This is a genomic window from Christiangramia pacifica (genome assembly GCF_057221535.1).
In genome coordinates, this window is the sequence record NZ_CM170146.1 from 2848051 (window position 1) to 3309423 (window position 461373).

Genomic DNA, 461373 nt, shown 5'->3' on the forward strand with positions numbered 1-461373 from the left:
CTAAGAAAACTCGTGGTGGAAGAGAACATCCCTCTGCTTGCTAAAGTCACAAGGTTAACTTACGAACACATCGAGGAAAACGACGACTTTCTTATCGCGATTCCAGATGATGAACCTGTTGAATTAGATGAGGATGCAGAAGAAGTTGAAGTTGAAGATTCAGAAACCGTAACCGGGCAGGAAAGTCTGGAATACATGCTTTCTCTGATGGCCGAGCATTCGAATAAAGTGAATGAGATGGAACTTCGCGATTATGTAAAGGCATTAAAAGAACATGCCGGGGAAGACTACTAGTTTTCCACTTTTTTCTTCGGAAGAAGTTCTAAACATCGCTATAAAAAGAAATTGATTGATGAAAGAAGAAAAAGCGAAATCTAAAAAGAAGTCGCGAATCCGCTTATTACATCAATACTATAACTACACCGGCTTTTATTCCTTTGTATGGAATAGTTTAAAAAAGGCGGTGTTACCTATTGTATTGTTTGTAGGAGCATTATGGGCAATAGACCACTATCTTCTTGATATAGAAGACATGTTGGTAACTATTACAGAGACCTATGCACCTTTCGAAGTACTAAGCATTTTCTTCCTTTCAGAATCCCTATTAGGACTGGTTCCACCGGAATTATTTATAGCATGGTCTGGGAAATCAGTTAGTCCAATTTTATATTTAACGTTACTTGCAACCGCATCTTATTTAGGCGGGATCGTTTCTTACTGGATTGGTGTTGGTATCACTAAAATCCCGGCCGTTCATGATGCCATGGAACTAAAAATGGCCAAGCATATTAAAAACACTCGAAAGTGGGGTGGTTTTCTTATCATTGTTGGAGCACTTTTGCCTATTCCCTTCGCCATGACCAGTATTGCAGCGGGTATAATAAGATTCCCATTCTCAAGTTATCTGATATTTGGATTATTAAGATATGCTCGATTTTATCTGTACGCGCTGGTAATATTTGAAATGGTTTAACTCTTTTATAACCAAACTTCTAAACTTTTCATAAGGCTTCAGGTTTCAGGTGTCAATGGTATTATCTTCGTTCTGGATAACGTGAAAACGTTGAAAAGACAACCATTAACCATTAAAACCAAAGATTATGTCGTTACTAACAATTATTCTGAATATCCTATTACCACCTTTAGCTGTTTTTATGAAGCACGGTCTAGGAGTAACTTTTTTAATTAGTTTATTACTTACCGCTTTAGGATGGATTCCAGGTGTGATTCACGCTTTCCTGGTAAATGGAACTAGATAATTTCAGATAATACTCAATAAAAAAAGGCCGGTAAATTACCGGCCTTTTTTTATTTAAATCATTTTTTAATTATCCTCCTCTTCTCGCTTTTTTACTACTAATTGCCATTTCCATGCACTTTTAAGGGCATCATCCAAAGTCCTGTCTGCTTTCCAATTGAGTTCTTCGTTTGCCTTGGTAGTATCTGCATAGGCAGCCGTTATATCTCCCTCTCTTCTACCTACGATCTTGTACTTCAGTTTTTCTCCTGAAACTTTTTCGAAGGAATTGATCACTTCTAAAACCGAATTTCCTTTTCCCGTACCCAGGTTGAAAACCTCATAGTTATTTTTTTCTTTTCCTATTATCAATCTCTGAAGTGCATTCACATGGGCTTCAGCAAGATCCATCACATGAATATAATCTCTCACCGCTGTTCCATCTTCCGTAGGATAATCGTCACCAAAAACCGAAAGTTCGTCCCTTTTTCCTACGGCCGTTTGAGTGATAAATGGAATAAGGTTTTGAGGAGTTCCTATTGGTAACTCACCGATCTCCGCTGTTGGATGCGCTCCAACTGGATTAAAATATCTTAGCGAAATCGCCTTAAATTTCTTATCAACCTTGCAATTATCCTGAATGATCTCTTCTCCTATTTGCTTGGTATTTCCATAAGGAGATTCAGCGGTTTTCACCGGGGCATCTTCAGTAATTGGCAGTTCGTCTGCCTGGCCATAAACTGTACAGGATGAACTGAAAATAAACCTTGGATGCTCTTTCTTATTAAGTTCATGTAAAAGGTATACCAATGAACCAATATTGTTTTCATAATATAAAAGTGGATTAGCTACACTTTCTCCAACAGCTTTAGAAGCAGCGAAATGAATTACATCTTCAATATCAGGATATTTTTCGAAGAAATTTTTGACTGCCGCTTTTTCCCTCAGATCAATATTTTCAAATTCAGGAGTTTTTCCTGTTATCTGTGTTATTCCTCCTAAAACATCTATAGAAGAATTAGAAAGATTATCTATGATTACTACGTCAAACCCTTCATTCTGTAGGGCTACAACCGTATGTGACCCTATAAAACCCAGACCACCTGTAACCAGAACTCTTTTATTACTCATAATTTTATTTTACGCCTGCAAATTAAGAAAATTGAGCAACAGCCTCGCCCCTATTATATTAAAAACATCATAAAGCTCTTTTAAGACTTTAAGGTCATGTCTATATTATAAATTATCTTTGTTCAGAAGTTTAAACTTTGGATATGTCTATAAAAAGTCAGGTAAAAATTTTCAAATTGATAAGTATCCTGGAAGGTATCTCTTTCCTGTTGCTTTTATTCATTGCAATGCCTTTAAAATATATCTACGACATTCCAGAAATGGTCCAGATTGTGGGCATGGCTCATGGAGTACTTTTTGTGGTGTACGTGCTGGGAGGAGTAATACTATGGAAACCGATGAATTGGACCTTAACTCAAATGGGAATTATATTGGGATGCTCTGTCCTGCCATTCGGACCTTTCTATGTTGAAAAAAAATATCTTTAATATATGAATATTGAAGAGAGTCTTATAGACATTATCTGTTTTCTGGAAGAGTTTTTTGTGGATCAGGGAATGAATGCCACGGCAGCATTATACCTTAATTTGTTGATAAACTTGATCATTCTTACCCTGATAGTCATGGGTATCAATTACCTGATCAAGCACTTTATTATTGAAGGTTTTAAACTTTTCACTAATAAAACGAAAACCACCCTAGATGACTTTCTGATTAAAAGTAATTTTCCAAAATATGTAGGAAGATTTCTGCCAATTTTTGTGGTTTATAAGCTATTCCCACTCATTTTCATCAGCTTTCCGGATATCTTGAGAGCCTTCTATTTTGTATTGAAGATATATATCATCATTCTGGTGATCTGGATTTGCAGAAGTGTGTTGCGTTCTACCAGGAATTACCTGAAAACCCGGTCAGAGTTTAACGATAAACCAATTGAAAGCTTTAGCCAGATCATTATGATCTTTATCTGGATCGTAGGATTGATGTTTATTTTTTCGGAAATCACCGGAAAATCTGTAGTTGGATTTGCAATTTCTTTAGGTGCGGCTTCGGCTGTGATCTTATTAATTTTTAAAGATACTATTCTTGGTCTTGTTGCTTCCATTCAGGTTTCAGTTAACGATATTGTTAGAATTGGAGACTGGATCTCTTTTGAGAAATTTGGTGCAGATGGTACTGTGACTGAAATTAACCTGGCAACCGTAAGAGTTCAGAACTGGGATAATACCTATACCACCATTCCTACTTATAGTCTGATTTCAGATTCTTTTCAAAATTGGAGAGGAATGCAGGAGTCTCCGGGAAGAAGAATTAAAAGATCGGTTTATATTAAACAGAATTCTGTAAAATTCCTTACACCCGAAAAAATTGAGGAATTGAAAAAAATTAAACTTATCGCTCCCTACCTGGAAAATAGACAGGCTGAAATTGATAAGTATAACGAATCGAACCAGATCGATAAAAGTCTGCTGATAAACGGTAGAAATCAGACAAATCTTGGAATATTCAGAAAATATGCTGACACCTATCTTCACGAACATTCAGCTGTTCATAAAGAAATGTACATTATCGTGAGGCATCTTGCTCCTACTCCTAACGGGATTCCACTGGAAATACTTTGTTTCAGCAGGGATAAACGCTGGGAAAATTTTGAGTATATTTCCGCAGATATTTTCGACCATTTAATTGCGGCCATTCCTTATTTTGATCTTCAGTTGTTCGAGTCACCTTCAGGAGATGATTTTCGCAATTATTTGTCAGAAAGATCTGAATCTTAACTAACTTACCATCATGAAATTAAAACCATTCCTACAGGGCTTCGGTATCCTGGCAGTTGTTATTACGTTGATTCCTCTTATCGCTGCCGATTTCTGGTGGATAAGAATGTTCGATTATCCACATATACAGTTAACTCTTTTAACCTTAACTGCGATCGCTTCCTATTTTTTCAGGTTTGAAATTAGATCCTGGAGGGATTATACATTTATGGCAGTGCTGGTAGCCTGCTTTATTTTCCAATTCGGAAAGATCTATCCTTACACACCTATGGCACCCTTTGACGTGGGCGAACCAACTGAAGCAGTTATTGAAAATACAGGTTTTAGATTGCTAACCTCTAATGTTTTACAGAAAAACAAAAAGACAGATCTTCTTATTCAGGAAATGAAAAGACTCAATCCTGATGTGGCCGTTTTTACAGAAACAGATCAGACCTGGAGCAATGCGATAAAGAAGGGAATTGGTTCAGATTATCCTTATAAAGTTGAAGTTCCTTTAGACAATACTTACGGGATGCTATTATATTCAAAATTAAAATTGAATAAAACTGAAGTTAAATATATTGTAGATGACAGTATTCCCTCAATACATACTGAATTAGTTCTAAAATCTGGAGACAAAGTGCAGCTGCATGCTATCCATCCTACTCCACCGATGCCACAACATAATCCGTCGTCTTCAGACAGAGATGCGGAAATGATGAAAACAGCCTTGGAAGCTCGCGATGCCGAAATCCCTGTTGTTGTAATTGGTGATTTTAATGATGTAGCCTGGTCCAGTACAACCAGCATGTTTCAGAAAGTTGGAGAATTATTGGATGTTAGAAAAGGCCGTAGTTTTTATAATACCTTTAATGCCCAAAGTTTTATAATGCGCTGGTCACTAGACCAGATATTTGTTTCGGAAGAATTCAGGGTGAAAAATATAGATACTGGTGAAGATATCAAATCTGATCACTTTCCATATTACGCTGATCTTTATTTACAGAAAGAACTGGCTGCAGAACAAAAGCCTGAACCCGCAAGCGAAGAAGTTATAAAAGATGCAAAGGAGCAAATTGCTGATGAGGAGAAAGAAAACTCCGAAAAAGGACAGAACGGCTCTAGCAATCAGTAAAAACTAACATTTTATTGGGATAATCTGTTTTTTCTAATTTCTATTTTTAGAAAAAACCAACTAATGCAAAATTCTTTAGAAGCAGAAACGGAAACAATTTCTGAATCTTTCAAACACTTTTACAACAATTTTATAGACCAGTTACCCGGAATTGGCCTGGGACTTTTAATCATCATTCTTGGAGTGCTGGTTGGAATCTGGCTTGGTAAGTTTTTCAGAAGAAGAATTTCGGCAAGAACCTCAGATCCTTTAATGAGCAGGTTCCTGGGAAAGGCAATCAGGTTTCTGGTTATTATTACCGCAATCATGCTGGCCTTAAGAGCGGCTGGACTAGGCGGTATTGCTACGGGAATTTTAACGGCGGCAGGTGCAAGTGCAGTTGTTCTTGGATTCGCTTTTAAAGACATTGGTGAAAACTTTATTGCTGGAATTATTCTTGCCTTCAACCGACCATTCGATGTGGAAGATACTGTGGAAATTGGAGATAATTTTGGAAAGGTAAAAGCTCTTGAATTTCGATATACAAAACTGAAGACATTTGATGGAAAAGATGTTTATATCCCTAATAGCGATGTACTAACCGAACCTGTAACTAACTATACGGAAGATGGATTCTATAGATGGTCTTTCACGATCGGTATTGCCTACGAAGACAACATCGATGGGGCCAAAAAAACGGTTATGGAAGCATTACGTGGAGAGCCATTGGTAATCGAAGATGAAGATCACCAGAATTTTGTGATCGAAGACGAACTTGCTACCAGCACAGTTAATTTAAAAGTTTTCTTCTGGGTGGACACCAAGGATTTCAGAATGCAGGCAATGATCACCAAGGGTAACGTTGTCCGCGTGGTAAAAGAAGCACTGGAAAATAACGGTTATTATATGCCAGCAGACATCCAGGAAATCAAATTATATGGCGGTGAAAAAGAATTTCCGGTACGACTTGCTCCTAATCCTGAAGCTTCAGATAAAAGTAAGAAATAACTATTTAAGCCTGTCTTTCACAAATTCGATCTCAGTTTTGCCATGAGGTTTAGGTTTCCCAGCCTCATCCAACGCCACCATCACTATTTTATCTACCGTAATTATAGTTTCCCTGGTCATTTTATTACGGACTTCACATTTAAGAGTTAGCGATGCAGTACCAAATTTTAGCACTTCAATACCAATTTCAATAATATCGCCCTGATGAGCAGAACTCTTAAAATCTATTTCACTCATGTATTTAGTAACCGTTTTAGGATTTTCAAGCTGAACGATGCTATAAAGAGCACATTCCTCGTCTATCCATTCCAGTAAACGACCTCCAAAAAGAGTTCCGTTAGGATTTAGATCTTCAGGTTTTATCCATTTTCTTGTATGAAATCTCATTTTTTATTTCAAAAATATATAGAATTAGTCTATTAGAAAAAGGACTTCAATAGATTTGCGTAATTCTCAAAATGTTAGAAATGATTTGAGAGTTTTATTTATATCCAGTGAAATTATTACAGAAATTGTTGCGCAACATTTATGATTTCATCGTGATCAAAGGCGAGCTTCATGGTATGAAGTTTTTCTATTGCGAACCATTGAGCATCTTTAGCATCATCTGATGGTGTTAGTTCTTCCTCGCAAAATATCCTACTCAAAAACGCAATTGAGATCGTATGCCCTCTTGGGTCTCTACCTGGCTCACCAAAAGCCTGTACTTGCTGCATAGATTCTACTTTTACTCCAGTTTCTTCAAGTAACTCTCTTTTGGCTGCAGTTTCCAGGTTCTCTCCTTCATTTACAAATCCACCCGGTAGCGCCCACTCGTCTTTAAATGGTTCATTTTTACGTTGTATCAATAATACTTTAAACTGGTTGTTTACTTTGCAGAAAACCACGCTATCTATGGTGACAGAAATTTTTTGTGCCATATATCTAAATTTGCCGGAATTGCTTCCGGATTAATAATCCTTTTTAAAACAATCTTATTTTCAGATAATACCGAATGTATTACTTGAAATAAACTGTTTTCCTGTTTACAAACTCTTTAATTCCATCTTCAGAAAGTTCTCTTCCATAACCTGAAATCTTTGTTCCTCCAAAAGGTAATCGTGGATCACTCTTCACAAGTTCATTTACGAAAACAGCTCCATCTTCGAAATCAGGAACGATCTTTTCAGCAAAATCCATGTCTTCCGTAAATATTGAAACACCTAGTCCAAAATCTGAAAGATTAACCAGATCAATTGCTTCCTGATCATCTTTAAATGTGGTAACGCCAATGGCCGGTCCAAAAGTTTCTTCCTTGAACATACTCATATCACGCGTTACTCCCGTCAGGATGGTTGGTTCCATGTAAGCTTTATCTCTTTTACCCCCAAGAATTATCTTAGCTCCTGCTTTAACTGAATCCTTAACTTGTTTTTCAAGATCTTCCGCCAGATCTTCCCTTGCTAGGGTTCCAATAAAAGTTTCTTCATCTAATGGGTTACCACTTTTTAATTCCCTTACCTGCTTTACGAATTCTTCCATGAATTCTTCTTCAATACTTTCATGAAGAATCAGTCTTTTCCCAGCAATACAACTTTGACCTGTGTTTTGAAATCTCGCCTGAACACAGGTTGCCACGGTTTCTGAAATATTTGCATCTTTAAATACTACCAAAGCGTTGCTTCCTCCAAGTTCCAGAACTGACTTTTTAATTTCATCCCCAGCCACAGACGCAACAGCAGCTCCAGCAGGCTTACTACCTGTAAGCGTAACCGCCTTAACCCTTGAGTCTCTAATAATATCCTCAATCTTACTGCTACTTAGCACAAGATTCTGAAAACAGGCATCAGGAAAGCCAGCTCTTTCAAAAACTTTTTGAATATTATTCGCTGATCTCATCACGTTACTTGCATGTTTCAGAATTCCAATATTTCCGGCCATAAGCGCGGGAGCAGCAAATCTAAAAACCTGCCAGAAAGGATAATTCCATGGCATTACGGCCAGTACCACTCCAATAGGCTCATAATTCACGTAACTCTTAGATGCATCTGTTTTTATTTTTTTCGAGGTTAAATGTTTTTCAGCATTTTCAGCATAATATTCACAAACCCAGGCGCATTTTTCAATTTCAGCGATGGATTGAGAAATTGGTTTCCCCATCTCCAAACTTATATCTCTGGCGTATTCCTCTTTATTAGATTTAAGTTCTGATGCGGCTTTCTTCATAAGATCAGCTCTTTCCTCAAAACTTGTCTTTCTCCATTTCTGAAATCTGGAATCAGCTTTATCAAGAGCTTTATCGATTTCTGGTTTCGTGAGCTCTTTGAATTTTTCTATAGTTTCTCCCGTATATGGATTTTTGGATTCAATCATTCTTAAAATACTTTAGCTTTTTCTTTTCAATATAATAAGATGAAAAGAAGAATAACGGGCGATTAAGACAGATTTAACTCCTATTGTTTATAAACGGTTTACAAGTCGAATTTCGGTATGGTAAATGCGGCATTAATATTAATTATATTTAAGAAACATTACTTGCCATGAATCCGAGAGATATTAACCTAGTGGATCTGAGGCCTGAGATCCCTTCAGCAAGAATCACCGATAATATGAGTTCAGAAGAACGGTTTCAAAATGAAACCCTTCGCCCTGTGGCTAAATTGCAGGATGAACTCCTACTGGCCGTTTTCAGAAATTATATCACCAAACACAAGAATAAGTTCTATGAACTTAAGCTTGAAAAAAGGTTTGAATACATTGAAAATGCTATTCAGCGTGATATAAAATTCAGAAATAGCCTGAAAGGTATTATCATTGGGCAGTTTACTTTAGAAGAATATGATACTTACATTAAGAATTCTTCTGCTTTGAACAAGAGAATGATGAATATTGTGAAAGAAAGAATCCAGAGCAATATACAATTGCTAGAAAGCAATATGGCGTACTAGAAAGCCTACAAGAATCGTAATAGTAAAGCTCATTAAAGTTCCAATGAGTACATATTCGGTTTGCTTTCTTGCCCCGGTTTCAGATTTATCGCTGAACCTAAGTATTGATTTAGCTGCGATCAAAAACCCTATTGCTGAAAAATTTCCAGAGATAATAAAGGTTAGAACCAGTATCCTTTCAAAAATTCCAATATAGCGCCCGGCTGCATCCAGACTATTCTTCCTGAGATCATCTTCCACCTCATTTTGCCATCTCTTGGTAGCTTTTCCAATGAGAAATCCGGTTGGAAATATAATGATCAGAAAACCTATGATATAAGCCAGAATAGCTTCAGAATTAAAAATACTAGCGAAAAATGGTATAATCTCATTAAATCCTGAGATCAGGAATAGCCATGCTAACAAAATCATCAACAAATGCAATAACTGGTCTAATACAAATATCTTAAGATTATCATTTTTATATTGAAGTTTCCAAAGGTCGATAAAGAAATGGCTTATAGCAATAAATACGGCGATATACCACCATTCTAACCTAGCCAAAAAAATAAAAGTAAGCAAACCTGATAGTGCCGCGTGTAAATACAAATAGATAGACTTTGCTTTATTTTCTCGCTTATGATTCACCCATTTTGTAGGCTGAATTACAAAATCTGTAATTATATGAGCCAATAATAATTGTAGAAGAATAAGAATACTATTGTCCATCCGAAAAATGTTCAGTTATTACAGATTCATAACGTTTGAGTAGTTTGTCAATTGCATCCCATCCCGCCGCTTTTTTGCGCTGATTAACTGCGGACTGGCTAATATCCAATTCTGCTGCAATATCAGCTTCTTTCATATCTCTTAAAAGATAATAGATCACTTCGGCAGAAGCGGTGCTCCATTTGTCTGAAATCGTATCAAATAATAATAAGGAAGTATCAAATTCTTCATTTATTTGCTCCAAGGGAGTTCTCAGCTGAATCTTACGGTTCTCTTTTTTCATCTCATCCAGCGTTCTCCCTGAAAATTGAAATGCCTGTCCGTTCGCTTCCATTACAGAATCACGTTTGAAGTCATAGCTTCCAATTCCAATTGCCAGTCTAAGGTCTGCCTCTACTCTAAATGCTTTATTTATTTCCCCATCATGCATATGAAGCCTGTTAATAGAAGTCTTCAATTGTATGGCAACCTTTAAAGCAGCCATCGGATCGTAAATAATACCTTGAAAACTATCTCCTCTATAAATTTTGAATCCGGAATCTTCGCTTGAAAGTTTATTGATAATTTTAAATTCATTTTTTAAAGCATCAATTACCTTCTCCAGCAATTCTCTGGAATAGGTAGTTGACGATAAAAGGTCAGCGGAAATTACAGAAATCATACTCCAAATATAATAAAATAAGTTTAAAAGCTTATTAAAATATAATATAAGCTTATAAGCTTATGTTTAACTCTCATTCTAATCTGGGTAAATTTCTTTCCGATATTAAATATTTGCTAAAACTTCTTTGAGTCGTTAATGCTTGAGTAATTTTAATTCAAATAAGAAATTTTAATAAAATGGTAGCAAATAAGGAAGAACTATATTTCAAGTGTCTGGATACAGTGAACAGGCAGATCAAAAAGTACGAGAATGAAATGGATCAGATAAAAGAATCCATGGAAAACAACGATGCTCATACAGATTATGACGAAGATGACAGTAAGGGTCAATTACTAGGGGATTTTGAGAAATATGCTGAATACCTTGACAATTCTCGAAAAATGAAAGAGAAGTTAGATCGCATTGATAAAAATCATTACACCGAGCAAATCGACTTTGGAAGTGTGGTTGAAACAGATGAAAACTATTATTTCATTTCTGCTGCCTTAGGAAAAATAACCCTGGATGAAGGAAGCACAGTTTATGCAATTTCTACAGATGCACCAATCTATCAGGAAATGAAAGGAAAAAAAGCTGGTGAGAGTTTTAAATTTCAGGATAAAGAACAGAAAATCTTAAACGTTCATTAAGATCTTATTCAGGATATTCAATACGCAGATGGTAAATATTCTTCAGCTTACGCTTTAGAATTTTCTTTACCATCTGTATTTCTTTAAAGGTAATATTCGAATTCAGGAATTGACCTTCATCCATTTGTTTATCAATTATCTTCTCTACAAAATTATCGATAAGTACAGAAGTTGGCTCCTTAAGACTCTTACTTGCAGCTTCCACGCTATCACACATCATTAGAATTGCTGTTTCCTTACTAAAAGGAATGGGCCCTGGATATCTGAAATCTTCCGCTGAAGTATTCTCATTCGCTTCCTTTTCTTTCATATAGAAATAATAGACAGTGCTAGTCCCGTGGTGAGTCCGGATAAAATCTATAACCCTGTCTGGAAGATTATTCTTTTTGGCAATTTCAATTCCCTTGATCACATGTTCAATAATGATTTGGGCGCTTTCTCTTGGAGATAATTCATCGTGGGAATTCACTGAAGTGGTCTGGTTCTCTGTGAAATATGTAGGATTATACATTTTACCAATATCGTGGTATAGAGCTCCTACCCTGGCCAGCATTGCGTTTGCATTAATTTCATTCGCGGCCGCTTCAGCAAGATTAGCCACATTCAAACTATGGTGAAAAGTACCGGGAGCTTTTTCCGCCAGTTCTTTTAATAGCTTCGAGTTAGTATCTGAAAGTTCGAGGAGGGACATATCGCTCACCATTCCGAAGATCTTTTCGTAGACATATATTAATGGCTGTACAAATAGGGTTGCAAATCCTCCTAGAAGAAAAGTTAGAAACACTTCAGGCTTCATATCGTCAATATTCCCTTCCTGAATCACGGTAAAGGCAAAATATGCGATGATGTATACCAAGGTTATTTGTCCAACAGAGATAAAGAGATTGGCCCTTTTATAAAGTTCACTCACCGTCAAAATGGTTACGATACCAGCAATTATCTGAAGGAACATATACTCATAACTATTCGGAACTATGAAGCCAAGAAGAAGTACTGTGATCACGTGAGTAAAAAGTCCCAACCTGGCATCAAAAAATGCTTTTAAAGTAAGCGGTAGAATACATAGAGGCACCACATAAACATAATCTATGTTGAAATTCACGGCTAGCGTAGTAAGCATCACCATGAAGATGATATTGAAAAAAATGAAGGTAACCTTTACATTATTTTCAAAAATGCTGATACGGTATTTCCGCATGAATAACAATAGCATCAACAATGCTAAAGCGACCAGCGTACTATAACCAACAATGATCCAGTTGTAGTTAGACTGACTCCAAACCTGTGATTCATATTCTGCCTTCAAAGAGCGTAGTATATTGTATTTATTGCCTTCTACAACCTCTCCTTTTGCAATGATCCTGCTGCCCTGTTCAATTATTCCACGAGTGTACGAGATGTTATTCAGCTTGCTTTCGAGTTCTTTCTGCGTTAACTGGTTATTAAACGTAACGTTAGGCTCTACGGAATTGAAGAAAACTTCAAGTAATTCGGTCTTAAAAGAAGAAAATCCGGAATTTGCGATCTCTTCACTTAAAAATCCGCGAATCTGATTTTGTTTAAGAATTCTTCGGTAAGCAACTTCAGAAGCTTCATTACCTTTTAATAAATACACCAATTGATCTGGATCCAGCCTTTCACTCTCCTGAAGCAATCCAAATTCGTAAATATCATCCAGGGTTTTAGTTACAAAATCATCAATAATCGTTTCATAAACCCTTAAAGTTGAATCTGGAAATACATTTTTCACCTCGTTTAAAGCATCCTCGTTGACGATCTCAGGTTTCTCGGTATCAAAATTATAGTAAGGAATATGAGATTTTGTAATATCCTGCCTTTCAGCGGCTACCTCTTCATCAGTCTTCAGAATAGCAAAATCGAATGGAGCATAAAGATTCTCGTATTGCCAAGGCTTCCCTTTTGGGATATCGTATTTAAATTTACCGCCTTTCGGAAGCAGGTAAACGATTAATACTGAGGTAAGCACAAACAGGAAAACTTTATAAAAAAGCGCCTGATTTTTGTAAAGCTTATTTACGAAATCGCTCATAGATATTCAGGTAATGCTCAAATGTAGTAAAAATAGGTCTGAATAAGCTTAGGTTATTTAATTCCTTATAAAATCACTAACTTCGCAAGACTTGAATTAATTAAACTTAAAACATGAACAAAGAAGTAGTAATAGTAAGCGCTGCGAGAACTCCAATTGGTAGTTTTTTAGGTAGCTTATCAAGCATTCCAGCCACGAAATTAGGATCTATCGCGATAAAAGGCGCTTTAGAGAAGATCAATTTAAAACCAGAGTTAGTTGAAGAGGTTTTGATGGGAAATGTGGTTCAGGCTGGTAATGGTCAGGCTCCGGCAAGACAGGCTTCTCTAGGTGCAGGAATTCCAGATTCAGTTCCATGTACTACCGTAAATAAAGTTTGTGCCAGTGGTATGAAAACCGTAATGCAGGGTGCTCAATCCATTATGCTGGGTGATGCATCTATAGTTGTTGCCGGAGGAATGGAGAATATGAGTCTTATTCCGCATTATGTTCATATGAGAAACGGGAAGAAATTTGGTCCCGCTACTTTAGAAGATGGAATGCAGAAGGATGGATTGGTTGATGCTTATGATAATAATGCCATGGGGGTTTGCGCCGATCTTTGTGCGTCTGAACATAATTTCTCAAGAGAAGATCAGGATAAATTTGCAATCCAGTCTTATGAAAGATCTGCCAAAGCCTGGAAAGAAGGGAAATTTGACAATGAGGTAGTACCTGTAGAAGTACCTCAAAGAAAAGGTGATCCAATCATCGTCAAAGAAGATGAAGAATTTAAGAATATTAAACTTGAAAAAATCCCTCAATTAAGAGCGGCGTTCTCAAAAGAAGGAACGGTAACTGCTGCAAATGCTTCCACTATTAACGATGGTGCCGGAGCAGTTGTATTAATGAGCAGGGAAAAAGCAGATGAGCTTGGATTGAAACCATTGGCTACGATCAAAAGTTTCGCCGATGCTGCTACAGAACCTAAATGGTTTACTACAGCTCCTTCCAAAGCACTTCCAAAAGCGATTGCTAAGGCAGGTATTGATCTTAAAGATGTTGATTATTTTGAATTCAATGAAGCTTTCTCAGTGGTTGGCCTGGCCAATATGAAAATTTTAGGATTAGATGATTCAAATACTAATGTGAACGGAGGAGCCGTTTCATTAGGACATCCACTTGGATGTAGCGGAGTTAGAATTCTAATTACATTACTAAATGTACTAGAACAGAACAATGGAAAAATAGGTGCTGCTGCCATTTGTAATGGCGGGGGAGGTGCTTCCGCAATGGTTATTGAACGCAATTCCTAAAATTGAACAAGAAATAAATTAATGCAATACGGGATTTGCCATTTAAGTATTGTACCGCTAAGGGCTTCCGCGTCTTATCAGAGTGAAATGACTTCTCAATTATTATATGGAGAGCATTTCAAAATTCTAGAAGAACGCGCACAATGGAGTAAAATTCGAAATTCCTTTGATGGTTTTGAAGCCTGGATAGATAGAAAGCAGTATAAAAAGATCGAGGAAGCTGATTATTATTCTCTTGAAGAGAATGATCTTCAGCTTTCATCAGATCTTATTGAATACATCACTGATGAGAATGGTTTATTAATGCCTATTCCACTGGGCTCTGTACTTAATTTTGCAGATAGACTAAATCATCGGTTTGAGGGTGAGAAAACCAAACCTTCTATTTCTGTAAAAGAGAATCTGATCAATACTGCCGCTCTATACTTGAATTCACCGCACATTTCCGGTGGAAAAAGTCCGTTTGGAATAGACAGCAGTGGCTTTACCCAGACTGTATATAAACTGAATGGGTTCAGAATTTATAGAGATGCAGCTGAACAATCTAAACAGGGAGAAGCACTTAGTTTTATTGAGGAAAGTGAACCTGGAGATCTAGCTTTTTTTGACGATAATGAAGGAATCATCAATCATGTTGGATTGATCATGAAAGATAATTATATCATTCATGTTGACGGCAAAGTGAGAGTAGATCGGATTGATCATTCCGGTATCTTTAACGCCGAACTAAGAAAACACACTCATAAGTTAAGAGTGATCAAAAAAATAATATAGGTCAATTTATTATAATAATTACCAATAAAAAAGCCACCGAATTTCGGTGGCTTTTTTTTTATAATGTGGAACTATTACTAATTATAGCTTAGTTTTAAGTTCGTCAGCTTTTTCCTGATTTCCTAAGTTAGTATAGATATTCATAGCAGTTCTTACGATGTCCTTGTTGTCAGGATCAACTTCCATTGCTCTTTCAAGATCTGGAATTACAGATTTGTAAATTTCCTTTCTTTTAGCATCAAGCTCATCGTAACGCTCGTTATCTTTCTTACTCATTCCAAGACCATTCATCTCATCGATGATCTCTCTTTCCTTACTTAACTTTGCTGCGATTAGATTTACACGAGCTTCGTTATATTCAGGATTGATTTCTAATGCCTTGTTATAAAACTCGATAGCTTTTTCCGCATCCTCGATCTCAGCATACATTAATCCAATGTTATTGAAAGTCGCAGGATCACTAGGATCATTTTCTGCTACTTCTTCAAGAATTTCTCTAGCCTTATCGGTTTCGCCCATCTGATAGTACATGTTAGCTTCAGCTTGTAAAAGTCCCATGTCACCTGGATTAGTAGCTTTTGCTTTATCCATTGCAGTTATCGCTTTTTCATAATCTTCCTGATTAATATAAATTCTAGCGATCAACTGAGCAATTTCTCCTTTTTTAGATGGAATAGCTTCAACTTTAGGATCCTTATATTGTTTCGTTTTGATCATCAAGTCCATTTGTTGTTGAGAACCTAGATTTTCTCTCTCACCAGTCTGAACATTTTCAGCAGTATACATTTTCCCTGAACCGTCGTATCCTAATTCATTAAGTTTTTCAAGATATTCAACAGCCTTATCATAATTTTGGGCCTCTACAAGATTATTAGCTGCATAGTAAAGATAGATTGTATCCTTTGTATTCAGTTCATAACTCGTATATAGTTTGTTTGCAGCGCTCTGAAAATCTTTATTATTCTGATCTGAAATAGCACTCTGGATAAGGTTATTTTTTAAAGCAGTTAATTCATCCATCGCTTCTTCATTACCCATTTCAGCAGCTTTTTCAAAAGCCATTGCCGCAGTCTTCATATCTTCAGAAGAAGGTTTTCCGGCTGCGTAAGCTTTACCTTTATATAGGTAAAAATTCTCTGTCCATTTATCATTCAATTCGCCAATATTTGGCTCTGCAATTTTAAGTTGCGCTTTTGCTTCGGAATAATTACCATCTTCAAGAGCATCCTCAGCGTTTTTTACTTCATCTTTTTGGGCAACTGCAGTCATGGTTAGAAATGACACTGCTGCCGCTGTCAAAATATTAGTTTTCATTTTTGTTTTGGTTTTTATTTATTCTTCACTATCATCTACAATAGTTGTGCCATTCGCTGTATCCTCACCGCCTACGGGCTTTTCAGCGTCTTCCATATTTTCTACATCATCCTCGTCGTGTAAGACTTTAGCCACTGCTGCAATCGCATCATTACCTTTTAGGTTAATAAGTCTAACTCCTTGCGTTGCACGGCCCATTACGCGTAGATCTTCTACAGCCATACGAATTACAATACCCGATTTATTAATGATCATCAGGTCATCTACATCTGAAACATTCTTTATCGCGACAAGTTGTCCTGTCTTTTCAGTTACAGAAATTGTCTTAACTCCTTTTCCTCCACGGTTTGTAATTCTATAATCTTCTAAGCTTGATCTTTTACCGTATCCATTTTCAGAAACTACCAGGATATCAGATTCAAAATCGTTTACAGCGATCATACCTACTACCTCGTCGTTATCATCTGCCAGGGTAATACCTCTAACACCAGACGCATTTCTTCCCATAGGTCTGGTCTTGGACTCCTCAAATCTTATCGCTTTACCGCTTCTAAGACCTAACATTACCTGACTGTTTCCAGTAGTAAGTTTAGCTTCAAGTAATTCATCTCCCTCTTTAATAGTGATCGCGTTGATACCATTAGTTCTAGGTCGGGAATATCTTTCTAGCCTGGTCTTTTTAACCTGACCTTTTTTCGTGGCCATGATCACAAAATGCTCATTCACATACTCTTCATCTTTAAGATCCTGAGTACATATAAATGCATTTACTTTATCATCTGGCTCAATATTTATAAGGTTCTGGATAGCTCTTCCTTTAGAAGCTTTACTTCCTTCAGGAATTTCATAAACTCTCATCCAGTAACATTTACCGTTCTGAGTAAAGAATAGCATATACTGGTGATTGGTCCCAACGAAAAGATATTCAAGGAAATCTTCATTTCTTGTATTCGATCCTTTTTGACCAACTCCTCCTCTATTCTGAGTCTTATATTCGGTAAGTGATGTTCTTTTAATATAACCAGCGTGAGAAATGGTAATTACTACTCTCTCATCAGGAATCATATCCTCGATACTAAGATCTCCCCCTGCATATTCGATCTGAGATCTTCTTTCGTCACCATATTTTTCTTTTACTTCAAGAAGCTCATTTTTGATAACCTCCATTCTACGCTCTTTACGCGCAAGGATATCTTCAAGGTCTTCAATAGTTTTTAAAATTTCATCATATTCAGCACGCAACTTATCCTGCTCCAGTCCGGTAAGTTGTCTTAATCTCATTTCCACGATCGCCTTCGCCTGAATTTCTGAAAGCTCAAAGCGCTCCATCAATTTATTTCTGGCTTCATCAGCGTTCGAAGATGCTCTGATCAATGCAATTACTTCATCTATATTGTCTGAAGCAATGATCAAACCTTCAAGAATATGAGCTCGATCTTTAGCCTTTCGTAATTCAAATTCTGTTCTTCGAACTACCACATCATGTCTGTGCTCAACAAAATGATAAATGATATCTTTAAGATTAAGCATCTCAGGTCTACCATTCACCAATGCGATATTATTCACACTGAAAGATGATTGTAATGCTGTATGCTTAAATAAGGTATTCAATACGATATTTGGAATGGCATCGCGCTTCAGCTGGTACACGATACGCATACCGTTACGGTCTGACTCATCTCTGATAAGGCTGATACCTTCAATTTTCTTTTCATTTACGAGATCAGCCGTTTTCTTGATCATATCGGCTTTATTTACCTGGTAAGGAATCTCGGTAACTACAAGATACTCCCTTCCGTTGATCTCTTCCATGTGAGACTTGGCACGCATTACAATTCTACCACGCCCTGTTTTGAAAGCTTCCTTAACTCCGTCATAACCATAAATGATTCCTCCGGTAGGAAAATCTGGCGCTTTAATATGCTCTATAAGCTCATCAATTTCGATTTCATTATTATCGATAAATGCTACCGTACCATCAATAACTTCAGAAAGGTTATGCGGAGGCATGTTTGTAGCCATACCTACGGCAATACCACTGGCACCGTTCACCAGTAAGTTTGGAACTCTGGTAGGCATTACCACTGGCTCGCTAAGGGAATCGTCAAAGTTAAGTTGCGTATCAACAGTTTCCTTATCAATATCAGCAAGCATATCTTCACTGATCTTACGCATACGTGCTTCCGTATAACGCATCGCTGCCGGACTGTCACCATCTACAGAACCAAAGTTACCCTGGCCATCTACAAGCATATATCTCATGCTCCAGTGTTGTGCCATCCTAACCATAGTGTCGTAAACAGATGAATCACCGTGTGGGTGATACTTACCTAGTACCTCCCCTACAATTCTTGCTGATTTTTTGTAGGCTCTATTGGAGAGAACTCCCAGTTCATACATACCGTACAACACTCTCCTGTGCACGGGTTTTAATCCGTCACGAACATCTGGTAAGGCACGTGACACAATGACCGACATCGAATAATCGATGTAAGCCGACTTCATTTCATCTTCAATGTTGATAGGAATTAACTTTTCTCCTTCAGCCATATTTAAAAATTTAATTTATCTCAAAAAATCTAAGGGGCAATTTACATATTTTATCAAATTTAACGGGCATTGAAGCACCCAATAGCCCTCTTTTTATTAACAAATTTTTATTGTGTTTTGGTTAATAAGTTCACTATTTTACACTTTGAAAATTGAAAGTAATTTTGTCAATTAGCTACTAACTCCCTATTAGGTACAGTTTTTGACCAAAATCAACTGAAATAAAATTTGAGAAAGGAAGATAAAATGGATGATAATTTTTCACCAAGAGTAAAAGATGTTATTGCTTACAGTAAAGAGGAAGCTCTTAGACTTGGTCACGATTTTATCGGGACTGAACATCTTATGCTTGGTTTATTAAGAGATGGAGATGGAAAAGCTATAGAGATACTAACTGCACTTGATATAGACCTAAGTCATTTAAGACGTAAAGTAGAAATTCTAAGCCCCGCAAATCCAAATACCGTTACCATAAGTAACGAGAAAAAGAACCTACACTTAACAAGACAGGCAGAACGTGCTTTGAAGACTACGTTCCTAGAAGCTAAACTATTCCAGAGCTCTTCTATAAATACTGCCCACCTGTTGTTATGTATTTTGAGAAACGAGAACGATCCCACAACTAAACTCCTGAATAAATTGAAAATAGATTACGATGGTGTAAAAGATCAGTTTAAATACATGATCGCTAGCGATGAAGATGATTTCACTGACAGCCCGTCTGCTGAATCATTTTCTGATGATGACGGTGATGAAGCTACAAGAGAAAATCCTTTTAGCGGTGGTGGAACTACTGGAAAACCGAATAAAAAGTCCAAAACACCTGTTCTGGACAATTTCGGAAGGGATTTAACTGCCTTAGCCGAACAGGATAAACTGGATCCGGTAGTAGGTAGAGAGAAAGAGATTGAAAGAGTTTCTCAGATCTTAAGTCGAAGAAAAAAGAACAACCCACTTCTTATAGGTGAACCTGGTGTTGGTAAATCTGCCATTGCCGAAGGTTTAGCGTTAAGAATTGTAAAAAGGAAAGTATCCCGGATTTTATTTGATAAACGAGTTGTCACTCTTGATCTTGCCAGCCTAGTTGCCGGTACCAAGTATAGAGGTCAATTTGAAGAGCGAATGAAAGCCGTGATGAATGAGTTAGAGAAAAATGATGATATCATTCTTTTCATTGATGAGATTCATACCATCGTAGGTGCAGGTGGCGCAACGGGAAGCTTAGACGCTTCTAACATGTTCAAACCGGCTTTAGCGAGAGGAGAAATTCAATGTATAGGTGCTACCACGCTGGATGAATACAGACAGTATATTGAAAAGGATGGTGCCCTTGAAAGAAGATTTCAAAAGGTAATTGTGGAGCCTACCACGGTAGATGAAACTATTGAGATCCTTAATAATATCAAGAATAAGTATGAAGAACACCATAACGTAGTTTATACTGACGAGGCGATTGAGGCTTGTGTGAAGTTGACAAACCGCTATATGACCGACAGATTTTTACCAGACAAGGCTATTGACGCTTTAGATGAAGCCGGGTCGCGTGTTCATATCACAAATATTGATGTTCCTAAACAAATTCTTGAGCTGGAAAGAAAACTTGAAGAAGTTAGAGAAAGCAAGAACTCTGTAGTTAAAAAGCAGAAATACGAAGAAGCTGCGAAACTTAGGGATGATGAAAAGAATCTTGAAAAAGAACTAGGCATTGCACAGGAAAAATGGGAAGAGGAATCTAAGAAACATAAGGAAACAGTTTCAGAAGAAAGTGTTGCTGATGTTGTTTCTATGATGACAGGAATTCCGGTTAATAGAATTGCCCAGACAGAAAGTAATAAACTGGTTGAGCTTCCTAAAAAGATCAAAGGAAAAGTAATTGGTCAGGACGAAGCAGTTGGAAAAGTGGTGAAAGCTATTCAACGTAATCGTGCCGGACTTAAAGATCCGAACAAACCTATTGGTTCCTTTATTTTCCTTGGTCAGACAGGTGTTGGTAAAACTCAGTTAGCCAAGGTACTTGCCAGAGAATTATTTGACAATGAAGATTCACTTATTCGTATCGATATGAGTGAATACATGGAGAAATTCGCTGTTTCCAGATTAATTGGTGCACCTCCGGGATATGTTGGTTACGAAGAAGGTGGTCAGCTTACCGAAAAAGTAAGAAGAAAGCCTTACGCAGTGATCTTACTTGATGAAGTTGAAAAAGCTCACCCAGACGTGTTTAATATGCTTTTACAGGTTCTGGATGATGGGTATTTAACAGATAGCCTTGGTAGAAAGATCGACTTCAGAAATACCATTATCATCATGACTTCAAATATTGGAGCCAGAAAACTGAAGGATTTTGGTCAGGGAGTTGGTTTTGGAACTTCAGCTCAGAAATCTCAGGTAGATGATAACGCCAGAAGCGTTATAGAAAATGCTCTTAAAAAGGCCTTTGCCCCTGAATTTTTGAATAGAATTGATGATGTAGTTATTTTCAATAGTCTGGAAAGAGAAGATATTCATAAGATCATCGATATTGAACTAGGTAAATTATTCAATAGAATTCATGGTTTAGGATACAACCTAACTTTATCTGACAAGGCTAAAGACTTTATTGCGGATAAAGGATTCGATAAACAATACGGAGCAAGACCGCTTAATCGCGCAATTCAGAAGTATATCGAAGATGCGTTGGCGGAGGAAATCATCAGTTCTAACCTTAAAGAGGGTGATAAGATCAAAATGGATCTTGATGAAGAAAAAAATGAATTGACTATAGATATTGAAAAATCGGTAGAAGAAACTGAATCTTAGTCAATTAGATTTTTAAATACGAAGAGCCGCTTTTAATCGAGCGGCTTTTTTTATAATTTATTTTTTGAAATTCTCTTATTATTCTAAATTAGCGACAAACAGCCCCTACCTAAAATGTTATCAAAAGAAATTGAACTAGAATTCGGTAAAGTTTATGCTTATGAAAATATTCTTATCGCGAAACTTAACGAAGGAATACTTTTCGACGTAGAATCCAACAAAAAACTCCTCCAGATTGGCCAGGAAATATTTCAGGATAAACCCTATGGCTATATCTCTCATCGAGTAAATTCTTATGCCGTAGATCCTATGGTTTATATGGAATCTGCCGCTAACGAAAATCTAAAAGCTATCGCCGTGGTAAGCGAAAATGAGATCACACGTAAAAATGCAGAAGGAGTTGAGAAGAAATTCTATAACGACAATAATTGCTTCGGAGTATTTCAAACGCTAGAAGAAGCCGTAGCCTGGATCAAACCCCGGATCTAATCCAGAAAATCTTCTACTTCAAAATCATCAACAAATTTTTTAGCATTCTGAATGTAGGGCGCCATAGTTCTGTCTTCGGTTAAAACTGGAACGGTTTCTCTAAATTTTAAAATTACCTTGTTCAGAATTTCTGAAGTTTTTGCAGGCTCCCTAAAATGAATGGCCTGGGACGCATTGAATAATTCAATTGCCAGCACAGAGTTTAAATTTTCTACAACGCGAAGTAATTTGGTAGCACTGTTAGCTCCCATGCTCACATGATCTTCCTGCCCATTGGACGATACAATGGAATCTATAGAAGCAGGTGTAGATAATTGCTTATTCTGACTTACAATACTTGCAGCGGTGTATTGCGGAATCATAAATCCGCTGTTCAAACCAGGATTCTCCACTAGAAAATTAGGCAAACCTCTTAAGCCTGAAACCAGTTGATAAATTCTTCTTTCTGAAATATTAGCAAGTTCCGAAAGGGCAATAGCCAGATAATCCAGTCCTAAAGCCAGAGGTTGTCCATGAAAATTACCACCGGAAATTATTTTATCAGCTTCAATAAAAATATTCGGGTTGTCTGTCACTGAATTTATCTCCGTTTTTATGGTTTTGCGAACAAAAGATATAGTGTCTTTAGAGGCTCCATGCACCTGCGGAATACACCTGAATGAATACGGATCCTGAACATTGTCTTTTTCTGATTGAGCTATTTCACTGCCATTTAAAAATTGCCTGATCCTTTCTGCCGTTTTAATCTGACCTCTGTGAGGTCTCACCATGTGAACCAATTCGTCAAATGGAGAAAGATTACAATCATAAGCATCAACAGAAATAGCACCAATTAGATCGGCCATATATGACAGTTTATAAGCTTTCAATAATGCATAGACACCATGAGCACTCATGAATTGCGTACCATTCAGCAAAGCAAGACCTTCCTTACTTTGTAATTTTATTGCTTCCCAACCCATTTTATCGAGTAATTCCTTACCAGATAAAATTCCATCTTCCGAATAAACTTCGCCATCTCCAATTAAAGGTAAGGCTAAATGAGCTAAAGGAGCTAGATCTCCGGAAGCACCTAACGATCCCTGTTCATAGATTACCGGTAAAAAATTATTATTATAGAGTTCGATAAGCCTTTCCACGGTTGCCAGAGCAACTCCAGAATTTCCATAACTCAAAGACTGGATTTTCAATAAGAGCATCAGTTTTATTACCGGTTTGGAAACCAGGTCACCTGTTCCGCAAGCATGAGATCTTACCAGATTTTCCTGTAATTCGGTAAGCTTTTCTGAAGTGATCTTTACGTTGCACAGAGCTCCAAATCCCGTATTGATTCCATAAACAGGAACATCACTAGATTTAATTTTATCATTAAGATATTTTCTGGACTTTTCGATATTAAGCCTGGACTCATCACTTAAAGCCAGTTTTTTGTCGTTTTTGATAATATCATGTATAACCTCAAGATCTAAAACCGCTGAACTTATATAGTGATGATTTTGCATAATTTTCGATTGGATTTCTAGATTGCAAAAATCTTATTTCGTCTATAAGATTCCAAATTAATAACTCAAAAAATGAATAATTATTAATAAAATCTTAGTTTTTACCTGATTCTTTTAAATCTCTCTCAAAAAGACTTTTAATAGCTTTTCCAATATTTCTGGCGATATCACCAGCCAGAATAGATTCATAACCTAATTCTGAAGCAGAAATATCTCCAGAAATTCCGTGCAGATAAACTCCAAGAACTGCAGCGCTCACCGTATCATAACCCTGCCCGATCAAAGAACCAATCACTCCGGACAGCACATCTCCACTTCCCGCTGTTGCCATTCCTGGATTTCCTGAATTATTGATATAAATATTCTCCCCATCAATGGTGAAAGTGTGAGCTCCCTTAATAAGCAACACCACATTATATTTCTTACTGAATTCTTTTGCCTTTTCCAGCTTTTCAAAATCATCCTGCCACTCTCCTATCAATCGTTTCAATTCTCCTGGATGTGGCGTTAAAACAGATCTCTCAGGAATCAATTTCAACAAATCTTTATTTTTTGCCAGTAAGTTGATTCCATCAGCATCAATCAAGATTGGTTTTTTAAAGGTGTTCAGTAAATCTTTGAAAGCTTCCGTTACCTTTGAGGAAGTTCCAGCTCCCATTCCGAAACAGATAACATCAGCATCAAATTTTTCAGGGAAAGAGCTAAGAACCTCATTATCCTTATCGGTCAATACCATAGCCTCTGGCAAACCTGTTTGAATGATATTATATCCGCATTTTGGCACGTATAAAGTGCACAATCCGCTACCACTTCTAAGAGCAGCAGTACCGGTTAAAAGTACGCTTCCAATCTTTCCATAGCTTCCGCCGGCTATCAGAATATTCCCATAATCACCTTTATGTGAATTATTCTTCCGAGGCTTGTACATACTTACAGCTTCCTGCTTTCCGATAAGATACATACCAGATTCAGCCTTTCCAATATATTCCCTGTCAAGACCAATATCCAATACCTGAAGGTCACCAACGTAATCCATTGTTTCAGGTAAAAAGAAAACGAGCTTCGGGGCTTGAAAGTTTAAGGTATAGTTAGCTTCAATTACAGCTGCATCATTTCCCGGTGCCTTATCGGCAAATAATCCGCTAGGCATGTCTACAGATAAAGTAAAAGCCTGTGACTTATTGATCATTTTGACCAGTTCGGCCACCCAACCTTCAATAGGTCTATTGAGACCAATTCCAAAAATCGCATCAATTACAAAATCTCCAATATTGATCTCTGGGAAACCACCTTCTCCTTTGATCAATTGTGGCCAGTTGTTCGTTATATTTTTAAGTTTCTCATAATTGGCCAGGAAATCTTCAGATCTCTTATCACTATAATTAACCACAAAGACGGTAACATGATATCCATGTTGAATCAAATGCCGGGCTATTACGAGACCATCACCTCCGTTGTTCCCAATACCACAAAATATTTTGATAGGAATGGGAGCACCCTGTAACCTATTATTAATTTCATTAAAAACCAGGGTTGCAGCTCTCTCCATTAGCTCTTCCGAGGTTATGTTTTGATTTTTTATAGTTGCTTTATCCGCTTCAGATAATTGTTCCGCAGAAAGTATTTTCATAAAACTTTGATTAGATAATTCTGATTAAATATAATGGAAAGCAAGGCATTTTAAATATAAATAGATAAAAAGCCTTAATAAATATTGTATTCTTCCCGAATTGAATAAATTTGCCCAAATTTTTGAAAATAATGAAAGAAATAGCCTTATCTGGAAAGCACAGAGAATTGAACGCTAAAATGGTTCCTTTTGCCGGTTTTAATATGCCCGTATCTTACGAAGGTGTAAATATCGAGCATGAAACGGTGAGAGAAAAATTAGGGGTTTTTGATGTTTCTCATATGGGCGAATTTCTAATTTCAGGAGAAAATGCATTAGAATTAATTCAAAAGATCAGTTCTAATGATGCATCCAAACTTGTAGATGGAAAAGCTCAATATTCGTGCATGCCTAATGAAGATGGCGGGATCGTGGATGACCTTATCATTTACCGGATAGATGCTGAAAAATACTTATTGGTAGTAAATGCTTCCAATATTGAACAAGACTGGAACTGGATCGCGCATCATAACACAATGGATGCTACGATGAGAGATATGAGCGATGAAATGTCTCTTTTAGCGATACAAGGTCCAAAAGCTGCAGAAGCTATGCAGTCTCTTACCGAAGTTGACCTAAAGAATATGAAGTTCTACACCTTCGAGGTTGGAAAATTTGCAGGTGTAGAAAAAGTGATCATTTCAGCGACTGGTTATACCGGTAGTGGCGGATTTGAAATTTATTTCCGCAATGAAGATGCAGAGCAGGTTTGGGATGCAGTGATGGAAGCTGGAAAAGATTTTGGAATTAAACCTATTGGCCTGGCCGCCAGAGATACACTTAGACTGGAAATGGGTTATTGCCTTTACGGAAATGATATCGACGATACCACATCGCCAATTGAGGCCGGACTAGGTTGGATCACAAAATTCACAAAGGATTTCATTAACAGTGAGGAACTTAAAGCTCAGAAAGAAAACGGACCATCTAGAAAACTGGTTGCTTTCGAGCTTGATGAAAGAGGGATTCCGCGCCAGGGATATGACATCGTTGATGAAAATGGTAAGAAAATTGGAGAGGTAACATCGGGCACCATGTCACCATCTCTTGAAAAAGGGATTGGTTTAGGATATGTACCAGCTGAACTTGCAGGCATTGGAAATAAAATTTCAATCCAAATTCGTAAAAAAATTGTTCCTGCAACTCAGGTGAAATTGCCCTTTTATAAAGGTTAATTTATTTGAAACGAATACTCATTTTAGGAGCAAGCGGATTTATAGGCAACGCCTTATATAAAGAGCTGTGCTCCTATTTTGATACACACGGAACCTATTTTACAGAAAATAAGTTTTTCGAAGACAATAACCAGTTTCATCATTTTGACTTGGAAACTGAGAATATCGAGATCGTACTTGAAAATTTAAAACCCGATGTCATAATATCTTCTTTAAGAGGTAATTTTGACGCCCAGGTTTCTACACATTTTTCAATTATTAATCATATTCTAAGGTATAACTCAAAGCTGATATTTATAAGCTCAGCCAACGTATTTGATGCATTTACCAATTTTCCTTCCTATGAATATGACAAAACGCTAAGTCAGAGTGTTTACGGCAGATTCAAGATTAAGATTGAAAATGCATTATTAAGACTTCCCAACCACAATTATAATATCGTAAGGCTTCCAATGGTGTTTGGAAAAGCTTCTCCTAGAGTAAAACAGATCAAAACAATTCTGGATCTGGGAGAACCGTTAGAAGTATTTCCTAATGTTGTGATCAACGCTACAGAAATCCTGAAGATTACCCAACAAATTCATTACATCATAAATAGGAATAAACAGGGTGTATTTCATTTGGGAAGTTCAGATCTAACGCATCAGAAAGATTTTATTGAAGAGCTATGCGAAGAGCTTGGATATGAAAATCCGCTTTTTAAAAATGTATACGATTCAAATTATGACAGGTTTTTGGCAGTTTTACCTAAAGACAATAAACTTCCCGCAAATCTTCAGATCACGGTTCACCAGGTTATAGAAGCTTCTACCAAGCTATAGCTGTTAATCTTATACTAAACAAAACCAATCTCAGTTCTTTTCCTTACTTAATTTCTAACTTTAAGTTAAACCAAAAAAATTAAGTGATGAAAAAATTAAGTGAGGAAGAGATTCAGGAGAAACTGAAACAGTTTGAAGGATGGACTTATGCGAAAAAAGCCATTCATACTTCGTTTCAATTTGAAAATTTTAAAGAAGCTTTTACCGTGATGACGAGAATTGCTTTTGAAGCCGAAGCTCAACAGCACCATCCAAACTGGGGGAATGTTTATAATCAGCTGGAAATTTCATTGTCTACCCATGATGCCGATGGGGTTACCGAAAAAGATTTTAAACTTGCACGTGCAATTGAAGATATTGTTGAATCTTCAAATTAAAGCTGTAGAACATACAAAAGAATAGCTCCTAAAATTCCGAGGAAAATTAGGAGCTTTTTTTATATTTTTGCCCGAATCTAATTTTATTATAAGCATGGGAAGAGCATTTGAATTCCGTAAAGCACGTAAGATGAAACGCTGGTCTGCAATGGCCAAAGCCTTTACAAGAATTGGAAAAGATATCGTTATGGCCGTTAAAGAAGGCGGTCCTGACCCAGACACCAATTCCAGGTTGCGTGCGGTAATTCAGAATGCGAAGAGTGTGAATATGCCTAAAGACAATATTGAACGCGCGATCAAGCGTGCGTCTGATAAGTCTCAGGGTGATTATAAGATCGTGCTTTTCGAAGGTTACGCACCTCATGGTATCGCCGTATTAGTTGAAACCGCTACCGATAACAATAACAGGACTGTAGCGAACATCCGTTCTCATTTTAATAAATCTGATGGAAACCTTGGAACTTCAGGTTCTGTTGAATTCATGTTTGATCATACCTGTAATTTCAGAATCAACTCTGAAGGCATCGATCCTGAAGAATTGGAACTGGAATTGATCGATTTTGGAGCTGAAGAAGTTTTTGAAGATGAAGACGGTATTCACATTTACGCTCCTTTCGAATATTTTGGCGCGATTCAGAAAGAACTGGAAAATCGTGAAATAGAAATTGTCTCTTCAGGATTTGAAAGAATTCCGCAGGTTACAAAAAGCCTGAACGAGGAACAAACTGCCGATGTTGAGAAATTACTGGAGAAACTGGAAGAAGACGATGATGTACAGAATGTATATCACACCATGGAAAGCTCAGAAGATAAAGAAGATTAATTAAAAGTTTTCTTTGATTTTACCTTCCACTCCATCATAATAACTGAATATTTCAGTATAATCTTTTTGAAAATCTCCGGTTGGCCAATAGGCTTCGGAGATTTTTACTTTTTTGACTCCATAGTCAAAAGAAACACGAATGATTGGAACTTCAGCTTTAAGGGCTATATAATAAAAACCGGTTTTCCATTGTTCAGTCTTCTGCCTGGTTCCTTCAGGCGACATTGCTAATCTAAAAACATCCTTTTCTTTAAAGATCTGCGCAATGGCGTCGACCTTTTTCTTTTTTCCGGAACGGTCTATTGGAGATCCTCCAACGGCTCTGAAATACCAGCCAAAAGGCGGTTTGAAAAGTTCTTGCTTTCCCACAAAATTGATCTGGACATCCATGATCTTCCGAACCAGGATACCAATTAAAAAATCATAGGAACTAGTATGAGGAGCAACGATGACCACACATTTTTTTATTGCAGGATCAAAGTTATTTTCCAGTTTCCAACCAAGGAATTTAAAAAAAACAAGCTTTGCTAGCCATTTCATGGCGATTACTCTCGGTGGTGCTTGGTAGATTCGTCTCCTTTTCTACGTTTTTTCTCTTCTCTGAGTAACCCAAGCTCTCTACCTGTTTGTCCTTTTACAGAAGTATTTTCCTGAGCTCGTCTTAATAGATAAGGAACTACATCTCTTACTGGCCCGAATGGCACTAATTTCACGGCATTATAACCCTTTCTTCCAAGATTGTAACTGATATGATCACTCATTCCGTATAACTGACTGAACCAGATTCTTTCATCATCAATAGCAATACCTTTATCTTCCATGATCTGAAGTGCCAGGTAACTGCTTACCTCGTTATGCGTACCTATGAATACTGAGATATCGTCAAGATGATTTAAACAATAGGAAAGTGTACTATTAAAGTTTACATCTGTCGCTTCTTTACTTTCGCAAATCGGGCTTGGATAACCTAACTTTTTAGCACGTGCATTTTCTTTTTCCATATAAGCTCCACGAACAATCTTCACTCCAACTTTAAAACCTTCTTTCTTAGCTTTTTCATGAAGTTGTTTCAAATAGTCTAGCCTATCCCAACGGTAGCACTGCAAAGTATTAAATATTAAAACTTTATCCTTGTTGTACTTCTGCATCATCTCTTCCATCAATTCATCTGCAGAAGTTTGCATCCAGGTTTCTTCCCCATCCGCATAAAGTCGCACTCCAAGTTCATGTGCACGATTACATAAAGTATCAACTCTTTTGCGGACTCTTTCCCATTCTTCCTTTTCATCATCAGAAAGACTAATTTTTTCACTCACTTTCTCCCAGATATCAAACCTACCAATACCGGTTGGCTTGAACATAGCGAAAGTAACTTCATCACTTTCATTAGCATATTCAATAAGACTCAACTTTTTCTCCATAGCCGCGTCAAATTCTTCTTCAGTCTCTTTTCCTTCTACAGAATAGTCAAGAATACTATGAAGATTTTCATCATACATCTCTTTGGTCACCGGCTTACAGTCATTTTCAGTAACTCCACCGCAGAATTGCTCGAAAATAGTTTTCTTGATGAGCGTCTCTACCGGCAGATGGAGTTTTAAGGATAATTTTGTTAAAGCTGAACCTGCCTTTACCAATGAAGAATAATTCATCATGCTAAATAGAAAAATAGCTCTATCCAGTTCTGCATTAGACTTCAGTTTAAAGGCCGATTTAGTGTTGTTGAATATCTTTTTGTTTATCATTTCATGCTGTTAATCGGGCAAATATAATTATTGAAGTTGAGTTAATTCATAATTTCTATTTAATTTCGACGGCACAAATCTTAATACTATGAGCGATTTACCGGCATCTTTGGACCCTGTTATCTATGCTGAAAAAGGTTATCATAAATTGAATCAGTTTCTGAAGGAAAATAATCCTTCAAAAGTCTTTATTCTGGTAGACGGGAACACCCACCAACACTGTCTTTCCAAATTTCTTCAGAAGGTTCAAAGCAAAGTGATCACCGAAGTTATAGAAATTGAAGCCGGTGAAGAATTCAAAAATTTACAAACCTGTGAAGGTGTTTGGAATGTTCTATCTGAATTAGAAGCAGATCGAAAAAGCCTGATTATCAATTTAGGAGGTGGCGTGGTCACAGATCTTGGCGGATTTGTAGCTTCTACATTTAAAAGAGGAATAAAGTTCATTAACGTTCCAACTACCCTGCTCTCTATGGTTGACGCATCGGTTGGGGGTAAAACAGGTGTTGATCTGGGAAATTTGAAAAACCAGATAGGTGTGATCAATCAACCGGAACTAGTGTTGATCGATTCAGCATTCTTATCAACATTACCACCACAGGAAATGCGCAGCGGACTCGCGGAAATCCTGAAACATGGGTTAATTGCCGATGAAGCATACTGGAATAAAGTTTCGAATTTATCTGCTCTTGATCTTTCAGATCTTGATGACATCATTAAAGAATCGGTAATTATTAAGGGCGAAATTGTAGAAAAGGATCCTTTTGAGCAGAATATCAGGAAAACTTTAAATTATGGGCATACTTTAGGACATGCAATAGAATCGTATTGTCTTACGCATCCTGAGAAAAAGAAATTACTACATGGGGAGGCTATTGCTGCTGGAATGATTCTGGAAACCTATTTATCAGCTCAGCTAAAAGATTTTCCGGAGGATAAATTAACTCAAATTACCCATACCATCAGGGAAATGTACGGCACCGAAGATTTTTCAGAATCTGATATTGAAGCGATCAAAGACCTGATGAAATTTGACAAGAAGAATGAACATGGAAACATCAATTTCGTATTGCTAAATGATATCGGAAAACCCGTGCACGATGTTACAGTTCCTGACGAACTCATCCAAAAAGCCTTTAAATATTACTCAACAACCTGATAAATAACTGATTAAAAAATTAGATATTATCCATTTAAGTATTGTGTCTGATTTATTTTTTTATTTATACTTGCATAAACCAATTGAACTATGAAAAGAATAATCGTAGATTATAAAAAGCTCACACCAGAGATCTTAGGATTACTAGTAGAGAAGTATCCTGACGGCTATGATGACGACCAGGTAATTTCTTTCAAGAATGCAAAAAATGAAACGGTAGATGCAGTTGAAGTTAGAACTGAAGACACAGTTTACCTGGTTAAAGTTAGTACTCGATTAGAAAATACCATGGCTAATTTTGATGAAGATGATTACGATGATTCAGAATTTAATGATCCTATAGTTGATATCCCTGAAAAGACAGACGAGTCAGAGGATGAAGACGAAGACAAATAAAAAAAGGAACGCGATGGCGTTCCTTTTTTGTTTTAAATTATTTCTGAATTAGGCATGTTGTAAATCATGCTTTCCTTCTTTAATTTCTTCAATTACTTTAGCATTAAATGCTGGTAGATCATCAGGATTTCTGCTGGTCACCAATGCTTCATCTACTACAACTTCTTTATCTACCCATAATGCACCTGCATTTTCAAGGTCTTTTCTAATAGAGTTAAATGAAGTCATTGTTCTACCTTCTACAACATCGGCACTAATCAAAGTCCATGGTGCATGGCAAATCGCTGCTACCGGCTTACTTTGTTTGAAGAAGTCACGAACAAATACCAGAGCCTTCTCTTCTCTTCTAAGATTATCCGGGTTAATTACCCCGCCAGGTAGTACTAATGCATTATAGTCTTTAGCCGAAACTTCGTCAAGGGTTTTATCTACATTATACTCTTTACCCCAGTCATCTTTATCCCAGGATTTAATTTTACCTTTTTCTAGACTTACTACTTCGACTTTGAAACCTTCTTTTTCCATCGCCTCTTTCGGAGATGATAGTTCACTTTCCTCAAATCCATGTGTTGCTAAAATTGCAATTCTCTTTTCCATAATAAAGTTTAATTTTTTTGTTTTGGTAAAGATAAAAACCACTTAAGGGAAAGTCTATTAAGGCTCTACTAAAAGTAGGCCTATTTCAGTTAAAGCTTTATTAAGTTGAAGTTGAATCGCCGTCTTTCTCTTTTTCCTCGTCAATATCCAGGTAAGATTTGAGTCGGTCTACAATATATTTCTCTTCTTTCAATTGTACTCTACGTTTTTCCAGTTTTTCCATTTCCTGGTAAATAGCCGGTTCTCCGAATCTATTCGGTTCTACCTTCTCTTTTTTGATCAATGCATACTGTACAGTGAACTCAGCTCCAAAAAATAAAATAAGACAGGTATAATAAACCCAAAGTAATATCAAGACCACTGAAGAAGCACCACCATAAACTGAAGCCGGTTCGCTTTGACCAAAATAAAAACTGATGAGCCACTCTCCAATTAAAAAGAGAATTGATGTTAAAGCGGCACCTGTAATAGTTGTTCTTAATCTGATCTTGATATCCGGTAATAATTTGAAAATCATTGCGAATAAGGCGGTAATAAATACGAATGAAAGAATGGAATTTGCAGCATTCAAGACAAATTCAGTAATATTAGGCAAGATAACTTCAGCCCTGTCGGCAATAAGTTTCATAATAGCTGAAATCACTAATGCGATCAAAAGTAATAAACCAATCACGAGCACCATTCCTAAGGAAATTACCCTGTCCAGAATTAGTCTGAAAAAATTGGTTTTTCTGGCTGCGACATTCCATATATTATTCATCGCTATTTTCAGTTGAAAAAAAACTCCAGTTGCACCAAATATAAGCATAGCAAATCCAAAGACAATAGCAAGTGTGGAATCCTGTGAAAGGGCAGCATTTTCGATCATATTCTCGATTGCTTTGGAAGCATCGGTACCTATAAACTGACCTATTTGTCCCGTAATTCTACCCTGAACAGCTTCTCTACCAAAAAAGTAACCTGCAATGCTAACTACGATTATTAATAATGATGGCAGTGAGAAAAGGGCATAATACGCAATCGTAGCACTTCTCGCGTATGGCTCATTCTTATCCCAGCTTATATAGGTTTTCTTGAGTAACTTAAAAAAGATTTTCAGAGATGAGAGCATCAAAGATACTTATTAGTGATCACCTCTTTATGATGCAACGCATGCCCGGCCATTATATATCCAATGGCCCTGGGCGTTGCATTCATATCGTTCATATTTCCACTTACTTTCAATTTATCTTCTGATAAACTTTTGTAAAGAAATAAACAGGATTCTCTCACACATTTAAATTCAGCAATAAGATCATCAGGATCACGCTTTTCAGCATCAGAATTCAGCACATAAATATCATGATCAAAACCCGGAAGTGAGGCATTTTCATTTCTGGCAAAACATAAGGCCCTGTATTGAAAGATGCGCTCGGTGTCTATAATATGCTGAACCATTTCAAGAATGGTCCATTTTCCCGGAGCATAACGATAGTCCCATCTGTCTTCAGGTATCGTACTTAGAAATTCACTAAATTCTTTCGTATTCTCTTCCAAAGTTTGAATAAGCTCAGCATTCTCAGGAATACGATCGATATAACCCAGGTAAAATTCTCCTATTTCACCTTTGGTAAGTTCAGATTTTATCATTTAAGCTGAATTTCTACTTGCATTAATATTACCATAAAGAGAGCGTGTTACCATCTTTTCAAAAATCTCCAGCTTTTCTCCAGCATTTTCAGGATTTTTACTTAATTCCTGAACCATTCTCAAGGCGTGCTGCTGAATAGTAAGTAATGGTAATACAATTCTTTCACGTGCCTGAATTGAAGCTCTACCTGCAGGTTGATTCTGCATTAGAATATTATAACCGGTAACTTTCAGAAGCATTTTCTTGGTTCTTTCGAACTCCTCATGAATAAGTTGCCAGAATTCACCGAATTCCTCATCATTCTTCATGTAAGCGGTTAAAGGAAAGAATGACTTGGTAAGACTCATCATACTATTCTCCAGTAAGGTCCTGAAAAATTCAGAATTCTCATATAGTTGTTTCACCTTATCAAATTCGCCTTTTTTATCAAGGTTCTCCATCGCCGTTCCCACACCGAAGAAACCTGGAACATTTTGTTTCAACTGGCTCCAGCTTCCTACAAATGGAATGGCACGAAGGTCGGAAAGGTTTAATTCTGCTGATTTATTTCTTTTAGAAGGTCTACTTCCAATATTGGTTTTGGCGTAGTACTTCAAAGTACTCATCTTTTCTAAGTACGGAATAAATCTAGGATGCTTTTTGAAATTTGTATATGTTTCATAACTAATTTCCGCAAGATCTGTCATGGTCTGCCTGTCCTCATCACTTAAGGCATTCTTTCCGTTACTAAAGATCTCGTTAGCAACTCCTGAACTCAATAACTGCTCAAGGTTGTATGTACAGGAATCTTTCGTTCCAAAATTAGAGCTAATCGTCTGTCCCTGAACTGTCAATTGAATTTCTTCATTTTCAATAGTTGGTCCCAGAGAAGCATAGAATTGATGAGTTTTTCCTCCTCCTCTGGCCGGTGGTCCTCCTCTACCATCAAAAAAGACCACTTTGATACCGTATTCTCTAGATATTTTTGTCAGTGCCTCTTTAGCTTTATAAATACTCCAGTTGGCCATCAAATATCCACCATCTTTAGTACCATCGCTAAAGCCTAGCATAATCGTTTGCTTATTTCCTCTGCGCTCCAGATGTTCTTTATAAACCGGATTGGTATATAATTTCTCCATTACATTATGTGCATCCTGAAGATCTGGTACAGTTTCAAATAATGGAATTACATCTACCGTAGGTTTTTCCCAGCCGGTCATTCGAATAAAGGCAAATGGTTGAAGTACTCCCTGAACACTTCCACAGTTACTTATAATATAACGGTTCGCTCCAAGCTCACCACTTTTTTCCTGAATTTCCTGCATTGCATAAATTGAAGAAATAGTAGCTTTCGCCATTCCTTCTTCCATTTTTTCAGGGTCAATTTTTCCCTGAACATTGCTGAGCAATTTTATCTGATCTTCATCACTCATATTATTATAATCTGAAGAGATCAGATCTGGATGAGATTTGCTGATCTCTTCAAGAACTTCCTGGTGAATACTTGAATCCTGACGGATATCCAGCGTAGCAAAATGATATCCAAAAAGGTTTACTTTATTCAGCATATCATCCACTTCATCAATAAATAGAGATTGATGCCTTTCAACAAGTATTTCTCTGATTTTATACAGCTTAGACTTAAGCTCTTCAAGTGAAAGTTTAATATTTCCTGACTTGGAAATTGCTGAATCATAAAGACCTTTTTCGATCTCGGTCATAAGCTCATGCACTTCTCTGAAGGTTAACCTTCTTTTCAACTTTCTTATGTCACGGTAATAGTTCAGAAGAATTGTTCTTCTAAGTCTTTTAGCTACTCTAAGCGTAATATCTGTAGTTACAAATGGGTTACCATCACGGTCACCTCCTGGCCAAAATCCAAGATTGATCACCTGGTTCCCGACATCTTCACCATCAAAAATATTTTGCTGAATGTAATTATGAATTTTACTCGCACTCTGGTAAAAAACATTTTCAAAATACCATATTAAACTCACCGCCTCATCATAAGGTGTTGGTTTTTCTTTCTTAAAGAATGGGGTCTTACCTAATTGAGCTAATACCTGCTTAATCTTAACCAGGTCATTTTTCTGAATTGCCTTATCAAGATCTGTGATAATTCCAAGAACTGTTCCCGGGTAGAATTGAGTTGGATGCGCTGTAAGAGTGGGCCTTACATTGAATCGCTTTAAATACTCCTTTAACTCTTCAACTTTCTGTTTGGCTTCTGCTTCTTCCTTTACACTACGCAAAGTTCCGCGTCCGTCCATATTATTAACGATTGAAAATGATGCATCTTCAATCGCATCAAATAATACAACCTGTCTTTCTATATATTGTATAAATCTAAATAATAGGTCAACTTTTTCTTCCTCAGAAGGATTTTCTCCATATTTCTGAAAAAATCTGTCCACTATTTGTGAGGGATTTTCATTATTTTCAAATCCATTTTCACAAATCTCCTGAAAAAGAGGCAATAACGCGCCTGTCTTTCTGATATCATCATACGGTAAGGTCAAAAAAATACTATTATAAACCTCGTATTTTGCAAGCACGTTGTCATTAAATCTATCTAATCTTGGTTCTCTGTGCATAATTTATTTTTAGGGTGGTCAATTATTTTAAATTTATAAAAAAACCCCTTAAACAAAGCAGTCTAAAGGGTTCTTTAATATAAGTTTAGGACTGCTTACATGTCTTTAAAGATAGAATGCATCAATCTCTTTTTATCATTTATACTCTCTTCAAGGGAAATCATTGTCTCAGTTCTATAAACTCCTTCAATATCATCTAAAAGAAAGATAATATCTTTGGCATGCTGCGTATTCTTCGCACGAATCTTACAAAACACATTAAATTTGCCAGTAGTAACATGAGCAACGGTTACAAAAGGGATCTCATTGATTCGTTCAAGTACGAATTTTGTCTGAGAGGTATTTTTCAGAAATACACCTACATAGGCGATAAAGGCATATCCAAGTTTCTTATAATCCAGAGTTAATGAAGAACCTATGATTATCCCTGCTTCTTCCATTTTCTTAACTCTTACATGAACCGTTCCGGCAGAAATAAGAAGTTTTTTAGCAATATCTGTAAATGGTGTCCTGGTATTCTCAATAAGCATATCAAGAATCTGGTGGTCTGTTTCGTCTAATTTAAACTTAGCCATTTTAAAGTCCTTTTTTTTTAATGAACTTCAAAATTAATACAAAATCATTGAATTATTGACAAATAATTGGATATTTATTGGAGTTTAAGCTCTAATTCCTCATTATTTAAGATAATTTTATTAACTATAACGTTTTCGATAATTTCTGAATTATCCGGTAGTTTTATTGCATTTTCCTCAGCATCAATTTCCCGAAGTCCATAATTCGAAATTTTTGGGGATATTTTTTCAATTACCGGAATAAAATCAATTTCGCTTCCTTTTAAAACTTCTCTGAACTGAATACTTATATCTTTCAACTCCCCATCAAGCAAAGCCCTTCTAATTATAATATCATTAAATAATTTTTGATTTTCAGGAATCTGGAAGTAATGCTCATATTCATCAGTTTCGATATGATTATTAGCTATTTGATAAATCGCGGATAAAAGAGCCCTGAATACCTGCATCCTGGTCTTCTGTCTGGTATAATCGTTTACAGAATGACCCGCTTCAAATAAAATCGTGGGAGTAGATAGATTCTGAAAAGTATCACCAGCACAATTGATATTAAATCCATCATCATACCTGCCTATATGACCAGAAAGATACTTCTCGAGATCTTCAGCAATGCCAGCTATAACTTTCATGCTTTTTTTTCGGAACTCATCTATAGTTCGGTCCTTATCCATTGATGGCGTCAGAAATGAAAGCGTAGCCGGCCTGGGCTTGTCCCCGGCACTAAAAATTGTTCGCTGATCATGCAGATTAAGACAGAAATCCGGTTGGAATTCACGGTAAACTTTCATTAGAAGCTTACTTTCAGGCTGACTTAAATTCTGCATATCGCGATTTAAGTCGACACCATTGGCATTAACCCTCGTATAATAATGAGCTCCATCAGGATTTAAAATCGGAATGATATATAAGGAGCATGAATTAATAATTCCTTTCACAATTTCATCCTCTTCCCTTAGAAGAAAATTAAATAGATCGAAAAGCGCTTTAGTAGTAGTAGATTCATTTCCGTGCATTTGTGACCAGATCAAAATCTTTCTTTTGCCATTTCCGATCTTGAAATTATAAATAGATCTGTCCTCCACAGAACTTCCTATTTTCTCAGATGGAAATTTTGTATCGAATTTATTCCGCACGATATCCAGATCTTTATTTGTCACATAACGACCTGAAATTTCATCGAATTTTAAGCTTTGGTAAAAGCCCTGCTCAAATGCTTCAAGTAATGCCTCGTTCTTCATGTTTACAAAACTAAACAATACATATTTTACAATTGTAAACAGATAGAATTTACAAATCTATACACAATTGTAAACAACCTGTAAATACCAATACTCTTACTCATTGGAAAAATTCCTATATAAAATAATATTGAGTCTAAAATTCTATTTTTTAGTTATTTATACTTACTTATTTAAAGTAATTGTTGTTATATATTCCAAATGTTTACAGATGTAACTATGTTACTTTGTAAATATTATTTACATTTGTAAATACAATTCATATCTCATCTTTGTTACAATGGTAAACACTGAAAAATTCTCTGCAAGGCTTAATAAGATCCTTGATTATTACGATATTTCAGCAGCAAGTTTTGCCGATAAAATTGAAGTTGGACGCTCTTCCATCTCCCATATTTTATCCGGCAGAAATAAGCCAAGTTTAGATTTTGTGATGAAGGTTGTGAAAAATTTTCCCGAAGTAGAATTGTATTGGTTACTTAATGGAAAGGGATCCTTCCCTAGCAGTTCTGAATCTAATTCAACAAAAGAACCGGTTAAAAAAATTCAGTCTACTACAGACCAAATTTCAAATGTAAATATCCAGGAAAGATCTGATGAAAGAAATACTCCAGTGAATCTTCCATCGAATAGATCTGGAAAACAAATTCAGAAAATTGTGATCTTTTATACTGATGGAAGTTTTGAGGCCTTCGAAAATTGATAATCCCGTTTAAATTGAATTATTTTGCGGTATGAAAAGATTTATACCCCTGATGTTAGTTTTTTTCTTCTATTCCTGCTTTAATGCCGAAAGAAAATGCGAAGATTTTAAAACCGGTACTTTTGAATTCGAGACATATATCAATGGAGAATTACAAACGTCCAGGTTTATCAGGAATGATAGTATAGAGATCGAAGAATACCAAGGTAAGACCGACACCTCATCGATTCGCTGGATCAACGATTGTGAGTATATCCTGAAAAATCTTAACCCTAAAGGAATGGCTGAAGAAAAGCCAATTCATATTAAAATACTCACCACAGAAGGTGATACCTATAAATTTGAATACGGGCAGGTTGGAGATCCTAAGAAAGCCAGAGGGCAGGTTAGAAAAGTTTCTGCAGACTAATTCTGACGTTGCTTTAAAATTTTATTCTGCTCCTCCATCAGGTCATTTAGATTCGACAGTAATTCGATATCTTTTGGAGTAACTACCTGCTTGTTTTTAGGGTCCTGGGCTTTGTTTCTAAATCGGTTCATGAATTTAACCACCAGGAAAACTACAAAACCAATTACCAGAAAATCTACCAGCGTTTCGATCAGCAATCCATAACCAATGGATACTTCTTCTACAAAACCAGTTTCTCCTTCAACACCAACAGCATCCTGAAGAATGATTTTTCTATCGGCATAATTAACACCATTGGTGAGCATACTCAATGGCGGCATTATCACTTGTTTCACTAAGACATCAACAACCTTATTAAAGGCGGTACCTATAATGATACCAACTGCCATGTCTATCATATTGCCCTTTACGGCAAACTCTTTAAATTCTTTAAATATTCCCATTATTCGTCAAATAAGGAGGGTTGATCGTCTGATTTTGATTTTTTATCCGGTGCTTTTATACTTCCAGCTTTAATATCTTCCCCGGTGATTTCCGAAGATTTATCATCTTCCTCATCTTCAGCTTCATCTTCCTGCTTTTCGTATGGCATAGGATCCAGTAGATTTATCTGGTTCACCTTTTCAGAAGTGAGTTGATTCCCTAAAGCCTTTATGCCTTTCACTGAAATGAATTCCTCCAGATTCACTTCTTCATTATCCCTGCGCTCCTTACCTTTTGGTTTGGTATAAACGATCTCAGCCATAGGATAATAATCGGTCGAAACTAATTCAAGGAAAGAATCCTCGTGATCTGAAATGAATTTCTCTTCTTTATCAGGATGTTCAATCAGGAATCGCTTCACATAATAGCGCTCTTTTTCAGGTTCCCAATAGATCGCAGAAATCGGTTTGTCCTTTATCCATTTTTCCAGTACGATGATTTCCTCGTCGAACCTGGTTGTAAGTTCAGGCTTGATCGTTTTAGCCACGCCATCCTGGGTAATGATCAATAACCGATCTTCACCTCTGAATTCACCTAGCAATTCTCCGCGTTCATCTACATTCAGCCTTTTCACCGTATCATCAAACCATATTCTTCTAGGCTTTAAGGTTGAAACACCTTCTTCCTTCAATTCTATTCGTTTAACTGAATATTTGGTTACGATATTACCTTTTACGTTTCTTCCTTTTATTAGAATTTCTGCAAAATCAAGATCGAACTTCACCTTGCGAATACTGCCTACCTGGCGCAATAAAACGGTTACCACTTCGGCTTCTCCATTTGGATTCGCAGAGAAATATAATACCTTGGAATCTTTTTTACCCTGACTTAAATCATATTCACGATCACGAGTTACTGAAGTTACCGCAAACCTTTTTACATAGGTTTTACCTGATTTTCCATCGCGGTAGATCATATTATAAGTAGTTCGCTTGTCCTTTTTCTTAAATATCGCAACGTGGATGATGTCTTTTCCAATAAAAGTCTTGGTATCAACTTTGGTAACCATCATTTTACCATCTGCAGTAAAACAGATCACATCATCAATATCTGAACAATCGGTCACATATTCATCTTTCTTCAGAGAAGTACCTACAAATCCTTCTGCTCTATTCACGTAAAGCTTGGTGTTTCGAATTACTACCTTGGTAGCTTCAATATCTTCGAATAACCTTAATTCTGTCTTTCTTTCACGACCAGCACCGTAATCCTTTTTAAGCTTTTTAAAATAATCTACTGCAAAATCTACAATATTGTCCAAATGATGCTTCACCTGAGCAATGTCTCCTTCCAACGCATCAATCTTTTGCTGAGCCTTATCAATGTCGAATTTCGAAATCCTTTTGATGCGAATTTCGGTTAACCGAACAATATCTTCTTCGGTAACTGCTCTTTTTAAATGCTTTGTATGGGGCTTTAATCCTTTATCTATCGCCTGGATCACTCCTTCCCAGGTCTCTTCCTCTTCTATATCGCGATAGATACGATTTTCAATAAAAATTCTTTCCAAAGAAGCGAAATGCCACTGTTCTTCAAGTTCATCAAGTTTGATCTCCAGCTCCCTTTTCAAGAGATGAAGCGTATGATCTGTAGACCTACGCAATACGTCTGAAACTCCAAGGAAAACCGGTTTATGATCGATGATCACACATCCCAAAGGCGCCAAGGAATTTTCACATTGCGTGAATGCATATAAAGCGTCAATAGTCTTATCAGGAGAAATATTGTTTGGTAAATGTATCAGGATCTCAACTTCAGCGGCAGTATTATCTTCAATCTTTTTGATCTTAATCTTACCCTTATCGTTCGCCTTTAAAATTGAATCGATCAGGCTGGAAGTATTGGTTCCGTAAGGAATCTCATTGATCACCAACGTATTTTTATCGATCTGGTTGATCTTTGCACGAATTCTTACTCTTCCACCTCTTTGACCGTCATTATAATTTGAAATATCAGCAATTCCACCCGTTGGGAAATCAGGATAAAGTTTAAAGCTTTTTCCGCGCAAATGCTTGATGGACGCATCTATTAATTCGTTGAAGTTATGCGGCAGAAACCTTGTGCTCAAACCAACGGCAATACCTTCGGCTCCCTGTGCCAAAAGCATTGGGAATTTTACCGGAAGATTTACCGGTTCCTGCTTTCTACCGTCATAAGAAAGTTGCCATTCTGTTAACTTCGGACTAAAAAGAACTTCCAAAGCGAATTTAGAAAGCCTGGCCTCAATATAACGTGGAGCAGCTGCACGGTCACCGGTTAAAATATTTCCCCAGTTACCCTGGGTATCAATAAGAATGTCCTTTTGACCAATTTGAACCATGGCGTCTCCAATACTGGCATCACCGTGCGGGTGATATTGCATGGTGTGACCAACGATATTGGCCACTTTATTATAACGCCCGTCATCAAGATCTTTCATAGAGTGCATGATTCGGCGTTGCACTGGTTTAAAACCGTCTTCAATTGCAGGTACTGCCCGTTCCAGGATCACATACGAAGCATAATCCAGGAACCAGTCTTTGTACATGCCGGTTACCTTTATAAGTTCTTCTTTACTTTCAAACTGCTCTTCTTGAGCTCCTTCTTGGTTTTCTTCCATTAGGCAGTAGGTTTAGGAACGGTTTGCAGTACTTTATTTAAAGAATCAACCATTCCCCTTTTCTTTTTTCGGGTTAAAAATGTGGTATTGAATGTATATTTTCGGTAGCCCTGTTTTCTTCTGGACTTAATATAAATGGTCAAGGCTGAATAGATCCCAAAATCAACGAACTTGAATTTTCCCAGTTTTCGTTTTGGGAATTCTGCTTTCTTGACTCTATATTCCATGAACTTGGAAAAAAATACTCCGTTATTCTTAAAATTCAGGGTTTCCCCATCGCTGTCAAAATCGAACGCCTGACCTATTCTATGAACGTATAAACCTAAAAGCAGGGTGATAATATTTGGAACAAAATGACTGAAGGTGATCTCCTGTTCTGTTTCAGAAGAAGCCATGATTTCTATATTTACAAATATGTTGGTGACAAATACCGCAACAAGAACGATATAAATAGACGGTATTATCTTAACCTCGCTTTTATTGGTAAATCTCATATGCCAAGCTCTTCAACAAGGTCAAGTTCAACTTTCAGGTTATCAATAATAAACTCCTGACGGTCTGGTGTGTTTTTGCCCATATAGAAACTCAACATTTCTTCGATAGACTTTTCTTTGTCCAGCATCACCGGGTCCAGACGAATATCCTCTCCAATAAAATGAACGAATTCATCAGGAGATATTTCCCCAAGACCTTTAAATCGAGTGATCTCAACTTTTCCGGATAGTTTTTCAATGGCCTGTTTACGCTCCATTTCACTGTAGCAGTAAATAGTTTCCTTTTTGTTACGAACTCTGAACAAAGGAGTCTGTAAAATATACAAATGATTTTCTTTGATCAGTTCCGGAAAAAATTGCAGGAAAAAAGTGATCAATAATAACCTGATATGCATACCATCCACATCGGCATCAGTCGCGATCACAATATTATTATATCGAAGATCTTCAAGGGAATCTTCTATATTTAGAGCTGCCTGGAGTAGGTTAAATTCCTCATTTTCGTAAACGATCTTTTTAGAAAGTCCGTAACTATTCAAAGGTTTACCTTTTAAACTAAAAACCGCCTGGGTAACCACATCCCGACTTTTGGTAATAGATCCACTAGCCGAATCTCCCTCCGTAATGAACAAGGTAGTTTCCAGGCAACGTTCGTGTTTACTATCTCCAAGGTGAACCCTGCAATCTCTTAATTTCTTATTATGTAAACTCGCTTTTTTCGCTCTATCCTTTGCCAGTTTCCTAATTCCTGAGAGATCTTTGCGTTCTCTTTCCGCCTGAAGGATCTTTCGCTGAAGATTTTCAGCAGTTTCAGGATTTTTATGCAGGTAATTATCAAGATTCCTTTTTACAAAATCATTGATATACGTCCGAACAGTGGGAAGTTTTCCCCCCATATCCGTAGAACCCAGTTTGGTTTTCGTCTGACTCTCGAAAACCGGTTCCATTACCTTTATACTGATCGCTGCAACGATAGATTTTCTGATATCGCTGGCTTCATAATTCTTTCCGTAGTATTCACGCACGGTTTTCACCACTGCTTCTCTAAAAGCCGCCAGGTGTGTACCACCTTGTGAAGTATTCTGACCATTCACAAAAGAATGATATTCCTCGCTGTACTGCGATTTACTATGCGTGATGGCAACTTCGATATCATCTCCACGAAGGTGGATAATCGGGTAAAGCATATCCTCTTCGCTAATACTGTCGCCAAGAAGATCTTTCAATCCATTTTCTGAATAGAACTTTTCACCATTAAAAACTATGGTTAATCCCGGGTTGAGATAAACATAATTTTTGAGCATTTTTTCGATGTATTCATTTCTGAACTTATAATTCTTAAAAATGACCTCATCAGGAATAAATGTGATCTTAGTTCCTCTTCTTCTGGAAGTTTCATCTAGATGCTCTTCATCCTTTAATTCACCTTGTTCAAATTCAGCCGCATGACTTTTTGAATCTCGGGAAGATTCCACGCGGAAATAAGAAGAAAGAGCGTTCACCGCTTTGGTACCAACCCCATTTAGACCAACCGACTTTTTAAAAGCCCTGGTATCATATTTACCACCGGTATTCATTTTAGACACAACATCTACAACTTTACCAAGTGGAATTCCTCTACCGTAATCACGAACAATAACTCGTTGGTTCTGAACAGAGATTTCTATAGTCTTCCCTGCTCCCATCACGAATTCATCAATACTGTTATCTATAACCTCTTTTAAAAGAATATATATCCCATCATCCTGACTGGAACCATCTCCAAGCTTCCCGATGTACATCCCGGGACGCATGCGAATATGTTCTTTCCAGTCTAACGACCGAATATTATCTTCGGTATATTTAGTATTCTCGCTCATAGGTAGTAATGGAGTTATGGCCTAAATATAAGGCAATAGCTAAAAAACTAAAATAGTTATACGCTAAAGTAATTAACAAAGATTTTGGAAGAAATGTTAATTGCTTAGAGAAATAGGAAAATAGCCGCTGAAGGCAAGCTATAAAAATTACCGAGAGAATTCCTGATTATACATTAAATCGAAAATGCATCACATCTCCATCTTTAACGATATATTCTTTTCCTTCTACTCTCATTTTACCAGCCTCTTTCACCTTAGCTTCGCTTCCATAACTCACATAATCGTCATAACCGATAACCTCAGCACGAATAAATCCTTTTTCGAAATCGGTGTGAATTACTCCGGCAGCTTGTGGAGCTGAAGAACCTACAGTAATTGTCCAGGCTCGTACCTCTTTAACACCGGCCGTAAAATAGGTTTGAAGATCTAATAATTCATAAGCACCTCGAATAAGTTTTGCTGAACCAGGCTCATCAAGTCCTATGTCCTGAAGAAACATCTGTCTTTCTTCAAAATCATCTAATTCTGTGATATCTGCTTCAGTTCCTACAGCTAGCACCAAAACCTCAGCATTTTCATCCTTTACGGCTTCTCTCACTCTTTCCACGTGTGCATTTCCTTCTACGGCAGCTCCTTCATCCACATTACATACATACATTACCGGCTTATCGGTAATGAATTGCAATGGAGCGATGAATTCTTTTCTTTCATCTTCAGTAAGATCTATAGCTCTAACAGACTTTCCAGCTTCCAAACCTGCTTTTACTTTTAATAAAGCAGCTTCTTCCTTCTGAGCTTCTTTATTCCCTGTTTTCGCAGCTCTTTTTACTTTTTCCAGCTTCTTTTCTGTAGTCTCAAGATCTTTTAGCTGAAGTTCCATATCAATGGTTTCTTTATCCCTGATAGGATCTATAGAACCATCTACGTGAACAATATTGTCATTTTCAAAACATCTTAAAACATGAAGAATTGCATCGGTTTCCCTGATATTTCCAAGAAATTGATTACCAAGACCTTCTCCTTTACTTGCTCCTTTTACCAACCCGGCAATATCAACGATTTCAACTGTAGCAGGGATTACTTTTTCAGGATTTACCAGCTCTTCCAATTTCCGAAGTCTTGGATCTGGAACATTCACCACACCAACGTTCGGTTCAATAGTACAGAAAGGAAAGTTTGCACTTTGAGCTTTTGCATTACTCAAACAATTAAAAAGAGTTGATTTTCCAACGTTAGGAAGTCCTACAATTCCAGCTTTCATATGATATTATTTAGATGCTTTGTTTTTGCGGCTGCAAAGATAAGTATTAGAATCGAGAATTTAATAGGATGCATCACAAGCTTTAATTTCAAATAAAACATTTCTGAAACAAGCTTTTAGCAGATTTGTTTAGTATTTTTTTAACTGAAGCGGCTGGCATATTTTTTAAATTTAGAAGAACTAATTTCAAACCATAGAATAATCCTCCGCTTATGTCTGTAAAATCAGGTACTGAAGAAACCCAATGGTATAAAGATACCATCATTTACGAATTACACATTAAAGCCTTCTTTGATAAGAATGGCGATGGCATTGGTGATTTTGAAGGTTTAATGCAAAAACTTGATTACCTCGAAGACCTTGGCGTGACCGCAATATGGTTATTACCTTTTTATCCGTCGCCACTTAGAGACGATGGATATGATATTGCAGATTATTATTCGATAAATCCATCTTACGGAAATATTGAAGATTTCAAACTTTTCCTTGATGAAGCCCATAACCGCGGACTAAAAGTTATAACTGAACTTGTGATCAATCATACTTCAGACCAGCACGAATGGTTTCAAAGAGCCAGAAAGGCTCCGGCAGGATCTGACGAAAGAAATTATTATGTCTGGAGTGACGATCCTCAAAAATATAAGGATGCTCGAATTATTTTTACCGATACCGAGCCGTCTAATTGGAGTTGGGATGCCGAAGCTAAAGCTTATTACTGGCACAGGTTCTTTTCTCATCAACCAGATCTCAATTTTGACAATCCGCAGGTTCAGGAAGAGGTTTTTAATATTCTAGATTACTGGTGCGAAATGGGAGTGGATGGTTTCCGCCTGGATGCCGTCCCTTATTTATTCGAAAGAGAAGATACCAATTGCGAAAACCTTCCGCAGACGCATGAATTTCTGAAAAAGCTCAGAGCTCACGTTGATAAGAAATACGATAATAAACTATTGCTGGCCGAAGCGAATATGTGGCCGGAGGATTCTGCTGCCTATTTTGGTGATGGCGACGAGTGCCATATGAATTATCATTTTCCTATTATGCCGAGAATGTTCATGTCGGTAAAAATGGAGGATCGCTACCCTATTATTGATATTATAGATCAAACTCCGGAAATCCCAGAAAATTGCCAGTGGGGAATTTTTCTCAGAAACCATGATGAGTTAACCCTGGAAATGGTTACTGATGAGGAACGCGATTATATGTATAAAGTTTATACTAAAGATCCCCAGGCTAAGATAAATGTAGGTATCAGGCACAGGCTTGCTCCATTGCTAGAAAATAACCGTAGTAAGATCGAGCTTATGAATGTTCTGCTATTCTCTTTACCTGGAACACCTATCATTTATTACGGCGATGAAATAGGTATGGGTGACAACTTTTACCTTGGAGATCGCGATGGCGTAAGAACTCCAATGCAATGGACCGCAGATAGAAATGCAGGCTTTTCTCTCGCCAACCCGCAAAAATTGTATTTACCATTGATCATTGACCCAGAATACAAATACGAGTCTATCAATGTAGAAACTCAACAAATGATCTCCTCCTCCCTATTATGGTGGATGAAGAGAATCATCGGGATGCGTAAAAAATTTAAAGCTTTTGGCCGTGGAGCCATTGAATTTCTATCCCCGGCAAACTCAAAGATCATTGCTTACACAAGGACTTACGAAGATGAGAATATTCTGGTGGTAGCAAACCTTTCCAGGTTTTCACAACCGGCAGAAATAGACCTTGAAGAATATAAAGGATATACTCCGGTAGAAGTTTTCAGTCATAATAAATTTCCGGTCATCACAGAACGACCTTATTTATTTACACTTTCTCCGCACGGATATTACTGGTTCGTATTAGAGAAGGAAAGAGCTCGTGTGGAAGGAGAAACAAAAATTCCTTCCATGAATGTTGATAACTGGAATAATCTGCTGAAGAATCGGACGCTTCAAAAGTTATCCGGTCAGATTTTACCTCCTTATCTTGAGCATAGAAGATGGTTTGAAAGCGGGGGTAGAATTATTCAGGACATTATAATTAAAGAATCAATCGAATTTGTCGTAGAGGAATTGCCTACCCGAATCCTTATCCTTGAAGTTACTTTTAACGAAGGCCTTCCGGAATATTACCAATTACCAGTTTCCTTTGCTCCTATAAAGGACGAAAACCTGATCAGCGAAATTCCTAATAGAGGCATCATCGCGAAATTACAGATTGGCGAGGATGAAGGATATTTATTTGATTCAGTTTACGCGGAGGAATTTAGAGATGAGTTATTCAAAGGTTTTATCGATGCTAAAAGATCAAAAAATGGTTCTGGAGAATTAGAATTTTCATCAGATAAAGATCTTCTGGATTATTCTTACGATGAGATTAGATCTGATCTCGTGAGTACCGAGCACAGGCAGACAATTATCACCTACAATAATCTGCTGTTTTTAAAATTATACAGGAAGCTGGACCAGACCTTCAATCCTGATGTAGAAACCATAAAATTCCTATCTACCAAAACTGATTTTAAGAAAATATCAAATTATGCCGGAGCTATTAGGTTCAATATGAAGATTGGGAAACCCTATTACTTCGGGATGCTTCAACGAATTGAAGAGAATCAAGGTGAAGTATGGACGCATGTCAAAGATTCTCTGGACCGATATTTTGAACGGGTACTAACCACTTCAAAAAATATTGAACTGGAAACTCCAGATAATCATATTACTGAACCTTTGGGTTATGAAGAATTTCCTCAGTCAATTCAAGAAATGACCGGTATAATTCTTCCTGAAAGAATGTATCAACTTGGAGAATTCACGGCCGAGTTACACGATGCTTTATCTCAGCACAGCAAAGACAAAGACTTTGATAAAGAAGAATCTTCTTTACATTACCAGAGATCTCTTTTTTCAGGTTTACAAACGCTTACCAGGACAAGTCTGGAAAAGCTAAAGTCAGTTTTAAAAGAACTTCCTGAAGATACCCGTGAAGAAGCTGAAGAAATTATCGCTTCAAGAAAAGAGATCTTAAACTGTTTTAAAGATATCTATGATCATAAAATTCCTGTGATGAAAATCAGGACTCATGGTGATTATCATTTGAGACAGATTCTTTGGACTGGTCGAGAATATATCATGAATAGCTTTGAAGGAGACCCATCGAAATCATTTAGCGAAAGAAGAATAAGAAGATCGGCAATGCGAGATCTTGCCGCCATGATTCGGTCTTTACATTATGCTGCTTATAGTAGTATCCTTTCAGAAGAATATAATCAACAGCGTAAAGAAGGGAATTTGGAGGAATGGGCTGAAACCTGGCATTATTATATCAGCAGGTTATATATTAAAGGCTATTTTGATAAGGCCGGAGATAAAGATTATGTACCAAAAAGTCAGGACGATTTTAAAATTCTCATGCATACATTTTTACTGGAAAAAGCTTTGCATGAATTGAATTTTGAAATTGAAAACCGTCCTGAATGGATCATTATCCCTATCCGTGGAATTAAAGCTGTATTAAATCATTATCAAAAGAAATGATCCTTATTCAACGATGTACATTTCGTTGGAAGCTTTAATATATTCCTGAGGATTAAATGTGGATTCAAAACTATTTCTAACCAGATCTAGCTTGAGTTTCAATGTTTGCATTTCATCTTTAAGAAATGGATCATTCTGATATTTTGCGATCAGTTTTTCGTATTTGTCAAGGTTTTCAAGAATTCGAAATGTAAGCATCCCAAATCTGATCTTCAGGTTTTGAACTGCCAGCATCTGGTCGTGATATTCCTGTTTCCAATTTTCAGGATTATTTTTACGCTCTTCTACGATTCTATTTTCAGCAATTTTAGAAATATCCAGAATGTATTGTGTACGTTTTTTCGCGTCCGTTTCATTCGTAAAATTCTCGGTGAAGTCTTTCTTTTTAATATCCAGAATCTTAACAAGGTTTTCCTGCATAGCTTTATTCTGAAGTTCTTTCAATTCATTCAGGCTTTTATTGATCGCCTCCCATTCCGTTTCAATTAGATCTTTATCATGCGTAAACTGCGAAATTGAAGTCGTTAATTTCAGCATTTTAATACTTTGCTCTCTTAACTCCTTATCTCTTCTATTAAGCGAACCCACAAACTGACTAATGCCGTCGATCAAACTTCCGGCGAACATACCTGTAAAAGGTGTTCCTTTTGCCAGATCTCCGGTTACCTGAAGCATATGATTTAGCGCTTCCAGACGTGCATCATCTTCCTTTTCCTCAGCTATGTAGCCTTTAAATTTTCCAAACCATTCCTGGTATCCCTCATAATTCATAGGATTTCCAACTGCATCCAGGGTGGTATAGAACTCTCTGGAAGTGTTGAAGAGATTTAAAGGTTTGATCTCTCGCTCCATCGAGGCAAGATTTAGCACCGCTGAACTGTAATTATACTTGTAGACACTAACCGTATTCTTATCTATCTCCTCCTGTCTTTCCTCCAGAAATTTCACTCTTTCCAGCAATTTTTCAACTTTTTCTGAAGCCGAATTGGTGTTTTTAATACTTTCATCCAGATTGGTGATCTTGGAATCTATTTCTTTAATTCTGAATTCGAGGTTCTGGCTGAGCAAAGATCGCTCCCTGTTTAACTCTTTAAGCACTTGCTCGGTTACAGAGGCGCTTTGATTATCGGCATAAATTTGTGCTTTAGCATTGGTAAAGCTGAACATGGCAGCTACAAAAACGAAGATTATCTTCTTCATAAGGTATTGATTTAGTCAATATTTAAACGATGAAGGATTTTGCATATTTCATGCCATCAGGAATTTATTAGGTATAAGTTATTAAACTAAGAGTCAGTAAACTTAGAAGTGTAGAATTATTGATCAGATCTCTTCATTTTCCCCAATTTGAACAGAATAGGAAAATTTACCGAATTCTTTTCTCCGAAGCTCTTTCTTAGATCTTTCTCAATCAAAGAAACCGGATCGCTTCCATTCTTATTTTCATAATGCTTTACCGCAGACCAGGTTCGAAGGTATCCCAGTAAATGCTCTATATGCCAGTGATAGTTTCTGGTGAATTTGGGAGTTTCTATCAGATGAAAAGGAAATGGAATTGTCTTATATTCTTCATCAAGATATTTTCGTTCTTCATCCCAATAATCGCCAATAATTTCGTCATAGAATTTCCGGATAATTAAATTAGTTTCAGGATTGGAATAAAACAAACCATATCCAAGAATTGCGATCAATCCGTCGGGTTTCAAACAGCGCTTAACTTCGGAATAAAATTTTCCAAAATCGAACCAGTGCACGGCTTGTGCTGAAATAACGAGATCGAATTGAGAGTTTTTAAAATTAGTCTTTTCCGCAGGCTGAACAGAATAATTAATATTCGGCTTCTTTATGGCGTGTTTCATCTGATTTGAACTTATATCAGTAGCTTCAACCTTTTTGAATAATTCTGCAAGTTCTCCGGCTACCTGACCGTTCCCGGTTGCGGAGTCCCAGGCTGTTTCAAAACCATTTAATTTTTCCTTCAAGAATATGTAAATATCATCAGGATAAGAAGGCCTAAATCTTGCGTAATCTTCAGCATGGTTCGAAAAATTATCTTTCATATATTTTAATCTTTCTCTTATTACATTATTTTTAAAATAATGAGCATAAAACTAAAAATATAACAATTGTTCAATTCAAAAAGAGAGTGATTCACATCAAATTAAGCCTGAAAATCATTATATTGTATAAGTTTATTCAAACTTAATTTAATTATATACAATTATGAAAAGATTTGATTTAATGCTTAACGGCAGTAAAATATCTGTCGTTTTAAGTTTTTGCCTTTTATTCTTCACAATGCAAAGTTTTGCTTTCCAACCTGCTGAGGTGGAATATGTGGAATATAAAGGTGAAGTGGTAAGTGCCAGTAATGGAAGAGGTATTTCATCAGCCTATCTTTCCTTAAATAACAGTAATATTTCTACCATAACAAATTCTGACGGTGAATTTTCTCTGAAAGTTCCTGAAGATCTTATAGAAGCTACGGTAACAACATCGGTTCTGGGTTTTCAGAGTAAAACCCTGCCTTTAGAGTATTTTAAACCTGAAGGGACAGTTATTGAGCTTGATGAAACTGTTGAAGAGTTAACCGAAGTTAGCCTGTATAAAGCAACAAATGCCAGCTTACTGGTGAAAGAAATGCTGGATAAAAAAGACGAAAATTATCTTTCAGACGAAAGCTTAATGACCTCTTTTTATCGTGAAACTATTAAAAAAGGATGGTCTAACATCAGTCTTTCCGAAGCGGTGGTGAAAATTCAGAAAAGTTCCTATAGCTCCAGTAAAAAAGATCTTGTTTCGCTTTACAAAGCACGTAAAAGCACAGATTATGACAAACTAGATACTGTCGCGCTAAAGTTGCGTGGAGGTCCATTCAATACCCTGTATGTTGATATGATGAAATATACAGAGTATGTGCTTAGACCTGAAATGATGGATAGTTACAATTTCCAATTTGATGACCCAACAAAGATCAATGATCGTTATACTTATGTGGTGAACTTCAAGGAAATTGATGAAACTGATCCGTGGTATTATGGTAAATTATTTATAGATGCAGAAACTTCCACACTCGTGAAAGCTGAATATAGCCTGAATGTAGACGATCGCGATGCTGCAGCGGCCATGTTCGTTAAAAAGAAACCTAACGGATCAAAAGTTTTTCCTACAGAATTAAATTACCAGGTAGATTATGCTCAAAATGATGGAAAATGGCACTATGCTTATGGAAGAGCACAATTAGAATATGTGGTAAACTGGAAACGAAAGATCTTTAATTCAAAATATAAGATCAATAGTGAAATGGTGGTTACAGATTGGCAACCTTATGCTGGTGACGACTGGAGAAAATCTAATGAAACGATTAGACCTAATATTGTAATGGTAGATGATGTTTCAGGATTTTACGATTCAGAATTCTGGGGAAGTAATAATATAATCGAACCTGAAAAATCGATTCAGAACGCCATTGACAAAATTAAACGGAAGATGGACGATAATTAAAAAGCAAAACCCACTAAAAAGTGGGTTTTTTATTGGACAATTTTTGGTTTAAATAATCGTAATAGTTTCAGTGAATCTCGCTGATTTAGTATTGATCCTAAATGTGTAATCGCCGGGAGTTACATCAGAAAAGTCAAAGGTTTTCTTCAAGACGCTCTCTCTAGATTTTAAATTACCTACAGATTCGCCATGCTTGTCGAATATTTCAACTTCAATATAATTCTCAGAAGGATTTACCAGGTAGAATTTTACCAGATCGTTTTCCATTTTAAAGCATGGCTTAAATACGGTAGAATAAGCTTCACTGTCTATACTCACCAGCTCGTTATTTTTAGTAATAACGGAAGTAGATCTAATAAATTCCTTATCCATGATTAAAAGATATTTACCATCGGGTAAATTCTTAAAATCAATAGTTTTGGAAAAATTCTTTTCATTTAGGAATCTATCCTTATACAATACGTCTCCTGTTGAATTTATTAAGCTCAAAACTGAACCTGTTTCAACTTTTTTCACTTCAACCACCAGGCTTTGCTGATTGTTGATTTTTAGATCTACTCCATCTGCAGCGTGCACATTGATAACAAACATTACCAATAGTGTCATCATTAAAGTTTTAATTGTGTTTTTCATAATCTTAAATTTTAAAGGTTAGAACTTCGATTAAAGATTTATTCAAACTTAGATTAGAACTACTTCACATGATAGAAGTCTATGTACCAGTTTATGTGATAAATTAACCTTCGAGCGAGTCCAGAAAACGTTTTCGGTTAATATTCAACACATTAATGATAATTATGCATTAATTTAGTAGATCATCACAACCTAACTTTAAGGTAAAATTGGTGATTATGAGTCTGAGTAATAAGCCAACTTTAGAAAAAATTTAGCCGGGTTTTGGAAGTTCTTTTTCCTACCGCACGTATCATAAAACGCATAATGATAAAAGGCCTACCTTCTGGCATTACCATCCGGAGATAGAATTAGTATATGTAAATGGTGGTTGCGGAAAAAGGCAAATAGGAAGTCATATTTCATATTATCGCAACGGAGACCTTATATTAATTGGTTCCCTGCTCCCCCATTGCTCGTTTACAGATAGTCTTACCGGGCACGAGGGTGAAACTGTTATTCAGTTAAAACAGGATTTTCTCGGAGATAATTTTTTTGATGCTGCAGAATTAATTGGAATTCGAAATTTACTGGAACGGGCTAAAAAAGGTATAGTTTTCCACGGAAATACTAAAAGAAGAATTGGTGCCAAGGTTGAAAGCCTTAAAGATCTGGATTCTTTCAGCCGACTTTTAGGATTACTTGATATTTTAAAGCAATTGGAAAAAGCTGAAAAATATACCATACTGAATGCTGGAGGTTTTATTCTTGAAACTACGCTTCAGGATAATGACAGGATCAATATCATTTTCAATTTTGTAAAAGAAGAATTTACCAGGTCTATCAGTCTGGATGAGATTAGTGAAAAAGTGAGTATGACCAATCCGGCTTTTTGCCGGTATTTTAAAAAGATTACAGGAAAAACGTTTACAAATTTCGTGAATGAATACAGACTGGCTCACGCCGCAAAACTTCTCCATGAAAAGCAGATAAGTATTACCGAAGTATGTTTTGAAAGCGGATTCAACAACTTCAGTCATTTCAATAAACAATTCAAGAATTTTACGGGAAAATCACCTTCTACCTATAGAAATGAATTAAAGTTCAGTGTTTCCTAAATAAAAAGATCCCATTTTCTCAAATGGGATCTAATGTTATGATTTAAAATGTTCGATTTTATTCGTCATGATGCATAAAGCGTTGTTTGGCTAACAACTCGTCTTCACTTTCAACATGATCATCATCTGGAACACAACAATCTACGGGACAAACTGCCGCACACTGAGGTTCTTCGTGGAATCCCTGGCATTCTGTACATTTATCTGGTACGATATAATAGATCTCATCACTTATTGGCTCCTGAGCTTCATTAGCATCGGCTTCTTTACCATTAGGAAGAACAACTTCTCCTTCCAGATCTGTTCCATCGGCATATCTCCAGTCATCTGCGCCTTCATAAATTGCGGTATTTGGGCATTCTGGCTCGCAGGCCCCGCAGTTTATGCATTCATCGGTTATAACAATTGCCATAGCTTTTCTTTTATTTGTAAATTTAAATACTGAACGAAAAAAGACCGGTAGCTTTTAGGAAAATTTATGGTTTTCAGCTGCGGAAACTTTAATTTCGCTGCACAAATTTAACAAGGGACACCCTCTTAACCAAATTAGACGATGACAATTGATGACCATAAATCACATCTGGTAACATTAGGTAAATTTCTGAAGCAATTTAAGGTCTCAGATTCAGTTCCTGATGAAAGCATTCCGGGAAATGATAAATTCTTTGCAGAAATGGATCAAAAGATCGATTCTGCAATTCATTATAATGGTTGGTTCAATCGTGAAAATATCATCTACTCCCTGCAACAATGGAGCGAAGCCCTTACGCCCAGAAATCTAAAACTCTGGTTAGCGGACTACGATTTGTCAAAAAGCGGTGGTAAAACTGTAGGAATTGTGATGGCGGGAAATATTCCACTGGTAGGCTTCCATGATTTTTTATCTGTGTTGGTTTCGGGACATAGTGTTTTGGTAAAATTATCAACGAACGATAAGCAATTACTTCCGGTTATTGCAGCCTATTTAATGAACCTGGATAGCAGGTATGAAAACAGAATTAGATTCACCGATAATAAACTGGAAAATTTTGATGCTGTCATTGCCACCGGAAGTAATAATACTGCACGATATTTCGAATATTACTTTAAAGATAAACCGAGCATTATTCGCAAGAACAGAAATTCGGTTGCTGTAATTAGCGGTAATGAGACCAAAGTAGAGCTTTCTAAATTGAGTGAAGACATTTTCAGGTATTACGGTCTTGGCTGCCGAAATGTATCAAAACTATTTGTTCCTGAAAATTATGATTTTGACACTTTCTTCAAAGCCATGTACAACTGGAATCCCATTATTAACCAGGATAAATATGCCAACAACTACGATTATAACAAGGCAGTTTACCTTATGAGTGAATTTAAGTTACTGGACAATGGTTTTTTGATGCTGAAAGAAGATGAAAGCTTCGGCTCTCCTATTGCCACACTATTTTATGAAAAATATCAGGATGAAAAAGAGCTTGAAAAACTACTGAAAGAAAACGATGAAAAAATTCAGTGTATCGTAAAAAATGATCCGGCAAAAAACGAAGTGAATTTTGGACAAACCCAGAAACCACAATTATGGAATTATGCCGATAACATTGATACGATCGACTTTCTTTCTAAACTTTAATCTTATAATTTCCCTAACAGCGATTCCATTCAAAATTTGGCATCTTTGTGATAATCAACTACAATTTTTATGAAAAAGCACAACTTTAGCGCCGGCCCTTGTATTTTACCCCAGGAAGTTTTTCAGGAAGCTTCTGAGGCTATTCTGAATTTCAATAATTCAGGGTTATCTATTTTAGAGATTTCCCATAGAAGTGCCGACTTTGTTTCAGTTATGGATGAAGCTCAGTCACTGGCACTGGAATTATTAGGTTTAAAAGATAAAGGCTATAAAGCTCTTTTTTTACAGGGAGGTGCAAGTATGCAGTTTCTAATGGTGGCTTATAACCTTTTAGAAAAAAAGGCTGCATACTTAAACACCGGAACCTGGTCTTCCAAAGCGATCAAAGAAGCTAAGTTGTTTGGAGAAGTTGAAGAAGTGGCCTCATCCAAAGACAAGAATTTCAACTATATCCCAAAATCATATTCTATTTCAAATGACGTAGATTATTTCCATTGTACCAGTAATAATACCATTTTCGGAACTCAGATGAAAGAATTTCCGGCTACAGAAAAACCAATGGTTTGTGATATGAGTAGCGATATTTTTTCAAGGGATATGGACTTTTCAAAATTTGATCTTATCTACGCCGGAGCTCAAAAAAATATGGGCCCAGCAGGTACTACACTGGTAATAATTAAAGAAGATATTTTAGGAAAGGTTTCTCGAGAAATTCCTTCCATGATGAGTTACCAAACACATATTGACAAGGATAGTATGTTCAACACACCGGCGGTTTACGCTGTGTATGTGTCTATGCTTACCTTGAGATGGATCAAATCAAAAGGTGGTATAAAAGCCATGGAAGAATTAAATAGTAAGAAAGCAGATCTTCTCTATTCTGAAATAGATAGAAATCCATTATTTGAAGGTTTTGCTGAAAAAGCTGATCGTTCTACCATGAACGCGACTTTTAACCTGGTTAATGAAGAGCATAAAGAGGCTTTTGACAAACTGTGGAAAGATGCCGGGGTAAATGGTCTAAATGGACATAGAAGTGTTGGAGGATACAGGGCATCTATGTACAATGCATTGCCACTTGAAAGCGTTCAGGTAGTGGTGGACTGCATGAAAGAATTAGAAAGTAAAGTATAAAAAATTATAGATCATTTAAAGAAATGAAAGTATTAGCGAACGATGGTATCTCACAAAGCGGTGTTGAAACACTAAAAAAGGCCGGATTTGAGGTTATTGTCAAGAAAGTAGCACAGGAGCAACTTAAAGATTATTTAAATGAAAATGCCGTTAGCGTTCTGTTGGTAAGGAGCGCCACCAAGGTTAGAAAAGATATTATAGATAATTGCATTCATCTTAAGGTAATTGGCCGTGGAGGAGTTGGAATGGATAACATTGATGTGGAGTATGCTAAAAGTAAAGGTATTGCTGTAATCAATACTCCCGCAGCTTCGTCCAGTTCGGTGGCCGAGCTTGTTTTTGCCCACTTGTTCGGAGGTGTAAGAAAACTTCATGATTCTAATCGGAATATGCCTTTGGAAGGAGATTCAAGATTTAAGGATCTGAAAAAAGCTTATGCCGGTGGTGTTGAACTACGCGGTAAAACGCTAGGTATTATTGGCTTCGGAAGAATTGGTAGAGAAGTTGCAAAAATCGCTCTAGGTATCGGAATGAAGGTTATCGCGAGTGATCAGGAAGTTGGGGAAGCTGAAATCACCTTAGAATTTTACAATGATCAAAGCATTAAAATTCCTATCAAAACTGAACCAGTTGAAATGCTTATCAAGGATTCTGATTTCATTACGCTACATGTTCCCGCTCAGGATCAACCAATCATCGGAAAGAACGAATTTGATAAAATGAAAGATGGTGTTGGGATAATAAATGCTGCTCGAGGTGGAGTTCTTGATGAAGAAGCACTTTTAGCCGCCATCGATTCAGGAAAAGTATCGTTTGCTGCCTTAGATACTTATGAAAATGAACCAACTCCGGCCATAAAATTATTGATGAACGAAAGCATTTCATTGAGTCCGCATATCGGCGCTGCCACTAATGAAGCTCAGGAGCGTATTGGCGTCGAGCTTGCAGAGCAGATCATTTCTATCCTGAAAAAGGAAAAAGCATAAATCAAGATAAATTTTTGGAAAAAGCCGTTGATCAGGGATCATCGGCTTTTTATTATTTCATTAGGATTTATCGAAAATAAACTTGGTAAATTATGCCTTGAACCTGTTCTTAGGAGTAATTTTTAAAGTATTGCTGAACGGGGAATAATTTTTGAGCTAAAAAGTTTAAACTTACAACATGAGAAATTTTCTTTATATAGGTCTGCTTGCCTTATTTATTTATAGCTGCGGTTCCTCTGGTGGTCGCAATTTTCCCAATGGAAATAATTCTGAAAACGATACGGTAAGAATTGCTAATGATAGCCTTGAATACGAGATCATCATTATTGAACCGGGATTTAATCTCTTCATCAATTCTTATGCAAGACAAAGAGGATATTATTCACAAAGCTACCTTGAAAATAAAAATCGTCTGATCGTACCTGAGTACAATCAGCGTGTAGGGCAACCATTAAGGTATAATCCAGATTTATATATGAATGTGATCAATTACGATCCAAGTATAGACTATGGTTACGAGGTGAATTACCTTTTGTATAACTATTTCGTTTACTTCAGCAGACATTATAACCAAAGATTTAGTGTACCTACAAGGATTTGATTCTTTAGTCATTTCCTTATATTTGCAGCATGAAGAAATTAAAAGATCGCTGGGGTATAGATTCCAACTGGCAATTATTTATAATTTTACTGGTATTTGCTATTACCGGCTCTTCAGCTGCAAAATTGGCTAGCCCATTGTGCGAACTAGTTGGAATTACCCAGCAAAACAGCCACTGGAGCGTTTACTGGCTTTTCAGAATATTACTGATCTTCCCTATTTACCAGGTTTTACTGGTTACTTTTGGCTGGATTTTCGGTCAGTTTCAATTTTTCTGGGCTTTCGAAAAAAAGATGCTAAGCAGAATTGGTTTCGCTAAAATTTTCAAATAAATCTTGAAGTTAGTTCAAAACATACTACTCATTATTGCATCGGCTCTTATTCTATTGCCGTCGGTAGTAAGTTTTTCTCATATTTTTAATGAGCACGATCATAAGCTTTGTGATAATTATGCTGAACATCATTATCATTCAAAGGCATTAGATTGCGATCTTCATAAATTTCACAAGAATCCCGCAATAAATTATCAGTTACCAGAATTCGTTCTGGTGGTTACAGAGATTGCTAAAGAGCAAATCTTTGATTACTATAAGTTTTTAAATGAATATGAACCCCTTTATTTTGATCTTCGGGGACCGCCTTCGCTTGTCTAATTCTACGAAAAGCAAATTCATAAATCATTTAATTTTTACCAATGCGAAATACATTGTTATTTACACTGCTTTTGGCAGTGAATTCTATTATATATAGTCAGGAAAATAAATTAACCGGAACTGTAACCGATAAAAATACAGGAGAAGCCGTCTTTAGTGCGAACGTCTATTTACCTCAATTAGAAAAAGGAACTATGACGAACCTGGATGGTGAATTCACCATCAATAATCTTCCAAATGGAAATTATAAACTGGTGATTTCTTCCATAGGTTTTACCACTTTGAATCTTGATATTACTATTTCTTCAGAAAATTTGCAGATCACTTTGAATCCATCGGCCATAGAGATGGAAGAAGTAATCGTTTCAACTCCATTTCACCAGTTACAAAGTGAAAATGTAATGAAAGTTGAAAGGCAAAGCGTTTCAGAATTAAATAAAAAGGGAGCTATCAATTTATCTGATGGTATCACACAAATCGCCGGGGTTGAAAGTTTAACCACGGGTGTGGGAATTGGAAAGCCGGTAATACGCGGATTAAGTTCTAATCGGGTTTTGGTTTACACGCAGGGTGTAAGGCTCGAAAATCAGCAATATGGAGATGAGCATGGTCTTGGGATAAGTTCTAAGGGAATAGGAAGTGTTGAGGTTATCAAAGGGCCTGCTTCTTTACTCTACGGAAGTGATGCAATTGGTGGTGTGCTTTACCTAAATCCGGAAAGCTATGCAAATGCAGGAGAAACAAACGCAGCATTAGAAACAGATTATTTTAGTAATACCATTGGATATCAAACCAGTCTAATGGCAAAAACATCCACGGAAAAATTGAAGTTTCTGGCAAGGGGAAGTTATGCTGCGCATAGCGATTATCAGGATGGTAACGATACACGTGTGACGAATACCAGATTTAATGAGAAGGACGTAAAAGCCGGAATTGGCTTTCAGGACAGAAATTATAAAGCAGACCTGAGATATAATTTCAACAGAAGTGAAATTGGAATTCCTGAAGAAATTGGCCTGCAGTCAAAAGACAAAGAGCCGCTTCTGCCCTTTCAGAAAATTGATAACCATGTTTTAAGCCTGGACAATAGATTTTATTTTGATAATTCCAGCCTAGATTTTAAAATAGGATACCAGTTCAATGACAGAAAGGAATTTGAAGAACATCATCACCACGAAGGTGAGGAGGAAGAACACGAGGAGCACGAAGAAGAACACGAGGAGCATGAAGAGGAAGCTGGAACTGAACCAGCCTTGGAAATGCATCTTGAAACGGTTAATTACAATTTAAAATATAATCTTCCAAAACTCGGAAATTTTGAAACCATAGCAGGAATTCAGGGAATGTATCAAACCAATTCTAATTTTGGTGAAGAAATCCTGATTCCGGATGCAGAGACTATTGATTTTGGGATATTTGTTACTACACATTATCACTTGGATAACTGGGATTTCCAGGGTGGCTTAAGATTTGACAACAGAACGCTGGAAACTGAAGAGTTTCAAAAAGAAGACGGTGATATAATTTCAGCTGTAGATCGTGATTTCAATAGTATAAATGCAGCAATTGGTGCAAAATATCAATTTGATCAGAAATTTATCGCCAGATTGAATCTTGCCAGCGGTTTCAGAGCTCCTAACCTATCAGAATTGACTTCAAATGGAAATCATAATGGAGCTAATCGATATGAAATTGGGAATCCTGATCTGAACAACGAACAGAACTTTCAGGTAGATCTGGCTTTGGAATGGCGTAATGAACATTTCGAGGCTTTCGTAAATGCTTTTAATAACAGTGTGAGCGATTATATTTTTATTAGTCCTACTGGAGAAAATTTAGAAGGTGAACCGGTTTTTAGATATGAACAGGCAAATGCTAATTTGTACGGAGGAGAAATTGGTGTGCATATCCATCCGCATCCATTAGATTGGCTGCACTTGGAAAGTAGCTTTGAAACTGTAACCGGAAAATTGAATGAAAATACGTATCTGCCGCTGATCCCTGCGAATTCATGGACTAATACTCTAAGAATTGAGTTTGAAAGTGGAAACAGTTTTAAAGACAGTTATACATTCTTGCGATTACAGAATGTATTTGATCAGGATAATCCCGGGCAATTCGAAACTGCCACTAGTGGCTATGCTCTTTTGGGTGCTGGTGTAGGAACTGTTTTAGACCTTAATGATCTAAGATTAGATTTAAATCTAAGTGGGAGCAATCTTTTAAATAAAGAGTATATCTCTCATTTGTCCCGATTAAAACCAGACGGTATAAATAACATTGGTAGAAATATAGTACTCTCTGCAAAGTTGAGTATCTAAATAAAAAAGGCTGTCAATAAATGACAGCCTTTTTTCCTTTAACTAATTAAGCAAACTAATAACTTTCAACTTCAATAACCTGAGCTTTTAATGGCTCTTTCTTCCATACATGAGTATAAAGATACATTAAAGTGAAAGTTGGAATAATATCGGTTCCTGGCAGTATCTCTTCTAGGAATACCAACACTGAAGCCAGTTTACCTTTTCTACCCGGGTACATCTCACTCATTTTTTTAGCAGCGTAAGGTGCCCATAAAAGATCCAAAAAAGGACCCACCAAAGGAATTGCTACGGTAGCCATACCAGCCAGGTCGTATACAAGTCCTTTTACAAAAGTTTTATCTCTGAATAATTTCATCTTTTTGATTTTTCTCTATATAAATCAAATAAGATGCCAAATTCTATCTCAAGTCGGAGCTGATAAGCTTTAAGAACTCATTCCTGGTTTCAATTTCCTTAAATTGTCCGCGAAATCCGGAAGTAGTTGTTGCGCTATTCTGTTTTTGAACGCCACGCATCATCATGCACATATGTACCGCTTCAATAACTACGGCTACACCCTGAGGCTGCAAGGTATCATTCAAACACTCCAGAATATCATGAGTTAAACGTTCCTGCACCTGTAGTCTGCGTGCGAAAACATCAACTACTCTGGGCAATTTGCTTAAACCAATAATTTTTCCATTTGGAATATAAGCTATATGAGCCTTTCCAAAAAATGGTAACATATGATGCTCACAAAGAGAGTATAGTTCAATATCCTTAACAACGACCATTTCGTCATAACTTTCTTCAAAAACGGCTTTTTTTAAAATCTCCTCCGCATTCATGGAATAACCCTGGGTGAGGAACTGCATTGCCTTGGCAGCTCGTTCAGGCGTTTTTAATACTCCTTCCCTACTTGGGTCTTCTCCCACACCTTTAATAATATCATGAAAATTACCTTTCATTTTCTCGGTAATCTCTTCATTATACTCTTCAAAATATTTATAAGCCATTAGTTCTTTAATTTATCGGAAAACAATTTTTTCAATTTAGTGATCTTTGGATCTATGATGAATTGGCAATATGGTTGCTGCCTGTGTTGATTGTAAAAATCCTGATGCTCTTCTTCTGCTTTGTAAAATGCAGAAGCTTCACTCACTTCGGTTACTATAGGATCCTGGAACATTTTTTTAGATTCCAGTAAGGCTATCACCTCCTCAGCTTTTGATTTTTGCTCTTCATCATGATAAAATATCGCGCTACGATATTGGGTTCCTACATCGTTTTGCTGACGATTTAAAGTAGTAGGATCATGAGTTGCGAAAAAGATAAGAAGCAATTCTTCGTAACCTATTCTTTCAGGATCAAATTCTATTTCTATAGCTTCCGCATGACCAGTTCTCCCAGTAATGATCTCCCGATAAGCAGGATTTTTGATCTGCCCGCCGGTAAATCCGGATATTACCTGTTCCACTCCTTCCAGTCTTTGAAAAACAGCCTCAGTACACCAAAAACAACCTCCTGCTAACGTGGCCTTTTTCAATTTCGATTCTGACATATAAACAATTTTATTTTTGTTTATCAAATTTAAATTTTAAATAAACAAAACTAGGGTTGTTTAACTTGATTTTATAGAATTCTTTTGTAGGTTATTCATAACAATAATACATTTGGTCGGTTTTAAAATCAATCTGTCAATAGATGCCATTAAATCGGTTACTTTTTTCATTATTCTTTATATCAGGAATTATTTGTTCGGCGCAAAGCACTAAAGATTCAAGAAAAGTTTATACTACACAGAAAATTCAGCAAGAGCCGGAAATCGATGGAATTTTAAATGAAGAAATCTGGAAGAATTCAGAGGTAGCTGAAAATTTTGTGATGCTTGAGCCTGGGGACGGAGACCCGATTCCGGAAGGTCATAAAACAACGGCTCGTATTCTATATGATGATGAAGCGATTTATGTGGCGGCCGCTATGTACGAAAGTGAACCGGATAAAATCATGCGCCAGTTCACGCAACGAGATAATATTAATCAGTCTGAATTCTTTCTGATGGATATCAATACATATGATGACGGAGAGAACCAGACCAGATTCATTGTAACCAGTGCAGGTACCCAGGCTGATGCCAGAATGACTGGAAACAATGAAGATTTTGCCTACAATGTTGTTTGGGAATCTGCGATCAGTAGTGATGAAAATGGTTGGTATGTAGAAATGAAAATACCTTATTCTGCCCTTAGATTTCCTGAAAAAGAGAATCAGCTTTGGGGAATTCAGTTTGCACGTGAGATCACCCATTTAAATTCTACATATGTCTGGAATTACGTTGATAAATCTGTGGGACAGTTTAGCCAGTATACCGGCTTGTTGAAAGGAATTTCAAATATTGATCCGCCGGTAAGGCTTAGTTTATATCCTTTTACTCAAATGTCTTTAGATCAATTTGATGGGAATACTAAATTTAATTTCAACGCCGGAATGGATCTGAAGTATGGGATCAACGATTCTTTTACCCTTGACATGACTTTAGTTCCAGATTTCGGACAAACTGCTTATGATGAAATCGAACTAAATCTTGGACCCTTTGAACAGGTTTTTGGTGAAAACAGGGCATTTTTTACAGAGGGAACAGAATTATTCAACAAAGGAGATCTATTTTATTCCAGAAGAGTTGGAAGTACTCCAATTGGTTTTAATACTGTTCAAACCAAAGCCTTGGCAAATGAGGAAATCATTGAAAATCCGGATAAAACAGATCTTTTGAATGCTTTAAAAATTTCAGGCAGAACAGACAGAGGACTGGGAATTGGATTTTTTAATGCCATAAGCAATAAGCAGGAAGCTGTTTTTAGAGATACTATCACTGGGAATATTCGAAGAGAAACTTCAGAATCTGTCGCTAATTATAATATTCTTGTTCTGGATCAGCGGTTCAATAAAAATTCATCCATTACGCTTATAAACACCAATGTAACCAGGGACGGAAATTTTAGGGACGGAAACGTATCGGGTTTTCTGTTCGACATTTATAACAAGGCTAACTCCTTCAATTTTGAAGGTCAGGCCAAGATGAGCAACGTGAACCTGCCGGGACAGAATAAAACTGGTTTTGCCTCATTTCTTTCCGTGGAGAGAACTAAAGGGAATATCAGGTATGAAATTTCCAATGAATTTGCGAATGAAACTTATGATATCAATGATCTAGGAATCAATTTCACCAACAATTATAACAATTTTACCTGGGGCACTTCCTATCAGATTTTTGAACCAAAAGGAAATTATAATACTTACAGAATAGGACTTTATGGTCAGCATTTAAGAAGGTATAAACCAGATGTTCCTGTAAATACAGGTGTTGGCGGAGATTTTTTTGCAATGACCAGAAACAGGTTTGCCTTTGGCGGAAGTATGGATATCAACTCTCAATTCAGGGATTATTTTGAACCTCGAGCTGAAAACACTTATATTTTATACCAGCCTTTTGGATCTGTCAGAGCCTTTGTTTCCACCGATTATCGAAAGACTTTTGCCTATGACGTAAGGGTATATTTTGAAGAATATTACAAATCCTCGCAAAGCGATTTCAACCTGAATATAGAGCCCAGATATCGTTTCAGCGATAAATTTAATATGATCTACGAATTTGAATATTCTTACCAGAATGATAGGCCAAGCTATGTCACTCAAACTCGAAATAGAATAATTTTCGGAAACAGGGATCAGAAAAGTATTGAAAACTCTCTCGAAGGAAGTTATAATTTCAGCACCAAGCAAGGGTTAAATCTTAGCTTCAGACATTTCTGGTCTACCGCTAATTTTGCAGATAATGCCTTTACCGAATTAAAGAGTCAAGGTAAGTTAAGCCCGATAGATTACCAGGTATCAGATCAAAATGATCCTGACGCCAATTTCAATATCTGGAATCTGGATCTCAGCTACAGGTGGCAGTTTGCCCCGGGAAGTGAAGCGGTATTGCTTTACCGAAATTCAATTTTTAATGAAGATGACCTGAGTTATTTAGGCTTTGATGAAAGTCTTAATAATCTCTTCGCCCAGCCGGCAAGACACAATTTGAGCTTGCGTATCGTTTATTTCATAGATTACAATAGAGTTAGAAACTTATTCCAGGGTTAAACTTGGGGAATCTGGCTAATTTGGCTATTTTCGGTGCTCTTATATCGCAAAAATGATCATTGCAAAAAACATCCATAAATATTACGGAGATCTTCACGTTCTGAAATCTGTAGATCTACATATCAAGAAAAGCGAGATTGTTTCTATTGTTGGTGCTTCCGGTGCAGGAAAGACCACGCTTTTACAAATTTTAGGGACGCTGGATAAACCTTCAAAAAAGAAGAATTCAGAATTAACCATTAATGGAATCAATATTTACGGATTAAAATCCAAGGAATTATCTAAATTCAGAAATAAGCATATCGGGTTTATTTTTCAGTTTCACCAGTTACTGCCAGAATTTACCGCTTTGGAAAATATTTGTATTCCCGCATTCATTCATAAAACTCCAAAAAAAGATGCTGAAGCAAGAGCGATGGAGCTTTTAAGCTTTCTTGGCCTTGAAAATAGAGCGCATCACAAACCCGGTGAATTAAGTGGTGGTGAACAACAGAGGATCGCAGTAGCCCGAAGTTTGATCAATAAGCCTGCAGTGATTTTTGCAGATGAACCTTCCGGTAATCTTGATAGTGAATCTGCTGAAAATCTGCATAAATTATTTTTCCGATTAAGAGATGAATTTGGTCAAACCTTTGTGATCGTTACCCATAATGAAGAACTGGCAAATATGGCCGATAGGAAACTTACCATGGTAGATGGTGAAATTGTTTAATTAGCAACACCTATATTATTGAATAAAAAGGAGTTAAAAACTTTTCTAGACTATAAAGTAGCGCAATATAACACGCCCGAATTTATAAAATCTGATCCCGTACAGATTCCGCATCTATTTCAGAAAAAAGAAGATATTGAGATATCGGGATTTCTTACGGCAACCATATCCTGGGGAAATCGAAAAAGCATTCTGAATAATTCTGAAAAACTCATGAGGCTGATGGACTTGAGTCCCTACGAATTTGTGATGCAGCACGAAGAAGAAGATCTTGAAAACCTGGAAGGATTTGTTCACCGAACTTTCAATTCTAACGATCTGAAATTTTTTATAAAATCTCTCCGAAATATTTACCTGAATCACGACGGATTGGAAAATATATTCCATCAGAATGCTAAACCAAAAGATCTTCAGCATAGTATTCATGAATTCAAAAAGATTTTCTTTGCATTACCACATCAAACCAGGACCGAGAAACATGTAAGTGACCCTTTGAAAAAGTCTGCCGCGAAAAGGATCAATATGTTCTTGAGGTGGATGGTGCGAAATGATGAAAAAGGAGTTGATTTCGGAATCTGGAAGAACCTGTCTCCAGCACAACTTTCCTGTCCATTGGATGTTCATTCTGGAAATGTGGCCAGAAAATTAGGTTTGCTGAAAAGAAAAATAAATGATTCTAAAGCTTTGGAAGAGCTTGATACGAACCTGAGAAAGATGGATCCCATAGATCCTGTAAAATATGATTTCGCATTATTTGGATTAGGTGTCTTTGAGAAGGGACGTTTCTAGAACTTGCATTTCTCGGTAAATTTGACTTAATTTACTTTTCTTAATTTTTTCTTAAAATGATCAATCCCGCAGTCCCTCTTAATGAATTAAAGAGATTAGAGTCTCTACGGGAATTGGATATTTTAGATAGCTTGCCAGAAGAAGCATATGATAGTATTACGAAACTAGCCAGCTATATTTGTAAAACTCCCGTAGCCGTAGTAAATATTATAGATTCTGAGCGAAATTGGTTCAAATCCAAGCACGGTACAGATCTTTCCGGCTCTACCAGACAGGATTCGTTTTGCGGACATACCATCCTTGATCCTGAAATACTTCTGGAAATTCCCGATACTACTCAAGATGAAAGATTTAAGGATAATCCTTTTGTAACCAATGATACCGGTATAAAATATTATGCAGGAATTTCTTTATTAGACAATCATGGCCTTCCAATGGGTACGTTGTGTGTTTATGATAGCAAGGAACATCATCTGGACAAAGAGCAAAAAATTGCCTTAAAGGCTTTGGGTAAGCAGGTTGAAATGCTATTTGAATCCCGAAGAAAAAATAAGGTGCTAGAAAATTTGGAGCTGGAATTAAACGAAAATAACCGGGTGCTTTCAGAATTTGCCAGTACAGTTTCCCATGATTTGAAAATGCCTTTGGCAAACATGATACTCACTGCTGATATTCTCAAAGTTAAATACTCTGAAAAGCTTGACAGCCAGGGCTTGGAATATTTGAAATATCTTAAACATTCAGGGCTTACACTTAGCGATTACATAAGTGGACTTTTGGATCACTATTCCAGTAGCAGAACCAATACGATAGTTAACGAAGAGTTCTTTTTGAATGATCTACTGGAAGATATAATCGATCTTCTTCAAATTGCCGAGAATTGTGAGATCAATCTTCCAGACAATAATCTCAAAATAGTTGGGAACAGCGCTGCTCTGGGACAGATCTTCATGAATCTTATTAGCAATAGCCTCAAGTATAACAATCAGGAAAAGATCTTTATAGATATAGATTGTACTGAAAATCGAGAATTCTTCAATTTCAGTATCAAGGATAACGGGATAGGAATTCCTGTGGAAAAACAAAACAAAATCTTTGAACTTTTCGAAACCGCTGCAGATGCAGACAGGCGTGGTAAAAAAGGACACGGGATAGGCCTTTCTACAGTAAAAAAACTGATAGAATCACTTGGTGGCACCATCAAATTAACTTCAGAACGCGACCAGGGAACCCTTTTCGAATTTACAATTAAACGCCCCAAAATAGCAGATTAGGATTTTTTTATATAAAAGTTATATTTTTTTGGATAACTTTAAAAATCAGATTATTGGGGCATGCAACATAAACTCGTACCATTCAATGAGAAGCTGAGAAGAGCAGCATTGAAAGAGTATAATATTTTAAATTCAGGACCAGACGAAGATTATGACAATCTCACGTTTCTAGCGGCCGCAATTTGCGATGTGCCGGTAGTAAAGATAAGCATCGTAGACAGGGAGAGAATATGGAATAAATCTGTTTATGGAGCCGAGATCGAAGAAATAGACAGAAAAAATTCCTTTTGCGACAAAGCGATTCATAGTGATGAAACTATGCTGATCCTCAATAAATCTGAACATCCTGAAACATTCAGAAAGGCAAAAGGTATCTATGACCGTGAATTTTCTTTTTATACCGGAATTCCTTTGCACAATCCACAGGGGCATGCCATTGCTGTATTCTGTATTTTCGATATAAGGGAAAGGCAATTATCAGATAAACAACACAAGGCATTAAAAGCACTTGCTCAACAGACTCTTAAACTCTTCGAGTTTAGAAAACAGAAAACTAAGCTATATCAGGTACAATCGAAATTAAAAGAGAAATATCGCGAACTGGAAAAATTTGCAAGTTTGGTATCTCACGATCTTAAATCTCCTTTAGCCAATATCATATCACTAAGTGAGCTACTGAAAGATGAAAACAAAGGAAAGTTTGATGAAGATACTGAACAATATCTTGAGTTTTTAGTGGAGTCCTCCTACTCTCTTCGAAATTATATTGATGGAATTCTGAGTTTTTATAAGAGTGACCATGTAATGGAAAAGGACTACACCAATGTAGATCTCAGAAAATTATTGAAAGGCATTATCGACCTATATCAGGTTTCTGATGATATCGAGATCACTTATCCGGACGATGTAATGTTACATAACGTCAACAAAGCAGCACTCACACAGGTTTTTATGAACCTTATTAGCAATTCGCTAAAGTATAATGATAAGGATATTCGCAAAGTGGATATCACGTTTTCTAAAAACGAAGAATATTATTTCTTCGCAGTAAAGGATAACGGTAAGGGAATACCTGAGGCGAAGTTCGAAGAAATTTTCGACTTGTTTACTACTCTAGAAACCGCCGACCGGGATGGAAATTTAGGAAGTGGTATTGGTCTTGCCACGGTAAAAAAATTAACCGAATCCATGGGTGGAAGTATCGCTATAGAATCTGAACCTGGAAAAGGAAGTAATTTTAAATTTCGCATTAAAAGGTTTTAGCGGTCAATCGCCTAGCATTTTCTATATTTGAGAAACCTTTTTCCTGAATATGCATTTTCAACATCCGGAATTACTTTATGCTCTGCTCCTACTCATAATTCCGTTGATCGTTCATCTGTTTCGATTGAGACGTTTTCAGAAGGAAGATTTCACCAATGTAAAATTTTTAAAAAAGGTTATCCAGGAAACCCGCAAAAGCTCCAAATTAAAGAAATTCCTGATTTTACTTACCCGCCTATTTCTTATCGTATGTCTTGTTCTGGCCTTCGCAAAACCATTTATACCTGCCAGCGAAAAGGCTCTTAATAAATCGGAGACCTTTATTTATCTGGACAATTCTTTCAGTATGCAAGCCCGGAAAGATGGCACATCGTTATTACAAAATAGCATTAATGAGTTACTGGAGAGCCTGAACGAATCAGAAGAATATAGTCTTATAACCAATGACAGGGAATATTTAAATCGAACAACGGCAGATCTGAAGAAGCAATTGCAGGAAATTGAATTTTCAGAGAATCAACTGGACCTGCCAGCTATAAAATTAAAAGCAGATAATCAATTCACTGATAAGGAATCAGTCGAAAAAAATCTTATTTTGATTTCAGATTTTCAGGCTTCAATGGGCTCTTTTTCTGATTTGAACACAAATCAATATGAATTGAGCCTGGTTTCCAAAAGGGCAGAAGAAATTGCAAATATCAGTATAGACAGCGCTTTTATTCAGAATTCAAACCCTGAAAATTTTGATCTTCAAATCTTATTCAAAAAAGAAGGAGAATTAAAACAGCCGGTTAGTATTTCAATTTTCAATAATGCAAATTTACTTGGCAGGTCCACTATTCTGGAATTTAATGATAATTCAGCAACCGCAAGTTTCAGACTTCAGAATGAAGTGATCGAAAATGGTAAAATTGAAATTGAAGATTCAGGATTAAAATATGATAATGAGCTTTACTTTAATATCAGCGAAATTAAGGCTGTAAAGGTGATTGTAATTTCTGATACCGACTCTGAATTTTTAAATCGAATTTATTCTGAACCTGAATTTGAATTAAATAATTATTCTTCCTCTCAGATTGATTTCAACCGGCTAAATTCAGCAAATCTTATTATCCTGAATGAAATTGAGCAATTTTCTGCTTCGCTTCAAAATAATTTGAAAAACAGTTACTTTGAAGGAACCTCTTTGATAATTATCCCCGCTGAAAATGCAATTAATTACAATAATTTTCTGAATTCCGTTGGTTTACCTCCATTAAATGAGAAATTAAATTCTGAAAGATTGATTACAAAAATTGTTTATGACCACCCTATCTTCCAGGGTGTGTTTGAAAACAGGACTGAAAATTTTGAATATCCAAAAACAAGGTCTTCTTATAATATTCCTTCTGGAAATTCCATTTTGAACTATCAGGATGGCAGATCATTTCTTACAGGAAACAATAGATCTTATCTTTTTTCGGCAGCAATAAATTCTGAGAATTCAAATTTTCAAAATTCACCCCTGATCGTACCTGTTTTTTATCAAATCGGTCTGAATGCTTCCAAGAAAAACGAACCTTATTATACAGCTGGAATAACTAATGAGATAAATATTCCTGTAGAGCTGGGAAAAGATCAGGTTTTGCATCTGGTGAGCGAAAGTTTTGATGTCATTCCACAACAGCAAAATTTCAGTAATCGGGTAGAAATAAATACTGATAATATCGAATTAAAGGCAGGTAATTATGAAGTTACAAATTCTAATACTGCTATAGGTAATGTCAGTTTTAATTATGATCGGCAAGAAAGCGAACTTAGTTATCTTAAACTTTCAGACATTGAAAATGCAACTATATATGATTCAGTAAACGATTTTTTTTCTGAATCAAATGCTGCCACTCAAATTACGGCACTTTGGAAATGGTTTGTTATTTTTGCCCTGATCTTTTTTGCGATCGAAATGTTACTTATAAAATTCCTCAAATGAAGTTACTATTAAAGTCGGTTACGGTCCTTGATGACACCTCCAAACATCATATGAAAAAGGTGGATATTTTAATTGATGGTGGCATCATTAGAAAGATCGCGAAGAAAATTGAGGAAAAAACAGATAAGGAGATAAAGATCAAAGATCTTCATGTATCTCGTGGTTGGTTTGATAGCAGCGTAAGTTTTGGGGAACCGGGTTTTGAGGACAGGGAAACTATTGCTAACGGTCTGGATACCGCCGGGAAATCAGGATTTTCGAACGTTGCTTTAAATCCTTATACAAATCCTGTTCTGGATCACAGTGGCAGTATAGCTGCCGTGAAAGCCAAGGCAGAAGGACACCCGGTAAAACTTTATCCTGTAGGCGCACTTACAAAAAATAGTGATGGTGTAGACCTGGCAGAACTTCTGGACATGAAAAATGCCGGTGCAATTAGTTTTGGCGATTATAAAGCACCCCTTAGAAATCCAAACCTTTTAAAGATCGGACTACAATACGCTCAAAACTTTGATGCGTTAATTCAAAGCTTTCCACAAGAAAACAGGATCGCAGGAAATGGTATGGTAAACGAGCATGAGAATAGTACCTCTTTGGGTCTAAAGGGTATTCCCAATCTTGCGGAAGAATTACAGATCACCCGTGATTTGTATTTACTTGAGTATACCGGCGGAAAATTACATATACCAACAATTTCTACTGAAAAATCTGTAAAGCTTATCAGAGAAGCCAAAAGGAAGGGATTGGATGTAAGTTGTAGTGTAGCGATACACAATCTTATTCTAAATGATGATGAGCTTAAAGAGTTTGATGGAAATTCGAAAGTTCTTCCACCGCTTAGAACTCAGAAAGATAGTAAAGCACTAATTAAAGGATTGAAAGATAGTACTATAGATATGGTGACTTCAGATCACAATCCTATTGATGTAGAACATAAAAAAGTAGAATTTGACAACGCTCTTTACGGAACTATAGGATTAGAATCTGCTTTTGGAGCGCTAAGTAAAATTTTCAACACTGAAGAAGTTATTGATCTTTTGACCAATGGGAAATCAAGATTTAATCTGGAAGATCATGATATCGCAGAAGATTCAGAAGCTGACCTTAGTCTTTTTGTTCCTGGTGAAAAGTATAACTTTTCAGAAAAAGATATTATTTCAACTTCCAGGAATAGTATTTTTTTAAACAAGCAATTAGTTGGCAAAACAATGGGTGTGATTACCAAAAAAGGATTAATCCTCAAATAATTAAATGATGGAAGCAACCGGACAGCCAAAATCTACAGCAATTGTTGCCTATATTACTATCATAGGTACGATCATCGCCTATTTTATGAACCTGGAACCAAAAGATAATTTCACCAGTTTTCACATAAGACAGGCATTTGGTATTCACATAACTTTTTATTTGATTGGTGCGCTCATGGGGTTATTTGATCAGGGTTTTATTATCGGGGCATTTTACCTTTTCTTTATAGTGCTGTGGGGATATGGCCTTGTGACTGCAATTAAAGGTGAAACTCGAGAAGTGCCTTTACTGGGCCCCTTATTTCAAAAATGGTTTAGTACAATATCGTAATGACAAAAGATTTTTCTCTACAACATATCATCAGAAAACCAAAATCTGACATTGAAAAAGCTCCTGCTTTAATATTGCTCCATGGTTACGGAAGCGATGAGAACGACCTGTTTTCATTTGCTGATGAGCTGCCGGATGATCTTTTTATAATTTCAGTAAAAGCGCCTTACACCATGCAGCCTTACGGAAATGCCTGGTACGCAATTCACTGGGATAATAATGACGGGAAATTTAGTGATGATTTGCAGGCGATTACTTCACGTGATACAATTAAAAATTTTATTGATGAGATCATAGAACAATATCCGGTAGATCCTGCAAATATCAATCTTCTTGGTTTTAGTCAGGGGAGCATTTTGAGTTACGCTGTAGCCCTGTCCTATCCTGAAAAAGTAAAAAATGTGATCGCTTTAAGCGGATACGTTAACCAGGGAATTATTAAAGAAGGATTTGAAAATAATGATTTTTCCGATCTTAAGTTCTATTGCTCTCATGGTTCTGTAGACCAGGTAATTCCTGTTGAATGGGCCAGAAAAACCAAACCATTTCTGGATAATCTAGAAATTGAAAATTCTTATTCTGAATTTCCAGTAGGTCACGGAGTAGCTCCGCAAAACTTCTTTGAATTTAAGGAATGGCTTGAGAAAAGACTCTAATACTGAGGGTAAATAAAGGACTTTTCAGAGTAAAATTCTATGCTTCCATCTTTAGCTACTTCGTAGCTCAATAGAACTTCACCCCAATATTTTCCATCGGTAAAATCGGCGATTACCCATTTGTGATTCAGCACTTTCAGCTGATTGATGCGCATCACTCCGTCCATACCGTCCATAGGAACCACCGGATTATCTTCAGTTGCACTATTTTTACTTAGGATCGCATCTTCAATTTTAAAGATTATACCTTCAGGATCGATTCCTTTATTTTCAAAATAAGTAAGTGCAGCCTCATTTCCTTTCAATGTAAAATATTCCTCTTCTTCCGCATTATTTTCTGAAACCGCACTGGATTCAGCCTCAGCCAGTTTCGATTCCAAAATTTCGATCTTTTCCTGCTTTGAGTCCAGAATTTTTTTATCGTTCACATATATGAAGATGGTGAACAATAAACTGAAAATAAACAGGTACATCAATATCTTATTACGCATTCTAAACCGTTATTTTTAAATTATCATAAGCCAGATGCACATTCTCCGGCAATTTTTTTTCAACTTCTTCATGAAATCCCAGCATATGACTGATATGAGTAAGGTACGCTCTCTTCGGTTTCAATTCTTTAATAAAAGACAATGCTTCCTTCAGATTAAAGTGTGAATGGTGAGGCTCAATGCGCAAAGCGCTTACAACCAGAACGTCAAGATCTTTCAACTTTTCTATCTCTTCCTCTTCAATAGTCTTGATATCAGTTAAATAAGCAAAATCCTCCATTCTGAATCCAAAAACCTGTAACCTGTTATGCTTAAAGTCAATTGGTGTAACCGTAAGTCCTTCGAAGTTAAATGGACGGTTTTCTATGGCATTTTCAGTTACACCGGGAGCTCCAGGATATTTATTTTCAGTAGTGAAAATATAATCAAAACGCTTTCTCAGGGCATTTAGAACTCGCTGGTGGGCATAAACCGGTATATCTCCCTGACGAAAAAAGAAAGGTCTTATATCATCCAATCCGGCGGTATGATCATTATGCTCATGGGTATAAAAAATAGCGTCTAGCTTTTTAACATTATTTGCCAACATTTGCTGCCTGAAATCTGGACCGCAATCAATGAGAATATTGAGGTCATTCCAGGTCACCATTACCGAAACTCTGAGTCTCTTGTCTTTACTATCATCACTAAGACACACCGGATGTTCACTACCAATAATTGGTATTCCCTGCGATGTTCCTGTTCCTAAAAATGTTACGTCCAAGCCGTGTTATTTTTAGCACAAAAGTAAATATATTTTTTTGTATGCCTACCGCTTTTAGTACTTTTGGAGTATTCTAACGGAATTGTTTATTTAAAAGGAAAAATATGCCAATTACTATAATGGGCGACAAGGAATTTGAAAATGTTCCTTCAATAAATAGCAAAGCTCTTCGTATCAATCTGAACGAAAATATCTACGGAACTTTTTCTGAAATTGGTGCGGGACAGGAAACGGTAAGAAATTTTTTCCGAGCCGGAGGAGCCTCTGGTACTATCGCAAAAGCGATGAGTGCTTACGACAAAGACTTTAGTGACGCGATCTATGGAGTTGAAAATGACCGCCGTTATGTTACTGAAGCAAGGCTTAAAAAAATGCTAGCTCATGAAACTGGTCTTATAGAAGAAAGGATTTCCCGCGAAAAGCATCCGAATAAATTATTCTTTACTTACGCAAACACCGTCGCGACTATAGATTTCGCTAAGAAATATAAAGGTCACGGTTGGGTTGGAATTAGATATCAGGTAGATCCAAAAGAGGATTATAATGAGATCTTATTACATATCAGATTTCATGAAAATGACGCGAGACACCAACAAAACACATTGGGAATTCTAGGAGTAAACCTTATTTATGGTGCTTACTATAAATACGATAATCCTAAAAAACTGCTTCGATATCTATATGATCATATTGATAAAGATCAGATAGAGATCGATACCATAAACTTTTCAGGTCCTAGATTTGAAAATGTGGATAACAGGCTTATGAGTCTGCAACTGGTTAAGAATGGGATGACCGAGGCGGTAATGTTCGGTCCAGACGGGAATAATGTACTTCCAGCAAAAATCTTATACAAGAAAAATATCCTGGCGCTTAGAGGTAGCTTTAGACCGGTTACCAAGGTGAATATGGATATGTACGAAAGATCCAAGGAAATGTTTCTGAATGAAAGTAAGGTTTCAGAAGAAAATACAGAGATTATTTTCGAGATCACCTTGTCCAACCTTCGTGCAGAAGGTGAGATAGATGAGAGAGACTTTATGGATAGAGCTGAGTTGCTTTGTTCTCTTGGCCAAACTGTAATGATCTCAAATTTCCAGGAATATTTTAAAGTAGTAGAATATTTCTCCAGATACTCGAAACAACGAATGGGTCTTACCATGGGAGTTAATAACCTGGTAGATGTATTTGATGAAAAATATTACCGACATTTGAGTGGTGGTATATTGGAAGCTTTCGGGAAATTATTCTTTAAAGATCTTAAGGTCTATTTATATCCGCTTAAAGATCCTGAAACAGGAGAGATCACAACCAGTGATAGCGTGAAAGTACATCCTAGAATGAAAGAACTTTATAAGTTCTTCAAATACAATGGGCGTGTAGAAGATATCACTAACTACAATCCCGAAATTCTAGATATTTACTCCAGAGAAGTATTAAAAATGATTTCTGAGGGTGAAGATGGCTGGGAAAATATGCTGCCTGAAAAAACCACAGCGATGATCAAGGAGAAAAACCTTTTTCACTATAAAGAGAATAAAGCAAAGGCGAAGCATGAAGAAGTTTAGCCTTTGATAAATTGAATAAAAAAAGCTGCTCATTGAGCAGCTTTTTTTATTATAAGGATTTGCGGTATTAATCCAATCTCGTAATTTTCGCCCCTATACCCTTCAGTCTTTCCACGATATGCTCATATCCTCTGTCAATCTGTTCAATATTATGAATGGTTGAAGTTCCCTTTGCTGAAAGCGCAGCAATCAATAGAGATATTCCCGCTCTAATATCTGGCGAAGTCATGGTAGTTGCTTTTAACTGCGACTTGAAATCATGACCAATCACTGTGGCTCTATGCGGATCACAAAGAATGATCTTTGCTCCCATGTCTATTAGCTTATCTACGAAAAATAACCTGCTCTCAAACATCTTCTGGTGTATGAGCACACTTCCACGTGCCTGAGTAGCTACCACAAGAATAATGCTTAAAAGATCTGGCGTAAATCCTGGCCATGGTGCGTCGCTGATGTTCATAATGGAACCATCGATAAAACTTTGCACCTCATAGCCATCTTCATGAGCTGGTATATGAATATCATCACCTTTCTTTTCTACAGTAATACCAAGTTTCCTGAAAGTTGTCGGGATAATTCCCAACATTCCCCAGTTTACATTTTTGATGGTAATGTCACTTTTAGTCATGGCTGCCAAACCTATCCATGAGCCAATTTCAACCATATCTGGAAGCACGGTGTGATGACAACCGCCAAGCTTTTCAATTCCATCTATAATCAATAAATTAGAACCTACACCTTTAATATTTGCTCCCATAGAATTCAGCATATTGCATAATTGCTGAAGATATGGTTCACAAGCAGCATTATAAATAGTGGTAGTTCCTTTAGCTAGAACTGCTGCCATTACAATATTAGCGGTACCGGTAACCGAAGCTTCCTCTAACAGCATGAAATCGCCTTTCAGTCCATTAGGAGCTTCCACACCGTAGAAACGTTCTTCTTTATTATATCTGAAATCTGCACCAAGCTTCATGAAGCCTTCAAAATGAGTATCCAGCCTTCTTCTACCAATCTTATCTCCTCCCGGTTTTGGAATAAATCCTTTTCCGAAGCGACCCAACATTGGTCCAACGATCATGATAGAACCTCTGAGGCCTCCACCGTCTATCTTGAACTGTTCACTGTTCAGATAGTCCATATTCAGCTCATCGCTCTTAAAGGTATAGCTTCCTTTTCCGGTTTTTTGAATCTTGACACCTAGATTTCCTAGAAGCTTTATTAGCTTATTTACATCGACTATATCTGGAATATTGTGAATAGTCACTGTTTCATCAGTTAACAAAACAGCACATAGAATTTGCAGTGCTTCGTTTTTGGCTCCCTGGGGTTGAATTTCCCCGCTCAAACGATGACCGCCTTCAATTTGAAAAGTTCCCATTAAAAGTAGTTGAGTTTAGTGGCGTTTACGGCCTCCTTTACGGCCGGTATTCTTTTTGCTTTTGGTATATTTCTTTTTACCACCACCTCTTATAAGATCTGAGGCCTGGCTTAAGTCTTCATCAATATTCTTAACATTGATCTTCCCATTGCTGAGTTCTTTTAAATGATTGAAGATTACTTCATCATCCACAGAATCCCTGTTCCAATTCAGGTAAGACTTTTTCATGTGATTTGCAATGGTAAGCACCAGCGCTTCTTTAAAATCACCTTCTTCGTAATCTTTAGCCGCATCAATCATGCGCTTGATATTATTCCCGTAAAACCTGTATTTTGGGTTGTTTTCAGGATATTCAAGCATTTCCGGCCTTTCATTCAGCATTTCTCTGGTAGGCTTTGGAAAAGGAGATTCAACATTAAGTTTGAAATCACTGATTATAAATAATTGATCCCATAATTTATGCTGAAAATCGGGTACATCACGTAAATGCGGATTCATATTTCCCATTACGGCGATGATGGAATTCGCAACTTTATTTCTTTCCTGATCATCTTCAATCTCTACGGCGTGTTCCACCATTTTTTGAAGATGTCTTCCATATTCGGGAATAATCAGTTTACTCCTTTCAGAGTTATATTCTAATGCGTTTGTCAAAATTGAAGTTTAATTAGGTAATTTATTGAAGTTTACTCCTGCCTGCAAAATACTAAATATTACTAAAGAAGCACAACAAAAAGTTTCTTTTATATATAGGCTTACAGAGATATTACGCCTTCTACTTTTTCAGCTACTTCTTTGTATTTTTCAATAACTGCGTCTGGGTTTTTCATTCTCACATTGATGGATACACTGGTGTAAGTCCCTTTTTTAGACTGCTTGGTTTCTATCACTGCACCCATATCGTTAAAAATAGATTCTACTTCATCTATTTTATCTCCCTTTGTAGGAACGATAAATTTATATAAATATTCTGATGGCCACATTGCCGTGTCCTGAAGTTGCTTTTTAAGTTTAGCGTAAAATTCTTCGGGATTCTTGGATTCGCTCATAATTTTTCTCCTTCGATTTTGCACAAAGATACAAGGAATGATAGCATTTTTATAATCAAATTCAATTGTCGAAATTTGCAGCGTGAAAAATAAAAAAATAGTAATCACCGGTGGCCCGGGAACCGGTAAATCATCCATTATCCACAATCTGGAAAAGAAAGGTGAAAAATGCTTACACGAGATTTCCCGGCAAGTAACCCTAGAAGCGCAAAAAGAAGGTATAGACCAGCTATTTCTTGAAAAGCCTTTACTCTTTAGTGAGAAGTTGCTGGAAGGAAGGCTTAATCAATACATTGAAGCTGCAAACTTCAGTTCTGATCATATCTTTATTGATCGTGGCCTGCCAGATGTGGTTGCATACATGGATTATTTTGATACTTCTTACCCTAAGATTTTTGACAGAACCTGTCAGGAAAATCAGTATGACCAGATATTTATCCTGCCTCCCTGGAAAGAAATCTATAAAAGTGATAATGAGCGATACGAGAGTTTTGAGGAAGCCTTAAAAATTTCGTCTTATCTTTATTCTACCTATAAACGATACGGTTATGAACCCATTGAGGTTCCTAAATTAAGTGTGGAAGATCGCACTAACTTTATATTAGATAAGATTTAAGCTAATTTGCAGCAGGAGGCTTTAAAAATATTAGAAAAATACTGGGGCTTCCGGGAATTCAGATCTCAGCAACTGGAAGTGATACAGTCTATCCTGGACGGGAAAGATAGCCTCACCCTCTTCCCTACTGGTGGAGGAAAATCTATCTGCTTCCAGGTTCCAACCTTAATGCGCGAAGGTATTTGTGTCGTGGTTTCTCCACTTATTTCCTTGATGGAAGACCAGGTAAATTCGCTTCAGCAAAAGAATATTAAGGCAATGGCAATAACTGGTGGTATTTCCTATGCTGATCTTGACCGCAATCTTGATAATTGCATCTTCGGAAATTACAAATTTCTTTATCTATCTCCGGAAAGATTACAACAGGAACTGGTTCGTGAGCGCTTGAAACAGATGAATATCAGTTTGATCGCCGTGGATGAGGCTCACTGTATCTCACAATGGGGTCATGATTTCAGGCCGGCTTATCGAAATATTGCGGAAATAAGACAACTATTACCTGACGTAAAAATAGCTGCTTTCACAGCAACTGCTACCCGGGAAGTTATCAAGGATATTTGCTTGCAATTGCTTCTGGAAAATCCTGTTATTCATCAGAAATCCTTTGAAAGATCCAATCTTACTTATGATGTGGTCAAAACTGAAGATAAATTATTCCGACTTACCCAGATTTTGGGAAAGGAATCGGCGATCATTTATGTGCGAAGCAGGAATGCCACTCAAGAAATATGCGAATTTCTCAATAAAAATGGTATTACCGCAGCAGCCTATCACGGCGGAATGAAAAAAGAAGATAAATCTTCGAAATTTCAACAATGGCTAACGAATAATGTAAGTGTAATGGTTGCCACTACTGCTTTTGGAATGGGCATAGACAAACCTGATGTGAAAACTGTTATTCATATAGATCTGCCGGAAAGTATGGAAAGCTATTTTCAGGAAGCCGGTAGAGCCGGAAGGGATGGCCAGCCAGCGAAAGCTATAATTTTAACCAACGCCGGTGACATACCCGTTTTAAAAAATCAGTTTTTAAATAATCTGGCTTCTGTAGAAGATGTGAAACTGGTTTATCGAAAATTAAACGCCTATTTCGCGATCGCATTTGGAGAAGGAGAAAATAAAGAATATGATTTTAATTTTTCGAACTTCTGCAATCATTACAAATTTAACGCCCATAAAACCTATAATGCACTTCAATTACTGGATCGGTGCAGCATTTTGAGGTTATCCCAGAATTACCAAAAGAAAACAGAAATACAGATTCTTTTATCTGGAGATCACCTGGACAGTTATCTGGACGACAATCCTCGATATGCAAATGTTCTAAGAACTATTTTAAGAAACTATGGTGGTGTTTTTGAGAATTTCATTCCTTTTAATCTTTCTTCAGTAAGCGAAAAGTCTGGAATTCCTGAAAGAGAATGTATCCGGATTTTTGATGAATTACATGAAAAAGAAATTATCGAATTTCATTTATCAAGGCATGATGCCAGTATCACTTACTTAGTGCCCAGAGAGGATGATTCAACCATTAATCCTGTGGCTGCTTTTATTAAGGAATATAATGATACTAAAAGATCAAAGATCGCTGCAGTGCTTGACTTTGTTCAAAATGAACGAATATGCAGGCAGGTTCAATTATTGAATTATTTTGGTGACCAGAATCCGGAAGCCTGTGGAAAATGTTCGGTTTGCAAGCAGGAAAAAGATATACTTTCCAAAGATGACATGAATGAAATTTTCTTAGGGATACAGCGTATACTAAAAAAAGAACCAAAAAGTTCCAGGGAACTGGTAAAGGACCTAAACTATTCCGAAAAGTCGGTCGTAAAGATCATAGGATTGCTTTGTGAAAAGGGAATTCTTGAAAGAACAGAAAATAACAAATATAAAATTTCGAATTAATGAGAGACCTTAGAATAGTTTTCATGGGAACACCTGAATTCGCCGTAGACAGTTTAAAATCGATTTTAGATGCAGGATTTAATGTGGTTGGAGTGATCACAGCACCAGACAGGCCGGCAGGACGAGGTAGAAAACTAAGAGAAAGTGCGGTTAAAGCTTATGCGGTCTCTAAAGATTTAAAAGTTTTACAACCTACCAACCTAAAATCTGAAGATTTTCAAAAGGAATTAAAAGAGTTAAATCCAAATGTACAGGTAGTCGTGGCATTTAGAATGCTTCCAAAATCTGTTTGGGATCTTCCGGAATATGGAACGTTCAATTTACATGCCTCTCTCCTGCCTCAATATCGAGGTGCCGCCCCCATTAACTGGGCGATCATAAATGGTGAGAAGAAAACCGGAGTTTCTACCTTTTTTCTGGATGAAAAAATTGATACGGGCGAAATGATCCTCCAGCAAGAAATTAAGATTAAGGATAATGAAAACGTAGAATCCCTTCATGATCGGTTGATGGAAATGGGGTCTGATTTAGTAATAAAAACTCTTAGGAAAATTTCTGAAGGAAATATCACCACAAAACCACAGGAGGATTCGCCTGAATTAAAAGAGGCGCCAAAACTAACCCGGGAGAATACTAAGATCAATTGGAATTCTTCTGTAGACGAAATTTATAATCATATAAGAGGATTAGATCCTTACCCCGCAGCCTGGTGTTACCTTGAAAACTCAACTGAAGAGTTGAAGGTTAAAATTTACGCCATAGAAAAAATTAAACATGAACATCGTTTACCGAACGGAACGGTTTCGGTTGCTGATAATAAAATAAAAATAGCGGCACCTGATGGTTATATTGTAGTAAAAGAAATTCAGCTTCCTGGAAAAAGAAAAATGCCATCCAAGGCACTTTTAAATGGATTTAATTTCGCGCCTGATGCGAAAATGCGCTAAGCCCTTATTAACACTCATTTTGTTGCATTTTAATAAAAAACAATTATCTTTATTAACAATACAACCAAGTTATTAACAAATACGGGCTTTTCCCTTGTCATTACTTGCATGAACAAGAAATCCGTATAAATTTGTATACCAGTTTAACAGAATGTTTAACCAACAATTAATTTAAAATTCAAATTATGAACAAAACAGATTTAATCGATGCAATGGCTGAAAACGCTGGAATTTCAAAAGCAGCAGCAAAAAAAGCATTAGAGTCTTTCCTAGAGAACGTTGAAAAATCTCTTAAGAAAGGTGATAGAGTATCATTAGTAGGATTCGGATCTTGGTCTGTATCTAAAAGAGCTGCTCGTGAAGGAAGAAACCCACAAACCGGAAAAACCATTAAGATTGCTGCTAAAAACGTAGTGAAATTTAAAGCCGGAGCAGATTTACAAAAAGCTGTGAACTAATAATTTGTATTAGTAAATTATCAAAGCCTTCCATCTGGAAGGCTTTTTTTATTTAAAAATTTAAGCATTGTATTGCATTATAAACAATAAATAATTAGTTTAGTTCAAAAGACTGCTACAATGATCGCGTTAAAACCAACCAAGGGGCATCTTTTAGTCGCAGAACCATCCATTATTGGGGATGTCTCTTTCAATCGTTCTGTGGTTCTCCTTGCTGACCATTCTGATAATGGATCGGTTGGATTCATATTGAATAAAATTCTCGATTTTACTCTTAAAGATCTTATTCCTGAGGTAAAAGGTGATTTTAGGGTCTATAATGGTGGACCCGTTGAACAGGACAATCTGTACTTTATACATAAAATTCCAGATCTAATTCCGGATAGTATTGAAATTGCCCATGGAATTTATTGGGGCGGCAATTTTGAGGCTGTGATGGACCTGATTGCTAAGGGCTTGATTGACGATAAGCAAATTAAATTTTTCCTAGGATATTCCGGCTGGGATGCACACCAACTTGATGAAGAATTAAGTTCTCGTTCCTGGGTGATCACGGTAAATGAAGACAATAAAGATCTGCTTGAAAAACCTTACAATTCGTTCTGGAAAGATAAAATGCTAGAATTAGGTGGAGAATATATGCTTTGGTCCAATTCTCCGGAAAATCCAACCTACAATTAACCTAGCCTCGCTTTTACATTTAGTTTACTTAAAAGCTCTTTAGCCACTTTATTGGTGTATTCCTTTTTCCGGTATTTAGTGACCGGTTGAATACCTAATGCGACGTTGGTAATGAATAACTCATCAGCCTTTTGAAGTTCAAATGGTGATATAGAGGTTTCTTCCAGAGTATATTCATCAGTTTTTTTTAGGATAATCAATAATTGCTTTCTAATAATTCCATTAAGGACACCATCTGATAAGGGCGGAGTTTTTATAGTAGTTCCTTTTACTAAAAACAGGTTTCCATTAAGAGCTTCCACTACACTCTTCTTCTCATTGATCAAAAGACAATTATCATATCCATTTTCACTGGCATAGATACTACCCAGAACATTTACCGCTCTATTATTAGATTTAATGGTTGAAAGAAGTCCGCTGGTTACATAGTGATCTTTGAAAAGTTCGATCTCATAATTATCATCATTGAAAAGATAAAATGAATTTTCCAAAGCTTCAGCACTAATAACATAACCTACCTCCCTGGTTGCAGGTGTATAATAACCACCCTGAAGTCTGTAAACTGCAAATTTAATTCGAGCCGGAGAATCCGTCAATTTATTGGCTTTTACAATATCTTTGATCTCTTTCTCGAGAAATTCAGGAGAAAAACTTGAAGGAATTTCCATTCTCATAATCCGCATAGACGCCATTAATCTGAAATAATGATCTTCCCAGAACATTATTTTCCCATTGATCACACGAGTTGTTTCAAATACTGAATCTCCATAAGAAAATCCGCGATTGAATACTGATAATGTTGCGTTTTGCTTCTCTACTAATTTCCCGTCTAAATTGATCATAAAAAAACCCCGTTTTAAGAACGGGGCAAAGTTACTATTTATAATAAGAAATCTAGGCTGATCCTAGAATCTGTTTAAGATCTGAAACCATATTTTCCCAAAGCATCTTTCCTTCATCAATCTCATCATCTTCAGCAAAATCTGTGATCATAAGAGAAACATCTTTAGTGATATCATCTACCTGTATACGTAATTCGAAAAAATAAGGAGTGTCTTCATCATCAATCCATTTAAACTTGATGCGCTCATCACTTTTCTTACTAACGAGCTTTGCTTTTTCCTCACTACCTTCCCATATAAAAGTAAAAAATTCCCCTCGGGAATTTACGTTATCGGCATACCACTCGCTTAAACCTGAAGGAGTTGAAATATATTGGTAAAGTAATGAAGGAGAAGCTTGAATAGGAAACTCCATTTCGTATTTTATCTTTTCTTCCATTCTTGATTAATTAGTTTCGGGCAATATAGATATTAATTAGAAAGATAAAAAGAAATCAAAATAAATATTTTAGAAAATAAAGTTTGTGCCAAAACAAATTGTTTTTATATTTGCACCCGCATTACAGAAATCCTGCGAAGCCTTTTATCATAAGGCATTTCAAGAATTCTTACCAGTGCAAAAATCCTATGGCGAGGTAGCTCAGTTGGTTAGAGCGTCGGATTCATAACCCGGAGGTCCCGAGTTCAAATCTCGGTCTCGCTACAAGTAAAATCAAGGTTTTCGAGAAATCGAGAGCCTTTTGTTTTTTCATCTAGTACAGAATAAGTACAGAATCTCATTTTTTTTAATAAATAAATAAGAGCCATATAGAAAATCTCGGTTTGATATCAATTGAAACGGAATTTTATATTTATTCCGGAAATTAACTCTAGAAAGTAACCATTAATTTTCCATCGTTAATAAGATTCAATATTTTAGTAATTAAGATCCAATCTTGAATCACTCTCTATTACTTCCCTGGAATAGCTCAGCAAGCCTGAAACCTGATAGCTATGAAATACATCCTCCTCCCTATCGTAAAAAGTTCCCAAATATATCTATCTTCCTTAGAGGTGCAATTTTAAAAAATTCCTAAAAGTAAAGCAGTGAAGAAATGCAAAAAGTTAGATCCATAAAAAGTCCTAATCACACAGAGTAAAAGTCGATTTTTTAAATAGCGAATAAATAACCATCTGGAAAATTAAATTTCAGGTAAAAACATAACTTATGATACTAACTTATAACTTTTAAAAAAGACTAAAAAAACTTTCTAAAGAAAGCTGAATTATAAGTAATTGGAGCTATTATTTTTAGGCTATTAGGATAATTGTCTAAAAGGAGTCATCATTTAAAGGAATGCTATATAGCATAGTAACTCATTTACACCGCTCTATTTTTCTTAAAATTCTCCGCTTGTTCAAATATTTCTTCATAAACTTCATCTCGTTCCACCGGCGGATAACCGTGTTCATCGAGTAATAAAATTAACCCCACTTTTAGGGCAGATTTAATGTCGTTTCTTTTGCTCCAGTCCGGGAATTTCGCCTGTTCATCCACTAAATCTTTTATAGCTTTTGAAAGCTCAATGAGCTTATGTTCGGGATATTGAAAATCATACTTTACACAAAGCTCTCTTAAAATATCATAGAAAGCTTTTTCTTCAAAATCAATTCCTAACTTTTCCCCGGCCGAAAACTCCTGTTGTACCTGCCAGATTAGGTCTGTGAGCTGCTCTGCCATCTCTTCGTAGACCTCTCCGCGTAATACATCTCCTTTTCTCTCATTGTATCGGGAGACGAGGCCTTCCATCTTTTTAGAAAAATCTACTCCTTTTACCTTGTTCACTTTTTTAATCTCTCCAATCGCCCTGGCCAGTAATTGCTGTAAAAGTTTGATTTTAGTATTGGGCAATTTGATCTTATCGATTTTCGCCAAATAATCCTCATCAAATATATCCTGCTGACTGTTGGTCTGATCGCCCATTTTAAAGATCTCCTCCACGCCTTCACTTGCCAATGCATTTTTGATCATCTCTCTTACTTTGGCGTTCATCTGGGCGGTATCCGGTGCATTTCCCCTGGTGAGCTTAAAGACTATAGACTTTACAGCTAAGTAAAAATGAGTATAATCCCGTTCTTCCTGTGTTAACTTTTCACTCCCCGCACAAATATCATAGGCCGCTTTCAGGCGTTTCACTAAATCCATAAAGCGTGTTTCCAGCTCCTTAGTTTGCTGTACATATTCAACGGCCTGGTTAAGACTGTTTAGCTGGCTTAAAGGATCTCCATGGAAATAATCGGTACTATCGAATTTGTGAAAAATCCTGGCCAGTAAATCCAGGTGGTCCCTAACTATCTTCAGGGACTTTTCAATATCTTCGAAATTCTGACGCTCACCCTTATTGTATTTGGCAAGAGCTAAGTTCATTTGTTTCTTAATACCAATATAATCTACTACCAGTCCTTTGTTCTTGCCCTGGAACTTCCGGTTTACCCGGGAAATCGTCTGGATAAGGTTATGCTGCTGGATGGGTTTATCGATATAGATACTATCCAGAAACGGCACATCAAAACCTGTAAGCCACATATCTACGACAATGGCAATTTTAAAATTCGATTTCTCATTTTTAAATTGACGGTCCAGCTCTTTCCGGTACTCTTTGGTTCCTAAAAGATCATACATTTCTTTAGGATCGTCTTTTCCCCTTGTCATGATCATCTTTATCCTCTCAATAGGCTTGAGTTGCTTCCTGTCTTTTTCAGTTAAATCGGCACCTTCTTCTGCCTTTCTAATCTTTGCCCATTCCGGTCTTAATTCGATGATGTTCTTATAAAGCTCGTAAGCTATTTCACGATTGCTACAAACGAAAATTGCTTTTCCTTTTACGGTAGCACCTTCCTCCAGCCTTTTTTCATAATGATTGACAAAATCATCTGCTATGGCCTGTAAACGATCCGGATCACTCAAAATGGCATTAATGTTAGCCGACTGCTTTTTACTCTCTTCTACCTGGTACTCATTCGCACCTTCTTCCTCAGCTACCCGGTAATATTCCTCAATTTTCTTTAATTCTCTGTTTTCAAGGGCCACTTTCGCTGCCCTTCCTTCATATACAATACGTACTGTAATTTCATCTATTACAGATTCTGTCATTGTATATTCATCTACTACCTTCCCAAATACATCTAAAGTAGCATCGATTGGCGTCCCGGTAAAACCTACAAAAGTAGCATTAGGCAAAGAATCGTGAAGGTACTTAGCAAAGCCAAAAGTTTTCTTTACCCCTTTTTCTGTGATTTTTATTTTCTGGTCAAGATTGGTCTGGCTCCGGTGAGCCTCATCAGATATACAAATAACATTGCTTCTATTCGTAAGTAACTCGGTATCTTCTGTAAACTTATGTATAGTGGTAAGGAACACGCCACCACTTTCCCTTCCTCTAATCCGTTTGCGTAAGTCTGCACGGCTTTCTGCACTTACGATAGCATCATCCCCAATAAAGGCTTTGGCATTGGTAAATTGCCCTGCAAGCTGATCATCCAAATCGGTTCGATCTGTAATCAAAATAATAGTAGGACTTTCAAAATGATCACTTTTCATTAAAAGCCGGGTTAGGAAAAGCATGGTAAAACTTTTACCGGAACCGGTTGCTCCAAAATAGGTGCCTCCTTTTCCGTTACCGTTAGGTTTTTGGACTTTCTGAATATTTCCAAATAGAGCCCTTGCCGCATAATACTGGGGATAGCGGCACACGATCTTTTCATCCTTTTTGGAGCTATCCGGTAAATAAATGAAGTTTTTAATGATGTCCCGCAGCCTGTATTGATGCAACATTCCCTGGATAAGGGTGAACATACTATCAATACCGTCAACCTCTTGTGCCAATCCTGCGATCCTGCGCCAGGCATAAAAGAATTCATAAGGCGCAAAAAATGAACCTGCTTTGGTATTTACACCATCACTAATTACACAAAATGCATTGTACTTAAAAAGTTCAGGTATGTCCCTTTGGTAACGCACTGTTAATTGAATATAGGCGTCATAAATGGTGGTATTTTCCTGAATCGCCGTTTTGAATTCGAAAACAATTACCGGAATTCCATTAATATAAAGAATCCCGTCAGGAATACGTTTTTGGGTTCCGGTAATTTCCAGCTGATTAACGAACTTATAAGTATTTTGGTTGTCTTCTGAATAATCAATTAAATAGATCCAAATATCTTTTTGGGAACGGTCTTCCCGCTTTAGCGAAAAACCATCAGAAAGCATTTGCATAAACTCCTTGTTGCTTTCATAGAGGTCTGATGCCGGAAGAGTTTTAAGTCTAAGGATAATGGAATCTATTTCATTTTTAGTAATCCCGTTTTTCCGGTACCTTGTCAATAGAAATTCCCGAAGATCACTTTCAATGAGCACTTCATCTTCCTTTCGTGAGATAGTGCCTCCTATTTGGTGCTTATAACCTTCCTGTTCCAGCTGGTTGGCAAAAACACTTTCCAGTTGTGCTTCGGTAAATTTCATTCCTGTCTGGCTTTTCTTCCCTTCTCAGTTAACCTATACTTCTGTTTACTGCTTTTGGGTTTGTCTGGTATTGTTAACTCTACTAAACCCTCTTCTAAAGCGGGGTTTAAGTAATTGATTCTAAAATTTTTTCTGTCCACAAGACCTAATGATTTTTGCAATTCGGTTCTACTTTCTTCGCCCTTAAAAACATTAAGAAGATCCCGTACTTGGGGGGTGACTTGCGGGGTAACTTGGGGGGTGACTTGCGGGGTCTCCCTATAAACTTCATCTCCGGCAGGAAATATCATCCTGAGGAAATTATCAGAAAAACGGAAACATTCTTTGCTGTACGATTCCAGTATTCTGGGAATTCCCGAACCTAATTGCTCTACCAGGTCCAGATCTTTATAAATACGCATCAGCTCCTTGTTCCGGGGAATTGAAAAGCCTTCAAAAAACTCATTTTTACTTAAGCCATCAGGTAAAGAACCTGCGGAAGTTATTTCGATACGATCATTAAAGATCTCAAATTTTGGTGCTATTTCGCGGGTATAGTCATTATGGACAAAGGCATTTATAATTGCTTCCCTAAGTGCAATGGCATTCCATAGACGATGTTCCTTTCGTTCTTTCTGAGTTATTTGTGTGATGGTGCGGTTTTCCAGGCTTATTTTATCCAGTACACTCTTAGTAGCTTTCACAAGGGAACAATAACCGTATTCGTTACTTTCCATTAAATCTACTCGCGTGTCACCCTTATATTTTGCGACCTTTACGGAAAGGTTATTTTCATCGGCCAGCAAATAAGCGGCGTAATTCAAATCACCATCGGTGGTTGTAAGCTCTAAATTCTTTCTGAACTGTTTATTAAGGGGTTTTTGTTTTTCCTGGTAATAAATATGAAGCTGCTCAAAGTTTAAATCCTGACGGTGCGCTTTTATTTTTCCAATGGAATTTCGGGTACGAGAGGCAAAAAGTTCTTCAATAAGTTTTTGGGACATGGGCTCTGCTGCAGAACCCAGACGTATAAAACTGCCTTTCTCACTCATCCCGTATTTCTTGAGATGGTAGGGTTTCTCAGAACCGCTCGCCACAATAATCTTTAAAATTTCTTTCCCATCCCTTTCTTCACTTACAATATCAAAAAGTCCAAGTGCGGAGGGGCGAATATTATTCTTTAACCGGTCTTTTATTTTTAATTGATCTCTATCGGCATCCTGAACGCCAACTGTTTTGCCTTCTTTATCGATGCCTATATAGATAATGCCGCCTTCCCGATAGTTTAAAAAAGCCACCACTTCTTTTTCCAGGCCTTCGGAAAGTTCACGCTTATATTCTATACGGTTGGTTTCGGGCATTTCTTAGATATTAAAGATTTAAAATATCTTTTTCGATGAGTTTATATTGATCTTTCACATCTTCCCCCATATAAAAATCGAGCAGATCCTTTTTCGTTAATGTACCTGTTTCTAAGAATTGGGTCAGGTATTTCTGATTAAACTCCATTAATAACATTGATTTTTCAATCTGCTTTAATATTTCTTTGTTTGTATCGATATTCTTTTCTACCAAATTTTTAATTGTCCTGATTTCATTGATATCTTTTATAATTCGAGAAACAAGGACTCCCAAAATATTTTCATCCAGCTCTGTTCTCTTAGCATTCAGGGCAATATCCCTTGCAAGCATATAAGCAATTATCAAATTATGATAATCTCCTTTTTGGGAATCTATAATCGCTATAAATCCTATATCAGGAATATAGCCCACATTTTCACAGAATTTAAGAATGGAATTATCTACAAGGGAGATATCAAAAACGATTAAACTGATTGATGAATTTCTATTGGCATCCGCTTCAATGAGCTGGCTCCATGCAGTATCGGTTTTCCTAATAAAAATATCTTTTTCGGCAATGGGGCCTAATTTTACACTTTTGTCAAATTTGCACTCAATGGCAATTTTTAAATCTTCCTCTCCATTTATTTTGCAAATAATATCTCCTGTCTTATTTCTTGGCAAGTCCCCGGCTGAATTTCCTGTAAGTAAAGCTATATCCTTCATCCGCTTACTTTGAAAGTATTCATTTAAGAATTCTGCGATCTCATCTTCTGCAAGCGTTCCTTTAATAGTTGATTTATAAAAAAGCTCTTTTTTCATTTCAAAAATCATCTTAAGGCTTTCCAGTTCCGTTCCTAATTCATTGGATGTTTTTGATAAAAATGTAGAAATACGATCTTCCATCAAAGCAAGTACACCTATGTAAATAGCCCTAACTAATTTTTCATCCCTATCACTTGCAGGAAGGTTATCGAAGTAGTTGAAAACAATATTGTTTTCAATTTCAAATTTTTGAATTTCAACTCTTTTAAGCTTTTGATTTATTTTTATTGTTGCCATTGTTTATTATATAACAGATTGAAGAGCTTTATAATGCTGTTTGTCCTTTCTAATTTTAGTTATTAATTCTTTACAAGCAATTTTTATATCTGCGAGAAATTCGCTCTGTTTGCCAATTCTGTCAATGTTGTTGAAGTGACTGAAATAATGGAATGGTTTGCAAATTCTTTTAGACGAAATAGGCCCAAAAATCTCGGTAGCCCTGTCATCAACCTCATCGGTGCTAGGATATTTTGCCAATGTATAAATTTCAAGGAATCTCCTCAAAATATTAGGCATCAGCAAAAGCATATCAGAATCTTCTGGACTTGGATTTTTATTAAATTCATTTATTGTTTTGAATAAATAATGATATTCAGATTTATAAGAATCATAAACGGAAGGAAGTTTTTCAATTGAAGATTCATTGACTCTTCTTGTTATAAAATATCTCGATTCTTTTTTATTCTTTTTTTCATAACTAAAACCTCTAATAGTGGGCATTTCTTTTAATAAATTGAAAAATTCAAAATTATGAGTGGATATAAAAAGTTGAAGACACTTTTGATGCCACATTTCGCCATTAGGATTCTGTGGATTAATAACTTTTTCATAGAGAAAATCCTTTAATAAGGCATTGATTTGAAAAATATGATTTCCGTCCAAACTAGACATAGGATCATCTATAAATAAAATATAGTCTCCAAGTGCATTTTTATCATCTATACTTTTAAGGGTAACCAGAAAGTGTGAAAAGGAAATAGCCATTTTTTCCCCCTCACTTAAGTTTCTTGCTACTTCTTTACCTCGGAGAAGAGAAAATTTCTTTTTAACCTTATCGAATGTGATTTCTATGTCCTCTTTTCCTAGAAAACTTTGTATGAAATAATTAAATTGCTGACAGCCTTCTTCCCCACTATTTTTCATGGCCTCCAGTCTGTCAATTTCCTTTTGAAAAGTAGCGATTTTATCATCTAATTTTTCGATCTGGACAATTGCTTTTTCATATTTCTTTTGTTTAGTTTGATATTTGTTTTCTTTCAAATATTTTGCTACAAGGTGATTTATGTATTTATTTCTCTCTGACTTAATTAAAGAATCAAAATCTGAGGAAAACGAATTGTTTTGCGATATAAGTTTATTAAGTGAATCTAATTCAGATTCTAAAGTGGTAAAATCCTTTTTTGAAACTGGATCCATTTCTACATAAAGATGTTTATTTATCTTAGATTGAAGTTTTTTATGAACTACTTTTAACTTAGATATATAACTATTTAACTTTTTATCAATTTTTTTTTTATTTTTAAGGTATTGGTCTTGAAAACCTTCATTCAATTCCTGAAGGCTATTCGGAAAATTTAACTCTTTAATTTTTTCTTTTTCTTCCTCAATAATTTGGAATAATTTTTCACTTTTCTCTTTAAGTTTAGAGCCTTCATTTTCATAAAATTTATTAAGCAGAAGCATTCTATCACGGGTAATGATATTATCACAAAAATGACAATTTTCTCCTGTTTTATTCAAATCTAAACCTTCCTTTACCCAATCAAAAATATCAGGATTTCCCTCTAGAATAGGAATAATATCAGATTTTTCCGGTTGTTTTATAAGAATATCATTTACACTTTCAATAATATTATTGAGAGCTAAATCATACACTACTAAATCCACCTCTGGTTTAGGCTCCTCAATTTTCACAACCTTACTTATCTTCGCTACTTCTGTTCTGTTTAGTATAAAACCATTTAAGTCCTGAATAACGTATGGGATCTGTTTTTTAAAATTTCCTTTGTTAAATTCTATGAGACTTGAAAAAACATCATTTTTTATTCTTCTTGACTCATTTGTAAAATGAGATTGTTCAAATGCTTCAAAAAGCCCAACTTGTTCTACGTATTGTTCTTTTGTGCCCTTTACACTATTATCACCTTCAATAGCAAGTATTTTACCTTTAAGCTCCTCAATTCTCTCTGTTCTTTTTGCATCTTCGCCTACCTCAAAATAAATAGCATTGATTTCATCATCTAACTCCCAACGCAAATTCTCTCGAACATAGTCTGAATTAAACACTAAAACATTTATTGGAAAATTATGTATGTTAGATTTTGAAAAAGAATCATTATCTGTAGTAGTCAGTCTAAAATCACCCTTTTTAAAATCCTTAAATAATGACTTATCCCTTAGCGAGGAAAAAATTCTTGAAAACGTAGTCTTACCGGAATAGTTCCAACCGTAAATAATATTTTTTTGTTTAAAATCAACAATATCATTGCTATTGCTCCATATGAAATTTTTGTAAATACCGAAGTCTTTGATGTAATCAATCCTATCTATCATAGTCGTTCTTGACATTCTTGTTTATATAAGCATTAAGCCCAGAACCATTTCTAGCAAGCATTTTCATCTGCTCAACGTGATGCCGTCCAGCCCTTCTATAGCTATAGCGGTATTTCTTGAAAGTACCGGTGAACTTAACATCGATATAATCGTCTCCTATGTCAAAAGAATCCACGCCAGAATCCCCTCCGAAATTTCTATAGCTTTCCATATAGTTTACTGTTTTTCAAATTCATAATCATCTTTAATGTTTGCAACAAAATACTTCCCGTGAGAGGAGGCATCCATCAATTCTTGATACACATCTTTGGGCACATCAAAATAATGATACACACCACCGTGATTGAATTCTACTTCTAAAATTTCATTACTTGCATCATATCCTATAGATGCTAGATTTGATGAACTTACAGTTTGTCTTTGCATTTTTATTGAATTTTAATTGGTTACTGATTTTTCCTCTTCTACCCTTGCCATTCTTGAAAGTAGAAGTTCTTGAAGTTGGTTTAAATATCTAATTTGCAAATTTTTAAGGTCTATTGAATTTTGCAAGGGTGTGACTTTTGAATTGAAGTTTTTAATTAGATTATTTTGTTTTCCAGGCAATGGAAACTCCATCCTTTTAATATCTGTTATCGGTAATTGTGGCTGAGCAGATCCAGATAAATGATTTATAATAAGATCTTTCATTTGCGCACTTTTCATTGTCGTATATAAGAAGAATGAAATCCTTGGATTTCTTAAAATCACCATTCCCGAATTAATCCTAACATTTTCAAAATCTAATTTATCATTGTAGTAAGCAATATTCCCAACCGTACCTCTAGTGGTCATCACAACATCTTTTCTTTTTAACTTTCCTTTTCGCAGTAATTCATCCTTTTCTTTTGTCACAAAGCTATTATTACTAAAATCAAACCCTGATTTTGTTACATTTCCAGCATTTAGAAATAGACAATAACCATAATCAGAAAATTCTTCTTTTTTTGGATAATTTTTCCCTCTATCTCCATCTTCAATATCACAAATTTCATCAATGCTACTAGCGATCCACCTCTCAGGAATTTCCTTATCCAATTCATCATTATAAACCAATTTTCCACCGGATGATTTATAAGGCTTACCTTCTTTATTCGGAAATTCAAAATCTACAAACCAATGCCTATACAAAGCCTGCGCAGTTTCTTCCAGCTTTTGGTTGAGTTGCTTATTTAACTCAGTACGGTTTTTTATCACATTGTATTCCCTTACAATTTCCCGCTGTTTTTCTATGGAAGGAACGGGGAGTTCAATACTGCAAAAGGCATCCCAGGCTAAACCTCCCCTAACGTCAGCATCCGTATAGAACCAGGCATTTCTATCAAATTCAGCACGACTAAACCACATCATCAAATATTCAGGTAATAATATAGAAGTATCCTTTATTTCAAAGACATCATATGCAGGTGATATTATAAAAGGTTCTTCATTTTCTGAAAGTGCAATTGGTATTCTATAATCCCTGCCAACGTGCATTCGGTTACAGGCAAATTGCCCAGGTCTTACAATTAAATATCTTGATAGATTAGTGCCTACTACATTGGCTACTGAAGGCATAAAAAACTTATCTATATTAATACCTAAAAGTTCAGAATATCTATCTTCTGAATTTCGGACTTTTAATTTTTGTATGTAATCTCCAATAGGCTTATAGTTTGATTGCATAGCCCAGCTCTTTAAAAACGTCCAACAATTCCTTTTGAGATTGTTCTTCTTGTTGTAATAGATCGGTTAGTTCGCTTTGTAAACCTGCCATTTTGGAATCAAAATCAATATTTTCATCCCGGTTTACAAATTCGATATATTTGCTGGGCACCAGGGAGAAGTCTTTCTTTTTAATATCTGCTTTGTTGGCACTGTAGCAATATTCCGGTATATCTTGATAATCTGTATTTTCCTGTTGCCAATCGTGGTAGGTTTTGGCAATATCCTGAATATGCTTTGGACTAAACTGAATGAATTTTTTCTCAAATGGTTCCCCAATCTGGCGTAAATCCAGAAACAAAACCTCCTCCTCCCTATCCCGGTAATGGCGTTCCTGATCACCAATAGAACGTGAATGTGCGGTTTTATTCCTATTCAGGATCCAAACGGTTACACTTATGTTAGTGGTATAAAACATATTTTGTGGTAAAATCACTATAGCTTCCACCAGATTGTTTTCCACCAATTTTCTCCTAATTTTATATTCTTCGCCACCCCCGGAAAGAGCTCCATTTGCCAGAATAAACCCGGCAACCCCATCATCTGAAAGTTTGGAAACCATATTTAGAATCCAGCCGTAGTTTGCGTTGCTTTTTGGAGGGACTTCATAACCCTGCCATCGAGGATCATCAATTAATTCCTGCGGCCCACGCCAGTCCTTTTGATTAAAGGGCGGGTTAGCCATAATATAATCTGCTTTCAGATCTTTATGCTGATCGTTGCTAAAGGTATCGGCCGCTTTTTCACCCAGATTAGCAGATATCCCCCGAATGGCAAGGTTCATTTTTGCCAGTTTGTAAGTAGTATTGGTGTACTCCTGTCCGTAAATTGAAATTTCCCGTTTGCTCCCGTGGTGGCTTTCGATAAACTTGATAGACTGCACGAACATTCCACCTGAACCACAGGCCGGGTCATAAATTATCCCTTTATAGGGTTCTATCATTTCAGCAATAAGGTTTACAATACTCTTTGGCGTATAGAATTCTCCCTTTCCTTTTCCTTCCGCCAACGCGAATTTGGACAAAAAGTATTCATATACACGCCCCACAATATCCTGGGATATGTCTTTTTGAGTATCTATTTTATTAATGGTGTCTAAAAGAGAGGCTAATTTACTTTTGTCCAGTCCTAAGCGGGAAAAATAATTGTCCGGCAATGCACCCTTTAGAGATGGGTTGTTCTTTTCGATCTGGTTTAACGCGGTATCAATCTTTAGTGCAATATCGTCTTGCTTCGCATTTTTAATAAGATAGTTCCATCGGGAAGTCTCTGCTAAGAAAAAGACGTTCTTCATATTATAGAAGTCTTTCATCTCAAGATACTTTTCTTTGCCTTCGGCAACAAGTTCCTCACGGCGCACTTCAAATTTATCACTGGCAAATTTCAGGAAGATAAGCCCGAGCACCACATGTTTGTATTCTGAAGGTTCGATGGAGCCACGTAATTTATTCGCAGCATCCCACAGGCTTTCTTCAATAGATTTTTCTTTGGTAGTTTTCTTTTTTGCCATTATTAAGATTCGGGTATGTAGTAAATAATTTATGCTTCCGAGGTAGGGTAGGGTAGCTGGAGCAATTTAGTAAAAATCTTTCTAATGTTAAAGGATTCTAGACTGAGCAGATGATTGCCAGAACTGCAGTTATAGTTTACTAGGCAAACTATTGCCAGGTTACGGAGGGAACGTGAAGTAATCGGCTTAGTTTTTTTACAATTGATCTATAAAATAATCATTTTCAGCATACCACCCGTTATTTGCGGTGAATCGTTGAAATATAAAGTACCAGAAAATGGATTTTTTTGAAAGTTTATACTTATTAAAATAATTGATTTTAAGATAATTTTTACAGATAACCGTTAATATTATTCATTTTGTCCATAAATTATCCATAAGTTAGAAATGTTGAAATCCTGTTCATAAAACATTGTTTATCAGTGCTGTATTAAATAATGATTGATGTAATTTTATAGTTACCCAAATCAATATTCAAAATTATGAAATCATTATCGCCCATTATGATTACTAAATTAAAAACCTACTTATGGACTCATCAACATTTCAATATTTAAAGCCGACACCGGTTATATTTATAATATCTATCCTAGTAATCCCAATTTTCTTAATAAAAATGCATTGGGGTTTCTCAATTCCTGCTTTAGGAGCTGTTGCAGGAGTTTTCTATCTAATTACCACTAAACTTTGGAACATCTGGCCTTTCAAGTATATGACAAAAGTAGACGACTTTTCTGGAATTTATGAAGGGGAAATTGAATATCAATATTTGGATGAGAATTGTACTGAGGTTAGAGGCCACCTTAAACAGATTAAAGTTATTGATCAAAATGCTTTAAGAATTACAATTTCTACAACTACCTATGATCAAGACGGTCAAAAATCATCTATTTCCACTAATAAAGGTATGTATGTGGAAAAGGCAGAAAATGGTCGTGATTATCGCTTGATTTATAATTATGATAATAACGGTAATTCAATTAACAAATTAGATAAGCATACAGGAACAGAGCTCCTGAGGTTTATAAAAAATGATCAAGGAAAATTTCTTGACGGAGAATATTATACTTCTCGTTTGCCCCATCAATCCAGAGGTAGAATTTCAATGAAATGCACTAATAAAAATCTTAACCACTTAATACCCCAAAATTATGGCTGTTTTAAATAAAGAATTTATCGAGTTTGATAAAAAAATCAAGTTAACAGAGAAAAAAATATATGACTTAAAGAAAAGTAGAAAAGGTTTAAGGGATCAGATCAGGAAATGGTTTAAGGATGAGAAACCTGAAGAACTTCAACCAAAATTTCATGGTCAAGGATCGCAACTAATGAATACGCCTATTAATCCTCTGAGTAGAATTGAAAATGGAAATAAGATTTTTCCTTATGATTCTGACGACGGTATTTATTTTATTGAAAAGAAAGGTGAAGATAATAAGCGCTCGATTAATGAGTGGCAAGAATGGGTTTATAAAGCTGTAGAAAATTATACCTCTAAGAAACCTGAAAAAAGAAATGCTTGTATTCGAGTGACATTTTCTGATGGACATCACTTCGATTTTCCAATTTATTATAAGAAAAATGGAGATATTCAATTGGCTCACAAAATTGATGGATGGACTGATGCGGATGCTAAAGCATTTTACGAATGGTATAACGACAAGAAAAATAAGCAGATTGAAAGAAATACAAGAATAGCTAAAGCTTGGAAGGATTATCAGGAAAATGAAAACGATGGTTTAAAATTACCTAGTGGGTTTGAACTTTCAATTCTTATTGTAGAAAACTATGTCGAAGAAGATAATTTGGATGACTCGTTCAGATTAACAATGAAGGCTATTTTAGAAGAATTAGAAAAACCCGATCATTTCAAATGTATTAGACCAACTACTCCAGAAGGTGAAAACTTGTTTGAGAATTATAGCAGTGAAAGAAAGAATAATTTTCTGAATTATTTGAGAAGCTTAGTTGAAGATTGTAAAAAAGCTAAAGAAGAATGTAATTACCGTAAAGCCTCAGAAATTTTGAGAGATAATCAATTTGGAGATCGTTTTCCATTGGGTGAAGATCGTGACGAGGAGGAAAAGAGTAATAAGATTGAAAAATGTTTGGTAGGGGCGGTTGTAAATCCAAAGCCTTATGCAAATTGATACTGATCAAATAAAGTTTAAATTTCCTGGTTTAATTTATATTCCAGAAAAGAAGAGATTCACAGGATATATAAACGTTGAGGGGAATGACAGATATTATATCGATCTACACCTTCCTGAAAAAATTTATCATTTTCCTAAAGTCTTTGAAACAGATGAAAGGATACCTAGGAAATTTGATAGACACGTAAATAATGATAATTCTCTTTGTTTTACAACTCAGGCAAAAGCTCAAATTTATTTAAAAAGTAAGCCTCCTAAATTATCATCCTTTATTGGCGAGGTCGTTGTACCTTATTTAAACCATAATAGCTATTACGAAATTCATAAAGAGTACAAAGAAGAATTTTCCCATGGAATAATGGGCATAATTGAAGGATATTTCGATATTCTAAAAATTAAAGATTTGAAAAGGATTACTCAATTGTTGATTGATAGAGTCAATGGGAAAAAATTAAGACTATTTTATACCTGTTATTGTGGAGAAAATAATTTTAAAAAATGTAATGCAGGCGCTCACGTTAGAGCTTATAGGGATTTTAGACTCATAGAAAAAGAAACTTTAATATTCGATTTAAATAATTGCTTCTTTCCTCTCATTAATGAATTAAAAAAGAAAAAGACTTTTCAAATGGATTCAATGCAATAAGTCTTTACCTTAAAAAATCTTATAGATAAAGGTAGGTTGCTCCTACTTAGTATTTAAATAGAATAAATTTCGAGAAACCACAAAGAGATTAAAGAAAAGTTTAGATGTAATTAATTAAGAATTATTTTCTAATTCTTGAAGTGAAAAAGTAAAATTATAAAACTCCATAGGATGAATATCCAAACCTTTTGCGATTGGTAAGAGTGTGGTTATTTTAGGTTCATTTTCATCGGCGAGCACTCTATAAATAGCCTTAGTTTCAATATTTCCAATGGAAGCAATGGTAGCAATATCCCGATCACTTTCATCGATCAGTTTTTTTAAATGCTCACTAAATTTTTTACGATATGCTTTTCGCCATTCTTTCACTAGCACAATATCCATTCATACAGTCGAAAAAAATTGTCAAGTTTGACACAATTAGAAAAAATTTACTATATTTACCTCATATTAATATATTTGCGAACTTCTTAAAGTAAAAATATTAGAAGCATTCGCTTAGAGTCTCAAGTAGAAAACTGGTAATTTTTGGCAACGAGATGATAAGCAAGGATGCTCACGACCCGGGCGTGGGCTCTCTTATCGTTGCACGGTATACCAGTACCTCTACTTGATAAGTTGAGTTTCGCGCCCATTTTTTTTGCGATTAATTCTCCTCTCAAAGCCTTTGTTTCTTCACAAAGAACTCGCATTTAGTAACCAGATTTTTTTTCATACCGGGCCAAAGTGGCCGGCACTTTATTAAGTGTATTTGTTAATTCTGTTTGCGGGAACAGGAAAACCTCTTAAACAATCCCGTGGGTTGTTATTACCCCCTATTGGTAATAACAGTTGGGTGGGGAGTCTGTTATCCATAAAAGGAAAACGCAGACGGGCAATTTCAGCTTAAGGTCAGGTGGCTTTAAGTTAGAGTACGGTGATTTTTTGCGCCAAATTTTTTGATTGTTTTAGCCTAAAAAAATTAGCATATGGAAAAAAGAAAAGTGAACACTCGTTTTGACGGGTAAAAGCTAAAAAGCCTTCCCCTAAGATTGACGTCCGGTGGGGAAGGCCTAAGCTTTAATAAAACAAATGTTTCATTTAACTAATGTAAAATTATGAAAAATTTTTACAAGCGGGGCATGCTTATCATCATGTTTCTCTTAGCCATGGCCTTATTGGTCATGTTAGCGATGGGTCAAGCCAAAGCGGCTACCCTCTCCCCTACCCTATTTTACCAGCAACCAATTACTGGTGCCATTACGAATACTAATGGAAAGTCTCTACCGGGAGTTACAGTTCTGATAAAGAATAAGCAGTACGGCACAAACACAGACCTTTCAGGGAATTATAGTATAAATGCCAATTCACAGGACACCCTTGTTGTTACATCTATTGGATATAAAGACCAAGAAATAGGGATTAATGGACGTTCCATTATTAATGTAATACTCAAAGAAGATATTGCGTCGCTTAACGAAGTAGAGATTAATGCAGGTTATTACACTACAACACAGCGAGAACGTACCGGTAACATTTCCCGCGTAACCGCAGAGGAAATAGAAAACCAACCGGTGGTTAGCCCTATCCAGGCCCTTCAGGGAAGAATGGCCGGAGTGGAAATTATTTCCGGTGGGGCTAATCCCGGTATGGCATCTACCATAAGAATTAGAGGAACCAACAGTTTAAGGAAGGATGGTAATTACCCACTCTACATTATAGACGGTGTTCCTATCAGTTCCGAACCGGTAGCAAGCAACTCACTATTAAGCACATCGGGAATAGATCCTTTAAATAATCTAAATCCGGCTAATATCGAAAGTATCGAGGTCCTCAAAGATGCAGATGCTACAGCAATTTATGGTTCTAGGGGCTCCAATGGTGTAGTTTTAATAACTACGAAATCCGGGTTTCAGTACGGGACAGGACTTGAAGCAAGGGTTTATACCGGGGTTTCTAAAGTACCAGGAAGAATGGATTTATTAAATACTGAAGAGTATTTACAGGTGAGACGAGAAGCTTTTCAAAATGACGAAGTTGAACCGGATGTAAATAATGCTTATGATCTCGTTTTATGGAACCAGGAACGTTATACCGACTGGCAGGAGTATTTGTTTGGTGGAAATTCAGAGGTCACTAATGTTAATTTGTCGTTTTCCGGTGGCAATGAATCTACTTCCTTTAGACTGGGAGGAACTTATTTTACACAAGGCACCGTTTATCCGGGAGATTACGATTACCGTAAGGGTACCGGTAATATGGCTTTAAACCATTTATCAAAAGATAATAAGTTTCAATTGAATTTGAAACTGAATTACGGGATAGATCGAAATAACCTTGTTGGTAATGGTAATCTGGATCCTTCAATAATTCTATTGCCACCAAATGCACCTTCCATTTTCAATGAGGAAACAGCGCTGAACTGGGAAGAATGGGGAGAAGCCGGTCTTACGAATCCATTTGAAGGCTTCTATAATACTACCAACACACAAACAAAAAATTTAACTTCCAACGTCCTACTTTCCTATGAGATTTTTCCAGGATTAAAGTTGAAATCAAGTCTCGGCTATACTGATTATCAAAGTGACGAATTATGGAGGCTGCCGGCAAGATCTTATAATCCTTCAAACAATCCGGAAAATAATTCTTTTCATCTTACTACCGGTCGAAGATCCTGGATCATAGAACCGCAGCTAACTTATAATAAAGGGTTTAATAAATTCCAGACCGAATTTTTAATAGGGGGAACTTTACAAAGAAATAAATCAACCCTTAGTAGTTTTCAGGGAAGCGGCTATGCCTCTGAAGCGCTCATAGGTAATTTAAGTTCCGCAGAAAGTATCCTCAATGCTAAAAGTAGCGAAACGGAATATAAATATGCAGCAATCTTTTCCCGTATTGGATTGAACTGGGATAAGAAATATTTCTTGAATTTTACGGCCCGTAGAGATGGATCTTCCCGTTTTGGACCTAATAATCGATTTGCCAATTTTGGAGCGGTTGGCGCAGCATGGATAATTAGTGAAGAAGAGTTTCTAAAAAGCAATCTTTCTTTTCTATCCTTCGCAAAGCTTCGTGGAAGTTATGGTAGTACCGGCAATGATCAAATTGGAGACTACGGTTACCTTGATTCATATCAGGCTACCAGAGGTATAAATGGTCTATACCCTACTTCATTAGCGAATCCCGATTATTCCTGGGAAGTGAATCGTAAACTTGAAGCAGCACTACAACTTGGATTCTTAAATGACCGTATAAATCTTGGATTAAGCTGGTATCGTAATAGGTCTTCTAACCAGTTGGTGGGGTATTCCCTGCCCTATATAACCGGCTTTACTTCGGTTCAGGCCAATCTCCCGGCGACCGTTGAAAATCAAGGACTGGAGATCGAATTGGCAACCCTCAATTTAGATAAAAAGAATTTTAGCTGGAGATCGAATTTAAATATTACCATTCCAAAAAATGAGCTAATCAGTTACCCAGACTTAGAACAATCTTCTTATTCCAACACGTATCGTGTAGGATATCCTTTAAATATTGGTCTATTATATAAATATGAAGGACTTGATCCCGAAACTGGATTATATACTGTAAAAGATATTAATAATGATGGTAAACTTGATTTTGAAGATCGAGTGATCATTAAGGACCTGAATAGGCAATTCTTTGGAGGCATCAGTAATAATCTGAATTATAGAAATTTCAACCTGCAGTTTTTATTTCAATTTGTTAAGCAGGAAGGAATCCAGACCAACTTTCAGGCGGGAATCAATAAAAATGTATTAAGCTCTGTTTTGGATAACGACCGTTATCAAAGATATTCTGCCTCTTTTCTGGGAGGGACGGCTTATCGAAATGTTCTGGAAAGCTCCTTTCCATACCAGGATGCCTCATTTTTGAGGTTAAAAACGCTGTCATTAAGTTATGACTTATCCTCTAAGATGCTAGATCGCATGAATCTCAGAAAAGTCCAATTATTTCTACATGGACAGAATTTGTGGACGATTACCCCCTACACCGGCCTCGATCCAGAATTAGCAACTTCAGATTTGTCTGTAGGGAACCTACGATCTATTACAGCTGGCTTACAGTTTAATCTTTAATTCAAATGATATGAAACCTTTAAATTATAAAAAACAACTACTAATTATCCTTCTAAGCATTTTTACGCTGTCCTGCGAAGAGATGGTGGAACTGGATCCCCCATCAAACCAATTAATCCGGGAAGAGGTTTTTAATAATGAAGCAACTGTAAAAAGTGCGATGACGGGAATTTACAATGAGTTATTCCAGCTGGATTTTTCTAATGGGTACAGGAGCAGTGTTACAACACTTGCGGGATTGTCTGCTGATAATATCAGCAATATTAGCACTACCAATCTCTCAAGGATGGAGTTTGAACAAAATGAAGTAAATCCTGATAATCCTGACAATTTAAATATCTGGTCCAGTGCTTATAATATGATCTATATCACTAACTCATTTCTGGAAGGGATAAATAATTCACAAGGGCTCGATCAGGATTTCAAGAAACAAATGGATGGACAAGCCAGATTTGTAAGGGCCTTCACTTACTTCTACCTAGTTAACTTATATGGAGATGTTCCATTGATTCTAAGTACCGATTATCGCGAAAACCAGTTGGCATTCAGAACTCCTAAAAATGAGATTTACGACCAGATTCTTTTAGACTTGCAACAAGCGGAAGAGGAATTGTCTTCAGACTACGTAACTGGAGAACGAACACAGGTTAATAGATTTACCGTAAAGGCCCTGATGGCACGCTTTTACTTATATACTGAAAACTGGTCCAAGGCCGAAGAATTAAGCGGCCATTTAATCGCCGAAAATGGAACCTACAAATTGCAGGATGATCTCAACGAGGTTTTTTTAGCAAATAGTAAGGAGGCGATTTGGCAGATTTCACCAATTGGGGGAAATGGTATCTCCACCCAGACCAATGAAGGAAACTTTTTCATTATAGATCCAATATTTTCATTCTTTGCAGCAATCCGCTTGCAGGAAGATTTTGTAGAGCAATTTGACACCGAAGATCTACGGTTACTCAACTGGATCGGTTATAACGAATCAAAAAATGCTCATTTTATTTATAAATATAAAATTTGGAATAGTACTGAGTATCCTATAAGGGAGTATTCCATGGTGTTAAGATTAGCAGAACAGTATTTAATACGTTCCGAAGCGCGAGCTATGCAGAATAATATTGCCGGCGCTATCTCAGATTTAGATATCATTAGGCAACGAGCCGGTTTGAATTTACTGGCCGATTTAAATCCTACTATCGAACAGGCTGAGTTGCTGGACGAAATATTCCTGCAGCGCAGAAAAGAGTTGTTTGCTGAATGGGGACATCGCTGGTTAGACTTAAAGCGTAGCGATCGTACATCAGAAGCACTGGAGGATGAGAACCCTTATTGGGAAGATACGGATTTATTATATCCGATTCCAGAGACTGAACGAATTAAAAATCCAAATCTAACACAAAATGAAGGTTATTAAAATGACACAACATACCCTAGCCATGTTTTTTATATTATTCTGTGTTGCTATCACATTCTCGCAGGAATCAAGTAAGGAACATCAAGAAAATGTAGAACTTTTAGACTCTACCGTAAGGTACGGAAAGTTAGATAATGGATTTACTTATTACCTGCAACATAATGAAAATCCACCGGGAAGAATTGAGATGATATTATCGGTAAAAGCTGGATATTTTCAAGAATCTCAAAACCAAATTGAGTACGCTCATTTATTAGAGCATATGGGATCTTTTTATACTGGTAAATTTCCAGATCTGCCACGCTTTACAGATTCTTTAGGAATATATAACCACGCCAGGACTGATTACGAAAAGACATATTATACATTAAGCTTCGCAGCAGGAGATCAGGTTAGATTGAATGCCGCCATGCAAATTCTACATGAATGGTCAACTAATATGTTATTTAAGCCTGAACATTTAGCCCTTCAAAGTGGTGCTGTTATAGCGGAAGGAAGACCTACCTCTCCCTATGATAGCTGGTTACTTGATACTTTAAGTAATACGACACTCTATAATACTAATTTTCGTTTAATTAAGTATCCCAAAAAAGTTGAAAGCATGAAGCATGTCAACTTAAATGAGATTAATAAATTCTATCAGGACTGGTATCGTACTGATTTGCAAGCAGCAATAATTGTTGGAGATGTTAATGTAGATAGTCTGGAAACTATAATACGAAAAAAATTTAGCGATCTAAAAGTAAAGAACAATCCAAAGGATCCCGAAATAATCAATAAGAAATTTGATTTACAGCTACCCGATAAAAATCAATATGTTAGTATTCGTGATTCAATTAATAAAAAAAGAAGAATCATAATATTGAAGAAGAAAATCAATCATGATGATGATATTCTCCGATCTAAAGAAGATTTGAAAAATGTGATCCTGCAAAGGCTTAGTATGAATATTTTAACAAAGTTGCATAGCCCATTTGTGAAGCAATACGAACCGCCTTTTATAAGGTATACAAACAAGTTTATTTCTAACACTCTGGCAAATCGACAACTTCAGGTAAGCTTATGGGAAATCCCATTAGGAAAGGATGAAGATATAGAGGAGAAAATGCTTAATTTTTTTAAAGCATACCAAGTAATAAAGACACAAAGCAGCACCTCTCTATTAAATAATGAAAAAGCGAAGCTTCTGGATGACCTAATAACAGAGACTAAAAGCTCAAAAGATAAAGCTTTGAGGTTCCAGGATCATTTTATTTATAACAATAAAACCTGGACTTTAGATGAAAAGAAAAAAACCATTAGAGTAATACTGAATGATATAGGTGTATCGGAAATTTCAGAATATATAACAAACCAATGGAACCTTAATAAAAATACTGATTTTGTATTTTTTAATGTGGATGAGAAACAAGTACCTGGTCATGGACAAATAATCAAATGGATGAAAAACTCTAAGGAACTCTCTTCACAGCCCGTTTTTAATTTTAAAGCTATTGATTCGTTACCAAATCGATTCTCATCGGTGAATCAAAAGAAAATAAATGAAGATAATTATGGAGAGGATATTATAGGATTGACCCAGGTAAAATTGAATAACGGCATTAATTTAGTATTTAAACCCAGTGCACCGGCATCTCCCAGTTATAACAATATAGTTTCTATTCTAGGATTTAAAAAAATACCGGTAGCGACTTCAGATGTCAAAAATTATATCGCTACAACCTCGTCTTCAGACATGGTCTTATCCGGTGATGCCGGTGGTTATTCCAAATTTCAGTTACAGGATTTTATGCTTGATCAGCAAATTCGACTACGATCACAAACCACCGAAAATGAATTTAAAATTGAAGGGGAATTTAAGGCGGAGGATGTCAAAAATTTCTTTAACCTTTTATATCTATATGTTACAGATCCAAATGAAAATTCTAAAGCTTTCCAATCCTGGAAATCAGATAAACAAGAGTTGCTGAGTGGTTATAAATATGGTTTAAATGATGTATTATTAAAAGACATCTCTAATGAACTTCAATATTCCAATTTGCCCAAACTCTCTAAAGATGATCTTCGGGAGATTGATTATTCAACATATTTAAGAGCATATAAGAAAGGTTTCGGAAATCTAAGTGGTTATACTTTTATAATCACAGGAGATTTTAATACCGAAAATATGCTCCCTAAAATAACTCACTATCTTTCTGAGTTTCCAACATTGACAAATCAAGATTCTTTGACAGCAGAGAATTATCATTTTAATTATAAACCATTCGAAGAAATAGTTCACTTCAATAATCTTAAAGAGGCCGTTGTCGAAATATCATTTCCCGTAAAGGTTCCTAAAGATGTTAAAACCCAGGTACAACTGGATTTGCTGGTCAAGAAATTAAATCAAATGATCTATGACAGACTACGCATTGATTGTTATACCCCGAGAGCGTCTGGAAAATGGATGGATTATAAAAAAGGGATTTTTGCTTTCAACATTAGCTTTGACAGTGAGGTCGGTAATGAGCAGAGAATGATTCAATATGCCTTTGAAGAGTTTCATTCGCTTAAAGAAAATGGGGTTACTATCGAGTGGCTTAAAACGGCTATAGATCAAGAACGAAATAAATATGGACAAAATCTGGAAACATTCTGGATGCTTAATTTCTGGCCTAAATATCTGAAAAGATCGTTGCAACATAATGAAGACCCAGAAGATAAAGTCTTAAAATACGAATCGGTAATTTCTCATTTTATAAATCTTGAGGAACTGAATAAGGCAGCCAAGAAATATCTGTGTGCAGAAAACAGGCAGCAACTTATCATTCTACCTGAAATTTAGTTTTAATTCAAAAGGAAAAGAATAGCGCCTTGAATAGTTCAAGGCGCTACTCATTTAAAATAATTACTTTATTTATGGATTAATCAAAGTAGCTCCAGGATTTGGACTTTTTCTCAAAGTACTTAAGTCCATTTCATCATATACTCTAAACTCTTGTCCATTCTCTGTAAATTTCACCTTACAATCATAGGAGCCAGTATTACAATCCTGTTCAGATATAGGTTGCCAGTTTCCATTTACACGTATATAATCACTGGCAACAACTTCAGGTTGCTCTTCAATTTCGCTTTCAAAGCTGGTAAAGGACATGCCTAATACAACCAGAAGCGCCATAATCGGAATTAAAAATAACTTTTTCATAATATTAAAGTTTAAATTCACCTACTCTTTCAAGGATTTTCGGCTTCTCCTACTTTCTGCGCAAAAAGATTTTATAATTTCTTTTATTGGGTGTAAAAGCCAGCATGGTACTGAAAAGTAAAGAAGTAATAGAATCTTAGTATTTCAAATTTTACAACCCTGGTACTTTACAATAGTAAATTTCACCAAATACCTTCAAATAAAATGGTTGTAAAGGCCGTAAAACTATTCTCTCATGAAATTGGGCTTATATTCTCTTCTGTATTCGGAAGGTGTCTGTCCAAACTGGATTTTAAAATTTTTTGAAAAATGGGAGTGATCTTTAAAACCGCATTTTTGAGTAATCATAGAAATTGGTAGTTCCGTAGTTCTAATCAAGAGTGCTCCTTTGTCAAGCCTTTTTTCCATATGAAACCTATGGATGGTAGTGCCGTACATTTTTTTAAATCCTTCTTTAAGTTTAGTTTTATTAGTACGATGAATAAGACCTAATTCTCTAAGAGATGGAAGATCGGTATGAAGATTTTTAAGGATATAAAGACGTACTTGTTTCAGCAAAATTTTTGTTGCAGCGCTTTCCTTTTTTCCTGATTTTAATGAATGTCTTATATTACTTACTTTTCTCAGAGGTTCTTCACCATTCGTAAAACGAAAAGCTGTAATGACATATGCACAGGAGGGATCTACTCCCACCATCCTTTGAATAGTGCAAGGACATCTATGTAATCCTTTATTTTTAACAATGAAGTCAACAGGAATAAATTGCTGATACATTTTTCCAGTAGCTGAATCAATTTCGTCCGTCAGCGCTTTCTCCGAGTTTTTTGAAAGAATTTCAGAAACCTGGCAGTCAAATTTGTCCTGTTTCCATTTCAAAATTTCAGGAGTATTGGAAGAATATGACGTGATGTAAAAATCCTTATCTAAAAAGATTGAAAATTGTATTTCCGGTTGCTTTATTTCCTGATTTGTTCCAAAACAAAAATTATATATTTCCTCTGACATCATATTCAGCAGTACGGTAACAGTATCAATGGGATCTCTTCTGCCGGAAGGCTCCTGACGAAACATGAAGTTACCACAGGCAATTTCTATGATTTGCTGATATAAAGAATTGAATCTCATTTTGTCCTCATTGTTGAATGCATATTCCATAATTCTTATTTTAAAGATTACTATTTATAGTCCTGCAGAAACAAAAGCGCCTTCTTTTTATCTTTAAATACCCGGATAGGGTAATTCGGGGTGCTTGTTTTTATAAAGAGTTGGGTAATAGCCATCGCATGATCATCTTTCACCAGAAGAGCCAGAGCTGTCGTCATAAAGGCACCTTCTATTGCGAGATAATCCCTGGCTTCCTTCTGTGCATTGGTAATGGCCCTTAGATCACAAAATATAGGATACGAATTTTCATTTTGCAGCTGCAAACGTTGACTAACGATCTCTCTGGCCATACTCCTATTGATCTCATAAATCTCTTTATAGACAAAGAATAAGATCCCCTCAGAGATCCACATTTTCGCGTAGGTTCCATCCACCACCATCCCGTAAAGTTTTGGATATCACTAATATATAATAAAAAATAAATAGTCTTATCAGAACACCTTAAATGATTTCATTTAACATGTTTTAAAATTATAAACATAGATTTTACCTGCATTTGGATGAAAAGCCGTATGACTGTTCTGAAAAGACTTTTACCAATAACGGTTAGATTTATAATAATTTTTTGTCATAGTTTAATATGAGAATTTTCAAATCTATAGTTATGGCAAAAATAAAACACAACAATTTTCTGGATACCGTAGATGAAGTAATTACCAATGCAACTAAAGCAGGAGTTTTACATTTGCATGCTGAGGGATCAGGATTGAATGGACGGAAAATAAAGGTTAATGGAATAGAATCCTTTCATTTCGGAACCACGGGCTACCTGGGTCTGGAACAAGACCAGCGTCTTAAAAACGCAGCCATAGATGCCATTCAAAAATATGGTACTCAGTTTCCACTTTCAAAGACTTATATCTCTCATCCATTGTATGCGGAGTTAGAAGAAAAAATAAAAGAGATCTACAACAATCCAATTCTTATAACCAAGAACAGTACGCTTGGTCATATCGCGGTTATACCGACGGCAGTTAGAGATGAGGACGCAGTAATCTTAGATCACCAGGTGCACTGGAGTGTTCAAAATGCGGCCCAATTCCTTAAAATTAGAGGTATACCTGTAAGCCTAATTCGCCATAATTCCATGGACATGCTGGAAGACCGAATAAAGAGATTATCCGGGAAGGTTAAAAAAATATGGTATATGGCAGATGGGGTTTATTCCATGTATGGTGATTATGCCCCCATAGAAGATCTTATCTCCCTTTGTGAAAAATATCCTCAGCTGCACTTGTATTTTGATGATGTGCATGGAATGAGCTGGAAGGGCCATAACGGTAGTGGCTATGTAATGGAAGTCCTAAAAGAACTACCGGAAAATATTTTACTATTTGGTACTTTAAGCAAAACCTTTGGAGCCTCGGGTGCAGTCTTGGTTTGTCCAGATCGAAAACTCTTTAGAAAAATTAAAAATTTTGGTGGCCCCCTCACCTTCTCTGCCCAACTGGAACCCAGCGCTGTTGCTGCGGCAAGTGCTTCGGCAGACATTCATCTTTCTACCGAAATATATTCACTACAAAAGGCACTACAGCTCCGGATAAATTATTTTAATGAATTGCTTTCAAAAACCAACCTGCCCTTAATTTCAAAGAATGACTCCCCGGTTTTTTATATTGGTACGGGCTTACCCGCCACCGGCTATAATTTTGTGAAACGAATGCTGGATGAAGGATTCTTTGTAAATCTGGGATTATTTCCAGCGGTTCCTGTGAAAAATACCGGGGTAAGAATTACGATTTCCTGCCACAATGAATTAGAAGATATTAAAGCCCTGGTGGATGCCCTGGAGTATCATTATGAAAAAGCGCTAAATGCAACGAATAATACTTTGGAGAGGGTTGGAAAAGCTTTTAATATAAGCGTGAACCCAACTACGATAAAAGAAAAATCTGATTTAGATGTATCGGTGATTTATGCAGAAAGCATCGAAGACATCGATACATATCTATGGAATAAACTACTTGGAAGTCATAATATGCTTAATAAAGAAGGACTTCAATTTCTGCAGAAATGCTTTTCCCATAACGACCAGAAAGAGCATAACTGGAACTTCTATTATTTTATAATTACAGATCAGAAGGATATTCCAATTTTAGCTACATTTTTAACCAGCGGCTTATGGAAGAATGATATGCTAGCACCGGAATCGGTATCCAAAGCCATAGAGCAAGACAGGGAATCCAATCCCTATGCGATGACTACTAAAGTACTGTCTATGGGATGTCTCTTTACCGAAGGCAGTCATTTGTATGTAGACCACAAGCATTCACAATCTGAGGAAGCTATTAAAGAACTCTTATTAAGAATCGAAACGTTGGGAGAAAAACTGGGAACCGGAATGTCCGTACTACGTGATTTTTCAAAATCAACAGCCTTAGCAGGACTGTTCCAAAAGGAAGGGTACATTCCCATCTCCATGCCAGATTCCTGTGTAATTAATAATTTAGATTGGAACAGTGAAGAAGAATTTCTGGAAACATTAAGCTCTCGGTCTCGAAAACATTTCAGAAAAGAGGTACTGCCGTTTGAAGATAAGTTCCATATATCAATTTTAGACTCCCCTACTCCTGAAAAAATTGATATCTATCATGAACTCTATAAAAATGTGAAATCAAAAAATTTTGGATTAAACACCTTTGCCTATCCGAAAAAAATATTTCAAAATATGGCATCCGATAAAAACTGGGAGTTCATCGAATTAAAACTTCAAAAGGAAAACCAGATAGTCGGCGTCATGTTCTGTTACAAAAATATAGAAGGTATATACGTCCCCAATTTAATCGGAATGGATTATGACTATGCCAGGGAGTATCAGGTATATCGTCAATTATTATATCAGACCATAAAAAGGGCTAAGAATTTAAACTTCCAGAAAATAGATTTAGGTTTTAGCGCCACCTTTGAAAAACGAAAATTTGGTGCAACCATAATTGAAAAACATGGATTTATTCAAACTTCCGATAATTTTCTGTTAGAACAGTTGGATATGATGAGAAATGAGATTTCATAATTGATATTGTAATCGCGGTCCTTACCTAGTCTTTATAAAACCAAACAATTTGAAGATCCCGTTACCACACTATTTTTTAATGATTCAAGGTAATAATAAGATGTTTGATGACGTAATACATGAGTTTCACAATAGTTTGAACACTAAGGTGGTACCAATCCCTCATCCCTTAAAAAAAGCGGATAAAGGGATTGATATTTCAAATCACACCCTTTCTAAATTAAAAGAGATTGTGGAAAAAGAGGATTTTGAAAACACCCCGGACGAGATCGAATTCTTTAAAAAAATCAAACCCTGTCCTATGAGCTATCTCATCTATTTCTCAGAAGTACGATCCTGTGAGACTCGTAAACCTAAAGCAGGTAAGAATTTTCAATTTCGATTTTTTGAAAAGGAACTACGTAAGATCAATAAGTTCTTTTATAAGAATAATGATTTTGTCCAATATATGGAACAAGGGCATGAATACCTGGATCACCAGCTTTTTACCAGGAACCATCGTAAGAACTATCCTTTCACTCCCATGATCAATTACTACCAGTATCCTGAATTTTCAAGCTCTCATGATATGCTATGGGCAAAGATCCAGGCTATGTATCGACTCATCCATTTCATTAGAGAAGCAATGGAAACTCTACGACCAGGAAAACAAAGTGGCTTGATGGATAAAAAACATAAGGTCATGCTGTGGTCAGGGTCAAAAACTTCACTGGTAGAACTTATCTATGCCTTATACGCCAATGGAGATCTTAACCATGGTACTGTAGATATCAGCACAATCACTTCTTCTTTTGAGGATTTCTTCAATATCAAACTGGAGAACATCTACAAAACCTACTCTGAAATAAAGTCCCGAAAAGGTCCCAGAGCAAAATATCTTCATAATCTTATCCTGCGTTTGGAAGCTAAGATGAACCAGGATGATGAAAATTGAACTTTTCGTAGTTACGAGTTACTACGAAAAGTCCAAGAATTGCCGTACAAAATCAATTTTCTAATAGTTTGGTCTATAATTCTAGGCAATACTTCCCCAAAAAAGACCATACTATAGCAATAGATATTAAATGTTAAATTTTCTCGTAACTACGAAACCCATGGGGAAAGATATCCACCAAACAGTACCAATTTAGTAGAACGAAAGTCAAACTATGATAGGGGCTATCAATTAAAAAGCTTTAACCATTTGGTAGTCCCTTTCTATTAAAAATGTTCTATTATGCCAACAAGTATTATTACCACAGACGATCTTCTAGAATTCAAAATGGAATTACTCGAAGAATTAAAAACCCTTCTTTCCAAACAAAATTCCGGGACACTGAAACGCTATCTTAAATCCTCAGAGGTTATGGATCTGCTTCAAATAAGTCCGGGTACTTTACAAAATCTTCGAATAAATGGTACCCTGCCATATACCAAGGTAGGTGGGATTATTTACTATGATGTCCAGGAGATTCACCGGTTGATGGATGAAAACAGAGTAAAACACAATTTTGACCTATAAAGGATGAATTATATTAAGCAACTCAACGCGGCTTTTGAAAAGTTCTTTTTTGACGAGCGCCTAAACCCAACCCACATTAGCCTGTATATGGCCTTATTTCAGGAATGGAATAGTAGCCGGTTTGCAGATGTATTTTTTGTAAACCGTAGGGAACTGATGCGCGTGGCTAAGATAGGCTCTAAATCTACCTATCATCGTTGTATCACAGACCTTGATTCATGGAATTACCTCTCTTATTTCCCTTCCAATAATCCGTATAAAGGAAGTAAAATTAAGATGTCCATTATCGGGACAACTGATGAACCGGTTACGGACGACTACGATCCCATATTGGAACAGCTTGCGGAACAGTACTATCCCAAAGATGAACCAGTTGTGTACCAGCACCATCCCAGAAATGGACAAGCTGTGGACCCACACCGTCCCGCCAGTGGACAAGCATTAGTACCTTATATAAACAATACTAAACAAATAAACATTAATAAACAGCCAAAGGGCAGGCAGGCCGTTTTAATTTTTTTTGAAGAAAAAGGATTTAATGCTGATGAAGGAAAAAAATTCTTTGATCATTACCACTCCAATAATTGGAAAACAAGTGATGGAAACGAGGTAAGGGACTGGCAAGCCTTAGCGATCCACTGGATGGATAGAACCGAATTATTCAACGAAGATAACAAGGAAATAAAAAAGAAAGCGTCCCATAATCAGGACAACCTCAAGACTATTAAAACCAAGAATTATGCACAACCCCTCTAAAATAATCGAAGGCGGCGTAGAATATTCTTTAGGCAGGTTTGATGGAAAATCCGTGCAGTATGATTTTCCGAAAATCCTGGTGTATCTGAATGCGAAAGGTAAGCTCCTCTTTGGAGAAAAGTTTAAAATTTACAAAAAGGATAAAGATATCTTATTAAAGCTATGCTCCTACTTCATCAAGGATAAGGAAAATTGCAAAAAATTTGGTATTGACCTGGCTAAAGGACTCTTGCTTTCTGGTCCCGTAGGATGTGGTAAAACAAGTCTTATGAAACTCTTACATTTTTTAGTGCCACATCAACGAAAATATGTTGTGATGCCCTGCCGGAATATTGTTTTTGCCTTTAATCATTTGGGATATAAAACCATAGAAGATTATGGAGAAAGTAGTTTTTTCTGTTTTGATGATATGGGTGTAGAACCTATGGGGCGGCATTATGGAAAAGATTGTAATGTCATCGGGGAAATCCTGCTCTCCCGTTATGATCTTTTTCTTGAAACCAAACTGAAAACCCATGCTACTACTAATTTAAATGCAGAGGAATTGGAAGAGCGCTATGGAAATAGAGTACGCAGCAGGATGCGGGAATTGTTTAATTTGATTGCTTTTGATGAGAAAGCTGGGGATAAGAGGGTATAACTATATGCTTTATTCTATATTAAATATTGTTGCTTTATTTATGTGATTTTTGATGTAATAATTTTATTTTTGAACAACATTAAAATTTTAATGAACTTTATAGACTTATTTTCTGGAGCAGGTGGGCTTTCAGAGGGATTTATCAAAGCAGGTTTTACTCCAATTGCACACGTTGAGATGGATGAAAGTGCTTGTAAAACTCTCGAAACAAGACTTGTATTTCACAAACTTAAAGAAGAGAATAAGTTAGATTTTTATTACGATTATCTTCTTGGATCTCTCCAAAGAGATAAATTTCTACTACGCCACGGTGATGCACACCTTCTAAACTCCGTGATAAATTCTTCCATTGGGGGCTCTAACAATAAGAGTATTTTTAAAAGAATCAATGAAATGGCAGGGAATGCTGATATTGATTTGGTAATAGGGGGCCCCCCCTGTCAAGCATATTCATTAGTTGGTAGATCTAGAGATAAAAACAGAATGCAAGATGATTCTCGAAATTACTTATATAAAGAATACGCTAAATTTCTTAAAGAGTACAGACCTAAATTATTCGTGTTTGAAAATGTATTGGGATTAATTACCGCGAATCAGGGTAAATTCTTTAAGAATATGAAAGCTTATTTTAGAAGGATCGGTTATAACCTTGATTATACCATTGAAACGGCATCCGACTATGGAGTTCTTCAGAATAGAAAAAGGATTATCTTGATTGGATGGAGAAAAGATATAGAATTATCATTTCCCGACTTTGACAAAATCCAAAATAATTGGACTGTTTCTAATATACTAAATGACCTCAAAAAATTATCGCCAGGGGAAGAAAACAATATTACTTACTACAGAGAAATGTCTTCAGAATATCTATCGGCTTTTGATTTAAGAAATGGAGTTGATTTTGTAACTCAGCATGTTGCAAGACCACATAATAAAAGAGATTTAGAAATTTATCGAATTGCAATTGATAAATGGGTAAACAAGTCAGAAAGATTGAAATATAATGATTTGCCAGAAACTCTCAAGACTCATAAAAACAGAACATCTTTCTTAGATAGATTTAAAGTGGTGAATGCGAACGGTTTCTCTCATACAATGGTAGCTCACATTTCAAAAGACGGCCATTATTACATCCATCCCGACGAAAACCAAGTTCGTTCATTATCAGTAAGGGAGGCTGCAAGAATTCAATCTTTTCCAGATAACTTCTATTTTGAGGGTGGAAGAAGTGCGGCCTTTAGACAGATTGGCAATGCTGTCCCGCCATTGATGGCCAGTCAGATTGCTGATAAAATTGTAGAGATTCTATGAGCGAAATAAACAACGATAGTGACAATCAAATTGCAAAACCCGTCAAATTCAAACCAAGAGCTAGGCTATTACTGCAATTAGGAGACCAACTAATTAAAAATGAGAGCATCGCATTAGTAGAATTAGTGAAAAATTCATACGATGCCGATTCCCAGATTGTTAATATTTATATGGAAAATGTTGACGATCCGGAAAATGGCATCATCATCATTGAGGATGATGGATATGGAATGAGTCCGGATACTGTGGAAAATGTTTGGCTCGAGCCAGGTAGTGATTTCAAATCGAAGAAAATAGAAGCTAATGAGAGTTCTCCAAAATTTAATAGGTTACCGATTGGAGAGAAAGGAATTGGCAGATTTGGTGTTCATAAGTTAGGAAATATTATTGAGATGACTTCAAAAGCTGATGAAGCAAATGAGGTCTATGTAAAAATTGATTGGAGAGATTTTGAAAAACACAAATATCTTGAAGATGTACCAATCTCAATTATTGAACGCTCTGAACCAAAATTATTTAAAGATGGAAAGACCGGAACAAGTATATCTATACAAAACTTACGGGAAAATTGGACTCGTGGGATGGCAAGAGATGTAAAACGGTCTATAACCGCCTTGGCATCTCCTTTTTCCAAAAATGATTCATTTAAGCCATCCTTCGAGGTTCTTGATAAGCCATCTTGGTTTGATGGTTTGTTAAAATGGGAAGATGTAAAAGACTATTCCCTATTCAATTTTCGTGTTGAAATAAAAGGCACGAAAATAGATAGTTTTAACTACCGATTTACCCCTTGGGATACAATGACAAAATTATTTCCCACATCGGTCGATGACTCAAATGAATTGGTTAATAATTTTAAAACTCTAACCTATCCCAAAGGTTTTAATGAAAAAGAAGGAAATACCATAAATTTATCATCACATAAAATCGGAACAATAGTTTTCGAAGGCTTTATATTTGACCAAGATGCATTTGTGCTTAAGCTCGGGGTTTCGGACAAAACTGGTTTCAAAAAATATCTGAAAGAAAATGGTGGTGTCAGGGTATTTAGAGATGGGCTTCGTGTATATGATTACGGAGAACCTGAAAACGACTGGCTGGATCTTGATCACAGAAGATTTCAACAACCAACTAAAAGTATAAGTAATAATAATATACTAGCCGCTATTTCACTGGAAAGAGAACATAGCAGTGGGCTAGTAGAAAAGACAAATAGAGAAGGGTTTGTAGAAAACGACGCATATAGGGCTTTTAGAGCTAGTATATTACACGTTATACATTTAATTGAAACCCTGAGATATCCTGACAAACAGAAGCTGAGAGAAACTTATGGGCCTACACCTAAAACCTCTCCAATTAAATCAACGCTTTCAGAAGCAAAGAGTTTTGTAGAAGAAAAAGTTAAAGATACTTCTGTTAAAAAACGGATTATAAAATACTTTAATAAAATTGAGAGTGATTACAAGACGTTAAGTGAAAATTTATTAAAAGCCGCCGGAGCCGGCCTGAGTATGTCTGTAATTGTACACGAAGTTGAAAAAATAATCTTCGAGGTTACAAAGGTCCTCAAAAAAGAAGATGCTTCAGAAAGAGTCTTGAGATTAGTGGAGCATCTTTCCTCGTTGATTGACGGTTATGCTGAAATTATAAGGAAGTCTGGTAAAAGTTTTGAATCAATAATTTCAATAATCACCCAAGCGCTGTTCAATACAGAATACAGATTGGAATCACATAATATCTCAATCGTCAGAGCCTATGAAAATTTTAACGGAACAGCTAAAATCACTGTACCTAAAAACCTTCTCATTGGCAGCCTCATGAATTTAATTGATAATTCAATTTATTGGCTTGATCAGAAAAAGATTAAATCTTTAGAGAAAGACCAGCCCTTTACTAAGAAAATATTAATTGATGTGATTGAGGATAAAAATTTCATCAATCTTTTGATATGTGATAATGGTACTGGGTTTTTAATTCCTACTGAAAATATCACTGAACCATTCGTTTCCGCAAAACCGGGTGGTATGGGTCTGGGACTTCACATTGCTACTGAAATCATGGAGTCTCAAGGTGGAAGGCTACACTTTCCAGAAAAAGGAGATTTTGAAATACCTGAGGATTTTAGTAACGGTGCTTGCGTTGTTCTATCTTTTAAAAAATGATTTTATGATAATACCTCTTAACGGGCGAATTACAATTATTGATGATCAAATCAAGCACGCCAGACCATTAATGACTGAACTTTCAAGAAAACAAATACCCTTTACATATTATTCAGGAGATTATGATTCTCTTCCAGAAGAAACAAGTAATCCAAATGATACCAGAGTAGTATTTTTAGACATAAACTTAATCGATGATAGCGAGCACGAGAATAAAGTCCTTAAGGCAAGGTTGGTACCTGTTTTAAAAAAAGTTATTGCAAAAAATAATCATCCTTATGTTCTAATATATTGGAGTAGACACGAGAGGCACAAAAACCTAATAGAGGATGAAATTTTTGACGAGGACCTGAAAGATAGAGCGCCTATAGCCTACCTTTCAGCAACTAAATCAGATTATTTTGATTTTGATGGTTCTAAAACCGAAGATTTTGATGAAAAAATAGTCTCTTTATTTCAAAGGATTGAAAAGGAAATTTCGAAATCTCCTGCTTATAGTTACTTACTTGAATGGGAAAATAAAGTTCATTTATCTGCTGACAGGACACTCCAGAGTGTTTTTAATGCAGATATAACAATGAAAGACTGGAATAATAATGCAAATTATATTTTCTCTTCACTAGGATTGGCATTTCTGGGAAAGCATTTTTATATAGCTGAAGTGGAGCATAAGATTAATGCTGGAAATTTAGCCCTATCCTCGATTCTTCGAGATAATTTAGAACATTTCATATTTAACAGTGGTGTGTCGAATGTTCAGGAATTAGAATTTGATAGGGAGGATGCGAACCCTAATATGTCAAATATTAATTTTAATTTAAATATTTCAAGGGATGTTAAGGATATTTCTGAATCTGGTGTGATTATTGAATTTCAAGAAGAGGAATCTAGCTTTAAGCAATTATTGCATAAATTGATTTCATTCTTTGGTCTTAAAATGAAAATTAAAAATAATAAACCGGATATTTCGGAACAAATATTGAAAAAAGAAGCTGAATCTGAACACAAAAGAATTCGTAGCGAGATAAAGAAAAAATGGAAAAAAATAGGAGTTGTAGTTACTCCAGTTTGTGATTTTGCCCAAAGAAATAAAATTTATGATCGTGTTGTGAAAGGTTTATTGATTCCCCTAGATTATGCTGAATATGTGGAAAATTCATCTGAAGCTATATTTACTCTGCCCTTTGATTTAGTGTGGGATGAGAAAGAATATATTTTGGTACTGGATTTTAGATATTTTATCACCTGCGATTTAAATAAAGAAGAAGTTATTCCTCTTTTTCGCCTAAGACAAGAATTACTTTCGGAAATACAATCCAGGCTCTCAAGACATATTAATAGACAAGGAATTCTAGTTCTCCAAAAATAAAATGAATGGTTACTATGGATGTACACACAAAAGAACAGCGCTCAAGAAATATGAAAGCTATTAAAAGCACAGGGACAAAACTGGAGTTAAGGCTGAGAAAAACTCTATGGCATATGGGATATCGATATAGAAAAAATGACAAAAGAGTTTTTGGAAAACCTGATATTTCATTTAAAAAATACAAAGTAGCAATTTTCATAGATAGTGAGTTTTTTCACGGAAAGAATTGGGAAACTGCTAAGCATAAAATCCGATCTAATAAGGAATTTTGGTACAAAAAAATTGAAGGTAATATCCAGCGTGACCGAAAAGTTAATGATCGGCTAATTGAAGATGACTGGACTGTTCTCAGGTTCTTAAGCAAAAAAATAGAAAAGAACCTTGAAGAGTGTATCAATGAAATATCAAAAGTGATAGCTAAAAAAAAGCAAACTTGCCCTTATAACTTTACCATTTTTTTATAAAGTTATCGTAGGCTATAATTAATTCTTTCAAACATTTTATTATTCCAATTCTCAACTCTCTCATTTCCTTCAAATTTTTTAATAAAACTTTCCCAAAATTGTAAGCGCCAAAGCTTTTATCGATTCGGTTTTTCTATAGTACCTACACTCATCCATATTACTCAAAAACCCCAATTCCAATAGAATAGAAGTGCAATAGCCCATTATTTCTCGCAATACCTGAAAATTTCCAAACTTCACTCCCCTACTCTCAAAACCCAAATTATTATTTAATTCAACTTGTATTAGAAACGGAAGCCAGGTAGATTCATCTGAATACTTAGATATAGCATTAGCTACATAAATTTCAATACCTCTGGCATTTGGATTGTCCGAATGATTACAATGCAGAGAAATAAAAATGTCAGCTTTTAGGTGGATATAACGGATCAAATTGTGCCAGTGATTTCGGTCGGTTAGTGCCAGGCATTTCGGTTTAAACTGTGCCACTGTCGAACTTATAACGTTTCGTTTTGTGCCACCTATTTCGGTTCTATTTGTGCCACTTTAAAAGATCAGGTAAATAATACCTTGTCGCTTAAAAACAAGCGATATGGCCAATACACTTGATCCAATGGACTTAAAACAAATCATTTCTTTACATCTCGATGGGTTTAGCAACCGTAAAATAGGCACCACCCTTGGGATCTCTCGCAATACGGTAAATAATTACATGCGTTTGTTTAATGCCAGTGACTATTCTTGTAAAGAACTGTTGGCCTTCGACAATGCAGCTTTAGAAGTGCTTTTTCCTTCCCACACCACGATTGACAATGCGCGCTATAAGGAACTTATGCTCTATTTTGAGGGGGTCAATAAGGCCCGGAATCATCCTGGATTTACCTTTCTATACCATTACCAGGAATATGTACAGCAGGCCAAAGATCCTTATGGGTATACCCAGTTTATGGAACATTACTGGCGTAAATATGCCAGGGAGAAGGGGTCGATGAAGCTTGAGCATGATCCTGGGAAAGAACTATTTATTGATTTTGCGGGGAAGAAACTCCATATTATTGACAAGGAAACTGGGGAGATGATCCCGGTAGAAGTATTTGTAGCCATCCTTCCCAATAGTCAGTACACCTATGTGGAAGCCTGCAGGAGTCAAAAACGGGAAGATCTGATTAACTGTTGCAGGAATGCGCTGCAGTTTTATGGAGGAGTGCCCAAGGCCATCGTATCGGACAATCTAAAATCTGCTGTGACCCGGGCCAGTAAGTACGAGGCCGACATTAACCGGAGCTTTAAAGATTTTGCCCGGCATTACAACTGCGTGATCAATCCTACGCGGGGATATGCTCCCCAGGACAAAGCTTTGGTGGAGAATGCGGTAAACCTTGCCTACCAGCGCATTTATTATCCGATCCGGGAGATGCGCTTCTTCTCTTTGGAAGACCTGAACCGGGAGATAAAACGCTTGCTGGAGCGCTACAACAACCTGTTGTTCTCTCGCAAGGAAGCCAGTCGCCGGGAACTGTTCCAATCTGTGGAGCGGGAATATCTAAAACCCTTGCCAGAGATGGCTTATGAGCTCAAAGGCTATCGAAGGGCTAAAGTTCAGAAAATGGGCTATGTATACTTCTCCCCGGATAAGAGCTACTACAGCGTGCCCTATCGCTACATCGGAAAAGAAACCACGATCCATTACACCAGCACCGCAGTCGAAGTCTATTACTATCATCAGCGGATCGCCCTGCACCAGCGCAACTCCTCCAAAGGAAGCTACAATACCAATAAAGATCACCTTAGCAGTACCCATAAATTCTATAGCGATTGGAGCCCAGAATTTTTTAAGAAGAAAGCGGCTGTGCATGGTAAGCATGTACTGGGCTGTGTAGAGAAAATAATGAACGGGGTGGACTATCCGGAGATAGGCTACAAACGAGCTATGGGCGTGATCCAGCTCCATAAGTCTTATGGCACTGAGCGTCTGGACAACGCCTGTAAAAGAGCTCTTCAGGCAGATGCCGCTACCTACCTGCGCATCAAGAATATCCTGAAGAACAACCTGGATAAAAGCTCCCTGTTCTACCAGGACCTGGAAGAGGATAAATCCCATATCCCCAATCACGATAATATCCGGGGAGCCTCGGCATATCAATAACGTATCATTTAAATCCAATGAAATATGAACAACAATCAGACTATTGAAAAACTTAAACAAATGCGCCTGGGGGCTATGGCCCAGTTGCACCTGCAACACATAAAGGACAACCGCATAGAAAACATCACTGCCGACGAATACCTGGCACTACTGACCGACCACCAATGGGAAGACCGGCAGAACAGGAAGATAGATCGGCTATTAAAGCAAGCAGGGTTCAAGCAACAAGCCAGCCTTGCCGATGTGAACTACACCCAAAACCGCAACCTGGACAAGAATATGTTCACCCGCCTGGGAACCCTGGATTTTATCACCAGGAAAGAAAATATTATTCTTACCGGGGCTTCCGGGGTAGGCAAAAGTTATTTGGCCCAGGCTTTAGGATATCAGGGATGTATGATGGAATATAAAACCATCTACACCAATACCGCCCGACTTTTAAAAAAATTAAAACTCAGTAAAGTGGACGGAACCTACCTTAAAGAATTAGGGAAACTCCTGAAAGCAGATTTACTGATCCTAGACGATTTTGGTCTGCAGAGCTTTGATAACCACGCCAAGGAAACTCTAATGGATATTATTGACGATAGGTATAATAAAGCTTCTACTATTATCTCCTCTCAGATACCAGTATCGGCATGGTATGATATTATTGGCGAAGGAACCATAGCCGATGCTATTTTGGATAGGATCGTGAACTCCTCGCATCGAATAGATCTTAAAGGAGAGTCATTAAGAAAAGGAGCTTTAAAAAACGAGTAAGAATAATTTTTTATATAATTGCAGTATCTTTTAAAGTGGCACTGTTTGACCGAAACAGGTGGCATCATCACTCCGAAATAGCCATTAGGGACTTGGCCAGCTTAGTTCTATCAGATAACGAAATTAAGGTATCACTATAGCGGGTTAAATAAATATCGAAAGGATCTTCTATATTTCTATTGAGCTTCAAAATTTCCTTCGCAATATTCAGCACCACATTCTTTTCTTGGATACCATCTATTCCAATGGCAACTGAATCTTTTCCGCAATGTTCGGGATCTCTAACTATTATTTTCTGATTAGATATTTCCTGCCAGAAAATGACACACATTTTCAAGAGCAAAATCATAAAACTGACGTTTTGAGTGTTTTCTAAATTTTCAATTTTCAGGTTATCAACAACTTACCCATTGATATTCATAGAATTTAATGCCAAATAATAATAACGGAATTCAAATAAAACCAAATAATATTTTATTCACAAATAACTGATTTTCAATTATTTAAAACTATTAATGTGTAATTTTTCTTTAACGAAAACAACATCAAAAATCTAAACTTTTCCGTTATGAAAAAATCAATCTTTTTGGCAACGTTTGCTTCCCTACTTTCAACATCACTTTTTGCACAGATTGGGGGAATTGAAGATTCCGTTAATGATGTTTCTGATACTATTAGGAGCATCTTCCCTATTATCCTGGGGGTCATCTTCCTTATTGGGTTTCTATTTAATGCTGGTCATTTCTTTGGAGAAAATTCTGATCTCAAAAAAGGAATCACCAGGGTCCTGGTCTTTGTTCTCATTGCCGGCGCTGTCGTAGGTATTTTTTCCTATCTGATCACCATTGTAGTATAAGATCCTGAAGTAATAATGAACTAAACGTTATGAAAAAATTTGAGATCTATAGAAATATGAGAAAGAAGGCAATCATTTTTGGATTGCCTTTATCCCTGTTCGCACTGATGATGGTATCCATAATAGCTTCTCTTCTGGTCGTCATCTTTTCTTTCAGTTTTGGGATTATTAGTGGGGTATTCCTTTTCAATTCGGTTTTATACATCGCCTTGATCAGGTCAGTGAATAATCCTCAGGTATTTCATGTGGCCAAAGTATTCCCAAAAATCATAAGTAATAAAAAAAATTCCGGCTTCGACTATGAAAAAGATTAACCTATCGGCCCATCATCCAATTGCAGATATTCTAGACAATATCATTTTTGCCAACAATGGTAATGTGGTTTTGTGTTATGAAGTATTCTTACCAGAGATATATTCCCTATCAGAAAAAGATTTTGAAGATATACATGGAGCATGGTTTCAGGCACTTAAATCACTACCAGTAGGAACTGTTGTCCATAAGCAGGATATTTATTTAAAGACAGCCTATTCGTGTGAGAAATTACCACGCGAATCCTTTTTAGAAAAAGCTACCCATGATCACTTCAAAGGAAGGGAATATATGCAGCATCGCAGTTTTCTCTTTTTTATCCTGCCCAAAAATAAAGCCCTTAATAACTCCAAATATGTCAATCCGTTTAGAAATATCTCAAAAGCAATTGTTAGGGAATTGGATGATACTATACAGAGCTTTACAGCTGCAGTGAGCGATTCGGTTTCATTTATCAATAACAGTCGCAAAATAGAACTCGTTCCGCTGGAACGGAAAGAAATAGAGAACCTGACCAACAGCTATTTCAATGGTTTCAATGAAGGTTTTGATACCGATATTCTATTAGAAAAAGGGGAAGTAAATATTGGTGAAAATTATTTTGACACCCTGGCCATCAACAGTGAACTATGTTTTGGCGAAAGTGTTCAAAGTAGCAAGACCAATGAAAAATTCACTTCAGACGATTTTGTATTCCATCAGGGATTTATCGATGGTTTAGGGCTCACCCTGAATGAGAATCATATGATAAACCAGATCATATACCTGGACGATAAACATAAATGGCGCAGGCTGCTGGATAAAAAAGTGGAGGAATTAAAAAAGAGTTCCAATTTCGGATCTCAAAACAAAATAGTACTGGGGAAAATACAGGATACCCTTGATCGGATCAATGGGGACGAAAACTCCAGAATCATACGCGGTCATCTAAACATCATCTATTGGGATCGGGAAGCTAAAAATCTGGATAGGATTGCTTCCAAAATAAAAACCGAATTCAAAGAGCTGGACATTCTGCCCTACTACCCCGGAGGTGAAGAACGTAAAAATTATATACTAAACAGTTATTGCTGTTTTTCGTCGAATTTCTCCAATGAAGATCTCTATGTAACTGATTTAAAACATGCCCTGTGCCTGTTTATTAATAATACAAATTATAAGACTGATCCTACAGGTATCATCTTTAATGACCGGGAACATAATATCCCTGTACTTAAAGATGTCTGGGACGAGAAAAAGAAACGGATCAAAGCTCGGAATTTTGCCATTTTTGCTCCCACTGGTGAAGGCAAATCCTTTTTGGCTAACAACATCCTGAGACAATATTTTGAAAGTGGGATACGCCTGGTCATTATTGACCTGGGAGGATCCTACACTAAATTTGCTAAACTATATCCGGGACAATATACTGTCCTTCGCTACGAAAGCGGAAAGAGTCTAGGTATCAATCCTTTCTACATCAATAATAAAAATGATCTAAGCCCGGAACGTCTGGAAGATTTGTCGGTATTCCTATTCGAATTATTTGCTTCTGATCTGAAAGTAACCAAAGCGCAGTCGGTTTCCATTAAAAAGATATTACGCCACTATTATATAAACACACCTGGGAATCATTCTTTGGATAGCTTTTATCACTTCATCGAAAGCAACCAAAAAGAGCTGTTGAGCAAACTCAAAATCCATCCCGACTACTTCAACATTACGAACTTCTTACATATCATGTCGGAGTATGTTGGCGATGGTCTATATAGTTTCCTATTTGAAGTGAGCGAAGATCAGACCTATAAAATCGAGGATAAACGTCTGATCGTTTTTGAACTGGATGAAGTAAAGGATAACAAGGTAATCCTTTCGGTAATGTTGAAGCTGATCAAGTCGGCTATACAAAGAACCATATGGAAGAATCGTTCGGAAAAAGGAATCATACTTTTTGATGAATTTGCCAAACAGCTAAAATTTGAGAACGTACTAGAGAGCGTAGAATTTTATTATCAGGCCATCCGTAAACAGAATGGTGCTATCGGGATCATTCTGCAATCCATTAACCAACTACCTAATAATTCCACTTCGGCGAGTATTCTGGAGAACACACAGGTAATTTACAGCCTTCATAACGAAAAAGGATATGAAGAGCTGGTAAGACGTTTAAACCTCTCCAAACATGATCTTAACCAGTTAAAATCTATTAAGAACAACCTTACCGGATCCAGAAAATACACAGAGATCTTTATAAAGATTGGAAAACAAAGCAATGTGTTCCGTCTCGAGGTACCCATGGAAGTTTATGCGGCATATCTGACTGACGGGTCAGAAAATGACAGCATCATGGCGCTTTATGACCAACAAAACTCCATGGAAAAAGCAATTACAGAATTTATTAATCCTAAAAACAAGAAATCATGAAAAAGCAAACTCAAACTTTGATTGTAGTAATGGCTATAGCCTTATTATTGCCTGCACGCGCTGCGTGCCAGGGAATGCCCGTTTATGATAATACCAATTTTATCAGTCTGGTAAAATCCCTTGTAGAATCTGCAAAACAGACGGCCAACCTGGTAAAGACGGTTAATTTTCTAAAAGCTCAAAAAGAGAATATAGAAAAGGTCAATAGTGTCATCCAGGATCTACAGGCTGTTCGGGAGATCGGACGAAATAATCAGCGATTGATCAGCGTCATGCAGAATGACCTTCGAGACATTCTGGATTCTCCGTATATCGAACCCGATGAAGTAACCAGGGTCACAGAATCCTTTGATGCCGTGGTAGAAAATTCCCTGGCAACCATGGATTTTATCGATGAGATCTTATCCAGTGACCATTTAAAAATGAGTGATGCCGAGCGAGCCGAGGTACTAAAACAAAAAGAACTGAAAAGCCAGGAAATGGTGAATGATGTGCGCTTGAAAACCAGGCGGTATCAGGACATCATCTCGTTTCGGAAGATGCAGGACAGGATCAATAACCGGGAAACTGCTTTTTAATGACAGCTGGTGCCATCATATCCGCAGTAGGTCTGGAATATATTGATACTGTGTTCCAGACGATTCAGAGTAGTGAGTTTTCCCAATACACTATAGTAGGAATGAAAACCTTAGCTGTTTTATTTTTCCTGGTCAACATTCTGAAGAAATATAATGAGGGTGTAGCGGAAAAGGATGGATATACGTGGGGGCTTAGTCCTGGTGAACTAGCTAAGAACTTTGCCGTGGTATTGCTGGTTATTTTCTCTACTCAGATTTTAGGATTTTTCGATGGGATCCTGGTAGCCATAGAGAACCAATACCGTGAAACTGCTCCTGCCCTCCTCCCCTTACAAATGCAGGAGATCCCGATCGAAGAAGATGTATCCGCACTGGACGCGATGCGCAAAGCCATGGCCTTATTATATGAAGCACTGGTCACTCCATTATATGGTTTTAAAACTTTTGCCTTTCTGATCAGCCTGTTTTTATGGATCCTGGATCTGTTCATTTATCCCCTTTTCCTTGCGGAGCGCTATTTTATCCTGGGAATCATGCAGGCTTTCTTCCCTTTGATCCTTAGTCTTTCGGTATTTGAGAAATTCCGTTCGATGGCCTATAGCTTTTTCAGATTATATGCGGGAGTATATATGCTTGTTCCTGCTTTTTTTCTGGTCAATGTATTTATTAACGCGCTATATACGGAGATCAACACCAACTTCTGGCAGAACCTTTTCGGAACCGATTTCGGGAGTAATTTCTTTGCTCCGGTGGTGGAACTTGGATCGATTGGTTTTATCGTCTTTTTAAAATTCAAATTATACCGTCGCGCCATCTCCTTTACCCTGAGGTTATTTACCAGCTAAAACCTTTGCCAGTTATGGAAAAGATAGATCAGAATAAGCAGATGCAAAAACACTAAACACAAAAACTATGAAAACTCCTTATAAAGATATTTATACCGTCTTAAAACTCAACCGATTTATTGTATTAGCAATTGTTATAAGCGCACAAATATTTAGTGCTTTTGCCCTCTGGGTCACCTTCACAACGAATAAAAAAGCGTTGAACTCTGCTTTTGCCATTAACAATGACGGGAGTATTATTCCCTTAAAACTAGTCACTCAAAAAGAAAATTTCCAGGTGGAAGCATTAGCACATTTAGACCTGTTCCACATTTACTTCTACAACATTGACGCCACCAATTATGAGAAAAACCTTGAAAAGGCATTATGGTTTGGTAATGGTTCTATTGCCGATCTATATCGCCAGAAAAAAGCCGATGGTGTTTATAATCGCCTGCTTCAATATTCATTGGTACAAAAGGTCATCAGTATCGAATCGGACATCGAAGAAATGGATGATCATTACAGATTTAGAACCAAGACCATTTTTGAAATCAACAGAGGCTCTATTGTGGACACTTATGAACTTATTTCCACAGGAAAACTTATAGCGGTAGACCGGCATTTTCCAAATAATCCACATGGTCTTTTGATCACGGATTACTTTGAAAACAGTCTGAGAAAAATCGTTTCCGAATCTTAAAACATATTATGATGAAAATAGAAAAGAATAAGATCGTGGTTGGGAGTATCATCGCTATCACCATCATTTTTTTGATCTCTTATACGATCATGATCACAGGTGATGATCAAGATGAGGACAAGAACCTAAAACAAACAACGGTTCCAGAGCTGCAGGAAGATCCACCTTCCTATGATTCGAAACTGGATGCCATCAACGATTTAAAAGAGGTAAGGGAGACCAATGTCCCCAGTATTTATGATGAAAAACTGATGGATTCTCTGGGTTATTACGATGCAGAACTTCCCGAAAAGGAAAAACAGCACATCATCGATAGTATATATTTTTTGGGAGAAAGAAGGTATGCGGAAGTAAGTGCGGTGGCTGCCCGGTCTAAAAAATCAATTCCCAGGAAAATTCAAAGGACAGATACTTCAGCAATTCGGGAGGAAGTGAAGATCCAGGCTAAAGAGATGGGACTGGAGCACCAGCTTTTCTTTGCATCCAATCCTAAATCAAACAACATTGCTGCTTCTGAAACTACCGATTCGGAAATTTTAGCTGTAGTCGATGGTACCCAGGTAGTCAGGTCTAATTCCCGGCTCCGTTTACGGCTATACCAGGATGCTACTATCAGCAATAAGCCGATCCCAAAGAATACCCCCATTTTTGGTTTTGTAAGTTTTCAGCCTAACCGGGTGCTTATCGAAATAGAGAATTTAAAACATCAACCAACCGCATTAAAAGCTTTTGATCTACAGGATGGAAGTGAAGGTATTTATGTGGAAAATAATTTTCGTGAGGAAGCCACTACCGAAGTCCTGGATGATCTTTTAGGAGAGATCAATATTCCCAGTGTGCCACAGGTAAGTGGTATAGGCCAGCTCTTAAAAACCAAAAATCGTAATGTAAAAGTTACGGTCCTGAATAACTATAAACTCATATTAAAACCAGGCTTATAAACACCTGGTAAAAATTAAATTCTATGTCATGAAAACATATCTTCTTATTTCCGCGATCATTCTAACAGGTACCCACCTCTATTCTCAAAAGGCAGAACGGCTGGATACGATTTTCGCCAATGAGCACAAAAACGTAGCCTTATTTTTTCCACAGCCTATCAGCCAGGGTATTACAGGTGCCAGCCATTTTGTTTTTAGCCATAATAGAGAAAGACAACAATATTTCGGCTTATTACAGGCTAAACCAGGGACTGAGAGTAATCTTCTGGTAATAGATGCTGGAGGTTCGGTGTACTCTTATATCCTTAAGTATAGGAAGGATCTCTCCAGATTAAACTATTTTATCCAGGGTACAGAACGTATAGGCAATGCAAAGCCTGATCGACCAGACCCTGCTAAGAAAGTAGAACCAAAAAGAAATCAGTTCGACAGAGATACTCATTATCAAAGTTTTGGTTCCTATCTCTTACGTAAAAAGGAGCGGATTGGCAGATTAAAGAAAAGAAACCAGGGCATCATATTAAGTGTTGAAAATATAGTTTTTAACCAGAACGAATTGTATTTTGTAATTCAGATTGAGAACCAATCCAGCCTGGATTATAATGTCAATTTTCTAAATCTGTCTGTGACTACCAGGCAAAAGGGAAAGAAAAAATCGATGCAATCCCTTAAAAAAGACCCTGCATTCGCCTATAAAGCTCCTACGAAAATTAAAAAAGGTCACACTGCTCGATTGGTGTATGTATTTCCTAAGTTTTCTCTGAGTAACGACCGGCAGGTATTACTGGAGCTCAACGAAGGAAAGGGTGAAAGGGATGTGGTTTTAAAGATTTCTCATCGATTTATAAATAATCCTAATTGAAAACCAACTGACTATCCGAAATCAGGATTTTTAGATAGACCACTTTATATCTTTTAGTCTGGATCCGATATTCATCAAAGATTGCAATACTTCTTTGTCGTTTGGTAGTTCTCCGGTTAGTAATTCCCTGAATTGACCATTATAAGTTGGACTTAAACTTTCCCAAACCTTCTCGGTATTTTTAAAAAACAAGGATTCTAACGGGTGTTTGGACAACCATTCTTTATCTGTGGGAATAGCTTTATCATCATCTTTCCCTACCTGCAAAAGCATTACTTCAAAATCATCTGATTTTAGGAATAACGAAATTTTATACTCCTGCAGTAACTGGTGTAAATCGTAGGTATGTCGGATCTTATTTTTTAAATCCTCTAAAGGATTCTCCGTATATGAAAATCTTACCAGGCTAATGATTTTTTCGCAAAAGGTTCGTTCGATGCTTATTGCCGTTAAATTAAAAGGTTCAAGTTGATATTCTTTTATAAGGTCCTGATTGTTTGTGGTCGCAATAAACTGTGTGATCATTGAATGCACGCTGACTTTTTGTGACGGGTAAGATCTGCCTAAGCTGGAAACTTCCAAAACAATCTGGTCCCGAACCTGCCCATATATACCTTTTACCCCTACTTTATCATAACCGTACACCAACTTTCTAATCTTGCCTTTTTTATTTTCTAGGGGGTGATCAGGAACAAGCTTCATTTCTGATTCCAAAACACTGGTGACCTTCTTAAGTTTTCTTTTTAAAGAGTTATCTGTTTCTCCATCCTCTTTTATGACGACGAGATCAATATCCTCGGAAAACCGTTGAATGATACCGTAACATTTAGACAGCGAAGTGCCTCCCTTGAAAACAGCAATATCTTTGGAGTTGGGATCCGTAAAGATGATTTTAAGGGCAAAGGTCACCCAATAATCTTTTTCCACATAAATTTCAGAAATTCCGAAATGTTGGGTAGTGGCCACGATGGCACCTTCAAAAGCGGCTTTATAGTGATGTAATGTCATTAAGAAATATTCCAGTTTGAGATTGTAGGTAAGATGCTTTTAGATAAGCCAAATTTATAAGTACTCAGATAATTGATACTGTCTTTTAGTGATGTACTGAGGGAATTTAAAGAAAGAGCTTCAAGGATGGCACCTAACAGTGCTCTCACCTTTGGAGGATATGCTTTGGCAATAGCAATCAGTTTATTTTTCTCTACATCAGTAAGCTCCTGAATTTTTTTCCTTAAAAAGGTGATTCCCCTTTTTTTATCCATATCCGGAATATTTTTAAAATCTTTTATAACGTCTAATAATTGAAGTAACGATACATTGTTTTCTTCAACGGGCACATACGCTTTTGCAGGTTTAATGACAAGATTACCTATTTTGGCTTTGATCTCTTTGTTACCTGCTACCCTTACCACATTCGATATTTGAGTTGTCAATCCCAGTTCATTGTATAGTCGCAATCCGGTAACGTATGCAATCTGTTTGTCCTTTTCAAAGAGATACAAGTCAAGTAGTGTAGTTTCTCTGGGCATTAATTCCCCAAAAGCAGTTTGTTTAGGTTTGTAATATACCCCATTTTTATATCTCCTGATTACATCATCCTCAACTAATCGGCTTAATGCCTTTGCAGCAGCAAGGAATTCATTTGGAGGAATTCCAAGGGTATCATAGGTAAAAACCTCTCCTGAATCTAACTTATTAATTTTACTTTTAATGGAGGCTGCAATATTCATAGTACCGCAAAGATAATCTTAAAACTGAATTATGTCAAGTTTTTTCTGGTTTTTACTTGACAAATATTTTTATTGTAATTATTTAAAAATTGATTTAGCTTCCTGATAAATTCTTTCGAAATTCATTTCCAAATCGGTGGAAGAGAACTCTTTAGCTGCTCCAGGAAGCTCTCTTAAAATCTTTTGTAATTTAAACTGTACTTTTTGTCCTTACCATCAGCATAGGTAATAAACTCACCCTGTTTCAATCGAAAGAAAACATCTGCTCTAATTTTCGGAATTTCATTTTCCCCGGTAATCACTCGTGTATCGAAATTCAGATTATGGCCACTACTCACACTCTTAGTAGGATCCTTTATAATCTCAAAGAAACGTTCATAATATTTCGCGGTGTCAGGATCATTTGCCTTCCCAAAGAACTGGTAAGACAGATTGCTTAGTATAGCTTTACTGGCCTTATCTCCGTACATCATGTCATTCTGGATCTTATCCTGCATCACATATACAGTAGCAATATCATAACTTCTTAAAGTAGCCGGAATGCGGTGCATATTCAGTAATCGTAAGGTAGGTGCTTCTTCCATCAATAGAAATGACGGATTGGAATTACGTACACTCATTTGTTTGGTAATGGTATGGATGATGGCTGCAATTACCGCAGAATAGGAAGATTCAAATTTAGGGTTATTCACAACGGAAATTACTGCGGGGTTTTCGGGATTATTTATATTTAAAGGAACGTCATCTGCAGACAGGGCCATAAATATACTTTGGGTACTGATCCGTTTTAGGGCATTAGCCAGGGTACTCTTTACCCCTGCAGTCTGTCTTTCTGAATCTTTACCGCTAATAAAGGCATCTGCCATCGCCCTGGAGGTCCTGTTCGAATCCAGGAAAGCTATAAGGCTCTCTGTGTCCAGAAACTGGTATATCGCTATTAAATGGGGTAATGTACAATATTGTGGATAGGATATTTTCAATTTCCAGATCATCCCTCCTATTAAACCTTCTGCAGCATCATTAAAGAATTTTGTGGTTCCACTTGTGCCTGATTCTTTTTGCTCTAATAGATTTTCAATAAGGACTCTGGAAATTTCATTGACGCTCTCTTCATTTTCCAGATAGCGGGGTGCAATCGGATTGACCCGGTGGATAATTTTATCAAAGGAGATGATCTTAAAAGGAATATCTGAATCCTTAAAAAGCGGATAAGCCATTTCGGTAAGTTCAAAATCCTTATAATCATGGATTACTCCACAAAAATTGTATTGCTGAAAATGCTTTAGAAAACCGTAGACCACACTTTCGGTTTTTCCACTACCGGCAGACCCGATGACAGATGCCCCGCGTTTGATATTAGCAATTTTAAAATCTTTCCCACTGGTTTTAAAATTTACCTGATACATCCTTGCAACCTTATCCTTTATTTCAGTGGAATGACAGAAAACATAGAAAACTGTATTGATTAGTAACAACGGGCAACCCACACACAGTAGGCCTTCTGTAATCATCTGGGGATAAAAGTAGTAAAGAATAAACCCTATTAGCAAAAGGGAATTGATCAAAAATGCATATCTGGAAATACGGTATAGACCGAAAAAAAGCAGACTGCAAAAAGCGACGATTATGGTGGTATTTACAATGTTGAATTCTTCCATTTCATTTATATTACTTCGTTTATATTCCGATAGAGCTTGATTTAACTGCTATATCCACTCCCCTTCTCAACCGGTTAAAAACTTTTAAAGCCAACTGGGCTTTATTGGTTGGGATATTTGGCATCATAGGCATTCCGGTTTCTTTTAGCATTTTCATGGCAATTGCTTTTTCACTGGTTGGCAGTTTCATCAAATTTGAAAAATAACTTCTAGGGTTTTTAATGAACTCTTTCCTGGCAGTATAGGTTTCCACGAAGTTCCGTCGATATCCGAAGTTTTTATCGAATGTTTTTTCAGATTTTCCAAAGAATTTATCACGATCAAAACCCCGTTTGACTGTTTTCCCATTCAACTCAACCTTCGATGCTTTGTATTTGCTACCGGGAGATAAGCTATACTTATTCGAAGCATCCCTGCGGCTCACTATAATATGGATATGGCTTTGGTTCCCTTCTTTGGGCATTCCCTGTACAATTCGTTGCCCCGCTTGTTTATGGGGAGCTGCTTTTTCCAGTTTATTGATCTCCCGTTTCATCTGGGCAATATTCCTAGGTTGTTCTCCGCGTTCAACTTTTTGGATATCATTTTTTAGTTGAAGTATTTTGGTAGCAAAGGGCTGATTTTTCCGTACCTGTGTATCGGTGCCTTTAAAAAATCGTTGATGTTCAATTTTGGCGTAGTATTTTATATCATCAATATTGACCGGTCGGCCATTGAGTTCACGATTAAAAGAAGCCACATAATCTTTCATCACTTCGCGGGTATATTTTTTTAGATCTTCGCTGTCGTTTTTCAACCTGTTCAATTCATATTTTGAAGGACTTATCGTAATAGAATAAAACCTGGGTTCGGTTTTTTCCAGTTTAGCGGTATTGGCATCAATTTCCCGAACTACTTCCTCTGCCGAAATTTGATCATTATACTGATTAAAAAAGTACTCCTTATCCTGCGAATCCAATCCCTGATTTTCCTTTTCCAGGTAGTCCACAAAGTCGGCTGAACCTTGAGAATAATTCCCTCCTAATTTTTGTGCTGTGATGGTGATATACATCTTTAATAATTTATGAGTCATGTTGATTTCGTTCTTGATATTTGGGTTGTTTTTCTTCCGTATTTTTCTTCTCCAGGATCAGGGGTTGTTTTTTAGGTTCAGCTTCCTGGAACAAAGATTGCATCATGGCTACCGTTGGTTTAGTTTGTCCTTTCTCAATATCTTTTAAGATAGCGATGACTCCACTGATCCTTTTCTTGATCAGGTTTTCCAGGGTTTGCATTTTAGGGCCCATAGATTCCGTTGGAGAAATTCCATTATCCTCAAAAAACTCCAGCATTAAAAGCAAGGTCATGGATTTTGACATAGAAAGTTTTTTGCAATAGCTGTTGAATTTCTTTGCAACGGAAGCCTTCAGACTTATGCTTTTAAACCGTTCATTTTCATATCCTTTATCCATTTTTCCGTGAAAATTTTGTTGATTTTACTGGGCTGTGAAGTTTTTTCCGTGAAAAAATGACTTCAAAAAGCTTTTAATCGAAATTTATTTAATTTTAATTAATTGATTATCAATTAATTAGTGTTGACAACCAGATGTTTAACGCGGATTTGCCCGTTATCCTCTTGCTATTCCTTTTCGTCCCGCCAGGCGGGACAAAAATCTCATACAAATTGGACCAATGTCCAGTTGCATTTTGAGGAATAAAATTCCATTATGTAAAAAATTATGATTGGTAAGGATATCAGCGAAAGTCAAAAATTGGGATACCTTACATAAAATTATGTGCTGAAGTTCAGCTAATTAAATATACTATATTTTTTTTCAAAAGGAAATTTATATGCTATAGAATGAAAAAAATATTTTAATTTTATTATTCATTTAATTCCAGACTTGGAAAGAAAAAAAGGAAGGTTTAGATAACAGCGAATTTTCCTTTTCTAAAATTTTAGACTACCGGTAACTAATAAAAATTTGAGGGGTAGAAAAAAAACACCCCTAAAGTTTTTAGAGGTATTTTATAAGGGATTAAAATATAGTTTACAGGATACCTTCATCCGCAAAGCTTACATAATCACCATCTGGTGTCAGTATTAAATGATCCAGGACTTTAATATCTAACAGTTCCGCTGCTTTGGTAATTTTTTCAGTCAGGCGTTTATCTGCTTCGCTCGGTTTCAAAGTTCCGGACGGATGATTATGTGCAAGGATTACGGAACAGCTAAGGCTCTTGAGAATAACTGCAAACAAGATGCGTAGATCTACCAAAGTACCTGTAATTCCACCGGTAGAAACTTCAAAAATACCTTTCACTTTATTTGCGTTATTAAGCAGCATTACTTTAAAAGTTTCCTGCAAGCCGATCTGGTCTTTGTTCCAGGTATTGTATAATAGTTCAGCAGCATTTGCGGATGAACTTATTTTAGGCGCCTGAGAGATCTTAAAATTCCCCTGATATTTTATCGATATTTCATTAACTTTCGTTTTCATTTTAATCTGATTTAAGGTTAAAATTGAAAAAGAGGGCGTTACCGTGAGCAAGTACCCGCCCTCTTTTAATTAACTACTCCTGGCTTTCTGCCTTAGTAGTTCCATTACCTAAAAGAAGAATTTCACTGGCTACCACTTCGGTAACATATCGCTTCTCTCCTTCTTTGGTCTCATAGGATCGAGTGGTCAATTTACCTTCAATGGCAATTTCTTTTCCGGTGCCCACATAATTCTCTACGATTTCAGCGGTTTTCCCCCATGCCACAACATTGTGCCATTGTGTATCCTGTACTTTTTCTCCTTTTGAATTTTTATAAAATTCATTGGTTGCAATTGAAAAGCTGGCTACTTTCTTACCACTTTCAAGATTTTTAATTTCCGGGGTTTGTCCCACATTTCCGATTAACTGAACTTTGTTTCTAAGCGTACTCATAATTAAAAGATTTAAAAATTAATAATTGATTTACTTATTATATCCGGGGCGTTTTCCTGTTTTTGATTTTTTTTTACTTCGCTTCCGGGTATGTTGTTTTGAAATGATTTCATGAGATTTTTATTTGATTTACTTCCTATAGAGCCGTGTGCTGTTACCTTTTTTGATGCTGATACATTTTCAAGAGTTAGAATTAGGGAAGACTTATAAAAAGGAGTATGCGACTGGCTTATGCAGTCTGGACTAACTTCTAAATATTGGTATTTTGCATTACAAAAAAGGTAGGAACAGCAACGGCCGGGAAGGAAATGGAAATGCTGAAATTAAAAAACAACCGGAAGCGAAGTAAATGGATAAATGGAATTCCGATTTAGCGGGCGTCCTTTATTATTTAGTTTATAGAATAAGACTATAGGATAAGCACAAATTACTATATATCGAATACATCAAGAGAAAAATGAAAAGGATGCTCAAGATATCCTAAAGGAAGCTTTTTACCCGACATGGAGCATTTTGCAGAATGAAGCGGTAATGTGCTGACTGATTTACAACCAGAAAATTAATGAGATTATTAGTCACACAATCTTTGGCGTTTTTTCTATTGCTACAGGTGAAGCTACGTCAATCAACTGTAAACGTAAGGTATCATAATGTAATTTTCTAAAACTATTAACAACCAACATAGAATGTGTTAATCTCTTGTTATACCGGTGAACCTTTGTTTTTTCTTAACCTTATTTGTCTTTTATAACTCCTATTTTAGATAGTCTAAATTTTTAATTTAGGAATTCTATGGCTTTAAGATTTGAACCCATATTAGCAGAAGGTATTGCGCAGGTCTCATATTTTTTATGTGATGAAAGTGCAGGCTGCGCAGCAGTCATTGATCCTCGTCCCGATGCCGATATCTACCTGCAAAAAGCACGGCAATATGGAGTAACTATTACACATGTTTTTGAAACTCATATTCATGCAGATTTTATGAGCGGAGCTTGTGAGTTGGTTTCCCGTTGCAAAGGAAGCGCTAGAATTTTTGTAAGCGTTGAAGGTGACGCAACCTATGATTTTGCTCATGAAGCTGTTCGGGAAGGAGATGAGTTTGAATTTGGTCAAGTTAAAATGATGGCTAAGCATACTCCTGGTCATACACCCGAACATTTATCCTATTTATTATATGAATCCCACAAAGAAGACCCCTGGGGCATTGTAACTGGGGATTCCCTGTTCGTAGATTCTTTAGGACGACCAGATTTATTGGGTGATGAGAAGACAGATGAATTGACCCAGGCCCTTTTTAACACCATGCGGAAAGTTTTCTGCAAGCTGGGGGATGAAGTGATTGTTTACCCATGCCATGCAGCAGGTTCGGCTTGCGGCCCTGATATAGGTGACCGTATGAATACTACCATTGGATACGAGAAGATACATAATCCATTTATTTGGTTAATGAAACCCTTTCTCTTAATTAGGCACAACAGATTTTGTGAAATAGAAAAGTTGATTTGGTTAGTAGCAGCCTGCACAAGGGAGAGGGATTAAGCCCTTAAAATAATAACATCTCTCTTCCTATGTCAGGCAATTTAAAACTTTTGAAAAAGAGAAGTTTAATGAAGAGTACTTGGTTTTGGGAGGTGAACATTTGAAATGGTTGATTGGTTAATACCAGTTCGCCTCTCATTATCAAGTATAAATTTAGGGTTTCAGCTTCACTAAAGAAAACTGAAAAATAAATAGGTAATGAAAGATTGTTGCAATACAGGTAATAGCAAAGCACAGATCAAAAACCCGTTAAAAAAGTGGTTCAATTATATCGTGTACGCTATCATAGCCAGCATAGTTCTTGGGACTTTGGTACTGCAAGTAATTGGGTACTAATTAAAAACCGTAAGAGATGAAAACAAAACATTTTTTTTCAGCCATTTTGGTCATTGCCTTCTTAGGTAGTTTGACCAAAACCTTTGCCTTAAATGAAGAACGAAATAGCCTTGATGCAACTGAATTATCGGCCAGCATAGCATCAGCTGTACAATCAGATTCCGTAAAAGCAGATTTTGATGCGTTTCCCAACCTACACCCTATGGTCGTACATTTTCCCATTGTACTATTGCTGTTAGCGGTGGTTTTACAATTGATACAGTTGTTTACCTTGAACCGGACAATGGACTGGGTAATTCTCTTAATGGTAGGGTCTGGGTTTATTGGGGCGTATGTCGCTGGAACATTTGTGCACCCGCATACAGAAGGACTTACCGAAATGGCAAAAAGCGTACTGGAACAACACGATAAATATGCCGATTGGACACTATGGTCAAGTGCCCTTGCAGCAGTTCTGAAAATAGTAAGCCTGTTTTGGGTCAAACTAAAGCGTGGTTTCGAAATAGCAGTTTTTGTAGTTATGGCCTTTTCGGCATATTCAGTTTCCGAAGCAGGACATTATGGTTCACAGTTGGTATATATAGAGGGAGTGGGCCCACAAGGAAATTATATTGAAACCGAAAGTGAAGAAGGTCACGAGGAAAGTGATGGGCATTCACATTAAACAAGGATAATGAGAAAAGGATTTATCATAACGAGCATCATATTGATTTTAGCGGTAACAGCCATAATCATTCTATATCCATTGTTATGGTGGCTCGCATTGGTATTACTTCCTTTCTTGATTTTAGGACTAATCGATTATTTTCATAAATCAGATAACATTAGACGTACCTTTCCATTATTTGGTAGAATTACCAATTTTCTGGAAAAACAACGACACGTTGTCCAAGAAACCGTTTTCCTTAATAGGACGGAAGGAAAGCCCTTTAACTGGATACAAAAAGAAATAGTCTATAAACGTGCTGCGAACGCTAATAAAAGTCAACCTTTTGGCACACAAATACCGTACGATGAAGTTGGTCGTGAATGGTTTGCACATTCCACCTATCCGGCAAAAGAAGTCAACGATGATTTTAGAGTAATATTTGGAAGTTCCAAGTGCGACAAACCCTATTCTGCAAGTATTCTGAATCTTGCGGGAATGAGCTATGGCTCAATAAGCAAAAATGCGACCTTAGCCCTTAATGGAGGTGCCAAAATAGCTGGTTTTGCCCAGAATACGGGTGAAGGTGGCTTTACACCCTATCATCAACAATACGGTGCAGATATTATCTTTCAGTTTGGAACTGGATACTTTGGATGTCGTGATGCAGAAGGAAATTTTGACGCCAAAAAATTCGCCGACATCGCAACCAACGATGTAGTGAAAATGATTGAAATAAAAATTTCACAAGGAGCCAAACCTGGGTTTGGTGCCATACTACCTGCAAAGAAAAACACAAAGGAAATCGCAAAATTCAGGGATGTTGAAAAGAGTACCGAAATTCTATCGCCACCGCATCATTCGGCATTTGGAAACGATGAAGAGATGATTTCTTTCATTGAAAAATTGAGAGAGCTTTCCAATGGCAAACCAATTGGCATTAAACTATGTATTGGACAAAAAGATGAATTTGAAAGAATGGTTCAATCTTTTGCTGAAAAGCAAAATTATCCAGACTTCATTGCCATTGACGGTGCCGAAGGAGGCACGGGCGCTGCCCATATGGAATCACTTCATTGGGCAGGGCTACCGATCGTTGAAGCTATTCATTTCGCAAACCGGATTCTTAAAAATTATGACTTGCGAGATGAGATAAAATTAATGGCAGCTGGTAAAATCATTTCGGCTTTTGATATCTATAGAATGTTGGCACTCGGCGCAGATACCTGTTATAGTGCCAGAGGAATGATGTTTGCCTTGGGGTGTGTGCAGTCTTTAAAATGCAATTTAGATACTTGTCCTACCGGCATAACCACAATGGTACCGTCAAGGGTAGCGTCATTAGTTGTGGAAGACAAGAAGAACAAAGTAGCCAATTACCATAAAAACACAATGGAAGCCTTTAAAGAGTTACTGGGTTCAATGGGACTTGAAAATAGAACGGGCGTACATAGAAAATACATTGTTAGACGTATAAACGAAACCGAAACAAAGACATATCAAGAAATTTTTATAAAACCCTCAAAAGAATGAGTGAAGAAAAGGATATAGAAACCACGGCTGCCTTTTATGGGCAACTTTTCAATAGTTCAAAGTACGTACTATTGGTAGTGCTTATTGCTACAGCTATCGGGCTGTATGTCTTGCCTAATATTAATGCTATCTATGCTGTGGTTATACTATTGGCCCTTACGCTAATAAAGATAGGATTTATCATAGCCTTATCCTTTAATCAATTAATGAAAATTATCGGACAGAGCCATTTGCTGAGCCACGTTTTAGTGTTATTCGGATTTTTAATTGTCCTGATTGTACTTTCATTCGCTATAGACTATACAGCATTACATTTTTTTGATTCTACTCATTTCAAGATAAATAATAGTTCGGGAAATAACGGGCTGTTGGTATTTTTCGATATGTCCTATTTCAGTCTAATTACATTTTCATCTGTAGGCTACGGCGATATAATCCCGATAACGGTTACAGCTAAAACCTTGGTGGCACTTGAGGTGGCCCTCAGATTTTTTGTCCTTGTATTTGGTATCGCAAATGTGAATAGAATTCGAGTAAATAAATAACCCTTAATAACTAAAATTATGAAAACACTAAAACTAACAACAATCTTAATGCTAATTATGTTTGCCACAGGCCAACTGTTTAGCCAAAACGCAGATTCAGGAACAGAGAAAGAAGCTGTTCTAAAAGTAATGAAATCATACAAAGATGCCCTGCAAAACCTAACGACTGAAGGTACCTTTGAGTTGTTTACAAAGGACTCGGAAGTTTTTGAATCTGGCGGTGTTGAGGGTTCTTATACACACTATATAGAACATCACTTAGGACCAGAATTAGGTCATTTCAAGAAGTTTGAATTTTCAGATTATGTGATTGATGCAGAAGTAGACTTGCCCTACGCTTTTACTACCGAAACCTATATCTACACTATCGTTCTCAACCCAGATGATGAAGGCAAGAGTAGAACGATAAAGAAAAAAGGGGTGGCAACTTCTATCCTTAAGAACATAGATGGGAAATGGAAAATAATTAAAACGCACTCTTCGTCAAGAAATACAATGTAAAATATAATGAAAAAACACATCCATTTTTCTGTAGTATTAATCATTTCTCTAATAGTCTCTTGCAAACAAGAAAGTAAAGAGACCAAAGAAGTTGTGACGAAAGAAATAGAAACAGTTTCTCAAACCGCTGAACCCGACAAGAAAAAACCATTAAGTCCGCATACCGAAACAATGGCAATGGTTGGCGATGCTCATATTCATATCGATTACTCTTCCCCAGGCGTAAGGAATAGAATAATTTTTGGTGGACTGTTGGCGTATGACCAAGTCTGGCAGGCTGGTGCCCATATGGCCACTTGGTTGGAAACAGATAAGGATTTAGAAATTGATGGCAAGGTATTGAAAGCCGGAAAATATGGATTTTTTGTTATTCCGAATCAGGAAGAATGGACTGTCATTTTCAACAGAAATTGGAACCAACACGGAAAGGATGACTATGATGCGAGCGATGATGTATTACGATTTAAAGCAACGCCTAAAATTTCCGAAGAAATCAAGGAACATTTAGAGTACAAAATAAACAAAACAACAGAGACTTCAGGAACAATCTCAATGAGTTGGGAAAAAGTAACGATTGAGTTTCCTTTCGAAATAAAGTAATATGGTCAACAGAAAAACAGCGAAATGGATTAGAAAAGCACACCGCTACTTGGGTATCTTTTTAGGTATTCAGTTTTTGATGTGGACGATTAGTGGGATGTATTTCAGCTGGACGGACATCGACGAGATACACGGTGACCAATTTAAGAAAGAAGCACCTGTACAGACCTCATTTAATGATTTGCTCGGCACGTCCCAACTCGCTACTAAAGAACCCGTCCAATCATTGGAATTACTGGAAATAGCAAATGAACCTTACTATTGGATTAATGAAGCACAGCTTTATAATGCCAGAACAGGACAAGGGAAAAATGGAATTACTAAAGAAGAGGCTCAACAAGTCGCAAATAGGTATATGCTGAACGATTTGGAAATAGCAAAAATTCAATTAGTCGATTCGGTAGGGCCACATCACGAATATCGCGGTCGCCCACTTCCAGCCTATGAGATCTCGTATGATGTGCCACTAAATTTAAAAGCCTATGTGGCGGTTGAGAATGGCGCTTTTCAAACGGTGAGACATAGAGACTGGCGTTGGTTTGATTTTCTTTGGATGACCCATACAATGGATTATCAGGGAAGGGATAATTTCAACACGTTGCTATTAAGGGCATTTTCACTTTTGGGATTGATAACAGTCTTAAGTGGTTTTGTACTATGGTACATCAGTTCCCCATCAATCAGAAAATTAAAGAAGAAGCTTAAATAGATAATAACTTAAAAACCAAAAACAATGGATTCAAAAGAAAACACACACGACGGAATGAAGAAAAATACTTACGGAAAGTTTATGGCTATGCTTGGGCTTTCATTTATAGCAATGTACATCACAATGTACCTAAATACCTACGAATGGGACCACGTTTGGTTTAGCCTTACAAGATTTTATATGGTTTGCCTCGGTATAGCTGCAATGGCAGTAATTATGTTGTCATTAATGCTAAATATGTATAAGAACAAGAAAAAGAACATAGCTATTTATTTGGGGAGTTTAATACTTTTTGTGAGTGCATTGGGTCTGGTACGCGAACAAAAATCAACTGTAGGTGACGTTCTCTGGATGAAAGCAATGATTCCACACCACTCTATTGCAATCTTAACAAGTAAAAGAGCCGACATAAAAGACCCAGAAGCCAAAAAACTTGCTGAGGAAATCATAGAAGCACAGTTGCGTGAGATAGCACAAATGAAAAAGATTATTTACAGATTGGAAAACAAAAAAGAGGAATAGTACTTGCACTATTTCTTTTAAAACTAATATTATGAAAAAGAATTTAATATTTATTGGCCTTGCCTTAGTAGTAGGGCTATTGGGAGGATGGCTCATATTTGGAGGGTCTGGAAATGATGAACAGGCGATAAAGGACTTGTCCGATATGTCAGATTCGCACGATCATTCAGGTGAAAGTGCTGAGCAGATGTGGACTTGCTCAATGCACCCACAAATTATGCAACCCGAACCTGGCGATTGCCCAATCTGCGGAATGGACCTCATTCCAGCTGAGGCCGGAGCAGACGGTCTGTCCGCGGATGAGATTAAGATGACCGAAAATGCAATGGCACTGGCTAACATACAAACGTCGGTCGTAGGACAAGGTCAGATGGGTAGTGGCACATTAAAACTATCTGGAAAGATAAAGCCCAATGAAGAATCCAACGCTGTGCAGGTCACCTATTTTGGTGGAAGAATTGAAAACCTCTATGTTAATACTACAGGAGAACGTGTAGGTGCCGGACAGCGTTTAGCAACTATTTATTCACCTGAATTAGTTTCTGCCCAACAAGAATTACTCACGGCTGCATCGTTGAAGGAATCACAGCCAGCACTCTATAAAGCTGTGAGGAATAAACTAAAGCTTTGGAAACTTTCTGAAAAGCAAATTAATGCTATAGAGACCGCCGGAAAAGTGCAAGAAAATTTCCCTGTTTATGCAACCGTTTCTGGGACAGTAACGCATAAAATGGTAGAAGAGGGTGACTATGTAAAACAAGGACAACCATTATATAAAATAGCAAATCTCAATACGGTTTGGGCAGAATTTGATGCCTATGAGAATCAGATTGCTTCCTTGAAAGTTGGTCAAACCATTAAAGTGACTACCAATGCGTATCGCAATGAAGTATTTGATGCAAAAGTTTCATTTATTGACCCTTTATTAAATTCTTCTACACGTACCGTCGTAGTTAGAGCAGTACTTAATAATAAGAACGACCTATTTAAACCAGGTATGTTTGTCGAAGGTAAAATTGAAGGTGCTCAAGAAAGCACTTCAAGTAAAATAACAGTTCCTGCTACAGCTGTGATGTGGACTGGTGAACGTTCTGTAGTTTATGTTAAAACTAATCCTAACGAAGCTGTTTTTGAAATGAGAGAAGTCTTACTCGGTAATGCCAATGGAGACACCTATACCATACTTGAAGGTCTTCAAAATGGTGATGAAGTGGTAACTAATGGCACGTTTACAGTAGATGCTGCTGCACAATTACAAGGCAAAAAATCTATGATGAACACTGCTGGTGGCAAAACAATGACCGGTCACGAAGGCCATCTGGGAATGCAAGGTGTTACTGCCGAGGATAATATGAACAGCACCAATCATTCACAAATGAATGAAAGGATTGAAGTTTCCAGCAAATTTCAAGGCCAGTTAAAACAGGTTTTTGATGATTATATTCTTTTGAAAGATGCTTTGGTTAATGATGATGCCAAAAATGCACAGCGAGCAGGAAAGCAAATCACACAGTCATTGAAAAATGTAGATATGAAGTTGTTGTCCGATGACAAAGCACATAACCATTGGATGACCATTCAAAAGGAATTGCAGAATTCTGCAACAGCTATTACCAATAAATCAGATATTTCCGAGCAAAGAGACCATTTTAAACATTTATCTGCACATATGATAAGTAGTATCCAGCTTTTTGGAGTAAACCAAAAAGCCTACAGCCAATTTTGTCCAATGGCAAATGATAACAATGGTGCTTACTGGTTGAGTTTGGAGGAAGAAATTCGAAATCCTTATTATGGACAAGCAATGTTGAACTGTGGCGAGATTAAGGATACAATTGAGTAATTCTTTCAAAAAATAGCACGATTTTTTTACTTGAAAATAAGATTATGAGTGAAAATAGAAGAAATAGAAGAAAAGACAAAAACAAGAAAATGATACAACCTAAAAGTAATACCATTACCACAAGGGAAAAAATTTACGGTATTATTGCTATGGTTATCTTATTTCTCGCAGCTTTATTCGCAACCATCTATATAAGCTTTTAAAACTTTAATACGTGGAAGATCAATGTTTAAAAAACTATAACAACTATGTCGAATACTATTTACATAAAAAATATGGTCTGTCCAAGATGCATTTCGACAGTATCACGGGTCTTACGTGATTTAAATCTTGAATTTAAGGCGATTAAGTTGGGCGAAGTAGAATTGGTATCAATACTTGAGGAAACGGAAAGAAACGCTTTAGCCGAAAAACTTCAAGACTCTGGTTTCAATATAATTAATGACCGTAAAGCACAGCTTATCGAGCAAATGAAAACTTTGGTTGTGGAGAAAGTACATCATTCCAATCAAGAGCCCGATTTAAAATGGGCAGATACTGTTACAGGCGAACTAAACTTAGATTATAAATATTTAAGTTCCCTATTCTCGTCAGTAGAAAGCATAACGTTTGAGCAATACATTATCAACCAGAAGATTGAACGTGTTAAAGAACTTATTGTTTACGACGAATTAACCTTGAGTGAGATAGCATTTCAACTACATTATAGTAGCGTTGCGTACTTAAGCAATCAATTCAAAAAAGTAACGGGAATGACACCCACGCAGTTTAAGAAGTCCGTGGATAAAAACCGAAAATCATTGGATGAGATTTGATATTAAAAAAATATATCAGCAAATTCTACAAATCATCAAGCATATTACGTAACACATTAAAGTCTTTTAATCCTGAAATTTGTATTGTACAAATAAAGATGGGTTTATGGAGACAATTAATATATTTGAAACCGAAAAAAAGAATCATAATCAGGGAATAAAAAAATCCTTCCCATTAACAGGGATGACCTGTGCAGCTTGTGCATCAAGCGTTGAATCTATACTTTCACATACCGAAGGTGTGAACAAAGCCGAGGTTAACTTTGCCAGCAGTTCGGTATTGGTGGATTACGACGAAGGCACTACCGAAGAACAATTGCAAAATACTCTAAGACAGGTCGGCTATGACATAATTATTGATGCCGAAGACCCTTCGGAAGTACAGCAAGAACTTCAGGAAAAGCATTATCAGGATATAAAAAAACGTACTATCTGGTCGGCAATCCTTACGCTACCCATTTTCGTGTTGGGAATGTTCTATATGCAATGGGAACCAGGTAAATGGATTTCTTTGGTATTAGCATTTCCTATACTCTTTTGGTTTGGACGCAGCTTTTTCATCAATGCCATCAAGCAGGCTAAACACGGTAAAGCTAATATGGATACTTTAGTCGCTTTGAGTACCGGAATCGCTTTCCTCTTTAGTGTATTTAACACTTTCTTTCCTGAATTTTGGTTGAGTCGTGGTATCGAGCCTAACGTATATTACGAAGCGGCTACCGTGATTATTACTTTTATTTCCTTGGGGAAACTATTGGAAGAAAAGGCGAAATCAAATACGTCTTCAGCCATCAAAAAACTAATGGGTCTTCAGCCTAAAACCCTTAAAATTATTGAGAATGGAGAAGAAAAGGAAATCCCAATTTCATCCGTACAAGTGGGTCAGACCATTTTGGTGCGTCCCGGAGAAAAGATTCCCGTGGATGGCGAAGTTTCCAAGGGAAGTTCGTATGTAGATGAAAGTATGATTACGGGAGAACCTGTTCCAGTTCAGAAATCCCAAGGGGAAAAGGTCTTCGCCGGTACGGTTAATCAGAAAGGAAGCTTTCAATTTACCGCTGAAAAAGTTGGTGGAGAAACCTTGCTTTCCCAAATTATTAAAATGGTTCAGCAAGCGCAAGGGAGTAAGGCACCGGTTCAAAAACTGGTCGATAAGATTGCCGGTATCTTCGTTCCCGTGGTATTGGGTATTTCCTTTGTAACCTTCATCGTCTGGATGTCTATAGGTGGCGACAATGGCTTTTCACAAGCCTTGTTGACCTCTGTAGCCGTGTTGATTATTGCTTGTCCCTGTGCCTTGGGCTTGGCAACGCCTACCGCCATAATGGTAGGTATCGGCAAGGGAGCAGAAAACAATATTTTGATAAAAGATGCCGAAAGTTTAGAACTTGGCCATAAAGTGAATGCAGTAATCCTTGATAAAACGGGGACGATTACAGAAGGAAAACCATTGGTAACCAACATACTTTGGAAGGACAAGCTTGAAAATCAGAACGATTACAAGAAAATTCTCTTGTCTATCGAAGCACAATCAGAACATCCCTTGGCAGAAGCCGTCGTCAATCATTTAAAAGAGGAAAATATTGTACAAGCAGAAATTATTTCCTTCGAAAGTATCACAGGAAAAGGCGTAAAGGCCCAATCAGAGAAAGGTTCAAAATATTATGTGGGCAACCATAAACTTATGGTTGAAAAGAATATTCAAATCGACGCTTCTTTGATACAAACAGCAGAAAGTCTGGAAGAGAAAGCAAAAACAGTCATATTTTTTAGTAACGAACATCAAGTTCTTGCGATACTTGCCATTGCGGACAAGATTAAAGAAACTTCAAAAAAAGCCATAGCTACGCTTCAAGAAAGAGGCATCGAGGTCTATATGCTCACGGGAGATAACAATAAAACGGCTTCTGCCGTGGCAAATCAAGTAGGGATTTCAAATTACCAGGGCGAAGTAATGCCTTCGGACAAAGCGGCTTTTGTCGAAAAATTACAGGCGGACGGAAAAATAGTCGCAATGGTTGGCGATGGTATCAACGATTCGCACGCTTTGGCGCAAGCCAATGTAAGTATTGCAATGGGTAAAGGTTCGGACATAGCAATGGATGTCGCAAAAATGACCTTGATAACGTCAGATTTGCAATCCATCCCAAAAGCATTGGAACTGTCAAAAAGAACCGTGTTGGGCATACGTCAAAACTTATTTTGGGCATTCATTTATAACATCATCGGTATTCCAATTGCAGCGGGAATTCTGTATCCCGTAAACGGTTTTTTATTGGACCCGATGATTGCAGGCGCAGCAATGGCATTCAGTAGTGTATCTGTTGTTGCAAATAGCTTAAGACTTAAACGAGTAAAACTTTAATAATAAATAAATTCAATACTATGAAAACTTTAAAATTTAAAACAAATATCAATTGTGGTGGGTGTGTATCAAAAGTAACCCCTTTTTTAAACAAACAAGAAGGTGTAGAAAGTTGGGAAGTAGATACCTCTAATCCTGATAAAATCCTAACCATTGAAAGCGATGGTGCAACCGAAGAAGATGTAAAATCGGTTTTGCAAAAAGTGGGATTTAAAGCGGAAAGTTTAGATTCAAATTAATAGATGTTCCTTAATGGCTTCATCAATATGACGTACACCCCTATTTTCGGACTTATTCTTCTGTTCATATTTTTTCTTGTTTCGAGAATTGGAGGAAAAAAGGTCGAGTCCTTTACCGAACAATGGCATCCTTTGCTGAAGGAAAATGTACTTTTTTATCGGAACCTTTCCACAGAAAAACAGGTGGTTTTTCAGCAAAAAATGATGCTGTTTTTAAGTGAGGCCTATATCGACACTGTGAAGCTTGAATTGGAAGAATTGGACAAGATTTTAATTGCGGCAAGCGCAGTAATCCCTGTTTTTGGCTTCGAAGAATGGCACTACACCAATTTAAGCGGCATCCTTTTATATCCAGATAAATTTAATGAGGATATGCACTCTAGTAGTAAGGATAACGCATGGAATATTGGTGGAATAGTTGGGAATGGAAGGTTCGAGAAACAGATGATACTTCCTAAAAAAGCATTATACCACGGCTTTAAAAATACCAGCGATAAAAGTAATACCGGCATACACGAATTCGTACATCTTATAGATAAGTTGGACGACAGAACAGACGGTGTGCCAGAACAGCTAAGGGAACATCAATATGCAATACCTTGATTAAATTTAATCCATGAAGAGATGAAAGCGATAAATGATAACCATTCTGCTATTAGAAAATATGGAGGAACCAATCAAGCTGAATTCCTGGCCGTTGCTTCAGAGTATTTTTTTGAACGTCCAGACTTCCTAAAAAAGAAACATCCCGAATTATTCAAAATGTGATTAAATGTTTTAATCAAAAAATGACTGATGTTGCCTAAAGATGTGAGGTCTTAAAATGGATTGATAAGAACAGAATGAAGAGGAGCACATTCATTAATTCTATCGTTTTTTGGTACTAGAAGCTTTTCCCAAAATGTTGAGCTCTGAAATTGTCACTGATGAAGTTGGATAAACTTTAAGAGTAAAAGCATATTTAATTCTACAGAAGACCGAGCTGTAAAACGGATTGCTTTTTTCACTAAATTCGCTGCGCTATTCAAAATGGGAAAAAAGATTCAAATAGTGATAATTGTACTTACCCTTGGCATTTTTTTAGTGCCAACGAGCGTATGGGCACATATTGATCTTTCCCACCCATCTGAAAAAATCAGTTGTGCAGATAGTGCAGAACACTCAAAGAGCGATTGTTGCAAGGGTCATAAAAGCCAAGACAAGAAAGAAAAGGATTGCGATGGAACCTGTGGAAGTATTTCCTGCCATTGCCCATCAACCACAATTTTACCAATAAATTATTCTTCAACTTCAGAAGCATCAAATCCTGTTGCTATGGCTGCTTTCAAAAATCTTTGGAACTATGCAAAACAACAGCCAAAACCAGTCTATTTCCAGATTTGGTCCCCGCCAAAATTAAGTTAGTTCATCTACCTTGACAGCCAAAGCTATGTCAGATTGAAAACGAACTTCTTGTTTTCAAAATTAAAACGTATCAAATAATTCAAATCTTTTATAATGAAATCAATATTTAACATATTGATAGTGCTATCGGTGGTGCTATCAACAACTACGGGCTTCGCCCAAATTAAAAACCCAACAAGGGAAACTGTAAAAATTCTCGGTAACTGCGATACGTGTAAATCAGCTATCGAAAATGCGGGAAAGCTTAAAAATGTGGCCAGCGTTACTTGGAACAAGGACAGCAAAATGGCAGAAATAAGCTTCGATTCCGAAAAAACAAATCGGGACGAAATATTAAAACGCATCGCGTTGGCAGGTTATGACAACGACGAATATCTGGCACCGGATGCTGCTTATGCACAACTTGCCGAATATTGCAAGTACGAAAGACAGCAAAAGCAGCCCATAAGGGCTATGGACCATACCAAAATGGAGAAGAAAAAAAATAAACCAATGGAAGAAATGACAATGCCTGAAATGACGGAAACAAATCCAATGGAAGCCGTGTTCAATAATTATTTTGCTATAAAAGATGCCCTGGTAAAAACCAATGCGACGATAGCGAATGGAAAATCTGCGGAATGGTTGACTATATTAAAAAACTTGAAAACAGAAGCGTTGACGGCGGAAGGGCAAACCGCTGTAACCAAGGTAATGCCATCTTTAATGGAAGCCGCAAAAAGCATTGCAGCAACCAAGGATATTGGCAAGCAACGGGAAACATTCAAGGTTCTGTCAAAATATATGCACGATATAATTTCTGTTTACGATACCAATGAGACCCTTTATTACCAATACTGCCCAATGCAGGATGCCAATTGGTTGAGCAAGGACAAGACCGTTAAAAATCCCTATTATGGTTCTCAAATGTTAAGCTGTGGCTCTACCGTGGAAACTATTGACACTAAAAATTGAATTCAATAAAATTTGATTTTTGATACCAAAATGAAAAAAATTATAATAATAATCCTGTTTCTCGAAACGCTTTCCATAAAGGCACAAAATATAGTGCGCTACGACCTATATGTTCGTGATACCATCGTAAATTTTACGGGTAAGGAAAAACGTGCCATCGCAGTGAACGGACAAATACCAATGCCAACGCTAACGTTCACAGAAGGCGACATTGCCGAAATTTATGTGCACAATGAGTTGGATGAAGAAACAGCCCTGCATTGGCACGGTCTGTTTTTGCCCAATAAGGAAGATGGCGTACCTTACCTCACCCAAATGCCCATTCCGCCGCATACCGTCCATAAATATACCTTCCCAATCATACAGCACGGGACCCATTGGTACCACAGCCATTTTGGGCTTCAGGAACAGATTGGTATGTATGGTTCTATGATTTTGAACAAGAGACCGGACGATAAGACCTTCAGAAAAGGCATTGACGACCTGCCCACCATTCCCATAGTATTGAGCGAATGGACGGACTTGAAACCAGAAAATGTGCATCGTATGCTCCACAACGCATCCGACTGGTTTGCCATACAAAAAGGGACTACACAGAGTTATGCCGAGGCTATTAAAAAGGGGCACTTTAAAACAAAACTTCATAATGAATGGAAACGGATGCTTGCAATGGACGTGAGCGATGTGTATTATGACAAATTCCTCATCAATGGCAAAAGTGAAAATGAAGATACATCCCTCAAGGGCTTAAAAGCTGGCGATAAAGTACGGCTGCGCGTTTCAAATGGCGGTGCTTCCAGTTATTTTTGGCTTACCTACGCCGGTGGTAAAATAACCGTGGTGGCCAACGACGGTAATGATGTGGAACCTGTGGATGTTGATAGAATGTTTATTGCTGTATCAGAAACCTATGATGTGGTTGTTACCATTCCTGCGGACAATACTGCCTTTGAATTTTTAGTAACACCGGAAGACCGTACAAAATCGGCTTCCATATATCTTGGAGAGGGCATCAAAAAACTTACGGAACGGCTTCCAAAACTGAAATATTTTGAAGGTATGGAAATGATGAACGAAATGATGAAGATGAACGGCGATCTGGACCAAATGGGAATGAGTATGAGTATGCAGCAAATGGATATGAACGTGGTGATGTATCCTGAAATAACCGGTCCTGAGGATAACGGAAAAGACAAGAAAATGGAAATGGATGGCGAAGATCCTAATGGCCACAAAATCGATGGAAAACAGGATATGGATGGAATGAAGATGAGCGAAGCTATGTACAAGAGCAACGAACTTGCAAACATTACGACCCTCAACTACGCTATGTTGAAATCGCCTACGGTAACAAAACTTCCACAGGATGCACCCATAAAGGAACTGCACTTTACGTTAACCGGCAATATGAACCGTTATGTTTGGAGCTTGGACAATAAGGTTATTTCAGAAAGCGATAAAATATTAATAAAAAAAGGGGAGAAAGTAAGGATTACCCTGTATAACAATTCAATGATGCGACACCCGATGCACCTGCACGGCCACGACTTTAGGTTGCTCAACAGCCAAGGCGAGTATGCACCGCTAAAAAATGTAGTGGATATTATGCCTATGGAAACCGATGTTATCGAGTTTGAGGCCAATGTAGAAGGCGACTGGTTTTTTCACTGCCACATATTGTACCATATGATGAGCGGTATGGGCAGGGTTTTCAGTTATGAAAACCAAGAGCCAAATCCTTTGATACCAAACCCTGAATTGGCGTTAAGAAAATTAAAAGGTGACGACCGGGATTTCCACCTGATGGTAGAAAACGATTTTGCGACCAACGGAAATGATGGATTGCTGATGGCTCAAAGTACACGATGGAGTTTTGGCACCGAATGGCGTTTGGGCTACAATGATATGCACGGTTATGAAACAGAAACACACATAGGAAGGTATATTGGAAAAATGCAGTGGCTGATACCGTTTGTTGGGTTTGATTGGCGCTATAGAAAATTGGGACATAATGAGGTTGAGGAAAATTTGTTTAGCCAAAAAAACACCAAAGATAAACGCTCTTTAGTGAGCATAGGAGTCAATTACACCCTACCGATGTTGGTAATGGCACAAGCAGAAATATTTACGGACGGTAATATCAGGTTACAATTTGAGCGCAATGATATACCCGTAACCCAAAGGTTGCGTATGAACCTGATGTGGAATACAGATAAGGAATATATGGCTGGTTTGCGTTATATCACAACACGTAATTTGGGGATTACCACTCATTTCGACAGTGATATGGGTTTTGGAGTCGGTCTTAATTTAAATTATTAATGGAAAATTATGTCCATTCCATCATTGGTAAATTCAAAAATAGAATTTCTACGTCATCAAAAAGGAAATTAGGTTTTTCATACGGCGTTAGATTTCCAACTTGTAAAAATTAATGAATTAACAATCGAAAAAGATGGCAGATGTTGTTTTTTAGAAGTTCACCACACTATTCAGTACATCATCTGCTTCTTTATGGATAAAATTGCCCCATAATTCAAGGTGGTTTTTAAATCACTATGTCTATATAATTTGTAGCATTAAAGGATTAATGGAATCGCCGGCAATCTTGTATGTCTGGCGGTGTGATTAGAAAGACTTTTATTTTTTCTTTTTAGCTATTTTTTTTAATGTTTTTTAGAAGGTTCGTAGTAATCTGATCATAAATAAAATTGTTCAGTTTCTCTGTTTAAAGGTTCACGGAGGCATTAATCACTCCATCTTCCTCTGATGGGATTCTATTGCACGGAACCGTCAATAGTTGCAGCTAAATTCCAGTTTTTTATAATTATGTGTCATTCTGCTTTACCTTTCATTTTATTTTAAACCGACCAGATAATTTTTGCAAATTCCTTTTTAAAGCATTTAGGATTTCATTATTCGTGTAAGGATTGACACTCCCAGCATAGGGACACCAAAAACCCCTATTACTTTTTTGTGTTCGTAAATCTGATCAAAGGTACTATAATCCTGCGCGCGGTCCTTAAAATCGCCATAAATACCCGGATCGCCTGGTACGGGTTCCCAAAGGTTATCTTTTCTGTGTGGATCTTCTTGCTCATTTGTTAACTGACCCTCAATCCCGTATTTTGCCATATAATGGTCAAGAAAATCGGGCACTAATTTATTTCGTAAAATTGTTTGAATCGTAGGGTATCCTACCATCCTTAGCCGATCTACTGTTTTTCGACTTCTACAATGGCCCTGGCCGCAACTTCCGGCTGGTATATTTTTCCCACAGGCATAGGTTTTTGGATAAACCTTGTTTTTACCCAGACTGCTCCACTTCAAAATCCTGTAATTCTTTCAGAAGCCTTTCGGTGCCTTCCACAGTAATTTTTTGATAAAGAGGGCTGGATTCTCCTGAAAAATCATAATAAGCCGCAAGATGCACCACAGAGGCAATTCTATTTCCATAGGCAAAACGTACTCGTTCAAAGGCATTTTTTATACTGGTATCTGAGGTGAAGTCTATACATACACATTCTGCCGTGGGTGGAGGAAAGGGATAACCCACATTATCCAGCCCTACGACAAGATACTTTTTAGCAAGTTCGTTAATATGGTTAGCCCACTGCTTCCACTCACAACAATAACTTCTTTATTTGCCTGAATTGCCGGTTTGTCCATGCCTTATATTATACTATAAATTTTATACTTCGTCCATCTACCCTATCTCTTTTATGGGATTTAAATTCATATGCTTCACATCAGGATCGTCACACCAACTTCACTGTCACCTTCCAAATTTTTTCAAAAAAACCCGGACGTGGCCGGGTTTTTAACAAAACTTGATTTAAATCTTTAAGCTTTAAAAGTAGCACAAGCTTCTGCACATTCGCGACATGCTTTCGCACAATCCTTACAGTGCTGTGCATCATGTTTATCACATTCCTGAGCACATTTTTCGCATACTTTTTTGCAATAATCAACTAACCCCTGTACATCTTTATAACTGGTTGCTAAAATTTGACTTAAGGCAGAACAGGCTTCAGCACAAACATGGTCTATACGAATACAATCTACCATCATCTTTACATCATCTTCATCAAGACAGGCATCTGCACAAAAATTACAATGGTTAATACAATTTCCAAGGGCTTTAATTAGTTTTTCATTTCTCATAATCTATTAAATTTTTTGATTCTACATAAAATTAAGCATGCACATTAAAAATTACTTTTAAAATTATGCTAAGGTCTTTCTGTTTTAAATTATTTTAACTTAGATGTAAAATAATTAAGAATATTTTGTGTCTACATGTTCCCAATTCCATCCTTCCTGACGCACTAAAGTTTTGAAAAATAGACGATTTTTGCTCACCTTTGCTGAAAACCCATCCGTATCAAAATTCTCCAGTATAAGTTCCTTTTCTAAAAGCCTATGAGTAGTTGAAGCCGGAGGGCCCGAAGGTAAGAGCCTCATGTGGGTTACCTCGGCGATTACTTCAAAATAATTATCATAAGCTACTATTAGTGGTTTTATGTCTTTAGAATCAGGTCTGAATTCCTCTTTAATTTGATCTGAAATAATCAACAAAGCTTCATAAAGCCTTGCCAGTTGCAGAATAATCGCATTTTTCCCTTTATTATTATGAAAATAGTGAATTACCGGGTAAGCCCGGTGTTGCTGGCTATATTTGATTATGGAGTCTGAAATTTCATCAATTTTACCTGTTAGCCGATCGAAATTTTCACCATTCCAGGCACTCATTACAATTTCTTCGGGACTGCTTCCCAGTGTACTTAAACTTATGCCAAGTTTACGCTGGTCTATGACTGCTGTAAGGACCGGAATAAAATAGGTGACAGACATGGTGAGGAGAATAAGCCCTGTAAAGGAATATATAGTGGTAAGTACCCTCCAAAGATCGGTGGAGGCTACATAATCCCCCATTCCTAAAGTTGAAACCGTAAATCCACTATAATACGTAATTTGCCAGAAACCGGCCGGAATTTTTGTGGTACTATCTATAATAGAGCCAGGAGAAGAATAAAGTATAAAAACCATGCTCGCCCATAAAAAGAATACCCAGATTAGCACAATAGAAATTAGTAGAAAATAACCCGCATGGGCCAGCAATTTAGAATTACCGTTCCTGCCAGAAATCAGCAATAAAAACTTCCAGAAAAAATGTGAAAAACGGCTGGTAAGCCAACCCCCGCCCTGCATGGATAAAGTGGTTTGCAGAATATCCAGAACTATGGCGACATACAGGATTATTCCGATAATTAGATAAATTTCCATATAGGTATTTTTGGTTAGTTAAATAGGCCGAAAAATTAAGGCATTCAATTATTTTGATAGAGAACTAAATAAAATTTGGTCTAAGTTCATGCCGTATCGAGCCATTCTATTCAGGATATTAAAATTTTTAAATGATGGTGAAAAATATCCGGTGTCAAAATTAAAGCTTAGATTTTATATAAGAAATCAAGTAAAGATTACATAATGTAAGGATTATCATAAGATTAAACTTAAGAAAGATAATCTCAAATTAAAAGTTAATAACACTATCCAGAGCTTCATCAGCATCACGATGAATAAAATTTGCCTGATAATTTAAAGTGGTTTTTAAATCACTATGTCTATATAATTTTTGCAGCATTAAAGGGTGAATTCTATCACCTGCAATATTTCCAAAGCTATGACGGGCTATATGATTCGATAATGTTTTATCAATGCCACAGAGTTTAGCTATTCTTTTTAAATATTTATTGAGAAGTTTAGTGGTACTCTTTGTCCGTGTATAAATTTGTTCGGCTTGAGTTTGATCTACTTCCCGTAAAAAAGGGAATAAATATCCATTATTGAATTTCTTATCTGGGCGATAGTAATCAATTATAATCCTAGCTTTATCAGGAATTTTTAAACTTAGAGGTTTACCATTTTTTTCCATGACATAGTATAAACGTTTATCCTTGAAATCAGACCATTTTAATTTAATTACATCTGAGATTCGCATCCCGGCAAAATAAAAAGAAAACAACCATATGTTGTGAGTATGCCATATAGTTGAGTACTTCTCTAATTCGAGTGATTCTATCTTCTCAATTTCTTCTACATTCAATCCAATTTTATTACCTGAGGATATTCTAATTTTCTCTTTCTCACCAGCAAAAGGATAATATTTCTGGGCAATTACTCCTTCTTTAATTGCAATATTATAAAGAGTTCTAATGAAAATAAGCTGATTGGTTATTGTCCTTGGTTTATGATTCAGGTAAGAAGAACAAAATGTCTTATATTTTCTAATAAAAGATTCGTCAATATCCCTGAATCTTAGGTTATCATTTTTTTTAAAATATGCAACGCCATCCATCCAGTGATATTTAGATCTTCTTGCCTCGCTCACTCGCTTTAACCGTCTTTGTTTAATTTCTTGGATGATTTTTGCCTTACTTCTCGAATTCTTTAGTTGTATAAATTCTTCAATATTATATAGTATTGATAACTGCGCTTTAGCAACTGAAAAAACTCCCGTGTCATATTTACTTTGAATATGTTCAGTGGCAACAGTAAAGAAAGATTTAGAGCCATCTGGCCCTTTTAATTTTTGTTTTATTTGCCTTGGCGTAATTTTTTTCTCTGCATTGAAATAGATATCATTGACTTCAATCATCCTTTTCATCAAAAAGTTATTTAACTGCTTAAAGTTTGGATGAGTCTTTTTAACCTTACAAGCAACGTTATCCCAATCTTTTTCAAATACAGAATGTCCCAGCCAAACATAATTCGTTTTATAATTTTCGCTAATTCTTAAGGCCAGAGGTATCCTTCCATCCTTCTTTTTCATGTTTTTCCTCAAAACAATCTTTAAATTTGCCATACAGTTAGGATTTAAAACCCTGTAATATAATAATTTACACCTAAAAACTAGTACAGAATAAGTACAGAATAAGTACAGAATCGGTTGATTTTAGGCCATATTATATAATATCAAAATTTATCAAAACAACATTAACTAATTGATTTTCAGGTGTTTTAGATAGATTTGACTTCTAGCAGAATATTTTCATAACCCGGAGGTCCCGAGTTCAAATCTCGGTCTCGCTACTACAGAAAATCCCTTCAATTTTGAAGGGATTTTTTTATTCCTGAAACTCTTCTTAAAAGTTCCTGCTCCCCTGTTATATTTATTTTAAAGTCAGTCATAATCTGATCCAAATCACCTTTATTTGAGTAACATTTTGATGATTAAATGCAACTCAACTTACCTATTTTTCTATCCTTACAGCAAAAAGCTTCGTCTAGTGGAACTGAAATAGATTCCTGGATCTGGATAAGCTTTGCAGCATTCATTTTTATATTGTTGATTGTAGATCTTAAACTGGTCATGAGGAAGCCACATAAGATCAACACCCGGGAAGCAGCATGGTATAGCGCAGGATGGATAAGTCTCGGACTGGCCTTTACCGGAGTGATCGCTTGGTGGCAAGGTTGGGCCTCAGCTGGCGAATACATCACCGGTTATCTCATTGAAAAATCACTTTCGATGGACAATGTTTTTCTCTGGGCCGTATTGTTTAGCTATTTTAAAGTTCCGAAGGAGTTTCAGCATAAAGTATTGTTCTGGGGAATTTTTGGAGCCCTGGTCTTGAGAGTGCTTTTCATAATTGGTGGTATAGCCCTAATAGAAAGCGTGCACTGGATCATTTATGTATTTGGAATATTCCTCCTATTTACCGCGTACAAAATATTCCGAAGCGATATTTCAGATACCGATCCCGAAAACAATAAAATATTCAAGTGGGTTCAGAAAATTATTCCACAGACCAAAAATTACGAAGAAGATAAATTTTTTGTAAGAAAAGAAGGAAAGAAACTAGCCACGCCACTTTTGGTGGTTTTGGTCATCGTAGAGCTTACCGACATTATTTTCGCGCTAGACTCTATTCCGGCCATTCTGGCGGTAACCAGGGATAAATTTATTATTATAAGTTCTAATGCCTTTGCGATATTAGGATTAAGAGCCCTGTATTTTTTATTGGCAGATATGAAGGATAGATTTGTTTATCTTAACGAAGGACTTGGGATCATACTCGCTTTCGTGGGAATCAAATTTCTTATTAGCGATCAATTTGAAATTCCTATTTGGATCTCACTTGTATTTATTGCAGTAGTTCTGGCGGGATCAATTATCCTTTCCTTAAAACATCATCCTGAAGCAAATACCTCTAAGAAATAATTTAAATGAAGTAATATGGAAATGAGAAAACTTGGAAATTCAAAACTTAAGACCGCACCCATAGTTTTTGGCGGAAATGTTTTTGGATGGACCACAAATGAAAAGGATTCTTTTGAATTAATGGATGAATTCCTGGATATGGGATTCAATATGATAGACACCGCTGATGTCTATTCCCGATGGGCAGACGGAAATAAGGGCGGAGAATCTGAATCTATTATTGGAAAATATATTAAAAACCGTGGAAACAGGCATAAAATAATTCTCGCAACAAAGGTTGGTTCCAGTATGCAGCAAGGTGGAGATAGCAATCTTTCCAAGGCTTATATCTTGAATGAAGTTGAAGATTCTTTGAGGAGGCTGCAAACAGATCATATAGATCTCTATTTCACTCACAAAGATGATGAGAGCACTCCCATAGAAGAAACACTAGAGGCTTACCAGAAATTAATTGATCAGGGTAAAGTTAGATATATTGGAGCTTCAAATCTTTCGGCGGAGAGACTTCAGAAATCTTTGGATATAGCAGAAAAGGAAAGTCTTCCAAAGTACGAAGTTTTTCAACCGGAATATAGCCTGGTAAAAAGAAAAGATTTTGAGGGCGATATTTTTAAAATATGTAAGGAGAATAATCTTGGGGTTACCAGCTATTTTTCTCTTGCCAGCGGATTTCTAACCGGAAAATATTCTTCAAAGGAGGATATTGAAGGTAGCAGTCGTGAAATGTTTTTAAAAGACTATTTTGATGAGAGAGGTCAGAAAATTTTGGATGCACTAAAGGATATTTCAGATCATAGGAATATTAGCCAGGCAGGGATCGCATTAAGATGGCTTATCCAGAGACCTGGAATCACGGCCCCTATTGCTTCTACCACCAAATCTGAACATTTTAAATCCTTTCAGGAGGCTGTTTCTTTTGAATTAACTTCGGAAGAGATGGATAAACTGGATCAGGCAAATTCCTAAAATAAACATGCCTTCGTAGAATTTTACGAAGGCATTTTAAATTTGATACCTTTCAAAATTAATTCAGAGCTTTTACCAGTCCTGAAATATCCAGGCTGGATTGCTCTCCAGATTTCATATGTTTCAGGGTGTATTTTTTATCCTGCATTTCCTCTTCTCCCGCTAGAACTGTATAAGGAATATCTCGTTTATCAGCATATTTCATCTGTTTTCCCATTTTAGCCGAATCAGGATATAGCTCAGCAATAATATTTTCTGACCTAAGTTCACGAACAGCTTTCATCGCGTATAGTGCTTCTTTTTCTCCGAAATTAATGAATAGTACCTTCGTATTCTCAGTAACCGTCGCGGGAAATAGATCTAATTCTTCCAAAACCAGGTAAATTCTATCAAGCCCGAAAGAAATTCCAATTCCACTCATATCTTTCAAACCGAAAATCCCGGTAAGGTCATCATAACGACCACCTCCACCGATAGATCCCATTTTCACACTTTTCGGTGCAGCTACTTCATATATGGCTCCTGTATAATAATTAAGTCCGCGGGCAAGCGTAACATCCAGATCCAGACTGGCAGTTTTCAGCGGCATTTCTTCAATTGCATTCTGAATGAATTGCAATTCTTCGATTCCCTTCTGCCCGGTTTTCGAAGTTACTAAAATAGACTTCAATCCTTCGATCTTTTCAGCAAAACTACCGTTAAGGTTAAATATTGGCTGAATTTTATTTAAAGCATCTTCAGAAATACCTTTTTCGCGCATCTCTTTCTTTACTCCTTCTTCACCGATTTTATCAAGTTTATCTAAAGCAACAGTGAAATCGATCAATTTATCCTGCTCTCCGATCACTTCAGCAAATCCAGAAAGCACTTTTCTGTTATTGATCTTAATGGTAACACCGTCAAGGTTCAATTTTGAAAAAACCGCATCGTATAACTGAACAAATTCAACTTCCTGCCATAAACTCTTACTTCCTACCACATCGGCATCACACTGATAAAATTCTCTGAACCTGCCTTTTTGAGGACGATCTGCCCTCCAAACCGGTTGGATCTGATATCTTTTAAAAGGAAATTCAATTTCATTCTGATGCTGCACCACATAACGTGCAAAAGGAACAGTTAGATCATAACGCAAAGCCTTTTCACTAATTGAAGAAGTAAGCGAATTACTATCTTTTTCCGCAAGCGCTTTCGCATCTGCTTTTTTCAGAAAATCTCCTGAATTCAATATTTTGAAGATCAGGCGGTCACCTTCATCCCCGTATTTTCCCATCAACGTCGAGGAATTTTCAAAACTCGGAGTTTCAATAGGCTGAAATCCAAAGCGTTTGAATTCAGATTGAATGGTATTGAAGATATAATTTCTCTTTGCGACTTCTTCGGGTGAAAAATCTCTCGTACCTTTTGGTATAGACGGTTTTTGTGCCATGATCTGTTTTAAGCTGAATTTGCTAATTAGGATTGCAAATATCTTAATTTTTAAGCGAACCCAAACAAATTTGAAATTTTAAGTAACAAAGTTCTAATTTTATAGTCTAACCGGTAAGCCAGAAAATCAAGCCCATGTTTTCACTTTTTCGGGAGAATATAAGGATCGCCTTAAATTCCATTAAAAATCAATCACTAAGAACCGTTCTTACGGTTCTAATTATTGCAATTGGTATAACTGCGCTTGTTGGGATTTTAAGTGCCGTATCAGCTCTGGAAAATACAATTAGCCAAGATTTTGCTTCGATGGGTTCGAACACCTTCAATCTTCAACGTTACGAATTTAGAACTCAGAGTTTTGGAAATGAAGAGCGAAAGGTAAATCCAATTATTAGTTATCGTGATGTTATTGAATTTGAAGAAAAATTTCAATACCCGTATACGGAAACCGCTATTTCGTTTACCGGAACTGGTTCAGCGGAAATAAAATATGAAAATGAAAAGACAGATCCGGAAATTTCTGTTTTAGGAGTTAATGAATATTACCTCGAAAATTCAGGATTGGAAGTTGAAGACGGTAGAGAATTCAACGTTTTTGACATTGAAAATAACAATAATGTCGCGGTCATAGGTTCAGATTTTAAAGATGGAATTTTTAAAGGAATGGACCCGGTAAATAAGAATATTAGTATTCGAGGTGCAAAATTTAAGGTTATTGGAGTACTGGAGTCGAAAGGAAGCACTTTCGGAAACAACCAGGATCTAAGAGTTTTTATTCCAATTCAGCACGCACGTTCTATTTTTTCGCAACCTAATATCAATTACAGCCTAAGTGTAAAAGTTGAAAACAAGGATCTCCTGGATGCGGCCATGGATGAAGCCATTATTACTTTCAGAAATATTCGCGGACTCAATCCTAAAGAAGAAAATAATTTTGGATTGGAAAGAAGTGATGATCTAATTAACAGGATCCTTCAGATCACCGGAGCTCTAAATATTGCAGCATGGATCATCTCTATTATAACCATTTTTGGTTCTTCAATCGCTTTGATGAATATCATGCTGGTAACAGTAACCGAAAGAACGCGTGAAATTGGCGTACGTAAAGCTTTAGGAGCTAAGAAAAATACCATTGCCACTCAATTCTTTTTAGAAACCTTAGTTATTGGGCAAATTGGTGGACTTCTTGGTATTCTACTGGGAATATTAATTGGCTATGCTGTCGCAAGTTCTCTTGATTTTGCCTTTACCACGCCATGGAAAGCCATGTTCTGGGCCACCGGGATAACCATATTGGTAGCAATTTTAGCTGGAAGTTATCCGGCAGCTAAAGCTGCCAAGCAGGACCCGATAGAATCTTTAAGGTACGAATAGGTAAAATTTCTATCCTTTTACAATATTCTGAAAATAAGCGTAAAGATCTCCTTGTGTGATATTCGCACCTTGCTTTATCAGAGCAAAAATATCCTTGTTCCTATCCTCGCTGATCGCCTTGGTAGAAGTATAAATATTCACCGCGTCGTTCATTAAATTGGTTTGCAACCATTGATAACCTTCCCTTGTGGTAATATCGATGGCTTCGTTCTCGATCTTTATCGCGATCAATTCAATTGTCGCAGTGGTAATATGAAAAAGAAATATCTGATTTGGTGAAAAATGCTCTAAGAATTCTACTTTATTTAAAACACCTTCCCATACCAGGTCACTGAATATATCCAGTTCTGCTTCCGCAGTTTCAGGTTTATCTTTTTTAATCTGCTCCCACTCTTCTGCGGTAATAGATTGCGTTGCCAGGAAATTAATGAATTCCTGGTGCATTTCTTCAAACTGCTCTTTTGTTAATCTTGCGTATTTCATACTATATTTTAAAAAGAAAAGCCCACTCAAAATATGAGCAGGCTTTTTTCTATAAGTAAAATAAATTATGCGTCCGCTACAACGTCAAAAGTAAAGTTAGAAACTACCTCACGGTGAAAACGCAAAGTTGCTTCATACTGTCCCAGACGCTTGATGTTTCCACCAGCGATGCTAATATATTTCTTTTCGATCTCAACACCTTCTTTAGCAAGAGCGTCAGCTAGATCTCCATTTGTAATGGAACCGAAAAGTTTATCACCTGCACCTGCCTTAGCAGACAGTTTAATATCAAGGTTGTTAAGTTTCTCAGCTTGTTTCTTAGCTTCGTCAATATGCTTTTGCTCTTTATAGGCGCGTTGCTTCAAAGTTTCAGATAAAACCTTTCTTGCAGAAGGAGTTGCCAATTCAGCAAAACCTTGTGGAATAAGATAGTTTCTACCGTAACCATTCTTAACAGCTACAACGTCATCTTTAAAGCCTAAATTATCTACGTCTTTTTTAAGTATCACTTCCATAACTGCCTCTTTTTATTTTAATAAATCACCTACGTAAGGCATTAATGCTAAGTGACGAGCACGCTTAACGGCTGTAGCCACTTTTCTTTGAAACTTTAAAGAAGTACCTGTAAGACGACGAGGTAACAATTTACCTTGCTCGTTTACGAAGCCCATTAAGAAATCAGGATCTTTGTAATCGATATACTTGATACCTGATCTTTTAAATCTACAGTACTTCTTAGCTTTGGTTGTTTCTATGTTAAGAGGAGTAAGATACCTGATCTCTCCATCTTTTTTTCCTTTTGCTTGTTGTTCAATAGATGTTGCCATGATTACGCTTTTTCCTTGTTACGTTTTCTTCTTTTCTCAGCCCAAGCTACAGCATGCTTATCTAACTTTACAGTTAGGTAACGCATCATACGCTCGTCTCTTCTGAATTCTAACTCTAATGGCTCAATTGCATCACCAGGAGCTTTAAATTCAAATAAGTGATAAAAACCACTCTTCTTGTGTTGGATTGCATAAGCCAGTTTTCTTAGGCCCCAATCTTCTTTAGCTACCATCTCAGCTCCTTTAGAAACAAGAAAATCTTCGTATTTCTTAACTGTCTCCTTTATCTGCTCATCAGATAAAACGGGATTCAAGATGAAAACAGTTTCATAATTGTTCATAAAAATTCACTTTAAATTAAATCGGGTGCAAAAATAGAATTAATATTCCTTATTTCAAAGGAAATTCAGAAGGATAAAATACTATTTTCGTCGACGAAATAATTATTAACCTTGTATTTCTTATTTTTAATGAGTAATATTGTTTCTACCTAACCTATAAACTGTGGAAGAAGTTTTACTCAAATGTGCTGTCGTAGATGACTCCAGTCTTCAAAGATTGTCTATCGTCAAGCTAATAAAAGACCATCCAAATTTAAAGCTTGTAGCCGAATATAACAACGCTATCGAGACTAAAAATGGTTTGTTAGACACAGAAACCGATCTTATATTTCTGGATATCGAAATGCCAATATTATCTGGTTTCGAACTTTTAGATAACCTTCCTAATAAACCACAAATTATATTCGTAACCGGTAAAACAAAATATGCCTTTAAAGCATTTGATTATGATGCGGTAGATTATATTCACAAACCGGTAACTAAAGACAGGTTTAATAACGCGGTTAATAAAGCGGTAAATCTTTACAAACTAAAACATCAAACTCCGGTTCCGGAAGATGATGACTTTATTTTTGTGAAAAGCAACCTCAAGAATAGAAAGGTATTTTTAAGTAAACTGAAATACATCCAGGCATTAGGAGATTATGTGAAATTTGTAACCGAAAAGGATAATTTTGTGGTTCTTGCCACAATGAAATCTTTTGAACAACAACTTCCTAATGACCGTTTCCTCCGAACTCATAAATCATATATCGTGAATCTAGAAAAGATCGAAAGATATAACAGTAAGAATATTGAGATCGATAAAGAAAAGTTACCGTTAAGCCGTCATAAAAAGGCAAACCTGGTAGAAGCGCTGAGCGCCATCCAACAATAAACTAACTACTACAAATATTTCCAAAAGGCTATTTTTCTAATGGCCTTTTTTTATTGTGGATCTACATTAACCACTACTCTTACAGAGCGATAAGCACCAATCGCTTTAAAACTGGTCAATATTCGATGTACCATTTTCTTGGTTTTACCCAGGGATTGTTTTTGCGGAATTTTAATAAGAATGTTTTTATAATATTCATTCCTAATGCGTGCCACCGGAGGAAATTCAGGACCGAGAACATACCTGTCAAAAACATTTTCTAAAGCTCTTGCCAGCCATTCGGCTGACTCATTTGTCTTGGAATAATCTCTGCATTTTAGGGTTAACCGTATTAACCTGAAATAAGGTGGATATTGATATTGATAACGGTCTTCCAATTGTTCCTTGTACATTTCAGCATAATTACCGGTAGAAACCTGCTGAATAATCTGGTGATGCGGGTTATAGGTTTGAATAAGAACTTTTCCCCGCTTCTTTGTTCGCCCTGATCTACCCGCAACCTGAAGCATTAACTGAAAGCTTCGCTCGTGAGCTCTGAAATCAGGAAAATTCAGAAGATTATCTGCATTCATAATGCCTACAAGACTAACCTTTCTAAAATCCAGGCCTTTGGTTAGCATCTGGGTTCCGATCAAAATATCGGTCTCGTGATTTTCAAATGCCTGAATAATCTTTTCGTAGCCATGTTTTCCCCTAGTGGTATCCTGGTCCATTCTCCCGATATTATGCTTCGGAAAAAGTGCCTTTAGCTCCGTCTCCACCTGTTCTGTACCGAATCCCTTGGTAGAAATCTCGTCACTTCCGCAAGCCATACACTTTTGCTGCATGGCAATATGATAGCCGCAGTAATGACATCGCAACTGATTGTTATGACTGTGATAGGTTAAACTTACGTCGCAATTAGGACATTGCGGGGAATGCCCGCAAGTGTTGCATTCCAGAATTGGAGAAAAACCTCTTCTATTCTGAAAAAGAATCACTTGTTCTTCTTCCTTCAGACTTGCCTTTATTTCTTCTATAAGTCTTTCGGAAAAATGACCGGTCATCTTTTTTTTGCGATGAGCTGTTTTAATATCAACCACTTCCACCTCTGGCATTAGCACATTTCCAAATCTTCGATTTAGCTCAACCAGAGAATACTTATTGTGTTCCGCATTAAAATAAGACTCCAGAGAAGGTGTAGCAGAGCCTAAAATGATATTCGCCTCAAACATATTAGCCAATACAACAGCTGCATCACGTGCATGATATCTCGGGGCAGGATCAAATTGTTTGAAAGTAGATTCATGTTCTTCATCTACCACTATTAACCCTAAATCCTGGAAAGGAAGAAAAATACAGGAACGAGCTCCAATGACAATCTTTCCTTTCTCAGAATTATCCCGAACTTTCTTGTAAATTTCTACTCTTTCATTCACCGAGTATTTACTGTGATAGACCAGAACTTTCTCTCCAAAATAATTTTGCAGACGTTTGATTAATTGTGTGGTCAGGGCTATTTCCGGAAGCAGGTACAAAGCCTGCTTTCCTTTATTTAAAGCCTCCTCGATTAAGCGGATATAAATTTCAGTTTTACCTGAAGAAGTCACTCCATGCAATAGACAGACCTGGTTTTCCTCAAAATACGCCTGGATTTCTTCAAATGCCTGTTGCTGAACTTTGTTCAGATTTATTTCATGCTGATTTATTTCTCCATCAAAAACAACCCTATCTATTTCCTGATAGAACTCTTCGAAAATATTCTTATTCACCAATCCTTTTAAAACGGCCGCACTTGCTCCGGTTTCTTCTAAAAGCCTTTTCACTTTTAATGGTTTTTTAGACCGTGCGTTTAGAGAAAAATATGACAAAAGAATCTCTCTTTGTTTTGGTGCTCTGGTGAGCTCATCCAAAAGCCGGTGCATTTCAGCTTCTGCTTCAAATGCCGGATTCAATCTCACATATCTTATTTCCTTTGGCTTGAATTGCTCATAGATCTCTTGGTTAAGATCTACCAGGTTTTTAGCAACCAGCTTATTAATCACTGGTAACACTTTCTTCCTGTCCAGCAATTGTTCTATCTCAAGAATTTTCATGGAAGATTGTCTTTGCAGAGCTTCCGTAACCAAATATTCGTCATCGGTTAATTTTACAGATTCAATTTCAACTTCTTTTACTAATTTGACGATACTCTCGCTTTCAAGTAGAAATGCGCCAGGCAAAGCCGCACGCATCACATCTCCTTCCGCGCATAAATAATAACTGGCAATCCATTCCCAGAACTTCAGCTGCTCCGGAGTAATTAAAGGTTCATCATCAAGAATCTGATGAATTGGCTTGGCTTCATAGACCTCTGGAGGATTCTGATGAATAACCGCTACAATTCCCGTGTAAATCTTATTTTTTCCGAATTGAACCGCCAATCGCATCCCAGGCAGAATAAAATTAGCTTCCTCCTCTGTAAGACTATAGGTAAAACGCTTTTCCAGCGGCAAAGGTAAGATCAGGTCAGCGAAATATGACATTCAAATTGGGTTGGTTTTTGAAATAGCAAAAGCTGCTTTAAAGTAGTTTACTTTGTACTATCAGATTCAAAAATATTAAGAATCTTTAGTTTTTTAAAGTAAGCTTAAACTTAAAAAGCAGCTTTTGTTTAATAAAATATTATTCGGCTCTGCGCCAGGTCTTAGTTTTGTAAAACAAAGAAATATAACCTCTGATCTTCAAAATATCTGGATCATCTTCATCAAGCCAAATTTTACAGCGATATTCTTTTCCTGTTTTAGGATCCACAATGGTACCACCAACATATTCTTCACCTTCTTTTTCCAGACCTTTCATCAACTCCATCCCCTCGACGGGAACATTTTTTAAATCGCCTTCACATTTAGTGCAAAGCCTGTCCCTGTCTTCTTCTCTCATTATCCGGTCTACTTTCCCATATATCTTTCCATTCTTTTCGAAGACTTCAATAATGGAATTCACCTTTCCTTCTTCATTCCTATTTTCCCATCTGCCGGTCACTTCCTGAGAATGAACCAGATTGAAAAATCCAAGTGAGAATGCTAATAGTAGCGTGAGTTTCATATTACTTACCAAGCATGGCTTCTTTCAGGTCGTCATCTGCCGGGTTATTAGATAACCAAATTCCGAATAATGCCTTTTTGAAATCCATTCCTTCAATAGTACCTAATTCCTTATCATTTTTATAAGCAGTTACTCCTGTTCCTGGGATATAAACGATATCAAAAACATCATTCTTTTTAATCTCGGCCATGAAAAAACTTTTGAACTTATCAATTTTAGCAGCCAATGGTTTTGTTTTTCCATTGGTAGAATTTTCAAAACCTTCGTTTACAGCTTCCACCATTTTATCGCTGGTGATCAATTTTGAAACGATATGCAATTTGATACTCATAGCTTTATCTGCAGAAACAATTTCTGAAGCATTAGAAGATTTCTGTGAAAGATATAATCCACCAGCATAAAGATCGATCCATAATTTTTCACGAACACCGGCTCCATTCAAGGTTAATGTCTGGCCCTGGTAAGTTTCAGAATTTGGAAGATTTACTCCACCTACTTCAGTTTGAGCAGATACAACGCCTATACTCATAAAGGCAACAATAGCAACGATAATAGTTTTCATTATAAATTTGGTTTTTAATTGATTAAAGTTATTTAAAATTTTTCTTCAGTTTGATTAAAGATGCGTTTAGTTCAAAACCTAAAAGCAACATATTGGAATTCAGCCATATATAAAACATTAAGATCAATAATGCTCCAATAGAGCCGTATAATTCATTATAATTTGAAAAGTTTGTGATATATATACTAAACAATACCGTTGTGATCATTATTAGAATAGTAGTAAATAAAGCTCCTACTGAAAAGAACCGGGCCTGTCTCGCTTCTCTTGTTCCAAAATAATATAAAATAGCAACGGCTGTATAGATCAAAATCACAAAGCCTATATATTTAATAAGGTTCGCTCCAAAACCATCTGGATTCACAATCCCGAGATCGCTAAGATCATCTATAGCATAGGTCAGGTAAACGGCGCTTATTACAGATATAAGCAACAACAGTGCCAATATAAGCGAAACCCCCACAGCGACAGCATATTGACGAGGAATTGATCTATTGGTTCTGGTATGATAACTGAATTCAAATCCGGTAAAAATAGCATTCACGCCATTGGTCATTAAAAATATAGATAATATAAAAGCCACCGATAATAGTCCTCCTCGCGGTGTACTGGCAATATCCTCAAAAATGTTTCCGAAAAAATCTGAAGTCTCGGGCGGCAGTAAAGTATCCATGAATAAAAGGAACTCAATCTGGAAATCATCAATAAAGGTGATATAAGGAATCAGATTCAGTACAAAAAGTAGAAATGGAAAGATGGCCATAAAGAAGCTAAATGCAATAGAGCTGGCCCTGGTAGAGAATGTTCCGCGTACGATCCCTCCCCAATAAATAACCCATAAATTATAAAGCGATAAACCTTCAAGCCCCGGAAGAATGATCTTTTTGGTCTTTCTCTTCCACCAATCTGAAAATTCTTCGAGTTTAGATTTGATCGCTTTTTGTGGGGCCATATTATACGGCTTTTAAGCTAAGATCAAGATTATGAACCGAATGTGTCAAAGCGCCGCTGGAAATAAAATCTACTCCGCACTCGGCATAATTTTTAGCAGTTTCAAGAGTGATTCCACCACTCGATTCTGTCAGACATTTTCCATTGATAAGGTCTACAGCTTTTCGGGTATCTTCGTAGTTGAAATTATCTATTAAAATCCTGTAGATACCGTCAGATTTCAGAATTTCTTTTATCTCATTCAAATTTCTGGCCTCAACTATAATTTTAAGGTCCAGATTTTTCTGCTTAAGATAAGCCTTTGTTTTATCAATAGCCTTTGTGATTCCTCCTGCAAAATCAATGTGATTGTCTTTCAGCATGATCATATCATAAAGCGCGAACCTGTGATTTTCTCCACCGCCGATCTTTACAGCCCATTTTTCCAATGCCCTAATCCCGGGTGTCGTTTTCCTTGTATCCAGAATCTTTGTTTTAGTACCTTCTAATTTTTCTGCAAATTCTGAGGTTTTTGTTGCGATGCAACTCATTCTTTGCATAGCATTTAAAACAAGTCTTTCGGCTTTTAAAATCGATTGAGAAGATCCTTCCACATAAAAGGCAATATCGCCTCTTTTGATAGTTTCCCCATCTTTTATCCTGATATCCAGTTTAAGATCCTCATCTACATACTGAAAAACTCTTTTAGCAAATTCAACTCCGGCAAGAATTCCTTGATCTTTAACTAGCAATTTCGCTTTCCCGGTAGCGCTTTCAGGAATGCATGCAAGGGAACTGTGATCTCCATCACCAATATCTTCCCTTATTGCATTTTTAATAATTAATTCAATTTCTTTTTCGAATTGTTCCGGTGAGATCATTTTCTCTGCTTATTTTTGTAAATGTAGTAAAGTCTGTACTAAAATCACGGGATGACAATAAAATTAGTCTGTATTGGAAAAACAGATAAACGGGAACTTGATAATCTTATCAAAGTTTATTCAGATAGGTTGCAACATTATATAAAGTTTGAACTTGAAATTATTCCTGATCTCAAAAAAACTAAAAACCTGGATGAGAATCAGCAGAAGTCTAAAGAGGGGGATTTAATACTTTCAGAAGTTCAAAATTCAGATTTTTTGGTGATCCTTGATGAAAATGGAAAGCAATTCACTTCGGAAGCATTTTCAGAATATCTTCAAAAAAGGATGAATACCGGATTAAAAAGACTCATTTTTGTAATTGGAGGACCTTACGGTTTTTCAGAAGATGTCTACCAGAGGGCCGATTCAAAAATATCGCTTTCTAAAATGACATTTTCACACCAAATGGTTAGACTATTCTTTACTGAACAGCTATACCGTGCCTTTACTATTCTAAAAAACGAACCTTATCACCACAGATAAAATATTTATGAAATTAGTTTTCGCTACCCATAACCCTAATAAATTCAAGGAAATCAAAAGTATGCTACCCTCTCATATAGAGCTTCTATCGCTTACAGATATTGGTTGTGACGAAGATATTGAAGAAACCGGGGATACGATTGATGAAAATGCAATGATCAAAGCAGAATATGTTCGAAATCATTACGGTTATGATTGTTTTGCTGATGACACTGGCCTCGAGGTTGAATCTCTAGCAGGCGCTCCGGGAGTATTTTCTGCAAGATATGCCGGAGAAGAAAAAAATGACGATGCTAATATTGAGAAGTTGCTGGACCAATTGAAAAAAAGAGATGATAGGACTGCCCGGTTCAAAACGGTGATCGCATTAAACCTAAAAGGAAATCAGAATCTTTTTACCGGAATTTGCGAAGGAACTATTCTGGAAGAGAAAACTGGAAATAGTGGTTTTGGATACGACCCTATTTTCCAACCGAAAGGTTATTCTAAAAGCTTTGCTGAAATGGATATGGGTGAGAAAGCCAAAATCAGCCATCGTGGTATCGCCTTTAGAGAATTGGTTGAATATCTAACCAAATAAACCTCGAATTTTAGCAATTTAATTTTAATCGCTGATTTTCAGTAATTTAATAAACCATTTATTTAGTAGTTAGTCTGAAATAAAAGCGTACATTTGCCGCTTGAAAATTCCTCAGGGTGAGGATGTGTTGCTGGAAGTTTAGGTTTAAGTATGTCGATTCGCTTCTTATGTAACACTTACATGATATAATCGAATACTTATTTAAAACGAATGAACGCATTCCAAAAACTTGGACTTGACGCAGATTTGCTTAAGGCCATACAAGACATGGGGTTTGAAACTCCAAGTGAAGTACAGGAAAAATCAATCCCACTATTATTAGAAAAAGAAACAGATCTTGTTTCCCTGGCTCAAACCGGAACTGGTAAAACAGCCGCTTTCGGATTTCCACTTATTCAAAAGATCGATCAGAATTCTAAAAAGACTCAAGCATTAATATTATCGCCAACAAGAGAACTTTGTTTACAGATCACCAATGAAATAAAAAACTACTCAAAGTATAAAAAATCTTTGAACGTAGTTGCAGTTTATGGTGGCGCAAGCATTACAGACCAGGCAAGGTCCATAGAAAGAGGAGCTCAAATTATCGTGGCTACTCCAGGAAGAATGCAGGATATGATAAGGAGAAATCTTGCCAATATCTCTTCTATCAGCTATTGTGTGCTGGATGAGGCTGACGAAATGCTGAATATGGGATTCTATGAGGATATTAAAAGCATCCTCTCTCATACTCCAAAAGAAAAGAAAACGTGGCTATTTTCTGCAACAATGCCAAAAGAGGTTGCGAAGATCGCTAAGAAATTCATGAAAGATCCTGTAGAGATCACTGTAGGATCCAAGAATATGGGAACTTCTAATGTTTCTCACGAATATTACCTGGTGAACCATCGAAATCGTTATGATGCTTTAAAACGTTTGGCTGATGCAAATCCGGATATATTTTCTGTGATTTTCTGTAGAACGAAAAGAGATACGCAAAAAGTTGCTGAAAAACTGATCGAGGACGGATATAACGCTGCTGCATTGCACGGAGATCTAAGTCAGAATCAGCGTGACCTGGTAATGAAGAGTTTCAGAACCCGCCAGATCCAGATGCTGGTTGCTACAGATGTTGCGGCTCGTGGAATTGATGTAGATGATATAACACATGTGATCAATTACCAGTTGCCAGATGAAATTGAAACTTATACTCACCGTAGTGGTAGAACAGGACGTGCAGGTAAAAGTGGTGTATCCATGGTGATCATTTCAAAAAGTGAGGTAAGAAAGATCAGAACTATTGAAAAGATCATTCAGCAGAGCTTTGAGCAGAAAGAAATCCCTGATGGAAAAGAAATTTGTAAAACTCAGCTATTCCACTTAGCGAATGATATCAAGAAGACAGAGATCAACCATGAAATTGATCCTTACCTTCCAACAATTAATGAAGCACTTGAAGATTTCACGAAAGAAGAATTGATCAAAAAATTCTTCTCGGTAGAATTTACAAGATTCTTTAATTATTATCAAAAAGCACCCGATCTTAGTTCGGAAACAGTTGGCGGAAGACCGGTAGTTTCAGAAGGAAATACTAGGTATTTCATCAATGTTGGTTCTAAGGATGGTTTTGACTGGATGAGCCTTAAAGATTTCCTTAAAGAGCAATTAAATCTAGGAAGAGATGATGTTTTTAAAGTGGATGTAAAAGCGAGTTTCTCATTCTTCAATACAGACGAGCAACATACAGACCTTATTCTGAAGACTTTTAGCGAATTCAACCATAACGGAAGATTCGTAAATGTAGAAGTTACTAAAGACCAGAAATCTGACAGAGGTGGCCGAAAGAGAGAACGCGGTGGCGGAAAAAGAAACGGAAAAAGTTTCAATGATAACGGTGGAAAATTCGGCAAGAGAAAAAGATCTGATAGAAACGATAAAAAAGGACCAAGAAAAGGAAGCCGAAATAAGAATATCGAAAACTCAGTTAAGAGAAGAAGGTCTAAAGCCTAATCAATAAAATTAATGCCAAACTTAATCTATAAGTTTGGCATTGTTTTTTATGAGGATTTTTTATTTTTAGCCCTGATTGTTATGAAAAACGCTTTACTCCTATTTTTACTCCTTACTACAGGGATCATGTCTGCACAGGATATTGTTACAGGAACTGTAATGAATGCTGCGAACGACAAGCCAATTGAGAACGTCCATATTGTAAACCTGAACCAGGTTAAAGGAGCGGTAACCGGTGAAAACGGTGAATTTGAATTACAGGCTACCGTTAACGACACTCTATATTTTTCATATTTAGGATTTAGATCTATTCGAGTTCGGGTCACAAATGACTGGTTGAAGTATGGGAATGTAAAGGTAAAAATGACCGAACTAGGTTTTGCTCTGGAAGAAGTTACCGTAAATTCAGTAAAACTTACCGGGTATCTGGAAATTGACGCGAAGAATATTCCAATTTACGACAACTATAGATATAGCATTTCCGGTTTGAATAGCGGTTATGAAGGTGGAGACGGTTCTCCGAGCGCTGTTACTAAAGCACTCCGATCACTCTCCAATCCAGCTGATCTTGTCTATAATATTTTCGGAACCAGGCCACGGCAGATGCGCAAGCTTCGACAAATGAAAAAAGACGATAACATCAGGGAATTACTGCGTAATAAATTTGATCGCGAAACCCTAATGGCATTGCTCCAGGTTAATCGAGCTGAAATAGATGAGATTTTGAATAATTGTAATTATTCGGAAGATTTCATGAAAACGGCAAATGACCTTCAGATTTTAGATGCTATTAATAGCTGCTACGAAGAATATAAAGTACTTCAGAAAAATTAACGGCTTTCTAGGAGCTTTTTAAGATCCTTAAGGCCCTGGTCAAATTTCTCTCCGAGTGCTTTTTCAGGTGAATAAAAAATGCTGATGATCGTAAGCGGAAATGCCAGGTGACCTCTTGCTCCCCAAACCATTTTAGTCTTTTCAGCTTCAATTTCCTTTACTCCTATATAAGTAAGCGCGTTTACCTTTACAGGTTTTATGAATAGGATCTTTGATTCGAAAACCCTTCCCTGTTTGGCTTTCGTTATTCTCTGAATTCCTTCACCAGCCTTTCCATTACCTTTCCAGTAAAAACTTGCTCCAACCTTACCATCGTCTCCTTTATACTTAAGAACTGCATTAGGATCTCTCTGAAACCAGGGATTCCATAACGGCTGATTTTTAAGTTGCCGTACAAATGTAAAAACCTCTTCGCGAGGTTTATTGATTACCACAGTTCGGCTTATGTCATAATCCTTTTTCACCCAGGCGTGTAGGAAAGCGAAAAAGGTAATAAGCGCTATGATCAAATAAAAAAACAGGGTCATGAAATAGCTTTAAAGGCGATTAAAAGTTACAAATAATTACTGATTAAGGAAGCGTTCAAGGATCTCATCTGAATTTTTCACTGTTTTCCTGGTCCAGTCCATTCTGATTTTATTTTTCTCTTCTTCAGTAAACTGCCACTTCACATCTGAATTCCTGAGCTTTGTAGTAAGACTTTGCAATATAATAGCTGCTGAAACCGAAATGTTCAAACTTTCCGTGAAACCAACCATGGGAATCTTAATAGTATCATCTGCCTCTTCCAGAATTTCATCAGACAACCCATCTCTTTCTGTTCCAAAGAAAAGCGCCGCTGGCTGAGATATATCAAAATCTTCCAGCATGTAAGATTCATCATGAGGACTTGTGGCGATGATGCGATATCCTTTTGCTCCTAAGGTTTTTAAACAATCTTTTGCAGAATTATATCTATTGATATCTACCCATTTCTGAGCACCCATTGCTATCTCCTTATCTATTCTTCTCGGAATTTTCTCTTCGATCACATGGATATTTTGAATTCCGAATACATCACAACTACGCACTACCGCACTCGTGTTATGAAGCTGATAAACATCCTGCGCCACTACGGTGATATGATCTGTTCTTTGAGCGAGGACCTTTTCAAATAAGGCCTTTCTTCTTGGAGTAAGGTATTCCTGAAGATATTCTAAGATTTTCTGTTCTTCCATCCGGAGGTAAAATTAAAAATTCGGTTAATATCCTTAAGGATTTATTGGAAACAATTTTTTTAAATTTTTAGATCCTGAAAAATTTAAAAGCCTTAACTTTTTCAGAACGAATCTGGTTCTCTATGAAAAAAATACTGGTATTAACCGGCGCCGGAATTAGCGCAGAAAGTGGCATTAAAACTTTTCGTGACGCTGATGGTCTTTGGGAAGGTCATGATGTTATGGAAGTAGCATCACCGCTTGGCTGGGAAAACGATATGGAGCTGGTTCTCGATTTTTACAATCAGCGGCGAAGGCAATTATTAAAGGTAGAACCTAACGCCGCCCACCATGCTTTAGTTGATTTACAAAAGGCATACGACGTGGAGATCGTAACTCAGAATATTGATGACCTCCATGAAAGAGCAGGAAGTAAAAATGTGACTCACCTTCATGGTGAACTACTTAAAGCCAGAAGCACTTTTGACGAAGATCTTGTGATGGACTGGAAAAAAGATATTAAAGTCGGGGATTTTTGCGAACATCATCACCAGTTAAGACCGCATGTAGTTTGGTTTGGCGAAGCAGTTCCCATGTTTCAAAAAGCGGCGCAGCTTGCTGAAACCGCAGATAAAGTGATCGTAATAGGAACTTCCATGCAGGTATATCCGGCGGCGGGTCTGGTAGACTTTGCACCGCATTACGCACCTATATATTTTATAGATCCAAAACCCAATATTTCAGAAGGTAAAAACCTGGAGATCATCCAAAAAACTGCCGTGGAAGGTGTACCGCAATTAGTCAAAAGGCTTTTAAAAGAGGAGACATAAATTATCTTAGTTATAGATTATAATTAACAATATTTCGGTTTGATAGTTAGAATTTAAGTAATTTAAAGCTTCAGTTTTTTAGTACCAATTGAAGCGGTATCTTTACCGTTTTAATTTTAAAAACACAACATGACATCCCTTACTGCAGTTTCACCCATAGATGGACGCTACAGGTCTAAAACGAAACAATTATCAGCCTATTTCAGCGAAGAAGCACTAATTAAATATCGAATTCAGGTTGAAGTTGAATATTTCATTGCGCTTTATGAGGAAAAATTACCTCAACTTCAGGATGTTAACACTGAAAATTTCCAAAAGCTAAGGGAGCTTTACACCAATTTTACAGCCATCGACGCACAGGCAGTGAAAAAGATCGAAAAAGTCACGAATCATGATGTTAAGGCGGTAGAATATTTTCTGAAGGAAGAGTTTGGTAAACTTGGTATGGAAACTTCCAAGGAATTCATTCACTTCGGGCTTACTTCCCAGGATATAAACAATACTGCAATACCATTAAGTTTAAAAGATGCTATTGAAGACGTTTATTTTCCGGAATTGAAAGAGATCGTAGAGAAATTAAAATCTCTTGCTTCTGAATGGAAAGATATTCCTCTTTTAGCAAGAACTCATGGTCAGCCAGCTTCTCCAACACGACTTGGGAAAGAAGTACAGGTTTATGTAGAAAGGCTGAATGAGCAGATAAAACTTTTGAAACAAATTCCACATGCAGCTAAATTTGGTGGTGCAACTGGTAATTATAATGCTCATAAAGTCGCTTTTCCTAAGCATGACTGGAAAAAATTCGGGACAAATTTTTTAGAAAACAAGCTTGGTTTATACCACTCCTTCCCTACCACGCAAATTGAACATTATGACCATATGGCCGCATTGTTCGATGGACTTAAAAGAATAAACAACATTCTGCTGGATCTGGATAGGGACATCTGGACCTACGTGTCGATGGATTACTTCAAGCAGAAGATCAAAAAAGGGGAAATTGGTTCTTCTGCTATGCCTCATAAAGTAAATCCTATAGATTTTGAGAACAGCGAAGGAAATCTAGGGATTGCTAATGCCGTGTTTGAACATCTTTCAGCTAAGTTACCGGTTAGCAGGCTGCAGAGAGACCTTACAGATAGTACGGTTCTAAGAAATATTGGCGTTCCAATTGGTCATACCATCATTGCTTTCAAATCTACCTTAAAAGGACTAAATAAATTATTACTTAACGAAGAGAAGCTGAATGAAGACCTTGAAAATAATTGGGCCGTTGTAGCGGAAGCAATTCAGACCATTCTACGTAGAGAAGGTTTTAAAAATCCTTATGAGGCGTTGAAAGGACTAACCAGGACTAATGAAAAGATCACTGAAAAAAGCATGTCACAATTTATTGATCAGTTAGATGTTTCTGATGATATCAAAAAAGAACTTCATAAGATAACACCGCAAAACTATACTGGTATATAATTAAAAAAGCCCCGGAATCGGGGCTTTTTCTTTTCAACTAATCACAAACTACATTTCGGTAGTGCTATTTTGATCTGTAGAGTCTTTATTTGTATTTCCAAGTTCAATTCTAGTTTCTACTTTAATCGAATCTTTCTCTTTTGATGAATCACCAAATATTTGCCCTAAACCTTTTAATCCTTCCACATCAATGTTGTTTCCGTCAAGGGATTTCATAAGCTGCATGATCTTTTGCGGATTCATATCTTTTCCAAGAACTCTGGCTACCCCCAATCCCTGTGCATCATCATAACCAAAAACGATCAATTCATCAATTGCATCTTCTTCTCCTGTAAAATACAGTTCAGCTTTACGGTCTCCACCACCATACTTCATTAGCAATTGATATTTTTCATCTTTGAAAATTTCAGATAATTTCATTTTCTCTTCCTCAAATTTTTCAGGATTCTCTTCCTTTTTCAAGGCGAGAACATTGATCTTTTTGATACTTTCCAAAGTCGCTTTTTCTTCAGCTTCCAGGGATTCACTATTGGTAAACATACTTGTTGGGATATCCAGAGCAAGGAAATCGGTGTCTTCCTGGTTTTCCACGTAGTATTTCTGTAAAGATTTATCGTTCTCACAGGAAATTAAAACGCTCGTAAATGCTATTGCAAATAATAATTTGATTGATTTCATGGTTTATGATTTTTTGTTGGCTTTTTTTAATTCTTCCGCTCCAGGTACTTTAAGATCTGAAGTAAGTTTAGATAACTGGGAAAGATCTATTTCCCCGGTAATACTCAAAATAACTGTCATTGGCTTATCACCTTCTGAACCTTCCAGATACATGAATAATTCTCTTACATAATTATCATTTTTACCTGGTAATGAGTAAAATTTAATATTCTGACCGTTATCATTGACTCTCATTAATTCTTCCAAAGAACCTTTTTGTAAATAAGATTTGACATCGGTTTCCATCTGAGACCTTACATTGGAGTTTGAAGATTTAAAGATCTGAATGCGATCAAGATTTTCAATGAGCTTCATATATTCCCTGGATTCAGGATCGTTCTCGCTAAGATCTACTTTTGCCAGCATTTTAAACATCTTACTGGTCATGACCATGGCGTCTACGTCTTTCATATCCTCATACTTATCAAAGCTTTGGGACTGCATAAAGAATGGCGCCAATGCCAACAAAAGACTTACTATTATTCTATTCATGATTTCTGGTTTTAAGGTTCAATTTCTATTATTTTATTTTTTGTGTTATTAAATTCTTTAAGGTATACGAGATCAGATTTTCCCTGATTCATAAACTGAGATACCATATTCAATGTTTCTTTTGTTTTCTGGAGGGCTATCTCTTCATCACTTATGGTTCCAAGGTCATTAGAATTTAAAGATCTTGAAGAATCATTGAAAAAGAAGATTCCCACGGCAACAACAAGAATGGCGGCAATTGAAGTCCAGGTATACCAATTTCTTTTAGTTCTTGATTCTGTTTTACCGTCATAAGTATGTTCTCTTTGTTTTGCTGAATAAAGAAACATAAGCTTATAACTTCTCAAATGTTCCGGAACCTCAGCATTTAGAAAATACTCCCTAAGCTGCTTTTCTTCTGCCAGGGTAGTCTCACCATCCTCGTAGCGCTCCAGAAGTCTCTCTATTTTATCTAATTCCATAGTTATGTTTTTTTATTAAATTTTCTCTGATCGCCTTTCTAGCTCTGGACAAAGCCACTCTTATAGCTGTCTGGTTCATCTCCATAATCTTCGCGATCTCATCATATTCATACTGTTCAACATCCCTAAGTTGAAATATCATTTTCTGCTGTTCTGGCAACGTGGCAACAATCTTGCCTAACCATTCCATCTCGTCATTAACCTCAATTTCAGATTGCAGGGAAGCCTGGTTACTTTCATAATTTTGATGAACGATGCGCAAATTATTGTTCTGTTTCAATTTTAATTGATCCAAACAGTAGTTTTTAGTGACTGTCATAGCAAAAGCTTCGATATTGGCATAATGCTTGATTTTATCTTTGCGGTTCCATAATTTAAGAATCGCTTCCTGAGTAGCATCCTCGGCTGCTTCTTTAGAAGTTAACAGTCTTAGCGCCATTCTATACATTTTATCCTTAACAGGATCAATAATATTCAGGAAGGTACTTTCTTTCATTATTTGATGGTTAGTTAATTATGCCTTCTTACACTTACGACGAATGGTAAAGAGATTTGTTACAAGAAATTTTTTAATTCTATTTATGTGACTATTTTTAGAAAAAATTTGTGAAAAATAATTAACCCTAATTTTTATTATGAGAATATATAAATATTTAATGCTATTTGCTCTGGTTGGAGGCTTATTTACTTCCTGTAGCAAGGATGATGATGTGGTTGCCACTACAGATGACACACCGGTTGAACAGAAAAAAATCGAAGGAAATCTGGATCTTGAAATCAAGGATTTCATTTGGAAAGGACTTAATTACTGGTATTTGTACAAAGGCGAAGTGCCTGAGCTAGCTGATAACGCTTTTTCTACTGAAAGTGAATATATCGAATTCCTTGAGAGCTATTCAACTCCTGAAAGTTTCTTTAACGAAGGTCTACTTTATGAGGAGGACAGGTTCAGCTGGATCGTTGATGATTATGAGGAACTAGAAAATACATTCGCAGGAGTTAGAACAACTACTGGTATCAACTACGGATTAGCTTATATAGATTCAGATTCTAATGATCTTGTGGGTATTATTCGATATGTAGTAAAAGGTTCTCCGGCAGAGATGGAAGGTCTTCAAAGAGGAATGCTTTTTACTGAAATCGATGGTCAGCAATTGACTCTAGAAAATTATAGAACACTTTTAGGTTCTGAAACACTTACTTTTGGTTTTGCTGATTTTACAGATAATGGAATTGAAGCAAACGGAGAAGAAGTAACGCTTACGAAAGTTCAGCTCAACGAAAATCCAATTTTGGTTGCAAAAACTCTTGACGTAGATGGAATTAAGGTTGGATATCTTATGTACAACAGTTTTGTTCACGATTATGATGATCAATTGAACGATGCTTTCGCTCAATTCCAAAGTGATGGGGTAACTGAACTTGTATTGGATTTAAGATATAACGGAGGTGGTAGAGTTTCTACCGCTGTAGATCTTGCAAGCATGATTACCGGCCAGTTTAAGGATAAGATCATTATCAGAACAAAATATAATGACAATATCGATGCTCAATTGAGCGAAGCAAGTAAAGTTACAAGGTTTGACGATATGATTTTTGATGGTAATGAGAATGACCACCCAAATCATTCACCAATGCCTATTAATAGCTTGAATCTTGATAAAGTATATGTTATCGCTACAGGATCATCTGCTTCTGCAAGTGAGCTAATCATAAACGGACTTGCTCCTTACATTGATGTAGTTCATGTTGGTAAGAAAACGGTTGGTAAAGTGCAGGCTTCTATAACTCTTTATGATGCAAATGTACCTTACTATGAAAAAGTGGGACTGAATCCTGATCACAAATATGCGATGCAACCACTTATCTCTACTTCCACGAATGCGGATGGAGAGGCTTACCCAGGAGGATTAATCCCTGATATTGAAGTATCTGAGAAATGGGATAACTTCGGTATGCTTGGAGACCCTAGCGAACCTTTATTAGCTGCTGCCTTAAACGATATTACTAGCAACAGAAGCTTCCTTAGACTTATTGACGAAGGTAAATTTATTCCTAACGTAGTTGGAGAAAGCTTTGAAGATGAAGATGCTTACAGAAATATGTACATCGACATCCCTTCTGGTGATGAATTTAAAAAGATCAAAGCGGCCGAATTTAAAGACTAAATAAGTCTGATGGTCCTAAATACAAAACCCTCGCTTTTGGCGAGGGTTTTTTGTTTTCGTATCTCTACACTTTAATTGAAGTAGAAATTATTCGGACCCACTCCAGCGGTGAATTCGTTTACTAATTCTCCAGATAAAGTATAAATTCTTACCGTTCCGTTAGAAGCAAAATCTCCAGCGTCAGATAGATAAATAAGATCTTCTTCAACTTCAAACCCATACATTTGCCCGAATTGAGAAGTACTTTCATAGGTAAGCAATGCCTCACCTGGCTCCTCTTCAAAGTCCTGGTTCAATTGATAAACTGAAGTACCTGAAGTGAAATAAATTATCCCATTCTCAATATCTAAATTATTTGCTGCAGATATATTTTCTGAAAATTCAATTTGAGAAACTACCGCATCTGTGCTCAAATCTATCTTCTCTAATTTAGATGAAGAAAGCGCAAAAATATTGTTGCCATCAATTTCAAAACCATTCAATGAATTATTGGTTGGTATTGATTTGATAAAACTCTGTGAATTGGGATCAAAAACTTCAATGGAATTTCCAGTACCGTAAGCCGCCCCTTCCACATATATTAATCCCGAATTTTCTTTAATTTCAGAAAGATAGGTTCCTGCAACCACCGTATTCTCCACTTCAAGTAAGTCCAGATCTAATACAGCAATGTAATCATCTTCAGCCGTTGCAAAATCTGCCACATTAGTCACGTAACCTTTACCATTGTTAACTAATCCGAATAGAGGAACATTTAATCCACTATCAATTACACCTACATATTCAAAAGAATATCTATCTACTACGGTAATTAGGTTGGATCCGTTAGAAATTATGTATGCATTATCTTCATCAAAGAACATAGACTGAACAAAGTTTCCAAGGTCCATATCAGTATTTACAGTTTCGAAAATATTATTTTCTATGGCATCCTTTTCGGCATTTATAAAAGATACAGTTCCTGCAGACTGAGAACCTTCATTTAATACCAGTACTCCGTTCGCATAGGCTGCGTCTTCAGATGGTTTTGGGGCATTTATGCCATCATCATCGCTGCTACAGGAATTAAGCAATAATGAACCTGTAATACCTAAAAGGAAAAGTTTTGTGATTTTCATTGTGAATTAAATTAAAATTTGAGATTTATATAAAGGTTAAAATTTACTCCCGGCATCCACCGGTCTTCTACGTTCTGATATTCTTTGTCAAATGCATTATTCAACCTGCCCCCTATTTCCCAATGTTCGCTTGCATCAGGATGGTAAGCCATTTGAATATTGGTCAATAAGTATCCGGGTAGTTCTTCACTATGATCTGTTCTGGTATAAACAGAACCGTTGTACATAAATTGAATAGACGGTGTAAATTGATACCACCTATAACTGATATTACCGGTCACTTTATGAAATGGCACGTAAATTAATTGCTTATTAGACTCGAGATTTTCGCTGGTAGTGTAAGCATAAGTGGCTCTTGCTATAAGATCGGTATCTGAAGAAAATGACTTTTTCCAACTAAAAAATGATTCCAAACCATAAATATGAACTTCTTCTTCATTTTTAGGTCTCCACACTCCATTCTCTCCTGGCAGCCAACGTATCATATTCGATAAATCATTATAATAAAATGTAAGCCCAGCTTCGAAATTTTTGAATTGCAGCTGATTTCCTATTTCCGCCTGTAATGATTCTTCGGGGTTCAATTCTGGATTACCGGCAGCAGACCAGTATAAATCGTTATAAGTTGGTATTCTAAAGTTTTTTGAAGCATTCAACTTAAGATTATAAAACTCTGAAAGCTGGTAACTGGCTCCGAAAGAAAACAATAGCGGACTTTCATAATTGTTCGTGATCTCTTTTCTCAATCCAGCCTCATATTCAAATTTATCTGTTAATGCGTGCTTTCCCAGGAATGCGGCAGAAAAAATATTGCGATCCTTATTCCCGATATTGCTTCCCTCACCATCTGTATACGTATTCTGAAGTACTGTATTTAAAAGTACATTCTGATTCAATTCATAATTCAAGTCGTATTTGGCGATCAGGCTCTTGGCAATACCGAAACTATTATTGTTAGACTGAATATTCGGGAAGTATTTATATTCTTCATTAATAAAAGCCAGGCTAGTTTTCTGCTGAAATGAGTCAAATTCACTATTCCATTCCAATAGATTTCGATTAGTGAGATCCTGGTACTTTGTACGATTTTCAGAAGGGCGAATCAAAGAGAAATGGCGCTCACCGTCATAGAATTCACTAATAAATTTCAGGTTATTTTTCGAGTTGATACGATAACCCATGGCCACATTAATACTGTTATTATAATATTCGCCATTTAGATTTTTTCCACGCTTGTCTGGAAAATCATAATCATTATCACTATTATTCCTGGCCAGCGCTAGATTTAAACTCCAGTCATTCCTGGCTAGTTTATAGTTATAGCGAACATCTAACGTATTAAAACTTCCATATTGTAAAAGCATTTGGTGCTCTTGCTTTCTTTTAAATGAAACTGAATTGTTCAGATGGATACTTCCCCCAATCGCACCAGTCCCATAAACTACGCTTCCTCCACCACCTCTAATTGAAATTTGATCATAGGCGCCCGTATTTATACTATTGAAATCGAGTTGTCCGTTAAATTGAGAATTGATATTTATTCCATTCCAAATCACCGCGGTTTGAGAAGCAGAGGTTCCACGGAAAGCAGGAGAAGACACCATGCCTCGACCGTTTTCTTTAAAATAGATGGATGTATTAAAGTTAAGAGTGTTAGTGAGCTGTGGTTGGTTTTTTCTTAGTAAAGAATCTGAAAGTTCCTGTATTCTTTGACCGGTAGAAAATTGCTTAAGTTTCGCATCGCTTATTTTGACTTCATCAAGCCAATTGATAGAGTCGTTTTGTGCCGTTACGAAAGTGCAACAGCATACAAGCAAAGCAATTAAAAGATATACGTTTCTATTCATAATCTGCCGACCTTTATCCCGAAAGTCACTCGATATTAGTTGAAATTCGGGCAGGTCTCCTGGCTCACGTACTGCAATCTACCTTCCCACCCTTGCGGGCAGTGGTTTGAAGAATTATTGCAGCCACCCTTCCGGGCTAAGCTTACAGTTGCGGGAACAGCTCAGGTTTATGAAGTTTGCACTTCCCCTGATTCCCTTTTAATCCGCACAGAAATAAATCGGTGCTGAACCAAAATTTCGAGGCGAAAATAAACAATTAAGTTTGGTAAGCCGTTCAAAAATTTAAATAATCTTACTTTTGAAACCAAAATCACCGGACTTGAAGAAAATTCTATTCCTATTTTTATTATTCGGCATCTTTGCCTGTAAAAATGATTCTAACTCAGAAAATCCTGAAATACAGGAAAGAGCTGAAGTTGTTATAGAAAATGCCAGTGGTTTTAGTATCACTAAATTTAATGGTTACAGTGTATTGAGAGTTAATACTCCATGGCCGGATGCCAAAGATCCATTCATCTATTTATTAAAAGAGAAGAATGCTGAAATCCCTAAAGACCTGGAATATGATCAGCAGGTGGAGATACCCGTGAAAAAGATCGTAGTCACTTCTACTACTCATATCCCTGCCCTGGAGGCTTTGGATGAAGAGAAATCTCTGGTCGGTTTTCCTGGTTTAAATTATATCTCTTCAAAAGGTACACGAGCTTTAATCGATAATGGATCCATTTCAGAATTAGGACAAAACGAGAATATCAATACAGAAGTTTTAATAGATCGTTCTCCAGATGTAGTTATCGGTTTTGCCATCAATGCTTCGAACAAAAGCTTTAAAACTATTCAGAAAACCGGGATTCCGGTGATCTACAATGGTGATTGGACAGAGCTTACTCCTCTAGGAAAAGCAGAATGGATCAAATTCTTCGGTGCACTTTATGGAAAAGAGGAGAAAGCAGCTAGCATTTTTCAGGATATCAAAACCGAATACAATAAAGCGAAAGAGCTCGCCAGATCTGCTGAAATTAAGCCGAAGGTAATTAGCGGTTCCATGTATAATGATACTTGGTACATGCCTTATGGAAATTCCTGGCAGGCTCAGTTCATACAAGATGCAAATGCCAGTTATCTATATTCGGAAACTAAGGGCAACGGAAGCTTATCTCTGGCTTTTGAAAGCGTACTGGAAAAGGCCGAGGATGCTGAATTCTGGATAAGTTCAGGTCAGTTTACTTCTTATGAGCAACTTTTTAATGAATCTGAACATTATAAAAAATTCAAAGCAGTAAAAGAAAAAAATGTTTATTCCGTGAGCCTTTCTCAAGGTGCAACGGGCGGAATTACTTTTTACGAACTTGGACCACAAAGACCTGATCTTATTTTAAAAGATCTGATAGCTATTTTTCATCCAGAATTACTTCCAGATCATGAACAGGTATTTTACAAAGCCCTGAATTAATGCTGAACCAGAGAAAATATACGCTATCCATTATACTCCTGTTTCTGGCAGTAATTGTAACTGGATTGTTTAATATCAGCCTTGGTTCGGTGAATATTCCAATTAAGGATGTAACAGCAGCATTACTCGGTTTTGAAGTAGAAAAAAATACCTGGAAATACATCATTCTGAACTACCGCTTACCAAAAGCGATAACAGCCATCATAACTGGATCTGGACTGGCCGTGAGTGGACTTCTAATGCAAACTTTATTTCGGAATCCCTTAGCAGGACCATATGTTCTTGGCCTTAGTAGTGGAGCCAGTCTTGGAGTTGCGATTGTTTTTATGGGAGCTTCAGTATTTGGAGCATCTTTCGCTGCCGTTCTATTATCACAATGGAGTCTTGTGATCGCCTCGAGCCTGGGAAGTTTATTAGTATTATTTGCCGTGATCCTCGCTTCAATTAGGTTAAGAGACACTATGGCGATATTGATCATAGGCTTAATGTTTGCGAGCCTTACTGCCGCTATTGTGAGTGTATTAGCTTATTTTAGTCCGGCATCTCAGTTACAACAATATGTTTTCTGGTCTTACGGAAGCCTTGGTGATCTTAGCTGGAGCGAAGTTTTGATACTTGGCCTATTCTGGTTAATGGGAATTCTAATCACCATCGGAAGTATTAAAAACCTAAATTCATTGTTATTAGGAGAAAAATATGCCAGAAGCCTGGGCACTAATATCAGAAAAAATCGCTTTATGATCATTGTAGCTACCAGCCTACTAGCCGGAAGTATCACCGCTTTTGCCGGGCCTATAGCCTTTGTTGGTCTGGCGGTTCCGCATCTTATAAGACAGGTGATCCCTTCTGCCAATCATGTAAGCCTTGTACCGGCTGTTATTTTTGGTGGAGCCATCTTAATGCTTATTTGCGATACTATTGCGCAGCTACCTGGAAGTGAATATAGCCTTCCCATTAATGCTATTACTTCGCTCATTGGAGCACCTGTTGTAATCTGGTTACTGATAAGAAAAAGAAAATTCAATTTTTAGATGATGTCTAATTACTCAAATATTGTTCTCAAAACTGAAGAGCTTAGCATCGGCTATAAGAAGAAAAAAAGCACTCAAATTATTGCTGATAATATAAATTTTGAGGTTCATTCGGGGGAATTAATAGCAGTGATCGGGATCAATGGAGCAGGTAAATCGACCTTACTAAAAACTTTAAGTGGAATTATACAAGTTATTGATGGAGAGGTTGTTATATCAGAAAATAAATTATCTAAAACAGAGCCTGACAAATTGGCAAAACATATCAGCTTAGTACTCACCGATCAAACTCCTTCAAAAAATCTAAGTGTAACGGAATTGATCGCTTTGGGAAGACAACCATATACCAATTGGATTGGTCGACTCACTAAATATGACTTGAAAAAGATCATGAATGCGATCAAAATGGTAAATATTGAAGATATAAAAGATAAAAAATGTCACGAATTGAGTGATGGCCAGTTTCAAAAGGTTTTGATCGCGCGAGCCCTGGCCCAGGACACTTCCCTAATCATACTGGATGAACCAACCACTCATCTGGACCTATATCATAAAGTATACGTCTTAAAATTACTTCAAAGGTTAAGTAAAGAGACTGAAAAAGCTATAATTTTCGCCTCACATGAGATCAATCTTGCGCTTCAATTGTGCGATAAGTTATTGATTATGAAAGAAGGTAAAGTTCTATTTGGTACGCCCGCAGAACTAGTCCGTAAGAATACCCTGGAAGATTTATTCCCTAAGAATCTAATTCAGTTTGATAAAGACTCTTCTAGCTTCAGGATCAAATAGAGAATTTCACTTCAATTTTTCTCTCACTCTCTTCTCTAAAATTCTTAAATAAGTATCTTTGAGAAAATCCATTTTTACATGAACGAATACCTTCTCATTTCCATAATTTTTATCGTAGCTCTGGGAATAGGCGTCTACATCGGCAAGCTAATCTCCAGTCTGAAATCTAAATCTGAAACTGGAATTCTCGAAGAAAAAAATAATCAATTAAAAGTTCAAATAGAAGAGCTTAAAAATCAAAATATAAGTGACTTAGAAAAAAATAAGTTTGAGATAGCCGAGTTAAAAAATGAATATAATTCTGAGATCGAAAAACTGGAAAATGAGAGAGAGCAAATTAGAAGTGAGAAAGATCAAATCAGCCTTGAACTAACCAGGAAAAATTCAGAATTTAAAAATCTTCAGGAAAGAAGTGAGGAGCAAAAAGCTGAAGTAGAAAAACTTCAGGAAAAATTTACCAAGGAGTTTGAGAACCTTGCCAATAAGATCCTCGATCAAAAATCTGAAAAATTTACCAGCCTTAACAAGCAGAATATTGAGAATATCCTGGACCCACTTAATAAAAAGATCAAGGAATTTGAGGAGAAAGTAAGCCTGAGCAATACCGAATCTGTAAAAAGACATGCTGAGCTTGGAGAAAAATTGAAAGCTCTTAACGAGCAAAATACAAGAATTAGCGAGGAAGCAACCAATCTCACCAAAGCATTAAAAGGTGATACCAAAATGCAGGGGAACTGGGGAGAAATGGTACTGGAAAGAGTGCTGGAGAGAAGTGGACTTCAGAAAGACAGCGAATATTTTGTTCAACAAAGTTTTAATACGGAAGAAGGAAAAAGAGTAATGCCCGATGTGATCATTCATTTACCGGGAGATAAGAAAATGGTAGTGGACTCCAAGGTTTCGCTCAATGCCTACGAACGCTATATTAATGAAATAGATGAATCAGAAAAGAAAACACATCTCAAAAATCATCTCATCTCTGTACGGAACAGGGTTAATGAATTGGGCAACAAAAACTACCATTCTCTGTACCAGATGGAAAGCCCTGACTTTGTTCTGCTTTTTATTCCGATCGAAGCAGCCTTTGCCATAGCCTCTAACGAATATCCTGGTTTATATAGCGATGCTTTTGAAAAGAACATTATCATCGTTACCCCTACCACGCTACTTGCGGTACTGAAAACAATAGACAGCATGTGGCAAAATGAAAAGCAAAAACAAAACGCGATACAAATCGCTACTCAAGCCGGTGCCCTTTATGATTCTTTCACCAATCTAACAGATGAGCTTCTTAAGATTGGAAGACAAATTGGTACGGTTCAAAACTCCTATGAAGGTGCGATGAAAAAGCTTACGGGTAAAGGAAATCTTATAAGGAGGGTTGAAAAGCTAAAAAAGCTGGGCGCTAAGGCCAGTAAACAATTAGATCAGAAATTGATCAATCGGGCAGAGATGGATGAAGATGAAGAAGATGCAGAAAACCCTACCTTAAACCTAAGATAAATAAACTTTATGAAGAAGACCTTAATTTACATTTTAGGAGGAATATTTATTCTATGGTTGCTTTATTATGCGTTCATTTATTTCGTACCCTACAGTGAGGGAACCAGAAGCGGTGAATTGATAAAATTCAGCCGGAAAGGTGTTATTACCAAAACCTGGGAAGGGGAAATTTCCCAAGGAATAAGTGGTGCGCAGATCTTCCAGTTTTCAGTATTAGATAAAAATGATAAAGTGATTAAAAATCTGCAGGAATTCGAAGGCCATTATGTAAAGCTCACTTACGTAGAAAGGTTTGGAACATTCTTTTTCTGGGGAGATACAAAGTATTTCATCACCGAAGTTGAAAAATCTGAAAGTCCACATTTTAGAAGATAACCATGCAAAAAGATTTTAAATATATCAAGGAAAGCCAGGTGGTCATTTCTGAATTAATGCTTCCCTCCCATTCTAATTTTAATGGAAAGATTCATGGAGGCTATATTCTTTCACTTTTAGACCAGATCGCATTTGCCTGCGCCAGCAAGCACTCAGGAGCCTATTGCGTAACCGCTAGTGTTGACACCGTAGATTTCCTGAAACCTATAGAAATTGGCGAATTAGTGACCATGAAGGCATCTGTGAATTATGTAGGCAGAAGTTCTATGGTTATAGGAATTCGTGTAGAAGCTGAAAATATACAGTCTGGTGTAAAGAAACACTGTAATTCCTCGTATTTTACAATGGTTGCTAAAGATGATAAAGGCAATTCGGTGCAAGTTCCAGGTTTGATACTGAAAAATGATGACCAGATACGTCGTTTTGCCAAAAGTATCAAACGTAAGAATATGAAGAAGAAAAGAATTCAGGAATTTCATGAAACAGATTTTTCTTCAGAGAAATACCTGCATATTCTGGAAGACCATAAAGCGAAAATTGAGCTCGACTCTTGAAGTCCTTCGGATTTATATTCGCAATTTTTATCGCCATTGGGATAGCATATCTATTTCCGCAGGGAGTGGAGTTACTACCTTTCAAAACCATTACAGATATTGGAATAGGCCTTATCTTTTTGTTCTATGGGTTAAAATTATCACCGGCAGAATTTAAGGCCGGGCTGATGAATTACAAAGTGCACATAGTTATTCACCTAACCACTTTCATAGTTTTTCCATTGATTTGTCTCGCCTGTCTACCACTTTTTGAAGATGGTTTGAGATCTGATCTCTGGATCGCATTATTTTTCCTTGGAACACTGCCTTCCACCGTATCATCTTCAGTAGTAATGGTAGCTTTGGCCAAAGGGAATCTCCCCACCGCGATCTTTAATGCAAGTCTTTCAGGATTAATAGGAATTATCGCAACTCCATTATGGTTAAGCTTTGTGCTGGAGAAAACTACCGATTTCGAGTTTTTATCGGTACTTCAAAAATTGTTTTTACAGATAATTGCACCACTTGCTATCGGATTATTTCTACAAAGATTTCTGGGGCACCTCGCGAAAAAATACAGTAAGCAATTAAGCTTGTTTGATAAAACGACGATCATATTGATCATCTATTCCAGTTTTAGCAATTCCTTTTCTTCCAACCTGATAGAATCTGTTGAGTTAGAAGAACTATTGAAAATGGTGGGGATAGTAATCGCCTTGTTTTTCCTCATTTTCTTTGGTCTGGCCTATTTTTCAAAACTTTTAGGTTTTAATACGGAAGATAAAATTGCCACCCAGTTTTGCGGAACTAAAAAATCACTGGTTCACGGCACTGTAATGCTAAGGGTAATTTTTGGAAGCTCGGCCAATTCAGGAATTTTACTACTTCCGATCATGATCTATCATTCCACACAATTGATCCTTGTGGCGTGGTTCGCTGAAAAATATAGAAAAAGAAATACCATCGATTGAGTTTTTATCTATTTTTAGAATAAAAACAATGAAGTTAAAATTCTTATTTTCTTGTCTTTCCTGTTTTCTGCTTATCTCCTGCAACCAGGATAAAAAAGAAAAATTAGCAACTCCCGATTCAAAATCTGAAACTAAAGAAGTTAAAATTAGTAGTCGCTGTTATAGCTACACGATGAATAATGACACTATTTATCTGAAAGTTACCAATCTGGAAGATTCTTTGGTGGAAGGAAACTTAAGCTATAATCTATTCGAAAAAGATCGTAACCAGGGAAGACTTGAAGGTAAATGGCATGGTGACAGCCTTTTTGCAGATTATGAATTTGAGTCTGAAGGGATGACTTCCACGAGAGAGGTTTTTTTTCTGAAAACAGACTCAGGTATGATCGAAGGTTACGGTCCGGTTAAGGACACACTCAATAAAGTGGTTTTCCAGGAGCATAGCACGCTCATTCTCAATGAAAATATCCTATTAAAATCTGTAGACTGTTATTAAGGCTTTAAGTAAGGAGCTATATCGAGTAGATTGATGGTTAAAAGTATCCAGCCAATTATTAATAATAAGCCGCCTAATGGAGTAATTGGACCTAAAATTTTTATCTTTTTTCCCTTTGATGAGCTCCAGGTTAGACCATAAATACTAAAAGAAAAAAGTAGTATCCCAACTATAAAGCACCAGGCCATTAAGACTTCCATACCTTTTAAAAATGGAAAGGTTACTCCGGAAATAATCAATACTATCGCGTGATACATTTGATATTTCACTCCAGTTTCAAAACTTTTCAGTTGGTCATCACTGAAACTTTTTTTTAAGGCATGCGCACCAAAAGCACCTAAAATTACAGATAAGGTTCCAAAAATTCCGCCAGAGATCAATACAAGTTCTTTCATAAAGTAAAATCATAAAAAAAGGTCATTTCAAATATAGCTGAAATGACCTTTGTATTTGGTTCTGATTATTTGCTCAGATACATTTTTCTTCTTGAATAGAGATCGTAGAAATCATCATCCTTCAGACTATCAATGAATAGAATACTTTCTCCTGTACTCTTCATTTCAGGCCCTAATTGTTTATTCACTTTTTGGAACTTATTGAAAGAGAAAACAGGTTGCTTGATTGCATAACCATCCAGTTGAGGATTAAAATCGAAGTCTTTTACCTTCTTGGCTCCAAGCATCACTTTTGTCGCATAATTCACATATGGCTCTTTATAAGCTTTGGCGATAAAAGGAACAGTTCTGGAAGCTCTTGGATTTGCTTCAATAATATAGACCTTTTCATCCTTGATCGCAAACTGAATATTGATCAACCCTACAGTATTTAGAGCTAGCGCGATCTTTTTTGTGTGATCTTTGATCTGCTGCATTACCAGGTCTCCAAGATTGAATGGTGGAAGTAATGCATTTGAATCACCGGAATGAATTCCGCATGGTTCAATATGCTCCATGATCCCGATTATATAAACATCTTCCCCATCGCAAATCGCATCGGCTTCCGCTTCGATAGCTCCATCGAGATAGTGATCCAGAAGAAGTTTGTTATTTGGTATTTTTCTAAGAAGATCAACCACATGCTCCTCCAGCTCATCTTTATTGATAACGATCTTCATACCCTGACCTCCAAGTACGTAAGATGGTCTTACCAGGATTGGGAAATCAAGTTCTTCAGATAATTTTAAAGCTTCTTCAGCATTTTCAGCAGTTCCGAATTCAGGATAAGGAATATCGTTTTCCTGAAGTAGTTTGGAGAAACTTCCCCTATCTTCAGCAAGATCCAGTGCTTCAAAGCTGGTTCCCATGATCTTTACTCCATACCTATTCAGCTTTTCAGCCAGTTTAAGCGCAGTTTGTCCTCCAAGTTGCACAATTACACCTTCAGGTTTTTCATGCCTTATAATGTCATAGATATGCTCCCAGAATACCGGCTCAAAATATAATTTATCGGCAGTATCAAAATCTGTCGAAACAGTTTCGGGATTACAGTTGATCATGATAGTTTCATAACCGCATTCTGAGGCAGCCAATACTCCGTGAACACAACTGTAGTCAAATTCGATTCCCTGACCAATCCTGTTCGGTCCAGATCCAAGTACGATAATCTTTTTTCTATCTGAAACCTGACTCTCGTTCGCCGTATAGAATTCACCTTCCTTAGACTGAATTCCTTCCTCAAATGTTGAGTAATAATATGGAGTTTCAGCTTTAAATTCAGCTGCACAGGTGTCAACCAGTTTATAAACTCTATTTACTCCTAATTCTTCCCTTTTTGAATAAACTTCACTCTCTAGGCAGTCCAGCATATGCGCGATCTGTCTGTCAGCAAAACCCTTCTGTTTAGCTTCTAGTAATAGATCTTTTGGAAGAGAATTTATATCGAATTTTGAAATTTCGTTATCCAATGCATGCAGTTCCTCGTATTGCTTTAAGAACCACATGTCTATCTTGGTGATCTCATGAATTCTACTGAGCGGAATACCCATTTGTATAGCATCATAGATCACAAACACTCGATCCCAGCTAGGGTTTGCTAATTTATCAATGATCTGATCGTAATCTTTATATCCTTTACCATCGGCACCTAAACCGTTTCTCTTGATTTCAAGCGACTGCGTAGCTTTATGAAGTGCTTCCTGGAAGGATCTACCAATTCCCATTACTTCTCCCACAGACTTCATCTGAAGACCTAACGTACGGTCTGCACCTTCAAATTTATCGAAGTTCCAACGAGGGATCTTTACGATCACGTAATCCAGTGAAGGTTCAAATAAAGCTGATGTAGATTTGGTGATCTGGTTATCCAGTTCATCTAGATGATACCCTAAAGCTAGTTTAGTAGCCACTTTCGCGATTGGATAACCCGTGGCTTTAGAAGCCAAGGCCGAAGATCTCGATACACGAGGGTTGATCTCAATAGCATAAATATCCTCTTTCTCATCAGGACTTACAGCAAACTGAACATTACATCCACCGGCAAAGTCTCCAATACTTCTCATCATTTTGATAGCCATATCCCTCATTCTCTGGAATGCACTATCACTTAAAGTCATAGCCGGAGCAACCGTTATAGAATCACCAGTATGAATCCCCATTGGATCCATATTTTCTACGGTACAGATGATCACCACATTATCATTCTTGTCACGAAGTAATTCAACTTCGTACTCCTTCCAGCCCAGTAAAGCTTTGTCGATTAAAACCTCGTGGATAGGTGATGTTTCCAAACCATAGGTTAGCATCTCATCAAAATCTTCAGCGCGGTGAACAAAACCTGCTCCACCACCACCAAGAGTAAAAGAGGCTCTAATTACAAGCGGATATCCGAACTCCTGAGCCACTTCTTTACCCTGTAAGTAAGAAGTTACCGTTTTTGCTGGAGCAACCGGAATTCCAATTCTTCCCATTAATTGTTTGAACTGCTCTCTATCTTCACAAATATTGATCGCATCAATATCAACACCAATTAGTTTTACATTAAAATCAGACCAAATTCCTTTTTCATCTGCTTCAATACAAAGGTTCAAAGCAGTCTGACCTCCCATTGTTGGCAACACAGCGTCAATCTCCGGATGTTCTTTCAGGATCTCGATGATGGATTTGGTTGTTAGGGGTTTCAGATAGACATGATCAGCCATTGAAGGGTCTGTCATAATCGTTGCAGGATTCGAATTGATTAGGATTGTTTTTATTCCATCTTCTCTCAATGATCGCAATGACTGAGTTCCGGAATAATCAAACTCACAGGCCTGACCAATGATAATCGGCCCCGAACCTATGATTAAAACGCATTTGATGTCTTTGTTTTTAGGCATGATATTGTGTTGTATTCGCTTTTAGTTGTGTTTGCAGTAAAATTAAGAAGCGTTTGGGTATAAAAAAAGGCGTTACTCAAAAAGTAACACCTTTATTATTTCAATTAATGGAAATCATTAATGTTTATGTCTGTTTTCAGAAGATACAGATAATTTCTTTCTTCCCTTAGCTCTTCTACGCGCAAGGACTTTTCTTCCGTTTGCACTTGCCATACGCTCCCTAAAGCCGTGCTTATTTTTTCTTTTCCTTTTAGATGGTTGAAACGTTCTTTTCATTGTGAATATCTTTTATCTTCTGTAAATTCGTTTTGTCTGTCTTTAAAACTGCGTGCAAATATACAAAGCTTTTTAAGTACTGCAAATACTAAATTAAAATAATTTTTAATTGTTTTTATTACCTTTGCCGCCTGAAAATAAAGATACCTATGTTCAACAAGAATATTAAATTAGTAATAGCCGGTTTACTTATAGTTGCGGCGATCTGGCAATTTATTGAAGGTGAAATTGGAAATGGTATATTCCTCCTTCTACTTTCAGGTATATTCATATTTCTTTATTTTAAAAACGAAATGATCCTACTAGCTTTCCTAAGACTTAGAAAGCAGGATTTTGAAGGTGCTAAAAAATGGTTGGATAAAATCAAAGATCCGGAAAATGCTTTGGTTAGAAAACAACAGGGTTATTACTGGTATCTTCACGGACTAATGGTTTCCCAAACCAATATTACCCAGGCTGAAAAATTCTTCAAACGCGCCCTTAAATTAGGTTTATCTATGGATCATGATCTGGCGATGGCGAAATTAAACCTTGCCGGAATTGCTATGACAAAAAGAAGAAAAAGAGAGGCCACTACCTTGCTTAATGAAGCTAAGAAGCTGGATAAGCACGGAATGATGAACGATCAGATTAGAATGATGAAGGAGCAAATGAAGAAAATCTAGTTTTTTAGTTATAAACACTTTAAGAACAATCTCTCTTTTAACTAATTTTTCGGCACTTCAACGATAATTTTTCTCTGTGAGGCTTTTCTCGGCTAATTTCGCGATAACCAAGCCCCACAAATTGCATGAGAAAACTTTTACTAGTTTTTTTACTTATCGGTCCTACAGTATCTTCCCAGCAAGAGAACTTGCAGGAAAAGAGCTTTTTCACTCAGGAGCTTTATATGCATCTTTCCGATTATAACCGCAAGGCAGATCTCGCCTATAGATTCAACGATTACGAGAAAGGACAGGAATTATTTGAAAATTTCACGAACGATCATTTAGTAGGTTCTTTCATGGATAATTTTAAATTCCAGAGCCTGAAAAGAAAAAAAGAAGTAAATCTATACGATTATAAGAAACCTGTCTTTTTAATTACTTATGCCTCGTGGTGCATACCAAGTAAGGGAGAAGTTCCAGCATTGAACGAGTTGGCTGCAGAATATAAAGACAGAATTGATTTTGTTATTCTTTTCTGGGATAAGAAGGACAAGGTAAAAGAGTTATCAGAAAATTTTTCTTCGGATATTTCAATAGTATATGTGGATGAATCGCAAAACAACGGAGCATACGTGGTTCGCCAGTTAAAACATTCTTTAGGGTTACCAACCTGTTTTCTGCTTGATCATGATAAGAAGATCATGGACATTCGAAGAAGCGTATTCCCTCCTCTGCAAACCGAAGAGGAAACCGCTTATCGTGAAAATTATATCGCTCTTGAAACTTCCATATCCAACAATCTCATCAAAGAGTATGATGAAGTTTACGCTGATAACATCCAGGTAGAATAGATTATTTTACTTCAGGATAATACCCTTTTTCAGGAATATCGATGTAATAGACCTTTCTTGACGCATTTTTTAAATGATCATCTCTCAGCCATGGGTTATGCACCTTCAGGATCTTATAATTAATTCCGAAATTTTTAGCGAAATCAGGAAAGTCTTTTACAACTGTATCTACTTTCACTTTTTCAACCGGGATATGTTTATATAGATCATCTTCGGTAAAATCGAAACCATACTTTTCAGGTTGATTCATAATTTCCTTCAGCGCAAGAATTCTGAAAACATACCTGCCAGTTTCTTCTCCTAATAGAAGATCGAAATAATCATCTACTTTTTGTCGCTCTAATTGTTTGTCAACGCCATACTGCCCGGCATTATAGGAAGCTGCTGCAAGAGTCCATGAACCAAAACGCGCTTTTGCTTTTTTCAAATAATCTGCTGCTACGCGGGTTGATTTTTCAATATGGTAACGCTCGTCTACATTACTATTGATTTCAAGCCCGTATTCTTTACCTGTGCCCTCCAATATTTGCCAGAAACCAACTGCTTTGGCTGGAGAAACTGCCTGAGTTAGGCCACTTTCAATAACTGCCAAATATTTAAAATCATCAGGAATACCTTCTTCTTTTAGAATCGGCTCAATAACAGGGAAATATTTATTGGCTCTTTTCATCAATAATAGCGCATTTGATTGCCAGTAAGTATTTACCAGCAACTCTCGATCCATTCTTTCGTAAATGTCAGGATCTTCCAACGGTACAGTTTCTCCTGCAAATTCTAAATTTTCAGGCATCGGCAAAGCTTCAATTCGATAGGAATCTGCCACACTGCGGTCGTCTCTATTCATGGCTTCAGAACCATTACTTCCACCTCCATCTTCCTGCTGAACGGCATTGATACTAACAGCACAAACTGTAAACAATCCAACAATCAGCAATACATTCTTTAAAATCTTCATAGCTCTTAATTTACTTTTTCTTTCTTTTTAATCTTTTTCAATTTTCCGGTAAGGATCAGGGATGGCAGGTTTTCGTTAAACCATTTATACCTTTTGATGATCATAATATGAGTTCCTCCCTTCACAATAATTGCATTTTCTATATTCTTCACCGGAAATACTTCATCTTTATCCCCATGTATGTGAATCACCTTTTCATCAGGTTTTTCACATTTCCAATTGACCATATTTTTGATCGCCCAATCCAGATATACCTTATCTGTTATTGAAATATATTGTTTGTAAAGTTTTGCCCTCTGCTTTAAAAACTTACCGAAAGCAAACTTTTCAAAGTAATCCACGTAAGAAGCCAGGCTCGTAGGAATTATTTTAAAGAGACCTGTCTTCGAGGCAAATTTCATTCTAGGTGGCAATTCATTGGTGCATTTCACACTGGAAATAATGATCAACCTTTTAAGATCAAGGAACTTCGCCATTTCCTGTACAATTACCCCGCCAAAGGATACACCTATTAATACAACATTCTCATGTTTAACATGAGCCATTATTCTTTTAGCATAACTTTCCAGGCTTTCATCTGATTCAGGAATCTCCCATTCCAGAAGATGAACTTCAAAATGATCTTGCGGAAGAATTACATTTTCAAATATTGCCGAATCGGCTGCCATACCTGGCATCAAATATACATGAGTACGTTCCTGCTCCTGTTTCATTTTAACATGCATATAACAAAGAGTCCTCCCATTAAGTTGTAAATTTAACTATCAAAATTACTGCTTAAAACTAGACTTTCAAATTTCCTAACACATAAATAATGGAGAAAGTAATACACCCCGCAAATTCCCGGGGTACTGCAAATTACGGATGGCTTAATGCCAATTACTCATTCAGTTTCGCTAATTTTTTTGATCCTAATAAGCACCAGTTCGGCTTACTTAGAGTTCTTAACGATGACTTTGTGAAATCAGGAATGGGCTTTGGAACACATCCACATGAAAACATGGAGATAATCTCAATACCACTAACGGGAGAGATCAGGCATAAAGATTCAATGGGACACACCGAAGTGATCACTGCCGGTGAGGTGCAGGTAATGAGTGCAGGAACTGGCGTAGAGCATAGTGAATTCAATACTTCTCAAGAGGAATTGAATATGCTTCAAATATGGATTTTTCCCGAAAAGAATGGCCTTGAACCGAGATATGATCAGAAAGATTTTTCAGAATTATTGGAAAAAGATGAGCTGATCAATATTGTAGCTCCAAAATCTGATCAATCTGAAAATTCTTTATATATCAATCAGCAGGCGTATATGCATCTTGGTGATTTTCAGGCTGGCAGGAAAATTGATTATACCTTAAAGAATCCTAATAACGGTGTGTATGTTTTTCTGATCGAAGGCGAGGCAGAGGTTAGTGATACAATTCTGAATAAGCGTGATGCCGTAGGAATCTGGAATAGCTCCAGCATTTCTCTAGAATTTAAAAACCCTTCTAAGGTGCTTTTAATCGAGGTGCCTATGAATTAAAATTAGTAGTATGAGCGATGAAGATTTAGTAATTACCGACAATGAATTTCTGAGGCAGTTTGAAACTCAGATCAATGATGAACTTGCTACCATTGAATATTCCCAACAAGAACGAAAGATCTTTTTGACCAAATTAAGAATGCCTGAAAACAGTGAAGACAGGCAGGAAGATTTCATTAAAGCCGTGCTCGCGGAAATAAAGGAAAGAAACACGCGGGTAGTACCTACAAGTCCTGAAATTGCAGGATTTATAAGAAGAAACAGGCGTAAATATAAAGATCTTTTACCTGTAGGAATTAATATTTAAACAGCTACCGGCTCTGGTACTTCCTCAAATCTTACCAGGCCATCTTCATCAATTTCAGTTAGCTTAATTTGCTGAAGTGTATTCACTTTATTTGGATTCCAGGGAGCTTTTACTTTCACATAATTCTCTGTGAATCCATGTATATACCCTTCTTTATTCTCTCCTTCAAAAAGCACGGTAACTGAATTTCCGAGCTGACTTTCATAAAAAGCCCTTCTTTTCTTAGCAGATAAACCCCGAAGCATTTTACTCCTTTTTTTTCTAATCTTGAGTGGAACTACACCTTCCATATCAGCCGCAGGAGTATTATCCCTTTCAGAATACGTAAACACATGTAAATAGGAGATATCCAGCTCATTTAAAAAATTATAAGTTTCCAAGAAATGTTCGTCGGTTTCGCCCGGGAAGCCAACAATAACATCTACACCAATACAGGCATTTGGCATAACTTCCCTAATTTTTTGAACTCTATCTACATAAAGATCGCTCATATACCTGCGACGCATTAATTTTAGAATTTCATCACTTCCACTTTGTAAAGGAATATGGAAATGCGGGACAAAAGTGCGGCTTTTAGATACAAAATCTATGGTTTCATTTTTAAGAAGGTTTGGCTCAATTGAAGATATTCTTAATCTTTCAATACCGTCAACATCGTCAAGTGCTTTAACCAGGTCTAAGAATGTATGTTCGTGTTTTTTGTTTCCAAACTCTCCTTTTCCGTAATCACCGATATTAACACCAGTAAGCACTATTTCTTTAATTCCCTGTTCTGAAATTTCAGCAGCGTTATTCAGTACATTTTCAAGTTTATCACTTCTAGAGATTCCTCTGGCCAGTGGTATGGTGCAATAGGTACATTTATAATCACAACCATCCTGAACTTTTAGAAAAGCCCTCGTTCTATCACCAATAGAATAAGATCCCACATAAAAATCTGCCTCATTGATCTCACAGGAATGAACTTCACCATGATCGTTCTTGGTAAGATCATTTAAATAGTCTGTAATTTTAAATTTTTCTGTAGCCCCCAAAACCAGGTCAACTCCGTCTACTGCTGCTAATTCCTCCGGTTTCAGTTGAGCATAGCATCCAACAGCGATCAAGAAAGCATCTTCATTCGCTTTTTGTGCCTGCTTTACAATAGTCTTAAACCTTTTATCAGCATTTTCTGTAACAGAACAGGTATTGATAACATAAATATCTGCGCGTTCAGAAAATTCAACACGCTCGAAACCTTCATTTTCAAAGTTTCTGGCAATTGTTGAAGTCTCTGAAAAATTCAGCTTACAACCCAATGTATAAAATGCGACTTTCTTTGCTTCCATAGACTATCGTTTTTCCCTTTCCTGTAAAATGGGCTGCAAAGATACCAACTAAAAATGTTTCTGTAAAATGTTCTACTGAAGCTAATATTAAGACAATGTGAAAGCTAATATTGCGTAGGCCTATTTTAAGTATATTTGATAACTAATTGAACTGAATATTATGAGTTTTGGAAATTCAAATAGCGTTTCGATGGATGGCGCCAACAAAACCTATTCGGAAAATAATGACTATTCTGAATCTAAATCTGTAAATAGTTTTAAAAGACTTTTGCAGAGAGGTCACCTTACTGAAGAAGATCTGGAAAATTTTCATTCTAACATTCTTAAGGCTCATAAAAAAAGGCATCACAATGTGCTGGCTATTTCCGGGGCGATTTTAATATGCCTTTTAATATTTTTCTATTACACCATTTAATCTCTTCTCCATTTTGCTGAATAATCAAAGACATGCTGAAGAATTTTCTTATCTTCTTCGGTAAGATCCACACCTCTTCTTTTCATTACCAGCTCTGCAGTTTCAAATACTTTTTCAAGTTTATAGGTTGAAGTACCACCACTTCCACCCCAGCTGAAACCAGGGATGAAATTTCTTGGAAAACCACTACCAAAAATATTGGCACTAACACCTACTACCGTACCGGTATTGAACATTGTATTGATACCGCATTTACTATGATCTCCCATGATCAATCCGCAGAATTGAAGACCGGTTTTCGCGAAATTCTCTGTATTATAATTCCATAATCTAACGTCGGCATAATTATTCTTCAAATTAGAATTATTGGAGTCTGCGCCAATGTTACACCATTCACCCAGAACCGAATTTCCCAAGAAACCGTCATGGCCTTTATTTGAATTCTGAAATAATACTGAATTACTGATCTCACCTCCTGCCTTACATGCAGGACCAATGGTGGTAGGACCGTAGATCTTGGCACCTAATTTAATGGTTGCCCCTTCACACAGAGCAAATGGGCCTCTTATCAATGAACCTTCCATTACTGTGGCATCCTTTCCAATATAAATAGGCCCGGAAGATGCATTCAAACTACAATTTTCAACAACAGCCCCTTCTTCAATGAAGATTTTGTCTTCAGATTTAATATAATTTGAATTATCTATTTTCTGTGACTTTCGGTTCTTCGTAAGAAGTTCAAAATCCATTTCGATCGCTTCGCCATTCTTAGAAAATATATCCCAGGTATTTGCGATCTTTATGGTATTCGATACTATTTGAATCGCTTCATATTCTTCTTTATTTTTATCGCCAGACTTATAATAAGCAAGGACATCATCATTAAGAATCAGCTCCTGCCCTACTTTTAATGATGCTATACTTTCGAGTAAATCCTGCGTTGGAATATAAGATGAATTGATAAAAATGTTCTCATCCTTCAATTCTAATGGCCATTTCCCACTTAGGTAATCTTCTGTCTCGGTAGAAGTAACAGTATTAAGCATCTTTTCCCACTTTTCACGAAGCGTAAGAATTCCTACCCTAATATCTGCAACCGGGCGTGTGAATGTAAAAGGTAAAAGGTCATTTCTGGAAGGACCATCAAAAAGTATATAATTCATCTTCATTGAAATTTTCTCAAAATTAATAGTTCCAAAACAAATCGAAAGGCTTTATTCAAAAATCATCCAAATAAAAAAGCCGCTAGATAGCGGCTTATATATTTTATCAATAAAACTGAAGAAATTACTTCTTCTTGAATTTTGAGTATTTGTTCTTGAATTTGTCAATTCTACCTGCACTATCCACAAGCTTAGTTTGCCCAGTATAGTAAGGGTGAGAAGTTCTGGAAATTTCCAGTTTTATCAACGGGTATTCAGTTCCGTCAACTTCAATAGTTTCTTTTGTTTTCGCTGTAGACTTTGTAATAAACACATCTTCGTTAGACATATCTTTGAAAGCTACTAATCTATAATTTTCCGGATGGATTCCCTGCTTCATCGCTTTGATCTTTTAATTTTCGAGGTGCAAATTTAATTAATAACTCCTGAACTACAAATAAATTTCAAAAAACTTTTTATTGAATTCAGAATGTAACGTTTTGCTATATTTGTTAACTAACTGCTAAATTAATCAAACTTCATCTAACCTATGGAAAATCCACAACCAAATTCAAAAAAGATTATTTTAAACTACGGACTGATGTTAGGCCTAATATCTGTCCTTCTAGGCGTGGTAATGTATGTAACCAACGCTTACCTAAACCCCAGTTTTGTCTATTCCCTTATTGGATTTGCAATCCTGGTAGTATTTATCACTTTAGGGATCAATGCATACAAAAAGGAAAATGCAAATTACCTTTCTATAAAAGAAGCCTTAAAGATTGGAGTTGGTATTTCACTTATAGGCGGACTTATAAGCGTAGTTTGGATGCTTTTATTAATGTTCGTTATTGAACCTGATTTCATGAGTCAATTAGCAGATGTTCAGAGAGAACAAATTGACAGTCAGTATCCTAATATGACTGATGAACAGAAGCAAAATGCCCTGGAGATGAGCGCGAAATTCAGTTCTCCATGGATCATGGCAGCTTTTTCTTTAGTAGGAAACTTATTTTTCGGACTTTTGATCTCTTTAGTAGTTGGACTGATTAAAAAAAATAAAAATCCTTACGAAGCATAATATATGCAGATATCGGTTGTAATACCACTTCTTAACGAAGAACAATCTTTGATAGAATTATATAATTGGATCGCAAAAGTATTGCGGTCCAATTCCTTTTCTTACGAGATCATATTTATTGATGATGGCAGTACAGATGGATCCTGGAAAACTATTGAATCGCTTTCGAAAAATGATGATCGGATAAAAGGAATTCAATTCAATCGAAACTACGGAAAATCACAGGCGCTACATGCTGGTTTTATTGAGGCTGAAGGAGATGTGGTAATTACTATGGATGCCGATCTACAGGATAACCCGGAAGAGATTCCTGAACTTTACCATATGATCGTCAACGAAGGGAACGATCTTGTTTCCGGATGGAAAAAGAAACGTTACGATAATGTTTTGACCAAAAATCTTCCGTCTAAAGTCTTTAATGCTGCTGCAAGAAAAACTTCCGGAGTAAAATTGCACGATTTCAATTGCGGACTTAAAGCATATAGAAAAGATGTAATTAAAAATATTGATGTGTATGGTGAGATGCACAGATATATTCCGGTATTAGCAAAAAATGCCGGTTTCTATAATATCACGGAAAAAGAAGTCCAACATCAAGCCAGGAAATATGGCAAAACCAAATTTGGAATTAGCAGATTTATCTATGGATTTTTAGATCTCATAAGCATCTGGTTTCTATCAAAATTTGGGAGAAGACCTATGCACCTTTTTGGTTCTCTGGGAGTTCTAATGTTTATCATAGGGTTCGTTTCGGCTGGATGGATAGGTTTATCAAAACTTTACAAGCTTTACCATGGAATCCCTAATATTTTGGTAGTGCAAAATCCGTGGTTCTATATATCCCTTGCCGTTATGATTATTGGTACTCAATTTTTTCTCGCTGGATTTTTAGGAGAATTGATTTTGAGGTCCAAAAGAGACAAGGAACGATACCTTATTAAGAAAACCACTTCTAATATTTAGTCCCTTTCAAGGATTAATCCTTATTTTTGCTAAGCAAAACAATCTAATTATGGCTACTATTAAACCTGAAATTCTTCAGAAAGCCGAAGCATGGCTTACTGATATTTTTGATAACGACACGAAATCTGAGATCAACAGACTTATTGAAGAAAATCCAAAAGAACTGGAAGAAAGTTTTTATAAAAATGCTGAATTCGGAACCGGTGGAATGCGTGGTGTTATGGGTGTTGGTACGAATCGTATCAATAAATATACTTTAGGAAAAAACACCCAGGGACTTTCAGATTACCTGAAAAAATCCTTTCCAGGTAAAGATATTAAGGTTGCCATCGCTTATGATTGTAGAAATAATAGCCAGGAACTGGCAAAAGTAGTGGCAGATGTATTTTCTGCGAACGGGATCAAGGTATTTTTGTTTTCAGAATTAAGACCTACTCCAGAACTTTCATTTGCAGTTAAGGAACTAGGTTGCCAGTGTGGAATCGTACTTACCGCAAGTCACAACCCTCCAGAATATAATGGCTATAAAGTTTATTGGGAAGATGGTGGTCAATTAGTGCCACCACAGGATACTGAGCTGGTTGAAACCATTAATGCGCTGGAATATTCGGCTATTAATTTCAATGCTAATCAAGATCTAATTGAAAAAATAGATACTGAAGTTGATAAATCTTTTGCCGAGGCTTCCGTTAAAAATGGAAGTTTTGATAATTCGGCATCAGCCAGGGAAAATCTAAATATAGTTTTCACGTCTTTACACGGAACTTCTATTACTATGGTTCCGGAAGTACTGGAAAAATCAGGATTTACGAACGTTCATATTGTTGAAGAGCAAAGAAAACCTAACGGTAATTTCCCAACAGTGGAGTCTCCTAATCCGGAAGAGCCAGAAGCTCTGAAAATGGCTTTGGAACTGGCAGAGGATAAAAATGCGGATATAGTTATTGGAACTGATCCTGATTGTGACCGACTTGGAATTGCAGTTAGAAACTTAAATGGCGAAATGGTCCTTTTAAATGGAAACCAAACCATGATTGTGATGACCTGGTTCCTATTGGAAGAATGGAAAAAACAATCCAAAATTAAAGGTAAAGAATTCGTCGCTTCCACCATTGTTTCTACTCCTATGATGAAAAATCTAACAGAATCTTACGGTGTAAGATATATGGAAGTTTTAACAGGATTTAAATGGATCGCAAAACTTATTAAGGACCACCCTGAAATGGACTTTATTGGTGGTGGTGAAGAAAGTTTTGGATACATGGTAAGTGATTTTGTGAGAGACAAGGATGCCGTTACTGCTACCCTGCTTGCCTGCGAGATCGCCGCAAAGATGAAAGAAGAAGGCAAATCTTTCTATGAAAAACTTTTAGAATTATACACTGAACACGGTTTATATCGAGAAGAACTAATTTCATTAGTGAAAAAAGGAATTCAGGGTGAACAAGAGATCAAACAGATGCTTATTGACCTTAGAGAAAATCCATGGGAAGAGATCGATGGTGAAAAAGTAGTTCTGGTAGAAGATTACAAAACTTCGATAGCTAAGAATATTCAGGACCGAACAGAAGAAACTATAGACATTCCTAAGTCTAATGTACTTATTTATTATACTGAAAATGGGACGAAGATCGCAGCTCGACCTAGTGGTACAGAACCTAAGATCAAATTTTATATCAGCGTAAATTCTGAATTAGATTCGATTGAGAATTATAAAACGGAAGATCAGAAATTAAGTGACAAAATTGCCCGTATCAAGGAAGAATTAAAACTGGGCTAACTTATCTTAAATGACCTATTTCAGGAAAATACTCCAGTTCGCAAAACCCTACAAGCACTTTGCGATACTGAACATTATTTGTAATATTTTTTATGCCGTTTTCAGTACGCTTTCATTTATTGCGTTAATTCCGGTAATTCAGGTATTATTTGACAAGACGAAGAGAGTTTCAAAGCAACCTGTCTGGGACGGAATTGGCGGCCTAAAAGATTACATGACCGATTATTTTAATTATGAGGTCACTCAGAGAGTCAATGAAGATGAAGTAGCTGCACTGGTCTTTATTTGCGGTATTGTTGTTCTTCTATTTTTTCTCAAGAACTTATTTGGCTACCTAAGTTCCTTCTTTCTTACATTTTTGAGAAACGGTGTTTTAAGGGATGTTAGGGACGCCATGTATAAAAAGATATTGGAATTACCGGTATCATATTTCTCCGAAAAGAAAAAAGGTGACACCATATCACGAATCACAGCTGATGTAAATGAAGTTCAAACTTCATTTTTATCAATCCTGGAACTGATTGTAAGGGAACCATTAACCATTCTTTTTACCATTATCGCCATGCTCGTGATGAGCGCGCAACTAACGCTATTCGTATTCATTTTCCTGCCTATTTCAGGTTTCATAATATCGCTTATAGGAAAGCAGTTGAAGAAACAATCGAATTTAGCGCAGGAAGAAAATGGTCATTTTCTAAGTATCGTGGAAGAAACACTCTCCAGTTTGAAAATCGTAAAGGGTTTCAATGCAGAAAAAAGATTTTACCAGCGCTTTCAAGATTCTACGAACCGACTTAATAATATATTGAACCAATTGATCAACAGGCAGAACCTGGCATCTCCAACCAGTGAGTTTTTAGGAATTTTTGTGATCGTGATCATTCTATGGTTTGGTGGTAATATGGTACTCGTAGAAGGTACACTGGATGCAGCAACATTTATTGCATTTTTGGGGCTGGCCTATAATATCCTTACACCGGCAAAACAGATTTCCAAAGCATCTTACAGCGTTAAAAAAGGTAATGCCGCTGCCGAAAGAATTCTGGCGGTTCTGGAAACGCCTTCAACCATTACGGATGCTCCAGAGGCAATAGATAAAAAAGAATTTGAAAGTGAAATAAGTATTGAAAATATCAGCTTTAGTTATGACGATGAAAAAGTGCTTAAGAATTTCAGCATCAAAGTCCCTAAAGGTCAAACTGTAGCCCTTGTAGGCCAGTCTGGGTCAGGTAAATCTACAATTGCCAATCTTATCACTCGCTTTTACGATGTAAATGAAGGAAGTATAAAAGTAGATGGCAAAGATATCAGGCAGATTCGCAAGGCGTCTTTACGCGATTTGATGGGATTGGTAACCCAGGATTCTATTCTTTTCAATGACACTATTAGAAATAACATTCTTTTAGGTAAAGAGAATGCCTCTGATGAAGAGATTATAGAGGCCTTAAAGGTCGCGAATGCCTGGGAATTTGTTAAGGACCTGCCTGAAAAACTGGATACTAACATTGGTGACAGCGGAAACAAACTTAGTGGTGGTCAAAAACAACGGTTATCAATTGCGCGTGCAGTCCTTAAAAATCCACCTGTTATGATCCTGGATGAAGCTACTTCTGCCTTAGATACTGAAAGTGAAAAGCTTGTTCAGAAAGCTCTGGAAAATATGATGCGAAACAGGACATCTGTAGTGATTGCCCATAGACTATCTACAATTCAAAATGCAGATAAGATCGTGGTTATGCAGCGAGGCGAAATCGTTGAACAAGGTAAACATCAGGAGTTGATCGAAAAAGACGGTACCTACAAAAAATTGGTTGCCATGCAATCTTTCGAATAAAAAAAAGCCTGAATGTTTTCAGGCTTTTTTATTTAATTTTTCAGCAATTCTCCAGAAGCGATCGCTTCTTTATAATTTGCCTTTATTTCAGAAAAACTTCCGAAAAACTTTTTTCCATCGCTTCTTTTCAGAATGACTGTAGAAGAATTATCTTTTTTCTTAACCTGGGATACAACCACTTCTACTCCCTGTAAACGACTGTAATCAGGTCTTCCCCCACTTTTTACTATAAAATTAGCTCTCGGAAACTTAATATCTGAATATTGAAAGTTTTCAGACGAACCAATTTTAAGGATTTCGCCTTTTTCAATTTCTGCTCCGGTTTGAGCAATTATTGAATTAGAGAATACACATATTGCAATTAGAGAAAGTATTTTTACGAATTTCATAATTATCTCGCTTAAATTTTATACGAAAATATGAAAAATGTAAAAAAATAAAAAATGGATGATATAGGTTAATATCATCCATTTTTATCAAATTATTTCCACTTTGGGGCAAATAGAAATAATGCGATTCAATTCTGTTTTTAAGGGGCAAAAAAAGGATTAAATCATTTTCTTGGGTTAAAGATAGATCAAAGGATCATGCTGCACAAAAATTTAACGCTTTTTACCATACTTTTTTGCATTTTGACGACCTATACTGAAGTATTTGAAACTATTTTCCTACATTTTAAACGTAATATTTACTTTTCTAAGCCTGAATAGTTCAATATCTTTACCAGCAGTAATTTACCAGTTTTGCAGAATTCCGAAGATAAATTGATTAGCCGCTTGCAGGACAGGTCTTCCTCACAGGAAGCTTTCAGGGAACTTATATCTCAATATAAAGAAAGACTTTACTGGCATATTCGTAATATCGTTAAGAATCATGATGATTCTGATGATGTACTACAAAATACTTTTTTAAAGGTTTATCGAAATATTGATCAGTTCAAGGGCGACAGTAAACTTTATAGCTGGATGTACCGAATAGCCACGAATGAAAGTATTACTTTCCTAAACAAGAAGTCTCGACGTTTAAAGATCACTTCAGAAGAATTACAAAACCAGATCATTGATAACCTGGAAAGTGATGTTTACTTTGAAGGTGATGAAATTCAGTTAAAACTTCAAAGAGCAATAGCCACACTTCCGGAAAAACAACAGCTTGTTTTCAATATGAAGTATTTTGAAGAATTAAAATATCGAGAAATGTCTGAGTTGCTGGATACCAGTGAAGGAGCGCTTAAAGCATCCTATCATATCGCTGCCAAAAAAATCGAAGAATATTTGAAAACAAATTAAACCTTTCAGAAAAACCAGAGTCATAACACTGATGAAGAGCAATAAGTCAAAATATTCGTACAAATCTGGATTCGAAGTACCTGAAGATTATTTCAGGAATTTCGAAGATAGATTTATGTTTAACCTTGAAGACAGTGAGTCTACTGAAATTGGGGTTAAAAATTCAGGATTTCAAATCCCTGATGAATATTTTGCGGGACTGGAAGAAAAGATCATCGCTCAAACCAATGATCAACCTAAGGTAATCAGTCTTTTCAAAAAAGAATATCTATTCTATGCCGCTGCGGTTGCTGCGATATTCATTTTAATGCTTGGCAACTTTTTTCAAACCGACACCACTCAGCCCGTAGGATGGGATGACATAGAAGTTTCGGCCATGGAAAGTTATATAGATGAAGGTTATGATCTGGGGATCATCGAGCTTAATTCCGCAGATGTTTCAGATTTTGTATTTGAAGATGGTAAGCTTATTGATGATTCAGATTTCAACTCGGTAAATTCTGATGCTGTTTTCGATTATATTGATGAAAACATAGAGGACCCGGCATTTATTTTAGAATAAACTATGAAGAAATTTATATTGATATGTATGGTTCTTTTCTCCAGCTTCCAAATGATTGGGCAGGAGGAAGATCGCGATGCCCAGAGAGCTAGAATTAAGGCTCTAAAAGTTGCCTTTTTAACCCAGGAATTGAATTTAACAGATAAGTTAGCAGAAAAATTCTGGCCGATTTATAATGAATATGAAGCCAAAAGAAGAGAATTACATGCTAGAGAGCATATAGAACTTGAAAATGTAGAGTGCATAAATGAAGATAAGGCTAATGAGCTGCTCAATGAATATTTAACCATTGAGAGTGAAGAATATAAAATTAAGAAGCAGCTTTTTAAAGATTTAAAACAAATTATTTCAGCAAAGGATATTATCAAATTACATAAGCTGGAAGATGAATTTCATAAAAAGCTTATTAAGGAATACCGCGCCAAACGCGAGCGTAAAGATTTGAATAGCAGTGAGTAGTGGTACTATTCATGTTTAGTTTTTTGGTTAGTTAGTAGTTATAATCCGGCAGATTCTTTTATCTGTCGGATTATTTCTTTCTAGTGAAATCTCAATTTTGCGATACGCCCCTTCCCTGCTGCGTACGCCGTGCTATCATTTATAAATCTTAGAGTATAAAATCCTTCATCAGAAATTTTATTCCAGGAGGCTCCTCCATTTTTACTGTAATGGATTCCGGTAAATCCGGTAGCAAGAATCTGCTGTGCGTCAGAATTTGGAATATATCTCACGCTGCTTTTATATCCCGGATCTTTTCCTTCGGCTACTAATTTCCAGGTTTTACCTCCATCTTCTGTAATGGCCTTATTGCCTTTGTTTCCTTCAGCATTAGTATAATCGCCTCCAACAATAATTCCTCGATTCTCATCATAAAAATCGAGACTATAACCACCTGTTGTGGGTTTTCCCTGTAAGAGCGGAGTATCAAAAACTTCCCAGGTTTCCCCCTTATCTGAAGAATACAGGATTCTAGATTTTACGCCCCCGGTTAATATCCATGTTTTATCTCCCTTTATGGCTATATTTGAATTACTGGCAGCAAAGGCAGCCTCTCCTTCTGCTGCTTCTGGCAAAACACTACAATCCAGTTTATTCCAACTTTTACCACCGTTACGGGTGACAATTATAGAAATACAACCATCTGTTGGATCTCCCATGGCTATACCTTCCTGATCATTCCAGAAAGCGATTGCATCATAAAAAGCTTTTTCATCATCTTCTTTATAAACCAATTCCATATTTCCAGAATTACCTGTTTTATAAACTAACGCTGGGCTGGCTACACTAACCATAAAAAAATCACTTGCAGTGCTGGCAACAGCCCTGTATTCAGGAGTAATTGAGTCTAATTTTTGAACATTGGTCTTCCAGGTATCATTTTGAGAATTGTACAACCCATATACACCATTATTTGCGGCAAATGCAACATTTTCACCAATTACTTCAATCGCTCTAACACTTAGAGAATCATTCTGCATAATTACCTCAGTTTCTACAGATTTATATTCTTTAACCTGCTTATTAGAATTGATTTCAGATTCATTTTCTTTATTTGAGTTCTTGCAGGCAAAAGCCAGTAAAATCAGTAAAAAACTTATTTTTCTCATATCGTGAATTTGAATCAAATATAAATTTTTCCCATTCAAAAAACCGTAACTTTGCGCCTTTAAAGAATATTTATGCGCCTACACAGGAATCTGGTTTTTGCCACCGTTGATGCTTTAGCTGAAATTTTTAATGAAAAAAATTATGCTGATAAGGTAATTGAGAAAACCCTGAAGCGTGATAAACGTTGGGGTTCAAGAGATCGTAGCTTTATCGCCGAGACTACCTATGATATTGTTAGATGGAAAAGGCTTTATGCTGAAATAGCAGAAGTTAAAGAACCTTTTAAAAGGGAAGATCTTTTCAGGATTTTTGCTGTCTGGTGTGTGCTAAGAGGAATTAAACTTCCAGACTGGCCTCAATTTGAAGGAACCCCGGTACGAAGGATCAAAGGAAAATTTGATGAGCTTAGCCGAATTAGGAAATTCAGAGAATCTGTTCCAGACTGGATGGATGAACTTGGAGAATCAGAATTAGGTGATAAAGTATGGACCAAAGAACTTCATGCTTTAAATGAACAGGCTCCAGTTGTAATTAGAGCAAACAGATTGAAGACTACTCCGAAAGATTTAGCTGAAAAATTAAGTGCTGAAGGTATAGAAACTACTAATATTCGCAATTATCCTGAAGCATTAGAATTGAAAGAAAGAGCAAACATTTTTAAGACCAAGGCTTTTCAGGATGGTTTATTTGAAGTTCAGGATGCGAGCTCACAAAGAGTAGCTGAACTGCTAGACGTTCAGCCAGGAATGAGGGTGGTGGATACCTGTGCCGGCGCGGGTGGAAAAACATTACACCTGGCAGCTCTTATGGAAAATAAAGGTCAGATCATTGCCCTGGACATTTATGGAAATAAACTAAAGGAATTAAAACGTCGCGCAAAACGGGCCGGTGCCCATAACGTGGAAACCAGAAGCATTGAATCTACGAAAGTGATCAAGAAGCTTTATAATTCTGCAGATCGAGTATTGATTGATGCTCCCTGCAGCGGATTGGGTGTTTTAAGCAGAAATCCTGATGCCAAATGGAAACTTCAGCCAGACTTCCTGGAAAAAATTAAAAATACTCAGCTGGAAATTCTGGAAAAATATTCCAGGATCGTAAAAAGCGGGGGGAAATTGGTCTATGCTACCTGTTCTATACTACCTTCAGAAAATGAAAAACAGGTTCAGAAATTCCTGAAAACTGAGATCGGTAAAGATTTTACGCTCTTGAAAGAGAAAAAAATTCTTTCCAGCGAAAGCGGTTATGATGGCTTCTATATGGCGCTACTCCAGAAGGCATAATTGTTTTAGAATAGTTCAGTTAATACTTTGTAGTACCAGGCTTTGATTTGGACCGTGGATGAAAGTACCCGTAACATCGGTTTGATCCTCCAAAGCAGCAGTCAAATCAACACAAATGTTGTTGCAATCAATGGGATATTCACCAAGTAAAGACAAATTCTGGCTATCGGCCCAAACAAAATTATAACCAAAGGATTTTAGATTTACCTGAAAAAACTCGTTCTCAGGAACCTTTCGTTTATTTCTCACGTTTACCAGTATATATTTGATTGAAGAACCATCTGCGGGCGGATTTTCTATTGTGATCTTTTTCACTCTCAGATCATAAATATAACCTGGTAGAAAGTCAAATCCTTCAATACCGTCATAAAGATAGTTCCATTGGTCACCACCAATGTTCCCATCTTCCTGCATCAAATACACAAGATAAGGCCCCTCACCGATTGCCGTCTGGCGGAAGTGATTTATACGAACTTCTGTAATTTCCGGTTTACCCGATGGATTACCATTTAAACTGCAGGAAATACTGAAAAATGAAGTCAGAATTCCCGCAAAAACGAGAAGATAGATTTTGAAATACATAATGTAATTGATTGATAATCATAAGATAAGAAATTAATCAATCAGATTATATTTTAAAATCATAAATATTTAATTCAGAATCTTTCAAGCCGAATATTTAATTTTCAATCATTAAATCAAGCAGCTGATATTCAGAATTTGAAATACGTTTAAATTGTGCTAATACCAGGGCGTCCATATTCATTACATCTTTTAGACTACTACAAAGATCTGCACAATCAATTGCTATTTCATCCAGAATCATAAAACCATCGGTTTCATTTCCGGTTAGAAATACAATATTTCTATTCCAAATAAGCGGGATGGAAAATTTGGTAGATTCACTTACCCTGGTTTTAGAAACCACTTCAACCAACTCATAAATAATTGAGGATCCATCGGCTGGAGGGTTATCTATTTCAATTTCTTCGACTTTAAGATCATATATATAGCCCGGTTCGTAATCAAAACCTCTTACTCCCCCAAATGACCTGCTCCAGTTTTCAGACCCGATATCATCACCTTTCTGGATGCGGTAAACCAGCTGAAGATCAAAGCCAACTGCTGTAGTTTTAAAATGATCTACCCTATAGTCGATTATATTTTTTGAATTACTTACAGTATCACTTTTAGAACATGAGACCTGGCTAAAAGCGAGAACCAGAATAGCAAATTTTAGAAATTTCATAAAATTAGTTTTATGTAATTCAGATGGTAGATATTTATAAGCGTTGCGTGTTTAGTTGTTAAAACTAAGAGAATTATTCTAAGCATTAATTTTATGTATTAGCATTAAAAAAGTAAATTTGTGCCTTTAAAACAACAACAAACACAACTTAAATGATCCTTTTCTTCGGAAACCAAACTACCAAGGTTTTTGCTGTGGAAACACACTCAGAACTTTCAGCCCAGGAAATTTCAAAACTAAACTGGCTTTTCGGAAATACTCAACAAATAAATAAATCTGCACTGGCAGATTTTTTTGTTGGTCCACGTGCCGCCATGATCACTCCCTGGAGTACCAATGCTGTGGAAATCACCCAAAATATGGGAATTCACGGCCTTATTAGAATTGAAGAATTTCTGAGAGTAGATGAACATTTTCATGATTTTGATCCAATGCTTTCTCAAAAATATAAAGGTCTGGACCAGGATATTTTTGATATTCATATTAACCCCGCGCCGATCATTGATGTTGAAGATATCGAGGCTTTCAATCAGAAAGAAGGTTTGGCATTGAATGAAGAGGAAGTAAAATATCTTGAAGGTCTTGCAGATAAATTGGGTAGAAAATTAACTGATTCTGAGGTCTTCGGATTTTCTCAGGTAAATTCTGAGCACTGCAGACATAAGATCTTCAATGGAACCTTTGTAATTGATGGTGAGGAAAAACCGTTATCATTATTCAAATTGATCAGGAAAACTTCTGAAGAAAATCCAAATAATATTGTCTCAGCTTATAAAGACAACGTTGCTTTCGTAAAAGGACCGCGTGTAGAGCAATTCGCTCCAAAAGCTGCTGATATTCCTGAATATTACCAGGTAAAAGATTTCGATTCTGTAATATCTCTAAAAGCAGAAACTCATAATTTTCCTACTACGGTAGAGCCATTCAATGGAGCAGCTACAGGAAGTGGTGGTGAAATTAGAGACAGGCTTGCCGGTGGAAAAGGTTCTTTGCCGCTTGCAGGAACTGCTGTATATATGACTTCCTATTCCCGACTGGAAAAAGACAGAAAATGGGAGAACGGAATGAAAAAAAGAGACTGGTTATACCAGACTCCTATGGATATTTTAATAAAAGCTTCCAATGGAGCTTCAGACTTCGGAAACAAATTTGGTCAGCCATTGATTTCCGGTTCTGTACTTACTTTCGAACATTCTGAGCATGAACGAGAGCTCGGTTATGATAAAGTGATCATGCTTGCCGGGGGAATAGGTTATGGAAAAGAAAACCAGGCTTTGAAAGATGTTCCGAAAAAAGGAGATAAAATCGTTGTTCTTGGTGGTGAAAATTACCGGATTGGTATGGGTGGTGCTGCCGTATCTTCCGCAGACACTGGTGAATTTAGTAGTGGTATTGAATTAAATGCCATACAGCGATCTAACCCCGAAATGCAAAAAAGGGCAGCCAATGCAGTTCGTGGAATGGTTGAAAGTGATGATAACCCAATCGTTTCCATTCATGATCATGGAGCTGGCGGACATTTAAATTGTCTAAGTGAACTTGTAGAAGAAAAAGGTGGAAAGATTGATTTGGATGCACTTCCTGTAGGTGATCCTACTCTTTCTGCTAAAGAAATCATTGGTAACGAATCTCAGGAAAGAATGGGATTGGTAATTGGAGAAGCAGAAATCGCTCAGCTGAAAAGAGTTGCAGACAGGGAACGCTCTCCAATGTATGAAGTTGGAAATGTAACCGGGGATCATCGCTTTACATTTCAAGGAGAAAAATCTGGTGAAAAACCGATGGATCTTGAGCTTTCAGATATGTTCGGGAGCTCTCCAAAAACGATCATGAATGATAAGTCGGTAAAGAGAAATTATGATAAAATAAATTATGAAACTTCTAAAATTCATGAATATCTAAACCAGGTTCTACAACTGGAAGCCGTTGCTTGTAAAGACTGGTTGACTAATAAGGTAGACCGTTGTGTTTCCGGAAGAGTCGCCAAACAACAAACTGCAGGTCCACTACAATTACCACTTAACAACTGTGGTGTAATGGCACTGGATTATAATGGTAAGGAAGGGGTTGCGACTTCAATTGGCCACTCCCCTATTTCTGCACTTGTAGATCCTGTGGCCGGCTCAAAGAATTCCATCGCAGAGTCACTTTCCAACATTGTCTGGGCTCCGCTGGAAAAAGGGTTGAAATCTATTTCTCTTTCTGCCAACTGGATGTGGCCCTGTAATAATGAAGGTGAAGATGCCAGGCTTTATGAGGCTGTAGAAGGAGTATCAAATTTTGCAATTTCTCTGGGCATCAATGTGCCTACCGGAAAGGATTCTCTTTCAATGAAGCAGAAATACAAGGATAAACAGGTTATTTCTCCTGGTACCGTAATTATTTCTGCCGCCGGACACTGTAATGACATTACTAAAATTGTGGAGCCAGTTCTTCAGCAGGACGGTGGTAACATTTATTATATAAACTTATCTCAGGATTCCTTTAAACTTGGAGGTTCTTCATTCGCTCAGATTCTTAATAAAGTTGGAAATGAAGTCCCAACAATTAAAAATGATAAGAAGTTTGCTGATGCTTTCAATGCAATTCAGGAATTGATAAAAAAGGACCTTATCCTTGCAGGGCATGATGTGGCTTCCGGAGGTTTGATCACAACCTTACTAGAAATGTGTTTTGCCGATGTAGATCTTGGCGCAGATCTAAATCTTTCAACTCTTGGGGAAAAAGATATCGTTAAGCTATTATTTAATGAAAACTGCGGAATTGTATTCCAGGCAAAGGACAATTCAGTAGAAGAAATTTTGAGTGAGAAAGGAATTGAATTTTTCAATATCGGAAAGGTTTCAAAATCCAATGAATTAAGAATTCAGAATTCAGGAGCAGACCTTAGTTTTAATATTTCAGAATTGAGAGATACCTGGTACAGGACTTCTTTCCTTTTAGATGAGAAACAAAGTGGAATTGACAAGGCTACTGAAAGATTCCATAACTACAAGGAGCAGCCGCTTCAGTTTAAGTTTCCTGAACATTTTACCGGAGAATTACCTGTATTAAATTCAGATAAGCCTAGAATCAAAGCTGCAATTATTCGCGAAAAGGGTTCAAATTCTGAACGCGAAATGGCAAGGGCCATGTATTTAGCAGGTTTTGATGTAAAAGATGTTCATATGACCGATTTAATAACGGGTCGTGAAACTCTTGAAGATATTCAATTTATTGCTGCCGTTGGAGGATTCTCGAATTCAGATGTTCTGGGAAGTGCCAAAGGTTGGGCCGGAGCATTTTTATATAATGAAAAAGCTAAGGAAGCCTTGGATAAGTTCTTTGCCAGAAAGGATACTCTATCCCTTGGAGTTTGTAACGGTTGCCAGCTATTTATTGAACTGGGACTTATAAATCCTGACCACGATCAAAAGCCAAAAATGCTCCATAATGAATCTCATAAATTCGAATGTAATTTTACTTCCGTAGAAATTCAGGAAAATAATTCTGTAATGCTTTCTACACTGGCAGGTTCAAAATTAGGGATCTGGGCAGCGCATGGTGAGGGTAAATTCAGTTTCCCGTATGAGGAAGAAAAATATAACATTGTGGGTAAATACGGTTATGAAGGCTACCCCGCGAATCCAAACGGATCTCATTACAATACTGCGGTACTAACCGATGAAACAGGTAGACATCTGGTAATGATGCCTCACCTGGAACGTTCTACTTTTCAGTGGAACTGGGCACATTATCCTAAAAACAGAAAAGACAAAGTTTCTCCATGGCATGAAGGATTTGTAAATGCCAGAAAATGGCTGGAAAAGAAGCAGTAAGCAAAGTTTTTTATGAATTATTTTGAAGGGATGCTAAAAACATCCCTTCTTTTTTGAATTATCAATTTGATGTAGCCCTCTTTTTTGCTATTTTGCAAGGCATATCTAAAATTGTTCAATTTCATGAATGAAATAAAACGACTCTTTGACTTCCCATATCACCAACTTGAAAACCATCCGTTACAGGAAGCTTTGGCCACCAAGTACAATGGCAAATGGGAAACACTTTCTACACAGGAATATATTGATAAAGCGAACACGGTAAGCCGCGGACTTCTAAGATTAGGCGTTAAGCCTAACGATAAAATTGCAGTCATTTCTACTACCAATAGAACTGAATGGAATGTTATGGATATTGGAATTCTGCAATTAGGTGCTCAAAACGTACCAATATATCCTACTATTTCTGAAGATGATTACGAATATGTTCTTAATCATAGTGGAGCGACTTATTGCTTTGTTTCAGATCAGGAAGTTCTGGATAAAGTAAATCGAATCAAAGGAACTACTCAACTTAAAGATGTATATAGTTTTGATGAGATCACCGGATGCAAGAACTGGAAAGAAATACTTGAAAGCGGTGAAGACAAAGGGAATCAGGATGAAGTTGAAAAACTGAAAAAAGCTGTAAAGACAGACGATCTTGCTACTTTAATATATACTTCTGGTACAACCGGTAGACCTAAGGGAGTGATGCTTTCACATGAAAACATCGTAAGCAACGTTTTAGGAAGTGCACCACGTGTACCATTTGAAATTGGCACATATAAAGCCTTGAGCTTCTTACCAGTTTGTCATATTTTCGAAAGAATGATACTGTATCTATATCAGTATTATTCTGTTTCCATTTATTTTGCTGAATCCATAGAAATGATCAGTGATAACTTGAAAGAAGTTAAACCTCACGTGATCACAGCAGTTCCAAGATTATTGGAAAAAGTTTACGATAAGATTATCGCAAAAGGAACAGCGCTTGGCGGAATAAAACAAAAATTATTTTACTGGGCAGTTGAGTTAGGTCTTGAATATGAACCCTATGGTGCTAATGGCTGGTGGTACGAAACTAAGCTTAAATTAGCTCGTAAACTGATCTTCTCGAAATGGAAAGAAGGTTTAGGCGGAAATATTGATCTTATAGTTTCCGGAAGTGCCGCTCTTCAGCCAAGACTTGCAAGGGTTTTTGCCGCAGCAGAAATTCCGGTAATGGAAGGTTACGGTTTAACCGAGACTTCTCCAGTGATCGCCGTAAATGACGAGCGTAATCATGGTTTTAGAATTGGAACCGTTGGAAAAGTATTGGACAACGTAGAAGTAAAGATTGCTGAAGATGGAGAGATCCTGGCAAAAGGTCCTAATATTATGAAGGGTTACTACAAAGACCAGGAAAAAACAAATGAAGTTATTGAAAATGGATTTTTCCATACTGGTGACATTGGGGAGATCGATAAGGACGGATTCCTGAAGATTACTGACAGGAAGAAAGAAATGTTCAAGACTTCAGGTGGAAAATATGTTGCGCCGCAGTTAATTGAAAATACCATGAAACAATCCCGCTTTATCGAGCAGATCATGGTAGTTGGAGATGGTGAAAAAATGCCTGCAGCGCTAATCCAACCAAATTTTGAATTTATTACAGACTGGGCAGCAAGAAAGAATATCGATCTTGGAGATAAAACTCCGGCCGATATTGCCAGAAACAGTATGGTAAGAGATAGAATTCAGGAAGAAGTTGATTTCTATAATCAGAAATTCGGAAAGTGGGAAAGAGTGAAAACTTTTGAACTTACTCCGGAAGCATGGACGGTGGAAGATGAACATCTTACTCCTACTATGAAACTAAAGAGGAGAATAATTAGAGAAAAATATAAGGATCTTTATGAGAAACTTTACAATCGCTTTTAATTAAGCATTAAGAAAATGACAAAAAAAGCCCCTCAGAATCAGAGGGGCTTTTTTGTTTTAAGAATTTTAACGGTATTAATTCACGATATTAATATTTTTAAGCTTATTTTATTATGCATGCATAATATTTTTTCCTAACTTTGGATTCATTCAAAAATCCAGATGAAAGAAAAAACCATAGATTATGTATTGCGTGCCACCTGGATGGCAGTTTCCAAAATGTATAATGAGGAAGCTGGAAAAGCAGGCAGCACCATGGCAACGGGTTTTGCTCTTTTAAGCATAGATCCAGAAGAAGGAACCCCATCTACCTCACTTGGCCCGAAAATGGGCATGGAAGCTACCAGTCTTTCAAGGATTTTAAAGACAATGGAAGAAAAAGGTCTCATCGTAAGAAAGAAAAATCCGAATGATGGAAGAAGTGTTTTAATTCATCTAACAGATTTTGGAAAGGAAATGCGAGATTATTCAAAAAGAGTAGTTCTCAGGTTTGATGAAGCCGTAAAGGAAAATGTTTCAGATAAAGACCTAAAAACATTTATAGAGGTAGCAAATACTATTCTAGACCTCATAAGTGAAAAGAAAATATATACCGAAGAAATTAGTATCAGATAAAACATTAAAAACCAAGAAATGAAAAGAAGGATTAATAAAGTAGCAGTGATCGGATCCGGAATTATGGGTAGCGGTATCGCTTGCCATTTTGCCAATATTGGCGTGGAAGTGTTGCTTCTGGACATTGTTCCTCGTGAACTGAATGAAAAAGAAAAGAAAAAAGGCCTGAGCCTGGAAGATGAAGTGGTTCGTAACAGGATTGTAAACGATTCTCTTCAGGAGTCTGTTAAGTCGAAGCCCTCACCTATTTACCACAAAGACTTTGTAAATAGAATTTCTACCGGGAACTTGGAAGATGACATCGAAAAAGTTTCAGAAGTAGACTGGATCATTGAGGTTGTTGTTGAGCGTCTGGATATTAAAAAACAGGTTTTTGAGAACCTTGAAAAGCATAGAAAACCGGGAACTCTGATTACTTCCAATACTTCAGGTATTCCTATTAATTTCATGACCGATGGTAGAAGTGATGATTTTAAAAAACATTTCTGCGGAACACACTTCTTTAATCCTCCAAGATATTTAAGATTATTTGAGATCATTCCAGGAAAGGAAACTTCACCTGAAGTTCTTGATTTTCTTGAGATGTACGGCGAAAAATTTCTAGGAAAGAAATCTGTTCTTGCCAAAGATACTCCTGCATTTATTGGTAACCGAATTGGTATTTTCTCAATCATGAGTCTTTTCCATACGGTAAAAGATATGGGAATGACTATTGAAGAGGTTGATAAATTAACCGGTCCGGTAATAGGTCGCCAAAAATCTGCAACCTTTAGAACGGTAGATGTGGTGGGTCTTGATACTTTAGTACATGTGGCTAACGGATTGCATGAGAATGTTCCAAATGATGAACAACATGACCTGTTCAAACTACCAGATTTCATCAATACCATGATGGAAAATAAATGGTTAGGTAGTAAGACCGGACAGGGCTTCTATAAAAAAATTAAAAAAGACGATGGTTCCAGCGAGATCAAATCTCTTGATTTGAATACGATGGAATATCGCGATAGAAAAAGTGCTTCTTTCGCTACGCTTGAGATGACTAAAACCATCGATAATGTAGAAGATCGTTTTGAAGTACTGGTAAAAGGAAAAGATAAAGCCGGGGATTTCTATAGAAAGAGTTTCTCTGCTCTCTTCGCTTATGTTTCTAATAGAATTCCTGAAATTTCAGATGAGCTTTATAAGATCGATGATGCCATGAAAGCAGGATTCGGTTGGGAACATGGTCCATTCCAAATCTGGGATGCGATTGGTGTTCAAAAAGGTATTGAAATGATGAAAGCTGAAGGTTATGAACCTGCAGCATGGGTGAACGAAATGCTGGAAAGCGGAAACGATAGTTTCTATACTGTAAAAGAAGGAAACACCTACTATTACAATATTGACGATAAAAAGCAAACTAAAGTTCCTGGTCAGGATGCATTCATCATTCTTGACAATATTAGGGAGTCTAAAGAAGTATTCAAGAATAGCGGAGTTGTAGTTGAAGATCTTGGCGACGGAATTCTGAATGTTGAATTCAGAAGTAAAATGAATGCTATTGGTGGCGATGTTCTTGACGGAATCAATAAGGCTATAGATATGGCCGAAAAAGATTACCAGGGACTGGTTGTTGCGAATAATGGTAAAAACTTTTCTGTGGGTGCGAACATCGGAATGATCTTCATGATGGCAGTTGAGCAGGAATATGAAGAGCTGAACATGGCGATCAAATATTTCCAGGATACTATGATGAGAATGCGCTACTCCTCTATTCCAACGGTTGCCGCTCCTCATGCGATGACGCTTGGTGGTGGATGTGAAATGTCACTTCACGCTGATAAGGTAGTTGCCGCTGCAGAAACCTACATCGGATTAGTTGAATTTGGTGTTGGTGTCATTCCTGGTGGCGGTGGAACTAAAGAAATGACCGTTAGAGCTGCCGATACTTTCCAGAAAGATGATGTAGAGTTAAACCGATTGAGAGAACACTTCCTTACTATTGGAATGGCGAAGGTTTCAACTTCAGCTTATGAAGCTTATGACCTGAATATTCTTCAAAAAGGGAAAGATATAGTGGTTGTAAATCCAGACAGACAATTAGCGATCGCTAAGAAACATGCGTTGCTAATGGCTGAAAACGGATATACAAAACCAATTGAACGTACAGATATTAAAGTACTTGGTAAACAGGCATTAGGGGCATTCCTTGTAGGAACAGACCAGATGGCTGCCGGGAAATATATCAGTGAACACGATAAGAAGATCGCGAACAAACTGGCCTATGTAATGGCTGGTGGTGATCTTTCAGAAAACCAATTGGTAAGCGAGCAGTATTTATTAGAACTGGAACGAGAAGCTTTCCTATCGCTAACAGGAGAGAGAAAAACTCTGGAGCGTTTACAGCACATGCTGAAAAAAGGAAAACCGCTTAGAAACTAAGAGTAGTTTAAAGTTCTAAAAATCAAAAATTACAAAAAATGAAAACAGCATATATAGTTAAAGCATATAGAACCGCAGTAGGAAAGGCTCCAAGAGGTGTATTCCGCTTCAAAAGACCTGATGAACTGGCTGCGGAAACCATCCAGTATATGATGGATAAATTACCTGATTTCGATAAAACGCGAATTGATGACGTAATGGTTGGAAACGCGATGCCCGAAGCAGAACAGGGATTGAACGTTGGTAGATTGATTTCCTTAATGGGATTGAAGATCGAAGATGTTCCAGGCATGACCGTGAACAGATACTGTGCTTCAGGATTGGAAACAATCTCCATCGCTACTGCTAAAATTCAAAGCGGTATGGCCGATTGTGTCATCGCAGGTGGAGCTGAGAGTATGAGTTACATCCCAATGGGAGGTTACAAACCGGTGCCAGATTACAAGCTGGCTAAAGAAGGTCATGAAGATTATTACTGGGGAATGGGATTAACTGCAGAAGCAGTTGCTAATAAATACAAAGTTTCCCGAGAAGATCAGGACGAATTTGCTTACAATTCTCATCAGAAAGCGATCAAAGCCCAGGCGGAAGATCGTTTTCAGGATCAGATCGTTCCAATTACCATCGACGAAACTTATGTTGATGAAAATGGTAAAAAGCAAACAAAATCCTATACTGTAAATAAGGACGAAGGTCCAAGAAAAGATACTTCTATTGAGGTTCTGAATAAACTAAGGCCAGTATTCGCTGAAGGCGGAAGTGTAACGGCCGGTAACTCTTCACAAATGAGTGACGGTGCTGCTTTTGTTATGGTGATGAGCGAAGATATGGTTAAGGAGTTAAATCTTGAGCCTATTGCAAGAATGGTAAGTTACTCTGCAGTTGGTGTAGAACCAAGAATTATGGGTATCGGGCCAGTTCATGCAATTCCAAAAGCTCTAAAACAAGCCGGACTTAAGAAGGAAGATATGGAGCTAATAGAATTGAATGAGGCATTCGCTTCTCAATCTTTAGCCGTGATAAGAGAACTAGGACTGGATAAGGATAAAGTAAATCCAAATGGTGGCGCAATCTCTATGGGTCACCCGCTTGGTTGTACAGGAGCTAAACTTTCTGTTCAGATCTTTGATGAAATGCGTAAGCGTGAATTGAAAAACAAACATTGTATGGTAACCATGTGTGTTGGTACAGGTCAGGGAGCAGCAGGAGTCTTTGAATTTTTAAATTAATAATCTTACGTGAGACCTGGTTCTCACAGCAAACTTTTATAAAAAATGAGTACAGATACAGCTAAAAAAGATCTTTTAAGAGGTGGTCAGTTCCTGGTAAAGGAGACCAAATGTGAAGATGTCTTCACCCCTGAAGATTTTAACGAGGAACAAAAAATGATGCGTGATTCCGTTAAGGAATTTGTTGATCGCGAAATTTGGCCTCACAAAGAAGAATTTGAAAAAAAGAATTATGGATTAACCGAAGAGGTGATGCGTAAAGCCGGTGAACTTGGATTTCTAGGTGTTGCCGTACCAGAAGAATATGATGGTCTTGGAATGGGCTTCGTTTCTACCATGTTGGTTTGCGATTATATTTCTGGTGCTACAGGTTCTGTAGCCACCGCTTTTGGAGCACATACAGGAATTGGTACCATGCCAATCACTCTTTATGGTACTGAGGAACAAAAGAAAAAATATGTTCCAAAACTTGCTACCGGTGAATGGTTTGGAGCTTACTGTTTAACTGAACCAGACGCAGGTTCTGATGCGAATTCAGGAAAAACGAAAGCTGTTCTTTCTGACGATGGAAAATATTATAGCATCAGCGGACAGAAAATGTGGATTTCCAATGCAGGATTTGCCGATGTATTTATCGTTTTCGCCAGAATTGAAGATGATAAAAATATTACCGGGTTTATCGTTGAGAATGATAAGGAGAATGGAATCAGCTTTGGTGAAGAAGAGAAGAAATTAGGTATTCACTCCTCTTCAACCCGTCAGGTATTCTTTAACGAGACAAAAGTTCCTGTAGAGAATATGCTTTCTGATCGTGGTAACGGTTTTAAGATCGCAATGAATGCTCTAAATGTTGGACGTATCAAATTGGCTGCGGCCTCTTTAGATGCACAACGAAGAGTTACAGATCTAGCCACTAAATATGCCAATGATAGAGTTCAATTTGACACTCCTATTGCAAAATTCGGTGCTATAAAGTCTAAGTTAGCTGAAATGGCTACTTCAGCCTATGTTGGTGAAGCAGCGTCATACCGTGCGGCTAAAAACATCGAGGACAGAATCAATATTCGTCTTGAGGATGGAGCTTCTCATTCAGAAGCTGAGTTAAAAGGTGTTGAGGAATATGCAATTGAATGTTCTATTTTAAAGGTTGCCTGTTCAGAAGATGTTCAGAATTGTAGTGATGAAGGTATCCAGGTTTACGGTGGTATGGGATTCTCTGCAGACACGCCGATGGAATCTGCCTGGAGGGATGCACGTATTGCACGTATCTATGAAGGTACTAACGAGATTAACAGGATGCTTTCTGTAGGAATGTTGGTTAAAAAGGCAATGAAAGGGCATGTTGATCTTCTAGGTCCGGCCACGAAGGTTGCAGATGAGCTTACTGGAATTCCATCTATGGAAAAACCTGATTATTCTGAACTTTTCGCGGAAGAGAAAGAAATGATCGCTAAGCTTAAAAAAGTATTCTTAATGGTTGCAGGTAGCGCCGTTCAAAAATTCGGTCCACAACTGGAAGAACACCAGCAATTACTTTTAGCTGCAGCCGATATTCTTATCGAAATCTATATGGCGGAATCCGGAATTCTTAGAGCAGAAAAGAATGCTAAGAAACTAGGAGCAGATGCGCAGAAGGAACAGATTGCAATGGCTAAACTTTATCTTTACCATGCGGTAGAAACTGTGAATACTAAAGCTAAAGAAGGTATTGGTTCCTTTGCTGAAGGTGATGAGCAGCGTATGATGCTTATGGGCCTTAAGAGGTTTACTAAGTATACGAATATGCCGAATGTAGTTCAATTGAGAAATACAATTGCAGAGAAGTTAACTTCAGAAAATAAATATTGTTTCTAAGAAACATTCTTTTAAACTGAAAAAAGCCACTCAAATAGAGTGGCTTTTTTTTATCAAAACAAATTTAAAAAACTACATATTAGGCCATTCAGCCCAATTTGCGCAATGGCCTGCTTTATCAGTTTTTTCAACCGAAGTTTGTATTCCAGAATAAGTTGCATTCATTACCGCTCTAGGTGAAAAATGTATTTTGCCATTAGCATTCGTCCTAAAGGCCTCTCCAAAATGCGCCTGACTTAATCCGTGACCAGCTTCATGTAAAGCAATAGTTTCAATATCATATGTACTACCATCATTCCAGGTAAAGGTGTCATTGTAATATATTTCTCTAAATGCAACATCTGCTTTACCGTTATTATCGGTGTCTACCAAATTTCCATTAGCATCAGTAAAAGTATAAGTTAAAGTTACCCCAAGAATGAATTCAGATCCCTTCTCGGTTAGAAAATCAAAAAACTCCGCTTCTAACCAACCCCCATGATAAACATCTGCTATATATATAGGTGCTCCGCCAAAATCATTTCCAGAGAATATACCATAGAAATATGCAAAAACTCCGTATTCCTGCAATTCCTCACCTTCTTCTGCTTCATCATAAGGGATTTCGTATAAACCAATATCTGAACAGTCTACATCCTTCCAGCTATCCATTGCTCTTCCAATAGCAGCGGTACTAATATTTACATCGATATCGGTAGAAGGACGATTTTTATCAATATAATATGATACATCTGAAGTGCCGTCATAATTTAGGTTTGGAACAAAATCTGAAGATAACATTTTGTTGCCGCGGTTCGTAAAAAAGATGGTAGTTCCCAATTCTTCTGAACCATCAGCTGTAATATACTCCGCTGAAAATAATGATACATTATAATCTCCTATTTTCGACTTTACCTCGGAGTCTATATCATTTGGTAATTTGATATTTAACGAATTATTTTCCAGTGGTCTGAACTCCACTGCTGGAGTTTCAAGTTTTTGTACTTCCGCAATTCCAGGATTTTCAATTTCCTTTTCACAGGATGCCAGCAATCCTATGCTAAGGGCTAACATTGTAAGTTTAGTTTTTCTCATAACAGGTTTTTAAATTTTACAGGAAATTAGATAAAAGAAACTTTTGATTATAATGAACAATTCTTAAAGTTTTAAGATTTTTACATTAAGGTTAATAACATCCTGAATTGAGCTAATCATAAATTTCTGATAATCAATTTCTCAAAAAATCAATCAAATCAATTTTTAAAATTTTCATTAGATATTTGATAACGAGTAAATTGGACAGCAGTAATTCGGAAATTTGCTGAACTTGCGTCGAAGTATGATTTTGAAAAGTTTTATTAAAGTCACAAAAAGTTTCGAATAGTGTTAAGAAAACATAAAATTTTAAATATATTCGGCAAAACTCAAACAAAAACTAGTTAAAACATGAAAAAAGTAATTTTAGGAATGGCCGCAATGGCTTTCTTATTTGCTTCTTGTGAGCAAGACCCCAAAGAAACCATTACTGAAGAGCAGCAAGCCCAGGTAGACATGAGTGATTTCTATCTCTACACAGATTCAGATGAAAGAAGATCTGAAAATGCTGCTGAAAAATGTTACAGTATGAAGAACCTTAACCGTCTTCTTAACGAAAACAAAGGACTTCATGAAAAAATGTACAATATTGAAAAGAACACTCGTTCAATTCTTGCAAAAAAACCAGCTGGTGCCGGAAATGGTAACGGTGGTGGCGGAACTGACGGTGGCGGCGGAACCACAGATCCGACTGACAACCTAGGAGTTGTAAATATTCCAGTAGTTGTACACGTAGTTTACAGTAATTCTCAACAGAATATTTCAGATCAGCAGATCAACTCTCAAATCGCAATTTTAAACGAAGACTTTAGAGCTACCAACTCTGATGTAAGCAACACCCCATCTGAATTTGCTGGTGTTGTAGCAGATGCTGAAGTTTCATTTACTCTTGCTGACGTACAGCGTCATAGTAACTCAAGAACTGAATGGGGAACAAGAGATGAGGTGAAATATGCTTATCCACCTGTATCTCCATCTAATACCCTTAACATCTGGGTAGCTAACATTGGTGGTGGAATTTTAGGTTATGCGCAGTTTCCTGGAGGACCTGCTGCTACTGATGGTGTAGTTATCGCTCCACAATTCTTCGGAAATACTGGTTATGTACAGTCTCCTTATGATGGTGGTAGAACTGCAACTCACGAGGTTGGTCACTACCTGAACCTTCGTCACATCTGGGGTGATGGAAGATGTCGTCAGGATGACTTCGTAGCTGATACTCCTGATTCTGACGGACCAAACTACGGATGTCCTTCTTACCCAACTGTTAATTGTAAGTCGGCAGATATGACTATGAACTACATGGATTATGTATATGACGATTGTATGTACATGTTCTCTGAAGGTCAGAAAGCTCGTATGAGAGCAATCTTCATGGATGGTGGTCCAAGAACTGGTTTCGTAAACTAATTCTTATCAACATATATTATTAAAGCCACCTAACCAGGTGGCTTTTTTTTTGCCATCGGTAATTTTATGCCTCAAAGTAAAAATGCTATATTAGAATTAGACCAATAAATTTCAAATGACCAACCAAACAAATTATACTCTAAAATTTTTTCTATTTCTCCTGCTGAACATGAGCTTGCTCTATTCGCAGGAGAATGATTCGATAGATAAATCTGAAGATCAGGATTTACCAACCAAGGAAACTATCGTAAAAGATAGTACCGCCAATGCTGGTAATACCCTGAATGAATATACAGATGCATATTATAAGGCGGGAAAATGGAATAAGGGTATCGGCTATCCTCCTGATGATATAAACCTGCAAACACCGCAGGCGGCACTTGAGCATTTTATAATTAATTCTAGGAACAATAACTTCAAACAGGCAGCCTACTCATTAAATCTTAATTTATTACCAGATAACCTTACCCATGAAGAAGCAGCTCTTTTAGCCGAAAAATTGAACTTTGTTTTTGAAAGACAAATTTCAATTGGCTGGGATGAACTTACAGATAGACCAGACGGACAAATAGATGTTACAACCTCCACCAACAAAGCGATTGCAGGTAAACCAAGAAGAAGTGTAAGTTTTGGTAAAACTGATCTAAAAGGAAGAGATATTGTATTTCGCTTGCAAAGAGTGAAATTTAAAGATAATAGCCCCATCTGGTTGATCTCTTCTCAAACGGTAGAGAATATTGAACCTCTATATAAAACATACGGCCCAAGGAAATTAGACAGAATGATTCCCAGTTGGATTAGTTTTGAAATTTTTGGAGTTCCTGTCTGGAAGTTGATCGGTACGATCTTATTGATTTTGCTGGCGTACTTTATATCACGCATAGTTTCCCATTATATTAGAAAAATATTCTCAGGCACAGAAAAATACTGGATTAAGAATATTGCTAACCGACTTGCTTCACCAGCCGGAGCCGCAGTTGGAATTTTGATCTTCTATTTACTACTGAATAACCTGATTTCGTTTACAGGTCCACTCGCGCGTGGATTGTATACCATGCTCCTGATCGTAATTATAGGCATTGTAACCTGGCTGGTAATGCGCATCATAGATTACATTATGGATTTCTTTGCGGAACACAAAGTAGATGATCTTAGCGAAGAGGAAAATGCTGAAGCCAGGAAAATGATGACCTACATTTCAGTTGGAAGAAGAATCTTCATTTTTGTAATTGTTTTTATTGGAGCCTCGGTAATATTTTCGCAATTCCCATCGCTGGAAAAACTCGGAATTTCTTTAATGGCCTCCGCTGGAATTGCGACAGTAGTTTTCGGTATAGCGGCGCAAAGCACTTTGGGGAATATTGTAGCTGGTGTCCAGATAGCCATTACCAAACCTGCCAAGATAGGTGATGCGGTAATAATTTCAGGCTCTTATGGCTTTGTTGAAGATATTACCTTCACCTACATGGTAGTAAGAACCTGGGATCTCAAGCGGAAGGTTATTCCTCTTAAATCTGTTATTTCTGAAAGCTTTGAAAATCTTTCCATGACAAGCTCAAAAAGTAAACTGGAGATTGAAATGCAAACAGATTACCGTGTAGATGTTTCAAAGATCAGGTCTAAATTCAAAGAACTTCTGGAGAATTATGAAGAATGGGATGATGATGAGGAAGCTACCGTACAGGTTGAGGCAATTACAAATCAGGTAATAAAAATTAGGTGCTTATGTACAGCCAAAGATTACCCTACCGCTTGGGACTTACATTGTAAAGTTCGCGAAGACCTCATTAAATATGTAGCAGAGCTTGAAGATGGAGTCTATTTATCAAAAACCAGGGTGAAACTAGAGCAAAATCACAATTCTGAATAGTATCGAAAACCTTATAGGTTAAACATTTCTAACTATTTAAAGCATTTCGAAAGATGCATTAACTTTAATGTGTCGAAAATAAGTGTATATGCTAGACCTTGAAAAGAATGGAATTTACTATCTGATTATTGGAATATTAGCTTTGGTTTTAAGTTTTACCATCGCATTTTTTATTCTGAAAAAGATCGGAAAAAATCCCAGGAATATTCTACCCGTAGATTTTGCTGAAAAATTACGTGTACCTCTTTTAATTTTTCTGGCTTCTCTAATAGCAAAGGTCGCGGTCATCAGTAAAATTTTCAGATATGATGCAACTAGAGAAATTGTTGGACATATAAGTACAATAACCATAATTCTAGGTATAGCTTGGTTTCTGATCTTATTTTTCAAAGTTTTCAAAAAAAGAATGCTCAGAAAATATGATGTTCACAGCACAAATAATTTAAAAGCAAGGAAAGTTTATACCCAGTATACCATTCTTGAAAATATCATCATCTTCATCATTGTAACATTAGCCCTCGGGATAGCTCTTATGAGTTTTGATAGCATACGTTCTGTAGGTGTAAGCCTTCTTACTTCCGCTGGAATTGCCGGGATAATAATTGGTCTGGCCGCTCAAAAGGCGATAGGAACGTTGCTCGCAGGGATTCAGATAGCGCTTACGCAACCAATTCGTTTGGATGATGTGGTGATCGTAGAAGGCGAATGGGGTTGGATAGAGGAAATCAATCTAACTTATGTAGTGGTGAGGATCTGGGATAAAAGAAGACTTGTGGTGCCAACTACTTATTTTATCGAAAATACCTTTCAAAACTGGACAAGAACCTCGGCAGATATTCTGGGTACAGTTTTTATCTATGCTGATTATGGGCTTCCTTTTGATGCAATTCGAAAAGAACAAACCAGGCTTTTAAATACTACAGATCTCTGGGACGGGAATGTAGATGTTTTGCAGGTAACCAATGCCACAGAAAAATCTGTTGAGCTAAGAGTATTGGTTAGCGCCAAAGATTCCCCAACGGCCTGGGACCTTCGAGTTTATCTTAGAGAAAAACTTTTAGAATTCATCCAGAAAAATTATCCTGAACATTTACCAAAAACCAGGGTTACGGTGAATAAGAATGATTCAGAAAGTTAATCCTGGAAAATCATTCCTTCCGTGGCGATACCTTTGCTGAAATTCGCTGCTGTCTCGATCAATGCAAGATGAGAATAAGCCTGAGGGAAATTACCAAGTAAACGTTTCGTTTTGAAATCAATGTCTTCACTGAATAGGCCTAAATGATTACTGTAAGAAAGCAACTGATCAAACATTTGTCTGGCCTTTTTCTTCTCTCCTATTTTATAAAGACTATCAATTAACCAGAAAGTACAAATGGTGAATGAAGAAGTTGGCTTTCCAAAATCATCGTTATTCTTATACCTATACATAAGTCCATCCTCACATAATTCTCTTTCAGTTGCCTGAACCGTGCTCACGAATCTTGGATCATCTGCTTCAATAAAGCCATATGACTGCATTAGCAAAGTAGAAGCATCAAGATCTGAAGAACCATAATATTGAGTGTATGCCTGTTTCTCCTCATTCCATCCATTAGTATAAATATCCTGATAGATCTCTTCCCGAAGAGCTTTCCATTTGGTATCATTAATACCCATTCTCAGCACCTCTCCTATTTTAATAGCTCTATCTACAGCAACCCAGCATAAAAGTTTTGAGAATACGAAGTGTCTGTCTTCTGTTCGTAGTTCCCAGATACCTTTATCTGGTTTCTTCCAATTCTCTTCAACGATCATTACAATTCCACGAACTACTGTCCATAAAGCTTCTGAGTTTTCCAAAGAAGTTTCAAACATCAGGAATTGCTGATAGATCACTTCCATCAAAATTCCGTAGATATCATTCTGTTTTTGGATATAAGCAGCATTACCAGTTCTCACCGGTTTTGAATCTTTATAACCTTCTAAATGAGTTAAAATATGCTCGGTTAGTTCTTTTTCCCCATTGATCCCGTACATGATCTGGATCTTTTCATCCTTATTAGGAATAATATCCAAAATGAATTGAAGAAAATCTTTAGCCGATTTGATATGACCAAGGCCTGCCATTACCTTTATTACCATCGAAGCATCTCGAATCCAGCAGAACCTGTAATCCCAGTTTCGCTCCTCTCCTATCGTTTCAGGCAACGAAGTAGTTGCCGCGGCAAGAACAGCTCCAGATTTTTTATATGACAGAGCTTTCAAAACCAGGGCGCTACGCATGATCTCGTTTCCGTAATGCGTGTATCTCGTAGTCTTATCGCTCCAGTTCATCCAATAAACCTTCGTACGCTGAAACTTCAGGTACGAACGGTCCAGGGATTGTTCCACCAGTTTTTCATGATAACCCACCAAACAATAGGCGTTTCCGGTAAGGGTAATCTCTTTTAATTCAAGGATATCATTCAGGTTAAAACTTGAGTAAAAGTAGGCTGAGTCATATTTACCTTCCTTGGTAAAACTCTTAATATATTCTCCTTTATGTTCGCTATAAGTCTTCTCACGAGCAAAATCCAACTTAGGATCATATTTGATCTTAAACTTTGGCTCCCCGCTGATCAACCTGAAAAACCTGATCACATCTGGCGGAGCATAATAAGATCCATCTTCACGTGGATACCTCGGCATAAAATCGATAAGCTGAAAAGAATCTTTTCCATTATCAAAAACAGTACTTAAAATATTGGTTTCCCAAAGATATTCCTGCTTGATCTCGTATTCGTCATCGATCAGAATTTCAAAACTTCCTCCTTTCTTTTCATCTAGAATTTTAGCGAACATCGCTGAGGAATCAAAATTGGGCATGCAACACCAATCGAGAGAACCTGTTTTAGAAATTAATGCTGCGCTTTTACAATTGCTTATAATACCGTAATCGAGGTTATCCATATATCTTAAAAATCTTATAAATCAATGGCTGTGTGAAATGATTTTCGGAAATTTAAGAAAAATCAAATTCGTCACAACAGCATTTACATTTAATTATGAGTAAAACAATCATTATTTCCAACCGATTACCATTACAAGTTTCTATTGAAAACAACGAGCTGGAGGTGACTCCAAGCGTTGGTGGACTTGCAACAGGCTTAAAATCATTCCATAAGGATGGAGATAGTGTCTGGATAGGATGGCCTGGTTTAGTTGAAGAAGATATTCCTTCAAATTTGAAGGATAAAGTCCAGGAAAAAGCCAGAGAAGAAAATTGTGTTGCTCTCCATTTAAATTCTGCTGAAATTGATGGTTTCTATTACGGCTTCAGTAATCGAACCATTTGGCCTTTATTCCACTATTTCATGGAGTATACAGAATCTGATGACGATTATTGGAGGTACTATAAACAGGTAAACCAGAAATACGCTGATGAGATCCTGAAGCATTACGAGAAAGGAGACGTTATCTGGGTTCATGATTACCAGTTATTATTAGTACCAAATATGGTTCGGGAACAGGCTCCTGATGCGATCATTGGTTTCTTCAATCACATTCCATTTCCTTCCTATGAAGTTTTCAGAACTTTACCGTGGAGAGATGAAGTATTACAAGGAGTTTTAGGCGCAGATCTTATAGGTTTTCATACCTATGATTATGAGAGGCATTTTTTAAGTTCAGTGAGCCGGATATTAAGACATCAGGTAGATTTTAATGAAATTACTTTACCAGACAGAATTGTAAAAGTTGATTCCTTCCCGATGGGAATTGATTATAAGAAATTTGAACAGGCTGCATTAGATCATTTTGAAAGCACTTCGGCAGATCAGTCGGAATTGCAAAAGAGACTTGATCACCATTTAGAGGCAACTCCAGATGCCAAGATGATCTTAAGTATAGACAGGCTGGATTATACTAAAGGAATTGCACATCGAATCAGGGCTTATGAATATTTCCTGGATAAGAATCCTGAATATATTGAAAAAGTGAGACTAGTGATGCTGGCCGTCCCTTCACGATCTAATGTTCCTCAATACAGGCGACTAAAACGTGAAATTGATGAGTTGGTTGGAAGAATTAACGGAAAATTTTCTACGGTGAGCTGGACGCCAATCTGGTATTTCTATAGATCCATGCCTTTTGAAAATCTTATTGATCTTTATACTACCTGTGATATTGCCTTACTTACTCCAATTAGGGATGGGATGAACCTGGTAGCTAAGGAATATATTGCTACCAGAACCGACAAGACAGGAGTTCTAATATTAAGTGAAATGGCCGGCGCTGCTCACGAGATGAATGAAGCCTTAATCATTAATCCAAATAACTTCGAACAGGTTTCTGAAGCGCTTAAAACGGCTTTTGAAATGCCTAAAGAGGAACAGATTGAACGTAATAAGATGCTTCAGAAGAGATTGCGTCGCTATAGTGTAGAAAAATGGGCCGAAGACTTTATGAAATCACTCAGAGCTACTAAGGAAAACAGAGATTCATTCAAGTCTATCAGAGTTACGCCTGAAATTTCTGAGGAGATAATGAACCAGTTTAAAAATGCGAAGAAAAGAGTGCTTTTCATTGATTATGACGGTACGCTGGTGAATTTTGTAGACAAACCTGAAAATGCCAGACCAGATGCAGATTTAAAAGAACTTATTAGAACATTAAATTCTCAAGAAGACACCGATGTGATTTTAATCAGCGGAAGGGATAAAAACACTCTTGGCGAATGGTGGCAGGATGTCCCTGTAGAACTGATCTCTGAACATGGTGTCTGGATGCGACAAATAGATGGTGAGTGGGAACTGTCAGAAAATGTAAAAAGTGAATGGATGGATGCGGTTAGACCGGTCATCGAAAATTTCGTTGACCGAACTCCGGGAACATTCATTGAAGAAAAAAATTATTCTCTTGCCTGGCATTATCGTAAAGCCGATCCAGAACTTGGTGAGATAAGAGCCAATGAGCTTAGTAATGTTTTAAAAGAACTTATTTCCAATCGCGGTTTGAGTGTACTGGAGGGTAATAAGGTCCTTGAGATCAAAAGCAGTGGTGTAAATAAAGGTAAAGCCTCTTCCAAAAAACTAGTCGGAAAAGATTATGATTTCATATTCGCTATTGGTGATGACTGGACAGATGAATATATGTTCCAGGATCTTCCGGAAAGTTCGTATACCGTGAAAGTTGGGATCAAGAAAACCAGCGCAAGGTACTATGTAGAAGGAACTCCAAAGGTTCGTACGCTACTGGAAAACTTTAAGGAAAACATGTAAATAATATTCTCTGTTAAATTATTTGGCAATTCCCGAAAAAGTTTAAATATACATTAACTGAATGAAGATGGGTTCGCTTTAAATTCTGCTTAATTTTACCACATCAATTTAAATCGAACCAATTTAAAACCAAATTCTATGAAATCAGGAAAATTGTTATTAGGACTAGTATCCGGAGCTGTAGCAGGAGCTGTAGTTGGACTTTTATACGCACCTAAGAAAGGAACAGATACGCGTAAGGCGATCACTGAAAAAGGAGATGATTATCTAAAAGGAGCAAACAAAAGTTTAAACGACTTCACTAATTCAGTGAATCACAAAATGGAAGCTTTAAAAGCTAGAACTAAAGCTACTGTAGCTGGATCAAAATCAGAAGAAAAAATTAATAAGGCTAAAGCAGAAATGCACGAAGTAGCTAGTTAATTTATAGACAAATTGATTATACACAGAGCCTCGGGATTTCCCGGGGCTTTGTTTTTTTACTTATTCCCGAAACTTCCGTATTTTAGAAATCCAATTAAAAATTTACTATGAAATTACTTTCCCCTATGAAAATTCTGGGTATTGCATGCCTGGGATTATTTTCTCAAAATTCCATTTCACAAAATACTGATAAGCGTATCTACGAAATAATTGAAAATGTTTCCGCAGACAGTATTGAAAAAGATATTCGAAAATTAGCTGGATTTGGCACCAGAAATACATTCAGTGATACGGTTTCCGATACCAGAGGAATTGGAGCGGCACGTAGATGGATAAAATCTGAATTTGACAAGATCTCGACTGACTGTAATAATTGTCTTGACGTTTTTTACCAGAAAGATTATGTAACTCCGGAAGACGGTGAGAGAATTCCAAAAGAAGCCTGGATCGTAAATGTGGTAGCTATTCAAAAAGGAACCAAATATCCAAACAGATATGTGATCATGAGCGGTGATATAGATTCTCGCGCCAGCAACACTATGGATTTTACCACCGATGCACCTGGGGCAAATGATAATGCCAGCGGAATGGCGGGAACCATGGAAGCAGCACGAGTACTTTCTAAATATGATTTTGAAAGCAGTATAATTTATGTAGGGCTTTCAGGAGAAGAACAGGGATTATTCGGAGGTAAAGGGCTTGCGGAATATGCTAAAAAGAATGAATGGGAGATCATTGGGATTCTGAATAATGATATGATTGGTAATATCGAAGGTGTGGACGGAGTCATTGATAATAGAAGTTTTAGAATTTTCTCTGAACCGGTTCCTCCTAATGAGACAGATAGGGAAAGGACAATGCGTAGATTTTATGGTGGAGAGGTAGACGGAATTTCGAGGCAGTTAGCCAGGTATATTCATTCTAATGTTGAAACCTATATGCCAGAAATGAACCCTATGATGATCTATAGGTTAGACAGGTTTGGAAGAGGTGGACACCACCGACCATTTAATGATCTTGGTTTTGCCGGAGTTAGAATTATGGAGGCTCACGAGAACTATAATCGTCAGCACCAGGATATCAGAACAGAAAACGGAATTGAATATGGTGATGTTGTTGAAGGGGTAAACTTCAACTATGCTAAAAAATTAACCGCAGTGAATGCCATTAACCTCGCAAGCCTTGCCTGGGCTCCTCCAGCTCCTTCAAAAGTTGAAATTGGAGGAATTGTAGAACCAAGTACTAAACTTCGCTGGGAAGCGGTAAATGGAGATATAGCCGGTTATAAGATTTACTGGAGAGATACCACCGCTCCACAATGGCAATATTCTAGGTTCGTAGGTGATGTAACTGAATTCACCTTAGAGGGAATTGTAATAGATAACTACTTCTTTGGAGTTGCTGCTGTTGGAAAGGACGGTCACGAAAGTGTCGTGGTTTTTCCATCAGGAACATTTAGATAAAATTTTTATTATGAAGGATCTCAAAAACATTTTTATCGTTGCATTAATTTTTGCAGGTTTTTCATCCTGTAAGGAAAGTTCTAAAGAGAAATCCACAGTATCTGAAAATATACAAACTACAGAGAAAAATTCTGAAACTGGCCAGCTCTCAAATTCTCCAAGACATCATGAATGGGTTACTTTGGCTCATGGAGAAAGAGAGTTTGATGCGTTTGTCGTTTATCCGGAAATTAAGGAAAAAGCTAAGCCTGTAATTGTAATACACGAAAACAGAGGATTAAATGACTGGGCCAGGCTTTTCGCAGATAAGCTCGCTTCTGAAGGATATTTGGTTATCGCGCCAGACCTTATTTCAAATACAGTGGAAGGCGTCAACAGGACTACAGATTTTGAAAATTCAGATGCTGCAAGGGAGGCGATTTATGATCTCAAAGAAGAACAGGTAATTGCAGATCTCAATGCCACTTACGACTATATCCAAAAGGATCCGGCTTCTACAGGAAAAGTTGCAGTAGTTGGATTTTGCTGGGGTGGATCACAAACTTTTAAGTATGCTACAGAAAATGACAGTTTAACTTCAGCACATGTTTTTTATGGTACAGCCCCAAAGGACGCCAGCAAATTTTCAAATATTTCCGCTCCAGTTTACGGATATTACGGAGAGAATGATAATCGGGTAAATTCTACAATTGAAGATACCGAGGTGATGATGAAAACTGCAGGAAAAGAGTATGCATATGAAATTTATGAGAATGCAGGTCATGCCTTTATGAGAAGTGGTCATGATTCTGATGCTTCAGAAGGTAATAAAAAGGCGCATGATAAAGCGTGGAAAAGATTACTGAGTCTGCTCAAATAATGGCAAAAGAAAATAAATTGGTTTATAAGCCGGATGTATAAAGACATCCGGCTTTTTTGTTTTCTAGTGTGAATTCCAAATAAAAGACTAATTAACAATACTTTACCTTAAGCTTAAATAAAATTAGGATGCCTACAAGGTAATTTAGATATAATCAAACCAATTAAAAATTGAATTATGACAGATATACGAATTGAAAAGAAGAGAAAAGTTTGGCCTTGGGTTTTATTAATTATAATTCTCGGTGTGCTTGCTTTTTTATATTTCTATGGTAGTATGGATACAGATGAAGCGGATGATATGGATTCGACTAATATGGAAGAAGTGACTCATGTTAAGTCTGAGCAGAGACTTCATGAAAATGTAATTGAAATAATCTAACTAAAAATCAAAGTGATGAGTACCAAAGAAAAACATTTATATTATTTAAGCGAACTAAAGGATTATAAGGTAAATAGTAAAGATCCCGATATACGCGGATGGCATCTCCACGACCTCGACAACAGGAAAGTTGGAAAAATTGATAACCTTCTAGTGAACAAAGAACTTGGTAAGGTGGTATATGTGGATGTGGAAGTTGATCAAAGTATTATTGATACAAACCATGATCCCTTTTCCGCCAATCCAAATTCAGAGATAAAAGAATTCATTAATAAAGAAGGTGAAAATCATGTTATTATTCCAATAGGTTTGGTTAACCTAAACCTTGAAGATAAATATGCTTACACTGATAGTATTAATTATCAAACTTTCGCTGAGACCAAAAGATATGAATCAGGAACACATATCAGCAGAGATTATGAACATCATGTTTTAGGCTCTTATGACCGAAGAGGTGAGCGTTCAGAAAGAGATGCCGAACTAAGAAGAACCAAATCTGCCTATAGTGATGCTGAGCTTGAAGAAAGAGAGCTTAAACGAAGAGAAGAACTACGCAGACAGGAAGAATTGAGACATCAGGATTCAATTCATGAAACTGATGCGGAAGCCAGAATGCGCAGAGAGAAAGAGAATATGAGATATAAAAATGAGGATCGTAATAGACCAATTGATGACCACAATAGAGCTTTACATCACCATGATAACCAAAGGGATCTAAATCCCGAAAGAACTTTGGATGATGATGCTAACTGGGTTCGAGATGATAAAGATGTTGAGAATGATGATCTTTATACCAACAGAAAAAGAAGAAATCGTAAGAATGAAGATTTTTACGATAGAAAAGAATTTTACAAAAGGGATTAATTTTTAACATAGGAAAGGGAAGCAAATTGCTTCCCTTTTTTTATATAATATCCTCTCGTTCAGAATGATGTATGGCTTTCTCACTATCCCGAAAATAACAAGTGCTAACATCCATACTTTCTAAGTTAGCCATGACTTTTTGAACCTTCTTTTTTTGTTTACTGGTAGTTTGTCTTATATATACTGCCTTTATATTTCGCGGAAAGGTTTTGCAAATTCTCTCATATAGATAGGGATCATGCTGAGAATCGTCCCCAATTAAAACATATTTAATATGCGGATAAAAGGAAATAATATCCTTTATCTTGATGAATTTGTGATCATGATTACCCCTACCCGATTTTACAAAATCTGTTAGTCCGGTCTTTATTTTTTTTAGCTTGATCACTGCTTTCGGTAATTCGTGCAGATCAGCGAATTCAGATATAAAATCATATAAATTCCATTCACTGCTGGAAACGAAAAAAAAGGAATTTGAAGAATGTTCTGAATCCTGACCAGCCTTGCTCAAACGCTTGTAATGTTTTACAACATCATCAAAAACCTTACGTTTATTGATGTTTTTAGAAAGCATTACATATAGCTTCTTGAAAAAACTATTGCTGTGTGAAATAAGAAAAGTGTCATCAATATCAGATATGATCCCTAATTTTCCAGGATAAGGTTTAAGAAGTTCTCCTTTTTCGATCATCCCGAAATCATACATTTTACAACTTACTTCATAAGTATGCCAGCCGGGTTCCAATTCTGTATCATAAGGCACCGTAAATCTAAAATAACCATCCTCCTGAGTCTTCGTTGTAACATCAAGATCTCTGAATTTTAACCTGATTTCAAAATTCTCTAAAGGTTTTATTCGGAATTTATGCAGAATGGAATATGCGTGTTTTATACCTTTTCGATCTATACTGTACTTATCTGGTGCCCAGGACTGAAAAAGATGTCCAAATACCACAAGTTCTTCATCATTAACATATCCACGGTACAACTTGAGGTCTAACTTCAAAATATTGGCGTTTTTTTAAAATTCCTTCATTCCAAATTAATTAATTTTAAGCTTATCATAAACAAGAATGCATGAATTTTAAGGAAGTTTTATTGGTTGTAAATCCAATTTCAGGGCAAACCGATAAGAAAAAAATTATTTCTCTGGTCCGGGAAAGAGTGAATGAAAAAGGATTGAACTTTCACCAATTTTCAACTACCGGAGAAAATGACCATGAAAAAATTCAAAATGAAGTTGAAAAGAATGGAATTGATAGACTGATTGTTGCAGGAGGTGATGGAACTATTAATCTTGTCGCCGAGGCCGTCAAGACTTTTGACATTACTGTAGGAGTCCTCGCTGCAGGTTCTGCTAACGGTATGGCCAAAAACCTGGATCTTCCAGAGTTGCTTGAAGAGCAGATAGATGTGGCATTAGGAGAAAACTATATCGATCTTGATATTTTATGTCTGAATAACATTATTTGTCTGCATATGGCCGATCTCGGAATCAATGCTGAACTTATTGAAAATTATGAAGATTCTCCTATTCGTGGAAAAGTAGGTTATCTAATTCAATCTATTCCTACCCTTATTAATAGCAAATATCCTTTTAATTTTCATATTGAAACAAAGGAGGAAACAAAAGAAGCAAAAGCCGTATTACTGGGATTTGCCAATGCCAATAAATACGGAACGGGAGCAAATGTTAATCCGCAAGGCAGGCCTGATGATGGAGTTTTTGAGATCCTGATCTTCAAAAAATTGAATCTGATAGAAATATTTAAAACGCTTCGGGACGAAACTGACCTTGACTCAGACTTCGTAGAGATCATCCCGACTGACTCTGCTAAAATAACCTGCAAAACTCCGGTTGCTTTTCAGATAGATGGCGAATATATTGGAAAAGAGACCAGGATAGATATTAAAATTCTTCCCGAAAAACTACGAATTGCCATTCCATAAAAATGGAATCTTTACTCAGAAATAGGCATAAAGATATCAGCTTTCCAGCTTAAAGCATTACCACCTTCCTTCGGGTTATCACGAAAAATCTCTAATGGAAGTTCACTGGTCTTCAGATTTCTTTTATCGGCTTCATATAATAATTCATGCCAGGCAACATCTGACTCCCTATAATTCCCACTAAAGATCGCTTTTATTGAAGTAGATGAATTAACCTGCTGGAAATCTACCGTAGCTGTTGGACGAATATCCTGGGCCAGGTTTATTGGAAAACAAAAATCAAAATTGATCATATCCTCCTTACGATCCCATTTCGTGATTTTCACAAAAGGAAACCCTGTTAGCTTTAGATCATGAACCATTACAAAATCTTCCAGATACTGGATATCACGAAACATTTGCATGGCTTTATCTGAAGTTTTTACATTTTCCGCGGACCTGCAAATACAATCAAGAGCAGGAGAATAAACAATGCTATCTATTATTTTTATTCGATATTGATCCTGCTTTTTCTTTAGTCCTTTACCCAGTTTACTAAAAATTGCAGCTAAGGAATCCACGTAAGCTGAGCGAGAAAACGGATTTAGAATTGAAAGCCTGTTCTTTATTCGATCTGGGCCTGCAATATGAATATAGACTTCTGAAGTGCTATCATTTGCTTCTTTCATTTCCCAAAGAAGATTTAACTCGGTATTGCCGAAATCGATTTTCTGCTTAAGCTCATTGAATTCTTCAGTATTTACATTATAAATTTCAGTTGAAGAATTAAAAACCTCAAAAGACTTCAGGTCTTTCAGTTCTTTTTTTAATATCGCCGGACTGTATTTTGCCTGAAAATGAAATCTATAATCATATTCCTTTACAAGCAAAAACCAACCTAGGCTAAGTACAATTAGTCCGATAAAAATGAGTAAGAATTTCTTCATGAATTTAGTTGGAAGCAACTTTAGAATCCTGCGGCTTTTTGTGCATTTTCAGACTGTTTACCACAAATCCTCCAAGGTCTTTACCCTGCACCAAACCTACCTCTATCGCCGAACGATAATGAATACCGCCATATAATCTACTGTTGGCAGCTTCTCTTGAGGCAGCATTGAAAGATTCAAAATTTCTCACCGGTAAACCATAATCAACTTCGGTATCATCTTCAAAGGAAAAGTCATCTCCGAAAATATCGGTTAAAGCTGTAGCAGCTGCACCAGAAATTACCGAATGTCCGCTGGTGTATTCCGGAAAAGGTGGAGTTTGAAGAACAGAACTCCAGTTCTCATCAACATATTTATTGATCAAGGTCTCTGGTCTCACCAGATTACTGCGATATTTTTCATCCCAGCAACTTATAAAACCATCAGCAATAGCTATGGCTGTTTTAGAGTAAGCATAGACAGATTTATTAAAATCAGCATTATCCTTTTTACAGGCTATTTTCACAATTCCCATCCAATGCCCACCTGGAGTGATCTTTTTAGTAGCAAACATAAGATGTCCACGTAAAATAGAAACATATGGATTACAATCCCAAAATTTAGCAATGGCCATTTCTTCGCTGTTTTCCTCGTCTTTGGCGATCTTTTCTCTGATGTTATAAACCTCCATCAATTCATTATGAAACTTGGAACCTTCTTCCATAGAAAATTCTGGCGGCGGAGCAGGTTTAAATTGGTTTGCGCTATCAATTACAAACGGGCGGATCTTCATCCAGTGCGGCTCAATACCATCCATATAAGATGGCGGAGTTGGCTGCCAGCGACTTTCATCATCTGTTTGGATAGAAAATTTAGGCATCGTACGCGTTTCCGCATAATTATCCTGCTTCATCCAGTTTTTAATATGGGCTGCGACCTTTTTACCATAGGCCTCGGAAACATTAAAAGATTCCTCGTCTATATTTTTCCATTTATTGAAAAGGCTGTCACGTTTAATGCTTATTCTATCTTCTGAAAAAACCAGACCAGTACCAATATCATAAAATGCCACTATGGCCGCCGCTTCAGGAATTATTCCTTCAGTATCTGGAGCAGGTGTTTCTTCAAAGTTGGTTAGTTGACCTGCAAGACTATTGTAATTTTCATCGAATTGAGCCATCACCTCGTAGGCGGCAATATTGGAATATGCATAAACCCTACTAGCCACAGGAGGTGAAAAAATATCATGAACCATGGTTTTGCTCACATTGTCATTTGCGGCATGAAAATCATCAGCCGTAACTACTATCTTATTATCCTTATTACAGGATAATAAGGAAAAAGCAATTAACATTGTGATTATAGATCTATGGCTAAAAATCGAATTCATAGATTTCAATTTTCGAATTATTTATGGTTACGATTAAATAAGGTTTCTTGTCAATTTCAATAATAGAAAAATCTTTAACAGATTTTTGTGATAAATTTAAATGAATTTCATCAGAATCAAGAATTTTATTTTCGTTTAACATAATGATTCCGCCTAATGCATCAAACCTTCCATGGTACGGCGTCACGCCAAAATAATTACCGCCAAATAGAACTTCTTTTTTACCGTCTTTATTAAAATCATAATTTAACATCGCTCTTAACGGTGCCGACTGTAATTCTCTTGGAAGCTCTTTAAAATTATAACCGCTACCAGTATTTTCAAGATATCCGCTGGCAAGGGTATGAACCTCAAATAATTCGGCTGAATTTAGTTCCTCTTTCGTAAGTATTTCGTCAATTTTTTTACCGGCAAAATCTTTATACTGTGTAAATCTTTTTCGTAGCATCTGGCTAAGCTGAGAAGCCATTTCATCCAATCCGTAGAGGAAATAATAATTGCCATTTTTCTCGGTAGCTATAAGAGTTTCAGTTAGACCATTATTATCAAAATCCTTGTAGTACATGCGCATGGGATTTTCCACAGAAGCTTTCAGTTTAGAATTTAAGCCCCAATTTCCCAACAAGTAATCCATATCTCCATCATGGTCTATATCTGCTTCAATTACCTTTTGCCAGAGACCGTTCAGTTTCTTATTCTGAATAAGATTTCCATTTCTGGTAAATTTACCGGAGGAATTTTCCAGAATCACCGGAGCCATCCATTCTCCTACAGCTAGAATATCCAGGTCCTTATCGCCATCAATATCTGTAAAGATCAAATCATTGATCATTCCTAGGCTATCAAACAGTTCTTCCTGAACCAGACTGAAGTTGCCATTATTATTTTGAAGCAAATAAGACTTCGGGATTGCTCCGTAATTATAGTTCTGGGAATTACTTCCCACCAGAATATCCATATCCCCATCGTTGTCGTAATCTGCAGTTTTAATAACTGAAGAATTGGAATATATTTTAGGAAGTGCTGAATCCTTCTTAAATGTTGTTTCTTCACCGTAATATAATCTGTCCAGCAACCATTCATTACGGCCCACAGATTCTCCTCCTCCTGAAGCAAAAAACAAGTCCTGCTTTCCGTCTGCATTAAAATCTGCAACTGCGATACTTTGATCTTCGGCTAGAGAATCCCTGGCAGGTATGAAATTTTGCTGTTTTTCAAACGAATTATTTTTCTGAATATAGATTTGAGCTGGTTTAAATCTCGAAGCGCCGAAAACTATATCATCCTTCCCATCATTATTCAGATCAGCTACTTTAACGGAAGGGCCCAGATCAGACATTTGGTGTGGAATGAGCTTTTGCATATCAAAATCATTATACACATTTTCTTCATGCTCATAAGTAATACCAAAATCAGAATCTATCTTCCTAAACCACTTGTTGTTTTCAACCTTAAATAACCTGCCATAATCCACAGAATCTTTTGCGTTTTTTTCTTCGAATAATATGCTGCGGTTTCTTTCTGGTTTTAGAATTGTTTGAATTTTTCCATCAGGCCATATAACCGAAAGACTATCCAATTGAACACTTTTCTTAAACCCAAAATGCACGATCGGCTCTGAAGAAGACTGGTAAGATTTTGTAGTATACAGTTGCCTTATTTGCTTTCCTCCAGTTGTATAAAGAATCGCTTTAGAACCAATTCCAAAAGTATTGCTGGAATCAGCCTTTATATTCAGTTTTATAAAATCTCCTTCGGAATAATCATTTACATAAATGCTGGCCTTACTATTGATATTGTTAGTTACAATATCAAGATCACCATCGTTATCAAGATCACCATAAGCAACTCCCGTTGAGATAATTGAATCATTTCTTATCCAGTCTTTAGACCTGTTTTTGAATTTCCCCGTCCCTTCGCCCTGGAAAATATAATTAGTCACCGCTCCTGAAGGCATTTTATTCAGAACTTCATTATCTACCAGCGTGGTTTTATCCAGTTTGTTCTGAATTTCTTCGTTGGAGGTATATTTGACGTAGTCCAGGTCATTTGGCCTTTTAGGAATACCATTACTTATGAAAAGGTCCTGAAATCCATCCTGATCATAATCTGCAAATAAAGGTCCCCAGCTCCAGTCTGTCGCCGCTACACCACTCATTAGTGCCGTTTCAGCAAAATATTGCCCGCCTTTATTCATCTGAAGCATATTCCGGGTATACTGTGGATGATAACCTAATTTTTGAATTCTAAACCGATCCAGGTTCACGTTATCATCGCCCGCAGATGATTTCAGTATTTTCTCGTCCTCTGGTAGCATATCCAGAGTTATCAGGTCTACATACCCGTCATTATTAAGATCTGCTGCATCATTACCCATAGAAAACCTGGAAGTATGACCAAAATTATCTTTTAAACCTTCTGTAAAAGTTCCGTCGCCATTATTAACGTAATAGTAATCATCCTCGTGAAAATCATTACCGATGTAAATATCAGTAAAACCGTCATTATTAAAATCTGCAGTGGTAAGACCTAATCCATAGGAATTGGCACCACCATAAATTCCGGCTTTTTCACTAATGTCTATAAATTTACCATTTTCATTCATCAGAAGCTTATCTCCACTTTCATACACCCTGTTATTCCTGATGTTTGAAGGACCAAAAGATTCACTGGTATGCACTGCGTGATTTAAAATATATACATCCAGATCACCATCATTGTCAAAATCGAAAAAAGCTGCTTGTGAAGAGTAGCTGTCCATATCCAAACCATATTCCGCAGAACTTTCGGTAAAAGTCGAATTTCCATTATTTATGAAAAGTTCGTTATGGCCTCGAAAACCATTCACACCCACAACGGCAGAAACATAAATATCCAAATAGCCATCACCATTAACATCTGCCATGGTAGTACCTGTATTCCACGTGCTTTCCCCGGCAACTCCTGCTTTCTCGGTAATATCTTCAAATTTGAGATTCCCTTTATTTAAAAACAGTTTATTCTTAACCTGATTTCCGGTGAAATAAATATCTGGTAAACCATCATTATTGATATCGCCAATACTAACGCCACCACCATTATAGAAATAAAGGTAATCCAGTATATTCTGGTCTCTGGTGTCTTTCAGGGTATTTTGAAAATCCAGTCCGGAAACTTCGGAGTCGGGATTACTGAAAAACTTTTCATTTTCTTCAGACTTTCCGGGCTCCTCTTTTTTACATGATGCAGTGACCAGAAGAATCAATAAGAAATAGAGTGTATTATTTACTAACTTCAAAAATTCGGGGTTTTTTATCGTTAATAGCCGCAATTAAAAAGGTTTTTCCAGTCTTGTCCTGGATGGTTTTCAGGAATTTGATCTCATCTCTTATGGTAAAACCGCTTTTATCAAAGTCCTGCCATTCAAAATTCATTTCTCCATCTCCAAGAAGAACATTTCCATAACCAGCATCAAGCCTGGAAAACTGGGGTTTGAATTCAAAATCATTTCCTCCCATCACCAGGTCAAGATTTCCGTCATTATTTACATCAGTACAGGAAATACCACAAACACAGGAAAATTGCACTCTACCTGGTAATTTCTTGATCTCAAATGAACTGTTTCCGTCATTAATAGCGATGACCGTTTCAGAAATGGTAGCTTCTTTAACGATAGCGTTCTCTATTTTTTTCTTCGGAATAAGTTCCTGGATAGTTTTTTTGGCATATTCTGAAGCTTTGAGATTTTCTTTTTTTAAAAATACCAGCTGAGAAATCATCTCCTTTTTCATGTGTAAAGGATAATCTTTTCCATCTCTCTGAAGGGTTACAAATTGTTCGATAGTTCCGTTATCGTCATAATCGTTCACCCACATTTTTACAGGATTTTCAACTGAAGTTTGATAAGCAAGATTACTACCTTTATTACCTAGAACAAGATCCATATCACCATCATTATCAAGATCTGCAGCTTCCACTGTGTTCCACCAACCGGTATATTGGTCTAATTCATTTTTCAGAAGGCTTAATCTTCTACCCGAATTCAGGTAAATATGCGGGGCTCCCCAGTCTGAAACTGTAATAAGATCTTTTTTGCCGTCTCCATCCATATCTTCCCAGGTCGCGTCTGTGATCATTCCAGCATACTTCACATCATAAGCTATACGTTCTGTGGAATTTACAAACTCACCATTTCCTTTATTTTCAAGAAATAAATGTTTGGGATCAAGTCCGAAATTTACGGCTACACTTCTCGAGCCTATAAAAACATCTATGTCTCCATCATTATCAAAATCGTAAGAAGCGATCGTAGCGACATTCTGGTCTACGGAAGGAATTGGCTTTGAATGAGGAGAAAACTTCCCCTTACCGTCATTTATATAAAGTCTTGGTTTATAATTTGGCGCCTCACCTACTTCATTTCCACCGGATCCAACCATTAGATCCAGATCTCCATCACCATCGGCATCAAAAAATTCGGCCGCGGTATCCTCAAACATTAAATCTTCATTCAATGATGGCTGATCTGTTTTTCTCAAATTACCATTCCCCCGATTTAGATAGATCGTCCCGGCCTGCTTTTTTGCACCGCCGATGAACACATCTTCATTCCCGTCATTGTTAATATCTCCAACTGCCATCGCAGGCCCTTCCTGACTCAGCTTCTTATAGATCATCCCTTCAAAGTCGAAATCGGTATATGAATTCTCAGTATGTTCTTCAAAACTATCATTGGAACGCTCTGTAAGTAAAGTTTGAACCTTGGGCTCTTCGGGCACTTTATAGATTTCTGTAGCATCTGAATGATTCAAAGTTAAGGTTTGATTCGCCTTTATATCTTCTAACTTCTGAGTAGCTTTATCAGGCCAGATCACCCTCAAGGAATCAATATTATCATCATCTCCCAGTCCCATACTCAGAACGTAATCCATAGATGATTGAAATCCTCTTGAAGGATTTTCATCCTGAAGCAAAACCTTACCCCCAATAAACAGTTTGATTACGGTTCCAATTCCAAACTTGTTCTTTTCGCTACCTTTCAGTTTTATTCTCAAATAATTACTGGCTTCTTTCTTTTCCGAATTATTGCGGTATATGAAAGATTTCATATTAACGTTATTCACCACAAGGTCAAGATCTCCGTCGTTATCGAGGTCTCCATAGGCACAACCATTAGAGAGACTCGGCATTCCTAATCCCCATTCTTCTGCCTTATTGCTGAATTTCAGATTTCCTTGATTTTGAAAAGCATAATTTGGAAGCGGTGTTACCGGCATTTTATTGATAATGGAATCTATTGCCTCTTTCTTTCCGGTTAAGGCCATTTTCTGAATGATCTCATTGGCAAAGAATTCCACAAAATCAAGATCTGTAAGGTCGTGATTGATCCCATTGGTGACAAAAATATCTCGATTTCCGTCGTTATCCATATCGAAGATCAAACCTGCCCAACTCCAGTCTGTACTTTCAACTCCGCTAAAATGAGCGATCTCAGAAAATGTATTATTTCCGTTATTTAACTGCAGTGTGTTATGAATATATTGCTGATAAAAATCTTTGCTCTGCTTCAATTTAAATACGTTATAGCCTTCAAACTCCATTACAGATTTCGTTCTTTCTTCAGTGTCCGGAAGCATATCAGTAATGAAAATATCAGCAAAACCGTCATTATTGATATCGGCCATATCCACGCCCATGGCTGAAAGACACAAATGCTGTGTCCATTTTTCGATCTCTTCAGTAAAAGTCCCGTCCTGGTTATTAATATACAGGTAGTCCCTTTCATAAAAATCGTTTGAAACATAGATATCGGGATACAAATCATTATTGAAATCACTAACCATGACACCAAGACCGAAGCCGATCAAACTTCCATAAATCCCGGCATCTTCGCTCACATCGGTAAATTTACCTCCATCATTTCTCAACAACATATCTCCCACTCCACGGAAAATCTTTGGGACGCCTTCCCAATCCTGCGCTCTCACATTACGTTGTTCTGCGAAACCCAGACTACTAACAGGAATATTAGAGTTATTCAAAATATAGGCGTCCAGGTCGCCGTCTTTGTCGTAATCAAAAAAGGAGGCATGCGTGCTGAATCCTGTTTCAGCAAGGTTATATTCTTTTGCTTTTTCCGTAAAAGTAAGGTCGCCATTATTGATGTAAAGATCGTTGTCGTGATTATCGCCTTCCATATTCCCTGCGTTGCTCACGTAGATATCCAGAAGACCATCCTGATTTATATCAACCATGTTCACACCTGTAGACCATGGTTTGTTTCCTTCCACCCCGGCAGATTTACTAATATCTTCAAACTGAAAATTACCTTTGTTCAGATAGAGTTTATTTGGCTTTTTATTAGCGGTAAGATAGATATCAGGAAGTCCGTCATTATTGATATCGCCAATGGCTACACCTCCTCCGTTATAAAAGTTCCTGTATTTAAAAATATTGAAATCAGGCTCATTCTTCACTTCATTAATAAAATCTATACCTGTTTCCTCCGGTAACATTTCAGTAAACAAAGTATTTTCCTTTCTTACGTAACCTGAATTCTCCTCCTGCTGTTCTTTCTTATCATCAGAATTACAGGAAGTGATCATAGCTAAACTAAAAATCCCTAAAACCTTGAAGATCTTTCCGGTTCTATTCATGCGTTTCATTATTAATTTTTAAAACTATAGGGCTATCACCATTTCTGGTAATAATAATATGTTTTTTCCCATCTATACAAAGTTTTTCAATGTCCCTGGAAGCGCCCGGAATGTCTGGAAGCTCATTAGAAATATTGAAATATCCTTTTCCATCATTGATTAGAAGAACACCATGAGATGCGTCTAATCTACCTATTTGAGTGCTAATTTCATAGTTATTTCCTACTAAAAGAAGATCCATGAAACCATCATTATTTGCATCTAAATTAGCGATACTAAAAACCTGGGAAGCCTGGACTTCAAAAGGTAAAACATGCTTTCTAAAATTCCCGTTACCTGTATTTTCAAAATAGCAGGATGCAAGTTCGGTTATTTCCTTTTTTACAGAATTTTCAATCTTATCTTCCGGAAAAATCTGCTGAAAGTTAGCTTTGGCAAAATCGCCGTAAGTGGTATACTTTTTCTTTAGAAATGGCATTTGCTGATCCAGTTCATCTTTTGAAGCAAAAACCGTCTCTTTATCTTTATAATAATAGGTGAGAATTGGTTCTGAAGTACCATTATCGTCAAAGTCATTAATATAGATTTTTACAGGCTGTTCAGCTGAAGCGTTTAGCCTGGTGTTCAATCCCCAATTAGCGGCTACAAAATCCAGATCACCATCATTATCATAATCTGCAACTGAAATATCATTCCACCAGCCTTTTTCATCTTCTAGATTTGAGGTCATCAATTTAAAAGATCGCCCTTTTTCATTCAAATAGATCGAGGGTGCAGACCAATGTCCCGCTGTAATAATGTCTTCGTAGCCGTCACCATTGAAATCTATCCAGATCACATTCTGAATAATTCCATTTAGATCTGAAATATACTCTTTGGAAACATCTGTAAATTCCCCATTATCATTTCTGAAAAGAAAATGTGTTGCTTCCATCCCAAATTCTCCTGGTTTGATGGTAGAGGTTATAAGAATATCCAAATCTCCATCAAAATCCATATCGGAAGCACTTACGCTGGAGGCATTCAATTCCGTATTTTGGAAATTATTCTGATCTAATTCGAATCCGGTAGTAGAATTTAGATATAACCTCGGCCTTAAGGCTTTTCCTTTTTTAAATTCATTTCCGCCGCTAACTACCAGAATATCCTCTAAACCGTCATTATTCGCATCAAAAATAAGCTGATCTGTATCTTCTGAAATCGCCTGATCATTAAAAGCTTGGTTTTCATTCAAAGTAAAAGACCCATTATTATTCTGATAATAGATCTGCAATGGTTGTGTTTTTCCGCCACCAAAAATAACATCATCCAAACCATCATTATTAAGATCGGCCACAGCAACTTTTGGACTCAGGTTTGAATAGGCAAACGGACTTAATATCTGGCGATTGAAATCCAGTGAATTCTGTTCCGTATGAACATAAGAAAATACAGAATCTATTTTTTGAATAAGATTTTCTTTCGATTTGACAGCTTTGCTTCTCTGAGTTGATTTATTATGATCTATTTTGATCCTTTGGTTGACAGCAACATCTTTTAGCAATGAAATTTTGCCATCATTCCATTTCACACTGATCGAATCTATCTTTGATTTCTCACCCAAACCAAAATGTAAGCCTGAAGCAACCGAGGAAAGATAGCCCCTGGTTAAATATTGCTCCTGTGTTTGTATTTCATGCCCTGCATAAACCACGACTCTGGCCCCAATCCCAAGTTTATTATTTTCAGAGCCAGTTAATTCAATAGTGATGTAATTATTATCTGAAGTAGAATCATTTCTTAAAATAAATGCCGCTTGATCGGTATTATTGGTAACCAGATCCAGATCTCCATCATTATCGAGGTCAGCATAAACACTACCATGGCTGAAAGAATCTTCTGCCGGCAACCATTTTTCAGAAATATCCTGAAAACTTTGATCACCTTTATTTTTAAAAATATAGTTCTGAACTTTTTTCTCCGGTAATTGTTTTGTCAACCTGGCAAGGTCAACTTTTTCGCCCTTGCTTAGTTGTTTTTGGATCTCATCAGTAGAAATAAATTTGATGTAATCCATATTATTAGTAGCTCCTTTAATACCATTAGTAATAAACAGATCTTTGAAACCGTCATTATCAAGATCAGCAAATAAAGGACTCCATGACCATTCGGTTGCGGCGATGCCACTTAAAAATGCAGTTTCTGAAAAGTTAAGATTTCCACGATTCAGGTGCAATGTATTTTGCATGTATTGCGGAGCAAACCCATTTCTTAAATAATTAGAATAGGTTTGAAAAGGGTATTCAAGCCCCGAAGTCTTATAGGTTTCAAGATCTTCCGGAAGCATATCCAAGGAAATTATATCCAGCCAGCCATCATTATTGATATCAGCAATTTCATTTCCCATTGAATAATGAGAAGTATGTCCCAGATTTTCATGATTGGCTGAATTCAATTCTTTAAATGTTCCGTCTTGCTGGTTGATATAGACATAATCATTTTCAAAAAAATCATTTCCAACATATATATCAGGATATGAGTCATTATTCAAGTCCCCCACAGACACTCCCAGACCGTAGCCTGTAACACCCTGAAATATTCCAGACTTTTTAGAAACGTCAATAAATTCACCCTGTCTATTTTCGAACAACCTGTCTCCAGATAATGGATCAAAAATTTCCCTTTTATTTCCCCGACCATAGTTCTTATTGGGATGAATGGAATGATTTAAAAGAAACATATCAAGATCACCATCAAGATCGTAATCCAGAAAAGCAGATTGTGTTGAAAACCCGCTGAAATCAAGTCCGAACTCTTTTGAACGCTCTTCAAACCGGGGATTTCCATCCTGATCATTTCCTACGTTCACATAAAGCAAATTATGCCCGGTAAGTTCGTTATTTCCAGAAACCTTAGAAATATAAAGATCTATTCTGCCATCGTTATTAATATCTACATTACTCACTCCAGTTGACCAACCAGTTGAGTTATCTATATTAGAAAGTTCTGTGACATCTTTAAACTGAAAATTTGATTTGTTCAGATACAATTTATCAGATTCCATGTTCGAAACGAAATACAGATCTACCAACCCGTCTCCATTATAATCTGCCGCAGCCACTCCTGCTCCATTATAATAGTATAGATAAGTAAGAATATTAAAATCTGGATCCTGCTTAAGCTTATTGCTGAAATCAATTCCTGTTTGTGAAATTTCAAGTTTTTGAAAAAGCGTTTTTTTCTTTTCACAACCTGAAATGCAGAAAATTATAAGTAGATAAGATATTAGCCAGATGGCTGTTTTCATATTAAAATCACTTGTGGCAATAAATGGAAAGATAAAAAATCTTAACAAATCTATAACAAAAAAAGAGGGCTAAAATTAGCCCTCTTTTTTCAAACAAAATTTAAATATTAGTAACCCGGGTTCTGTGTAAGATTAGGGTTGGAAATAATTGCTGATGAAGGAATTGGGAACAGAGTTCTAAACTCTTCCGTATTATCCTTAAACTGCCAAGTATCTGTAAAAGCTCCAAATCTAATTAGATCATTTCTTCTCCAGTACTCTCCATAAAGCTCACGCCCTCTTTCTGCTAGTAGATCTTCTTCAGAAACACTTGATAAAGGAGAAGCTTTTCTCAATTCTCTAAGTTGGTTTACCATTCCTGTTGCGTCGTCTCCCATTCTCATCATTGCTTCAGCTTTCATTAAGTAAGCATCTGAAAAACGAAATACAATTTTGTGATTGGCAAAAGATCCGTTAGTAGGGTGATACTTAATAACTCGTATACCTGTACTTTCAGTGTTACCAACCAATCCAGGTAATTCCTTAGAAAATACCAGATCTGTATTCTGTCTAGTTTTAAGTTTGGAACCATCGTCATCATACTGCTGTCCAACTAGGAAACCATATCCAATTCCGAAATTCTCATCGTCAGCTGTAGTTTCATCAGGAACAAATCCACGTCTTTCTTCCTGTCCGTCTCCAACAAAGTTGGTATTCGGATCTCCTTCGAAAGAATCATAAAATTCGGCCAAGGTTGTAAATCCATTCCAACCACCTCCAGTGTTATCAGGAGCATTTTGGTTGTAGTGTAATCCATTCCAAATATTGTTACCAACACTTGAAGTAGTAAAGAAAATTGTTTCATTATCCAAAGCCGGAGCGAAAATGTCAAAGTAACCTTCAACTAAACCGAATCCTTTATCTTCTAATGCATTCACATTATCAATTACCAATTGCATATCTGCGCTACTTGCAGATTCTGTTCCGTAATAAATGTGCTTGTTTAGATAAAGTTTAGCCAGTAGATGATGAGCAGCTGCCTGAGAAGCAAAATTTAATTCACTATCCATTGGTGAAGGATCTGGAAGATCATTCAATGCAGTTAGTAAATCATTTTCTATAAAATCAAAAGCTTCCTGTCTGCTTAATACTCTAGGGTTAATCTCGATACCTTCGTCAACTTCTCTAAATGGCACCTGTCCATAAAGATCCATTACCCAGAACATACTTAAGGCTCTTAAGAATCTTGCTTCTGCCTCTTGAGAAGGAGATGCCTGGCTTCTAGAGTCAATGATCTCTGTCGTATTAAAAACGTTCTGGTTTTGTTCATTCCAAACATTTCTTACGTGTGGATGAATTGGAGACCAGGTATGCTCGTGCACAAGTCTCCATAAACCGTTATCTCCCCAGTCTGTTCCTCTTGTAGGAACCAGTAATTCGTCTGTACTTACTTCCTGTAAAGAATAAAGGTTCTCCTGGTTTTCCATCTGCCCACGAACACTGTTATAAACAGAAGTCAAGGCACCCTCAACATCAGCAACTCCAGTAAATTCACCAGTTTGATTGGCAATCTTGGAATCGGTTTCTTCAATATCCAAATCCGTACACGCTCCAAGAGAAAGTGCAAGACCTAGTAGGATTATATTAAATCTATTATTTTTCATTTTCATTTTTTTAAAATTTTGCATTTATACCGAAAGTATAAGTTCTTGGTCTAGGATAAGCTGTGTTATCTATACCTGCAGTAGGAACCCCATTTAGAGCAGTAGAAGTACTCACTTCAGGATCTAAACCACTATAATCAGTAAATAATAACAGGTTCTGACCATTCACATAAAGTCTCAAGTTATCCAAAAATGAATTTTCTCCCAGATCAAAAGTATAACCAAGACTAGCGTTCTGTAATCTTAAGAAATCACCTTTTTCAAGGAATCTTGTTGATACATCCGGTGCGTTCAATCTTGATTCACCACTTGTAAGAACATCTTCAGTCACATTTCTACCAGTATTCAAGTTACCAGCAGTGAACAAGGCGTTAGCAGTGTTATTGTAAACATAGAATCCATACTGTCCTGCAAAGAATAAGGATGCATCCCAGTTTTTATACTCTGCTCTAGTATTAATACCAATGTTAGTCGTTGGTAAAGCGCTTTTATCTACAAATTCCTGAGCATCCCCATTTGGATATATAGAAATTCCGTTAGCGTCATATCCAGCGAATTCTCTTAAGTAGTAAGAATACAGAGGTCTACCTCCAACTAATAGTTGAGCGAAGGCTCCTGTTAGACCCTGACCAGAAATCTGAGCACTTTCAATCTGTCCATCAAAATCCTGAAGCTCATTATCATTGTACGCGATATTAAATCCGAAATTCCAGAAGAAGTCTTCAGTATTGAAAATATCATAATCAATAGCGAATTCAATACCTTGGTTTATCAAATTCCCGTCAATGTTTGTAAATGAAGTCGGCGCAGGACTAGGCTGAGCATTCTGAGTTAATAAAAGAAGATCTTTTGTGTTCTTACGATAAATATCGAAACTACCAGAAAGTCTGTCACTCATAAATCCGAAATCGAATCCAAGGTTAGCTTGCGAGGTTGACTCCCACTGTAATCCTGGCTCAGGGAAACCTGCTCTTGCAGTACCACCACCGTTCACGTTTCCACCATTATCAATCCCGTAACCGTTAGCGATCGTACGGATAGTAAAGTTACCATATCCTAAACCGTCCTGGTTACCAGTAACACCGTAGCTTAGTCTCAACTTAAGAGTAGAGAATGCATCTGGCATAAAATCTTCCTGATCCATCTTCCATGCAAAGGCTCCTGAAGGGAAATATCCATACTCATTATCAGGACCAAATTTTGAAGAACCATCAGCTCTCATAGTGAAAGTGAATAGGTATTTATCCATCAATGAATAGTTCAATCTTGTGAAGAAAGACTGTAATTCATCGTAGTTGTCGTAAAATCCACCTACAACTGACGTAGAGTTGATATTTGGAGCATTGAACGCTACATTATTCTGAATATTTGGAAACAGACCTGTGAAATTTGAATTATTAGGTCCTACTCCAAAAGTTTGATAATTAGTTCCACCTAAACTTTGTTGGATGGCGTTAAAATCTCCTCTGAAAGTATCGATTATTTCTCCCGTGTTTCTAGATGTAAAACCAAATCCAGATCCATAAGTTCCCTGTCTGTCAAATTTCTGGTAAGAATAACCAGCTAATGCAGAGAATGTTGAGTTATCAAATTCCTTGTTATAGTTCAGAACGAATTCCAGAAGCGTATTCGTAGCTTCAAGATCATCTAAAGCACTTCTACCGTTCCCAGGAACCCCATTACTTAAACCTACTATATCTCCGGAATAAGCAATATTTCTTTCTGAATTTGAATTATCGTAACCAAAAGTAACTTTGGCATTTAAGCTCTCAAGGATATCGTAATCTGCAGATACGTTTAATAATATCCTATCTGTCTCAGTTACATCCTCAGTATAATACAATAATTGTAAAGGATTCAAGTTCCCTCCTCCCGGATCGAATGCTACATCATTAGGATAAGTTGGGTTTGTATAATAAGTTGCAGCAAGTAAATCTCCGGAAGCACCAGGGGTGTTACCAATGGCTGCAGCTAAATCTTCTACTACAGAGTAAGTTGCCTGTAAACTTAAATTAAGTTTGTCATCTAAAAATCTCTGGTTGGCATTTAACCTACCGGTAAGTCTTTCTAGACCAGATTCTTCAATGATACCTTCAATATTATTATAACCTAAGGAAAGTCTAACGTTTCCTGTGTTATAATTATTCATGTAAGAAACATTGTGGTTTTGAGAAAATGCTGTTCTGAAAATAGCATCCTGGAAATCTGTATTTGAACCAAAATCAGCATCATCTGGATTACCTCCAAGATCTTCAATTCCCTGAAGGAATCTATCTCTATCTAATAGGTCATAAGTATTTGCTGGCTCAGCAATACTAAGAGACCCATCATAAGTAAACGAACTTCCCTGAGCTCCTCTACCAGATTTTGTTTGAATAATTACAACTCCATTCGCACCTCTGGAACCATAAATAGCGGTTGCAGAAGCATCTTTAAGAATACTGATGCTCTCAATATCGCTTGGGTTCAAGAAGTTTAGTGGGTTCTTAGATGAACCTCCACTAACACCTAAATCTGGAGAACCAGCTGCAGTTGCGTCTCCTGCTAAAGGCACACCATCAACTACAAATAAAGGGTTGTTATTAGAACGCACAGAAGTTGTACCCCTAATTCTTAATGCAACACCACCTCCTGGCTCACCACTGGATGATGTAATTTGTACACCGGCAGTTTTACCCTGAATTAATTCTTCAGGCGATGCAATGTTACCCTTATTGAATTCTTCAGCGGTAACAGCAGATACAGAACCTGTTGCATCTCTAACTGTGGTGGTACCATAACCAATTAACACCACTTCTTCCAGTTCTGATGCATCAGTTGCCAGATTCACATCAATGGTAGATCTACCATCAACCTGAATTTCCTGGGTAACATAACCTACGAAACTGAACATCAGCGTTGCATCTGAAGGAACATTGTTCAAGGTATAATTACCATCAAAATCTGTAGTGGTACCCGTCGATGTTCCCTTGATGGAAACAGTTGCACCGGGCAGCGGACCACTCTCATCTGTCACTGTTCCGGATACAGTTTGCGCTTTTGCCATACCGAAGGTAATAAGGGCTCCGATAAACAAAAGGCTCCTGAAAATCATTTTTCTCATAAGATAAAGTTTAAGTTGGAATCACTCAGACTACGCTGAGCAGGCTAAATTTAGATAAATATTTGTTAAAAAAACAAAATAGATTTTAAATAATTAATTATTTCAATCGTTTGCGATTAATATTTAAATAAAAATCAATAAGATATTTATGAATATTTGAAAAACCTTAAAAATAACGCAACTTTACCGTGATAAATTTGGAATTATTGATAATTCAATAAAATCATAAAATTTACTCACAATTGTTGATAAGTGTCGCAAATACTGGGAATTCCGGCCATTTTAGAGAGACATCGCCTTTCCGTTACCTAATTCAGAAACAGGTCCACACGGGATATATTGACCCGGAACCGGATCATACCACAATACATTTTCTCCTACTTCTTCGCTATTTTTCCACGCCCAGATCGCCAATCCTCTAACAGCCGTTAGATAAGCAAATGCTCCCGCGTCTGCATCCATCTCCATTTCTGTATCTGGACCTTGAGCATCCTGGGTTTCAGTATTACGTTTAGCGTATTTCTCTTTCTCAGCCGGGGTGGCTTTCAGGTATTTCTTGATAATATTTTCAAAATCTTCTTTTTCGCCTTCTTCCTGCTCTTTATCATATTCTGCCTTGAAAGCTCTTGAAAATGCTCCTGCAGATCTTTCAAATTGCTTGCTTTGTTCTTCGCCGGCAACCTCGTCCATATATGAATCGATAAACTGAGCAATATTAAGGTCTGACGCTCCCGGAGTATCGGTCGCGGGTAAAATAACGTCTAATATCTTTTTCAAAGCAAATCCATGTGAAGCAGATAAAAATCTTGGCTGCCAGTCATATTCGGGCTCATTTTTACAACTTTGCAGTAAGCTTAATGCGGAAGGTCCCACAATAAATACTCCTGCTCCTAATCCTATAGTTTTTAAGGCTTGTCTCCTTTTCATGATTTCTAAATTTTAAGCATTAGACTTTTTGAAATTCTTAGATGCGTGATCTGCAGCTCTGGCAGTCATTGCCATATAGGTCAACGATGGATTCTGGCACCCGGCAGATGTCATAAAGGCACCATCTGTCACATAAACATTAGGTACTTCGTGAACCTGGTTATTGCCATTTAATACAGATGTTTTTGGATCTCTACCCATTCTCGCCATTCCCATTTCGTGAATACCAAGACCTGGTGCTCCGATATCATCATAGCCATTAACATCCTTAAATCCAGATTTTTCAAGCATTTCTACCGCCTGGGAAATCATATCCTTACGCATTTCAAGTTCATTCTCTTTGAACTCAGCATCAAAGGTTACCGTTGGTAAGCCCCATTCGTCTAATTTATCATAATCAAGACTCATCTTATTTTCATGATAAGGCAAAGTTTCACCAAATCCCATAAGTCCCATGGTCCATCCTCCTGGTTCTGAAACTGCTTTTTTCAATTCAGCCCCATAAGCAGCCTCTGCAATACTTTCAGACCAGTTATCTCTACTTGCACCTCCCTGGTATCCATAACCTCTTACAAATCCAAGATTCTTATCACTATCACTTAAGTTTCTGAATCTTGGTAGGTAAATACCATTTGGCTTTCTTCCTTTATAATATGAATCTTTGAATCCGTCATATTTACCTGAAGCCCCTGCTTTAAAATGATGGTCCATCACATTGTGACCTAATTCTCCCGAATCGTTACCCATTCCATCTGGAAATCTATCAGACTTAGATTGCATTAATATACTTGTAGAAGCAACTGCAGAAGCACAAAGGAAAATTACATTCGCTTTGAATTCCATAGTTTCCTTGGTATTTGCATCAATAACCTTAACACCGGTAGCTTTTTTAGTTTCCGGATCATAGATAACCTCACTTACTACAGAATTTGGTCTCAAGGTCATATTGCCTGTTCTTTCAGCAGCTGGCAAAGTTGAAGAGTTACTACTGAAATATCCACCATAAGGACATCCTCTAATACAACGGTTTCTAAACTGGCATTTAGATCTTCCTTCAAATTTTTTATCTCCGGTGATATGAGCAACTCTCCCTGAAGTCATAACTCTTCCATCAAATTTCTCGGCAATGCTTTCTCTGAAATAATCTTCAACACAGTTAAGATCCATCGGTGGTAAAAACTGGCCATCTGGTAACTGGCTTAATCCTAATTTTTCACCACATACTCCTATATATGATTCTACTTTATCATACCAAGGTGCTATATCTTTATATCTAATAGGCCAGTCAACTCCATGGCCATCCTTTTTATTCGCTTCAAAATCCAGATCACTTAATCTATAACTATGCCTTCCCCACATAATAGATCTTCCACCCACGTGATAACCACGCATCCAGTCAAATCTTTTAGTTTCATTATAAGGATGTTTAATATCATCCACGAACCAGTGTTTGCTTGGTTCAGAAACAGTATATCCGGTCCTGGCCTGTTTGAATTGTCTCTTTTTTTCTTCTTTTGTCACCTGACCCTTGAACTTGTAGTCCCATGGGTCATCGTTCATGGTAGGATAATCTTTAACGTGCTCTACCATTCTTCCTCTTTCCAACACAAGAGTCTTGAATCCTTTTTCGCAAAGTTCCTTTGCTGCCCAACCACCGCTGATACCTGTACCTACAACTATCGCGTCGTAATTGTCATTTTCATAATAGTTACTCACAATTCCTTATTTTATTGATGAAATAATAGCTCGAAGTCTACCAAATATATAAATTTCAGAGGATAATTTTACATCTTTAAAAAAAAGGCTACATTTAATTTTCATTTTTTCAACAACACCAATAAAAAATTAACCCTTTCACAATGAAATTAAAATCACTGAAGGCAATTCCCTTCCTATTCCTGATTGCGTTTTCCCTATCCTTTACATCTTGTAAGCAAAACGCTGAAAAAAAAGATGATGTAGCGCAGGCTGAAAACACTGAAACTTCTTCAGATTCCCTATTTTTCAAGCTCTCTCTGGCTGAATGGTCTTTGCATAGGTCTATTCAAAACGGGGAACTGGATCCTATGGATTTCGCCAAAAAAGCAAATGAAATGGGATTTGATGGTATTGAATATGTAACCGGTTTTTATGCAGCACGTGTTAATGATGCCGAAGATCCTGAAGCTGAAATGAAAAAATTGCTGGATACTTTGAAAGCAAACAGTGAAAAATATGATGTTGAAAACCTGCTATTGATGATCGATGGCGAAGGTGACCTCGCGGTTAACGATTCTGTAGTTAGAAACGAATCTGTAGAAAAGCATAAAAAATGGATAGATGCAGCTCAGTTTTTAGGTTGTCACTCTATTCGTGTAAATCTTTTTGGAAGCGATGACAAAGAGGAATGGAAAAATAACTCTGTAGACGCGCTTAAAAAACTTTCAAAATATGCACAAACAAAAGGTGTGAATGTCCTTGTTGAAAATCATGGATATTTATCTTCAGACGCAGATCTACTGGTAGAAGTTATGAAAGAAGTAGGTATGGATAATTGCGGGACATTACCAGATTTTGGCAATTTCTGCCTAAAAAGAAAAGATGGCGCAAGATGGAATGCTGAATGTGTTGAAGAGTTTCCAAGATATGAAGGTGTTGAAAAAATGATGCCTTACGCAAAAGCAGTGAGCGCTAAATCTTATACTTTCAACGAAAATGGAGATGAAGAGCTTATCGATTACAAGAAAATGCTTCAAATAGTCAAAGACGGTGGTTATGATGGCTATATAGGAATTGAATTTGAAGGAACAGATATAGCTCCAGAAAAAGGAATTATGGCCACAAAAGATCTTTTAATAAAAGCCGGAAGTCAATTATAAAACCAATATTTAAACCATGAGTAAACTTATACGATTTCAACTTTCCTTAATGATGTTTCTGGAATTCTTCATTTGGGGAGGTTGGTTTGTAACACTGGGAACCTACTTAGGCTATAACCTTGAAGCCACAGATGTTCAGATTTCAACGGCTTTTTCCACTCAATCCTGGGGAGCAATCATAGCACCTTTTATTGTTGGTATGATCGCCGATCGTTTTTTCAATGCAGAAAGAATTTTGGGAATTCTTCACTTAGTTGGAGCAGTTTTAATGTATCTAATGTATCAAAGCCTTGAATTCGCTGAATTCTATCCATTGGTTCTTGCTTACATGATTGCATACATGCCTACGCTTGCCTTAGTGAATTCCGTAAGTTTTAACCAGATGAAAGATCCGGCAAAGGAATTTTCTTATATCCGTGTCTTTGGTACTATTGGTTGGATCGTTGCTGGATTGGTAATTAGTTGGCTAAGCTGGGATGGTGCTCAGGGCCGTGAGGAAGGTTTATTGAAATATACCTTTTTAATGGTTGCGATTGCTTCTGCATTTCTGGGATTATTCAGTTTTACTTTACCTAAAACTCCACCAACTGCAGACAGATCTAAAAAAGTTAGCATTACGGAAACCCTGGGATTGGACGCACTTAGTCTTTTAAAGGATAAGAACTTTTTGATGTTCTTTCTTGCGTCGGTACTAATTTGCATTCCACTGGCATTTTATTATCAGAATACAAATCCGTTTCTTTCTGAAGTAGGTGTAAATAATCCAACTGGATTAATGACCATCGGGCAGGCATCTGAAGTATTATTCATGCTGCTTCTGCCCTTCTTCTTTAAGCGATTTGGCTTTAAACTTACCATCATCGCCGGTATGGTTGCATGGACGCTGAGATACTTATTATTTGCTTACGGAGATTCAGGCGAATTGATCTTTATGCTGATCACAGGAATTGCTCTTCACGGAATTTGCTATGACTTTTTCTTTGTTTCAGGACAAATTTATACCGACTTTAAAGCTGGTTCAAAATATAAAAGTTCTGCTCAGGGATTAATTACACTGGCTACTTATGGTGTAGGGATGTTAATTGGATTTTATGTAGCGGGACTAATCACCAATGCATATCTAACGGGTGAAAAAATGCATGACTGGGAAACGATTTGGATCTATCCGGCAGGTTTTGCATTTTTAGTGATGTTACTTTTTGCATTGTTCTTTAAAAATGAAAAAATCGATAAAAAAGATATAGAAATATAAAATACAGTTTATGAGTAAAATAAAACTCGGAATTTTAGGCGGTGGAGAAGATTCACTGATAGGTATCCTGCACAGGGTTGCCGCGAATATGTTTGATCAATTCGAAATTGTTGGTGGTGTCTTTGACATTCAACATGATAAAAGCCTGAAATTTGGAGAGAAACTTCAACTTGACAGTTCAAGGATCTACAAGAATCTCGACGAATTTGTTGAAAAAGAACTGAGTCTTCCGGAAGACGAGAGAATTCAGGCAGTTTCAGTATTAACACCGAACTTTCTACATTTTCCAATGGCAAAGCAGCTACTGGAAAATGGATTCAATGTTATTTGCGAAAAACCTCTAACCACGACTTATGAAGAGGCAAAGATTTTGAGCGAAACTCAGAAGAAGGCAAATACGATATTTGCAGTTACCTATACTTATACCGGTTACCCTATGATCAGGCAGATGAAAACTATGATCGCGAACGGTGAGATCGGAAAGATTCAGAAAGTAGATGTGCAATACTACCAGGGATGGATAAATCCTTTGATTCATGAAAAGGAAAAAAGATCTGCAACCTGGAGACTGGATCCGGAAAAATCTGGAATCAGCTGTTGTATCGGTGATATCGGGACTCACGCATATAACATGGCCGAATATGTTACAGGAATGAAGGTTGATAAAGTTTTGGCAGATCTCAATTATCTGTATGAAGACAATCCAATGGATATCGATGGAACTGTTCTTTTAAGATTTCAGGACAATATCAAAGGAGTTCTTAGAGCAAGCCAGATCGCAACCGGGGAAGAAAATAATTTTACGGTACAGATCTACGGGGATAAAGGTGGTTTAAAATGGGAACAGGAAAATCCAAATTATCTTTACCTTTTAAAGGAAGGAATGGCTTTACAGGTTCTAAAACCTGGACATGAATACAATAGCGAATTTTCTCTTGAAGGCACAAAACTTCCACCGGGACATCCTGAAGGAATTTTTGATTCCATGGGAAATATTTATTATGGAGTAGCCATGGCCATTAAGGATACAACGAAACATGAAGGAGCTTACCCTAAATTGAATGATGGGCTCCGCGGAATGAACTTTATAGAAAAAACCGTGGATTCTCATAAGAAAGGGAATATTTGGACTAACCTAGAAGAATAAAAAGATGAAAACTATCAAAGGACCGGCTGTATTTTTAGCCCAGTTCATGGATGATAAAGAACCGTTCAATTCACTTGACGGTTTATGTAAATGGGCTTCAGGCCTGGGATATAAAGGAATTCAGATCCCAACCTGGGAAACACGACTTATAGACCTTGAAAAAGCAGCAAATAGTAAGACTTATTGTGATGAACTTAAAGGTAAAGTAGAATCTTACGGACTAGAAATTACTGAACTCAGTTCCCACCTGCAAGGGCAGCTAGTGGCCGTTCACCCGGCCTACGATATCATGTTCGATAATTTTGCGCCTGATGATTATAAAAATGATCCAAAAAAACGTACCGAATGGGCCATCAATCAGTTGAAATTTGCTGCAAAAGCGAGCCGCAATCTGGGACTTGATGTGCATGGAACTTTTAGTGGTTCATTTCTATGGCACACTGCCCATCCCTGGCCACAAAGACCAGATGGTCTTGTGGAATTAGGCTTTAGCGAACTTGCCAAAAGATGGATGCCAATTCTAAACGAATTTGACGAAAATGGCGTGGATGTTTGTTATGAAATCCATCCTGGAGAAGATCTTCATGACGGGGTTACTTTTGAACGCTTCCTCGAGGCTACCAACAATCATAAAAGAGTAAACATTCTTTATGATCCCAGCCACTTTGTTTTACAACAGCTGGATTATATTGAATATATAGATCACTATCACTATTATATCAAAATGTTTCATGTAAAGGATGCGGAATTCAATCCAACTGGAAAAAAAGGTATGTTCGGAGGTTACGGAGACTGGAAAGACAGGGCTGGTAGATACAGACATCCCGGTGACGGTCAGGTTGACTTTAAAACTGTATTTTCAAAATTAACCGAATATGGCTGTGATGTATGGGCTGTTTTGGAATGGGAATGCTGCATAAAATCGCCAGATCAGGGTGCTAAAGAAGGAGCACCTTTTATTGCGAGCAATATCATTGAAGCTACTCAAAAAAGGTTCGATGATTTCTCCGGATCTGAAATAGATGAAAATAAATTAAAACGAATTTTAGGACTTAAATAAACCAATCATGAAAAAAATACTATTAATAGGATGCTCTGTTCTGGCTTTAACCGCCTGTAAAAATGAAAACAAGGAAGCTGAACAAACTGAAGTTGTTGAAAATTCTGAAATGACAAATTCAGAAGAAACCCAGGATGAATGGCAGGAGCTTTTCAATGGAGAGAATCTTGATGGCTGGAAAGCTTTCAATAAAGACTCAATTTCAGATCAATGGAAAGTTGAAAATGGCGCGATTTCCTTCACTCCTGCTCAAGGAGAAAGAGAAAAAACCGAAAACCTGATCAGTAAAGAGGAATTCGAAAGTTTTGAACTTTCACTGGAATGGAAAATTTCAGAAGGAGGAAATAGCGGTATCATGTGGGCTGTTCAGGAAGAAGAAAAATATAACGAGCCATATTTAACGGGACCTGAAATCCAGGTATTAGATAATGAGAAACATCCTGATGCTAAAAACGGACCTAATCGTACAGCAGGAGCTCTTTATGATATGGTGCCTCCTAGCGAAGATGCTACAAAACCGGCAGGTGAATGGAATGAAGAAACCATTCATGTAGACTATGAGGCGAATGAAGGTTGGGTGGAATTAAACGGTAAAAGAGTTACCGAATTTCCAGTAAAAGGTGAGGAATGGAAAAACATGGTTAGTAAATCAAAATTCAGTGACTGGGAAGGGTTTGGAACAACTCAGAAAGGTCACATCGCACTTCAGGATCATGGAGATAAGGTTTGGTATAGAAATATCAAAATCAAGCAACTATAACAAAAATCAATCAAAATATAGAGCTGCCTTTTCAGGCAGCTTTTTTTTGGCTTATATTCGGTAAAACTCAATTGAAAATATTGAAATTATGCAAAAGACGGAAGTGAGTTTCAAAAATTCAGAAGGAAAAGAATTAAAGGGTATTCTGGAATTACCCGGAAATAGAGAACCTGAAAATTTTATTCTTTTCGCACATTGCTTTACCTGTAATAAAAATTTTCACGCTCCCTCAAATATCAGTAAAAGCCTGGCTTCAAAAGGTTTTGGAGTTTTAAGGTTCGATTTTACTGGTTTGGGAGAAAGTGAAGGTGATTTTTCAGATTCAAATTTCACCAGTAACGTAGGAGATCTTCTAGCAGCTTCAGATTTTCTTGATAATGAACATAAATCACCAACGATCATTATAGGTCACTCCCTGGGAGGAGCTGCTGCCCTATTCGCTTCCAGAAAAATCGATTCCATTAAGTGTATGGTGACTATCAATGCACCTTCTAACCTATCTCACGTTCAAAAACATTTTGAATCCAGTCTGGACGAGATCGAAAGAGAGGGGTTTGCCAATATTAAAATTGGAGGAAGAAGTTTTAAGATCAAAAAGCAATTTATCGAAGATCTGGAAAAAAACCAGAAAGAATCGGCCTTAAAAGAGATTAGAAAAGCGTTATTGATAATGCACTCTCCACAAGATGAAATTGTTTCTATAGATCACGCCGAAGAATTATACAGAGCTGCCTGGCATCCAAAAAGCTTTGTCTCACTGAACGGTGCAGATCATATGCTTAGCACCAAAAAGGATTCGGAATATGTTGGCGAAGTTATCTCTGCCTGGGCTGGAAAATATATTGATCGTAAAGATATTCCGGAACTGGAAACAGACCACGAGGTTATGGCAAATTTAGGCGCTGAAGGTTTCACAACCCAGATGGTGGCTGGAAAACATTATTTTGTAGCTGATGAACCCTTAAAATTTGGAGGAAGTGACCTGGGGCCGAGCCCGAATGAATTGCTTTCAAGTGGTCTGGCTGCCTGTACTTCCATGACGATTCAGATGTATGCCCGAAGGAAAAAATGGCCGGTAATCAATGTAGAAACTCATGTGAGCCATTCAAAAAAACACGCCGATGATTGTGAAAATTGTGAAAAAGATTCTGCTAAAATTGACAATTTTGAAAGAGAGATTTCAATTAAGGGGGAATTAGACGAAAAACAGATGAAAAGACTGCTGGAAATTGCAGATAAATGTCCGGTTCATAAAACCCTATCAGCAACGGCAAAAATCACCACCAAGCTATCAGAATAGTAGAAAAATTCCCGCTCATCTTCACTGTTAAGCTATCCTTAAATCTTTGGTAGTAGCTCTGATTACATTTAATTTAGTTTGAATAATTGAAATTTAAACCAATCGAAACTATGAAACGTATCAGTTTATCTATTGTTCTTTGTGCCGGATTAATTTTTACCGGATGTAAGAATGACAAAAAAGAAAAAGAAATGGATGACCAGTCAGAAACTGAAATGAAGTCTGATATGGAAACCAAGAAAGAGGAAGAAGTTAAAAAAGTAAAAGTTACTCTAGAAGCAAAAAGCGACTCTAATCTTAGTGGAAACGTAGTATTTACTGAAGAAAATGGCGAGGTTAGTATGACTGCGATCATTTCTGGTCTTGCTGAAGGAACTCACGCAATCCATATTCACGAAAAAGGTGATTGTTCTGCTGCTGATGGTAAATCTGCCGGAGGACACTGGAACCCAACCGATGCTCAGCATGGTAAATGGGGAAGCGCTGAAGGTTACCATAAAGGAGATATAGGTAACTTTGAAGTAGATGCTAATGGAAACGGAACCATCAATTTAACTACCGATGAATGGTGTATAGATTGTGGAGACGAGAAAAAAGATATTTTAGGTAAAGCCGTGATTGTTCACGATGGTGTAGATGATTATACATCTCAGCCTTCTGGAGCAGCTGGAAACAGAGTAGGTTGCGGTGTAATCGAAATGTAGTAATTCGCAACATGAAATTTCTAAAAGCGGCTTAATCGCCGCTTTTTTTATTTGTTATTAAAACCTATCTTTATTTTTTCAAACAACACCTATGCAGCAAGATGGATTAATCCTCGAATTACAAAATGGTAATCAGAGGGCATTTGAACGAATTTATGAATTGTATTCGGAAAGTACTTACGGTATAATTTATAGCATCGTACACGATGAAAAAGTCGCAGAAGAGATCCTTCAGGACGTTTTTCTAAAGATCTGGAATAATGCTTCTTCTTACAATTCTGATAAAGGTAGATTTTTCACCTGGGTTCTGAATATTGCAAGAAATGCTTCTATTGACCAGATCAGATCTAAAAGCCACAAAAACTCACAAAAAAACCTAACTACTGATAATTTCGTAGATATTTTGGAAAGCGGATCTAACTTTTCTGCGAAGGCAGATGCGATTGGCGTAAAGAAATATATTGATATTCTTAAGCCGGTCTGTAAGAAATTAATAGATCTACTTTTCTTTAAGGGATTTACACAAAAGGAAACAGCAGAAGAACTGGATATGCCACTGGGAACGGTTAAAACGAAAAACAGGGCATGTATCAATAAGCTGCGCGAAATGTTAGTAGAATAACAAATGGATATACAAGAATACATATCATCCGGAATTTTAGAACTCTACGTATATGGAGCTCTTACCGAGGCCGAAAGCCGCGAAGTGAGTAAAGCATTAAAGGAGCATCCTGAAATACGCAAAGAGGTTGAAGAAATTGAAGTTGCACTTCAGAAGTTATCCTCAGCAGTGGCTCCTAGCTATAATGCGGAAGCACTTTTATCCAGCATTAGGCAAAAATTAGGCAATAAGTCTGATGGAGCAGTTATAAATATTGAAAGGAAGAAAGAAACTGATTGGGTTTCATACATTGGGTGGGCTGCCACCGTGGTGCTGCTTATTGGATTATTCTTCGTGTTTGAAGATAGAAATGGTCTTCGTGATCAGTTAAATTCAGAAAGAACCAAGAATGCAAAAATGGAACAGCAGATCGCTGATGCCAGAGAAGATGCAGAAAAGTCGGAGGAATTATTGGCTGTACTAAGGGATAAGGATGTCTCAAGAATTCCACTTGCAGGTCAGAATGTAGATCCGGGAGCATTTGCCGCGGTTTACTGGAACAAAAAGGAAAACAAGGCTTACATTGATGCCAAGGAACTTCCTGAACCTCCAAGAGGAAAGGTTTACCAGGTTTGGTCTCTAAAATTAGATCCTCTAACTCCAACAAGTATAGGTTTACTTGATAAGTATGATAGCGATGACAATAAGATCTTCCTGCTAGAAAATGCGAACGAATCTGAAGCATTTGGAATCACTCTAGAGCCGGAAGGTGGTAGTGAATCTCCAACAATGGATCAACTGTATGTACTGGGAGCGGTTGCAGCACCTTAGTAATTCTTTAAAATAGATATAAAAATAAGTAAGCCCCGGATTCCCGGGGCTTACTTTTGTAAACACTTGGACGATTTCTTAAGAAATCTCTAGCGCCAAGCATCTAACCAACCAAAAAAATCAAAAACTCAAATCGACATAATTCGACCAAAAATTATTCAAACAACCTTTAGAGTTTATGTATCAAGATATACGGAAGGAGATGCCGGACGGTTTTAAATTTTTAAACTTTAACATTTATATTTCAATTACTTAGCCAGTTCTTGAAGTTCTTAACCCTTTCCCTGCTTACGATAAGCTGAAATTCCTTGAAATTTTCAATCTTTATCTCTAGCCTGGAATTTGTATAGGAAACAATGTCTTTGATCGCATTTATATTTAAAATGCATTTTCTATTGATCCTATAGAACTTTTCAGGATCAAGCTCATCTTCCAGTTGTTCCAGAGGAATTTCAATAGGATAATTTCTTCCTGAAAAATTGTGGATATAAGTGGCTTTATTTTCAGAATAGAAACAGGCAATATCTGCTACATCCACTAGTTTTAAATGCTGACCGATCTGGGCAGTAAACCTGGATTTAAATGGTTTGCTTTTAGCCGGAAGATTCAATAAAGATCTCAATTCGGTCACATTGATATTCTCTGATGTATGCTGTGTATTCCTGAATTTCTTAACAGCGGTTTCCAATTCTTCTTCATCGATTGGTTTCAGCAAATAATCAATGCTATTCAGTTTGAAAGCTTTTAGAGCATATTCATCGTAAGCCGTAGTAAATATTATCGCGCTTTCTGTATGAATATGATCAAAGATCTCAAAAGAAAGGCCGTCACTTAACTGGATATCTAAAAAGATAAGATCAGGATGAGAGTTAGCATTGAACCATTCTACAGATTCCTTAACCGAATGCAACATGGTTTCTGCTTCTATTCCTTGTTTTGATAGCATGCGCTGCAGTCTTCTTGCAGCAGGCTTTTCATCTTCAATTATTAAAACTTTCACTTAGATGTTGTATTATTTCCAGAGTTGCTTTTTATCCTTATCCATAAGCTCTTTAATTTTTCGCTCTTCCCATGCTTTTCCAAATAGAAAATTAGGTCCGAAAACACTTGCCCAATGTGCAAATAATCCAATTCCCCAGAAAAATAGAGTTGAATAACGAGATAGATCATTCCACCCGTTCTCTACTCCAATATGTTTTGTAGAGAAGATTAAAATAGCGGCGTTTATGAAAACGTAAACCGTAAGGTGGATATAGAAACCTTTGATATCCTTAACCCTTTTCTGTGCGGCCTTATACCTGGCATTATTTCTGTAATCTGTTTCCATTATCTCCATGATTTATTTTGTGCCTGATCTTTTTCCATTAATTCTCTGATCTTTCGCTCTTCCCAGTTCGAGCCGTATCCAAATACTGAGAATCCATGAATGGTTAAACCTATACCCCAACCAAATAACGGAAACCAGAACCATTGAAAACCCCAGAAAGTATAGTAATTAATAAAGATAAGGAATGGAATTACCACGCAATAGGAGATTAAATTGCCATAAAATTCCTTGATCTCCTTTACTCTTTGTTTTGCTTTAAAATACGCATTTTCTTCATTGTTAACGCTTGTTTCCATAATTGATATTTGTTTAGTTAGTATTGGTAGTTTTACTCTGAAAAATTCTTCGGTTTGCTCTATTAGCACCTGTCGCTGAGTCACAACATTATATCTATTCACAATATTCTGAAGTCCTACTCCTTTTCTATCACTTAAAACTTCCTTTTTCTGAAAATTGTTTTCCACCACCAAATTTCCATTTTCTTCATAGATTTTGATTTTTAATGGATTACTCTCATTCACGATATTATGCTTGATGGTATTTTCCAGAAGTAATTGTAAAGAGAGTGGAACCACTTTTGCCTCTTCATTTAAAAGTGTCTCTGGAAATTCAAAATAAATACTGTTCTCAAACCTCATCTTCAGAAGTTTGATATAAGTATTAGCAAAATTCAATTCTTCTTTTAAGCTCACCAATTCCTTATCTTTCTGTTCCAGTACATATCTATAAACTTTAGAAAGCGAAGTAGTGAATCGTTGTGCCTGGTCTGGATTTTCATCGATAAGTGAAGCAAGAACATTCAGGCTATTGAACAAGAAATGAGGATCTAACTGATTCTTTAGTGCGTCGAACTTTGCTGAAGCTGTGCCGGCAATGATCTTTTGTTCTTTTACCCTTTTCTCCTGAAGTGCTTTATAAAAGTAAACCAGGTGAAAGAATAACGATATAATGGTGATGAACAATAGTGGTCCTAAGTAATATACAGGCTTTTCCTTTGCGATGAATTCTGAAAAATCATAGGAATTAAAATAAACTTCATCTACGATTCTACAGAAAAAGTAAAAAATGAGCGTAAGAACTATAGATCCACCGGCGGCCAGAAGAATTCTTTGAAGAGTTGCACCCTCCCAACCTATCTTCTTATCAAAATACATGAAATAAATGCGGTTTACCGAGGTAAGCACGATACAGTAAAAAAAATAAATCCCCCACGATTTGAAATCCAGAAGCAACTCAAATGAGTTATCACTGTTGAAGATCGCTTCGATCATTATTAGAATTACACAGATAGCAACACTTATCTTTAATATTCTGAATAGCTCTTTCATTGTTTTTTTAATTCTTAAACAAAACTGCGTATTTAATTCGCCTGGAAGAAAAACAAAATTCTGAATTGTCGAATTTTCCAACTGAACTGTAGTTTTCCAATTTTGGCTTTTGAATTCTAAAATTAAATATTCTTTAACATTAAAATGAATAACTTAGAATCAAATCCAAAAAATTAAATAATGACCATTTTCGAAGCACTAAGACAGGAACACGAGATCCAGAGAGATCTGATAGACAAACTCATAAAAACTGAAGGTAAAACTGAAGAGCGCAAAAAGATCTTTGAAAACCTTAAGCATGAGCTTAAGATTCATGAAGATGCCGAAGAGCGTCATTTTTATGTTCCGCTAATGAAAAAGGATATGACCCAGGAAAAAGCACGTCATAGTGTAGCTGAACATCATGAAATGGATGAGTTGGTGGAACAGATGGAAGATACAGAGATGGATGCTTCTAACTGGTTAAAACTTGCGAAAGACCTGGAACACCAGTTAATTCATCATCTTGAAGAAGAAGAACATGAAGTTTTTCAAATGGCTGGTAAGGTCTTAACTGAAAAACAAAAAACTGACCTCGCTGCAAGTTATAATAAAGAGATCAAAGATAACAGGTAATAAAAAAGGCTGCCAATTGGCAGCCTTTTTAGTTATACTTTATCCTTATCGTGCTGCATGTTATCTTCTAATCCCTTAAAAGGTCTAATGATCAACCTGGCAGCTTTATCAAAGTTTACATAATTATAGATCCAGTTAAAGAAAGTCACTGTTCTGTTTCTAAATCCAACCAGGAACCACAAATGCACGAACATCCATACAAACCAGGCAAAAAATCCTGAAAACTTCCATTTATGAAGGTCTACTACCGCCCTGTTCCTCCCCACAGTCGCCATGGTACCTTTATCAAAATAATCGAAAGGCTCCAGCTTTTCACCTCTAATGAGATGTTTTATATTTTTCGCAAGATGTTTTCCCTGCTGTATCGCAGGTTGAGCAACCATTGGATGACCTTTCGGGAATTCTTCAGTTTTCATTAAAGCAATATCCCCTATGGCAAATATATTCTCGTAACCATTTACCTGATTAAAAGCATTTACTTCGTATCTGTTGGCCTTTTCAACTAATGCCGAAGCATTCAATCCTTCTACAGGCGCACCGGTCACTCCGGCAGACCATATAAAAGTTTCAGTTTTAATAGCGAGATCGGTATTCGTTTTAACCAGATGCCCGTCAAAATTTTCCACCATTGTATTCAAATGGATCTTTACACCTAATTCTTCGAGCATTTCCTGAGCTTTTTCAGAAGCATGTTCACTCATTGGAGGCAATACCCTGTCAAGACCTTCCAAGAGATGAATATTCATCTCATTAGGATTAAGATCTGGATAATCTCTAGGCACAATATGATTTCTTAATTCTGCGATCGCTCCACTTAGTTCGACCCCTGTAGGACCAGCTCCAGCCAGTACGAAATTTAGCAACGCTTTTCGTTTTTCTGGATCTTCAGTAATTGTGGCCTGCTCAAGATTTTCAAGAATTAAACTTCTTATGTTTAAAGCCTGAGGAACCGTTTTCATCCACATCCCGTGTTCTTCGATACTATCATTTCCGAAGAAATTAGTTTTAGAACCTGTCGCGATGACCAGATAGTCATAAACAAGATCTCCAATATTAGTATGCACGGTATTTTTTTCCGCAGAAATTGATTGAACCTCAGCAAGTCTGAAAAAACATTTTTTGCTGGAACGAGTAATCTTTCTTAAAGGATAGGCAATAGAGTCTGGTTCCAGGCCAGAGGTTGAAACCTGGTATAAAAGTGGTTGGAAGGTGTGATAGTTATGCCTGTCTAAAAGAACCATTTGCATGTCTTCTTTTAATATTTTTCTGGCAAGTGCCATACCGGCAAAACCACCTCCTATAATTACAACTCTTGGTAAGTCAGTTCTTGGGATATTCATAAAAACGGTTGGTTTATCCCAAATTTACTATTTATAGAAGTAATGGAAGATGGATTAACTAGAAATTAAAGTTTTTTGTAACATAGCAGCTTTTTTAACTACCTATTACATGCTAACCAAAGTTTCGTGAACAAAGAATTAGAACATCAGTTTGTAACCAATCTGGAAAAACACCAGAATATTGCGCACAAGATCTGTCGTATCTATACCAATGATAAAGATTCTCATAATGACCTTTTTCAGGAAATCACGATACAATTATGGAAGGCCTATCCTAAATTTCGAGGAGATTCCAAATTCAGTACCTGGATGTATAGGGTTGCCTTGAACACTGCGATCACACTTTACCGAAAGAAGAAAAGAAGTATTAGAACACAGGATTATGATACTGTGCATTTCAAAATAAAATCTGAAGAATATGATGATGAAGTTGAACAACATTTGAAGTTGATGTATGATGCCATCAGGCAACTGAATGATATCGATAAAGCTCTTATTTTCCTTTATCTTGAAGATAAGAACTATGCGGAGATCTCTGAAACTCTTGGGATCACAGAAGTTAATGCCAGAGTGAAAATGAACAGGGTAAAAACCAAATTGAAAAATCTTATAAATCCTTGATATATTATGGATGATTTAGATCTATTGAAAAAGGATTGGAAAAAGCAGGAAAAGAATCTGCCTCATCTTTCCTACGACGAAATTTACAAAATGATCTGGAAGAGGTCCTCTTCCATCGTAAAATGGATATTTATAATTAGTATCGTAGAATTTCTTCTAGGTGCTTTTCTTAATATATTCCTAGCTGATGATCATTACTGGGAACAAATGGAAAAATATCATCTTACTGAGTTTGTTCTGGTAACTTATATAATAAGCTATTTGATCACTTTCTATTTTATTTACCTGTTTTATAACAATTACAGGCGTATTTCTACAACCGACAGTGCCTCTATGTTGATGAAAAGTATTCTGAAAACACGTAAAACCGTTAAATACTACATCAGTTTTATTTTGATCTCTAGCGGTGTTGTATTCCTGGTTTCGCTTGTATTGATGCTGAGAAATCACGCCGCTACTGCCGATCCTGGTAACGTCAATATGGAATTCGACACCAAGCAGTGGATCATTTTCATAGGTGGAACCTTGCTGGCCCTGGCAATTGTTCTGGGACTTATCTGGTTGATCTATCGCGTAGTCTATGGAATATTGCTAAGGAGACTCCATAAGAATTATAAGGAGCTGAAGAAATTAGAAATGGAATAATAAAAATAGGCCGGAATTTAGATCCGGCTTTTTTTATTAATATCCCCAACGTCTTTGCTCGTTGAGATTTTCCATGGCTTCTATCTCTTCTTGCGGAATTACTTTTAAGAAAGATGGATGCTGCTCTATCGCATATTCAAGTTTTTTTACGATCTCTTCGATCGATTCATTCTCATAATCAATTTCCAGTGGCTTTTTGATCTGGAAGGTTTGAAGAATTCCGCGCTTTTTAATACGCAATCCTTTTTTGTCAAAAGATCTTCTGAAACCGTCTATAACGATAGGTATCACAATTGGCTTGTGATTTTTAATTATATGGGCTGTTCCCTTTCTAATCGGTTTGAAAGGTTTGGTAGTTCCCTGCGGAAAAGTGATCACCCATCCGTCATTAAGCGCGACCCCTATATTTTCAGTATCATTTGGGTTTACTTCCCTCTTGATATCCTGACCTTTTGCTCTCCATGTCCTTTCAACCGTTACCGCTCCGGCATAAGACATGATTCTGGCCAAAAGTCCGGCTTTCATTGTTTCTTTGGCTGCCACATAGTAGATATTCAGTTTTGGCTGCCATATATAACCCACATTTTTGATACTGTCAACCCTTCCGCTTAAGCTAGCATTAAATACATGAAACATCGCGGTAACATCAGCAAAATAAGTTTGATGGTTAGATACGAATAGTACATTGGTATCAGGCAGATTTTTAATGATCTCAGAACCCTCGATCTGAAGCTCATTATAGCCCCGGTATCTTCTATGAGTTAGAACCCCAAAAATGCGGATCAACCACTTTTTCAAAATAAGATAATGTCCAAATGGATTCTTTTTGAATAATCCCATCGCTGATAAATTTTCTATCAATGCTTTGTAACCAGCATTTATAAAACCGGCGGCAAATATAATAATTACTGCACGATTATAATTTCATTAATAATTCCCTGATCTCACTCAACATCATACCGGTAGCGCCCCAAACTACATGACCGTTTAATTTATAGGCGGGCACTTCAATATTCTTTGCGTATGAGGTACTAAGATTTTCTGTGATCACATTTTCATCATTCAGAAATTCGCTTAATTTGACTTCAAGAATAGCTTCAACTTCAGATTCCTGCGCGATCATCTTCGGGGTTGTGTTCATGATTCCGAAATATGGTTGTACCCAGAAATTTGAAGGCGGAATGTAAAGACGGGTAAGTTTTTTTAGAACCTGTATCTCTGATCTGGGAATACCCACTTCTTCTTCCGTTTCTCGTAAAGCGGTCTCTTCGAGATCCCTGTCTTCATCTTCCACTCTTCCTCCTGGAAATCCAACCTGGTTAGAATGCACTCCTTTGTAAGTTTTTCTCAATATCAGCACCAGTCTCGTTTCAAGCTCAATATCCGGATAAAAAACGGCCATTACCCCAGCCTCTTGCGGATTCTTTTTAGAGATATCAATATTCCTCAATTCATTAATTCTCATTAAAGGAGCTAGTTTTCTGTGAGCCTCCTCTCCCGGAAGCGGCATTTTTTTTAACTTTGAAATCCTGTTTTTAAAAATTTCGAATTCCATGTTTAGAAATCTTTCTTTAGTCTCAATTCTATTACTTCTCGTTTTCGCAAGTTGTGAAGATAAGGAATCTTCCTCAGATAAAACCCGCACAAAAACTGCGGAAGAACTAAAAGCGGAGAGAAAGCAGGATTCAATTCAAAAAGCACGAGACAGTATTTTTGAGCTAAGAAAAAAGGAATTAAGTGAAGAGGATAAAAGGTCTAAAATTGAAGAAAATCCGATGTTCCCGATAGTTCAGGAAGAATTTATTCCAACCATCACAGAATATGGGAAGAAAAACCGTGAAAATAAGGTTCGTATTAAAACAAAATTCGGGAATATAGATGTGCAGCTATACATGGATACCCCAATGCACAGGGCCAATTTTATCATGCTGGTGAAAAATGATTATTTTAATAATACCTTCTTTCATAGGGTTGCTCCAGGATTTGTGATCCAGGGTGGAAATGCAGATAATCAGGAAACTGCCAGCAGCCGTGGAGATGTTGGAGACTACCTTATTCCAAGCGAATTCGAAGCAGGCCATAAACACACTTACGGAGCTTTTTCAGCAGCAAAATATGCGGAACAGAACGTGAGCAAAGCATCTTCTCCATTTGAATTTTTTATCGTGATGGATAAAGGCGGAACTCCACATTTGAATAATGATCACACAGTGTTCGGAAGGGTTATTCGCGGAATGGATGTTGCTGAAAAGATTGCCCAGGTGGAAACCGGAAATTCTGAGTGGCCTATAGATAATGTTGAAATGGATATCGAGATCCTTGAATAATTAGTGCCTTGTATAAAAATTATAATCTCGAATCACACGCTTGATAAATTCCATAGGTCTTTCATCGTATCTTACATCCATCAATTCACTTACTTTTTCACTAAGGGAAATAATGATATTGTGATTTCCTCCGGCAACGGCATTATTATATAAATTCTTTATTTCCTGAATATCGTGATCGCTTAGTACAGTTACCTGGGAATACTTAGGTTGATAGTTTTCCGGAAGGTCAACCTGCAGTGTATTATGAATGCCTACTTTTTTCTTTTCAGATATAACCGTTGTATTTGCAGCAATATCTCCCAGACGTTGTCCTTTACCATTAAAAAGTATCGTTACCACTGCCACTCCGCCGCTTGTTAGGGTAATATCGATAAACCTAAGCAACCATCTGATCAAATAATCTGAAAATTGTGGCCTGGATCCATCCTTTTTTACAACTCTAATCTGTAATAATGCTTTTCCCGGGGAACGACCGTCATAAAAGGTTTCCCACAGCAAATCATACAGGAAAAACGGCAATCCAAGTACCAGGTAATACATCCACTCGCTACCATTGTCACCTGTAACTCCAGCGATAAGAATTACGGCGAGAATTAAATAAAATACCACTATTACTCCATCCACGATGAATGCAAGAATCCGGTCTCCTATTCCCGCAGCATTCTGTTCAATGCTAATATTTTGAGCGGTTTCAATTTGAAAATTATCCATTTAATATGTTACTTTGGGTTTTATTCAAAATACGATGCGCGAGGCTGCTTTTGTCAGGCAAAATAAAGATAAATGGGTTAAGTACGAAAACCTCCTTCAAAATAATAGGTACCTTTCACCAGACCGACTTTCTGATATTTATGTAGAATTGAATGACGATCTCAGTTATTCCAGGACTTTTTATCCCAAAAGTAATACCACCAGTTATTTGAATGGGCTCGCGTCAGGAATGCATCAGAAAATTTACCGGTCAAAAAAAGAGTCTGGAAACAGGTTTGTCACATTTTTTACCAGGGAATTTCCAGAGCAATTCCATAAGCATCAGAAACAGCTTTTAATCAGTTTCCTGATCTTTGCTACCTTCAGCCTGATAGGTGCTTTTAGTGCCGCCAGCGATGCTGCTTTCGTTAGATCTATTATGGGAGACGCCTATGTGAACATGACACTGGAAAACATCGCGAACGATGATCCTATGGCAGTATATAAAAAGGCTTCCGAAATGGATATGTTTCTGGGAATTACCATTAACAATATCAGGGTGGCACTTCTGGCATTTTCAATGGGAATCCTTGCCGGACTGGGAACTGTCTTTTTGCTGATGCAAAACGCCGTGATGCTGGGGAGTTTTCAATATTTCTTCTATGATAAAGGCGTACTTTGGGAATCAGTAAGAACCATATGGATTCATGGAACCATTGAGATCTCAGTGATCATCATTGCCGGTTGCGCTGGCCTTGTGGTTGGAAAAAGCATACTGTTTCCCGGAACTTATACCAGGTTAAAATCTTTTACCATGGGAGTAAAAGACGGACTCAAAATCGTAATAAGCACAGTCCCTCTTTTTATCGTTGCAGGTTTTCTTGAAGGTTTTGTAACCCGGATCACTTCTATGCCAGACTGGCTTGCGATTTTGATCATTTTAAGTTCTTTAGCATTGATATTGTTTTATTATGTTTACTATCCTTTACACCTAAAAAAGTCTAAAAATGAATCAGGACTATATTGAGTTCAAAAAACAACGTGAACTAGGCGAAATCATTAGCATCACGTTCAAATTTATTCGGGAAAATTATAAAGAAGGCGGAAAGATTTTCCTGAAACTGGTAGGTCCTGCCTTTATCCTTTTGATTGCGGCAGTTGCATATTATGCCTGGGTTACGCTGGGAACGACCTTTATTGGCAGCTTGGAATTGAACGCTTCAGAATTTATAATTTCTGCTGGGCTATTATTTGTTGCTTACCTTTTTTACATGACTTCCATGACGGGAACGGTTTATCACATCATTCTTTCCTATATTAATAACAGAGGCAGAATTGAACCTTCTGAAGTTTCAGCAGGCCTGAAGGCCGATTTTGGCAAAATCCTGATCGTGACTTTAATTTCATGGGTATTGATCCTCGCAGGAACTTTATTATTCGTAATACCTGGAGTTTATGTAGCAATTCCTTTAAGTCTCGCCAGTGCTGTACTTGTTTTCAGAAATAACGGCGCAATAGACAGTATCTCAGATTGTTTTGATCTGGTAAAAAATAACTGGTGGAGCACTTTTGGAATTTTATTCTGTATCGCTATAATCGTTTATCTTATAGGCCTGGTTTTTCAATTACCAACTATTATTTATACGATGTTCAGAGCTTTTGTTTCGGCATCAGAAGAATCTGCTTCAGGAAGCCTTAGAGAAACAATGGGAGAAGGGTTTATCATCATTAATGTCATCACCACTGTTATCCAGTATCTAGTCTATACCATCACTCCTGTCTCGCTCGCCTTCGTTTATTTTAATCTGAATGAAAAAAAGCATAATACAGGGACTTACGAAACCATTCAAAACCTGGGGAAACAATAACTCATCTTGGCTAAAAAGTTTTTTTTTATTTTACTGTTTCTAAACCTGGGATTTTTGTACCCGCAGGAATCTGATAGCCTTAAAAAAGATTTAGAGGTTCAATATGATCTGAAATCTGATGTTTCTCCATTAAAACTTGATGAAGCTCAGATTAGAGATTATAGAAATGAAAAAGAATTTGGTTACATAGATGTAGTTGAAAATGAGAGCTGGTGGACAAGATTTAAAAAATGGTTAAGTCTGAAATTCAATCAGCTTATGAACTGGATCTTTGGCGATTATGAAGCCAATTCTGTTCTTGCAGCAATTATCGGTGTTCTACCCTACCTATTAATACTTGCCATTATTGGCCTGGTAGCGTGGTTGTTTTCAAGAGTAAACCCCGGCGGTAAAATTCTTCAGAAGCCTAAGACCAGTGAAGTTTTTCTATCTGAAGAGGAAGAGCTGGTTAAAAACGAAGACCTACCGGCTTTGATGCGAGAAGCTATTAAAAATGGAAATTTCCGACTTGCAGTTAGATATTATTACCTTCTTCAGCTTAGAAAATTAGATGAGTTGGAGATCATTCAATACGAATATCAGAAAACCAATAGAGATTATAGTTTAGAGATCAAAGATCAGAAGATCAAAGAGCATTTTTCAAATATCTCGAAGTTGTACGAATTTATCTGGTATGGAAGTTTCCAGGTTTCAGAAAATGATTACCGAAAAGCGGAAAAAGGCTTTGTTCAAATGGAAGATTCATTAAAAAATCTCCGTTATGAATAGAACTTATAAGATCTTATTCGCGCTTTTTGTACTGCTAATAATATCCCTGGCCTGGCTGGAAAGCAATGAACCGGAACCTATCAACTGGACACCAAGTTATACCAATACAGATAAAATTCCCCTGGGCAGTTATATCTTCTACGAAACCTGGAAGAAAAGACAGCCAGATCAAATTAGAGAAATAAGAATTCCACCCTATGAATTTTTAAACGATAGTTCTTCCAGCGGAACCTATTTTTTCCTAAATAACTATGTGAATCTTGAAGGTGATGAATTAAATGATATTCTGGATTGGGTATCTAAGGGTAATACCCTTTTTATCTCTGCTTATTTTTTCGGCGATAAACTGGAAGATACTTTGAATATTGAATTATCATCTTATATAAGTGGTGATGAATTTAAAACCAGGCCGAGACTCAATCTTGTGAATTCCAATTTGAAGTTTGAGGAAGCTGTGGAGTTTGATTATGATCTTCCGGCGGTTTATTTTAACCAGATAGATACACTGAATCAGGTGGTTTTAGGAACTTCTAGTTTTGAAAAAGAACCCGAAGAAAAAGTGAATTTTATCAATTCTACTTTTGGAGAAGGTAACATCCTGCTGCATACTGCACCACAGGCTTTCAGCAACTATTTTCTTCTGAAAAATGATAATTATAGATACAGTGAAGCACTGCTGGCGTATATTAAGAATGACCAGGTTCTATGGGATTCTTACTATAAATCAGGAAAAAGTTTTTTCACTTCTCCGCTCTATATCCTTCTGAATAATCGTCCATTGAAATGGGCTTACTATTTTGTGATCATTGCAGCGATCTTATTCATCCTTTTTGAAGGAAAAAGAAAACAACGGCCTATTCCCGTAGTTGATCCGCCACAGAACAAATCTTTTGAATTCACCCAGACCATGTCTCAACTTTATATTGAGCAAAAAAAGTTTCATGAATTAGGTTTGAAAAAGATCGCTTTATTTAAGGAATATATTCGAAATAACTATAGGCTTGATGCTTCTACAATCGATGAAAAATTTAAGTTAGACCTAGCCGAAAAGAGTGAAAACAGTCTAGAGAACACAAAACAGTTGTTCGAAAAAATCATTATTTTTCAAAATAACCCTGAAAATGATAAAAATGATTTCTACGATCTAACCAATAGCATTAACTCATTTAAAAAGCATGATGGAAAATCAGGAAATAAATCAAAATAACGAAGAACTGAAATTTGAAAACAGGATTCCGCTGGAAGGACTCAAAGAAGCAGTAGAAAGCCTGAAATCTCAGTTATCAAAAGTAATTGTAGGCCAAGATAATTTCGTAGAGTTATTGATCGTGGGAATGCTTTCCAACGGCCACGTGCTCATTGAGGGAGTTCCGGGAGTTGCAAAGACAATCACTGCGAAGTTATTCGCCAAATGCTTGAAAACAGATTTCAGCCGTATCCAGTTTACTCCAGACTTAATGCCGAGTGATGTACTTGGAACTTCCATTTTTAATAATAAAAGTTCAGAGTTTGAATTCAAAAAAGGTCCGGTATTTTCCAATATTGTGCTTATAGATGAGATTAACAGGGCTCCGGCTAAAACTCAGGCAGCTCTTTTTGAGGTGATGGAAGAAAGGCAAGTGACCATGGATGGGAAACTTTATAAGATGGAGCAACCGTTTATGGTGCTGGCCACCCAGAATCCTATTGAACAGGAAGGTACTTATGCACTTCCAGAAGCACAATTGGACAGGTTTTTATTCAAGATCGAAGTTGGTTATCCTGATCTAGAAGATGAAGTAAAAATTCTTCAAACGCATCATGATCGAAAAGGAAAACTTCCGGAAACTGAAGTTCAAGCGGTTCTTGAACCTGCAAAAATTGAAGAACTAAGAAACCAGATCCATGAAATATTCGTGGAAGAAAAGTTATTGAATTATATAGCAGAACTGGTTAATAAAACAAGGAATCATCCGCATCTATATCTTGGAGCAAGTCCAAGAGCATCTATCGCTGTAATGAATGCTTCCAAAGCTTTTGCAGCTGTAAATGGTAGAGATTTCGTAATTCCTGAGGATATTAAAAATTCTCTGAAACCTGTTCTTGCCCACCGACTCATACTATCGCCCGATCGCGAGATGGAAGGAATGACTGCGGGCGGAGTTATAGATATGATCACCCAATCTGTAGAAATTCCTAGATAGTGCTAAAATTCATCAGGTCATTATACTTTGGAAGGCGATTATTTTATGCCTTATTTGGCATAGCGCTGCTTTTCCTAATTTCTTTCTGGTTTGAATTCTTATACAGCATCAACTGGATGCTGGTTGCTGTTTTAGGTTTATTATTATTTACAGATATTATTGCTATCTACAGCAATTCCTCAATTTCTGCAAAAAGGATTTTACCTGAAAAGTTTTCAAATTCAGATGAGAATAAAGTAGTAATCCAAATTACGAATGACTACGGTTTCCGGTTAAATGCAGAGGTAATTGATGAAATTCCGGTTCAGTTTCAGAAAAGGGATTTTCTACGATCTCTGACTTTGCCACCGCATAAAAAAATTAGCTTTGAATATTTTCTGAAACCTTTAAAGCGTGGAGAATATGTATTTGGTAATCTGAATGTTTACGTATTCAGTTTTTTAAAACTAGCGAAAAGAAGGTATGTATTCAATAAGGATCAAATGGTCAAGGTTTATCCTTCTTTTGTGCAGATGAAAAAGCTAGATTTTCTGGCGCTGGATCAGAAGATCAACATGCATGGCATCAAAAAAATTCGAAGGATTGGTCATACCATGGAATTTGAACAGATCAAAGAATATGTTCGCGGGGATGATGTAAGAACCATCAATTGGAAAGCTACTGCGAAGCATAGCCAGCTAATGGTGAATCAATTTCAGGACGAAAGATCGCAGCCGGTTTATTCGGTAATTGATTGCGGCCGAATGATGAAAATGCCTTTTGAAGGTTTGAGCCTTTTGGACTATGCCATAAATAGTTCCCTGGCCTTCTCGAACATTGCGCTTAAGAAAAAAGACAAAGTTGGGATGCTTTCATTTTCCAATAAAATGGATAAACTTCAGAAAGCGAGCTCGAAATTAAGTCAGCTCATCAGGATCATGGAGGCGCTTTATAATGTAAATACGGGTTATTACGATAGTGATTTTAGTTTGCTTTATTCCAGAGTCAAAAAGCACATTACCCATCGAAGTCTTTTGATGCTTTATACGAACTTTGAACATATGTCGGCTTTAAATAGGCAGCTTCCCTATTTGAAAGCGATCTCAAAAAACCATTTACTGGTGGTGATCTTCTTTGAAAATACTGAAATGACCAAGCTTACCAATATGCAACCTAAAAATGTTAGCGAAAGTGCTCATCAAACCGTTGCTGAACAATTTACTCATAATAAGCTGCTGATGGCTAAGGAACTTCAAAGACATGGCATTCAGACGCTTTTGACTCCTCCTAAAGATCTTAGCATCAATGCGATCAATAAATATCTTGAAATAAAAGCGAGAGGATTATTATAATTACAGTTCAGACTGAAAATTCTACAATTCAGATAATCGATTTTCTCAAACCTTCTTTCCTGGCTTAAGTTTGTTTCATAATCAAAAAATCATCTAATTATGAAAACACTTACCGTATTATTTGCCATGCTTTTAGGAGCCGTATTAAATGCTCAAACAGAAAAATCAGGAAGCATCAGCGCTACCGTTACCAATGCAACTTCAGATAAAGGAGAAGTATTATTTGCCATGTATACTGAAGATACTTTTATGAAGAAAGAACCGAATTTTTCCGCTAAATCTGAGATCATCGATGGCAAAGCAACCGTAATATTTGAGAACGTTCCGGAAGGTAATTACGCAATCATAGCCCTTCACGACGCTAATAAAAATGGAAAAATGGATTTTGGTCCTGGGGGAATGCCGGAAGAAAATTATGGAACGAGCAATAATGTGATGGTTTATGGTCCGCCAAACTGGGGAGATTCGAAATTTGAATTTGATGGCTCCAGTAAAGAAATGGAGATAAGATTCTAAATTCAAAAATCATTGATCAAAGCATCCAGAAAATTCATCAATGAATATCACAACCCTTCCAAAATTGGAAGGGTTATTTGTATAGATAAAACAAAGTTAAATCCTGTTTTAAATAAGAAAAACTTATAACTTTGTAATTGCTAAAACTTATCCTATGACTATTACACAGCTCCATTACGTGCTTGCCGTTGCTGAACATAAGAACTTCACCAAAGCAGCACAAAAAGTATTTGTTACTCAGCCAACATTGAGTATGCAGATACAAAAACTGGAAGAAGAGCTTGAAGTTACTATTTTCGATAGGACCAAAAAGCCTATTCAGCTAACCGAAGTTGGTCAAAAGATTGTGCAGCAAGCCAGAAATATTGTAAATGAAAGTGACAGGATTCAGGATATTGTTGATCAGCAAAAAGGATTTATTGGCGGAATTTTTAGGCTTGGGGTGATACCTACGGTTATGCCTACGCTTCTACCAATGTTCATTGGAAGTTTTATCAAAAAATATCCGAAAGTAAAGCTGAAGATTGAAGAATTACATACAGAAGCCATTCTTGAAAAGTTAAAGGAAGGTCATCTGGATGCTGCGATTGCTGCCACACCTTTGGAAGTTGAGGGTATCAAGGAAAATGTACTTTATTATGAGCCTTTCGTACCATACATTCCAAATAATGATAATGCCAGCGATTCAAGTAAAATGGATATTGAAGATCTTGATATCAATAACATGCTTTTACTGGAAGATGGCCATTGCTTCAAGGATGGTATAATTAATCTTTGCAAAGCTTCCAGGGATTATGAAGGTGACCAGTTGCAACTGGAAAGCGGAAGTTTTGAAACATTAATCAAACTTGCCAATGAAGGCATGGGAATGACCCTTTTACCCTATTTACATACATTGGATTTAAAAGAATCTGAAAAGAAGAATTTGAGAATGTTCAAAGATCCCGTTCCGGCAAGGGAAGTAAGTCTTATATACAATAGAAGTGAATTAAAGATGCAGATCATTGAAGCTTTGAGATCTACCATAGCCGGAGTGGTGAAAGGTGCAATTACCTTTCAGAATGTCAAGATCATTAGTCCTCTGAATAAAAAGAAAGAATACCAGACAAATAATTAAAAAAGCGGCTTTTCAGCCGCTTTTTTTATGTATTTAAATAAATTAAACATTGATTTAATTCAGGGTTCTGCTGGGTTAAGGAGACAATCCATAATCTTAATTCCTCGATTTCGTGAGGAAGTAATCTTTGCATAGCTTTCTTAACTTCCTTGCAGAACAGGTTAGCATCAAAACTCACTTTATCCAGTATAGTCTTGGTGTATTCAAACATCGCTCTCGCCATAATTTGAAATGATTTAAGTTAAAGTTAGGTTGATAAAAAATGAGTAGAAATAAACTATAGGCTGTCATTTATTTGGTTGCCTAAATATAATAAAATCTATCATGTTTTAACAATTGTTCCAGCATTTTAACAAACCTAGAACCTGTTATCTCCACTAATAACATCTCCAATTCCGCCTAAAATACTACCCTCTCCTTTATCTTTTCCACCGGTTTGAGGAGCAGCCTGATGAATTCTACTTGCCAGTCTGCTAAAGGGTAATGATTGAATATAAACGGTTCCGGGACCCGTGAGGGTAGCAAAGAAAAGACCTTCACCACCAAATAAAGTATTGCGAATTCCGCCAATAAATTCAATATCATAATTAACAGTTTGAGTAAAACCGATGATACATCCGGTATCTACTTTTAGCTTCTCGCCGGGTTGCAATTCCTTTTCAGCCATGGTTCCACCGGAGTGAACAAAAGCCATCCCGTCTCCTTCTATTTTCTGCATGATAAAACCTTCACCACCAAAAAATCCTCTACCCAGTTTTCTGCTGAATTCAATACCAATAGAAACTCCTTTTGCTGCACATAAAAACGCATCTTTCTGACATATGAATTTCCCATTAAACCTGGTAAGGTCAATAGGAATAACTTTTCCAGGGTAAGGAGAGGCAAAACTTATTTTCTTTTTCCCATGAATCTCATTAGAAAAAATGGTCATGAATAAACTTTCACCAGTTAATAATCTTTTACCGGCACCAAGCACCTTACCTAAAAAACCTTCATTTTGTTTGGATCCATCACCAAAAATGGTATCCATTTTAATTCCATCGTCCATCATCATAAAATTGCCTGCTTCGGCAATCACTGCTTCCTGTGGATCAAGCTCGAGTTCCACATATTGCATTTCTTCCCCGTAAATCTGGTAATCTATTTCGTGAGCATTCATAATTTTAGTTTTAGTCAAGGTGGTTAGCCTTATTGATGAATATTATTTTTTTGATTTTTTAAGCTTGACGGTCCATTCAAATTCGAAGACAGACACTTCCACTCCATCTTCATTTACACCTACAGATTTCATCCAAAAGGTTTCTCCTTCCCCTGTTTCCATAGTTCTCTGAAGCGCGTCATTTACTTTGCCACCATCATAACAGGAAAATTTGATCTTACCGGTTGCTTTCTTGGTAAAACTGGCTTTATTCTGAGCCACAAGCATTGAAATTTTTGCATTGGACGCCTGTATCTTATTCATCACCAGTGCACCTGTACTTAGTTCTGCAGCCATAGCCTGGACGGCAAAATACATGGAATTAAAAGGGTTCTGATTAATCCAGCGATGTTTTACTCCTACTTCACATTCGGTTTTATCTATATGTTTTACTCTTACGCCGCACAACCATGCACTTGGTAATTTCAACATAAGGAATGAATTAAGTTTTGAGGGAGAAAGCTTCATTTAAAAGGGTTTTGATTGATTTTTTCATAAAAGTAGCAAATAACTTTCAGTTTTCAATTCTTAATTATATGTTAATTTTTAGTACTTTGTTTTGCATAATACCTTCTTTTAGCCATATATTTGTATAAGAATCTAATAGGTTATATAATCATCAATCAAAAACATCATGAAAAATTCATCAAAACATCAGGTATTAGCAGTTCCAAAAAATGAAACTGTATCAATCACAAAATCACAGATCTATGTTGCTATGGCTTTCATATACATCTATTTTTTAACCGCTATATTTTTATAGATCATTCACTCATCAAGTTTAAACATTATGAAAAATCATCAATCATTTAATCCAAAAAAGCTTTTGATAAATTCAGCTATAAAAAAAAGCAGGATGCAAAAGCTCACTCCTGCCCTTTTCCTATTTCTTCTAGCATTTTCAGCTTTAAAAGCCCAGGAAAATTCCGTAGAAAATAAAATTCTAGAAATGGATGCGATTTTCTGGAAGGCATATAATTCATGTAATGTGGAAGTAATGAATAATTACCTGGCTGAAGAAATTGAATTCTATCACGATAAAGGAGGAATTGAACTGGGAAGAGAAAGCTTAAATAAAGGATTGAAAAACGGTCTTTGCAGCTCGGGAAAAAACAATCTGAGAAGAGAAGCTATCGAAAATAGCGTGAATGTATTTCCCATGAAAGATAATGGAACGGTCTACGGTGCTATTATTAGCGGTGAGCATCTCTTCTATCCCAATGACGGGAAATCTGAAAATCCAGATGGTCAGGCAAAATTTTCCCATTTATGGTTATTAAAAGATGGAAACTGGAAAATGCACCGCGTTCTTAGTTATGATCACGGTCCTGCAAAATTTTTAAACAGTAAAAAAACTGTACAACTTAGCGAGGAAGAGTTAGATCTTCTCACCGGTAATTATTATATGCCAAATAAAGATTTGATAAAAGTATCGAAGTCGGACAACATTCTGAAACTGGAGGCCATGGGTAAAACCTTTGAACTTCATCCTGAATCGAGTAGAAAATTTTTCACCAAAGAGAGAAACCTGACTTTTTCTTTCAGTGCGAAGTCTCCTGTAAAAGTGGAAATTTATGAAGGAGAGAACTTGGTAGCTGAAGCAACTCGTTCAAAATAAATCGATCAAAAAATATACTATGAAAACTGAAACTATACATCAAAACAAAACACTGGCTGCCGTCCTTCATCTGTCGGTATTCACAAAGTACTTCATACCGCTTGGAAATTTTATTTTTCCAATGCTGTTGTGGCTCTCTCGCAAACAGGATCCTTTTGTAGACCATCACGGAAGAAACGCACTGAACTTTCAGATTAGCACCTTCCTTTACACAATTTTCCTGATTGCAGTTGGAGCAGCTACTTTCCTTTATTTTGGAATGAAGTTCACTATTGCAGAGCCGTTGTTTTTTGAGAGCGACTCGTTCGTGATAGACAGTTTCTCTGATGCAATGCCATTCATCATCATTGTGGCAGTAATTGGAACTCTATTACTCGGACTTTTTGTTCTTGAATTATTTGCAGTCATCTCTGCAACCATCAAAGCTAATGACGGAGAGCTTTATAATTATCCGCTAACCATCAATTTTTTGAATTCGGAAAAACCGGATTCAGGTCATCATCAAAATCAATCAGAAAATGAACAGTTTAATGACACCCAAAAACAAACACTATGAAGATTGAAAATACAAAAGCCCAGATGCGTAAGGGTGTACTGGAATACTGTATTCTCTCGGTTCTCCGGGATGAAGACGCCTACGTGGCAGAGATTCTGGATACATTAAAAGACGCGAAGCTGTTAGTAGTTGAAGGAACTATTTACCCTTTACTAACCAGGCTTAAAAACGCAGGACTCCTTAACTATCGTTGGGAAGAGTCCACCAGTGGACCGCCAAGAAAATATTATGGTCTCACTGAAACAGGAAAAATTTTCCTCAGGGAACTTACAGGCACCTGGGAAGAATTGCAATCTGCAGTTAACATCGTAACCACTCAAAAAAAGAAGAACCATGAATAAGACAGTAAATATAAATCTTGCCGGCATTTTCTTTCATATAGATGAGGATGCATATGCCAGACTACAGCGTTATCTGGAGGCTATAAAGCATTCGTTCTCGAATACGCAGGGTCGTGATGAGATCATCTCAGACATCGAGGCTCGTATTGCTGAATTATTCAGTGAGAAAAGAAAGGATGACCGTCAGGTGATCAGTATAAAAGAAGTTGAAGAGGTCATCACCATTATGGGACAACCCGAAGATTATGTGGTAGATGAAGAGATCTTCGACGATGAACCTAGCAGGACTAGAACATCTAAAACTGTTGGAAAACAACTTTTCCGTGATACCGAAAATGGTTATGTGGGAGGAGTTTCTTCAGGGCTAGGACATTACCTGGGAATTGATGCTATATGGGTTAGATTATTATGGATCTTGCTTACCATTTTCTCCAGTGGAGCTTTTATCTTAATATATATCGCATTCTGGATCTTTGTACCGGAAGCGAAAACAACAGCCGATAAACTGGCTATGCGTGGAGAGGAGGTCACTGTCAGCAATATAGAAAGAAAGATTCGTGAGGGTTTTCATGATGTTTCAGAGAGTGTAAAAAGTGTAGATTACGGAAAATATGGTAAAAAGGCTAGCGCCGGTGCCAGTTCTGCAGCTACAACCCTTGGTAGTATTATCAAGTTCTGTCTGAAACTATTCGTAAAATTCGTTGGAATATTATTACTTCTAATTGCCGGAACCACTTTAATAGGTTTGTTCGTTGGACTATTCGCCATGGGAACTTTCGGGATCATCGATGCCCCATGGACAGAATATATTGACATGGTGAACAGTGGAGCTCCAATCTGGGTTATTTCATTACTGGCGTTTTTCGCCGTAGGAATACCATTCTTCTTCCTGTTCGTTCTTGGATTGAAGATCCTGGTAAGAAACCTTAAATCTATAGGTCGGGTAGCACTACTTACCTTATTAGGAGTTTGGTTGATCTCAATCATCGGATTAACTATTGTTGGAGTTAGCCAGGCTACCAATCGCGCTTTTGACGGAGAAACTGCCACCAGCGAGAAACTAAATATCAAAGCTGGGGACACGGTTTTCCTGAGAATGAGAAGTAACCCTGAGTATAGCAATGATCTTTACAGAAGTTCTGATTTCAGAGTGAAATACGATGAAAACAATAACAGGATCCTCTACGGAAGGGATGTGCGCTTGGTAGTGAAATCCACCAAAGATTCGCTGGCTTCCCTGAAAATTGAGAAATATGCTGAAGGTAAAAACTTCAGAGATGCGAAAGAAAGAGCTGAGAACATTCAATATTCAACCAGCCTGGTTGGAAATGAATTATTACTGGACGGATATTTCACGTCAGACTCAAAATTTGGTTACCGCGACCAGGAAGTACAAATCACTGTTTTCCTTCCGGAAGGAACCATATTGTATGCTGATGATAATACCTATCCATTTCATAGTAACCAGGATTATTATGGAGATATTCTGAAAAATGGACAGGAGGGTAATTTCCTGAAGATCATTGACGGTGAAACAATTTGCGAAGATTGTCCTGCTGACACCTGGGAAGATGACGACACCTGGGATGAAGACGCTGAAGACACTGAAGACTGGGACACTTCAGATGATTTTAACGGAAGGATAAACGTTAATGGCGAAGAAATGAACATTCGTGTAAATGACGAAGGTATAGAGGTGAACGATCAGAAAGTAAGACGTGTAAAAATTGACAGCAACGGGATTGAAATAAACAACTAATTATGGGCACACTAATCAACCTTGTAATAAGTTTTATCATGGGGTTTCTTTTCGGATACCAAATGGAAGAGACTAAGACAGCACATCATGAGTTGAAAAAACACCCCACAAAGGTCTTTCACGATCTCGAAGCCAGACAAAAGTTTCTGGAATGCTGATCTGCTGATAAATATAAGCCTCCAATCGGAGGCTTTTTCTATATTTGAGGTAAATCTAAAAACTATACATGATCAAGAAATTACCACTATTACTATTGCTCGTATTATTTTCCTGTAAAGCCCAGGACAAAGTGAAAGGCAGTAGAAACGTAAAAACAGAACAATACAATCTAACTTCCTTCCATTCTATCCAGGCAAAAGGAGATTTTGAAATTGGTATTTTGAAAGGCTCCCGTCCGATGATTGAGATAGAGGCAGATGACAATTTACATGACCTTATTCAAACTGAAGTGATAGACGGTGTGCTTAACATCAAGCCAATAAAAGAAATTAGCCGTTCTAAGAGACAGGAGATAAGAGTTACCTTCGCAGATACTTTAAGACGTATTGTCGTGGATGGTGACGTGGAAATTTCTTCACTTCAGGATCTTTACCTGGGGGATTTTCAATTGGAAACTAGGAAAGATTCGAAAGCTTTTTTAACCATTACCTCGAAAAATTTCAGTTTGATCCAAAATGATGATGCAGAATCAAAGCTTAACGTGACCGCTTCTGAAGTGATCTGCCAGCTAAACCAGTCTTCAAAAGTGGAAGCGCTATTCACTACTCCAACGCTAAAGGTTGATATTTATGAAAAAGCTTCGGCAAGAATAGATGGCGATATTGAAGATTTTACTATAAGATCTGACCAGTCTTCAGAATTTGACGGAGAAAATCTGACTTCTATAAGAGCTAATGTGCTCGCTCAGGGAGATTCAGAAGTAAAAGTAAATGCCACAGATTCGCTTGAAATAAGAGCGCTGGGCAGTTCAGAGATCGATATTTATAACAATCCGAAGATCGATCTAATCGAGCTTAAAGACGAAGCGGTAATCGCTAAAAAAGAATTTAGCAAAGGTCTTTTCAAATAAGCGAACTACTAAAGTTTTGCAAAATAATATTAGCAGAATCCGCTAATTGGTAGTTTTGACAGGAATTTTAAATCTAATTAAGATGAAATATTTGTTGAAAAGCGGTCTTTTTATTCTTGTTTTGAGTCTTAGTTTCATCTCCTGTAGAGATACTGAAGATGACAATGAAGAAAAATCGGAAGTAGAAAGAATGATGGAAGACCCAGATAATAAAGTAGAAGTAAAAGACGGCGGCGATAAGATAAAGATCGAAACCCCTGAAGGCGACGAGATCAAGATCAAAAAAGACGACGGAGAATACAAGAAAAAAGTAGACAGGGCTGATGGAACCGAATCTAAAGTAAAAATAGATGATGGTGAGGTAAAAGTGAAAACCGACAATTAATCGGCCACCGAGGTTTAAAAACAGAAAATCCCGCAATTGCGGGATTTTCTGTTTTATAATGAAACCGATTTATTATACAGTTTCCGGTCTGGTTTGAGGTTTTTCAATTTCCTCTTCAGTTTCAATTTCTGCAAGATATCTTTCCGCATCCAGAGCCGCCATACAGCCTGTTCCTGCCGCAGTAACCGCCTGGCGATAGATCTTATCCTGAACATCTCCGGAGGCAAAAACTCCCGGGATATTTGTTTTTGTTGATTTTGGCTGAGTGATCACGTAACCTGTGTCATCCATGTCCAGCCATCCTTTGAAAATATCTGTATTTGGTTTATGCCCGATAGCAACAAAAAATCCGGTGATTGGAATTTCTTCTTTCTCTCCGGTTTGGTTATTCACCATACGTAAACCTTCTACCACCTGTTCTCCTAAAATTTCATCAACTTCGGTATTATAGCGTAGATCGATATTCTTGGTATTTTCCACTCTGTGCTGCATGGCTTTAGAAGCTTTCATATAATCCTTACGAACCAGCATAGTCACTTTATTACAAATATTGGCTAGATATGTCGCTTCCTCTGCAGCGGTATCACCACCACCAACAATTGCAACATCCTGACCTTTGTAAAAGAATCCGTCGCAAACCGCGCAGGCAGAAACTCCACCTCCACGTAATTTCTGTTCACTAGGCAAACCAAGATATTTAGCCGTTGCACCTGTAGAAATTATTACAGACTCTGCTTCTATCCATTTATTATTATCTACACAAGCCTTATGAATTCCTCCAAACTCTTTTGAGAATTCAACTTCAGTGATCATCCCTATTCTAACTTCAGTTCCAAATCTTTCAGCCTGCTCCTGAAGTTCCATCATCATTTTTGGACCGTCTATCCCTTGAGGATAACCTGGGAAGTTGTCTACTTCAGTAGTTGTAGTTAACTGTCCTCCTGGTTCCATCCCAGTATACATCACCGGCTTTAGATCTGCACGGGATGCATAAATTGCTGCAGTATAACCTGCAGGTCCGGAACCAATTATTAAACATTTTACTCTTTCTATAGTATCACTCATTGTACTTATTTTTCGCTGATATAAAAGTAGGTAGTTTGATGCAAAACTTACACCTATTGTTATTAAGATCGTCTATTTGTTAATAAACCTAAAAAATCAAGGGCAGAAATATGCCCGGGTTTCAACAAATTTAAAAGATAAAATTACCTTTGCCAAGTATGGAATTGAGTTTATTCACAATACTTGATGTTCTGGGAACCATAGCTTTCGCAATCTCAGGAGCGCTTTCGGCAATGAATAGAAGACTGGATTTATTCGGAATCTTTATCATTGCTTTTGTAACTGCAATTGGAGGCGGGACGGTTCGGGACATTCTCATTGGCAGCACTCCGGTAATGTGGATGGAAAATATCGTATATATCTATCTCATTGGAGTGGTAACCATACTTGCCATTATTTTCCGCAACAAACTGAATTATCTTAAAAAATCACTTTTCCTTTTCGATACCATCGGGCTGGGAGTTTTTACCATCACGGGCGTGGAAACCGGAATTCAAAATGATCTGGATCCCATTGTTTCAGTTGCTTTGGGAGCAATGACCGGTACTTTTGGAGGAGTTATCCGGGATATTTTATGTAACGAGATCCCGGTTATTTTTAGAAAAGAGATCTATGCAACGGCTTGCCTGGTTGGTGCACTCGCTTACGTAACCATGTACGATATGGGAATAGATGCAGATGTAATTTACGTGGTAACTTCGCTCACCGTTATAAGTATCAGGCTTGTAGTGGTCAAATATCATATCACCCTGCCCTCCTTTTATCCAACTTCACCAAAAAGTTCGAAGATCAGATAATTAACATTTAATTAACTGATTATCAATAGTTTCAGTATCTTTATAGGAAATTATTGAATAGTATGACTAAACCGGCAAAGATCGTCATCGTGGAACAGGATATTCCCAGGGCTGCTAAGTTATCTTTGCAATTAGGTCAGCTGGGCTATCAGATCACCGGAATTTTCTCCAGAGCAAAAGATGCTTTAAGCTTTATTGAACAGGAATTACCAGACCTGATTTTACTGGAAGATCAATTCAAGGGTCAGCTCAATGGTATTGAGACAAAATCAGAAAAAAATAATGCATCTTCACCTATTGTGTATTTTGATCGAAATCAAACTGAAACTATTCAGGATTACCTATCAGAAAAAATAAAAAGCAAAAAGCGCTTTCTTAAAAAGATCATTTCAGATTCTCTGCTATGCACTTCAATAAGCATAGACCGGCAGAGTCCTTCAATCCTAAAAGATAGAATCTTTGTACGCTACCACGATAAAATGGTGAAAATCGCTTTATCTGATATTCATTATATAGAAGCCGACCGTAATTACTGCAAGGTTTATTCGAAAAACAGGAAATATTTACTCGTCTGCCCATTAAAAGAAGTAAATGATAAGCTAAGGGATAAGCGATTTTTAAGGATTCACAGATCTTACATTGTAAACATTGCACACATAGATGAGATTGGCAGTAATCACGTAGTTATTTCCTCACATGCCCTTCCTTTGAGTAAAAATATGCGTCCGGAATTATTCCAGCACCTACAGGTTATTTAAAAACTCTCTTAGTTATATAGTCTAATATCACTTCGGAAAGATTTGAACCTAACCGGGACATAATTACATACCCTTCGTCCAAAACCCGCAATACTTCTTCAGTTTACTTCCTAAATTCAGTCATATTAACTCAAAAACCAACCAGATGAAGTCTTTTCGATCAATTTTATTTTCAACAATCTTTTCTTTGCTTTTCGGGTTCTCGGCAAGTGCTCAGAATGACAGGTATCAAATGTTTGTGGTTCACGAAGACCATATTAAAGATGGAATGCATCAAAAACATGAGACTGCAGATATGGCGGTCGCTGCAGCTGCAAAAGAACACAATATGAAAGGTATGGACTGGCTCACCTTCGAGGCAGACGATAACCGGGTAATGTACCTGAGCCCTATTGACGGTTTTGCTGATCTGGATAAAAATCCCTTTGAGGATCTCCAAAAGAAAATGGGAAAAGAGAAGCTGGATAACATGCTGGACGGTTACAACGGTACCTATACAAAGCATGGGGATTATATTCTGCGCTTAGACAATGAACTCTCTTATATGCCTGATGGCATGAATCAGTCTTCAGACGAGAATACCTATCGTGAGCTTGTGTTTTATCACATCCCTCCAGGAAAGGAAGAAAAAGCGGAAGAATTAGCGAAATCTGTAAAGAAGCTTTATTCTGAAAAAGGTTCAAAAATACATTACCGGGTTTATAAAAGTGGTTTTGGAACCATGGGTAATTATTATATGGTCGCTGTTTCAGGAAAGGATAAAGCTTCCGTGGAAAAAGCCCGAAATGAAAATATGACCTTAATAGGTCAAGAGGGTGAAAAGCTTTTTGCGGAAATTAAAGAAAATACCTCTAAACAGGAAGTTGTAACCGGTCATACCAGACCAGATCTTTCATATTATAATACTGAACAATAAAGTCATGAAAAAATTAATTATTCTATTTATAAGCTGCCTCCTGATCATCGCCTGTAATGATAAAAAGGATGAAAAAGTGAGATATACTCAAAAATCTGATGAGATCAATACTCTTAAAAACCTTCTGAAGAATTACGAAGAGGGCGATTGGGAAACCTATAAAACCCATTTTGCAGATACTGCAAAACTATATTATAATAGCCGGGAAGCCGTTGATGTTGCCGCAGCCACGGCAGCTCATAAGGAAAATAATGCCGCTCTTTCTTCCTATGAATTTCCTGATGATCAGGATGAATTTGAAATGGTGGTCACAGATGATGATGAAACCTGGGTAAATTACTGGGGATCATGGCAGGGGACGATCGCTGAAAATGATTCAACCATTTATATTCCTGTACATATAACGGCAAGATTTATAGATGGGAAAATAGTTTCAGAACATATCTATTATGATAATTCGGGAATGAGCCAGGCATTATCAGATCTGGAAGAAGCGAGGACTAAAGATCAGGATTCGCTAAACCAGGATTGATCTCATGAAAACTGTCGGGATCACAGGTGGAGCAGGTTTTATAGGAAGCTATATTACCAGGAAATTTCTTAATGCTGATTATAAAGTGAAAGTTTCGGTCACCAATATTTCGAGCAATGAGAAATATGAACATTTATTTGATCTGGGAAAGGAAGATAATCTTTCGATTCACGAACTGGATGTAAGAGAATATAACAAACTGGAAGATTTCTCCAACGATTGTGAAATTCTGGTTCATTGCGGAACTCCTTTTAAATTAGGTACTGAAAACCCGAAAAAGGAATTATTCGAGCCTACTATTTCTGGAACTGAAAACTTCCTGAAGCTAATTTTGAAACAGGATAGTTTAGAAAAAATGATTTTCATCTCTTCCGTAGCGGCCTATAATACTTCTTTTCCCTACCCGGTATCCGGAAAAGCCAAGGATCATGTGTATTCTGAAGATGACACGCCTTATCTTGATGAAGCGAATATTCCCTATGCACAGGCGAAATATTTTGCAGATCAGAGAGTGCGAGATTTTTTGAAAGATAATGATGATATAAAGACCGATATATACAGTCTAGCGCCAGTTACTGTTATAGGAAATCCTTTGTCTGGAAGAACAGATTCTACTTCTGCCGGACTTCAGAATTTATTTCGATCTGGTAAAGCTACTGATGTATTCACCAGAACATTGTTTGATGAAAATATTGAATTTGCCTTGGTAGATGTAGAGGATGTCGCGGAAGCAGTTTTTAGTATGCTAACAGCAAAGGCGAAACATGGGCGAAATTATTTATTGAGCAGTGAAAGCTGGCGCGTATCAGATATTTCCAGAATGCTAAATGGTCAGGAACCTGAAGCTAAAGCCAGGATGGTTTATAGTAACAAACTAGCAAGGGAAGAATTGAGAATGAATTTTAAATCAGTCAAAAAATCCCTTCAGGAATTTCAATAGGTTCAAAATTAGAGAATAGTTGAACTATTAGAATTCGCGTAACAGCAGAAGGGAAAATGGAATCTATTTAAATAAAAAGGGCCGGAAAAACCGGCCCTTTTTATTTTTTAATGCGGAAGTTTATCCCGCAGCAAACCATAGACAAATGTTCCTAAAATTGCCGCCAGAAAAACTACGATCACAGAAACATATCCTGCTCCTATTAAAGTATAGATTGGCCCCGGACAAGCTCCGGCAAGCGCCCAGCCTAATCCGAAAATGATCCCACCGAACATATACCTGCTAAAACTTTTCTCTTTCGGCTGAATGTTGATTTCTTCGCCATTAAAATCTTTCGCTTTGGTTCTTTTGATCCATTGAATTCCCAATATACCTATAACTAAAGCAGAGCCAATGATCCCATACATATGAAACGACTGGAACTGGAACATCTCATAGATCCTGAACCAGGAAGCTGCTTCAGATTTGAACATTACAATTCCAAAAAATACACCTATTACTAAATATCCTACTACTCTCATTTTCTAAAATATTAAAGGAAATAATAAATGGATCATAACCAATCCACCAATGAAAAACCCGATCACTGCGATCAATGATGGTAATTGCAGGTTACTAAGACCTGAGATCGCATGCCCTGAGGTACATCCTCCAGCCCATCTGGCTCCAAAACCGATCAAAAATCCGCCAATAATTAGAATGGTCAAGGCTTTCCAATCTGTCAGTGCTTCAAGGCTATAAAGTTCGTCGGGTAAGTAGGCCGCTCCGGCGCTTTCAAATCCCAGTTTCTGTAAATTGGAAACCGTATCAGGATTGATAGCAACTGCAGGATCTGCGGACAAAAAGTGCATAGCGATAAAACCGCCAATAGCAGCACCTATGATCACGACTAAATTCCATTTTTGCGCACGCCAGTTGAAGTCGAAGAAACTCGCTTTACCATCGGCACCACACATGGTACAGATTGTTCGAAGGTTCGAAGACATCCCAAATTGTTTGCCCATGAAAATGAGCAGGAACATGATAATGGCAATAAGTGGCCCGGCTACATACCATGGCCAAGGCTGTAAGATTAAATCCATAAATTTTTTATTCAGTTGCAAATAAACGATAAGAACAGTCGTAATTCAGTAACAATAGTTACACTTTAATGCTCTCGGCAAAATTCTTTTATATTATGAACTACTTTATCTGACAGTCTTTGCAGGGTTTGAGAAGACCAACCTGCACTCGTTTCCAACGCAATGACATTCTCGTTATCTGTGCTTTCTTTAGATAACTCCTTTTTTCCATCTCCGTCGAAAATAGCATAGTTCCCCTTATTTTGAATCCAATTCTTAAAAGCTGTTTCAGAAAAAGGCAGACCGAGAGATGTGTTAATTAGAATTTTAGAATTTCCAAGAGTCGTGAATTCTTCAGAGTTTAATATTTCTACATTCTTTGGTAGATGAAAGGAAATTACATCGCAAGTTACGAGCAGCTCATAAAGATCCAGATATTTCACTTTACGCTCTTCCCATTCCTCTTTTTTATTTCTGCTATAATAATAAATATCAGCCCCAAAAGGTAAAAGACATTTGGCTAGAAGTTGTCCCGTAACCCCAAAACCAATAATCCCTATCCTAAGATCAGTAAGTTCTAGAGGCATTGCCTTCCATTGCTTTCCTTTATAACCGTTCAATAATTGAATAAGTTCAGAAATTATGAATTCCAAAACTCCGGGATCACCATAATCACTTATTCCGGTGACAGTTATTCCGCGATCCCTGGCAAATTTGACCGCCACGTTAGCCGATTCGTCATCATAAAGACTGCAGGCCATCCCGATATACTTCAGATTGGAACAGGCTTTGAGTATTTCCTTATCCAATTCAGTATGCCAGGACACGATAACTGCTTCAGCATCTCCAATTCTTTCAATAATCTCATCTTTGGATTCAGGATAATCTGAGTAAACCTCAACCTCATCCGTGCTAAAGTTCTGCAATTCTGAAATAGCATCCTTATTCAGTTTTGTATGATCTACACAAACTATTTTATTGAATTTCATAAGCAATTAAAAAAGACCGAAATCACTTTCGGTCTTATGAATTATAGTGGAATATTTCCGTGTTTTCTATTTGGCCTTAGCACGTGTTTATTTTCAAGGGCACTGAAAGCTTTAATCAATTTTCTACGGGTATCTTTCGGCATTATAACTTCATCTATAAATCCGCGTTGTGCAGCCTCAAAAGGCGTTGCAAATTTCTCTGCATATTCAGCCTCCCTTTCAGCAAGTTTCTTTTCAGGGTCATCTGCTGCTGCAATCTCCTTTCTGAAAATGATCTCTGAAGCTCCTTTAGCTCCCATAACCGCAATTTCAGCAGTTGGCCAGGCGTAGTTTAGGTCTGCCCCGATATGTTTAGAGTTCATAACGTCATAAGCTCCTCCGTAAGCTTTCCTGGTAATCACCGTAACTTTTGGCACTGTTGCTTCACTTAAAGCATAAAGCAATTTAGCACCGTGTAAAATGATCCCATTCCATTCCTGGTCTGTACCTGGAAGGAAACCTGGAACATCCACCAATACTAAAAGTGGAATATTAAAACAGTCACAGAATCTCGTGAATCGCGCGGCTTTTTTAGATGAATCAACATCCAGAACTCCGGCAAGGCTCATAGGCTGGTTAGCAATGATCCCTACGCTTCTTCCTCCAATTCTCGAGAAACCTACAATAATATTATCAGCATAATCTTTATGGATCTCAAAGAAAGAATCCTCATCGATGATTCCCTTGATCACCTCATGCATATCGTAAGGTTTGTTGGAACTATCCGGCACAATATTTTCCAGAACTTCACGATGTTCATCACCCAACTCAAACTCCAGTTTCTCCGGAGCTGCCTGATTATTCTGAGGCATATAGCTAATAAGTTGCTTTATATTTTCCAGGCAGATAATATCGTTAGCCGCAGTTAGATGGGTAACTCCAGATTTTGTAGAATGTGTACTTGCCCCTCCTAATTCTTCGGAAGTCACATTTTCATTAGTAACAGTTTTCACAACATTAGGTCCGGTTACGAACATATAAGAAGTGTCCTCAACCATAAGCGTAAAGTCGGTCATAGCAGGAGAGTAAACCGCTCCACCGGCGCAAGGTCCCATAATCGCAGAGATCTGGGGAATTACTCCTGAAGCTTTTACATTTCGGTGAAATATATCAGCATACCCCCCAAGAGATTTCACGCCTTCCTGAATTCTTGCACCACCGGAATCGTTAAGTCCAATCATTGGAGCTCCAACTTTCACTGCCATATCCATCACCTTACAGATCTTCTCAGCATGTGTTTCTGAAAGTGAACCACCAAAAACGGTAAAATCCTGAGCAAATACATAGACCAGACGGCCATTGATTGTTCCATAACCGGTGATCACGCCATCGCCATAAAACTTCTGTTTCTCCATCCCGAAATCGGTCGTACGGTGAGTGACTAAAATTCCTATTTCTTCAAATGAATTTTCATCCAGCAGATATTCCACCCGCTCGCGGGCAGTTAATTTCTTCTTTTCATGCTGTTTGGCAATTCGCTTTTCGCCTCCACCTTTGTGAGCTTCAGCAATCTTTTCTTTTAATTTATCGAGGTTCTGACTCATCTCTGAATTCTGAATTTTAGTTGTGTGGTAATCTTAATTGCTCCTTGTCTTTCAAATACTGCTTCAAGGCCATCAGGGCGGCAAGTTTTGCTTCTTCCTGGGTTTCTTCTTTTAATGCTTCAGGAGAATAATATTTTTTCACGAAATGTGTGTCAAAATTCCCGCTTCTGAAAGCTTCATGCTGAAAAACAAATTTCCCGAATGGTAAGGTGGTACTTACACCTTCCACAATATAATGGTCTATCGCTTTGATCATCATCTGGATAGATTCTTCCCGTGTTTTTCCGTAGGTAATTAACTTGGCCAGCATCGGGTCGTAATAAATTGGAACTTCCATTCCTTCTTCAAAACCATTATCCAGCCTGATCCCTTCACCTGCCGGAACATCATACTTTTCGAGGGTTCCCGTACTAGGCATAAAATCTTCCAGCGGATCTTCGGCATATACTCTAAGCTCCATGGCATGTCCTTTAATCTTAAGATCATCCTGCGCAAACTGAAGCTTTTCACCTCTGGCTACAAGAATTTGTTGCTCTACAAGGTCTATTCCCGTTATATATTCGGTCACTGGGTGTTCCACCTGAAGCCTTGTATTCATCTCCAGGAAGTAGAAATTCCTGTTTTCATCAAATAAGAATTCCACTGTTCCTGCCCCAACATAATCACAGGCTTTGGCAACTTTTACAGCGGCCTCTCCCATTTCCTTTCTCAATTTATCATCCAGCACAACAGATGGAGCTTCCTCCACAACCTTCTGGTGTCTCCGCTGGATGCTACATTCTCTTTCAAACAGATGCAGGTAATTACCATGTGTATCAGCCAGTACCTGTATTTCAATATGGCGGGGAGAAGACACATATTTTTCAATAAAAACAGAACCATCTCCAAAAGCAGATTCTGCTTCAGAAATAGCTCGTTTCATCTGGTCTTCAAGATCCTTTTCTTTTTCAACGATTCGCATTCCCTTACCTCCACCTCCGGCAGACGCTTTGATCAAAATAGGAAAACCGATATCATTGGCAATTTTTTTAGCTTCTTCAGTATCTGTGATCGCTTCATCGATTCCGGGAACCATAGGAATATCATAAGCCTTAACCGCATCTTTCGCGGCAAGCTTACTCCCCATAATCTTTATCGCTTTAGATCCCGGTCCTATCCAGGTGATTCCATTCTTTTCAACAGATTCTGCGAAGGATGCATTTTCACTTAGGAAACCGTATCCCGGATGAATTCCGTCTACGTTTAGTTTTTTAGCTACTTCTATGATCTTATCGCCTTTCAGGTAAGATTCGCTTGAAGGGGCTTCTCCAATACAAACCGCTTCATCAGCAAATTTCACATGAGGAGCATTCCTGTCTGCAGTAGAAAATACCGCAACGGTATCAATTCCCATCCTTTTAATGGTCTTCATCACTCTGAGCGCGATCTCTCCCCTGTTAGCTACTAATATTTTTTTCATTACTTGATTTTCTTTTAATTTTTCAGAAAGTCGGCTATTCCATTTCTATTAATAACTGGTTCTTCTCTACCGTATCGCTTTTAGCAACCATTACAGATTTTACCACTCCATCTCGAGGAGCCGTCAAAGTGTTTTCCATCTTCATTGCTTCCAGAACCAGCAGGTAATCGCCTTCTTTAACCTCATCACCTTCTTTTACATTTACTTCCAGAATAAGCCCCGGCATCGGTGCTTTAATATCATTGATCTGTTGAGAACTTCCCAGGGAAAGTCCCATGTCATCGATAAGCTGATCCAGATCGTTATTGATCTTTACGGAATAAATGTTTGAATTGATCTTGATCTCGTAATTCCTGTTTAAGAAATCAGGCTTGAAGATCTCTGCCGTGAAAGATCTGTTATCCTTTAAAAGATGATAATTACTATCTGAAGTTCTCTGGGTGTCTAGTGCTTTGATCTCTTCATCTGAAAATTCAAATTCCAGAGAGTCGTTCACTTTTACCTTGTAATTCTTATCCATAAATAGCTTTATGTATTGTTATTTTTTCACCGTGGAGGGTAAATATAGAAAAAATCGAATGTTTGAAGTGTTGCAGAAATCTCAAAATATTGCGAAAAATGATGAAATAACATGGTTTAAGAATAACCATCTGTGTCCTAAATTGAAAAATTTGTATTTTTCGCCACAAAAAAGCCCGGGAGAAATCTCCCGGGCTTATCACTCATCAATCAATTAATAGACTATTTAAAGTCCTTAATATTTTCACTCAAGTCGTAAACCTTAGTGTTTTCGAATTTATTATCGAGAATACTGCTTCCCGCGGCAGACCTATATCCTCCAGCGCAATGAACAACTACTGGCTTGTGGGAAGGAATTTCAGTAGATCTGTCTCGAAGTTCGTTTAGCGGAACGGCAATAGCGTCTTCAAAGATCTTTCCTTCCTCTACTTCGCTTTTATTTCGAATATCAACGATAGTATAATGATCCTTATTCTTTTTGAAATCTTCCACATCAAATTCTGCGGTTGAATTAGAAATATTGCTTCCTAAAGTAATTACCGCTTTCACCTGTTTTTCATAACCTATCTTGGCAGTTCTTTCAAGTAACTCTTCAATATCATCGATACTATTCAAAACCAGGTAAAATTCTTCTTCCGGTTGAACGATCGCTCCTAACCAGGTTTCATATTTATCGCTTTCTGAACGTGCCATGATATTGATACTGTTTGGTAGATGAGCTTTTTTAAACTCGCTCTCATCACGGGTATCCACCACAGTGACACCATCTTTTACCTCATCAACATTCAATTTGATCTTATTAGCCCATTTGGTTCGCTGAACATTTTCAGGCCCGGTTTTATTTATATCAACATTAAATCCGAAATAGGATGGAATAAATGGTTGATCTTTTAAAATTTCCTCCACAAATTCCTCTTCTGTTTGCTCTTTAAAAGCCCAGTTACCCTGGCGCTCGTTTCCAAGCGTACTGGAAGAAGCGTCACTCATATTTTTACCGCATAGCGATCCTGCACCATGAGCGGGATATACCAAAGCATCATCAGGAAGATCTGTAAACTTATTTTTTATGGTATCATACATTTGCTTGGCAAGATCGATTCTCTTTGCCTTCATATTGCCTGCCTTTTCACGAAGATCAGGTCTTCCTACATTCCCAATGAACAATGTATCTCCGGTAAACAAAGCGGTTTTATCTCCATCACTGGCAACCACCGTAATACTGTCTGGAGAATGTCCGGGAGTATTGATCGCTTTAAATTCTACCTCACCCATTTTAATAGTATCACCGTCATCAAAAGATTTATGAGGATAATCTGCTCCCACAAGTTTACTTGTATAAATGGTTGCTCCCGATTCTTCATGAATCTGCAAATGACTACTTACAAAATCTGCATGTGGATGTGTTTCAAAAACCGCAACGATCTTCGCATTCTGCTCTTCAGCATATCTATAATACTGCATTGGATTTCTTGAAGGGTCTACCAGCGCCATTTCTCCGTTGCTCACAATAGCATAAGAATAATGCGCCAGCGGACTATCTTTAAATTGTTTTATGGTCATTTCTATTTTATTTTAAACTTTATTTGGTTCTACTTTTTCTTTTCTTCGGAAAGGAAATAAGGTTTGATTTCCGAAATCTTCAGGGAAATCTTCATCTCCACTGAAACCTAGTTCTATTTTTTTTCCACTCTTCGGAATATAGGCGGTTCCAAAAAGATAATCCCAAATGCTAAGACTTAATCCGAAATTCATTCCGTAAGGCCTGTCTTCCGGCAAATCTTTTGAATGATGCCAAATGTGCATTCTCGGATTATTGAAAATATAACCCAACGGGCCATAACCCCAACCAATATTTGCATGATTCAGGTGGCCTACAAATACTGCGAACATATGCACAATAAAGAATTCCTGTATTCCAAAACCAATCATTGCTAACGGAATATATTGCACCGTTTTATAAATTATGGTCTCCATAAAATGAAACCTGAACTGCGCAGCAAAACCCATTTCCTTTACGCTATGGTGAATCTTATGAAATTCCCACAGCCATGGTCTTTTATGTAATTGTCTATGAACATTCCACTGTACAAAATCTGCGATCACAAACATGATCAATAATTGTGTCCAGCCGGGTAAATTTCCTAATTCTATCGCTACGATATTCTCGATCCCAAAAAGACCAAGAAAATCGTTAAAGAGCTCCACTCCTACATTGCTTATCGCGTTGTAGCCTATAAGCGAGAAAAGGAAGAAATTGAAAATGATATAAAAGCTATCCAACCAAAATCCTTTTCGAAATACTTTCTGATCTTTTCTCCAGGGAATTATGATCTCCAGGATCCAGACCAGAAGTGATAATCCAATTAGCCAGTAAAAATAACTCGTCCACGTAGGATTGGTTATCTCGCTTACCAGGTAATTAAAATAACCTGTAAACGAATCGCGGATGATATCAATGTATTTTTCCAAGCTTTTCAATTTCTAACACAAAAATATAAATATAGCTAAGTTGAGGCAGTAACTTTTGTTACAGTTAATTTTTAAAGTCTTAACACGCGCAAACCTTTTATGTTAGGATCAGTTAAAGTCTCTGCGATTCCAATGAGTTCTTTTTAATTTTATGAAAAAGAATTAAAGTTATGAGTAGAGACGTATTAAAAGAGAAATTAGGCCTTGGCGGAGTGGCCATAGGGAATGGTTTCAAGGTGATGAGTGATGAAGCATCTGAAAAGACCTTGGAAGCAGCCTGGGATGCCGGAATTAGATATTATGATACCTCGCCCTGGTATGGATTGGGATTAAGTGAAAGACGTTTTGGACATTTCCTTCATAATAAAAATCGTGATGAATATATCTTAAGCACAAAAGTGGGTAGAGTTCTTACCGCTACAGATAAGATTCCTGAAACTATATGGAATGAACCAGCTCCGTTTGATTATAAATATGATTATTCTGCGGAAGCCGTTAGAAGATCTATTGAAGACAGCTTACAGCGTTTAGGTATCAATAGAATTGATTATGTTTTTATCCATGACCTTTCTCCCGATCATAATGATGAGTATGAGGATGGAACTACCTGGTTGGACCATTTTGAGGTTGCAAGAAAAGGTGCGATGCCTGAACTTACTAAAATGCGAGAAGAGGGCATCATCAAAGGTTGGGGGTTAGGAGTAAATACTATTGAACCCATCGTAAAAACCCTCGAAGATACAAACGCAGATCCGGATATTTTCCTTTCAGCAATCCAATATTCCTTAGTGGATCACAAAAAATCATTAGATGAATTGTTTCCCGTGATAGAAAAACACAATGTTGGCCTAATAGCTGCTGCTCCTTTCAACGCAGGTTTGCTTTCCGGAAAAAACAGGTATAATTACTCCGGAGATATGCCAAAGGAAAAAGTAGACAGGCTGAACGGAATTAAAAAGATTGCGGAAAAATATAATGTAGATCTGAGCACCGCTTCTCTGCAGTTTTCTTATGCTCCAAAGATAGTTAATACGGTTCTTGCCGGAGCAAGCAAGCCAGAACAGGTTAGAGAAAATGCTAAAGCTTTTGACATAAAAATTCCTAATGATTTTTGGAAAAACCTGAAAAAGGAGAATCTTATTGATGAAAGAGCGGAAACTCCGGATGGAAATTGATCAGAATTCTTTTAATCTTAGATATTGATTACGGCCGAAACTAATAAAATAAAGTAGATAGCCAAGAAATACCATTAGTATAAATCCCAGAAAAAGGTTACTAGTGTTGTATTTAAAATAGATCGCGAAATAAAGTACGCCGCAGAATAGAGCAGTTGGCAGGAAGTATTTTGATAAAATAAAACCGTGGACTTCAATCCTCTTGACCTCATCTCTAGAAATATGGAAGTTAAGAGGTTGACTTCCGCACCAGTCGATCTTTGCGATCAATTGATATTCACCTTCAGGAATGTTATAAGTAACAACCTGTTTATCTTTAATTTCAGTTAATTTTCTGCCGTTCAAATAAATATAAAATGACCTCATTTTATTGGCCCATTCAGAATTTCTTTTAATAATTAATTTAGGCATTCTAGTTTTTCTAATGACTTGTGTAACAAATGTTACCAAAATTTAATTTCATCCAATTTATATTACAGCCGTTAACAGGTTAGTTTTTTTGCCCCGAAAAGAAGAGTTTTTTCATAATTATCAAAACGCCGGTTTCACCCTACAGGAATCGGCGTTTTACTTATAAAATTCGCTGATCTCTTCAAGTTCTTTTCGGTAAATATCAGGAACATAAGCCTCTTTGGCCGCATAACCTACCGGAAGTAATAAATATGCCCTTTCATTTGCCGGACGCTTTAACAATTTTGCCAGGAAATTCATCGGACTTGGTGTATGCGTAAGAGTAACCAGCCCGGCATTGTGTATAGCTGAAATAAGCATTCCGCAAGCAATTCCTACAGATTCATTTACATAATAATTTGTATGCTTTTCTCCTATATCATCCAGTTCATAAGCTTCTTTAAAAACGATGATAAGCCATGGAGCGATTTCCAGAAATTCTTTATGCTCATCTGTCCCCAAAGGCGCAAGATCTTTTAACCAGCTTTGACTCATTCTACTAGCATAATTCTCCCTTTCCTCTTTTTCAGCCTCTTTTCTAATCTCAGATTTTAATACAGGATTCGATATTACGCAGAATTTCCAGGGCTGTTTATGCGCTCCGGAAGGTGCCGTTCCCGCAGTTTTAATAATATTTTTAATCACTTCTTCAGGTACAGGCTTATCTGAAAAATGCCGTACAGATCTTCTTTTATTCAGCAGATCGTAATATTCTGAAGTTCTCTGCAACATTTCTCCTTCAGAAATGATTACAGAGTGATAAGGTACATGATTAAAACCATTGATCAGTTTTCCATCTTCTGCCATGAAAAGTCTATTTGAATTCTTTCAAATTTATAAAAAGGGTTTATTTATTTAGGGACGGGTCATCTTTCCCATAATATTGATCAATCGCTTTTTGAGATCTGTAAATGGAGGATGCAGGAAATCTGAAGCGGCAATCTTCTTCTGATGCATTACCGGGCGCTTTTTAGAAAATGTTTTAAAACCATCAAAACCATGGTAGTGTCCCATTCCACTGGCACCAACACCACCAAATGGTAAATTATGCTGAGCCAGGTGATATACGGTATCATTGATTAAAACGCCACCAGACATGGTATATTTTAAAACCTGATCTATCCTTTTTTTATTATTATCAAAATAATACAGCGCCAGAGGTTTTGGTTGATCGTTTACATATTGGATAGCCTTTTCCAAAGTTTCTAAATTCAATACCGGCAGGATTGGCCCAAAGATCTCTTCCTGCATCAATTCCATATCTCCGGAAACATTGAAAACAAGTTTCGGGGTCATAAGCCTATTGTCATCAACAATTTTTTCTACCAACTCTACTACTCGCGCTCCCTTATTCTTGGCATCTTCTAATAAAGCTTCCAACCGTTCAAAATGATCCCGATTAATGATATGGCTGTATTGTTCATTTTCAGACATATCAGGATAAAATTTTTGAACCACAGCTTTAACTTCCTGCTCGAATTCAGGATTTAGTGATTCTGGAAGGATCACATAATCAGTCGCGACACAGGTTTGCCCGCAATTGAAAAGTTTACCTGCCATGATCCTTTTTGCCGCCAGTGAGACAGAAAATGAGTCATGAATTATCGCTGGTGATTTCCCTCCAAGTTCCAAAGTTACCGGGGTTAGATTTGGCGCTGCTGCGGCCATGATTAATTTTCCTACGCGGGTAGACCCCGTAAAAAAAAGATGATCAAATGGCAAAGAGGAAAACTCTTTAGCCATTTCTGAACCACCCGTTATACAGTGAATATATTCCTCCGGGAAATTTGAATTGATGATATGCTGTAAAACCTTCGCAGATTCCGGGGCTATTTCTGAAGGTTTTATGATCGCGTGGTTACCGGCAGCCAGTGCATCCACCAACGGACTAAAACTCAATAATACCTGGTAATTCCAGGCTCCCATGATGCCCACCGATCCCAATGGTTGAAACTGGTAATATGCTTTACTGGGAAACAGAAACCACGACCCTTCTACAGACCTACGTTTTGCCCAGCTTCTTAAGTTTTTCATCGCATGGTTGATCTCATCCTGAAGCGGGAAAATTTCCAGGAACAAAGTTTCTTCTTTAGATCTCAATCCAAAATCCTGATAAACTGCATCGATCAATTTTTTCTTGTTTTCCTCTACGACCACCGATAATTTTTTCAGGTTTTTCAACCTGGTCTTGACATCTGGTGGTGATTTCTGAAAGGCAGCCTTTTGCTTATTCAGTAATTGTAGTAATTCATCTTTATTCATTCGTTCTGCCTTTAAATTCATCCATTGATCTATAAATTCCAAAGAATTTACCTACAATTATATCTAGAAGTTTCTTTGGTAAAATGCCTTTAACTAACGGAAGCACATAAATAATTGCAGGTGTTCTCAAAATAATCCTGTCTTTTTCTATAGCATTAATGATCTTAGCAACCACTTTTTCTGACTTTAGAATCGGAATAACCGGGGATTTTACTCCGCGAAACATACCAGTATCAATGTAATAAGGCGTAACGGTTAATACCTTAACTCCCGTGTTACCTCTTTCCATTTCAAGTCTTAGAGAGTCAGACCATCCGGTCATTGCCCATTTACTGGCACAATAAACTGACATTCCCGGGTTGGAAAGCATACTTGCTGCTGATGAAATATTGATAATATGCCCTTGTTTTCTTTTCAGCATCCCAGGCAGCAATAATGCAGTTAATTTCATAGGAGCGATGGCATTAATTTGCATATTACGGTCTATATCTTCAGCTTTATGTTCGCTAAAAGTTTTTCCAGTTACAACACCTGCATTATTGATCAAAATATTAACGCAATGACCATTCTGCTCTATTTGTTTAAAAGTAGCATTTAGCTCATGCTCATAAGCAATGTTTGTTTTATAACAACTAATTAAGCAATCTGAAAATTTAAATTCAGTCTCCAGTGCCTGTAGTGCAGCTGAATCGATATCGAGAATAATAACTCTTGCAGCAGATTTTTGTACCATGGCTCTCACCATTAGCAAGCCAATTCCAGAGGCTCCGCCAGTAATAAGAACGGTCTTATCCTTAAATTTTGTCAAATGCGCAAAGTTTTAATGGACTTAAAAATAGCGCTTTTAATATTAAACGAAGATCCTTCTAAATTCTTCTATTTTCTTCGGAAGAGCCCAAAAGTAAAATTCTGAACTGCATCCCACGGAGTTTTATGGTCCAGATTTTCCAGTCTTACGATCTCGAAATCTTTTTCAAATAGTTTCTCCATCAACTCAGAAGAATATTTCCTGATCTCAATGCCACTGCATTTATCCGGCCCATTCTCAGAAAATGTTCCTAGAATAAAATAGCCTCCGGATTTTAGATGGGTTTTAAGCCTGGTAATGTAAGATTTGACCTTATCATCATCAGTTAAGAAATGAAAAGCAGCCCTGTCGTGCCAAACCTCATATTCTGAATCAAGGTCTGTTTTAGCAACATCATTTATGATCCATCTCACCTGCTTCCCTTTTTCACCTAATCTTTCTTTTGCCTTATAAATAGCATTTTCTGAAATATCCAAAATCGTTAGATTTTCATACCTCAATTCGACAAGATGATCTACCAGAAAACTGTTTCCTCCTCCAATATCTATGATTGGAGCTTCTTTAGAAAGACCTAACGATTGAATAATATTTAAGGAAGTCTCTGGTTTTTCCTGATACCAACTGGTCTCTTCAAATTTTTTAGTGGCATATATTTTCTCCCAGTGTGCTTTAAGATCAGTCATTCGTATAATAAAACTATATAATTTCTAATTAAATTCTGAACAGTCCTCAGAAGGAATATTCACTCCAGCTGCCTGCTGATAAACGAGTTCTGCACCTAAATGTCCTACATACATTAATGTTCCTGAACCGGCAAGCAAGAGTATAACCAGTAAAACTGAAAATTTTTTCTTTTTAAGGAAATCCAGGTACAGTCTGAGAATTTCAAATACCATCCCGGTAGTAAAGATCCAAGCGGTAGTATAAGCAAAATTCTCATGTTCTTTTAGAACAGTAGGATCACATAGTTGCCTGGAAACGATACCATCGGCAAGATTCCCAGTATAAATAGCAATCCAAACGCCAATGACCCCGAGAATCAAAAGTACGCGGCCACCGTGATCCCAGGTAAGTTTAGAAGACCAAATCCCGATCAATTTGAATAAGGTTGCCATTAGCAACAAAACGATCGGAAAATGAACGGACAGAGGATGAAAAACCTCTGTCCGCCAAAATTCTGGTAATTCGCTCATTATTATTCGAGGATTTTAACTGAAATAGGATCCAGTCTTTTTCCATTTTTTTCTACTTCTACCTCTACTTTCTGTCCTTCTTTTAGTTCTGAAAACTCAACTTCGCTTCCATTTCTCATCAGACTGGTAGTTTCTGTGAAGTATAACTCCAGAGTCTTATCATCATCTGTAGATACATAGATCTCTGTTTTTTCAGCTTCTACTTCCTTAATAGTTCCCTGGTAAGTTCCAGATTCAACTACATCAGTACTTTCGCCACAGGCGATAAACATCATAATAGCTCCTAGAAACAATCCTTTTGTGATTAACGTTTTCATTTTCTTCTGTTTTAAATTAGATATTGAAATTTAAAGTACCTAAAAAAGCAGCGCCCACCAAGGCTAGTACAGGTTTTAAACATTTTTTAGCACTTCGTAATTTAACTTTTATCCTCTTTCATTGAAGGGATCCTGATCATATTGAAAGATTTCATCAAATGGAATAATCCTGGTAAAATCACGCCACCGCCTATTAATAAGGAGATAGCAAGCACTTTTATTACTGAATCTGGTGCAGTACCAGCAAGCATATTGACCTCAGTAGACTGGGTGATGATCAAATTCGGGAAGTGAGTATTCACTGCTGCAAATATTACCAACATGATCTGCATTCCAGCATAGATCCTGGTAAGTACGCTGTGCCGCCTTTTGATCGCTCTCCACAGCGGAATAAGTAGTAGCGCCGATAATCCTATACTAGCCAGGGAAAGACCGTTCAGAAGAAAATCTTTTACAAAAACCATATCAGTGAAATATCCATAGGTAAGAACTGCTCCACCAAGAATTACCAATAGCACAGTAAAGATGCCTGATTTCCTACTATACATTTTCCTGATATCTCCAGATGTTTCGCCGATCAGTAAAGTAGAAGCCAGAAAAGCACATAGGGCAGCATAAAATAAACCGGTTAGGAAAGTAAAAATGTTCAACCATGGATTCATGAATATCTCAGCGAAGCTTGTGGTGGAATAATCATCTGTCAACAGTATTTGTCCACTTACCAACGCACCAAAAGACATTCCGAGGAAAATGGGAGTGATAAGACTAGAAATTCGAAACATATGATTATACCAATCCTGGGATTTATCTACGACCGCATCGTAATGCCTGAAAATAAAAGCAACACCTCGCATGGTTATTCCCAGGAGAACCAGGGTTAATGGAATATGCAGGTATATGATAATAATATTAAAATATTCCGGAAAGGCGATCCACAGAATAACTATCAGGATGATAAGCCAGATATGATTGGCCTCCCAAATAGGGCCCATGATTTTATAAATAGTATCCCTGTTCAGTTTCTTGTTTTCCCGAGAAGAAAAAAGTTCAACGATTCCCGCGCCAAAATCGGCACCACCCAGAAGCACGTATAGAAATAGCGAAAAGAACGTGAAAAATAAGACAACGTATAGCATCATTAAACCTTTGAATTATTAAGAACTTTTATCTGGCGGTGCATTAACCAGGTTACTGTAATCGCTAGAATGGTATAAACCGCGACATAGAGATAGAAACTATATTCAAGCCCAGGCATTGGGGTCACAGCTTCAGAAGTTCGCATGATATTGTAAACTATCCAGGGTTGACGACCAACTTCGGTTACTACCCAACCAGCTTCTACGGCTATAAATCCCAATGGACTCAACAGCGCAAATAACCACCAGTATTTCCTGTATTTCATCCAGCTTTTCTTCTTCAGGCTCACAAAATATAATAAGGCGGCAAGCATCAAAAGAGATCCAATCCCCACCATGGTTTGGAAGGCATAATGTACGATGGGAACAGGCGGAAGATCCTCTTCCGGAAAATCATTTAATCCCTGGACCTCTGCATCAAAATCTCCAAATGCTAGAAACGATAAAGCATTGGGGATTTCTATTTTATGCGACACCTCTTGATTTTCCTCATCAACGATACCACCAATAAAAAGAGGAGCACCTTTTTCAGTTTCATAATGGGCTTCCATGGCGGCTAGTTTTACGGGCTGCCGTTCCGCAACATCTTTCGCAGAAATATCTCCACTGATGGGTTGCAGTAAGGCTGCAATTCCGCCGAAGAAAATTGCAATTTTAAAAGCTTCTATATGCAGAGCAGTACGCTTTCTGCGAAGAATCTGAAAAGCATGAACTCCGGCCACGGCAAATCCAGTAGCGGCAAAAGCAGCCAGCGTCATATGTAGCGCCTGGGTGAACCATGCATCATTCAGAAATGCTTTTACCGGATCAATATTTACAAATTCTCCATTCACTACATCAAAACCTGTTGGCGAATTCATCCAGGCATTTGCTGACACCACCAGTATTCCAGACACGACTCCGGAAATTCCTATGATGATCCCGGTGATCCAATGAAAGGTTTCCGGTAATTTCTTCCAGCCATAAAGATAGAATCCCAAAGCAATGGCTTCTACAAAGAAGGCGGCTCCTTCCAATGAAAAAGGCATTCCTATCACAGGACCCGCATGTTTCATAAATTCCGGCCACAGCATGCCCAATTCAAAAGAGAGTGCTGTTCCTGATACTGCACCGGTCACAAAAAAAATGGCAACTCCGCGCTGCCAGGCTTTGGTAAGATCAAGATAAACAGGATTACGGGTATTCAGCCATTTACGGTGAGAAACCACTATAAAAAAAGGCATCACCATACCTATACATGCAAAAATTATATGAAATCCGAGGGTAAATGCCATTTGAAGTCTGGCGAAATCGAGGTTTTCCATCAATGGAATTTTTTCTTTGGTAATCCCTCATCGAACGTGAAGAATCACACTATTCTTTCGGCCAATAAATTTACGGAAAAATAGAAGTTTGACCTACCTCTTTCCGCCTAATTTAAGATATTATCGAAATAAATCGAGGAGACGGATTTACAAAGCAAAACTTAAAAAAGAATGGTTGAAAATATCCGGATAACTGAGCGAAAAATAACCATTCTAAACGGAGCATTAACCTAAACTGTGTTGCTCCCGTTGAGGAGAAGGATTAATCTGGTTGCAACGCGGAGTTGAGCGTGCATTTGTTTCCCCCCAAACCTAACTCCTGAAAAACAATGCTCAGAAATCCGGATAAATAATTTAATTAATATCAATAATTTAAATAAAAGTTAGATTCCTTTAAAGATCAGGAATCTGAATTACTTCAAAATTTAAGGGGGGAGTAAAGGAGTAAAATAATTTTCGGTACTTTAAAAATACATCAAATACCTGAAATACAGTTCATAAAAAATACCTAAAGCTGTTTTTTAACAGAGAATTAGAATAATTCACTCCAGATAATATAGATTCCCATAAGCAGAACAAACCAACCAAAACCTTTTTTCAGTTTCTTACCGTCAATAAAATTATTCAGGTAGACACCGAGCCAAATTCCTGCAATGGATAAGCCAGTAAAGATCATCAGAAATATCCAATCTATTTCCATATTCTGAACATCTCCAATAAATCCGATCAATGATTTCACCGCAATGATTAGTAGTGAAGTGGCCACCGCTTTTTTCATCGGTAATTTTGCCAGGATCACCAGTGCCGGAATGATTAGGAAACCACCTCCTGCTCCTACGATCCCTGTTAGCAACCCAACCACCAGGCCTTCAATAATGATCAGCGGATAATTATAACTCACCTTTTCTTCCTCCAGATTCCTGCCGTTACTTTTTTCCTTGATCATCGAGATGGAAGCGATTACCATGATAATGGCAAAGAACAACATGATCCCGATATTTTTGGTAATCGTAAAACCAGCGACGGTAAAGATCTCTTCAGGTATTGCCGGGACTAAATACAGACGAGTTAAGAATACTGAAATAAATGCTGGAATCGCAAAAACGATGGCTGTTCGAAAATCTATAAGTTTCTTTGGAATATTTCTAACAGCACCTACCAGGGAAGAAGTTCCTACCACAAAGAGCGAATATGCTGTAGCGGTCACCGGATTAATAGCCATAAGATAGACAAGCACCGGAACCGTTAAAATAGAGCCACCACCACCAATCAAACCTAAAACTACTCCTATTAATAATGCACCAAAGTAACCTAGAATTTCAAGTATATCCATTTCGTTTTTTATTTACCGCAAATGTATCCTGTTAAGCAGGCGCCCACAGTAACAAGTGTTACAAAGGTTTTCTAGAAGTCGTTAACTGTTATATGATTTCGTTGTAGGGATATTTTTCCCTCGTTTTCAAGTTTTTTTAGTAGTCGGGAAACCACTACCCTTGAAGTATGTAGATCATAAGCGATTTCCTGGTGCGTAACTTGCAGATTTTCATCTCGGTTGATCTTCACTTTATCACGCAGATACCTCATTAATCGTTCATCCATGTTAAGAAAAGCGATCGCATCTATGGTATCCAGCATTTCGGAAAGCCTGGTGTGGTATGATTCAAAAACAAAATTCCTCCAGGATTTGTATTTCGCAGTCCACTCCTCCATTTTGGAGATTGGGATCATCACTAAGGTGGTATCAGTTTCGGCAACCGCCCTGATCTCACTTTTAGTCTGGCCAAGACAACAATTAAGGGTCATGGCACAGGTATCCCCTCTTTCCAGGAAATACAATAAAAGTTCGTCCCCATCACTGTCTTCTCTAAGAATTTTTACTGCGCCCTTTAAAAGCAAAGGCATGGCGGTGACATAATCGCCTATTTCAATGATTTTTTCACCGGCAGATACCTTTTTAAGGGATCCATTATCTGTGATGTCATCTATTAATTCTTTTTCAAAGAGGAAACCGTAGGCCTCTTCCAGTTCAGTACGCATGGAAAAATTATTTGATACGTAAAATTAGGAAGAATTATCAAGAACAAATCCTAGCGGTGAGGTAGGCCAATGACAAAGAATCTGTTAATGCAGTATTCAAAAGAACCAAAGCTTCGCTGAATTGAAATCTTAAACTTAAGCAGAATTTTACCAAAACTTTAATCTGATTCGATCATTTGCAGAGATTGTTTAACACCGCATTATTATAGTTCCCCAGACATTCTGGCTATCTTTATTCGAAAGAAAATTGCTATAAAAAAGAAAAATTATGTCAGAAGAAAAAAAGCTAAAAACAACGAATCCTGCCACCGGGAAACCTCTAAAGGAATATAAAATGATGAGCGATAGCGAAATGAATGCCGCTGTCGAATCCTGTCATGAGGCTTTTTTAAAATGGAAAGCTAAACCAGCAAAGGAACGTGCACAAGTTATTTCCAAGATTGGAGAGAAGATTAATGAGCACAAAGATGAGCTGGTAAAACTTATGACCAGTGAAATGGGGAAATTGTTAAAGCAGGGAGAACAGGAAGTAGATCTGTGTGCCGGAATTTGTGATTATACTGCAAAAAATGGTCCTGATAGTCTAAAAGATGAAGAGCGAGAATTACCAGAAGGTGGAAAAGGATTTATTACTCATTCTCCGCTAGGAGTGATCTACGGAATTCAGCCGTGGAATTTCCCGAGCTACCAGGTGGTAAGATATTCGATTGCTAACCTAATGGCCGGAAACGGAGTTTTACTCAAACATGCTGAAAATGTTACCGGAAGTGCATTACTTCTGGAAAAAATTTACCTGGAAGCAGGTTTGCCTGAAAATCTATTTAAGGTATTACTAATCTCACACGATCAAAGTGATGCCGTGATCGAAAATAAACTGGTTCGCGGAGTAACCCTTACAGGAAGTCCTGATGCCGGTAAAATCATCGGGAAGAAAGCTGGAGAAAACCTCAAGAAAACTGTATTGGAACTTGGAAGTAATGATGCCTATATCGTACTGGAAGATGCAGACATCGAGATGGCAGTTGAAACCTGTGTACAGGGTAGAATCTATAATAACGGAGAAACCTGCGTGGCTGCCAAGCGATTCATCGTGGTAGATAAGGTGTATGACCAATTTAAGGAAGCATTTGTAAAGCAAATGTCTAATATCAAAGCAGGAGATCCTATCAAGGAAGATTCAGATATGGGACCTATGGCCAGAAAAGATCTGCGCGAAGAATTACACGAGCAGGTAGAGAAAAGTGTGCAACAGGGAGCAAAAATTCTATGTGGAGGAAAAATGCCAGATGGTGATGGATACTTCTACCCTGCCACCGTTCTTGACGAATTAAAACCGGGAATGCCTGCTTACGATGATGAGCTATTTGGACCGGTCGCTTCACTTATAAGAGCAAAAGATGGCGAAGATGCTATGGAAATTGCCAATTCCAGTAGATTTGGACTAGGAGGAGGAATTTTCTCTAAAGATGAGGAAAAAGCAAAAGAGCTGGCTAAATATCATTTTGATACAGGAATGGTATTTATAAACAGCTTTGGACTAGCAAAACCAAATATGCCATTTGGAGGAGTGAAAGATTCTGGATATGGTAGAGAACATGGAAGTTTTGGACTTCATGAATTCGTAAATATCAAGGCAGTAATGATGGCCTAGAAACTTCAGAAAACTGAGATACAGAAAACCGGAACTATTGTTCCGGTTTTTTTATGTCTTAATCTGACTTAATTCTTCAGAGAAATATTATTTATGTGGCTGATTTTCAGTATTTTTAAACTTTCTCCCCCGATTGTCTCCCTATCGAAAACATTGTTCAACTTTAAAATCGAGCGTCCATGGAATTCAATCTTGCTGAAAAATTAGCCATTGTAAAAGACATAGACCGGGTGATCCTGGCAGATAAAAAAGTGGAAAATGGAGAAATGGTATATCTTGGACAGTTGATGAAATTGCTTGAATTCGACTCTGAATTTGTAGAGGAAGCCAGAAGATTTAATGTACACCAGGCCAACGGAATTCTGGAAAACATGAGCGAAGCAAAAAAACATTCGCTCGCCATCATGTTGCACGAAATGGCATATGCAGATGGCGAAATGGACAGAGAGGAATTAAAATTACTTTTTAATGTTTTTGAAGATGTAGGCATTAAGATCGAAAAACCCGGCAATACACTTTCAGTTTTTGATATTTCAGACATCTATTTCAAATCTTCCAGACAAGTTGTTTACTATAAAAACGATGGTATTTCCGAATCTAATTCCGGAGTGAAGCGAGCCATAAGGATCGAACCGCATTTAGATGGAAAAAAAGGTTTTTCGGTAACTACTTTTAACGTGGATGGATTAAGTTTTCTCTGGGGCAAAAAAGTTGAAATACCTGCAAAACAAATGGAAGTGCTTGAACTTGGTAACAACAAAACTATTCTTCAAGGTTATGATGATCTCCAGAATCCCTCTGAACTTCATTCAAATTACAGCCTGAGCATCTTTCACCCTTCCGATGAAATTCAGAAGATCGTATTCCACCATTTGGAAAAGAACATGGATGTTGAATATTTGAAATAAAATATCTCAACTGAATTCATAAATTTTTATCCCCGCTCCGCTTTTTTAAATAGAACCCATCGAATTCTATATTGCTGATTTTCAGTTATATTTAAAATTGATTAGAGATTATTCCAAAAATTCCAGGATTATTAGAAACAGATGATAAAGTTTTTCAGAAAGATTAGACTGAATTTAATATCAGAGAAAAAGTTTACCAAATACCTGTTATATGCACTGGGAGAGATAGTCCTGGTTGTAATTGGAATATTGATCGCACTGGCCATAAACAATGCCAATCAAAATCGAATAAACAGTAATAATGAACAAACCTATTTAATTGGTTTAGAGCAGGAATTTAAAACCAGTAAATTGAAGTTGCAGGAGCTAATCTCTGTAAACAAGAATAACTTTAGTGGTTCAAAACAAATCCTGAAATATATTACGAATAAGAATGACACCCTTTCAGAAGCTGCATTTTCAAGTCTACTATATCAAACTCTTTCTAACGATATAAGCTTCAACCCGAATAATTCACTGCTTAATGAAATGATCAATTCTGGCAATCTTAAAAATATCTCGAACGATGAATTAAGAAAGAAACTGACTAACTGGCTATCAACGATGGAAGATATTTCCAGGCAGGAGTATGAATTAAGTATTCAAAGAGAAAAGGTACTGGATATGTTTAGAACCGATAAAAGCAGTCTCAGGACCATATTTGAACAAACTGGATTGTATGATCAAATTGGTCTACCAAAAAGTGATATTGAGGTGAGTAATTTGCATTTATTGAATTCTACAGAGTTTGAAAATAATTTATTAATGTTCATTTTCACCGGCTATGCTACGGAGCAGGCGCATTATATTCCATTAATGCAGGATCTGGAAAATATTCTAAATCTGATCAATACTGAGATAAAGAACTGAAAGATTGCCGAAAATTAGCCAAATGTCTAAACAAGAAATTAATTAACTTGGCCTAAAATCAAATTCTAATTAGCATTTCCGGAGATTTACCAATTCAATTTATTACGATCAATACCTTGTGGAGCTTTATAAATTTCTGAAAATTATAAAAAGTGATTTGCTAAAATTTTTGAACAGAAACAATGATTAAAACAATTTTCACCGATTTCAGACCTGCATTTGCAGCCGCTTTGATCGTGGTCATGACCATTATAATTGGCGTGATCTTTAATTTTTTAACTGAAAAATATATTCGCAAAAGGGTTTTATCCAAACACATAGACCCAACAAGCTACTTGTTTGCTAAAAAGATCATCTCCGCGGTCATCTATATCGTGGGTATTTCATTTGCCCTTGTACAAATCCCGGAAATGAAAATTGTTGGCCATTCCCTTTTGGCAGGTGCGGGAATTTTATCGTTGGTAGCAGGATTGGCGTCTCAACAAGCGTTGAGTAACATCATGAGCGGATTTTTAATAGTTATGTTTAAACCATTCAAACTCAATGACAGAATCACCTTTAATGGAACCTACACCGGAACGGTTGAAGAAATCAATTTAAGACAGGTAGTGATCAGGGACTTTGAAAATAATCGGGTGATCGTACCGAACTCGGTGATAAGCACACAAGTTATTGTGAATGCCAACCTTACTGAAACCAAGGTTTGTAAGATGATAGAAATAGGTATAGGCTATGATTCCGATATTGACAGGGCCTTAAAAATAATGGAAGAAGAGGTTTTGAAACATCCACTGCATATTGATAACAGAACAAAAGATGAAAAGGAAAACAACGTTCCCGAAGTCATTACAAGAGTGGTTGGATTGGGAAACTCTTCTGTAAGTTTGAAAACCTGGGCATATTCAGATACTTCCTCGAATGGATTTATCATGTATTGTGATCTACTAAAAAGTATTAAAGAAAGATTTGACGAAGAAAATATAGAGATCCCTTATAATTATCAGAATCTTATCATCAAGAAAACTAATTAGATCTGGTTCGGTATCTTTTCTAAGCAAATGGGCGGCAGCTTAGAATTATCATTAAATTGATCTACAAACCAATGCTAAGCCAACAGATCCGCGTTCCACACTCTGCCAACTTGTAATAATTGCGACCGCTGTGCGTAAATCTATTTCAAAACTCTGGTAAAAATTATGACCAAATATCTACTCCAAATTCTAATTTTATTGATTTGCTTTCCAAATTTTGCACAGGATATTTCTGGAAAATATCAAAGAATCGATAAAGATTCTGGTGTAGAAGAAAGCACCCAAATTAGATTTAAAGAAAATTTTTCATTCGAAGAATTAACTTCATTGCATTCAGGGACATCGAGGATAAGAAAAGGTGATTATCAAGTAAATGGGGATACGCTAGTTTTAAATTTTCAAGCACCAGAGCAAAAAGATTTTGTAATTACCACTAAAAATAAAATATCGCCAGATAATAGTCCTGGAAATATAAAAACAAATCTGTTTCTTGAAACTCAATTTAGAGATGAAAAAATTTCTGAAGCAATAATTCATTTTAATGATGAAAATGGAAATATAATTTTAGGTTCCACGCTAAATAACAGCAATACTTTTAGCCTATTTACCGATGAGATAAAATCATTAAAAATTTCTTCACTTGGTAAGAATGATATTGAAATAGATCTAAAACCAATTTTAGGTTACCATTCAAGAATCGATATTTATTTGTCTAATGTAAAGTATGAAAATGCCAATCCTAGTCAACAAAAATTTATAACTGAAAAGTTGAAAAACGGGAATCTAAGTCTGACTTCAGTTAGCAATGATGATAATTGGATTTTAGAAAAGCTCTAATTAAAATACACGCAACACTGCTCCATCCCAAATAGGCGGTATCGCTAGTAAACAAATAAGTAAGTTGACTACAAACTGATAATAGGCCGACAAATCCTTGTTCACTACACCGCCAACTGGTAATAAACCAGACAGTTATGCACAAGATATTTAGAAATAGTGTACTTTTATATTTATATGAACATGAAAAGTACAGATAGTAAAAAATCTTATTTCAGACATTTAATTTACTTGTCTGCTGTACTTATTATATTTTCCTTTTCAGGTCAATTAGAATATACTTCACTAAAACAGGTTCACCACACTGAGTTAACTTCAACTAAAGGGGAAAAATTTAAATCAAAAAACTTAGTTTTTAATTTTAAGAATTTTCCTCAAAAGCTTTTTAAAGAAAGTAATTCTGCAATTCAATCTTATTCCATTGAGGTTCAAAATATAAAATTGTCTACAAAATTAAAGACAATGAATTATGAGTTTTACTCAATTAAGAAATCAATAATTTCTCGTTGGTCAAAATCTATCCAGCAGAATTCCAATTATCTCGCCTAACTCATCCAAATGTTTCTGTAAATATTAAATGTAAGGTGTATCATCTTGCTATGTATCAACAATTAAAATATTACGATGAGAAGTTTCAAAAAACTATTGAGGCTTTTAGGATTTATTATATTTATATTATTAGCAATGGTTGGAGTTGGATTAAGCGGTGGCGTACCCGCACCTGTTACCAATAAAAGAAAAGAGACTATTGAAAATATAATTGAAGTCGAAAAGCCAATAAAAGAAGATTCAAAAAAAATTAAATATTTAAAAAAAGAATAGACAAAAACAAAGGAAACAACAGTCCATCGCAAATAAGCGGAACCTTTAGAAAGAAAATAAGTAACTTGAACAACAAACTCATACTAATCCGACAAATCCGCGTCCCTTGCTTGGCAAACTGGCGAAAACCGAGGCTATTATATCGCATAAAAATTTTGACAGGAATACCATGATTTCAACAATTGTAAGATGAAAAGAATACACTTTGACAACATGAAAAATTGGCGATGGATTACAATTTTAATTTTATCTCTCGTTTTAATTTTAATTGGATCATTTGAACTGTTTGATTTTAAAAATCTGATAGTAAATAAAGTCTTTACGGCATCTGGATTTTTTCTTCAAGCATTATTTTACAGCAGATTTATTTGGCATAAAAATTACTTTCAATGGAACAAAAAAGGAACTTATATCCGAATAAATTCCTGGGTTGGAAAATCAATAAGCTTTGATCAAATTAAATCAACTGAACTAAATGGAAAGGATTTGATCATTATAAAAAAGAATGGAAATAAATATAAGATTCATCTGAATGATATCGTAAAATCAGATATTCAAAAGTTGAATGAAATATTAACTGAAAATACCTTTAAGAAATCCGCTTATTATTAATTAGATCAAATTCTTGTTTAAGTTTGAAGCATAAGAGCAAAGATTTATCGCCAATAAGCGGAACCGTTAGAAAGAAATTAATTAAATTGACCAACAAACGAGTATTAAAGCAACAAATCCTCGTCCCCTACTCCACTAACTGGCGGTAAAGGCGACCGTTGTAATTAAAATTTAAAATAAAAATTGAAATAAATATGACCCTATTAGCAATTGGCGCTGCCCAGATAATTTTAATCCTAAGCCTTCTACTAACACCCTTGATCGCCTTAGTTGACATTCTTCGTCATGAATTTAACGGCAATAATAAGCTCGTATGGATCTTGGTAATATTCTTTTTCAATTTATTTGGAGTGCTACTGTATTTTATGATAGGCAGAAATCAAAGAATTAAAAATTCAGACTAATGTAAATTTTGAAATTTTTGAATAAAGTAATCCCATTTCGATCTTTTACTTTCAACTTCCTTTTTTCATAATCTAAGAGTTGTAAAATACAGATAGTTATATTTTTAAATTCGCTAGCTGATGATAAAATTTAAGAACTGGAATAGAGTAATTGTAATATTAAGTGTCTCATTATTATTTATTGCCTGCCAGAAGTCTACCGATAAAAAGTTTAAAACTATCAATGATTTTAATAGCAAATTTATAGACAGCTTAATTCCAGATAATTCAAATAATAATTCATATTCAACCTATTATATTCATATTACTGGCTATGCGAATGATAGCATCCGGATTAAGCCCGGAATAGAAGAAGATGAATTTTATTATTTCTACTTTAAAGATAGCATTAACGAAGAATTGAGAATGGATTATTATGGTCATCAAACCAAATATTTATTATTTGATCCTTATAAAGCCAGTGATGGAGAATTAGAAATAACTTACAAATTATTATAACTGTAAATATTTGTTATATCGGTTCTGCATCAACAATACAGAACTCCAATTAAAAATAATTAACTTGACCAACAAACCAATGCGAAACCGACATTTCCGCGTTCACTATTTGTTTAAATGGTCATCTCAACACCCATATTTCTAATATCCAAATGAAAACATCAAACATAATATTTCTCCTTATTTTTCTGCCCATTCTTAATTCGTTTGCTCAAAACACACCCAACTTTGATCACGTAGTTATGACCAAAACTGGAGCAATAAATCATGATAAAATTTTAGATTCAGTCGTTGTAAAACAAGATACGATTAACAAAACAAGACCATATTTACTTGAAATTTACTTCGGTCAAAAAGATGAAAATAACCAACTGGTTTTAAAGACAGATAAAGCTATTCTGCCAGATTTCCCTGATGGTAATGATAGAGGAAACAGATTCTGGGAAGTTGAGATTATCAATAATAATCTATGGATCAAACATGAGCTATTACGAGGACATTTTGAGCATAGGTTCCAATTTAGAGAAGGAAAATTTAAATTGATGGAATATAACTATGTAGCATCGAATGGTCGCGGTAGAGTCAATTATGAAAATCTCGATTTTATTACTGGCGTTCTTAGAACCAGGACTGAAAGTTATCCGGAAGATCAGGTATTAAAGAAGAAAGAAGAGGTCATTAAAATTGAAAAGAATCCAGATTTGTCAGATTTTGAGCCGAGATCAAATAGATATTATTAAAATATCAAACGTAACTGATAAAGAGTCCTGGGATAAGGAAAATTACCGTTTAATGAATTGATAAATATTACCCACCGTTAGCCTATACAATATAGATAAAGAGCTAAAAAATCTACAACCCTATGGGACAACAAGAGATAAGTACGCCCCTTATCAATGATTTTAAATTTAGTTTTGTATTTTACAAAAAAAGTAGAAACCAGGTATGAGTACAAATTTAAGCGTTGATATTCAGAAAGATATCGCCAACATTTCTCAAATATCTTCAATTCCTCCAATGCTCAATGTAATTTGTCAAAGTACAGGTATGAGGTTTGCTGCTATCGCCAGGGTTACCGATAAAAAATGGGTGACGTGTATATCACAGGATGACATTAACTTTGGTTTAAAACCGGGAGATGAATTAGAACTGGAAACAACTCTTTGTAATGAGATAAGGCAACATTCAAACCCTGTTATTATTGACAATGTGCCGGAGAGTGTAAATTATTGTAACCACCATACGCCGGCTAAATATGGTTTCAAAAGTTATATCTCATTTCCAATTTATCGTAAAGACGGTAGTTTTTTTGGAACCCTATGCGCAATTGATCCCGAGCCTGCTAAACTTGAAAATGAACAAACCAAAAATCTATTTCAATTATATACTGAATTAATATCTTTTCATTTAGAATCTATTGAGGAATTGAATTACACGAAAGAACTCCTCAAGGATGAAAAAAAGAATGCAAAACTTCGAGAAACCTTTATGGCTGTTCTTGGACATGATTTACGCAATCCTTTAATGAGTACCAGGCTTTGTGCAGATATTTTGTTACAAAAAGATATTAATGAAGATGACAAGAGATACGTAAATTCAATTAAGTCAAGTTCCTTTAGAATGCAGGAACTGATTGATAACCTTTTAGATTTTACGAAAACTGAATTGGGAGAAGGAATATCATTGAACTTTGAAAAAAGTAATGAAAAATTAGAAAACGCATTAAAACAAGTCATACGAGAAATTGAAACTACTGATGCAACCCACGAAATCATTCCAGTAATCAATTTAGATAAGCATATCAGCTGTGATACTAACAGAGTTAGCCAATTGTTATCAAACCTTCTCAGTAATGCTGTAAAGCATGGTTTCGACTCTGCTCCCATCTACATTAATGCGAATAACTCGGAGGATCAGTTTGTCCTGGAAGTTATAAACTCTTCAGACCCTATTCCTAAACATGTCCTCAAAGATATCTTTAAACCATTTACTACTACCAAATCAGATACTAAAAAAGACGGATTAGGATTAGGGCTATATATCGCTTCTGAAATCGCTAAGGCACATAATGGCCAATTAGAGGTTACATCTGCAAAAGATAAAACCAGATTTAAATTTAGCATGCCGTTATAAAAATTTTGGCAATAGCCATTCAGCGCTAATAATCGGGTTAATTGATGATCATTTAAGAGCTCAAAAGATCATTGATAATAAAAACCAGTTCCCTGATAAAAATGATTTTTTCCTGGAGAATTTCATCAATAATGATAAAGCGAATAATAACGTTTTAATCATTTCTGAAATTGAAATTACGACCAAAAAAATAGAGAATATTCCCAAATTGGTATTTCAACTATGATGAAAACCTTTCAATAAGAAATCTTGCAATAGCGGTTCATCCCAAATTAAAATATTGAAAAAATTTGTAATTTAGAACCCATTAATTAGATGTTGAGCCACAAAATTCTCGCCCCTTACTCAGCCAACTGGTGCTAACCGAAACCGCTAGAAATAATCAGAAAGTAACCTTAAATTCAGAATAAAATGAAAAATGTAGTGATCCTTTTTGTAACATTGTTTCTTCTTTCCTGTACTGAAAAAAACAATCAGGCGGAAATCAAATCGACAGATGAAAATAAAATAGATATTCAATCCGAATTAGCATCGATTGAAGAAACTCGCGCGGGATTTCAATTGGCGATCAAAGAAAAACGTTATGCTGATTTAAAGAATTTCAGCACGAAAGAAATCGTATCCCTAACACCTATTTGCGGAACCTGGGAAGAATACAAACGTTTACGTGATGAACCCGTTGGCTCCTTTAGTTATGACAGTTTGGTAATGAAACCTAAAGAAACTATTATCGTTAGTGATAGCGTCGCCTACGATTTTGGAACAAGCTCCGTTTTTTATACCAATGAAGAAGGTGAACCAATAGAAATTGAGGATACTTTCCTGGCCATTCTCAAAAAAGATAAAAGTGATGGAAAATGGAAATTACACAGGGAGGTTGCTACAACAAATATGTTAGAGTAATAGCAGGATTTCAAAAAGAAAACTCAAGAAAGTAAAGGCTTATTAATTAATAGGTTAATGTCAAAATGAATAAGAAGCAAAAAACATGGATTTTAAGAATTGTATTGCTTCTTGGAACAGTTATCTCCTTATATTTTGTTCCGTGGCCTATTGTAAGGGCCTGGATAACACCTTTGCCTGAAACTATTCAGGAACAAGTAGATAAAGCGGGAAATTACGGATTTGACGGAATTATAGTTTACGTAGATGTAGCCGGAAAACCCTCGCAATTATATTCTGCTGGTTATAAGAACAGAGAGAAAAAAATTCCAACAGATCCACAAGCCTTATTCAAAATCGCAAGTGTAGGAAAACTTTATAATGCCCTGGCAATTGCAAAACTTGTAAGAAGAGAAAAAATATCATTGAACAAAAGCCTTGCAGATTATCTGCCGCAATTAAAAGGTAGGATTGAAAATGCGGAGCAAATAACCTTGAAAATGTTGGTTCAGCATACCAGTGGGATTCCGAATTATACAGATACTTTTAATTACTGGGCGAATCCCAAACAAAGTGACGAAGAAAATCTCGCACTTATTCTTGATAAGCCAGGCAATTTTAAACCAGGAGAAGATTATGAATACTCTAATACAAATTATTTGCTAATTGGTATGATCATGAATAAAGTCCTGGGTTACGATCATTTTCAATTTATCCAAAAAGAAATATTAGAACCATTAAATCTAGAACATACCTATGGTTCTATTACCGAAGTAGATCTTTCTGATGTGATGAGTGGCTATTACGTTGGTTATGAACAGGATTTAAAAAGCGATAACAATAATTCTATGTTGGCAACCGCGGAAGATCTAGGAAAATTTATCAGAGCATTGAATGATGGATCTGTGTTTCAGGATAAAGAGGAGCAAGAAATTTATTCGTCTATTTATAAATTTGAACACACTGGGTTAATTCCCGGATATCAAACTATCGCAGCATACGATAGAGAGATCGATGCTGTAATAATTCAGTTTACAAATACGGTTGATTTTGAAGGATATAACTGGAGCTTATCTGAAATAATGCATAATCGAATTATTAAAATTCTGAAGAATAATAACTAGACACGATAATCTTAATATTTGAACAAATATTTTAATTTAATAAACAACTATTGGAACAATCTGTAAAGATCATTCCGCACAATCGCGATAACCTTTAAGTAGAAAGCTCTATTTTTTTTGCCAAATCCAATTTCAATGAAATTTAAAGTATTACTCCTCTTAATATTTAGTTCCAGTTTATCTTATACTCAATCTACGAATTCCCGAATCTCAAGCTACCTGGATAATTTGAATGAATCAGAATTTTCAGGAGCCATTTTAGTAGCTGAAAATGACGAAATAGTTGATATGAGAGCTTACGGACTCTCCAGTATAGAATATGATGTAAAAAATAAAGTTGATACTAAATTCAACATCGCTTCAATTACGAAAATGTTCACCGCCGTCGCTGCACTACAGCTTTATGAACAGGGCAAATTAGACCTTAAAACACCAATTGGAATGTATCTGCCGGAATACCCAAATGAGACCGTAAGAAACTCTGTTACCGTGCATCAACTTTTAACCCATACCTCAGGTCTCAATAACTTTTACGTTACAGATTTAGATAAGATCAAAAATTCAGATTACGAAGAAATTTCTGATTTTGTACCGCTTTTTGCCACAGATTCCTTGCTGTCTGAACCAGGAACAAAGTATGATTACAGCGGGACTGGCTTTGTAATATTAGGTTTAATCATTGAGAAAGTTTCCGGGGAAAATTATTACGACTATATAAAACAGCATATTCTGGAACCAACAGGCATGTTGGCGACCTCAGAAATTCAGGTAGATTCAATCGTAAAAAGTAAAGCAAGCGGATATACTTCAGGCTTCGGACAAAATGAAAATCTATTAAGGAATGATTATTACCTGACGAAGGCCTCACCAGCCGGTTTTTACTATTCCACAGTTGAAGATTTATTTAAATTTTCAAAGACCTTAAGGAATTATCAATTACTTAAAAAAGAAACAACCGATCTTATGCTGGAGCCTAAAGTTAAGGGCTATAATACGCAATTAGGATATGGTATTGATATAGATAATAGGTATAACCAGACTATTGTTGGACATAGCGGTGGTTGGTATGGAATTCATGGTGAATTAATGGATTTTTTAGATGATAATTATACTGTTGTGATTTTATCAAATATTGATGACGGCGGTAAGTCTGGCGCTTCCAATGTTGCTGATTTTTTTAAAAACCTGCTGGCTGGGAAAGAGCTGGAAAAATAAGCTAACAGCATAAACCGCTCATCAAACCATAAAGAATTTTGTCTTGCTTAAAAGTCAATTCAAAAATTAAAGAAAATTGGATTAACTTTATTTTCAACACAAGAAGGTTAGCATTATTATTTGCGCAAATTTTAAAATTCCTGTGATAAGCTTCAACCATAAGAAAATTAAGCTTCTGATCTTAAAATGAAAAAAACGATTCTAATTCTGCTAATTGCAATCCTCGGAACACACAATAGCTTTAGTCAGGCAAAAATTTCAGAATCTGACCTGTTGAAGCTTGATAGTATTGCCACTCAGGATGTACCTCCAAATGCCCCTGGAATTGCCACTGCCATCATTGACAAGGGTAAGGTGATTTATAAGAAATATGCGGGCATTGCAGATTTTGAGGACAGTTTGAAAATTGATGGTCGTTCCCGGTTTAACATAGCATCAAACGGAAAGCAATTTACTGCTCTGGCTATTCTGAGCCTGGAGGATGAAAAGAAACTGAGTTTATCAGATGATATTAGAAAATACCTTCCACAATTGTACCCGAATATTGAATCAGAAATTACCATAAACAACTTGCTAAATCACACCAGCGGCATCAGGGACATTTATGATCTTTGGTCTCTACAGGGAATTACCTGGTGGAATCATTCTTTCGATAATAACGATGCTCTAAAGATCATTGAAAAACAGGAAGATTTAAATTTTGAGCCATCCAGTAAATACCTTTACAGTAACTCGAATTATATCCTGCTGGCCATTATTGTAGAAAAAGTTTCAGGAATGACCTTTCAGGAATATACAGATCAAATTTTTCAGAAGCTGAATATATCAAATACATCTTTTGAGGCCGATCATTCTGAAATTGATGGTGAAATTGCAAGAGCTTATTTCAATTTTGATACCTGGACAACCTACGACTGGAAATGGAATGTTGTTGGCGACGGAAATTTATTTTCAACACTTGAAGACCAGATTCAATGGGAGAAGATCATTCAGGGCCATGGCGAAAGCAAGATCAAGAAAGCAATCATTGATAAAAGTCAGGAGTTAGTAGACCAGCAAATGACAAACAACTATGGTTACGGATTGGAATTTGGTAAATATAAAGGCTTAAATTATAAATTTCATGAAGGTTCTACCGGAGCCTGGAAAGCTACTACTTTGAGATTTCCCGAAGATAATATTTCATTCATCACGCTAACAAATACAGGAAAGTCCATACCATCAATGCAAACAAGGCAAATGGCAGATGTCATTTTCAATCTTGATAATGATTTCGGCTTTATGATTACCAAACCTGAGAAGGAGGGAAATTATGTAAGCGAAGATGATATTCTGGGAACTTATCTAACTAAGGGTGATTTCGCATTCGAGTTTCTGAAAAAGGATGATGGTAAATTATATCTGAAAAGAATTGGCAGAAATGATGTTGAATTAGAAAGAGAATCAGCCAATATTTTCCATCAAAAATTCGATAAAGATTTTAAACAGGAATTTGTGGAAAATGAAAATGGAGAAATGGAAATTACTGCTTATCATACCAGCCATGCACCATATTCGCTAACGAGACAAAAAGCTGACTGGAATAATTATGATTTCAAAACACTAAATGGTCGATATAAAAATTCTGAAACTGGGGTAGTTATAGAAATTGATCATACATCTGAGAAAAATTACAAAGTGATGATTGGCGAGCAGGAGTCGTCAGGATCACTTCTGGCACCAAATAAATTGATGGTAAACAATTACGTTTTGAAATTCGATGTCGAGACTAAAACTATAAAATCAATTTACTTAAATTCTGATAGGATAAAATCTATAAGATTTGATCGATTAGACTAAAAGCCCGGGCTGAAAATGCTCAATCAATCCGTATACTGCAAAGAACAGAACCAATGAATACATAGAGATACAGGATAAAAAATGAAGTTCACAAGAAAAAGAACCTGTAGCTTAAATCGATGAGAGATATTTTATAAAAAATAGAATTTAATTTACCGTATAACAAGATTCGATTTTTCGAGACATCTACCGCTAGATTAAACACTTACTACACCTGTAACCGTTATAAGATAACTATTTGAACTTTCTCAAGTATAAATTAATCCCAGATCATCTGCGATAATTTGTAATTATTTAATATTTTCGTTTTTGAAGGACCTTTCAAGGTGTTTTTTTCATCAGTTATTAATCAAGAATCCAATAACTACACCCCCTAAATGAACAAATTTTTTTCCCGATCGCTGCTATTGGCAGTTACCGTATTATTATCTTCCTGTCAGAAGGAAGAAAGTTTACCGCAAACCGATTTTTCAATAGAGTCTGATGATTATTTTCAGATTGAAAGTACTTATCCTAATGGTTGGATCAAGGAAGCTCGATATACTGATAACTCTCTCGAAGAAGAAACACCTTATTCTGAATTTGAATATTATGAGAGCGGTTTTATTAAGACAGCGAAGGTATATTCCAATTATCCGCAGCATCATCTTTACATGGAAGTAAGCCGCAGTGAGGACAATAAGCCACTTTGGTCTAAATATTATACCCCGGAAGGTGATCTGTGGTTCAAGACAGATTATGATAACGGAATGCCTTCTGAAAAAATAGTATATAGTGAAAAAGGAACTTCCGATTATAGTTATGAGGAAGGCGATCTTGTAAAGGTAGAATTTACCAGTGCCGACGATAGTAGTTCAAGCGTCACAGTTTTTGATAAATCTGCGGAAACCAGAACAGTCACTATTAAGAAAGACGGCGAAACCATTTTAGAAGAAACGTATCCTTATACAGAAGGTATCGGTTCCACGATGTTAACCGATAATCAGGTTCCGTTGATCAATCCCTTTTCGAATATTGAAGGTAATTACAGAAAATTAAATGAAGCTTTTTATCATAATCCTATCTGGGAAAACAGTACAGATCCTATCAAAGCAATTTATCCATTTCGCTATTTTTACGATTATTTCCATATTAATTTTGATCGCACAACATTTGCTTCGAAACTTGCAGTTAACTCAGATCTATATCAATCTATCATTGAACAATACCCTGTTAAAGAGAGCGAGGTTCTTGTAATGAATTATAAATATAAAGAAGGCAGTAACGGTTTTCTTCCTAGATCTGAAGAAAGAAAGTCTCTTAAAGAAGAAATGGTACAGGATCCTGAACTATTTGAATTAAAATACGGAGATGAATATGTAGAAAAGGTTTATTTCGGAAAAATAATCTATATGATTGGAGTATTGAGAAACATGCCAACGGGCTACAATGCTAGGAAAGAAATTCAAAATTTAGCTCGTAAAAAAATGCATAATGTTATTGATGGGGAAAAGCCTCTAACAGCCGAAGAACATGAGATTTTAAATAAAGTTTGGTTTGAAGTAAAATTCTTTTCTACCCTGAAGGCTCACCGCAATGGAATTGTATTAAAAACCCATAATGAGTATAAGGAGGTCCTGCAGGAATTTGAAGATGCAGAGTCTTCTGTTCTCCAACTGGAATATGCGACTTTTGAACATCTCTAGCCTAAAAATACAAATTTTCAGCTTAAAAAAAAGTCACCTAAACGGGTGACTTTCTTTTTTTAGATTTTATTGATCAAAATTCTCATTTAATTCAGCAAAACTGTTATTCAGTTTTAGTACACCAACTTTTTGTTCTTTTGCAGAAGTACGGGTGATAAACAAGAATTCCGATCCTCTAATTATATTCCTTGATTCGAATAAATAATTTCAATCATAACATATAAGCAATACCCGACACCGTTAGTAAGAAAATAAGTAACTTAACCAATATTTATCGAAATAAACTGATACTTTTATTACAGCGGCACTCGTTTAAGATTAAGTGCTGATAATGATACTTAATGCTAGAAATCATTTGAAAAAAATTCTGGTTTTATTGATACTGCTGAGTATCCAGAAAATTTCTGGACAGGAAGTAAATGGAATTATTTATGATCCCGAAGGTGTTGTAACTGAATTTGAAGTTATAAATAAAACCAGGCAGACATATTCCAGGACCAATGAACGTGGTGAATTCAAAATAAGTTCCAACATAGAAGACACCTTGATTTTTCAGTCGATGATTTATCAGAAACAGACGCTAGTCGTAAAGCAAAAAGACCTGAAAGAAACTGTTATAATTGAACTGAAAAATTCTGTAAATACCCTAGATCAGGTAAATTTAAGTTCGGCGATAAAAGAATTTGATGTAAAAAGAGAAAATAAAGAATTTGGAAGCCTTATTGAGAAAGATAAAAAGGAAAATTTTGATAAATACACAGTTCTCGATTCCAAAGGAAATATTTATAAAGGCTTGGTTTCAATGATCAAACAAATGTTTCCCGCAAAACCAGAAGTTAAGGTTATTAAACTTGAGGATTATCAAAAAGTATTTTCTTCAGATGAAATACCGAATTATGTTTTTCTAAGCAATGAACTCAATATTCCCGAAAATCAGTATAACTTATTTTTTGATTACCTGGAATCGAAAAGACTTAGCTACGAACTCTTAGAAGAAGCTAATCGATTAGAGCTAATTCAGAAACTGTACAGCTTTAGTGAAGAATACAAGGCAATGCTGAAATCTGCTAAACAATATAACTAATAAGAAATATCAAGGATCTAAAAACCATAGGTATCTCCTACTCTAACAAATTCATATAAGTTTGATCTTTGGACTTTTTATTCGCTAAATAAACACACTTTGAAAATTTTTAGAATACTAACATTCCTTTTTTTTGCTTTTTGCTTTTCAAGTTGTGGTGGAGCAAAGTATACTTTAGATTTTGATAAAGGAAAGAAATTGAATTTTAAGCATGGAAAATGGATTTTGAATGATCCTTATACTAATTACGATAACAACGACGCTTATGCATATGCAAAAGATGAATTTAATGAGATTCTAGGGGATTCTCTAAAAGAGCTGATCGATCTAAGGCAGACAAAAATGATACAGCAGCAATTGCCTCTAAATCCTTCGAAAAAAGAACTGCAGGAAATAAAGAATTCCTCTGATTGCAATTTCCTAATCAATATTGATTCAAAGATCATAAAAGATCAATTGGGAAATTCTGAACACCAGCCTCCGGCAATCGGAACAGTGACAAAATACAACGAAGCTCGCACAAAAATACAGATCTACGACCTGGATCAATTGGAATTGATCTCAGAGTCTATTGTTTACGGGCAGGTGAAAGTCACTAAAAGAGCCGATGATGATGAAAGTATCCTGGAAAGCATTTTTAACTATACCACCCCAGGAAGGACCTTGGCATTGAATGGCATTAAAAAATTGATCAAAAAGTATAAAAAATATCAGGTGGATTAATTTAAAATATTGAAAAATATGCCCCGAGTTAAAATCAAACGAAAACAGGAATCTTTTAATCAGAATATTGAATACAAAGTGTTCGTGGATAATGCGCAGGTGACAGGATTGAAAAATGGCGATGAAAAAATGATTGAATTTAACGAAGATGCCAGATACCTGAAAGTCAAAATTCCATCTGGATCCAGCGCAAAATTGTCAATTAATAAACTGAAATCTGATCAGGATATTCTGGTTTACGGAGATCGATTCAGAAATAAATATTTGAAATATGCCGGAGCCTTGATTCCGCTGATCTCTCTCACTTTTCTTCTAAAACATAATTACGACCTTATAAAGATCCTCGGTGGGATAATACTTCTCGGCTATCTTCTTTTTATAATTTTCGTACTGCTTTTTCAAAAAAATAAGTGGATCCATCTTCAGATAAATAATTGAAGAAAGATTATCCTAAGCCAAACCGTTATAACACAACTGAAGCATTTTAGTATAAAATTTTTTCAGTGGCTGAATCAATTTTCTCCTCTTCAACAACTTGATAATAAGAAATATGATATTGATTTATAAATTTTAATCCTATATTTAGAAGATCAAAACAATCTTACCTATGATCAAGAAAATCGCTTTCCCGGCACTTATTGCTTTAGTCTCATTTAGTTGTGATAGCTTTAAAAAGGAGCAGACTAGAACAGAATCACGTCAAATACAGGAGATATTTGAAGAAAAAGCAACCAGTGATGAAAGTTTACAAACAACGCTTCAGGATCTTCAGAAGTTGAATGATGAACGGGAAAAATCTTTGAGTAAAACTGAAGTCAAAGTTTCTGAAAATGAAATTATTGACGAAGAACCCGGCAATAAAGATTTAAATTTAAAGAATAGTATCCAGGAGCTTGAGCAATTGAATAAAGAACAGGAAAATATCCAGGACTAACTTTAAAATCAGAATTGCATAATTAATTATTAGCAGGTCTATTTCCTCAAATGATAGTACTCACTAAAATTGATCGTCTGTTTTTAAAATCTTACTCACCACCAGTAATTTAATTTGGAAAGTAAAACGAATATTTTTCTTGCAATAAGTGCAGCTATTGCTATTTCCATAACAAGCTGGATCTTTTATGAAATGTCTCACCGTATTGGCGAATTAAGTTCTGACAGTGAACTTGATGGCGATTTTAAAGTTTGCAATGAAGATCAGATTCCGAATTACTATGGAATGAATACAAGCTTTACAGGAGGGAAAAAAGCAATAAAGAATGAAATAATTCATGAGCTGGAAAACCTGGAATTTCAGCATTCCGGACTAATAAGTTTTCGATTTATCGTGAATTGTGAAGGCAATATCGGCAGATTCCGTACACTAGCATCCGATTTGAATTTGGAAAATGTAGAAATTGATCCAAACAAACTAAAGACGATTGAAGAAGCATTACTTAAACTTAAGAATTGGAACCCAGCCAGGAATGAATACAACACTTTCGATAGTTATTACGTGCTGAACTTTAAGATCAGGAAAAATAAAATCATAGATATTTTCTAGTAGATGAAAAGATTTCTAAAGATTTTCAAACTGATATTAGCCATCCTTTTGACCTTGTATTCGGTAATTGCCATTTATATGCTGGCTCTATCTCCAAGGGAACAAAGATTTTCGTTTGCGTCCCATCTTCAGGGTATTTCTCTTTCTCAATCCATGTTTGAAATTCTAAAATTTCAGGATCCTATAGATGATGAAGTCTATTTTGAACAGTCTGTTCCATTTAATAAGAGAGGCTATTATGAAAAAGGTTTTGATCTGCTGGACAAGGCGGTTGAGTTGAATCCGGAAATGCACTTGGGTTACAGAGGTTACATGAAACTAAGGTTCCTGCGGGATTTTGAAGGAGCTCTTAAAGATTTTAACCGACTGGATAGTTTAACACCAAAAGTCAGGGATACTCCGTGGGGAGAAGATATCGATTTTTTAAGAGGAGAAGCTTATTTTGGAATGGAAGAATATGAAAAATCAATTCATCACTTCGGTAATAGCATTAAAAAACAGGGAGAATCCTGGGTAGACCTACAGGCTTTTGTATACAACGGACTCGCGGAATATGAGCTAGGAAATATTGAAAAAGCTAAGATTGATTTTGAAAAAGCATTGAACCAATCAAAATATTCAGTTGAAGCTCATTATGGATTGGCAAAAATCTATCTGAAGAAAGGTGATCAGGAAAAAGCTGAAGGGCATTTGACTAAAGCCGAACAATACTTCGCGTACAAAAGAAATGATCCTTATAATGAATTTTTAAATGAAGTTTATAAAACTGATCTTCTTTCTCTAAGAAAATCATTAGCACAGAATTTCAAAGGGTAGATAACATAATTAATAACTTATTTCCGAAGTTTGCCCCGCTATAAAATAAGGGTTTCTTAAAAATTTGTTGAAAATTTGAATACAGCTTTGGAAAAACCTATTTTGGATTTCTAAAATTACTTCATGAAACTACCCTACACCATTTGTTACACTAGTGTTGCAAATAATGTCACTGAAAGTGATATTGAAAATATCTTCTCAAAAACTCATGAACATAATAATGAATGTGAAATTCACGGTGTGCTTTTATTTTCAAAAGAAACCAATCGTTTTTTTCAGGTACTGGAAGGTGAAAAAAAGGAGGTGGTTGAACTTTACGAAGAAAAAATTGCCAAAGATTCACGACATAAGGACATTATCGAAGTTTTTCACCGTCCAACGTCTAAACCCATTTTTTTAAAGTATTCGTCAAAATTCAATATTGTAAAAACCACAGATGACTTGCATGAGATTAAAAAATACATGGAAGAGCATAAATATTCCAAGGCCAATTCTGAAGAGGTTCTCAGACTCCTGGAACCATTTTTTATTTTTTACTCTTAATTGCAAGTGCAGACCAATACGATAACTAAAGAAATTATAATCTTTTTCTTCTAGAAATTAACCAGGTACTAGCTTTCAACATAATTTTTTTCACTATCCAATCTTATATTGATCAATTATCGATCATAACCACTTTCCGATTTTTTCTGTAACAAAACCTTTCCCCGATCGTTGTTTTTATATATCACCCTTATAAAATCAATCAATTTATGTTTAAAAAGTTTATTTTTTCATCAGTTTTATTATTCAATATTTTTTCAGGAATTGCCCAGGAAACATCAGAAAATATACAGCAACGTTTAGATACCATCTGGAAAAGCGACCAGGATATTAGGTTCGAACTCATTAAATTACAACAGGAGGGAAAAATGAATTCTGATGAATTTAGAACGCTGGTAAAGACAATGAAAAAACAGGATTCTGCAAATCTGGAAAAGGTTATTTCAATCCTTGAAAATGGTTGGCCCGATGGTTTGAATATGCAGGGTAATCAAACCCTGTTTCTCGTAATTCAGCATGCAGATCTGGCCACCCAAAAAGAATTTCTTCCGGCTATTGAACAAGCAGTAAATGAGAATAAAACCCTGCCAGGCAATCTCGCGCTTTTAAGAGATCGCATTGCGCTTAGAGAAGGGAAGAAACAGATCTATGGCAGTCAGGTCTTTATAGATTCCAAAACCGGAAAGAAATATGTGGAACCTATTCAAAACCCCGAAGATGTAGATAGTTTAAGATCTGAAATGGGACTACCATCAATGGAAGTTTATTTAAACCAGGGCTTTCAAATGGATTGGAGCCTTGATAAGTATTATGAAGATCTTAAAGAGTTAAAAAAAGTAAAGGAGAATAGGTCATAATTGTTGGATTCTTTCAAGATTCAAATTTCCTCCTAATTTCAAATTCTCTCTTTAGCTGAATTAAAATTTTCAGGCTAAGTGTTGAATCATCCAACAGATATTTTATTGTTTTTCACCCATGGTTTCTGGTTTTCCTTTAAATCCAAATCCCTTTACATGACCCTTTTCGTCCAGAAAAAATTCCCATTCTACTGACTGATCCTGGAAGTAGAACGTAGTGTTTGACGATGGCACAAGTTCTTCTTTTCCAGGAATTGGATCAGGCCTTAGAAATAGTTTGCCGTTTTCCTCGCTAATGTGCAGTAAACCGAAACCAGGCGTCAGGTAACTTCCTGTATATTTTGAAAAAAGATTCTCATCAATATCATACCTCACCAGAATTCCCTTTTTTCCAGGCATCTGAAAAGATTCTCCGTTCCAGATATTTCGAACTACCCAATAAACATCCTTCCAGTATCTTCCTGATATATTATGAATATAGATCAGGGTGGCATTTCTATCAGGAAATTTTTGAATACTGGACCTTATATTCGGGCCATCACCAATAATATAATATTCTGTTTCTTCTGTATCGTCGATTACCCACCAGGCCAATCCGTAATTATTTAATGAGCCATCGTTCAATTTAGTTTTTGAAAATGTGGCCAGTTTATTTTCCTCGGTAAGGATTTCATTTTTATAAAACGATTGCTCAAAAGTATAGAGATCTTTGGCAGTTGAATATAAATTTCCATCTCCTGAAGGCGCAAAAAAACTATCACCATCTATTTCATCTGAAATTTGGGTGAGATCCTCGAAATAAGTATTCACCATACCCAGTTTATCAAAAATGGCTTTCTGTACATATCGATCATAAGGCATTTCTGAAATTTCTTCTACCAGGCCCGCGAGGACTATATAGTTACTATTCTGGTAATCATAGTGCTCCCCGGGCAACTTCACCGGAACTGGATTTTTAGAGATAAAATCTACGATAGCTTTGTTGTTCATATATTTTGTAGTATCCGCTTGATTCACCACTTTTTCGATAAAATTTGGAAGTCCGCTGGTCATGCTTAATAAATGCCTGATGGTAATCCCATCATAAGGCCAGGTCTTGAGATATTTTTCGATTTTGTCATCGAGTTCAAGCCTTCCCTCCTGCTCCAGATTTAAAATCGCCGCAGCAGTAAATGCCTTGGTAATAGATTTTACCTCCAATGACGTATCATTGGTTATTGAATCTCCCATTTCCGAAAGATTTCCATAAGACTTCTGAAAAATGATCTCGTGGTTTTCTGCTATTAAGATCTGGCCGTGAAATAATTTATCTTGTTCTATGATCTTCATTACAGAATCCAGCTCAGTTTTCCAATCCTGGCTAAATGAAATCTGAACTAAAAAGATGAGCAGTATGCTTAAACTTATTTTTTTCATAATCTGAAATAATTATGTTCACAAATTTTGATCGAAATGCTAAAAAACCAAAATCTTTACTATAGATTTTAGATAGACAGGCTCAGATTTGCTTTAAAAAAGTTACCAAATCAATATCTGAGGTAAGATCCATTTTTTTGCGGAGGCGGTATCGTGCAGTATTAGCGCTTGGTACCGAAATATTTAATTCTGAAGCAATCTCTTTGGTAGAGTATCCATCAATGAGTAATTCAGCAATTAAAGCGTCGTTCGTTGTCAGGCCATTAAATTTTTTGCTAAGCCTGTCCTGAAAGGTTTGCTCTTTAAGCTCATTTTGCACAAATCTGTTTTGAAGCCTGAACCTGTATCCCATAAAATCGATCTTACCTTTCCTCTGGTTTGAAATAATTATCCAGGTAAGTATTGCCAAAACCAGACAGGAAAAGATAATGAAGCTCCATCCTCTTTCTCTCATAAAAAGAACCTGCATCCTGTTTGCTTTCAGTTCATTTAGATCTTTAGGCCTATTTTCTCTAATCATTTGCATGGTCTCTGTATCTATCGGTTTGTCGAAAAAAGACACATACAATAGAGAAATAACTATAATCCCCAAAATGGCCAGAAATACATGGTAGATCTTAATATGTTCAGAAATGGCTTTTTTAAACATCACTGTAATTTAAATACCATACAATCTAAGAAACATTTAAAAACGCGACAATAGATTTCATATAGACAGGAAGATTGAAAACTGAAAATGAATCATCTACATTTAACAACCCTCTGAAAATTATTCATTCTAAGTGTTGAAAACTTCATATTATTACCTAGAAATGAACTGATCGGAAAGAAATCCGTAAAATTTTAGTAAATTACTATGTAGACTGGTACTAAGAATAATCTTCAATGAACAAAATTAAATATGGAATGATATTTCAAGCCTCTGGTTACCAAGTAATTCAACCTGAAATACCATTCAGATCATGAGAAAATTCTGCATCCTAATTTTAATTCTATTCTTTTCGGCTAAGAGTTATTCACAATTGACCGATAGTATTCAAGAGCCTTTGATCCCTGCAGATAAAATTGAATTGCTTAAGAATATCAATATTACCTTCGGGATGCGTATGGAATACCAGGCCTATACTTTTAGAGGAGGTGATAATTACTATAATGGTTTACAATTTTCCAACGGATTTACCGCCTTAGGAATTTCTGGGAAATTACATGAAAGGTTAAGTTTTCAGTTCAGAAACCGTTTTAATAAAAACAGCGACGTGCAAACGCTGGACAGGCTTGGCGGAAATATTGAACTCGCTTACATTGATGTTATGCTAAGTCCAAAATTCAACCTGTTATTGGGAAGAATGACGGCTTTTTACGGTGGTTATGAATACGAATTCAGCGCGCTGGATGTTCTTGAATACAATGATATTTATGGAAATGCCCTCGCTTTTGTTACCGGCGCAGGGATCACTTATCAGGTGAGTGATGATCATAAATTTGGTTTTCAGGTTTTGAATTCGCGAACCACGCATTACGATGATCTTTATGGAGACCTGGATGCTGATAATATTGAAGAGCCAGACTGGCCCGTGGCTTTCGTAGGTAATTGGCGCGGAAGCTTTTTTGACGGAAAACTAAAAACGATCTACAGCCTGAGTCATTCTTATGAAGTAAAAGATAAAGGAACAACATTTGTCACATTCGGTCATAAATATGAAAACAGGAACCTGAGCATTATGTATGATTTTCATTACAGTTATGAGCAGGTGGATACCAAAGGTATTGTGACGGGAGTGATCAGTACAGACAAAGTTTCTGAAGATGTCTCTTATATTGAAAACTGGATGCGAGCTGAATATCAATTCAGTCCTAAATTTCGCGGACTTTTGACCCTCATGACCAGTAGTGCATATGATGATGTGTCGGGTTCGAATGATCACATAAGAACCAGTTACGGGGCTATTCCTACGCTTTACTATAGCCCTTTCAAAAAATTAGATCTACGTTTTTACCTGGCTTACATAGGCAGGTATTACGATTATTCTCCTTTTGCTGAGGAAACTTATGAGGTAAGAAGCTATAATAAAAATGAAGTTCGCCTAGGTTTTATCGCTCCATTATTACTTCTTTAGACCTTTAATTTATTGATTATTAAAACTTTATTAAAATTGATTATTTTGAAGTTTTAATAATTAGAATTACATTTCAGCTTCATTCATTAATCTCAAAACCACCAGCTTCAGTGAAAAAATTTGTACATAATTCAAAATGGATCTTCTTTGGATTATTATGTATATCTATCGGTCTTTATCCTATAGTTTACTTTTTTGTTGATCGCACCTTTGGACTTCTGGCATCAAAAACAGATTTACTTTTGAACGATAGGTTATGGAATTACGGCTTTTACGGTCATATTGTCCCTGGCGGAATAGCCTTATTAATCGGGTGGACACAGTTTAGTTCGAGGATTCGTAAGAAAAGACTGAAGATGCATCGAATTATTGGTAGGATCTATGTTATCTCTGTTGTGATTAGTGGAATTTGCGGACTTTATATCGCACAATTTGCCACTGGCGGAATCTCTAACGTTATAGGATTCAGCCTTAGTGCAATAGTTTGGCTCGGCACCACCATAGGTTCTTACATTGCAATAAGGAATCGAAATGTTATCAGGCATCAGGATCTAATGATCTTCAGTTATGCGGTATGTTTTTCTGCCGTAACTTTAAGGATCTGGCTTCCATTATTAATTGGAATAACTGGTAATTTTAATTCTGCTTACCTCATTGTTGCCTGGTTGAGTTGGGTTCCAAACCTGGCAGTTGCATATTATATCATTAAAAAAAGAGAGAAAAGAATCTTAAACTTAAGTCGGTAATTTATTGAAATTTATTTTTCTCCTGTTCTTACAAATTCTAGCATTCCGGAAAAAATTTAGTTCTATTGCTAACCGCACCCCTTCTCTATTTTTAGTGTATTAGAAAACGATAATTCTGAAAACTGCGATGCTACACATTTTTGTAGTTAGCATTATTATCGTCTATCAATTCTTCCATAGGCAAAGCATTATTATCTGAATCTGTTTTATTCCTAAGCCGAATTGGAAGTAGTATAAAAGGTTTTTATATGGTGATTAATATAGGCCTTTGGTTTGCAGAATTATACTTCCAAAATTATTCGAAATGTTGATTTTGCCGGATATTCGAGATCATCATCACAACAATTGTCAATCCTAACCGTTAATTCAATTCCGAAAATAAATTAAACCCCAAAACCAACCGATCTTGAATCCATCAATTTTCAAAAACATTCTTCAGGTTTTAAAATACCTGGCCATCTATTATTTATCGATCAAAATGATCGCCTTTGCCATTCCTAAATTGCTGCATATGCAGTTCAGAATTCTACATTACGAGTCATTCATGCCCCTGGCGCAGGTATCCAAATATCAACATATGTGGTCTTTCTTTGGCAGATCTTACCACTATAATATTTTCATTGGGCTAATAGAAATGATGATAGGAATATTGGTTGTTTTCAGGAGAACCAGACTCATCGCTTTGCTTCTTTCAGTGGGCGTATGTTTAAACATACTGATTTTGAACATTGAATTCCACGTTTTTTTTGCCATACAGCACGTCATGCTTGACCTGACAATCACAATTTTATTATTGATTGAATATCGAAAAGATCTCTATAAATTCTTCCTGGAAATGGAAGGGAAAATTGGACAAAAAACAGGTTCGATCAGAAATAAATTCGTCAAAATATTGCCTTTGATCTATGTACTATTATTTCCCGTGGGATATTTCATTTATGCTTATAATTTAAAGACCAGTATCGAGAATCCATTAAATGGAAGCTATAAGATTTCTGAACTGGAAATTGATAACTCCTCGCAAAATATCAAAAAGGGAAAACTTGGAACTGATCCCATGTTATTTTTTGAATATAATGGACAGACTGCATTATCTATTAATGACAGTTTGTATTTAGGAAGTTATAGTGTTAAGAAAGACAGCGTGTTTATATACTTTAAAGCAGAAAATAACCAAGGTCCAAAATTATTCAAAGGCAAGATTTTGAATAGCAATATTCTTCAAGGTAAGGTGAATGATAGCCTGGAAATTAAGAGTAAAATAGAGCGATTATCCGAAGAAAAAGATTATCTGAATAATCTTTATAATTAAATTCAGAATCTGTTTTATCGGCAATTGAATGATCTTGATTATCTGAATCCATTGAGAAAATCAGGATAATCTGAAGGCCTATTTAAAGAAAGTAAGGCAATTTGTTTTATGTAATATTTGAATATTTGTAACTTAATTCTCCAGAATTCAAAATGAATAAGATTTTAAAAATTTCGGTAAGATATTTTCTCCTGGTTTTTATAACCTATGGTTTTCTAATTAGCCTGCTCGATCTATTTACAGAAAGAAATTTTAGTTTACAGGATATCATCCAGGGTTGCCTGATATTTGGATTCGGGATGACGGTGGTTCTGGTTTCCTATCATTTGTATGAATTAAAAGCAATAGCCAGACAATATGGTATTTCAAATCCTGATCTGGATGTGAAGCAAAGCATTAAAATTGATTCAAGGTTAAAGCTTATCACAATTTGCGAGCAACTTCAAATGAGAAATTATTACAGAGATGTTGATTGCGATCAGGACGCCGATCTTATAAAGATTAAAACAGGTTTTATTGGCAAATCATGGGGAGATATTATCATTATCGAAAAACTCCAAGACAACCGATATCGACTCAGCAGCCGACCGAGAGTTCCATTTACCACTATAGATTTTGGTCAGAATCTGGAGAATATTCTTTTACTAGAACACCGCATTAATGTCTTTGGAAAAGATGCATTTGAGTCTGAAAAGAATGAAAATATGATAGGTGATTTATGACCTTTTTAATCTTCATATAAAATACAAATGATCGGGATAGTATTTGAACTCATCATTTCCTGGATGCTTCTATATTTCTTTGAACGCAGAAGTATACTTGCATTAGGTTTTGTACCCGTTACCAAAAGATTGAAGCAATTATTGACAGGCTTCGTTATGACCGCAATTCTTTGCATCATAATCCAACTTTTGGAGGCAAAACTTAAAGAAACTACCTGGGTTATAAACCAGGATTTTAGTTTCATAAATTTAGCCGAATTCTTCTATTGGGATTTAAAATCTGTAATTTTTGAAGAGCTTATTTTTCGTGGTGCCATACTTTATATTCTATTACAAAGATTGAAAATTAAATATGCGTTATTAATCTCTGCGTCTGCCTTTGGAATCTATCATTGGTTTTCCATGGGCGTTATCGGAAATCTTATCCCTATGGTATTGATCTTTACAGGAACCGGAATTATGGGTTTCGCCTGGGCACTGGGATTTCAGAAAGCAAGATCTATTTTCCTGCCGATTGGGTTGCACCTGGGCTGGAATTTTTTCCTAAATACCATATTCTCAAAAGGACCATTGGGAACAGGATTGTTCATACTGCAAAATGACCAGATCATGACCAGTTGGTTTTCCCTGATCGGACTCATCTTAGTTCCTATTTTGGTATTATTGATCGTTATTTTCTTTATTAAGGATGAGTCTGTTCTGAAATATCATTAGTATAATTTCTGCCGGAATTTAATTAATTTGGCTCCTTAATTCGCTAATCCCACTCTTATGAAATCAAGTAACTCCTCATTTTACCTATTGTTGAATCTGGCAATATTCATATTTATAACTGGGTGTAATGAAACCAAGGAAGAAAAACAGATCAAAGAAGGTGAAGGATTTGTAGAAGTTACCGGTGGAAAAATTTGGTATAGAGTCAACGGAAATAGTAAAAACACCCCTGTTCTACTACTTCATGGAGGGCCGGGTTCTTCCAGTTTCGGCTTTGAACCCTACAAAAAAATAAGTGCAGACAGGCCCGTGATATTTTATGATCAGTTAGGAAGTGGAAGATCTGATAGAATTACAGATACCACTTTAATGACGGTTGAAAGATATGTAGAAGAAGTGGAAATGCTTCGGAAAGAACTTGACCTGGAAAAAGTTTATCTACATGGGCAATCTTGGGGAACAGCTTTGGGATTGGAATATTATCTGAAATATCCTGAACACGTAGAAGGGATCATTTTCAGTAGTCCGTATTTTAGTACCAAAAGATGGATAAAAGATGCAAATGAACTTGTGGAGACCCTTCCAGATTCCATCCAGAATATTATCAAAACGAATGAAAAAAATAAGACTTTCAATAACCAGGAATACCAGAATGCAGTAGCCTTATTTTACAGCAAATTTCTACGTAGAAAAGAACGTTCCCAGGCAAAAAAAGATTCTGCCAGCAAATATTTCGGCACCAATGTATATGAATACATGTGGGGGCCAAGCGAATTTACTGCAACGGGAACTCTTTTGAATTACGACCGAATTGATAAGCTTTCAGAAGTTGAAGTTCCGGTGCTTTTTATAACAGGAGAATTTGATGAAGCTAGACCTGCTACTGTGAAAGAATATCAAAAGATGGTTCCAGACGCAGAATTTGTAGAAATAAGCGAGTCTGGACATGCCACATTAAATGACAACCCCAAAGAAGCACTTGCGGCTATCAAGAATTTCCTGGAGAAAGCAGATGATATTAAAAACGATTAATCTAATGCCGGAAGTTCCAGTTCATCAAAAACAGATGGCTTTTCCATCATAGCTTCGATGTCTTCAGATTTCCTAGGAGCTTCTGCGGAAAGGTTTACCGGGCCGTTTTCAGTTATTAGAATATCGTCTTCAATTCTTACGGCGATTCCCCACCATTTCTCATCACAATCACTTCCCTCCGGAATATAAATTCCAGGTTCTACAGTGATCACCATATTTGGCTCGAAACTACCGCGGGTATTAAGATCATGAACATCCAGACCTATATGATGCGAGGTGCCATGTGGAAAATACATATGTTTTGCATCTACAGAAGGTATAATACCCAATTCATATAATCCCTGGTTAATAATCTCTAAACCGGCTTTATGCGTATCTCCGGAGTTATTCCCAACAACTGCAGCAGCAATCCCGGCTTCCTGTGCTTCATACACGAGATCATAGATGGCTTTTTGCTCTTCATTAAATTTTCCATTGGCAGGTATCGTCCTGGTAACATCTGCAGTATATCCGTGATATTCTGCACCAAGATCCATTAGAACAAGATCCTGTTCAAGTTTTGTTTTATTATTTTCGATATAATGTAATACACAACCGTTGTTTCCGGCTCCTACTATTGAAGGATAACCTTCATACTCACTGCCGTATTTTTTATATACATATTCGTGTAATCCCTGAACTTCAGTTTCTGACATTCCCGGGTGCATCGCTTTCATAACTTCCACCTGTCCCATAGCTGAAATTCGGACTGCCTTTTTAAGAAGTTTCATTTCTTCAGGGGTTTTGATCTGCCTCAATTCTCCCATAAAAGTTCTAAGGCTCTCCGTATCTACACTCACCTCAGCTTCCGGACTTACTTCCTGCTGAACCTCAACACCAAGCGGACCGTTATTCTGATTTTTAATCGATTTTACATTTATCTGGGTTTTGAAATTCTGGATAAGGCTGGCAAGATCTGCCGGATCCCTTGAATCCCTGTAATCGTTGCTGAAAGGTTTATGCAAAACACTTTCATATTCGGAAAAATCTATCTGGTTGTTTAAAAATTCACTTCCGTTGAAAACGGTTTCAAATCCAAGATCTTCTTTCGCTCCTTCTACTCCAAGTCGGTATCCTGTCCACATTTCTGCACGAGGATTCTTCTCTTGAACATATAGCATTTCATCATAAGATTCTCCATTTTCGCCTTGCTGCTCTTCTGAAAATATCACTAAAACCGCGTGCGGTTCCTTGTAACCTGTTAAGTAATAAAAATCCGGATCCTGGTGGTACACAAAATCAACATCATTAGCCCTATTTCTAACCGGGTTTGCAAAAAATACCGCAACCGAATTTTCAGGCATTTTAGCTCGAAGTGCTTCCCTCCTGCTTTTGTGAAATTCTGAAGAAAGATAATCTTCAGGAGTTCCGTCCTGTGCGAAAATGCTTATGCTTAAAAATAAGAAGCTGATGAGAAATAGATTTTTCATAATGATAGATTTAATCTGCAAAATAATCAATTCTAATTTCTAAAACGAATACTTATTTCACTGAAAGCTTGAGTAATTCGCCAAAAATAAAAAAGGTGGTCTTTCGACCACCCTTAGTTAAAACCTCTAAATAAATTTATTTAAGATCATACCTGTCAAGATTCATCACCTTATCCCAGGCTTTAACAAAATCCTTTACGAACTTTTCTTCAGCATCATCGGTTCCGTAAACTTCTGAGATTGCTCTTAATTCAGAATTTGAACCGAAAATAAGATCAGCTCTGGTTCCTGTCCATTTTTGTTCACCTGTAGTTCTATCACTTCCACTAAATTCAGTTTCAGAATCTGAAGTTTTTTTCCAGGTTAAACGCATATCCAGAATATTCTTGAAAAAATCGTTGGTCAACTGTCCAGGACGGTCAGTAAAAACTCCTTTTTTAGAACCATCATAATTGGTATCCATCGCTCTAAGACCACCAACAAGCACTGTCATTTCCGGAGCTGTAAGAGTAAGCAACTGAGCTCTATCTACCAATAATTCTTCCGCAGAAGCTGAAATATGATCCCTGTTCCTGAAATAATTTCTGAAACCATCTGCATTCGGTTCCAGAGGCTCAAAGGCTTCCACGTCGGTTTGCTCCTGGGTTGCATCTCCTCGGCCCGGAGTAAATGGTACGCTGATATCATGCCCTGCATCTTTTGCCGCCTTTTCTACGCCAACGCATCCGGCAAGAACTATAAGATCTGCAATTGAAACCTTTTTATTTCCAGATTGCGCATCATTGAAATCGTTCTGTATACTTTCCAAAGTTTGAATGACCTTTCCCAGCTGCTTCGGATTATTGACTTCCCAGCCTCTCTGCGGTGACAAACGGACTCTACCTCCATTGGCTCCACCTCGTTTATCTGAACCTCTAAAAGTAGAAGCAGAAGCCCAGGCAGTGGAAACTAGCTCTCGTACAGAAAGTCCCGTTTCTAAAATTTTTGATTTTAATGCTGAAATATCATTATCATCAACCAGTTCGTGATCAACTTTTGGAATTCTATCCTGCCACAATAATTCCTCTTCAGGAACTTCAGGACCTAAATAGCGTTCGATCGGCCCCATATCACGATGGGTTAATTTGAACCAGGCTCTAGCATAGGCATCAGCAAATTCATCAGGATTGTCATGAAAATGTCTGGCGATCTTTTCATATTCAGGGTCGAATTTTAAAGAAAGATCTGTAGTTAACATGAACGGCGCATGCTTTTTATCAGGGTCATGCGCGTCTGGAACGGTGCCAGCTCCTTCGTTGTTCTTAGGTTGCCATTGGTAAGCACCACCCGGACCTTTGATACATTCCCAGTCATATTTGAATAAATTTTCCAGGTATTTATTACTCCATTTCGTTGGCGTATCGGTCCATGCTCCCTCAATTCCACTGGTAATGGTATCAGCTCCTTTTCCTGAACCATAGGTATTTTTCCAACCCATTCCCATCTCTTCAATTCCGGCTGCTGCAGGTTCAGCTGCAACATATTTTTCAGCATCTGCAGCACCATGTGTTTTACCAAACGTATGTCCACCGGCGATAAGTGCAACTGTTTCGTAATCGTTCATCGCCATTCTACCAAAGGTCTCTCGAATGTAAGAGGCAGATTCAACCGGGTCTGGATTACCATTATGACCTTCAGGATTTACATAAATCAACCCCATATGGGCAGCTCCAAGCGGATTTTCAAGCGTACCATCTTCATATCTTTTATCATTATCCAGCCATTCTGTCTCTGCTCCCCAGTAAACATCGTTTTCAGGTTCCCAAACATCTTTCCTACCACCGGCAAATCCGAACATTTTAAGTCCCATAGATTCGTGGGCACAGTTTCCTGCCAGGACTAAAAGATCTGCCCAGGATAATTTCTTACCATATTTCTTTTTGATGGGCCATAGTAAAAGTCTTGCCTTATCAAGATTCGCGTTATCCGGCCAGCTATTTAAAGGCGCAAAACGCTGCTGACCCGATCCTGCTCCTCCTCTACCATCACCAATTCTATAGGTTCCAGCACTGTGCCAGGCCATACGAATGAAAAACGGTCCATAATGGCCGTAATCTGCCGGCCACCATTCTTGAGAGTCGGTCATAAGATCATAGAGATCCTGTTTCACTGCTTTCAGATCCAGACTATTGAATTCTTTTGCATAATCAAAGTCTTCATCCATAGGATCTGTTAATGAAGAGTTTTGACGAAGAATGTTCAGATTAAGCTGGTTAGGCCACCAATCTCTATTCGAGGTCCCTTTCCCTGCGGTGTAATTCAAAGCACCACCCATAAAAGGGCATTTACTGGATTCATTTACTTCCCAGACTTTGTGGTTATCCTTGCTTCCAGAATGATTATTTTCCATGTTTTAGTTGATTTTATTCAATTAAAAATTCGGTTCGACTCCTAATTTACGAATTTCATATCTATAATTTTTATCTATATATTTTATGAAGTCATAGAGTATTCACATAATTATTTCGGAAAATGATAATTACAATGAGCTTCTGATCTTTTTCTGTTCTATCAATTTCTATGAATTTTAGGATTATATTATCTTCACCGCCCAAAACACAATTTCCAAAATTCTGAATTCTTGAAATTAAAATTCTTAGCCTTACTATTTTTATTAGTAAGCTCTCAGTTAACCGCACAGAACAGTAAATATGATGGTAAATTCTACAGGCTAGGTATCAATTACGGAATTGCCAGTGTAGATAACCCGGTATTTTTTGATTATGATTATTACTATCAGGTTCACTTAAGAAAATTCCAGATCTTTTATAAAATCAAATCCACAAAATTCCTGGATTATGAATTTATCTTTCAACCAGAAATAAATAAGGTAAAACACAGGTTAACCAGTGATAGATTTATCTATGGCCCATCTCATCCCTTATGGGAAAGGAGAGATGAGATGAAAACTTTAAAAATTTTCAATGAATATGTTTTTAATTTTGGAGTGCTCCTGAGAAAACCTATAAAGAATGATATGAGTGTTTATTTTCTCGCCAGCCTTGGTCCCGGTTACGTTGAAAGCGATACGGAAAGAATGACTCAGGGAATAGGATTTTCGGATAATCTTGGAATAGGATTCAGTAAGGATTTTAAACAGTTTTATTTTGATACACGTATTGGTTATCGCCATGTTTCTAATGCCAATATTAATGATATCAATCATGGTTATGATGCAATGGTCATAGATCTGGGAATTGGAATGCTCCTGAATTAATTACTAAATATTTCATTTTTTAAAATTAGCTCTACTTTATTATAAATCAATATGTTAACTTTATGACGCGTATTGAAGTTGCCCCACATCTTATTCGAATTCAGAAACCAAGGTAAAATTTAAAGATATGAGCAACCAAGAAAATTTTTCTCACTCCGCGGTGATATTTCCCGTTAGTAACCTGGAGGAATCCATAGATTTTTACACCAATAAATTAGGCTTCGAAAAAACTTTTGAATGGGGAGAACCAATGTACTATGCAGTGGTAAAACGGGGTGGAGTAGGCATACACTTAACTAAAAGATCTGACGGCGGCAGACCTTCAAAATATCATCGAGCTCTTTATGTATTTGTAAATAACATTGAGAAGGTAAATAAGGATTGTAAAGATAATCAAGTAAGAATTGTAAATGATCTGGAGAGTCGTGACTATAAAATGAGAGATTTTGATATTGAAGATCCAGACGGTTTTATCATTACTTTTGGAAAACAGGATTAATTTAGAACGTATACTTCTTCATTTCATCTTAATACCCATGAGCAAATACATCAGTTCCGGTTTACTGTTTTTATTAATTTCAGTAAGCGTCAATTCTCAAAACTGTGAGATCGAAAAATCTTTGAAGGGTCACTCTGAAATGATCCTGGGGATAGATCAATCCCCAGATGGTAAGCACCTTATTTCCGGAGGAGATGATGATAGTATCATCTTATGGAATGAGAAAGGTGAAAAAGTTTTTCAGAAGAATGCGCATGAACGCAGCGTGAATGATGTACAATTTTCCCCGAATGGTCTTCAAATATTATCTGCGGGAAGTGACCAGACCTTTAGTATATGGAATCTGGACGGTTCGAAAATCAGGGATGTGAAGGCAGATGAGATCTATGTAAAAACAATTGCATTTTCTCATGACGGTAACTTTATTTTAAGCGGTGGAGGAGACAATACTGCTCGCTTGTGGTCGCGAAAGGGAGATTTAATAAGAGAATTTCCTGTTCATGAATGCACCATTTACCAGGCTTCTTTTTCGCCTGATGATCAGCTTATTGTATTGGCTAGCTGTGATAATAAGTTTTCAGTTTGGATGGTTAGTGGTGAAAAGCTTTTTGAAAAAGAACATCACCAGAGCGGAGTTAGTGCCGCCAGTTTTTCTCCTGATGGAAGGAATATTCTAACAGCAAGTTTTGATAATACAGCGGTATTATGGGATCTTGAGGGAAATCTGGTTGCAGAATTTGTTGGTCATCAAGACGAGATCAATCAGGCAGAGTTTTCTCCGGATGGAAATTTCATCCTGACTGCCAGTGAAGACGGCACCATAAAATTGTGGAAAACGAATGGAAGTTTAATCAAAACTTATGGTGAGGTCCACAGGCTGGAATATCTTGCAGCGACCTTTTCCAAAGATGGAAAATATATCATTTCTTCCTCTAAAGAAAATAATATCGTTTTCTGGAATGTGGATGCTGAACTAAAATAAGAATCGTGAATTTTACACCATTTCCAGAAATCAGCACTCCCCGACTCATACTTCGGGAACCAAAACTGGAGGATTGGCCGGTAATTTCCTTTTTAAGAACCGACAAAGAAGTGAACAAATATGTTAGGCGATCGTCTGCTGCTAATAAAAAAGCTGCTACCGAATTCATTCAAAAATGCCTCCTTGATATCAGCAAAAATAAGCTGATCAACTGGTTTATCTGTTTAAAAGAAGATAGGAGGATGATCGGTACGATTTGTTTATGGAATTTTTCTCCAAACCGAAAAATCGCCGAGGTTGGATATGACCTTCATACCACTTTTCAGGGTTTTGGATTAATGCACGAAGCTATGGAGGCGGTTATACAATTTGGTTTTGTTAAAATAGATCTGAAAATGATAGAAGCATTTACAAATTCAGCCAACGCAAAATCTATAAACCTGCTCAAAAGAAATCAATTTCAGCTGAATAATGATCGTAGAGATCACGATGATCCAGATAATATGATCTATGAATTATACAATGCTAATTTAGCAGACTAATATTCAGCGAAATTCAGAATGATTTTCATTGAAATACGCTACCTTTTTATTCTGAAAATCACTAACTTAAACAAGTGAGAATTTTAAAAATTTCTCTTACTTCCTGAGCCTTACAGTTCTTCGAACTGAGTTTCTGTGATTGATTTAACTTCAATCTTAGTCAGCTTTTCTTCATCATTATCAAAATATTATCATGAATACTAAAATTTCAAATGACTATGGTTGGGAATCACCCGATATCATGCACAAAGTTTCGAATGCCTGGAATTCAAAACTCAGCTTTATTAACAAGGAGGTCGATTTTTTGACAGATCTGCTAAACCAGAATGTATATCCCATCGTAGAATCACATCTTATTCGGCAGGCCGAAAACTTGATCGAAGAACTTCAACTATTAAAAAGTGAAATGTCTTCCTTATTGAGATCGATTCGTGAACATAAAAACAAGGTGAAAATTCTGTTTTCTGAAGGGCAGGTAAATGATCAGCAATGGGCATATAAACATGAGCATAGAAAATTGATGATCAAAATGCATGAATTTGACAGTAAATATCAAAATCTCAAAAAATCAATATTCAGAACAGTAAAAGAAGCCTTAAGGCATCACAAACAAAAACTGCTCACTGCAAATATTAAGTGAGCTCAGGCATAAAAAAGTCCGGTTTTGAACCGGACTTTTTTAATCTATTTTCTAACCATTTTAGTCAGCGTGGCCAGGTAAGACCATTTCAAATCCCGGGTTTTCAATCCCTCATCTATTTCCTTTTGCTGAGAAGGAGAAATTTCCCCATCAAAATTCATAGAGTTTACGTATTGTTCCCAGTCATCAAACATATTTACTGTGATGTGTGAAGTATAAACGTCAGATCCCTGGGGAACCAAGACTTTTAATAATTCCCAGCTGCCTTTTGCCTTACCGTCTACCATTTTCTGATGCCATGGTTTAAATGCTTTTCCCTCGGCGCTCTCGTATGCAGAAGTATTGTCATCGTTTGCCTTCATTAGATCCATGGTTGCAACCATTCCTGGCTTCATCTCATAATCTCCATTGGTTCTGTCAGTAACCATTAGAAAGAGTCTTACAGCAAGATCACGCGATCCCCCGGCTAGATTAACCCTGTTATCCAATTCCTCGTCGCTGAGATCTGGATAGGCCATTCTGGCACTTTCCATAATTCCTGCACCGGCATTCATCATTTTTAAAGGATCATCAAAAACAGTTACGGTCAAATATTGATATCCCTGATCTTCTCCTCCAGGAAGTAACTGCCAGAGATCCCAGCCAGTAATATCTCCGCTGGCTACTCTTTGCTCGTGAATCTTCTCCCAAAAATCTTCTGTTTCAACATAAAACTGTTCCTGGTCATTATCAACTTTCATAAACTCAAAAGTGAGGTAGGTTTGTTCCTGGGCGAAACCAACACTGCAAAATAGCAGTATCAGAATTAAACTAAATGCTCGTCTCATAATTTTTGGTTTTTGTTTGATACTATATTTATAAAGATACCAAATTATACTCAATTATTTGATTTTCAGTATTTTATAATTTAATTACAAACATTTAGTCAGCAGGTTTTTTCATAGAATTCAATTATTAAACTGATTTATAAGAAATCAGCTAAATAGCTTAACTTTAGTAGTATGCATCCTGAAATTCTAAAATCATCCGGAAAAAAAGCAAAATTTTCCATCTCGAAACTAAGACGCTCGCTTTTAAAAAGTGGTGCTAGTGAAAAGATGGTTTCAGATATTGTGAATGAGATCAGGGATGAGCTATATCAAGGGATAAGTACCAAAGAAATTTACCACCGGGCATTTTCTCTATTAAAGAACTACAAAGGTGCGTATGCCTCAAAATATAAGCTAAAAAAAGCCTTGTATGAATTAGGGCCTGCGGGATTCATTTTCGAAAAATTTATTGCCAGTTTACTGAATCTGCTGGGTTATGAAACCAGATTAAACGAGAATATGCAAGGAGTCTGCGTAACTCATGAAGTTGATATAGTAGCTTTTATAGATGGAATCCGGCATCTTGTTGAATGTAAATTTCATAGCGAGGAAGGCAGGAATTGTGACGTGAAAATTCCGCTGTACATACGCTCGAGATTTGATGATATTTATTCTTACGAAAAGAACCAGAATGAAGGTCAGGGTTGGGTGGTCACAAATACTAAGTTTTCGAAAGACGCCATAACTTATGGAAAGTGCTCAAATCTTCAATTATTGAGTTGGGATTATCCTGAAAATAATTGTTTGAAATTTCTGATAGATAAAGCAGGTGCATATCCGGTTACAACTTCTACCCTGCTTTCAGATGCGGAAAAAAAATTTTTATTAGACAGGCAGGTCATTCTTGGAAAGGATCTTTTAGATAATCCATATTACCTGGACCACCAGGGAATTTCTGCAGAAAGAAAAAATAGAATCATTTCGGAATTCAGTATTCTTTGTGAAAATAGTCCAAGTGAATGATAGATCATGTTAAAATCAAATTTTTAGGAGCAGCCGGTACAGTTACCGGTTCTAAATTCTATTTGGAATTCCGGTCTCATAAATTTCTTATTGACTGCGGAATGTTCCAGGGATTGAAAGAATTAAGAGTTCTAAACAGAGAAAACTTACCTGTAAATATTTCTGAGGTTGATTTTGTGCTGTTAACTCACGGTCACCTTGATCACACAGGATACCTTCCAAAATTAATTCAGCAGGGATTTAAGGGTAAGGTTCTTGGCACAGCACCAACTCTCGCTATTGCAGAGATCATTTTGAAAGATTCGGCAAAGATTCAGGAAGAAGAAGCGAAAAAAGCAAATGAGGAAAATTATACCAGGCATCATCCGGCAACTCCAAACTACACAAGCGAGGATGTTGAAAAAATAATTTCACTTTTTGAAGTTATTGAAACTGATCACTGGATCGATCTTTTTAAAGATTTAAAATGTAGGTTTATAAAATCGGGACATATACTCGGAGCCTGTTCCATAGAATTGGAAATTAAGGATAAAGTATTCGTATTTTCAGGCGATCTTGGTAGAACCGAAGATCTACTTCTGGAGAAACCGGAAGCTCCACGATGGGCAGATTATCTATTTTTAGAATGCACTTATGGGAACAGATTACATCCTGAGGAAGATGTAGAAAAAATTCTTTCAGATCTTATCACAAGAACTATAAAAAACCAGGGGATACTTTTAATTGCATCTTTCGCCGTCGAGCGATTACAGTTATTAATCTATCTCCTTTTCAAATTATTCCGAAGAAATGCTGCACCAGAAATACCGGTGTTCATAGACAGCCCCATGGGCGTTGATGCCACAAAACTATTTTCAAGGTTTCAGGAATTCCATAAAATTAATATTAATGACTTCGAGGCTATAAAAAAGAGATTTGAACTTGTTTCATCCTTTAAAAGAACCTGGGAAATAATTGATATGAAAATGCCTCGCATCGTTATTGCCGGAAGCGGTATGCTCACCGGAGGCAGAATTCTAACTTATCTCAAACAGTTTTTAGATGCTCCTTCTACAAGCTTATTGCTTACAGGGTATCAGGCTGAAGGCACTCGAGGGAGGCAACTTCTAGAAAATGCTCACGAATTAAAGATCTACGGAAAATATTTCCCAGTAAAAGCTCATATTGAAAAGCTGGAAAGTTTATCAGCTCATGCTGATCAAAATGAACTTTTAGACTGGTGCCGGAAAATTAAAAATGTTCCCGAACAAATTTTTTTAATTCATGGAGAAAAACAGGTAGCAGACGCTTTTAGGGTTAAGCTGGAAAGTGAGCTATCCTGGAATATTCAGCAGCCCAAATTATTTGAAGAAATTATAATTCAGCTTTAATTTCCTTATATTTAAGGAAATAGCATCTAATAATATAACTCATGAAATATTCATTTTCCATATTATTTCTTTTTTTCATAGGCACAGCTTTGGCCCAAAATAAAATTCTTCCTGCAGAAATTCAGATCAAAACAGCTCTTCTGGCAGCACCAGAAGACAAACGGTCTGAAGCTAAAGTCTACGGATATAACCAAAAAGGCGAATTGGTCGTATTAAGAGAAGGATCCAACAATTTGATCTGCCTGGCCGATGACCCTGATTTTGAAGGTATCAAAGTGGTTTGTTATGCTGATAAACTGGAACCTTTTATGGCTCGCGGAAGAGAATTGGTGGCTGAAGGAAAATCAGAAATTGAAAAAAGAAAGATCAGAAAACAGGAAGTGGAAGCCGGAACCTTAAAAATGCCAGACACTCCAAGCACCATGTATGTCTTTTCAGGAGCTGCAGAAGATTATAATTCCTCTACCGGAGAACTGAAAAATGGTAAATTCAGATATGTTGTATATATCCCCTATGCCACCGCAGAGTCTACTGGTTTGCCTTTAAAACCCGATAATCCCGGTATGCCATGGCTAATGGATCCTGGTACGCATCGTGCTCATATAATGATTAGCCCAACGAGCAACTAAATAATATCCAACAATTCCTCATACGTATTTGATGGGAATTTGAAAAGAAAAGGGGATGTCTTTCGACATCCCTTTTTAATTGAATAAATCAAATAGAAACTAAAGTTTATAAATATTCCTGTTCGGCTTTTTTGACATGTAGAATTTCAATTCACCTCCATTCATGATATCATCATGACTTATAAATGGTTCTTTCAGTTCCTTTCCGTTCAGTTCCACCTTTTTTACAAACACATTTTTTTCAGACTGGTTTTGTGCGATCACAGTAAATTTATTACCATTTTCCAGGTTGATCACTGCCTTTTCTATAGCAGGACTTCCAAGCGCATATTTTACAGATCCAGGAGCTACGGGATAAAAACCTAAACTACTGAAAATATACCAGGCGCTCATCTGCCCAAAATCATCATTTCCGCTTAAACCATCTGCTCCGGTTTGATATTTTAAATCCAGGATCATCCTTATTTTATCCTGAGATTTCCAGGGAGTATCTGTCCAATTATATAAATAAGCTACATGATGTGATGGTTCATTTCCATGAACATAATTACCTATGATGCCTTCACGAGATATATCTTCTGTATTTTCAAAATATTTATCTGGAAGCTCCATGGTGAAAAGCGAATCCAGGTGCTGGGAAAATTGCTCTTTACCGCCCATCATTTCGATCATATTTTCCGGGTCATGAGGAACATACAGGCTGTAATTCCAGGAGTTTCCTTCAATAAAACCCTGACCGTGAGTCTTCAATTCATCAAATTCTTCCTTAAAACTTCCATCGCTTAGTCTCGGTCTCATGAAACCAGTTTCAGCATCGAATACGTTTTTATAATATTCTGAACGTTCCATGAATTCATTATAAACTTTATCGTTACCTATTTTCTTTGCAGCCTGGGCAATGGCCCAATCGTCATAAGCATATTCCAGGGTTTTTGATACCGATGCTCCATTTTTATCTTCAGGAACATAACCCATGTCCATATAATATTTGAGGCCATCATAATATCCGGTTTTGGCCGTAGAAACCATAGCATCTAACGCCCGCTCTTCGTCAAACTGAACATTTCCTTTCACGATAGCATCAGCGATCACAGATACACTATGATAACCGATCATACACCAGTTTTCGTTTGCATAATGCGACCAAACCGGAAGCATGGAATGTACGCTCTGGTCATAATGCGCCAGCATAGACTTGATCATGTCGTTATTTCTTTCAGGCTGCAAAACATTAAAAAGGGGATGTAGCGCCCGGTATGTATCCCATAGAGAAAAGCTGGTGTAATTTGTAAAATTTTCAGCCTTGTAAACATTCATATCCAGACCTTTATATTGACCATCAACATCCATATATTCTGTTGGTCCCAGAAAAGCGTGATACATCGCAGTATAGAAATTTGTTTTTTCTTCCCTGTCTTCTGAAGATATATCGACTTTATTCAATTCTTTATTCCATTCATCTCTGGCGTTTCTCTTTACCTTTTCAAAATCCCAGTGCGGGATCTCAGCTTTCATATTCTCTACTGCTCCACGAGAACTAACTGGTGAAATCGCCATTTTGAGCTTCAGTTTTTCTTCTGGCTGCAAATCAAAATCAAACCACATCCTGATCTGTTCACCGGCTATTTCAGGAAAATTCTTGTCCTGATTAAATTTTCTCCAAAATCCTCCATACGGTTGCTTATCATATCGCTCTCTCCCATATTCGCTAATAGGTTTGTTGAAAGACATGGCAAAATATACCTTTCTCGTCCTGGCCCAGCCATTCGTTTGCCTGTAACCTGTGATAAGCGTATCATTTTCTACCCTTATAAAGGTCCAGACATTCTTATCTTCATAATTATAGATTCCGTGTACCAGATCAAAGATCACATGTGCCTGCTCCCCTTCCGGAAATGTATACTGATGCATTCCAACCCTTGTGGAAGCAGTCATTTCCGCTTTTATATTGTAATCTTTGAGCATAACGCTGTAATATCCCGGCTCGGCAGTTTCCTCCTCGTGTGAAAACCTGGAACGATAACCGCTTTCAGGATCACTTTCGGTTCCCGGGTTTAATTTCAGATCACCTGTGGTAGGCATTACCAGAAAATCACCAAGATCAGAATGTCCTGTTCCACTAAAGTGTGTATGGCTAAATCCAACAATGGTGGAATCATCATACTGGTATCCTGCGCAATATTTATAAACATCAGGATTGTATTTGCCATTTACCGCGTAGGGAATGGTATCTGTATCCGGACTTAACTGAACACTTCCAAATGGCACGGTAGCTCCAGGATAGGTATGTCCCATTTTTTCCGTCCCAATCATTGGGTCTACAAACTGCGCAAAATCATTATCCTGAGCCTGGACTTCACCGATCACGGATAAAACAATAAAGGCAAGAATTATTTTGAATTTATTCCTAATTAGTTGCATTGAATAGTATTTCTGAAATTAATTACTTTTTTTAGTAGCATTCACGCCCTCATCTGTGATCTTCACCGGTTCGATAAAACCATTTTCATCAAAGTTCATCTTATCGATACAGGTAACTCTAGAATTGCGATCTGTCTCAGTTAATGGTCTTCGATGATAAACTATATAATATTCACCATTCTCAGGATTCTGTATCACCGAATGGTGCCCTGCTCCAGTGGCAATTTCCATATTCTGCTGCAGAATTTTCCCAATTCTCTCAAACGGTCCCAAAGGTGAATCTGAAATTGCATAGGCTACACTATAATCTGGTCCCGTCCATCCGCCTTCAGACCACATAAAATAATATTTTCCATCTTTTTTAAACATAAACGGACCTTCTACATAATTTTCAGGAGTTACTTCTTTAAAAATGGTTCCGTCTTCAAAAGGAATGAAACCGGTAAAATCTTCGTTCAGTTTTGCCACATTGCAATGACCCCAACCACCATAGAACATATAATAATCACCATCATCATAAAAGACAAACTGGTCTATTGGCTGCGCTCCGTTGTGGAATTTTCCAATAAGAGGTTTTCCAAGATGATCTTTAAACGGACCTTTAGGTTGGTTAGATATTGCCACTCCAATTCCGCCTGTTTCGTCATCGCTTTGAATATCATTGGCAGCGAAAAACAGGTAATAGGAACTATCTTTCTGAATTATGGCAGGAGCCCACATTGCTTTTTCAGCCCATTGAACTTCTGAAGTATCAATAATGCGGTGATGAAATTCCCAATTTACGAGATCATCTGAAGAAAAAGCATCCAGATAAACCTGTTTTTCATATGGTGCCGAAAAAGTTGGATAGATCCAATATTTCTGATCAAAAACTACTCCTTCAGGATCTGCGTACCAGCCTGGAAAAACCGGGTTATTCTGAGCAAATCCGCAAAGAGTGATCAACAAGAAAATTTTTAAGCTTACAAAATCTTTTTGCTTCATGGTATAATAGATTAGATAGCAACCTGCCGCGATTTATTTCTGAATCCGTAGAAAAAGATATAAGAATAACTTAAGATAACCAGAAGGAATGCAGTATGAAACCCGAAAGAATCTGTGAAAAATCCAAATGCCGGTGGAATTACCGCTCCGCCAACGATCATAGTACAAAGCACTCCGGAACCTTGAGGTTTATCGTTTCCTAATCCGTCCAGTGCCAGACTGAAGATCGTAGGGAACATAATGGAGTTGAACAGTCCTACAGAAATCAAAGTCCACATAGCTACAAGTCCGCTTGAAAATGCGGAGATCACGATCATGCTTACCGCCAAAAGCGCAAAAATCAATAATACTTTTGCCGGATTGATAAATTTAGTGAGATAGGAGCCTATGAATCTTCCTACCATGGCTCCGGTCCAGTAGAAGGTTACAAATACTCCCACTATCGCCATATCACTGGAAGTTGAAATCCCTGAACTTAAAATCCATTCAGCAATAGATCTCATAAATGAGGTATTCTTTATGATCTCGGCCAGGTCAAGACTTAAGAAATAATTTACCATATAACTTCCAAGGGCAACTTCTGCACCCACATAAAAGAAAATTCCCAATGCACCGAGCATCAGGTTTTTATTCTTTAATACTCCTCTATAATCATTCGAGGCAGCCGTATCACCGATCTTAGGCAGGTTTACAAAAACAAAAATGAGGGCGATAATTCCAATAAATGCGGCAATTCCAAGAAATGGTACCTGAACTGCAGAGGCTTCGTTGATATAGTATTCAGTTCTAGAAGCGTTATCCATAGCTTCGATCTCACCAGATGTCATTACTTTATCCTTCAGAATAAATAATGCCCCGATTGCCGGAGCAATTGCAGTTCCTAAGGAATTAAATGCCTGGGAAAGGTTCAACCTGCTTGAAGCGGTTTTTTCTGGTCCAAGAACGGTGACATATGGATTTGCCGCTACCTGTAGAACCGTGATTCCAGCGGCGAGCATAAAATATGCCAGCATAAAAATCCCGAAAACTCTCATAGAAGCTGCAGGGTAAAAAAGTAAACATCCTACTCCCATAGTTACCAAACCAAGGATGATCCCTTTTTTGTATCCAATTTTTGAAAGTATATAACCTGCCGGAATTGAAAGCAAGAAATAGGCGCCAAAAAATGCAAACTGCACCATTCCCGCCTGGAAATAAGTTAGAGTAAAAACCTCCCTTAACCTGGGAATTAGAGAATCAACGAGTACGGTGATGAATCCCCAAAGAAAAAATAGGACTGTTAGAAAAATAAAGGCTGTTCTGTGAGATTTGTTCTGGTTCATTTAATTATTCGTTAGATAAAGAATATGGAAAATCGCTTTTTTCAGTTCCCCGGTTTTTATTCGGTTGATTAGCCATTTCGAATTTGATATCTGCACCTTTCATTATTTCCGAATGACTTAAATAGTTCTTCGTATAATTCTGGCCGTTCAGCATTATAGATTCTATATACCTGTTTTCAGAAGAATTATCAGAAGCTTTTATCTTTATTTCATTCCCATTTTCGAGATGTAAAGTAATTTCCTCAAACAGTGGTGCACCCAGAACATACTGGTCTGTCGCCGGAGCAACTGGATAAAAACCCATGGCTGAAAATACGTACCACGCAGAGGTTTGCCCGTTATCTTCATCACCGGCATACCCATCTGGAGCAGCAGTGTACATTCTATTTAGAGTTTCTCTTACCCAATATTGAGCTTTCCAGGGTTCCCCGCTGTAATTATATAGATAGATCATATGCTGAATAGGCTGATTACCATGGGCATACTGCCCCATATCTGCTATCTGCATTTCGCGTATCTCGTGAATCACTCCACCGTAATAACTTTCGTCAAATACCGGCGGAAGCGAGAAAACCTTGTCCAATTGGTTAATAAATACCTTTTTTCCTCCCATGAGATCTATCAATCCCTGGACATCATGAAAAACCGACCAGCTGTAATGCCAGCTATTTCCTTCGGTAAAAGCATCTCCCCACTTGAAAGGATTGAAAGGCTCCATAAATTCACCGTTCTCATTCTTACCACTCATGAGTTTAGTCTCAGGATCATAAAGATTTTTATAATTTAAGGCTCGCTTTCGATATTTCTCAATTTCAGCTTCCGGTTTGTTCAATGCTTTCGCCAACTGGTAAATTGCAAAATCATCATAAGCGTATTCCAGAGTTCTTGCGGCGTTTTCATTTATTCCAACATCGTAAGGTACATAACCCAGTTCATTATAATAAGAAGCACCCGCACGCCCAACAGCAGTCAACGGGCCTGCATTATTTGCACCATGGATCAAGGCTTCGTAAAGATTTTCAATATCATAGTCGTAAGCCTCGCCACTTTTCAAATAAGCTTCCGCAACCACCGAGGCCGAATTATTGCCAACCATCACATTTCTTAATCCCGGGCTGGCCCATTCAGGCAACCAACCGCTTTCATCATAAGCATTGGAAAGTCCTTCCTGCATGTGCCCGTTAAGTTCAGGATACATCAAATTAAGAAATGGAAATAGTGCTCGAAAGGTATCCCAGAAACCAGTGTCTGTAAACATATAACCATCTCTGATCTCGCCGTTATACGGACTGTAATGAACTACCTTTCCATCTTCGTCAAATTCATAGAATTTTCTCGGAAAAAGCAAAGTTCTGTATAAACAGGAATAGAAAGTTTCAAACTGCTCTGGAGTACCGCCAGCAATTTCAATTCTGCCTAATTCTTTGTTCCAGATCTCACGTCCTTTTTCAGTTAATTCGTCAAAACTGTTGTCCCCGATTTCCTCTAAATTTCTTTCCGCATGTGCGTAACTGATAAATGATGAGGCTACCCTGGCATTCACTATTTCATCCTCTAAGGTGCGAAAACCTAATATTGCACCGGAATGATTTGATTCCGATTCCAAGGATTTTGTAAGAGTGGAATCCATGAAAGTCCTGGATAGTTCAAATTCCTTATCAAAAACAACAACAAAAAAATTTTTAAAATTATCGGGCACACCCCCACTATTTTTAGTGGTATAACCAATGATCTTATTTTCTTCCTGAATGATTTTTACGTAAGATCCTTTATCAAAGGCATCAATGACAACAAAAGCACTATCAGTTTCCGGAAATGTAAATCTGAATCTGGCAGCTCTTTCTGTTGGAGTAATTTCTGTGGTTACATCGTGATCTGCCAGATAAACGCTATAATAATATGGCTTAACAATTTCCGATTTGTGAGAAAACCAGCTTTCCCTATCTGATTCTTTAAATTTCAAAGAACCGGTAACGGGCATGATCGAAAATTGTCCGTAATCATTCATCCACGGTGATGGTTGATGAGTCTGTTTAAAGCCTTTTATTTTGTTTGCATCATAAGTATAGGCCCAGCCATCACCCATTTTTCCGGTTTGCGGTGTCCAGAAATTCATTCCCCAGGGCATGGCGATAGCCGGATAAACATTCCCGTTGGAAAGAGAATAATGAGAATCTGTTCCGATCAAAGGGTTTGCATAATCTACCGGACTTTTAACACGGTCTATTTTTGCCTTCTGCGCATTCAGTGAAGCAGCCCATACCAAAGCGAAAAGAAAAATTAATCTAAATTTCATGCTGATTTATTCTGGAATTAAATTACACGGAAAAATTTTGATAAACTTACTAAATCGTTTTAGTTATTCAAAGTCAAATTGAACGGTAAAATTTCAATCTTACTATCTTGGTTGAGAAGAATCTCTAATAATCAATGATGTTTCCAGAATTTTTTTGGTGGGTTTATGTTCCTTGCTCTCGATAATACTGAAAATACTATCCATTAAGGAATTTCCGATCTGGTCCAGAGGTTGCGCCACCGCGGTGATTGATGGTGTATTTATTTTAAAAAGTTCATTATCATCGAAAGTAACTATTCCTAATTCTGATAATTCTGAATTCCTGTTTTCCTTAATTACTTCAAGTCCAGTCCTGGTTAGGTAATTCGTGGCGAAGAAAACCGCATCTAATTTCTGCTCTTTTATAAAATCCCTAATATTAATGCGCGCCTTGTCCTTTTTTATATCATCAAAAGATATTTTTAAAATCCCAGATTGTAGTTTTTCATCTTGTACCGCTTTCACATAGCCTTCTTCCCGGCCAAGCATCTGGTTCTGAACAGAATCTGTAGTAATAAATCCGATTTTTTCATATCCGTTTTCGATCAAATGCCTGGTTGCCTTAAAAGCTGCTTCCGTATTATTGATCATTACCACATCGGTTTCCAGGCCTTCAAAATACCGGTCAAAAAGCACTACGGGCACCTTATTTTTAATAAGGTTATCAATTTCATTCTCGATCCCCGGGGATGGGCTAATTATAAAGCCATCCACCTGTCTTCCCGAAAATAATTGAATCAATTCTCTAGATCTTTCATCCTCGTTATCATTACTGCAAAATAAAACCTTATAACCTTTTTCGTAAGCTAGATCTTCAATGATTCGAGCAATTTTTGAAAAGAAATAATTGCTGATATCCTCCACCATAAATACCAGGATATTCGTTTTCCCGGTCCTCAGACTTTTGGCTACTGAATTAGGTCGGTAATTTATACTTTCGGTGTAGGCAATGACTTTCTTAATTACCTCATCAGAAATTTTCTTTTCCTTTCCCTTACCATTTAAAACAAAAGAAACTGTGGTAACTGAAATATTAAGCTTTTTTGCGATGTCTTTTAAAGACGGTCTTTTCTTCATTCTCTAAATAATAATTAAGGTAAGGTTCTTATAATATTCTGCTAATATAAGAAGTAAATTATCTGTATTAATTTTAAGAAATATAATAGAATTTGATGATTTTCTAGATATTCTGAAAGATTAAAGCCTTCATTGGAAGAATCTCATAATTTTTTTAAAATAGAAAAGCACTGAAAATTTCAGTGCTTTGATCAAGTCGGGATGACAGGATTTGAACCTGCGACCCCACGCCCCCCAGGCGTATACGCTACCAGACTGCGCCACATCCCGATTATCGACTGCAAATTAAACTGCTTTCCATTGAATTTCAAAAATAAAATGAAGCGTTTTTAGTTTGCTGAATTTCCAGAGTTGTCTTTTAGAAATTGAATTACTTCCTTAAAATAAATATCCGGTCTTTCCAGCCATCCATAATGTCCGCACTCGGGCATGGTGATCAACTTTGAATTTGGGAAAATGCCATGGGCTTTTTTAGCAATTCGCATTGGTACCACTTCGTTTTCTCCAATTAAGATCAATACAGGTTTTTTAAAATTTCGCATTTGTTCCGAAACGTCAAATCTGATCCTTACCAAATCATTCCAAACCCACGAATTGATCATCGAATTTCCTTGCGTTAAACGATTAGCTATCTTTGGAGCCAGGCTCTTATCATACAAATATGCCGGAGCCAGAAATAATGCTCGTTTATAATTAGCTTCTTCGGAATTATCTCCTAACCGAATTTTAGATGAATAAAAAGTTAGAGAATCTCTTTCTGTTTGAGAAAGCCGGGACGTAGTATTAGACCCATTTCTAATATCAAGATCCAATCCGCCGGAATGCGACTGAATCATTGCTCTCACCCTTTCCGGGTATTTTGCCGCATAAGCGTAAGCGAGCATTCCACCAAAGGAATGTCCCAGTACGATCCATTCATCATAGCCGAGTTCTTTTCTAAGATCTTCGATGTCTTCCACCATCAAATCAATGCTAATATTGGAAGCTTTCAACTCTCGTAATTCAGAAGCTCCGGTTCCACGCTGATCATATATAATAGTAGTATTGTTCTCCGAGAGTAGCTCAGCTAGAGGCGCAAATCCATCACTATTCATTCCAGGTCCCCCGTTAATGATCAAAACAGGCTCTCCAGCGCCAAATTTCTGGTAAGCGATTACTCCTGAATATGTCTCGATCTTAGACTTTTGTTGCGCCCAAAGAAATATTGGCATCAGCATAAAGATTAAAACCTGAAAGATTTTAAACATCAATAATAAATTTTAATGAAAGTAATTTAAGAAAAATGCTTCAGGCATTTGATTCTTTGTTCTTCGAAACTTTGAATCCTTTCCTGGTCATATTTCCCCAACCTGAAGTTATATCGAAAAGTTTTTTATAATAGCCTTTGATCTGACCAAAAAGCAGAATTGGGTGATAATAAAATGGTTCCAGGTAAGCAGCCAGCAAAAGTTCTACCACTTGCTTTGGTTTGGTATAATGGTCAAAACTTTTCACGTACATGAAAATGGCAATGGTAGAAAAAACACAACCAACCAGGTAAGCTGCAAAAAATAAAAGTATCGCGAAAGGCCAGTTGATCCAGCCAAAAATTCCGAAGGCAATGATACAGATCACCCCCAGGAATTCTACGATTGGAGCTCCGAATTCAAATAGCAACCAATAAGGATAATATAAAAGTCCCATCTGGCGATACTTTCTATTGAATAAAAGATCTCTATGCAAACTAATAGTTTCCCACAGCCCCCTCGCCCAGCGATCTCGTTGCATGACCAGGATCTTTGCATCTGAAGGCCCCTCTGTCCAACACAAAGTCTCAGGAAGGTAAACTACTTTGTAAGGAATATTTTGCTCCTCCATGTGTTTTCTAAGGCGGATACAAAGCTCCAGATCTTCCCCCACCGTTTTCGGATTAAATCCCCCAACTTCAATAACTCGTTTTCTCGGATACATTCCAAATGCACCGGAAATAAGCATCAATCCATTGATCTCACTCCACGCCATTCTACCGAGTAAAAATGCACGGATATATTCAACAACCTGGGTCATAGGAATTAACCGGTTGGGCAGGCGAAGTTCAGTAAGAATTCCGTTTTTAATGATAGAATCGTTCGCAATTCCAATTCCACCACCGCAACCAATAATCTCTTTGTCATCTTCTTCGAGATACGGGCGAACCATCTTCAGAATAGCATCTTGCTCTATGATACAATCAACATCAGTAAAAATTACCAGTTCAGTATTGGCAAAATTCACTCCGGCATTAATAGCATCAGCTTTCCCTCCATTATTTTTATCAATAACAGTTAAATGGGTATACTTTGTTTTTTTACTTCGGTAGATGTGTTTTACAGATGCCGTAGGAATTGGCTGGGTTATGAAAGTCGCATCCTGCTGTTCCAGATCAAACTCCTCGATTAAGAGCTGTAATGATTCATCTTTACTCCCATCGTTCACCAGGATCAATTCATAATATGGATACTGAATGGAGAGCAGGGATTTCACGTTTTCAATAATTGTAAGACCTTCATTATATGCTGGGGCGATCACAGTTACCGAAGGAATATCTGTGGCACTCACGATATCTTCAGCACGCAGGAAGATAGAACGCTGCTTGGTTCTTTTAATAGATCTCCTGGCGAGAAGTATTCCGCTTAAATAGAGGGTCAAAAGGCTGGCACCATAACCTATGAATAAGAATACGCTTATCCAATAAATATAATAGCTACCAAAAAAACCTTCGGCACTATCCCACATTCAAAACCGATTTTGGGTATTGCTGGTAATAGAATTCCTGAACTTTCTCCTTGTACCCATTATTCCATAGAATTTCGGCTACACTAAGTTTGAGGTCTTCATTCTTACCATAGAGTTGTCTCATATAAAAATCCAGGTCTATATCTGAATTTTCAAAGATATAATTAAGTAATTGTCCTTGCTGAGTTGCATTCGGAATATCATCATATAATTCTTTGATATATGCCATCGTCGCAGAAGGTACTGCGAAAGTTTGGATACAATAGATAGCGGTCTCACGCACCTCGTAATCTTCGTGATTCAAATTGTCTATAATATATCCAATTTCTCCGTGAAGCAAATATTTCCTGATAATACGCATGATCAGTTTTTTACCAAATAACTTTTCGGTTTTATAAGCTCTATGCAACCATTTGAGTTCAGGTTTAGGATAAAGATCATATAATTTCTCCACAATCTTGATCTGTTGCCAAAGGGTCATATTTCGTTTAAGATAAGGAAGAAATCTTAAACTTTCCCAGCCAAGGAAAACAACCAGGGCGATCTGGGCTTCACGTCTAACGTAGATATTCTTATCGTTTCGGTATTTAAAGATCTCGTCAAAATACTGAGACTGGTTCATTTCATAAATCTCTCTTATGCCTCTAGCCTTTCTATACCAACTCCAGCTGGAGATCTTTTTTATAGAAACTCCATAAGGTGGAATCTGACCATATAATTTCTGAAGTTTATGAAAGTGGCTTCCAAGGATGGTTCGTTGGGTACGAATCATTAACCTTATAAGAAACTGAATATTATTTTTATTCTCGGGTTTAATACCAACATCCCTTAAGGTGGTGTTGATCTCTCTTAAAGTAATAGGGTTATCTGGATCGTTATACAAATAACGGCTTACCACATCTGCAAAAGTATGCTCGATCTTATTTAATCTTGCTTTTCTGTTACTTCTATAAATAAGACTTACGGCGATAGATATCCAATATATCACCAAAACAGAAAAAACGATTGCTATGAATAAAAGTATAGTTGCTTCATTCATTAGTAGGCTTGTATTATGGCTTCAATTTCGTCCAGATCTATAGGCACAGCATAAAATCCTGTAACTCCACGCAATGCAAAAATTTCCTGTTTGATCTTATCCTGTCCCATATTGGTTACAACCAGTAAATTTTTATGCGGGATCACCTCCTGTACCTGGGCAACAAATTCCAAAGGGGCAATTCCTTCAAATAAAATATCTGTTATAATGAAATCGAAATTGGTTTGCTGATCTTCAATGCTAAGAGAATCAAGTGATCTAATCGCCTTACAATCATAGTCGTTGATGCTAACCAGCCTTTCCAGAATTTTAAGAATAACGATATCCTCTTGAATTACCAGGACCTTCCTCATTCGAATTCATTTGCGTTGAAATATACTAAATACATCTGAAAATCAACCATTTTACACCTTTTACCGACCTTTTGAGGTTTAAATCTATAATTTGAGTAAGAAAAAACTTTCGATTAAAGACCGTTGTCCTACCTTATTTCCACCTTGGTCAGTAAAAACTTACGCAAGAATAATATATTTGGTTTTAATAATTTGGATTTTTTATCCAATATTATCGAAGATAAAAATTATCTCTAATTTATTCTCAATTAGCTTAAAGCTATTATATTGCGACCAATTAAGAGCATAGAGCATTTAAGTTTTATTCCTACTATTAACCTACAAGCATAAAAACTTAAATACTTTAAAATCGTTCTTAATGCAATAAGCCCTTTTTATGAAACCGAAAATCTATTTTCCCCTACTCCTTGTAATTTTCGCTTTATCCCCAATATTTACCCTTAGCGCCCAAAACGAGGAACTAACCACCGATGAACTCTTTATAAAAGCGAGAAAAGCTGCTTTTGATGAAGATGATTATCCTAAAGCCATTGCGCTTACTAAACAGGCTTTAGATAAAAGTCCGTCTTATGCCGACGTCAGGATCTTCCTAGGTAGATTGTATACCTGGACAGACAAAGTGGATAGTGCACGAGTTGAATTTAAGAGAGTTCTTGAAGAAAATCCCGGGTATGAAGATGGAGTGCTGGCTTATACCAACCTGGAATACTGGAATGATAATTCAGAAAAAGCCTTGGAAATCGTTAATACTGGAATCGAGAAAAACCCGAAATCAGAAGATCTATTATTGCTGAAGGCCAGGATTCAAAAAGACCTACAACAATATGCCGAAGCTTCCAATACCATAAATCAACTTTTAAAGGTCAATCCCAAACTAACCGAAGCTCGTTCTCTGGGGGAATCTATCAGAAATGTCTCCTCCAGGAATCAGATTGGAGTTGATTATGAATTTGTTCATTTTGAGAACAGGTTTGATGAGCCTTGGCACCTGGCTACAATAGACTACGCAAGAAGTACCAAGATCGGTTCTATCATTGGGAGATTGAATTATGCAAATCGTTTTGCTTCTAACGGAACGCAATTCGTAATTGACGCTTATCCTAGTATTTCAAATACTTTCTACGCTTATGTTAGTGGTGGAATTGCCAGCAGCGGAAGCATTTTTCCTGATTATCGTGTTGGTGCTTCTCTATATGCCAATCTGCCGGCAGCTTTTGAAGCAGACGCTGGTTTTAGAATGTTGAGCTTTGATGAACAAACCTGGATCTATACAGCATCTATCGGAAAATATATAAGTAACTTCTGGTTGAATGCGAGAACTTATATAACACCAGCCGACAAAAATGTTTCTCAATCATACGCGCTTACTGTGCGATATTATTTTGCTGGTGCAGATGATTTCCTAAGTTTTGGAGTTGGAACAGGTATCTCTCCAGATGATAATACCAATAATATCCTTTATCAGGATCCTTATAAATTGAAATCCAGCGATATTTCAGTAGGTTACAGATTTTCAGTTAAAAGTACCAATGTCTTCTTTATCAATGCAGAGCTGGAAGACCAGGAATATGCGCCGGAAACCAGAGGAAATCAATTTTCCGTACAAATAGGATATTTCAAAAAGTTCTAGGATGAGAAAACGTCTATTTTCTGGAATTTTAATCCTGATCATTGCGATTCCCCTAATTATGTGGATCATTTGGCTATTCAAGCCAAACACCAAACTGGTCATCGCTATCGTAGACAAAACCGTGCTTACCACCAAAGGTCAGGAACACATTTCGTTGAACTGGGTGTTGAATAATGAAAAATACACCAAGACTTCCTCAAAACCCTACAAGGTTGATAATGATTATTTCGGATTCTTTCCTGAAGATAACGAAAGGTTCAGGCTTAAGGGGCTTGAGCGATTTTCATACTCAAAACTAAGCCAGCTTAGCAATGATGCAGACCTCGCCTATTTTACTGACACCTACGGAATTTACAATAATGAATGGTTTCACCAGGGTGATGAAAAAGAAAGATCCGGGATTCTCTATGGAGGATTGAGCGATAAGGATATTCAACTGCTAAAGTTGATGAAAGAAAAACATAAACTCATTATTACAGAATTCAACACCATTGGCTCTCCGACTTCTTATGAAAATAGATTGCGTTTTGAAGAAATGTTCAGGCTGAAGTGGACTGGGTGGACAGCGAGATATTTTGATAATCTCAACCTGAGAGAAAATAAAGAGATTCCAAACTGGCTGGTTAGAAATTACAAAAAAGCACACAGAGGCGAATGGCCCTTTAAAAGCTCAGGGATTGCCTTTGTTAATAATAATGATGAAGTGGTGATCCTTGAAAAAGGAACACATCTTAATGTCGCTATGCCGCATATTGTTACGGAAAAAGTTTTTCAGGAAGCTTATTCTCTACCTGACAGTATTAAATATCCATTCTGGTTCGATATTGTTGTTCCTGATAAAAAGATCAATACGGCGGTATCGAATTTCAAAATAGACGCCAACGCAAAAGGAAAAGAAGAACTGGAAAAAAACGGTATTCCCTTAGATTTTCCTGCAGTGACCAGCCATACTAACGAAGATTATATTTTCTATTATTTCTCAGGCGATTTTGCCGATAACCCGGTTTCCATGCAAAGCTCTTATTTTGCCGGAATTGGATATTTTAAAGGCTTCTTTTATGATGAAAGAAATATTATGGAAAGAGGAAGCTTTTTCTGGAATTTTTACAAGCCGCTATTATCCACAATACTCGAAGATTATTCGGAAAAAAGGCTGAATTAATCCAGAATATATTTCCTGATAATGGAATCCGGTAGGATTTTTTTACCATTTACAATTTCAGAATTCCGCCTTCTAAACTGGTTGAAGGCATTTTTTAATTCATCTATTTTCCCCGGATCGTTCACAGATTCCTCCTTGAATTCACGATTGATTTTGTAAAGATTATTACCATTTAAATGATAATCACCCATGACAAAATCTATGAGATCGGTCTTGGTTTGCATCAAAGGTATCTGGTGAATATTCTGATAACTTCTTGTAGTATCCAGTCCTTTACCGACAAAACTATTGATTTCGGGAGCCTTCACATCATAGTTGTTTGCCAGAAATGAGATCATACTGGGTGCGATATCAAAATGAGAGGAAACAGATTCGATCTCGGCGCTTCTTTTCAGCATCGGAGAATAAATGATCAAAGGCACGTGATATCTATCGATCTTGGAAGCCATCGGTATTTCAGGAATTCGGTGATCTCCAGTGATCAGGAAAATAGTATTATCAAAATCTTCTTTCTGCTTATAAGATTCAATAAAATTCTTGATCGCATCATCTGCGAATAGAATACTTGTATACTGCTTTGAATAATTACGGTAGTTTTGCTTTTTCTCTTCACTAAATCCAAACTGAGTCATACGGTCTTCAAATTTCTGCGTATACTTTTCAGTTTCATCAATGATAAAGGGGCTGTGCGTACTAACGGTAAGTAAAACGTCCAGACGCGGTCTTTCGGTTTTTGAAATAGAATTTAGATAATACCGAAATAACTCTTTATCCCCATAACCCCAGGTGAATCCTGTAGCCGATGCCGGGATCTTTTTAAATCCCGAAGGAAAATCATTTTCATCATTCACACGATCAATTTTATTCTTCCTGAGATAATTGGCCATATTATCAAATTCAGAATTACCGCCATAATAGAATGAAGTTTGGTATCCGTTTTTCTTCAAAAGATTCAGCATTGAAATCTGGTCTGGCATATTATCTTCCATTTCCATAAATCCATTTTCTGAAAAGGGAAGGGAACCTAGCAATGATGGCAACACAGCAAAAGTACGACCACCGTTGCTCAGGAAATTGGGCCAGTATAAACTTTTAGTTGAAAGGGAATCCAGATATGGTGTGAAATTTCCAAGGTAAGCACCTCTGTTGGTAAAAGCACGCCCTAATCCCTCAACAAGGATAATTACCACATTCGGTTTTTTCTCACCAGTTTCGAAAAATGGCGATAATACATCAGACTTTAATTCTTTATGTAAAAATGGATATTCCGGATCATTCAAAAATTCTATTGGCTTTGTATCGACATATTCATTCAAGAAATCACCCAGGTAACTTTCAGCATAAATATCGGTTTCATAAAGCTCCGGATTCATGTAAGTATATGCTTCAGAATAGAAATGCTGGGATTTATTTTTTATAAGGCCTGTTTCAAAATCTGAACTCAAACTTTTTGCCGTTAGCCTGTTAGAAAGTCCGGAAATAATAAATCCTAAAGAAAATAAGATAAGGCTGAAAGAAAGCATTTTTCCCAATTCTATTCTTCGGGAAATAAAGATCATGGAAAGTATTAATCCTGTAAGAACCAATACAAAGATCAGGATTGGAGTAAGGCTCAAACTACCTGACGCACCAACCGTTTGCATTATTTCGTTTACAGAATACCCGAAAAGATCGCTACCTAGCATCAATAAGGTTGTATTATAATAGAAAACCAGTAAGAGCTGACCTAGGAAAAAAAGCAAGCTCAAAATGATGAATAAAAATCTGGCGAGCTTCGGAATAAGTAAATAAAAAATCAGGAAAATGAGGTAAACCGGGAAAAGCCAGCTGAAAAAGAATTTCAGATCTTCATAACTACTCCAAAGAAATAATTCGGCGTAACTATTATTTACTGTGTGATTCATTATTCCCAGGCCAACTTCTACTGCACTAAGAATAATTAGAAACAACAGGAAAATTAGGGCAAGCCCTACGTATTGTTCGGCTGAATTCTTTAGGTTATAGAACAATCCAGGCTTTGAAGTCTTGGTTTTGAAGGTCATGATTTTCAGATATGAGGCTTATCTCAATTCAATTAAGAATGAAGATGTACAAATGAATGAATTTTTTTGATTAATTGAAAAACAGAATTTTAAACCGTTAGCATTTAATGCAAAAAAAGCCGGAGATCATCCGGCTTGTATCATTCTTCATCTTCAAAAATTTCTTCGATCTTTAGCTTGAAAAGTTTCGAAAACCTGAAAGCCAATGGTAAACTGGGGTCAAATTTTCCTTTTTCGATCGCGTTTATGGTCTGTCTGGATACACCGGTTGCATCTGCCAATTGAGCTTGCGTCATATCATTTTCGGCACGCAATACTTTGAGTCTGTTTTTCATTTGTATCGAGAGTTTCCAATTATTATAGAGATCATGTAAGTTACCCCCACAAGTATGATCAGAAATGAAATTTCAGCATCCTGGGAAATTACATTTGTAGTATCAAGTAGTGAATAACTTATTCCACCTACAAGCATTGTTCCCAGCGCTATACCCATAGCATCCATCATGATCTTTCTCTGAAGTTCATCCTGAGTCATCAAGTATTTAATATTCGCCCTTATCATCCCTATACCCAATAGAGTGGTTATGATAATTGAAATGATGGAATACATGGTATCATTATCCCATAAATAGATGGAACCAAAAGTTGCCAGGGCAACTCCTAGAGTCCATAATCCGGTCCAGATCGCTAAATTCCTGGTCTGGTTTTTTCTCTCGCTTCGCATATTTGTTTTTGCATTCATAAGTAAAGTAGTATTGATTTATTGTAAAGTTTATTTTACAAATTTAATAGTTTTATTTAATATGTCAAGTTTTATTTACAAAAAGTCGCTATAACCTGATACTTATATTCTATTTATTTGTTATTCAGATTTTTAAATACAAAGCAAAACCTCGAAAAATACCTGGATTTAATTTTTGTTTTAACATAAGTTTCTGTTTTTCTTCACATCCATGCTTTTTTTACTGACGTAAGTATCAGCATATAAACCAATTAAATATGATTATGAAAACGTCAAATTTTAAGATTGCCCATATTGGCCTGGCCTTTATGTTTGCTCTATTTGTAACGTCCTGTTCAGATGACGATGACTTTATGGAAGATATGAATGATGATATGCCTCCAATGGCTACCTGTTCAGATGGAATGATGAACGGTGATGAAACTGGAGTAGATTGCGGAGGTTCATGTGCGCCCTGTGAAGTGGAAGCTGGGAGAAGAGCTGAGCTTTATGTTACCAATAATGAAAATGGAAATATTTCCCTTTATAGCGTTACCGGAGATTCGCTGGTAACCTTTAATACTTCTGCTACTGCTGCTGAAGGTATTTATTATGATGCTGCAAATGATGAGGTGGTTCAGGCCTCTAGATCTGATATGCGTCTGGATGCTTATTCTGATATCAGCACTTTTACGGAAGATACTGATGTAACTGCAGCTTACAGTAGTTCTGCAGATCTTGAAAGTCCGCGTGAGCTTGCAGTAAATGGTTCTACTTACGTGGTTTCGGATAATGGATCCAATAAATTCTATGTGTATACTTCAGATGGAAATGGTTTCACTTTAATGAATACGGTAGAAGTTCCATTTCCTGTTTGGGGAATTACTTTCAAAGGTGAAGATCTTTATGCAGTTGTAGATTCAAGCAGCGATCTTGCTGTATTTTATGATTTTGAAGCCAATGTAATGGATGGTGTGATGAATCCTTCTAAGAGAGTTACTATAGAAGGTATCGTTAGAACTCACGGTTTAACCTATGATGGGACGGATGACGTGATGATCATGACCGATATTGGAGATGCTGCAAATGGAACCGATGATGGAGCTTTCCACGTGATCGATGATTTTTCTACAAAGTTTGATGCTCTTTCAGACGGAGAAGTGCTAACTGTAGATATGCAAACCAGAGTTGCGGGACCATCAACCATGCTTGGTAATCCAATTGATGTTGCTTACGATTCAGAAGAAGATGCTGTATATATTTCAGAAATAGGAAATGGAAAAGTATTAGGGTTTACTGGAATTGGTGATGGTGGCGATCTTGCTCCTTCATTCAGTATGGATCTAACCTCCGCTTCATCTATTTATTTCTCTAGTGATGAAACCGATGGAAATACAGGAATGGCTTCTAGTAATATGATGACCGAACTGTATGTAACTAACAACTCAAACGGAAATATTAGCGTTTATGACGCGACTGGTGCGCTGATCAAATCTGTAATGACTGATGCGACCGCTGCCGAAGGTATTTATTATTCAGCTACTAATGATGCTGTAATCCAGGCTTCACGTTCTGGAATGATGCTGGAGTATTATTCAGGATTTTCTGGAGCTATGGATGGTGGAACTGTAAGTGCAGATTTTACCAGCGATGCTGAACTAATGAGCCCTAGAGAAATTGCGGTATATGGAAATATGGTAGTAGTTTCTGATAATGACATGCATATGTTCTATGTTTATTCTTATGACGGTTCTTCGTTTACACTTGAAAATACTTTAGATCCAGGATTTAATGTTTGGGGAATTACTTTTAAAGGGGATGATCTTATCGCTGTAGTAGATAACTCTAGTGATATTGCTGTTTTTAATGATTTCTTCGATAATAATATGGATGGAATGATCACCGCCGATAAAAGAATTACTATTGGCGGAATTGTAAGAACACACGGTATTGACTATAGCGAAGCAGATGACGTATTGGTATTAACCGATATTGGTGACGCTGCAGATGCAAATACCGATGGAGGATTCCAGGTTATTCAGAATTTCAGCATGAAACTGGATGCCGCTACAGATGGAGGAATGATCGCTCAGAGCGAACAAACTAGAGTAGCCGGATCTGCAACACTTTTAGGTAACCCTATTGATATTGCTTATGATCATAAAACCAAAACAGTATTCATTGCTGAAGTTGGTAACGGGAAAGTACTTGCCTTTGGAGATGTACTAAATCTTACTGGAAATGTAATGCCAGATCTAGAAAATGATCTTACAGCTGCATCTTCACTTTACCTGTATAATAATTAGACCATTCTAATATTAACCTGAAAAGCCCTGAGAATATCCTTAGGGCTTTTTTATTTTCTAATTTAACATTAGGAACTTGTGAGAATTAACATTGCAGAATACTTTTGCCCCCCGAATGAAAAATGCATTTGAAAAATATTTTCTTTCGTTAGTTTTCATCCTGATAAGTGGGTTTGCTCTTATTCATGCAAATTCATTTTTTGATGATCACTACAATTTTTGTGATGTACAGGAAATGCACATTACAAAATCTTCAAATGTAGATTTTCAACTGCACTCCTCCTCTTTGCCTAATTCAGGTTTCGAAAAAGCATTTATCGAGCTAACCGAAACTGAAGAGCTGGAATCCTTTTCCAAAGAAGCAAGGAAAAACATTCAATTTCATACTGGCAGTTTTTTAACTGTATTTTATTATGTTTTTGCCTGGGATGTAGATCTTGATGAAGGTCTGGCAACCTATGCAACTACAGATCCTTTTCGAACTACCCTTTGCAAGCGGTATATCCAGTTCGAAGTTTTCCGAATTTAGAATTAAAATATAAACATGCAGCTATGCATGTAATAGAACTGTTTTCGATTATCTATTGAAAACATATAGGCTTGCCGTATACTCATTTTGGCAGCCATTAAATTTTCCATTTTCAATAATAAATTCATTTAATTATGAAGAAGATTCCAATTTTCATTGGTCTAATTGCCGTGTTATTTAATGTCGGCTGTGATTCTCACAAAGAAGAAAAACACGAGGAAAGGATTTTTCAGGTTACGAATCCCGTGTACAAAGACACCTCAATCACAAAAGAATATCTAGCCCAGATCCATTCTGTTCGTCATATCGAATTAAGAGCTATGGAAAAAGGTTATTTGAAGGACATTTCTGTAGATGAAGGTGATTTTGTAAAAAAAGGACAGATGATGTTTCAGATCATGCCCAATATCTACCAGGCGGAACTTCAAAAGTCGAAAGCAGAAGCTGAAGCTGCTTCTATAGAATATGAAAACACAAAGCTTCTGGCAGATAGTGATGTGGTTTCTCCGAACGAACTTGCTCTTGCCAAAGCCAATTATGATAAGGCAAAAGCAGAAGTGAATTTAGCCCAGACACATTTAGGCTTTACCGGAATCCGCGCTCCTTTTGATGGGATTATGGATCATCTACATGTTCGTGAAGGCAGTATGCTGGAAGAAGGTGAACTGCTTACCACCCTTTCTGATAATAGTAAAATGTGGGTGTATTTCAATGTTCAGGAAGCTGAATATCTGGATTACATAATGGGTACAGACAGGGATAAGCAAAAAGAAGTAGAACTTTTACTTGCGAATAATAAGAAATTCAATCAGCCTGGAGTCGTAGAAACCATTGAAGGTGAATTTGATAATGAGACTGGAAACATTGCTTTCAGAGCCACATTTCCTAATCCCGATGGAATTCTACGTCACGGGGAAACCGGGAATATCCTGATGAAGATTCCTCTGGAACATGCCTTATTAATTCCGCAAAAAGCAACTTTCGAGATCCTGGACAAAAAATATGTTTTTGTGATCGATAAAAATAATGTTGTAAGACAGAAGGAGATCAAAGTTGGTTCAGAAATACAGCACCTGTTTGTAGTTGAAAAAGGCCTCAACCCGAAGGATAAAATTTTACTGGAAGGAATTCGTCTGGTGAAAGATGGAGAAAAGATAGATATCGATGTGATCGAGCCTGAAACGGTTCTGGCCAACCTGGCAATCTACGCCGAGTAAAACCCTAAATCTTTAGAAAATGTTTAAAAAGTTTATAAAAAGACCGGTACTCGCTATCGTCATCTCGGTGATGGTCGTATTTATAGGTACGCTGGCTATCAAGCAACTGCCTATATCGCAGTTCCCCCAGATTGCCCCAACCACCGTAAATATCTTTATCGCCTATCCCGGTTCCAGTGCAGATGTATTGGTAAAGTCTACCTTGATCCCGCTGGAAACTGCAATTAACGGTGTACAGGATATGCGTTATATCGCTTCTGATGCCACCAGTGCAGGTGAAGGAACGCTTAGAGTAATATTTGAACCTGGGGTGGATCCCAATGATGCCGTCGTCCGGGTAAAGACCCGGATAGACCAGGTTATGCCTTTGCTACCAGAATTGGTTCAGCGTGAAGGTGTGATCATCACCCCGGTTCAGCCCAGCATGTTGATGTATGTGAACCTGTATAGCAAAAATAAGGATACAGATGAAAAGTTCCTTTATAATTATGCCTACACCCGAATAGTTCCTGAAATTCAGAGGATCAACGGGATCGCCAACGCACAGATCCTGGGAAGTAGAAAATATGCCATGCGTGTCTGGCTGAAACCGGACAGGATGAGAGCTTACAATATTTCCGCGGAGGAGATCCTGGAAGCAATGGAAGATCAGAGTATTCTTGCGCGTCCCGGAAGAATTGGTAGAAGTTCCGGGAAAAAATCTCAAGCACTGGAATATGTGCTTACTTATCGCGATAGATTTAGCGAACCCGAAGAATATGAAGATATTATCATTGAGTCCAATAAAGAAGGGCAAACGGTTAGCCTAGGCGATGTCGCTGAAGTAGAATTGGGAAGCGAATTCTTTGATATTTATTCCAATCTTGATGGAAAGCCTTCTGCTTCTATTGTTTTAAAACAAACCTTCGGAAGCAATGGTAGTGATGTGATCAAGGATGTTAAGGAGAAACTGAAAGAATTAAAACAGGACCTTCCTCCGGGAGTAGATTACGAAATAAGTTATGACGTTTCTAATTTCCTGGATGCTTCTATTGAGCAGGTTTTACACACACTTAGAGATGCCTTTATTCTGGTTGCAATCGTGGTATTCCTGTTTTTGGGAGACTGGAGGTCAACCCTGATACCAATAATAGCAGTTCCCGTATCGCTTATCGGTGCCTTTTTCGTGATGCAACTGTTCGGACTTTCAATAAATCTTATCACGCTGTTCGCACTGGTTTTAGCAATTGGAATTGTGGTGGATGATGCGATTGTAGTTGTAGAAGCCGTGCATTTGAAAATGGAGGAAAAGAATCTGACTCCTTATAAAGCTGCCACCGAAGCTCTTGGTGAAATTGGAGGAGCAATACTTGCTATCACCATGGTCATGGTATCGGTATTTATCCCAATATCATTCATGTCTGGTCCGGTAGGTGTTTTCTACCGACAGTTTTCGATCACCATGGCCGGATCTATCGTGATTTCAGCAGTTGTCGCCCTGACGCTAACTCCAGTTTTATGTGCAATGTTGCTTAAAAACAACCACGGGAAACCAAGAAAGAAATCACCGGTTAACCGATTTATAGACTGGTTTAATAGAAAATTTGAAAAACTAACGGGTCGCTATGTCGGGTTTCTCAAGTATATCGTAAATCGTCGTTTGCTTACTTTTGGTTTACTACTGGCCTTCTGTGCCGGAATTTTTGTTACAAATAATGTATTGCCATCCGGCTTTATTCCGAATGAAGACCAGGGGATGATCTACGCGATTGTTCAAACTCCTCCCGGAGCTACTTTGGAGCGTACCAATGAAGTTGCCCAGAAACTTATGAAAATTAGTGAGGAAATTGAAGGAGTAGAATCTGTTTCTTCCCTTGCCGGATATGAGATCATGACCGAAGGTCGTGGATCCAACGCCGGTACCTGCCTTATCAATCTCAAACCCTGGAGAGAGCGACATCATTCAGTTCATGAAATTATGGAAGAACTGGAAGAAGAATCTAAAGATCTCGGAGCCGTTATCGAATTCTTTGAACCGCCGGCAGTTCCCGGTTTTGGTTCATCTGGTGGATTCTCTCTAAGATTATTAGACAAAACGAATTCTACCGATTATCAGGAATTTGAAAAGATCAATAATGATTTTCTGGAGGCCCTTGAGAAACGTGAAGAGTTAAGCGGTTTATTCACTTTTTTCGCGGCAAATTATCCGCAATATGAATTGCAGATCAACAATAAGGCTGCGATGCAAAAAGGAGTTTCTATTGGAAAAGCCATGGAAAACCTGAATATTCTTATTGGTAGTACCTATGAACAGGGATTCATTAAATATGGTAGATTTTTCAAAGTATATACTCAGGCAGCTCCCGAATACAGGGCGATGCCTTCAGATCTTGAAAAATTGTATGTAAAGAATGAAGAAGGTGAAATGGTGCCTTACTCCGCGTTCATGAAACTGGAGAAAAAGCTGGGACCTAATGAGATCACCAGGTATAATCTTTATAATTCTGCCGCCATACGAGGTTTACCGGCGAAAGGTTACACTAGTGCAGATGCCATAAACGCCATCAGGGAAGTTGCGAAAGAAAAGCTTCCTCGTGGTTATGATATCGCCTGGGAAGGTCTTTCATACGATGAGGCAAATCGAGGCAATGATGCCCTATATATTTTCATAATCGTACTCATCTTTGTCTACTTCGTTCTGGCCGCTCAATATGAAAGTTTCCTTTTACCATTAGCAGTTTTACTTTCACTACCTATTGGGATATTCGGTTCTTTTTTATTGCTGAAACTGATGGGGCTTTCCAATGACGTTTATGCCCAGATCGGTATGATCATGCTAATAGGCCTGTTAGGTAAAAACGCAGTTTTGATCGTAGAGTTCGCAGTCTTAAAACGCCGCGAAGGCGCTACCGTTCTTGATGCTGCAATTGAAGGGGCGAGAATGCGTTTCCGTCCTATCCTGATGACTTCTTTCGCATTTATCGCAGGTCTTATTCCTCTGGTGATCGCTACAGGCGCTGGCGCAATAGGAAACAGAACCATCGGTGGTTCGGCAATGGGTGGAATGCTATTGGGAACACTTTTCGGAGTTCTTATAATTCCTGGTCTCTATTACATCTTCGGAAAAATGGCCGATGGTAAGAGTCTTATTCGGGATGAATATGATGAGCCTATTTCTGAAGAATTTTTCAGAAATAATGAAGGTGAAGGTAGCATCAGAACTCGTTTGAGAAAGATGAACAAACAATTGAAAAAACTAATGAAAAGAAAAGACCATGAACAAGAATAAGCTTTTCAGATTTAGGAAAATTAGGAGCCTTCTAATTTCAGCCTTAGGAGCAATGATGCTTTATAGCTGTGTTCCTACGAGGGATATCAGGGATGAAAATTCAACGCTCCCGGAAAATTACAAAGATTTTCAGAAAAAGGATACTTTGAATACTGCGAATATCAATTGGAAAGAATTCTTTTCAGATCCACAACTGGTTGCCCTGATTGATACCGCCCTGGTAAACAACCAGGAATTGAATATCATGTTACAGCAGGTTTCTATGGCGAAAAATAAGATCCAGGCGAGAAAAGGAGAATATCTGCCTTCAGTGAATATTCAGGCTGCTGCCGAAGTTGAGAAAGTAGGTAGATATACAAGTCAGGGAGCTAATGATGCCAATACAGACATTAGGCCCGGGGAGGAATTTCCTGAGCCGCTTCCAAACTTTGCTGTAGGTGCCTTTGCCTCCTGGGAACTTGATGTCTGGAAAAAGCTGCGCAATGAGAAAAAAGCTGCAGTGATGGAGTATCTCGCCACCAGGGAAGGCCGTAATTTCATGATTACCAACCTTATTTCAGAAATAGCCGACTCCTACTACGAACTTCAGGCATTAGATAATCAATTAGCAATTATTGAACAAAACCTGGATTTGCAAACAAATGCTTTAAAAACAATTCGTATTCAGAAGCAGGCGGCTAGGGCAACCGAACTTGGTGTGAAAAGATTTGAAGCCGAAGTTTTAAAGAACCGCAGTGAGAAATTTTCCGTAGCCCAGGAAATCGTTGAGACCGAGAACAGGATCAATTTTCTGATCGGTAGAAGACCTCAGCACATTGAGAGGGCATCAGAAACTTTTATTGAAAAAAAATTGGATACCGTTTATTCCGGAGTTCCACCTCAGCTTCTTCAAAATAGGCCAGACATTAGAAAGGCAGAATTTGAACTGGCCGCAGCCAAACTGGATACCAAAGCAGCAAGGGCGAATTTTTATCCTTCGTTTGCGATCAGGGCCGGGGTTGGTCTCGAAGCTTTTAGCACAGAATTCCTAACCTCAACACCTGAGTCACTTTTGTATTCGCTTGCCGGTGATATGGTTGCTCCTTTGATAAATAGAAATGCGATCAAAGCGAAATATAATACCGCGAATGACAGGCAGCTACAGGCTATTTTCGATTATGAAAAAACCATTCTAAATGCTTTTATAGAAGTTGAAAATGGAATTTCAAAAATTGAAAACCTCCGAAAAAGTTATGAATTGAAGGAGGATCAGGTTGAGGCGCTAACCGAATCTATAGAACTTACTAATAAGCTCTTTAGATCTGCCAGGGCAGATTATCTCGAGGTTTTACTTACGCAAAGAGAATCTTTAGAAGCGAAAATGGAACTGGTTGAGACCAAGAAGGATCAACTTCTCGCTAGAGTGGCCATGTATCGTAATTTAGGTGGTGGATGGCAATAGTTGAATTTTAATTAGCTGATTAAAAAGGCCATTCATTCCGAATGGCCTTTCCTTTATTTTATTATATTAAATTCTCGATCACGACTCTATTATTCTTTGTTTATAGAGATCAATTTGAGAATTCCCTATTTCCTCAAAAGATCAATTTTTGGAGTTTTTCTTTATAACCTCTGCTCACCTTTACGTTTTCACCATTTTTCATGGTTAACTGGTAAGCTTTTCCATATTTATCTGCATGCTGGATTTGTGCAAGGTTAATAATAGCTGAACGATGTACCCGAAGAAATTTAGCAGGATTTAATTTTTCTTCCAGACCTGAAATACCATAATTTGAGAGAAAAACGCTATCCTTAACATAAATCTTTGAGTAATCGCCATAAGCCTGTATCCAGATAATATCTTCAATGGCAACGGTCACCAGTTTTTTATTATTCTGTACCAGGATACGTTCAGGGTAATTTTGAGATTCCATAATTATGCTGTTTGCCAATGGTGCCAAACCAGAGGAATCTTTTTCAGCCGGCAACTTATTCAGGGCAATCTTGAACCTCTCTTTGGTATAGGGTTTTAGCAAATAATCTATAGCATGGACTTCAAAAGCATTCAGGGCATATTTATCGTAAGCCGTGGAAAATATGATCTGCGGAATTTCCTCCAGACGTTGTAAAACTTCAAAACCGGTCATCCCTGGCATCTGAATATCCATAAATACCAGGTCTGGCTGAAATCTATTGATTTCCTTGACCGCATCCACTCCGTTATTGGCTTCAGCGACAATAATCAGCTCCGGAAAATCTTCCAGATATTCCCTGATCAGTTTCCTGCCGGCACTTTCATCGTCAATAATGGCTACTTTTTTCATTTAGATCGAAAAACTTATTCTGAATCCGCGTGGTTGGTTATGGCTCACATCCATTGTGGAATTATACATTTTCTGAAGTCTTTTCCTGGTATTGGTAAGCCCGACTCCAGAATTGAAGATAGAATTTATGTCCTCCACTCCCACTCCGTTATCCTCGATAATAAATTTCAATTTCTCGTTTTCCTTATAAATCTTAACGCTTACTGTTCCGCCGTCGATAAGGGACGAAAGCCCATGTTTGATACTGTTTTCTACCAACGGCTGCAGGATCATGGGAGGAACTTTTTCTTCAAGAATATTTTCCTCCACTTCAAATTCAACTTTTAATCTATCTTCAAAACGAGCTTTTTCAAGCGCCAGGTATTTTTTCACGAAAGAAATTTCTTCTTTTAAGGGAACGAGGTCTTCTTTGGTTGCCTGCAATTGATATCTGAACAGATCTGATAATTCTGCAATAAGATTTCTCGTTTTCTCATTTTCCGCCGGAAGAGATGCATTAATGGTATTGAAAACATTATAAAGAAAATGAGGATTTAGTTGGGCTTTGATCGCGCTAAGCTCACTTTTTAAGGCAGCCTGCCGGAGCTCCCCTTCCAACTTCAGCTTTTTCTGATTCTCTCTATAATGCTCATAGGCAAAAAGAAATCCAAATTGGATAAGAAGAAAAAGTCCGGGAATGTATAGGTCCCAAACCGAACCCGTTCCAGTTAAACGATTCCATCCAATGGCATCGCTGATAGCGTAATGGATATATCTGATCAAATAAAGTAAAGGGATCATTAGTATCGCTAATACTCCAATGCGCAGCCAGAGTTGTTTCTTCCGAAGAACTTTGAAGATCAGAAACCAGACTGGAATAGAAGCAAAAAAGAAAAGGGTGTATTGCATTCCAGCGGTTCCCCAATATTGGCGCAAACCGAGAAAGCCTAATTTTCCTTCGGTATAGAAAGCTCCGCGATTTGCGTAAAGAGTTACGTGGTATAGAAACGAAAATACCAGGTAGAATCCAAAAACGCCGAGTATTTCATAAAGTCTCCTTTTCCAGATTTTATCCTTCATTTCGAAATAGATTGAATACAAAACTAATATACTAGGTTTTGAGCTTAAATTTTAAAGAGAACAGACGAGTGGACCTATAAGGCGATAAATGGACCGTAGCCAACTCGTCTTTAATTTGGGACGGTTCAGCACTTTTTTATTCCATGAAAGGATTTGCTTCTGGAGTTTTGTATCAAACAATCAGAAACAATGAAAAACATCATTTACATTTTAATCCTTTCTTTTTCTATCGCGACAAGCGCACAAAACTTATCTATCCGTGGAAAGGTCATAGAAAAAGATCAAAATGCTCTGGTGGGAGCCACTATTTTACTCAACACGGTAAATAATGACACTTTGATCAAAGCTACCATTAGCGGTATAGATGGAGATTTTATGTTAGGTAATTTAAAACCTGGAAAGTACAGTCTACAGATCAGCAGTATGGGCTACGGAATTCAGCAAGAAACTATTCAGCTTGATGAAAATCTGGATATGGGAACGGTAATTTTAGCAGCTTCCGACGAGCACTTGGAAGAAGTTCTGGTAGAATTTGAAAAACCAATAGTTCAGGTTCTGGCAGACAAAACTGTTTTTAGCGTAGCGAATACTCTTGGAACCACGGGATCTTCGGCTTACGAATTGATGAGAAAGGCTCCTGGAGTGATTTTGGACAATTCAGGAAATATCATTGTAGAAGGAAAAAGCGGTGTTCAGATTTATATTGATGGTAAACCTTCTGTGCTTCGTGGAGATGACCTGGGTAGCTACCTGAAAGGTATTCAGGCAGAAGACATTGAATCTATTGAGATCATTACGCAGCCTTCCTCAAAATATGATGCTGCCGGGAATGCCGGAATTATCAATATAGTCTTCAAAAAAAATAAAAGTTTTGGCACCAACGGAAATATCAATTCCAGCGTCACCTTTGGTGATTATGCCAGAACAAATAATGGCGTAAGCTTTAATAACCGGAATAAGAACCATAATCTCTACGGCAGCTATAGCAACAGGTTTGGGAAAAGTACTAATTTCCTGTTCTTAGATCGCCGGCAGAACGACGTACGATATGATGCAAAAACTTATTCTATATTCGATAATAATTCCAATAATTTCCGCCTGGGATACGATTGGTTCGCTTCAAATAAAAGTACTCTTGGAGTGATCGCTCAGGCCAACTTCAATAATTTATTTGCTGAAAACGATTCCCATACTCCAATAAAACCCATTGGTTCTGCAATTGCTGACAGTATTCTGGTCGCAAATAATAACTCACAAAGCATTTCCTCCAATATCAATACCAATTTGAATTACAGGTACGTGGATTCACTTGGAAGAAGTCTGAACATAGACCTGGATTACGGTATTTACAATCGTGAAGGGAATGCTTACCAGCCAAACGTATATTATTCGCCTGATGAAAGAATTATCCTGAATCAAAATATCACCAGGCAAATCACTCCAACCGACATCAGGATCTGGACCGCAAAAAGTGACTATGAATCGAATTTACTTGAAGGCAAGCTTTCAATCGGTTTTAAGGTTTCAAATGTGCTCACCGATAATGATTTTCAGTTCTATGGTATTGAGAACGATTCTGAAATTCTAAACACTGAAAGAAGTAACAAATTCGAATACCAGGAAAAAATAAATGCCGGTTACCTCAATTTCAATCGGAATTGGGAAAAATGGAGTTTTCAGGCTGGTTTACGGGTTGAACAGACGATATCAGAAGGAGATCTCACCAGCGCTATGCCAGAGCAAAATCAGCAGGTAAAAAGAAATTATACCGATTTTTTTCCCAGTGGAGGTTTAACCCTTCAATTGAATCGCATTAACCAGTTCGCTCTGAGTTACAGTAGGAGAATTGAGAGGCCAAATTATCAATCTCTAAATCCTTTTGAATACAAGATCGATGAGTTATCATATAGTCGCGGAAACCCTTTTCTTCAACCTCAATATACCGATAATCTTAAACTAAGCCATACTTACAAGTACAAGTTTACCACTTCTCTATCTTACAGTTATGTTTCAGATTTCTTTGCGCAGATCACAGAAGCTGAAGGAGATCAACGAAATTACCTTATGCAGCGAAATATCGCCAATCAAAAAATATGGAATCTGGGAATTTCCTGGCCATTCAAAGTCAATAATTGGTGGAATGTTTACCTGAGCATGAATGCGTACACCAGTGAATATGAATCTGAAAATCCCGGATTTCAACCAATTAGCCAGGAAACTTTTAGTTTTTATGGACAAAACAATATTGATCTTCCTGCTAGTATTCAGATGGAGGTTAGCGGATGGTTCAGCTCACCTTCGGTTTGGGGTGGGACTTACCGTACCAATTCCCTAGGTTCCCTTAATCTTGCCTTTCAGAAAAAATTTCTCAATGATGCTCTCACGGCAAAAGTAGCCTTCAATGATATTTTATATACTAGCCCGTGGAGCGGTGATACCCAATTTGATAACTTATATATCGAAGGCAGCGGAGGTTCAGACTCCAGAACAATAGCTTTCAGTTTGAGTTATAATTTTGGTAGCCAGGAGATCAAAAAAGCCAGGAACAGGCAAACCGGCCTGGAAGAAGAAAGCGAAAGAACTGGAAACTAAACAATTGCGTAAAATTTTGAAATTTATCAAAAGAAAAGCCTGTTGAAATTCAGCAGGCTTTTTAGGTTTTACTGGCAGAAATTGCTTAAGCCAGTAGCGGTTTGAGATTAATTTTCATAAATTCAGTATTTTCAATTCAACTCAAAACTACATGAAAAAGCTCATTTCAGGAGTTCTTCTCCTGTTCGCTATATTCGTTTCTGCTCAAAACCCAGATTATTCAGAAAAATGGGAAGCTATTGATTCCCTCGAGATCAACGGGAAAATCTCTTCTGCAGATGAATTAGCGCAGGAACTTATTTCTAATTCACTTAAGCAAAAGGATTACCTCAATTATATTAAAGGGAAGATTTATCATTATAAGTTTTACCAGCAAAATCATGAAGATTCAAATAATTACATCTTGAGTGATCTTAACGATATCCTGGAATTAATACCGACACCTTACAATAATATCCTTAACAGTTATAAAGCCGAATTTCTTCAGGACCATTACCGAAGAAACAGGTATGATTTAAGGGGTCGAAGCCAGGTAGATAAGCCTGATAAAAATGACATTGAAACCTGGGCCGCCCAAACATTTAAGGATAGTATTTTAACTGCTTATGATCGTTCCTTAAGAAATCCTGATAAACTGGAAGAAATTCCTGTGGAGAATGTGGAAAAATTACTGAAGATCATTCCTTTTGAGCGGCAATGGAGACCCAGCCTTTTTGATCTTCTCGCGGGAAGGGCCATTGATTTTTATCAGGACAGTTCAATTTTTACTTCAGAATTTGAAAATTCTATCAATAGCTCGTGGTTTGATGATAATTTGCTTGGAAATACTGAAAAATTTATCAAAGTAGATGTTCCTGAAAAACACCTATCAAAATTCGAGGCTTTAAAAATTTTCCAGGAACTTGAAAAAATACATTCAAAAAATGATAATGCCCTGCCCCAGATCTATTGGCTGATACAAAGGCTTAAGTTCGTTGAGCAGAATTTTGAAATCCAGGATAGCTCAGATCGATATTTTAATACCTTAATCGCACTTGACCAAAATTCGAAAAATGATGATCTGAGCTCATTCATCAAATATGAAATAGCATACTATTATTATCAGCAGGCCAGTGAAAATGAGGAAAACAAAGATGATACTGATTTTCTAGTAAAGTCTGTAGAGCTTTTAAATACTATTATTGAGAATTACCCAAATAGTTCTATTTCACAAAATGCGAGGAGATTAAGAACAACGATCACCAATCCAACATTAAATTCCAAGGTTCAGGCGTATTTAGCAGTAGATGAACCCGGAAGAGCTTTTCTCTCTTATAAAAACGTGGATAGTATTTATAAAAAGATCATTAAAGTACCGATGGATGTCCTAAAAAATACCAACTACAATCAAAGGGATTCCCTGGTCAAAGCCATAGCGAAAAGACATAAGGATAGCTCATTTATTAAGCTTCCCGGTGAGAAAAATTACAAAACGCACACTACCGAAATTATTTTAGAGCCCAAACCGGCTGGTAATTACCTGGTTTATCTGTATGACAATAAAAGTCATAACAATTACGGATTCTATCAGGTTTCAGATCTAAGTGTTTCAGAAACTTATTTTGACCAGGAAAGCATCTTGCATGTTAAAGATCGTACCACCGGTAAGCCGATAGAGAATGTAAAAATTTTAAGCTTTAATAAAAATGGGGCAAGGCTATGGGGGAAAACAGACGGAAAGGGAGAATTTACCTATAAGAACAGAAGTTCCTATAATTATTACGATCAGTTTATTTTTGCCAAAGGTCAGGACTCCCTGAAATCAAGCTATTCGCATAATCGTTATTCGAAATTTTCAACTAAACGACCTCCGGAGGCCAAAACTCTTTTCTTTCTGGACAGGGCAATTTACAGGCCGGGGCAAACGGTTTATTTTAAAGGAGTTCTTCTTCAATATGAAAATGATAGTACTTCAACGGTTCCCCATGAATATATACCAGTTTATGTAGACGATCCTAATGGAAAGGAAATTCTGGAATTACGATTTAAAACCAACGAATATGGTTCTTTCAATGGCAGTTTTACAATTCCTGATAATGGAATTACCGGTGAATTCAGTATTTATTCTGAAGAAGAAATGGATTCAGAAACAAAGTTCTGGAAAAAAATATGGAATGATGGTGAGTATTATGAAACCTATACAACTTTCAGTGTTGAAGAATATAAGAGACCGAGTTTTGAAGTAGCCTTTGATACTATAAAGCAAAGTTTCAAATTGAATGAAAACGTTACCATTTCGGGTAATTTGGAATCCTTCATGGGAGCACCCATTTCTAATGCTAATGTGACCTACGAGATCAAAAGGGAAAAATATATTAATTCCTGGTGGCGCAGGTATTATTCTGAAGAGGTCATCATCGCTAAAGATTCTGTAAAAGCCGATGAGAACGGAAATTTTGAAATTAGTTTTCTTGCTCAGGTAGAAAAAGGAGAACTGGAAGACCAGGATCTTATTTATAAATATTCCGTCAATGCGAGCGTGACTGATATTTCCGGAGAAACAAGAAATGGAGAAACAGAACTGAAAATTGGGAATAATAACCTGATTGCAGAACTTGAAATTCAGGAAAATGTGGCGCCAGTAGATACTTTAAAAATTTCCCTCGTTACTACTAACCTCAACGATAACCAAGTTCCCGTAAGTGGTAATCTGAAGATCTTCAAATTGAAATCTCAGGAGAAATTTACGAAAAACAGGATATGGGAAGCTCCGGAATTCAATTTGATCACGGAAAAAGAGTTCAGGAAATTATTTCCGTTGGAACCCTATGAGGATATCGTAGAAATTCAGGATCTGCCTAAAGGCAAACTTCTATATGTCACAGAATTTAAATCTGACGGCACTTTTGAAGACCTTGTAAAGCTTGGTGCTGAATGGGACGAAGGTAGGTACCTCGTTGAAGTTTCAACACGAACTGATACTAATTCTTCGGAATTAAAAAAGACCTTTCGGGTAATAGATCCAGAAGAGAAATACCTGTCGGATAATCAACAATTACTGATTAGCGTTACGAATGAAGATCCGCGAGAGGATGGATTTGCTAAAGTCAATTTGCAGACCTCTTATAAAGATCTGGAGTTGAGCCTAATGGCGTATGATGAAAATAACACGCTGTATCATGAGCTTTTAAGCATAGACGGGAATAAAACAGTGAAAATTCCGGTTGAGAATGTGAAGAACCGGGAGATCATGATCATGGCAAGTGGAATTCGAAATAACGAGTCAATCGAAGCTCAAAAGTCGGTTTCATTATCAAAGGAGAGCAAAAATATAAATATCACTACCAGCACTTTTAGAAATAAAATTCAGTCAGGACTTGAAGAAACCTGGAGTTTCAGCATCAGCGATGAGAACAATGAAGTTCCGGATACCGAGATTCTTGCATCGATGTATGACGCATCGCTGGATCAATTTAAAGTAGCAAATTGGGAAACAGACCCCGGATACAGGGATCGATGGCTTAATTATCCGAGACATCGTAATGCGACAGTCGGCCAGATAAACAACCTGAATAATAATTTTCCTTACATCTGGAAATATCGGCCTTCCAAAATGGCATTTGATGACCTATCAACTTTTGGTTTTCGTTTTGGTGTCGTAAACGATTATTCCTACAGAAGATATCTGAATGATAAGAAAAATAAGAATAACAGTACTATAACTGGAAATATACAGGGAATTGTAACAGATACCGATGGTTTACCACTGCCCGGAGTGAATGTGATTATTAAAGGAACCAATACCGGTACAGAGACCAATTTCGATGGTAAATTTGGTATCGACGCGAAGAAAAATGATATACTGGTCTTCAATTATGTGGGTTTTGTGACCACAGAATATTTAGTTCAGGAAAAAGCAACTATTTATATTTCGCTGGAAGAAGATTCATCAAACCTCGATGAGGTTATTGTAACTGAACTTGGAATTTCTAGGGAGAAAAATTCTCTCGGTTACGCAACTCAGGAAGTAGCTGAAGAATCGATGGCGCTAACCTCATTACAGGGAAAAGTTAGTGGAATTGAATTAAAGCAGGATACAGGCAGTGCAACTATTAAGATTCGCGGCTATTCCAGTACCGGTACTGGATCTGAAAATGCCTTGTTCGTCGTAGATGGAAAAATTGTGGAAAACCTAAGTATTTCCGAGGATGAAATCACCAATATTACAGTTTTGAGCAAAGATGAAGCGATGGCTCTTTACGGTTCGCAAGCAGCAAATGGTGCTGTGATCATCTCAACAAAAAAGGGTATGCAGGATCTCGAGAATGTGGAAGCCAGAAAAAATCTTCAGGAAACAGCTTTCTTTTATCCTGATCTACGAATTGATGAAGACGGAAAGTTGCAATTCAGCTTTACAACTCCGGAAGCGCTTACCAGTTGGAAATTACGCCTATTGGCCCATACAAAAGAATGGACTACCAAAAAAATCGAAAAGACGGTTAGAACTCAAAAAGATCTCAATGTAATCCCTAATCCACCCAGATTTTTGAGAGAAGGCGATAGTATTATTTTTAAAGCAAAAATCAGTAATTTATCTGAAGAGACATTAAGTGGAAATGCCGTTCTGAAACTATTCAACGCTGTGACCATGCAACCAGTTGACGCAGCGCTTGGAAACAACGAAAGTATAAAGTCTTTCAATATTGTTAATTCTAAGAGCGATGTTGTCTCCTGGAAATTGCATATTCCAGATACGATACCAGCTATAACTTACAGAGTTCTGGCTAGATCGGGAGATTTTTCAGATGGTGAAGAGAATTTACTCCCAGTACTTAAAAACAGGATGCTAGTTAAAGAAAGTATTCCACTTTTTGTAAGAGCAGGAGAAACCGATACGTACGATTTTGAGTCTTTAAAGAATAATACCTCAGAGACACTTCAAAATCACAAATTCAGCCTGGAGTATACTGCTAACCCGGCATGGTACGCCATCCAGAGTCTACCATATTTGATGGAATATGAGCATGATTGTTCAGAACAGGTATTTTCGAAGATCTTTGCGAATGCCATTGGAAATAAAATTGTCACTTCTCAGCCAGAGATTGCAGAGGTTTTTAATGCCTGGAAAAAGGATAGTTCATTGGTGAGCAGCCTTGAGAAAAATGAAGACCTAAAATCTATCCTGCTTGCTGAAACACCATGGGTGATGGATGCTGAATCTGAAGGTCTTCAGAAAAAAAGGGTCGCTGAACTTTTTGATACTGCCAAAATTCAGGAAGGAATTAATAACAACCTGCGCAAGCTGCAATTGATGCAGAATTCTTCCGGAGCCTTTCCATGGTTTTCCGGAGGTTTAGACAGCTATTATATCACGCGACATATCGTTTCTGGTTTTGCCCAACTGGAAAAGCTGGAAATAAACGTTGATGCGCGAAGAATACTTAGTAATGCAATTAAATTTCTCGACGCTGAATTTCTTAAAATGGAAAAGCAAAGTAGAATAAGAGAAAATAAATCATTTTATGAAAGCTACTGGGCGCTGCAATATTTAGAAGCTCGAAGACATTATATTAATGATTTTCCACTTTCTCCGGAACTAAAAAATATTACCATAAAAATCGTTCAGGCTCAAAAAGAGAACTGGCTTCAACAAAGCCTTTTTAACAAAGCTATTTTAGCGATGGTTCTGCATGATTTTGATGAAAAAGAAGTAGCTGAAAAAATTCTAATTTCACTAAAAGAAACGGCTGTAAATTCTGAGGATTATGGAATGTACTGGAAAGAGAATGAAGCTAGCTGGTATCATAGTAGGACAACAGTTGAAACACAGGCAAAGATCATTGAAGCTTTCAGTAAGGTGACTAATGACAGGGAAGCTATTGAAGAAATGAAAATTTGGCTTATCCAGAATAAAAGGACTAATCACTGGTCTACCACAAAATCTACAACTGCAGCGAGCTATGCCTTGCTTATGGAAGGAGGAAACTGGTTGAGCGTTTCAGATAGTACTATTATTAAAATTGGAGGTAAAAAAATTAGCGAAGAAAAGCTTTCAGAAACCGAAGAAGAGGCTGGCACAGGATATTTCAAATTAAATTGGAATGCTGATGAGATCACCAAAGATTTCGGAACCATTGAGATTGAAAATAATAATTCAAGTCCAGGTTACGGAGGTGCTTACTGGCAATACTTTGAAGACCTGGATAAAATTGATGATTTTAGTTCTGGACCATTGAATATCGAAAAGGAACTTTATCTGAACAAAGCCGATAATAAATTGCAACAAATTACCTCAGAAACCCCGATCAAACTCGGCGATCTGGTCACGGTACGTCTTGTAGTTAGAGCAGGTGCAGACATGGATTTTGTGCATTTAAAAGATATGCGGGCCAGCGGATTTGAGCCTACAGATGTGCTGTCTAAATACAAATATCAGGATGGAACTTCTTATTATCAAAGTACTCGCGATGCAGCGACGCACTTCTTCTTTGATTCGCTGGCGAAAGGAACTTACATACTGGAATATACGGTAAGAGCTAATAATGCCGGTAAATTTTCAAATGGAATCACCAATATTGAAAGTATGTATGCCCCTGAATTTTCCAGTCATACGCAGGGAATTCGTGTAGAGATAAAGGATTAAATAATGGAATGATCTAAAGATAACTAAGCCTGTTGAAATTCAGCAGGCTTCTTGTTTCAATCTGTGGGATTTTGACTTATTACAGGATAAAATTTCTTATGACCTAGCTGAAAAAAACCAAGATGGAAAGGATAGCTCGTCCAGTCTGGAGTAACAATACTTAATAAACACACATTATTGCTGTGATTGATTTTCAATTCAAAATTATCAAGATCTTTACTTAGGTCCATGTTTACTCTTTTCAGCTGCACTGAAATCTGCCTATGAATAGAAGAGTTGAGAAATTTTAAGATCTCCCGGCCGGTAATAGTTTGATAATCCAAAGTATAGAGAATAAGCTTATCAATTTCAGAAACTTTTAATTAATTCCCAAATCGAAAAGCATTGATAATGTAAGTTTTATATTAAGATTTTATAAACTGGAAATCGTTTAGGATCTAATAATCCAGTTTTTTTTTCAATGAAGTCTGCTCTGTATGAATCTTAGAAATTATGTACCATCCCAGTAATTTTGGGCTTTCTTGACTTTGAAAATTTCAGATGGAAATAGTTATTTATTTAGCAAAAAAGAAAAAACCTTGTTAATCATATGATCAACAAGGTTTTAGTTCTATTCGAAATTTGTCTTTGTCGGGGTGGCAGGATAATTTATTTTTGTACAAACGCCCTAACCACAATACTTTCACTGTTAACTATTTTGATGTTTCACCGAATGATTCACCAAACTTCATAAAACAAAGAGAGTTCATTTTATTTGCTCGCCTTTGTGGTATAAAGATATGATTTTCTATAAAATAGCCCCTTCAAAAAACTACTTTTCCGAGTCTCTACTATTTTTCTTTAAAGATGCTAATGGACAAGATTTAGAAGTTAGCCGGACTGCATAAGCCGGGCTTCTCCTTCACCCTTTTATAAGTCCTTAATTGAGTTACTTTTTAATTTGAAACATCCATTTTTATTGCCGCTTAGATGTTGGATTAAATTTTTCATTAAAGCTAGTTATTAAAGATGAAGAAGTAAATTATTCCTGACAAAATGCTCACAGCAATGGTTTTTAGCATGTCCCATTTAAGGATGAAATAAACAAATGCAGCAATAATTCCAATTACCATTGAAGGAATATTAATGGTTTCCCATTTCGGAATTAACCATCTTATTCCGTATGAGTGGCTTTCATTTACTCGTCCAAAAAGTGTATAGATAGCAAACCAAACCCCAAGATTGAGTACAACGCCTACGACTGCAGCCGTAATTCCTGACAAGGCAGTGGTTAGGTTTTTATTGCCCCGGAGGTATTCAATATAGGGTGCGCCGGTAAATATAAACAGGAAGCAGGGAATAAAAGTTGTCCAGGTCACCAAAAAGGAAGCTAAGATGCCGGCCATAAGAGGATCCATCGTACCAGATAAGCGATAAGCTCCCATAAACCCAACAAATTGAACGACCTGGATGAGGGGGCCCGGTGTTGTTTCTGCCATTCCCAGACCGTCCAGCATTTCCCCACTTCTTAGCCAGCCATAATCTTCCACTGCTTTTTGAGCAATATAGGCCAAGACTGCATAAGCTCCTCCAAACGTAACCACTGCCGTTTTACTGAAAAATATCCCTTCTGAGAAGAAAATGTTCTCCGTTCCAATCCACATGGCGATCAGTATCAACGGTAGTGCCCATAAACTTAAAAAGAGGAATATGGTTTTCAGGCTTTTTACAAGAGACGGCTTTACCGGCTGGATATAGCTGTCTATATAAAAGGCATTATCTTCATCCCTTTTTTCTCTATGTCCCTTTATTACATGAAATTTTTCTTCCCAAAGTTTTCCGCCTATAAAACCTATTAACCCAGCAGCCAGAACAATATAAGGAAAGTCGATCTGGAAGAAAAAAATAGCGATAAAAGCGAGTACTGCCATACTCACCATGACCTCATTTTTTAGGGCTCTTTTCCCTATTTTGATGACTGCACCAATAACGATGGCCAATACAGCAGGTTTAATGCCAAAAAAAATGGCTTCTACAATTCCTATATCCCGGTATGCTGCATAGAGAATACTAAGGATTAATATGGAGATAAAACCTGGTAGGACAAATAATATCCCCGCAACCAGTCCTCCCTTGTTTCTGTGAAGCAACCAGCCGATATAGGTAGCTAGTTGCTGTGCTTCTGGTCCCGGCAATAACATGCAGTAATTGAGAGCATGTAGAAAACGGCTCTCACTGATCCACTTTTTTTCTTCTACCAATATTTTATGCATTACTGCAATTTGCCCAGCTGGTCCTCCGAAACTGTGGATAGCTACTTTCACCCATACTCTCAGGGCTTCCTTGAAAGGTAATTTTTCCAATTATCGAAGTTTAATGGCGGTGTTATATCTATCTGCTACATTATCCCAATCAATAATATCTAACACAGTATCTACAAAATCTCCTCTTTTATTTTTATGCTTTAAATAATAGGCGTGTTCCCATACATCTATTACCAAAATAGGAATAACCCCCCATTGTGTTAATTTTTGATGGTTTTCACATTGCAAAAGTGTAAGGGACTGTGAGTAAGGCTGATAACCTAAAATACCCCAACCACTGCCCTCAACACTTTTGGAAACTTTGGCTATGTATGCTTGGAGTTTATCAAACGAACCAAAATCTTTTTCTATCTGTTTTAATAAATCTGCTTTTGGCTGGGTTTTTTTATTGGTCAGGTTAGTCCAGAAAATAGAATGAAGTAAGTGGCTTGAAAAATGATAGGCTAATTTCCTTGTCCATAAATCGACCATTTCCATTTCACCAGACTTAAGGTGCTTTTTAATATTGTCGAGATCTTTATTAGCTCCTTTTACCGCTCCACCATGATGAAATTCGTAATGTAGATGCAGAGTTTCTTCATCCATATGAGGTTCCAGAAAGGTTTTATTGTAAGGTAGCGACTTCTGAATAAAATTACCATTGTTATCTACTAATTTATCAATACCATTTTCATTCACACCTCGAGAAAAAACGTTATTAACGGGGAGGATAGTTGCACTACCCAATATTGTTGAATTTTTTATAAAATCTTTTCGGTCCATTTGCATTTATATTTAAAAGTTAATTAATGATTTTTCTGGCCTTATTTTAAAATAGAATACTAAACTCCAAATTCCGGGATCTCATTGCCAAAAAACGAACAGCAATGGGCATAGAAAGAAAAATTTGAATCTAATACGTATCAAAAGTAACAAGGAAACATATTCAAGTATTTCTTCTTATTTTTCCTCTTTATTAATCCAGAGGATGGTAAAAGATTAAGAGCTGAGATCTACACAAGTCGAAATTCTTCTTGGCAGCCCTCAGCTTCTATAAAAGGTCTGAAATCCTTTAGATTTTATTAGTTGAAGCATTATCGATGATCATCTTCACCATCTTTGTGGCTTTTCTCTTTTTTGAGCACTAATTTTCCTTCCGGACTAAAATAAAGTTCATAATAGGTTTCATCTTCGTTTTCGACCTCAAGCTCATACATAGTGCCCTTATTGGTCTCAACCTTTTCCACCTCCTCTATTTCCCATTCGGCGTATTCCGAGTTCTTAAAAGCATCCTTTACGGCTTCGGGTAGTTCAGAGAACTCAATGGACTTTTCACTTAACTCTTTGATCTCCGATTGGGCAGTTGCTGTAGCCACATTACCTCCTATAAAAAGTAAGGAGAATAATAAAATGCGAAATAAATTTTTACTTGTTTTCATAACAATAAGATTTTAAAATTAAACATTTATTGAAATTGAAATTTAAAAAACAACTCTGTAGAAATTTTGGAGAATCAGAAATATATTGTGAAAATGTGTTGATTCCCTTCGAAATTATATTTTAATTTCCAATTACTTTTATCGGCAATTTTAAAAGCAATTGATAACCCTAAGCCCCAAGATTCAGGATTATTAGAAGATTTATTAAATCTTTGGTACAGCCTTTTTTGACTTATACTTTTTTGATTGCCAGAATTGGTAACAACCAATTGTTTCTTGTCTAATTTTATGTCTACCATTCCATCTTCGACATTATGTAAAAAGGCATTTTTAAGCAAATTCTGGATGAGGATTTCGGTAAGCATCTTGTTTCCTGAAATTACAACCCTTTTTCTTATATTAATTTTCATTTTAATATTCAGGATATTTTTCTGTTCGTCATAATATTCCAGGGATCTGCCGATTATTCCATTGACATTAACCTCGTCCGTCATCAGGAACTGACTATTTTCTATTTTGGCCAGCAGTAAAAGGGTTTTGTTCAGTTTTTTTAGCCGTTGCGTAGAGCCAATGATACTGTCTACAATAGCTGCTTGTTCTGCGGTTAACGTGGTTCTGCTCACTAGCGCTTCCAATTTTGACTGAATTATGGATAAGGGTGTTTGCAATTCATGGGAGGCGTCTTCTATAAACTGCTTCTGATTTTCAAATACCTCCTTGTTTTTCCGGGTCAGCTCATTAACGGCTTCATTTAGCATCCGAAACTCATCTATATATGTAGATGGCAGTTCTTGTAGTTCCTGCTTATCCAATCGGAAAAGCCGAATTTTTTCGAGTATTCCAAAAAACGGCTTCCATATTTTTCGTGAGATAAAACGTTGGAATAAATAAAAAGACAATACTAACCCCAAAAATAAACTTCCGAGAGTAATAGCGATTGTACTGATCATTTCTGCCGCCTCCAGGTGGGGCTTTATTATTTCCAGCCGGTAATGTTCACCTTGTAATTTCGCAAAAGTGGTTAGTTTGCGGTATTCATCGAACTCATTATCAACAGGCTCATAAATAAGAGTGTCGGAGTAACTTTCGTAACTTTCCTGGAACACAGTTTCTGCAACAGTATAAAAAGTAAAATCGTCTAGCGGGTTGTCTTCTTTAAATGGAGCTTCAGGATTTTCTTCAAGATAAGCCAGCAGGTTGTCTTTGCGGTTATACAGTACTTCATCCACATTCTGAAGTACGTTCCAATTTAGTACCAGGTAAAACAATATTGAAAAAATCCCGAACAGGATCAGGAAAAAAAGTAATTGAATGCGGGAAGTGTAGGTAAGTAGTTTCATAAAGACTTAATTTGATAACCAATACCATAAATATTGCTTATTTCCACCTGTGCCCCGGCATCTTTTAATTTACGTTTTAGGTTTTTGATTTGAGAGAATAAAAAATCAAAACTCTGTGCCTCATCTACATAATCTCCCCATATATATTCTGCCAATGAAACTTTGGTAAGTACCCGCTTGTGATTACTAATCAAGTGAGTGAGTATTGCATATTCTTTTTTAGTCAGAGAAAGTTTACTTTCAAGTTCATTGACTCCCACAATGTACTGATCTGGTTCGATTATAAGGTTTGAATAACGAACCAATTTATTAGTCTTAAATTGTTTCCTTCTGATAATTGCCTTTACACGGGCATTTAGTTCTGAAAAATAGAAGGGCTTAGTCAAATAGTCATCCGCCCCCAAGCCCAGTCCTTTTATTTTATCATCAAGGGAATTACGAGCAGAAAGGATAATTACTCCATCGGTTTTATCTGTTTTATGGAGAGCTTCAAGTAAATCGAACCCACTTCCATCAGGGAGATTGATGTCTAGGATAATACAATCATAATCATAGAGATTGATACGCTCAGCACCATCCCAATAATTGCCTGCGGTATCACAAGTAAACCCTTCCTCTATGGCAAAATCTTCAAGGCTTTTTAGCATTTCAGGTTCGTCTTCTATTATAAGCAGTTTCATAATTCCAAATTACAGAATTAATTCTGTAGAAATATTGCAAAGGATACTTTTGAAATTTTAATAACAATCAATATGTTTCTAGAGCTGTAGTTTTATATGCTTCCATTAATCCTGGAGCTTCGGCTGTTCAGATTAAAAATGCGATCTGAAGTGCTGCACTACCTACTTCTTTAAATGCCAAAATCTTATGACTTTAACAAAGTCCTATGTGGTAATTTTTGCCAAATAATACTTTATCATTCAAAAAAAGAAAACAAAGCAAGATGTGTCATTGTCATGACAATCTTGCTTTGCGCCCGGAGGTTGCAAAGAATAATTTGTATCTTTAAAATCACGGTAAACTTTTAATAAAGTTTATTCCACAAAGGGTCACCCCCCAAGTGGAATTAAAAGGGGAAATGCAGGTAAAAGCGTCATTTCCCTTTTTTCTTAACAAACTGCTCCTATTTCAATTCCAATCATAAAATTTATTATATTTTATAAATCACCTTAAAAACCAGTAACTATGGAATTTCAGAAATTAGAAGATGCGGTCTATATTCCTAAAATTAAAGGCTCTCCATTGGCAGATAAAGAGCATATTGAGTTTAATTATTATTTACACACCAAAACTCATGGAAATAAGGTAGACCTTGATTTAACCACTAAACTTTGTGATAATAAGATGGAATATAAATGCAAAAGCAGCTATCGAATTCCGATGGATCAAATCGAAAACTGTGTAAAAGCTAATTTGATTGATCATATGCGTACTTTGGGAATGAAAAGAAAGAATATTCCCAAATCCTTAATGCCATGAATGGAAAGGTAGTTTATTTAGCGACCAAACATTTCATAGTATTAGTTCGATAGATAGGGGGCTTTGATTCTACTAATTCTGATGTTTGGTTTCCACAATAAACATCTCTTTTTTCATTGCGACCATCGGGAGTAATCAAATATTTGAATACTAAAAAAGGGCCGTGACTGCAATAACAGAATTAACCCTTTTTTATCTTTGATTTTACTTTAAATGTATAATAAATAATATTTGAAAATTACTAGCAAAAAGTTAAAAGAGAAAACACTATTTACTTTTTTCATCTTGAGCATTTTCCGTTTGCTGTGAAAAAAAATACTGTAGATCAGGATGAACTGGTTTTTATTTATTTCTATTTACTTCTTCCAGCGCCATCGCATTACCTTTTGATGCTCCTAGCTTCAAGCTTTAAAATTATAGAGGAGCTATAAATAACAGAGTGGTTTATGGGCTCCGGTTAATTTTAAAGTTTGTCATTTTCGCATCGAAAGATAAGGTGATGAAAGAAGATAAAGAATTCTGAAATCCTGATCGGTGAATTTTAGTTACCGCCTAGTGAACTTAAAAAAATCTTTTTGATATTATTCTTTCAAACATTTAATAATCTAAGCTTTTTGGCTCGTGTCCAGGACAATTAGGAATGAACCTCTTTTGCTGAAACAGAGCTATTGGTTTTTTAGAAAACTCCAGGCCTACTTGCTTAATTGAAACCTTTTTTGGGCAAAATGGATACTATTTCATTATATACTGGCTATAGCCTTCCTTATTTTATAGGTCTTTTCAGATGGGTATATCCACTTGGGTGGATATACTATAGGATAGTTTAACTTATAAAACACTGAACAACAAATATTTATGAATTTAAGGAATCGAATAACATCGCGTAGCGTGTTACCGTCTTGCTGTGCGTCCTTAGTTATCCGGGGAGCACGAATGTTGAAGAACGTTCTTTGAAAACGGATAACATAACTTTAATTGTGATGGTAGCTTTCTTAGAAGAAGCAGAAACGAGCTGATCAGTTTCATCAAACTTAACATCAGAGGACTCACACACTTTATTCCAGGAAAGATTGACCTACCGAACAAGCTGTCCAGACGGATTGTTCAAACCGGCTTGTGGTGCTCGCCTTAAGGGGTTGGGTACTGAGCGACAAGTATACTATCTATTTTTAAGAATGGGTAATAGGTGTGAATAAGCGGAGTTGAACGCAAGTGAACCTTTATAGACATGTCGAAAATAACTTTTATGATGTCCAAATCAAGGAGGAGCAGCTCCAAGAGAGCAGGGTGCAACGGGGAATCTGGTTACTGGTTGCATGGCATCCGGCATATAGAAGGCAAGACCCTTATTCGGGCGCAATTAAGGAAAAGGAGAACCAGAATGCAGGTGAATGAAGTGAAAACGGTGAAAGCCAAGGACGGAAAGCCGGAAAGTAACGATACTGCAATTCTGGGACGGATGAAGCCGTAGTAGCGTACATGCTCCAGGGAACCAAAGCTATAAACTTTGGCCAGTGAAGGGCTTCACTTGATACGTTTATTTATTGCATGACAACTTAAAATTTTAAGGATGATCTTTAATGAAGAACACAAAACATTACCGATTAACAAGTCTCAGGTACAACGGGCTTTTAAGAAGGTAAGATCGAACCGGGGCAGTCCCGGTGTGGACGGCCTCACGATAGAAGAGGTGGATAATAACCTCAGGAAGTACCTCTATCCATTATGGAACCGAATGACTAGTGGAAGTTATTTTCCAAAACCAGTCAAAGAAGTTCTGATTCCCAAGGGAAAAGGGAAGATGCGGCCTCTGGGTATTCCAACCATTATTGACCGGGTAGCCCAGCAGGTTGTGGCCACAGCATTGGAATCATTGGTAGAAAACGGTTTTAGTCCAAATAGTTTTGGATACCGGCCGGGTAAGTCTGCCCATGATGCCATTGGCCAATGCCGGAAACATTGTTTTCGTTACAGTTGGGTGATCGATCTGGACATCAAAGGATTTTATGATAACATCGACCATGAACTATTATTAAAGGCGGTAAGTCACCACACACAGGAGCGATATATTTTATTGTATGTGAAGCGCTGGCTGAATGCCCCGGTTCAGAAGGCCGATGGATCAGTCCATAATCCAAAGGGTAAAGGCACTCCCCAAGGTGGGGTGATCAGTCCTGTACTGGCCAATATCTTTATGGACATTGCCTTTGATAAATGGTTTGAACGCCATTATCCTAAACTTCGATTTGAGCGGTACGCTGATGATATTGTGATCCATTGCTACCACCAGAAACAGGCACACGATGTGTTAAACGACATTAGAAAACGCCTGTCTGAGTGTAAGCTGGAACTACATCCGGATAAAACCCGGATAGTTTATTGTCGGCGCAATCAAAAGAGACGCTCAAAGGGAAAGGTGGCTTATCAAAGTTTTGACTTTTTAGGCCATACCTTTAAGCCGAGAATAGTCCGCAAAAGCGGAAAGCTATTCCTAGGCTTTACTCCAGCGATGAGCCAGAAGAGTATCAGTCGAATAAACGAGGAACTCTTTCGTTTAAACCTCCATAGACGGACGCAATCTTCCATAGAAGATATTGCCCGGCTGGTCAACTCCAAAATCAGGGGTTGGATCAGATACTATGGAAAGTTCAGGCTCTCCGGGATGGGTATGCTCTTTAGAGCGTTCCATCGAAGATTGGCCAAATGGCTGCGTAATAAATATCGTAGATACCACCGCAAACCATGGACTGCCTCAACGAAATATCTTCGAAGCCTGTCAAAGGATTATCCAACGCTCTTTGAGCATTGGAAATATCCATGTCTGAGGCCTTAATGCTATGTTTTGATCAAGAAGAGCCGTATGAATCGAGAGGTTCACGTCCGGTTCTGAGAGAGGTTTAGGGGTGAGATTCCCCTTTACCTACTCGACCTTCGATTTCGTCCCGCGGGCGGGACAAAATTTCATACAGGTTGGTTTGTACCAACTGCTTTTTTGAAGGATTTAAAAATCCCGTTATTACTTTTTTTTTTGAGTATTGTGCCTTCTTGGAAATTTTCGTGGATATCACTCGCGCATAAATCTGGGTTGTTACTATTTTGATATTCCCTAAAAGTTTAGATACTCCATAAACATCTCATTTTCTTAATCCGCTCATCGGAAATAATCAAAATTTAGCCCACATATATTGTAATTAGCACGGAATTAATATATTAAGCTAATCCTAAATTGACAATACTAATTGGTAAAACGGCAATCGTCTCCATAAGAAAGAACTTAATTGCGACTTCAAATTATCATATGTCCAAACTAAAGATTGTACATTATTTATTTCTTATAATTGGTATAATTATGTCCCTTTTAGGATTAGGGCTATTTTTATACCTACTTCAAAGTCAATCATCTCTATTTTAATTTCTTTTTTAAACATTCCATATCACTGGATATTTTGGAATCAATCACCCTGGCATAGATCTGCGTAGTCGATAATTTAGTATGTCCTAATAACTTGGAAACCGTTTCAATTGGCACCCCATTAGATAAAGTTATGGTGGTGGCAAAGGTATGCCTGGCAGAATGAAAGGTTATAGTCTTTTTTATTTTCAGTTGCTGCATCAACTCTTTCAGGTATTTATTGACCTTTTGATTGGAACAAACAGGAAACAAATAATCACCTGATATAATTTGGTCCTTGTATTTATCTAATAAGATTTGCGCCTGGGGGAGTACAGGCACCTTTATAGTTTCTTTTGTTTTTTCCCGTTTGGTATAGATCCAGTTACTCCCATCAATTCCTTTTACAATCTGATGAAGGGTTAATTTTTTAATATCAACATAAGCAAGCCCCGTATAGCAAGAGAAAACAAAAATATCCTTTACTTTTTGCAAGCTACTTCTGGTAAATTCGGTCGTCTCTAATATTTGAAGCTCCCGTTTATTGAGATACTGCCGTTCATTCTTCTCAAACCGGAATTTAAAGTTGTCAAATGGATTTTTTACCAGCCATTCCAGTTTAATAGCCAGGTTGAGCATCTTTTTGAAGCGTTCCAGGTGTTTCATGGTACCATTATTCCCACAGGTTTTGCGTGAAACTTTTGCCGAATAATTGCGTAAGAACTGTTCAAAGTCCGTTACAAACCGGTAATTGATCTGTTTAAGGTTAATATCATTGCATTTCAGTTTCTTATTTAAAAACTCTTTTAAGTAAGTTTCGGTCGTATAATAGTTTTTGAGGGTGCCGGGTTTTAATACATTCTTCATATTAGTATTATGATATTCCATCAGTTCCAGTAAAGTTTTGTGATGTTCATCCTTCCCATAGAAACGAGCTTTGATAGTCTGGGCGGAGATAACTTTATTCTCTGACGAGAGCTGCTTATGGCAGTCTAACAGCTTATTGTAAACCTGGTCTAAGTACTGGTTTAGAATTCGTGATTTTGGAGCGGTTCCCCTGGCGCGTCCTTTTGAGGTATCCCATTGATTCACCGGAATTGATCTTTTCAGACTAATTTCGGAGCGTTTTCCATCAACAGTAATTCGGGCATAAATAAATAATTTCTTGGTCTCATCATGATGTTTTCGGACAAAGAATAATACGGAAAAGGTAGTGTAATCAGGCATTTCAAGCGTCTTTTATGAAACAATCAGTTCGCAAAGACGAAAATCAAACCAGCTCAAATGCCTTAGGAAGTTACGGAATTATTTGTAAAAATTGATTCACCGAATGATTCACCAGACTCATGCTTTTAAATGATATTATTTGATATCCCTAAAAACAAAAAACACTGAAAATCAAGAGATTAACAGTGTTTTGTTTCCACTTATTAGGTGGTTCGTCGGGGTGGCAGGATTCGAACCTGCGGCCTCCTGCTCCCAAAGCAGGCGCGATAACCGGGCTACGCTACACCCCGAGATGGCTTTTAAACCACAATTGGGCGGCAAATATAAGAATATTTAATCTCTCACAATGAAAACTTTTAATTTTTTATATCTTAGTTTACTTAATCCCTATTTTAATTAAAAATTGCAACGCTATGAAAAGAATAATACTGGGTATGGGAGTCGTTTTTAGCCTCTATGCCTGTGGTGATAACGACAAAACTACTGATACAGCCAAGGTTGAAGAAAACAGTCAGGAAAATACTGAAGAAACTACTGATGCTCCAACTGAAGTTCCTGATCCTATAGATGCGGAAAGTTCAGATAAATATTCTTACGAAATGGTTGTGGAAGGTCTCCAGATTCCGTGGGGATTCACCTTTCTGCCAGACAACAGTATGCTAATAACTGAAAAGAATGGAGATATCATTCATTTCAAGGATGGAAAAAAGACTCAGGTTCAGGGTGGACCAGAAGTTTATGATCGTGGACAGGGTGGACTTTTAGATGTAGTTCTGCATCCAGATTATGAAAATAACGGATGGATCTATTTCTCTTATGCTTCGACTGAAGGTGAAGGTGATGGTGGTAATACCGCCATTATGAGAGCTAAACTTGAAGGCAATCAATTAACTTCAAAAGAAGTTCTTTACAAAGCCTCTCCGAATACTACCAAAGGTCAGCATTTTGGATCAAGAATCGCTTTTGATAATGAAGGTTACCTTTATTTCAGCGCTGGAGAACGCGGAGAAAGAGATGTAAATCCTCAGGATATTACCAGGGACAACGGTAAGGTATATCGACTGAATGATGACGGCTCTGTTCCATCAGATAATCCGTTTGTAGGACAGGAAGATGCTGTGGAAGCCATATATTCTTACGGACACAGAAATCCACAGGGAATGATTTTAAATCCTGAAACCGGCGAGATCTGGGTTCATGAGCATGGTCCAAAAGGAGGTGATGAAATCAATGTTGTTAAAAAAGGCGAAAATTATGGTTGGCCTGTAGTAACCTATGGCGAAAATTACAGCGGTACTCCAATTACCGATGAACGATCCCGCCCGAACATGAAAGATCCTATATTTTACTGGCTTCCGTCTATCGCTCCAAGTGGATTTGCTTATGTGACTTCAGATAAATTTCCTGAATTAAAGGGCAATCTTTTAGTAGGCTCCCTTAAGTTCCAATACCTGGAACTTTTAGACCTAGACGGTAAAAAGATCACAAAAAGAACTAAATTGCTGGAAGATTCAGGTAGAATGAGAGATGTGAGACAGGGTCCTGACGGAAATATCTATGTAGCCATTGAAGGTAAAGGAATCGCAAAATTAACCAACAACCAATAATTATTATGAAAAAACTGCTATTTGTATTCGGACTTGCAGCAGCTATGGTAGCTTGTAAATCTGACAAAAAAGAAAACGACGCAGAACAGGAAGAAGACTCTTATGTAATTCCATCTTCCGAAAAATCAAGTTCACAAACTCCGCTAAAGGCAAGTATTGTTCGCGGGCAAGAGGTTTATTCAGACCTATGTGTAACCTGCCATTTACCAACAGGTAAAGGAATTGCCGGCACCTATCCCCCACTTGATGGCTCCAACTGGCTTACCGAAAAACGTGAAGAAAGTATTCGCGGTGTGAAATATGGAATGCAGGGGCCTATTGAAGTGAATGGTGAAAAATATGACAATATTATGACTCCAATGGGATTAAGCGATAAGGAAGTTGCAGATGCTATGAACTATGTGATGAATTCCTGGAGCAACAATATCGATGATATGGTAACTGAAGAAGAAGTTGCCGCTATTCAGAAAAAAGAAGAATAAAATTCTTAATATAATAGAAAGCCCGATTGTTAGCACAGTCGGGCTTTTTTATTTACAGGAAATTTCATTTTTCAGCAAATGGCATCAGATTCCTCCAAAAATTTTTAAAAACTAATATTACCTTTGCGCAAATTTCAACTCTATGCTTATAATTGGTATTGCCGGTGGTACGGGAAGCGGAAAAACCACGGTAGTAAATCAGATCATCGAAGAACTTAAGAACGAGGAAGTAGATGTTATTTCCCAAGATTCTTACTACCAGGATACTTCTCACCTTTCTTTTGAAGACCGTAAAAAGATAAATTTTGACCATCCAAAATCTATCGATTTTGACCTTTTAGGCGAGCACTTAAAAGAATTGAAAGCCGGTAATTCTATACAACAACCAGTTTATTCATTTAAAGAACATAACAGAACCGGGGAAACCTTAGAAATTCATCCTAGAAAAGTAGTGATCGTGGAGGGAATTCTTATTCTTACGCATCCTGAAATTCGTGAATTATTCGATATCAAGATCTATGTTCATGCAGATAGTGATGAAAGACTTATTCGTAGATTAAAACGCGACATCGCTGAAAGAGGCCGTGACCTGGAAGAAGTTTTATGGAGATATCAAACTACGCTGAAACCAATGCATCAGCAATTCATAGAACCAACCAAAGAATTTGCTGATATCATCATTCCTACAAATCGCTACAATACGGTTGCTGTTGATATCGTTCAAACTATAATCAAAGATCGCTTAACCTAATTTTGTATCTTTAAAGCGTATGAAATTTAAAGACCTGCGAAAAAAACCCTGGTTCAGGTTTATCAGTAACAAATATGTACTGATAAGTCTCGTATTTGCAGGGTGGATGTTTTTCCTAGATACCAATTCATGGTTTATTCATCATGAACTGGATGAGGAAATAGACGAATTGCAGGACAATAAAAATTATTATCAAAAGGAAATTGCGAAAGACAAAGCCATCATTGAAAAGCTTCAGGATTCGGTAGAACTTGAAAAGTTCGCCAGGCAGAAATATTATATGAAAAGGCCCAATGAAGATATTTACATTATTGAATACGATACGATAAACTAGAATTTTCGCAAAACTTCCCGATCTAAACCAACTAATAATGAAACAATTGTTATTTCAGGAATTTGAAGAAGTTTCTGCAAAACAATGGAAACAAAAAATCCAGGCCGATCTTAAAGGTGCCGATTATAACGAGAAGCTCATTACCAAAACGCTTCATGGCATCAATATAAAACCTTTCTATTCTTCAGAAGATATTGAAGAAACACTGAAAGTTTCAAATCCTGCCCATTGGAATATCTGCGAAAAGATATATGTGGTCTCAGCGGCTCAGGCCAATGAAAAAGCGCTTCAGAAACTTCAGAAAGGAACAGAAGCGATCTGGTTTATTTTACCCGATCAAGAAATCGATTGCGAAGAACTATTGAAAGATCTTCCAGGCGGAATTTCCATCTATTTAAAACCAGAATTCCTGGATGCTGAATTTGTTCTCAAGCTGGATAAACTTGTTTCAGAAAAGGATCTGAACGTTTATCTACAGACAGATATTATTGGTAAACTGGCCCGTTCTGGTAACTGGTTTGACAATATGAATGCTGATCATGAACAATTAGACAGGATCGTTCAGCAAACTAACCATTTAAAATCTATGGTTAGTATAGATCTTGCCCTCTATCAGAATTCTGGTGCGAACATTCCGCAGCAACTGGCTTATTCGATTGCCCAGGCTACCGAATACCTAAATCATTTTTCTGAACTAGGACTTTCTAATGAACAAAAGACTAATTTCAAATTTCAGTTTAATGTTTCAGTTGGTTCAGATTATTTCTTCGAAATATCGAAGATTAGGGCGTTACGCTGGTTATTCGGAACGATTGCACAGGAATTCGGTTTCAATACCACTTGTTATGTTATCGCACAGCCAACGAAACGAACCAAAACATTATACGATTTCAATGTAAATCTATTGCGAACCACTACCGAGAGCATGAGCGCGATCCTTGGCGGGGCTGATGCCATCTGCAATATGCCTTATGATGCTATATATCATAAAGACAACGAGTTTGGTGACCGTATTGCTCGAAATCAGCTACTTATCATGAGAAATGAAAGTTACCTGGATAAAGTTGGAAATGTTTCCGAAGGCAGCTATTATATTGAATCTATCACGCGACAATTAGCTGAGAAAGCACTGGATATCTTCAAAGATATTGAAAAAGGCGGCGGACTTTTAAAAGAATTGAAAGCTGGAGTTATTCAGAAGAAAATAAAAGAAAGTGCTCGGGAAGAGCAGGAAAAGTTTAACCGTGGCGAACTCGTGTTAATAGGGACCAATAAGTTCGAGAATCCTGAAGACCGGATGAAAGATGACATTGAGCTTTATCCATTTCTGAAAAAGAACCCGAGAAAAACCTTAATTGAACCTATACTGGAAAGAAGGCTGAGTGAAGAGCGCGAGGAGAAGAGACTTGAAGAAGAGAAACAAAGCCAGCCAACCCAATAAAATTAAGATTCATGCAACGCAAAGATCTTCAAAATATAAACCTAGCCGATAAGGAATTCTCTAGTAGAAGGCCAGACTCGGAAAAGGAAACTTTTATGACCCCGGAGGAAATAGAGATCAAAACCTCCTATTCTAAAAAAGATATTTCAGAAACAGAACATTTAAATTTTGCTGCAGGTATTCCGCCCTATTTACGCGGACCCTACAGCACGATGTATGTAAGCAGGCCATGGACGATTCGTCAGTACGCCGGATTCTCTACGGCTGAAGAAAGTAATGCTTTTTACAGAAGGAATTTGGCTGCAGGCCAAAAAGGACTTTCGGTAGCATTTGATTTACCAACACATCGTGGTTACGATTCAGATCACGACCGTGTAGTTGGGGATGTTGGAAAAGCAGGTGTGGCGATAGATTCTGTGGAGGATATGAAGATCCTTTTTGACCAGATTCCGCTGGATAAAATGTCGGTTTCCATGACCATGAACGGTGCCGTTCTGCCAATCATGGCTTTTTACATCGTCGCTGCCGAAGAACAGGGCGTAAAACCGGAACAGCTTTCGGGAACTATTCAAAATGATATTTTGAAGGAATTTATGGTTAGAAATACTTACATCTACCCTCCTACTCCTTCTATGAAAATCATTTCAGACATATTTGAGTACACTTCTCAAAATATGCCAAAATTCAACAGTATCAGTATTTCCGGTTACCACATGCAGGAAGCAGGTGCAACTTGTGATATAGAACTGGCATATACTCTGGCTGACGGGTTGGAGTACATCAGAAAAGGACTGGATGCCGGAATGGATATAGACAGTTTTGCGCCAAGATTATCTTTTTTCTGGGCGATCGGGATGAACCATTTTATGGAAATCGCCAAGATGCGTGCCGGTAGAATGCTTTGGGCGAAAATCGTGAAACAGTTCAATCCTAAAAATCCTAAATCTTTATCTCTAAGAACCCATTCACAAACTAGTGGCTGGAGTTTAACCGAGCAGGATCCGTTTAATAATGTGGCTCGCACCTGCATTGAGGCTGCAGCTGCGGCTTTCGGCGGAACCCAGAGTTTGCACACCAATGCCCTGGATGAAGCAATTGCTTTACCAACAGACTTTTCTGCCAGAATCGCCAGGAATACACAGCTTTTCCTTCAGCAGGAAACAAATATCACCAAGACCGTAGATCCATGGGCTGGAAGTTTTTATGTTGAAAAACTTACGGAAGAGATTGCTCAGAAAGCCTGGAAACTTATTGAAGAAGTTGAAGACTTGGGAGGAATGACAAAAGCTATTGAGGCTGGAATTCCTAAAATGAGAATAGAGGAAGCAGCTGCCAGGAAACAGGCAAGAATAGACAGTGAAACCGATGTGATCGTTGGAGTAAATAAATACCGCCTTGAGAAAGAGGATGAACTGGTAACGCTGGAAGTAGATAATCAAACTGTAAGAAAACAGCAGGTTGCCAGGCTGGAAAAGATCAGAGCTGAGCGTAACGAGGAGAAGGTTCAGGAAACTCTGGAAAACCTTCGAAAAGCTGCTAAAAATGAAAATGATAATTTACTTGCGCTAGCGGTAGAAGCTGCCAGGGAACGAGCTAGTCTAGGCGAGATCAGCGATGCTCTTGAAGATGTTTATGGCAGATATAAAGCAAAGATCCAGTCTTTTAGCGGGGTATATTCAAAAGAAATGAAAGATAATAGTTCATTTAATAAAGCCAGGGAACTGGCAGACAAGTTTGCAGAGATGGAAGGTCGAAGACCTCGTATCATGGTAGCAAAAATGGGTCAGGATGGACATGACCGAGGTGCTAAAGTTGTTGCAACTGGCTATGCCGATCTAGGTTTCGATGTAGATATTGGTCCGCTATTCCAAACGCCGGCAGAAGCGGCGCAGCAAGCTGCAGAAAATGATGTTCATATTTTAGGAGTTTCCTCTCTTGCTGCCGGACATAAAACGCTTGTTCCACAGGTTATTGAGGAACTAAAAAAATTAGGAAGAGAAGATATCATGGTGATCGTGGGTGGCGTGATTCCATCTCAGGATTATCAGTTTCTTTTTGACGCAGGAGCGGTGGCAGTATTTGGTCCGGGAACCAAGATCAGCGATGCAGCAACCCAGCTTCTGGAAATATTAATCGACGAATAAAGACTAAAACCAACCAATATATGGACTTAAAGAAAAAAATGCTACGTGACGACGCCCTTAAAGGAAAAAATATCATCGTGACCGGTGGAGGTAGCGGACTCGGCAAATCAATGACCAGATATTTCCTTGAATTGGGAGCAAAAGTTGCCATCACCTCTAGGAATCTTGAAAAGCTTCAGAATACTGCTAAAGAACTGGAAGAAGAAACCGGTGGTAAATGTTTTGCTGTTCAATGCGACGTTAGACATTATGACCAGGTCGAAGCTATGCGTGACGACGTAGTTGAAGAGTTTGGTTCCGTAGATATTCTTTTGAACAATGCTGCAGGAAACTTTATCTCTCCCACCGAAAGATTAAGTGCCAATGCCTTTGATACGATTATCGACATTGTGCTTAAAGGGAGTAAGAACTGTACACTAGCTTTGGGTAAACACTGGATCGATAAAAAAGAAGAAAATAAAACTGTTCTTAATATTGTAACTACCTATGCCTGGACAGGTTCTGCATACGTAGTACCAAGTGCAACTGCTAAAGCAGGGGTTCTGGCCATGACCAGATCTTTAGCTGTAGAATGGGCTAAATACGGAATTAGATCTAACGCGATCGCTCCAGGACCATTCCCAACTAAAGGTGCATGGGACAGGCTTTTACCAGGTGATCTTAAAGAGAAATTTGATCTTGCTAAAAAAGTACCTTTAAAAAGAGTTGGTGATCACCAGGAACTGGCGAACCTTGCTGCTTACCTGGTTTCAGATTTTTCAGCTTACGTAAATGGAGAGGTTATTACTATCGATGGCGGCGAATGGCTAAAAGGCGCCGGACAATTCAATCTACTGGAAGCAGTTCCTGAAGAAATGTGGGATATGCTTGAAAATATGATCAAGTCTAAAAAGAACGGCTAGTAAGTACAAACTATTAAGTCATAAAAACCGGACCGAATCCTAAAAAAACAGGATTTGGTCCGGTTTTTATTTTATAGCGTACCGTTAAATTTTTTCATTAAAAAAAGGCCAGTTTTATGAGAATATTTCTTAAAAATCCTATCTTACAAGCATATTTGATAACACCTATATAAATTTTTATGAAAAATTACTTTACCAGTACCCTATGGGTATTATTTCTGGTTGTATCTAACTATGCTTTTGCCCAAACCAAAAAAGCAGATAAGATCCCGACAGATCCCAATGTAAAAATTGGCAAGCTGGATAACGGACTTACCTATTACATTAGAAACAACGGGAAACCGGAAGACAAATTAGAATTAAGACTTGCCATAAAAGCGGGTTCTATCCTGGAAACCGATGAACAACAAGGCCTCGCTCACTTCATTGAGCACATGAACTTTAATGGCACCAAAAACTTTGAGAAAAATGAATTGGTAGATTACCTGCAAAGTATTGGAGTAAAATTCGGAGCAGATTTAAATGCTTATACCAGTTTCGATGAAACGGTATATATTTTACCAATCCCAAGTGACGATCCAGAAAAATTGGAGGGTGGATTCACTGTTCTTGAAGACTGGGCGCATAATGCGCTTCTAACCGAAGAAGCTATCGACGGTGAGCGTGGAGTGGTAATGGAAGAATACCGTCTTGGTCTTGGACCAGATAAGCGAATGATGCAGGAATATCTGCCTAAGGTTATGTATAATTCAAGATATGCTGAAAGATTGCCTATTGGTAAGAAAGATGTTATTGAAAATGCAGATTATGAGACCATACGTAGTTATTATAAAGATTGGTACAGACCCGGTCTAATGGCTGTAATCGCCGTTGGAGATCTGGATGTTGAAACTATAGAAGAAAAGATAAAATCTCATTTTTCAAATCTTGAAGCCAGAGAAAATCCGGTGGAAAGAAAAGAATATGGAGTTCCTAACCATGATGAGACATTTGTAGCCATAGCATCAGATCCTGAAGCTAACTTTAGCAGGGTTCAGATCTATTATAAGGATATGGAAGAAGCTAAAGATGTGGTTACCATAGACGATTATAAGGAGCAATTGGAGCAGAATATGTTCTCTACCATGATCAATAACAGGCTGGAAGAACTGGCTAACAGCCCTACTCCACCTTTCACCTACGGATATTCTTATTATGGCGGAACTTACTCTCCTTTAAAGGACGCTTATCAATCATTCGCCATGACCGGTGAAAATGACCAGCTAACTGCCTTAAAAGCTCTGGTTACTGAAAATGAGAGAGTAAAAAAATACGGTTTCAATCAAAATGAATTTGAACGCGCTAAGCAGGAATATTTAGCGAGACTGGAAAAGCAGTATAAGGATCGTGATAAGCAGGAAAGTAATAGACTTGTGAATCAATATGTTTATAATTTCCTTGAAAATTCTCCTATCCCGGGAACCGAATGGACTTATGAGTTCGCTAAGGAAAACCTGGATGACATAAGCCTTGACAATATCAACGCGCTTATCAATGATTTTATCCATAATGAGAACAGGGTTATCGTGCTAACCGGTCCTGCCAAGGAATCGATCAAAAAAATAACCGAAGAGGAAGTTCTGGCGGTATTAAAAGAAGTGGAAAATTCGGAGATCGCCGAATATGCTTATGAAGATGTTCGTGAAAACCTGATCACCGAAATGCCTGCTGCCGGAAGCATTAAGGAAGTAAAGACCAACGAAGAGCTTGGTTTTAATACACTTATACTTAGCAACGGCGCAAAAGTGGTTTACAAAAAGACAGATTTTAAAAATGATGAGATCCTATTTTCAGCCTATAGCAAAGGAGGTACTTCCCTTTATTCAGATGAGGAATTTCAGTCTACCGTATTTGCCAATGGCGGATTAACCGAAGCAGGAGTTGGAGGTCTGGATAAGAATGAGCTCAACAAAATGATGAGCGGTAAAATCGTAAATGTAAGACCAGGTATCGGTACTTATTCTGAAGGTTTCAATGGTAGCACTACTCCAAAGGATTTTGAGACCATGATGCAGATGATACATCTCTATTTTACAGACCTGAATAAGAATGAAGAGGCTTATAATTCTTTCGCTACCAAGTGTAAGCTCCCCCTAATTAGAACTGCTTGATGATATAAAATTATTGTTTTTGATTTTATCTGTAGTTGCTATTAGAGAATTAAATTCTGCATATTCTATTGGAGCCATTTTTCCTAATGCATCGTGAGGTCTTTGATTATTGTAATCATCCATCCATACCTGTGTTTGTTCTCGTACCTGATCCAGATCTTCAAAAATGTATTTATTTAAAACTCCTCTTCTATAACTTCCATTGAATCGTTCAATAAAAGCATTCTGTGTAGGTTTTCCTGGTTGGATATATTGGAAGTTGATTCCATGCATCTGACTCCATTCTGAAGCTATTTTAGCAATAAACTCAGGACCATTGTCCATTCTTATTTTCTGAGGTTTTGTTCTTCGATTAATTAGGTGGTTTAATACCCAAATAACTCTATTGCTGGGCAAGGAAAAATCTACTTCTATGTGAAGTGCCTCCCGGTTATAATCATCAATAATAGTAAAGGCCCTAAACCTTCTTTTATTATCCAGGACATCTGTCACAAAATCCATACTCCAGGTATGATTAAGGGTCTCAGGTACTTCTAAGGGTTCTTTTACTCTTGCTGGTAATCTTTTCTTCACTTTACGCCTTAAGCTTAAGCCAAGGTTTTTATAGACACGATAAACTCTTTTATGGTTCCACGGCTTTCCTTCCTTACGCAGTCGCTCATAAGCCATCCAAAAACCTTCCTCACTATACTTCTCTGCCTTTTGCTGTAAGGCTTCTTCTATGGGTTTATCATCTTTAGGGAGAGGTTTATAATAAAACACACTCTTGCTCATTTTTAAAACACGGCACGCCCTGCTTATACCGTAATGAGCAAGTTCTTTAGCTATGGTTCGCTTACGGCAAGGCTTTAGAGCTTTTTTTCGATGATCTCTTTAGCCATCTCATGATCCAAAGAAAGGGTGGCATACATTTGCTTGAGTCGACGATTCTCTTCCTCAAGTTCTTTGAGTCGCTTAAGCTCTTTGCCATTCATTCCGCTAAAACGTTCTCGCCATTTGTAAAAAGCAGCGGTGCTTACACCATATTCACGACTGATCTCGGCAGCTGTTTTACCGTTATCGAATTCTTTGAGGATCTTAGAGATTTGCTGAGGGGAAAATTTACTTTTTTTCATACTGTTTAAAATTAAGAGTTATTCTACTTTTAAACAGTTCGGTTTTAAGGGAAGCTTACACAAGCAAAAGAATTTCCTGGGCAACCTAATGTCTAATCCTAATTTCTATTTTCAGAATGAACTTGGTAAATTCAGAAATGAAGGTAACCCAAGATATGTAGGCTTCCCTACTCCAGAGAAGTTCGATGAAATGAATTATGATCTGGCTTATGAAAAGTATCAGGAAAGATTTAGCGATGCTTCAGATTTCATCTTTTACTTCGTAGGAAATATCGATGAAGAGAAATTAAAGGATTTCTCTGCTAAATATATTGCCAGTCTACCTTCGGTTGATTCTGAAGAAGATTATAAAGAACCCGCTTTCCGTGAAAATACAGATTCTTACAGGGAAAAAACGGTATATAAGGGTACAGACCCAAAAAGCCGTGTAAGCATCATCTGGAATGGAGAAACCGAATATGATGAAGAAGATGATCTTGCGTTAACTGCCTTAGGTGAGGTATTAACCATTAAACTGGTTGAAGAACTGCGTGAAGAAGAAGGCGGAGTGTATGGTGTAGGCGCTCGCGGAAATATGTCCAAGATCCCTTACGAAAGCTATAACTTCTCTATAGGTTTTCCATGTGGTCCTGAAAATGTGGAGAAACTAACCGAGGCGGCTTTAGCTGAAGTTGAAAAGATCAGAGAAAACGGTCCAACCGAAGAAGATCTTGCCAAGGTTAAGGAAACCTTTAAACTACAGCGTAAAGAAAAGCTTAAGGAGAACAAATTCTGGCTAGATCAGTTGGAAAAAGCTGATAGCGAGAATTACGACCTTTCTGAGATCAAGGATTATAATGATATGGTTGAAGAGCTTGAAGCTGATGACCTGCAAAAAATGGCCGAAAAATACCTGAATGACAATTATCTTTTAGGAGTTCTAATGCCTGAAACTGAAGAATCAGCAAACTAAAAAAGAGGTTTATACTTTTTATGAACAACCTTTAAAACCGGTATTTCCATCTAACTATGGAAATACCGGTTTTTCTTTAGAAGCTGTTAACAATTTCATTTTCTAAACCTATAATAAATTGTATTTTTACCTTTCAAAAATCATACATTTTTAATGGGTAAAATCATTGCTATTGCCAACCAAAAGGGAGGCGTGGGTAAAACCACAACATCTGTGAACCTTGCTGCTTCGCTTGGGGTTCTGGAAAAAAAGATATTATTGATTGATGCCGATCCTCAGGCTAACGCTACCTCAGGTCTAGGAATAGACGTGGAAGAGGTTGAAAAGGGTACTTACCAGTTACTGGAACATTCCATAAAAGCCGAAGAGGCCATCCTGCAAACTAGCTCACCAAATTTGGATATTATCCCGGCACATATAGATCTTGTGGCCATCGAAATTGAGTTGGTAGACCAGGAAAACAGGGAATCTATGCTTAAAAAAGCCATAGAGCCTTTAAGAGATAAATATGATTTTATATTGATTGACTGCGCGCCTTCCCTGGGACTATTAACCCTGAATGCTTTAACAGCTTCAGATTCAGTCATCATTCCTATTCAATGTGAATATTTTGCACTGGAAGGGCTAGGCAAGTTATTGAATACGATAAAAAGTGTTCAGAAAATACATAATAACAAATTGGATATTGAAGGTCTTCTACTTACGATGTATGATTCAAGGTTAAGACTTTCAAATCAGGTGGTTGAAGAAGTGAAAAAACATTTTGATGAAATGGTTTTTGAAACAATCATTCAGCGAAATGTGCGTTTAAGTGAAGCACCAAGTTATGGAGAAAGCATTATCAATTATGATGCTTCAAGTAAAGGAGCCAGTAATTACCTAAGCCTGGCACATGAAATTATAAAGAAAAACTAGTACGGATGGCTAAGGCTACGAAAAAACAAGCATTAGGGAGAGGACTTTCAGCTTTACTGAAAGATCCTGATAATGATATAAAATCTGCAGAAGATAAAAATGCCGACAAGCTTGTTGGTCATATTGTTGAACTGGAGATGTCTTCAATTGAAGTCAATCCATTTCAGCCCAGAACAAGTTTTAATGAAGATTCATTAAAAGAGCTTGCCACGTCTATCCGTGAACTGGGAGTTATCCAGCCAATCACGGTTAGAAAACTCGATTTTGATAAATACCAGCTGGTTTCCGGGGAAAGAAGATTCAGAGCCTCTAAGCTGGTTGGCCTGGAAACTATTCCGGCTTATATAAGAATTGCAAATGACCAGGAGTCCCTTGAGATGGCTCTTGTTGAAAATATCCAAAGACAGGATCTGGATCCTATCGAGATCGCATTATCTTACCAGAGATTGATCGATGAGATTCAATTGACGCAGGAACAATTGAGTGACCGAATTGGTAAAAACAGGTCTACTATTGCAAATTACCTGAGACTTTTAAAACTTGACCCTATCATTCAAACAGGAATGAGAGATGGTTTTTTGAGCATGGGGCACGGTAGAGCACTTATCAACATTGACGATACGCAAAAGCAGCTGGATATCTATGAAAAGATCCTTCAGAAATCACTTTCTGTAAGAGATACCGAACAATTGGTAAGAGAATTGAATAGTGACGGCAAAACAACTGTTGCTTCCAAGAAAACAACGGTCCCAAAAACCTACAAAAAAGGCATCAAGGAATTTACGGAATACCTGGGAACCAAGGTAGATGTGAAAGTAACTAAAAAAGGTAGCGGAAAATTAACCATACCATTTTCTTCCGAAGAAGACTTCGAAAGGATTAAAAAACTAATTCGGGGTGAAGAATAAATTCAACTTTTTCTTATTCTTTTTTGTTTTTGCATTTTCAGTAGCCACCGCGCAACAGGATTCCCTGAACGTTGATACTGAAGATGCTAAAAACAAAGAATTGAAGGAGAAAGATTATGAACCCTATAACGCACTTGCTCCTTCAAAAGCTGCGTTCTATTCTGCCGTACTTCCTGGTTTGGGCCAGGCATATAACGGAAGTTACTGGAAAATCCCAATCGTATATGGGGCTTTGGGAACTGGTGTATATTTTTATCTTGATAATGACAAACAATACGATCGTTATCGCGATGCATATAAAAACCGGCTAGCAGGTAGACCTGATGAGTTCACGGTAAACGGTGTTCGTAGAATTAGTACGGATGGTTTAATTAGAGCCCAGGAAATTTACCAGAAACAAAAAGAAATCTCAATTCTGGTTACCGTGGGAATTTATGTATTGAACATTATCGACGCAAATGTTCAGGCTCACCTGAGACAGTTCAATGTAGATGAAGATCTTTCAGTAAAACCTAATCTGGACTACGACGCGCTTTCGGGAAAAACCAACTACGGACTTACACTTAATTACAATTTCTAGTATGAATATAGCACTATTAGGTTACGGTAAAATGGGAAAGACTATTGAAGAAATAGCTGAAAACCGCGGCCATAAAATAGTTTTAAAGTTTTCAGATGCTATTGAAAATTATGATCTGAAAGATCTTGATGTTGATGTTGCCATAGATTTCAGTATTCCTAAAGCAGCATATAAAAATGTTACCACCTGTTTCATAAATGGTATCCCTGTAGTGAGCGGAACAACCGGATGGCTGGAAGATTATGAGAAAGCCAGAAACATTTGTGAAAAGGAAGGTTCAGCATTTATTTACGCCTCGAACTTCAGTCTTGGGGTAAACGTGTTTTTTGAACTGAATAAGAAACTTGCTGAAATGATGCAGGGACTGGAAGATTATTCGGTTGCGATCGAGGAAATTCATCATCTACAAAAACTGGATTCACCTAGCGGTACGGCTATCACCCTGGCGCAGCAGATCATTGACGAGAATGAGAAGTTGAAGGGATGGCAACTGGAAGATGCTGAAAATGACGAAATCCCTATTTCAGCCAAGAGGGAGGAGAATGTACCGGGAACGCACACGATCACTTATGAGTCTTCTATTGATAAGATCGAAATTAAACATACGGCAAAATCCAGACAGGGCTTTGCGCTCGGTGCAGTGGTTGCCGCCGAATATTTAAAAGACAAGACCGGCATTTTTACCATGAAGGATGTATTGTCTGACCTTTTTCAAAATTAAACTGTAACAATTAAAGGTAAAATCTGCCTTACACTGTAAAGAAATTAGAATATGACATTTACTGAATGGTTCATTTTTTTCCTGCTTATCCAGGTAGTTCATTTTCTAGGAACCTGGAAATTATATCAAAGAGCTGGCAGAAAAGCCTGGGAAGCTGCAATTCCTGTATATAACGCGGTAGTTTTAATGAAAATCATCAACCGGCCCTGGTGGTGGGTTATTCTGATGTTCATACCAATAGTTAACCTAATCATTATTCCGGTGATCTGGGTGGAAACCATCAGAAGTTTTGGAAGAAATAGCACTGCGGAAACCATCGCGGTGATATTGACCCTCGGATTCTATATCTATTATGTGAATTATGCGACAGATGATGCCTATATCGTAGATCGTGACCTAAAGCCAAGAACGGAGGCTGGAGAATGGATAAGTTCCGTACTATTTGCTGTGATCGCTGCGACAATCGTACATACTTACTTTATGCAGCCATTTACCATTCCAACTTCTTCCCTAGAGAAAACCTTACTGGTTGGTGACTTCCTCTTTGTAAGTAAATTTCATTATGGTGCCAGGGCTCCACAAACTGCTGTGGCTTTTCCAATGGTGCATGATACCATTCCAATTCTGGGAATTAAATCTTATTTAAATAAACCACAGATCCCTTATTTCAGATTTCCAGGATTTGAGAATATAGAACGAAACGATATTGTTGTTTTTAACTGGCCTGTAGATACCGTAAATGCATTTCAGCAATACGGCGATGGGAAATATTATAAAAAACCAATAGACAAAAAATCGAATTACGTAAAGAGAGCGGTTGGTGTGCCAGGCGATTCACTTTCAGTGGTTGATGGATATGTTCATATAAATGGCGAGCAATTGGTGTTACCAGACCGGGCTAAACCACAATTCACCTATGTGGGTCAAACTAAAGGTCAACCTTTCAACCCGCAAACTCTGTACAAGTTATATGATATCACTGATGGTTACAGCTATAACCCAAATAACAATGCGTTCGTAATTCAGTCATTATCTGATGAAGCATATGAGCGATTTAAGAATCATCCTAATGTAGCTTCTCTCCGCAGATATACAGATTCAGCTGGAGTCAAAAAGTCCAGCTTATTTCCTAACGATGGAAAGCGTAGCTGGAATAATGACAATTTTGGTCCTATTTATATTCCGAAAGAAGGGGCTACGGTAGAGATCACTCCGGAATCCATGGCTTTTTATAAAGAGATCATTGAAACTTATGAAGGGTCTGAATTTGGATTGGACAACACGTTAAAAATTAGCGGAACACAGGTTTTATTAAATGGTCAGCCGATTGACAGCTATACTTTCAAACAGGATTATTACTGGATGATGGGTGATAACCGCAGTAATTCTGAAGATAGTCGTACCTGGGGATACGTTCCAGCAAATCATGTAGTTGGTAAACCTGTATTTATCTGGCTTAGCTGGGATTCAAATGCGAGCGGTTTTGACAAGATAAGGTGGGATCGTGTTTTCACCACGGTTAAAGGTGACGGTGAACCGACTTCATTTTTACCGTATTTTCTTATCGTTCTGGTTATTTTCTTCGGATGGAGATATTTCAAAAAACGTAGAGAGGCCTAATCATCATGAAACCTGTTTTACTACATCCCTCCTATTTTGGCCCAATTAGTCAGTGGGTGGCTATGGTCCATGCAGAAAAGGTATTATTTGAAAATGAGGATAATTACCAGAAACAGACCTACAGAAATCGGATGTATATCTATGATGCCAATGGTAAACTAACGCTGAATATTCCAATTAAACACAGAGCAGCATTAGGCTTAAGCAACAAAGGTCATCAGAAATATAAGGACATTCAGATAGAGAACGATTTTGAGTGGCAGAAACAGCATTGGAGAGCTTTTAAGGCTTCCTACCAGACCTCTCCGTTCTTTGAATTCTACGAAGATGAGCTATATCCTATTTATCATAAGGAATTTAAATACCTGTTAGATCTGAACTATGAATGCATGGAGTTTGTAGCAGATTGCCTGCAAGTTGACTTCGATTTTCAGAAAACTGAAGAGTATATTCTAAATCCAGAGGAAGCCATAAATTACAGAGACCTGGTAAATGCTAAAACTGACAATGGTTTCAAGAATGATCCCTATACGCAGGTTTTCGATTCAAAAGCAGGATTTCTTTCAAATCTCTGTATACTAGATCTTATTTTTAATGAGGGAAATGCAGCTTTAAGCTACCTGGAAAATCAGCAATTAAAACTTGATCTTGGTTAAAATCGGATAATGATCTGAGTAATCTACCTCAAATTTCTGAAATTCAGTGATCTCCATTTTATCCTCAATTAGTAGAAAATCGATTCTCAGCGGGAAGTAATTTAGCTTGAAACTTTTTCCAAAACCTGAACCTGCTTTTAGAAAGGCATCTTTAAATCTACCGTCCTGCTTTACCAATTTGTAGATATATGAAAAACTGGTGTTATTAAAATCACCGGCGATGACCGTTCTGTAAGGTGATTTAGTCAGTTCCTTGTTCAGCATTTCAGCCTGTTCCTGTTGCAGGGAAAATCCGTAACCAATTCTACCAAGTAATTTTTTAGAATCTTCCTTTTGCAGGTCATCTATACCGGGCTTTATATTTAAAGATTGAAAATGCACATTAAAAACTCTTACTGTATCATTCTTGTTGATAACGATATCTGTGAATATCGCATTGTTATTCCCCTGATGTGGAAAATCTAAAGATCCCTGGTTGATTATGGGATATTTTGAAAAGATGGCAGAGCCAAATTCAGCATTTTTTCCTTTTAGCTTTACATATTCGTAAGGATATATATCGGCTAGTTCAGCTGCACCTATATAATGCTCCTGGACGCAAAGGATATCAGGATCTTGCTCATTTACAAACCCAGTGATCTTTTGCGGAATATCTTTGCGTGAGGTCCATTCGTATGCATTAAACATCCTGACATTATAGCTCATCAATGAGAAATCTGAACTTCCATTCTCCTCGGTCTCCGATTCTGAAAATTTAACGAATGTAACAATGTAATTATAACCAAGGATCAGAATTATTAGAGACAGAAGCATCTGCCGCTTCATTCTGATTATCCAGTATACCAGGAAAACTGCGTTAAGAATGATCAATACCGGAACTCCGAGGCTAAGTACAGATAGTAAAGGAAATGTTTTTGGCGGTATTAAAGGCAGCAGATATGAAAAAAGCAGCGCCGTGGCTGCTAATGAATTCAGGATAAAAATGAATTTATCAAAGAGATTCAGTTTCTTCATTTAATCTTCTTTTCCAGCCTGGAACAAAAAGTCCTTTTCTTCTTTACTCAGGCTTTCATAACCGCTTTTGCTGATTTTATCAAGAATAGCATCTACTCTTTTCTGCTTTTCGTTTTTATCAAACTTATTGCTGGTTCTAGGCTGTCTTGCAGTGGTTTTTCCAGTGCGATGAACCGTTTTCATCTTCGCCTTTCTTTCTCGCGGTTTAAACAAGGAAGCTAAGGAATCTACAATATTTTCAAACCATTTTCCTATATCATTCCCTTTCTGAAGCTGATTGGTATAGATATATCCAAGCGCCGCACCACCAAGATGAGCAAGGTGACCACCGGCGTTACCCATCGGGATCTGAATCAAATCCAGAACAACCAGGAAAGCAGCGATCCACCAGAATTTTACACTACCTATCAGCATCAATCTTACCCGCATATTTGGAACATGGGAAGCAATACCAATTAGTACTGCCATCACTCCGGCCGAAGCTCCCATAAGATATGATTTTCCCGTGCCCTGAAAGGCTGGAAACAGGTTATAGCTAAGCATATAAACTAAAGCCCCGATAATTACTCCCAGAAAGTAATAGTTCAGTAAACGTTTGGGAGAAAAATAGTTCAGAAAATATATCCCGGAAAAATACAGGATCAACATATTTGAAAGAATATGCCAGATACCGCTGTGTAAAAACGAATATGTAATAATAGACCACGGCTTCATCAAAAATTCCATGGGTTCTTTTGGAAACACGAACCATTCCGTTAGAAAATCTGAAGGGAACTGGAATAAAAAGGCAATGGTTTTAAACAGAAAGAATAATATAAAAACCAGCACATTGATAGCAATGAGCTTTTCAGTAACCGTTGCGGTCTGGATCTTATATTTAATTCTATCTGATGACATCATTAGTACCAGCGATTGTTATTAAACTGATTTTTCTTCCAGTAATACATCATTATAAAACCGAATAGGGCCCCTCCGATATGAGCGAAATGCGCAATGGAACCACCAAATAAAGAATATCCGGTGAAACCTGAAAACAAATCTAAGGCAATTAATCCGGGAATAAAATACTTTGCTTTGATAGGAACCGGTACAAAAAGTAGGAACAGTTCCACATTCGGGAACATCATTCCAAAGGCCACCAGGATACCATAAATTGCTCCGGAAGCTCCTACCGCCGGAGATGAAAAAGCTTCAAGCATAGAACGCAATGTAACTTCGTCTATACCCTCAGGAATTCTAAACCTGTTTGTCGCATATGCTTCCTGGATAAAACTCATCACTTCAGGCGGTGTCCAGCCCAATTCCAGAAGTCCGTTGAATCCTTTCTGATAAGCATAGAAATTCACCAGGGTATGCAGTAAGGCGGCACCGATTCCTGCAGAAAAATAGAAGAACAAAAATCTCTTCTGCCCCAACATTTGTTCTATAGGACTTCCAAATGCCCATAATGCATACATATTGAAAAGAATATGCATGAACCCTCCATGCATAAACATATGAGTTACGATCTGCCAGAACTGGAAATTCGGATTTTTAATAAACCACAATGCGAAATATTCATAAGCGACATCACCAAGCAGCTGGCTTCCAATAAAGAATATTACATTGATAATCAGGAGAACCTTAACGGTTTCTGTCATTCTTCCCATCAGGCAAATTTTTTATCCAGTTCATCTACAGATAACGTAGTGAACACGGTTTTATTAGATGGACTAAGTGCCGGCTCTTTACAGGCAAATAATCTGTTTACTATATGTTGTTGTTCAGCTGAATTGAGCAAAGTTCCAGACCTTACCGCCATGGAATTTGCTAAAGATTTTGCCAGAAGATCAGTTTGTGAAAAACCATTATCGGGCACATCTTTTTCAAAATCTGCTATGAGTTGCTCCAGTAATATTTCAACTTCACTTTCAGAGATCAAAGTTGGAATTCCGCTAATTTCAACTTCATCTTTGTTGATCGCGGAAAATATAAAACCTGTTTGTTCTAAGGAATCCCTGATCTCTTTCAGCATTTCAACTTCATGAGCATTAAATTGAAGTCTTAAAGGAAATAACAATTGCTGACTAACTGCTGATGAGACAGTTATGTTTTTCAGTAATTCTTCATATAAAACTCTCGTATGGGCACGGTGCTGATCTATGACCAGTATACCGCTTTTTAAAGTTGATACAATATATTTTTTCTGAAGCTGAAAAGTAGATTTTTCCGTTTGTTCTTCCTTGGCACCGAATAAGTTACCGGTCACCTCTTCACTCTCAAATTCAATTTGGCGGATATCGGTTTCTACTTCAGTTTCAGACTGCATGCCGGAATATAGACTTTCCCATTCTGCCGGCTTATCCTTTTTAAAATTGGTTCCTCCTGAAAATTGAGTTCTGGATGCATTGTCATTCTGGAATGGATTGAAATTTCTATCTACTTCCACCTGCGGCACATCCGCCTCTTTATTTTTATAATCGTATGGAGTATCCAGTTCAGAGTCTCTTTCAAAATCAAGCATCGGAGCCACGTTGAACTGTCCCAGACTATGCTTAATGGAACTTTTCAGGATCGCATATAACGCATGCTCATCATCAAATTTGATTTCCGTTTTGGTCGGATGAATATTGATATCGATAGATTTTGGATCTACCTGTAAATACAAGAAATAACTCGGGTATGATTTCTCTTTTAAAAGTCCTTCGTACGCAGCAGTAACGGCGTGATTTAAATAGGGACTTTTTATAAATCTATCATTCACAAAAAAGAACTGTTCTCCCCTGCTTTTTTTGGCAAATTCGGGTTTTCCAACAAATCCGGATATTTTGACGATTTCTGTATCTTCTTCTACAGGTACCAGTTTTTCATTGGTTTTCCCTCCAAGAATATTTGTAATTCTCTGCCTGAAATTGGCAACAGGAAGCTGAAAAAGTTCGCTTCCGTTATGTGTTAAGGAAAAGCTGATATCGGGATGAGCAAAGGCAACTCTTTGAAATTCATCAATGATATGCCTTAATTCGACATTATCTGATTTTAAAAAGTTACGGCGGGCCGGAATATTATAGAAAAGATTCTTTACGCAGATGTTAGTTCCTTTTGGTGTTACGCAAGCATCCTGGGAAACTACTTGGCTACCTTCTACTTTCAGGCAGGTTCCAACCTCATCATTTTCTGTCCTGGTTCTCAACTCTACATGCGCAATCGCCGCGATAGAAGCAAGAGCCTCTCCACGGAAGCCTTTTGTTTTCAAAGAAAAAAGATCGTCTGCTAATTTTATTTTTGAAGTTGCATGCCTTTCAAAACTCATTCTGGCATCGGTAAGACTCATACCTATTCCATCATCCACTATCTGAACAAGAGTTTTACCGGCATCTTTAATCACCACCTGGATCTTACCAGCCTGGGCATCTATAGAATTTTCGAGAAGTTCTTTTATTACTGAAGCCGGACGTTGCACCACTTCACCCGCAGCGATCTGGTTTGCAACATGATCGGGCAACAGTTGAATTATGTCACTCATTTAACGGGGATTCGAGAAAATGGATAAATCAAAGTCTAATATCCACAGACATATGAAAAGTAAAACAATAATGATATAGATCACGCGGCGATTAATACTTCTATTTCCTCGAGTACGGCTGGATTCTCGTGCTTCAGCCCAATGGGAACCAAAATCTATCGCGTTGGTCGCTTCTCTATACTTATTGAACTTAGAATCAAAATCATAGATATTGCCGGTATCTTTACCCTTATAATATCTCGGGGTATAGTTATACCTGGTGTTCTTTCTGATTTTGCCTAGATTGATTTTCAAAACTGTAGAATGTTTGCTGATCCAAATTTACTCAAAATGCTTCAAAAATCCGAAGTCTATGAGTATTAATAAAAATAGCAATAACGATGCCGTTTTGAAAACCGATAGCGAAAAAATTTAACCCTTATAGAACTTAGCATCCTTACGCAATTGCGCCATTTTAATGGCCGCAATCGCCGCTTCAGTACCTTTATTGCCATGCTTTCCACCACTGCGGGCACGTGATTGCTCGATATTGTTATCGGTTAGTACACAGAAAATCACTGGGATATCTATCTGTACATTTAGATCTTTGATTCCCTGGGTTACGCCCTCACAAACAAAATCAAAATGCTTGGTTTCTCCCTGGATCACACTTCCTACAGCAACAATAGCATCAAGCATCTCAAAGCTTTCCTGCATTTTCTTACAACCGTAAATAAGCTCAAAACTACCGGGAACATTCCATCTCACGATATTCTCCTTTTGAACTCCATTATCTATCCAGGCATCAAATGCACCTTGAAATAATCCTTCTGTGATCTCATCATTCCACTCAGAAACAACGATCCCAAACCGAAAATCTTTCGCGTTTGGGATCGTATCTTTATCGTATTGTGAAAGGTTATTACCTTCTGTAGCCATATGTTAGTTTTTCATAGCGCGAGCCTGACCTAGGTAAATTGGCACCTTTTCAGCCTCTGGAGCATCAGCATACTCATCTTCAATTTGAAGAAGGTATCCTTCCGCGGCCTCTGCATCACCAACCTGAATTGCCGTGATGGCAGCTTTTAATAAAAATTTTGGGGTGGTAAAAGAATTAGCTCTCATTTCAGCAGCTTTCTCATAATAACCAAGAGCTTCCTCTGGTTGATCTAACTGCATAAAAGCGTCACCTATTCCTCCGGTAGCCAAAGCTGAAAAGATCTCATCATCACTGTTAAAACCTTCTAATTGCTCGATGGCTTCCTGATATTTTCCTGTTCTTAGATAAGCAAATCCAGCGTTGTAATGCGCAAGGTTTGCCGCATCTGTACCACCGTAATTATCAATAATATCTAAAAATCCGTATTTACCCTCACCTCCGTTAAGAGCAAGGTTGTATAGAGAATCACTCTGCGCTCCGGTTGCTCTTAAAGCTGAAGCCATATAAGTCTCTGCCTGTGCCATTTCATTAGCAGCTTCATTTTGCTTTGGCTCATGAATAAAACGGTTGTATCCTAAATAACCTAAAACAGCAACAATAGCGACACCAACAATAATGTAGATATATTTCTGATTATCGGCGACCCAGGTTTCGGTCTTACTTGCTCCCTCATCTAAAGTGTTAAAAACTTCAGCAGTTGTAGATTCCTGTTCTGCGTGGTGTTCTCTCTCCTCCTGGTTGGAAGGCTTGTATCCTCTTTTCTTATATGTTGCCATAAAAAATTTTTAATGCGTGGCAAAAATATAATTTTTTGTGAAAATTAAAAGAGAAAATATTTGTATTTTTTGAATAATTTGGAGTCCTTTTGCGGCTCTGTTCCGCAACTATCAATTATTGAACTTTCAGCTGAAACACAGCGATTTATGCATTTAAAAAATCTTAGTCTCCTTAATTACAAGAATCTTAAGACGGCTGAATTTGATTTCGATGAAAAGATCAACTGCCTGGTTGGGAATAACGGGGTAGGGAAAACTAACGTTCTGGACAGTATCTATCATCTCTCCTTCGGAAAAAGCTATTTTAACCCGGTTACTTCCCAGAATATCAACCATGATTCTGATTTTTTTGTGATTGAAGGTGAATTTGAGAAGAATGATAAATCTGAAAAGATTCTTGCCAGCGCAAAAAAGGGACAAAAAAAACTGATCAAACGGAATAACAAAGCCTATGATAAATTAAGTGATCATATTGGTTTTATCCCGACGGTCATTATTTCACCGGCAGACAGAGACCTTATTATTGAAGGATCGGAAACCAGGAGAAAGTTTATGGATGGTGTGATCTCACAGAGTGACCAGGTATATCTGAATAAACTTCTGCAATACACTAAGCTGATATCCCAGAGAAATTCACTTTTAAAATATTTCGCCGCAAATAACACATTTGAGCGTGATACCCTGGAAGTCTATAATCTTCAGCTAAGCAGCCTGGGACAGGATTTATTTGAAAAAAGGAAAGAGTTTCTCCAGGAATTCATTCCTATTTTTAATAAGCGCTATGCTGATATTACTGATAATAAGGAAAACGTAGATATCAATTATAAAAGTCAGCTTTTTGATGATTCCCTGGCCAACCTGCTGGAAGAGAATCTTCAGAAAGACATGGCTTTACAATATACTTCCGTAGGAACACACAAAGATGACCTTAGCTTCGAAATTACGGGACATCCTATTAAAAAATTCGGATCCCAGGGACAGCAAAAATCATTTCTGATCGCATTAAAACTTGCTCAGTTTGATTTTATTAAACAGATTAGCAAAGTCAACCCAATTTTGCTGCTGGATGATATCTTTGATAAACTTGACGAAAATCGTGTAGCTCATATTGTGGCTTTAGTAGCGACAAATGAATTGGGCCAGATATTTTTGAGCGACACACATGCAGACAGGACCGAAAAAGTGGTAAAAAGCAGTAATCAATCCTATAAAATTTTCAAGCTTTGAAAAAACTGATCTTATTTTTTTCAATTTTCAGCATCATCGCCTGCACCAATAAAGATCCGCAGGAACAGATCAAAAACCTTAACGGATACTGGCAGATAGAAAAAGTGCAGATTAAAAATGATTCGGTTGTAGAATATGGATTAAGTCAGCTTATAGATTATATTGAAATTAAGGACTCTACAGGGATCAGAAAAAAACTGAAACCAAAAATAGATGGAGATTTTATAGAAGTTTCCAATGATTCAGAAAATATAACGGCAAGGGTGGAGGATGGCAAATTGATGCTATATTATTTTACGCCTTTTGACCATTGGAAAGAAGAAGTTTTGGAAGCCACTGATGAAAAACTGGTGGTCCTTAATCGTGATGATAAAAAGTACTACTACCAGAGATATGAACCTTTACTAAGCCAAAATGAAGAAGAGACGCAAGAATGAGGAAATGAAACTGGGCGATCTGCTCAAAAGTTTCGTGGATGAAAATAAACTGGACAAGAAAGGTCTGAACGAAGTAAAAGTCAGAGACGTTTGGAAAAGCCAGATGGGTCCGGCAATAGACAAATATACTACCGGCCTGAAACTGAAAAATGATACCCTTTTTGTACAATTGAGTTCTTCAGTATTGAGAGAAGAATTGAGTTACGGTAAGGAAAAGATCATTAGAAACCTCAATGAAGAGATGGGCCAAGATATCATTTCGAAACTTGTTTTAAGATAATTAACTAAGCAGACAATTTGTTCTATCATTATGAGTCATAAAGTCAAAGTATTTCTAATCTATTTCTTTTCATTTATAATCATATTTACGGTGATTAGGTATTTGATAGGTCTACTCATTCCAGGTATTGATCATCTTTATTTGATGATCGGTTCAGCAATTATTACCGTGATACTTTCGCCAAGATTGGATAAAGATCAAAATGGAAGGTATGTATTAAAGTCAGTTTTTCGGAAAGAACCACTGATAAAGTAGAATAGCATATAAAGATTCATACCCTGAATCAGGTTCAGGGGACGTGCTTTAAAGACCTTCATGCTGAATATTTTTCAGCATCTCATTTTTTCGGCTTCTACAGTACTCCGTTGGGCAAATTATAAAGCAAAAAAAACCGGACTTTTTGAGTCCGGTTTTTTTATTTATTGAAATTGTTCGCTTAGAACATCTCTCTTCCTGCAAAATGAAAAGCACCTTCAATTTGTGCATTCTCATCGCTATCACTTCCGTGAACAGCATTTTCTCCAATGCTCTTAGCGTATTTCTTTCTGATTGTTCCTTCAGCAGCCTCTTCAGGGTTGGTAGCTCCAATAAGAGTTCTGAAATCTTCTACAGCGTTGTCTTTTTCAAGAATAGCCGCAACGATAGGACCACGAGTCATGAATTCTACTAATTCTCCGAAAAATGGACGCTCTTTATGGATCGCATAAAAAGTTTCTGCATCTCTCTGAGTCATTTGAGTAAGCTTCATTGCTACGATTCTGAATCCAGAAGCTGTGATCTGATCTAGTATTCCACCAATATGCCCGTTCTCTACTGCATCTGGCTTAATCATGGTGAATGTTCTATTATCTGCCATTGTATGGTTTTTAAATTTGGTGCAAAAATAATTAATTCCTTTCCATATACAAGTCCTTTAAGGTTTTATGTTGACCTACTGGAATTCAAGCATGTAATCCTGCAGCATTTTATTAGCTTCTCCCCGCATCTCCATAAGCACTCTTTTTCCTTCAAAATCGAATTTCAACAAGCCAAAACTTTTAACTTTTATCACCTCTCCTACTCTGTATTTATTAGGTTCTCCGCTAAATTCTTCGTAGGTATGCGTGAGTCCGCTGGAAGTGAAATCTACCAGAGGATAATTAAGACCATTCACCTCTGTGGCTGAAAACTCTGAAATATGACGGTCTCCGCTTAAAAGAACCACATTCTTAGCTTCTGAAATAACTATCAAATCTTTCAACTTATCAACTTCGGAAGGGAAATTACCCCAGGTTTCAAAACCGTGCTCCGCGGAAAGGATCTGAATACTGGAAAGTATGACATTAAAATCGGCTTTACTGCTAGTCAATTCTTCTTCCAGCCAGTTCCATTGTTTTTCTCCAAGAATACTTCCTTCAGAAGGCTGATATCTTTTACCACGATCATCGCTTTTTAAAAGTTCATCTCTAAAGTATCGTGTATCTAAAAGAATAACTTTCACACTACCCTTTCCAGTTTCGAATATTTCTGAGCTATATACTCCTTCCCTATTTCTTTTAGGACTGTTTTCAGGAACATCCATAAAATCCAGGAATAACTGCTGACTCTTTTCTTTAAAATGCCATTCTTTCCCTCCGTCATTGAGTCCGTAATCATGATCATCCCAAATTCCGAATACTTCTGTAGTGCTTAACAATCTCTGGTAACCTTCATTCTGCAACTGCATAGTATATGCGGCTTTCATCTTTTCAGCATCATCGGTATCAGAATAGATATTATCGCCACCCCACAAAAAAACTTCCGGATCATTTTTCAAAATAGCGTCCCATAATGGCTGCGGTTCGTCTTCACGATTACAACTTCCAAAAGCGATGGTAAAATCGTCCTCGAAATTTGAATTCAGATTATTAGAGCTACTGCAGGAAAGCAGAAATAAAAACGCCGGGAGAAGCTTTAAAATGTTTTTCATCAGTTGGTTTTAGGATTACAAATTTAAAGCTTCCAGTATTTCTTAAGTATTATTAAATTGTATATTTAGCCCTGATTATGATAGATACAAGAATTCTGGAAATAACGGCTGAACTTGCCAAAGCCGATAACATCGTAATTGTTCCGCACAAAGGCCCCGATGGCGATGCCATGGGATCTACTTTAGGACTTTTACATTTCCTTAGAGATAAAGGTCACAATGCAACTGTGATAGCGCCGAACGATTATCCGCATTTTTTAAAATGGTTACCGGGAAGCGATGAAGTGGTGATCTATGAATCTGAAAAAGAAAAGGCAGATAAAATTATTGCCGAAGCTCAGATCATTTTTACTTTGGATTTTAATAATCTTTCCAGATGCGGAAGCATGCAGGAATCTTTATTGGCGTCTAAGGCAGTTTTCGTAATGATAGACCATCACCAGGAACCTTCAGATTATGCCGATTATACCTATAGTGATTCCACAATGAGCTCAACCTGTGAAATGGTATACAGGTTCATTGATAAATTGCGAGCCAATAAAAAGATAACTCCTGAGATCGCCACCTGTTTGTATACAGGAATCATGACCGATACCGGTTCGTTCAGGTTTGCATCAACTTCAAGCAATACACATAAAGCGATCGCAGACCTTATTGAGAAGGGAGCTGATAACGCCCAGATACATAATAATATTTACGACACTAATTCTGAGACCAAGCTGCAGTTATTAGGAACTGCTTTGAAAAATTTAAAGGTCAATAAAGAGTTGAGAACGGCCTATATCAGTCTATCCCAGGAAGAACTTGATAAACACAACTTCAAAAAAGGAGACACAGAAGGTTTTGTGAATTACGGCCTTTCTTTAGACGGAATTATTTTTGCAGTAATTTTCATTGAAAAAGAAAATGAAGACCTTGTCAAGATTTCTTTCAGATCTAAAGGTGATTTTGATGTTAATAAATTTGCCAGAGCGCATTTTGAAGGTGGCGGACATATAAATGCTGCAGGTGGAAAAAGTAATATTTCGCTGAATGATACGATAGTAAGGTTTAATAACATTTTACCTGAATATTCTGAACAACTGAAAAAATGAGAATTCTAAGCATAATATTCCTGGCTCTATTCGTGGTTAGTTGCAAATCTCCTGAAGCGCGACGCCCGGTCTCCCAAAATAGCGGTTCATATATTGATGAATCTGTAGAGAGAAACAAGGAGATGATCGCACAGGAAGAAGATTACATCAAACAGGTAATGGGGAAGAACACCAATACAGATTACCTTTCTTCTGCCGATGGATTCTGGTATTATTATAATGATAAATCTACCGATTCCTTGAATACCAAAACTCCGGAATTTGGCGATGTGGTTGTTTTTGATTATTCAATTTCAACCATTGAAGGAGAAGCTATTTATGCTGAAGGTGAAAAAGCTACCCGTGAATATGCCATGGATAAGGAGGAACTTTTTACCGGCCTTAGACAGGGACTTAAATTGATGAAAGAGGGAGAAACTGTGACCTTTTTATTTCCATCTCATAAAGCCTTTGGTTACTACGGAGACCAAAAAAAGATTGGAAGTAATGTTCCTATTATGACCAGGGTAACCTTACGAGATATTAAGCCAGAAACGGTTAACGATACAAACAATTAAAATTTTAATAAGATTTGGGTTTACGATATTTTATCCTAAACCCTTATTTTTCAATACATCTCAAGCAAAACAAATCAAAATTTACAGATGAAAACAAAAAGTCTATTTTTATTATTAACAGTGGCACTAAGCCTATTCTCTTGCAACGAGGAATATCCGGAACTGGAAGATGGAATGTATGCAGAATTCAATACATCTATGGGACCTGTAGTTGCTGAACTTTATTTTGAAGAAACACCAATGACCGTTGCCAGCTTTGTATCCCTTGCTGAAGGAAATAGCAAAATGGCTGACAGCACTTATAAAGACAAAAAGTATTATGACGGATTGATCTTTCACCGTGTGATTGATGGATTCGTGATCCAGGGTGGAGACCCAACCGGAACTGGAAGCGGCGGACCTGGATACAAATATCCGGATGAATTCGTTGATTCTTTAAGTCACGATTCGAAAGGAATTCTTTCCATGGCTAATGCCGGACCTGGAACGAACGGAAGTCAGTTTTTCATTACTCTTGGACCTGTAGCTCAGCTTGACGGAAGACATACTGTTTTCGGAAAAGTGGTTAAAGGCCAGGATGTTGTAGATTCTATCGGAAAGGTTGAAACTGGACCTCGTGATCGCCCTGTTAAAGATGTGACCATGAATGAAGTGAACATCATCCGTAAAGGAAAAGCTGCCAAGAATTTTGATGCTCCAAAAGTATTCGAAACCCGTCTTGCTGAAATTGACGCTGAAAAAGAAGCAGAAGCAAAAGCAATGCAAGAACAGAAAGACCAAATGGTTCAGGAATTTGAAGAGCTTGAAGCAAAAGCTGATTCACTAGACAGTGGTCTTAAGATCTACTTTGAAAACGAAGGTGATGGAGAAAAGCCTAAAAATGGTCAGAAAGTACTGGTAGACTATGAAGGTTATTTTGTAGACGGTACTATTTTCGATACTAGTAAAGAGGATCTGGCTAAAGAAATGAATATCTACAGCGAACAGAGAGCTCAGAGTATTGGTTATGGGCCAATGACTACAATGTATGGCCCGGATGCACCCATGATTCCTGGCTTTAAGGAAGCCATGCAACAAATGAAAATTGGAGATGAAGCTGTTGTTTTCATACCTAGTCATTTAGGTTATGGAGAAAGAGGATACGGTAGAGCAATTCCACCAAACACAGACTTAGTGTTCAGAATTAAATTGGTTGAAATGGCTAACACAGCCGAGTAACCAATCTTTTAACCATAAAAAAATCCCTTAACTCGCGTTAAGGGATTTTTTGTTTTCAGAAGGTAATTTTAATTCTCCGGAATGTTCTTTAGAACTTCAAGTAAAAAATTCCAGTATTTCTGGGCAGACTTTATACTTGCTCTTTCATCTGGAGAATGAGCTCCACGTATGGTAGGACCAAAAGAGATCATATCCATTTTTGGATAATGACTTCCAATGATTCCACATTCCAGTCCGGCATGACAGGCGGCAATATCTGCTTTTTCACCATTCATTTTCTGGTAGATCTCATCAAGAGTTTTCAAAATCGCTGAATCACTGTTTGGTGCCCAACCTGGATATTCCCCGGATAACTTAACCTCAAAGCCAGCTAGTTCAAACACAGCTTTTAAAGAAGTTGCCAGATCATCTTTTGTTGATTCTACAGAACTCCGGGTTAAACATTTAATATAAACTTCCCCATTTTTCAAAGTGACGTTGGCGACATTATTTGAAGCTTCCACCAGTCCTTCAATTTCAGGACTCATCCTGTAAACGCCATTATGTGCACCGGCCAGGGCATGCAAAACTTCACGTTGAGATTTAAGATCCATTAAAGATCCTTCAGTTGGAACTTTTTGAAGTTCTATAGAAAGATTTTTTTCCAGCGATGCATATTCAGATTTGATCTCGTTGGCTCTGGTTTCAAATTCTTTTTTAAAACTTTCTTCTTCCGTATCTGGAATAGCGATCAACGCCTCACTTTCTCTGGGGATCGCATTTCTCAATCCACCTCCATCAATTTCAGAAACTCTCATTTTCAGATCTTCGGAAGTATTCACCAAAAGACGATTCATTATTTTGTTGGCATTCCCAAGACCTTTAATAATATCCATCCCGGAATGGCCTCCACTCAAACCTTTAACTTTTACAGAATAACTCCTGTAGGTTTCCGGCATTTTTTCTTCATCATATTTCTTTGAAGCTGTAATATCTACACCTCCGGCGCAACCAATTCCTATTTCATCATCTTCTTCAGTATCAAGATTAAGAAGGATCTCCCCTTCCAAAAGATCTGGGCTCAATCCTTTCGCCCCGGTCATCCCGGTTTCTTCATCTATAGTAAAAAGTGCCTCGATAGCCGGATGCTCAATGGAATCACTTTCCAGAATAGCCATCATGGTAGCCACGCCAAGACCGTTATCGGCACCTAAAGTAGTACCTTTGGCACGAACCCAGTCACCATCCACATACATTTCAATTCCCTGCGTATCAAAATCGAAATCTGTGTCGTTATTTTTCTGATGTACCATATCCAGGTGAGCCTGCAGTACGATCTTTTTCCTGTCTTCCATTCCCTTTGTCGCAGGCTTATAGATCACCACATTACCTACGCTGTCAACTTCAGTCCTCAGATTTAAATTATTTCCGAAATTCTTGATGAATTCAATGACACGTTCTTCTTTTTTTGAAGGTCTTGGAACGGCATTCAGATCAGCGAATTTATTCCATAAAACTTTGGGTTCCAGCCCCCTTATTTCTTCATTCATTGCTCTAATTTTTGGTATCTTCACAAAGGTATTCGATTTTACCGAACTCTAAAATTTGAGGCCTGCTGAATATTTGTATTTTTAAGCCGTGAAGAGAAAGTCTGTCCTTTTACTCGCTATCCTGCTGCCGATACAAATTATAGGTATCAATTTTCTTTCTGGCCATTCAGCCTTCGTCGAGGAGTATTATTCTAAAGGACTTTATCCGGTCATTTCAAAAATGATGAGATTCAGCCTGGGATTTATCCCATTTTCACTAGGAGATTTTTTGTATGCTTTACTGGTAATCCTTTTAATTCTGTGGCTTTCCAGAAGAATATCTCAAAGATTCAGAAGACCGAAAATGTGGATTCCTGATGCCCTTGCCACTTTATCAATAATTTACTTTTGCTTTCATTTATTCTGGGGTTTTAATTATTACAGACTCCCATTGCATGAAACGCTGGAAATTGAAAATGAATACACTACGGATAAGCTTATTAAATTAACTGAAAGACTTATTGACAGATCCAACCAAATTCATTTGGAGCTTGCCGTAAATGACTCTACCAGCGTTGAGTATAGATACTCAAAAAATGAATTGTTCGAGATCACCCTGGACGGATATAAAAATATTGAAAAAGATTACCCGGAATTGACCTATAAAGGGGAAGCTTTAAAAAGGTCTCTTTACAGCATTCCACTAACCTATATGGGTTTCAATGGTTATCTGAATCCGCTAACCAATGAGGCACAGGTAAATACTATTATCTTACCGTATAAGATCCCAACCACGGCAAGTCATGAAGTTGGGCACCAATTAGGCTTTGCCAAGGAAAATGAAGCAAATTTCATCTCCTGCCTGGTAACGATGAATCATCCCAATAAAAAATTCAGGTATTCAGGTTACACTTTTGCACTGAGTTATTGCCTGAGCGAACTTTACAGGAGAGACCAGACAAAGGCCGAAGAATTGATCGAAACCATCAACGAAGGCATTCTTGAAAATTACCGGGAAGTAGACGAATTCTGGAAACAGCACACCAATCCATTTGAACCGATTTTTAAAGCAACCTATAACAGGTATCTTATCGTAAATAATCAGTCTGATGGCATGAAAAGTTACAGTTATGTGGTTGCTTTGCTGGTTAATTACTTCGATGATACTCGAAACGCACTATAATTCCTCTGAAATAATACATTTTTTAGTACTTTAAGGCTCTTAAAATTTTGAGCAATCTTATTTACTTAAAAATCACCAACTTTTTATGAAATTAAAACTACTGATTTTGGGAGTTTTCCTTAGTGTGTTTTCTATGCAGGCACAGGAATATTTCCCGAAAAATGATGGTGTAAAAACGCGCAACACCAATTACACCGTTTTTAAAAACGCCAGGATCCATGTAGATCCTCAAACAGTGATCGAAAATGGTATGTTTGCTATTAAAGAAGGAAAGATCACTTCTGTAGGTAAATCTATCAATGTTCCAAAGAACAGTATTGTAGTAGACCTTAAGGGCAAAGAAGTGTATCCATCTTTTATTGATCTATACAGCGAATTTGGAATTTCTAAACCGAAAAGAGCTGAAGGCGGAAATGGCCCTCAGTATGATGCTTCGAGAGAAGGATATTACTGGAACGATCACATAAGACCTGATGTTGATGCGGTTTCACAATTCAGTTTTGATTCGAAAGAAGCTGAAAAATACCATAAAGCAGGATTCGGAGTAGTTAATACGCATGTTCCTGATGGGATCATAAGAGGTACCGGAATGCTCGTGGCCCTTACTCCTGGAGTAAGCGAAGGAGATCGTATCTTAAGTGACAGGTCTTCGCAGTATCTATCTTTTGATAAAAGCGTTCTTTCCAGACAATCTTATCCTACTTCAATTATGGGTACCATGGCTCTAATACGCCAGGCTTACCTGGATGCCGACTGGTATGCTAAAGGAAATGCCGATAATAAAGATCTTGCGCTGGAAGCCCTGAACTCTAATCAAAATCTTGTTCAGATATTTAAAGCAGATAATTTGTTGAACGAACTTAGAGCTGATAAGGTTGGGGACGAATTTGGGGTTCAATATGTTATCGTTGGTAGTGGAAAAGAATACCAGAGAATAGATAAAATAAAAGAATCTAATGCCACTTATGTGGTGCCTCTATCTTTCCCTAGTGCCTATGATGTAGAAGATCCTTATCTAACCAGTTATTTAAGCCTTGAAGAAATGAGAGAATGGAACCAGGCGCCGACAAACCTGAAAATGTTGTCGGAAATTAAAGTTCCGTTTACCATTACCACCCATTCTATAGATGCGGAAAAAGATTTCAGAACCAATTTATTAAAAGCTGTAGAATATGGTTTAAGCAAGGAAGCAGCGTTGGCAGCATTAACTACAGTGCCAGCACAAACAATTGGTCAGTCAAACAAAATTGGTGTAATTAAGGAAGGTGCATGGGCAAACTTCCTGATTACTTCCGGAGACTTTTTTGATAAGAAAACCACTTTATATGAAAACTGGATCCAGGGAGAAAAGAACGTCCTGGAAAATATGGATATTACCAATATTACTGGAAAATATGATTTAAAAGTAGATGGTAATACTTACGAACTGAATATTACAGGTGAAGCTTCCAAACCTAAAGCTGAAGTAAAACTGGGAGAAACCAAGATAGGTTCCAAGTTAAGTTTTGATAATAATTGGATGAGCCTTTTACTTTCTTCTCCAGATACTACAAAAACTGAATTTATAAGACTTGCTGCCAACATTCCGGCCCCAACGAATTCAATTTCCGGTAAAGCGATAATGCCAAATGGAAATGAAACTTCATTCCAGGCAACAAAAAAGAATTCTTCGGAAAAAGATAAAAAAGAGGAAAAGGAAAAGAAAGAATCTCCGGAAGTAATGCCGGTTACTTATCCTAACATCGCCTACGGTTTCAAGGAACAACCTAAGCAGCAAAATATTCTTTTCAAAAATGCTACGGTTTGGACCAGTGAAGAAGAAGGTGTTCTTGAAAACACAGATGTTCTGGTTAAAAACGGAGAAATTGCCAGAATTGGAAAAGATCTTGGTGCTTCTGGTGCAAAAGTGATCGATGCAACCGGTAAACATTTAACTGCCGGGATAATTGATGAACACTCCCACCTTGCTGCTTCAGATATTAATGAAGCGGGACATAATTCTTCCGCGGAAGTAAGCATGGAAGATGTGGTAGACCCAACAGATATAGGAATTTATAGAGATCTTGCCGGGGGAGTAACTACTATTCAATTATTACATGGATCTGCAAACCCAATTGGGGGCCGTTCAGCAATCCTAAAACTAAAATGGGGAGAATCTGCAGAAGATCTTATTTTCGAGCAGGCGCCACCCTTTATAAAATTCGCTCTTGGTGAGAATGTAAAACAGGCAAATTGGAGCGGTAACCGTTTTCCACAGACAAGGATGGGTGTGGAACAGGTTTTCATCGATTACTTCAGTCAGGCCAGAGCTTATGAGTCTGAAAAGAAAAGCGGTGGAGATTTCAGAAAAGATCTTGAGATGGAAACACTTGTAGAGATCCTGAATGGCGAACGCTTTGTAACTTCTCACTCATATATTCAGAGTGAGATCAATATGCTGATGAAGGTCGCAGAACAATTCGATTTTAATATCAACACTTTCACTCACATTCTTGAAGGTTACAAAGTTGCTGATAAAATGAAAGAACACGGAGTTGGCGCTTCTACTTTTTCTGACTGGTGGGCATATAAATATGAAGTGAATGATGCTATACCTTACAACGCTTCAATTTTGAATAAAGTTGGTGTAACTGTGGCTATTAACAGTGATGATGGTGAAATGAGCCGAAGACTTAATCAGGAAGCAGCAAAAAGCGTAAAATATGGTGGAATGAGTGAGGAAGAGGCCTGGAAAATGGTAACCATCAATCCTGCGAAACTTCTGCATATAGATAATCTTGTGGGAAGTATTAAAACAGGCAAACAGGCAGATCTTGTTCTCTGGAATGAGCACCCGCTATCTATCTACGCAAAACCGGAAAAGACCATCATAGAAGGTGTGGTTTATTTTGATCTGGAACGTGATGAGCAGATGAGAAAAGAGATCAAGAAAGAACGTAATGCGCTTATTGCCCAGATGCTGAAAGCAAAAAACAGCGGAGTGAAAACTCAGCCGGTAACGAAAAAAGAAAAGCAACGTGTTCACTGTGATCTTCTAGAAGAGGTTCAATAAAAATCAGAGAAAAATGAAAAGATTTAATATATATATTTTAATCGCTCTACTGGTGATCTCCGGAAACAGTTTTGCGCAGCAAACTCCTGCCGCGGAACAGTCGGAACCGATTACAATTGTGGGAGCAACAGCACATTTGGGAAATGGTGAGGTTATCGAAAACAGCCTTATCATTTTTGAAGATGGCATGATCACTGAAGTGATCGCAGCTAATCTAACCAAGAGACAATATCCGGGAAAAATAATCAATGCCGAAGGCAAACATGTTTATCCTGGAATAATTGCACCAAATTCAACCCTCGGTCTTGTTGAAATAGATGCGGTTAAAGCTACAGAAGATGAAGACGAAATGGGTGAAATGCTTCCAAATGTTAGAAGTTTGATCGCTTATAATGCGGAAAGCAAAGTTGTGGAATCCATGAGACCAAATGGTGTTTTGGTTGGCCAGATCGTTCCTAGAGGCGGACTTGTTTCAGGAACCTCAAGCATTGTGCAATTTGATGCCTGGAATTGGGAAGATGCAGTTGTGAAAGAAAATGACGGTCTTCATATCAATTGGCCAGATGCCTTTAGAAGAGGCCGTTGGTGGAGAGGTGAAGATCCAGGATTAAAAGCGAATAAAGAATATCAGGAAGAGATCGAAAAACTTTCAGATTTCTTTGCTTCCTCAAAGGCATTTTTAGCTGGAAGCAGGGATTATAAAAACCTACCATATTTAGCCATGGATTCAGTTTTTAATGGAGACAAAAAAGTTTTCATCCATGTAAATGGCGAAAAAGAAATCCTGGATGTGATCGAATTCAAAAACAAGCAGGAATTGAATAGCATCGTGATTGTTGGTGGTTATGATGCGCTTGGTGTGGCAAATCAGCTTAAGTCTAATGAAATTCCGGTTTTGGTCAACAGGCCACACAGCACTCCGAATAAAGACTATGAAGATTACGATTATCCATATAAACTGGCAAAATTACTTCAGGATGAAGGTGTGATGGTGGCCTTGGAAAGTAGTGGACAAATGGAGCGTATGAATACCAGAAACCTTCCTTTTTATGCCGGAACCGTAGCTGCTTTTGGAATGGACAAAGAAGATGCTTTGAAACTGATCACTTCTAACACGGCGAAGATCCTCGGGATCGACGATAAATACGGAAGTCTGGAAAAAGGAAAATCGGCCACCTTATTTATTTCTGAAGGAGATGCTCTAGACATGAGAACGAACATTCTTTCTCATGCATTTATTGATGGTAGAGAGGTTAGTCTCGAAACTCATCAAACTGAGCTTTGGAAAAGATATTCCAAGAAATATGAAGATCAGAAAAGTGAATAATTCTTTTCGATAAAATTCAATAGCCCCTGAAGTTCAGGGGCTTTTTTTATGGCTATTATCTACGTACTTTTACCACATGTTTAAACAGATCACGAGTCCCCAGAATAAGGAAATAAAGTGGCTGCTTCAGCTACAGGAAAAGTCGCGAAATCGCCGGAAGGAAAATGCTTTTGTAGTTGAAGGAAACCGGGAAGTTGGACTCGCCATTAATGGAGGCTATCAACCACTTCACCTCTATTTTGTTCCGGAATTGATAGATTTTCAGAAAGTAATGGGAATGGCAAAGTCTCAGGACGAGCATGCAGAAATAACTGAGATTAGTAAAGAAGTATATGAAAAGGTCGCTTATCGAGGAAGCACAGAAGGTCTTCTGGCTGTTTTTAGATCTAAGGAACTTCAGCTGGATGATCTGCAATTTACAAATACAAATCCTTTGATCCTCGTAGCTGAAGCCCCTGAAAAACCAGGAAATATCGGCGCAATATTGAGGACAGCAGATGCGGCTGCTGTAGATGCCGTGATCGTCGCCAATCCAAAAACCGATCTGTATAATCCGAATATCATCAGAAGCAGCGTTGGTTGTATTTTTACGAACCAAATCGCCACTGGATCTACGGAAGAAATTATCGAATTCCTGAAAAGCCGTCAGATCAATATTTATGCAGCGGCACTTCAGGCATCAAAAGCTTATCATAAAATAGATTTCAGAAATGCTTCAGCAATAATTATGGGAACAGAGGCGACCGGTTTGAGTGAAGAATGGATCACGAATTCCACTGAGAATATCATCATCCCCATGCATGGAGAAATAGATTCCATGAATGTTTCGGTTGCTGCGGGCATTCTTATATTTGAAGCAAAAAGACAAAGAATTATTCACCCAGAATAAATTGAAATTCATTTGACACCAGAAACACTTTTTTATATCATCATTGCCATTATAATCATCGATTTTGTGGTCGATAAAATTCTCGACGCTCTCAACGCCAAACATTTTGATGATCCTATTCCTACTGAACTTTCAGACGTTTATGATGCCGAGGAATATGAAAAATCTCAGCGTTATAAAAAAGAAAGATTTCGTTTTGGTATGATCACCTCAAGCTTTTCGATACTGCTCACTTTAGGCTTTATCATACTTGATGGTTTCGCCTATTTAGACCAAATCGCCAGAAGTATTACCGACAATCCCATTCTGATCGCACTAATATTCTTTGGAATCATTATGCTGGGAAGCGACCTATTAATGACTCCTTTTTCTTGGTATAGCACCTTTGTGATCGAAGAAAAATATGGTTTTAATAAAACTACCGGAAAACTATTCATCCTGGATAAATTAAAAGGATTACTGATGGGCGCCATAATTGGTGGCGGAATTCTAGCACTTATCGTATGGTTCTATCAATTCGCCGGAGATAATTTCTGGTGGTATGCCTGGATTTTGGTAGCGGTATTTTCAATTTTCATGAATATGTTCTATGCTAAATTGATCGTTCCGCTTTTCAATAAACAAACTCCTTTGAAGGACGGATCTTTGAGATCAAAAATTGAGCACTATGCAAAAAGTGTCGGTTTTCAACTAGATAACATTTTTGTAATAGACGGCTCAAAAAGAAGCACGAAAGCAAACGCATATTTTTCAGGTTTTGGAAGTGAAAAAAGAATCACCTTATATGATACGCTTATCAATGACCTGGAAGAGGAAGAAATAGTAGCAGTTCTAGCCCATGAAGTTGGTCATTATAAAAAGAATCACATTATTGTTAACCTTTTGGTTTCGATCATTACCACAGGATTTACCTTATGGCTGTTATCTTTATTTGTTGGTAACCCTTTGCTTTCCGCAGCTTTAGGAGTTGCAGAACCTAGCTTCCATATTGGCCTGGTTGCTTTCGGAATTTTATACAGCCCTATATCTGAGATCACCGGACTTATTATGAACTATGTTTCAAGAAAATTTGAATACCAGGCAGATAATTTTGCAAAAACCACTTACGACGGTAGTTTTCTCATTTCAAGCTTGAAGAAATTATCCAAAAACACTTTGAGCAATTTGACTCCGCATAAAGCCTATATTTTTGTACATTATTCTCATCCCAGTCTCTTGCAGCGTTATCGCAATTTGAAGACCGGTATTTAGTTGTTTCCTTTCAATCTTAATTGTATTTTTAACCTATGACAGAAGCGGCTATAGAAAAAGAAAACAAACAGATCGCGAGGCAGTACAAGGAATTGCTGCGCATTAGTTATCAAACGTTAACCGAGGATGATAAAAAACTGATCCGGAAAGCATTTGATACGGCTGTAGACGCCCATAAAGACCAGCGCCGTAAATCTGGAGAAGCTTATATTTTCCACCCCATTGCGGTGGCTAAGATCGTAGCTTCTGAAATTGGGCTGGATGCCACTTCCATTGCCGCTGCCCTACTTCATGATGTGGTTGAAGATACACAATATACCCTTGACGATCTTCGAGAAATGTTTGGAGAAACCGTGGCTAAGATCGTAGACGGACTTACCAAAATTTCCAGTCTGAAAAAAGACAAGGATGTTTCCCTGCAGGCGGAAAATTTCAGGAAAATGCTGCTTACCCTGAATGATGACGTAAGGGTGATCATCATCAAAATTGCAGACAGGTTGCATAATATGCAAACGATGGATGCCATGCGCCCGGATAAGCAGGTTAAGATCGCTTCAGAAACTTTATATATTTATGCTCCGCTAGCACATAGAATTGGTCTTTATAACATTAAAACAGAACTTGAGGATCTCGGTTTAAAATATACTGAACCTGAAGTTTACAATGATATTCTTACCAAGATTAAGGAAAGTAAAGAAGAACAGGATCTTTACATAAAAGAATTCAGTAAGATCATTCAGGATTCGCTAGACCAGGAAAAACTGGATTATGAAATAAAAGGTAGACCGAAATCCATTTATTCCATCAATAAAAAAATCAAGGCTCAGAACATAAGTTTTGATGAGATCTACGATAAGTTCGCTATTAGAATCATCTACGATAGTGAGCCTTCTCAGGAGAAATTCCTCGCCTGGAAAATATATTCGATTGTTACAGATCACTTCAGGCCTAATCCAACAAGACTGCGGGACTGGATCTCTTCGCCTAAGTCTACTGGTTACGAAGCATTGCATATTACGGTAATGGGTCCTAAAGGAAGATGGGTTGAAGTCCAGATAAGGAGTCAGCGAATGAATGAGATCGCGGAGAAAGGTTATGCTGCACATTATAAATACAAGCAGGGTAACGAGACCAATAAAGAAGAAAGAGGTTTTGAAGAATGGGTGACCAGGCTTCAGGAGGCGCTGGAAAGTTCAGAAGTTAATGCAGTTGATTTCGTTGAACAATTCAAACTGAACCTTTATTCCAAAGAAATTTTTGTTTTTACTCCGCAGGGAGATCTAAAATCTTTACCAAAGGGCTCTACTCCTCTCGATTTTGCCTTCAGCATACATACTGAAATTGGTCTTCACACCAGAGGTTCCAGGGTTAATAACAAACTGGTCCCTTTGAGTCATGAGTTGAAAAGTGGCGACCAGGTGGAGATCATAACTTCGGAAAATGCAAAGCCAAATATTAATTGGCTGGACTACGCGAATACTGCACGAGCCAGGGCAAAGATAAAATCATCTCTTAAAGACGAGAAAAAAGAGATCGCAGAAGAAGGAAAAGCAATTCTTGCTAGAAAATTGAAAGCTCAGAAAATTCAGTTCAACGAGAAATCTATTAATGAATTGGTAGTTTTCTTTAACCTGAAAACCAGCCTGGATCTTTTTTACCGCGTAGGAATCGGGAAAATAGACAACCAGATGCTAAAAGATTTTGCTTCTTCCCGAAGCAATTCCCTGGTTAGTTATTTCAAAAGTAAGATCAAAAAACCTCAGATAGCGGCAGATCTTAATAAGGATGAAATTACGGCAAAATACGATCAGCTGGTATTTGGAAAGGAAGAGGAAAAACTGGAATACAAATTATCCAATTGCTGTAATCCAATTCCAGGAGATAGTGTTTTTGGTTTTATTTCAGTAAACGATGGAATAAAAGTTCATAAAAAGGATTGTCCAAACGCGTTGCAACTTCAGAGTAATTACGCTTACAGGATCATTCAGGCAAAATGGATAGATAGTTCTCAGCAGGATTTCAAAGCGGTAATCAAACTACAGGGTATTGATAATTTAGGATTGGTGAGCGAGATCACGAAAGAGATTTCCAGCAATATGCACGTGAATATGAAGAACCTGAATTTTGACAGTTCAGATGGGGTTTTCAGTGGTAGGATTACCCTGGTAGTAAAGAATAATAATATCCTGAATACCATCATTCAAAGGCTGAAAAAAATTAACGGGATAGACAAGGTTAGCCGTGAATAAACTTTTACCTTTGCAGAGCAAATTATGAGCAAAAAAGTTGTAAATAAAAACGACCAGGCGGTCGTTAAAAATGTTTTCACCAAGTATCTTGAAGAGAAAGGTCACCGTAAAACACCGGAACGTTTCGCTATACTTCAGGAAATCTATAATTCAGATGATCATTTTGATATTGAATCACTTTATATCAAGATGAAAAACAAGAAATACCGGGTTAGCCGAGCTACTTTATATAATACTATCGAGCTTTTGTTGGAATGCGGTTTGGTTAGAAAACATCAATTCGGGCAGAATCAAGCCCAATATGAAAAATCATATTTCGATCGGCAACACGATCATATCATACTTACAGACACCGGGGAAGTAATAGAATTTTGTGATCCCAGAATTCAAAGTATCAAACAAACTATTGAAGAGGTTTTTGATATAGAGATCAACAAGCATTCATTATATTTCTACGGAAACAAAAAATCAACCAATTAAGTTTTAAAATTCATGGCAGTAGATTTACTACTAGGTCTCCAATGGGGTGATGAAGGGAAAGGTAAAATAGTTGACGTTCTAACCTCCAAATACGATATTATTGCACGTTTTCAGGGAGGTCCTAATGCTGGACATACTTTGGAATTTGACGGGCAAAAACACGTACTTCATACCATTCCATCTGGAATTTTTCATGACAACAGTGTGAATCTTGTTGGAAATGGGGTAGTTATAGATCCGGTGATCTTTAAAAGAGAGTTAGATAATCTTGCAAAACACAATGTAGATTACAAATCTAAATTGGTGATTTCAAGAAAAGCTCACCTTATACTTCCTACCCATCGCTTGCTGGATGCCGCATCTGAAGCATCAAAAGGTAAGGCAAAGATTGGCTCTACTCTAAAAGGAATTGGTCCAACCTATATGGATAAAACCGGAAGAAATGGTTTACGTGTGGGAGATCTGGAACTTGAGGATTGGAAAGACAGGTATCGTACCCTCGCAGATAAGCACGAGAAAATGATCGCTTTCTACGATGTAGATGTACAATATGATCTAAAGGAACTAGAAAAAGAATTCTGCAACGCGGTTGAAACGCTAAAGGAATTAACTTTTATAGATAGTGAAGAATATCTTCACCAGGCAATGAAAGCTGGGAAAAGTATTCTTGCTGAAGGTGCCCAGGGATCACTTCTGGATATAGATTTCGGTACGTATCCATTTGTAACATCATCTAATACAACTGCTGCGGGTGCTTGTACTGGATTAGGTGTAGCACCCAGAGAAATTGGAGAAGCTTTTGGAATATTCAAAGCTTACACCACCAGGGTTGGTAGTGGCCCCTTCCCTACTGAACTTTTTGATGAAGTTGGGGAAAAAATGGGACGTGTAGGTAATGAATTCGGAGCAACAACTGGTAGAAAAAGAAGATGTGGCTGGCTTGACCTAGTTGCATTGAAATATGCAGTGCAGGTAAACGGTATCACCCAGCTAATCATGATGAAAGGTGATGTGCTTAGTGGTTTTGAAACCCTGAAAGTGTGTACCGCATATAAATACAAAGGAGAAGAGATCACCCATTTACCTTATAATATCGAACCGGATAATGTTGAACCTATTTATACGGAAGTTAAGGGCTGGAAAGAAGATCTTACTAAAATGACAGATGCTTCTGCTCTTCCGAAGGAATTCAATGATTATGTGGATTTTCTTGAAAAAGAGCTTGAAACTCCAATTACCGTAGTTTCAGTAGGACCAGATAGAAAACAAACGATTAACAGATAATTTATTTGTTCTTAAAGCATAAAAAAAGGCTGCCAACTGGCAGCCTTTTTCTTTCTGGATAATTTTCCTTTTTACTCATCAGAAACGATAAACAGACCAGCAATAGCTTGTGCTGTTTCTCCAGTAATAGGCTCATCAAAAGCCTGGGTTACTGCAGCTGTTAAGTCTCCAACAATATCGTCAGCATATGTAATATCTGCTGTTAGGTCTAAACCTCCCTGCATTACATTTTCTTCACCATCGTAGACTGCCTGAGTAGCTTCTGGCATACCATCGCCTCTCATGCTTCCGGTGATCCATCCTTTAAGACCACGAATTCTTCTGATCTCAGAAGCATGACGTGCCTCAACAGAGTGAATTTGAAGTGCAGGTTCCAAATATGGAGTTCCCATAAGATTTGGCGCCTGACCTTTATATGCACGTACACCAGTATCTTCAAAAGCCTGGGCTAATGCAAGTAACTGTGCGTATGCTGTTTCCTGACCAATCCCATTATCATTGAATGGATCAAATGCTCCACCTGCGGTAAAGTCAAATGTTGGTTTAGCGGGAGCGTCGTCTCCTAAAGCTTCCATCAAGAATGCAACGTGTGCATCTTCATGCTTAGAGATTTGCATATATACTTTCTCAGCACGAGAATCAGGAGCTAATACACCAGATTCTAAAGCCTTCATGTAAAATTCTGCTTCTAGATACTCAAGAACAAGAGCTAATCCTAATGGTCCTTCATGATCAAAGAACATTGTATTAGCACTTGCAGAATTAGTTGCTAGTCCAAATGGAACTGCTGCTGCAGCTGCTTTCTTTCCAAAAGATCCTAATGTATTGAACATCTCCCTCCTGGAAGTGGATTTAGTAGTTAGTTTTTCAGATGAAAAATCATCTAATAATTTTATAATACTCATAATAATGTCTTTTTAGTGTTATTAGATTAGGATCCCGTCATTGGTTCAGGAAGATTATTAGCAGTAAATTCAGTTGTAATGAATCCTCCGGCAGCTGCTAGTACATCTGCTGGATCTGTTGCTGGATCTAATCCGTTTTCATCAATGATATCATCACCTGCGAAATCTGTAGAGTCTGGGTTGATCAATGAACGGATGGCTGAAGCATGTCTCGCCTCTACTGAAACTATTTTACCTGCTAAGGTTAAATAAGTTGCATCAGCAATTCTGTCTCCGGCGCCATTATATGCTCCTACTCCTGTATCTTCTAATAACATTGCAGTTTCAAGAACTGAAGTTCTATCATCAAAATCGATGGAAGAAACATCAAATTCAAGATCTGGTAATGTATTTTCTTCACCAGCAGCTGCTGTAATAGCTGTTTTGAAGAAATCTCTATGAATTACCTCGTGATTGTAAAGATCGTCAAATAACTCTTGTTCCTCAGCTGGTGCACCGCTATAGTATGCCCCGGCACGAACCTGAGTATAGAATGCAGCTTCCAGTTGTTCTAATGCATAAGCATAGTTAAGGATACCTACATCACCACTACCTAGATCAAATACTGGGTCTGGATCTGGATCCGGGTCTGGATCTGGATCTGGGTTTTGTCCCTGTCCTGGAACTTCTCCACCTGGGTTAAATAAATCATCATCGCTACATCCATATAGTAAAAAGCTGGATCCTGCTATACCAAGTCCACCTAATTTAATGAACTTCCTTCGCGAATTCTTTTTCGAATCTTGGGAAGATGCGTTCACCACATCAACCTTGACTAAGGGTTTTTTCATAATTAAAATTTTAGTTTCTATGGAAACTTACGAAGCAAAACAGATTTTGGTTTGGTATCAAAAGTTAAGTTTGTCTTAAAACAAGTTTATTTTAGAAAGCTTTAGGAATTCAGAAGCTTTTTTGGCCATTATTTAAGTTAATTTTTTACTTCTCATTTTTCCACAAACGTTTATATCTAAAAATTCGTTCCGCCTATTTTAATTACTTTTGAAAAAAAATTAGATTGAAAAAACAATTTTCTCCTTTCATAATCATACTGCTGATTTCCAGCTTTGCTTTTGGACAAAGAAATCAGGAAATAAATTATGATTCAGATCGAACTTTAAAGAATGAACAACGTTATCCCGGAGCACTCATTCTAAGTAAGGTTGACAATCAGGTTTATTTTGATCATGATGGAATTGAAGTATGGTGTGATAACGCAGTATTTTATAAAGAAGCGAACTTTTTTAAGGCATATGGAAATATCCGTATGCAGCAAGGTGATAGTGTAAGCATGACCAGTAATTATGCTGAATATAATGGAGATACCGAATTTGCTTTCGCCAGTGGAAAGGTTAAAATGAAACGACCACAAACCACCCTGGAAACCGATAGTTTATTTTTTGACCGAGTTAAGCAACAGGCTTATTATCGTAGCGGCGGAAAAGTTACCGATACCGCCAGCGTTCTTACCAGTAAAATTGGTAGATATTTTATGGAGGAAGATAAATATAGTTTTGTTAATGAAGTTGTGGTAACCAATCCTGAGTACAAGATCAATTCAGACCAGCTGGATTTTTATTCTGAAAGCGGACACGCCTATTTATATGGTCCTTCAACGATAGTTAGTGAAACCAGCACCGTTTACTGCGAACGAGGTTTTTACGACACCCGGGCAGATAATGGCTATTTTGTAAAGAATTCGCAGATAAATTATGATAACAGGATTCTTAAAGGGGACAGCCTTTATTTTAATAGGAAAAATAGTTTTGCTTCGGCTACGAATAATATTAAGGTAATAGATACTATCAACCACAGTAGAGTTACTGGTCATTATGCGGAAGTTTATCGGGATAAGGATTCGGTATTTATTACCAAAAAAGCGCTGGCCGCAAGTTTACAGGAAAGAGATACCTTATTTATACATAGCGATACGATCATGATCACAGGTAAGCCAGAGAAAAGGGTGATTCGTGGATTTTATGACGTTAGGATCTTTAAAGAGGATCAAACCGGTGAAAATCCTATGAGCGGTAGAAGCGATTCCATCTATACTGACCAGGAATCAGGCCTTACCAAATTGATCAATTTGAGCCGACTTGGAAATGGCAAACCAGTACTGTGGTCTTCAGATAATCAAATGACAGGAGATAGCATTCATTTAATGAGCAATCCTGAAACTGAACAATTGGATTCCCTACTGGTATTTGACAATGCCTTTTTAATTCAGAAAGATAGCATCGAAGGCTATAATCAGCTTAAGGGAAAGATTCTTACCGGTTACTTTAAGGAGAACGAATTGCAAAAGGTAGTTATAGATAAGAATACCGAAACCCTGAATTACCTTCGAAATGAAGAAAATCAGTTAATAGGTATCAATAAAACCTTGGCAAGTTATGTTGAGATCTTTTTTGAAGATCAACAGATAATAGATGTGTATTACTATAACCAGGTGGATGGAGATACTAGCCCTGAGGAGGAATTTCCACCAAATGCCCGGAAACTTTCAGGCTTTAACTGGCGCGGGGAAGAAAGGATAACTTCCAAAGAAGATTTATTTGAAGGTCAGCCGGAACCGGAGCTTACAAAAATCAAAGGTATTCCTTTACCGGATGAACCGGAGGAATTTTTTGATGAGAGGGAAAAAGACGATCTGTTACTAGACCAGAATTCGAGGTTAAGACCTGAAGTACTTAAGAACAGGAAAGAAGATTCTCTTAAATATAAGTCAGAGAAAATAATTGATTCTCTTAATACCGATACTTCAAAAAAAGCCGATTCTTTAAAGACCACTGTTCAAAATAAAGAGAATTAAATTGAAAGAAGATTTTCTGAAATATCAGGCGCAAACCACTCCTCACCCACTGGCGCTGGAAGTTTCCCATGCGAAAGGTTCATACATCATAACTACAGACGGAAAGGAACACCTGGATTTTGTGGCCGGAGTTTCTGCCTGTAGCCTGGGACATTCACACCCGAAGGTAGTTGAGGCCATTAAAAAGCAGGCAGAAAAATATCTGCATGTAATGGTTTATGGTGAATATGCCCAAAAACCAGCGGTAGATCTGACTAAATTACTGGCTCATCATCTTCCAGACCCATTAGAAAAAACTTACCTGGTAAATTCAGGAACTGAGGCTATTGAAGGCGCAATGAAACTTGCCCGAAGGGCTACCGGCAGAACTGAGATCATTGCTGCGAAAAAGGCTTATCATGGAAATACTATGGGATCGCTTAGCCTCATGGATATGGAAGAACGTGTGAAACCCTTCCGCCCTCTCCTGGGAGATATTTCTTTCATTGAATTTAATAACGTAGAAGACCTTTCAAAAATAACTGAAAAGACTGCCGGTGTGGTTTTGGAAACTATTCAGGGTGGTGCCGGTTTTATTCTACCTACCGATAATTATTTGAACAAGGTCAAAAAACGCTGTGAAGAAAAAGGAACGTTATTGATTCTTGATGAGATTCAACCAGGATTTGGGAGAACGGGTAGATTATTCGGTTTTGAGAATTTCAATGTGATACCAGATATTGTTGCCTTAGGAAAAGGCATGGGCGGTGGCTTGCCTATTGGTGCGTTTTCAGCTTCAAAAGACCTGATGGATTTGCTGAGTGATAATCCAAAATTAGGACATATTACAACCTTCGGAGGCAATCCGTTAATTGCAGCTGCAGCTCTCGCAACTCTAAAAGAAATTACTCAAACTGATTTGATTGAACAAAGCCTGGAGAAAGAGATTTTGTTCAGAAAACACTTACACCATCCTTTGATCGAGGAAATTAGGGGAAAAGGTTTAATGCTCGCCCTGATGTTCGATTCTGCCGAAATTGCGGATCAATTAATTCTGAGAGCCAAGGAAAAACAGCTCATACTTTTCTGGCTATTATTCGAAAAACGTGCGGTACGACTAACCCCGCCACTTACCATAACTAAAGAAGAAATTTTGAAAGGTTGTGGCATTATTGTTGACATACTCAATGAAATTAAAAGTTGAGATTAGTAGGTGTTAATTAATTTGTTAACAACAATGTAAGTTTTTCCCAAATTCGCCTTCATTCATTTATAACTTTAGTACAGTAGAAATCCTTTAATCCCTCTCTTATGCAGCTTAGCCATAACGAAGAAGATAATTTCTCACTTGCCCGCTTTGAATCTATGCTGAAAACAAACGATGTTTTGTTCTTTGATTCTAACGAGTTTGAAAATATTATCAATCATTATCTGGAGAACGGTAAGATATCCCTTGCCAAAAAGGCAGTTAAAATGGGTCTTGCTCAACATCCTACTTCAGTGAATCTTCGGCTGTTTAAAGTAGAAATACTTGTTTTCGAGGATAAACTGGACCTGGCAGATGGAATTTTAAATGAGTTGAAAGAACTGGAATCTTCCAATGAGGAAATTTATATTCAAAAAGCTCAGATCTATTCCAAGAGAGATATGCATACCGAGGCGATCAAAATGCTTCAGGCGGCACTAGAGATCACTTTAGAGGACGCCGAAATATTTTCCTTAATTGGAATGGAGTATCTATTCCTAGAGGATTTTGAAAACGCCAAGTATAGCTTCATGAAATGTCTTGAAGCAGATGAGGAAGACTATTCCGCGTTATATAATATCATGTATTGTTTTGATTTTCTTGACCAGAAAACTGAAGCGATTGAATACCTGAACCTTTATTTGAATAAGCACCCTTATTGCGAGGTAGCCTGGCACCAGGTAGGTAAGCAGTATTTTGACCTTAAGGAATATAATAAGGCTCTGGCAGCTTTTGATTTTGCGATCATTAGCGATGACAGGTTTGTGGGCGCTTATCTTGAAAAAGGTAAAGTCTTGGAAAAACTTAAGCGTTATAACGAGGCTGTTGAAAACTATAATATCACGCTGGAACTTGAAGATCCAACTTCTTTTGCTTACTTAAGAATCGGGAAGTGCTTTGAAAAACTTGGATGTGATGATCTTGCCCTGAAGAATTATAAGCAAACCGTTCATGAAGATCCATTACTGGATAAAGGTTGGATTGCGATCACCGATTTCTATATCAAAAAACTCAATTTTCAAAAGGCGCTTTACTATATCAACAAGGCGATCAATATTGATGAGGAAAATGTTCTGTACTGGAAACGATATGCCAAGATTAACAGTAGGCTGAACTTTTACGAGGAAGCTGAACAAGGCTACAAGAAAAGTTTGGAGCTTGGAAATTATGAGCTGGAGACATGGGTTAGACGTTGTGATATTTTGATAGGTCTTGGCGAGTATGAAACTGCTATTTCCAGCATGCTTCAAGCTCTGGAATTCTATCCTGGGTCTGCGGAAATCGAGTATCGTCTTTCCGGTTTATTCTTCAACACAAATAAAGGAGAAAAAGGTTATTTCCACCTGAATAATGCTCTAAAAATTGATTCAGAATATTACATCATTATTGAAGAACTTTTCCCTAATATTTTCGAACGCAAAAGCGTTAGACAAATTATAAATTCCTTCGTAAAGCTCTCTTAGTAATTTTGCTACCTTTGGGCGAATTCATAATAAAAGACGATGCAGCGAAGTTTTCTGGATTACCTTAAGGTGACTCTAAAAGGAATGGCCATGGGAGCCGCAGATGTTGTACCCGGAGTCTCCGGTGGCACCATCGCCTTCATTTCAGGAATTTACGAAGAACTTATTTCAACTATTAGCGGGATCAAACCTTCGCTATTAACCACTTGGAAGAACGACGGATTTTCTGCTATGTGGAAAGAAATGAACGGGAATTTCATTCTCGCACTTTTCTGCGGAATATTGATAAGCCTCTTCAGTTTGATGCGTCTTGCGAATTATTTGCTGGATACACACCCGGTTCTAATCTGGTCTTTCTTCTTCGGACTTGTAATTGCGAGTATCTGGTTCGTTGCCAAGCAAATTCCTCGGTGGAATTATAAGATCATTATTGCCATGGTATTAGGTGCCGCAGTTGCTTTCTATATTGTAAGCCTGCCTCCACTCTCAGCAAACTCAAGTTCGCTGTTTCTGTTCTTTGCCGGAGCCATAGCTGTTTGTGCGATGATACTTCCCGGCATTTCTGGAGCATTTATTCTCGTTTTACTGGGAGCATACAAATCCATTACAGAAGCAGCTCATGATTTTGACATCAAAACTTTAGCAATCGTAGGCGTTGGTGCCGTATTTGGCTTACTTACTTTCTCCAGAATTCTGAAATGGCTTTTTGTACATTATAGCAATCTAACCCTTGCCGTTCTTACCGGATTTATCGCCGGTTCATTAAATAAAATATGGCCCTGGAAGGAAACCCTGGAAACTGCGATGTATGGAGACAAAGAGGTAGTGCTTAAAGAAGCTTCAGTGCTTCCCTGGAATTTTAATGGTGATCCTCAAACCCTATGGGCTGTTCTTTTGATGGTTGCAGGTTTTCTCCTTATAATTGTTCTGGAACTGGTGGCCAACCAAAAACCTGATTCTGCCGATGCAGCAAACTAGAACCTTCACAGATAAGATCCTGCTTGTTTTAAAGGGTCTTGCCATGGGCGCCGCGAATAAAGTTCCCGGAGTCTCTGGAGGTGTAGTTGCTTTTGTTGCCGGATTCTATGAAGAATTTATTTAT

The 461373-nt window shown here is 37.1% G+C and carries 423 protein-coding genes, 3 tRNA genes, 3 pseudogenes and 1 riboswitch (2 of these 430 cut by a window edge); of the genes and pseudogenes, 252 read left to right on the forward strand and 177 right to left on the reverse strand.

Features of this window, described 5'->3' with window-relative positions:
- The 3 genes from AC2S94_RS13055 to AC2S94_RS13065 all read left to right on the forward strand — a co-directional run.
- On the forward strand, positions 1-294 hold the 3' portion of the coding sequence (locus AC2S94_RS13055; protein ID WP_484629012.1) for a hypothetical protein. It extends 99 nt beyond the left edge of the window; 294 of the gene's 393 nt are visible here — the last part of the coding sequence; its start codon lies off the left edge, out of view; it ends in the stop codon at positions 292-294.
- Between the two features lie 58 nt (positions 295-352).
- A complete protein-coding gene (locus tag AC2S94_RS13060; RefSeq protein ID WP_484629013.1) occupies positions 353-973 on the forward strand; it encodes a YqaA family protein in 621 nt (206 codons plus the stop codon).
- Between the two features lie 127 nt (positions 974-1100).
- Positions 1101-1259 (forward strand): YqaE/Pmp3 family membrane protein, encoded by a 159-nt coding sequence (locus tag AC2S94_RS13065; RefSeq protein ID WP_072552264.1) that lies wholly within the window; start codon positions 1101-1103, stop codon positions 1257-1259.
- A gap of 65 nt (positions 1260-1324) precedes the next feature.
- On the opposite strand, the gene galE is transcribed toward AC2S94_RS13065, so the two are convergent.
- Positions 1325-2368 (reverse strand): UDP-glucose 4-epimerase GalE, encoded by a 1044-nt coding sequence (galE, locus tag AC2S94_RS13070; RefSeq protein ID WP_484629014.1) that lies wholly within the window; start codon positions 2366-2368, stop codon positions 1325-1327.
- A 143-nt stretch (positions 2369-2511) separates the two neighbouring features.
- On the opposite strand from galE, the gene AC2S94_RS13075 reads away from it, so the two are divergent.
- From AC2S94_RS13075 to AC2S94_RS13090, 4 genes are all read left to right on the forward strand, one after another.
- Entirely contained in the window at positions 2512-2796 is a 285-nt protein-coding gene (locus AC2S94_RS13075; RefSeq protein ID WP_484629015.1) for a DUF3817 domain-containing protein, read from the forward strand.
- 3 nt (positions 2797-2799) lie between these two features.
- Positions 2800-4086: a mechanosensitive ion channel family protein gene (locus AC2S94_RS13080; RefSeq protein WP_484629016.1), complete on the forward strand. Its 1287-nt coding sequence runs from the start codon at positions 2800-2802 to the stop codon at positions 4084-4086.
- Positions 4087-4099: 13 nt separating this feature from the next.
- Positions 4100-5203, forward strand: coding sequence for an endonuclease/exonuclease/phosphatase family protein (locus AC2S94_RS13085; protein WP_484629017.1), 1104 nt, complete (start codon positions 4100-4102; stop codon positions 5201-5203).
- A gap of 63 nt (positions 5204-5266) precedes the next feature.
- The gene (locus AC2S94_RS13090) at positions 5267-6190 is read left to right on the forward strand and encodes a mechanosensitive ion channel family protein (protein WP_484629018.1); all 924 of its coding nucleotides are present in this window, start codon (positions 5267-5269) and stop codon (positions 6188-6190) included.
- Here the strand turns inward: AC2S94_RS13090 and AC2S94_RS13095 are convergent, their stop codons facing one another.
- The 3 genes from AC2S94_RS13095 to AC2S94_RS13105 all read right to left on the reverse strand — a co-directional run bounded on the left by AC2S94_RS13095 (position 6191) and on the right by AC2S94_RS13105 (position 8542).
- A complete protein-coding gene (locus AC2S94_RS13095; protein ID WP_484629019.1) occupies positions 6191-6577 on the reverse strand; it encodes an acyl-CoA thioesterase in 387 nt (128 codons plus the stop codon).
- Positions 6578-6693: 116 nt separating this feature from the next.
- Complete coding sequence (locus tag AC2S94_RS13100) at positions 6694-7110, reverse strand: NUDIX domain-containing protein (protein ID WP_484629020.1); 417 nt, start codon at positions 7108-7110, stop codon at positions 6694-6696.
- Between the two features lie 79 nt (positions 7111-7189).
- Positions 7190-8542, reverse strand: coding sequence for an NAD-dependent succinate-semialdehyde dehydrogenase (locus tag AC2S94_RS13105; RefSeq protein ID WP_484629021.1), 1353 nt, complete (start codon positions 8540-8542; stop codon positions 7190-7192).
- Between the two features lie 167 nt (positions 8543-8709).
- Between AC2S94_RS13105 and AC2S94_RS13110 the strand changes: the two genes are divergently transcribed.
- Positions 8710-9117 (forward strand): glyoxalase, encoded by a 408-nt coding sequence (locus AC2S94_RS13110; protein WP_484629022.1) that lies wholly within the window; start codon positions 8710-8712, stop codon positions 9115-9117.
- Here AC2S94_RS13110 and AC2S94_RS13115 read toward each other — a convergent pair.
- A complete protein-coding gene (locus tag AC2S94_RS13115) occupies positions 9094-9825 on the reverse strand; it encodes a DUF3307 domain-containing protein (RefSeq protein ID WP_484629023.1) in 732 nt (243 codons plus the stop codon). The genes AC2S94_RS13110 and AC2S94_RS13115 overlap by 24 nt on opposite strands.
- Positions 9815-10486 (reverse strand): hypothetical protein, encoded by a 672-nt coding sequence (locus tag AC2S94_RS13120; protein WP_484629024.1) that lies wholly within the window; start codon positions 10484-10486, stop codon positions 9815-9817. Before AC2S94_RS13120 ends, AC2S94_RS13115 begins: the two co-directional genes overlap by 11 nt.
- Before the next feature lie 179 nt (positions 10487-10665).
- Between AC2S94_RS13120 and AC2S94_RS13125 the strand changes: the two genes are divergently transcribed.
- Positions 10666-11118: a transcription elongation factor gene (locus tag AC2S94_RS13125; RefSeq protein ID WP_484629025.1), complete on the forward strand. Its 453-nt coding sequence runs from the start codon at positions 10666-10668 to the stop codon at positions 11116-11118.
- Positions 11119-11122: 4 nt separating this feature from the next.
- Here AC2S94_RS13125 and AC2S94_RS13130 read toward each other — a convergent pair whose 3' ends face one another.
- Positions 11123-13168, reverse strand: a complete 2046-nt coding sequence (locus AC2S94_RS13130) for an HD family phosphohydrolase (protein ID WP_484629026.1) — start codon at positions 13166-13168, stop codon at positions 11123-11125.
- 113 nt (positions 13169-13281) lie between these two features.
- Here AC2S94_RS13130 and AC2S94_RS13135 point away from each other — a divergent pair, with 113 nt between their 5' ends.
- Together AC2S94_RS13135 and AC2S94_RS13140 are read left to right on the forward strand one after the other, a co-directional pair.
- Entirely contained in the window at positions 13282-14463 is a 1182-nt protein-coding gene (locus tag AC2S94_RS13135) for an acetyl-CoA C-acyltransferase (protein WP_484629027.1), read from the forward strand.
- A gap of 21 nt (positions 14464-14484) precedes the next feature.
- The gene (locus AC2S94_RS13140; RefSeq protein ID WP_484629028.1) at positions 14485-15237 is read left to right on the forward strand and encodes a C40 family peptidase; all 753 of its coding nucleotides are present in this window, start codon (positions 14485-14487) and stop codon (positions 15235-15237) included.
- 81 nt (positions 15238-15318) lie between these two features.
- Here the strand turns inward: AC2S94_RS13140 and AC2S94_RS13145 are convergent, their stop codons facing one another.
- Both AC2S94_RS13145 and gyrA read right to left on the reverse strand, forming a co-directional pair.
- Positions 15319-16551: a tetratricopeptide repeat protein gene (locus tag AC2S94_RS13145; RefSeq protein WP_484629029.1), complete on the reverse strand. Its 1233-nt coding sequence runs from the start codon at positions 16549-16551 to the stop codon at positions 15319-15321.
- 18 nt (positions 16552-16569) lie between these two features.
- Positions 16570-19101: a DNA gyrase subunit A gene (gyrA, locus tag AC2S94_RS13150; RefSeq protein WP_484629030.1), complete on the reverse strand. Its 2532-nt coding sequence runs from the start codon at positions 19099-19101 to the stop codon at positions 16570-16572.
- A gap of 246 nt (positions 19102-19347) precedes the next feature.
- On the opposite strand from gyrA, the gene AC2S94_RS13155 reads away from it, so the two are divergent.
- Positions 19348-21900 carry an ATP-dependent Clp protease ATP-binding subunit gene (locus AC2S94_RS13155; RefSeq protein WP_484630920.1) on the forward strand — a complete coding sequence of 851 codons (2553 nt, stop codon included), beginning with the start codon at positions 19348-19350 and terminating at the stop codon, positions 21898-21900.
- A 114-nt stretch (positions 21901-22014) separates the two neighbouring features.
- The gene (locus tag AC2S94_RS13160) at positions 22015-22389 is read left to right on the forward strand and encodes a hypothetical protein (RefSeq protein WP_484629031.1); all 375 of its coding nucleotides are present in this window, start codon (positions 22015-22017) and stop codon (positions 22387-22389) included.
- On the opposite strand, the gene hutH is transcribed toward AC2S94_RS13160, so the two are convergent.
- Positions 22386-23891 carry a histidine ammonia-lyase gene (gene hutH, locus AC2S94_RS13165; RefSeq protein WP_484629032.1) on the reverse strand — a complete coding sequence of 502 codons (1506 nt, stop codon included), beginning with the start codon at positions 23889-23891 and terminating at the stop codon, positions 22386-22388. The two genes, AC2S94_RS13160 and hutH, sit on opposite strands and share 4 nt — an antisense overlap.
- A gap of 94 nt (positions 23892-23985) precedes the next feature.
- The gene (locus tag AC2S94_RS13170) at positions 23986-25521 is read right to left on the reverse strand and encodes an NAD(P)H-hydrate dehydratase (protein ID WP_484629033.1); all 1536 of its coding nucleotides are present in this window, start codon (positions 25519-25521) and stop codon (positions 23986-23988) included.
- Positions 25522-25652: 131 nt separating this feature from the next.
- Here AC2S94_RS13170 and gcvT point away from each other — a divergent pair, with 131 nt between their 5' ends.
- From gcvT to AC2S94_RS13190, 4 genes are all read left to right on the forward strand, one after another.
- On the forward strand, positions 25653-26735 hold the full coding sequence (gcvT, locus tag AC2S94_RS13175) for a glycine cleavage system aminomethyltransferase GcvT (RefSeq protein ID WP_484629034.1): 1083 nt from the start codon (positions 25653-25655) through the stop codon (positions 26733-26735).
- A 5-nt stretch (positions 26736-26740) separates the two neighbouring features.
- Positions 26741-27556, forward strand: coding sequence for a sugar nucleotide-binding protein (locus AC2S94_RS13180; protein WP_484629035.1), 816 nt, complete (start codon positions 26741-26743; stop codon positions 27554-27556).
- Positions 27557-27642: 86 nt separating this feature from the next.
- Positions 27643-27933 (forward strand): 4a-hydroxytetrahydrobiopterin dehydratase, encoded by a 291-nt coding sequence (locus AC2S94_RS13185; RefSeq protein ID WP_484629036.1) that lies wholly within the window; start codon positions 27643-27645, stop codon positions 27931-27933.
- 94 nt (positions 27934-28027) lie between these two features.
- Positions 28028-28756, forward strand: coding sequence for a YebC/PmpR family DNA-binding transcriptional regulator (locus AC2S94_RS13190; protein WP_484629037.1), 729 nt, complete (start codon positions 28028-28030; stop codon positions 28754-28756).
- Here AC2S94_RS13190 and AC2S94_RS13195 read toward each other — a convergent pair whose 3' ends face one another.
- Together AC2S94_RS13195 and AC2S94_RS13200 are read right to left on the reverse strand one after the other, a co-directional pair.
- Positions 28757-29296, reverse strand: a complete 540-nt coding sequence (locus AC2S94_RS13195) for a 1-acyl-sn-glycerol-3-phosphate acyltransferase (protein WP_484629038.1) — start codon at positions 29294-29296, stop codon at positions 28757-28759. It lies immediately after the preceding gene.
- A gap of 5 nt (positions 29297-29301) precedes the next feature.
- Positions 29302-30501 carry a proline dehydrogenase family protein gene (locus AC2S94_RS13200; protein ID WP_484629039.1) on the reverse strand — a complete coding sequence of 400 codons (1200 nt, stop codon included), beginning with the start codon at positions 30499-30501 and terminating at the stop codon, positions 29302-29304.
- An 88-nt stretch (positions 30502-30589) separates the two neighbouring features.
- On the opposite strand from AC2S94_RS13200, the gene aroB reads away from it, so the two are divergent.
- Together aroB and AC2S94_RS13210 are read left to right on the forward strand one after the other, a co-directional pair.
- Positions 30590-31660 (forward strand): 3-dehydroquinate synthase, encoded by a 1071-nt coding sequence (gene aroB, locus AC2S94_RS13205; RefSeq protein ID WP_484629040.1) that lies wholly within the window; start codon positions 30590-30592, stop codon positions 31658-31660.
- A gap of 90 nt (positions 31661-31750) precedes the next feature.
- Complete coding sequence (locus AC2S94_RS13210; protein ID WP_484629041.1) at positions 31751-32056, forward strand: hypothetical protein; 306 nt, start codon at positions 31751-31753, stop codon at positions 32054-32056.
- Between the two features lie 48 nt (positions 32057-32104).
- Here the strand turns inward: AC2S94_RS13210 and AC2S94_RS13215 are convergent, their stop codons facing one another.
- From AC2S94_RS13215 to AC2S94_RS13240, 6 genes are all read right to left on the reverse strand, one after another.
- Positions 32105-32653: a type 1 glutamine amidotransferase domain-containing protein gene (locus AC2S94_RS13215; protein ID WP_484629042.1), complete on the reverse strand. Its 549-nt coding sequence runs from the start codon at positions 32651-32653 to the stop codon at positions 32105-32107.
- A gap of 100 nt (positions 32654-32753) precedes the next feature.
- On the reverse strand, positions 32754-33764 hold the full coding sequence (locus AC2S94_RS13220; protein ID WP_484629043.1) for a YihY/virulence factor BrkB family protein: 1011 nt from the start codon (positions 33762-33764) through the stop codon (positions 32754-32756).
- A complete protein-coding gene (locus tag AC2S94_RS13225; RefSeq protein ID WP_484629044.1) occupies positions 33764-34282 on the reverse strand; it encodes a DinB family protein in 519 nt (172 codons plus the stop codon). The genes AC2S94_RS13220 and AC2S94_RS13225 overlap by 1 nt, the downstream gene beginning before the upstream one ends.
- A complete protein-coding gene (locus AC2S94_RS13230; protein ID WP_484629045.1) occupies positions 34283-36856 on the reverse strand; it encodes a phosphoenolpyruvate carboxylase in 2574 nt (857 codons plus the stop codon).
- Positions 36857-36951: 95 nt separating this feature from the next.
- Positions 36952-37431, reverse strand: coding sequence for an Lrp/AsnC family transcriptional regulator (locus AC2S94_RS13235; RefSeq protein ID WP_089664830.1), 480 nt, complete (start codon positions 37429-37431; stop codon positions 36952-36954).
- A 74-nt stretch (positions 37432-37505) separates the two neighbouring features.
- Positions 37506-38669 carry a M14 family metallopeptidase gene (locus AC2S94_RS13240; RefSeq protein ID WP_484629046.1) on the reverse strand — a complete coding sequence of 388 codons (1164 nt, stop codon included), beginning with the start codon at positions 38667-38669 and terminating at the stop codon, positions 37506-37508.
- 280 nt (positions 38670-38949) lie between these two features.
- On the opposite strand from AC2S94_RS13240, the gene AC2S94_RS13245 reads away from it, so the two are divergent.
- Entirely contained in the window at positions 38950-39372 is a 423-nt protein-coding gene (locus tag AC2S94_RS13245) for a helix-turn-helix domain-containing protein (RefSeq protein WP_484629047.1), read from the forward strand.
- A gap of 31 nt (positions 39373-39403) precedes the next feature.
- A complete protein-coding gene (locus tag AC2S94_RS13250) occupies positions 39404-39781 on the forward strand; it encodes a DNA topoisomerase IV (protein WP_484629048.1) in 378 nt (125 codons plus the stop codon).
- Here the strand turns inward: AC2S94_RS13250 and mscL are convergent.
- The 5 genes from mscL to ychF all read right to left on the reverse strand — a co-directional run bounded on the left by mscL (position 39778) and on the right by ychF (position 46477).
- Entirely contained in the window at positions 39778-40224 is a 447-nt protein-coding gene (gene mscL, locus AC2S94_RS13255) for a large conductance mechanosensitive channel protein MscL (protein WP_484629049.1), read from the reverse strand. The genes AC2S94_RS13250 and mscL overlap by 4 nt on opposite strands.
- Positions 40224-42863: a DNA gyrase/topoisomerase IV subunit A gene (locus AC2S94_RS13260; RefSeq protein ID WP_484629050.1), complete on the reverse strand. Its 2640-nt coding sequence runs from the start codon at positions 42861-42863 to the stop codon at positions 40224-40226. The genes mscL and AC2S94_RS13260 overlap by 1 nt, the downstream gene beginning before the upstream one ends.
- A complete protein-coding gene (locus AC2S94_RS13265; RefSeq protein ID WP_484629051.1) occupies positions 42863-43357 on the reverse strand; it encodes a hypothetical protein in 495 nt (164 codons plus the stop codon). Before AC2S94_RS13265 ends, AC2S94_RS13260 begins: the two co-directional genes overlap by 1 nt.
- On the reverse strand, positions 43354-45216 hold the full coding sequence (locus AC2S94_RS13270; RefSeq protein WP_484629052.1) for a DNA topoisomerase IV subunit B: 1863 nt from the start codon (positions 45214-45216) through the stop codon (positions 43354-43356). The genes AC2S94_RS13265 and AC2S94_RS13270 overlap by 4 nt, the downstream gene beginning before the upstream one ends.
- A gap of 166 nt (positions 45217-45382) precedes the next feature.
- Positions 45383-46477: a redox-regulated ATPase YchF gene (gene ychF, locus AC2S94_RS13275; RefSeq protein WP_484629053.1), complete on the reverse strand. Its 1095-nt coding sequence runs from the start codon at positions 46475-46477 to the stop codon at positions 45383-45385.
- A 212-nt stretch (positions 46478-46689) separates the two neighbouring features.
- Here ychF and treS point away from each other — a divergent pair, with 212 nt between their 5' ends.
- Positions 46690-50004, forward strand: a complete 3315-nt coding sequence (gene treS, locus AC2S94_RS13280; protein ID WP_484629054.1) for a maltose alpha-D-glucosyltransferase — start codon at positions 46690-46692, stop codon at positions 50002-50004.
- Between the two features lie 3 nt (positions 50005-50007).
- Here treS and AC2S94_RS13285 read toward each other — a convergent pair whose 3' ends face one another.
- Both AC2S94_RS13285 and AC2S94_RS13290 read right to left on the reverse strand, forming a co-directional pair.
- A complete protein-coding gene (locus tag AC2S94_RS13285) occupies positions 50008-51204 on the reverse strand; it encodes a hypothetical protein (RefSeq protein WP_484629055.1) in 1197 nt (398 codons plus the stop codon).
- A gap of 116 nt (positions 51205-51320) precedes the next feature.
- Positions 51321-52064: a class I SAM-dependent methyltransferase gene (locus AC2S94_RS13290; RefSeq protein WP_484629056.1), complete on the reverse strand. Its 744-nt coding sequence runs from the start codon at positions 52062-52064 to the stop codon at positions 51321-51323.
- A gap of 163 nt (positions 52065-52227) precedes the next feature.
- Here AC2S94_RS13290 and AC2S94_RS13295 point away from each other — a divergent pair, with 163 nt between their 5' ends.
- Complete coding sequence (locus AC2S94_RS13295) at positions 52228-53508, forward strand: carboxypeptidase-like regulatory domain-containing protein (protein WP_484629057.1); 1281 nt, start codon at positions 52228-52230, stop codon at positions 53506-53508.
- Positions 53509-53556: 48 nt separating this feature from the next.
- On the opposite strand, the gene AC2S94_RS13300 is transcribed toward AC2S94_RS13295, so the two are convergent.
- Positions 53557-54141, reverse strand: coding sequence for a hypothetical protein (locus AC2S94_RS13300; RefSeq protein ID WP_484629058.1), 585 nt, complete (start codon positions 54139-54141; stop codon positions 53557-53559).
- Positions 54142-54839: 698 nt separating this feature from the next.
- On the opposite strand from AC2S94_RS13300, the gene AC2S94_RS13305 reads away from it, so the two are divergent.
- A complete protein-coding gene (locus AC2S94_RS13305) occupies positions 54840-55238 on the forward strand; it encodes a helix-turn-helix domain-containing protein (RefSeq protein WP_484629059.1) in 399 nt (132 codons plus the stop codon).
- Positions 55239-55296: 58 nt separating this feature from the next.
- On the opposite strand, the gene AC2S94_RS13310 is transcribed toward AC2S94_RS13305, so the two are convergent.
- Complete coding sequence (locus AC2S94_RS13310; protein WP_484629060.1) at positions 55297-55650, reverse strand: 4Fe-4S dicluster domain-containing protein; 354 nt, start codon at positions 55648-55650, stop codon at positions 55297-55299.
- A 141-nt stretch (positions 55651-55791) separates the two neighbouring features.
- Here AC2S94_RS13310 and AC2S94_RS13315 point away from each other — a divergent pair, with 141 nt between their 5' ends.
- The 7 genes from AC2S94_RS13315 to AC2S94_RS13345 all read left to right on the forward strand — a co-directional run bounded on the left by AC2S94_RS13315 (position 55792) and on the right by AC2S94_RS13345 (position 62545).
- Positions 55792-56850: an acyl-CoA reductase gene (locus AC2S94_RS13315; protein WP_484629061.1), complete on the forward strand. Its 1059-nt coding sequence runs from the start codon at positions 55792-55794 to the stop codon at positions 56848-56850.
- Positions 56851-56919: 69 nt separating this feature from the next.
- Positions 56920-57984, forward strand: coding sequence for a 3-phosphoserine/phosphohydroxythreonine transaminase (gene serC, locus AC2S94_RS13320; protein ID WP_484629062.1), 1065 nt, complete (start codon positions 56920-56922; stop codon positions 57982-57984).
- A gap of 23 nt (positions 57985-58007) precedes the next feature.
- Positions 58008-58970 carry a D-2-hydroxyacid dehydrogenase gene (locus AC2S94_RS13325; RefSeq protein ID WP_484629063.1) on the forward strand — a complete coding sequence of 321 codons (963 nt, stop codon included), beginning with the start codon at positions 58008-58010 and terminating at the stop codon, positions 58968-58970.
- A gap of 178 nt (positions 58971-59148) precedes the next feature.
- Entirely contained in the window at positions 59149-59571 is a 423-nt protein-coding gene (locus AC2S94_RS13330; protein WP_484629064.1) for a DUF6146 family protein, read from the forward strand.
- 29 nt (positions 59572-59600) lie between these two features.
- Complete coding sequence (locus AC2S94_RS13335; RefSeq protein WP_484629065.1) at positions 59601-59903, forward strand: DUF6787 family protein; 303 nt, start codon at positions 59601-59603, stop codon at positions 59901-59903.
- 3 nt (positions 59904-59906) lie between these two features.
- Positions 59907-60224, forward strand: a complete 318-nt coding sequence (locus tag AC2S94_RS13340; RefSeq protein WP_484629066.1) for a hypothetical protein — start codon at positions 59907-59909, stop codon at positions 60222-60224.
- Positions 60225-60265: 41 nt separating this feature from the next.
- Positions 60266-62545 (forward strand): TonB-dependent receptor, encoded by a 2280-nt coding sequence (locus AC2S94_RS13345; protein WP_484629067.1) that lies wholly within the window; start codon positions 60266-60268, stop codon positions 62543-62545.
- Between the two features lie 55 nt (positions 62546-62600).
- Here the strand turns inward: AC2S94_RS13345 and AC2S94_RS13350 are convergent, their stop codons facing one another.
- The 3 genes from AC2S94_RS13350 to msrA are packed head-to-tail and all read right to left on the reverse strand — an operon-like array spanning position 62601 to position 64088.
- Complete coding sequence (locus AC2S94_RS13350) at positions 62601-62903, reverse strand: hypothetical protein (protein ID WP_484629068.1); 303 nt, start codon at positions 62901-62903, stop codon at positions 62601-62603.
- 43 nt (positions 62904-62946) lie between these two features.
- On the reverse strand, positions 62947-63543 hold the full coding sequence (folE, locus tag AC2S94_RS13355) for a GTP cyclohydrolase I FolE (RefSeq protein WP_484629069.1): 597 nt from the start codon (positions 63541-63543) through the stop codon (positions 62947-62949).
- Complete coding sequence (gene msrA / locus AC2S94_RS13360) at positions 63543-64088, reverse strand: peptide-methionine (S)-S-oxide reductase MsrA (protein ID WP_484629070.1); 546 nt, start codon at positions 64086-64088, stop codon at positions 63543-63545. The genes folE and msrA overlap by 1 nt, the downstream gene beginning before the upstream one ends.
- A gap of 143 nt (positions 64089-64231) precedes the next feature.
- Between msrA and AC2S94_RS13365 the strand changes: the two genes are divergently transcribed.
- From AC2S94_RS13365 to AC2S94_RS13405, 9 genes are read left to right on the forward strand one after another with little or no spacing between them, the layout of a single operon-like run.
- Positions 64232-66670, forward strand: coding sequence for a DUF5916 domain-containing protein (locus AC2S94_RS13365; RefSeq protein ID WP_484629071.1), 2439 nt, complete (start codon positions 64232-64234; stop codon positions 66668-66670).
- Positions 66671-66722: 52 nt separating this feature from the next.
- A complete protein-coding gene (locus tag AC2S94_RS13370) occupies positions 66723-67382 on the forward strand; it encodes an ABC transporter ATP-binding protein (protein WP_484629072.1) in 660 nt (219 codons plus the stop codon).
- An 18-nt stretch (positions 67383-67400) separates the two neighbouring features.
- Positions 67401-68171, forward strand: coding sequence for a TIGR02757 family protein (locus AC2S94_RS13375; protein ID WP_484629073.1), 771 nt, complete (start codon positions 67401-67403; stop codon positions 68169-68171).
- Positions 68172-68227: 56 nt separating this feature from the next.
- The gene (locus AC2S94_RS13380; protein ID WP_484629074.1) at positions 68228-69445 is read left to right on the forward strand and encodes a GAF domain-containing sensor histidine kinase; all 1218 of its coding nucleotides are present in this window, start codon (positions 68228-68230) and stop codon (positions 69443-69445) included.
- A 60-nt stretch (positions 69446-69505) separates the two neighbouring features.
- Positions 69506-70708, forward strand: a complete 1203-nt coding sequence (locus AC2S94_RS13385; protein ID WP_484629075.1) for a GAF domain-containing sensor histidine kinase — start codon at positions 69506-69508, stop codon at positions 70706-70708.
- A gap of 49 nt (positions 70709-70757) precedes the next feature.
- The gene (locus AC2S94_RS13390; RefSeq protein ID WP_484629076.1) at positions 70758-72677 is read left to right on the forward strand and encodes a BatA domain-containing protein; all 1920 of its coding nucleotides are present in this window, start codon (positions 70758-70760) and stop codon (positions 72675-72677) included.
- Entirely contained in the window at positions 72674-73924 is a 1251-nt protein-coding gene (locus tag AC2S94_RS13395; RefSeq protein WP_484629077.1) for a dihydroorotase, read from the forward strand. The genes AC2S94_RS13390 and AC2S94_RS13395 overlap by 4 nt, the downstream gene beginning before the upstream one ends.
- A 4-nt stretch (positions 73925-73928) precedes the next feature.
- Positions 73929-74255, forward strand: coding sequence for a magnetosome magnetite crystal formation protein family (locus tag AC2S94_RS13400; protein ID WP_484629078.1), 327 nt, complete (start codon positions 73929-73931; stop codon positions 74253-74255).
- On the forward strand, positions 74255-74911 hold the full coding sequence (locus tag AC2S94_RS13405; protein WP_484629079.1) for an alpha/beta hydrolase: 657 nt from the start codon (positions 74255-74257) through the stop codon (positions 74909-74911). Before AC2S94_RS13400 ends, AC2S94_RS13405 begins: the two co-directional genes overlap by 1 nt.
- On the opposite strand, the gene AC2S94_RS13410 is transcribed toward AC2S94_RS13405, so the two are convergent.
- Positions 74908-75402 (reverse strand): hypothetical protein, encoded by a 495-nt coding sequence (locus tag AC2S94_RS13410; RefSeq protein ID WP_484629080.1) that lies wholly within the window; start codon positions 75400-75402, stop codon positions 74908-74910. The genes AC2S94_RS13405 and AC2S94_RS13410 overlap by 4 nt on opposite strands.
- Before the next feature lies 1 nt (position 75403).
- The gene (locus AC2S94_RS13415; RefSeq protein ID WP_484629081.1) at positions 75404-76165 is read right to left on the reverse strand and encodes an MBL fold metallo-hydrolase; all 762 of its coding nucleotides are present in this window, start codon (positions 76163-76165) and stop codon (positions 75404-75406) included.
- 104 nt (positions 76166-76269) lie between these two features.
- Here AC2S94_RS13415 and AC2S94_RS13420 point away from each other — a divergent pair, with 104 nt between their 5' ends.
- Positions 76270-77733: a TonB-dependent receptor gene (locus AC2S94_RS13420; RefSeq protein WP_484629082.1), complete on the forward strand. Its 1464-nt coding sequence runs from the start codon at positions 76270-76272 to the stop codon at positions 77731-77733.
- A 67-nt stretch (positions 77734-77800) separates the two neighbouring features.
- On the opposite strand, the gene murA is transcribed toward AC2S94_RS13420, so the two are convergent.
- The 3 genes from murA to AC2S94_RS13435 all read right to left on the reverse strand — a co-directional run bounded on the left by murA (position 77801) and on the right by AC2S94_RS13435 (position 80163).
- Positions 77801-79114, reverse strand: a complete 1314-nt coding sequence (gene murA, locus AC2S94_RS13425; RefSeq protein ID WP_484629083.1) for a UDP-N-acetylglucosamine 1-carboxyvinyltransferase — start codon at positions 79112-79114, stop codon at positions 77801-77803.
- A 15-nt stretch (positions 79115-79129) separates the two neighbouring features.
- Positions 79130-79768 carry a DUF4290 domain-containing protein gene (locus tag AC2S94_RS13430; RefSeq protein WP_484629084.1) on the reverse strand — a complete coding sequence of 213 codons (639 nt, stop codon included), beginning with the start codon at positions 79766-79768 and terminating at the stop codon, positions 79130-79132.
- Between the two features lie 101 nt (positions 79769-79869).
- The gene (locus AC2S94_RS13435; RefSeq protein WP_309560985.1) at positions 79870-80163 is read right to left on the reverse strand and encodes a DUF493 family protein; all 294 of its coding nucleotides are present in this window, start codon (positions 80161-80163) and stop codon (positions 79870-79872) included.
- Positions 80164-80245: 82 nt separating this feature from the next.
- Here AC2S94_RS13435 and AC2S94_RS13440 point away from each other — a divergent pair, with 82 nt between their 5' ends.
- The 5 genes from AC2S94_RS13440 to AC2S94_RS13460 all read left to right on the forward strand — a co-directional run bounded on the left by AC2S94_RS13440 (position 80246) and on the right by AC2S94_RS13460 (position 84770).
- On the forward strand, positions 80246-80779 hold the full coding sequence (locus tag AC2S94_RS13440; RefSeq protein ID WP_484629085.1) for an AAA family ATPase: 534 nt from the start codon (positions 80246-80248) through the stop codon (positions 80777-80779).
- Positions 80780-80785: 6 nt separating this feature from the next.
- Entirely contained in the window at positions 80786-82684 is a 1899-nt protein-coding gene (locus tag AC2S94_RS13445; RefSeq protein ID WP_484629086.1) for a RecQ family ATP-dependent DNA helicase, read from the forward strand.
- Positions 82684-83631 (forward strand): methionyl-tRNA formyltransferase, encoded by a 948-nt coding sequence (gene fmt, locus AC2S94_RS13450; RefSeq protein ID WP_484629087.1) that lies wholly within the window; start codon positions 82684-82686, stop codon positions 83629-83631. Before AC2S94_RS13445 ends, fmt begins: the two co-directional genes overlap by 1 nt.
- Before the next feature lie 185 nt (positions 83632-83816).
- On the forward strand, positions 83817-84089 hold the full coding sequence (locus AC2S94_RS13455; RefSeq protein ID WP_006990442.1) for an HU family DNA-binding protein: 273 nt from the start codon (positions 83817-83819) through the stop codon (positions 84087-84089).
- A 120-nt stretch (positions 84090-84209) separates the two neighbouring features.
- Entirely contained in the window at positions 84210-84770 is a 561-nt protein-coding gene (locus tag AC2S94_RS13460; protein WP_484629088.1) for a YqgE/AlgH family protein, read from the forward strand.
- Here AC2S94_RS13460 and AC2S94_RS13465 read toward each other — a convergent pair.
- The gene (locus AC2S94_RS13465) at positions 84767-85612 is read right to left on the reverse strand and encodes an aminotransferase class IV (protein WP_484629089.1); all 846 of its coding nucleotides are present in this window, start codon (positions 85610-85612) and stop codon (positions 84767-84769) included. The genes AC2S94_RS13460 and AC2S94_RS13465 overlap by 4 nt on opposite strands.
- Before the next feature lie 52 nt (positions 85613-85664).
- The gene (locus AC2S94_RS13470) at positions 85665-86051 is read right to left on the reverse strand and encodes an START-like domain-containing protein (RefSeq protein ID WP_484629090.1); all 387 of its coding nucleotides are present in this window, start codon (positions 86049-86051) and stop codon (positions 85665-85667) included.
- A 190-nt stretch (positions 86052-86241) separates the two neighbouring features.
- Between AC2S94_RS13470 and AC2S94_RS13475 the strand changes: the two genes are divergently transcribed.
- Positions 86242-86315: transfer RNA gene (locus AC2S94_RS13475), tRNA-Met, on the forward strand.
- A gap of 657 nt (positions 86316-86972) precedes the next feature.
- Here AC2S94_RS13475 and AC2S94_RS13480 read toward each other — a convergent pair.
- From AC2S94_RS13480 to AC2S94_RS13515, 8 genes are read right to left on the reverse strand one after another with little or no spacing between them, the layout of a single operon-like run.
- Positions 86973-90113, reverse strand: coding sequence for a type I restriction endonuclease subunit R (locus tag AC2S94_RS13480; protein ID WP_484629091.1), 3141 nt, complete (start codon positions 90111-90113; stop codon positions 86973-86975).
- Positions 90110-91453 carry a Fic family protein gene (locus tag AC2S94_RS13485; RefSeq protein ID WP_484629092.1) on the reverse strand — a complete coding sequence of 448 codons (1344 nt, stop codon included), beginning with the start codon at positions 91451-91453 and terminating at the stop codon, positions 90110-90112. The genes AC2S94_RS13480 and AC2S94_RS13485 overlap by 4 nt, the downstream gene beginning before the upstream one ends.
- Before the next feature lie 10 nt (positions 91454-91463).
- The gene (locus AC2S94_RS13490; protein WP_484629093.1) at positions 91464-92495 is read right to left on the reverse strand and encodes a hypothetical protein; all 1032 of its coding nucleotides are present in this window, start codon (positions 92493-92495) and stop codon (positions 91464-91466) included.
- A 6-nt stretch (positions 92496-92501) separates the two neighbouring features.
- Positions 92502-94811 carry an AAA family ATPase gene (locus tag AC2S94_RS13495; protein WP_484629094.1) on the reverse strand — a complete coding sequence of 770 codons (2310 nt, stop codon included), beginning with the start codon at positions 94809-94811 and terminating at the stop codon, positions 92502-92504.
- Positions 94801-95022 (reverse strand): hypothetical protein, encoded by a 222-nt coding sequence (locus tag AC2S94_RS13500; protein WP_484629095.1) that lies wholly within the window; start codon positions 95020-95022, stop codon positions 94801-94803. The genes AC2S94_RS13495 and AC2S94_RS13500 overlap by 11 nt, the downstream gene beginning before the upstream one ends.
- A 5-nt stretch (positions 95023-95027) precedes the next feature.
- On the reverse strand, positions 95028-95237 hold the full coding sequence (locus tag AC2S94_RS13505) for a KTSC domain-containing protein (RefSeq protein WP_484629096.1): 210 nt from the start codon (positions 95235-95237) through the stop codon (positions 95028-95030).
- Positions 95238-95249: 12 nt separating this feature from the next.
- Positions 95250-96515 carry a restriction endonuclease subunit S gene (locus AC2S94_RS13510; RefSeq protein WP_484629097.1) on the reverse strand — a complete coding sequence of 422 codons (1266 nt, stop codon included), beginning with the start codon at positions 96513-96515 and terminating at the stop codon, positions 95250-95252.
- Positions 96499-98064, reverse strand: a complete 1566-nt coding sequence (locus tag AC2S94_RS13515; RefSeq protein WP_484629098.1) for a type I restriction-modification system subunit M — start codon at positions 98062-98064, stop codon at positions 96499-96501. The genes AC2S94_RS13510 and AC2S94_RS13515 overlap by 17 nt, the downstream gene beginning before the upstream one ends.
- Positions 98065-98593: 529 nt before the next feature.
- Between AC2S94_RS13515 and AC2S94_RS13520 the strand changes: the two genes are divergently transcribed.
- From AC2S94_RS13520 to AC2S94_RS13530, 3 genes are read left to right on the forward strand one after another with little or no spacing between them, the layout of a single operon-like run.
- The gene (locus AC2S94_RS13520; RefSeq protein ID WP_484629099.1) at positions 98594-99232 is read left to right on the forward strand and encodes a Cap15 family cyclic dinucleotide receptor domain-containing protein; all 639 of its coding nucleotides are present in this window, start codon (positions 98594-98596) and stop codon (positions 99230-99232) included.
- Positions 99216-100214: a CBASS cGAMP synthase gene (locus AC2S94_RS13525; protein ID WP_484629100.1), complete on the forward strand. Its 999-nt coding sequence runs from the start codon at positions 99216-99218 to the stop codon at positions 100212-100214. The genes AC2S94_RS13520 and AC2S94_RS13525 overlap by 17 nt, the downstream gene beginning before the upstream one ends.
- Complete coding sequence (locus tag AC2S94_RS13530; RefSeq protein ID WP_484629101.1) at positions 100204-100863, forward strand: hypothetical protein; 660 nt, start codon at positions 100204-100206, stop codon at positions 100861-100863. Before AC2S94_RS13525 ends, AC2S94_RS13530 begins: the two co-directional genes overlap by 11 nt.
- Before the next feature lie 114 nt (positions 100864-100977).
- Here the strand turns inward: AC2S94_RS13530 and AC2S94_RS13535 are convergent, their stop codons facing one another.
- Positions 100978-101247: a hypothetical protein gene (locus tag AC2S94_RS13535; RefSeq protein WP_156282080.1), complete on the reverse strand. Its 270-nt coding sequence runs from the start codon at positions 101245-101247 to the stop codon at positions 100978-100980.
- Positions 101248-101960: 713 nt separating this feature from the next.
- Here AC2S94_RS13535 and AC2S94_RS13540 point away from each other — a divergent pair.
- Genes AC2S94_RS13540 through AC2S94_RS13550 form a run of 3 tightly spaced genes read left to right on the forward strand, consistent with a single transcriptional unit; the run spans position 101961 to position 109186 of the window.
- Positions 101961-104945, forward strand: coding sequence for a SusC/RagA family TonB-linked outer membrane protein (locus AC2S94_RS13540; protein ID WP_484629102.1), 2985 nt, complete (start codon positions 101961-101963; stop codon positions 104943-104945).
- A 10-nt stretch (positions 104946-104955) separates the two neighbouring features.
- On the forward strand, positions 104956-106362 hold the full coding sequence (locus AC2S94_RS13545) for a RagB/SusD family nutrient uptake outer membrane protein (RefSeq protein ID WP_484629103.1): 1407 nt from the start codon (positions 104956-104958) through the stop codon (positions 106360-106362).
- Complete coding sequence (locus AC2S94_RS13550) at positions 106349-109186, forward strand: M16 family metallopeptidase (RefSeq protein WP_484629104.1); 2838 nt, start codon at positions 106349-106351, stop codon at positions 109184-109186. The genes AC2S94_RS13545 and AC2S94_RS13550 overlap by 14 nt, the downstream gene beginning before the upstream one ends.
- 72 nt (positions 109187-109258) lie before the next feature.
- Here the strand turns inward: AC2S94_RS13550 and AC2S94_RS13555 are convergent, their stop codons facing one another.
- The 3 genes from AC2S94_RS13555 to AC2S94_RS13565 all read right to left on the reverse strand — a co-directional run bounded on the left by AC2S94_RS13555 (position 109259) and on the right by AC2S94_RS13565 (position 111090).
- Positions 109259-109546 (reverse strand): DUF6520 family protein, encoded by a 288-nt coding sequence (locus AC2S94_RS13555; RefSeq protein WP_026934521.1) that lies wholly within the window; start codon positions 109544-109546, stop codon positions 109259-109261.
- A 225-nt stretch (positions 109547-109771) separates the two neighbouring features.
- Positions 109772-110701: a helix-turn-helix domain-containing protein gene (locus AC2S94_RS13560; RefSeq protein ID WP_026934522.1), complete on the reverse strand. Its 930-nt coding sequence runs from the start codon at positions 110699-110701 to the stop codon at positions 109772-109774.
- Between the two features lie 20 nt (positions 110702-110721).
- Positions 110722-111090 carry a DUF7793 family protein gene (locus AC2S94_RS13565; protein WP_240472150.1) on the reverse strand — a complete coding sequence of 123 codons (369 nt, stop codon included), beginning with the start codon at positions 111088-111090 and terminating at the stop codon, positions 110722-110724.
- Positions 111091-111314: 224 nt separating this feature from the next.
- Between AC2S94_RS13565 and AC2S94_RS13570 the strand changes: the two genes are divergently transcribed.
- The 9 genes from AC2S94_RS13570 (at position 111315) to AC2S94_RS13610 (ending at position 121926) form a co-directional block, all read left to right on the forward strand.
- On the forward strand, positions 111315-113723 hold the full coding sequence (locus AC2S94_RS13570) for an aminotransferase class I/II-fold pyridoxal phosphate-dependent enzyme (protein ID WP_484629105.1): 2409 nt from the start codon (positions 111315-111317) through the stop codon (positions 113721-113723).
- 79 nt (positions 113724-113802) lie between these two features.
- Positions 113803-114657, forward strand: coding sequence for an RteC domain-containing protein (locus AC2S94_RS13575; RefSeq protein ID WP_484629106.1), 855 nt, complete (start codon positions 113803-113805; stop codon positions 114655-114657).
- Between the two features lie 282 nt (positions 114658-114939).
- Complete coding sequence (locus tag AC2S94_RS13580) at positions 114940-115224, forward strand: helix-turn-helix domain-containing protein (RefSeq protein WP_484629107.1); 285 nt, start codon at positions 114940-114942, stop codon at positions 115222-115224.
- 3 nt (positions 115225-115227) lie between these two features.
- The gene (locus AC2S94_RS13585) at positions 115228-115980 is read left to right on the forward strand and encodes a hypothetical protein (RefSeq protein WP_484629108.1); all 753 of its coding nucleotides are present in this window, start codon (positions 115228-115230) and stop codon (positions 115978-115980) included.
- The gene (locus tag AC2S94_RS13590) at positions 115964-116620 is read left to right on the forward strand and encodes a P-loop NTPase family protein (protein ID WP_484629109.1); all 657 of its coding nucleotides are present in this window, start codon (positions 115964-115966) and stop codon (positions 116618-116620) included. The genes AC2S94_RS13585 and AC2S94_RS13590 overlap by 17 nt, the downstream gene beginning before the upstream one ends.
- 90 nt (positions 116621-116710) lie before the next feature.
- A complete protein-coding gene (locus AC2S94_RS13595; RefSeq protein WP_484629110.1) occupies positions 116711-117931 on the forward strand; it encodes a DNA cytosine methyltransferase in 1221 nt (406 codons plus the stop codon).
- Positions 117928-120093 carry an ATP-binding protein gene (locus AC2S94_RS13600; protein WP_484629111.1) on the forward strand — a complete coding sequence of 722 codons (2166 nt, stop codon included), beginning with the start codon at positions 117928-117930 and terminating at the stop codon, positions 120091-120093. Before AC2S94_RS13595 ends, AC2S94_RS13600 begins: the two co-directional genes overlap by 4 nt.
- 4 nt (positions 120094-120097) lie before the next feature.
- Positions 120098-121462 (forward strand): hypothetical protein, encoded by a 1365-nt coding sequence (locus tag AC2S94_RS13605; RefSeq protein ID WP_484629112.1) that lies wholly within the window; start codon positions 120098-120100, stop codon positions 121460-121462.
- A 14-nt stretch (positions 121463-121476) separates the two neighbouring features.
- Positions 121477-121926: a very short patch repair endonuclease gene (locus AC2S94_RS13610; protein WP_484629113.1), complete on the forward strand. Its 450-nt coding sequence runs from the start codon at positions 121477-121479 to the stop codon at positions 121924-121926.
- A 78-nt stretch (positions 121927-122004) separates the two neighbouring features.
- Here AC2S94_RS13610 and AC2S94_RS13615 read toward each other — a convergent pair whose 3' ends face one another.
- Complete coding sequence (locus tag AC2S94_RS13615; protein ID WP_484629114.1) at positions 122005-122415, reverse strand: N-acetylmuramoyl-L-alanine amidase family protein; 411 nt, start codon at positions 122413-122415, stop codon at positions 122005-122007.
- A 103-nt stretch (positions 122416-122518) separates the two neighbouring features.
- Between AC2S94_RS13615 and istA the strand changes: the two genes are divergently transcribed.
- Together istA and istB are read left to right on the forward strand one after the other, a co-directional pair.
- Positions 122519-124072, forward strand: coding sequence for an IS21 family transposase (gene istA, locus AC2S94_RS13620; RefSeq protein WP_484629115.1), 1554 nt, complete (start codon positions 122519-122521; stop codon positions 124070-124072).
- A gap of 24 nt (positions 124073-124096) precedes the next feature.
- On the forward strand, positions 124097-124834 hold the full coding sequence (gene istB, locus AC2S94_RS13625; RefSeq protein ID WP_484629116.1) for an IS21-like element helper ATPase IstB: 738 nt from the start codon (positions 124097-124099) through the stop codon (positions 124832-124834).
- Positions 124835-124901: 67 nt separating this feature from the next.
- Here the strand turns inward: istB and AC2S94_RS13630 are convergent, their stop codons facing one another.
- Positions 124902-125183 carry an N-acetylmuramoyl-L-alanine amidase family protein gene (locus AC2S94_RS13630; protein ID WP_484629117.1) on the reverse strand — a complete coding sequence of 94 codons (282 nt, stop codon included), beginning with the start codon at positions 125181-125183 and terminating at the stop codon, positions 124902-124904.
- A gap of 219 nt (positions 125184-125402) precedes the next feature.
- Here AC2S94_RS13630 and AC2S94_RS13635 point away from each other — a divergent pair, with 219 nt between their 5' ends.
- The 8 genes from AC2S94_RS13635 to AC2S94_RS13670 all read left to right on the forward strand — a co-directional run bounded on the left by AC2S94_RS13635 (position 125403) and on the right by AC2S94_RS13670 (position 132313).
- Positions 125403-125690, forward strand: a complete 288-nt coding sequence (locus AC2S94_RS13635; protein WP_107013272.1) for a hypothetical protein — start codon at positions 125403-125405, stop codon at positions 125688-125690.
- Positions 125691-125719: 29 nt separating this feature from the next.
- Positions 125720-126004 (forward strand): hypothetical protein, encoded by a 285-nt coding sequence (locus AC2S94_RS13640; RefSeq protein ID WP_484629118.1) that lies wholly within the window; start codon positions 125720-125722, stop codon positions 126002-126004.
- Positions 125991-128405 carry a TraG family conjugative transposon ATPase gene (locus AC2S94_RS13645; protein WP_484629119.1) on the forward strand — a complete coding sequence of 805 codons (2415 nt, stop codon included), beginning with the start codon at positions 125991-125993 and terminating at the stop codon, positions 128403-128405. The genes AC2S94_RS13640 and AC2S94_RS13645 overlap by 14 nt, the downstream gene beginning before the upstream one ends.
- A complete protein-coding gene (locus tag AC2S94_RS13650) occupies positions 128402-128983 on the forward strand; it encodes a conjugal transfer protein (RefSeq protein WP_484629120.1) in 582 nt (193 codons plus the stop codon). Before AC2S94_RS13645 ends, AC2S94_RS13650 begins: the two co-directional genes overlap by 4 nt.
- Positions 128983-129828 carry a hypothetical protein gene (locus AC2S94_RS13655; protein ID WP_089663765.1) on the forward strand — a complete coding sequence of 282 codons (846 nt, stop codon included), beginning with the start codon at positions 128983-128985 and terminating at the stop codon, positions 129826-129828. Before AC2S94_RS13650 ends, AC2S94_RS13655 begins: the two co-directional genes overlap by 1 nt.
- 67 nt (positions 129829-129895) lie before the next feature.
- Positions 129896-130510, forward strand: coding sequence for a conjugal transfer protein TraK (locus AC2S94_RS13660; protein WP_484629121.1), 615 nt, complete (start codon positions 129896-129898; stop codon positions 130508-130510).
- An 11-nt stretch (positions 130511-130521) separates the two neighbouring features.
- Entirely contained in the window at positions 130522-131451 is a 930-nt protein-coding gene (gene traM / locus AC2S94_RS13665; protein WP_026934539.1) for a conjugative transposon protein TraM, read from the forward strand.
- A 28-nt stretch (positions 131452-131479) separates the two neighbouring features.
- Complete coding sequence (locus tag AC2S94_RS13670; RefSeq protein WP_484629122.1) at positions 131480-132313, forward strand: DUF4138 domain-containing protein; 834 nt, start codon at positions 131480-131482, stop codon at positions 132311-132313.
- 30 nt (positions 132314-132343) lie between these two features.
- Here the strand turns inward: AC2S94_RS13670 and AC2S94_RS13675 are convergent, their stop codons facing one another.
- The 7 genes and pseudogenes from AC2S94_RS13675 to AC2S94_RS13705 all read right to left on the reverse strand — a co-directional run bounded on the left by AC2S94_RS13675 (position 132344) and on the right by AC2S94_RS13705 (position 138614).
- On the reverse strand, positions 132344-133321 hold the full coding sequence (locus tag AC2S94_RS13675) for a nucleotidyl transferase AbiEii/AbiGii toxin family protein (protein WP_484629123.1): 978 nt from the start codon (positions 133319-133321) through the stop codon (positions 132344-132346).
- Positions 133321-134043 (reverse strand): DUF6088 family protein, encoded by a 723-nt coding sequence (locus AC2S94_RS13680; protein WP_484629124.1) that lies wholly within the window; start codon positions 134041-134043, stop codon positions 133321-133323. The genes AC2S94_RS13675 and AC2S94_RS13680 overlap by 1 nt, the downstream gene beginning before the upstream one ends.
- Positions 134044-134121: 78 nt before the next feature.
- Positions 134122-135701 (reverse strand): annotated as a pseudogene (locus AC2S94_RS13685) (type IV secretory system conjugative DNA transfer family protein).
- 19 nt (positions 135702-135720) lie between these two features.
- Positions 135721-136752 carry a MobB family relaxase gene (gene mobB / locus AC2S94_RS13690; protein WP_484629125.1) on the reverse strand — a complete coding sequence of 344 codons (1032 nt, stop codon included), beginning with the start codon at positions 136750-136752 and terminating at the stop codon, positions 135721-135723.
- Positions 136753-136762: 10 nt separating this feature from the next.
- Positions 136763-137152, reverse strand: a complete 390-nt coding sequence (locus tag AC2S94_RS13695) for a BfmA/BtgA family mobilization protein (protein WP_484629126.1) — start codon at positions 137150-137152, stop codon at positions 136763-136765.
- Between the two features lie 579 nt (positions 137153-137731).
- Positions 137732-138181 carry a JAB domain-containing protein gene (locus AC2S94_RS13700; protein ID WP_484629127.1) on the reverse strand — a complete coding sequence of 150 codons (450 nt, stop codon included), beginning with the start codon at positions 138179-138181 and terminating at the stop codon, positions 137732-137734.
- A 73-nt stretch (positions 138182-138254) separates the two neighbouring features.
- On the reverse strand, positions 138255-138614 hold the full coding sequence (locus AC2S94_RS13705; RefSeq protein ID WP_484629128.1) for a single-stranded DNA-binding protein: 360 nt from the start codon (positions 138612-138614) through the stop codon (positions 138255-138257).
- A 792-nt stretch (positions 138615-139406) separates the two neighbouring features.
- On the opposite strand from AC2S94_RS13705, the gene AC2S94_RS13710 reads away from it, so the two are divergent.
- From AC2S94_RS13710 to AC2S94_RS13785, 16 genes and pseudogenes are all read left to right on the forward strand, one after another.
- Positions 139407-140153 (forward strand): MBL fold metallo-hydrolase, encoded by a 747-nt coding sequence (locus AC2S94_RS13710; RefSeq protein ID WP_484629129.1) that lies wholly within the window; start codon positions 139407-139409, stop codon positions 140151-140153.
- Between the two features lie 352 nt (positions 140154-140505).
- Complete coding sequence (locus AC2S94_RS13715; RefSeq protein WP_484629130.1) at positions 140506-141153, forward strand: DUF2231 domain-containing protein; 648 nt, start codon at positions 140506-140508, stop codon at positions 141151-141153.
- Between the two features lie 9 nt (positions 141154-141162).
- Positions 141163-142668: an FMN-binding glutamate synthase family protein gene (locus AC2S94_RS13720; RefSeq protein ID WP_484629131.1), complete on the forward strand. Its 1506-nt coding sequence runs from the start codon at positions 141163-141165 to the stop codon at positions 142666-142668.
- On the forward strand, positions 142665-143213 hold the full coding sequence (locus tag AC2S94_RS13725; protein WP_484629132.1) for an ion channel: 549 nt from the start codon (positions 142665-142667) through the stop codon (positions 143211-143213). The genes AC2S94_RS13720 and AC2S94_RS13725 overlap by 4 nt, the downstream gene beginning before the upstream one ends.
- A gap of 129 nt (positions 143214-143342) precedes the next feature.
- Positions 143343-143714: a nuclear transport factor 2 family protein gene (locus tag AC2S94_RS13730; RefSeq protein WP_484629133.1), complete on the forward strand. Its 372-nt coding sequence runs from the start codon at positions 143343-143345 to the stop codon at positions 143712-143714.
- Between the two features lie 6 nt (positions 143715-143720).
- Positions 143721-144314, forward strand: coding sequence for a DUF2911 domain-containing protein (locus AC2S94_RS13735; protein WP_484629134.1), 594 nt, complete (start codon positions 143721-143723; stop codon positions 144312-144314).
- A gap of 1 nt (position 144315) precedes the next feature.
- Positions 144316-145023 (forward strand): PepSY domain-containing protein, encoded by a 708-nt coding sequence (locus AC2S94_RS13740; RefSeq protein WP_114491028.1) that lies wholly within the window; start codon positions 144316-144318, stop codon positions 145021-145023.
- 24 nt (positions 145024-145047) lie between these two features.
- Entirely contained in the window at positions 145048-145545 is a 498-nt protein-coding gene (locus AC2S94_RS13745) for a DUF305 domain-containing protein (RefSeq protein WP_085767758.1), read from the forward strand.
- A 31-nt stretch (positions 145546-145576) separates the two neighbouring features.
- Positions 145577-147388: an efflux RND transporter periplasmic adaptor subunit gene (locus AC2S94_RS13750; protein WP_484629135.1), complete on the forward strand. Its 1812-nt coding sequence runs from the start codon at positions 145577-145579 to the stop codon at positions 147386-147388.
- Positions 147389-147636: 248 nt separating this feature from the next.
- A complete protein-coding gene (locus tag AC2S94_RS13755) occupies positions 147637-148203 on the forward strand; it encodes a helix-turn-helix domain-containing protein (protein WP_300440191.1) in 567 nt (188 codons plus the stop codon).
- A gap of 106 nt (positions 148204-148309) precedes the next feature.
- Positions 148310-150568, forward strand: a complete 2259-nt coding sequence (locus AC2S94_RS13760; protein ID WP_300440194.1) for a heavy metal translocating P-type ATPase — start codon at positions 148310-148312, stop codon at positions 150566-150568.
- 20 nt (positions 150569-150588) lie between these two features.
- The gene (locus AC2S94_RS13765; protein WP_241551974.1) at positions 150589-150807 is read left to right on the forward strand and encodes a heavy-metal-associated domain-containing protein; all 219 of its coding nucleotides are present in this window, start codon (positions 150589-150591) and stop codon (positions 150805-150807) included.
- 27 nt (positions 150808-150834) lie between these two features.
- Positions 150835-151613, forward strand: a pseudogene (locus AC2S94_RS13770) (M90 family metallopeptidase).
- Positions 151614-151836: 223 nt separating this feature from the next.
- A complete protein-coding gene (locus AC2S94_RS13775) occupies positions 151837-152211 on the forward strand; it encodes a hypothetical protein (RefSeq protein ID WP_086047670.1) in 375 nt (124 codons plus the stop codon).
- A 93-nt stretch (positions 152212-152304) separates the two neighbouring features.
- On the forward strand, positions 152305-153165 hold the full coding sequence (locus AC2S94_RS13780) for a DUF3347 domain-containing protein (RefSeq protein ID WP_083645360.1): 861 nt from the start codon (positions 152305-152307) through the stop codon (positions 153163-153165).
- Between the two features lie 30 nt (positions 153166-153195).
- Positions 153196-155487 carry a multicopper oxidase family protein gene (locus AC2S94_RS13785; protein WP_241551973.1) on the forward strand — a complete coding sequence of 764 codons (2292 nt, stop codon included), beginning with the start codon at positions 153196-153198 and terminating at the stop codon, positions 155485-155487.
- A 582-nt stretch (positions 155488-156069) separates the two neighbouring features.
- Here the strand turns inward: AC2S94_RS13785 and AC2S94_RS13790 are convergent.
- From AC2S94_RS13790 to AC2S94_RS13810, 5 genes are all read right to left on the reverse strand, one after another.
- Complete coding sequence (locus tag AC2S94_RS13790) at positions 156070-156495, reverse strand: SDR family oxidoreductase (RefSeq protein WP_158091614.1); 426 nt, start codon at positions 156493-156495, stop codon at positions 156070-156072.
- Positions 156473-156721 carry a Rossmann-fold NAD(P)-binding domain-containing protein gene (locus AC2S94_RS13795; RefSeq protein WP_083645357.1) on the reverse strand — a complete coding sequence of 83 codons (249 nt, stop codon included), beginning with the start codon at positions 156719-156721 and terminating at the stop codon, positions 156473-156475. Before AC2S94_RS13795 ends, AC2S94_RS13790 begins: the two co-directional genes overlap by 23 nt.
- Before the next feature lie 287 nt (positions 156722-157008).
- On the reverse strand, positions 157009-157329 hold the full coding sequence (locus tag AC2S94_RS13800) for a four-helix bundle copper-binding protein (RefSeq protein ID WP_083645356.1): 321 nt from the start codon (positions 157327-157329) through the stop codon (positions 157009-157011).
- A gap of 114 nt (positions 157330-157443) precedes the next feature.
- Complete coding sequence (locus tag AC2S94_RS13805; protein ID WP_484629136.1) at positions 157444-158451, reverse strand: potassium channel family protein; 1008 nt, start codon at positions 158449-158451, stop codon at positions 157444-157446.
- Between the two features lie 250 nt (positions 158452-158701).
- Positions 158702-160033 (reverse strand): site-specific integrase, encoded by a 1332-nt coding sequence (locus tag AC2S94_RS13810; RefSeq protein ID WP_083645354.1) that lies wholly within the window; start codon positions 160031-160033, stop codon positions 158702-158704.
- Between the two features lie 372 nt (positions 160034-160405).
- Between AC2S94_RS13810 and AC2S94_RS13815 the strand changes: the two genes are divergently transcribed.
- The gene (locus AC2S94_RS13815) at positions 160406-161392 is read left to right on the forward strand and encodes a TerC family protein (protein ID WP_484629137.1); all 987 of its coding nucleotides are present in this window, start codon (positions 160406-160408) and stop codon (positions 161390-161392) included.
- Between the two features lie 15 nt (positions 161393-161407).
- Positions 161408-162358: an aldo/keto reductase gene (locus AC2S94_RS13820; RefSeq protein WP_484629138.1), complete on the forward strand. Its 951-nt coding sequence runs from the start codon at positions 161408-161410 to the stop codon at positions 162356-162358.
- A gap of 58 nt (positions 162359-162416) precedes the next feature.
- Here AC2S94_RS13820 and hisS read toward each other — a convergent pair whose 3' ends face one another.
- Positions 162417-163787 carry a histidine--tRNA ligase gene (gene hisS / locus AC2S94_RS13825; protein ID WP_484629139.1) on the reverse strand — a complete coding sequence of 457 codons (1371 nt, stop codon included), beginning with the start codon at positions 163785-163787 and terminating at the stop codon, positions 162417-162419.
- A gap of 134 nt (positions 163788-163921) precedes the next feature.
- Between hisS and AC2S94_RS13830 the strand changes: the two genes are divergently transcribed.
- Positions 163922-165160, forward strand: a complete 1239-nt coding sequence (locus AC2S94_RS13830; RefSeq protein WP_484629140.1) for an ABC transporter permease — start codon at positions 163922-163924, stop codon at positions 165158-165160.
- Between the two features lie 9 nt (positions 165161-165169).
- Here AC2S94_RS13830 and AC2S94_RS13835 read toward each other — a convergent pair whose 3' ends face one another.
- From AC2S94_RS13835 to rpsF, 4 genes are all read right to left on the reverse strand, one after another.
- The gene (locus AC2S94_RS13835) at positions 165170-165643 is read right to left on the reverse strand and encodes a DUF6495 family protein (RefSeq protein WP_484629141.1); all 474 of its coding nucleotides are present in this window, start codon (positions 165641-165643) and stop codon (positions 165170-165172) included.
- Between the two features lie 65 nt (positions 165644-165708).
- The gene (rplI, locus tag AC2S94_RS13840; protein WP_484629142.1) at positions 165709-166158 is read right to left on the reverse strand and encodes a 50S ribosomal protein L9; all 450 of its coding nucleotides are present in this window, start codon (positions 166156-166158) and stop codon (positions 165709-165711) included.
- Positions 166159-166170: 12 nt separating this feature from the next.
- Positions 166171-166470 (reverse strand): 30S ribosomal protein S18, encoded by a 300-nt coding sequence (rpsR, locus tag AC2S94_RS13845; protein ID WP_011709002.1) that lies wholly within the window; start codon positions 166468-166470, stop codon positions 166171-166173.
- A 2-nt stretch (positions 166471-166472) separates the two neighbouring features.
- Positions 166473-166811 (reverse strand): 30S ribosomal protein S6, encoded by a 339-nt coding sequence (gene rpsF, locus AC2S94_RS13850; protein ID WP_309560972.1) that lies wholly within the window; start codon positions 166809-166811, stop codon positions 166473-166475.
- A gap of 163 nt (positions 166812-166974) precedes the next feature.
- Between rpsF and AC2S94_RS13855 the strand changes: the two genes are divergently transcribed.
- Positions 166975-167688, forward strand: coding sequence for a LytR/AlgR family response regulator transcription factor (locus AC2S94_RS13855; RefSeq protein WP_484629143.1), 714 nt, complete (start codon positions 166975-166977; stop codon positions 167686-167688).
- A 50-nt stretch (positions 167689-167738) separates the two neighbouring features.
- Here AC2S94_RS13855 and priA read toward each other — a convergent pair whose 3' ends face one another.
- The 5 genes from priA to nadC all read right to left on the reverse strand — a co-directional run bounded on the left by priA (position 167739) and on the right by nadC (position 173127).
- Complete coding sequence (priA, locus tag AC2S94_RS13860; RefSeq protein ID WP_484629144.1) at positions 167739-170192, reverse strand: replication restart helicase PriA; 2454 nt, start codon at positions 170190-170192, stop codon at positions 167739-167741.
- 139 nt (positions 170193-170331) lie between these two features.
- Positions 170332-170754: a DUF2147 domain-containing protein gene (locus AC2S94_RS13865; RefSeq protein ID WP_484629145.1), complete on the reverse strand. Its 423-nt coding sequence runs from the start codon at positions 170752-170754 to the stop codon at positions 170332-170334.
- A gap of 1 nt (position 170755) precedes the next feature.
- A complete protein-coding gene (locus tag AC2S94_RS13870) occupies positions 170756-171316 on the reverse strand; it encodes a chalcone isomerase family protein (protein WP_484629146.1) in 561 nt (186 codons plus the stop codon).
- Positions 171317-171344: 28 nt separating this feature from the next.
- A complete protein-coding gene (locus AC2S94_RS13875; protein ID WP_484629147.1) occupies positions 171345-172268 on the reverse strand; it encodes a YihY/virulence factor BrkB family protein in 924 nt (307 codons plus the stop codon).
- A gap of 1 nt (position 172269) precedes the next feature.
- Positions 172270-173127 carry a carboxylating nicotinate-nucleotide diphosphorylase gene (nadC, locus tag AC2S94_RS13880; RefSeq protein ID WP_484629148.1) on the reverse strand — a complete coding sequence of 286 codons (858 nt, stop codon included), beginning with the start codon at positions 173125-173127 and terminating at the stop codon, positions 172270-172272.
- Between the two features lie 51 nt (positions 173128-173178).
- On the opposite strand from nadC, the gene rlmH reads away from it, so the two are divergent.
- The 4 genes from rlmH to AC2S94_RS13900 all read left to right on the forward strand — a co-directional run bounded on the left by rlmH (position 173179) and on the right by AC2S94_RS13900 (position 177055).
- Positions 173179-173652: a 23S rRNA (pseudouridine(1915)-N(3))-methyltransferase RlmH gene (gene rlmH / locus AC2S94_RS13885; RefSeq protein WP_484629149.1), complete on the forward strand. Its 474-nt coding sequence runs from the start codon at positions 173179-173181 to the stop codon at positions 173650-173652.
- Between the two features lie 7 nt (positions 173653-173659).
- Positions 173660-174232, forward strand: a complete 573-nt coding sequence (locus AC2S94_RS13890) for a non-canonical purine NTP diphosphatase (protein ID WP_484629150.1) — start codon at positions 173660-173662, stop codon at positions 174230-174232.
- A gap of 210 nt (positions 174233-174442) precedes the next feature.
- Positions 174443-176221 (forward strand): DEAD/DEAH box helicase, encoded by a 1779-nt coding sequence (locus AC2S94_RS13895; protein WP_484629151.1) that lies wholly within the window; start codon positions 174443-174445, stop codon positions 176219-176221.
- 81 nt (positions 176222-176302) lie between these two features.
- Positions 176303-177055, forward strand: coding sequence for a carboxypeptidase-like regulatory domain-containing protein (locus tag AC2S94_RS13900; protein WP_484629152.1), 753 nt, complete (start codon positions 176303-176305; stop codon positions 177053-177055).
- On the opposite strand, the gene AC2S94_RS13905 is transcribed toward AC2S94_RS13900, so the two are convergent.
- Positions 177052-177582, reverse strand: coding sequence for an SRPBCC family protein (locus tag AC2S94_RS13905; protein ID WP_484629153.1), 531 nt, complete (start codon positions 177580-177582; stop codon positions 177052-177054). The two genes, AC2S94_RS13900 and AC2S94_RS13905, sit on opposite strands and share 4 nt — an antisense overlap.
- Positions 177583-177618: 36 nt before the next feature.
- Positions 177619-178272, reverse strand: coding sequence for a TrmH family RNA methyltransferase (locus tag AC2S94_RS13910; RefSeq protein WP_484629154.1), 654 nt, complete (start codon positions 178270-178272; stop codon positions 177619-177621).
- Between the two features lie 122 nt (positions 178273-178394).
- Between AC2S94_RS13910 and AC2S94_RS13915 the strand changes: the two genes are divergently transcribed.
- The gene (locus AC2S94_RS13915) at positions 178395-179081 is read left to right on the forward strand and encodes an SIR2 family NAD-dependent protein deacylase (protein ID WP_484629155.1); all 687 of its coding nucleotides are present in this window, start codon (positions 178395-178397) and stop codon (positions 179079-179081) included.
- Between the two features lie 129 nt (positions 179082-179210).
- Positions 179211-180548 (forward strand): adenylosuccinate lyase, encoded by a 1338-nt coding sequence (gene purB, locus AC2S94_RS13920; RefSeq protein WP_484629156.1) that lies wholly within the window; start codon positions 179211-179213, stop codon positions 180546-180548.
- Positions 180549-180596: 48 nt separating this feature from the next.
- On the opposite strand, the gene AC2S94_RS13925 is transcribed toward purB, so the two are convergent.
- The 4 genes from AC2S94_RS13925 to AC2S94_RS13940 are packed head-to-tail and all read right to left on the reverse strand — an operon-like array spanning position 180597 to position 182714.
- Positions 180597-181226, reverse strand: coding sequence for a DUF4252 domain-containing protein (locus AC2S94_RS13925; RefSeq protein ID WP_484629157.1), 630 nt, complete (start codon positions 181224-181226; stop codon positions 180597-180599).
- Between the two features lie 3 nt (positions 181227-181229).
- Complete coding sequence (locus tag AC2S94_RS13930; RefSeq protein ID WP_484629158.1) at positions 181230-181757, reverse strand: DUF4252 domain-containing protein; 528 nt, start codon at positions 181755-181757, stop codon at positions 181230-181232.
- 11 nt (positions 181758-181768) lie between these two features.
- The gene (locus AC2S94_RS13935) at positions 181769-182218 is read right to left on the reverse strand and encodes a hypothetical protein (protein WP_484629159.1); all 450 of its coding nucleotides are present in this window, start codon (positions 182216-182218) and stop codon (positions 181769-181771) included.
- A complete protein-coding gene (locus AC2S94_RS13940; protein ID WP_484629160.1) occupies positions 182205-182714 on the reverse strand; it encodes an RNA polymerase sigma factor in 510 nt (169 codons plus the stop codon). The genes AC2S94_RS13935 and AC2S94_RS13940 overlap by 14 nt, the downstream gene beginning before the upstream one ends.
- Positions 182715-182853: 139 nt before the next feature.
- On the opposite strand from AC2S94_RS13940, the gene AC2S94_RS13945 reads away from it, so the two are divergent.
- The gene (locus AC2S94_RS13945; RefSeq protein ID WP_484629161.1) at positions 182854-184386 is read left to right on the forward strand and encodes a S41 family peptidase; all 1533 of its coding nucleotides are present in this window, start codon (positions 182854-182856) and stop codon (positions 184384-184386) included.
- 71 nt (positions 184387-184457) lie between these two features.
- Here the strand turns inward: AC2S94_RS13945 and AC2S94_RS13950 are convergent, their stop codons facing one another.
- Both AC2S94_RS13950 and AC2S94_RS13955 read right to left on the reverse strand, forming a co-directional pair.
- A complete protein-coding gene (locus AC2S94_RS13950) occupies positions 184458-185504 on the reverse strand; it encodes a YncE family protein (protein ID WP_484629162.1) in 1047 nt (348 codons plus the stop codon).
- 11 nt (positions 185505-185515) lie between these two features.
- Entirely contained in the window at positions 185516-187351 is a 1836-nt protein-coding gene (locus AC2S94_RS13955; RefSeq protein WP_484629163.1) for a TonB-dependent receptor plug domain-containing protein, read from the reverse strand.
- Between the two features lie 32 nt (positions 187352-187383).
- A riboswitch (cobalamin riboswitch) is annotated at positions 187384-187600 on the reverse strand.
- Between the two features lie 70 nt (positions 187601-187670).
- On the opposite strand from AC2S94_RS13955, the gene AC2S94_RS13960 reads away from it, so the two are divergent.
- The 8 genes from AC2S94_RS13960 to AC2S94_RS13995 all read left to right on the forward strand — a co-directional run bounded on the left by AC2S94_RS13960 (position 187671) and on the right by AC2S94_RS13995 (position 194505).
- Positions 187671-188804 carry an ABC transporter substrate-binding protein gene (locus AC2S94_RS13960; protein WP_484629164.1) on the forward strand — a complete coding sequence of 378 codons (1134 nt, stop codon included), beginning with the start codon at positions 187671-187673 and terminating at the stop codon, positions 188802-188804.
- Entirely contained in the window at positions 188804-189835 is a 1032-nt protein-coding gene (locus tag AC2S94_RS13965) for an iron chelate uptake ABC transporter family permease subunit (protein WP_484629165.1), read from the forward strand. The genes AC2S94_RS13960 and AC2S94_RS13965 overlap by 1 nt, the downstream gene beginning before the upstream one ends.
- Positions 189836-190627 (forward strand): ABC transporter ATP-binding protein, encoded by a 792-nt coding sequence (locus AC2S94_RS13970; RefSeq protein WP_484629166.1) that lies wholly within the window; start codon positions 189836-189838, stop codon positions 190625-190627. It abuts the gene before it with no gap.
- Positions 190628-190705: 78 nt separating this feature from the next.
- Positions 190706-192130, forward strand: a complete 1425-nt coding sequence (locus AC2S94_RS13975; RefSeq protein ID WP_484629167.1) for a DNA recombination protein RmuC — start codon at positions 190706-190708, stop codon at positions 192128-192130.
- A 9-nt stretch (positions 192131-192139) separates the two neighbouring features.
- The gene (locus AC2S94_RS13980) at positions 192140-192505 is read left to right on the forward strand and encodes a 6-phosphogluconate dehydrogenase (protein ID WP_484629168.1); all 366 of its coding nucleotides are present in this window, start codon (positions 192140-192142) and stop codon (positions 192503-192505) included.
- Between the two features lie 2 nt (positions 192506-192507).
- Positions 192508-193059, forward strand: coding sequence for an acyl-CoA thioesterase (locus AC2S94_RS13985; protein WP_484629169.1), 552 nt, complete (start codon positions 192508-192510; stop codon positions 193057-193059).
- Positions 193056-194009, forward strand: coding sequence for a bile acid:sodium symporter (locus tag AC2S94_RS13990; RefSeq protein WP_484629170.1), 954 nt, complete (start codon positions 193056-193058; stop codon positions 194007-194009). The genes AC2S94_RS13985 and AC2S94_RS13990 overlap by 4 nt, the downstream gene beginning before the upstream one ends.
- A 28-nt stretch (positions 194010-194037) precedes the next feature.
- Entirely contained in the window at positions 194038-194505 is a 468-nt protein-coding gene (locus tag AC2S94_RS13995) for a hypothetical protein (RefSeq protein ID WP_484629171.1), read from the forward strand.
- Here the strand turns inward: AC2S94_RS13995 and AC2S94_RS14000 are convergent.
- From AC2S94_RS14000 to rpmH, 3 genes are all read right to left on the reverse strand, one after another.
- Complete coding sequence (locus AC2S94_RS14000) at positions 194502-194900, reverse strand: DUF423 domain-containing protein (RefSeq protein ID WP_484629172.1); 399 nt, start codon at positions 194898-194900, stop codon at positions 194502-194504. The genes AC2S94_RS13995 and AC2S94_RS14000 overlap by 4 nt on opposite strands.
- A 65-nt stretch (positions 194901-194965) precedes the next feature.
- Complete coding sequence (carB, locus tag AC2S94_RS14005) at positions 194966-197818, reverse strand: carbamoyl-phosphate synthase large subunit (protein WP_484629173.1); 2853 nt, start codon at positions 197816-197818, stop codon at positions 194966-194968.
- Between the two features lie 117 nt (positions 197819-197935).
- Complete coding sequence (rpmH, locus tag AC2S94_RS14010) at positions 197936-198094, reverse strand: 50S ribosomal protein L34 (protein WP_011708966.1); 159 nt, start codon at positions 198092-198094, stop codon at positions 197936-197938.
- Positions 198095-198243: 149 nt separating this feature from the next.
- Between rpmH and AC2S94_RS14015 the strand changes: the two genes are divergently transcribed.
- Positions 198244-198759 carry a tetratricopeptide repeat protein gene (locus AC2S94_RS14015; RefSeq protein ID WP_484629174.1) on the forward strand — a complete coding sequence of 172 codons (516 nt, stop codon included), beginning with the start codon at positions 198244-198246 and terminating at the stop codon, positions 198757-198759.
- Positions 198760-198884: 125 nt separating this feature from the next.
- Positions 198885-199592, forward strand: coding sequence for a TlpA family protein disulfide reductase (locus AC2S94_RS14020; RefSeq protein WP_484629175.1), 708 nt, complete (start codon positions 198885-198887; stop codon positions 199590-199592).
- Between the two features lies 1 nt (position 199593).
- Here the strand turns inward: AC2S94_RS14020 and AC2S94_RS14025 are convergent, their stop codons facing one another.
- Together AC2S94_RS14025 and AC2S94_RS14030 are read right to left on the reverse strand one after the other, a co-directional pair.
- Complete coding sequence (locus AC2S94_RS14025; RefSeq protein WP_484629176.1) at positions 199594-200547, reverse strand: lytic transglycosylase domain-containing protein; 954 nt, start codon at positions 200545-200547, stop codon at positions 199594-199596.
- Between the two features lie 5 nt (positions 200548-200552).
- Positions 200553-201260 (reverse strand): alpha/beta hydrolase, encoded by a 708-nt coding sequence (locus AC2S94_RS14030; RefSeq protein WP_484629177.1) that lies wholly within the window; start codon positions 201258-201260, stop codon positions 200553-200555.
- 101 nt (positions 201261-201361) lie between these two features.
- On the opposite strand from AC2S94_RS14030, the gene AC2S94_RS14035 reads away from it, so the two are divergent.
- Both AC2S94_RS14035 and AC2S94_RS14040 read left to right on the forward strand, forming a co-directional pair.
- Positions 201362-202075 (forward strand): pirin family protein, encoded by a 714-nt coding sequence (locus AC2S94_RS14035; RefSeq protein WP_484629178.1) that lies wholly within the window; start codon positions 201362-201364, stop codon positions 202073-202075.
- A 10-nt stretch (positions 202076-202085) separates the two neighbouring features.
- Positions 202086-202382: an N-acetyltransferase gene (locus AC2S94_RS14040; RefSeq protein WP_484629179.1), complete on the forward strand. Its 297-nt coding sequence runs from the start codon at positions 202086-202088 to the stop codon at positions 202380-202382.
- Here the strand turns inward: AC2S94_RS14040 and mtaB are convergent.
- Entirely contained in the window at positions 202379-203710 is a 1332-nt protein-coding gene (gene mtaB, locus AC2S94_RS14045; RefSeq protein ID WP_484629180.1) for a tRNA (N(6)-L-threonylcarbamoyladenosine(37)-C(2))-methylthiotransferase MtaB, read from the reverse strand. The two genes, AC2S94_RS14040 and mtaB, sit on opposite strands and share 4 nt — an antisense overlap.
- Before the next feature lie 160 nt (positions 203711-203870).
- Here mtaB and AC2S94_RS14050 point away from each other — a divergent pair, with 160 nt between their 5' ends.
- Positions 203871-204125, forward strand: a complete 255-nt coding sequence (locus AC2S94_RS14050) for a hypothetical protein (RefSeq protein ID WP_484629181.1) — start codon at positions 203871-203873, stop codon at positions 204123-204125.
- Here the strand turns inward: AC2S94_RS14050 and AC2S94_RS14055 are convergent.
- Both AC2S94_RS14055 and AC2S94_RS14060 read right to left on the reverse strand, forming a co-directional pair.
- On the reverse strand, positions 204122-205288 hold the full coding sequence (locus AC2S94_RS14055; protein WP_484629182.1) for a GlmU family protein: 1167 nt from the start codon (positions 205286-205288) through the stop codon (positions 204122-204124). The genes AC2S94_RS14050 and AC2S94_RS14055 overlap by 4 nt on opposite strands.
- A 124-nt stretch (positions 205289-205412) precedes the next feature.
- Complete coding sequence (locus tag AC2S94_RS14060) at positions 205413-205667, reverse strand: type B 50S ribosomal protein L31 (protein WP_026934615.1); 255 nt, start codon at positions 205665-205667, stop codon at positions 205413-205415.
- A gap of 150 nt (positions 205668-205817) precedes the next feature.
- Here AC2S94_RS14060 and AC2S94_RS14065 point away from each other — a divergent pair, with 150 nt between their 5' ends.
- Genes AC2S94_RS14065 through AC2S94_RS14080 form a run of 4 tightly spaced genes read left to right on the forward strand, consistent with a single transcriptional unit; the run spans position 205818 to position 210925 of the window.
- A complete protein-coding gene (locus tag AC2S94_RS14065) occupies positions 205818-206348 on the forward strand; it encodes a DUF4199 domain-containing protein (protein WP_484629183.1) in 531 nt (176 codons plus the stop codon).
- Positions 206349-206351: 3 nt separating this feature from the next.
- Positions 206352-207311: a glycosyltransferase family 2 protein gene (locus AC2S94_RS14070; protein WP_484629184.1), complete on the forward strand. Its 960-nt coding sequence runs from the start codon at positions 206352-206354 to the stop codon at positions 207309-207311.
- Between the two features lie 49 nt (positions 207312-207360).
- A complete protein-coding gene (locus AC2S94_RS14075) occupies positions 207361-209091 on the forward strand; it encodes a phospho-sugar mutase (RefSeq protein ID WP_484629185.1) in 1731 nt (576 codons plus the stop codon).
- A gap of 10 nt (positions 209092-209101) precedes the next feature.
- Positions 209102-210925, forward strand: coding sequence for an ABC transporter ATP-binding protein (locus AC2S94_RS14080; RefSeq protein ID WP_484629186.1), 1824 nt, complete (start codon positions 209102-209104; stop codon positions 210923-210925).
- 32 nt (positions 210926-210957) lie between these two features.
- On the opposite strand, the gene AC2S94_RS14085 is transcribed toward AC2S94_RS14080, so the two are convergent.
- Positions 210958-211314, reverse strand: a complete 357-nt coding sequence (locus AC2S94_RS14085; protein WP_484629187.1) for a hypothetical protein — start codon at positions 211312-211314, stop codon at positions 210958-210960.
- Positions 211315-211668: 354 nt separating this feature from the next.
- Between AC2S94_RS14085 and AC2S94_RS14090 the strand changes: the two genes are divergently transcribed.
- Genes AC2S94_RS14090 through AC2S94_RS14100 form a run of 3 tightly spaced genes read left to right on the forward strand, consistent with a single transcriptional unit; the run spans position 211669 to position 213235 of the window.
- Entirely contained in the window at positions 211669-212214 is a 546-nt protein-coding gene (locus AC2S94_RS14090; RefSeq protein ID WP_484629188.1) for an RNA polymerase sigma factor, read from the forward strand.
- Positions 212215-212245: 31 nt separating this feature from the next.
- Positions 212246-212776 (forward strand): hypothetical protein, encoded by a 531-nt coding sequence (locus AC2S94_RS14095; protein WP_484629189.1) that lies wholly within the window; start codon positions 212246-212248, stop codon positions 212774-212776.
- Between the two features lie 3 nt (positions 212777-212779).
- Positions 212780-213235: a hypothetical protein gene (locus AC2S94_RS14100; RefSeq protein ID WP_484629190.1), complete on the forward strand. Its 456-nt coding sequence runs from the start codon at positions 212780-212782 to the stop codon at positions 213233-213235.
- 80 nt (positions 213236-213315) lie between these two features.
- On the opposite strand, the gene AC2S94_RS14105 is transcribed toward AC2S94_RS14100, so the two are convergent.
- Positions 213316-214383, reverse strand: coding sequence for a WD40/YVTN/BNR-like repeat-containing protein (locus tag AC2S94_RS14105; protein ID WP_484629191.1), 1068 nt, complete (start codon positions 214381-214383; stop codon positions 213316-213318).
- 72 nt (positions 214384-214455) lie between these two features.
- Between AC2S94_RS14105 and AC2S94_RS14110 the strand changes: the two genes are divergently transcribed.
- Positions 214456-215667, forward strand: a complete 1212-nt coding sequence (locus tag AC2S94_RS14110; RefSeq protein WP_484629192.1) for an RsmB/NOP family class I SAM-dependent RNA methyltransferase — start codon at positions 214456-214458, stop codon at positions 215665-215667.
- 15 nt (positions 215668-215682) lie between these two features.
- On the opposite strand, the gene AC2S94_RS14115 is transcribed toward AC2S94_RS14110, so the two are convergent.
- A complete protein-coding gene (locus tag AC2S94_RS14115) occupies positions 215683-216249 on the reverse strand; it encodes a DUF4377 domain-containing protein (RefSeq protein ID WP_484629193.1) in 567 nt (188 codons plus the stop codon).
- A 97-nt stretch (positions 216250-216346) separates the two neighbouring features.
- Positions 216347-216916, reverse strand: a complete 570-nt coding sequence (locus AC2S94_RS14120) for a DUF4377 domain-containing protein (RefSeq protein WP_484629194.1) — start codon at positions 216914-216916, stop codon at positions 216347-216349.
- A 152-nt stretch (positions 216917-217068) separates the two neighbouring features.
- On the opposite strand from AC2S94_RS14120, the gene purL reads away from it, so the two are divergent.
- From purL to AC2S94_RS14150, 6 genes are all read left to right on the forward strand, one after another.
- A complete protein-coding gene (gene purL / locus AC2S94_RS14125; RefSeq protein ID WP_484629195.1) occupies positions 217069-220734 on the forward strand; it encodes a phosphoribosylformylglycinamidine synthase in 3666 nt (1221 codons plus the stop codon).
- Between the two features lie 123 nt (positions 220735-220857).
- Positions 220858-222636, forward strand: coding sequence for an AMP-dependent synthetase/ligase (locus tag AC2S94_RS14130; protein ID WP_484629196.1), 1779 nt, complete (start codon positions 220858-220860; stop codon positions 222634-222636).
- A gap of 162 nt (positions 222637-222798) precedes the next feature.
- On the forward strand, positions 222799-223251 hold the full coding sequence (locus AC2S94_RS14135; RefSeq protein WP_484629197.1) for a MarR family winged helix-turn-helix transcriptional regulator: 453 nt from the start codon (positions 222799-222801) through the stop codon (positions 223249-223251).
- Between the two features lie 18 nt (positions 223252-223269).
- Positions 223270-225675 carry a 3-hydroxyacyl-CoA dehydrogenase/enoyl-CoA hydratase family protein gene (locus AC2S94_RS14140; RefSeq protein WP_484629198.1) on the forward strand — a complete coding sequence of 802 codons (2406 nt, stop codon included), beginning with the start codon at positions 223270-223272 and terminating at the stop codon, positions 225673-225675.
- 38 nt (positions 225676-225713) lie between these two features.
- Positions 225714-226904, forward strand: coding sequence for an acetyl-CoA C-acyltransferase (locus AC2S94_RS14145; protein WP_484629199.1), 1191 nt, complete (start codon positions 225714-225716; stop codon positions 226902-226904).
- 45 nt (positions 226905-226949) lie between these two features.
- Positions 226950-228758: an acyl-CoA dehydrogenase family protein gene (locus tag AC2S94_RS14150; protein WP_484629200.1), complete on the forward strand. Its 1809-nt coding sequence runs from the start codon at positions 226950-226952 to the stop codon at positions 228756-228758.
- 72 nt (positions 228759-228830) lie between these two features.
- Here AC2S94_RS14150 and AC2S94_RS14155 read toward each other — a convergent pair whose 3' ends face one another.
- The gene (locus tag AC2S94_RS14155; protein WP_484629201.1) at positions 228831-229832 is read right to left on the reverse strand and encodes a hypothetical protein; all 1002 of its coding nucleotides are present in this window, start codon (positions 229830-229832) and stop codon (positions 228831-228833) included.
- 351 nt (positions 229833-230183) lie between these two features.
- Between AC2S94_RS14155 and AC2S94_RS14160 the strand changes: the two genes are divergently transcribed.
- From AC2S94_RS14160 to AC2S94_RS14170, 3 genes are all read left to right on the forward strand, one after another.
- Entirely contained in the window at positions 230184-231242 is a 1059-nt protein-coding gene (locus AC2S94_RS14160; protein ID WP_484629202.1) for a zinc metalloprotease, read from the forward strand.
- 169 nt (positions 231243-231411) lie between these two features.
- Complete coding sequence (locus AC2S94_RS14165) at positions 231412-233112, forward strand: mechanosensitive ion channel family protein (protein WP_484629203.1); 1701 nt, start codon at positions 231412-231414, stop codon at positions 233110-233112.
- Between the two features lie 88 nt (positions 233113-233200).
- A complete protein-coding gene (locus AC2S94_RS14170; protein ID WP_484629204.1) occupies positions 233201-234250 on the forward strand; it encodes a mechanosensitive ion channel family protein in 1050 nt (349 codons plus the stop codon).
- Here the strand turns inward: AC2S94_RS14170 and AC2S94_RS14175 are convergent.
- Complete coding sequence (locus AC2S94_RS14175; RefSeq protein WP_484629205.1) at positions 234247-236043, reverse strand: glycoside hydrolase family 15 protein; 1797 nt, start codon at positions 236041-236043, stop codon at positions 234247-234249. The two genes, AC2S94_RS14170 and AC2S94_RS14175, sit on opposite strands and share 4 nt — an antisense overlap.
- Before the next feature lie 95 nt (positions 236044-236138).
- On the opposite strand from AC2S94_RS14175, the gene AC2S94_RS14180 reads away from it, so the two are divergent.
- From AC2S94_RS14180 to AC2S94_RS14205, 6 genes are all read left to right on the forward strand, one after another.
- Complete coding sequence (locus tag AC2S94_RS14180; RefSeq protein ID WP_484629206.1) at positions 236139-238352, forward strand: bifunctional alpha,alpha-trehalose-phosphate synthase (UDP-forming)/trehalose-phosphatase; 2214 nt, start codon at positions 236139-236141, stop codon at positions 238350-238352.
- Between the two features lie 138 nt (positions 238353-238490).
- On the forward strand, positions 238491-238775 hold the full coding sequence (locus AC2S94_RS14185) for a YtxH domain-containing protein (RefSeq protein ID WP_484629207.1): 285 nt from the start codon (positions 238491-238493) through the stop codon (positions 238773-238775).
- Between the two features lie 107 nt (positions 238776-238882).
- Positions 238883-240238 carry a M28 family metallopeptidase gene (locus tag AC2S94_RS14190; RefSeq protein ID WP_484629208.1) on the forward strand — a complete coding sequence of 452 codons (1356 nt, stop codon included), beginning with the start codon at positions 238883-238885 and terminating at the stop codon, positions 240236-240238.
- A 10-nt stretch (positions 240239-240248) separates the two neighbouring features.
- On the forward strand, positions 240249-241097 hold the full coding sequence (locus tag AC2S94_RS14195) for a dienelactone hydrolase family protein (protein ID WP_484629209.1): 849 nt from the start codon (positions 240249-240251) through the stop codon (positions 241095-241097).
- A gap of 177 nt (positions 241098-241274) precedes the next feature.
- Complete coding sequence (locus AC2S94_RS14200; protein ID WP_484629210.1) at positions 241275-241478, forward strand: hypothetical protein; 204 nt, start codon at positions 241275-241277, stop codon at positions 241476-241478.
- Between the two features lie 15 nt (positions 241479-241493).
- Positions 241494-242342, forward strand: coding sequence for a hypothetical protein (locus AC2S94_RS14205; protein ID WP_484629211.1), 849 nt, complete (start codon positions 241494-241496; stop codon positions 242340-242342).
- A 40-nt stretch (positions 242343-242382) separates the two neighbouring features.
- Here the strand turns inward: AC2S94_RS14205 and AC2S94_RS14210 are convergent, their stop codons facing one another.
- Positions 242383-243348, reverse strand: a complete 966-nt coding sequence (locus tag AC2S94_RS14210; protein WP_484629212.1) for an App1 family protein phosphatidate phosphatase — start codon at positions 243346-243348, stop codon at positions 242383-242385.
- 71 nt (positions 243349-243419) lie between these two features.
- On the opposite strand from AC2S94_RS14210, the gene AC2S94_RS14215 reads away from it, so the two are divergent.
- Positions 243420-244292 carry a diacylglycerol/lipid kinase family protein gene (locus tag AC2S94_RS14215; protein WP_484629213.1) on the forward strand — a complete coding sequence of 291 codons (873 nt, stop codon included), beginning with the start codon at positions 243420-243422 and terminating at the stop codon, positions 244290-244292.
- A gap of 11 nt (positions 244293-244303) precedes the next feature.
- On the opposite strand, the gene AC2S94_RS14220 is transcribed toward AC2S94_RS14215, so the two are convergent.
- The 9 genes from AC2S94_RS14220 to AC2S94_RS14260 form a co-directional block, all read right to left on the reverse strand.
- Complete coding sequence (locus tag AC2S94_RS14220) at positions 244304-245218, reverse strand: GyrI-like domain-containing protein (protein WP_484629214.1); 915 nt, start codon at positions 245216-245218, stop codon at positions 244304-244306.
- A 4-nt stretch (positions 245219-245222) separates the two neighbouring features.
- Positions 245223-246587 (reverse strand): vanadium-dependent haloperoxidase, encoded by a 1365-nt coding sequence (locus AC2S94_RS14225; protein WP_484629215.1) that lies wholly within the window; start codon positions 246585-246587, stop codon positions 245223-245225.
- Positions 246571-249864: a VCBS repeat-containing protein gene (locus AC2S94_RS14230; RefSeq protein ID WP_484629216.1), complete on the reverse strand. Its 3294-nt coding sequence runs from the start codon at positions 249862-249864 to the stop codon at positions 246571-246573. The genes AC2S94_RS14225 and AC2S94_RS14230 overlap by 17 nt, the downstream gene beginning before the upstream one ends.
- On the reverse strand, positions 249848-253231 hold the full coding sequence (locus AC2S94_RS14235; protein WP_484629217.1) for a VCBS repeat-containing protein: 3384 nt from the start codon (positions 253229-253231) through the stop codon (positions 249848-249850). The genes AC2S94_RS14230 and AC2S94_RS14235 overlap by 17 nt, the downstream gene beginning before the upstream one ends.
- A complete protein-coding gene (locus AC2S94_RS14240) occupies positions 253215-256508 on the reverse strand; it encodes a VCBS repeat-containing protein (protein ID WP_484629218.1) in 3294 nt (1097 codons plus the stop codon). Before AC2S94_RS14240 ends, AC2S94_RS14235 begins: the two co-directional genes overlap by 17 nt.
- A gap of 107 nt (positions 256509-256615) precedes the next feature.
- Positions 256616-258151 (reverse strand): RagB/SusD family nutrient uptake outer membrane protein, encoded by a 1536-nt coding sequence (locus AC2S94_RS14245; RefSeq protein ID WP_484629219.1) that lies wholly within the window; start codon positions 258149-258151, stop codon positions 256616-256618.
- A gap of 10 nt (positions 258152-258161) precedes the next feature.
- Positions 258162-261254, reverse strand: coding sequence for a SusC/RagA family TonB-linked outer membrane protein (locus AC2S94_RS14250; RefSeq protein WP_484629220.1), 3093 nt, complete (start codon positions 261252-261254; stop codon positions 258162-258164).
- 282 nt (positions 261255-261536) lie between these two features.
- Positions 261537-262181 (reverse strand): gluconate 2-dehydrogenase subunit 3 family protein, encoded by a 645-nt coding sequence (locus AC2S94_RS14255; RefSeq protein ID WP_484629221.1) that lies wholly within the window; start codon positions 262179-262181, stop codon positions 261537-261539.
- 12 nt (positions 262182-262193) lie between these two features.
- Complete coding sequence (locus AC2S94_RS14260) at positions 262194-263897, reverse strand: GMC oxidoreductase (protein WP_484629222.1); 1704 nt, start codon at positions 263895-263897, stop codon at positions 262194-262196.
- 143 nt (positions 263898-264040) lie between these two features.
- Here AC2S94_RS14260 and AC2S94_RS14265 point away from each other — a divergent pair, with 143 nt between their 5' ends.
- The 9 genes from AC2S94_RS14265 to AC2S94_RS14305 all read left to right on the forward strand — a co-directional run bounded on the left by AC2S94_RS14265 (position 264041) and on the right by AC2S94_RS14305 (position 272694).
- On the forward strand, positions 264041-265039 hold the full coding sequence (locus tag AC2S94_RS14265; RefSeq protein ID WP_484629223.1) for a sugar phosphate isomerase/epimerase family protein: 999 nt from the start codon (positions 264041-264043) through the stop codon (positions 265037-265039).
- Positions 265040-265055: 16 nt separating this feature from the next.
- Positions 265056-266291 carry a nucleoside permease gene (locus AC2S94_RS14270; RefSeq protein ID WP_484629224.1) on the forward strand — a complete coding sequence of 412 codons (1236 nt, stop codon included), beginning with the start codon at positions 265056-265058 and terminating at the stop codon, positions 266289-266291.
- Positions 266292-266301: 10 nt separating this feature from the next.
- Positions 266302-267438 carry a Gfo/Idh/MocA family protein gene (locus AC2S94_RS14275; RefSeq protein ID WP_484629225.1) on the forward strand — a complete coding sequence of 379 codons (1137 nt, stop codon included), beginning with the start codon at positions 266302-266304 and terminating at the stop codon, positions 267436-267438.
- Between the two features lie 4 nt (positions 267439-267442).
- Complete coding sequence (locus AC2S94_RS14280; RefSeq protein ID WP_484629226.1) at positions 267443-268498, forward strand: sugar phosphate isomerase/epimerase family protein; 1056 nt, start codon at positions 267443-267445, stop codon at positions 268496-268498.
- A 7-nt stretch (positions 268499-268505) separates the two neighbouring features.
- Positions 268506-269258: a 3-keto-disaccharide hydrolase gene (locus AC2S94_RS14285; protein WP_484629227.1), complete on the forward strand. Its 753-nt coding sequence runs from the start codon at positions 268506-268508 to the stop codon at positions 269256-269258.
- Positions 269259-269346: 88 nt separating this feature from the next.
- The gene (locus AC2S94_RS14290) at positions 269347-270558 is read left to right on the forward strand and encodes a bifunctional alpha/beta hydrolase/OsmC family protein (protein ID WP_484629228.1); all 1212 of its coding nucleotides are present in this window, start codon (positions 269347-269349) and stop codon (positions 270556-270558) included.
- 110 nt (positions 270559-270668) lie between these two features.
- Entirely contained in the window at positions 270669-271262 is a 594-nt protein-coding gene (locus AC2S94_RS14295) for a superoxide dismutase family protein (protein ID WP_484629229.1), read from the forward strand.
- 91 nt (positions 271263-271353) lie between these two features.
- Positions 271354-271884 carry an RNA polymerase sigma factor gene (locus tag AC2S94_RS14300; RefSeq protein ID WP_484629230.1) on the forward strand — a complete coding sequence of 177 codons (531 nt, stop codon included), beginning with the start codon at positions 271354-271356 and terminating at the stop codon, positions 271882-271884.
- Between the two features lie 3 nt (positions 271885-271887).
- The gene (locus AC2S94_RS14305) at positions 271888-272694 is read left to right on the forward strand and encodes an anti-sigma factor (RefSeq protein ID WP_484629231.1); all 807 of its coding nucleotides are present in this window, start codon (positions 271888-271890) and stop codon (positions 272692-272694) included.
- A gap of 244 nt (positions 272695-272938) precedes the next feature.
- Here AC2S94_RS14305 and AC2S94_RS14310 read toward each other — a convergent pair whose 3' ends face one another.
- From AC2S94_RS14310 to AC2S94_RS14320, 3 genes are read right to left on the reverse strand one after another with little or no spacing between them, the layout of a single operon-like run.
- Entirely contained in the window at positions 272939-273694 is a 756-nt protein-coding gene (locus AC2S94_RS14310; RefSeq protein ID WP_484629232.1) for a LytR/AlgR family response regulator transcription factor, read from the reverse strand.
- A 12-nt stretch (positions 273695-273706) separates the two neighbouring features.
- Positions 273707-274021 carry a 2TM domain-containing protein gene (locus tag AC2S94_RS14315; RefSeq protein ID WP_484629233.1) on the reverse strand — a complete coding sequence of 105 codons (315 nt, stop codon included), beginning with the start codon at positions 274019-274021 and terminating at the stop codon, positions 273707-273709.
- Positions 274021-275349 (reverse strand): 2TM domain-containing protein, encoded by a 1329-nt coding sequence (locus AC2S94_RS14320; RefSeq protein WP_484629234.1) that lies wholly within the window; start codon positions 275347-275349, stop codon positions 274021-274023. Before AC2S94_RS14320 ends, AC2S94_RS14315 begins: the two co-directional genes overlap by 1 nt.
- A gap of 180 nt (positions 275350-275529) precedes the next feature.
- Here AC2S94_RS14320 and AC2S94_RS14325 point away from each other — a divergent pair, with 180 nt between their 5' ends.
- Positions 275530-275964 (forward strand): hemerythrin domain-containing protein, encoded by a 435-nt coding sequence (locus AC2S94_RS14325; RefSeq protein ID WP_484629235.1) that lies wholly within the window; start codon positions 275530-275532, stop codon positions 275962-275964.
- Between the two features lie 32 nt (positions 275965-275996).
- Here AC2S94_RS14325 and AC2S94_RS14330 read toward each other — a convergent pair whose 3' ends face one another.
- Positions 275997-277304 (reverse strand): NAD(P)/FAD-dependent oxidoreductase, encoded by a 1308-nt coding sequence (locus AC2S94_RS14330; protein ID WP_484629236.1) that lies wholly within the window; start codon positions 277302-277304, stop codon positions 275997-275999.
- 126 nt (positions 277305-277430) lie between these two features.
- Here AC2S94_RS14330 and AC2S94_RS14335 point away from each other — a divergent pair, with 126 nt between their 5' ends.
- Together AC2S94_RS14335 and AC2S94_RS14340 are read left to right on the forward strand one after the other, a co-directional pair.
- Complete coding sequence (locus AC2S94_RS14335; RefSeq protein WP_484629237.1) at positions 277431-277925, forward strand: RNA polymerase sigma factor; 495 nt, start codon at positions 277431-277433, stop codon at positions 277923-277925.
- A 6-nt stretch (positions 277926-277931) separates the two neighbouring features.
- A complete protein-coding gene (locus AC2S94_RS14340; RefSeq protein ID WP_484629238.1) occupies positions 277932-278570 on the forward strand; it encodes a hypothetical protein in 639 nt (212 codons plus the stop codon).
- A gap of 36 nt (positions 278571-278606) precedes the next feature.
- Here AC2S94_RS14340 and AC2S94_RS14345 read toward each other — a convergent pair whose 3' ends face one another.
- Together AC2S94_RS14345 and AC2S94_RS14350 are read right to left on the reverse strand one after the other, a co-directional pair.
- Positions 278607-279410 carry a lysophospholipid acyltransferase family protein gene (locus AC2S94_RS14345; protein WP_484629239.1) on the reverse strand — a complete coding sequence of 268 codons (804 nt, stop codon included), beginning with the start codon at positions 279408-279410 and terminating at the stop codon, positions 278607-278609.
- Between the two features lie 76 nt (positions 279411-279486).
- The gene (locus AC2S94_RS14350; RefSeq protein ID WP_484629240.1) at positions 279487-280125 is read right to left on the reverse strand and encodes an NUDIX hydrolase; all 639 of its coding nucleotides are present in this window, start codon (positions 280123-280125) and stop codon (positions 279487-279489) included.
- Between AC2S94_RS14350 and AC2S94_RS14355 the strand changes: the two genes are divergently transcribed.
- Positions 280124-280897, forward strand: a complete 774-nt coding sequence (locus AC2S94_RS14355) for a peptidylprolyl isomerase (protein WP_484629241.1) — start codon at positions 280124-280126, stop codon at positions 280895-280897. The genes AC2S94_RS14350 and AC2S94_RS14355 overlap by 2 nt on opposite strands.
- Here the strand turns inward: AC2S94_RS14355 and AC2S94_RS14360 are convergent, their stop codons facing one another.
- Complete coding sequence (locus AC2S94_RS14360) at positions 280898-281611, reverse strand: RDD family protein (protein ID WP_484629242.1); 714 nt, start codon at positions 281609-281611, stop codon at positions 280898-280900. It abuts the gene before it with no gap.
- 34 nt (positions 281612-281645) lie between these two features.
- On the opposite strand from AC2S94_RS14360, the gene AC2S94_RS14365 reads away from it, so the two are divergent.
- From AC2S94_RS14365 to AC2S94_RS14400, 8 genes are all read left to right on the forward strand, one after another.
- Positions 281646-282617, forward strand: coding sequence for a stage II sporulation protein M (locus AC2S94_RS14365; RefSeq protein WP_484629243.1), 972 nt, complete (start codon positions 281646-281648; stop codon positions 282615-282617).
- Positions 282598-283458 (forward strand): hypothetical protein, encoded by an 861-nt coding sequence (locus AC2S94_RS14370; RefSeq protein WP_484629244.1) that lies wholly within the window; start codon positions 282598-282600, stop codon positions 283456-283458. The genes AC2S94_RS14365 and AC2S94_RS14370 overlap by 20 nt, the downstream gene beginning before the upstream one ends.
- 54 nt (positions 283459-283512) lie before the next feature.
- Positions 283513-284226 (forward strand): DUF4129 domain-containing protein, encoded by a 714-nt coding sequence (locus AC2S94_RS14375; RefSeq protein ID WP_484629245.1) that lies wholly within the window; start codon positions 283513-283515, stop codon positions 284224-284226.
- Complete coding sequence (locus tag AC2S94_RS14380; protein ID WP_484629246.1) at positions 284219-285433, forward strand: DUF4350 domain-containing protein; 1215 nt, start codon at positions 284219-284221, stop codon at positions 285431-285433. The genes AC2S94_RS14375 and AC2S94_RS14380 overlap by 8 nt, the downstream gene beginning before the upstream one ends.
- Positions 285405-286409, forward strand: a complete 1005-nt coding sequence (locus AC2S94_RS14385) for an AAA family ATPase (protein ID WP_484630921.1) — start codon at positions 285405-285407, stop codon at positions 286407-286409. The genes AC2S94_RS14380 and AC2S94_RS14385 overlap by 29 nt, the downstream gene beginning before the upstream one ends.
- Positions 286409-287740, forward strand: coding sequence for a DUF58 domain-containing protein (locus tag AC2S94_RS14390; protein WP_484629247.1), 1332 nt, complete (start codon positions 286409-286411; stop codon positions 287738-287740). The genes AC2S94_RS14385 and AC2S94_RS14390 overlap by 1 nt, the downstream gene beginning before the upstream one ends.
- Before the next feature lie 99 nt (positions 287741-287839).
- Positions 287840-288256, forward strand: coding sequence for a DUF2141 domain-containing protein (locus AC2S94_RS14395; RefSeq protein ID WP_484629248.1), 417 nt, complete (start codon positions 287840-287842; stop codon positions 288254-288256).
- Positions 288257-288410: 154 nt separating this feature from the next.
- Positions 288411-289373, forward strand: a complete 963-nt coding sequence (locus tag AC2S94_RS14400) for a LysR substrate-binding domain-containing protein (protein ID WP_484629249.1) — start codon at positions 288411-288413, stop codon at positions 289371-289373.
- A 25-nt stretch (positions 289374-289398) separates the two neighbouring features.
- On the opposite strand, the gene AC2S94_RS14405 is transcribed toward AC2S94_RS14400, so the two are convergent.
- The 3 genes from AC2S94_RS14405 to AC2S94_RS14415 all read right to left on the reverse strand — a co-directional run bounded on the left by AC2S94_RS14405 (position 289399) and on the right by AC2S94_RS14415 (position 291039).
- Positions 289399-289596, reverse strand: coding sequence for a hypothetical protein (locus AC2S94_RS14405; protein WP_309560864.1), 198 nt, complete (start codon positions 289594-289596; stop codon positions 289399-289401).
- A gap of 135 nt (positions 289597-289731) precedes the next feature.
- Positions 289732-290532 carry a TIGR00266 family protein gene (locus tag AC2S94_RS14410; protein WP_484629250.1) on the reverse strand — a complete coding sequence of 267 codons (801 nt, stop codon included), beginning with the start codon at positions 290530-290532 and terminating at the stop codon, positions 289732-289734.
- Between the two features lie 42 nt (positions 290533-290574).
- The gene (locus AC2S94_RS14415; RefSeq protein WP_484629251.1) at positions 290575-291039 is read right to left on the reverse strand and encodes a DUF4442 domain-containing protein; all 465 of its coding nucleotides are present in this window, start codon (positions 291037-291039) and stop codon (positions 290575-290577) included.
- Between the two features lie 388 nt (positions 291040-291427).
- Between AC2S94_RS14415 and AC2S94_RS14420 the strand changes: the two genes are divergently transcribed.
- The 6 genes from AC2S94_RS14420 to AC2S94_RS14445 all read left to right on the forward strand — a co-directional run bounded on the left by AC2S94_RS14420 (position 291428) and on the right by AC2S94_RS14445 (position 296299).
- Positions 291428-292189 (forward strand): nuclear transport factor 2 family protein, encoded by a 762-nt coding sequence (locus AC2S94_RS14420; protein ID WP_484629252.1) that lies wholly within the window; start codon positions 291428-291430, stop codon positions 292187-292189.
- A 19-nt stretch (positions 292190-292208) separates the two neighbouring features.
- The gene (locus tag AC2S94_RS14425; protein WP_484629253.1) at positions 292209-292745 is read left to right on the forward strand and encodes a DUF4870 domain-containing protein; all 537 of its coding nucleotides are present in this window, start codon (positions 292209-292211) and stop codon (positions 292743-292745) included.
- Entirely contained in the window at positions 292742-293086 is a 345-nt protein-coding gene (locus AC2S94_RS14430) for a PadR family transcriptional regulator (protein WP_089664992.1), read from the forward strand. The genes AC2S94_RS14425 and AC2S94_RS14430 overlap by 4 nt, the downstream gene beginning before the upstream one ends.
- Positions 293079-294845 carry a PspC domain-containing protein gene (locus tag AC2S94_RS14435; RefSeq protein WP_484629254.1) on the forward strand — a complete coding sequence of 589 codons (1767 nt, stop codon included), beginning with the start codon at positions 293079-293081 and terminating at the stop codon, positions 294843-294845. The genes AC2S94_RS14430 and AC2S94_RS14435 overlap by 8 nt, the downstream gene beginning before the upstream one ends.
- Before the next feature lie 226 nt (positions 294846-295071).
- Complete coding sequence (locus AC2S94_RS14440; protein WP_484629255.1) at positions 295072-295914, forward strand: GIN domain-containing protein; 843 nt, start codon at positions 295072-295074, stop codon at positions 295912-295914.
- 82 nt (positions 295915-295996) lie between these two features.
- A complete protein-coding gene (locus AC2S94_RS14445) occupies positions 295997-296299 on the forward strand; it encodes a hypothetical protein (RefSeq protein WP_484629256.1) in 303 nt (100 codons plus the stop codon).
- 72 nt (positions 296300-296371) lie between these two features.
- On the opposite strand, the gene trxB is transcribed toward AC2S94_RS14445, so the two are convergent.
- On the reverse strand, positions 296372-297364 hold the full coding sequence (gene trxB, locus AC2S94_RS14450; protein ID WP_484629257.1) for a thioredoxin-disulfide reductase: 993 nt from the start codon (positions 297362-297364) through the stop codon (positions 296372-296374).
- Between the two features lie 158 nt (positions 297365-297522).
- On the opposite strand from trxB, the gene AC2S94_RS14455 reads away from it, so the two are divergent.
- The 5 genes from AC2S94_RS14455 (at position 297523) to AC2S94_RS14475 (ending at position 301307) form a co-directional block, all read left to right on the forward strand.
- Positions 297523-298161, forward strand: a complete 639-nt coding sequence (locus tag AC2S94_RS14455; protein ID WP_484629258.1) for a trimeric intracellular cation channel family protein — start codon at positions 297523-297525, stop codon at positions 298159-298161.
- A 62-nt stretch (positions 298162-298223) separates the two neighbouring features.
- On the forward strand, positions 298224-298919 hold the full coding sequence (locus AC2S94_RS14460; RefSeq protein WP_484629259.1) for a LytR/AlgR family response regulator transcription factor: 696 nt from the start codon (positions 298224-298226) through the stop codon (positions 298917-298919).
- 145 nt (positions 298920-299064) lie between these two features.
- Positions 299065-299835: a hypothetical protein gene (locus AC2S94_RS14465; RefSeq protein ID WP_484629260.1), complete on the forward strand. Its 771-nt coding sequence runs from the start codon at positions 299065-299067 to the stop codon at positions 299833-299835.
- 4 nt (positions 299836-299839) lie between these two features.
- On the forward strand, positions 299840-300367 hold the full coding sequence (locus AC2S94_RS14470; RefSeq protein ID WP_484629261.1) for a nuclear transport factor 2 family protein: 528 nt from the start codon (positions 299840-299842) through the stop codon (positions 300365-300367).
- A gap of 4 nt (positions 300368-300371) precedes the next feature.
- On the forward strand, positions 300372-301307 hold the full coding sequence (locus AC2S94_RS14475; protein ID WP_484629262.1) for an NAD-dependent epimerase/dehydratase family protein: 936 nt from the start codon (positions 300372-300374) through the stop codon (positions 301305-301307).
- Positions 301308-301414: 107 nt separating this feature from the next.
- On the opposite strand, the gene AC2S94_RS14480 is transcribed toward AC2S94_RS14475, so the two are convergent.
- From AC2S94_RS14480 to AC2S94_RS14515, 8 genes are all read right to left on the reverse strand, one after another.
- On the reverse strand, positions 301415-301828 hold the full coding sequence (locus AC2S94_RS14480; RefSeq protein ID WP_484629263.1) for a YeeE/YedE family protein: 414 nt from the start codon (positions 301826-301828) through the stop codon (positions 301415-301417).
- 3 nt (positions 301829-301831) lie between these two features.
- A complete protein-coding gene (locus AC2S94_RS14485) occupies positions 301832-302389 on the reverse strand; it encodes a YeeE/YedE family protein (protein WP_484629264.1) in 558 nt (185 codons plus the stop codon).
- A gap of 65 nt (positions 302390-302454) precedes the next feature.
- Complete coding sequence (locus AC2S94_RS14490; RefSeq protein ID WP_484629265.1) at positions 302455-303357, reverse strand: NAD(P)-dependent oxidoreductase; 903 nt, start codon at positions 303355-303357, stop codon at positions 302455-302457.
- A gap of 41 nt (positions 303358-303398) precedes the next feature.
- A complete protein-coding gene (locus AC2S94_RS14495) occupies positions 303399-304940 on the reverse strand; it encodes an acyl-CoA carboxylase subunit beta (protein ID WP_484629266.1) in 1542 nt (513 codons plus the stop codon).
- Between the two features lie 16 nt (positions 304941-304956).
- Positions 304957-306399 carry an acetyl-CoA carboxylase biotin carboxylase subunit gene (gene accC, locus AC2S94_RS14500; protein WP_484629267.1) on the reverse strand — a complete coding sequence of 481 codons (1443 nt, stop codon included), beginning with the start codon at positions 306397-306399 and terminating at the stop codon, positions 304957-304959.
- A 34-nt stretch (positions 306400-306433) separates the two neighbouring features.
- Complete coding sequence (locus AC2S94_RS14505) at positions 306434-306919, reverse strand: acyl-CoA carboxylase biotin carboxyl carrier protein subunit (RefSeq protein ID WP_484629268.1); 486 nt, start codon at positions 306917-306919, stop codon at positions 306434-306436.
- Between the two features lie 221 nt (positions 306920-307140).
- Entirely contained in the window at positions 307141-308478 is a 1338-nt protein-coding gene (locus AC2S94_RS14510; protein ID WP_484629269.1) for an MBL fold metallo-hydrolase, read from the reverse strand.
- A 12-nt stretch (positions 308479-308490) separates the two neighbouring features.
- A complete protein-coding gene (locus AC2S94_RS14515) occupies positions 308491-309387 on the reverse strand; it encodes a sterol desaturase family protein (RefSeq protein ID WP_484629270.1) in 897 nt (298 codons plus the stop codon).
- A gap of 170 nt (positions 309388-309557) precedes the next feature.
- On the opposite strand from AC2S94_RS14515, the gene AC2S94_RS14520 reads away from it, so the two are divergent.
- Positions 309558-310562, forward strand: a complete 1005-nt coding sequence (locus AC2S94_RS14520) for an aldo/keto reductase (RefSeq protein WP_484629271.1) — start codon at positions 309558-309560, stop codon at positions 310560-310562.
- Here AC2S94_RS14520 and AC2S94_RS14525 read toward each other — a convergent pair whose 3' ends face one another.
- From AC2S94_RS14525 to AC2S94_RS14575, 11 genes are all read right to left on the reverse strand, one after another.
- Positions 310563-310973, reverse strand: a complete 411-nt coding sequence (locus AC2S94_RS14525) for a hypothetical protein (protein WP_484629272.1) — start codon at positions 310971-310973, stop codon at positions 310563-310565.
- 156 nt (positions 310974-311129) lie between these two features.
- Positions 311130-311819, reverse strand: coding sequence for a nitroreductase family protein (locus AC2S94_RS14530; RefSeq protein WP_484629273.1), 690 nt, complete (start codon positions 311817-311819; stop codon positions 311130-311132).
- Positions 311820-311867: 48 nt separating this feature from the next.
- Positions 311868-313274: a coniferyl aldehyde dehydrogenase gene (locus AC2S94_RS14535; RefSeq protein WP_484629274.1), complete on the reverse strand. Its 1407-nt coding sequence runs from the start codon at positions 313272-313274 to the stop codon at positions 311868-311870.
- A complete protein-coding gene (locus AC2S94_RS14540) occupies positions 313267-314082 on the reverse strand; it encodes an SDR family oxidoreductase (protein ID WP_484629275.1) in 816 nt (271 codons plus the stop codon). The genes AC2S94_RS14535 and AC2S94_RS14540 overlap by 8 nt, the downstream gene beginning before the upstream one ends.
- Positions 314083-314150: 68 nt before the next feature.
- Positions 314151-314765, reverse strand: coding sequence for a class I SAM-dependent methyltransferase (locus AC2S94_RS14545; RefSeq protein WP_484629276.1), 615 nt, complete (start codon positions 314763-314765; stop codon positions 314151-314153).
- A 24-nt stretch (positions 314766-314789) separates the two neighbouring features.
- On the reverse strand, positions 314790-315275 hold the full coding sequence (locus AC2S94_RS14550) for a DUF2231 domain-containing protein (RefSeq protein ID WP_484629277.1): 486 nt from the start codon (positions 315273-315275) through the stop codon (positions 314790-314792).
- Between the two features lie 2 nt (positions 315276-315277).
- Complete coding sequence (locus tag AC2S94_RS14555; RefSeq protein WP_484629278.1) at positions 315278-315592, reverse strand: hypothetical protein; 315 nt, start codon at positions 315590-315592, stop codon at positions 315278-315280.
- Positions 315593-315693: 101 nt separating this feature from the next.
- Positions 315694-316731 carry a cytochrome d ubiquinol oxidase subunit II gene (locus AC2S94_RS14560; protein WP_484629279.1) on the reverse strand — a complete coding sequence of 346 codons (1038 nt, stop codon included), beginning with the start codon at positions 316729-316731 and terminating at the stop codon, positions 315694-315696.
- A complete protein-coding gene (locus AC2S94_RS14565) occupies positions 316731-318032 on the reverse strand; it encodes a cytochrome ubiquinol oxidase subunit I (RefSeq protein WP_484629280.1) in 1302 nt (433 codons plus the stop codon). Before AC2S94_RS14565 ends, AC2S94_RS14560 begins: the two co-directional genes overlap by 1 nt.
- Positions 318033-318564: 532 nt before the next feature.
- Positions 318565-319365 carry a sulfite exporter TauE/SafE family protein gene (locus AC2S94_RS14570; RefSeq protein ID WP_484629281.1) on the reverse strand — a complete coding sequence of 267 codons (801 nt, stop codon included), beginning with the start codon at positions 319363-319365 and terminating at the stop codon, positions 318565-318567.
- Positions 319366-319436: 71 nt separating this feature from the next.
- Positions 319437-320069 carry a Crp/Fnr family transcriptional regulator gene (locus AC2S94_RS14575; protein WP_484629282.1) on the reverse strand — a complete coding sequence of 211 codons (633 nt, stop codon included), beginning with the start codon at positions 320067-320069 and terminating at the stop codon, positions 319437-319439.
- A gap of 268 nt (positions 320070-320337) precedes the next feature.
- Between AC2S94_RS14575 and AC2S94_RS14580 the strand changes: the two genes are divergently transcribed.
- From AC2S94_RS14580 to AC2S94_RS14695, 24 genes are all read left to right on the forward strand, one after another.
- On the forward strand, positions 320338-321720 hold the full coding sequence (locus tag AC2S94_RS14580; protein ID WP_484629283.1) for an NAD-dependent succinate-semialdehyde dehydrogenase: 1383 nt from the start codon (positions 320338-320340) through the stop codon (positions 321718-321720).
- Between the two features lie 179 nt (positions 321721-321899).
- Positions 321900-322628 (forward strand): tellurite resistance TerB family protein, encoded by a 729-nt coding sequence (locus tag AC2S94_RS14585; protein ID WP_484629284.1) that lies wholly within the window; start codon positions 321900-321902, stop codon positions 322626-322628.
- 141 nt (positions 322629-322769) lie between these two features.
- Positions 322770-323537 carry a DUF6090 family protein gene (locus AC2S94_RS14590; RefSeq protein ID WP_484629285.1) on the forward strand — a complete coding sequence of 256 codons (768 nt, stop codon included), beginning with the start codon at positions 322770-322772 and terminating at the stop codon, positions 323535-323537.
- 182 nt (positions 323538-323719) lie between these two features.
- A complete protein-coding gene (locus AC2S94_RS14595) occupies positions 323720-324568 on the forward strand; it encodes a mechanosensitive ion channel family protein (RefSeq protein WP_484629286.1) in 849 nt (282 codons plus the stop codon).
- Positions 324569-324733: 165 nt separating this feature from the next.
- A complete protein-coding gene (locus AC2S94_RS14600; RefSeq protein WP_484629287.1) occupies positions 324734-325405 on the forward strand; it encodes a hypothetical protein in 672 nt (223 codons plus the stop codon).
- 624 nt (positions 325406-326029) lie between these two features.
- Positions 326030-326227 carry a hypothetical protein gene (locus AC2S94_RS14605; RefSeq protein WP_484629288.1) on the forward strand — a complete coding sequence of 66 codons (198 nt, stop codon included), beginning with the start codon at positions 326030-326032 and terminating at the stop codon, positions 326225-326227.
- Between the two features lie 189 nt (positions 326228-326416).
- Positions 326417-326839 (forward strand): hypothetical protein, encoded by a 423-nt coding sequence (locus AC2S94_RS14610; RefSeq protein WP_484629289.1) that lies wholly within the window; start codon positions 326417-326419, stop codon positions 326837-326839.
- Positions 326840-327033: 194 nt separating this feature from the next.
- Positions 327034-327243 carry a PLD nuclease N-terminal domain-containing protein gene (locus AC2S94_RS14615; RefSeq protein ID WP_484629290.1) on the forward strand — a complete coding sequence of 70 codons (210 nt, stop codon included), beginning with the start codon at positions 327034-327036 and terminating at the stop codon, positions 327241-327243.
- A gap of 120 nt (positions 327244-327363) precedes the next feature.
- Positions 327364-327741 carry a hypothetical protein gene (locus tag AC2S94_RS14620; RefSeq protein WP_484629291.1) on the forward strand — a complete coding sequence of 126 codons (378 nt, stop codon included), beginning with the start codon at positions 327364-327366 and terminating at the stop codon, positions 327739-327741.
- A gap of 242 nt (positions 327742-327983) precedes the next feature.
- The gene (locus tag AC2S94_RS14625; protein ID WP_484629292.1) at positions 327984-328481 is read left to right on the forward strand and encodes a hypothetical protein; all 498 of its coding nucleotides are present in this window, start codon (positions 327984-327986) and stop codon (positions 328479-328481) included.
- Between the two features lie 205 nt (positions 328482-328686).
- Entirely contained in the window at positions 328687-329874 is a 1188-nt protein-coding gene (locus AC2S94_RS14630) for a GAF domain-containing sensor histidine kinase (protein WP_484629293.1), read from the forward strand.
- Positions 329875-330285: 411 nt separating this feature from the next.
- A complete protein-coding gene (locus AC2S94_RS14635) occupies positions 330286-330777 on the forward strand; it encodes a Cif family virulence factor (protein WP_484629294.1) in 492 nt (163 codons plus the stop codon).
- A 65-nt stretch (positions 330778-330842) separates the two neighbouring features.
- Entirely contained in the window at positions 330843-331880 is a 1038-nt protein-coding gene (locus tag AC2S94_RS14640; protein ID WP_484629295.1) for a serine hydrolase domain-containing protein, read from the forward strand.
- A gap of 135 nt (positions 331881-332015) precedes the next feature.
- On the forward strand, positions 332016-333095 hold the full coding sequence (locus AC2S94_RS14645) for a serine hydrolase domain-containing protein (protein WP_484629296.1): 1080 nt from the start codon (positions 332016-332018) through the stop codon (positions 333093-333095).
- Between the two features lie 186 nt (positions 333096-333281).
- Positions 333282-334934, forward strand: a complete 1653-nt coding sequence (locus AC2S94_RS14650) for a serine hydrolase domain-containing protein (RefSeq protein WP_484629297.1) — start codon at positions 333282-333284, stop codon at positions 334932-334934.
- A 377-nt stretch (positions 334935-335311) separates the two neighbouring features.
- Positions 335312-336619 carry a hypothetical protein gene (locus AC2S94_RS14655; protein WP_484629298.1) on the forward strand — a complete coding sequence of 436 codons (1308 nt, stop codon included), beginning with the start codon at positions 335312-335314 and terminating at the stop codon, positions 336617-336619.
- A gap of 331 nt (positions 336620-336950) precedes the next feature.
- Positions 336951-337703, forward strand: coding sequence for a hypothetical protein (locus AC2S94_RS14660; RefSeq protein WP_484629299.1), 753 nt, complete (start codon positions 336951-336953; stop codon positions 337701-337703).
- A 99-nt stretch (positions 337704-337802) separates the two neighbouring features.
- Positions 337803-338426 carry a hypothetical protein gene (locus AC2S94_RS14665; RefSeq protein WP_484629300.1) on the forward strand — a complete coding sequence of 208 codons (624 nt, stop codon included), beginning with the start codon at positions 337803-337805 and terminating at the stop codon, positions 338424-338426.
- Between the two features lie 18 nt (positions 338427-338444).
- A complete protein-coding gene (locus AC2S94_RS14670) occupies positions 338445-338864 on the forward strand; it encodes a hypothetical protein (protein ID WP_484629301.1) in 420 nt (139 codons plus the stop codon).
- A gap of 169 nt (positions 338865-339033) precedes the next feature.
- The gene (locus AC2S94_RS14675; RefSeq protein ID WP_484629302.1) at positions 339034-339360 is read left to right on the forward strand and encodes a hypothetical protein; all 327 of its coding nucleotides are present in this window, start codon (positions 339034-339036) and stop codon (positions 339358-339360) included.
- Positions 339361-339474: 114 nt separating this feature from the next.
- Positions 339475-339969, forward strand: coding sequence for a hypothetical protein (locus tag AC2S94_RS14680; RefSeq protein ID WP_484629303.1), 495 nt, complete (start codon positions 339475-339477; stop codon positions 339967-339969).
- Positions 339970-339972: 3 nt separating this feature from the next.
- Positions 339973-340785 (forward strand): tetratricopeptide repeat protein, encoded by an 813-nt coding sequence (locus AC2S94_RS14685; protein WP_484629304.1) that lies wholly within the window; start codon positions 339973-339975, stop codon positions 340783-340785.
- Between the two features lie 123 nt (positions 340786-340908).
- On the forward strand, positions 340909-341328 hold the full coding sequence (locus AC2S94_RS14690) for a BLUF domain-containing protein (RefSeq protein ID WP_484629305.1): 420 nt from the start codon (positions 340909-340911) through the stop codon (positions 341326-341328).
- A gap of 209 nt (positions 341329-341537) precedes the next feature.
- Positions 341538-342185, forward strand: coding sequence for a DUF6624 domain-containing protein (locus tag AC2S94_RS14695; protein WP_484629306.1), 648 nt, complete (start codon positions 341538-341540; stop codon positions 342183-342185).
- Between the two features lie 102 nt (positions 342186-342287).
- Here the strand turns inward: AC2S94_RS14695 and AC2S94_RS14700 are convergent, their stop codons facing one another.
- Positions 342288-343601 carry a serine hydrolase gene (locus AC2S94_RS14700; protein WP_484629307.1) on the reverse strand — a complete coding sequence of 438 codons (1314 nt, stop codon included), beginning with the start codon at positions 343599-343601 and terminating at the stop codon, positions 342288-342290.
- Between the two features lie 82 nt (positions 343602-343683).
- Positions 343684-344250: a helix-turn-helix transcriptional regulator gene (locus AC2S94_RS14705; RefSeq protein WP_484629308.1), complete on the reverse strand. Its 567-nt coding sequence runs from the start codon at positions 344248-344250 to the stop codon at positions 343684-343686.
- Between the two features lie 313 nt (positions 344251-344563).
- Here AC2S94_RS14705 and AC2S94_RS14710 point away from each other — a divergent pair, with 313 nt between their 5' ends.
- The 6 genes from AC2S94_RS14710 to AC2S94_RS14735 all read left to right on the forward strand — a co-directional run bounded on the left by AC2S94_RS14710 (position 344564) and on the right by AC2S94_RS14735 (position 350244).
- On the forward strand, positions 344564-345718 hold the full coding sequence (locus AC2S94_RS14710; RefSeq protein ID WP_484629309.1) for a porin: 1155 nt from the start codon (positions 344564-344566) through the stop codon (positions 345716-345718).
- A 110-nt stretch (positions 345719-345828) separates the two neighbouring features.
- Positions 345829-346464, forward strand: a complete 636-nt coding sequence (locus AC2S94_RS14715) for a DUF2306 domain-containing protein (protein ID WP_484629310.1) — start codon at positions 345829-345831, stop codon at positions 346462-346464.
- A gap of 406 nt (positions 346465-346870) precedes the next feature.
- Positions 346871-347776, forward strand: coding sequence for a hypothetical protein (locus AC2S94_RS14720; protein WP_484629311.1), 906 nt, complete (start codon positions 346871-346873; stop codon positions 347774-347776).
- Between the two features lie 152 nt (positions 347777-347928).
- Entirely contained in the window at positions 347929-348498 is a 570-nt protein-coding gene (locus AC2S94_RS14725; protein ID WP_484629312.1) for a hypothetical protein, read from the forward strand.
- A 27-nt stretch (positions 348499-348525) separates the two neighbouring features.
- The gene (locus tag AC2S94_RS14730; RefSeq protein WP_484629313.1) at positions 348526-349212 is read left to right on the forward strand and encodes a CPBP family intramembrane glutamic endopeptidase; all 687 of its coding nucleotides are present in this window, start codon (positions 348526-348528) and stop codon (positions 349210-349212) included.
- Positions 349213-349269: 57 nt separating this feature from the next.
- Positions 349270-350244, forward strand: a complete 975-nt coding sequence (locus AC2S94_RS14735; protein WP_484629314.1) for a proline iminopeptidase-family hydrolase — start codon at positions 349270-349272, stop codon at positions 350242-350244.
- Here the strand turns inward: AC2S94_RS14735 and AC2S94_RS14740 are convergent.
- Positions 350241-351713, reverse strand: coding sequence for an aminopeptidase P N-terminal domain-containing protein (locus AC2S94_RS14740; RefSeq protein WP_484629315.1), 1473 nt, complete (start codon positions 351711-351713; stop codon positions 350241-350243). The two genes, AC2S94_RS14735 and AC2S94_RS14740, sit on opposite strands and share 4 nt — an antisense overlap.
- 136 nt (positions 351714-351849) lie before the next feature.
- Positions 351850-354102: a catalase/peroxidase HPI gene (katG, locus tag AC2S94_RS14745; protein ID WP_484629316.1), complete on the reverse strand. Its 2253-nt coding sequence runs from the start codon at positions 354100-354102 to the stop codon at positions 351850-351852.
- A gap of 231 nt (positions 354103-354333) precedes the next feature.
- Here katG and AC2S94_RS14750 point away from each other — a divergent pair, with 231 nt between their 5' ends.
- The 5 genes from AC2S94_RS14750 to AC2S94_RS14770 all read left to right on the forward strand — a co-directional run bounded on the left by AC2S94_RS14750 (position 354334) and on the right by AC2S94_RS14770 (position 357632).
- The gene (locus AC2S94_RS14750) at positions 354334-354969 is read left to right on the forward strand and encodes an acyloxyacyl hydrolase (RefSeq protein WP_484629317.1); all 636 of its coding nucleotides are present in this window, start codon (positions 354334-354336) and stop codon (positions 354967-354969) included.
- A gap of 127 nt (positions 354970-355096) precedes the next feature.
- Positions 355097-355468 carry a VOC family protein gene (locus AC2S94_RS14755; protein WP_484629318.1) on the forward strand — a complete coding sequence of 124 codons (372 nt, stop codon included), beginning with the start codon at positions 355097-355099 and terminating at the stop codon, positions 355466-355468.
- 37 nt (positions 355469-355505) lie between these two features.
- Positions 355506-356450: a WD40 repeat domain-containing protein gene (locus AC2S94_RS14760; protein ID WP_484629319.1), complete on the forward strand. Its 945-nt coding sequence runs from the start codon at positions 355506-355508 to the stop codon at positions 356448-356450.
- 5 nt (positions 356451-356455) lie between these two features.
- The gene (locus tag AC2S94_RS14765) at positions 356456-356992 is read left to right on the forward strand and encodes a GNAT family N-acetyltransferase (protein ID WP_484629320.1); all 537 of its coding nucleotides are present in this window, start codon (positions 356456-356458) and stop codon (positions 356990-356992) included.
- A gap of 193 nt (positions 356993-357185) precedes the next feature.
- Entirely contained in the window at positions 357186-357632 is a 447-nt protein-coding gene (locus AC2S94_RS14770) for a hypothetical protein (protein ID WP_484629321.1), read from the forward strand.
- A gap of 44 nt (positions 357633-357676) precedes the next feature.
- Here AC2S94_RS14770 and AC2S94_RS14775 read toward each other — a convergent pair whose 3' ends face one another.
- Positions 357677-358459 (reverse strand): hypothetical protein, encoded by a 783-nt coding sequence (locus tag AC2S94_RS14775; RefSeq protein WP_484629322.1) that lies wholly within the window; start codon positions 358457-358459, stop codon positions 357677-357679.
- A 174-nt stretch (positions 358460-358633) separates the two neighbouring features.
- Here AC2S94_RS14775 and AC2S94_RS14780 point away from each other — a divergent pair, with 174 nt between their 5' ends.
- From AC2S94_RS14780 to AC2S94_RS14790, 3 genes are read left to right on the forward strand one after another with little or no spacing between them, the layout of a single operon-like run.
- Positions 358634-359464, forward strand: a complete 831-nt coding sequence (locus tag AC2S94_RS14780) for an ATP cone domain-containing protein (protein ID WP_484629323.1) — start codon at positions 358634-358636, stop codon at positions 359462-359464.
- Entirely contained in the window at positions 359461-360834 is a 1374-nt protein-coding gene (locus tag AC2S94_RS14785; RefSeq protein ID WP_484629324.1) for an MBL fold metallo-hydrolase RNA specificity domain-containing protein, read from the forward strand. Before AC2S94_RS14780 ends, AC2S94_RS14785 begins: the two co-directional genes overlap by 4 nt.
- Positions 360835-360875: 41 nt before the next feature.
- Complete coding sequence (locus tag AC2S94_RS14790) at positions 360876-361463, forward strand: hypothetical protein (protein WP_484629325.1); 588 nt, start codon at positions 360876-360878, stop codon at positions 361461-361463.
- Between the two features lie 99 nt (positions 361464-361562).
- On the opposite strand, the gene AC2S94_RS14795 is transcribed toward AC2S94_RS14790, so the two are convergent.
- The 10 genes from AC2S94_RS14795 to AC2S94_RS14840 form a co-directional block, all read right to left on the reverse strand.
- On the reverse strand, positions 361563-363884 hold the full coding sequence (locus tag AC2S94_RS14795) for a GH92 family glycosyl hydrolase (RefSeq protein ID WP_484629326.1): 2322 nt from the start codon (positions 363882-363884) through the stop codon (positions 361563-361565).
- Between the two features lie 18 nt (positions 363885-363902).
- Entirely contained in the window at positions 363903-364868 is a 966-nt protein-coding gene (locus tag AC2S94_RS14800; protein ID WP_484629327.1) for a glycoside hydrolase family 43 protein, read from the reverse strand.
- An 11-nt stretch (positions 364869-364879) separates the two neighbouring features.
- The gene (locus AC2S94_RS14805) at positions 364880-366190 is read right to left on the reverse strand and encodes a sugar MFS transporter (RefSeq protein ID WP_484629328.1); all 1311 of its coding nucleotides are present in this window, start codon (positions 366188-366190) and stop codon (positions 364880-364882) included.
- A gap of 4 nt (positions 366191-366194) precedes the next feature.
- Positions 366195-368486 (reverse strand): GH92 family glycosyl hydrolase, encoded by a 2292-nt coding sequence (locus tag AC2S94_RS14810; protein WP_484629329.1) that lies wholly within the window; start codon positions 368484-368486, stop codon positions 366195-366197.
- Positions 368487-368588: 102 nt separating this feature from the next.
- On the reverse strand, positions 368589-369602 hold the full coding sequence (locus AC2S94_RS14815; RefSeq protein ID WP_484629330.1) for a LacI family DNA-binding transcriptional regulator: 1014 nt from the start codon (positions 369600-369602) through the stop codon (positions 368589-368591).
- A gap of 196 nt (positions 369603-369798) precedes the next feature.
- Positions 369799-369872 (reverse strand) — tRNA-Pro (locus tag AC2S94_RS14820).
- Positions 369873-369931: 59 nt separating this feature from the next.
- Positions 369932-370849, reverse strand: a complete 918-nt coding sequence (locus AC2S94_RS14825; RefSeq protein ID WP_484629331.1) for an alpha/beta fold hydrolase — start codon at positions 370847-370849, stop codon at positions 369932-369934.
- A gap of 40 nt (positions 370850-370889) precedes the next feature.
- The gene (locus AC2S94_RS14830) at positions 370890-372356 is read right to left on the reverse strand and encodes a glycosyltransferase family 2 protein (RefSeq protein ID WP_484629332.1); all 1467 of its coding nucleotides are present in this window, start codon (positions 372354-372356) and stop codon (positions 370890-370892) included.
- A complete protein-coding gene (locus AC2S94_RS14835; RefSeq protein ID WP_484629333.1) occupies positions 372346-373395 on the reverse strand; it encodes a hypothetical protein in 1050 nt (349 codons plus the stop codon). Before AC2S94_RS14835 ends, AC2S94_RS14830 begins: the two co-directional genes overlap by 11 nt.
- A complete protein-coding gene (locus AC2S94_RS14840; RefSeq protein ID WP_484629334.1) occupies positions 373395-373748 on the reverse strand; it encodes a response regulator in 354 nt (117 codons plus the stop codon). Before AC2S94_RS14840 ends, AC2S94_RS14835 begins: the two co-directional genes overlap by 1 nt.
- Positions 373749-374124: 376 nt before the next feature.
- On the opposite strand from AC2S94_RS14840, the gene AC2S94_RS14845 reads away from it, so the two are divergent.
- Both AC2S94_RS14845 and AC2S94_RS14850 read left to right on the forward strand, forming a co-directional pair.
- The gene (locus tag AC2S94_RS14845) at positions 374125-375378 is read left to right on the forward strand and encodes a YaiO family outer membrane beta-barrel protein (RefSeq protein WP_484629335.1); all 1254 of its coding nucleotides are present in this window, start codon (positions 374125-374127) and stop codon (positions 375376-375378) included.
- A 1-nt stretch (position 375379) separates the two neighbouring features.
- On the forward strand, positions 375380-376540 hold the full coding sequence (locus AC2S94_RS14850; RefSeq protein ID WP_484629336.1) for a hypothetical protein: 1161 nt from the start codon (positions 375380-375382) through the stop codon (positions 376538-376540).
- Here AC2S94_RS14850 and AC2S94_RS14855 read toward each other — a convergent pair.
- The 3 genes from AC2S94_RS14855 to AC2S94_RS14865 form a co-directional block, all read right to left on the reverse strand.
- Positions 376537-378582 carry an LTA synthase family protein gene (locus tag AC2S94_RS14855; protein WP_484629337.1) on the reverse strand — a complete coding sequence of 682 codons (2046 nt, stop codon included), beginning with the start codon at positions 378580-378582 and terminating at the stop codon, positions 376537-376539. The two genes, AC2S94_RS14850 and AC2S94_RS14855, sit on opposite strands and share 4 nt — an antisense overlap.
- 140 nt (positions 378583-378722) lie before the next feature.
- Entirely contained in the window at positions 378723-378917 is a 195-nt protein-coding gene (locus AC2S94_RS14860) for a helix-turn-helix transcriptional regulator (RefSeq protein WP_484629338.1), read from the reverse strand.
- Positions 378914-379324, reverse strand: coding sequence for a hypothetical protein (locus AC2S94_RS14865; protein ID WP_484629339.1), 411 nt, complete (start codon positions 379322-379324; stop codon positions 378914-378916). Before AC2S94_RS14865 ends, AC2S94_RS14860 begins: the two co-directional genes overlap by 4 nt.
- A gap of 263 nt (positions 379325-379587) precedes the next feature.
- Here AC2S94_RS14865 and AC2S94_RS14870 point away from each other — a divergent pair, with 263 nt between their 5' ends.
- From AC2S94_RS14870 to AC2S94_RS14890, 5 genes are all read left to right on the forward strand, one after another.
- Positions 379588-381609, forward strand: coding sequence for an NHL repeat-containing protein (locus tag AC2S94_RS14870; protein ID WP_484629340.1), 2022 nt, complete (start codon positions 379588-379590; stop codon positions 381607-381609).
- A 115-nt stretch (positions 381610-381724) separates the two neighbouring features.
- Positions 381725-382138, forward strand: coding sequence for a hypothetical protein (locus tag AC2S94_RS14875; RefSeq protein WP_484629341.1), 414 nt, complete (start codon positions 381725-381727; stop codon positions 382136-382138).
- A 134-nt stretch (positions 382139-382272) separates the two neighbouring features.
- Positions 382273-383355 (forward strand): efflux RND transporter periplasmic adaptor subunit, encoded by a 1083-nt coding sequence (locus tag AC2S94_RS14880; RefSeq protein ID WP_484629342.1) that lies wholly within the window; start codon positions 382273-382275, stop codon positions 383353-383355.
- 19 nt (positions 383356-383374) lie between these two features.
- Positions 383375-386623: an efflux RND transporter permease subunit gene (locus tag AC2S94_RS14885; RefSeq protein WP_484629343.1), complete on the forward strand. Its 3249-nt coding sequence runs from the start codon at positions 383375-383377 to the stop codon at positions 386621-386623.
- Positions 386610-388064 carry a TolC family protein gene (locus AC2S94_RS14890; protein WP_484629344.1) on the forward strand — a complete coding sequence of 485 codons (1455 nt, stop codon included), beginning with the start codon at positions 386610-386612 and terminating at the stop codon, positions 388062-388064. Before AC2S94_RS14885 ends, AC2S94_RS14890 begins: the two co-directional genes overlap by 14 nt.
- 133 nt (positions 388065-388197) lie before the next feature.
- Here the strand turns inward: AC2S94_RS14890 and AC2S94_RS14895 are convergent, their stop codons facing one another.
- Together AC2S94_RS14895 and AC2S94_RS14900 are read right to left on the reverse strand one after the other, a co-directional pair.
- Positions 388198-388926 (reverse strand): LytR/AlgR family response regulator transcription factor, encoded by a 729-nt coding sequence (locus AC2S94_RS14895; protein ID WP_484629345.1) that lies wholly within the window; start codon positions 388924-388926, stop codon positions 388198-388200.
- On the reverse strand, positions 388927-389985 hold the full coding sequence (locus AC2S94_RS14900; RefSeq protein ID WP_484629346.1) for a sensor histidine kinase: 1059 nt from the start codon (positions 389983-389985) through the stop codon (positions 388927-388929). It lies immediately after the preceding gene.
- 189 nt (positions 389986-390174) lie between these two features.
- Between AC2S94_RS14900 and AC2S94_RS14905 the strand changes: the two genes are divergently transcribed.
- Both AC2S94_RS14905 and AC2S94_RS14910 read left to right on the forward strand, forming a co-directional pair.
- A complete protein-coding gene (locus AC2S94_RS14905) occupies positions 390175-392577 on the forward strand; it encodes a TonB-dependent receptor (protein ID WP_484629347.1) in 2403 nt (800 codons plus the stop codon).
- Positions 392578-392728: 151 nt separating this feature from the next.
- Positions 392729-399199 carry an alpha-2-macroglobulin family protein gene (locus AC2S94_RS14910; protein WP_484629348.1) on the forward strand — a complete coding sequence of 2157 codons (6471 nt, stop codon included), beginning with the start codon at positions 392729-392731 and terminating at the stop codon, positions 399197-399199.
- Between the two features lie 56 nt (positions 399200-399255).
- Here AC2S94_RS14910 and AC2S94_RS14915 read toward each other — a convergent pair whose 3' ends face one another.
- From AC2S94_RS14915 to AC2S94_RS14940, 6 genes are all read right to left on the reverse strand, one after another.
- On the reverse strand, positions 399256-399429 hold the full coding sequence (locus AC2S94_RS14915) for a hypothetical protein (RefSeq protein WP_484629349.1): 174 nt from the start codon (positions 399427-399429) through the stop codon (positions 399256-399258).
- A 765-nt stretch (positions 399430-400194) separates the two neighbouring features.
- Positions 400195-401541, reverse strand: a complete 1347-nt coding sequence (gene chrA / locus AC2S94_RS14920; RefSeq protein WP_484629350.1) for a chromate efflux transporter — start codon at positions 401539-401541, stop codon at positions 400195-400197.
- Positions 401542-402264 carry a superoxide dismutase gene (locus AC2S94_RS14925; protein WP_484629351.1) on the reverse strand — a complete coding sequence of 241 codons (723 nt, stop codon included), beginning with the start codon at positions 402262-402264 and terminating at the stop codon, positions 401542-401544.
- Positions 402265-402575: 311 nt separating this feature from the next.
- Positions 402576-402920: a PepSY-like domain-containing protein gene (locus AC2S94_RS14930; protein WP_219548567.1), complete on the reverse strand. Its 345-nt coding sequence runs from the start codon at positions 402918-402920 to the stop codon at positions 402576-402578.
- Between the two features lie 74 nt (positions 402921-402994).
- Complete coding sequence (locus AC2S94_RS14935) at positions 402995-404260, reverse strand: sensor histidine kinase (RefSeq protein WP_219548569.1); 1266 nt, start codon at positions 404258-404260, stop codon at positions 402995-402997.
- Positions 404257-404940: a response regulator transcription factor gene (locus AC2S94_RS14940; protein WP_219549672.1), complete on the reverse strand. Its 684-nt coding sequence runs from the start codon at positions 404938-404940 to the stop codon at positions 404257-404259. The genes AC2S94_RS14935 and AC2S94_RS14940 overlap by 4 nt, the downstream gene beginning before the upstream one ends.
- Positions 404941-405445: 505 nt before the next feature.
- Between AC2S94_RS14940 and AC2S94_RS14945 the strand changes: the two genes are divergently transcribed.
- Both AC2S94_RS14945 and ltrA read left to right on the forward strand, forming a co-directional pair.
- A complete protein-coding gene (locus tag AC2S94_RS14945) occupies positions 405446-405739 on the forward strand; it encodes a hypothetical protein (RefSeq protein ID WP_219548572.1) in 294 nt (97 codons plus the stop codon).
- Between the two features lie 1570 nt (positions 405740-407309).
- A complete protein-coding gene (gene ltrA / locus AC2S94_RS14950) occupies positions 407310-408572 on the forward strand; it encodes a group II intron reverse transcriptase/maturase (protein WP_484628882.1) in 1263 nt (420 codons plus the stop codon).
- Positions 408573-409142: 570 nt separating this feature from the next.
- Here ltrA and AC2S94_RS14955 read toward each other — a convergent pair.
- Together AC2S94_RS14955 and AC2S94_RS14960 are read right to left on the reverse strand one after the other, a co-directional pair.
- Positions 409143-410357, reverse strand: a complete 1215-nt coding sequence (locus tag AC2S94_RS14955; RefSeq protein ID WP_484629352.1) for a site-specific integrase — start codon at positions 410355-410357, stop codon at positions 409143-409145.
- A 215-nt stretch (positions 410358-410572) separates the two neighbouring features.
- Positions 410573-410647 (reverse strand) — tRNA-Pro (locus tag AC2S94_RS14960).
- A gap of 123 nt (positions 410648-410770) precedes the next feature.
- On the opposite strand from AC2S94_RS14960, the gene AC2S94_RS14965 reads away from it, so the two are divergent.
- The 8 genes and pseudogenes from AC2S94_RS14965 (at position 410771) to AC2S94_RS15000 (ending at position 420168) form a co-directional block, all read left to right on the forward strand.
- Positions 410771-411964, forward strand: a complete 1194-nt coding sequence (locus tag AC2S94_RS14965) for a PQQ-dependent sugar dehydrogenase (protein WP_484629353.1) — start codon at positions 410771-410773, stop codon at positions 411962-411964.
- 5 nt (positions 411965-411969) lie between these two features.
- Positions 411970-412446 carry a c-type cytochrome gene (locus AC2S94_RS14970; RefSeq protein WP_484629354.1) on the forward strand — a complete coding sequence of 159 codons (477 nt, stop codon included), beginning with the start codon at positions 411970-411972 and terminating at the stop codon, positions 412444-412446.
- A 136-nt stretch (positions 412447-412582) separates the two neighbouring features.
- Positions 412583-413197 (forward strand): annotated as a pseudogene (gene udk, locus AC2S94_RS14975) (uridine kinase); the annotation flags it as partial.
- A gap of 19 nt (positions 413198-413216) precedes the next feature.
- Entirely contained in the window at positions 413217-413531 is a 315-nt protein-coding gene (locus AC2S94_RS14980) for an FtsB family cell division protein (RefSeq protein ID WP_484629355.1), read from the forward strand.
- A 37-nt stretch (positions 413532-413568) separates the two neighbouring features.
- Positions 413569-414972 carry a methylmalonyl-CoA mutase subunit beta gene (locus tag AC2S94_RS14985; protein ID WP_484629356.1) on the forward strand — a complete coding sequence of 468 codons (1404 nt, stop codon included), beginning with the start codon at positions 413569-413571 and terminating at the stop codon, positions 414970-414972.
- Between the two features lie 11 nt (positions 414973-414983).
- Entirely contained in the window at positions 414984-417116 is a 2133-nt protein-coding gene (scpA, locus tag AC2S94_RS14990) for a methylmalonyl-CoA mutase (protein ID WP_484629357.1), read from the forward strand.
- A gap of 20 nt (positions 417117-417136) precedes the next feature.
- Positions 417137-418018: an SDR family oxidoreductase gene (locus AC2S94_RS14995; RefSeq protein WP_484629358.1), complete on the forward strand. Its 882-nt coding sequence runs from the start codon at positions 417137-417139 to the stop codon at positions 418016-418018.
- A gap of 179 nt (positions 418019-418197) precedes the next feature.
- On the forward strand, positions 418198-420168 hold the full coding sequence (locus AC2S94_RS15000) for a M16 family metallopeptidase (RefSeq protein ID WP_484629359.1): 1971 nt from the start codon (positions 418198-418200) through the stop codon (positions 420166-420168).
- Here AC2S94_RS15000 and AC2S94_RS15005 read toward each other — a convergent pair.
- Positions 420151-421283, reverse strand: a protein-coding gene (locus AC2S94_RS15005) for an IS3 family transposase (RefSeq protein WP_484629360.1) whose coding sequence is annotated in 2 segments (ribosomal slippage) — positions 420151-421022 and positions 421022-421283 — 1134 coding nt in all. Because the reading frame shifts where the segments join, the coding sequence is not laid out codon by codon here. The genes AC2S94_RS15000 and AC2S94_RS15005 overlap by 18 nt on opposite strands.
- A gap of 88 nt (positions 421284-421371) precedes the next feature.
- On the opposite strand from AC2S94_RS15005, the gene AC2S94_RS15010 reads away from it, so the two are divergent.
- The 7 genes from AC2S94_RS15010 (at position 421372) to AC2S94_RS15040 (ending at position 427635) form a co-directional block, all read left to right on the forward strand.
- Positions 421372-422235 carry a M16 family metallopeptidase gene (locus AC2S94_RS15010; protein ID WP_484629361.1) on the forward strand — a complete coding sequence of 288 codons (864 nt, stop codon included), beginning with the start codon at positions 421372-421374 and terminating at the stop codon, positions 422233-422235.
- A gap of 153 nt (positions 422236-422388) precedes the next feature.
- Positions 422389-423150 carry a ParA family protein gene (locus AC2S94_RS15015; protein WP_108172048.1) on the forward strand — a complete coding sequence of 254 codons (762 nt, stop codon included), beginning with the start codon at positions 422389-422391 and terminating at the stop codon, positions 423148-423150.
- A gap of 5 nt (positions 423151-423155) precedes the next feature.
- A complete protein-coding gene (locus tag AC2S94_RS15020) occupies positions 423156-424058 on the forward strand; it encodes a ParB/RepB/Spo0J family partition protein (protein WP_484629362.1) in 903 nt (300 codons plus the stop codon).
- Positions 424048-424638, forward strand: a complete 591-nt coding sequence (locus AC2S94_RS15025) for a DUF5683 domain-containing protein (RefSeq protein WP_484629363.1) — start codon at positions 424048-424050, stop codon at positions 424636-424638. The genes AC2S94_RS15020 and AC2S94_RS15025 overlap by 11 nt, the downstream gene beginning before the upstream one ends.
- 1 nt (position 424639) lies before the next feature.
- Positions 424640-425359 carry a 4-hydroxy-tetrahydrodipicolinate reductase gene (gene dapB / locus AC2S94_RS15030; protein ID WP_484629364.1) on the forward strand — a complete coding sequence of 240 codons (720 nt, stop codon included), beginning with the start codon at positions 424640-424642 and terminating at the stop codon, positions 425357-425359.
- Positions 425360-425410: 51 nt separating this feature from the next.
- The gene (gene lepB, locus AC2S94_RS15035) at positions 425411-426979 is read left to right on the forward strand and encodes a signal peptidase I (RefSeq protein ID WP_484629365.1); all 1569 of its coding nucleotides are present in this window, start codon (positions 425411-425413) and stop codon (positions 426977-426979) included.
- Between the two features lie 5 nt (positions 426980-426984).
- A complete protein-coding gene (locus AC2S94_RS15040; protein ID WP_484629366.1) occupies positions 426985-427635 on the forward strand; it encodes a WbqC family protein in 651 nt (216 codons plus the stop codon).
- Here the strand turns inward: AC2S94_RS15040 and AC2S94_RS15045 are convergent.
- From AC2S94_RS15045 to AC2S94_RS15075, 7 genes are all read right to left on the reverse strand, one after another.
- Positions 427615-428649, reverse strand: a complete 1035-nt coding sequence (locus AC2S94_RS15045; protein WP_484629367.1) for an endonuclease/exonuclease/phosphatase family protein — start codon at positions 428647-428649, stop codon at positions 427615-427617. The two genes, AC2S94_RS15040 and AC2S94_RS15045, sit on opposite strands and share 21 nt — an antisense overlap.
- Complete coding sequence (locus AC2S94_RS15050; RefSeq protein ID WP_484629368.1) at positions 428650-429549, reverse strand: rhomboid family intramembrane serine protease; 900 nt, start codon at positions 429547-429549, stop codon at positions 428650-428652.
- Positions 429549-430298, reverse strand: a complete 750-nt coding sequence (locus AC2S94_RS15055) for a rhomboid family intramembrane serine protease (RefSeq protein ID WP_484629369.1) — start codon at positions 430296-430298, stop codon at positions 429549-429551. The genes AC2S94_RS15050 and AC2S94_RS15055 overlap by 1 nt, the downstream gene beginning before the upstream one ends.
- Entirely contained in the window at positions 430298-432151 is a 1854-nt protein-coding gene (mutL, locus tag AC2S94_RS15060; protein ID WP_484629370.1) for a DNA mismatch repair endonuclease MutL, read from the reverse strand. Before mutL ends, AC2S94_RS15055 begins: the two co-directional genes overlap by 1 nt.
- The gene (locus tag AC2S94_RS15065; RefSeq protein WP_484629371.1) at positions 432152-432445 is read right to left on the reverse strand and encodes a hypothetical protein; all 294 of its coding nucleotides are present in this window, start codon (positions 432443-432445) and stop codon (positions 432152-432154) included.
- Between the two features lie 117 nt (positions 432446-432562).
- Positions 432563-433069 carry a 6,7-dimethyl-8-ribityllumazine synthase gene (ribH, locus tag AC2S94_RS15070; protein ID WP_484629372.1) on the reverse strand — a complete coding sequence of 169 codons (507 nt, stop codon included), beginning with the start codon at positions 433067-433069 and terminating at the stop codon, positions 432563-432565.
- A 3-nt stretch (positions 433070-433072) separates the two neighbouring features.
- Positions 433073-433846: a tetratricopeptide repeat protein gene (locus AC2S94_RS15075; protein ID WP_484629373.1), complete on the reverse strand. Its 774-nt coding sequence runs from the start codon at positions 433844-433846 to the stop codon at positions 433073-433075.
- 147 nt (positions 433847-433993) lie between these two features.
- On the opposite strand from AC2S94_RS15075, the gene recF reads away from it, so the two are divergent.
- The 3 genes from recF to AC2S94_RS15090 are packed head-to-tail and all read left to right on the forward strand — an operon-like array spanning position 433994 to position 435790.
- Positions 433994-435073, forward strand: coding sequence for a DNA replication/repair protein RecF (recF, locus tag AC2S94_RS15080; RefSeq protein WP_484629374.1), 1080 nt, complete (start codon positions 433994-433996; stop codon positions 435071-435073).
- Entirely contained in the window at positions 435070-435510 is a 441-nt protein-coding gene (locus tag AC2S94_RS15085; RefSeq protein WP_484629375.1) for a lipocalin family protein, read from the forward strand. Before recF ends, AC2S94_RS15085 begins: the two co-directional genes overlap by 4 nt.
- A complete protein-coding gene (locus AC2S94_RS15090; RefSeq protein ID WP_484629376.1) occupies positions 435488-435790 on the forward strand; it encodes a DciA family protein in 303 nt (100 codons plus the stop codon). The genes AC2S94_RS15085 and AC2S94_RS15090 overlap by 23 nt, the downstream gene beginning before the upstream one ends.
- A 436-nt stretch (positions 435791-436226) precedes the next feature.
- Here AC2S94_RS15090 and AC2S94_RS15095 read toward each other — a convergent pair whose 3' ends face one another.
- Entirely contained in the window at positions 436227-436646 is a 420-nt protein-coding gene (locus tag AC2S94_RS15095) for a nucleoside-diphosphate kinase (protein ID WP_108172065.1), read from the reverse strand.
- A gap of 75 nt (positions 436647-436721) precedes the next feature.
- A complete protein-coding gene (locus AC2S94_RS15100; protein WP_484629377.1) occupies positions 436722-437738 on the reverse strand; it encodes an alkaline phosphatase D family protein in 1017 nt (338 codons plus the stop codon).
- Between the two features lie 77 nt (positions 437739-437815).
- Here AC2S94_RS15100 and AC2S94_RS15105 point away from each other — a divergent pair, with 77 nt between their 5' ends.
- From AC2S94_RS15105 to AC2S94_RS15115, 3 genes are all read left to right on the forward strand, one after another.
- On the forward strand, positions 437816-438832 hold the full coding sequence (locus tag AC2S94_RS15105) for a DHH family phosphoesterase (RefSeq protein ID WP_484629378.1): 1017 nt from the start codon (positions 437816-437818) through the stop codon (positions 438830-438832).
- On the forward strand, positions 438829-439389 hold the full coding sequence (gldI, locus tag AC2S94_RS15110) for a gliding motility-associated peptidyl-prolyl isomerase GldI (protein ID WP_484629379.1): 561 nt from the start codon (positions 438829-438831) through the stop codon (positions 439387-439389). The genes AC2S94_RS15105 and gldI overlap by 4 nt, the downstream gene beginning before the upstream one ends.
- 87 nt (positions 439390-439476) lie before the next feature.
- The gene (locus AC2S94_RS15115; RefSeq protein WP_484629380.1) at positions 439477-440607 is read left to right on the forward strand and encodes a peptidylprolyl isomerase; all 1131 of its coding nucleotides are present in this window, start codon (positions 439477-439479) and stop codon (positions 440605-440607) included.
- Between the two features lie 68 nt (positions 440608-440675).
- On the opposite strand, the gene AC2S94_RS15120 is transcribed toward AC2S94_RS15115, so the two are convergent.
- Positions 440676-442136, reverse strand: a complete 1461-nt coding sequence (locus AC2S94_RS15120; RefSeq protein ID WP_484629381.1) for an aminoacyl-histidine dipeptidase — start codon at positions 442134-442136, stop codon at positions 440676-440678.
- Between the two features lie 88 nt (positions 442137-442224).
- Here AC2S94_RS15120 and AC2S94_RS15125 point away from each other — a divergent pair, with 88 nt between their 5' ends.
- The 8 genes from AC2S94_RS15125 to AC2S94_RS15160 all read left to right on the forward strand — a co-directional run bounded on the left by AC2S94_RS15125 (position 442225) and on the right by AC2S94_RS15160 (position 453830).
- The gene (locus tag AC2S94_RS15125; protein ID WP_484629382.1) at positions 442225-443298 is read left to right on the forward strand and encodes a DUF3810 domain-containing protein; all 1074 of its coding nucleotides are present in this window, start codon (positions 442225-442227) and stop codon (positions 443296-443298) included.
- 85 nt (positions 443299-443383) lie between these two features.
- On the forward strand, positions 443384-446350 hold the full coding sequence (locus AC2S94_RS15130; RefSeq protein WP_484629383.1) for an amidohydrolase family protein: 2967 nt from the start codon (positions 443384-443386) through the stop codon (positions 446348-446350).
- 13 nt (positions 446351-446363) lie between these two features.
- The gene (locus tag AC2S94_RS15135; protein ID WP_484629384.1) at positions 446364-447677 is read left to right on the forward strand and encodes an amidohydrolase family protein; all 1314 of its coding nucleotides are present in this window, start codon (positions 446364-446366) and stop codon (positions 447675-447677) included.
- 76 nt (positions 447678-447753) lie between these two features.
- On the forward strand, positions 447754-448566 hold the full coding sequence (locus AC2S94_RS15140) for a TrmH family RNA methyltransferase (protein WP_484629385.1): 813 nt from the start codon (positions 447754-447756) through the stop codon (positions 448564-448566).
- A gap of 12 nt (positions 448567-448578) precedes the next feature.
- The gene (locus AC2S94_RS15145) at positions 448579-449817 is read left to right on the forward strand and encodes a M48 family metallopeptidase (protein ID WP_484629386.1); all 1239 of its coding nucleotides are present in this window, start codon (positions 448579-448581) and stop codon (positions 449815-449817) included.
- Between the two features lie 35 nt (positions 449818-449852).
- Positions 449853-452066 carry a RelA/SpoT family protein gene (locus AC2S94_RS15150; protein ID WP_484629387.1) on the forward strand — a complete coding sequence of 738 codons (2214 nt, stop codon included), beginning with the start codon at positions 449853-449855 and terminating at the stop codon, positions 452064-452066.
- 24 nt (positions 452067-452090) lie between these two features.
- Complete coding sequence (locus AC2S94_RS15155) at positions 452091-452546, forward strand: Fur family transcriptional regulator (RefSeq protein ID WP_309560734.1); 456 nt, start codon at positions 452091-452093, stop codon at positions 452544-452546.
- 12 nt (positions 452547-452558) lie between these two features.
- Complete coding sequence (locus AC2S94_RS15160; RefSeq protein ID WP_484629388.1) at positions 452559-453830, forward strand: adenylosuccinate synthase; 1272 nt, start codon at positions 452559-452561, stop codon at positions 453828-453830.
- A gap of 71 nt (positions 453831-453901) precedes the next feature.
- Here AC2S94_RS15160 and AC2S94_RS15165 read toward each other — a convergent pair whose 3' ends face one another.
- Together AC2S94_RS15165 and AC2S94_RS15170 are read right to left on the reverse strand one after the other, a co-directional pair.
- Positions 453902-454735 (reverse strand): ferritin-like domain-containing protein, encoded by an 834-nt coding sequence (locus tag AC2S94_RS15165; RefSeq protein ID WP_484629389.1) that lies wholly within the window; start codon positions 454733-454735, stop codon positions 453902-453904.
- Between the two features lie 26 nt (positions 454736-454761).
- Positions 454762-455565, reverse strand: a complete 804-nt coding sequence (locus tag AC2S94_RS15170) for a ferritin-like domain-containing protein (RefSeq protein ID WP_484629390.1) — start codon at positions 455563-455565, stop codon at positions 454762-454764.
- 224 nt (positions 455566-455789) lie between these two features.
- Between AC2S94_RS15170 and AC2S94_RS15175 the strand changes: the two genes are divergently transcribed.
- From AC2S94_RS15175 to AC2S94_RS15195, 5 genes are all read left to right on the forward strand, one after another.
- Positions 455790-457583 (forward strand): OstA-like protein, encoded by a 1794-nt coding sequence (locus AC2S94_RS15175; protein ID WP_484629391.1) that lies wholly within the window; start codon positions 455790-455792, stop codon positions 457581-457583.
- A 1-nt stretch (position 457584) separates the two neighbouring features.
- The gene (locus AC2S94_RS15180; protein WP_484629392.1) at positions 457585-458766 is read left to right on the forward strand and encodes an aspartate aminotransferase family protein; all 1182 of its coding nucleotides are present in this window, start codon (positions 457585-457587) and stop codon (positions 458764-458766) included.
- 107 nt (positions 458767-458873) lie between these two features.
- The gene (locus tag AC2S94_RS15185; RefSeq protein ID WP_484629393.1) at positions 458874-460271 is read left to right on the forward strand and encodes a tetratricopeptide repeat protein; all 1398 of its coding nucleotides are present in this window, start codon (positions 458874-458876) and stop codon (positions 460269-460271) included.
- 39 nt (positions 460272-460310) lie between these two features.
- Complete coding sequence (locus AC2S94_RS15190) at positions 460311-461249, forward strand: DUF368 domain-containing protein (RefSeq protein ID WP_484629394.1); 939 nt, start codon at positions 460311-460313, stop codon at positions 461247-461249.
- Positions 461236-461373: the 5' portion of a DUF368 domain-containing protein gene (locus AC2S94_RS15195; RefSeq protein WP_484629395.1), read on the forward strand. Its footprint extends 879 nt past the window's final position; the window shows 138 of its 1017 coding nt (coding positions 1-138); it begins with the start codon at positions 461236-461238; its stop codon lies beyond the right edge, outside the window. The genes AC2S94_RS15190 and AC2S94_RS15195 overlap by 14 nt, the downstream gene beginning before the upstream one ends.

What these genes read in the sequence shown, in the direction of transcription:
- AC2S94_RS15010 (WP_484629361.1), top strand. Translation starts at nt 421,372, where the DNA reads ATGTCTAATCCTAATTTCTATTTTCAGAATGAACTTGGTAAATTCAGA.
- AC2S94_RS13585 (WP_484629108.1), top strand. Translation starts at nt 115,228, where the DNA reads ATGAATTATATTAAGCAACTCAACGCGGCTTTTGAAAAGTTCTTTTTT.
- AC2S94_RS14730 (WP_484629313.1), top strand. Translation starts at nt 348,526, where the DNA reads ATGATCGGGATAGTATTTGAACTCATCATTTCCTGGATGCTTCTATAT.
- AC2S94_RS14705 (WP_484629308.1), bottom strand. Translation starts at nt 344,250, where the DNA reads ATGTTTAAAAAAGCCATTTCTGAACATATTAAGATCTACCATGTATTT.
- AC2S94_RS14775 (WP_484629322.1), bottom strand. Translation starts at nt 358,459, where the DNA reads ATGAGACGAGCATTTAGTTTAATTCTGATACTGCTATTTTGCAGTGTT.
- lepB (WP_484629365.1), top strand. Translation starts at nt 425,411, where the DNA reads ATGACATTTACTGAATGGTTCATTTTTTTCCTGCTTATCCAGGTAGTT.
- AC2S94_RS13995 (WP_484629171.1), top strand. Translation starts at nt 194,038, where the DNA reads ATGAAGTTAAAATTCTTATTTTCTTGTCTTTCCTGTTTTCTGCTTATC.
- AC2S94_RS13330 (WP_484629064.1), top strand. Translation starts at nt 59,149, where the DNA reads ATGAGAAATTTTCTTTATATAGGTCTGCTTGCCTTATTTATTTATAGC.
- AC2S94_RS14110 (WP_484629192.1), top strand. Translation starts at nt 214,456, where the DNA reads ATGCGCCTACACAGGAATCTGGTTTTTGCCACCGTTGATGCTTTAGCT.
- AC2S94_RS14380 (WP_484629246.1), top strand. Translation starts at nt 284,219, where the DNA reads ATGAATAGAACTTATAAGATCTTATTCGCGCTTTTTGTACTGCTAATA.
- AC2S94_RS14910 (WP_484629348.1), top strand. Translation starts at nt 392,729, where the DNA reads ATGAAAAAGCTCATTTCAGGAGTTCTTCTCCTGTTCGCTATATTCGTT.
- AC2S94_RS14845 (WP_484629335.1), top strand. Translation starts at nt 374,125, where the DNA reads ATGAAACCGAAAATCTATTTTCCCCTACTCCTTGTAATTTTCGCTTTA.
- AC2S94_RS14795 (WP_484629326.1), bottom strand. Translation starts at nt 363,884, where the DNA reads ATGCAACTAATTAGGAATAAATTCAAAATAATTCTTGCCTTTATTGTT.
- rpsR (WP_011709002.1), bottom strand. Translation starts at nt 166,470, where the DNA reads ATGGCAACATCTATTGAACAACAAGCAAAAGGAAAAAAAGATGGAGAG.
- gyrA (WP_484629030.1), bottom strand. Translation starts at nt 19,101, where the DNA reads ATGGCTGAAGGAGAAAAGTTAATTCCTATCAACATTGAAGATGAAATG.
- AC2S94_RS15000 (WP_484629359.1), top strand. Translation starts at nt 418,198, where the DNA reads ATGAAAAATTACTTTACCAGTACCCTATGGGTATTATTTCTGGTTGTA.
- ychF (WP_484629053.1), bottom strand. Translation starts at nt 46,477, where the DNA reads ATGAAAGCTGGAATTGTAGGACTTCCTAACGTTGGAAAATCAACTCTT.
- AC2S94_RS14955 (WP_484629352.1), bottom strand. Translation starts at nt 410,357, where the DNA reads ATGCCTGATTACACTACCTTTTCCGTATTATTCTTTGTCCGAAAACAT.
- AC2S94_RS15105 (WP_484629378.1), top strand. Translation starts at nt 437,816, where the DNA reads ATGATAGATACAAGAATTCTGGAAATAACGGCTGAACTTGCCAAAGCC.
- AC2S94_RS14810 (WP_484629329.1), bottom strand. Translation starts at nt 368,486, where the DNA reads ATGAAATTTAGATTAATTTTTCTTTTCGCTTTGGTATGGGCTGCTTCA.
- AC2S94_RS13905 (WP_484629153.1), bottom strand. Translation starts at nt 177,582, where the DNA reads ATGACCCTGTTTTTTTATTTGATCATAGCGCTTATTACCTTTTTCGCT.
- AC2S94_RS14020 (WP_484629175.1), top strand. Translation starts at nt 198,885, where the DNA reads ATGAGAAAACTTTTACTAGTTTTTTTACTTATCGGTCCTACAGTATCT.
- msrA (WP_484629070.1), bottom strand. Translation starts at nt 64,088, where the DNA reads ATGTCAGAATCGAAATTGAAAAAGGCCACGTTAGCAGGAGGTTGTTTT.
- AC2S94_RS13245 (WP_484629047.1), top strand. Translation starts at nt 38,950, where the DNA reads ATGGTAAACACTGAAAAATTCTCTGCAAGGCTTAATAAGATCCTTGAT.
- AC2S94_RS13640 (WP_484629118.1), top strand. Translation starts at nt 125,720, where the DNA reads ATGAAAAAATTTGAGATCTATAGAAATATGAGAAAGAAGGCAATCATT.
- AC2S94_RS14185 (WP_484629207.1), top strand. Translation starts at nt 238,491, where the DNA reads ATGAAATCAGGAAAATTGTTATTAGGACTAGTATCCGGAGCTGTAGCA.
- AC2S94_RS13190 (WP_484629037.1), top strand. Translation starts at nt 28,028, where the DNA reads ATGGGAAGAGCATTTGAATTCCGTAAAGCACGTAAGATGAAACGCTGG.
- AC2S94_RS14120 (WP_484629194.1), bottom strand. Translation starts at nt 216,916, where the DNA reads ATGAAATTTCTAAAATTTGCTATTCTGGTTCTCGCTTTTAGCCAGGTC.
- AC2S94_RS14605 (WP_484629288.1), top strand. Translation starts at nt 326,030, where the DNA reads ATGAGAAGTTTCAAAAAACTATTGAGGCTTTTAGGATTTATTATATTT.
- AC2S94_RS13335 (WP_484629065.1), top strand. Translation starts at nt 59,601, where the DNA reads ATGAAGAAATTAAAAGATCGCTGGGGTATAGATTCCAACTGGCAATTA.
- AC2S94_RS13525 (WP_484629100.1), top strand. Translation starts at nt 99,216, where the DNA reads ATGGCTGTTTTAAATAAAGAATTTATCGAGTTTGATAAAAAAATCAAG.
- AC2S94_RS15170 (WP_484629390.1), bottom strand. Translation starts at nt 455,565, where the DNA reads ATGAAAAAACCCTTAGTCAAGGTTGATGTGGTGAACGCATCTTCCCAA.
- AC2S94_RS13310 (WP_484629060.1), bottom strand. Translation starts at nt 55,650, where the DNA reads ATGGCAATTGTTATAACCGATGAATGCATAAACTGCGGGGCCTGCGAG.
- galE (WP_484629014.1), bottom strand. Translation starts at nt 2,368, where the DNA reads ATGAGTAATAAAAGAGTTCTGGTTACAGGTGGTCTGGGTTTTATAGGG.
- serC (WP_484629062.1), top strand. Translation starts at nt 56,920, where the DNA reads ATGAAAAAGCACAACTTTAGCGCCGGCCCTTGTATTTTACCCCAGGAA.
- AC2S94_RS13390 (WP_484629076.1), top strand. Translation starts at nt 70,758, where the DNA reads ATGCATTTTCAACATCCGGAATTACTTTATGCTCTGCTCCTACTCATA.
- AC2S94_RS14160 (WP_484629202.1), top strand. Translation starts at nt 230,184, where the DNA reads ATGAAAAAAGTAATTTTAGGAATGGCCGCAATGGCTTTCTTATTTGCT.
- AC2S94_RS14080 (WP_484629186.1), top strand. Translation starts at nt 209,102, where the DNA reads ATGACCTATTTCAGGAAAATACTCCAGTTCGCAAAACCCTACAAGCAC.
- AC2S94_RS14870 (WP_484629340.1), top strand. Translation starts at nt 379,588, where the DNA reads ATGAAAACGTCAAATTTTAAGATTGCCCATATTGGCCTGGCCTTTATG.
- AC2S94_RS13590 (WP_484629109.1), top strand. Translation starts at nt 115,964, where the DNA reads ATGCACAACCCCTCTAAAATAATCGAAGGCGGCGTAGAATATTCTTTA.
- AC2S94_RS14280 (WP_484629226.1), top strand. Translation starts at nt 267,443, where the DNA reads ATGAAAACTATCAAAGGACCGGCTGTATTTTTAGCCCAGTTCATGGAT.
- AC2S94_RS13160 (WP_484629031.1), top strand. Translation starts at nt 22,015, where the DNA reads ATGTTATCAAAAGAAATTGAACTAGAATTCGGTAAAGTTTATGCTTAT.
- AC2S94_RS14530 (WP_484629273.1), bottom strand. Translation starts at nt 311,819, where the DNA reads ATGGCAGAAGATGGAAAACTGATCAATGGTTTTAATCATGTACCTTAT.
- AC2S94_RS14725 (WP_484629312.1), top strand. Translation starts at nt 347,929, where the DNA reads ATGAATAAGATTTTAAAAATTTCGGTAAGATATTTTCTCCTGGTTTTT.
- AC2S94_RS13075 (WP_484629015.1), top strand. Translation starts at nt 2,512, where the DNA reads ATGTCTATAAAAAGTCAGGTAAAAATTTTCAAATTGATAAGTATCCTG.
- AC2S94_RS13520 (WP_484629099.1), top strand. Translation starts at nt 98,594, where the DNA reads ATGGACTCATCAACATTTCAATATTTAAAGCCGACACCGGTTATATTT.
- AC2S94_RS14250 (WP_484629220.1), bottom strand. Translation starts at nt 261,254, where the DNA reads ATGAGAAAAATGATTTTCAGGAGCCTTTTGTTTATCGGAGCCCTTATT.
- AC2S94_RS13815 (WP_484629137.1), top strand. Translation starts at nt 160,406, where the DNA reads ATGCAACTCAACTTACCTATTTTTCTATCCTTACAGCAAAAAGCTTCG.
- AC2S94_RS14900 (WP_484629346.1), bottom strand. Translation starts at nt 389,985, where the DNA reads ATGAAGGATAAAATCTGGAAAAGGAGACTTTATGAAATACTCGGCGTT.
- AC2S94_RS13550 (WP_484629104.1), top strand. Translation starts at nt 106,349, where the DNA reads ATGAAGGTTATTAAAATGACACAACATACCCTAGCCATGTTTTTTATA.
- AC2S94_RS14135 (WP_484629197.1), top strand. Translation starts at nt 222,799, where the DNA reads ATGAAAGAAAAAACCATAGATTATGTATTGCGTGCCACCTGGATGGCA.
- AC2S94_RS14980 (WP_484629355.1), top strand. Translation starts at nt 413,217, where the DNA reads ATGAAATTTAAAGACCTGCGAAAAAAACCCTGGTTCAGGTTTATCAGT.
- AC2S94_RS14180 (WP_484629206.1), top strand. Translation starts at nt 236,139, where the DNA reads ATGAGTAAAACAATCATTATTTCCAACCGATTACCATTACAAGTTTCT.
- AC2S94_RS13105 (WP_484629021.1), bottom strand. Translation starts at nt 8,542, where the DNA reads ATGATTGAATCCAAAAATCCATATACGGGAGAAACTATAGAAAAATTC.
- AC2S94_RS14165 (WP_484629203.1), top strand. Translation starts at nt 231,412, where the DNA reads ATGAGCTTGCTCTATTCGCAGGAGAATGATTCGATAGATAAATCTGAA.
- AC2S94_RS13420 (WP_484629082.1), top strand. Translation starts at nt 76,270, where the DNA reads ATGCCAATTACTATAATGGGCGACAAGGAATTTGAAAATGTTCCTTCA.
- AC2S94_RS13605 (WP_484629112.1), top strand. Translation starts at nt 120,098, where the DNA reads ATGATAATACCTCTTAACGGGCGAATTACAATTATTGATGATCAAATC.
- AC2S94_RS13115 (WP_484629023.1), bottom strand. Translation starts at nt 9,825, where the DNA reads ATGGACAATAGTATTCTTATTCTTCTACAATTATTATTGGCTCATATA.
- AC2S94_RS13125 (WP_484629025.1), top strand. Translation starts at nt 10,666, where the DNA reads ATGGTAGCAAATAAGGAAGAACTATATTTCAAGTGTCTGGATACAGTG.
- AC2S94_RS13530 (WP_484629101.1), top strand. Translation starts at nt 100,204, where the DNA reads ATGCAAATTGATACTGATCAAATAAAGTTTAAATTTCCTGGTTTAATT.
- AC2S94_RS13385 (WP_484629075.1), top strand. Translation starts at nt 69,506, where the DNA reads ATGCAACATAAACTCGTACCATTCAATGAGAAGCTGAGAAGAGCAGCA.
- AC2S94_RS13140 (WP_484629028.1), top strand. Translation starts at nt 14,485, where the DNA reads ATGCAATACGGGATTTGCCATTTAAGTATTGTACCGCTAAGGGCTTCC.
- AC2S94_RS14220 (WP_484629214.1), bottom strand. Translation starts at nt 245,218, where the DNA reads ATGAAGAAATTCTTACTCATTTTTATCGGACTAATTGTACTTAGCCTA.
- AC2S94_RS14330 (WP_484629236.1), bottom strand. Translation starts at nt 277,304, where the DNA reads ATGAATATCCCAAGAACTGACTTACCAAGAGTTGTAATTATAGGAGGT.
- AC2S94_RS13935 (WP_484629159.1), bottom strand. Translation starts at nt 182,218, where the DNA reads ATGGAATTAGATAAAATAGAGAGACTTCTGGAGCGCTACGAGGATGGT.
- AC2S94_RS14595 (WP_484629286.1), top strand. Translation starts at nt 323,720, where the DNA reads ATGATTAAAACAATTTTCACCGATTTCAGACCTGCATTTGCAGCCGCT.
- AC2S94_RS14360 (WP_484629242.1), bottom strand. Translation starts at nt 281,611, where the DNA reads ATGGATAATTTTCAAATTGAAACCGCTCAAAATATTAGCATTGAACAG.
- AC2S94_RS13250 (WP_484629048.1), top strand. Translation starts at nt 39,404, where the DNA reads ATGAAAAGATTTATACCCCTGATGTTAGTTTTTTTCTTCTATTCCTGC.
- AC2S94_RS13410 (WP_484629080.1), bottom strand. Translation starts at nt 75,402, where the DNA reads ATGCGTAATAAGATATTGATGTACCTGTTTATTTTCAGTTTATTGTTC.
- AC2S94_RS13715 (WP_484629130.1), top strand. Translation starts at nt 140,506, where the DNA reads ATGAAAACAAAACATTTTTTTTCAGCCATTTTGGTCATTGCCTTCTTA.
- rpmH (WP_011708966.1), bottom strand. Translation starts at nt 198,094, where the DNA reads ATGAAAAGAACGTTTCAACCATCTAAAAGGAAAAGAAAAAATAAGCAC.
- AC2S94_RS13090 (WP_484629018.1), top strand. Translation starts at nt 5,267, where the DNA reads ATGCAAAATTCTTTAGAAGCAGAAACGGAAACAATTTCTGAATCTTTC.
- AC2S94_RS14875 (WP_484629341.1), top strand. Translation starts at nt 381,725, where the DNA reads ATGAAAAATGCATTTGAAAAATATTTTCTTTCGTTAGTTTTCATCCTG.
- AC2S94_RS13480 (WP_484629091.1), bottom strand. Translation starts at nt 90,113, where the DNA reads ATGAAATTTACCGAAGCACAACTGGAAAGTGTTTTTGCCAACCAGCTG.
- AC2S94_RS15020 (WP_484629362.1), top strand. Translation starts at nt 423,156, where the DNA reads ATGGCTAAGGCTACGAAAAAACAAGCATTAGGGAGAGGACTTTCAGCT.
- treS (WP_484629054.1), top strand. Translation starts at nt 46,690, where the DNA reads ATGTCTGTAAAATCAGGTACTGAAGAAACCCAATGGTATAAAGATACC.
- AC2S94_RS13595 (WP_484629110.1), top strand. Translation starts at nt 116,711, where the DNA reads ATGAACTTTATAGACTTATTTTCTGGAGCAGGTGGGCTTTCAGAGGGA.
- AC2S94_RS13950 (WP_484629162.1), bottom strand. Translation starts at nt 185,504, where the DNA reads ATGAAAATCACAAAACTTTTCCTTTTAGGTATTACAGGTTCATTATTG.
- AC2S94_RS14655 (WP_484629298.1), top strand. Translation starts at nt 335,312, where the DNA reads ATGAACAAATTTTTTTCCCGATCGCTGCTATTGGCAGTTACCGTATTA.
- scpA (WP_484629357.1), top strand. Translation starts at nt 414,984, where the DNA reads ATGCAACGCAAAGATCTTCAAAATATAAACCTAGCCGATAAGGAATTC.
- AC2S94_RS14240 (WP_484629218.1), bottom strand. Translation starts at nt 256,508, where the DNA reads ATGAAAACAGCCATCTGGCTAATATCTTATCTACTTATAATTTTCTGC.
- AC2S94_RS13365 (WP_484629071.1), top strand. Translation starts at nt 64,232, where the DNA reads ATGCCATTAAATCGGTTACTTTTTTCATTATTCTTTATATCAGGAATT.
- ribH (WP_484629372.1), bottom strand. Translation starts at nt 433,069, where the DNA reads ATGGCTACAGAAGGTAATAACCTTTCACAATACGATAAAGATACGATC.
- AC2S94_RS13680 (WP_484629124.1), bottom strand. Translation starts at nt 134,043, where the DNA reads ATGAATATTGCAGCCTCCATTAAAAGTAAAATTAATAAGTTAGATTCA.
- AC2S94_RS13470 (WP_484629090.1), bottom strand. Translation starts at nt 86,051, where the DNA reads ATGGAAGAAAAGATAAAATACGAAATGGAGTTTCCTATTCAAGCTTCT.
- AC2S94_RS13895 (WP_484629151.1), top strand. Translation starts at nt 174,443, where the DNA reads ATGAACGCATTCCAAAAACTTGGACTTGACGCAGATTTGCTTAAGGCC.
- AC2S94_RS14075 (WP_484629185.1), top strand. Translation starts at nt 207,361, where the DNA reads ATGGCTACTATTAAACCTGAAATTCTTCAGAAAGCCGAAGCATGGCTT.
- AC2S94_RS14575 (WP_484629282.1), bottom strand. Translation starts at nt 320,069, where the DNA reads ATGCGTACTGAACTGGAAGAGGCCTACGGTTTCCTCTTTGAAAAAGAA.
- AC2S94_RS14695 (WP_484629306.1), top strand. Translation starts at nt 341,538, where the DNA reads ATGTTTAAAAAGTTTATTTTTTCATCAGTTTTATTATTCAATATTTTT.
- AC2S94_RS13170 (WP_484629033.1), bottom strand. Translation starts at nt 25,521, where the DNA reads ATGAAAATACTTTCTGCGGAACAATTATCTGAAGCGGATAAAGCAACT.
- AC2S94_RS13080 (WP_484629016.1), top strand. Translation starts at nt 2,800, where the DNA reads ATGAATATTGAAGAGAGTCTTATAGACATTATCTGTTTTCTGGAAGAG.
- AC2S94_RS13495 (WP_484629094.1), bottom strand. Translation starts at nt 94,811, where the DNA reads ATGATAGATAGGATTGATTACATCAAAGACTTCGGTATTTACAAAAAT.
- AC2S94_RS13540 (WP_484629102.1), top strand. Translation starts at nt 101,961, where the DNA reads ATGAAAAATTTTTACAAGCGGGGCATGCTTATCATCATGTTTCTCTTA.
- AC2S94_RS15095 (WP_108172065.1), bottom strand. Translation starts at nt 436,646, where the DNA reads ATGGCAGATAATAGAACATTCACCATGATTAAGCCAGATGCAGTAGAG.
- AC2S94_RS14025 (WP_484629176.1), bottom strand. Translation starts at nt 200,547, where the DNA reads ATGAAGATTTTAAAGAATGTATTGCTGATTGTTGGATTGTTTACAGTT.
- AC2S94_RS14115 (WP_484629193.1), bottom strand. Translation starts at nt 216,249, where the DNA reads ATGTATTTCAAAATCTATCTTCTCGTTTTTGCGGGAATTCTGACTTCA.
- AC2S94_RS14710 (WP_484629309.1), top strand. Translation starts at nt 344,564, where the DNA reads ATGAGAAAATTCTGCATCCTAATTTTAATTCTATTCTTTTCGGCTAAG.
- AC2S94_RS13910 (WP_484629154.1), bottom strand. Translation starts at nt 178,272, where the DNA reads ATGGAAGAACAGAAAATCTTAGAATATCTTCAGGAATACCTTACTCCA.
- AC2S94_RS13865 (WP_484629145.1), bottom strand. Translation starts at nt 170,754, where the DNA reads ATGAAACTCACGCTACTATTAGCATTCTCACTTGGATTTTTCAATCTG.
- AC2S94_RS13765 (WP_241551974.1), top strand. Translation starts at nt 150,589, where the DNA reads ATGAAAACTTTAAAATTTAAAACAAATATCAATTGTGGTGGGTGTGTA.
- gldI (WP_484629379.1), top strand. Translation starts at nt 438,829, where the DNA reads ATGAGAATTCTAAGCATAATATTCCTGGCTCTATTCGTGGTTAGTTGC.
- AC2S94_RS14300 (WP_484629230.1), top strand. Translation starts at nt 271,354, where the DNA reads ATGCAGCAAGATGGATTAATCCTCGAATTACAAAATGGTAATCAGAGG.
- AC2S94_RS13740 (WP_114491028.1), top strand. Translation starts at nt 144,316, where the DNA reads ATGGTCAACAGAAAAACAGCGAAATGGATTAGAAAAGCACACCGCTAC.
- AC2S94_RS13130 (WP_484629026.1), bottom strand. Translation starts at nt 13,168, where the DNA reads ATGAGCGATTTCGTAAATAAGCTTTACAAAAATCAGGCGCTTTTTTAT.
- AC2S94_RS13120 (WP_484629024.1), bottom strand. Translation starts at nt 10,486, where the DNA reads ATGATTTCTGTAATTTCCGCTGACCTTTTATCGTCAACTACCTATTCC.
- AC2S94_RS13735 (WP_484629134.1), top strand. Translation starts at nt 143,721, where the DNA reads ATGAAAAAACACATCCATTTTTCTGTAGTATTAATCATTTCTCTAATA.
- AC2S94_RS13830 (WP_484629140.1), top strand. Translation starts at nt 163,922, where the DNA reads ATGTTTTCACTTTTTCGGGAGAATATAAGGATCGCCTTAAATTCCATT.
- AC2S94_RS14895 (WP_484629345.1), bottom strand. Translation starts at nt 388,926, where the DNA reads ATGAAAAAAGTAGCCATTATTGACGATGAAAGTGCCGGCAGGAAACTG.
- AC2S94_RS14340 (WP_484629238.1), top strand. Translation starts at nt 277,932, where the DNA reads ATGGATGATTTAGATCTATTGAAAAAGGATTGGAAAAAGCAGGAAAAG.
- recF (WP_484629374.1), top strand. Translation starts at nt 433,994, where the DNA reads ATGCATTTAAAAAATCTTAGTCTCCTTAATTACAAGAATCTTAAGACG.
- AC2S94_RS13545 (WP_484629103.1), top strand. Translation starts at nt 104,956, where the DNA reads ATGAAACCTTTAAATTATAAAAAACAACTACTAATTATCCTTCTAAGC.
- AC2S94_RS15185 (WP_484629393.1), top strand. Translation starts at nt 458,874, where the DNA reads ATGCAGCTTAGCCATAACGAAGAAGATAATTTCTCACTTGCCCGCTTT.
- AC2S94_RS14615 (WP_484629290.1), top strand. Translation starts at nt 327,034, where the DNA reads ATGACCCTATTAGCAATTGGCGCTGCCCAGATAATTTTAATCCTAAGC.
- AC2S94_RS14275 (WP_484629225.1), top strand. Translation starts at nt 266,302, where the DNA reads ATGAGTAAAATAAAACTCGGAATTTTAGGCGGTGGAGAAGATTCACTG.
- AC2S94_RS13370 (WP_484629072.1), top strand. Translation starts at nt 66,723, where the DNA reads ATGATCATTGCAAAAAACATCCATAAATATTACGGAGATCTTCACGTT.
- AC2S94_RS14785 (WP_484629324.1), top strand. Translation starts at nt 359,461, where the DNA reads ATGATAGATCATGTTAAAATCAAATTTTTAGGAGCAGCCGGTACAGTT.
- AC2S94_RS14225 (WP_484629215.1), bottom strand. Translation starts at nt 246,587, where the DNA reads ATGAATTCGATTTTTAGCCATAGATCTATAATCACAATGTTAATTGCT.
- AC2S94_RS13500 (WP_484629095.1), bottom strand. Translation starts at nt 95,022, where the DNA reads ATGGAAAGCTATAGAAATTTCGGAGGGGATTCTGGCGTGGATTCTTTT.
- AC2S94_RS15130 (WP_484629383.1), top strand. Translation starts at nt 443,384, where the DNA reads ATGAAATTAAAACTACTGATTTTGGGAGTTTTCCTTAGTGTGTTTTCT.
- AC2S94_RS13400 (WP_484629078.1), top strand. Translation starts at nt 73,929, where the DNA reads ATGATGGAAGCAACCGGACAGCCAAAATCTACAGCAATTGTTGCCTAT.
- priA (WP_484629144.1), bottom strand. Translation starts at nt 170,192, where the DNA reads ATGTCATATTTCGCTGACCTGATCTTACCTTTGCCGCTGGAAAAGCGT.
- AC2S94_RS15055 (WP_484629369.1), bottom strand. Translation starts at nt 430,298, where the DNA reads ATGGGAAGAATGACAGAAACCGTTAAGGTTCTCCTGATTATCAATGTA.
- AC2S94_RS14635 (WP_484629294.1), top strand. Translation starts at nt 330,286, where the DNA reads ATGAAAAATGTAGTGATCCTTTTTGTAACATTGTTTCTTCTTTCCTGT.
- purB (WP_484629156.1), top strand. Translation starts at nt 179,211, where the DNA reads ATGACATCCCTTACTGCAGTTTCACCCATAGATGGACGCTACAGGTCT.
- istB (WP_484629116.1), top strand. Translation starts at nt 124,097, where the DNA reads ATGAACAACAATCAGACTATTGAAAAACTTAAACAAATGCGCCTGGGG.
- AC2S94_RS14370 (WP_484629244.1), top strand. Translation starts at nt 282,598, where the DNA reads ATGAATCAGGACTATATTGAGTTCAAAAAACAACGTGAACTAGGCGAA.
- AC2S94_RS13575 (WP_484629106.1), top strand. Translation starts at nt 113,803, where the DNA reads ATGATTCAAGGTAATAATAAGATGTTTGATGACGTAATACATGAGTTT.
- AC2S94_RS13200 (WP_484629039.1), bottom strand. Translation starts at nt 30,501, where the DNA reads ATGATAAACAAAAAGATATTCAACAACACTAAATCGGCCTTTAAACTG.
- AC2S94_RS14660 (WP_484629299.1), top strand. Translation starts at nt 336,951, where the DNA reads ATGATACTTAATGCTAGAAATCATTTGAAAAAAATTCTGGTTTTATTG.
- AC2S94_RS13100 (WP_484629020.1), bottom strand. Translation starts at nt 7,110, where the DNA reads ATGGCACAAAAAATTTCTGTCACCATAGATAGCGTGGTTTTCTGCAAA.
- AC2S94_RS13945 (WP_484629161.1), top strand. Translation starts at nt 182,854, where the DNA reads ATGAGAATATATAAATATTTAATGCTATTTGCTCTGGTTGGAGGCTTA.
- AC2S94_RS14265 (WP_484629223.1), top strand. Translation starts at nt 264,041, where the DNA reads ATGAAATTAAAATCACTGAAGGCAATTCCCTTCCTATTCCTGATTGCG.
- AC2S94_RS13215 (WP_484629042.1), bottom strand. Translation starts at nt 32,653, where the DNA reads ATGGAAAAGAGAATTGCAATTTTAGCAACACATGGATTTGAGGAAAGT.
- AC2S94_RS14585 (WP_484629284.1), top strand. Translation starts at nt 321,900, where the DNA reads ATGGAATTCAATCTTGCTGAAAAATTAGCCATTGTAAAAGACATAGAC.
- AC2S94_RS13155 (WP_484630920.1), top strand. Translation starts at nt 19,348, where the DNA reads ATGGATGATAATTTTTCACCAAGAGTAAAAGATGTTATTGCTTACAGT.
- AC2S94_RS13110 (WP_484629022.1), top strand. Translation starts at nt 8,710, where the DNA reads ATGAATCCGAGAGATATTAACCTAGTGGATCTGAGGCCTGAGATCCCT.
- AC2S94_RS13745 (WP_085767758.1), top strand. Translation starts at nt 145,048, where the DNA reads ATGGATTCAAAAGAAAACACACACGACGGAATGAAGAAAAATACTTAC.
- AC2S94_RS13660 (WP_484629121.1), top strand. Translation starts at nt 129,896, where the DNA reads ATGAAAACTCCTTATAAAGATATTTATACCGTCTTAAAACTCAACCGA.
- accC (WP_484629267.1), bottom strand. Translation starts at nt 306,399, where the DNA reads ATGAAAAAAATATTAGTAGCTAACAGGGGAGAGATCGCGCTCAGAGTG.
- AC2S94_RS14915 (WP_484629349.1), bottom strand. Translation starts at nt 399,429, where the DNA reads ATGGACCTAAGTAAAGATCTTGATAATTTTGAATTGAAAATCAATCAC.
- AC2S94_RS15155 (WP_309560734.1), top strand. Translation starts at nt 452,091, where the DNA reads ATGAGCAAAAAAGTTGTAAATAAAAACGACCAGGCGGTCGTTAAAAAT.
- AC2S94_RS15140 (WP_484629385.1), top strand. Translation starts at nt 447,754, where the DNA reads ATGTTTAAACAGATCACGAGTCCCCAGAATAAGGAAATAAAGTGGCTG.
- AC2S94_RS14770 (WP_484629321.1), top strand. Translation starts at nt 357,186, where the DNA reads ATGAATACTAAAATTTCAAATGACTATGGTTGGGAATCACCCGATATC.
- AC2S94_RS14350 (WP_484629240.1), bottom strand. Translation starts at nt 280,125, where the DNA reads ATGGAATTCGAAATTTTTAAAAACAGGATTTCAAAGTTAAAAAAAATG.
- AC2S94_RS14880 (WP_484629342.1), top strand. Translation starts at nt 382,273, where the DNA reads ATGAAGAAGATTCCAATTTTCATTGGTCTAATTGCCGTGTTATTTAAT.
- AC2S94_RS13345 (WP_484629067.1), top strand. Translation starts at nt 60,266, where the DNA reads ATGCGAAATACATTGTTATTTACACTGCTTTTGGCAGTGAATTCTATT.
- AC2S94_RS14030 (WP_484629177.1), bottom strand. Translation starts at nt 201,260, where the DNA reads ATGAAACAGGAGCAGGAACGTACTCATGTATATTTGATGCCAGGTATG.
- AC2S94_RS14700 (WP_484629307.1), bottom strand. Translation starts at nt 343,601, where the DNA reads ATGAAAAAAATAAGTTTAAGCATACTGCTCATCTTTTTAGTTCAGATT.
- AC2S94_RS13800 (WP_083645356.1), bottom strand. Translation starts at nt 157,329, where the DNA reads ATGAGAAATGAAAAACTAATTAAAGCCCTTGGAAATTGTATTAACCAT.
- AC2S94_RS14065 (WP_484629183.1), top strand. Translation starts at nt 205,818, where the DNA reads ATGGAAAATCCACAACCAAATTCAAAAAAGATTATTTTAAACTACGGA.
- AC2S94_RS13965 (WP_484629165.1), top strand. Translation starts at nt 188,804, where the DNA reads ATGCTGAACCAGAGAAAATATACGCTATCCATTATACTCCTGTTTCTG.
- AC2S94_RS14395 (WP_484629248.1), top strand. Translation starts at nt 287,840, where the DNA reads ATGAAAACACTTACCGTATTATTTGCCATGCTTTTAGGAGCCGTATTA.
- murA (WP_484629083.1), bottom strand. Translation starts at nt 79,114, where the DNA reads ATGGGAACTTTTCAAATTGAAGGCGGTCATCGTTTGAGCGGGGAAATT.
- AC2S94_RS13270 (WP_484629052.1), bottom strand. Translation starts at nt 45,216, where the DNA reads ATGAGCGAGAATACTAAATATACCGAAGATAATATTCGGTCGTTAGAC.
- AC2S94_RS13290 (WP_484629056.1), bottom strand. Translation starts at nt 52,064, where the DNA reads ATGAAAGATAATTTTTCGAACCATGCTGAAGATTACGCAAGATTTAGG.
- AC2S94_RS14285 (WP_484629227.1), top strand. Translation starts at nt 268,506, where the DNA reads ATGAAAAAAATACTATTAATAGGATGCTCTGTTCTGGCTTTAACCGCC.
- AC2S94_RS14055 (WP_484629182.1), bottom strand. Translation starts at nt 205,288, where the DNA reads ATGAATTATATACTTTTTGATGGTCCTTCCAGAAATGACCTTTTACCT.
- AC2S94_RS14645 (WP_484629296.1), top strand. Translation starts at nt 332,016, where the DNA reads ATGAAATTTAAAGTATTACTCCTCTTAATATTTAGTTCCAGTTTATCT.
- AC2S94_RS13780 (WP_083645360.1), top strand. Translation starts at nt 152,305, where the DNA reads ATGAAATCAATATTTAACATATTGATAGTGCTATCGGTGGTGCTATCA.
- AC2S94_RS14825 (WP_484629331.1), bottom strand. Translation starts at nt 370,849, where the DNA reads ATGTTTAAAATCTTTCAGGTTTTAATCTTTATGCTGATGCCAATATTT.
- AC2S94_RS14175 (WP_484629205.1), bottom strand. Translation starts at nt 236,043, where the DNA reads ATGGATAACCTCGATTACGGTATTATAAGCAATTGTAAAAGCGCAGCA.
- AC2S94_RS13230 (WP_484629045.1), bottom strand. Translation starts at nt 36,856, where the DNA reads ATGCACAGAGAACCAAGATTAGATAGATTTAATGACAACGTGCTTGCA.
- nadC (WP_484629148.1), bottom strand. Translation starts at nt 173,127, where the DNA reads ATGATCTCACCGGAACAATTCGAAAAAGAAATTGAATTAATTATTAAA.
- AC2S94_RS13980 (WP_484629168.1), top strand. Translation starts at nt 192,140, where the DNA reads ATGAAGAAGACCTTAATTTACATTTTAGGAGGAATATTTATTCTATGG.
- AC2S94_RS13870 (WP_484629146.1), bottom strand. Translation starts at nt 171,316, where the DNA reads ATGAAAACTATTATCGTTGCTATTGTTGCCTTTATGAGTATAGGCGTT.
- AC2S94_RS14035 (WP_484629178.1), top strand. Translation starts at nt 201,362, where the DNA reads ATGGAGAAAGTAATACACCCCGCAAATTCCCGGGGTACTGCAAATTAC.
- AC2S94_RS13060 (WP_484629013.1), top strand. Translation starts at nt 353, where the DNA reads ATGAAAGAAGAAAAAGCGAAATCTAAAAAGAAGTCGCGAATCCGCTTA.
- AC2S94_RS14150 (WP_484629200.1), top strand. Translation starts at nt 226,950, where the DNA reads ATGAGTACAGATACAGCTAAAAAAGATCTTTTAAGAGGTGGTCAGTTC.
- AC2S94_RS15160 (WP_484629388.1), top strand. Translation starts at nt 452,559, where the DNA reads ATGGCAGTAGATTTACTACTAGGTCTCCAATGGGGTGATGAAGGGAAA.
- AC2S94_RS13535 (WP_156282080.1), bottom strand. Translation starts at nt 101,247, where the DNA reads ATGGATATTGTGCTAGTGAAAGAATGGCGAAAAGCATATCGTAAAAAA.
- AC2S94_RS14315 (WP_484629233.1), bottom strand. Translation starts at nt 274,021, where the DNA reads ATGGAAACAGATTACAGAAATAATGCCAGGTATAAGGCCGCACAGAAA.
- AC2S94_RS14510 (WP_484629269.1), bottom strand. Translation starts at nt 308,478, where the DNA reads ATGACCATAAAACAATTTAAAGATAGTCCGCTGGCGCATTATTCTTAT.
- AC2S94_RS14505 (WP_484629268.1), bottom strand. Translation starts at nt 306,919, where the DNA reads ATGGATAAGAATTACAAGGTAAAAGTGAACGACTCTCTGGAATTTGAA.
- AC2S94_RS14105 (WP_484629191.1), bottom strand. Translation starts at nt 214,383, where the DNA reads ATGAGAAAAATAAGTTTTTTACTGATTTTACTGGCTTTTGCCTGCAAG.
- AC2S94_RS14930 (WP_219548567.1), bottom strand. Translation starts at nt 402,920, where the DNA reads ATGAAAACAAGTAAAAATTTATTTCGCATTTTATTATTCTCCTTACTT.
- AC2S94_RS14940 (WP_219549672.1), bottom strand. Translation starts at nt 404,940, where the DNA reads ATGAAACTGCTTATAATAGAAGACGAACCTGAAATGCTAAAAAGCCTT.
- AC2S94_RS14555 (WP_484629278.1), bottom strand. Translation starts at nt 315,592, where the DNA reads ATGAAAACGTTAATCACAAAAGGATTGTTTCTAGGAGCTATTATGATG.
- AC2S94_RS14640 (WP_484629295.1), top strand. Translation starts at nt 330,843, where the DNA reads ATGAATAAGAAGCAAAAAACATGGATTTTAAGAATTGTATTGCTTCTT.
- fmt (WP_484629087.1), top strand. Translation starts at nt 82,684, where the DNA reads ATGAGAGACCTTAGAATAGTTTTCATGGGAACACCTGAATTCGCCGTA.
- AC2S94_RS13185 (WP_484629036.1), top strand. Translation starts at nt 27,643, where the DNA reads ATGAAAAAATTAAGTGAGGAAGAGATTCAGGAGAAACTGAAACAGTTT.
- AC2S94_RS13645 (WP_484629119.1), top strand. Translation starts at nt 125,991, where the DNA reads ATGAAAAAGATTAACCTATCGGCCCATCATCCAATTGCAGATATTCTA.
- traM (WP_026934539.1), top strand. Translation starts at nt 130,522, where the DNA reads ATGAAAATAGAAAAGAATAAGATCGTGGTTGGGAGTATCATCGCTATC.
- AC2S94_RS14760 (WP_484629319.1), top strand. Translation starts at nt 355,506, where the DNA reads ATGAGCAAATACATCAGTTCCGGTTTACTGTTTTTATTAATTTCAGTA.
- AC2S94_RS14495 (WP_484629266.1), bottom strand. Translation starts at nt 304,940, where the DNA reads ATGAGTCAGAACCTCGATAAATTAAAAGAAAAGATTGCTGAAGCTCAC.
- AC2S94_RS13265 (WP_484629051.1), bottom strand. Translation starts at nt 43,357, where the DNA reads ATGAGATTTACCAATAAAAGCGAGGTTAAGATAATACCGTCTATTTAT.
- AC2S94_RS13095 (WP_484629019.1), bottom strand. Translation starts at nt 6,577, where the DNA reads ATGAGATTTCATACAAGAAAATGGATAAAACCTGAAGATCTAAATCCT.
- AC2S94_RS13875 (WP_484629147.1), bottom strand. Translation starts at nt 172,268, where the DNA reads ATGGCCCCACAAAAAGCGATCAAATCTAAACTCGAAGAATTTTCAGAT.
- AC2S94_RS13985 (WP_484629169.1), top strand. Translation starts at nt 192,508, where the DNA reads ATGCAAAAAGATTTTAAATATATCAAGGAAAGCCAGGTGGTCATTTCT.
- AC2S94_RS13655 (WP_089663765.1), top strand. Translation starts at nt 128,983, where the DNA reads ATGACAGCTGGTGCCATCATATCCGCAGTAGGTCTGGAATATATTGAT.
- AC2S94_RS14455 (WP_484629258.1), top strand. Translation starts at nt 297,523, where the DNA reads ATGGAATTGAGTTTATTCACAATACTTGATGTTCTGGGAACCATAGCT.
- AC2S94_RS13490 (WP_484629093.1), bottom strand. Translation starts at nt 92,495, where the DNA reads ATGGCAACAATAAAAATAAATCAAAAGCTTAAAAGAGTTGAAATTCAA.
- AC2S94_RS13380 (WP_484629074.1), top strand. Translation starts at nt 68,228, where the DNA reads ATGATCAATCCCGCAGTCCCTCTTAATGAATTAAAGAGATTAGAGTCT.
- AC2S94_RS13240 (WP_484629046.1), bottom strand. Translation starts at nt 38,669, where the DNA reads ATGAAGAACGAGGCATTACTTGAAGCATTTGAGCAGGGCTTTTACCAA.
- AC2S94_RS13435 (WP_309560985.1), bottom strand. Translation starts at nt 80,163, where the DNA reads ATGAGCGAATCCAAGAATCCCGAAGAATTTTACGCTAAACTTAAAAAG.
- hisS (WP_484629139.1), bottom strand. Translation starts at nt 163,787, where the DNA reads ATGGCACAAAAACCGTCTATACCAAAAGGTACGAGAGATTTTTCACCC.
- AC2S94_RS14295 (WP_484629229.1), top strand. Translation starts at nt 270,669, where the DNA reads ATGAAACGTATCAGTTTATCTATTGTTCTTTGTGCCGGATTAATTTTT.
- AC2S94_RS14735 (WP_484629314.1), top strand. Translation starts at nt 349,270, where the DNA reads ATGAAATCAAGTAACTCCTCATTTTACCTATTGTTGAATCTGGCAATA.
- AC2S94_RS13485 (WP_484629092.1), bottom strand. Translation starts at nt 91,453, where the DNA reads ATGCCCGAAACCAACCGTATAGAATATAAGCGTGAACTTTCCGAAGGC.
- AC2S94_RS14780 (WP_484629323.1), top strand. Translation starts at nt 358,634, where the DNA reads ATGCATCCTGAAATTCTAAAATCATCCGGAAAAAAAGCAAAATTTTCC.
- AC2S94_RS13835 (WP_484629141.1), bottom strand. Translation starts at nt 165,643, where the DNA reads ATGAAATACGCAAGATTAACAAAAGAGCAGTTTGAAGAAATGCACCAG.
- AC2S94_RS14460 (WP_484629259.1), top strand. Translation starts at nt 298,224, where the DNA reads ATGACTAAACCGGCAAAGATCGTCATCGTGGAACAGGATATTCCCAGG.
- AC2S94_RS13325 (WP_484629063.1), top strand. Translation starts at nt 58,008, where the DNA reads ATGAAAGTATTAGCGAACGATGGTATCTCACAAAGCGGTGTTGAAACA.
- AC2S94_RS13555 (WP_026934521.1), bottom strand. Translation starts at nt 109,546, where the DNA reads ATGAAAAAGTTATTTTTAATTCCGATTATGGCGCTTCTGGTTGTATTA.
- AC2S94_RS14670 (WP_484629301.1), top strand. Translation starts at nt 338,445, where the DNA reads ATGCCCCGAGTTAAAATCAAACGAAAACAGGAATCTTTTAATCAGAAT.
- AC2S94_RS14355 (WP_484629241.1), top strand. Translation starts at nt 280,124, where the DNA reads ATGTTTAGAAATCTTTCTTTAGTCTCAATTCTATTACTTCTCGTTTTC.
- AC2S94_RS15190 (WP_484629394.1), top strand. Translation starts at nt 460,311, where the DNA reads ATGCAGCGAAGTTTTCTGGATTACCTTAAGGTGACTCTAAAAGGAATG.
- AC2S94_RS14170 (WP_484629204.1), top strand. Translation starts at nt 233,201, where the DNA reads ATGCTAGACCTTGAAAAGAATGGAATTTACTATCTGATTATTGGAATA.
- AC2S94_RS14245 (WP_484629219.1), bottom strand. Translation starts at nt 258,151, where the DNA reads ATGAAAAATAATAGATTTAATATAATCCTACTAGGTCTTGCACTTTCT.
- AC2S94_RS14755 (WP_484629318.1), top strand. Translation starts at nt 355,097, where the DNA reads ATGAGCAACCAAGAAAATTTTTCTCACTCCGCGGTGATATTTCCCGTT.
- AC2S94_RS14050 (WP_484629181.1), top strand. Translation starts at nt 203,871, where the DNA reads ATGAGTTTTGGAAATTCAAATAGCGTTTCGATGGATGGCGCCAACAAA.
- aroB (WP_484629040.1), top strand. Translation starts at nt 30,590, where the DNA reads ATGAGCGATTTACCGGCATCTTTGGACCCTGTTATCTATGCTGAAAAA.
- AC2S94_RS14085 (WP_484629187.1), bottom strand. Translation starts at nt 211,314, where the DNA reads ATGAAATTCGTAAAAATACTTTCTCTAATTGCAATATGTGTATTCTCT.
- AC2S94_RS14545 (WP_484629276.1), bottom strand. Translation starts at nt 314,765, where the DNA reads ATGACTGATCTTAAAGCACACTGGGAGAAAATATATGCCACTAAAAAA.
- AC2S94_RS14000 (WP_484629172.1), bottom strand. Translation starts at nt 194,900, where the DNA reads ATGAAAGAACTTGTATTGATCTCTGGCGGAATTTTTGGAACCTTATCT.
- AC2S94_RS14345 (WP_484629239.1), bottom strand. Translation starts at nt 279,410, where the DNA reads ATGGGATTATTCAAAAAGAATCCATTTGGACATTATCTTATTTTGAAA.
- AC2S94_RS14435 (WP_484629254.1), top strand. Translation starts at nt 293,079, where the DNA reads ATGAATAAGACAGTAAATATAAATCTTGCCGGCATTTTCTTTCATATA.
- AC2S94_RS14855 (WP_484629337.1), bottom strand. Translation starts at nt 378,582, where the DNA reads ATGACCTTCAAAACCAAGACTTCAAAGCCTGGATTGTTCTATAACCTA.
- AC2S94_RS15045 (WP_484629367.1), bottom strand. Translation starts at nt 428,649, where the DNA reads ATGAAGAAACTGAATCTCTTTGATAAATTCATTTTTATCCTGAATTCA.
- AC2S94_RS14480 (WP_484629263.1), bottom strand. Translation starts at nt 301,828, where the DNA reads ATGAGAGTAGTAGGATATTTAGTAATAGGTGTATTTTTTGGAATTGTA.
- AC2S94_RS14830 (WP_484629332.1), bottom strand. Translation starts at nt 372,356, where the DNA reads ATGTGGGATAGTGCCGAAGGTTTTTTTGGTAGCTATTATATTTATTGG.
- AC2S94_RS14675 (WP_484629302.1), top strand. Translation starts at nt 339,034, where the DNA reads ATGATCAAGAAAATCGCTTTCCCGGCACTTATTGCTTTAGTCTCATTT.
- AC2S94_RS13630 (WP_484629117.1), bottom strand. Translation starts at nt 125,183, where the DNA reads ATGATTTTGCTCTTGAAAATGTGTGTCATTTTCTGGCAGGAAATATCT.
- AC2S94_RS13930 (WP_484629158.1), bottom strand. Translation starts at nt 181,757, where the DNA reads ATGAATAGAATAATAGTAAGTCTTTTGTTGGCATTGGCGCCATTCTTT.
- AC2S94_RS15120 (WP_484629381.1), bottom strand. Translation starts at nt 442,136, where the DNA reads ATGAATGAAGAAATAAGGGGGCTGGAACCCAAAGTTTTATGGAATAAA.
- AC2S94_RS13975 (WP_484629167.1), top strand. Translation starts at nt 190,706, where the DNA reads ATGAACGAATACCTTCTCATTTCCATAATTTTTATCGTAGCTCTGGGA.
- katG (WP_484629316.1), bottom strand. Translation starts at nt 354,102, where the DNA reads ATGGAAAATAATCATTCTGGAAGCAAGGATAACCACAAAGTCTGGGAA.
- AC2S94_RS14885 (WP_484629343.1), top strand. Translation starts at nt 383,375, where the DNA reads ATGTTTAAAAAGTTTATAAAAAGACCGGTACTCGCTATCGTCATCTCG.
- AC2S94_RS14485 (WP_484629264.1), bottom strand. Translation starts at nt 302,389, where the DNA reads ATGGATTTAATCTTACAGCCTTGGCCATGGTATGTAGCCGGGCCACTT.
- AC2S94_RS14130 (WP_484629196.1), top strand. Translation starts at nt 220,858, where the DNA reads ATGAATGAAATAAAACGACTCTTTGACTTCCCATATCACCAACTTGAA.
- AC2S94_RS15165 (WP_484629389.1), bottom strand. Translation starts at nt 454,735, where the DNA reads ATGAGTATTATAAAATTATTAGATGATTTTTCATCTGAAAAACTAACT.
- AC2S94_RS14550 (WP_484629277.1), bottom strand. Translation starts at nt 315,275, where the DNA reads ATGAGCGAATTACCAGAATTTTGGCGGACAGAGGTTTTTCATCCTCTG.
- AC2S94_RS13970 (WP_484629166.1), top strand. Translation starts at nt 189,836, where the DNA reads ATGATGTCTAATTACTCAAATATTGTTCTCAAAACTGAAGAGCTTAGC.
- AC2S94_RS14580 (WP_484629283.1), top strand. Translation starts at nt 320,338, where the DNA reads ATGTCAGAAGAAAAAAAGCTAAAAACAACGAATCCTGCCACCGGGAAA.
- AC2S94_RS14590 (WP_484629285.1), top strand. Translation starts at nt 322,770, where the DNA reads ATGATAAAGTTTTTCAGAAAGATTAGACTGAATTTAATATCAGAGAAA.
- AC2S94_RS15115 (WP_484629380.1), top strand. Translation starts at nt 439,477, where the DNA reads ATGAAAACAAAAAGTCTATTTTTATTATTAACAGTGGCACTAAGCCTA.
- AC2S94_RS13135 (WP_484629027.1), top strand. Translation starts at nt 13,282, where the DNA reads ATGAACAAAGAAGTAGTAATAGTAAGCGCTGCGAGAACTCCAATTGGT.
- rlmH (WP_484629149.1), top strand. Translation starts at nt 173,179, where the DNA reads ATGACAATAAAATTAGTCTGTATTGGAAAAACAGATAAACGGGAACTT.
- AC2S94_RS13395 (WP_484629077.1), top strand. Translation starts at nt 72,674, where the DNA reads ATGAAGTTACTATTAAAGTCGGTTACGGTCCTTGATGACACCTCCAAA.
- AC2S94_RS13235 (WP_089664830.1), bottom strand. Translation starts at nt 37,431, where the DNA reads ATGGCTAAGTTTAAATTAGACGAAACAGACCACCAGATTCTTGATATG.
- AC2S94_RS14965 (WP_484629353.1), top strand. Translation starts at nt 410,771, where the DNA reads ATGAAAAGAATAATACTGGGTATGGGAGTCGTTTTTAGCCTCTATGCC.
- AC2S94_RS14235 (WP_484629217.1), bottom strand. Translation starts at nt 253,231, where the DNA reads ATGAAACGCATGAATAGAACCGGAAAGATCTTCAAGGTTTTAGGGATT.
- AC2S94_RS13635 (WP_107013272.1), top strand. Translation starts at nt 125,403, where the DNA reads ATGAAAAAATCAATCTTTTTGGCAACGTTTGCTTCCCTACTTTCAACA.
- AC2S94_RS13560 (WP_026934522.1), bottom strand. Translation starts at nt 110,701, where the DNA reads ATGGAATATGCATTCAACAATGAGGACAAAATGAGATTCAATTCTTTA.
- AC2S94_RS14465 (WP_484629260.1), top strand. Translation starts at nt 299,065, where the DNA reads ATGAAGTCTTTTCGATCAATTTTATTTTCAACAATCTTTTCTTTGCTT.
- AC2S94_RS14865 (WP_484629339.1), bottom strand. Translation starts at nt 379,324, where the DNA reads ATGAATGCAAAAACAAATATGCGAAGCGAGAGAAAAAACCAGACCAGG.
- AC2S94_RS14445 (WP_484629256.1), top strand. Translation starts at nt 295,997, where the DNA reads ATGAAATATTTGTTGAAAAGCGGTCTTTTTATTCTTGTTTTGAGTCTT.
- carB (WP_484629173.1), bottom strand. Translation starts at nt 197,818, where the DNA reads ATGCCTAAAAACAAAGACATCAAATGCGTTTTAATCATAGGTTCGGGG.
- AC2S94_RS13565 (WP_240472150.1), bottom strand. Translation starts at nt 111,090, where the DNA reads ATGGTGGTGGATGGAACCTACGCGAAAATGTGGATCTCTGAGGGGATC.
- AC2S94_RS13465 (WP_484629089.1), bottom strand. Translation starts at nt 85,612, where the DNA reads ATGATCAATTTAGACGGGAAATTAGTAGAGAAGCAAAACGCAACATTA.
- AC2S94_RS14015 (WP_484629174.1), top strand. Translation starts at nt 198,244, where the DNA reads ATGTTCAACAAGAATATTAAATTAGTAATAGCCGGTTTACTTATAGTT.
- istA (WP_484629115.1), top strand. Translation starts at nt 122,519, where the DNA reads ATGGCCAATACACTTGATCCAATGGACTTAAAACAAATCATTTCTTTA.
- AC2S94_RS14365 (WP_484629243.1), top strand. Translation starts at nt 281,646, where the DNA reads ATGCGCGAGGCTGCTTTTGTCAGGCAAAATAAAGATAAATGGGTTAAG.
- AC2S94_RS14190 (WP_484629208.1), top strand. Translation starts at nt 238,883, where the DNA reads ATGAAATTACTTTCCCCTATGAAAATTCTGGGTATTGCATGCCTGGGA.
- AC2S94_RS13570 (WP_484629105.1), top strand. Translation starts at nt 111,315, where the DNA reads ATGGCAAAAATAAAACACAACAATTTTCTGGATACCGTAGATGAAGTA.
- purL (WP_484629195.1), top strand. Translation starts at nt 217,069, where the DNA reads ATGATCCTTTTCTTCGGAAACCAAACTACCAAGGTTTTTGCTGTGGAA.
- AC2S94_RS13225 (WP_484629044.1), bottom strand. Translation starts at nt 34,282, where the DNA reads ATGATAAAATCTGAACTTACCAAAGGTGAAATAGGAGAATTTTACCTG.
- AC2S94_RS13515 (WP_484629098.1), bottom strand. Translation starts at nt 98,064, where the DNA reads ATGGCAAAAAAGAAAACTACCAAAGAAAAATCTATTGAAGAAAGCCTG.
- AC2S94_RS13785 (WP_241551973.1), top strand. Translation starts at nt 153,196, where the DNA reads ATGAAAAAAATTATAATAATAATCCTGTTTCTCGAAACGCTTTCCATA.
- AC2S94_RS13210 (WP_484629041.1), top strand. Translation starts at nt 31,751, where the DNA reads ATGAAAAGAATAATCGTAGATTATAAAAAGCTCACACCAGAGATCTTA.
- AC2S94_RS14040 (WP_484629179.1), top strand. Translation starts at nt 202,086, where the DNA reads ATGAGCGATGAAGATTTAGTAATTACCGACAATGAATTTCTGAGGCAG.
- AC2S94_RS15090 (WP_484629376.1), top strand. Translation starts at nt 435,488, where the DNA reads ATGAAGAAGAGACGCAAGAATGAGGAAATGAAACTGGGCGATCTGCTC.
- AC2S94_RS13810 (WP_083645354.1), bottom strand. Translation starts at nt 160,033, where the DNA reads ATGGCAAATTTAAAGATTGTTTTGAGGAAAAACATGAAAAAGAAGGAT.
- AC2S94_RS15075 (WP_484629373.1), bottom strand. Translation starts at nt 433,846, where the DNA reads ATGGCAACATATAAGAAAAGAGGATACAAGCCTTCCAACCAGGAGGAG.
- AC2S94_RS14690 (WP_484629305.1), top strand. Translation starts at nt 340,909, where the DNA reads ATGAAACTACCCTACACCATTTGTTACACTAGTGTTGCAAATAATGTC.
- AC2S94_RS13700 (WP_484629127.1), bottom strand. Translation starts at nt 138,181, where the DNA reads ATGAAAACGAAAGTTAATGAAATATCGATAAAATATCAGGGGAATTTT.
- AC2S94_RS13350 (WP_484629068.1), bottom strand. Translation starts at nt 62,903, where the DNA reads ATGAAATTATTCAGAGATAAAACTTTTGTAAAAGGACTTGTATACGAC.
- AC2S94_RS13750 (WP_484629135.1), top strand. Translation starts at nt 145,577, where the DNA reads ATGAAAAAGAATTTAATATTTATTGGCCTTGCCTTAGTAGTAGGGCTA.
- AC2S94_RS13710 (WP_484629129.1), top strand. Translation starts at nt 139,407, where the DNA reads ATGGCTTTAAGATTTGAACCCATATTAGCAGAAGGTATTGCGCAGGTC.
- AC2S94_RS15015 (WP_108172048.1), top strand. Translation starts at nt 422,389, where the DNA reads ATGGGTAAAATCATTGCTATTGCCAACCAAAAGGGAGGCGTGGGTAAA.
- AC2S94_RS14155 (WP_484629201.1), bottom strand. Translation starts at nt 229,832, where the DNA reads ATGAGAAAAACTAAACTTACAATGTTAGCCCTTAGCATAGGATTGCTG.
- AC2S94_RS14890 (WP_484629344.1), top strand. Translation starts at nt 386,610, where the DNA reads ATGAACAAGAATAAGCTTTTCAGATTTAGGAAAATTAGGAGCCTTCTA.
- AC2S94_RS13650 (WP_484629120.1), top strand. Translation starts at nt 128,402, where the DNA reads ATGAAAAAGCAAACTCAAACTTTGATTGTAGTAATGGCTATAGCCTTA.
- AC2S94_RS13610 (WP_484629113.1), top strand. Translation starts at nt 121,477, where the DNA reads ATGGATGTACACACAAAAGAACAGCGCTCAAGAAATATGAAAGCTATT.
- AC2S94_RS14420 (WP_484629252.1), top strand. Translation starts at nt 291,428, where the DNA reads ATGCAAAAGCTCACTCCTGCCCTTTTCCTATTTCTTCTAGCATTTTCA.
- AC2S94_RS13725 (WP_484629132.1), top strand. Translation starts at nt 142,665, where the DNA reads ATGAGTGAAGAAAAGGATATAGAAACCACGGCTGCCTTTTATGGGCAA.
- mtaB (WP_484629180.1), bottom strand. Translation starts at nt 203,710, where the DNA reads ATGGAAGCAAAGAAAGTCGCATTTTATACATTGGGTTGTAAGCTGAAT.
- AC2S94_RS13695 (WP_484629126.1), bottom strand. Translation starts at nt 137,152, where the DNA reads ATGGATAAAGGATATGAAAATGAACGGTTTAAAAGCATAAGTCTGAAG.
- dapB (WP_484629364.1), top strand. Translation starts at nt 424,640, where the DNA reads ATGAATATAGCACTATTAGGTTACGGTAAAATGGGAAAGACTATTGAA.
- AC2S94_RS14840 (WP_484629334.1), bottom strand. Translation starts at nt 373,748, where the DNA reads ATGAGGAAGGTCCTGGTAATTCAAGAGGATATCGTTATTCTTAAAATT.
- AC2S94_RS13705 (WP_484629128.1), bottom strand. Translation starts at nt 138,614, where the DNA reads ATGAGTACGCTTAGAAACAAAGTTCAGTTAATCGGAAATGTGGGACAA.
- AC2S94_RS14525 (WP_484629272.1), bottom strand. Translation starts at nt 310,973, where the DNA reads ATGCCTAAATTAATTATTAAAAGAAATTCTGAATGGGCCAATAAAATG.
- AC2S94_RS14440 (WP_484629255.1), top strand. Translation starts at nt 295,072, where the DNA reads ATGATCAAGAAATTACCACTATTACTATTGCTCGTATTATTTTCCTGT.
- AC2S94_RS14630 (WP_484629293.1), top strand. Translation starts at nt 328,687, where the DNA reads ATGAGTACAAATTTAAGCGTTGATATTCAGAAAGATATCGCCAACATT.
- rpsF (WP_309560972.1), bottom strand. Translation starts at nt 166,811, where the DNA reads ATGAACAATTATGAAACTGTTTTCATCTTGAATCCCGTTTTATCTGAT.
- ltrA (WP_484628882.1), top strand. Translation starts at nt 407,310, where the DNA reads ATGATCTTTAATGAAGAACACAAAACATTACCGATTAACAAGTCTCAG.
- AC2S94_RS14835 (WP_484629333.1), bottom strand. Translation starts at nt 373,395, where the DNA reads ATGAATGAAGCAACTATACTTTTATTCATAGCAATCGTTTTTTCTGTT.
- AC2S94_RS14070 (WP_484629184.1), top strand. Translation starts at nt 206,352, where the DNA reads ATGCAGATATCGGTTGTAATACCACTTCTTAACGAAGAACAATCTTTG.
- AC2S94_RS13260 (WP_484629050.1), bottom strand. Translation starts at nt 42,863, where the DNA reads ATGGAAGAAAACCAAGAAGGAGCTCAAGAAGAGCAGTTTGAAAGTAAA.
- mobB (WP_484629125.1), bottom strand. Translation starts at nt 136,752, where the DNA reads ATGTATATCACCATCACAGCACAAAAATTAGGAGGGAATTATTCTCAA.
- rplI (WP_484629142.1), bottom strand. Translation starts at nt 166,158, where the DNA reads ATGGAAGTGATACTTAAAAAAGACGTAGATAATTTAGGCTTTAAAGAT.
- AC2S94_RS13315 (WP_484629061.1), top strand. Translation starts at nt 55,792, where the DNA reads ATGACAATTGATGACCATAAATCACATCTGGTAACATTAGGTAAATTT.
- AC2S94_RS14970 (WP_484629354.1), top strand. Translation starts at nt 411,970, where the DNA reads ATGAAAAAACTGCTATTTGTATTCGGACTTGCAGCAGCTATGGTAGCT.
- AC2S94_RS13455 (WP_006990442.1), top strand. Translation starts at nt 83,817, where the DNA reads ATGAACAAAACAGATTTAATCGATGCAATGGCTGAAAACGCTGGAATT.
- AC2S94_RS14385 (WP_484630921.1), top strand. Translation starts at nt 285,405, where the DNA reads ATGGAAAATCAGGAAATAAATCAAAATAACGAAGAACTGAAATTTGAA.
- AC2S94_RS14945 (WP_219548572.1), top strand. Translation starts at nt 405,446, where the DNA reads ATGGAATTTCAGAAATTAGAAGATGCGGTCTATATTCCTAAAATTAAA.
- AC2S94_RS14685 (WP_484629304.1), top strand. Translation starts at nt 339,973, where the DNA reads ATGAAAAGATTTCTAAAGATTTTCAAACTGATATTAGCCATCCTTTTG.
- AC2S94_RS14905 (WP_484629347.1), top strand. Translation starts at nt 390,175, where the DNA reads ATGAAAAACATCATTTACATTTTAATCCTTTCTTTTTCTATCGCGACA.
- hutH (WP_484629032.1), bottom strand. Translation starts at nt 23,891, where the DNA reads ATGCAAAATCATCACTATATAAGTTCAGCGGTTTTAGATCTTGAGGTT.
- AC2S94_RS14520 (WP_484629271.1), top strand. Translation starts at nt 309,558, where the DNA reads ATGAGTAGAGACGTATTAAAAGAGAAATTAGGCCTTGGCGGAGTGGCC.
- AC2S94_RS14800 (WP_484629327.1), bottom strand. Translation starts at nt 364,868, where the DNA reads ATGAAGCAAAAAGATTTTGTAAGCTTAAAAATTTTCTTGTTGATCACT.
- AC2S94_RS14140 (WP_484629198.1), top strand. Translation starts at nt 223,270, where the DNA reads ATGAAAAGAAGGATTAATAAAGTAGCAGTGATCGGATCCGGAATTATG.
- AC2S94_RS14935 (WP_219548569.1), bottom strand. Translation starts at nt 404,260, where the DNA reads ATGAAACTACTTACCTACACTTCCCGCATTCAATTACTTTTTTTCCTG.
- AC2S94_RS14200 (WP_484629210.1), top strand. Translation starts at nt 241,275, where the DNA reads ATGACAGATATACGAATTGAAAAGAAGAGAAAAGTTTGGCCTTGGGTT.
- AC2S94_RS14860 (WP_484629338.1), bottom strand. Translation starts at nt 378,917, where the DNA reads ATGAAAAACAGACTCAAAGTATTGCGTGCCGAAAATGATATGACGCAA.
- AC2S94_RS15040 (WP_484629366.1), top strand. Translation starts at nt 426,985, where the DNA reads ATGAAACCTGTTTTACTACATCCCTCCTATTTTGGCCCAATTAGTCAG.
- AC2S94_RS14740 (WP_484629315.1), bottom strand. Translation starts at nt 351,713, where the DNA reads ATGAAAAATCTATTTCTCATCAGCTTCTTATTTTTAAGCATAAGCATT.
- AC2S94_RS13755 (WP_300440191.1), top strand. Translation starts at nt 147,637, where the DNA reads ATGTCGAATACTATTTACATAAAAAATATGGTCTGTCCAAGATGCATT.
- mutL (WP_484629370.1), bottom strand. Translation starts at nt 432,151, where the DNA reads ATGAGTGACATAATTCAACTGTTGCCCGATCATGTTGCAAACCAGATC.
- AC2S94_RS13600 (WP_484629111.1), top strand. Translation starts at nt 117,928, where the DNA reads ATGAGCGAAATAAACAACGATAGTGACAATCAAATTGCAAAACCCGTC.
- AC2S94_RS14195 (WP_484629209.1), top strand. Translation starts at nt 240,249, where the DNA reads ATGAAGGATCTCAAAAACATTTTTATCGTTGCATTAATTTTTGCAGGT.
- AC2S94_RS14565 (WP_484629280.1), bottom strand. Translation starts at nt 318,032, where the DNA reads ATGGAAAACCTCGATTTCGCCAGACTTCAAATGGCATTTACCCTCGGA.
- AC2S94_RS13285 (WP_484629055.1), bottom strand. Translation starts at nt 51,204, where the DNA reads ATGAAGAAGATAATCTTCGTTTTTGTAGCTGCCATGTTCAGCTTTACC.
- AC2S94_RS14255 (WP_484629221.1), bottom strand. Translation starts at nt 262,181, where the DNA reads ATGAAAAGGAGACAAGCCTTAAAAACTATAGGATTAGGAGCAGGAGTA.
- AC2S94_RS14430 (WP_089664992.1), top strand. Translation starts at nt 292,742, where the DNA reads ATGAAGATTGAAAATACAAAAGCCCAGATGCGTAAGGGTGTACTGGAA.
- AC2S94_RS13405 (WP_484629079.1), top strand. Translation starts at nt 74,255, where the DNA reads ATGACAAAAGATTTTTCTCTACAACATATCATCAGAAAACCAAAATCT.
- AC2S94_RS13805 (WP_484629136.1), bottom strand. Translation starts at nt 158,451, where the DNA reads ATGGAAATTTATCTAATTATCGGAATAATCCTGTATGTCGCCATAGTT.
- AC2S94_RS14560 (WP_484629279.1), bottom strand. Translation starts at nt 316,731, where the DNA reads ATGATGCTATACGTTGTCTTATTTTTCACGTTCTTTTCGCTATTTCTA.
- AC2S94_RS13900 (WP_484629152.1), top strand. Translation starts at nt 176,303, where the DNA reads ATGAAAAACGCTTTACTCCTATTTTTACTCCTTACTACAGGGATCATG.
- AC2S94_RS14410 (WP_484629250.1), bottom strand. Translation starts at nt 290,532, where the DNA reads ATGAATGCTCACGAAATAGATTACCAGATTTACGGGGAAGAAATGCAA.
- AC2S94_RS13670 (WP_484629122.1), top strand. Translation starts at nt 131,480, where the DNA reads ATGAAAACATATCTTCTTATTTCCGCGATCATTCTAACAGGTACCCAC.
- AC2S94_RS13720 (WP_484629131.1), top strand. Translation starts at nt 141,163, where the DNA reads ATGAGAAAAGGATTTATCATAACGAGCATCATATTGATTTTAGCGGTA.
- AC2S94_RS13940 (WP_484629160.1), bottom strand. Translation starts at nt 182,714, where the DNA reads ATGAAAGAAAGTACCTTCCTGAATATTATTGATCCTGTTAAGGATAAA.
- AC2S94_RS15100 (WP_484629377.1), bottom strand. Translation starts at nt 437,738, where the DNA reads ATGAAAAACATTTTAAAGCTTCTCCCGGCGTTTTTATTTCTGCTTTCC.
- AC2S94_RS14145 (WP_484629199.1), top strand. Translation starts at nt 225,714, where the DNA reads ATGAAAACAGCATATATAGTTAAAGCATATAGAACCGCAGTAGGAAAG.
- AC2S94_RS13145 (WP_484629029.1), bottom strand. Translation starts at nt 16,551, where the DNA reads ATGAAAACTAATATTTTGACAGCGGCAGCAGTGTCATTTCTAACCATG.
- AC2S94_RS14415 (WP_484629251.1), bottom strand. Translation starts at nt 291,039, where the DNA reads ATGAAGCTTTCTCCCTCAAAACTTAATTCATTCCTTATGTTGAAATTA.
- AC2S94_RS14100 (WP_484629190.1), top strand. Translation starts at nt 212,780, where the DNA reads ATGAAGAAATTTATATTGATATGTATGGTTCTTTTCTCCAGCTTCCAA.
- AC2S94_RS13295 (WP_484629057.1), top strand. Translation starts at nt 52,228, where the DNA reads ATGAAAAGATTTGATTTAATGCTTAACGGCAGTAAAATATCTGTCGTT.
- AC2S94_RS13760 (WP_300440194.1), top strand. Translation starts at nt 148,310, where the DNA reads ATGGAGACAATTAATATATTTGAAACCGAAAAAAAGAATCATAATCAG.
- AC2S94_RS13955 (WP_484629163.1), bottom strand. Translation starts at nt 187,351, where the DNA reads ATGAATAGAAACGTATATCTTTTAATTGCTTTGCTTGTATGCTGTTGC.
- AC2S94_RS14325 (WP_484629235.1), top strand. Translation starts at nt 275,530, where the DNA reads ATGACCATTTTCGAAGCACTAAGACAGGAACACGAGATCCAGAGAGAT.
- AC2S94_RS13890 (WP_484629150.1), top strand. Translation starts at nt 173,660, where the DNA reads ATGAAATTAGTTTTCGCTACCCATAACCCTAATAAATTCAAGGAAATC.
- AC2S94_RS14850 (WP_484629336.1), top strand. Translation starts at nt 375,380, where the DNA reads ATGAGAAAACGTCTATTTTCTGGAATTTTAATCCTGATCATTGCGATT.
- AC2S94_RS13925 (WP_484629157.1), bottom strand. Translation starts at nt 181,226, where the DNA reads ATGAAATCAATCAAATTATTATTTGCAATAGCATTTACGAGCGTTTTA.
- AC2S94_RS13915 (WP_484629155.1), top strand. Translation starts at nt 178,395, where the DNA reads ATGAAAAAAATACTGGTATTAACCGGCGCCGGAATTAGCGCAGAAAGT.
- trxB (WP_484629257.1), bottom strand. Translation starts at nt 297,364, where the DNA reads ATGAGTGATACTATAGAAAGAGTAAAATGTTTAATAATTGGTTCCGGA.
- AC2S94_RS14490 (WP_484629265.1), bottom strand. Translation starts at nt 303,357, where the DNA reads ATGAAATTCAATAAAATAGTTTGTGTAGATCATACAAAACTGAATAAG.
- AC2S94_RS14305 (WP_484629231.1), top strand. Translation starts at nt 271,888, where the DNA reads ATGGATATACAAGAATACATATCATCCGGAATTTTAGAACTCTACGTA.
- AC2S94_RS14620 (WP_484629291.1), top strand. Translation starts at nt 327,364, where the DNA reads ATGATAAAATTTAAGAACTGGAATAGAGTAATTGTAATATTAAGTGTC.
- AC2S94_RS13300 (WP_484629058.1), bottom strand. Translation starts at nt 54,141, where the DNA reads ATGAAAAACACAATTAAAACTTTAATGATGACACTATTGGTAATGTTT.
- AC2S94_RS14425 (WP_484629253.1), top strand. Translation starts at nt 292,209, where the DNA reads ATGAAAACTGAAACTATACATCAAAACAAAACACTGGCTGCCGTCCTT.
- AC2S94_RS14060 (WP_026934615.1), bottom strand. Translation starts at nt 205,667, where the DNA reads ATGAAGCAGGGAATCCATCCGGAAAATTATAGATTAGTAGCTTTCAAA.
- AC2S94_RS14625 (WP_484629292.1), top strand. Translation starts at nt 327,984, where the DNA reads ATGACCAAAACTGGAGCAATAAATCATGATAAAATTTTAGATTCAGTC.
- AC2S94_RS14925 (WP_484629351.1), bottom strand. Translation starts at nt 402,264, where the DNA reads ATGGACCGAAAAGATTTTATAAAAAATTCAACAATATTGGGTAGTGCA.
- AC2S94_RS13085 (WP_484629017.1), top strand. Translation starts at nt 4,100, where the DNA reads ATGAAATTAAAACCATTCCTACAGGGCTTCGGTATCCTGGCAGTTGTT.
- AC2S94_RS14290 (WP_484629228.1), top strand. Translation starts at nt 269,347, where the DNA reads ATGCAAAAGACGGAAGTGAGTTTCAAAAATTCAGAAGGAAAAGAATTA.
- AC2S94_RS14215 (WP_484629213.1), top strand. Translation starts at nt 243,420, where the DNA reads ATGAATTTTAAGGAAGTTTTATTGGTTGTAAATCCAATTTCAGGGCAA.
- AC2S94_RS14570 (WP_484629281.1), bottom strand. Translation starts at nt 319,365, where the DNA reads ATGGATATACTTGAAATTCTAGGTTACTTTGGTGCATTATTAATAGGA.
- AC2S94_RS15135 (WP_484629384.1), top strand. Translation starts at nt 446,364, where the DNA reads ATGAAAAGATTTAATATATATATTTTAATCGCTCTACTGGTGATCTCC.
- AC2S94_RS13505 (WP_484629096.1), bottom strand. Translation starts at nt 95,237, where the DNA reads ATGCAAAGACAAACTGTAAGTTCATCAAATCTAGCATCTATAGGATAT.
- AC2S94_RS13775 (WP_086047670.1), top strand. Translation starts at nt 151,837, where the DNA reads ATGGGAAAAAAGATTCAAATAGTGATAATTGTACTTACCCTTGGCATT.
- gcvT (WP_484629034.1), top strand. Translation starts at nt 25,653, where the DNA reads ATGAAAGAAATAGCCTTATCTGGAAAGCACAGAGAATTGAACGCTAAA.
- AC2S94_RS14400 (WP_484629249.1), top strand. Translation starts at nt 288,411, where the DNA reads ATGACTATTACACAGCTCCATTACGTGCTTGCCGTTGCTGAACATAAG.
- AC2S94_RS13510 (WP_484629097.1), bottom strand. Translation starts at nt 96,515, where the DNA reads ATGCAATCAAACTATAAGCCTATTGGAGATTACATACAAAAATTAAAA.
- AC2S94_RS14610 (WP_484629289.1), top strand. Translation starts at nt 326,417, where the DNA reads ATGAAAAGAATACACTTTGACAACATGAAAAATTGGCGATGGATTACA.
- mscL (WP_484629049.1), bottom strand. Translation starts at nt 40,224, where the DNA reads ATGGGAATATTTAAAGAATTTAAAGAGTTTGCCGTAAAGGGCAATATG.
- AC2S94_RS13730 (WP_484629133.1), top strand. Translation starts at nt 143,343, where the DNA reads ATGAAATCATACAAAGATGCCCTGCAAAACCTAACGACTGAAGGTACC.
- AC2S94_RS14985 (WP_484629356.1), top strand. Translation starts at nt 413,569, where the DNA reads ATGAAACAATTGTTATTTCAGGAATTTGAAGAAGTTTCTGCAAAACAA.
- AC2S94_RS13675 (WP_484629123.1), bottom strand. Translation starts at nt 133,321, where the DNA reads ATGACATTACATCACTATAAAGCCGCTTTTGAAGGTGCCATCGTGGCC.
- AC2S94_RS15050 (WP_484629368.1), bottom strand. Translation starts at nt 429,549, where the DNA reads ATGATGTCATCAGATAGAATTAAATATAAGATCCAGACCGCAACGGTT.
- AC2S94_RS14995 (WP_484629358.1), top strand. Translation starts at nt 417,137, where the DNA reads ATGGACTTAAAGAAAAAAATGCTACGTGACGACGCCCTTAAAGGAAAA.
- AC2S94_RS13460 (WP_484629088.1), top strand. Translation starts at nt 84,210, where the DNA reads ATGATCGCGTTAAAACCAACCAAGGGGCATCTTTTAGTCGCAGAACCA.
- AC2S94_RS14205 (WP_484629211.1), top strand. Translation starts at nt 241,494, where the DNA reads ATGAGTACCAAAGAAAAACATTTATATTATTTAAGCGAACTAAAGGAT.
- AC2S94_RS14470 (WP_484629261.1), top strand. Translation starts at nt 299,840, where the DNA reads ATGAAAAAATTAATTATTCTATTTATAAGCTGCCTCCTGATCATCGCC.
- AC2S94_RS13195 (WP_484629038.1), bottom strand. Translation starts at nt 29,296, where the DNA reads ATGAAATGGCTAGCAAAGCTTGTTTTTTTTAAATTCCTTGGTTGGAAA.
- AC2S94_RS14535 (WP_484629274.1), bottom strand. Translation starts at nt 313,274, where the DNA reads ATGAATAAAGATGAATTACTACAATTACTGAATAAGCAAAAGGCTGCC.
- AC2S94_RS13065 (WP_072552264.1), top strand. Translation starts at nt 1,101, where the DNA reads ATGTCGTTACTAACAATTATTCTGAATATCCTATTACCACCTTTAGCT.
- AC2S94_RS14805 (WP_484629328.1), bottom strand. Translation starts at nt 366,190, where the DNA reads ATGAACCAGAACAAATCTCACAGAACAGCCTTTATTTTTCTAACAGTC.
- folE (WP_484629069.1), bottom strand. Translation starts at nt 63,543, where the DNA reads ATGGCTTATAAATATTTTGAAGAGTATAATGAAGAGATTACCGAGAAA.
- AC2S94_RS14320 (WP_484629234.1), bottom strand. Translation starts at nt 275,349, where the DNA reads ATGAAAGAGCTATTCAGAATATTAAAGATAAGTGTTGCTATCTGTGTA.
- AC2S94_RS14650 (WP_484629297.1), top strand. Translation starts at nt 333,282, where the DNA reads ATGAAAAAAACGATTCTAATTCTGCTAATTGCAATCCTCGGAACACAC.
- AC2S94_RS14405 (WP_309560864.1), bottom strand. Translation starts at nt 289,596, where the DNA reads ATGGCGAGAGCGATGTTTGAATACACCAAGACTATACTGGATAAAGTG.
- AC2S94_RS14815 (WP_484629330.1), bottom strand. Translation starts at nt 369,602, where the DNA reads ATGAAGAAAAGACCGTCTTTAAAAGACATCGCAAAAAAGCTTAATATT.
- AC2S94_RS14270 (WP_484629224.1), top strand. Translation starts at nt 265,056, where the DNA reads ATGAGTAAACTTATACGATTTCAACTTTCCTTAATGATGTTTCTGGAA.
- AC2S94_RS14600 (WP_484629287.1), top strand. Translation starts at nt 324,734, where the DNA reads ATGACCAAATATCTACTCCAAATTCTAATTTTATTGATTTGCTTTCCA.
- AC2S94_RS13580 (WP_484629107.1), top strand. Translation starts at nt 114,940, where the DNA reads ATGCCAACAAGTATTATTACCACAGACGATCTTCTAGAATTCAAAATG.
- AC2S94_RS15150 (WP_484629387.1), top strand. Translation starts at nt 449,853, where the DNA reads ATGACAGAAGCGGCTATAGAAAAAGAAAACAAACAGATCGCGAGGCAG.
- AC2S94_RS14095 (WP_484629189.1), top strand. Translation starts at nt 212,246, where the DNA reads ATGAAGAGCAATAAGTCAAAATATTCGTACAAATCTGGATTCGAAGTA.
- AC2S94_RS13220 (WP_484629043.1), bottom strand. Translation starts at nt 33,764, where the DNA reads ATGCTCTCATCTCTGAAAATCTTTTTTAAGTTACTCAAGAAAACCTAT.
- AC2S94_RS14790 (WP_484629325.1), top strand. Translation starts at nt 360,876, where the DNA reads ATGAAATATTCATTTTCCATATTATTTCTTTTTTTCATAGGCACAGCT.
- AC2S94_RS14475 (WP_484629262.1), top strand. Translation starts at nt 300,372, where the DNA reads ATGAAAACTGTCGGGATCACAGGTGGAGCAGGTTTTATAGGAAGCTAT.
- AC2S94_RS13820 (WP_484629138.1), top strand. Translation starts at nt 161,408, where the DNA reads ATGGAAATGAGAAAACTTGGAAATTCAAAACTTAAGACCGCACCCATA.